This window comes from Rhodococcus sp. NPDC056743, from assembly GCF_042790355.1.
Lineage (GTDB): Bacteria > Actinomycetota > Actinomycetes > Mycobacteriales > Mycobacteriaceae > Rhodococcus_F.
Genome location: NZ_JBHTZI010000002.1, coordinates 1 through 454,522 on the forward strand (window position 1 = coordinate 1; position 454,522 = coordinate 454,522).

451 protein-coding genes and 1 tRNA gene (1 of these 452 cut by a window edge) are annotated in these 454,522 nt (G+C 61.0%); 194 read left to right on the forward strand and 258 right to left on the reverse strand.

The features are described from left to right. The 5 genes from ACFRFQ_RS04450 to ACFRFQ_RS04470 form a co-directional block, all read left to right on the forward strand. A partial coding sequence (locus ACFRFQ_RS04450) for an amidohydrolase family protein (protein ID WP_378655036.1) occupies positions 1-169 on the forward strand: 169 nt, incomplete at its 5' end. A gap of 35 nt (positions 170-204) precedes the next feature. Continuing rightward, the gene (locus tag ACFRFQ_RS04455; RefSeq protein WP_378653566.1) at positions 205-432 is read left to right on the forward strand and encodes a hypothetical protein; all 228 of its coding nucleotides are present in this window, start codon (positions 205-207) and stop codon (positions 430-432) included. Positions 433-534: 102 nt separating this feature from the next. Beyond that, entirely contained in the window at positions 535-2,196 is a 1,662-nt protein-coding gene (locus ACFRFQ_RS04460; RefSeq protein ID WP_378653568.1) for an OB-fold domain-containing protein, read from the forward strand. 41 nt (positions 2,197-2,237) lie between these two features. Further along, positions 2,238-3,467, forward strand: a complete 1,230-nt coding sequence (locus ACFRFQ_RS04465; protein ID WP_378653571.1) for a CaiB/BaiF CoA transferase family protein — start codon at positions 2,238-2,240, stop codon at positions 3,465-3,467. A 49-nt stretch (positions 3,468-3,516) separates the two neighbouring features. Further along, complete coding sequence (locus ACFRFQ_RS04470; protein ID WP_378653574.1) at positions 3,517-4,668, forward strand: thiolase family protein; 1,152 nt, start codon at positions 3,517-3,519, stop codon at positions 4,666-4,668. Positions 4,669-4,765: 97 nt separating this feature from the next. On the opposite strand, the gene ACFRFQ_RS04475 is transcribed toward ACFRFQ_RS04470, so the two are convergent. Then, positions 4,766-5,830: a CaiB/BaiF CoA transferase family protein gene (locus ACFRFQ_RS04475; RefSeq protein ID WP_378653577.1), complete on the reverse strand. Its 1,065-nt coding sequence runs from the start codon at positions 5,828-5,830 to the stop codon at positions 4,766-4,768. Positions 5,831-5,945: 115 nt separating this feature from the next. On the opposite strand from ACFRFQ_RS04475, the gene ACFRFQ_RS04480 reads away from it, so the two are divergent. Genes ACFRFQ_RS04480 through ACFRFQ_RS04490 form a run of 3 tightly spaced genes read left to right on the forward strand, consistent with a single transcriptional unit; the run spans position 5,946 to position 8,690 of the window. Continuing rightward, entirely contained in the window at positions 5,946-7,106 is a 1,161-nt protein-coding gene (locus ACFRFQ_RS04480) for an acyl-CoA dehydrogenase family protein (protein ID WP_378653580.1), read from the forward strand. A 43-nt stretch (positions 7,107-7,149) separates the two neighbouring features. After that, positions 7,150-7,917 (forward strand): SDR family NAD(P)-dependent oxidoreductase, encoded by a 768-nt coding sequence (locus ACFRFQ_RS04485; protein ID WP_378653583.1) that lies wholly within the window; start codon positions 7,150-7,152, stop codon positions 7,915-7,917. Continuing rightward, a complete protein-coding gene (locus ACFRFQ_RS04490; protein WP_378653585.1) occupies positions 7,914-8,690 on the forward strand; it encodes a crotonase/enoyl-CoA hydratase family protein in 777 nt (258 codons plus the stop codon). Before ACFRFQ_RS04485 ends, ACFRFQ_RS04490 begins: the two co-directional genes overlap by 4 nt. A 56-nt stretch (positions 8,691-8,746) precedes the next feature. Here the strand turns inward: ACFRFQ_RS04490 and ACFRFQ_RS04495 are convergent, their stop codons facing one another. The 9 genes from ACFRFQ_RS04495 to ACFRFQ_RS04535 form a co-directional block, all read right to left on the reverse strand. Beyond that, complete coding sequence (locus tag ACFRFQ_RS04495) at positions 8,747-9,724, reverse strand: NADPH:quinone oxidoreductase family protein (RefSeq protein ID WP_378653587.1); 978 nt, start codon at positions 9,722-9,724, stop codon at positions 8,747-8,749. Positions 9,725-9,796: 72 nt separating this feature from the next. Further along, positions 9,797-10,558: an SDR family NAD(P)-dependent oxidoreductase gene (locus ACFRFQ_RS04500; protein WP_378653589.1), complete on the reverse strand. Its 762-nt coding sequence runs from the start codon at positions 10,556-10,558 to the stop codon at positions 9,797-9,799. A 78-nt stretch (positions 10,559-10,636) separates the two neighbouring features. Then, positions 10,637-11,380: an SDR family NAD(P)-dependent oxidoreductase gene (locus tag ACFRFQ_RS04505; RefSeq protein WP_378653592.1), complete on the reverse strand. Its 744-nt coding sequence runs from the start codon at positions 11,378-11,380 to the stop codon at positions 10,637-10,639. Continuing rightward, on the reverse strand, positions 11,377-12,681 hold the full coding sequence (locus tag ACFRFQ_RS04510) for an acyl-CoA dehydrogenase family protein (RefSeq protein WP_378653594.1): 1,305 nt from the start codon (positions 12,679-12,681) through the stop codon (positions 11,377-11,379). The genes ACFRFQ_RS04505 and ACFRFQ_RS04510 overlap by 4 nt, the downstream gene beginning before the upstream one ends. A 61-nt stretch (positions 12,682-12,742) precedes the next feature. Beyond that, entirely contained in the window at positions 12,743-13,291 is a 549-nt protein-coding gene (locus tag ACFRFQ_RS04515; RefSeq protein WP_378653597.1) for a TetR/AcrR family transcriptional regulator, read from the reverse strand. Between the two features lie 139 nt (positions 13,292-13,430). Then, on the reverse strand, positions 13,431-14,453 hold the full coding sequence (locus tag ACFRFQ_RS04520) for a phosphotransferase family protein (RefSeq protein ID WP_378653600.1): 1,023 nt from the start codon (positions 14,451-14,453) through the stop codon (positions 13,431-13,433). Between the two features lie 170 nt (positions 14,454-14,623). Next, positions 14,624-16,240 (reverse strand): AMP-binding protein, encoded by a 1,617-nt coding sequence (locus tag ACFRFQ_RS04525; RefSeq protein ID WP_378653602.1) that lies wholly within the window; start codon positions 16,238-16,240, stop codon positions 14,624-14,626. Beyond that, entirely contained in the window at positions 16,237-16,968 is a 732-nt protein-coding gene (locus ACFRFQ_RS04530; protein ID WP_378653604.1) for a tyrosine-protein phosphatase, read from the reverse strand. Before ACFRFQ_RS04530 ends, ACFRFQ_RS04525 begins: the two co-directional genes overlap by 4 nt. Before the next feature lie 58 nt (positions 16,969-17,026). Beyond that, positions 17,027-17,548, reverse strand: coding sequence for a DoxX family protein (locus tag ACFRFQ_RS04535; RefSeq protein ID WP_378653607.1), 522 nt, complete (start codon positions 17,546-17,548; stop codon positions 17,027-17,029). Between the two features lie 155 nt (positions 17,549-17,703). Here ACFRFQ_RS04535 and ACFRFQ_RS04540 point away from each other — a divergent pair, with 155 nt between their 5' ends. Continuing rightward, the gene (locus ACFRFQ_RS04540; protein ID WP_378653609.1) at positions 17,704-18,468 is read left to right on the forward strand and encodes an SDR family NAD(P)-dependent oxidoreductase; all 765 of its coding nucleotides are present in this window, start codon (positions 17,704-17,706) and stop codon (positions 18,466-18,468) included. A 125-nt stretch (positions 18,469-18,593) separates the two neighbouring features. On the opposite strand, the gene ACFRFQ_RS04545 is transcribed toward ACFRFQ_RS04540, so the two are convergent. Next, positions 18,594-18,959 (reverse strand): MarR family winged helix-turn-helix transcriptional regulator, encoded by a 366-nt coding sequence (locus ACFRFQ_RS04545; RefSeq protein ID WP_378653612.1) that lies wholly within the window; start codon positions 18,957-18,959, stop codon positions 18,594-18,596. Between the two features lie 577 nt (positions 18,960-19,536). Beyond that, on the reverse strand, positions 19,537-20,295 hold the full coding sequence (locus ACFRFQ_RS04550; RefSeq protein WP_378653615.1) for an enoyl-CoA hydratase/isomerase family protein: 759 nt from the start codon (positions 20,293-20,295) through the stop codon (positions 19,537-19,539). A gap of 307 nt (positions 20,296-20,602) precedes the next feature. On the opposite strand from ACFRFQ_RS04550, the gene ACFRFQ_RS04555 reads away from it, so the two are divergent. Then, positions 20,603-21,658 (forward strand): acyl-CoA dehydrogenase family protein, encoded by a 1,056-nt coding sequence (locus tag ACFRFQ_RS04555; RefSeq protein WP_378653618.1) that lies wholly within the window; start codon positions 20,603-20,605, stop codon positions 21,656-21,658. 105 nt (positions 21,659-21,763) lie between these two features. On the opposite strand, the gene ACFRFQ_RS04560 is transcribed toward ACFRFQ_RS04555, so the two are convergent. From ACFRFQ_RS04560 to ACFRFQ_RS04595, 8 genes are all read right to left on the reverse strand, one after another. After that, positions 21,764-22,561: a crotonase/enoyl-CoA hydratase family protein gene (locus ACFRFQ_RS04560; RefSeq protein ID WP_378653620.1), complete on the reverse strand. Its 798-nt coding sequence runs from the start codon at positions 22,559-22,561 to the stop codon at positions 21,764-21,766. A 29-nt stretch (positions 22,562-22,590) separates the two neighbouring features. Beyond that, on the reverse strand, positions 22,591-23,745 hold the full coding sequence (locus ACFRFQ_RS04565; protein ID WP_378653622.1) for a thiolase family protein: 1,155 nt from the start codon (positions 23,743-23,745) through the stop codon (positions 22,591-22,593). 88 nt (positions 23,746-23,833) lie between these two features. Continuing rightward, a complete protein-coding gene (locus ACFRFQ_RS04570; protein WP_378653625.1) occupies positions 23,834-25,348 on the reverse strand; it encodes a class I adenylate-forming enzyme family protein in 1,515 nt (504 codons plus the stop codon). 257 nt (positions 25,349-25,605) lie between these two features. Then, positions 25,606-26,796, reverse strand: coding sequence for an acyl-CoA dehydrogenase family protein (locus ACFRFQ_RS04575; RefSeq protein WP_378653628.1), 1,191 nt, complete (start codon positions 26,794-26,796; stop codon positions 25,606-25,608). Between the two features lie 48 nt (positions 26,797-26,844). Continuing rightward, entirely contained in the window at positions 26,845-27,627 is a 783-nt protein-coding gene (locus ACFRFQ_RS04580) for an enoyl-CoA hydratase/isomerase family protein (RefSeq protein WP_092803944.1), read from the reverse strand. 93 nt (positions 27,628-27,720) lie between these two features. Continuing rightward, positions 27,721-29,001, reverse strand: coding sequence for a MaoC family dehydratase N-terminal domain-containing protein (locus ACFRFQ_RS04585; RefSeq protein WP_378653631.1), 1,281 nt, complete (start codon positions 28,999-29,001; stop codon positions 27,721-27,723). A gap of 193 nt (positions 29,002-29,194) precedes the next feature. Further along, entirely contained in the window at positions 29,195-30,700 is a 1,506-nt protein-coding gene (locus ACFRFQ_RS04590) for a class I adenylate-forming enzyme family protein (protein WP_378653634.1), read from the reverse strand. 56 nt (positions 30,701-30,756) lie between these two features. Next, positions 30,757-31,068, reverse strand: coding sequence for a hypothetical protein (locus ACFRFQ_RS04595; RefSeq protein WP_378653637.1), 312 nt, complete (start codon positions 31,066-31,068; stop codon positions 30,757-30,759). 169 nt (positions 31,069-31,237) lie between these two features. Between ACFRFQ_RS04595 and ACFRFQ_RS04600 the strand changes: the two genes are divergently transcribed. Together ACFRFQ_RS04600 and ACFRFQ_RS04605 are read left to right on the forward strand one after the other, a co-directional pair. Further along, positions 31,238-31,996: an SDR family NAD(P)-dependent oxidoreductase gene (locus tag ACFRFQ_RS04600; RefSeq protein ID WP_378653640.1), complete on the forward strand. Its 759-nt coding sequence runs from the start codon at positions 31,238-31,240 to the stop codon at positions 31,994-31,996. A gap of 114 nt (positions 31,997-32,110) precedes the next feature. Further along, the gene (locus ACFRFQ_RS04605) at positions 32,111-33,010 is read left to right on the forward strand and encodes an acyl-CoA thioesterase (protein WP_378653643.1); all 900 of its coding nucleotides are present in this window, start codon (positions 32,111-32,113) and stop codon (positions 33,008-33,010) included. 126 nt (positions 33,011-33,136) lie between these two features. On the opposite strand, the gene ACFRFQ_RS04610 is transcribed toward ACFRFQ_RS04605, so the two are convergent. From ACFRFQ_RS04610 to ACFRFQ_RS04620, 3 genes are read right to left on the reverse strand one after another with little or no spacing between them, the layout of a single operon-like run. Next, a complete protein-coding gene (locus ACFRFQ_RS04610) occupies positions 33,137-35,425 on the reverse strand; it encodes an acyl-CoA dehydrogenase family protein (protein ID WP_378653645.1) in 2,289 nt (762 codons plus the stop codon). Between the two features lie 47 nt (positions 35,426-35,472). Beyond that, positions 35,473-36,252, reverse strand: coding sequence for an enoyl-CoA hydratase-related protein (locus ACFRFQ_RS04615; protein ID WP_378653648.1), 780 nt, complete (start codon positions 36,250-36,252; stop codon positions 35,473-35,475). Positions 36,253-36,259: 7 nt separating this feature from the next. Beyond that, positions 36,260-37,249 carry an NAD(P)H-dependent flavin oxidoreductase gene (locus tag ACFRFQ_RS04620; protein WP_378653651.1) on the reverse strand — a complete coding sequence of 330 codons (990 nt, stop codon included), beginning with the start codon at positions 37,247-37,249 and terminating at the stop codon, positions 36,260-36,262. A 303-nt stretch (positions 37,250-37,552) separates the two neighbouring features. On the opposite strand from ACFRFQ_RS04620, the gene ACFRFQ_RS04625 reads away from it, so the two are divergent. Next, positions 37,553-38,353 carry a FadR/GntR family transcriptional regulator gene (locus ACFRFQ_RS04625; protein ID WP_033236771.1) on the forward strand — a complete coding sequence of 267 codons (801 nt, stop codon included), beginning with the start codon at positions 37,553-37,555 and terminating at the stop codon, positions 38,351-38,353. A 134-nt stretch (positions 38,354-38,487) separates the two neighbouring features. Here ACFRFQ_RS04625 and ACFRFQ_RS04630 read toward each other — a convergent pair whose 3' ends face one another. The 3 genes from ACFRFQ_RS04630 to ACFRFQ_RS04640 form a co-directional block, all read right to left on the reverse strand. Beyond that, positions 38,488-39,345: a VOC family protein gene (locus ACFRFQ_RS04630; protein ID WP_033236770.1), complete on the reverse strand. Its 858-nt coding sequence runs from the start codon at positions 39,343-39,345 to the stop codon at positions 38,488-38,490. A gap of 70 nt (positions 39,346-39,415) precedes the next feature. Beyond that, complete coding sequence (locus ACFRFQ_RS04635) at positions 39,416-40,852, reverse strand: SRPBCC family protein (protein WP_378653654.1); 1,437 nt, start codon at positions 40,850-40,852, stop codon at positions 39,416-39,418. Positions 40,853-40,918: 66 nt separating this feature from the next. Next, positions 40,919-41,200, reverse strand: coding sequence for a ferredoxin (locus ACFRFQ_RS04640; protein ID WP_378653657.1), 282 nt, complete (start codon positions 41,198-41,200; stop codon positions 40,919-40,921). A gap of 587 nt (positions 41,201-41,787) precedes the next feature. On the opposite strand from ACFRFQ_RS04640, the gene ACFRFQ_RS04645 reads away from it, so the two are divergent. Both ACFRFQ_RS04645 and ACFRFQ_RS04650 read left to right on the forward strand, forming a co-directional pair. Continuing rightward, entirely contained in the window at positions 41,788-43,305 is a 1,518-nt protein-coding gene (locus ACFRFQ_RS04645) for an MFS transporter (protein ID WP_378653660.1), read from the forward strand. 76 nt (positions 43,306-43,381) lie between these two features. Next, positions 43,382-44,362 (forward strand): NAD(P)/FAD-dependent oxidoreductase, encoded by a 981-nt coding sequence (locus tag ACFRFQ_RS04650; RefSeq protein WP_378653663.1) that lies wholly within the window; start codon positions 43,382-43,384, stop codon positions 44,360-44,362. Positions 44,363-44,438: 76 nt separating this feature from the next. Here ACFRFQ_RS04650 and ACFRFQ_RS04655 read toward each other — a convergent pair whose 3' ends face one another. The 7 genes from ACFRFQ_RS04655 to ACFRFQ_RS04685 form a co-directional block, all read right to left on the reverse strand. Beyond that, positions 44,439-46,028, reverse strand: coding sequence for an FAD-dependent oxidoreductase (locus tag ACFRFQ_RS04655; protein WP_378653666.1), 1,590 nt, complete (start codon positions 46,026-46,028; stop codon positions 44,439-44,441). 53 nt (positions 46,029-46,081) lie between these two features. Beyond that, a complete protein-coding gene (locus ACFRFQ_RS04660; RefSeq protein ID WP_378653668.1) occupies positions 46,082-46,624 on the reverse strand; it encodes a VOC family protein in 543 nt (180 codons plus the stop codon). A 331-nt stretch (positions 46,625-46,955) separates the two neighbouring features. After that, positions 46,956-47,519: a carboxymuconolactone decarboxylase family protein gene (locus ACFRFQ_RS04665; RefSeq protein ID WP_378653671.1), complete on the reverse strand. Its 564-nt coding sequence runs from the start codon at positions 47,517-47,519 to the stop codon at positions 46,956-46,958. Between the two features lie 187 nt (positions 47,520-47,706). Beyond that, positions 47,707-48,552: a TauD/TfdA dioxygenase family protein gene (locus ACFRFQ_RS04670; protein WP_378653673.1), complete on the reverse strand. Its 846-nt coding sequence runs from the start codon at positions 48,550-48,552 to the stop codon at positions 47,707-47,709. A 78-nt stretch (positions 48,553-48,630) separates the two neighbouring features. Further along, the gene (locus tag ACFRFQ_RS04675) at positions 48,631-49,377 is read right to left on the reverse strand and encodes an SDR family NAD(P)-dependent oxidoreductase (protein ID WP_378655039.1); all 747 of its coding nucleotides are present in this window, start codon (positions 49,375-49,377) and stop codon (positions 48,631-48,633) included. A gap of 182 nt (positions 49,378-49,559) precedes the next feature. Then, the gene (locus tag ACFRFQ_RS04680) at positions 49,560-49,967 is read right to left on the reverse strand and encodes a nuclear transport factor 2 family protein (protein WP_378653675.1); all 408 of its coding nucleotides are present in this window, start codon (positions 49,965-49,967) and stop codon (positions 49,560-49,562) included. Between the two features lie 216 nt (positions 49,968-50,183). Then, on the reverse strand, positions 50,184-51,068 hold the full coding sequence (locus ACFRFQ_RS04685; RefSeq protein ID WP_378653678.1) for a VOC family protein: 885 nt from the start codon (positions 51,066-51,068) through the stop codon (positions 50,184-50,186). 483 nt (positions 51,069-51,551) lie between these two features. Between ACFRFQ_RS04685 and ACFRFQ_RS04690 the strand changes: the two genes are divergently transcribed. The 7 genes from ACFRFQ_RS04690 to ACFRFQ_RS04720 all read left to right on the forward strand — a co-directional run bounded on the left by ACFRFQ_RS04690 (position 51,552) and on the right by ACFRFQ_RS04720 (position 60,614). Further along, positions 51,552-52,397 carry an IclR family transcriptional regulator gene (locus tag ACFRFQ_RS04690; RefSeq protein ID WP_378653681.1) on the forward strand — a complete coding sequence of 282 codons (846 nt, stop codon included), beginning with the start codon at positions 51,552-51,554 and terminating at the stop codon, positions 52,395-52,397. A 1,224-nt stretch (positions 52,398-53,621) separates the two neighbouring features. Beyond that, on the forward strand, positions 53,622-54,587 hold the full coding sequence (locus ACFRFQ_RS04695) for an ABC transporter permease (protein ID WP_378653684.1): 966 nt from the start codon (positions 53,622-53,624) through the stop codon (positions 54,585-54,587). Next, positions 54,584-55,489 carry an ABC transporter permease gene (locus ACFRFQ_RS04700; RefSeq protein ID WP_378653687.1) on the forward strand — a complete coding sequence of 302 codons (906 nt, stop codon included), beginning with the start codon at positions 54,584-54,586 and terminating at the stop codon, positions 55,487-55,489. The genes ACFRFQ_RS04695 and ACFRFQ_RS04700 overlap by 4 nt, the downstream gene beginning before the upstream one ends. Then, entirely contained in the window at positions 55,486-56,604 is a 1,119-nt protein-coding gene (locus tag ACFRFQ_RS04705) for an ABC transporter ATP-binding protein (RefSeq protein WP_378653690.1), read from the forward strand. The genes ACFRFQ_RS04700 and ACFRFQ_RS04705 overlap by 4 nt, the downstream gene beginning before the upstream one ends. Next, a complete protein-coding gene (locus tag ACFRFQ_RS04710; protein ID WP_378653693.1) occupies positions 56,604-57,650 on the forward strand; it encodes an ABC transporter ATP-binding protein in 1,047 nt (348 codons plus the stop codon). Before ACFRFQ_RS04705 ends, ACFRFQ_RS04710 begins: the two co-directional genes overlap by 1 nt. 99 nt (positions 57,651-57,749) lie before the next feature. Beyond that, entirely contained in the window at positions 57,750-59,288 is a 1,539-nt protein-coding gene (locus ACFRFQ_RS04715; RefSeq protein ID WP_378653696.1) for an ABC transporter substrate-binding protein, read from the forward strand. 543 nt (positions 59,289-59,831) lie between these two features. Further along, on the forward strand, positions 59,832-60,614 hold the full coding sequence (locus tag ACFRFQ_RS04720; protein ID WP_378653699.1) for a TetR/AcrR family transcriptional regulator: 783 nt from the start codon (positions 59,832-59,834) through the stop codon (positions 60,612-60,614). Positions 60,615-61,304: 690 nt separating this feature from the next. Here ACFRFQ_RS04720 and ACFRFQ_RS04725 read toward each other — a convergent pair. The 4 genes from ACFRFQ_RS04725 to ACFRFQ_RS04740 form a co-directional block, all read right to left on the reverse strand. Further along, a complete protein-coding gene (locus ACFRFQ_RS04725) occupies positions 61,305-62,678 on the reverse strand; it encodes a cytochrome P450 (RefSeq protein ID WP_378653702.1) in 1,374 nt (457 codons plus the stop codon). Between the two features lie 56 nt (positions 62,679-62,734). Next, entirely contained in the window at positions 62,735-62,950 is a 216-nt protein-coding gene (locus ACFRFQ_RS04730) for a ferredoxin (protein ID WP_378653705.1), read from the reverse strand. Between the two features lie 50 nt (positions 62,951-63,000). Continuing rightward, on the reverse strand, positions 63,001-64,455 hold the full coding sequence (locus ACFRFQ_RS04735) for an aldehyde dehydrogenase family protein (RefSeq protein ID WP_378653707.1): 1,455 nt from the start codon (positions 64,453-64,455) through the stop codon (positions 63,001-63,003). Positions 64,456-64,974: 519 nt separating this feature from the next. Continuing rightward, on the reverse strand, positions 64,975-66,222 hold the full coding sequence (locus ACFRFQ_RS04740) for an amidohydrolase family protein (protein ID WP_378653710.1): 1,248 nt from the start codon (positions 66,220-66,222) through the stop codon (positions 64,975-64,977). Positions 66,223-66,860: 638 nt separating this feature from the next. Between ACFRFQ_RS04740 and ACFRFQ_RS04745 the strand changes: the two genes are divergently transcribed. Together ACFRFQ_RS04745 and ACFRFQ_RS04750 are read left to right on the forward strand one after the other, a co-directional pair. After that, entirely contained in the window at positions 66,861-67,382 is a 522-nt protein-coding gene (locus tag ACFRFQ_RS04745; protein ID WP_378653713.1) for a pyridoxamine 5'-phosphate oxidase family protein, read from the forward strand. A 355-nt stretch (positions 67,383-67,737) separates the two neighbouring features. Further along, entirely contained in the window at positions 67,738-68,586 is an 849-nt protein-coding gene (locus ACFRFQ_RS04750; RefSeq protein WP_378653716.1) for a mycofactocin-coupled SDR family oxidoreductase, read from the forward strand. 260 nt (positions 68,587-68,846) lie between these two features. On the opposite strand, the gene ACFRFQ_RS04755 is transcribed toward ACFRFQ_RS04750, so the two are convergent. From ACFRFQ_RS04755 to ACFRFQ_RS04790, 8 genes are all read right to left on the reverse strand, one after another. Then, on the reverse strand, positions 68,847-69,275 hold the full coding sequence (locus ACFRFQ_RS04755) for a nuclear transport factor 2 family protein (protein WP_378653719.1): 429 nt from the start codon (positions 69,273-69,275) through the stop codon (positions 68,847-68,849). A gap of 11 nt (positions 69,276-69,286) precedes the next feature. Beyond that, the gene (locus ACFRFQ_RS04760; RefSeq protein ID WP_378653722.1) at positions 69,287-70,375 is read right to left on the reverse strand and encodes a Gfo/Idh/MocA family protein; all 1,089 of its coding nucleotides are present in this window, start codon (positions 70,373-70,375) and stop codon (positions 69,287-69,289) included. 81 nt (positions 70,376-70,456) lie between these two features. Then, positions 70,457-71,266 (reverse strand): SDR family NAD(P)-dependent oxidoreductase, encoded by an 810-nt coding sequence (locus tag ACFRFQ_RS04765; protein ID WP_378653725.1) that lies wholly within the window; start codon positions 71,264-71,266, stop codon positions 70,457-70,459. 231 nt (positions 71,267-71,497) lie between these two features. After that, a complete protein-coding gene (locus ACFRFQ_RS04770; protein ID WP_378655042.1) occupies positions 71,498-72,961 on the reverse strand; it encodes an AMP-binding protein in 1,464 nt (487 codons plus the stop codon). A 431-nt stretch (positions 72,962-73,392) separates the two neighbouring features. After that, positions 73,393-74,253 carry a mycofactocin-coupled SDR family oxidoreductase gene (locus ACFRFQ_RS04775; protein WP_378653728.1) on the reverse strand — a complete coding sequence of 287 codons (861 nt, stop codon included), beginning with the start codon at positions 74,251-74,253 and terminating at the stop codon, positions 73,393-73,395. 68 nt (positions 74,254-74,321) lie between these two features. Next, positions 74,322-75,776, reverse strand: a complete 1,455-nt coding sequence (locus tag ACFRFQ_RS04780; protein WP_378653731.1) for an aldehyde dehydrogenase family protein — start codon at positions 75,774-75,776, stop codon at positions 74,322-74,324. A gap of 495 nt (positions 75,777-76,271) precedes the next feature. After that, positions 76,272-77,147 carry an alpha/beta fold hydrolase gene (locus ACFRFQ_RS04785; RefSeq protein ID WP_378655044.1) on the reverse strand — a complete coding sequence of 292 codons (876 nt, stop codon included), beginning with the start codon at positions 77,145-77,147 and terminating at the stop codon, positions 76,272-76,274. 15 nt (positions 77,148-77,162) lie between these two features. After that, positions 77,163-77,636 (reverse strand): cupin domain-containing protein, encoded by a 474-nt coding sequence (locus tag ACFRFQ_RS04790; RefSeq protein ID WP_378653734.1) that lies wholly within the window; start codon positions 77,634-77,636, stop codon positions 77,163-77,165. A 148-nt stretch (positions 77,637-77,784) separates the two neighbouring features. Here ACFRFQ_RS04790 and ACFRFQ_RS04795 point away from each other — a divergent pair, with 148 nt between their 5' ends. Both ACFRFQ_RS04795 and ACFRFQ_RS04800 read left to right on the forward strand, forming a co-directional pair. After that, positions 77,785-78,249, forward strand: a complete 465-nt coding sequence (locus ACFRFQ_RS04795; RefSeq protein WP_378653737.1) for a hypothetical protein — start codon at positions 77,785-77,787, stop codon at positions 78,247-78,249. Positions 78,250-79,989: 1,740 nt separating this feature from the next. After that, on the forward strand, positions 79,990-80,856 hold the full coding sequence (locus ACFRFQ_RS04800; RefSeq protein WP_378653740.1) for an IclR family transcriptional regulator: 867 nt from the start codon (positions 79,990-79,992) through the stop codon (positions 80,854-80,856). 323 nt (positions 80,857-81,179) lie between these two features. On the opposite strand, the gene ACFRFQ_RS04805 is transcribed toward ACFRFQ_RS04800, so the two are convergent. After that, positions 81,180-82,619: a FadR/GntR family transcriptional regulator gene (locus ACFRFQ_RS04805; protein WP_378653743.1), complete on the reverse strand. Its 1,440-nt coding sequence runs from the start codon at positions 82,617-82,619 to the stop codon at positions 81,180-81,182. A 179-nt stretch (positions 82,620-82,798) separates the two neighbouring features. Beyond that, complete coding sequence (locus tag ACFRFQ_RS04810) at positions 82,799-83,191, reverse strand: HepT-like ribonuclease domain-containing protein (protein ID WP_378653745.1); 393 nt, start codon at positions 83,189-83,191, stop codon at positions 82,799-82,801. A 1,432-nt stretch (positions 83,192-84,623) separates the two neighbouring features. On the opposite strand from ACFRFQ_RS04810, the gene ACFRFQ_RS04815 reads away from it, so the two are divergent. The 3 genes from ACFRFQ_RS04815 to ACFRFQ_RS04825 all read left to right on the forward strand — a co-directional run bounded on the left by ACFRFQ_RS04815 (position 84,624) and on the right by ACFRFQ_RS04825 (position 89,560). Then, entirely contained in the window at positions 84,624-87,392 is a 2,769-nt protein-coding gene (locus tag ACFRFQ_RS04815) for an ATP-binding cassette domain-containing protein (protein ID WP_378653748.1), read from the forward strand. Further along, the gene (locus ACFRFQ_RS04820; protein ID WP_378653751.1) at positions 87,389-88,165 is read left to right on the forward strand and encodes an ABC transporter ATP-binding protein; all 777 of its coding nucleotides are present in this window, start codon (positions 87,389-87,391) and stop codon (positions 88,163-88,165) included. The genes ACFRFQ_RS04815 and ACFRFQ_RS04820 overlap by 4 nt, the downstream gene beginning before the upstream one ends. A gap of 138 nt (positions 88,166-88,303) precedes the next feature. Further along, positions 88,304-89,560 (forward strand): ABC transporter substrate-binding protein, encoded by a 1,257-nt coding sequence (locus ACFRFQ_RS04825; RefSeq protein WP_378653753.1) that lies wholly within the window; start codon positions 88,304-88,306, stop codon positions 89,558-89,560. A gap of 311 nt (positions 89,561-89,871) precedes the next feature. Here ACFRFQ_RS04825 and ACFRFQ_RS04830 read toward each other — a convergent pair whose 3' ends face one another. After that, on the reverse strand, positions 89,872-90,342 hold the full coding sequence (locus ACFRFQ_RS04830; RefSeq protein WP_378653756.1) for a VOC family protein: 471 nt from the start codon (positions 90,340-90,342) through the stop codon (positions 89,872-89,874). A gap of 725 nt (positions 90,343-91,067) precedes the next feature. Here ACFRFQ_RS04830 and ACFRFQ_RS04835 point away from each other — a divergent pair. The 4 genes from ACFRFQ_RS04835 to ACFRFQ_RS04850 all read left to right on the forward strand — a co-directional run bounded on the left by ACFRFQ_RS04835 (position 91,068) and on the right by ACFRFQ_RS04850 (position 95,435). Next, complete coding sequence (locus ACFRFQ_RS04835) at positions 91,068-91,856, forward strand: FadR/GntR family transcriptional regulator (RefSeq protein ID WP_378655046.1); 789 nt, start codon at positions 91,068-91,070, stop codon at positions 91,854-91,856. Between the two features lie 1,043 nt (positions 91,857-92,899). Continuing rightward, positions 92,900-93,760, forward strand: coding sequence for a mycofactocin-coupled SDR family oxidoreductase (locus ACFRFQ_RS04840; RefSeq protein ID WP_378653728.1), 861 nt, complete (start codon positions 92,900-92,902; stop codon positions 93,758-93,760). Positions 93,761-93,793: 33 nt separating this feature from the next. After that, entirely contained in the window at positions 93,794-94,009 is a 216-nt protein-coding gene (locus ACFRFQ_RS04845) for a ferredoxin (RefSeq protein WP_378653759.1), read from the forward strand. A gap of 55 nt (positions 94,010-94,064) precedes the next feature. Then, entirely contained in the window at positions 94,065-95,435 is a 1,371-nt protein-coding gene (locus ACFRFQ_RS04850; RefSeq protein ID WP_378653762.1) for a cytochrome P450, read from the forward strand. A 438-nt stretch (positions 95,436-95,873) separates the two neighbouring features. Here the strand turns inward: ACFRFQ_RS04850 and ACFRFQ_RS04855 are convergent, their stop codons facing one another. Then, on the reverse strand, positions 95,874-96,383 hold the full coding sequence (locus ACFRFQ_RS04855; protein ID WP_378653765.1) for a nuclear transport factor 2 family protein: 510 nt from the start codon (positions 96,381-96,383) through the stop codon (positions 95,874-95,876). Positions 96,384-96,648: 265 nt separating this feature from the next. Here ACFRFQ_RS04855 and ACFRFQ_RS04860 point away from each other — a divergent pair, with 265 nt between their 5' ends. Further along, positions 96,649-96,906 (forward strand): hypothetical protein, encoded by a 258-nt coding sequence (locus ACFRFQ_RS04860; RefSeq protein WP_378653767.1) that lies wholly within the window; start codon positions 96,649-96,651, stop codon positions 96,904-96,906. A gap of 126 nt (positions 96,907-97,032) precedes the next feature. Here ACFRFQ_RS04860 and ACFRFQ_RS04865 read toward each other — a convergent pair whose 3' ends face one another. Further along, positions 97,033-97,533: a hypothetical protein gene (locus tag ACFRFQ_RS04865; protein ID WP_378653770.1), complete on the reverse strand. Its 501-nt coding sequence runs from the start codon at positions 97,531-97,533 to the stop codon at positions 97,033-97,035. A gap of 407 nt (positions 97,534-97,940) precedes the next feature. Next, positions 97,941-98,081, reverse strand: coding sequence for a hypothetical protein (locus tag ACFRFQ_RS04870; protein ID WP_378653772.1), 141 nt, complete (start codon positions 98,079-98,081; stop codon positions 97,941-97,943). A 192-nt stretch (positions 98,082-98,273) separates the two neighbouring features. Here ACFRFQ_RS04870 and ACFRFQ_RS04875 point away from each other — a divergent pair, with 192 nt between their 5' ends. Then, on the forward strand, positions 98,274-99,746 hold the full coding sequence (locus tag ACFRFQ_RS04875) for an FAD-dependent oxidoreductase (protein ID WP_378653775.1): 1,473 nt from the start codon (positions 98,274-98,276) through the stop codon (positions 99,744-99,746). Positions 99,747-99,815: 69 nt separating this feature from the next. On the opposite strand, the gene ACFRFQ_RS04880 is transcribed toward ACFRFQ_RS04875, so the two are convergent. From ACFRFQ_RS04880 to ACFRFQ_RS04915, 8 genes are all read right to left on the reverse strand, one after another. After that, complete coding sequence (locus ACFRFQ_RS04880) at positions 99,816-101,261, reverse strand: aldehyde dehydrogenase (RefSeq protein ID WP_378653778.1); 1,446 nt, start codon at positions 101,259-101,261, stop codon at positions 99,816-99,818. A 266-nt stretch (positions 101,262-101,527) separates the two neighbouring features. Continuing rightward, complete coding sequence (locus ACFRFQ_RS04885) at positions 101,528-102,316, reverse strand: SDR family NAD(P)-dependent oxidoreductase (protein WP_378653781.1); 789 nt, start codon at positions 102,314-102,316, stop codon at positions 101,528-101,530. Between the two features lie 47 nt (positions 102,317-102,363). Beyond that, complete coding sequence (locus ACFRFQ_RS04890; RefSeq protein WP_138870444.1) at positions 102,364-103,014, reverse strand: PaaI family thioesterase; 651 nt, start codon at positions 103,012-103,014, stop codon at positions 102,364-102,366. Beyond that, positions 103,014-103,883 carry a MaoC/PaaZ C-terminal domain-containing protein gene (locus ACFRFQ_RS04895; protein ID WP_378653784.1) on the reverse strand — a complete coding sequence of 290 codons (870 nt, stop codon included), beginning with the start codon at positions 103,881-103,883 and terminating at the stop codon, positions 103,014-103,016. Before ACFRFQ_RS04895 ends, ACFRFQ_RS04890 begins: the two co-directional genes overlap by 1 nt. Beyond that, entirely contained in the window at positions 103,883-105,085 is a 1,203-nt protein-coding gene (locus tag ACFRFQ_RS04900) for a lipid-transfer protein (RefSeq protein WP_378653786.1), read from the reverse strand. Before ACFRFQ_RS04900 ends, ACFRFQ_RS04895 begins: the two co-directional genes overlap by 1 nt. Positions 105,086-105,092: 7 nt before the next feature. Beyond that, on the reverse strand, positions 105,093-107,273 hold the full coding sequence (locus tag ACFRFQ_RS04905; RefSeq protein ID WP_378653789.1) for an acyl-CoA dehydrogenase: 2,181 nt from the start codon (positions 107,271-107,273) through the stop codon (positions 105,093-105,095). Positions 107,274-107,307: 34 nt separating this feature from the next. Then, complete coding sequence (locus tag ACFRFQ_RS04910) at positions 107,308-108,471, reverse strand: steroid 3-ketoacyl-CoA thiolase (RefSeq protein ID WP_378653792.1); 1,164 nt, start codon at positions 108,469-108,471, stop codon at positions 107,308-107,310. A gap of 180 nt (positions 108,472-108,651) precedes the next feature. After that, positions 108,652-109,263 carry a TetR family transcriptional regulator gene (locus ACFRFQ_RS04915; RefSeq protein ID WP_138870448.1) on the reverse strand — a complete coding sequence of 204 codons (612 nt, stop codon included), beginning with the start codon at positions 109,261-109,263 and terminating at the stop codon, positions 108,652-108,654. A gap of 171 nt (positions 109,264-109,434) precedes the next feature. Between ACFRFQ_RS04915 and ACFRFQ_RS04920 the strand changes: the two genes are divergently transcribed. Beyond that, positions 109,435-110,967, forward strand: a complete 1,533-nt coding sequence (locus ACFRFQ_RS04920) for an FAD-dependent oxidoreductase (protein ID WP_378653795.1) — start codon at positions 109,435-109,437, stop codon at positions 110,965-110,967. A 64-nt stretch (positions 110,968-111,031) separates the two neighbouring features. On the opposite strand, the gene ACFRFQ_RS04925 is transcribed toward ACFRFQ_RS04920, so the two are convergent. The 6 genes from ACFRFQ_RS04925 to hsaA all read right to left on the reverse strand — a co-directional run bounded on the left by ACFRFQ_RS04925 (position 111,032) and on the right by hsaA (position 116,367). Next, the gene (locus tag ACFRFQ_RS04925; protein ID WP_378653798.1) at positions 111,032-112,036 is read right to left on the reverse strand and encodes a TIGR03617 family F420-dependent LLM class oxidoreductase; all 1,005 of its coding nucleotides are present in this window, start codon (positions 112,034-112,036) and stop codon (positions 111,032-111,034) included. Between the two features lie 10 nt (positions 112,037-112,046). Further along, on the reverse strand, positions 112,047-112,919 hold the full coding sequence (locus tag ACFRFQ_RS04930; protein ID WP_378653801.1) for an SMP-30/gluconolactonase/LRE family protein: 873 nt from the start codon (positions 112,917-112,919) through the stop codon (positions 112,047-112,049). Positions 112,920-113,121: 202 nt separating this feature from the next. Next, the gene (locus tag ACFRFQ_RS04935) at positions 113,122-113,460 is read right to left on the reverse strand and encodes an SRPBCC domain-containing protein (protein WP_378653803.1); all 339 of its coding nucleotides are present in this window, start codon (positions 113,458-113,460) and stop codon (positions 113,122-113,124) included. Next, complete coding sequence (locus ACFRFQ_RS04940) at positions 113,453-113,803, reverse strand: ArsR/SmtB family transcription factor (protein ID WP_378653806.1); 351 nt, start codon at positions 113,801-113,803, stop codon at positions 113,453-113,455. The genes ACFRFQ_RS04935 and ACFRFQ_RS04940 overlap by 8 nt, the downstream gene beginning before the upstream one ends. A 56-nt stretch (positions 113,804-113,859) precedes the next feature. Further along, positions 113,860-115,155 (reverse strand): glutamine synthetase, encoded by a 1,296-nt coding sequence (locus ACFRFQ_RS04945; RefSeq protein WP_378653808.1) that lies wholly within the window; start codon positions 115,153-115,155, stop codon positions 113,860-113,862. A gap of 45 nt (positions 115,156-115,200) precedes the next feature. Then, positions 115,201-116,367 (reverse strand): 3-hydroxy-9,10-secoandrosta-1,3,5(10)-triene-9,17-dione monooxygenase oxygenase subunit, encoded by a 1,167-nt coding sequence (gene hsaA, locus ACFRFQ_RS04950; RefSeq protein WP_378653811.1) that lies wholly within the window; start codon positions 116,365-116,367, stop codon positions 115,201-115,203. Between the two features lie 239 nt (positions 116,368-116,606). On the opposite strand from hsaA, the gene ACFRFQ_RS04955 reads away from it, so the two are divergent. Genes ACFRFQ_RS04955 through ACFRFQ_RS04970 form a run of 4 tightly spaced genes read left to right on the forward strand, consistent with a single transcriptional unit; the run spans position 116,607 to position 119,373 of the window. Beyond that, the gene (locus tag ACFRFQ_RS04955; protein ID WP_378653813.1) at positions 116,607-117,770 is read left to right on the forward strand and encodes a Rieske 2Fe-2S domain-containing protein; all 1,164 of its coding nucleotides are present in this window, start codon (positions 116,607-116,609) and stop codon (positions 117,768-117,770) included. After that, positions 117,748-118,044, forward strand: a complete 297-nt coding sequence (locus ACFRFQ_RS04960) for a hypothetical protein (protein WP_378653816.1) — start codon at positions 117,748-117,750, stop codon at positions 118,042-118,044. The genes ACFRFQ_RS04955 and ACFRFQ_RS04960 overlap by 23 nt, the downstream gene beginning before the upstream one ends. Before the next feature lie 30 nt (positions 118,045-118,074). Beyond that, complete coding sequence (locus ACFRFQ_RS04965) at positions 118,075-118,863, forward strand: SDR family NAD(P)-dependent oxidoreductase (protein ID WP_378653819.1); 789 nt, start codon at positions 118,075-118,077, stop codon at positions 118,861-118,863. Positions 118,864-118,914: 51 nt separating this feature from the next. Then, positions 118,915-119,373, forward strand: a complete 459-nt coding sequence (locus tag ACFRFQ_RS04970; RefSeq protein WP_378653822.1) for a nuclear transport factor 2 family protein — start codon at positions 118,915-118,917, stop codon at positions 119,371-119,373. A 1-nt stretch (position 119,374) separates the two neighbouring features. Here the strand turns inward: ACFRFQ_RS04970 and ACFRFQ_RS04975 are convergent, their stop codons facing one another. The 5 genes from ACFRFQ_RS04975 to ACFRFQ_RS04995 all read right to left on the reverse strand — a co-directional run bounded on the left by ACFRFQ_RS04975 (position 119,375) and on the right by ACFRFQ_RS04995 (position 124,896). Next, positions 119,375-120,169 (reverse strand): SDR family NAD(P)-dependent oxidoreductase, encoded by a 795-nt coding sequence (locus tag ACFRFQ_RS04975; RefSeq protein WP_378653825.1) that lies wholly within the window; start codon positions 120,167-120,169, stop codon positions 119,375-119,377. Between the two features lie 172 nt (positions 120,170-120,341). Continuing rightward, positions 120,342-121,286, reverse strand: coding sequence for a TauD/TfdA dioxygenase family protein (locus ACFRFQ_RS04980; RefSeq protein ID WP_378653828.1), 945 nt, complete (start codon positions 121,284-121,286; stop codon positions 120,342-120,344). A gap of 79 nt (positions 121,287-121,365) precedes the next feature. After that, positions 121,366-122,886 carry an AMP-binding protein gene (locus ACFRFQ_RS04985; protein ID WP_378653833.1) on the reverse strand — a complete coding sequence of 507 codons (1,521 nt, stop codon included), beginning with the start codon at positions 122,884-122,886 and terminating at the stop codon, positions 121,366-121,368. Positions 122,887-122,920: 34 nt separating this feature from the next. Next, complete coding sequence (locus ACFRFQ_RS04990) at positions 122,921-124,042, reverse strand: DUF5938 domain-containing protein (RefSeq protein ID WP_378653836.1); 1,122 nt, start codon at positions 124,040-124,042, stop codon at positions 122,921-122,923. Positions 124,043-124,092: 50 nt separating this feature from the next. Continuing rightward, positions 124,093-124,896 carry an SDR family NAD(P)-dependent oxidoreductase gene (locus tag ACFRFQ_RS04995; RefSeq protein ID WP_378653838.1) on the reverse strand — a complete coding sequence of 268 codons (804 nt, stop codon included), beginning with the start codon at positions 124,894-124,896 and terminating at the stop codon, positions 124,093-124,095. A 189-nt stretch (positions 124,897-125,085) separates the two neighbouring features. Between ACFRFQ_RS04995 and ACFRFQ_RS05000 the strand changes: the two genes are divergently transcribed. Beyond that, positions 125,086-125,793: a TetR/AcrR family transcriptional regulator gene (locus ACFRFQ_RS05000; RefSeq protein ID WP_378653841.1), complete on the forward strand. Its 708-nt coding sequence runs from the start codon at positions 125,086-125,088 to the stop codon at positions 125,791-125,793. On the opposite strand, the gene ACFRFQ_RS05005 is transcribed toward ACFRFQ_RS05000, so the two are convergent. Further along, positions 125,790-126,413: a TetR/AcrR family transcriptional regulator gene (locus tag ACFRFQ_RS05005; protein WP_378653844.1), complete on the reverse strand. Its 624-nt coding sequence runs from the start codon at positions 126,411-126,413 to the stop codon at positions 125,790-125,792. The two genes, ACFRFQ_RS05000 and ACFRFQ_RS05005, sit on opposite strands and share 4 nt — an antisense overlap. A gap of 72 nt (positions 126,414-126,485) precedes the next feature. On the opposite strand from ACFRFQ_RS05005, the gene ACFRFQ_RS05010 reads away from it, so the two are divergent. From ACFRFQ_RS05010 to ACFRFQ_RS05020, 3 genes are all read left to right on the forward strand, one after another. Further along, the gene (locus ACFRFQ_RS05010; RefSeq protein WP_378653846.1) at positions 126,486-127,247 is read left to right on the forward strand and encodes an enoyl-CoA hydratase-related protein; all 762 of its coding nucleotides are present in this window, start codon (positions 126,486-126,488) and stop codon (positions 127,245-127,247) included. A 243-nt stretch (positions 127,248-127,490) separates the two neighbouring features. Beyond that, complete coding sequence (locus ACFRFQ_RS05015; protein WP_138870467.1) at positions 127,491-128,006, forward strand: OsmC family protein; 516 nt, start codon at positions 127,491-127,493, stop codon at positions 128,004-128,006. Between the two features lie 36 nt (positions 128,007-128,042). Continuing rightward, positions 128,043-129,356: a bifunctional o-acetylhomoserine/o-acetylserine sulfhydrylase gene (locus ACFRFQ_RS05020; protein WP_378653850.1), complete on the forward strand. Its 1,314-nt coding sequence runs from the start codon at positions 128,043-128,045 to the stop codon at positions 129,354-129,356. 64 nt (positions 129,357-129,420) lie between these two features. Here the strand turns inward: ACFRFQ_RS05020 and bphC are convergent, their stop codons facing one another. The 4 genes from bphC to ACFRFQ_RS05040 all read right to left on the reverse strand — a co-directional run bounded on the left by bphC (position 129,421) and on the right by ACFRFQ_RS05040 (position 133,728). Next, positions 129,421-130,341, reverse strand: coding sequence for a biphenyl-2,3-diol 1,2-dioxygenase (bphC, locus tag ACFRFQ_RS05025; RefSeq protein ID WP_378653853.1), 921 nt, complete (start codon positions 130,339-130,341; stop codon positions 129,421-129,423). 35 nt (positions 130,342-130,376) lie between these two features. Continuing rightward, positions 130,377-131,555 (reverse strand): acyl-CoA dehydrogenase family protein, encoded by a 1,179-nt coding sequence (locus tag ACFRFQ_RS05030; RefSeq protein ID WP_378653856.1) that lies wholly within the window; start codon positions 131,553-131,555, stop codon positions 130,377-130,379. 315 nt (positions 131,556-131,870) lie between these two features. Next, positions 131,871-132,743, reverse strand: a complete 873-nt coding sequence (locus ACFRFQ_RS05035; RefSeq protein ID WP_378653859.1) for an alpha/beta fold hydrolase — start codon at positions 132,741-132,743, stop codon at positions 131,871-131,873. A gap of 76 nt (positions 132,744-132,819) precedes the next feature. Then, positions 132,820-133,728: an IclR family transcriptional regulator gene (locus tag ACFRFQ_RS05040; protein WP_378653862.1), complete on the reverse strand. Its 909-nt coding sequence runs from the start codon at positions 133,726-133,728 to the stop codon at positions 132,820-132,822. A 138-nt stretch (positions 133,729-133,866) separates the two neighbouring features. Between ACFRFQ_RS05040 and ACFRFQ_RS05045 the strand changes: the two genes are divergently transcribed. Both ACFRFQ_RS05045 and ACFRFQ_RS05050 read left to right on the forward strand, forming a co-directional pair. Continuing rightward, positions 133,867-134,736, forward strand: a complete 870-nt coding sequence (locus ACFRFQ_RS05045) for an LLM class F420-dependent oxidoreductase (protein WP_378653864.1) — start codon at positions 133,867-133,869, stop codon at positions 134,734-134,736. Between the two features lie 31 nt (positions 134,737-134,767). After that, positions 134,768-135,277, forward strand: a complete 510-nt coding sequence (locus tag ACFRFQ_RS05050; RefSeq protein WP_378653867.1) for a nuclear transport factor 2 family protein — start codon at positions 134,768-134,770, stop codon at positions 135,275-135,277. Between the two features lie 63 nt (positions 135,278-135,340). Here ACFRFQ_RS05050 and ACFRFQ_RS05055 read toward each other — a convergent pair whose 3' ends face one another. Both ACFRFQ_RS05055 and ACFRFQ_RS05060 read right to left on the reverse strand, forming a co-directional pair. Then, positions 135,341-136,924 carry an acyl-CoA synthetase gene (locus ACFRFQ_RS05055; protein ID WP_378653870.1) on the reverse strand — a complete coding sequence of 528 codons (1,584 nt, stop codon included), beginning with the start codon at positions 136,922-136,924 and terminating at the stop codon, positions 135,341-135,343. Positions 136,925-136,994: 70 nt separating this feature from the next. Then, entirely contained in the window at positions 136,995-137,147 is a 153-nt protein-coding gene (locus tag ACFRFQ_RS05060; protein WP_378653873.1) for a hypothetical protein, read from the reverse strand. 258 nt (positions 137,148-137,405) lie between these two features. On the opposite strand from ACFRFQ_RS05060, the gene ACFRFQ_RS05065 reads away from it, so the two are divergent. Together ACFRFQ_RS05065 and ACFRFQ_RS05070 are read left to right on the forward strand one after the other, a co-directional pair. Further along, positions 137,406-138,344 carry a 3-oxoacyl-ACP reductase gene (locus tag ACFRFQ_RS05065; RefSeq protein WP_378653875.1) on the forward strand — a complete coding sequence of 313 codons (939 nt, stop codon included), beginning with the start codon at positions 137,406-137,408 and terminating at the stop codon, positions 138,342-138,344. Between the two features lie 29 nt (positions 138,345-138,373). Then, positions 138,374-139,117 carry an SDR family NAD(P)-dependent oxidoreductase gene (locus ACFRFQ_RS05070; protein WP_378653877.1) on the forward strand — a complete coding sequence of 248 codons (744 nt, stop codon included), beginning with the start codon at positions 138,374-138,376 and terminating at the stop codon, positions 139,115-139,117. 24 nt (positions 139,118-139,141) lie between these two features. On the opposite strand, the gene ACFRFQ_RS05075 is transcribed toward ACFRFQ_RS05070, so the two are convergent. Beyond that, positions 139,142-140,047, reverse strand: coding sequence for an amidohydrolase family protein (locus ACFRFQ_RS05075; RefSeq protein WP_378653880.1), 906 nt, complete (start codon positions 140,045-140,047; stop codon positions 139,142-139,144). 126 nt (positions 140,048-140,173) lie between these two features. Here ACFRFQ_RS05075 and ACFRFQ_RS05080 point away from each other — a divergent pair, with 126 nt between their 5' ends. From ACFRFQ_RS05080 to ACFRFQ_RS05090, 3 genes are all read left to right on the forward strand, one after another. Then, positions 140,174-140,701 carry a nuclear transport factor 2 family protein gene (locus tag ACFRFQ_RS05080; RefSeq protein ID WP_378653882.1) on the forward strand — a complete coding sequence of 176 codons (528 nt, stop codon included), beginning with the start codon at positions 140,174-140,176 and terminating at the stop codon, positions 140,699-140,701. Between the two features lie 5 nt (positions 140,702-140,706). Next, the gene (locus ACFRFQ_RS05085) at positions 140,707-141,840 is read left to right on the forward strand and encodes an NADH:flavin oxidoreductase (protein WP_378653884.1); all 1,134 of its coding nucleotides are present in this window, start codon (positions 140,707-140,709) and stop codon (positions 141,838-141,840) included. Positions 141,841-141,917: 77 nt separating this feature from the next. Then, positions 141,918-142,916: an acryloyl-CoA reductase gene (locus tag ACFRFQ_RS05090; protein ID WP_378653886.1), complete on the forward strand. Its 999-nt coding sequence runs from the start codon at positions 141,918-141,920 to the stop codon at positions 142,914-142,916. Positions 142,917-142,940: 24 nt separating this feature from the next. Here ACFRFQ_RS05090 and ACFRFQ_RS05095 read toward each other — a convergent pair whose 3' ends face one another. Then, positions 142,941-143,510, reverse strand: a complete 570-nt coding sequence (locus ACFRFQ_RS05095; RefSeq protein WP_378655049.1) for a ribonuclease H — start codon at positions 143,508-143,510, stop codon at positions 142,941-142,943. Between the two features lie 73 nt (positions 143,511-143,583). Here ACFRFQ_RS05095 and ACFRFQ_RS05100 point away from each other — a divergent pair, with 73 nt between their 5' ends. From ACFRFQ_RS05100 to ACFRFQ_RS05110, 3 genes are all read left to right on the forward strand, one after another. Continuing rightward, positions 143,584-144,510 (forward strand): DNA-3-methyladenine glycosylase family protein, encoded by a 927-nt coding sequence (locus ACFRFQ_RS05100; protein WP_378653889.1) that lies wholly within the window; start codon positions 143,584-143,586, stop codon positions 144,508-144,510. Positions 144,511-144,527: 17 nt separating this feature from the next. Beyond that, entirely contained in the window at positions 144,528-145,199 is a 672-nt protein-coding gene (locus ACFRFQ_RS05105; RefSeq protein WP_378653891.1) for a pyridoxamine 5'-phosphate oxidase family protein, read from the forward strand. 115 nt (positions 145,200-145,314) lie between these two features. Next, a complete protein-coding gene (locus ACFRFQ_RS05110; protein ID WP_185993330.1) occupies positions 145,315-145,725 on the forward strand; it encodes a hypothetical protein in 411 nt (136 codons plus the stop codon). A gap of 1 nt (position 145,726) precedes the next feature. On the opposite strand, the gene ACFRFQ_RS05115 is transcribed toward ACFRFQ_RS05110, so the two are convergent. Genes ACFRFQ_RS05115 through ACFRFQ_RS05135 form a run of 5 tightly spaced genes read right to left on the reverse strand, consistent with a single transcriptional unit; the run spans position 145,727 to position 149,821 of the window. Continuing rightward, positions 145,727-146,095 carry an ArsR/SmtB family transcription factor gene (locus ACFRFQ_RS05115; protein WP_378653895.1) on the reverse strand — a complete coding sequence of 123 codons (369 nt, stop codon included), beginning with the start codon at positions 146,093-146,095 and terminating at the stop codon, positions 145,727-145,729. A 56-nt stretch (positions 146,096-146,151) separates the two neighbouring features. Continuing rightward, positions 146,152-147,348: an acetyl-CoA C-acetyltransferase gene (locus ACFRFQ_RS05120; RefSeq protein ID WP_378653898.1), complete on the reverse strand. Its 1,197-nt coding sequence runs from the start codon at positions 147,346-147,348 to the stop codon at positions 146,152-146,154. Positions 147,349-147,387: 39 nt separating this feature from the next. Further along, positions 147,388-147,840, reverse strand: coding sequence for a MaoC family dehydratase (locus tag ACFRFQ_RS05125; protein ID WP_378653901.1), 453 nt, complete (start codon positions 147,838-147,840; stop codon positions 147,388-147,390). Positions 147,841-147,891: 51 nt separating this feature from the next. Then, the gene (locus ACFRFQ_RS05130) at positions 147,892-148,638 is read right to left on the reverse strand and encodes a GntR family transcriptional regulator (protein WP_378653903.1); all 747 of its coding nucleotides are present in this window, start codon (positions 148,636-148,638) and stop codon (positions 147,892-147,894) included. Positions 148,639-148,669: 31 nt separating this feature from the next. Then, positions 148,670-149,821, reverse strand: coding sequence for an acyl-CoA dehydrogenase family protein (locus tag ACFRFQ_RS05135; protein ID WP_378653906.1), 1,152 nt, complete (start codon positions 149,819-149,821; stop codon positions 148,670-148,672). A gap of 220 nt (positions 149,822-150,041) precedes the next feature. On the opposite strand from ACFRFQ_RS05135, the gene ACFRFQ_RS05140 reads away from it, so the two are divergent. From ACFRFQ_RS05140 to ACFRFQ_RS05150, 3 genes are read left to right on the forward strand one after another with little or no spacing between them, the layout of a single operon-like run. After that, positions 150,042-150,917, forward strand: a complete 876-nt coding sequence (locus tag ACFRFQ_RS05140) for an HpcH/HpaI aldolase/citrate lyase family protein (protein WP_378653908.1) — start codon at positions 150,042-150,044, stop codon at positions 150,915-150,917. Then, the gene (locus ACFRFQ_RS05145; protein WP_378653911.1) at positions 150,914-151,912 is read left to right on the forward strand and encodes a MaoC family dehydratase; all 999 of its coding nucleotides are present in this window, start codon (positions 150,914-150,916) and stop codon (positions 151,910-151,912) included. The genes ACFRFQ_RS05140 and ACFRFQ_RS05145 overlap by 4 nt, the downstream gene beginning before the upstream one ends. A 20-nt stretch (positions 151,913-151,932) precedes the next feature. Next, positions 151,933-153,162, forward strand: a complete 1,230-nt coding sequence (locus tag ACFRFQ_RS05150; protein ID WP_378653914.1) for a CoA transferase — start codon at positions 151,933-151,935, stop codon at positions 153,160-153,162. A 45-nt stretch (positions 153,163-153,207) separates the two neighbouring features. Here ACFRFQ_RS05150 and ACFRFQ_RS05155 read toward each other — a convergent pair whose 3' ends face one another. The 3 genes from ACFRFQ_RS05155 to ACFRFQ_RS05165 all read right to left on the reverse strand — a co-directional run bounded on the left by ACFRFQ_RS05155 (position 153,208) and on the right by ACFRFQ_RS05165 (position 156,251). Next, entirely contained in the window at positions 153,208-153,810 is a 603-nt protein-coding gene (locus ACFRFQ_RS05155; protein ID WP_378653917.1) for a hypothetical protein, read from the reverse strand. Between the two features lie 49 nt (positions 153,811-153,859). Continuing rightward, positions 153,860-155,050, reverse strand: a complete 1,191-nt coding sequence (locus ACFRFQ_RS05160; protein WP_378653920.1) for an acyl-CoA dehydrogenase family protein — start codon at positions 155,048-155,050, stop codon at positions 153,860-153,862. 136 nt (positions 155,051-155,186) lie between these two features. Next, positions 155,187-156,251 carry an enoyl-CoA hydratase/isomerase family protein gene (locus ACFRFQ_RS05165; RefSeq protein WP_378653922.1) on the reverse strand — a complete coding sequence of 355 codons (1,065 nt, stop codon included), beginning with the start codon at positions 156,249-156,251 and terminating at the stop codon, positions 155,187-155,189. Positions 156,252-156,360: 109 nt separating this feature from the next. Between ACFRFQ_RS05165 and ACFRFQ_RS05170 the strand changes: the two genes are divergently transcribed. Both ACFRFQ_RS05170 and ACFRFQ_RS05175 read left to right on the forward strand, forming a co-directional pair. Then, positions 156,361-157,545 (forward strand): CoA transferase, encoded by a 1,185-nt coding sequence (locus ACFRFQ_RS05170; RefSeq protein WP_378653925.1) that lies wholly within the window; start codon positions 156,361-156,363, stop codon positions 157,543-157,545. Then, on the forward strand, positions 157,542-158,909 hold the full coding sequence (locus ACFRFQ_RS05175; protein ID WP_378653928.1) for an amidohydrolase family protein: 1,368 nt from the start codon (positions 157,542-157,544) through the stop codon (positions 158,907-158,909). The genes ACFRFQ_RS05170 and ACFRFQ_RS05175 overlap by 4 nt, the downstream gene beginning before the upstream one ends. Before the next feature lie 22 nt (positions 158,910-158,931). Here ACFRFQ_RS05175 and ACFRFQ_RS05180 read toward each other — a convergent pair whose 3' ends face one another. From ACFRFQ_RS05180 to ACFRFQ_RS05220, 9 genes are all read right to left on the reverse strand, one after another. After that, on the reverse strand, positions 158,932-159,954 hold the full coding sequence (locus ACFRFQ_RS05180; RefSeq protein ID WP_378653931.1) for an ABC transporter substrate-binding protein: 1,023 nt from the start codon (positions 159,952-159,954) through the stop codon (positions 158,932-158,934). 183 nt (positions 159,955-160,137) lie between these two features. Beyond that, positions 160,138-160,986: an ABC transporter permease gene (locus ACFRFQ_RS05185; RefSeq protein WP_378653933.1), complete on the reverse strand. Its 849-nt coding sequence runs from the start codon at positions 160,984-160,986 to the stop codon at positions 160,138-160,140. A gap of 45 nt (positions 160,987-161,031) precedes the next feature. Then, positions 161,032-161,919, reverse strand: coding sequence for an ABC transporter ATP-binding protein (locus tag ACFRFQ_RS05190; RefSeq protein ID WP_378653936.1), 888 nt, complete (start codon positions 161,917-161,919; stop codon positions 161,032-161,034). 133 nt (positions 161,920-162,052) lie between these two features. Beyond that, positions 162,053-163,078, reverse strand: a complete 1,026-nt coding sequence (locus tag ACFRFQ_RS05195; RefSeq protein WP_378653939.1) for an ABC transporter substrate-binding protein — start codon at positions 163,076-163,078, stop codon at positions 162,053-162,055. A gap of 207 nt (positions 163,079-163,285) precedes the next feature. Continuing rightward, complete coding sequence (locus ACFRFQ_RS05200; protein WP_378653942.1) at positions 163,286-163,495, reverse strand: ferredoxin; 210 nt, start codon at positions 163,493-163,495, stop codon at positions 163,286-163,288. A gap of 1 nt (position 163,496) precedes the next feature. Beyond that, the gene (locus tag ACFRFQ_RS05205; protein ID WP_378653945.1) at positions 163,497-164,693 is read right to left on the reverse strand and encodes a cytochrome P450; all 1,197 of its coding nucleotides are present in this window, start codon (positions 164,691-164,693) and stop codon (positions 163,497-163,499) included. Between the two features lie 226 nt (positions 164,694-164,919). Continuing rightward, positions 164,920-165,936, reverse strand: a complete 1,017-nt coding sequence (locus tag ACFRFQ_RS05210) for an LLM class flavin-dependent oxidoreductase (protein ID WP_378653948.1) — start codon at positions 165,934-165,936, stop codon at positions 164,920-164,922. A 51-nt stretch (positions 165,937-165,987) separates the two neighbouring features. Continuing rightward, positions 165,988-166,431, reverse strand: coding sequence for a Zn-ribbon domain-containing OB-fold protein (locus ACFRFQ_RS05215; RefSeq protein WP_378653950.1), 444 nt, complete (start codon positions 166,429-166,431; stop codon positions 165,988-165,990). 1 nt (position 166,432) lies between these two features. Continuing rightward, complete coding sequence (locus ACFRFQ_RS05220; RefSeq protein WP_378653952.1) at positions 166,433-167,578, reverse strand: thiolase family protein; 1,146 nt, start codon at positions 167,576-167,578, stop codon at positions 166,433-166,435. 228 nt (positions 167,579-167,806) lie between these two features. Between ACFRFQ_RS05220 and ACFRFQ_RS05225 the strand changes: the two genes are divergently transcribed. Together ACFRFQ_RS05225 and ACFRFQ_RS05230 are read left to right on the forward strand one after the other, a co-directional pair. Continuing rightward, on the forward strand, positions 167,807-168,856 hold the full coding sequence (locus tag ACFRFQ_RS05225) for a phosphotransferase family protein (RefSeq protein ID WP_378653955.1): 1,050 nt from the start codon (positions 167,807-167,809) through the stop codon (positions 168,854-168,856). A 30-nt stretch (positions 168,857-168,886) separates the two neighbouring features. After that, positions 168,887-169,783: an enoyl-CoA hydratase gene (locus tag ACFRFQ_RS05230; protein ID WP_378653957.1), complete on the forward strand. Its 897-nt coding sequence runs from the start codon at positions 168,887-168,889 to the stop codon at positions 169,781-169,783. 60 nt (positions 169,784-169,843) lie between these two features. On the opposite strand, the gene ACFRFQ_RS05235 is transcribed toward ACFRFQ_RS05230, so the two are convergent. After that, the gene (locus ACFRFQ_RS05235; protein ID WP_378653960.1) at positions 169,844-170,323 is read right to left on the reverse strand and encodes a nuclear transport factor 2 family protein; all 480 of its coding nucleotides are present in this window, start codon (positions 170,321-170,323) and stop codon (positions 169,844-169,846) included. 147 nt (positions 170,324-170,470) lie between these two features. Between ACFRFQ_RS05235 and ACFRFQ_RS05240 the strand changes: the two genes are divergently transcribed. Together ACFRFQ_RS05240 and ACFRFQ_RS05245 are read left to right on the forward strand one after the other, a co-directional pair. Further along, complete coding sequence (locus tag ACFRFQ_RS05240) at positions 170,471-171,307, forward strand: SDR family oxidoreductase (protein ID WP_378653963.1); 837 nt, start codon at positions 170,471-170,473, stop codon at positions 171,305-171,307. 58 nt (positions 171,308-171,365) lie between these two features. Beyond that, positions 171,366-172,154, forward strand: a complete 789-nt coding sequence (locus ACFRFQ_RS05245) for an SDR family NAD(P)-dependent oxidoreductase (RefSeq protein ID WP_378653968.1) — start codon at positions 171,366-171,368, stop codon at positions 172,152-172,154. 100 nt (positions 172,155-172,254) lie between these two features. Here the strand turns inward: ACFRFQ_RS05245 and ACFRFQ_RS05250 are convergent, their stop codons facing one another. The 4 genes from ACFRFQ_RS05250 to ACFRFQ_RS05265 form a co-directional block, all read right to left on the reverse strand. Further along, positions 172,255-172,995, reverse strand: a complete 741-nt coding sequence (locus ACFRFQ_RS05250; protein ID WP_378653971.1) for a FadR/GntR family transcriptional regulator — start codon at positions 172,993-172,995, stop codon at positions 172,255-172,257. A 159-nt stretch (positions 172,996-173,154) separates the two neighbouring features. Further along, positions 173,155-173,895 (reverse strand): 3-oxoacyl-ACP reductase FabG, encoded by a 741-nt coding sequence (fabG, locus tag ACFRFQ_RS05255; protein WP_378653973.1) that lies wholly within the window; start codon positions 173,893-173,895, stop codon positions 173,155-173,157. A 60-nt stretch (positions 173,896-173,955) separates the two neighbouring features. Continuing rightward, positions 173,956-175,158 carry a CaiB/BaiF CoA transferase family protein gene (locus tag ACFRFQ_RS05260; RefSeq protein ID WP_378653976.1) on the reverse strand — a complete coding sequence of 401 codons (1,203 nt, stop codon included), beginning with the start codon at positions 175,156-175,158 and terminating at the stop codon, positions 173,956-173,958. Positions 175,159-175,160: 2 nt separating this feature from the next. Next, positions 175,161-176,351 (reverse strand): acyl-CoA dehydrogenase family protein, encoded by a 1,191-nt coding sequence (locus ACFRFQ_RS05265; protein ID WP_378653979.1) that lies wholly within the window; start codon positions 176,349-176,351, stop codon positions 175,161-175,163. Positions 176,352-176,442: 91 nt separating this feature from the next. Here ACFRFQ_RS05265 and ACFRFQ_RS05270 point away from each other — a divergent pair, with 91 nt between their 5' ends. After that, complete coding sequence (locus ACFRFQ_RS05270) at positions 176,443-177,234, forward strand: SDR family NAD(P)-dependent oxidoreductase (protein WP_378653981.1); 792 nt, start codon at positions 176,443-176,445, stop codon at positions 177,232-177,234. 85 nt (positions 177,235-177,319) lie between these two features. On the opposite strand, the gene ACFRFQ_RS05275 is transcribed toward ACFRFQ_RS05270, so the two are convergent. The 11 genes from ACFRFQ_RS05275 to ACFRFQ_RS05325 all read right to left on the reverse strand — a co-directional run bounded on the left by ACFRFQ_RS05275 (position 177,320) and on the right by ACFRFQ_RS05325 (position 189,929). Continuing rightward, entirely contained in the window at positions 177,320-178,090 is a 771-nt protein-coding gene (locus tag ACFRFQ_RS05275; RefSeq protein ID WP_378653984.1) for an SDR family NAD(P)-dependent oxidoreductase, read from the reverse strand. Between the two features lie 10 nt (positions 178,091-178,100). Continuing rightward, complete coding sequence (locus ACFRFQ_RS05280) at positions 178,101-178,931, reverse strand: mycofactocin-coupled SDR family oxidoreductase (RefSeq protein ID WP_378653987.1); 831 nt, start codon at positions 178,929-178,931, stop codon at positions 178,101-178,103. A gap of 33 nt (positions 178,932-178,964) precedes the next feature. Then, positions 178,965-179,852 (reverse strand): DUF6282 family protein, encoded by an 888-nt coding sequence (locus tag ACFRFQ_RS05285; RefSeq protein WP_378653990.1) that lies wholly within the window; start codon positions 179,850-179,852, stop codon positions 178,965-178,967. A 37-nt stretch (positions 179,853-179,889) separates the two neighbouring features. After that, entirely contained in the window at positions 179,890-181,167 is a 1,278-nt protein-coding gene (gene dctP / locus ACFRFQ_RS05290) for a TRAP transporter substrate-binding protein DctP (protein WP_378653992.1), read from the reverse strand. 293 nt (positions 181,168-181,460) lie between these two features. Further along, positions 181,461-182,246: an SDR family NAD(P)-dependent oxidoreductase gene (locus ACFRFQ_RS05295; RefSeq protein WP_378653995.1), complete on the reverse strand. Its 786-nt coding sequence runs from the start codon at positions 182,244-182,246 to the stop codon at positions 181,461-181,463. 72 nt (positions 182,247-182,318) lie between these two features. Next, positions 182,319-183,839, reverse strand: coding sequence for a TRAP transporter large permease (locus ACFRFQ_RS05300; protein ID WP_378653997.1), 1,521 nt, complete (start codon positions 183,837-183,839; stop codon positions 182,319-182,321). After that, positions 183,836-184,420 carry a TRAP transporter small permease gene (locus tag ACFRFQ_RS05305; RefSeq protein ID WP_378654000.1) on the reverse strand — a complete coding sequence of 195 codons (585 nt, stop codon included), beginning with the start codon at positions 184,418-184,420 and terminating at the stop codon, positions 183,836-183,838. Before ACFRFQ_RS05305 ends, ACFRFQ_RS05300 begins: the two co-directional genes overlap by 4 nt. A gap of 283 nt (positions 184,421-184,703) precedes the next feature. Continuing rightward, positions 184,704-185,801, reverse strand: a complete 1,098-nt coding sequence (locus ACFRFQ_RS05310; protein ID WP_378654003.1) for an acyl-CoA dehydrogenase family protein — start codon at positions 185,799-185,801, stop codon at positions 184,704-184,706. Between the two features lie 45 nt (positions 185,802-185,846). Beyond that, a complete protein-coding gene (locus ACFRFQ_RS05315; protein WP_378654005.1) occupies positions 185,847-187,106 on the reverse strand; it encodes an acyl-CoA dehydrogenase family protein in 1,260 nt (419 codons plus the stop codon). A gap of 3 nt (positions 187,107-187,109) precedes the next feature. Continuing rightward, positions 187,110-189,476 carry a CaiB/BaiF CoA transferase family protein gene (locus ACFRFQ_RS05320; RefSeq protein WP_378654008.1) on the reverse strand — a complete coding sequence of 789 codons (2,367 nt, stop codon included), beginning with the start codon at positions 189,474-189,476 and terminating at the stop codon, positions 187,110-187,112. 306 nt (positions 189,477-189,782) lie between these two features. Continuing rightward, positions 189,783-189,929 (reverse strand): hypothetical protein, encoded by a 147-nt coding sequence (locus tag ACFRFQ_RS05325; protein ID WP_378654011.1) that lies wholly within the window; start codon positions 189,927-189,929, stop codon positions 189,783-189,785. 239 nt (positions 189,930-190,168) lie between these two features. Here ACFRFQ_RS05325 and ACFRFQ_RS05330 point away from each other — a divergent pair, with 239 nt between their 5' ends. Next, positions 190,169-190,624, forward strand: coding sequence for a Zn-ribbon domain-containing OB-fold protein (locus ACFRFQ_RS05330; RefSeq protein WP_378654013.1), 456 nt, complete (start codon positions 190,169-190,171; stop codon positions 190,622-190,624). Positions 190,625-190,627: 3 nt separating this feature from the next. Then, positions 190,628-191,815 (forward strand): hypothetical protein, encoded by a 1,188-nt coding sequence (locus tag ACFRFQ_RS05335; protein ID WP_378654016.1) that lies wholly within the window; start codon positions 190,628-190,630, stop codon positions 191,813-191,815. A gap of 65 nt (positions 191,816-191,880) precedes the next feature. Here ACFRFQ_RS05335 and ACFRFQ_RS05340 read toward each other — a convergent pair whose 3' ends face one another. The 6 genes from ACFRFQ_RS05340 to ACFRFQ_RS05365 all read right to left on the reverse strand — a co-directional run bounded on the left by ACFRFQ_RS05340 (position 191,881) and on the right by ACFRFQ_RS05365 (position 198,622). Beyond that, a complete protein-coding gene (locus ACFRFQ_RS05340) occupies positions 191,881-193,173 on the reverse strand; it encodes an acyl-CoA dehydrogenase family protein (RefSeq protein ID WP_378654018.1) in 1,293 nt (430 codons plus the stop codon). 64 nt (positions 193,174-193,237) lie between these two features. Continuing rightward, positions 193,238-193,996, reverse strand: a complete 759-nt coding sequence (locus tag ACFRFQ_RS05345; protein WP_378654020.1) for an SDR family NAD(P)-dependent oxidoreductase — start codon at positions 193,994-193,996, stop codon at positions 193,238-193,240. A gap of 78 nt (positions 193,997-194,074) precedes the next feature. Next, entirely contained in the window at positions 194,075-195,103 is a 1,029-nt protein-coding gene (locus tag ACFRFQ_RS05350; protein ID WP_378654022.1) for an NADP-dependent oxidoreductase, read from the reverse strand. Then, positions 195,100-195,861, reverse strand: a complete 762-nt coding sequence (locus ACFRFQ_RS05355; protein ID WP_378654025.1) for a 3-hydroxyacyl-CoA dehydrogenase — start codon at positions 195,859-195,861, stop codon at positions 195,100-195,102. The genes ACFRFQ_RS05350 and ACFRFQ_RS05355 overlap by 4 nt, the downstream gene beginning before the upstream one ends. Before the next feature lie 60 nt (positions 195,862-195,921). Further along, entirely contained in the window at positions 195,922-197,100 is a 1,179-nt protein-coding gene (locus ACFRFQ_RS05360; RefSeq protein ID WP_378654028.1) for a thiolase family protein, read from the reverse strand. Between the two features lie 34 nt (positions 197,101-197,134). Beyond that, the gene (locus ACFRFQ_RS05365; RefSeq protein WP_378654031.1) at positions 197,135-198,622 is read right to left on the reverse strand and encodes a class I adenylate-forming enzyme family protein; all 1,488 of its coding nucleotides are present in this window, start codon (positions 198,620-198,622) and stop codon (positions 197,135-197,137) included. Between the two features lie 195 nt (positions 198,623-198,817). Between ACFRFQ_RS05365 and ACFRFQ_RS05370 the strand changes: the two genes are divergently transcribed. Further along, positions 198,818-199,558: a FadR/GntR family transcriptional regulator gene (locus ACFRFQ_RS05370; protein ID WP_378654034.1), complete on the forward strand. Its 741-nt coding sequence runs from the start codon at positions 198,818-198,820 to the stop codon at positions 199,556-199,558. 75 nt (positions 199,559-199,633) lie between these two features. Here the strand turns inward: ACFRFQ_RS05370 and ACFRFQ_RS05375 are convergent, their stop codons facing one another. The 3 genes from ACFRFQ_RS05375 to ACFRFQ_RS05385 form a co-directional block, all read right to left on the reverse strand. Further along, the gene (locus ACFRFQ_RS05375; protein ID WP_378654035.1) at positions 199,634-200,452 is read right to left on the reverse strand and encodes a crotonase/enoyl-CoA hydratase family protein; all 819 of its coding nucleotides are present in this window, start codon (positions 200,450-200,452) and stop codon (positions 199,634-199,636) included. 306 nt (positions 200,453-200,758) lie between these two features. Beyond that, positions 200,759-202,279 carry an acyl-CoA synthetase gene (locus tag ACFRFQ_RS05380; protein ID WP_378654037.1) on the reverse strand — a complete coding sequence of 507 codons (1,521 nt, stop codon included), beginning with the start codon at positions 202,277-202,279 and terminating at the stop codon, positions 200,759-200,761. Between the two features lie 44 nt (positions 202,280-202,323). Beyond that, complete coding sequence (locus ACFRFQ_RS05385) at positions 202,324-203,121, reverse strand: enoyl-CoA hydratase (RefSeq protein ID WP_378654039.1); 798 nt, start codon at positions 203,119-203,121, stop codon at positions 202,324-202,326. Between the two features lie 110 nt (positions 203,122-203,231). On the opposite strand from ACFRFQ_RS05385, the gene ACFRFQ_RS05390 reads away from it, so the two are divergent. Next, on the forward strand, positions 203,232-204,662 hold the full coding sequence (locus ACFRFQ_RS05390; protein WP_378654040.1) for an aldehyde dehydrogenase family protein: 1,431 nt from the start codon (positions 203,232-203,234) through the stop codon (positions 204,660-204,662). A gap of 62 nt (positions 204,663-204,724) precedes the next feature. Here ACFRFQ_RS05390 and ACFRFQ_RS05395 read toward each other — a convergent pair whose 3' ends face one another. The 8 genes from ACFRFQ_RS05395 to ACFRFQ_RS05430 all read right to left on the reverse strand — a co-directional run bounded on the left by ACFRFQ_RS05395 (position 204,725) and on the right by ACFRFQ_RS05430 (position 212,832). Further along, the gene (locus ACFRFQ_RS05395) at positions 204,725-206,644 is read right to left on the reverse strand and encodes an SEC-C metal-binding domain-containing protein (RefSeq protein ID WP_378654042.1); all 1,920 of its coding nucleotides are present in this window, start codon (positions 206,642-206,644) and stop codon (positions 204,725-204,727) included. 62 nt (positions 206,645-206,706) lie between these two features. Next, on the reverse strand, positions 206,707-208,551 hold the full coding sequence (locus ACFRFQ_RS05400; RefSeq protein ID WP_378654045.1) for an SEC-C domain-containing protein: 1,845 nt from the start codon (positions 208,549-208,551) through the stop codon (positions 206,707-206,709). 44 nt (positions 208,552-208,595) lie between these two features. Next, a complete protein-coding gene (locus ACFRFQ_RS05405; RefSeq protein WP_378654047.1) occupies positions 208,596-209,261 on the reverse strand; it encodes a GAP family protein in 666 nt (221 codons plus the stop codon). Between the two features lie 18 nt (positions 209,262-209,279). Continuing rightward, entirely contained in the window at positions 209,280-210,833 is a 1,554-nt protein-coding gene (locus ACFRFQ_RS05410; protein WP_378654050.1) for a polyamine aminopropyltransferase, read from the reverse strand. Continuing rightward, the gene (locus ACFRFQ_RS05415) at positions 210,833-211,303 is read right to left on the reverse strand and encodes a DUF350 domain-containing protein (protein ID WP_378654052.1); all 471 of its coding nucleotides are present in this window, start codon (positions 211,301-211,303) and stop codon (positions 210,833-210,835) included. Before ACFRFQ_RS05415 ends, ACFRFQ_RS05410 begins: the two co-directional genes overlap by 1 nt. Before the next feature lie 40 nt (positions 211,304-211,343). Continuing rightward, complete coding sequence (locus ACFRFQ_RS05420) at positions 211,344-211,709, reverse strand: DUF4247 domain-containing protein (RefSeq protein WP_378655051.1); 366 nt, start codon at positions 211,707-211,709, stop codon at positions 211,344-211,346. 35 nt (positions 211,710-211,744) lie between these two features. After that, complete coding sequence (locus ACFRFQ_RS05425) at positions 211,745-212,245, reverse strand: DUF2617 family protein (protein WP_378654055.1); 501 nt, start codon at positions 212,243-212,245, stop codon at positions 211,745-211,747. Continuing rightward, positions 212,242-212,832 carry a DUF4178 domain-containing protein gene (locus tag ACFRFQ_RS05430; RefSeq protein ID WP_378654058.1) on the reverse strand — a complete coding sequence of 197 codons (591 nt, stop codon included), beginning with the start codon at positions 212,830-212,832 and terminating at the stop codon, positions 212,242-212,244. Before ACFRFQ_RS05430 ends, ACFRFQ_RS05425 begins: the two co-directional genes overlap by 4 nt. 263 nt (positions 212,833-213,095) lie before the next feature. On the opposite strand from ACFRFQ_RS05430, the gene ACFRFQ_RS05435 reads away from it, so the two are divergent. Beyond that, entirely contained in the window at positions 213,096-214,472 is a 1,377-nt protein-coding gene (locus tag ACFRFQ_RS05435; protein ID WP_378654061.1) for an NAD-dependent succinate-semialdehyde dehydrogenase, read from the forward strand. A gap of 6 nt (positions 214,473-214,478) precedes the next feature. Here the strand turns inward: ACFRFQ_RS05435 and ACFRFQ_RS05440 are convergent, their stop codons facing one another. After that, complete coding sequence (locus ACFRFQ_RS05440; protein ID WP_378654065.1) at positions 214,479-215,210, reverse strand: GntR family transcriptional regulator; 732 nt, start codon at positions 215,208-215,210, stop codon at positions 214,479-214,481. Between the two features lie 170 nt (positions 215,211-215,380). Between ACFRFQ_RS05440 and ACFRFQ_RS05445 the strand changes: the two genes are divergently transcribed. Genes ACFRFQ_RS05445 through ACFRFQ_RS05465 form a run of 5 tightly spaced genes read left to right on the forward strand, consistent with a single transcriptional unit; the run spans position 215,381 to position 219,740 of the window. Then, on the forward strand, positions 215,381-216,646 hold the full coding sequence (locus ACFRFQ_RS05445; protein WP_378654067.1) for an MFS transporter: 1,266 nt from the start codon (positions 215,381-215,383) through the stop codon (positions 216,644-216,646). A gap of 52 nt (positions 216,647-216,698) precedes the next feature. Continuing rightward, the gene (locus tag ACFRFQ_RS05450) at positions 216,699-217,493 is read left to right on the forward strand and encodes a putative hydro-lyase (RefSeq protein ID WP_378654070.1); all 795 of its coding nucleotides are present in this window, start codon (positions 216,699-216,701) and stop codon (positions 217,491-217,493) included. Further along, positions 217,490-218,245 (forward strand): LamB/YcsF family protein, encoded by a 756-nt coding sequence (locus ACFRFQ_RS05455; RefSeq protein ID WP_378654072.1) that lies wholly within the window; start codon positions 217,490-217,492, stop codon positions 218,243-218,245. The genes ACFRFQ_RS05450 and ACFRFQ_RS05455 overlap by 4 nt, the downstream gene beginning before the upstream one ends. Then, a complete protein-coding gene (locus ACFRFQ_RS05460; RefSeq protein WP_378654074.1) occupies positions 218,242-218,880 on the forward strand; it encodes an allophanate hydrolase subunit 1 in 639 nt (212 codons plus the stop codon). The genes ACFRFQ_RS05455 and ACFRFQ_RS05460 overlap by 4 nt, the downstream gene beginning before the upstream one ends. Then, positions 218,877-219,740 (forward strand): biotin-dependent carboxyltransferase family protein, encoded by an 864-nt coding sequence (locus ACFRFQ_RS05465; protein ID WP_378654077.1) that lies wholly within the window; start codon positions 218,877-218,879, stop codon positions 219,738-219,740. The genes ACFRFQ_RS05460 and ACFRFQ_RS05465 overlap by 4 nt, the downstream gene beginning before the upstream one ends. An 11-nt stretch (positions 219,741-219,751) precedes the next feature. Here ACFRFQ_RS05465 and ACFRFQ_RS05470 read toward each other — a convergent pair whose 3' ends face one another. Next, complete coding sequence (locus ACFRFQ_RS05470; protein WP_378654079.1) at positions 219,752-220,495, reverse strand: SDR family NAD(P)-dependent oxidoreductase; 744 nt, start codon at positions 220,493-220,495, stop codon at positions 219,752-219,754. Between the two features lie 145 nt (positions 220,496-220,640). Here ACFRFQ_RS05470 and ACFRFQ_RS05475 point away from each other — a divergent pair, with 145 nt between their 5' ends. The 4 genes from ACFRFQ_RS05475 to ACFRFQ_RS05490 all read left to right on the forward strand — a co-directional run bounded on the left by ACFRFQ_RS05475 (position 220,641) and on the right by ACFRFQ_RS05490 (position 226,413). Further along, a complete protein-coding gene (locus ACFRFQ_RS05475) occupies positions 220,641-221,273 on the forward strand; it encodes a TetR/AcrR family transcriptional regulator (protein ID WP_378654082.1) in 633 nt (210 codons plus the stop codon). Between the two features lie 278 nt (positions 221,274-221,551). Next, positions 221,552-223,210, forward strand: coding sequence for a ribosomal protection-like ABC-F family protein (gene abc-f, locus ACFRFQ_RS05480; RefSeq protein ID WP_378654085.1), 1,659 nt, complete (start codon positions 221,552-221,554; stop codon positions 223,208-223,210). After that, complete coding sequence (locus ACFRFQ_RS05485; RefSeq protein WP_378654088.1) at positions 223,203-224,816, forward strand: ABC-F family ATP-binding cassette domain-containing protein; 1,614 nt, start codon at positions 223,203-223,205, stop codon at positions 224,814-224,816. Before abc-f ends, ACFRFQ_RS05485 begins: the two co-directional genes overlap by 8 nt. 46 nt (positions 224,817-224,862) lie before the next feature. Continuing rightward, complete coding sequence (locus tag ACFRFQ_RS05490) at positions 224,863-226,413, forward strand: bifunctional 3'-5' exonuclease/DNA polymerase (protein ID WP_378654090.1); 1,551 nt, start codon at positions 224,863-224,865, stop codon at positions 226,411-226,413. On the opposite strand, the gene ACFRFQ_RS05495 is transcribed toward ACFRFQ_RS05490, so the two are convergent. The 6 genes from ACFRFQ_RS05495 to ACFRFQ_RS05520 form a co-directional block, all read right to left on the reverse strand. After that, complete coding sequence (locus ACFRFQ_RS05495) at positions 226,410-227,060, reverse strand: ABC transporter ATP-binding protein (RefSeq protein WP_378654094.1); 651 nt, start codon at positions 227,058-227,060, stop codon at positions 226,410-226,412. The genes ACFRFQ_RS05490 and ACFRFQ_RS05495 overlap by 4 nt on opposite strands. Continuing rightward, on the reverse strand, positions 227,057-227,968 hold the full coding sequence (locus ACFRFQ_RS05500; protein ID WP_378654097.1) for an oligopeptide/dipeptide ABC transporter ATP-binding protein: 912 nt from the start codon (positions 227,966-227,968) through the stop codon (positions 227,057-227,059). The genes ACFRFQ_RS05495 and ACFRFQ_RS05500 overlap by 4 nt, the downstream gene beginning before the upstream one ends. Further along, positions 227,965-228,786, reverse strand: a complete 822-nt coding sequence (locus tag ACFRFQ_RS05505) for an ABC transporter permease (RefSeq protein ID WP_378654100.1) — start codon at positions 228,784-228,786, stop codon at positions 227,965-227,967. Before ACFRFQ_RS05505 ends, ACFRFQ_RS05500 begins: the two co-directional genes overlap by 4 nt. Beyond that, positions 228,779-229,816: an ABC transporter permease gene (locus ACFRFQ_RS05510; protein ID WP_378654103.1), complete on the reverse strand. Its 1,038-nt coding sequence runs from the start codon at positions 229,814-229,816 to the stop codon at positions 228,779-228,781. Before ACFRFQ_RS05510 ends, ACFRFQ_RS05505 begins: the two co-directional genes overlap by 8 nt. After that, a complete protein-coding gene (locus ACFRFQ_RS05515) occupies positions 229,813-231,420 on the reverse strand; it encodes an ABC transporter substrate-binding protein (protein ID WP_378655054.1) in 1,608 nt (535 codons plus the stop codon). Before ACFRFQ_RS05515 ends, ACFRFQ_RS05510 begins: the two co-directional genes overlap by 4 nt. 102 nt (positions 231,421-231,522) lie before the next feature. Further along, positions 231,523-232,734: a 4-hydroxybenzoate 3-monooxygenase gene (locus ACFRFQ_RS05520; protein ID WP_378654105.1), complete on the reverse strand. Its 1,212-nt coding sequence runs from the start codon at positions 232,732-232,734 to the stop codon at positions 231,523-231,525. A gap of 109 nt (positions 232,735-232,843) precedes the next feature. On the opposite strand from ACFRFQ_RS05520, the gene ACFRFQ_RS05525 reads away from it, so the two are divergent. Continuing rightward, positions 232,844-233,557 (forward strand): IclR family transcriptional regulator, encoded by a 714-nt coding sequence (locus ACFRFQ_RS05525; protein WP_378655057.1) that lies wholly within the window; start codon positions 232,844-232,846, stop codon positions 233,555-233,557. 6 nt (positions 233,558-233,563) lie between these two features. Here the strand turns inward: ACFRFQ_RS05525 and ACFRFQ_RS05530 are convergent, their stop codons facing one another. The 4 genes from ACFRFQ_RS05530 to ACFRFQ_RS05545 are packed head-to-tail and all read right to left on the reverse strand — an operon-like array spanning position 233,564 to position 237,393. After that, positions 233,564-234,319, reverse strand: a complete 756-nt coding sequence (locus tag ACFRFQ_RS05530; protein WP_378654108.1) for a succinate dehydrogenase/fumarate reductase iron-sulfur subunit — start codon at positions 234,317-234,319, stop codon at positions 233,564-233,566. Between the two features lies 1 nt (position 234,320). Next, positions 234,321-236,252 (reverse strand): fumarate reductase/succinate dehydrogenase flavoprotein subunit, encoded by a 1,932-nt coding sequence (locus tag ACFRFQ_RS05535; protein WP_378654111.1) that lies wholly within the window; start codon positions 236,250-236,252, stop codon positions 234,321-234,323. A 38-nt stretch (positions 236,253-236,290) separates the two neighbouring features. Beyond that, positions 236,291-237,109: a hypothetical protein gene (locus ACFRFQ_RS05540; protein ID WP_378654119.1), complete on the reverse strand. Its 819-nt coding sequence runs from the start codon at positions 237,107-237,109 to the stop codon at positions 236,291-236,293. Continuing rightward, the gene (locus ACFRFQ_RS05545) at positions 237,106-237,393 is read right to left on the reverse strand and encodes a hypothetical protein (RefSeq protein ID WP_378654122.1); all 288 of its coding nucleotides are present in this window, start codon (positions 237,391-237,393) and stop codon (positions 237,106-237,108) included. The genes ACFRFQ_RS05540 and ACFRFQ_RS05545 overlap by 4 nt, the downstream gene beginning before the upstream one ends. 219 nt (positions 237,394-237,612) lie before the next feature. On the opposite strand from ACFRFQ_RS05545, the gene ACFRFQ_RS05550 reads away from it, so the two are divergent. Next, positions 237,613-239,838 carry an MMPL family transporter gene (locus ACFRFQ_RS05550; protein ID WP_378654125.1) on the forward strand — a complete coding sequence of 742 codons (2,226 nt, stop codon included), beginning with the start codon at positions 237,613-237,615 and terminating at the stop codon, positions 239,836-239,838. On the opposite strand, the gene ACFRFQ_RS05555 is transcribed toward ACFRFQ_RS05550, so the two are convergent. From ACFRFQ_RS05555 to ACFRFQ_RS05570, 4 genes are read right to left on the reverse strand one after another with little or no spacing between them, the layout of a single operon-like run. Continuing rightward, complete coding sequence (locus ACFRFQ_RS05555; RefSeq protein ID WP_378654128.1) at positions 239,839-240,708, reverse strand: DNA-3-methyladenine glycosylase family protein; 870 nt, start codon at positions 240,706-240,708, stop codon at positions 239,839-239,841. Beyond that, positions 240,705-241,310 (reverse strand): methylated-DNA--[protein]-cysteine S-methyltransferase, encoded by a 606-nt coding sequence (locus tag ACFRFQ_RS05560; protein ID WP_378654131.1) that lies wholly within the window; start codon positions 241,308-241,310, stop codon positions 240,705-240,707. The genes ACFRFQ_RS05555 and ACFRFQ_RS05560 overlap by 4 nt, the downstream gene beginning before the upstream one ends. Then, positions 241,307-241,804 (reverse strand): RNA polymerase sigma factor, encoded by a 498-nt coding sequence (locus ACFRFQ_RS05565; RefSeq protein WP_378654134.1) that lies wholly within the window; start codon positions 241,802-241,804, stop codon positions 241,307-241,309. Before ACFRFQ_RS05565 ends, ACFRFQ_RS05560 begins: the two co-directional genes overlap by 4 nt. A gap of 43 nt (positions 241,805-241,847) precedes the next feature. After that, positions 241,848-242,348, reverse strand: a complete 501-nt coding sequence (locus ACFRFQ_RS05570) for a methylated-DNA--[protein]-cysteine S-methyltransferase (RefSeq protein ID WP_378654137.1) — start codon at positions 242,346-242,348, stop codon at positions 241,848-241,850. A gap of 144 nt (positions 242,349-242,492) precedes the next feature. On the opposite strand from ACFRFQ_RS05570, the gene ACFRFQ_RS05575 reads away from it, so the two are divergent. Beyond that, complete coding sequence (locus tag ACFRFQ_RS05575; protein ID WP_378654140.1) at positions 242,493-243,038, forward strand: ribulose 1,5-bisphosphate carboxylase large subunit; 546 nt, start codon at positions 242,493-242,495, stop codon at positions 243,036-243,038. Here ACFRFQ_RS05575 and ACFRFQ_RS05580 read toward each other — a convergent pair whose 3' ends face one another. From ACFRFQ_RS05580 to ACFRFQ_RS05595, 4 genes are all read right to left on the reverse strand, one after another. Continuing rightward, a complete protein-coding gene (locus ACFRFQ_RS05580; RefSeq protein WP_378654143.1) occupies positions 243,039-243,776 on the reverse strand; it encodes an SDR family NAD(P)-dependent oxidoreductase in 738 nt (245 codons plus the stop codon). It abuts the gene before it with no gap. Next, positions 243,773-244,798, reverse strand: coding sequence for a phosphotransferase family protein (locus ACFRFQ_RS05585; protein WP_378654146.1), 1,026 nt, complete (start codon positions 244,796-244,798; stop codon positions 243,773-243,775). Before ACFRFQ_RS05585 ends, ACFRFQ_RS05580 begins: the two co-directional genes overlap by 4 nt. Next, positions 244,798-246,006, reverse strand: coding sequence for an acyl-CoA dehydrogenase family protein (locus tag ACFRFQ_RS05590; RefSeq protein WP_378655060.1), 1,209 nt, complete (start codon positions 246,004-246,006; stop codon positions 244,798-244,800). Before ACFRFQ_RS05590 ends, ACFRFQ_RS05585 begins: the two co-directional genes overlap by 1 nt. Before the next feature lie 72 nt (positions 246,007-246,078). Beyond that, the gene (locus ACFRFQ_RS05595) at positions 246,079-247,857 is read right to left on the reverse strand and encodes an ABC transporter ATP-binding protein (RefSeq protein WP_378654149.1); all 1,779 of its coding nucleotides are present in this window, start codon (positions 247,855-247,857) and stop codon (positions 246,079-246,081) included. 94 nt (positions 247,858-247,951) lie between these two features. On the opposite strand from ACFRFQ_RS05595, the gene ACFRFQ_RS05600 reads away from it, so the two are divergent. Continuing rightward, entirely contained in the window at positions 247,952-248,539 is a 588-nt protein-coding gene (locus ACFRFQ_RS05600; RefSeq protein WP_378654152.1) for a TetR/AcrR family transcriptional regulator, read from the forward strand. Here ACFRFQ_RS05600 and ACFRFQ_RS05605 read toward each other — a convergent pair. Next, positions 248,474-250,009: a LuxR C-terminal-related transcriptional regulator gene (locus ACFRFQ_RS05605; RefSeq protein ID WP_378654155.1), complete on the reverse strand. Its 1,536-nt coding sequence runs from the start codon at positions 250,007-250,009 to the stop codon at positions 248,474-248,476. The genes ACFRFQ_RS05600 and ACFRFQ_RS05605 overlap by 66 nt on opposite strands. Before the next feature lie 171 nt (positions 250,010-250,180). Between ACFRFQ_RS05605 and ACFRFQ_RS05610 the strand changes: the two genes are divergently transcribed. From ACFRFQ_RS05610 to ACFRFQ_RS05635, 6 genes are all read left to right on the forward strand, one after another. Further along, positions 250,181-250,555: a PLDc N-terminal domain-containing protein gene (locus ACFRFQ_RS05610; RefSeq protein WP_378654158.1), complete on the forward strand. Its 375-nt coding sequence runs from the start codon at positions 250,181-250,183 to the stop codon at positions 250,553-250,555. Next, positions 250,552-250,986, forward strand: a complete 435-nt coding sequence (locus ACFRFQ_RS05615; RefSeq protein ID WP_378654161.1) for a DUF6325 family protein — start codon at positions 250,552-250,554, stop codon at positions 250,984-250,986. The genes ACFRFQ_RS05610 and ACFRFQ_RS05615 overlap by 4 nt, the downstream gene beginning before the upstream one ends. Before the next feature lies 1 nt (position 250,987). Further along, positions 250,988-251,296 carry an SHOCT domain-containing protein gene (locus tag ACFRFQ_RS05620; protein WP_378654164.1) on the forward strand — a complete coding sequence of 103 codons (309 nt, stop codon included), beginning with the start codon at positions 250,988-250,990 and terminating at the stop codon, positions 251,294-251,296. Positions 251,297-251,359: 63 nt separating this feature from the next. Then, positions 251,360-252,301 carry a DUF1214 domain-containing protein gene (locus ACFRFQ_RS05625; RefSeq protein WP_378654167.1) on the forward strand — a complete coding sequence of 314 codons (942 nt, stop codon included), beginning with the start codon at positions 251,360-251,362 and terminating at the stop codon, positions 252,299-252,301. A gap of 65 nt (positions 252,302-252,366) precedes the next feature. Further along, positions 252,367-252,780, forward strand: a complete 414-nt coding sequence (locus ACFRFQ_RS05630; RefSeq protein ID WP_378654169.1) for a hypothetical protein — start codon at positions 252,367-252,369, stop codon at positions 252,778-252,780. Positions 252,781-252,817: 37 nt separating this feature from the next. Then, a complete protein-coding gene (locus ACFRFQ_RS05635) occupies positions 252,818-253,639 on the forward strand; it encodes a tyrosine-protein phosphatase (protein ID WP_378654172.1) in 822 nt (273 codons plus the stop codon). Here the strand turns inward: ACFRFQ_RS05635 and ACFRFQ_RS05640 are convergent. Next, a complete protein-coding gene (locus ACFRFQ_RS05640) occupies positions 253,623-254,555 on the reverse strand; it encodes a DMT family transporter (RefSeq protein WP_378655063.1) in 933 nt (310 codons plus the stop codon). The genes ACFRFQ_RS05635 and ACFRFQ_RS05640 overlap by 17 nt on opposite strands. A gap of 82 nt (positions 254,556-254,637) precedes the next feature. On the opposite strand from ACFRFQ_RS05640, the gene ACFRFQ_RS05645 reads away from it, so the two are divergent. Beyond that, the gene (locus ACFRFQ_RS05645) at positions 254,638-255,216 is read left to right on the forward strand and encodes a TetR/AcrR family transcriptional regulator (RefSeq protein WP_378654175.1); all 579 of its coding nucleotides are present in this window, start codon (positions 254,638-254,640) and stop codon (positions 255,214-255,216) included. 88 nt (positions 255,217-255,304) lie between these two features. Here the strand turns inward: ACFRFQ_RS05645 and ACFRFQ_RS05650 are convergent, their stop codons facing one another. Beyond that, entirely contained in the window at positions 255,305-255,931 is a 627-nt protein-coding gene (locus ACFRFQ_RS05650) for a TetR/AcrR family transcriptional regulator (RefSeq protein ID WP_378654177.1), read from the reverse strand. Between the two features lie 90 nt (positions 255,932-256,021). Between ACFRFQ_RS05650 and ACFRFQ_RS05655 the strand changes: the two genes are divergently transcribed. Next, on the forward strand, positions 256,022-256,480 hold the full coding sequence (locus tag ACFRFQ_RS05655; RefSeq protein ID WP_378654180.1) for an SRPBCC family protein: 459 nt from the start codon (positions 256,022-256,024) through the stop codon (positions 256,478-256,480). 1 nt (position 256,481) lies between these two features. Here the strand turns inward: ACFRFQ_RS05655 and ACFRFQ_RS05660 are convergent, their stop codons facing one another. From ACFRFQ_RS05660 to ACFRFQ_RS05670, 3 genes are all read right to left on the reverse strand, one after another. Next, on the reverse strand, positions 256,482-257,120 hold the full coding sequence (locus ACFRFQ_RS05660) for a TetR/AcrR family transcriptional regulator (RefSeq protein WP_378655065.1): 639 nt from the start codon (positions 257,118-257,120) through the stop codon (positions 256,482-256,484). A gap of 97 nt (positions 257,121-257,217) precedes the next feature. Continuing rightward, the gene (locus ACFRFQ_RS05665) at positions 257,218-257,979 is read right to left on the reverse strand and encodes an SDR family NAD(P)-dependent oxidoreductase (RefSeq protein WP_378654182.1); all 762 of its coding nucleotides are present in this window, start codon (positions 257,977-257,979) and stop codon (positions 257,218-257,220) included. 58 nt (positions 257,980-258,037) lie between these two features. Continuing rightward, positions 258,038-259,183: an acyl-CoA dehydrogenase family protein gene (locus tag ACFRFQ_RS05670; RefSeq protein WP_378654185.1), complete on the reverse strand. Its 1,146-nt coding sequence runs from the start codon at positions 259,181-259,183 to the stop codon at positions 258,038-258,040. A 140-nt stretch (positions 259,184-259,323) separates the two neighbouring features. Here ACFRFQ_RS05670 and ACFRFQ_RS05675 point away from each other — a divergent pair, with 140 nt between their 5' ends. Together ACFRFQ_RS05675 and ACFRFQ_RS05680 are read left to right on the forward strand one after the other, a co-directional pair. Further along, complete coding sequence (locus ACFRFQ_RS05675; RefSeq protein WP_378654188.1) at positions 259,324-259,923, forward strand: TetR/AcrR family transcriptional regulator; 600 nt, start codon at positions 259,324-259,326, stop codon at positions 259,921-259,923. Positions 259,924-259,926: 3 nt separating this feature from the next. After that, positions 259,927-260,316 carry a hypothetical protein gene (locus ACFRFQ_RS05680; protein WP_378654191.1) on the forward strand — a complete coding sequence of 130 codons (390 nt, stop codon included), beginning with the start codon at positions 259,927-259,929 and terminating at the stop codon, positions 260,314-260,316. Here ACFRFQ_RS05680 and ACFRFQ_RS05685 read toward each other — a convergent pair whose 3' ends face one another. Next, a complete protein-coding gene (locus ACFRFQ_RS05685; protein WP_378654193.1) occupies positions 260,317-261,576 on the reverse strand; it encodes an RNA polymerase sigma factor in 1,260 nt (419 codons plus the stop codon). 6 nt (positions 261,577-261,582) lie between these two features. Continuing rightward, the gene (locus ACFRFQ_RS05690; protein ID WP_138870597.1) at positions 261,583-261,927 is read right to left on the reverse strand and encodes a YciI family protein; all 345 of its coding nucleotides are present in this window, start codon (positions 261,925-261,927) and stop codon (positions 261,583-261,585) included. 409 nt (positions 261,928-262,336) lie between these two features. On the opposite strand from ACFRFQ_RS05690, the gene ACFRFQ_RS05695 reads away from it, so the two are divergent. The 3 genes from ACFRFQ_RS05695 to ACFRFQ_RS05705 all read left to right on the forward strand — a co-directional run bounded on the left by ACFRFQ_RS05695 (position 262,337) and on the right by ACFRFQ_RS05705 (position 264,942). Then, a complete protein-coding gene (locus tag ACFRFQ_RS05695) occupies positions 262,337-263,743 on the forward strand; it encodes a serine hydrolase (RefSeq protein WP_378654196.1) in 1,407 nt (468 codons plus the stop codon). A gap of 84 nt (positions 263,744-263,827) precedes the next feature. After that, positions 263,828-264,304 (forward strand): DUF309 domain-containing protein, encoded by a 477-nt coding sequence (locus tag ACFRFQ_RS05700; RefSeq protein WP_378654199.1) that lies wholly within the window; start codon positions 263,828-263,830, stop codon positions 264,302-264,304. Then, positions 264,304-264,942: an LON peptidase substrate-binding domain-containing protein gene (locus ACFRFQ_RS05705; RefSeq protein ID WP_378654201.1), complete on the forward strand. Its 639-nt coding sequence runs from the start codon at positions 264,304-264,306 to the stop codon at positions 264,940-264,942. Before ACFRFQ_RS05700 ends, ACFRFQ_RS05705 begins: the two co-directional genes overlap by 1 nt. A 107-nt stretch (positions 264,943-265,049) precedes the next feature. On the opposite strand, the gene ACFRFQ_RS05710 is transcribed toward ACFRFQ_RS05705, so the two are convergent. Together ACFRFQ_RS05710 and ACFRFQ_RS05715 are read right to left on the reverse strand one after the other, a co-directional pair. Further along, a complete protein-coding gene (locus tag ACFRFQ_RS05710) occupies positions 265,050-265,931 on the reverse strand; it encodes a sulfurtransferase (protein ID WP_378654204.1) in 882 nt (293 codons plus the stop codon). A 136-nt stretch (positions 265,932-266,067) separates the two neighbouring features. Beyond that, entirely contained in the window at positions 266,068-266,883 is an 816-nt protein-coding gene (locus tag ACFRFQ_RS05715; RefSeq protein ID WP_378654206.1) for a mycofactocin-coupled SDR family oxidoreductase, read from the reverse strand. Between the two features lie 203 nt (positions 266,884-267,086). Here ACFRFQ_RS05715 and ACFRFQ_RS05720 point away from each other — a divergent pair, with 203 nt between their 5' ends. From ACFRFQ_RS05720 to ACFRFQ_RS05740, 5 genes are all read left to right on the forward strand, one after another. Next, complete coding sequence (locus tag ACFRFQ_RS05720) at positions 267,087-267,866, forward strand: IclR family transcriptional regulator (protein WP_378654209.1); 780 nt, start codon at positions 267,087-267,089, stop codon at positions 267,864-267,866. A gap of 105 nt (positions 267,867-267,971) precedes the next feature. Continuing rightward, positions 267,972-268,808, forward strand: a complete 837-nt coding sequence (locus ACFRFQ_RS05725; RefSeq protein WP_378654212.1) for a mycofactocin-coupled SDR family oxidoreductase — start codon at positions 267,972-267,974, stop codon at positions 268,806-268,808. A gap of 35 nt (positions 268,809-268,843) precedes the next feature. Next, complete coding sequence (locus tag ACFRFQ_RS05730; protein WP_378654215.1) at positions 268,844-269,986, forward strand: Rieske 2Fe-2S domain-containing protein; 1,143 nt, start codon at positions 268,844-268,846, stop codon at positions 269,984-269,986. Next, positions 269,983-270,216 carry a hypothetical protein gene (locus tag ACFRFQ_RS05735; protein ID WP_378654217.1) on the forward strand — a complete coding sequence of 78 codons (234 nt, stop codon included), beginning with the start codon at positions 269,983-269,985 and terminating at the stop codon, positions 270,214-270,216. The genes ACFRFQ_RS05730 and ACFRFQ_RS05735 overlap by 4 nt, the downstream gene beginning before the upstream one ends. Before the next feature lie 33 nt (positions 270,217-270,249). Continuing rightward, on the forward strand, positions 270,250-270,705 hold the full coding sequence (locus tag ACFRFQ_RS05740; protein ID WP_378654220.1) for a nuclear transport factor 2 family protein: 456 nt from the start codon (positions 270,250-270,252) through the stop codon (positions 270,703-270,705). Positions 270,706-270,708: 3 nt separating this feature from the next. Here ACFRFQ_RS05740 and ACFRFQ_RS05745 read toward each other — a convergent pair whose 3' ends face one another. The 3 genes from ACFRFQ_RS05745 to ACFRFQ_RS05755 are packed head-to-tail and all read right to left on the reverse strand — an operon-like array spanning position 270,709 to position 273,595. After that, entirely contained in the window at positions 270,709-271,332 is a 624-nt protein-coding gene (locus ACFRFQ_RS05745; RefSeq protein ID WP_378654223.1) for a lactate utilization protein C, read from the reverse strand. Then, positions 271,329-272,849 carry a LutB/LldF family L-lactate oxidation iron-sulfur protein gene (locus ACFRFQ_RS05750; protein ID WP_378654226.1) on the reverse strand — a complete coding sequence of 507 codons (1,521 nt, stop codon included), beginning with the start codon at positions 272,847-272,849 and terminating at the stop codon, positions 271,329-271,331. The genes ACFRFQ_RS05745 and ACFRFQ_RS05750 overlap by 4 nt, the downstream gene beginning before the upstream one ends. After that, positions 272,846-273,595, reverse strand: a complete 750-nt coding sequence (locus tag ACFRFQ_RS05755; protein WP_378654228.1) for a (Fe-S)-binding protein — start codon at positions 273,593-273,595, stop codon at positions 272,846-272,848. The genes ACFRFQ_RS05750 and ACFRFQ_RS05755 overlap by 4 nt, the downstream gene beginning before the upstream one ends. Before the next feature lie 184 nt (positions 273,596-273,779). On the opposite strand from ACFRFQ_RS05755, the gene ACFRFQ_RS05760 reads away from it, so the two are divergent. The 3 genes from ACFRFQ_RS05760 to ACFRFQ_RS05770 all read left to right on the forward strand — a co-directional run bounded on the left by ACFRFQ_RS05760 (position 273,780) and on the right by ACFRFQ_RS05770 (position 276,308). Then, the gene (locus ACFRFQ_RS05760) at positions 273,780-275,447 is read left to right on the forward strand and encodes an L-lactate permease (protein ID WP_378654231.1); all 1,668 of its coding nucleotides are present in this window, start codon (positions 273,780-273,782) and stop codon (positions 275,445-275,447) included. A 22-nt stretch (positions 275,448-275,469) separates the two neighbouring features. Continuing rightward, positions 275,470-276,180 (forward strand): FadR/GntR family transcriptional regulator, encoded by a 711-nt coding sequence (locus tag ACFRFQ_RS05765; RefSeq protein ID WP_378654234.1) that lies wholly within the window; start codon positions 275,470-275,472, stop codon positions 276,178-276,180. A gap of 54 nt (positions 276,181-276,234) precedes the next feature. Then, a tRNA-Met gene (locus tag ACFRFQ_RS05770) sits at positions 276,235-276,308 on the forward strand. 64 nt (positions 276,309-276,372) lie between these two features. Here the strand turns inward: ACFRFQ_RS05770 and ACFRFQ_RS05775 are convergent. Together ACFRFQ_RS05775 and ACFRFQ_RS05780 are read right to left on the reverse strand one after the other, a co-directional pair. Beyond that, a complete protein-coding gene (locus ACFRFQ_RS05775; protein ID WP_378654237.1) occupies positions 276,373-276,945 on the reverse strand; it encodes a peroxidase-related enzyme in 573 nt (190 codons plus the stop codon). A gap of 47 nt (positions 276,946-276,992) precedes the next feature. Next, complete coding sequence (locus ACFRFQ_RS05780; RefSeq protein WP_378654240.1) at positions 276,993-277,550, reverse strand: MarR family winged helix-turn-helix transcriptional regulator; 558 nt, start codon at positions 277,548-277,550, stop codon at positions 276,993-276,995. A gap of 69 nt (positions 277,551-277,619) precedes the next feature. Between ACFRFQ_RS05780 and ACFRFQ_RS05785 the strand changes: the two genes are divergently transcribed. Then, entirely contained in the window at positions 277,620-278,345 is a 726-nt protein-coding gene (locus ACFRFQ_RS05785) for an SDR family NAD(P)-dependent oxidoreductase (RefSeq protein ID WP_378654243.1), read from the forward strand. 1 nt (position 278,346) lies between these two features. On the opposite strand, the gene ACFRFQ_RS05790 is transcribed toward ACFRFQ_RS05785, so the two are convergent. Beyond that, positions 278,347-279,066 carry a dienelactone hydrolase family protein gene (locus ACFRFQ_RS05790; protein WP_378654246.1) on the reverse strand — a complete coding sequence of 240 codons (720 nt, stop codon included), beginning with the start codon at positions 279,064-279,066 and terminating at the stop codon, positions 278,347-278,349. Positions 279,067-279,241: 175 nt separating this feature from the next. Between ACFRFQ_RS05790 and ACFRFQ_RS05795 the strand changes: the two genes are divergently transcribed. After that, positions 279,242-279,445, forward strand: a complete 204-nt coding sequence (locus tag ACFRFQ_RS05795) for a cold-shock protein (RefSeq protein ID WP_003939930.1) — start codon at positions 279,242-279,244, stop codon at positions 279,443-279,445. 56 nt (positions 279,446-279,501) lie between these two features. Here ACFRFQ_RS05795 and ACFRFQ_RS05800 read toward each other — a convergent pair whose 3' ends face one another. The 4 genes from ACFRFQ_RS05800 to ACFRFQ_RS05815 all read right to left on the reverse strand — a co-directional run bounded on the left by ACFRFQ_RS05800 (position 279,502) and on the right by ACFRFQ_RS05815 (position 282,902). Next, positions 279,502-280,254: a Clp protease N-terminal domain-containing protein gene (locus ACFRFQ_RS05800; RefSeq protein WP_378654249.1), complete on the reverse strand. Its 753-nt coding sequence runs from the start codon at positions 280,252-280,254 to the stop codon at positions 279,502-279,504. Positions 280,255-280,304: 50 nt separating this feature from the next. Beyond that, positions 280,305-281,075: an alpha/beta fold hydrolase gene (locus ACFRFQ_RS05805; protein ID WP_378654252.1), complete on the reverse strand. Its 771-nt coding sequence runs from the start codon at positions 281,073-281,075 to the stop codon at positions 280,305-280,307. A 71-nt stretch (positions 281,076-281,146) separates the two neighbouring features. Next, entirely contained in the window at positions 281,147-282,139 is a 993-nt protein-coding gene (locus ACFRFQ_RS05810) for an ABC transporter substrate-binding protein (RefSeq protein ID WP_378654255.1), read from the reverse strand. Between the two features lie 124 nt (positions 282,140-282,263). Further along, positions 282,264-282,902 (reverse strand): DUF2461 domain-containing protein, encoded by a 639-nt coding sequence (locus ACFRFQ_RS05815; RefSeq protein ID WP_378654257.1) that lies wholly within the window; start codon positions 282,900-282,902, stop codon positions 282,264-282,266. Between the two features lie 86 nt (positions 282,903-282,988). Here ACFRFQ_RS05815 and ACFRFQ_RS05820 point away from each other — a divergent pair, with 86 nt between their 5' ends. Next, entirely contained in the window at positions 282,989-283,834 is an 846-nt protein-coding gene (locus ACFRFQ_RS05820; RefSeq protein ID WP_378654260.1) for a mechanosensitive ion channel family protein, read from the forward strand. Positions 283,835-283,841: 7 nt separating this feature from the next. Further along, positions 283,842-284,486: a formylglycine-generating enzyme family protein gene (locus ACFRFQ_RS05825; protein WP_378654262.1), complete on the forward strand. Its 645-nt coding sequence runs from the start codon at positions 283,842-283,844 to the stop codon at positions 284,484-284,486. Here the strand turns inward: ACFRFQ_RS05825 and ACFRFQ_RS05830 are convergent. Further along, positions 284,469-285,044, reverse strand: a complete 576-nt coding sequence (locus tag ACFRFQ_RS05830) for an AAA family ATPase (RefSeq protein WP_378654264.1) — start codon at positions 285,042-285,044, stop codon at positions 284,469-284,471. The two genes, ACFRFQ_RS05825 and ACFRFQ_RS05830, sit on opposite strands and share 18 nt — an antisense overlap. 18 nt (positions 285,045-285,062) lie before the next feature. Beyond that, a complete protein-coding gene (locus ACFRFQ_RS05835; RefSeq protein ID WP_378654267.1) occupies positions 285,063-286,172 on the reverse strand; it encodes a DUF6670 family protein in 1,110 nt (369 codons plus the stop codon). Between the two features lie 148 nt (positions 286,173-286,320). On the opposite strand from ACFRFQ_RS05835, the gene ACFRFQ_RS05840 reads away from it, so the two are divergent. Together ACFRFQ_RS05840 and ACFRFQ_RS05845 are read left to right on the forward strand one after the other, a co-directional pair. Next, positions 286,321-287,163 (forward strand): alpha/beta hydrolase, encoded by an 843-nt coding sequence (locus ACFRFQ_RS05840; protein ID WP_378654269.1) that lies wholly within the window; start codon positions 286,321-286,323, stop codon positions 287,161-287,163. Between the two features lie 4 nt (positions 287,164-287,167). Further along, entirely contained in the window at positions 287,168-287,737 is a 570-nt protein-coding gene (locus tag ACFRFQ_RS05845) for an NTP transferase domain-containing protein (RefSeq protein ID WP_378654271.1), read from the forward strand. A gap of 1 nt (position 287,738) precedes the next feature. Here ACFRFQ_RS05845 and ACFRFQ_RS05850 read toward each other — a convergent pair whose 3' ends face one another. From ACFRFQ_RS05850 to ACFRFQ_RS05860, 3 genes are all read right to left on the reverse strand, one after another. Beyond that, entirely contained in the window at positions 287,739-288,710 is a 972-nt protein-coding gene (locus ACFRFQ_RS05850) for an alpha/beta hydrolase (protein ID WP_378654274.1), read from the reverse strand. A gap of 101 nt (positions 288,711-288,811) precedes the next feature. Continuing rightward, complete coding sequence (locus tag ACFRFQ_RS05855) at positions 288,812-289,336, reverse strand: gluconokinase (protein WP_378654277.1); 525 nt, start codon at positions 289,334-289,336, stop codon at positions 288,812-288,814. 9 nt (positions 289,337-289,345) lie between these two features. After that, on the reverse strand, positions 289,346-290,734 hold the full coding sequence (locus ACFRFQ_RS05860) for a GntP family permease (RefSeq protein WP_378654280.1): 1,389 nt from the start codon (positions 290,732-290,734) through the stop codon (positions 289,346-289,348). Between the two features lie 132 nt (positions 290,735-290,866). Between ACFRFQ_RS05860 and ACFRFQ_RS05865 the strand changes: the two genes are divergently transcribed. Both ACFRFQ_RS05865 and ACFRFQ_RS05870 read left to right on the forward strand, forming a co-directional pair. After that, complete coding sequence (locus tag ACFRFQ_RS05865) at positions 290,867-291,583, forward strand: FadR/GntR family transcriptional regulator (protein ID WP_378654282.1); 717 nt, start codon at positions 290,867-290,869, stop codon at positions 291,581-291,583. Positions 291,584-291,680: 97 nt separating this feature from the next. Next, a complete protein-coding gene (locus ACFRFQ_RS05870; RefSeq protein WP_378654285.1) occupies positions 291,681-292,688 on the forward strand; it encodes an NAD(P)H-dependent glycerol-3-phosphate dehydrogenase in 1,008 nt (335 codons plus the stop codon). Positions 292,689-292,747: 59 nt separating this feature from the next. On the opposite strand, the gene ACFRFQ_RS05875 is transcribed toward ACFRFQ_RS05870, so the two are convergent. After that, on the reverse strand, positions 292,748-293,467 hold the full coding sequence (locus ACFRFQ_RS05875; protein ID WP_378654288.1) for a M50 family metallopeptidase: 720 nt from the start codon (positions 293,465-293,467) through the stop codon (positions 292,748-292,750). Next, the gene (locus tag ACFRFQ_RS05880; protein ID WP_138873464.1) at positions 293,464-294,651 is read right to left on the reverse strand and encodes an ATP-binding protein; all 1,188 of its coding nucleotides are present in this window, start codon (positions 294,649-294,651) and stop codon (positions 293,464-293,466) included. The genes ACFRFQ_RS05875 and ACFRFQ_RS05880 overlap by 4 nt, the downstream gene beginning before the upstream one ends. A gap of 266 nt (positions 294,652-294,917) precedes the next feature. On the opposite strand from ACFRFQ_RS05880, the gene ACFRFQ_RS05885 reads away from it, so the two are divergent. Beyond that, the gene (locus ACFRFQ_RS05885; RefSeq protein ID WP_138870692.1) at positions 294,918-295,433 is read left to right on the forward strand and encodes a CGNR zinc finger domain-containing protein; all 516 of its coding nucleotides are present in this window, start codon (positions 294,918-294,920) and stop codon (positions 295,431-295,433) included. Positions 295,434-295,437: 4 nt separating this feature from the next. Here ACFRFQ_RS05885 and ACFRFQ_RS05890 read toward each other — a convergent pair whose 3' ends face one another. The 3 genes from ACFRFQ_RS05890 to ACFRFQ_RS05900 all read right to left on the reverse strand — a co-directional run bounded on the left by ACFRFQ_RS05890 (position 295,438) and on the right by ACFRFQ_RS05900 (position 297,923). Continuing rightward, complete coding sequence (locus tag ACFRFQ_RS05890) at positions 295,438-296,142, reverse strand: hypothetical protein (RefSeq protein ID WP_378654291.1); 705 nt, start codon at positions 296,140-296,142, stop codon at positions 295,438-295,440. Between the two features lie 12 nt (positions 296,143-296,154). Then, positions 296,155-296,664: a hypothetical protein gene (locus ACFRFQ_RS05895; protein ID WP_378654294.1), complete on the reverse strand. Its 510-nt coding sequence runs from the start codon at positions 296,662-296,664 to the stop codon at positions 296,155-296,157. A gap of 128 nt (positions 296,665-296,792) precedes the next feature. Beyond that, positions 296,793-297,923 carry an LLM class flavin-dependent oxidoreductase gene (locus ACFRFQ_RS05900; RefSeq protein WP_378654297.1) on the reverse strand — a complete coding sequence of 377 codons (1,131 nt, stop codon included), beginning with the start codon at positions 297,921-297,923 and terminating at the stop codon, positions 296,793-296,795. A 248-nt stretch (positions 297,924-298,171) separates the two neighbouring features. Between ACFRFQ_RS05900 and ACFRFQ_RS05905 the strand changes: the two genes are divergently transcribed. Continuing rightward, complete coding sequence (locus ACFRFQ_RS05905) at positions 298,172-298,831, forward strand: TetR/AcrR family transcriptional regulator (protein ID WP_378654300.1); 660 nt, start codon at positions 298,172-298,174, stop codon at positions 298,829-298,831. Then, positions 298,828-300,483: an FAD-binding dehydrogenase gene (locus tag ACFRFQ_RS05910; protein WP_378654303.1), complete on the forward strand. Its 1,656-nt coding sequence runs from the start codon at positions 298,828-298,830 to the stop codon at positions 300,481-300,483. Before ACFRFQ_RS05905 ends, ACFRFQ_RS05910 begins: the two co-directional genes overlap by 4 nt. A gap of 49 nt (positions 300,484-300,532) precedes the next feature. Here ACFRFQ_RS05910 and ACFRFQ_RS05915 read toward each other — a convergent pair whose 3' ends face one another. Then, complete coding sequence (locus ACFRFQ_RS05915) at positions 300,533-301,606, reverse strand: VIT1/CCC1 family protein (protein WP_378654306.1); 1,074 nt, start codon at positions 301,604-301,606, stop codon at positions 300,533-300,535. Positions 301,607-301,722: 116 nt separating this feature from the next. Here ACFRFQ_RS05915 and ACFRFQ_RS05920 point away from each other — a divergent pair, with 116 nt between their 5' ends. After that, a complete protein-coding gene (locus tag ACFRFQ_RS05920) occupies positions 301,723-302,358 on the forward strand; it encodes a DUF4232 domain-containing protein (RefSeq protein WP_378654309.1) in 636 nt (211 codons plus the stop codon). 3 nt (positions 302,359-302,361) lie between these two features. Here the strand turns inward: ACFRFQ_RS05920 and ACFRFQ_RS05925 are convergent, their stop codons facing one another. The 3 genes from ACFRFQ_RS05925 to ACFRFQ_RS05935 form a co-directional block, all read right to left on the reverse strand. Further along, positions 302,362-303,234, reverse strand: coding sequence for an ABC transporter permease (locus tag ACFRFQ_RS05925; RefSeq protein WP_378655067.1), 873 nt, complete (start codon positions 303,232-303,234; stop codon positions 302,362-302,364). Between the two features lie 197 nt (positions 303,235-303,431). Beyond that, on the reverse strand, positions 303,432-304,301 hold the full coding sequence (locus tag ACFRFQ_RS05930) for an ABC transporter ATP-binding protein (protein ID WP_378654312.1): 870 nt from the start codon (positions 304,299-304,301) through the stop codon (positions 303,432-303,434). Further along, the gene (locus tag ACFRFQ_RS05935; RefSeq protein ID WP_378654314.1) at positions 304,298-304,714 is read right to left on the reverse strand and encodes a GntR family transcriptional regulator; all 417 of its coding nucleotides are present in this window, start codon (positions 304,712-304,714) and stop codon (positions 304,298-304,300) included. The genes ACFRFQ_RS05930 and ACFRFQ_RS05935 overlap by 4 nt, the downstream gene beginning before the upstream one ends. A 307-nt stretch (positions 304,715-305,021) precedes the next feature. Between ACFRFQ_RS05935 and ACFRFQ_RS05940 the strand changes: the two genes are divergently transcribed. Genes ACFRFQ_RS05940 through cobU form a run of 4 tightly spaced genes read left to right on the forward strand, consistent with a single transcriptional unit; the run spans position 305,022 to position 309,131 of the window. Beyond that, on the forward strand, positions 305,022-305,984 hold the full coding sequence (locus ACFRFQ_RS05940; RefSeq protein WP_378654317.1) for an ABC transporter substrate-binding protein: 963 nt from the start codon (positions 305,022-305,024) through the stop codon (positions 305,982-305,984). A gap of 8 nt (positions 305,985-305,992) precedes the next feature. Beyond that, a complete protein-coding gene (locus ACFRFQ_RS05945; protein ID WP_378654320.1) occupies positions 305,993-307,027 on the forward strand; it encodes a FecCD family ABC transporter permease in 1,035 nt (344 codons plus the stop codon). After that, complete coding sequence (locus tag ACFRFQ_RS05950; RefSeq protein WP_378654323.1) at positions 307,024-307,812, forward strand: ABC transporter ATP-binding protein; 789 nt, start codon at positions 307,024-307,026, stop codon at positions 307,810-307,812. Before ACFRFQ_RS05945 ends, ACFRFQ_RS05950 begins: the two co-directional genes overlap by 4 nt. Further along, a complete protein-coding gene (cobU, locus tag ACFRFQ_RS05955; protein WP_378654326.1) occupies positions 307,812-309,131 on the forward strand; it encodes a bifunctional adenosylcobinamide kinase/adenosylcobinamide-phosphate guanylyltransferase in 1,320 nt (439 codons plus the stop codon). Before ACFRFQ_RS05950 ends, cobU begins: the two co-directional genes overlap by 1 nt. Positions 309,132-309,135: 4 nt before the next feature. Here cobU and ACFRFQ_RS05960 read toward each other — a convergent pair whose 3' ends face one another. Together ACFRFQ_RS05960 and ACFRFQ_RS05965 are read right to left on the reverse strand one after the other, a co-directional pair. After that, the gene (locus ACFRFQ_RS05960) at positions 309,136-309,921 is read right to left on the reverse strand and encodes an IclR family transcriptional regulator (protein WP_378654329.1); all 786 of its coding nucleotides are present in this window, start codon (positions 309,919-309,921) and stop codon (positions 309,136-309,138) included. Beyond that, positions 309,918-311,456, reverse strand: a complete 1,539-nt coding sequence (locus ACFRFQ_RS05965; RefSeq protein ID WP_378654331.1) for an APC family permease — start codon at positions 311,454-311,456, stop codon at positions 309,918-309,920. Before ACFRFQ_RS05965 ends, ACFRFQ_RS05960 begins: the two co-directional genes overlap by 4 nt. A 330-nt stretch (positions 311,457-311,786) precedes the next feature. On the opposite strand from ACFRFQ_RS05965, the gene ACFRFQ_RS05970 reads away from it, so the two are divergent. From ACFRFQ_RS05970 to ACFRFQ_RS06005, 8 genes are all read left to right on the forward strand, one after another. Then, the gene (locus ACFRFQ_RS05970) at positions 311,787-312,377 is read left to right on the forward strand and encodes a MauE/DoxX family redox-associated membrane protein (protein ID WP_378654334.1); all 591 of its coding nucleotides are present in this window, start codon (positions 311,787-311,789) and stop codon (positions 312,375-312,377) included. 43 nt (positions 312,378-312,420) lie between these two features. Then, positions 312,421-313,029 carry a redoxin domain-containing protein gene (locus ACFRFQ_RS05975; RefSeq protein WP_378654337.1) on the forward strand — a complete coding sequence of 203 codons (609 nt, stop codon included), beginning with the start codon at positions 312,421-312,423 and terminating at the stop codon, positions 313,027-313,029. Positions 313,030-313,107: 78 nt separating this feature from the next. Then, entirely contained in the window at positions 313,108-313,779 is a 672-nt protein-coding gene (locus tag ACFRFQ_RS05980) for a methylamine dehydrogenase light chain (protein ID WP_092805126.1), read from the forward strand. Beyond that, positions 313,776-315,095: a hypothetical protein gene (locus ACFRFQ_RS05985; protein WP_378654341.1), complete on the forward strand. Its 1,320-nt coding sequence runs from the start codon at positions 313,776-313,778 to the stop codon at positions 315,093-315,095. Before ACFRFQ_RS05980 ends, ACFRFQ_RS05985 begins: the two co-directional genes overlap by 4 nt. After that, positions 315,092-316,681, forward strand: coding sequence for a multicopper oxidase family protein (locus tag ACFRFQ_RS05990; protein ID WP_378654344.1), 1,590 nt, complete (start codon positions 315,092-315,094; stop codon positions 316,679-316,681). Before ACFRFQ_RS05985 ends, ACFRFQ_RS05990 begins: the two co-directional genes overlap by 4 nt. Positions 316,682-316,709: 28 nt before the next feature. After that, a complete protein-coding gene (locus tag ACFRFQ_RS05995; RefSeq protein ID WP_138870713.1) occupies positions 316,710-317,057 on the forward strand; it encodes a plastocyanin/azurin family copper-binding protein in 348 nt (115 codons plus the stop codon). Then, positions 317,057-317,380, forward strand: a complete 324-nt coding sequence (locus tag ACFRFQ_RS06000; RefSeq protein ID WP_378654347.1) for a cupredoxin domain-containing protein — start codon at positions 317,057-317,059, stop codon at positions 317,378-317,380. The genes ACFRFQ_RS05995 and ACFRFQ_RS06000 overlap by 1 nt, the downstream gene beginning before the upstream one ends. A 90-nt stretch (positions 317,381-317,470) precedes the next feature. Continuing rightward, on the forward strand, positions 317,471-318,307 hold the full coding sequence (locus tag ACFRFQ_RS06005) for a methylamine utilization protein (RefSeq protein ID WP_378654350.1): 837 nt from the start codon (positions 317,471-317,473) through the stop codon (positions 318,305-318,307). A 74-nt stretch (positions 318,308-318,381) separates the two neighbouring features. Here the strand turns inward: ACFRFQ_RS06005 and ACFRFQ_RS06010 are convergent, their stop codons facing one another. Further along, positions 318,382-319,197 carry a mycofactocin-coupled SDR family oxidoreductase gene (locus ACFRFQ_RS06010; protein WP_378654353.1) on the reverse strand — a complete coding sequence of 272 codons (816 nt, stop codon included), beginning with the start codon at positions 319,195-319,197 and terminating at the stop codon, positions 318,382-318,384. Positions 319,198-319,239: 42 nt separating this feature from the next. Next, positions 319,240-320,067 (reverse strand): mycofactocin-coupled SDR family oxidoreductase, encoded by an 828-nt coding sequence (locus ACFRFQ_RS06015; protein WP_378654356.1) that lies wholly within the window; start codon positions 320,065-320,067, stop codon positions 319,240-319,242. A 178-nt stretch (positions 320,068-320,245) separates the two neighbouring features. Between ACFRFQ_RS06015 and ACFRFQ_RS06020 the strand changes: the two genes are divergently transcribed. Both ACFRFQ_RS06020 and ACFRFQ_RS06025 read left to right on the forward strand, forming a co-directional pair. Continuing rightward, a complete protein-coding gene (locus ACFRFQ_RS06020) occupies positions 320,246-320,887 on the forward strand; it encodes a TetR family transcriptional regulator (protein ID WP_378654359.1) in 642 nt (213 codons plus the stop codon). A gap of 128 nt (positions 320,888-321,015) precedes the next feature. Then, positions 321,016-322,206 carry an AI-2E family transporter gene (locus ACFRFQ_RS06025; RefSeq protein ID WP_378654362.1) on the forward strand — a complete coding sequence of 397 codons (1,191 nt, stop codon included), beginning with the start codon at positions 321,016-321,018 and terminating at the stop codon, positions 322,204-322,206. Between the two features lie 28 nt (positions 322,207-322,234). Here the strand turns inward: ACFRFQ_RS06025 and ACFRFQ_RS06030 are convergent, their stop codons facing one another. Together ACFRFQ_RS06030 and ACFRFQ_RS06035 are read right to left on the reverse strand one after the other, a co-directional pair. Continuing rightward, positions 322,235-323,251, reverse strand: a complete 1,017-nt coding sequence (locus tag ACFRFQ_RS06030) for a zinc-dependent alcohol dehydrogenase family protein (RefSeq protein ID WP_378654366.1) — start codon at positions 323,249-323,251, stop codon at positions 322,235-322,237. A gap of 31 nt (positions 323,252-323,282) precedes the next feature. Further along, positions 323,283-323,681 carry a DUF2255 family protein gene (locus tag ACFRFQ_RS06035; protein WP_378654369.1) on the reverse strand — a complete coding sequence of 133 codons (399 nt, stop codon included), beginning with the start codon at positions 323,679-323,681 and terminating at the stop codon, positions 323,283-323,285. 134 nt (positions 323,682-323,815) lie between these two features. Between ACFRFQ_RS06035 and ACFRFQ_RS06040 the strand changes: the two genes are divergently transcribed. Both ACFRFQ_RS06040 and ACFRFQ_RS06045 read left to right on the forward strand, forming a co-directional pair. Next, on the forward strand, positions 323,816-324,100 hold the full coding sequence (locus tag ACFRFQ_RS06040) for a helix-turn-helix transcriptional regulator (RefSeq protein WP_138873465.1): 285 nt from the start codon (positions 323,816-323,818) through the stop codon (positions 324,098-324,100). Beyond that, the gene (locus ACFRFQ_RS06045; RefSeq protein WP_378654372.1) at positions 324,085-324,480 is read left to right on the forward strand and encodes a VOC family protein; all 396 of its coding nucleotides are present in this window, start codon (positions 324,085-324,087) and stop codon (positions 324,478-324,480) included. The genes ACFRFQ_RS06040 and ACFRFQ_RS06045 overlap by 16 nt, the downstream gene beginning before the upstream one ends. A gap of 35 nt (positions 324,481-324,515) precedes the next feature. Here ACFRFQ_RS06045 and ACFRFQ_RS06050 read toward each other — a convergent pair whose 3' ends face one another. Genes ACFRFQ_RS06050 through ACFRFQ_RS06060 form a run of 3 tightly spaced genes read right to left on the reverse strand, consistent with a single transcriptional unit; the run spans position 324,516 to position 327,760 of the window. After that, the gene (locus tag ACFRFQ_RS06050; RefSeq protein WP_378654375.1) at positions 324,516-325,157 is read right to left on the reverse strand and encodes a vancomycin high temperature exclusion protein; all 642 of its coding nucleotides are present in this window, start codon (positions 325,155-325,157) and stop codon (positions 324,516-324,518) included. Further along, entirely contained in the window at positions 325,157-326,308 is a 1,152-nt protein-coding gene (locus ACFRFQ_RS06055; protein ID WP_378654377.1) for an alpha/beta hydrolase family protein, read from the reverse strand. The genes ACFRFQ_RS06050 and ACFRFQ_RS06055 overlap by 1 nt, the downstream gene beginning before the upstream one ends. A 33-nt stretch (positions 326,309-326,341) precedes the next feature. Next, positions 326,342-327,760 carry an FUSC family protein gene (locus ACFRFQ_RS06060; RefSeq protein ID WP_378654380.1) on the reverse strand — a complete coding sequence of 473 codons (1,419 nt, stop codon included), beginning with the start codon at positions 327,758-327,760 and terminating at the stop codon, positions 326,342-326,344. Positions 327,761-327,825: 65 nt separating this feature from the next. Between ACFRFQ_RS06060 and ACFRFQ_RS06065 the strand changes: the two genes are divergently transcribed. Continuing rightward, positions 327,826-328,350: a MarR family winged helix-turn-helix transcriptional regulator gene (locus ACFRFQ_RS06065; protein WP_378655070.1), complete on the forward strand. Its 525-nt coding sequence runs from the start codon at positions 327,826-327,828 to the stop codon at positions 328,348-328,350. Position 328,351: 1 nt separating this feature from the next. On the opposite strand, the gene ACFRFQ_RS06070 is transcribed toward ACFRFQ_RS06065, so the two are convergent. Further along, entirely contained in the window at positions 328,352-328,756 is a 405-nt protein-coding gene (locus tag ACFRFQ_RS06070) for a PaaI family thioesterase (protein ID WP_138870727.1), read from the reverse strand. 110 nt (positions 328,757-328,866) lie between these two features. On the opposite strand from ACFRFQ_RS06070, the gene ACFRFQ_RS06075 reads away from it, so the two are divergent. After that, positions 328,867-329,307 (forward strand): winged helix-turn-helix transcriptional regulator, encoded by a 441-nt coding sequence (locus tag ACFRFQ_RS06075; RefSeq protein ID WP_378655073.1) that lies wholly within the window; start codon positions 328,867-328,869, stop codon positions 329,305-329,307. Here ACFRFQ_RS06075 and ACFRFQ_RS06080 read toward each other — a convergent pair. From ACFRFQ_RS06080 to ACFRFQ_RS06095, 4 genes are all read right to left on the reverse strand, one after another. After that, complete coding sequence (locus ACFRFQ_RS06080) at positions 329,304-329,759, reverse strand: PPOX class F420-dependent oxidoreductase (RefSeq protein WP_378654382.1); 456 nt, start codon at positions 329,757-329,759, stop codon at positions 329,304-329,306. The genes ACFRFQ_RS06075 and ACFRFQ_RS06080 overlap by 4 nt on opposite strands. A 33-nt stretch (positions 329,760-329,792) precedes the next feature. After that, entirely contained in the window at positions 329,793-330,287 is a 495-nt protein-coding gene (locus ACFRFQ_RS06085; protein WP_378654385.1) for a hypothetical protein, read from the reverse strand. Between the two features lie 75 nt (positions 330,288-330,362). Beyond that, positions 330,363-331,178, reverse strand: a complete 816-nt coding sequence (locus ACFRFQ_RS06090) for a DUF72 domain-containing protein (RefSeq protein WP_378654387.1) — start codon at positions 331,176-331,178, stop codon at positions 330,363-330,365. A 9-nt stretch (positions 331,179-331,187) separates the two neighbouring features. Further along, positions 331,188-331,379 carry a hypothetical protein gene (locus ACFRFQ_RS06095; protein WP_378654389.1) on the reverse strand — a complete coding sequence of 64 codons (192 nt, stop codon included), beginning with the start codon at positions 331,377-331,379 and terminating at the stop codon, positions 331,188-331,190. A gap of 73 nt (positions 331,380-331,452) precedes the next feature. On the opposite strand from ACFRFQ_RS06095, the gene ACFRFQ_RS06100 reads away from it, so the two are divergent. The 4 genes from ACFRFQ_RS06100 to ACFRFQ_RS06115 all read left to right on the forward strand — a co-directional run bounded on the left by ACFRFQ_RS06100 (position 331,453) and on the right by ACFRFQ_RS06115 (position 334,000). Beyond that, positions 331,453-331,776 (forward strand): GYD domain-containing protein, encoded by a 324-nt coding sequence (locus tag ACFRFQ_RS06100; RefSeq protein WP_378654392.1) that lies wholly within the window; start codon positions 331,453-331,455, stop codon positions 331,774-331,776. Between the two features lie 29 nt (positions 331,777-331,805). Further along, positions 331,806-332,654, forward strand: coding sequence for an LLM class F420-dependent oxidoreductase (locus ACFRFQ_RS06105; protein ID WP_378654394.1), 849 nt, complete (start codon positions 331,806-331,808; stop codon positions 332,652-332,654). Between the two features lie 77 nt (positions 332,655-332,731). Next, on the forward strand, positions 332,732-333,481 hold the full coding sequence (locus tag ACFRFQ_RS06110; RefSeq protein ID WP_378654397.1) for an SDR family oxidoreductase: 750 nt from the start codon (positions 332,732-332,734) through the stop codon (positions 333,479-333,481). A gap of 57 nt (positions 333,482-333,538) precedes the next feature. Further along, positions 333,539-334,000, forward strand: a complete 462-nt coding sequence (locus tag ACFRFQ_RS06115; protein WP_378654400.1) for an RrF2 family transcriptional regulator — start codon at positions 333,539-333,541, stop codon at positions 333,998-334,000. 10 nt (positions 334,001-334,010) lie between these two features. On the opposite strand, the gene ACFRFQ_RS06120 is transcribed toward ACFRFQ_RS06115, so the two are convergent. Then, positions 334,011-334,895 (reverse strand): helix-turn-helix transcriptional regulator, encoded by an 885-nt coding sequence (locus ACFRFQ_RS06120; RefSeq protein WP_138870736.1) that lies wholly within the window; start codon positions 334,893-334,895, stop codon positions 334,011-334,013. A gap of 136 nt (positions 334,896-335,031) precedes the next feature. Here ACFRFQ_RS06120 and ACFRFQ_RS06125 point away from each other — a divergent pair, with 136 nt between their 5' ends. The 3 genes from ACFRFQ_RS06125 (at position 335,032) to ACFRFQ_RS06135 (ending at position 337,051) form a co-directional block, all read left to right on the forward strand. Continuing rightward, complete coding sequence (locus tag ACFRFQ_RS06125; protein WP_378654403.1) at positions 335,032-336,069, forward strand: zinc-dependent alcohol dehydrogenase family protein; 1,038 nt, start codon at positions 335,032-335,034, stop codon at positions 336,067-336,069. A 30-nt stretch (positions 336,070-336,099) separates the two neighbouring features. Next, the gene (locus tag ACFRFQ_RS06130) at positions 336,100-336,510 is read left to right on the forward strand and encodes a cupin domain-containing protein (protein WP_378654406.1); all 411 of its coding nucleotides are present in this window, start codon (positions 336,100-336,102) and stop codon (positions 336,508-336,510) included. A 94-nt stretch (positions 336,511-336,604) separates the two neighbouring features. Further along, on the forward strand, positions 336,605-337,051 hold the full coding sequence (locus tag ACFRFQ_RS06135; RefSeq protein WP_378654409.1) for a hypothetical protein: 447 nt from the start codon (positions 336,605-336,607) through the stop codon (positions 337,049-337,051). A gap of 16 nt (positions 337,052-337,067) precedes the next feature. On the opposite strand, the gene ACFRFQ_RS06140 is transcribed toward ACFRFQ_RS06135, so the two are convergent. Next, positions 337,068-337,718: an alpha-ketoglutarate-dependent dioxygenase AlkB family protein gene (locus ACFRFQ_RS06140; protein WP_378654411.1), complete on the reverse strand. Its 651-nt coding sequence runs from the start codon at positions 337,716-337,718 to the stop codon at positions 337,068-337,070. Between the two features lie 94 nt (positions 337,719-337,812). Between ACFRFQ_RS06140 and ACFRFQ_RS06145 the strand changes: the two genes are divergently transcribed. Genes ACFRFQ_RS06145 through ACFRFQ_RS06155 form a run of 3 tightly spaced genes read left to right on the forward strand, consistent with a single transcriptional unit; the run spans position 337,813 to position 339,111 of the window. Then, positions 337,813-338,157 (forward strand): ArsR/SmtB family transcription factor, encoded by a 345-nt coding sequence (locus tag ACFRFQ_RS06145; protein WP_378654414.1) that lies wholly within the window; start codon positions 337,813-337,815, stop codon positions 338,155-338,157. Positions 338,158-338,159: 2 nt separating this feature from the next. Continuing rightward, on the forward strand, positions 338,160-338,642 hold the full coding sequence (locus ACFRFQ_RS06150) for an SRPBCC family protein (protein WP_378654417.1): 483 nt from the start codon (positions 338,160-338,162) through the stop codon (positions 338,640-338,642). Positions 338,643-338,682: 40 nt separating this feature from the next. Beyond that, positions 338,683-339,111 carry a VOC family protein gene (locus ACFRFQ_RS06155; protein ID WP_378654420.1) on the forward strand — a complete coding sequence of 143 codons (429 nt, stop codon included), beginning with the start codon at positions 338,683-338,685 and terminating at the stop codon, positions 339,109-339,111. On the opposite strand, the gene ACFRFQ_RS06160 is transcribed toward ACFRFQ_RS06155, so the two are convergent. The 5 genes from ACFRFQ_RS06160 to ACFRFQ_RS06180 are packed head-to-tail and all read right to left on the reverse strand — an operon-like array spanning position 339,074 to position 342,956. Further along, positions 339,074-339,367, reverse strand: coding sequence for an Ada metal-binding domain-containing protein (locus ACFRFQ_RS06160; RefSeq protein WP_378655076.1), 294 nt, complete (start codon positions 339,365-339,367; stop codon positions 339,074-339,076). The genes ACFRFQ_RS06155 and ACFRFQ_RS06160 overlap by 38 nt on opposite strands. Then, positions 339,357-340,076 carry a 2OG-Fe(II) oxygenase gene (locus tag ACFRFQ_RS06165; protein WP_378654427.1) on the reverse strand — a complete coding sequence of 240 codons (720 nt, stop codon included), beginning with the start codon at positions 340,074-340,076 and terminating at the stop codon, positions 339,357-339,359. The genes ACFRFQ_RS06160 and ACFRFQ_RS06165 overlap by 11 nt, the downstream gene beginning before the upstream one ends. A gap of 21 nt (positions 340,077-340,097) precedes the next feature. Continuing rightward, positions 340,098-341,117, reverse strand: a complete 1,020-nt coding sequence (locus ACFRFQ_RS06170) for an ABC transporter substrate-binding protein (RefSeq protein WP_378654430.1) — start codon at positions 341,115-341,117, stop codon at positions 340,098-340,100. Beyond that, on the reverse strand, positions 341,114-342,490 hold the full coding sequence (locus ACFRFQ_RS06175) for an MFS transporter (RefSeq protein WP_378654432.1): 1,377 nt from the start codon (positions 342,488-342,490) through the stop codon (positions 341,114-341,116). The genes ACFRFQ_RS06170 and ACFRFQ_RS06175 overlap by 4 nt, the downstream gene beginning before the upstream one ends. Before the next feature lie 46 nt (positions 342,491-342,536). Next, positions 342,537-342,956, reverse strand: coding sequence for a MerR family transcriptional regulator (locus ACFRFQ_RS06180; protein WP_378654435.1), 420 nt, complete (start codon positions 342,954-342,956; stop codon positions 342,537-342,539). A gap of 131 nt (positions 342,957-343,087) precedes the next feature. On the opposite strand from ACFRFQ_RS06180, the gene ACFRFQ_RS06185 reads away from it, so the two are divergent. The 3 genes from ACFRFQ_RS06185 (at position 343,088) to ACFRFQ_RS06195 (ending at position 347,530) form a co-directional block, all read left to right on the forward strand. After that, positions 343,088-344,497, forward strand: coding sequence for an ABC1 kinase family protein (locus ACFRFQ_RS06185; protein ID WP_378654438.1), 1,410 nt, complete (start codon positions 343,088-343,090; stop codon positions 344,495-344,497). Between the two features lie 77 nt (positions 344,498-344,574). Beyond that, complete coding sequence (locus tag ACFRFQ_RS06190; RefSeq protein ID WP_378654440.1) at positions 344,575-346,299, forward strand: PucR family transcriptional regulator; 1,725 nt, start codon at positions 344,575-344,577, stop codon at positions 346,297-346,299. Positions 346,300-346,414: 115 nt separating this feature from the next. Then, positions 346,415-347,530 (forward strand): NDMA-dependent alcohol dehydrogenase, encoded by a 1,116-nt coding sequence (locus ACFRFQ_RS06195; protein WP_378654443.1) that lies wholly within the window; start codon positions 346,415-346,417, stop codon positions 347,528-347,530. 140 nt (positions 347,531-347,670) lie between these two features. Here ACFRFQ_RS06195 and ACFRFQ_RS06200 read toward each other — a convergent pair whose 3' ends face one another. Beyond that, the gene (locus ACFRFQ_RS06200) at positions 347,671-348,261 is read right to left on the reverse strand and encodes a heme-binding protein (RefSeq protein WP_378654446.1); all 591 of its coding nucleotides are present in this window, start codon (positions 348,259-348,261) and stop codon (positions 347,671-347,673) included. 169 nt (positions 348,262-348,430) lie between these two features. Between ACFRFQ_RS06200 and ACFRFQ_RS06205 the strand changes: the two genes are divergently transcribed. Both ACFRFQ_RS06205 and ACFRFQ_RS06210 read left to right on the forward strand, forming a co-directional pair. Further along, entirely contained in the window at positions 348,431-349,618 is a 1,188-nt protein-coding gene (locus ACFRFQ_RS06205; RefSeq protein WP_378654449.1) for a sensor histidine kinase, read from the forward strand. Then, positions 349,615-350,244 (forward strand): response regulator, encoded by a 630-nt coding sequence (locus ACFRFQ_RS06210; protein WP_378654452.1) that lies wholly within the window; start codon positions 349,615-349,617, stop codon positions 350,242-350,244. The genes ACFRFQ_RS06205 and ACFRFQ_RS06210 overlap by 4 nt, the downstream gene beginning before the upstream one ends. A gap of 22 nt (positions 350,245-350,266) precedes the next feature. On the opposite strand, the gene catC is transcribed toward ACFRFQ_RS06210, so the two are convergent. The 3 genes from catC to catA are packed head-to-tail and all read right to left on the reverse strand — an operon-like array spanning position 350,267 to position 352,553. Then, the gene (gene catC, locus ACFRFQ_RS06215; protein ID WP_378654455.1) at positions 350,267-350,548 is read right to left on the reverse strand and encodes a muconolactone Delta-isomerase; all 282 of its coding nucleotides are present in this window, start codon (positions 350,546-350,548) and stop codon (positions 350,267-350,269) included. Between the two features lie 14 nt (positions 350,549-350,562). Then, positions 350,563-351,684 (reverse strand): muconate/chloromuconate family cycloisomerase, encoded by a 1,122-nt coding sequence (locus ACFRFQ_RS06220; protein ID WP_378654458.1) that lies wholly within the window; start codon positions 351,682-351,684, stop codon positions 350,563-350,565. Positions 351,685-351,713: 29 nt separating this feature from the next. After that, positions 351,714-352,553, reverse strand: coding sequence for a catechol 1,2-dioxygenase (gene catA / locus ACFRFQ_RS06225; protein WP_378654461.1), 840 nt, complete (start codon positions 352,551-352,553; stop codon positions 351,714-351,716). A 199-nt stretch (positions 352,554-352,752) separates the two neighbouring features. Here catA and ACFRFQ_RS06230 point away from each other — a divergent pair, with 199 nt between their 5' ends. Further along, positions 352,753-353,523: an IclR family transcriptional regulator gene (locus ACFRFQ_RS06230; RefSeq protein WP_378654464.1), complete on the forward strand. Its 771-nt coding sequence runs from the start codon at positions 352,753-352,755 to the stop codon at positions 353,521-353,523. Here the strand turns inward: ACFRFQ_RS06230 and ACFRFQ_RS06235 are convergent. After that, positions 353,520-354,458, reverse strand: coding sequence for an AraC family transcriptional regulator (locus ACFRFQ_RS06235; RefSeq protein WP_007729772.1), 939 nt, complete (start codon positions 354,456-354,458; stop codon positions 353,520-353,522). The genes ACFRFQ_RS06230 and ACFRFQ_RS06235 overlap by 4 nt on opposite strands. 273 nt (positions 354,459-354,731) lie before the next feature. Between ACFRFQ_RS06235 and ACFRFQ_RS06240 the strand changes: the two genes are divergently transcribed. From ACFRFQ_RS06240 to aztD, 3 genes are all read left to right on the forward strand, one after another. Continuing rightward, the gene (locus ACFRFQ_RS06240; protein WP_033233583.1) at positions 354,732-355,301 is read left to right on the forward strand and encodes a flavin reductase family protein; all 570 of its coding nucleotides are present in this window, start codon (positions 354,732-354,734) and stop codon (positions 355,299-355,301) included. A gap of 11 nt (positions 355,302-355,312) precedes the next feature. Beyond that, entirely contained in the window at positions 355,313-356,941 is a 1,629-nt protein-coding gene (locus ACFRFQ_RS06245) for a 4-hydroxyphenylacetate 3-hydroxylase family protein (RefSeq protein ID WP_378654467.1), read from the forward strand. 355 nt (positions 356,942-357,296) lie between these two features. Beyond that, a complete protein-coding gene (gene aztD / locus ACFRFQ_RS06250; protein WP_378654470.1) occupies positions 357,297-358,541 on the forward strand; it encodes a zinc metallochaperone AztD in 1,245 nt (414 codons plus the stop codon). A 111-nt stretch (positions 358,542-358,652) separates the two neighbouring features. On the opposite strand, the gene ACFRFQ_RS06255 is transcribed toward aztD, so the two are convergent. Next, entirely contained in the window at positions 358,653-359,258 is a 606-nt protein-coding gene (locus ACFRFQ_RS06255) for a pentapeptide repeat-containing protein (protein ID WP_378654472.1), read from the reverse strand. Positions 359,259-359,750: 492 nt separating this feature from the next. Between ACFRFQ_RS06255 and ACFRFQ_RS06260 the strand changes: the two genes are divergently transcribed. After that, positions 359,751-360,458: a TetR/AcrR family transcriptional regulator gene (locus ACFRFQ_RS06260; protein WP_378654474.1), complete on the forward strand. Its 708-nt coding sequence runs from the start codon at positions 359,751-359,753 to the stop codon at positions 360,456-360,458. Beyond that, a complete protein-coding gene (locus ACFRFQ_RS06265) occupies positions 360,451-361,188 on the forward strand; it encodes an SDR family oxidoreductase (RefSeq protein ID WP_378654476.1) in 738 nt (245 codons plus the stop codon). The genes ACFRFQ_RS06260 and ACFRFQ_RS06265 overlap by 8 nt, the downstream gene beginning before the upstream one ends. Positions 361,189-361,213: 25 nt before the next feature. Here ACFRFQ_RS06265 and ACFRFQ_RS06270 read toward each other — a convergent pair whose 3' ends face one another. After that, positions 361,214-361,597: a hypothetical protein gene (locus tag ACFRFQ_RS06270; RefSeq protein ID WP_378654479.1), complete on the reverse strand. Its 384-nt coding sequence runs from the start codon at positions 361,595-361,597 to the stop codon at positions 361,214-361,216. Between the two features lie 29 nt (positions 361,598-361,626). Further along, a complete protein-coding gene (locus ACFRFQ_RS06275; RefSeq protein ID WP_378654481.1) occupies positions 361,627-362,604 on the reverse strand; it encodes a serine/threonine dehydratase in 978 nt (325 codons plus the stop codon). Between the two features lie 116 nt (positions 362,605-362,720). Here ACFRFQ_RS06275 and ACFRFQ_RS06280 point away from each other — a divergent pair, with 116 nt between their 5' ends. The 3 genes from ACFRFQ_RS06280 to ACFRFQ_RS06290 all read left to right on the forward strand — a co-directional run bounded on the left by ACFRFQ_RS06280 (position 362,721) and on the right by ACFRFQ_RS06290 (position 365,588). Further along, positions 362,721-363,359: an NAD(P)-dependent oxidoreductase gene (locus ACFRFQ_RS06280; protein WP_378654483.1), complete on the forward strand. Its 639-nt coding sequence runs from the start codon at positions 362,721-362,723 to the stop codon at positions 363,357-363,359. A gap of 127 nt (positions 363,360-363,486) precedes the next feature. Then, entirely contained in the window at positions 363,487-363,948 is a 462-nt protein-coding gene (locus ACFRFQ_RS06285; protein WP_138870778.1) for an Hsp20/alpha crystallin family protein, read from the forward strand. Positions 363,949-364,226: 278 nt separating this feature from the next. Then, complete coding sequence (locus ACFRFQ_RS06290; RefSeq protein ID WP_378654485.1) at positions 364,227-365,588, forward strand: ammonium transporter; 1,362 nt, start codon at positions 364,227-364,229, stop codon at positions 365,586-365,588. A gap of 58 nt (positions 365,589-365,646) precedes the next feature. On the opposite strand, the gene ACFRFQ_RS06295 is transcribed toward ACFRFQ_RS06290, so the two are convergent. Beyond that, positions 365,647-366,309: a helix-turn-helix domain-containing protein gene (locus tag ACFRFQ_RS06295; protein ID WP_378654487.1), complete on the reverse strand. Its 663-nt coding sequence runs from the start codon at positions 366,307-366,309 to the stop codon at positions 365,647-365,649. A gap of 191 nt (positions 366,310-366,500) precedes the next feature. Between ACFRFQ_RS06295 and ACFRFQ_RS06300 the strand changes: the two genes are divergently transcribed. From ACFRFQ_RS06300 to ACFRFQ_RS06330, 7 genes are read left to right on the forward strand one after another with little or no spacing between them, the layout of a single operon-like run. Further along, on the forward strand, positions 366,501-366,887 hold the full coding sequence (locus ACFRFQ_RS06300; RefSeq protein ID WP_378654489.1) for an ethanolamine utilization protein: 387 nt from the start codon (positions 366,501-366,503) through the stop codon (positions 366,885-366,887). A gap of 10 nt (positions 366,888-366,897) precedes the next feature. Continuing rightward, positions 366,898-367,416: a dimethylamine monooxygenase subunit DmmA family protein gene (locus tag ACFRFQ_RS06305; protein WP_378654491.1), complete on the forward strand. Its 519-nt coding sequence runs from the start codon at positions 366,898-366,900 to the stop codon at positions 367,414-367,416. Further along, the gene (locus tag ACFRFQ_RS06310; protein WP_378654493.1) at positions 367,413-368,402 is read left to right on the forward strand and encodes a PDR/VanB family oxidoreductase; all 990 of its coding nucleotides are present in this window, start codon (positions 367,413-367,415) and stop codon (positions 368,400-368,402) included. The genes ACFRFQ_RS06305 and ACFRFQ_RS06310 overlap by 4 nt, the downstream gene beginning before the upstream one ends. A gap of 23 nt (positions 368,403-368,425) precedes the next feature. Beyond that, a complete protein-coding gene (locus tag ACFRFQ_RS06315; RefSeq protein ID WP_378655079.1) occupies positions 368,426-369,406 on the forward strand; it encodes a DUF3445 domain-containing protein in 981 nt (326 codons plus the stop codon). Further along, positions 369,403-369,867 carry a dimethylamine monooxygenase subunit DmmA family protein gene (locus ACFRFQ_RS06320; RefSeq protein ID WP_378654495.1) on the forward strand — a complete coding sequence of 155 codons (465 nt, stop codon included), beginning with the start codon at positions 369,403-369,405 and terminating at the stop codon, positions 369,865-369,867. Before ACFRFQ_RS06315 ends, ACFRFQ_RS06320 begins: the two co-directional genes overlap by 4 nt. A gap of 25 nt (positions 369,868-369,892) precedes the next feature. After that, positions 369,893-370,882 (forward strand): DUF3445 domain-containing protein, encoded by a 990-nt coding sequence (locus tag ACFRFQ_RS06325; RefSeq protein ID WP_378654497.1) that lies wholly within the window; start codon positions 369,893-369,895, stop codon positions 370,880-370,882. 22 nt (positions 370,883-370,904) lie between these two features. Then, positions 370,905-371,588: a dienelactone hydrolase family protein gene (locus ACFRFQ_RS06330; RefSeq protein ID WP_378654500.1), complete on the forward strand. Its 684-nt coding sequence runs from the start codon at positions 370,905-370,907 to the stop codon at positions 371,586-371,588. Here ACFRFQ_RS06330 and ACFRFQ_RS06335 read toward each other — a convergent pair. The 3 genes from ACFRFQ_RS06335 to ACFRFQ_RS06345 are packed head-to-tail and all read right to left on the reverse strand — an operon-like array spanning position 371,560 to position 375,073. Beyond that, the gene (locus ACFRFQ_RS06335) at positions 371,560-373,038 is read right to left on the reverse strand and encodes an amino acid permease (protein ID WP_378654503.1); all 1,479 of its coding nucleotides are present in this window, start codon (positions 373,036-373,038) and stop codon (positions 371,560-371,562) included. The genes ACFRFQ_RS06330 and ACFRFQ_RS06335 overlap by 29 nt on opposite strands. A 51-nt stretch (positions 373,039-373,089) precedes the next feature. Then, positions 373,090-374,358: a kynureninase gene (kynU, locus tag ACFRFQ_RS06340; RefSeq protein WP_378654506.1), complete on the reverse strand. Its 1,269-nt coding sequence runs from the start codon at positions 374,356-374,358 to the stop codon at positions 373,090-373,092. 31 nt (positions 374,359-374,389) lie between these two features. Beyond that, entirely contained in the window at positions 374,390-375,073 is a 684-nt protein-coding gene (locus tag ACFRFQ_RS06345) for a cyclase family protein (RefSeq protein ID WP_378654508.1), read from the reverse strand. Positions 375,074-375,208: 135 nt separating this feature from the next. Between ACFRFQ_RS06345 and ACFRFQ_RS06350 the strand changes: the two genes are divergently transcribed. Continuing rightward, a complete protein-coding gene (locus tag ACFRFQ_RS06350; protein WP_378654510.1) occupies positions 375,209-375,700 on the forward strand; it encodes an Lrp/AsnC family transcriptional regulator in 492 nt (163 codons plus the stop codon). 93 nt (positions 375,701-375,793) lie between these two features. Here the strand turns inward: ACFRFQ_RS06350 and ACFRFQ_RS06355 are convergent, their stop codons facing one another. The 4 genes from ACFRFQ_RS06355 to ACFRFQ_RS06370 all read right to left on the reverse strand — a co-directional run bounded on the left by ACFRFQ_RS06355 (position 375,794) and on the right by ACFRFQ_RS06370 (position 380,085). Further along, on the reverse strand, positions 375,794-376,420 hold the full coding sequence (locus ACFRFQ_RS06355) for an MBL fold metallo-hydrolase (RefSeq protein WP_138870791.1): 627 nt from the start codon (positions 376,418-376,420) through the stop codon (positions 375,794-375,796). Then, positions 376,417-377,505 carry an S-(hydroxymethyl)mycothiol dehydrogenase gene (locus tag ACFRFQ_RS06360; RefSeq protein WP_378654513.1) on the reverse strand — a complete coding sequence of 363 codons (1,089 nt, stop codon included), beginning with the start codon at positions 377,503-377,505 and terminating at the stop codon, positions 376,417-376,419. The genes ACFRFQ_RS06355 and ACFRFQ_RS06360 overlap by 4 nt, the downstream gene beginning before the upstream one ends. Positions 377,506-377,633: 128 nt before the next feature. Next, on the reverse strand, positions 377,634-378,899 hold the full coding sequence (locus tag ACFRFQ_RS06365) for a LuxR C-terminal-related transcriptional regulator (protein WP_378654515.1): 1,266 nt from the start codon (positions 378,897-378,899) through the stop codon (positions 377,634-377,636). Between the two features lie 28 nt (positions 378,900-378,927). Beyond that, a complete protein-coding gene (locus ACFRFQ_RS06370; RefSeq protein ID WP_378654517.1) occupies positions 378,928-380,085 on the reverse strand; it encodes a DUF4185 domain-containing protein in 1,158 nt (385 codons plus the stop codon). Positions 380,086-380,252: 167 nt separating this feature from the next. Between ACFRFQ_RS06370 and ACFRFQ_RS06375 the strand changes: the two genes are divergently transcribed. From ACFRFQ_RS06375 to ACFRFQ_RS06385, 3 genes are all read left to right on the forward strand, one after another. After that, positions 380,253-380,996, forward strand: coding sequence for an aspartate/glutamate racemase family protein (locus tag ACFRFQ_RS06375; RefSeq protein WP_378654519.1), 744 nt, complete (start codon positions 380,253-380,255; stop codon positions 380,994-380,996). Positions 380,997-381,018: 22 nt separating this feature from the next. Then, entirely contained in the window at positions 381,019-381,696 is a 678-nt protein-coding gene (locus ACFRFQ_RS06380; RefSeq protein WP_378654521.1) for a GntR family transcriptional regulator, read from the forward strand. Between the two features lie 167 nt (positions 381,697-381,863). Then, complete coding sequence (locus tag ACFRFQ_RS06385; RefSeq protein ID WP_378654524.1) at positions 381,864-383,897, forward strand: YhgE/Pip family protein; 2,034 nt, start codon at positions 381,864-381,866, stop codon at positions 383,895-383,897. 70 nt (positions 383,898-383,967) lie between these two features. On the opposite strand, the gene ACFRFQ_RS06390 is transcribed toward ACFRFQ_RS06385, so the two are convergent. From ACFRFQ_RS06390 to ACFRFQ_RS06440, 11 genes are all read right to left on the reverse strand, one after another. Further along, on the reverse strand, positions 383,968-384,753 hold the full coding sequence (locus ACFRFQ_RS06390) for a RhlG family 3-oxoacyl-ACP reductase (RefSeq protein ID WP_378654526.1): 786 nt from the start codon (positions 384,751-384,753) through the stop codon (positions 383,968-383,970). Further along, positions 384,750-385,949, reverse strand: coding sequence for an acetyl-CoA C-acyltransferase (locus ACFRFQ_RS06395; protein ID WP_378654529.1), 1,200 nt, complete (start codon positions 385,947-385,949; stop codon positions 384,750-384,752). Before ACFRFQ_RS06395 ends, ACFRFQ_RS06390 begins: the two co-directional genes overlap by 4 nt. A 70-nt stretch (positions 385,950-386,019) precedes the next feature. Then, positions 386,020-387,003: an NADPH:quinone oxidoreductase family protein gene (locus ACFRFQ_RS06400; protein WP_378654531.1), complete on the reverse strand. Its 984-nt coding sequence runs from the start codon at positions 387,001-387,003 to the stop codon at positions 386,020-386,022. Positions 387,004-387,036: 33 nt separating this feature from the next. Further along, entirely contained in the window at positions 387,037-388,134 is a 1,098-nt protein-coding gene (locus tag ACFRFQ_RS06405) for an acyl-CoA dehydrogenase family protein (protein WP_378654533.1), read from the reverse strand. Then, complete coding sequence (locus ACFRFQ_RS06410) at positions 388,131-389,324, reverse strand: acyl-CoA dehydrogenase family protein (RefSeq protein ID WP_378654535.1); 1,194 nt, start codon at positions 389,322-389,324, stop codon at positions 388,131-388,133. The genes ACFRFQ_RS06405 and ACFRFQ_RS06410 overlap by 4 nt, the downstream gene beginning before the upstream one ends. A gap of 34 nt (positions 389,325-389,358) precedes the next feature. After that, entirely contained in the window at positions 389,359-390,117 is a 759-nt protein-coding gene (gene fabG / locus ACFRFQ_RS06415; protein WP_020909429.1) for a 3-oxoacyl-ACP reductase FabG, read from the reverse strand. A gap of 45 nt (positions 390,118-390,162) precedes the next feature. Continuing rightward, positions 390,163-391,197, reverse strand: a complete 1,035-nt coding sequence (locus ACFRFQ_RS06420; RefSeq protein WP_378654537.1) for a phosphotransferase family protein — start codon at positions 391,195-391,197, stop codon at positions 390,163-390,165. Beyond that, complete coding sequence (locus ACFRFQ_RS06425; protein WP_378654539.1) at positions 391,190-391,972, reverse strand: SDR family oxidoreductase; 783 nt, start codon at positions 391,970-391,972, stop codon at positions 391,190-391,192. Before ACFRFQ_RS06425 ends, ACFRFQ_RS06420 begins: the two co-directional genes overlap by 8 nt. A gap of 1 nt (position 391,973) precedes the next feature. Next, positions 391,974-393,194 carry an acyl-CoA dehydrogenase family protein gene (locus ACFRFQ_RS06430; protein ID WP_378654542.1) on the reverse strand — a complete coding sequence of 407 codons (1,221 nt, stop codon included), beginning with the start codon at positions 393,192-393,194 and terminating at the stop codon, positions 391,974-391,976. Then, on the reverse strand, positions 393,181-393,981 hold the full coding sequence (locus ACFRFQ_RS06435; RefSeq protein ID WP_378654545.1) for an enoyl-CoA hydratase-related protein: 801 nt from the start codon (positions 393,979-393,981) through the stop codon (positions 393,181-393,183). Before ACFRFQ_RS06435 ends, ACFRFQ_RS06430 begins: the two co-directional genes overlap by 14 nt. After that, complete coding sequence (locus tag ACFRFQ_RS06440) at positions 393,978-394,799, reverse strand: SDR family oxidoreductase (protein ID WP_378654548.1); 822 nt, start codon at positions 394,797-394,799, stop codon at positions 393,978-393,980. The genes ACFRFQ_RS06435 and ACFRFQ_RS06440 overlap by 4 nt, the downstream gene beginning before the upstream one ends. Before the next feature lie 145 nt (positions 394,800-394,944). Between ACFRFQ_RS06440 and ACFRFQ_RS06445 the strand changes: the two genes are divergently transcribed. Then, complete coding sequence (locus ACFRFQ_RS06445) at positions 394,945-395,421, forward strand: MaoC family dehydratase (RefSeq protein WP_378654551.1); 477 nt, start codon at positions 394,945-394,947, stop codon at positions 395,419-395,421. Between the two features lie 37 nt (positions 395,422-395,458). Here the strand turns inward: ACFRFQ_RS06445 and ACFRFQ_RS06450 are convergent, their stop codons facing one another. After that, complete coding sequence (locus ACFRFQ_RS06450; protein ID WP_378654553.1) at positions 395,459-396,139, reverse strand: TetR/AcrR family transcriptional regulator; 681 nt, start codon at positions 396,137-396,139, stop codon at positions 395,459-395,461. 133 nt (positions 396,140-396,272) lie between these two features. Here ACFRFQ_RS06450 and ACFRFQ_RS06455 point away from each other — a divergent pair, with 133 nt between their 5' ends. Further along, positions 396,273-397,775, forward strand: a complete 1,503-nt coding sequence (locus tag ACFRFQ_RS06455; protein WP_378654556.1) for an AMP-binding protein — start codon at positions 396,273-396,275, stop codon at positions 397,773-397,775. A gap of 74 nt (positions 397,776-397,849) precedes the next feature. Here ACFRFQ_RS06455 and ACFRFQ_RS06460 read toward each other — a convergent pair whose 3' ends face one another. From ACFRFQ_RS06460 to ACFRFQ_RS06480, 5 genes are all read right to left on the reverse strand, one after another. Further along, the gene (locus tag ACFRFQ_RS06460; RefSeq protein WP_230817338.1) at positions 397,850-398,137 is read right to left on the reverse strand and encodes a putative quinol monooxygenase; all 288 of its coding nucleotides are present in this window, start codon (positions 398,135-398,137) and stop codon (positions 397,850-397,852) included. Between the two features lie 56 nt (positions 398,138-398,193). Then, positions 398,194-398,826, reverse strand: a complete 633-nt coding sequence (locus tag ACFRFQ_RS06465) for an HAD family hydrolase (RefSeq protein WP_378654558.1) — start codon at positions 398,824-398,826, stop codon at positions 398,194-398,196. 59 nt (positions 398,827-398,885) lie between these two features. Continuing rightward, positions 398,886-400,277 (reverse strand): MFS transporter, encoded by a 1,392-nt coding sequence (locus ACFRFQ_RS06470; RefSeq protein WP_378654561.1) that lies wholly within the window; start codon positions 400,275-400,277, stop codon positions 398,886-398,888. Positions 400,278-400,527: 250 nt separating this feature from the next. Further along, entirely contained in the window at positions 400,528-402,183 is a 1,656-nt protein-coding gene (locus ACFRFQ_RS06475; protein WP_378654564.1) for an AMP-binding protein, read from the reverse strand. A gap of 4 nt (positions 402,184-402,187) precedes the next feature. Continuing rightward, positions 402,188-403,159, reverse strand: a complete 972-nt coding sequence (locus ACFRFQ_RS06480; RefSeq protein WP_378654567.1) for a phosphotriesterase — start codon at positions 403,157-403,159, stop codon at positions 402,188-402,190. Between the two features lie 136 nt (positions 403,160-403,295). On the opposite strand from ACFRFQ_RS06480, the gene ACFRFQ_RS06485 reads away from it, so the two are divergent. The 3 genes from ACFRFQ_RS06485 to ACFRFQ_RS06495 all read left to right on the forward strand — a co-directional run bounded on the left by ACFRFQ_RS06485 (position 403,296) and on the right by ACFRFQ_RS06495 (position 405,466). Beyond that, positions 403,296-403,856 carry a QsdR family transcriptional regulator gene (locus tag ACFRFQ_RS06485; RefSeq protein ID WP_378654569.1) on the forward strand — a complete coding sequence of 187 codons (561 nt, stop codon included), beginning with the start codon at positions 403,296-403,298 and terminating at the stop codon, positions 403,854-403,856. 85 nt (positions 403,857-403,941) lie between these two features. Further along, on the forward strand, positions 403,942-404,646 hold the full coding sequence (locus ACFRFQ_RS06490; RefSeq protein ID WP_378654571.1) for a FadR/GntR family transcriptional regulator: 705 nt from the start codon (positions 403,942-403,944) through the stop codon (positions 404,644-404,646). Positions 404,647-404,659: 13 nt separating this feature from the next. Continuing rightward, a complete protein-coding gene (locus ACFRFQ_RS06495) occupies positions 404,660-405,466 on the forward strand; it encodes an ABC transporter ATP-binding protein (RefSeq protein WP_378654574.1) in 807 nt (268 codons plus the stop codon). An 8-nt stretch (positions 405,467-405,474) separates the two neighbouring features. Here ACFRFQ_RS06495 and soxR read toward each other — a convergent pair whose 3' ends face one another. Next, positions 405,475-405,915 carry a redox-sensitive transcriptional activator SoxR gene (gene soxR / locus ACFRFQ_RS06500; RefSeq protein WP_378654577.1) on the reverse strand — a complete coding sequence of 147 codons (441 nt, stop codon included), beginning with the start codon at positions 405,913-405,915 and terminating at the stop codon, positions 405,475-405,477. Positions 405,916-405,978: 63 nt separating this feature from the next. On the opposite strand from soxR, the gene ACFRFQ_RS06505 reads away from it, so the two are divergent. Beyond that, entirely contained in the window at positions 405,979-407,382 is a 1,404-nt protein-coding gene (locus tag ACFRFQ_RS06505; protein ID WP_378654580.1) for an MFS transporter, read from the forward strand. Then, positions 407,379-407,591 (forward strand): DNA-binding protein, encoded by a 213-nt coding sequence (locus ACFRFQ_RS06510; protein ID WP_378654583.1) that lies wholly within the window; start codon positions 407,379-407,381, stop codon positions 407,589-407,591. The genes ACFRFQ_RS06505 and ACFRFQ_RS06510 overlap by 4 nt, the downstream gene beginning before the upstream one ends. Positions 407,592-407,599: 8 nt before the next feature. On the opposite strand, the gene ACFRFQ_RS06515 is transcribed toward ACFRFQ_RS06510, so the two are convergent. Next, the gene (locus tag ACFRFQ_RS06515; RefSeq protein ID WP_378654586.1) at positions 407,600-408,694 is read right to left on the reverse strand and encodes a GGDEF domain-containing protein; all 1,095 of its coding nucleotides are present in this window, start codon (positions 408,692-408,694) and stop codon (positions 407,600-407,602) included. Positions 408,695-409,065: 371 nt separating this feature from the next. Between ACFRFQ_RS06515 and ACFRFQ_RS06520 the strand changes: the two genes are divergently transcribed. Together ACFRFQ_RS06520 and ACFRFQ_RS06525 are read left to right on the forward strand one after the other, a co-directional pair. Next, positions 409,066-409,497, forward strand: a complete 432-nt coding sequence (locus ACFRFQ_RS06520; protein ID WP_138870822.1) for a MarR family winged helix-turn-helix transcriptional regulator — start codon at positions 409,066-409,068, stop codon at positions 409,495-409,497. A gap of 126 nt (positions 409,498-409,623) precedes the next feature. Beyond that, positions 409,624-411,153, forward strand: coding sequence for an MFS transporter (locus tag ACFRFQ_RS06525; protein ID WP_378654590.1), 1,530 nt, complete (start codon positions 409,624-409,626; stop codon positions 411,151-411,153). On the opposite strand, the gene ACFRFQ_RS06530 is transcribed toward ACFRFQ_RS06525, so the two are convergent. The 3 genes from ACFRFQ_RS06530 to ACFRFQ_RS06540 all read right to left on the reverse strand — a co-directional run bounded on the left by ACFRFQ_RS06530 (position 411,137) and on the right by ACFRFQ_RS06540 (position 414,460). Then, positions 411,137-411,775 (reverse strand): YdcF family protein, encoded by a 639-nt coding sequence (locus tag ACFRFQ_RS06530; RefSeq protein ID WP_378654593.1) that lies wholly within the window; start codon positions 411,773-411,775, stop codon positions 411,137-411,139. The two genes, ACFRFQ_RS06525 and ACFRFQ_RS06530, sit on opposite strands and share 17 nt — an antisense overlap. A 108-nt stretch (positions 411,776-411,883) precedes the next feature. After that, the gene (locus tag ACFRFQ_RS06535; protein WP_378654596.1) at positions 411,884-413,083 is read right to left on the reverse strand and encodes a Tat pathway signal protein; all 1,200 of its coding nucleotides are present in this window, start codon (positions 413,081-413,083) and stop codon (positions 411,884-411,886) included. A 48-nt stretch (positions 413,084-413,131) separates the two neighbouring features. Next, a complete protein-coding gene (locus tag ACFRFQ_RS06540) occupies positions 413,132-414,460 on the reverse strand; it encodes a lipase family protein (protein ID WP_378654599.1) in 1,329 nt (442 codons plus the stop codon). Between the two features lie 156 nt (positions 414,461-414,616). Between ACFRFQ_RS06540 and ACFRFQ_RS06545 the strand changes: the two genes are divergently transcribed. Genes ACFRFQ_RS06545 through ACFRFQ_RS06555 form a run of 3 tightly spaced genes read left to right on the forward strand, consistent with a single transcriptional unit; the run spans position 414,617 to position 418,066 of the window. Next, positions 414,617-415,363, forward strand: a complete 747-nt coding sequence (locus ACFRFQ_RS06545) for a succinate dehydrogenase cytochrome b subunit (protein WP_378654602.1) — start codon at positions 414,617-414,619, stop codon at positions 415,361-415,363. Between the two features lie 4 nt (positions 415,364-415,367). Further along, positions 415,368-417,320 (forward strand): fumarate reductase/succinate dehydrogenase flavoprotein subunit, encoded by a 1,953-nt coding sequence (locus ACFRFQ_RS06550; protein WP_378654605.1) that lies wholly within the window; start codon positions 415,368-415,370, stop codon positions 417,318-417,320. After that, the gene (locus ACFRFQ_RS06555) at positions 417,317-418,066 is read left to right on the forward strand and encodes a succinate dehydrogenase/fumarate reductase iron-sulfur subunit (protein WP_378654608.1); all 750 of its coding nucleotides are present in this window, start codon (positions 417,317-417,319) and stop codon (positions 418,064-418,066) included. Before ACFRFQ_RS06550 ends, ACFRFQ_RS06555 begins: the two co-directional genes overlap by 4 nt. Here the strand turns inward: ACFRFQ_RS06555 and ACFRFQ_RS06560 are convergent, their stop codons facing one another. Continuing rightward, on the reverse strand, positions 418,067-419,527 hold the full coding sequence (locus ACFRFQ_RS06560; RefSeq protein WP_378654611.1) for an anion permease: 1,461 nt from the start codon (positions 419,525-419,527) through the stop codon (positions 418,067-418,069). It lies immediately after the preceding gene. A 143-nt stretch (positions 419,528-419,670) separates the two neighbouring features. Between ACFRFQ_RS06560 and ACFRFQ_RS06565 the strand changes: the two genes are divergently transcribed. The 8 genes from ACFRFQ_RS06565 to ACFRFQ_RS06600 all read left to right on the forward strand — a co-directional run bounded on the left by ACFRFQ_RS06565 (position 419,671) and on the right by ACFRFQ_RS06600 (position 426,362). Next, positions 419,671-420,024: a VOC family protein gene (locus ACFRFQ_RS06565; RefSeq protein WP_378654614.1), complete on the forward strand. Its 354-nt coding sequence runs from the start codon at positions 419,671-419,673 to the stop codon at positions 420,022-420,024. Positions 420,025-420,072: 48 nt separating this feature from the next. Then, positions 420,073-421,122, forward strand: a complete 1,050-nt coding sequence (locus tag ACFRFQ_RS06570; RefSeq protein ID WP_378654617.1) for a saccharopine dehydrogenase family protein — start codon at positions 420,073-420,075, stop codon at positions 421,120-421,122. Continuing rightward, positions 421,119-421,703, forward strand: coding sequence for a TetR family transcriptional regulator (locus tag ACFRFQ_RS06575; protein WP_378654620.1), 585 nt, complete (start codon positions 421,119-421,121; stop codon positions 421,701-421,703). Before ACFRFQ_RS06570 ends, ACFRFQ_RS06575 begins: the two co-directional genes overlap by 4 nt. Before the next feature lie 21 nt (positions 421,704-421,724). Continuing rightward, entirely contained in the window at positions 421,725-422,351 is a 627-nt protein-coding gene (locus ACFRFQ_RS06580; RefSeq protein ID WP_378654622.1) for an SMI1/KNR4 family protein, read from the forward strand. Then, on the forward strand, positions 422,348-423,451 hold the full coding sequence (gene galT / locus ACFRFQ_RS06585; RefSeq protein ID WP_378655082.1) for a galactose-1-phosphate uridylyltransferase: 1,104 nt from the start codon (positions 422,348-422,350) through the stop codon (positions 423,449-423,451). The genes ACFRFQ_RS06580 and galT overlap by 4 nt, the downstream gene beginning before the upstream one ends. After that, on the forward strand, positions 423,448-424,578 hold the full coding sequence (gene galK, locus ACFRFQ_RS06590; RefSeq protein ID WP_378654625.1) for a galactokinase: 1,131 nt from the start codon (positions 423,448-423,450) through the stop codon (positions 424,576-424,578). Before galT ends, galK begins: the two co-directional genes overlap by 4 nt. Positions 424,579-424,685: 107 nt before the next feature. After that, a complete protein-coding gene (locus tag ACFRFQ_RS06595) occupies positions 424,686-425,135 on the forward strand; it encodes an RrF2 family transcriptional regulator (protein WP_378654628.1) in 450 nt (149 codons plus the stop codon). 33 nt (positions 425,136-425,168) lie between these two features. Beyond that, the gene (locus ACFRFQ_RS06600) at positions 425,169-426,362 is read left to right on the forward strand and encodes a globin domain-containing protein (RefSeq protein WP_378654631.1); all 1,194 of its coding nucleotides are present in this window, start codon (positions 425,169-425,171) and stop codon (positions 426,360-426,362) included. A gap of 12 nt (positions 426,363-426,374) precedes the next feature. On the opposite strand, the gene ACFRFQ_RS06605 is transcribed toward ACFRFQ_RS06600, so the two are convergent. Both ACFRFQ_RS06605 and ACFRFQ_RS06610 read right to left on the reverse strand, forming a co-directional pair. After that, positions 426,375-428,105, reverse strand: coding sequence for a CocE/NonD family hydrolase (locus tag ACFRFQ_RS06605; RefSeq protein WP_378654634.1), 1,731 nt, complete (start codon positions 428,103-428,105; stop codon positions 426,375-426,377). Between the two features lie 181 nt (positions 428,106-428,286). Beyond that, on the reverse strand, positions 428,287-428,685 hold the full coding sequence (locus ACFRFQ_RS06610) for a cupredoxin domain-containing protein (RefSeq protein WP_378654637.1): 399 nt from the start codon (positions 428,683-428,685) through the stop codon (positions 428,287-428,289). Positions 428,686-428,774: 89 nt separating this feature from the next. On the opposite strand from ACFRFQ_RS06610, the gene ACFRFQ_RS06615 reads away from it, so the two are divergent. From ACFRFQ_RS06615 to ACFRFQ_RS06625, 3 genes are all read left to right on the forward strand, one after another. Next, positions 428,775-429,920 (forward strand): cation:proton antiporter, encoded by a 1,146-nt coding sequence (locus ACFRFQ_RS06615; RefSeq protein ID WP_378654640.1) that lies wholly within the window; start codon positions 428,775-428,777, stop codon positions 429,918-429,920. A gap of 157 nt (positions 429,921-430,077) precedes the next feature. Next, a complete protein-coding gene (locus ACFRFQ_RS06620; RefSeq protein ID WP_378654642.1) occupies positions 430,078-431,202 on the forward strand; it encodes a diguanylate cyclase in 1,125 nt (374 codons plus the stop codon). A gap of 64 nt (positions 431,203-431,266) precedes the next feature. Continuing rightward, entirely contained in the window at positions 431,267-432,391 is a 1,125-nt protein-coding gene (locus tag ACFRFQ_RS06625) for a GGDEF domain-containing protein (RefSeq protein WP_378654645.1), read from the forward strand. On the opposite strand, the gene ACFRFQ_RS06630 is transcribed toward ACFRFQ_RS06625, so the two are convergent. From ACFRFQ_RS06630 to ACFRFQ_RS06660, 7 genes are all read right to left on the reverse strand, one after another. Then, a complete protein-coding gene (locus tag ACFRFQ_RS06630; protein ID WP_378654647.1) occupies positions 432,378-434,615 on the reverse strand; it encodes a putative bifunctional diguanylate cyclase/phosphodiesterase in 2,238 nt (745 codons plus the stop codon). The two genes, ACFRFQ_RS06625 and ACFRFQ_RS06630, sit on opposite strands and share 14 nt — an antisense overlap. A 291-nt stretch (positions 434,616-434,906) precedes the next feature. Next, positions 434,907-436,541, reverse strand: coding sequence for an MFS transporter (locus ACFRFQ_RS06635; protein WP_378654650.1), 1,635 nt, complete (start codon positions 436,539-436,541; stop codon positions 434,907-434,909). A gap of 67 nt (positions 436,542-436,608) precedes the next feature. After that, complete coding sequence (locus ACFRFQ_RS06640) at positions 436,609-437,772, reverse strand: VWA domain-containing protein (protein WP_378654652.1); 1,164 nt, start codon at positions 437,770-437,772, stop codon at positions 436,609-436,611. Next, complete coding sequence (locus ACFRFQ_RS06645) at positions 437,769-439,952, reverse strand: DUF5682 family protein (protein ID WP_378655085.1); 2,184 nt, start codon at positions 439,950-439,952, stop codon at positions 437,769-437,771. Before ACFRFQ_RS06645 ends, ACFRFQ_RS06640 begins: the two co-directional genes overlap by 4 nt. Before the next feature lie 8 nt (positions 439,953-439,960). Further along, positions 439,961-441,061, reverse strand: a complete 1,101-nt coding sequence (locus tag ACFRFQ_RS06650) for an AAA family ATPase (protein ID WP_378654655.1) — start codon at positions 441,059-441,061, stop codon at positions 439,961-439,963. Next, a complete protein-coding gene (locus ACFRFQ_RS06655) occupies positions 441,058-442,539 on the reverse strand; it encodes a DUF5691 domain-containing protein (RefSeq protein ID WP_378654657.1) in 1,482 nt (493 codons plus the stop codon). The genes ACFRFQ_RS06650 and ACFRFQ_RS06655 overlap by 4 nt, the downstream gene beginning before the upstream one ends. Further along, on the reverse strand, positions 442,536-443,825 hold the full coding sequence (locus ACFRFQ_RS06660) for an SWIM zinc finger family protein (RefSeq protein ID WP_378654659.1): 1,290 nt from the start codon (positions 443,823-443,825) through the stop codon (positions 442,536-442,538). Before ACFRFQ_RS06660 ends, ACFRFQ_RS06655 begins: the two co-directional genes overlap by 4 nt. Before the next feature lie 170 nt (positions 443,826-443,995). On the opposite strand from ACFRFQ_RS06660, the gene ACFRFQ_RS06665 reads away from it, so the two are divergent. Together ACFRFQ_RS06665 and ACFRFQ_RS06670 are read left to right on the forward strand one after the other, a co-directional pair. Next, positions 443,996-444,403 carry a YciI family protein gene (locus tag ACFRFQ_RS06665; protein WP_378654661.1) on the forward strand — a complete coding sequence of 136 codons (408 nt, stop codon included), beginning with the start codon at positions 443,996-443,998 and terminating at the stop codon, positions 444,401-444,403. Positions 444,404-444,413: 10 nt separating this feature from the next. Beyond that, positions 444,414-445,562: an RNA polymerase sigma factor gene (locus ACFRFQ_RS06670; protein WP_378654664.1), complete on the forward strand. Its 1,149-nt coding sequence runs from the start codon at positions 444,414-444,416 to the stop codon at positions 445,560-445,562. Here ACFRFQ_RS06670 and ACFRFQ_RS06675 read toward each other — a convergent pair. Further along, on the reverse strand, positions 445,537-446,559 hold the full coding sequence (locus tag ACFRFQ_RS06675; RefSeq protein WP_378654666.1) for a bile acid:sodium symporter family protein: 1,023 nt from the start codon (positions 446,557-446,559) through the stop codon (positions 445,537-445,539). The two genes, ACFRFQ_RS06670 and ACFRFQ_RS06675, sit on opposite strands and share 26 nt — an antisense overlap. Positions 446,560-446,640: 81 nt before the next feature. Here ACFRFQ_RS06675 and ACFRFQ_RS06680 point away from each other — a divergent pair, with 81 nt between their 5' ends. Then, the gene (locus tag ACFRFQ_RS06680; protein WP_378654669.1) at positions 446,641-447,534 is read left to right on the forward strand and encodes a LysR family transcriptional regulator; all 894 of its coding nucleotides are present in this window, start codon (positions 446,641-446,643) and stop codon (positions 447,532-447,534) included. On the opposite strand, the gene ACFRFQ_RS06685 is transcribed toward ACFRFQ_RS06680, so the two are convergent. The 5 genes from ACFRFQ_RS06685 to ACFRFQ_RS06705 all read right to left on the reverse strand — a co-directional run. Further along, positions 447,523-448,845: a PucR family transcriptional regulator gene (locus tag ACFRFQ_RS06685; RefSeq protein WP_378654672.1), complete on the reverse strand. Its 1,323-nt coding sequence runs from the start codon at positions 448,843-448,845 to the stop codon at positions 447,523-447,525. The genes ACFRFQ_RS06680 and ACFRFQ_RS06685 overlap by 12 nt on opposite strands. Then, positions 448,842-450,275, reverse strand: coding sequence for a phytoene desaturase family protein (locus tag ACFRFQ_RS06690; RefSeq protein ID WP_378654674.1), 1,434 nt, complete (start codon positions 450,273-450,275; stop codon positions 448,842-448,844). The genes ACFRFQ_RS06685 and ACFRFQ_RS06690 overlap by 4 nt, the downstream gene beginning before the upstream one ends. Further along, positions 450,272-452,116, reverse strand: a complete 1,845-nt coding sequence (locus tag ACFRFQ_RS06695; protein ID WP_378654676.1) for a DUF3556 domain-containing protein — start codon at positions 452,114-452,116, stop codon at positions 450,272-450,274. Before ACFRFQ_RS06695 ends, ACFRFQ_RS06690 begins: the two co-directional genes overlap by 4 nt. An 84-nt stretch (positions 452,117-452,200) precedes the next feature. Continuing rightward, on the reverse strand, positions 452,201-453,673 hold the full coding sequence (locus tag ACFRFQ_RS06700; RefSeq protein WP_378654679.1) for a class I adenylate-forming enzyme family protein: 1,473 nt from the start codon (positions 453,671-453,673) through the stop codon (positions 452,201-452,203). A 115-nt stretch (positions 453,674-453,788) separates the two neighbouring features. Beyond that, positions 453,789-454,522: the 3' portion of a LysR family transcriptional regulator ArgP gene (locus tag ACFRFQ_RS06705; protein ID WP_378654681.1), read on the reverse strand. 154 nt of this gene lie beyond the right edge of the window; only the last 734 of its 888 coding nucleotides appear in the window; its start codon lies beyond the right edge, outside the window; its stop codon occupies positions 453,789-453,791.

Sequence of the window (454,522 nt, forward strand, 5' to 3'; positions counted from 1 at the left end):
CGTCGGTATCGACAACATCACCTGGGAAGGTGACTACCCGCACTCGGATTCGAACTGGCCGAACAGTCGCAAAAAGGTACACGACGCGATGATCGGCGTACCCGACGACGAGGTCGAGAAGATGGTCGAAACCAATGCCCGTGCACTACTGCACTTCCCACGCACCTAACCCACTGCCGCGACCGAGAAACCGTGAGGAATGCCATGGAAGAACTGATCGAGCAGTTCCCAGAAGATGATTGGGTCGACCAGGACCTGCTCACGAGAGACCTGGCAGGTGAATTGCTGGACGCGGAGATCGAAGCCGAGAAGGAACGCCTCGAATTTCCCGAGGACGCCGACGGCAGCCTGTTCAGCCACTCCGACCGGCAGCGCAGAATCGCTGCCATGGTTGCCATCCGGGATCGCCATCGTGAACCGAATACCCTGTAACACTGTGAAATCCGACAATCTGCAGCGACACCAGCACCAACGGGTCAGCGGTTTCCCGTGCCAACGACGAGCAACGAAACCGCCACTTCGAGCGGAGGACACGTGAGTCCCATCGTGGATACCGGCCGGCCACTGCCGCAGCCGACCCTTGCAAGCGCCGAGTTCTGGGCCTCGGGCAACGATGGCATCTTGCGGATTGCCCAGTGCTCGGATTGCGGGAAGCGGACACATCCACAGTCGGTGCTGTGCCCGGACTGTCATGGACGCAAGCTCCCACTGCAACCGGTATCGGGAAAAGCTGTTGTCGTCGGCGTGACGATCAATGTCCAACAGTGGCTTCCGAACTTCCCACCGCCGTACGTCATTGCAATTGTCGCGCTGACGGAGGATCCGCAGGTGCGCCTGACGACGAACATCATCGGGTGCGAACCCACTGACGTCCAGGTCGGCACTCGAGTCCGCGTCGTATTCGAGCAGGTCGACGACGCAATCTGGTTGCCGCTCTTCGAGATCGATCCCGATGCCGAGAACGAGCCCGGACCGCTCCCCGAACCCGAAAACTACAAATCCCGGCTGCGCCTACCCGTAAGCACCGACCGGTTCGAGGATCGGGTCGCGATCAGCGGAGTCGGGCAGTCGAAGATCGGCCGCCGACTCATGGTCGATCCGCTCTCACTCACTGTCGATGCATGCTTGGCCGCCGTCGCCGATGCCGGCCTGACACTCGAGGACATCGACGGATTGTCCACCTACCCAGGAAGATCCGTCGGCGGCATGTCCGAAGGCGGAATCATGCCCGTCGAGCAAGCACTGCGGATACGTCCGACCTGGGTCAACGCAGGCGGCGAACTACCCGGGCAGAACGGATCGATCGTGGCCGCGATGCTTGCGGTGGCCTCCGGACTGTGCAGGCACGTGCTGTGCTTCAGGACAGTGTGGGAATCCTCGCACTCGGAACTTGTCCGCTCAGGTGCTTGGGCGCCCGGCGCCGGCCGGGCGACGGACATGTTCGAATTCCGTCATCCTTTCGGCGCGATGTCTGCGGCTAACTGGATTGCGTGCCAAGCGTCGCACTACTTTCATCGCTACGGCGATGCGAAGGACGCTCTCGGGGCAATCGCCGTAAATACCCGTGACAACGCCTCCGCTAATCCGGAGGCCGTGTACCGCACCCCTATCACCATGGAGGATTACCTCACCGCCCGCCCGGTCTCCACACCGTTCGGCCTGTACGACTGCGACGTTCCCGTCGACGGCGCGGTAGCGGTCATCGTCTCGGCCGTCGACACCGTGCAGGATCTACGCCACAAGCCCGTGTTCGTCGAGGCTGTCGGTACTCAGATGATGGAAAATCTCTCGTGGGATCAAGGCACCCTTACCCATTTACCGCAATCTCTCGGCCCCAGCGCGCATTTGTGGAGTCGCACCGACCTACGGCCGGATGACGTCGACGTCGCCTTGCTCTACGACGGGTTCACTTTCAACGCGTTGTCCTGGCTAGAAGCCCTCGGGTTCTGCGAATTCGGCGGCGCCGGGGACTTCATCGACGGTGGCCGCGGTATCGCGATCGACGGGCGTCTACCGCTCAACCCGCACGGCGGCCAGCTTTCTGCGGGTCGGACCCACGGCTACGGATTCTTCCGAGAGGCCGTGCTACAACTTCGCCGACAAGCACCCGGCCGTCAAGTCACAGATCCACGCGTCGCAGTAGTTACCTCGGGTGGCGGCGTGCCCTCCGGGGCAATCTTGCTGCGCGCCGACTGATTCCACTCACCCCCGAACCTCTCCCATCATCAGGAGCTGACATGCAACGACCACTCGAAGGTATCCGCATCCTCGAGGTAGCCCAATACACGTTTGTGCCCGCTGCCGCGGCTGTGCTCGCGGACTGGGGTGCCGACATCACCAAAGTGGAACACGCCGTGAACGGAGACGCGCAGCGAGGACTCGTCCGCGTTCTCGGCTATGACGCCAATCGCCCCGGGTCGTCGTTCGCACCGATCATGGAAGGACCGAACCGCAGCAAACGCAGCATCGGCATCGACCTCGCGAATCCTGAATCACGGACGGTTCTCACCGAACTCGTACGCCGAAGCGACGTATTCCTCACCAACTATCTGCCCGGCCTGCGCACCAAGTTGGGATTGACCCTCGAAGAAATCCGGGCAATCAATCCCGACATAATCTATGTCACCGGTAGTGGTTTCGGCAGCGAAGGCCCCGACGCCAACAGTGGTTCGTTCGACGCGACCGGATTCTGGGCTCGCGGAGGCAGCGCCGACGGTTTGATGCCGCCCGATACAGAACACATGGCGTTCATGCCGGCCGGCGCCTACGGCGACAACATCGGCGGTATGACCATCGCGGGCGGTATCGCAGCCGCGATCGCCGGTCGCGAACGCACCGGCGAGCCGTCGGTTGTCGACGTCTCTCTACTCGGAGTTGGCGCCTGGGCAACACAGTTCACGGTCAACCTGGCGCTGTTCACCGGCGGACCACTACCCAAGGTACGCAAGAAGTCCGCCGCGGCAGGGAATCCTCTGACCGGCTCCTATCGCACCTCGGATAACCGCTGGCTGCAATTCTCCATGCTCCAGCCCACGAAGTTCTGGAACGAGTTCGTGACCGCTCTGGGCCTCGAGCATCTCGCCGGGGACAGCCGATTCCAGACCATGGAGTCCATCACCGAGCACAGTGAAGAAATCACCGGCTGGTTCACCGAGGCGATCGCCTCGCGCCCCTACGACGAGTGGACCGCAATCTTCACAAACCTCAGCGGACCGTGGGCTCCCGTGCAGAACAGCTGGGAGTTGGGTCACGACGAATCGCTCGTCGCCAACGGCCGCATCGTCGAGGTCACAGATGCTGACGGTGTGCCCCAAAAACTCGTCGCAAATCCGGTCAAATTTGATAATTCTCCAGTGCAGATGACCCGTGCCCCACAGTTCGCCGAGCACACCGACGACATTCTGCGCGAGCTCGGCTTCGACGACGAACGACTGATCGAACTCAAGATCGCCGGAGCCGTTACCTAGCTGGCGCCCAACACAATCCATCCGCTTGAACGACAGGAGTCAAAACAGCATGCGAATCAGAGAAGCCGTCATCGTGGAGGCGGTACGCACGCCGATCGGCAAGCGGAACGGGTCGTTGAGCAGCGTCCACCCAGTTGATCTATCCGCTTTGGTACTCAATGAACTGATCCGACGAACCGGAGTCGACCCGTCGTTGATCGACGACGTCATGTGGGGTTGTGTCACTCAACTTGGTGATCAGTCCAGCAACGTCGCGCGATTCGCAACATTGGCGGCGGGCTGGCCGGAAAGCGTACCGGCGGTCACCATCAACCGTGCATGCGGATCCGGTCAACAGGCCATCGAATCAGCGGCTCACGCGGTGATGTCGGGCGCCTACGACATTGCTGTCGCGGGAGGTGTCGAGATGATGTCTCGAATTCCACTCGGCGCAGCCCGAGCTTCCGGCTTTCCTTATGGCCAAACCGTTCTCGACCGATATAGCGTCGACAAGCTCGACCAAGGAATCGGCGCGGAACTGATTTCCCAGAAGTGGAATCTCTCGCGTCAGATGCTTGACGAGTTCGCCTCCAGATCTCATCAACTCGCAGCCAAGGCAATCGACGGCGGAGCGTTCGACTCACAACTGGTAACGGTAGACATCGGCGAAGCACAGCTCGCGCTCGACGAAGGTCTGCGGCGCGGAACGTCGCCGGAGACGCTTGCCAAGCTGAAGCCGTCATTCCGCGACGACGGTGTAATCCACGCCGGAAACGCGTCACAAATCTCCGACGGTGCATCGGCAGTAATGATCACGACGCCGGAAAAGGCCGCAGAGTTGGGGCTTGCCCCCATCGTTCGTCTGCTCGCCGGCTCGGTTGTCGGCGCAGATCCCGTCATGATGCTCACTGCTCCCATTCCCGCCACGCAGAAAGTTCTTGCCCGTGCAGGTCTCGGGATCAACGACATCGGCGCAATCGAGATCAACGAAGCGTTTGCGCCGGTCCCGCTGGCATGGCAGATCGAGCTCGGCGCGGACCTCGAACGCATCAATCCACTCGGTGGCGCAATCGCGGTGGGGCACCCGCTCGGCGCATCGGGGGCGATCCTGACGACCCGGCTCATTCACCACATGCGCGATCGCGGACTCAAATACGGGTTGCAGACGATCTGCGAGGGCGGCGGAACTGCCAACGCAACGATCTACGAACTCGTCGAGTGACGCGGACCGTGGTCGCCGTTTGATCTTGTGCTCCCACGAACCGTCCCGATGGCGGTGGTCCGTCATCGGGACGGTGAAACCAATACGGCACAGAGATTTACGAGCCTGCCGTCCCCTGACCCCACAATCGGAGGATGTCGTCTACCGGCTCAGCGGCGTCCGAGTATCCGATCGGCAGTCGCGGAGTCCATGCATCGCCGTCCTCGGCAACGAGGATTCCGCGTGCGGCAACGTGCGGATGGTGCGGCGCCTCCGCCAGGCTGAGGACCGGCGTCAAGCATGCGTCGGTGTGCCCGGCACAGTCAGCCCATTCGTCACGGGTTCTTGTCGCGACGGCCGCCGCAATTCGATCTCGAAGAGCAGGCCAAGACTGGGGGTCGTGCCTACCCTGGGCCAATTCGGGTTCGAGCCCGAGGACCTCCAGCAGCACATCGAAAAACGGATCTTCGAGAGCGCCGACAGCCACAAATTTACCGTCAGCGCAGGGATAAACGTCGTAGTAAGGAGCGCCTGTGTCCAGCCGATTCGTACCGGGTTCGTCAGACCACCGTCCAGTCGCGCGGTATTCGTGAAGCATCGAGGTCAGGTAGTTAGTACCGTCGAGAATCCCGATATCGAGAACCGACCCTGTGCCGGTCCGGTCGCGTTCGAAGACTGCTGCCAGAATCGCCGTGACGAGATACATTGCGCCGCCGCCGAAATCGCCGAGAAGGTTGGCCGGCGGCATGGGCACCGAACCCACTCTGGTAGCGGAGTGCAGCGCACCTGTCAGTGCGATGTAATTGATATCGTGCCCGGCGGTGAACGCAAGCGGACCCGTCTGACCCCATCCGGTCATCCGGGCATAAATCAGACGATCGTTAACAGCGGCGAGATCACTCGGACCCAAGCCGAGTCGCTCCATGACACCGGGACGAAATCCTTCCACCAAGACATCAGCAGATCCGATGGAATTGTGTACGAACCGAATCGAGTCTGGATCTTTGAGGTCGACTTCCATGGTCGACCGGTTACGCACCAACGCCGGTATCTCCGACCCGGGGCGGCGCAAGGTGAGGATTTCAGCTCCCAAATCGGCTAGCAGCATGCAACCGAACGGAGACGGGCCCAATCCGAGAAACTCGACAACTCGCAGACCACTAAGCGGCGCAGTAGATTTCATGTCATCCATCCCTTGGTTTCACATTGGCCTGTCGGTAGATTGAACCGCAGGCTCGCCCATGTCGACAAACTGGACGCCGAGCATGAGTATTACCGATCAATTTAGGAGAAGCCAAGTGCCTCAACCATTTTACGACGATGACCATAACCAGTTTCGTGCACTGGTGCGCGAATTCGTGAAACGTGAAGTCACCCCCAACCTCGACCAATGGGAGGAGGACGCCAGCACCGGCCGCGACGTATGGAAATCCGCAGGCGCACACGGAATTCTCGGCATCCGAATCGCCGAGGACCTCGGCGGAGGCGGAATGAAAGACTATCGCTTCCGCTGCGTGATCCAGGAGGAACTTGCCGCAGTCGGAGCGGCCTCCCTCGCCTCCGGGTTCTCGATCAACGAGGACATCGTCGCGTCCTACCTGACGACATTCGGGACGGACGAGCAGCAAAAGGAATGGCTCCCCGGAATGGCCGAGGGCTCCGTCGTCACGTCCATTGCCATGTCGGAGCCCTCGGCCGGCAGCGACCTCCGTGCGATGAAGACGTCAGCGGTGCGCGACGGCGACGATTGGGTCATCAACGGCTCCAAGACATTCATCACGAGCGGATTCTCTTCCGACCTCGTTCTCGTCGCCGCCCGTACCGGCGAAGTCGATGGACGTCCCCGACTGTCGCTCATCCTCGTACCCACCACAACCGACGGATTCGTACGCGGCCGTAAGCTGCGCAAACTGGGCTTGCACGCCCAGGACACCGCCGAGATCGCCTTCGATAACCTGCGTGTCCCTGCGTCTAATCTCGTCGGCGAGGAAGGACGTGGGTTCCACCACCTGACTGCGCAGCTTCCACTCGAACGCCTGTCGATTGCATGGCGCGCCCTGTGCGCGGCCGAGGCGGCACTTGAGTGGACGGGCCGCTACACCAGCGAGCGAAAGGCATTCGGCCAACGCATCATCGACCTCCAGAACACGCGTTTCCGGCTTGCCGAGATGACGACCGAAATAGACATCACGCGAACGTTTCTGGAGCAGTCCATTCTCGCGTACAACGACGGCACATTCGACGCTACCCTCGGAGCGAAAGCCAAGTGGTGGTCCACCGAGTTGCAGAATCGCGTCGTCAATGGATGCCTGCAGTTGCACGGCGGATACGGCTACATGGACGAGTACCCGATCTCACGTGCCTACGCCGATGCCAGGGTGCAAACCATCGTCGGCGGCACAACAGAAATCATGAAAGAAATCATCGGTCGCGACGTAGCCACCCGATTCTCCTCGTGACACACGCCCCCTCGATCTTCCCCTCCCAAAGAAAGCCTGACACATGCAATTGCGAGACAACACATTCCTGGTCACCGGAGCAGCCTCCGGTCTCGGTGAAGCAACCGCCACCGCTCTCGTCGAGGCGGGCGCCCGCGTGGTGATCGCCGATCTTGCCGACTCCGACGGAAAAGCGACCGCGGTACGTCTGGGTGACGCCGCAGTCTTTGCTCCGATCGATATCACCGATGAGACATCATTCGGTCCCGCACTCGACGCTGCCGAGGCCATCGGCCCTCTGCGCGGAGTCGTCCACTGCGCGGGACGCGGCGGCGATCGTCTACGGATTCTCGACAAGGAAGGCAATCCGAACGACTTGGAAAGCTTTCGCAACGTGCTCGAGATCAACCTCATCGGCACCTACAATGTCCTCCGCTGCGCCGCAGCCCGGATGGCACGCAACGAGCCCCTAGACGGTGAGCGAGGCAGCATCGTGTTCACTGCATCGGTGGCTGCATTCGACGGGCAGATCGGTCAGACCTCCTACACCGCATCAAAATCGGCCGTTCACGGCATGACACTCGTCGCGGCACGCGATCTGGCAAGCTACGGGATCCGAGTCAACACGATAGCTCCGGGATTGTTCGACACCCCCATGCTCGCGCGACTTCGCTCGGACATCCGTGAAGGCCTTTCCGCGGGCGTACCCTTCCCGAAGCGACTGGGTCGCCCGCAGGACTATGCGGCGATGGCCACCGCGCTCCTGACGAACTCGTACGCGAACGGTGAAACAATTCGATTGGACGGCGCGATCCGGATGGCGCCTCGATGAACGCGCTGACAACGGCAGACGTGCTCGTGGAGGCTGATGCCGGGATTCTCACGATCACCATCAACCGGCCTGCCCAGCGTAATGCGATGACGCTGACCGCTGCGACCGAGATCGCCGCCGCGTTGACTCTCCTAGACGAGGACCCGCATCTGTCAGTTGCGATTCTCGCTGGAAGTGGCGGAACCTTCTGCGCGGGAATGGACTTGAAGAGATTCCAGCTCGGTGAGCGGCCAGTGGTACAGGGCCGCGGTTTCGGTGGCCTCGTCGAAGCACCACCGGCGAAGCCCTTGATCGCCGCGGTCGAAGGATGGGCGCTGGGCGGAGGATTCGAAATGGTTCTGGCCTGTGACCTGGTTGTCGCGGGCAGTGGTGCCAAGTTCGGACTTCCTGAGGTAAAACGCGGCCTTGCCGCGCGCGCCGGCGGAATCTTCCGTGCTCCCCAGGCCCTGCCCCGGGCTGTCGCACTCGAGATGCTGCTCACCGGCGAACCGATCGACGCACAGACTGCGCTCACGCACGGCCTGGTCAATCGAGTGGTTGACGACGGTTCCGCGGCGGACGGCGCACGCACTTTGGCAACAGCGATCAGCGCGAACGCTCCGCTGGCGGTGCGCGCCAGTAAGGCTCTGGCGCTTCAATCACGGACCTGGACCGATTCGGAGGCCTTCGAGCGCCAGAACGTGTATACGGATCCAGTGTTCGCTTCCGCTGATGCGCGCGAAGGAGCGGCTGCATTTTCGGAGCGTCGAACGCCGAACTGGCAAGGCCGGTAATAAAAATGGCCGATGCCTACGGCCACTCGAAAGCAATCGTAGGCATCGGCTCGGCATCAACGCCTGGTCATGTCGATGACTAATTTCCCGGTAGTGAGTCGCTCCGACATACGGGTCAAGGCCAGCGGCACTTCATCGAGTGTGTAGGTTTCGGAGACGTAGGGCTTCATTCCCTGTCCGACAAGACGTTCGATCTCCTTGCGACCATCCTCTACAGCTTGCGGTAGATGAGCGGCGAGCGTTCGAATCTCGAACCCTCGCAGGATCGCACCTTTCAGGAGAACCAGATTCATCGGGATCCGCGGAATTTCACCTTGCGCAAATCCTAGACAGACATAGCGCCCGCCCCACCCGATCGCCCGAATCGCCTGCTCCGAGTACGCACCACCGACCGGATCGATCACCACATCAGCACCCGTGCCGGTGATTTCCTTGATCCGCAGTTTGAGATCCTCGTCGTCATAGGCGATCGTTTCCACGGCGCCGAGCGCACGACAGGCTTCAGCGCGTTCCGCGGTGGATACTGCGGCGATCACCTTAGCTCCGAGACGAGTCGCGATGTCGATACACGCAGTGCCCACACCACCAGCGGCGCCGAGAACCACCACCCAGTTCCCCGGCTTCACATCCCCGAAAGTCGTCAGCGAGTGGTACGCAGTTCGGTAAGTGACGTTGAATGCTGCGGCATGGATCATGTCCAACCCTGCAGGCGCCGCCGACAGTGCGGTGTGCGGAACGGTGATCTGCTCCGCAAATGCACCGCCGAATGCCGTGCCCATCACGGCATCCCCGGGTACGAAGTTCGTGACCTCGGCTCCGACTGCCAGCACTCGCCCAGCGAATTCGCTTCCCGTAGTGAACGGAGTCGGCACCGTCACCTGATAGCGATCCGCAGCGATGAGGACGTCCGGATAATTCACGGCGGCAGCCTCGATTCCCACAAGCACCTCCGACGGTCCGGCCACCGGATCGGGTATTTCACGGATCACGATCTTGTCCGGATCTCCGTGGATCTCGCACCGCGCTGCTCGCATGCTATGGCCTTCCTGCCGAGTGGGATTTGCTTGGGTTTACCACTTTTGGTTGCTATCGCGCTGCCGCCCGCCCTACCTGACCATGAGCGACCCGCCGTCGACTGCAAAAATCTGCCCCGTCATGAATCGTGAGCCTTCACCCGCAACAAATTCGAGTACAGGAACCAGATCCTCGACGTTTCCGAGTTTGCCACCGAGCGGAATCAGGTTTGTCATTTTCCGATCGTGCTCGACCAACTGCTCAGGTGTCATCGACGCCCGCGTCGTCTCGTACATCGGCGTACGAATTGCCGGCGCAATTGAGTTGACCGTAATCCCGTACTGCGCCCACTCGGCCGCTACGGTCCGACTCCAGCCCAGTACGGCGCCTTTGCTTGCTGCGTACGCGGCCTTGCCCATCAAGCCTTTTGCACCTGCTGCGGAAGCAAAGTTGATGATGCGTCCGCCGCCATCTTTCAGATACTCGAATGCCGCTTGGTTAGTGAGGAACGTCCCCGTGGCGTTGACCGCCATCGTGGACTCCCACATCGACAGCGGCGTGGACTCCGCCGGTGCGCCAGGAGCGATTCCAGCGGCGTGGATCAAGACGTCCAGGCCCTTCAAGGATTTCAGACCCCGCGCGAAGGCCTGGTCAACCGATTCCTTGTCGGTGACGTCGCACCGAATGAACTCCGCGCCTGCCTGAGCAGCAATCCGCGCTCCCTCGTCAGCTGTGACGTCGAAGGAGACAACCTTTGCGCCCGATTCACCGAACGCTTTGACCAGAGCGCTTCCCATTCCACTAGCGCCACCGGTGATGATGACACGACGACCAATCAAAGCCTGGGTACCCACGGAATTCTCCATATCTATTGAAACAAAACGATTTTCAACGGGAACGAGCCGGCACGCACGGGTGCACCTGCCTAAGGCCTAGTACAAGCCACCGTCCACGCGGATCAGCGACGACGTGGTGTAGCTGGATGCGGGACTCGCAAGGTACAGGGCAGTAGTGATGATCTCTTCGGGGTTTCCCGGCCTGCCGATCGCACTCTGTGTCGTGTGCCGCTTCTCTTCTGCCCACGACTTGGAGATGTCGGTCAAGAATGGGCCCGCGGAGATCGTATTGACTCGCACTTTGGGTCCGTACTCGCGCGCAAATACTCCCGCCAGTGTGTTGAGTGCCGCCTTCGCGCCGGCGTAGGGGCCGAATCGCGGCTGCGGGAAGAGCGCTCCCGACGACGAGATGTTGATAATCGATCCGCCGTCACCTGCTGCCATGCGCTCACCGACCAACGAGGACAGGTGGAACGGGCCTTTGAAGTTGACGCCGATGACCTTGTCGAAGAGCTCCTCGCTGGTTTCAGCCGACGACGGCGCGAGTGGAGACATACCGGCGTTGTTGACCAAGACGTCGATCCGCCCGAACACCTCGTAGGCCTTCTCGACAAGTGCATCGATTTCGTTCCACTTACCGACGTGACAGCTCACCGGAAGAGCCTTACGGCCCAGGGCTTCTACCTCTCGGGCGACGTCGGCGCATGCTTCGGCCTTGCGGCTGGTGATCACGACGTCGGCGCCCGCTTCCGCGAAGGCCAACACCATTTGACGTCCTAGTCCTCGACTGCCGCCGGTGACGAGGGCGACCTTACCTTCGAGAGAAAAGTGATTGCTCATGCGATTCCATGCTCCTCGAGAATAGCGGCATGCTTAATTTTTGCCTCGGCCAATCGAGTGGGAATGTGCTCGCTGGGGAACAAGTTTTCGGTGGGCTCGTAGTTCGCGAGTACACCGCGTGCGACGGCGACCTTGTGCACTTCGGTCGGCCCGTCCGCCAAGCCCATCGAGATGACGCCGCTCCACCAGATATGCAGCGGGGTTTCAGTCGTCGCTCCCAGTGAACCGTGAATCTGAATCGCGCGGTGAATGATGTCGTGATAGATCTTCGCCATCGCAACCTTGCACATTGCGATGTAAGTGCGTGCCGCACCGTGCGGTTCGTTGTCAATCACCCAGGCGGTTTTGATCACCAGCAGTCGATACTGCTCGAGCTCGATTGCCGAGTCGGCGATGAACTGCTGCACCATCTGCTTTTTGGCAAGTGTCTCGCCCTGAGTGCGACGCGACAGCACACGCTCACCCATCATGTCCAGTGCACGCTGGCATTTGCCGACAGTGCGCATAGCGTGATGGACGCGGCCGCCGCCGAGTCGAGACTGAGCTACTTCGAAGCCCTGTCCGGGACCACCGAGGATCGCATCGGCCGGAACGCGCACATCGTTGTAACGGATGTAGGCGTGAGTTCCCTCGTCGAGTTCCTCTCGGTCGCCCATGACGGAGACGTTGCGGACAATCTCGATTCCCGGGGTTTCTGCGGGAACGACGAACATCGACATCCGGCGGTACGGCGACGCCTCGGTGTCCGTCACTGCCATGACGATGAGGAAGGACGCATAGCGCGCATTCGACGAGAACCACTTCTCACCACTGATAACCCACTCGTCACCATCCCTGCGTGCCGCGCACACGAACTCTTTGGGATCAGACCCTGCCTGCGGCTCGGTCATGGAGAAGCATGAAACGATGTCGCCATCCAGAAGCGGCTGCAGATACTTCGCTTTCTGTGCATCGGTTCCGTACATCGCGAGAATTTCGGCGTTTCCGGTGTCCGGTGCCGCGGTACCGAAAACCGTTGGAGCCCACATGGACCGCCCCAGAACCTCATTCAGCAACGCAAGTTTGAGCTGCCCATAGCCCTGCCCGCCGAGCTCAGGGCCGAGATGACACGCCCACAGTCCTTGCTCCTTGACCCGATCTCGCAACGGGCCGAGGATTGCGCGAGCGGCCTTGTTCTCCATATTGTACGGCTGACCGAGATGAGGGAAGAGCAGGTCAAGCGGCTCGCATTCCTCCCGGACGAATTTCATCGCCCAGTCGAGTTTCGCTTGAAATTCAGGATCGGTCTGGAAATTCCACATCGTATGAGTCCTTTGTTTGTTCGGGTATCACACTCGAGCGACACGTACGGTCGGTCAAACTTCAGTGCTCGGTGACGGCTCGGAGGCAAAAGAGCAGCAGATGCTCGTGTTCTTCTTCCGTAGGAGTGTGACCGGCTTCGAGATACGTTGTTGTCAGGCCCATCACCAGGGTCTGAATGAACATCGCGGTGCGTTCGGGTTCCGGGACATTCCCCTCGATAAGGATGGCGCAGAGTAGATCCCGGATACGGCCGTGTCCGACTGGTTTGATCTCGCTTTTGGTTCTGGCTATCTGGCCCATGTTCCAGATAATTACCCGGCTGAAATCGGAGAGATCCGGATCTTCGATCTGCGCCAAAATCCCGTCGATCCAGGCGGCGAGCCGCCCGCCGAATCCAGATTGCTTGAACACCCGATGTTCCAGGTAGGCATGGATATTCAGTAGCCCCTGCTCATAGATCGCGACGATGATGTCGTCTCGACCCCGAAAGTGTCGGTAGAATGCCTGATTCGACATTCCTGCCTCGCGGACGATCTCAGCAATTTTGGGCTGATCGGTACATCCCTTGCTCAACATCACAGTCTGCGTCGCCCGGATCAGTAACTTCACCTCGTCGTTGTACGAAGCCTGCCGCCCAGGCTTCGGGACTCGACGAAGTTGACTCCCGCCCGCAATCACCGGTGGTGCACTATCTACATCGCGACGTGGTTCGGACATCACTAACGCCCTCGTTCTTCGATTGCCGCAATCAATATCCGATCAGCGCGAATGCTTCTGCCAGCAGGCCAGGAAGCGCTGGTTCCATCTTCTGGAATGCGGGGCTCAAATTGCCTCGCTTGCGCCCACGTTTGATCAGCAATGCTGTGGCGGCAGCTTCCTTGTATCGGGTAAGTGCGTGGAACCACTCGATATCCTCCACCGCCCGCCCCAGAGTCTGTTCGTAGGTCCGGACAACTTCATCGGCAGTTGGGGTACCGCAGGGCTCTTCAGAGGCTGCGGCAGGGTGCCCGGCTTCGTCGGTGAAGTAAGTGAGCCAGGTCAGATCGATTCGCGGGTCACCAACAGACCAAATCTCCCAGTCGATCAACGCTGTGACGCGGTCTCCGTCACAGAGCGTGTTCCCCAGTCGGTAATCGCCGTGGTTGACAACCGGTTTCGCCGGGACGGGAATCGTCGCATGTAGCGCTTTCGCACATCGCAAATAATCGCCGCTGAGGTCATCCGAAACAGTCTCGAATGCTCTAGTCCACCTGTCGATTTCAGAACCCAATGACATTACCGGCTCGCCGCCCAGACCGATATCGGAAGGGTCGACCGAATGCAGATGGGCGAGCATCCGGGTAGCGGAGAGGTACCTTTCGCGAGTCTGTGCGCGAGTCTGTTCATCCCGAGGCCGCTCAGCGACGAGTAGCGGTTCCACACATTCACCCGCGACCATTTGCATTGCCACGAAGGGAGGATCGCCTGCGTCCTCGAAATAGACTGCCGGTGTCGACACCCCGGCAGCACCCTGCAATGCCTGCATTACACGACCTTGACGCAGCACGTCTCGATTTCGAACGGGTGCCAGTCCTGGAGGCGCAACCTTGAGGACGACAGATTCGTCGATTGCCCCACCTGAAACGTCGGCGATGAATGTCAGGCTCGATGTTCCACCGGTCAGCGGCCGCACGTTGGCGACCTCGAGATCCTGTTGCCAACTACGACTCGCATCAGCAGCCCGGGCACTGAGATCTGAAAGTAGTTCATTGAGATCGGATTCCGTTGTCATGGAGGATCCTTCGGATTACGGACAATCGAAAAGTGAGATTGTCATTCTGGGAACATGATTCTGAGGTTTCGACACGATGTCAATAGATGCATTCCACTCAGTAGAACCGGCCCCGGAGAATACTCGGAATCTGAAGACTGAACTCCGAGAGCATCTTCCGCAGACTGTTCCTAGGTGAAATATGCGGACCGGAGCGCTGCCTTACGAATCTTGCCGAGCACTGTTCGAGGGAGCTCGTCAACGACAACAAGCCGCTCCGGTGTCTTCTGTCTGGCAAGTCCAGACGCCGCGAAATGCTCACGAAGCCCTACGAGTTCAAGTTTCATGCCCGGAGAAAGAACGACAACGGCAGCGACCACTTCGCCGTAACGTTCATCCGCAGCGGCAACGATCACACCCTCCTGGATCGCCGGGTGCGTGACGAGCACGTCTTCGATTTGCCCTGAAGACATCGTCTCACCAGCCCTGATGACAACATCCTTTAGGCGATCGGTGATCGTCAGCCGACCATCACGATCCAGGTGCCCGAGATCGCCGGTACGCATCCACCCGTCTTCTGTGAATGCCTCGGCATTGAGGCTGCTGTCGCGATAGCCGATAAATTGGTCCGGACCTCGAAGTATGATCTCGCCGTCGACCCCGACCGGAACATCGAAGCCGAGTTCATCGACGACACGCACACGTACCCCGTCCATCGGTGCGCCGTCTGTTCCCAAACGCGCTTCCTCGGGGTCGTCGGCACAACCTGATGTGGCCGTCGGATGCTCAGTGGATCCGTAACAACGAAATGTTGCAATACCTGCTGTCTGCGCCCGACGTACGAGATCCTCCGGCACCGTAGATGCACCAATGAGGAAGTCGGACAACGTCATCAGCTTGTCAACAGCACCACCCACGTCGAGGATTCCGGCGAGATGAAATGGGGTCCCACCTGTCGCAGTCACCCGATGGGACGCGATCAGTTCGACAGCAAGTTCCGGCTCCCACATCTGCATGTACACCGCATTCCAGCCGTGTACAAGAGGACGCAGCACACTGCTGACGCCGGCAATATGCCCGGGCGGAAAGGATACGAGTTGCACCGAATCGTCGCGGCCGCGGAGATAGCGGGACGCAGACCGAACCTCCGTCAACAACGAATTGTGACTATGCTGAACGCCCTTCGGTGCCGCTGTGGTCCCGGAGGTATAGATAAGCAGCGCAACGTCGTCCGCATGCACGATCGGCACAGTGCAGGTCTCGTCCGAGGTCAGCTCAGACCACACGATACAACCATCAGGAACATCGTTGCCAACCAGGACAATTCGTTCGAGAGACGCGATATCTCCGTAGCCTTCGACCCGACCGCAGTAGTCGATCGAGCGCCAACGACTGGGCTGGATGAACAGCTTCGCCTCTGATTGCTCGAGAATGAACCGCACCTCGTTCGGACCGTACACATGCACAATCGGAACCAGTACCGCGCCTGCCAGAAGTACGGCGACGTAGGCGACCGATGCCTCGAAACAATTGGGTAGCTGAACTGCTACAGAGTCACCCGAACCGATACCAAACCCTCGCATCGCAGAAGCAACATCTTTTGCGGCAGAGTATATCTCACCAACCGTAGTCTCACTCTGTGAGCCGTCGGCCGCGACGTACACGATTCGGGTACGAGCATTCTCCACACATTTCTCGGGTAGAACGTCGACCCAACTTCGGTGTGTATGGAAACCCTCTCGGTACCACAATTCGCTGAGATCACCGATAACCTCAGCCGTGCGCATCGAACCCGAGAGACCCTTCACCCGCCATCCGCTCCTTGGCTGAGCGCCGGCACAGTTGCTCCTCGCAAACGAGTTCGCCACACGTCGAGCAGGACAGGATCCGCACCGTGATCGAGCATCCACTGCTCCGCTCCCCCGCGGGTCGCGGTGATCCGTTCGACGATCGGTTCGATCGCCGAGGCCGGCGCGTGCATGTACTGCTCCGGTAGTGGCGGCGACTTGGCGGTGCGCACACCGACGTCGAACCATCGAGCCATGAGGTCAGGCAATGTCTGCTCAGTACGCACGTAGTCATCGACGACGGCCTCGGGTCGTACGTCTGCAGCGAGAAGCAATACCGCGACCGCAACGCCGGTACGGTCCTTACCCGCGGTGCAGTGCAACAAGACCGGGCCCTTTGGCCGGGTAACCAGATCAAGAAGTTCACCGACCCAAGAATTGCCGCGGTCGACCATGCGCGCATAGACGCCTGGCAGATCGCTCGGCTGAGCGTCGGGGGCCGCAGCGGCAGAAAGCGGTACGTGATACACGCTCGTACCTACCGGCCATTCGTAGGCGAATCGAGCACGTTCTCGTGCACCTCGCAGGTCGATGACGCTCTCCGGTGGCCACAATGCAATTTCGGGAATCGCGTAATCACCGGGGTACGGAGCGTCGCCGCGATACAGGATGCCGTGCGCGGTCGCGCCCTGGCCTAGGAGTGGCAACCCTCCGACGTCTCGGAGATTGACCAACCCCCGGCCGGTCACCCGCAACTCCGGGCACTACTGGTCCAGGCAACATACTGACCTTCAACAATTTTCACGGTCAACCTCGAGCAGGTTCCGCGGCGACAACTTCGGGGCGATAGGCACTTCCGAGCAGAATTCCCGCCGCCACTAGGCCGCCGACCGCCGCCGTGAGACCGCCCGCCCAGCCGGCGAACAACTCGCCACCGAAGAACGTGTTATCGAGGCTTGCCGTGCCAGGCCCGGTGATCGCGACGACGACCGCACCCACTGCGAGCACCATGTTGTACTCCCACCCGTTGCCTGCGATGAAAAATCCCTTGTCGCGGTGCACGGTCCACGCAGCGACAAACATCAACGCAACGAAACCAGCAGCAGCAAACGGGGTGAACAGACCCAGCGCAAGTGCGATGCCTGCGGCGACTTCAGTGGCAGCAGCCAACCACGCGTGTAGAAGTCCAGGCCGCATGCCGATACTCTCGAACCATCGCGCGGTGCCTGGGATTCGGCCACCTCGGAAGAGTTTCCCGTATCCGTGCGCGGCCATGGTCAGACCCAAGCAGATTCGCAGGATCAGTAGTCCTGTGTCGATCGAATTCACTTCCACTCCATCCGTCTGATCGACAGCACACGTCACTTCTCGCCCTGTCGACAATAGACAAATATTACCTCTATAACTAAGTTATAAACAAGAGTGGATCTTCCGGCTCGTTCGAAACGACCGATTCCTACTCACCTCACCGAAAGGCACTCCTCATGGACCTCACCAATGCGTCTGCGGCAGTTACCGGCGGCGCTTCCGGCCTCGGACGGGCGACCGCAGAGGCGTTTGTAGCCCGCGGCGTTCCGACAGTCATCATCGATCTGCCGTCCTCGAACGGCGAAGTGGCCGCCAAGGAACTGGGCGAACTGGCAACATTCATGCCGGCCGATGTCCGCGATACGGAGGCTGTCGACGCAGCTCTCGCAGCGGCAGAGAGCATAGCTCCGTTGCGGGCCGTCGTGCACTGCGCTGGACGCGGCGGAAAACTGCGTGTAGTCGAAAAGGACGGCACGCCAGGGAACCTGGAGCTATATCAAGATGTCATCAGCACGAATCTCGTCGGAACATTCAACGTATTGCGGCTCGCTGCGGCCCGAATGGTCAAGAACGACACGGTCGACGGAGAACGCGGCATCATCATCATGACCGCGTCCGTCGCCGCCTTCGAAGGACAGATCGGCCAAGCCGCCTACTCGTCCGCCAAGGCGGGCGTCGCAGGACTGACTATCGTCGCGGCACGCGATCTGGCACGCAAGTTCGTGCGCGTCGTCACGATCGCGCCCGGCACCTTCGAGACGCCGATTCTGGGCGGCTTGTCCGACAAGGTAAGGGAATCGCTCGCCTCCCAGGTCCCCCACCCGTCCCGCTTGGGAGCTCCGTCCGAGTACGCCAAGCTCGCGCTGGCAATCGTCGACAACGCCATGATCAACGGCGAGACCATCCGAATCGATGGCGCGATCCGCATGGGTCCGGTTTAATCCCTGTCGTCATGACGGAATCGGAATCGGCACGCGAGCGAACGTCGCGCCGATTTCGATTCCGAGGATTACGAACTGCGTGAAGTCTCATCCCGCCCATCCACTTTCACTGGGCGCCATAGTCTTCAATTTCCATACGCAGAGGTATTGAATCTCTCCAACAGCAGGACAAACGCTGACACATCCGACTGCGCCCAATGCGATACCGCGTCAGCCATCCAGTCATACTTGGCCTTGCTCACGGCGCCGAATTTCACCGCAGCTTCCGGCGTTGGGGAGAACAAGGCTACGCGACCGTCATGCGGATCAGGCTCGGAGACCAGATAGCCTTCCTTGGTGAGAGCCGTCAGATGCCGACTCACCACACTTCTATCCAATCCTGTGGCCACGATCAACTCAGCCGGCGATGCCGGAAACGTGTCCGCAATTCGCGTCATAATGACAAAAGCAGACGGCGCCATCTCCGGCGCAATCGAGGCCGAATTAGTCATCAACGCCTTCCGTGAACCTCGCACGAGCCGACTTATCGCCGTTTCGATCGCGCGAATATCGGCGTCATATTTTGTCGAATTCACAGGATCAGCATAGATCTCGATGCTTTGAGCGCTGCGAATTTTCCACCTAATATAGTTGCTTAAATCAACTATATATGTTTGACTCGAAGGCCATCCAGTGACCTGATGATGCTCAGGAGGGCGCCGGATGTCGCTGCGGCGCGCGCGAATTTCCCGTACGGCATACGGACCAGGACTGGCGCCAGAAGACCTCGCAGCTTTGGTCAAATGCTTTCCGCCGGTCGAGTATCCGGCTGTGCGAACCAGTCCGGACACTGGAGCACCTTTGCTCTACGTCAACGAAATTTCACGAGCCGAATTGTCGGCATGGACCTTCGTGAGAGCGACTCCCTCCTCCAATTCCTGTACCGGCAGGCGACAAAACCTGAGTACCGGAGCCGGTTCGGTCGGAGAGGGATCGGTCGAATTCTGGGACAACCGCACACGTACGGTCGCGCTAGTTGATTGGTTCAATGAAGGGTGCCGGGCGGCAGCGAGTAACCCTCGATCAGCCTCAGCGGAATACCGGCGCCCGCTTCCCGAGGAACGCCGCCTTAGCTTCAGCCGCATCGCCGCCCGTGATGTTGTTGCCCTGAGCCTGTGCTTCCAACCTCAATGCAGACTCCAGACTCCCCCCGTCTGCAGACGCATCAAGAAGCTGTTTGGTCAGGGAGAGCGCACGCGCAGGTCCCGCAGCGAGCCGCTCGGCCATCTTGCCCACAGTTGCGTCGAGCTCGGCTACCGGCACCAGCCGCGTAACCAAACCCATTTCTGCTGCTTCCGCCGCGGAATACATGTCACCGAAAAAAGCGATTTCCTTCGCCTTCTGAATTCCGACCAGCCTTGGGAGTAACCAGGAACCGCCCATGTCGACGGAAAGCGCACGACGAACGAAGATCTGCGAGAATCGAGCTCGATCGCTGGCAACCACCAGATCACAGCCCAGCGCGAGGTTCCACCCCGCACCGACCGCGACACCGTCCACTTTGGCGATCGTGGGAATTGTCAAGGCGTGCAACGCGCGCGCCGCATCACTTGCATCAGACATGAAGTCGAGCGGATCACCGTTCACGCTCGCCAGATCGGCGCCGGAACAAAAGTCGCCGCCGTCTCCCGTCAGCACCAACACGCGGTCGGCGTGTGAATGCTCGACACTGGTGAACGTCTCGGCCAGTTCGCGCCACATCTCCAAATTCGCCGCGTTCTTCTTCTCCGGACGCGACATCACAACCGTTACGACACCGTCGCGACGTTCGACACGCAGGAATTCCACCGTCGCACTCCCCTTTGTTCTTACATAACTAAGTTATCTAGATACATGAAGCCGCGGAGACAGCTACGCCAAATTGTGACGTGCGAGTTTCCGGGGAGGATTCAGGCCACCCGGCGCGGCCGTCGACCAAGTTGTGCACACTATCCTTAGCGAGTAACACGGATGCAGCGACCACCACTCGACGCCAGACCGGATCAGACGGGCGAGGAAGTGGACTCTCGATGCCGACGCGCTCTTTGGCGTCACTACCGAAAAGGTAGATGACATGGTTAACTATGTCAAGAAATGCGACTTATAGAGGAGAGCCATGGACTTCGCGCTGAGTGACGAGCAGGTAGCCCTAGCCGAGGCCGAACGGGCCTGGTTGGTGAAGAACTCACCCCTCATGGAACGCCGCCCACTGATAGACGATGCGCCGGCTCGAGTTTCGCCTGCACGCCTTCGCCGTCTTGCCGAGTCGGGTCTGATTGGTCTTCTCACCACGGAGATGGGTGGCACACACGTCGACCTGCTGGTGCTGGCCGAGGAGCACGGCCGCGCAGGAAGCCCCGTACCAGTGGCCGAGTTGGCTGCGGCGGCCCGCTTGCTCGAACAAATCGGCCACCCGGCCCTCGACGAGACCACTGAAGGGGCGTCCTTGGTCGTGCCGGCCCTCAGCTCCCCCGAAGACTCCGCGCTGCACGCCACAGTCGAAGGGACATCACTTCGAGTGCAGGGGACTACAGCTCCGATAACGGGCCTGATAGATGCCCACCGACTCCTTCTCGTCACATCGACTATCGACGGCGCCGAGGTCGCCGCGGTAGTGGACATCGCAGCCGTCAACACGCGTGTCCTCGAAACTCTGGATGTAACGCGATCATGGACGGTAGCCGAGGTCGATCTCACCTTCGAAGCCGGCGAGTGGACGCTACTATCCAGCGGCACAGTGGGTTTCGTTCGTGATCAGTTGGCAACCTTCCGAGCCGTCGACGCGCTCGGCGCCGCAGAAGCACTGCTCGCCCTCACTGTCGAGTACGCAGGGCAACGCACGCAGTTCGGGCAACCGATCGGAAGCTTCCAGTCCGTTAAACACCACTGTGCAAATATGGCCCTGTCCATCGAGGCATCGCGCGCGGCATTGTGGGCCGCGGCCGTGGCTCTCGACGGGAAGGACCCGGGTGTCCGCGCTCGGGCCGTCGCGGCGGCCGCAGCGTTCACCGGTGACGGAACCAGCTCCGCGGCTCAGACGGCACTGCAAGTGCACGGCGGAATCGGATTCACCTGGGAGCACGACCTGCATCTACTCATCCGCCGAATCAAAGTCGACGAGCTACTCGACGGTTCGGTGAGCTACCACCGTCGCCGCCTCGTCAACGTCTGAGCCGAACAACCAAGACTACGAATCGGCAAGCTCCAACACGAAACGACCCGGGTTGCACTGAGTGAGTGCAACCCGGGTCGTTTCGGAATAATCAGAGAGCTCGGTTCAGCGTGCTTTCCAGACCGGTTCGCGCTTTTCCGCAAACGCGCGTGGCCCCTCCTTGGAGTCCTCACTGGTTGCGAGCTGATCCCACTCGGCGGCTGACAAAACCCACCGGTCAGCCTCCTCGACGCGGATCGAATCCACTACTCCGTAAGCGACGCGCTTACTGGCTTGCACCGACAACGGCGCGTTGACCGCAATCCGCTGTGCGAGTTCGACAGCCGCACTGACAACCTGCCCCTCGGGCACAACCTGGTTGATCAGACCGACCTCGAGTGCGCGGGCGGCACTGATCGGATCGCCGGTAAAGATCATTTCCATTGCCAGGCGCTGCGGCATCTGTTCAGGCAACCTGAAGACACCACCAGCGCCCGCGATAAGTCCACGCTTGACCTCTGGCAAACCGAAGGTTGCATTCTCGGCCGCAACGATGAGATCCGCGGACATCGCCAATTCCGTGCCACCACCCAGTGCGGTTCCGTTTACCGCGGCGATCGTGGGCTTGTCGGTGTACTTATTGACGAAGCCTGCAAATCCCCATTCTCGATTATTCGGCGCGTATACCGATTCACCTCTCGAAATAGCCTTGAGATCGGCACCCGCACAGAAGGACTTCTCTCCTGCTCCGGTCAGGACGATCGCACGCACATCGGGGTCCGCGGCAGCTTCGTCCAATGCTCCGCCGATACCCGCACTTACTGCGGAGTTCACCGCGTTACGTGCTGACGGACGGTTGATCGTAATCACCATGACATTGCCCACTCGCTCTACGAGAACCGCGGGTTCGTTCGTTTCGCTCATTGTTGTCTCTCCTTGTGCTGGATCGGGTTTCAGCGCGCGTTTACGAGCTCGAGGATGGTGGCGTTGGCTTGTCCGCCACCCTCGCACATCGTCTGCAAGCCGTATTGGATGTTGTTGCGAAGCATGTGATGCAGCATGTCCGTCAGAATCCGTCCGCCCGATCCGCCAAGGGGATGCCCGAGAGCAATTGCACCGCCGTTGGGGTTGACCCGCGCGGGGTCCGCTCCAACCTCTGCCAGCCACGCAAGTGGCACGCTCGCGAATGCTTCATTGACTTCGAAGACACCAATATCGTCGACAGTCAGACCAGCCTTCTCGAGCACCTTCTTCGTGGCCGGGATCGGAGCCGTGAGCATGATGATCGGGTCGTCTCCGACAACAGCGACCGAGTGAATCTTCGCTATCGGAGTCACCCCGTACCGCGCAGCGGCCTCTTCGCTCATGATGAGCAGCGCCGACGCGCCATCCGAGATCTGTGACGCGTTACCTGCATGGATCACGCCGTCTTCTTTGAAGACCGTCTTGAGCTTTCCGAGTGATTCGACCGAAGAGCCGCGACGGATTCCTTCGTCGCGAGAGATCACGGTGCCGTCCGGCGTGGTCACAGGAACTATCTGATTGTCGAACAGCCCCGCATCCTGCGCAGCAGCGGCACGTTCATGCGATTGAACAGAGAACGCGTCCAAGTCATTTCGCGTCAGACCCCACTTCTCGGCGATCGCCTCCGCGCCAATGCCCTGGTTCGGTTTGACTCCGTTGTAGCGCTCCATGAAAGCCGGGCTGTACGGGCTCCCCTCGAAGGTTCCCGCCGATCCCATAGGCACTCGCGACATTGACTCGACGCCACCGGCAACAACAACGTCGTAGTGTCCTGCCGCGACACTGGCGACAGCAAAGTTGAGTGCCTGTTGCGACGAGCCGCACTGACGGTCGACCGTCACGCCAGGAACGGTTTCGGGCCAGCCGGCTGCCAGCACCGCATTACGAGCCACGTCGTTGGCCTGGTCCCCGACCTGCTGGACGCAGCCCCAGATGACATCCTCGACAACGGAAGGCTCGATACCGGCGCGCTCGACCAACGCGTTGAGAACTACGGCCGACAGATCGGCCGGATGAACGCTCGACAAACCGCCGTTGCGTCGGCCGACCGGGGTGCGCACTGCTTCTACGATGACTGCAGTCATGTTGTACTCCTTGCGTTGCCGGGCAGAGCAGCCCGGATTCGTTTAAGTGGTTCCGCGAACAATCGCGAGCGATCGACGACCGCCTGAGTCAGACGCGGGCGGCTTCGAGGTCTGCCACCAACTCCAGCAGTCGGCGACGATCGATCTTGAGCGATACTCCGCGCGGAAGTTCGTCGACGGTGTGGATATCGACGGGCACCTCGTAACCGGTCAACTGGCCACGGAGGAATGTCTTCACCTCGTCCTCGACCAAAGGAATCGCACCATCCACAAGCTCGACAACAGCGACCGGCACCTGTCCTAGCCGATCGTCAGCTTTCCCGTACACACTGGCGTCGAGGATCGACGGATGCGCGCGCAAGGCATTCGACACGACCTCCGGGTGAACTTTGAAGCCGCCCCGGACAATTGCGTCGTCTGCTCGACCGTCGATATACAGGAACCCGTCCTCGTCGATGTGCGCGAGATCGCTGGTGCGCAGCCAACCGTTCGCACCTTTACCGGTCTGACCCGCCCGCACTTCGAGCTTGCCGGTCTCGTTGACCGGCAAGACCTCGCCGTTGTCGTCGACAGTCTGCAGATGCACGCCCGGAAACGGACGCCCGACGCTGCCACGCTTACGCGCCCACCACTCGGTATGCAGCGGCTTGGTCCATCCGGCGATGGCACCGGAAAACTCGGTGGCACCGTACATGATCAATACGGGCACGCCATATCGGTGCGTGAACTCCTCGGCCAGATCCGGTCCGACGTAGGTCGTGCCGGCCGTCACCGCACGCAAGCTCGACAACTTCTCTGCCGGGATATCGGCACTGAGTACCGATCGCATTGCCGCCGGGGGCAAGCTCGCGACCCTCAGCTGATGCTCGGATACCGCAGTGACCCACCCGTCGACGGTGAACCGCGAGAGCAGGACAAAGGGTCGAGCTTCGGTGAGCGCCTGCAGAACTGCCCAGAGACCGCCGATGTGAACCATCGCCAAGAACACCAATGACACCCGTCCGGTGAGCGGGTCGCGTTCTGGGCCGGCCGCACCGGTGTGGCCGTGCACCGCTGACATCGCAGAATCGAGCTGGCGCCACGTCAGCGGGACCCGTTTCGGAGGTCCTGTTGTTCCAGAGGTGAACATTTCCACCGCCACCGGATGTTCCTCGGTGTGCAGGGCTTCGATCGTTGCTGAGGAGCCTCCACTGCATTGCCGGAGCTCGAGACCATCTACAGCGAAGCCCAAAATTCCCGAATCCTCAGCAGCCGAGGCAAATTCATTCTCCAGCCAGGCACTCGAGGGACCGAGAACGACCTGCGGCTTGGAACTCACCAGGTCCGATGACAGACGTGCAGCCGGTTGCATCGGGTTCAGCGTGACGATTGTCCGCCCTTTGCCGAGGATGGCCACGAGGGCCGCGACGGACTCCATCCTGTTTCCCAGAACAACGCCGACACGAGAACCCTCGTCGCATCCCACCCGACTGAGTTGCTCGTCGATACGTTCAGCGAGAACGCGAACCTCACCCCATGTGATCCATCGACCATCCTGCTGGATCATGTTCGCGCCATCGGGTGCCAACCACAGAGCACCCAACCCGTCTCTGATTCCCGCCATTGACTGCCTCCAGTTCTGCCGACGGGGAAGCCTTTGCTCCCCCGGCTCGCCCATAAGGCGCCACTCGACATTCGATCGCGCCGATAGAACGCGCGTAACTATAAGATAGATCACATAGTTAACTAGGTCAATTCTTTTGTATCTGCGGTGGTGTCTTCGACACAGAAAAAGGGGAGACTCGAATAACACGAGTCTCCCCTTGCCATGGCTGCACATCCGAAATCAATGGCGCCGACTGCTGCCTACATCGCGGCCCGTCAGCGCGGCATCGACAATCCACGCTCCGCGATAATGTTGCGCATGATCTCGGAACTTCCGCCCGCGATCGTATAAGCGCGGGCATACAGGAATTCGTCTTGCCAACGCCCACAATCGATTGCATTCGGGTCGCGCTCGACAAGGACGCCCGCCTCACCACTGAGCTCGAGCGCGAATCGCGCGATCTCGACGCCCAATTCGCTGAAGAACAGTTTTGCCATCGGGCCGTCGAAGACCCGCTCTGTCTTCCGTGACCACCGACTTACGTTGGCGTACACCATCGCCGAGAGCGCTTCGACCGACGCAGTCAGCTGACCGAGCTTGTCCAGTACGGCGCCGTCTTCGATAGCGGGACGTCCGTTCTTCGTCACCTTCTTGGCGAGATCGACGAGTGCTGAAACATTCTGCTGCAGCCGGGCTGCACTGGCTGCAACTGCGCTGCGTTCGTGCCCAAGACTGGAATTGGCAATCACCCAGCCCTGGTTCAGATCACCGATCAGGGAGTCGGGACCTATCTCGACATTGTCGAGAAACACCTCATTGAAATCCGAAGTGCCAGTCATCTCACGGAGGGGGCGCACCTCCACACCCGGCAATCGCATATCAAGGATGAAAGCACTGATCCCCCGATGCTTCGATACTTCCGGATCCGTACGCGCCAGCAGATACCCGTAGTCAGCCCACTGACCGTTGGTCGTCCAGACCTTCTGTCCGCTGATCCGGAACCCACCGTCGTCGGTACGTGTCGCCTTCGTACGCAGTGATGCCAGGTCACTACCGGAACTCGGCTCGCTGAAAAGTTGGCAGAAGATCAGCTCACCCGAACGAATGCCGGGCAAGAACGCCTTTCGCTGTTCCTCGGTTCCATAGTCGAGCAGTGCGTTCGAGACAAGTTTGGAGGCTCCCTGAACCGCGGCAGGTGTGCGGCCGCGAGCCAACTCTTCTCCGACAACGACCTCGCGTTCCATCGAATGGGGGTTGCCCTGCCCTCCGAAACGTTCCGGCCACGACTCTCCTACATATCCAGCGCCGAAGAGCTTGCGTGTCCAGTCCTTCAGTAATGCAAGCTCTTCCGCGTCCTCGGCCGTGCGTACCCCCGCCTTGGGCGCGATCGCAGGCGCGTTGGCCTTCACGAATGCCCGCACCTCGGCGCGGAAATCCTCGAGTTCGGCCGTCATGCCGTAATCCATCTCAGCTCCCTTTGCGCTTTGTACCGGCGCGATGCGCCAACGCGGCAGTCATCGGACCTCGTACTTTCGCGTCGGCACCTCTGATCGGCTGACCTGAGCCTTCCCGATCGGATTGCCCAACGAGGTGTACGACATCGCCGTGGCAAGCGCGTGCGAGCGAGTCGAGTCCTTCGACTCCCAGATCGCACGAATACTTCCCTGGATCGCGGCTGCCGGCTTAGCCGCGATCCGGCCGGCAAGATCCTGCGCACGGTCCCACAGATCACCGCGCGACACGATCTCACTGACCAGTCCGATCTCGCGGGCACGCTCCGCCGACATCCGCTCGTCGAGACCGAGCAGAACCATGCGCAGCACCTCCCCGATGGGGATGCGGTGTGCGAGCCCGATCGGCTCGAGCGCCGCGACCAGGCCGTAAGAAACGTGCGGGTCGAAGAATTGCGCATCATCACTTGCAATGATGATGTCCGCCTCATTGATCCAGTACAGCGCACCACCCGCGACCATGCCATGCACCGCACAGACCAACGGCTTCCAGCACCCGTTCTGCTTCGGTGACAGATCAGCGCCCGGGTCTCGGCGGGTGAATACGTTCTCGGCGACGTACGTCCCTTCCTTGACGTCCATCCCGGTGCTGAATGCGCGGTCCCCGTTTGCCCGCAGGACTACAACATGGACGTCGTCCGTCTCCGCCGCGTAGTGCCACAGAGAACGGAACTCGCTCCGCATGACATTAGTGAACGAATTCATCCGATCGGGGCGGTTCAACGTAATCGTCAGAACATGATCGTTCTGCTCTGCGATCACCGTCGTCAAACTGCTCAAGTCCACAGGTCCTCCTGAAGTTAGGGACACACCGTAACGAAATTTCTCAGCCACCGAGCCACCCGACTCGCCGGCACATGAGCGGATCGGCGCTGTTGCTCAAGCCTTCGGGCCAGAACGTGCCTGCGCACGCAACTCACCGTTGCGCTTGAGCATCTGCGCGGCAATCAGCTCCCACTCCGCCGGTGCGGTCGGGAGAACGGCAAGGTCGGACTCCCGGCTCGGCAGCGACACCGTCGCTGTAGCCGGACAGGTCACCTCGCCGCGCTGACTTGTTCCCCGGAGCTCGATGTCGATCAGGTGCCGGTCGCCTTCTTTCCTCTTCCCCACAACCTCACCGGTGAAGATGTGAGTATCACCGAGGTAGTTGAACTTACGCATCTGACTGGACATCGTCTCGATCCAGCCGCCGTCACCGATCCAGTCGGTCAGGACGTGAGTCAGCCAGCAGTCACGCATCATTCCATAGTCGTATGCAGCCGGAAGGCCGATCGAGCGGGCGTACTCACTATCCCAATGGATCCGTTGAGCCACATCCGGAACGCCCTGTTCGTTGGGAATGTAGAACGGGGCGATGCGCTGCCGATTCTTGTATGTCAGGCGTGAGGCCGACGGCGTGTAGGGCGCGAAACCGTAACCACCGGAATGGAAAACCATCATGTCGGTAGCTGTCAGCGGGCCCTTTGCCATCTGGTCGAGGCTCTCGCCGACCTGTACGTCGTCCCAGTATCGAGGCTCTGCACCTCGAGGCTTCTCGGCCGCGTAGATCTCGTCGATCTTCGCAATGTCCTCGGGCGTGTACGTCGCCGGCTCGATTGCGTCATACTTCTTTCGCTTCTTCGACTCGTGCCGCTCTGTGTGGATCGTGAGCACGCGCTGCGCCTGCACAACCTCTGCGCGCTGATTGAACTGCACGTGAATGCGCGTGACGAGAAGAGATCGGCCCGCGAACTCGGACTCTTTGAGCTCGACCTTCTCGAAGCCGTGGAACGAGTAGACGGTGTCACCGTCGTACACAGGTCGGTACCAGTCGGTTGTACTGCCGGAGACAAACACGTGGATACCACGGAAGGCCGGGCGACGCTGTTCGCGAGGTACACGATCTGCGAGCAATTCCTTGCGCAGTCCGATGTTGATCATCGGCGGTGCGATCTGGCCACCCCAGCGCGTGTCGCGTCCGTATTCTTCATCGACGAACAGCGGATTGTCGTCTCCGTAACTGCGGGCGAAGTTGCGCACCACGTCCGGCGTGACCCGGCTGAACTGCTCGCGCTGGGTGACGGCGTGGTAAATGCCGACCAGGTCCCGGGCCCGTTGAATGTCGTCCTCGAGGAAGCTGTAAACCTCGGGTTCGGCTTCCGTGATCTCCGATGTGCTCATGGAATTCCTCCGTGATCGATAGGGCGCAAATGATGTCTATGCCGACACGCCAACTGGGCGAGCGGCATGATCCAACTCGACCCCACCCAATAGTAGGTCAACTTAGTAATATATGTAAGGGATTACGAGGATCGGATGCTGGCATGAAAAAACGACACGAGGTCGAAATCGACTGCAGCTGAATGTAACCGGATCAGATCGGAGCTACCTGCGTACCGAGCCGTTCCACCACATGTCGTCGGACAAGCTTGCCCGTCTCCGTGCGCGGGAGTTCGTCCCAGTACACGATTCGCTCAGGCGTCTTGCTACTGCGCAACTTCTCGCGCACAAAGGCACGCAATTCGTCCACATCGGCACCCTCACCCGGACGAAGCACAACCGCCGCCTCGATTCGCTGCCCCCACTCTTCGTCCGGCATCCCGACGACGGCAACGTCCAGCACGGCTGGGTGCCGCAGAATCACATCTTCGATCTCTGCCGGAGCGATGTTCTCCGCGCCTCGAATAATGGTGTCGTCCACACGACCTCCGACAAAAAGATAGCCCTCGTCGTCGAGATATCCCTTGTCCCGAGTATCGAAGAAACCCCGGCCGTCGACCATCCGACCAACTCCTGCATACTCTGCAGACACCTGGTCACCGGCCACACAAATTCGACCCACTTCTCCTGCCTCCAGGACAGTTTCATCGTCGCCGCGAATCTCGATCTCAACCCCGGGGACGGGACGACCCACCGAACCAAGTCGTGCCCTGGCCTTTTCGTCATCGCCGGCAATCGCAGTGCGATGATCCTCAGGGCCGAGAACTGCAATGGTCGAGCTGGTCTCGGTCAATCCATAAGCATTGACAAAACCGATTTCAGGCCACAATTGCAGCGCGCGCTCGATCACCCGAGTGGGCATCGGCGCTCCGCCGTACGCAAGGCCACGTAAGGACGGAATGTCCTTTGGTGCATCGGAATCCACAATTCGGGCCAACATTGTGGGAACCACGAGAGCGTTCGTGACGCCTTCACTGCGAACCGTATCGAGCCACTGCTCCGGTGTGAACTGCTCGAGGACCATCGTTCGACGACCGGCGTAGAGATTCGTGATCACATTCGCTACTGCCGCAATATGATAGGGCGGAACACTGACCAAGGCCGCATCCGCATCCTCCGCGCTTGCAAATTCGACCGATCCGAACACGTACGACGACAGATTCTCGTGGCGAAGAAGCACACCTTTCGGCGCGGAGGTCGTGCCGGAGGTGTAGATGACGACCGCCGCGCCGTCGTCATCGGGAGCCTCACCCTCATCGGTCGTCGTCATGTCCGAACCAGAGAGCAAGCGCATCCACTCTTCCGGCGTATGCACACTAAGTCCGGCGCTCGCCAGAACGGCAGCCTGGTTCGGGTCAGCGATACCCAGCGCTCGGGGATGATTCGACAGAAGTGAATCGAGCTGCTCGCGGCCCAAACGGTAGTTGACCGGAACCAGCGGCACGCCTGCGCGCGCAGCGGCAAACATCGCGACCGGAAAAGCCGGGCCGTTGACTGCCAGATACACGACCGCGTCAGCACCGGATTTCCGGATCACGTCTGCGCCGGCCGCTGCCAGTTCGTTCAACCTCGCCGCGGAGATGCCCGCGTCTTTCGATCCGATGACAACGCGGTCGCCGAAACCGTCGACCGCCATGTCCAGCAGCATCGAAATATTCATCCGTCACTCCACTCGTCTTCGTTCTGGGTACGCACTACTCGCCGAAAAGCAGACTGCTAGTCGGAGGACGGAAGCGGCTTTGCGGTCTTGAGCACAAGCGCGACCCCATCCAATGCGAGCTGCCCCTGACCGGACTTGGTGCACAACACCTCCAGGCCCGAAGACTCGTCGACGTACCGCTTGCCGAGTAATGCGCCGCCCGTGTTCGCCGGATCGATCGCGGAACCGTCTCCCGAGGGCTTCTTGCCCTCTTCCATCGCAGAGCCACCACAGGTCAGTGTCACGTCACCTCCCTGAGGGGAGCGAACCACGATCAGCGTGGTGGTGTCGACATTGCTGGCCAACGACTGACCGACCTTGAGAATCACGATTGCTCCGTTCATGGGGACAAGCAGTTCGGCCGCGCACGGCCACTGAGAATTCTTCGGACAACGCGCCTGTGCCCCCTAAAGGTAGCGCGCGTCACATAGTTTAGATAGTACTATAAGTTAACTCAAGCCTTCACAAGGCGAACACCTACACGAGCAAGGACAACGTATGAATATCACCGGAAAGAAGGCCGTAGTGGTAGGCGGCGCATCGGGCATGGGCCGAGCGACGGCCGAAGCCCTCGCCGCGGCGGGAGCCAAGGTCGCAATCCTGGATCGGGAGACCAGTGACGGCAAAGAAATCGCCACCGACATCGGCGGCGTCTTCCATCCGATCGACATCACTGATTTCGAGGGAGCCGAACAGGCTCTCGGCAACGCCGTGACCGAACTGGGCGGACTTCACATCGCCGTCAACACCGCTGGTGGCGGATCCGTGAAGAAGACCCTCGGCCGCAACGGCCCGCACGACCTCGACAGCTTCCGAAAAATCATCGACCTCAACCTGATTTCCACCTTCAACCTCAATCGGCTGCAGGCCTTCCACATGTCGAGCAACGACCCCGAGGACGAGGAGCGCGGCGTCATCGTCAACACCTCCTCCATCGCCGCCTTCGAGGGTCAGATCGGCCAGGTCGCCTACAGCGCCGCGAAGGCCGGCATCGCCGCGATGGCGCTGGTCATGGCACGAGACCTCGGACCACAGGGCATCCGCGTCGTCGCAATTGCACCCAGCTTGTTCGCCACCGGCGCCACCGCGAAGTTCACCGACGAGCAGGTCGCACCTCTCGTCGAGGACGCGGCGTTCCCGAAGCGAATGGGCCGACCGGAGGAATATGCCAAGCTCGCACTCGCGGTCGTCGACAATCCGATGCTCAATGGACAGGCCCTGCGCCTGGACGCCGGGCAGCGATTCGCACCCCGCTAGTTCCAGCGATCCACCAAACCCACTCCTGCCGTGGCTGATTCGTACCGACGTGCCGAATCAGCCGCGGGCGCGCCGCAATACCAAATAAAGATTACTTAGTTATACTTCTTAGCTATGTCAGATCCCTTGGGAACATCCGCCACAGCCAGCCTTTCCCGCCCACCGGTCAGCTCGATCCTTGAACTCGCGCAACTCGATTCGAACAGCTTTCGCGGTGAATCACACACTGGTGCCCGCCGTGTTTACGGGGGTCAGACCTTGGGACAGTCACTCCTCGCGGCAGGCCGCACCATCGAGCACGAGCACCACGCTCATTCACTGCACGCAAATTTCGTCCACCCAGGAAGGTCCGATCTCCCGGTGGACTACCACATCGAGCGCGTGCGCGATGGCGCGAGCTTCACCACCCGCCACATACGCGCTGTTCAAGGTGGACGCACGCTGCTCCTGGCCACGGCATCCTTCCAACGAGATGAAGAGGGACTGCGACATCAAGATGTAGAGCCGTTCCCCGTGCCACCGCTACCGGAGGATCTACCCCACTTTCAGGACAGCCTCACCCTTTCGGAAGCGGCCGAGGCGAATTGGCTCCCACCATTGATGGCCGGTGTCGGAATCGAGTTCCGCTTTCCCGAAGAGTACCCACGACTCGCCTGCCGACGAGGAGAGGACGGGCCGCCGCGGCAACGCGCGTGGATTCGCACGCTGGAACGACTGGGGGACGAACGTCTGATCCATGCCGCAGGGTTCGCATATTGCTCAGACCTGTTCCTACTTTCGGCGACTCTCCCTCCCCATGCCCGACATATCGACACACCAGGACTCCAGCTTGCGAGTATGAATCACACGGTGTGGTTGCACGCACCGTTCAGATCTGACGAATGGCATCTATACGAACAGCACGGATACTGGATGGGTGGGGGACGCGGAATCAGCACAGGCCGCCTTTTCGACCGGAAAGGCACGCTGGTGGCAAGTACAACGCAGGAGGGCCTGCTCCGCTTTCCGCTCTGAACAACCACTCTCCTGCGCCATCGAACGTCTCCCAATCTTTGTACTGGTCAACCAGATGCGCAGCAAAAGGCCGTGAAGCCTGGTCACCCAGAGTTCACGGCCTTCGTCATTTCCGGATCACACGGATCAACCCAGACGGGCGATCAACTCGTCAGCGGCGAGATCCCTCAACACCTCGGGCCGACAGATCGAAGCCTCATTCGCCATTGCTCGCCGAAGGAGCAAATGCGATGGATGCTCCCAGGTGAAACCGATACCACCATGAATCTGGATACATTCCTCGGCTGCCTTCACCGCTGTCGACAACGCCTCTGCCGCAGCAAGATCGGCAGCCGTTGCAGCATCCGGATCAGCAGCATCACGATCCGCAGCCTCGAGCACCTGGGCTCGAGCGCCTTCCGCGAGGACCAGCAGGTCCGCGCATTTGTGAGCGATCGCCTGGAAAGAGCCGATGGCATGACCGAACTGTTCACGCCGGCCGGCCCACTCGACCGCGAGTGCAAGCGCCCGATTCGCAACACCGACCGAATCCGCGGCAACCAGCAAGCGGGCAACACGACCTGCGGACTCGAGTGCGCGGACTACATCGGTTCCAGTGGCTACGGTCGTCGCCGCAGCCCGATCGAACGTGACTATGCCTACCGTCGACGTGAGGTCCAGCGGGTTCTGTGTCGTTGCCGTGAACTCCTCCGATGTCATGGTCGCAAGCACCGGATCACCGGTAGCCGCATCAGTCGCGAGCACGACCAGCACATCGGCCACCGGCGCACCCACGACACGTTCCACGGTGCCGGTCAGCCGGCCGTCCTCGACAACCGGCAATCCCTCTTCCCAAACCCATCCACGATCGTCCACCGCGGCGACGAAGGCCGCAGTCGCTCCACCGATGACAGCTTCGGCCGCGTCCTGCGCCCCGACTGCAAGGAGCAACTCCAGAGCGATTGTCGTGGGGACCAGCGGAACGGGCGCGAGATGGTATGCGGCTTCCTCGACGGCAACGCACAACAGACGCAGTGAAGCGTCCCCTCCACCGAACGCGCTCGGTGCGGCCAAACCGGGTAGCCCGAAGCTGACCAGATTGTCCCAGAGCCCGATGTCGTAGTCGGCGGGTGCCACTTCCCGGGTAAGAAGCCGCTCGGTCTCTACACCCGAGGACACCATCGAACCGACGACCTCACGCAATGCTGCTTCGTCCTCTTCCGGGGTGATGAGCGGCCGGCCGGGTGTCACCGTGGGAATCCGCTGACCTTCGCCTCGATGTGACGGCAGTCCGAGCACGCCCTCCGCAATCGTGTTGCGTTGGATCTCCGCGGTTCCGGCGCCGATCGTGGCTGCTCGTGACATCAGGTATCCGAAAGTCCAACGTCCATTTTCAACCACTCCGGTAGAACGGGCGCCGAGAACGACCGCATTCCCGGTCAGCCGCAGCGCCAACGAATGCAGACGCTGTTCGAATTCGGATTTGACCAGCCTGTTGATCGACGCGACACCACCTGGATCTTCACCGCGCAGTACCGCATCCAGCGCCCTCGCGCTGTTCGCCGCGATGCTCCGCACCGACGTCTCGAGCTGTGCAAGCTCCTGACGAATCAGTGGGTCGCTTCTATAGCCCTGATCAATCGCCAGACGCACAACTTTGTCGACTGTCCCTCGGTAACGGAACTCGTCCGCGAGAAACGCGGTAGCGCGTTCATGGCCGAGAGATGTCCGCATGATGGACCATCCCTCGCCTTCGACCCCGAGGCGGTTCGCTACCGGTACCTCGACGTCGTCGAGGAAGACCTCGGCAAAATGGTGGCCTCCGGCAGCATCGCGCAAGGGCCGCACCTCGATCCCCGGTGAGTTCATCGGGATCAACAGGTAGGTGATGCCCGATGTTCCTCGACCGGCCGGTCCGGTCCGGACAAGCGCAAAGATCCAATCGGCCTTGTCTGCCTTCGTTGTCCAGATCTTCTGACCGGTCACCCGGTAGACATCTCCGTCACGGACTGCGCGGGTAGACAGTGACGCGAGGTCACTTCCAGCACCTGGTTCGGAAAAGCCTTGGCACCAGAGTTCATCCGCACGTAAGAGCGGATCGAGGAAACGGTCCTTTTGCTCTTGGGTCCCGTGGACGATGATCGTAGGTGCCACAATCATCGACATAGCGCATGGATGCTTCGGAACTCCCGCCTGCGACGTCATCCGGTAGTAGTCGAGCTGGTCTTCGAGTGAGAGCTCCATTCCACCGACCTCGACAGGCCAGCCGGGGGCCGCCAAACCCGCGTCCACGAGTTCACTCTGCCAGGAGACCGACTCTTCGAATCGAGCCCGGGACGTAGCTGGACGCGTACGTGCCCGGTAGTCGTCGAGTAGTGCGGTCAGCCGAACACGCCAGTCGCCGATATGAGCGTCGAGTACTGCCGTAGAAGCCATTTCCACCGCGGCCACCTCCTCTTGCTTGGTTCGAGAACTTCTCTGGATCAGTCTTTTTCAGCGCGACGCTTGCCGAAACGAGCACCGACATCAGCACCGTTCGAGCGGAAGCCCACCGACGCCTCGATTTCGAGACCGAGGGCGTGCGAGGTGGATGCTCCTGCGCCTTCCTTGAGAAGACGCAGCATTCGCTGGATCGCACCAGGGTGACCGGCTGCGATCTTGTGAGCAATCTCGAGAGTGCGGTCCATGAGTTGGTCATGCACGACAACCTCATTCGCGAGCCCGATCCGTGCTGCAGTCGCACCGTCTATCGGTTCTCCGCTGAGCATGAACTGTACGGCTGCGGGCAACCCCACCATCCGTGGGAGCATCGCGCTGCCGCCCCAACCGTTGAGCAGGCCGATCTGCGCATGAGTATCGGCGAACTCTGCGAGGTCCGAGGCAATGATGAACGAGCAACTCACCACTAGTTCGTAACCGCCGGTATAGCACGGTCCGTTCACTGCGGCGATGACAGGTTTCGAAATTCCTCTCAACACCTGTGTCGGCGTCGCACCTTCTGTTCGCGGAGATGGACCTGAAAGCGCCTCGGGGAGATCGACTCCTGCGGAGAACGAGCTGCCGGCACCGGTGATGACAACGACGCGGACGTCGTCGTCGGCGTCGGCCTTCCAGAGTTCTTTCTTGATCGCCTTTCGCATTGCCCGGTTGATCGCATTGCGTCGGTCCGGACGATTGAGTGTCAAGACCGTGACGTGTCCGTCTCGCTCGACCAGAAGCGGCGACTCGTCATTTTTCACGACTGCCGAACTTGTCTCTGCCATCGGACTCTCAGCCCGCAGTCACAGGGCTGACAACAACATTGCGGGCGAGGTTTCCCAGCAGTGTCTCCGCGTCCGCAGCGATTCGGCGCACAAGGTCACCGGCCGAAGGAACATCATGGATCAACCCCTGAACCACACCAACGGTCCAGATGCCGGCCTCCGGATCCCCGTACTCATAGACTTTACGGCCGCGGGTACCCACAACAAGATCCTTGACGTCCTTGAATCGCCCACCCTTGTCAAGGATTTCGACAACCTCCTCACTGACCGAGTTTCGCGCTGCACGCATCGTGTTGCGGAGTTGGCGGAAGATCAACTGGGTATCGAGTTCTGAGGCTCCCACGATTTGCTGCTTGATGTTTTCGTGAATGGGGCTCTCCTGGGTACACATGAACCGAGTGCCCATATTGATTCCGTCCGCGCCCAGTGCTAGTGCCGCAACAAGACCGCGCCCGTCGGCGAAGCCGCCGGAGGCGATGAACGGAATCTTCAGCGCATCCGCCGCTGCAGGAATCAGTACCAGGCCCGGAACATCGTCCTCTCCCGGATGTCCTGCGCACTCGAATCCATCGATACTCACGGCATCGACGCCGATCCGCTCGGCTTTGAGTGCGTGCCTCACACTGGTGCACTTGTGAATGACCTTGATACCGTTTTCTTTCAGGTGCTCGACATGCACCGTCGGATCAGAACCGGCTGTCTCCACGATCTTTACTCCGGAATCGATGATCACCTGCCGGAACTCGGCATACGGAGGTGGGTTGACCGACAACGTGAGTGTCAAATTGACGCCGAAAGGCTTGTCCGTCAGCGCCTTACACCGCTCGATTTCGAGTGCAAGCGCCGCCGGAGTCGGCTGCGTCAGTGCCGTGATGATACCGAGACCGCCGGCCTCGGACACCGCTGCAGCAAGTTCTGCTCGTCCAACCCACATCATGCCGCCCTGCACGATGGGGTGCTCAACGCCAAATTCCTCGGTAAACCGTGTCGTCAACATTGCCACTCCTTGGCGTGTGCCGGAAATCCGGCAGTCAGTATCACGGTGAGCTACCGCACCGTCCATTTCAACGAAGGTAACATAGTTTACTATGTGATGTGACATTGCCAGTCCATGAAATTCAGGGAATCGAGAACGGAACACACTCATGCTGTCCGCATTCGACGACCACAAGGTTCGAGAATATCCACACGGGCCCACCCACACCGCAGTGACAATGCGCCCAGCTCGCACCGATATTCTCAATAGGATGCTTTACTGAGTATGCATAGTTACCGTTGACTAGAGAAGGTGTACGTACCCATGACCGATGACGCCGCCATAGCGCCCGTCTTCGAGCAACGATCACCTTCCGGGCGCGCCATCCGCACCCCGAAGACTGCAGAGCTGGTTGCACTGAAGCTTCGCAGCATGATCGTTGACGGCGAACTGAAGGACGGCGACCACCTCCCACACGAGGCTGAACTGATGGAACACTTCGCGGTGAGCCGCCCGACACTCAGAGAAGCGGTTCGAGTCCTCGAATCCGAACGACTCGTCGAAGTCCGTCGCGGATCGCGATCAGGCGCACGCGTGTGTGTACCAGGCCCCGAAGTAGTCGCCCGACCTGCCTCGCTCCTACTGGAGCTATCGGGCGCCACCGTTGTCGACGTCTTTGCCGCCCGCGAAGCTATCGAACCAGCAGCAGCTCGGATCCTCGCCGAAACCGGGTCAACTGAAGACTTCGACGAACTCGAACGACTGATCGACGAGGAAGTGCCAGCTGCCTTCGCAGTAGGTGATTTCGGCCCTGCCGCAGCACGGTTTCACCTCCGAATGGTCCAGTTGTCGGGAAACGCCACACTTGCACTGATCGGTGGAATGCTCCAAGAAATTTTCGAACGACATTCCGGCAATATCGCCCGCGAAAGCGCCATGTCCAATGCCGAAGCCGCTCAGCAGCGATACAGGCTGTTCATCCGATCGCTGCGAAAACTCATCAAACTCCTTCGCGAACGCGACGGCGACGGCGCATCGACTCATTGGAGTAAACACATGAAGGCCGCACAGGCAATGCTGCTGGCCGGCAACGAAAACACACAAGTCCGCGACATCCTCAACTGATCCGCTTGGACGAGCGATTGCCGAACAGTATTTATCCGGACCGACAATCTAGTTACATTGCTGTGCAATAACTTTCACTCTATATGAATGATGCCCCGGCGCTCAAAAGGAGCACCGGGGCATCATGTCTGCAATCAGGCGGGGAGCGGCGGCGGGGTGAACTTGTGTCCCCAGAGCGCCCCTTCGGTTATTGCGTAGGTCGGTTCCTCGGTCTCAACCCGAATGCCTTCCCAACCACATTCGATGGCGTACAACTCCGGCGAATAGACGTAGAACGACAGCATCTGGTCGTTCGTGTGCTTGCCGAGTGTGTTCATCATCGGAATGTTCAGGTCAGCGGCGCGGTCGAGGGCGCGACCGACATCATCGATCGAAGCCATTTCGACCATCAAGTGGAGCAGTTTGCCCGGGCCCGGCGTGGGAGCAAGACCGAATGAATGATGTCGCGGGTTGCAACCCATGAAGTACGTCGGGCCTGCTGTATTCCGCTCGACGAATCCAAGTACACGAGAATAGAAGTCGAACGCCGACGGCACATCCTCGGCGGAGACGATGGCATGTCCCATTCCCATGTCACCGGTGACGAATCTACTCACCAACGGCGTGTTGATGAGAACGTGATCGAGCACAGGACCGTAGAACAATTCGACCGGATTTCCGGCCGGATCGTCGAACCGAGCGAATCCTGTAACCCGTCGTTCAGCACATTCTTCCGTTGAACCAGCGGTGACCTTGATTCCCTCTGCTTCTACGGCAGTCACGACTTCAGCCAGGTCACGTTGGTTCAGCACCTCGAAACCCAGTGCCCCGAGCGAGGACTCTTCCGCCGCAGATACCACCAGACGCGGTGGATAGTGGTCCATTCGGAAATAGAGCGAGTCCGGATTGTCTCCGTCAATACGCATCAGCCCGAGGAAGTCCTCCCCGAACGTCTTCCACGCGTCGATGTCAGGCGCATTCAGCCTGACATAGCCGAGAGATCGAATCCCCATTTTCCACTCCAATCATCAAATGACGCAAAGAAAAACGAACCAAACAAAACACGAATGCCGAGTGCCGAGGTCAGTCGGTCCAGATATAGCGATCCGCAACACGATGATGATTCCAAATCGTCATCTCCTGCTCCTCACTGAGCCGATGACCATCAAAGCTCGGCGAATGCATACCCACCGTCACTTCCTTCATATTCGCGAAGTCCTGATTGAATACCTGCCCCATATCGGCATCGCGGTAATCATCGAAGTACTCCGGCGTAAACTCACGCTTCTTGTCGTAATCGGCAACCGGAATCTGATCAAGACTGAAAACCTCGAACAGGCACTTGTTCGGATCATTGTCGACCGGACGCGACCGATACCAGAACACAGAACCCTGACCAGGAAGAATAATGCTGTTAGGGAACACATTCCACGCACTACCCGCCTCTGTCCACTGCTCGGGCGTAATAACCGGCCAGTCGTAGCCCTCCGCAATCGAAAGCTCCCGATACAACTGAAGGAAGTACTGACCCGCCGACATACCCTCAGGTACCTCCGACGTCTTCAACGCCTCCGCAGCACGCCAACTACGCTCGTTCTCCAACCCACGCATATCCTCATGCAGATACTGCACTGCATTCGCCACCGTCAAACGCTCATCGGACTTACCGTCACTACTGCGCTTCGACGGATCCTTGCCCGCCCCCTTCGACGCCGACGACTTCGGACCGATCGCCGAATAATGAGCATGCCGCTCATACACCGTCGTCGGAGCCCACGGACGAATATCAAGCTCCCGCAACGACGCAATCTTGTCATTGGTCCGCTCGAGACGGAAAAGCTGAGGATGAGTACCGGCAACGTGATACGCCTCGAGAAACGCATCCAACGCCGTCTTCCAGTTGCACTCCATCACAACACCCTTGCCCCACCGAAGTCGAAAATTCTCGATCTGGAACGGCTCGAAAATCCTCGCGATCGGGTCCAGATAGTCGAGCAGCGGCTTCGCCTCAGGATCCATGTTGATGAACACGAAACCCGCCCACTGCTCCGCTCGTACCTTCCCCAAACCCAGATCGTCGTCCGAACGCGGCACGAACTCCTCACGATCGAGCACCAACTTGATCGAACCATCCAGATTCCACCGCCACCCGTGGAACGGACAGATCAACGAACCCACCCGACCACGCCCACGCGCAAGACGAGTACCGCGATGCCGACACGCATTGTGATATGCACGAATCGAATCCTTGGACTCACGCACCACCAGAATGGAATAACGACCGATCTCGTACTCCACGAAGCAACCGACACTCGGCAACTCCTCAACCCGACACGCAATCTGCCACGTCCGAGTGAACATCTTGCCGAGCTCGAGATCCAAGAACTCCTGATCAAGGAAGCGAGTCTTGGGAACGAAAGCTCTACCCAGACGGTACTTCTCAGGAACCTGCTCCGCCGGAACATCACCCTCGAACCACGGAACAACCCGATCGACCTTGGATTCATCCAGAACGGACATCGACAATCACTCCTCTTGTAACTGATGCTCAATCGTGCGTGTCTGCACGGGAAACTGGAACAACGACTAGCCGGCGTTCGGACCGGCGATTTCGACACCGTCTGATAGGCGGGCCACATGGATACAGTTGCCGGGGCATTCGTCTGCTGCATCTATGACATCGAGGCGAAGGTGTTCCGGCACATTCGCCGACGCACCCTCATCGGTCAACAAGGGCCCAGCAGGCTCGCTCTTGACGTGCGCTACTCCACCCGCGTCGAACTCGAAGACATCGGGGGCGTACTGAACACAGAGCCCATCTCCAGTACACAGGTTGTGTTCGATCCACACTCGAACTTCGTCACTCATGCGATATGCCTTCCTCGTCCACTAGCTTTTCCGGGGCCTCGCAGAAGGTTTACTTCCCCGACAGCAATCCGATACGCAGCGACTGTTGACAGCAGTGCTTGGGCGCAACATAGCGATGCGCGACCTACTGCTCGAACAACGTCCTAACCAGATCTGCACGTTCGCGAGGAGTCACTGCCACCCGCCGAAACCCATATATCCGGCCTGAAAAAGACTCTCCACCAGTCGTTTCCGAATGTCCATTCGCCATTCCATCAAACGGAACCGGGACTATGTGACTTGCACGAACACGATTTATGCTTGCCCGACAATGACGGACCCGCGTGTGAGGGTGCGGCTACTGCACTGGCGCCGACAACACGCACTATCCCCCGCCTCGCGCCGACGGCAATCTGATGCCGGCCATTCGCCTCAGCATCGTTACGGAAGTCATTGTGGCCCTGAAGACCCCACCTTGCCGGAGCATGCAACGTTGCCGACCGTCTTCTGCACCACACCTAGTCCCTCATAGAGCGAACACCGGCGAGGCCGTATGCCAGCAGGTTCGTCCTTACCTCGATGAGAAGAGATTTCAGATGGCACTTTCCATGACAAAGAATGGCAGCGATCCTGGATCCGCGCAGGGTTGGACTGTCCGCCTGATAGTCGGAACAATTCTCATGGCGATGGTGCTCGAAGCGCTCTCGCTGGGCACCAGCATGGTTTCTATCGGCCTGCCCGACATTCTGAAGGCATTCCCGACGACGCAGGGCGGCTGGCTGACCACCGTCTACTTCCTCGTCGGTGCGGTATGCGCGCCGCTACTCGGTAAAACTGCCGACCTCTACGGCAAACGCCGTGTACTGCTGATCACCATGATCGTGTCGGGCGTCGGCGCCCTCATCTGTGCCCTCGCTCCGAACTTCACGATCCTGCTGATCGGCCGTGTCCTCCAGGGGCCCATCCTCGCAACGCTCTCTTTGATCCCCTCCTTCGTCCGTGACATCTATCCGCCCAAGCAAGCTGCGTTCGCGGCGAGTATTACCGTGACCGGGATGGGCGCCTTCTCACTCGCGGCACCTACAGTCATCGGTTGGCTACTGGCAAACTACGGCTTCCGCGGAATGTTCCTGTTCGATGCGATATGGACCCTCGGCCTGTGCATCGCCATCTGGGTGACCCTGCCCGAATCGAAGATGCGCCGTGAAACCAAGCCGGATCTAGTCGGTGGCCTCGTTCTGGCTGGCGCGGTTCTGCCGGTGATGCTCTACGTGAGTATGGGCCGGACTTGGGGCTGGCTCGAAGCCTCACCGCTTCTGCTCATCGGCGTTGCGTTGGGATTCCTATTCGTACGGCACACCCGTAATGCCAACGAGCCCATCATCAATCTTTCGCTCTTCCGGCGTAAACCCCTCGTCTTCGTGGCGTTCGCCGGAGCGATTTCATACTCGATATCTGCTTCGATCTACCAGCTGATCCCCTTGCTCGCCATGACCTCGAAGGACAACGGTGGCACGTACGGCCTCGGATTGAACACCATCGAATTCTCGGGAATCGCGACTCCGAAACAACTGGCTACGGTTATCGGCGGCGTCATCATCGGTTTCCTCCTTGCACGGGGGCGGAACCCGCGGATATTCCTGACCCTGGGAGTCGCTCTCTTTGCAACAGCATTGGTCTCGCTCGCATTGGCACACGATACTTTCGCCACTGTGATGATCGGCAGCCTGCTCCTCGGCCTGGCCGGCGGCGTGTCCAACGCCGCGATACCGAATCTGGTGATGCGTGCTACGCCTGCCGGTGACCAAGGATCGACCGCCGGCACCGTTCAGTTGTGCACAACAGGAGCATCCTCGATTCTTCCCGTCGTCATGTTCGCCGTCCTGGCTCCCTACATGATGGCCGCACCGGAAGGTGGCGTGTTCTACCAAGACCAGGGCATCACCATGTGGCTGTGGATCTCGGCCGCAATCTGTGTCGTTGCCCTGGTCATCGGTGTCACCGTTCTCCGCGAGCGGAGTGGAGAGACCTTCGAGGAATTCTCGGTCAACAGCCCGAACCCAGCATCGAATACCACTGACGGCGACGCACCGGCAGCAGCCGATCTAGAGACCAACAAGATCTGACATTCCACACGTTGGTCTGCCGACCCGATCGGTATCAGACCAAACTCATCGTTGCCACACATCAGGAGGTTGGCCCATGGCCGAGACCGTTACGACAGACATCCTCATCATCGGTGCAGGTCCCGTTGGACTTTTCGGTGCATACTCTGCAGGTTTTCGTGGCTTGTCCACCGTGCTCGTCGATGCCCTTCCCCAGTGCGGAGGACAGATCACCGCACTGTATCCCGAGAAAGAGATCCGCGATATCGCTGCCGTCCCGGGCTCCCTCGGACGGGAAGTTGTCGCTGCGCTGAAGGCACAAGCCGACGCTTTCAAACCGATCTACCTTCTAGGGCGCCAAGCAGTCACTCTCGATTACACCGACGGCCATCCTGTTGTCACACTCTCCGATGGCACCGTTGTCAATGCCGGTGCAGTGATCGTCACCGCCGGCATCGGAACCTTCACTCCCCGCACACTCCCTGCCGGAGAAGAGTTTCTCGACCGTGGCCTGAGCTATTTCGTACCCGACCCGCAGGAACACACTGACCGCGACGTACTCGTCGTAGGCGGCGGCGACAGCGCCGTAGATTGGGCCCTTGCGCTGCGGAAGATCGCCCGATCGGTAACTCTGGTGCACCGCCGAAGCGCGTTCCGAGCCCACGCGGCGAGTGTTCAGGAACTGATGGACAGCGGCGTCGAGATCATTACCGACGCACAGGTAGAGGCGCTCCACGGAAACGGCACACTGCAGCAAGCCCACATCCGAATCGATGGTCAGAGTGAGCCTCGAATCCTCCCGGCGGATGCGGTAGTCGCTGCCCTGGGATTCATCAGCAATCTCGGACCGCTGACTGAATGGGGTATGGACTTGGATCGCCGCACGATTGTCGTCGACACTCGCATGCAGACGACCGCCGCACATGTCTATGCCGCCGGCGACATAACGTCGTACACAGGCAAAGTTCGTCTCATGTCGGTCGGATTCGGTGAGGTTGCCACGGCTGTCAACAACGCGGCCGTTGCCTTGGACCCTGCACTCTCACTCTTTCCCGGTCACTCGACCGACGCCACCTAAGCACCAGATCAGAAAGTAGTTGGCCCCGAAGGAAACTCCTTCGGGGCCAACTACTTTCGTCAGAATGCTCCGCAAACTAGCCGTTCGGACCAGCCATGTCCAGAGCAGCCAAGTACGAGAAGACCATCGACGATCCCACCGGACCACCCGCACCGGGATAAATCCGACCAGTCATCGGTGCCATCGTGTTGCCCGAGGCATAGAGACCTGAAATCACTGATCCGTCCTCCCTCAGAACTCGGGAGTTCTCGTCCGTCTTCAGTCCGCCCTTCGTCCCGAGATCCGACAGGACGATCTGCGCCGCGTAGAACGGCCCCTTGTCGATTACACCAAGGCATGGATTCGGACCGTCTTCATGGCTACCGCAGCTACTGACGATAATTCGATCCCACGGAGCGTCACCTCGACCGAACGCTTCGTCTTTGCCGCTACGCGCATACTCGTTGAATTGCTCGACGCTCTTAGCCAACGCGCCGGCCGGGATACCGATCAGCTCTGCTAATTCCTCGAGCGTGTCGGCCTTCTCGAGGACGCCCGCAGCAAGGAACTTGTCGGCGTCGAACCAATTCGTGGTCTGTGGGGCCACCGGAGGAGTTGTAAATGCTCTTTCGTTGTCGAACTGGCGTTGATCGAACACCCAATGGGTGGGAATATGCGAAACATTCGACGCCCGGTGCGCTCGAAGTATCTCGTGGCCCGACCTGTCGTACGGAAGTCGTTCATTCATGAAACGCTCGCCTGCATCGTTCACCCAAATACCACTCCACACCGCGGTGTGAAACACAGGACGCTCATTGGGAATCACAAGCCCTGGAACAAACCAGGCTTCGTCGAGAAGATCTGTCGCTGCACCGATTTCCATGCCGGCAACAAGGGCGTCGCCGGTGTTGCCGGGTGCACCCTGGGACCATTCGTCCGTCACTTCTGGCTGGTACTTCTGACGTAGTTCCGCATTCCTCTCGTAGCCACCGGCCGCAAGGAGAACGCCCTGACGCGCACGGATAGTGATCGACTCACCATTCGAGGTTGCGTCGACCCCAACTACGCGGTCGTCCTCCAGAACGAGCCGCTCCAGACCGGTGTTTATGCGGATCGTTCCGTTGCCAGTGGCTACGAAGGCAAGCAACAGTCGAGCGATCAGCGCCTGCCCGCCAGTCATGACGGACCCCGGATCTGCACCCGAACGCTCAGCCCACTGCGGCCGCCGAACCAGCGGCTCGAGGTCACCCAAAGCCGAACGATCAAGCGGCTCAGGAAAAATCGTGCGCCCAGTCGATAAGCTGCCCGGAGCCTTCTCGAAGTAGTCAGGAACCCCCTGCCAGTAAAACTGGCCAAGCCATTCATGGCTCTCCAGCTCCTCGATCATCGGTGCCCCCACCTGCAGGAAGGCTTCTCTCAGCGCAGAGGGAGCATCGTCACCCACGATCGCATCCAGATAAGGCCGGGCTTGATCCGGACCGGAGTCGACCCCGGCTCGACGCTCCGCAGCATTGCCTGGCAACCACAAGCCAGACCCCGAGTATGCGGTTGTACCACCGATGAACTCGGTCTTCTCGATGACAAGAGTCTGCAGACCGCGCGATGCCGCAGCGAGTGCACCGACCAACCCGGCACCTGAACCGACGACGATGACATCGTAGATATCATCGATCTTGTTGCTTTCCACTTTCATTCCTCTCGTGTATTACCGGAAATGTGCGACACCCGATGTAGCAGAAATCAATTGACCGCGTTCGAGGCCGCTTCCAGCTTCGCGAATCCGTTCGCACCGGCTTCGTCGAGTTCCATCACCTCGACGAAGTGACCGAGTTCCGCCGTCAGATCCAGATAACCGAACCGGATACCGCCGCTTCTTCCGTATTGCGCCCATGTACGCCCACTTTCGGCAACGATTGCGGATGCCTCGTCAAAATCGTCCACGCGGAAACCCATGTGATGGAGCGTCGCTGGAGCGCCGCCGCGCAATGCGCCCCGGTAAAGATCGACCGCGCCACTGACCGGCCGAATGATCTCGATGTTAGTCGCGCCGGCGTTGACCAACGCGACATCGATCACCCATTCCTCAGCTAGTGTTCCTCCGACAACGACGAACGACCCCTGAGGTTCATTCCCATTCGCACGTGAGGACTCTTCGGCCGCAATCTCATCAGGTAGACGACCCAACGACGATCGATAGTGCTTCGCGCACTGGACTGTCCCCAGTGTTTTCTCGAGAAACTCTGCGGCGGCATCGATATCGTCTGCCACATATCCGAGTTGCATACAGTTACGTAACAGATCACTCAATGATTTCATCCGAAACCTCACCCTCAGCCTTGTAGATATGAGTGGGCACTCGCCACGAGCGTGTACCGATCGCCGAGCCCACAACACATTGACTGTCGCCGTTCGGAAGGCATCCAGTCCACCGCTCATACCATCAGGCGGAATCGGATTCGATCATTTCAGTTGGACCTGGCGACTCCGATTCGCGGCATCGACAAACGCCGACGCCCCACAGGCCGTCGAGGCGGGCCGCACCACTGGGTATGCCCACTTGCGAATTGACCGACTGCTCCACAAGGACTTTCATCGTGGATGAGCCTCCGAGCGACTAGAAACCCTGCATTCCAGGTTCCAGTTCCAGCCCGAAGGTGTTGAACACCATGCAATGCATGTCGTAGGCACCGATCAGGAAAACCACGTCCATCATCTGCTTGCGGTCGAAGTATGTTGCAAGCTCAGCCCACGTGGCATCCGAAACGTAACGGTCCTGGCAGATTTCTTCTACCGCTCGGAGCAGGGCCGCATCCATCGGACTCCAGATGGTCGCCGTTGAACCAATTTTGACGGCCTCGATCTCGTCATCGGAGAGCCCCGCAGCTCGACCCATTCCTGTATGTTGCGCCCACTCGTACTCACCTCGCCGTAACCATGATGTCGCGAGCGTGAGTAGCTCCCGTTCCCGGTCATTCAACGTCGAATCGCGCAGATGATTGGAAAACGTCAACCAACTGCGACTCAACTCAGGATGCCACGCGTAGATAGCGATGATGTTGGGCACTGATCGGGGCTGGGGAGGAGTCACGACCGGTGGCTGTGCTTCGACAGTCGAGTTGCGCGTGCCCGTGCTCAGGACAGATAACGCGTCTCGAACTTCTTTGTCCCAATCTTCCAAGGGGCGAGGAACAATCCGGGGTTCACTCACTGCGTCACTCCATTGCGCTCTGGTAGACGGGACTGACAATCCAGTCGGACCGGGGTCGGTCACCTCTGTCGACCTCCCCCACACGGTCTACGCGTTGTCATATTGCCTTACATTTTCTGCCGGCTGTGCAGCAGACCCTACGAACCCGAGCTGGGTGTTATTCGGTGGGTTCCTCACCGACAAGTGTGCAGCGGATCATTTCGCGCGCGGAGCCGTCTTCGTAGGGTTGCACGCGGTGCAGCATCCCCGGGTTGTCCCAGATCACGGTGTCACCGACCGACCATTCGTGGCTGTACACCCGATCCGGTGTTGTGGCCCGCGCAACGAGATCGTCGAGGAACAACCGACTTTCGTCCTTACCCATACCCACGATATAGTCCGACGTGCCACCGATGATCACCGAAGGGCGGCCCTCACGGTGCCGCCAGACCATCGGGTGTTCACGACTCTGCATCGCCGCCCATGCCTGCTCCTGCTCCGGAGTAGGGTTCGGGATTACTCGTCGCCGAGAACCGGCGACGGAGTGCACAACACGCATCGCCGACAGTCGGTCCTTCTCGTCGCTGCTGAGCGAGTCGAAGAACGCACGTGTGCTGGCGAATTCGGTTTGTCCGCCGGTCTCCGATGTGACCGCACAGGTGAGGATTGTTGCCGGTGAGGGGTTCTTCTCGGCGGGCAGAGTGCAGCCGTCCATGTGCCAGTTGAACGTTCCGCGCACGGTTTCCTGACCACCATTCTTCTTCGGGTCCATCGAGACCCGCTGAATTCCGGGTTCGTTGTACTGCTCCCCGTTGGTGCGGTCCAGGGTGCCGAGTCGTTCACTGAATTGGAGTTGAGTGTCGGGAGTAAACCCGAGGTCATGGAAGAGAAGGACACCGTGCTCGCGTAGTGCATTCCAGATCAGTTCCGGGACAGTGTCGTCGTGGAGGAGTTGGTCGAGGCCGATGCCGCTGATCTCTGCGCCCATGGACGGCGTCAGTGTGTTGATAGTCAAGGTACTCATGAAACGCTGTCTCCTTGGAGAAAAGGATTCCTGTCCGGAATGGACCTGTCGCCGTAGCCGGCGCGGCTACGGCGAAGCTCAGGCGAGGTAGGATCCGCCGTTGACGCTGACGGTCTGCCCGGTGACAAAGGACGCGTCGTCAGAACACAGGTACGCGCACGCCCCTGCGATATCTGCGCCGGTGCCCATTCGACCTACTGGGATGTGTCGACCCATCACTTCATTCGACGGGACCAGACCGGCTTCTTGCTTACGACGAACACTGGGGGTGTCGATCGAAGAAGGGGAAATGTTGTTGATCGTCACGCCCAACGGTGAGTATTCGAGAGCCAGGGTCTTGGTCAACGCGATGACACCCCCCTTCGACGCGGCGTAATGTGCCATCTTCGGACCGCCACGCTGGGCGCTCGACGAGGAAATGAAAACCACTCGTCCCCAACCAGATTCGACCATTTCTGGCAAAACAGATTGCGCACAGTTGAATGTACCGGTCAGATTGATCGCCATGATCCGATTCCAGGACTCCACACTGATTTCCGCGAACGGCTCCTGAATAGCAACCGCGGCACTGGTAACCAGCACACTCGCTGAACCCAACTCGGCCCGGACCTCTCCGAGGACTCGATCGACGTCAGTTCGATCACTGACGTCAAGCTGATATCCGACAGCCTGGCCACCGGCAGCAACGACCTCTTTCGCTGTCAACTCAGCACCGTCACCATTGAGGTCGAGAACAGCGACCGCGTAACCATCGGCACCCAGGCGCTGACAAATTGCGCTACCGATACCTGAACCACCGCCGGTCACCACCGCCACACGCTTCATCACAGGCACCGACCCAATCCCTCGAAAAGACTCACGAACTTCGACCAATCCCTAACGGCCATAACCATTGACCTTTCAAACGCGGCATTATCTTCCGGATGCACCGGATTCATTCTCGGACTTTCGACTATCTCCCGGGACTACTCCGAGGTGACCAGTTGGTCGATCAAAGACCTCGGAACTCAGATTGCAAAGGACAACGTCCGGCGCTGGAACAGCCACGTGCCTCCTACGAACCGCAGGGTGTCCTGATACTTGCCGACCATGAGAAGCCCCCAACCGGCCTCACCCTTCTGAAGGACAAGGAGGTCACTGCTTACCTCCACCTCGCCTCCCTTCTGCTCGGAGACAAGCGTATTGACGACAACATGGCGTAAGGGCACTCCACCTGTGGTCGTGGCATAGTAATCACGGATCGCATCATGCCCTTCGGCAACCAAACCGAAATTGGTGATCTCGAATACGGCGTCTCTGCTGAATGTGGCTAGGACATCGTCGAAACGGCCAGAATCCATCGCCTGGGTGTATGCCGCGAGACTGGCCTGGACACCTGCGACAACGTCTGCGTAGGTCAGAGTTTCCGTACTCATACGACCTCCTGGGTCAGCACATCGATACACAGACGCAATGGGCATCGACGGGTGCGGGTGGGACGGGCGGCGAGCGCCCAAATTTTGGTTCGAGATGTGACTACCAACACAGATAGTTAAGCACATGTTGTTAAGAAATGGGAAGAGAATTTTTCGGCGATCTTCTCGGAACCCGGCGGGTTGGTGGGCTGGCCCGGCATGCGCAGCAGTGCATGTTCAACGCGGATCCCCTGGGATCCTCTTTGTAGTAAAGCCCCACGGGACACCGAGACTGGTAGAGGGGTCGGTGATGATCGTGTCGTCAGTGCGGGTCAAGATGCGCACGCCCTGGTCTTCGACATGACGTTCGACCCGATCGATGTCGACAACTTTCCATGTTATTGCGTGATACACGTCGTCCGGACCATTCGCAGCAAGGTCTGCTTGCGCGGGCGAATCTGCATCCGGTGCTGCGTACTGGAGGATCGCATCGGCAAGATGAACGTACGAACCGGTGACACACCGGACGTCGTCGCGACCCTCGTTAATGACTGTTCCGCCCAAGACATCTACGACGAACTTGTGTGCCCGGTTCGGCTTGTCAGTCAATACCGTGTGGTGCGAACAGTATTCGATACCCAGCGGGTCCTCTTCCGACACAGCGGGAATAGACCAGTCAGGCGCGAGTCGAAGGTCGGGCTTGAAGGGAAACTGCGGAAAGAAGTAGTAACGAATTCCGGCGTCCACCGGAAGCGTATGGAAGTGCGGAATCGGGCCGGCCATCGGCAGGTCGTCGCCTTCAGCAATTTCGTCCTGGCTGTTGGTAACTCGGATGCCATGATGCTTGAGTTCGCGGTAAAGTTCGGGCATTCCCTCGATGTACCATCCGAAGGTCTGCAAATGACCCTGCTCGACTGCAGGTCGCTGGACTCCCCCGGTGATGTACCGCTTCGGATCAAGACTATCGATCAGAACGTCGCCAACAGCAGTGAAGATCGAATGGTCGATGGAATGATTCGGCTTCGGCGGCGCTTTCCTTACCGACGTCAGGGGGGTGCTCGACCTGCCGAATACCCGCCGGTAAAAATCTTCGGCTTCGTCGAGATCAAAAACGTGAAGCACAGGGTGGTAGATCATTTTCACGCGAAAGTGAGCGTGAGAATTTACAATGGTTTTTCTGTTTTCAGGCATGGTCCCCACTCGTGTCACGACTACGCAAAAAGCCCTTGCATTCGCTCACAACCACTTCCGCGATCATCTCGCTCCCTGATCCGGCGGTGCCTCGCACTCACCTCGGGCCGACCGCCGCACAGCAATGCGCCTGCCTCCATGCCTGGATCAGGTCAGATTTGGACCATCCAGACCGACCAAGCCGAATCCTAGTAATTAAGCATAGTAGCTTGGATTGTGTCAACCACCTGATATGAGCATCGACAAATAGTGCAGTCACATGTGTTGCTCGATGTCGACGGGGTTTCCGGAACACACCCGAGCAAGGTCGCGCCGGACTCCCGACTTCACACAGAGGGACCACGTTGATGCTAACGTTCGATTGAACGGGACACTCGTTTCACTGCGAAGAGTCAAGTGCCACACAGAAGGCGAATGACGCAAAGAGCAGATCCCGAGGAGATGAACTTGGTCGCAGAGAGTCCACAGGAACTGTTGGAGCAGAACGAAATCAAGCGGCGCCGCGATCCGCTGGGGCGGGCGATACAACTTTTGATCCATATGGTCGATAGCGGCGAAGAGGCCTACGGCGTCCGAGAATTAGGTACCCGACTGGGCGCGAGCGCAAGCACCGCCCACCGCCTACTCGGCGAACTTGAACAACTCGGAATGGTAGATCGGACCCCCAGCGGCACCTACCGAATCGGATTGGAATTCCTGCGAATCGCCCGAACTTCGATAGCCCAGTTCCCACTGCACGACAAGGCGAACGACGTTCTCCGTGAGCTGACTCGACGGAGCGAAGAAACCTCGTTCCTCAGTGTTTACAGTAGTCAACGTCAACAGATGATGTTCACATTGTCCGTTGAGTCCGCTCATCCGCTCCGCTACGTGCTCCAACTGAACAAATGGCTCTCGGTGCACACAGGCGCGAGTGGACTCGCAATCCTCGCGTTCCTACCCGATGAGGATCGCCGCGAGATCCTGGAAAAACAGCTCGGCACATCGGCTGATATCTGCGACGATACGCAGCGTCTCACAGAACGCCTTACAGAGATTAAGCGCCAGGGCTACGCCAGTTCCCGCGCCGAGCGGATCGCTGGCGCCGTGGCTGTAGCCGCACCCGTGTTCGGGCCCTCCGGTGAGGTTTTCGGCGACGTCGGCGTCACGATCCCCGAGAGTCGGTTCAACGAAACAGACGAACCCGTCCTTGCCGGACTCGTCATCCACTCGGCCGAGATCCTCACCGCCAGTATGGGCGGGACTGCACCTAAGAGCTGACCGAATGTCAGATTCCCCCGTCACGAGAATCGTTGCAGGAATCAGCTTCAGTGGGACTGACGCTTAACGCCACGATCTTATCGCCCCGAAGGTACGTGTTGAGAACGTCGAGACCGAGCCATGCAAGTGGACGACATACGACTCTGCGGGCCATCTGCCTACTCGAGTCGGGCAGCTATACCCGGCACCAAATTCATTTGTAGACAGGTGATTTTAACCAAATAGGACCGTACGATCGCGTTGATGGAAACCCTGTTGACCGAAGTGCCTGCGCACAGCTTCCAGTGGTCGATACGTTCACGCCCCGGGTCGTCGACTGCGCACGATGAGAGCGACAACAAAGAACCGTTGGCGCTTAATGCGATCCAGTCATCTGGGCATTCAAGCCTGGAGGCATTACCAATCTGTCGGCCCCTATTCGCCGAAACGACTGCGGATCCCAGCTCACATCTGTAGCTTTCACAAGGCCGCCACTGAGCACCGCAGCTCCAGGGCTACGCGAACGACGAGGGCTGATCGTGTCCGCACCGGAGCAATATCGCCAGATAGGACAACGCCTTCGTGGAGACATGCGGTGAGTGCAACACGTTCGAATCCACCAGAGGCGGAGGCCACTTTTGGGCTTGAACAGTATGAACTCGCAAACTAGCAGGAAGATTGGCTGGGTCGATTACCGACGAATCCACGCAACCTCGGCCTGCTGCGGTCGACCGAGGTTGCGGCTCTGCGCCACTACACACATCGGGCTCATCCGTATCCGAGTTCTTGAACCAAGTAATTTACCTGGATAGCCCTGAGCGAATGACTCCCCTGAAGAACAGGACCGGGCACACCCCTTGACGCTGACAACCTCAGCTGCCAAGCTTAATCGAAACACGGAACATGTGTTTCGTTATCCGGAACGATAACGAGCGCCGTTTCGCAGGAGTGCTTAACAAACTGGTTTAGATCCCGACACCGTGTGAGGACGATGATGCCAGTATCCGAGCCGGCTCAAATGCAGACCTTCCTCACCAGAACTGCATGGGAAGTGAACTGGCCGAAGGCATATCGCTTCAGCTGACTTCTCGGCCGGCACGTCGGTCCACTTCCGATCCGGACGCACTTCGCAACTGTCATCGCACCGCTGTTCCCCACACGCTCGACTGCGCTTCTCGAGCAAATTCCGGAAGAAGGATGTCCCGTGGGGTTTAAGAGATTGGGATGTAAAGAGATGGTAGAAAAGTGAAAACATGGAATTTCACGCAGCGAGCTGGCTCGTTGTTCCAGTTCCTGATGCTGCTGTTCATGGTGTCGGTGGCGGTGTTCTTGCTCCTCGAGCTTATTCCAGGCGACCCAGTGGATGCACTCCTTCCACCAGATGCCTCCCCTGAGCAGATAACTGCCGCCAGGGATGCGTACGGACTCAATGATCCACTGCTGCAACGGTATTTCAGTTGGATGGGAGGGGTTCTCCATGGTGACTTCGGAAGGTCATATCAAACGGGCGTTTCCGTCGGAGAATCGATCATGGAGCGGCTTCCCGTATCCCTCGAACTTGCTCTGGTTTCCATAATTTTGGCTCTGGTCATAGCGATTCCGACGGCAGTCTGGTCGGCATACCGTCCTGGCGGACTAGTAGATCGGGTGACCACGATCGTTTCGTCGGCCATGCTGGCTACACCGTCTTTTGTTCTGGGAATCGTGCTTATCTTTGTTTTTGCAATGACACTGAATATCTTTCCGCCGATGGGGTGGGTACCGTTCTCGGAAGACCCGATTGCACATATTGAGAAACTTATACTCCCGGTGGCGACTCTTGCCGCGTCCGAAATCGTACTTTTCATACGAATTCTCAAGGGCGACATGATGACTACCCTCCAACAGGATCACGTTCTGTCTGCCCGCGCACGGGGGCTGCCGACATGGCGCATCCTGTCGGGGCACGCATTGAAGCAGTCTTCCTTTTCCCTGGTGACCGTGTCCGGAATGGTGATCGGGCGACTCATCGGAGGCACCATTTTGGTTGAGGCGATCTTTTCCCTCCCAGGCTTGGGAACGCTAGCCATCAATGGAATTCACTCCCGCGACTACGTCGTGGTGCAGGCTGTGGTGCTGGTCTGCGCTGTCGGATACATACTCATCAACGCATTAGTTGACCTCACCTATCCGCTGCTCGACCCGAGAGTCAGGAAGGAAAGGACGTCATGAGCGAAGTAATCCAGGATTCGCCCGGGTCCGTCGCCGTGGCGGAACGGAACGCGCAGTCCCCACTGCCAGAAGTGGTTATCAAACCCATTCGGCGCCGGCGTGATATCGGCGCCCTGATCGGTGTTATCTGGATTGCCGTTGTGTGTCTGGGAGCGATCTTCGCGAACGTGCTACCGCTGCCGGATCCGAACGACGTCTCCAGTGTTTTCAATGCGGTTCCCGGCACCGACGGTCATATTCTCGGAACTGATTCACTGGGTCGAGATGTCTTGTCTCGTCTTATATTCGGCGCTCGCGTGTCGCTTGCAGTTGCCATCGGTGCCACAAGCATCTCACTTGTCCTCGGCGTAACCCTGGGGATGCTCGCGGGCTACTTCGGTGGAGCAGTTGACAAGTTCATCTCGTTGTTTATCAACTTCACACTTTCGTTTCCCCCGCTGATCTTCCTGATCGCAATGGTTGCGGTTCTCGAGCCGAGTCTGAGCACACTGGTGATTGCGCTGGCCATCATGGGCATCCCGAACTTCGCACGTGTCGCCCGGGCCAACACGTTAGCCTTCGCCGAACGAGAGTTCGTTACTGCCGCAAAATCTTTGGGTGCATCGCCGCTACGCATCCTGCTCCGTGAACTGCTGGCGAATGTCATGCTACCCATCCTGTCGCTGGCGTTGGTCGTGATGGCGACGCTCGTGATCGCCGAGGGATCTTTGAGCTTCCTCGGTGTGGGCGTTCCCCCGCCGACGCCCAGTTGGGGTGGAATGCTCGCCGCCGGACGCGAACAGATGAGCCGGCACCCTCAGCTTGTACTGATTCCCGCTCTGTTCTTTTTCGTAACCGTCTTCTCCTTCAACAGGATTGGCGACTGGGTTCGTGGACGTGTTGGAAAGGATTCGGCGATATGAGTCAGGCAGTCAAGTCTCCCGAGCACGAACATTCTTCGGCGGATGTCGACTCGACCGAAGTTCTTCGGGTCAAGGATCTGCGGGTGTGGTTTCAGACGCCGAAGGGGCTGGTCCGGGCTGTTGAAGGTGTCGATCTCGATTTGCGTCGCGGTGAGACATTGGGCATCGTCGGTGAATCCGGATCGGGCAAATCCGTACTGTCCCGGGCAATCATGAAGATCCTCGCTCCCAACGCGCATGTCCTTCCGGGTAGCAAAATCATCCTCAACGGAGTGGATCTGGCAACAGTTACCCGCAAGGACAATCCACATCTGTGGGGCGTGGACCTATCGATGGTTTTCCAAGACCCGATGACGTCACTGACGCCGGTGATCACCATCGGAAAGCAACTGACCGAGACGCTCAGTTTCCACCTCGGCCTCAACAAGAAACAAGCCACGGAAGAGGCGACCCGACTGCTCCGAATGGTAGGCATCCCCGAACCGGAGAAGCGCTTCAGCCAGTACCCGCACAATCTATCGGGAGGCATGCGTCAACGCGTTACTATCGCACTTGCCATCGCGTGCTCACCCAAACTACTTATCGCGGACGAGCCGACCACCGCACTGGATGTGACAGTTCAGCATCAAATCCTGAACCTTCTGCAGGATCTGCAGGAAGAGTCGGGTATGGCGATGATCCTCATTACCCACGACTTGGGTGTGGTTGCCGGCCGCGCTGACAACATTGCGGTGATGTACGCCGGACGTGTGGTCGAGAAGGCGCCTACGCGCCAATTGTTCGCGAACATGCGCCATCCCTATACCAAGGCACTTATTGATGCGATCCCCAAGGTTTCTCATCCGAGCCATACTCGGCTTCCGTCCATTCCCGGGCGTCCCCCGATTGTGATCGACCCGCCTGCGGGATGCAGTTTTGCTTTGCGGTGCGCTTCAGCGCAATCTCGTTGTCTCGAGGAGACGCCGATGCTGCAGATAGATCCATACCAGCCAGAACACTCGGCAGCCTGCTTCTTCCCGCTGGGCACTACTGACGGAGATGCCGCTCGTCTACGAAATTCCGAAGCAGGCGTCACTGCTGCGGGTACGCCGGTTGGTAATGAGGTGATGATCTGATGGCTGGCAGTGGAACAGCTCATTTACGCGACCAGGACGACGTCGTTCTCAGCGTTCGAAATCTGGTGGTGGAGTACGCCGGTCGCGGCGGGCAGCGAGTCTATGCTGTGTCGGACGTCAGTTTTGACGCTATCCGCGGTGAGACAATCGGCTTGGTCGGGGAGTCCGGTTGCGGCAAGTCCAGTGTGGCGAAGGCAATCATGCAGCTTCCGGGTCCTACTTCCGGATCCGTCGAGTTCGACGGTGTCAACGTTGTCGGCCTTAAAGGCTCTGCGTTGCGCCGCCAACGCCGCAAGATTCAGATGATCTTTCAGGATCCGATTTCCTCTTTGAACCCCTTGCGCAAGGTCAAGGACATCATTGCCGAGGGCCTGCGCATACACGACGACCTGAGCAAGTCGGAGGTTCTAGCCAAGACGCAGGCGATGATCGAGCGGGTCGGACTTGACCCTGATACTGCCGCAGACCGCCGGCCCCACGAATTCTCGGGTGGTCAATGCCAGCGCATTTCCATCGCGCGCGCTATGGTGCTCGACCCCGAAGTGATTGTCTGCGACGAGCCGGTATCGGCACTGGATGTTTCGGTTCAGGCTCAGATCATGAACCTGCTTCATGAAATGAAGGAGCGGTATCAGCTCACGATGGTCTTCATCGCCCATGATCTGGCCGTGGTGAAGAACCTCAGTGACCGCATCGTGGTGATGTATCTCGGAAAGATCTGTGAGATCGGCACTTCGGAGGAACTCTTCTCGTCCCCGGCCCATCCTTACACTCGCGCACTCGCACAGTCGATTCCAGAACCTGATCCCGATGCTCCGATTCGGGAGGCCGCGCTCTCTGGTGACTTGCCTTCCCCGCTGAATCCGCCGAGTGGGTGCCGGTTCCGGACACGATGCCCGTTGGCGCAAGACCAATGCGCCTCTGATGAGCCGGAAATTCGAGAGGTTCGTCCGGGTCGCTTCGTCGCCTGCCACTTCCCTCTCGACGACTCGGCAACCCTGCAGACAGCTGGTCACAGCTCGGTGCTGTCAAAAAATCCCGCCTGATAAACGAAGTCCCACAAGCACAGACATCTTCCGAACCCTCACGAGTAGGGGGCTGGTAATCAAATGAGATTGGAGTTCACTTTGCGCACGCAAAAAGGTATGAAGTCTCGGCGGGTCGTTGGCGCCCTCGCGGCTGTTGTCGCCACGGGTATCGCCCTGACAGGTTGTTCTTCTTCTTCGGGAAGCGAGGGCGATTCTGTAGGCGAGCCGAAGACCGGCGGCACGTTGGCATATGCAATGGGAGGCGAAACCCAGTCCATGGACCCGGCGAACTGCGGTTTGGTTGCGTACCACCGCTGTTCGCCTGTGTTCGGCACATTGGTGCGCTATGACGCCGCGACTGACACGTTCGTACCGTATCTCGCAGAATCATTCGAGAGTTCGGACGGGGTGAACTGGACGCTCAAGCTCCGTGAGGGTGTCACATTCAGCGACGGCACCCCGTTTGACGCCGAGGCGGTCGTGTTCAACTGGGACCGCATCAAGGATCCCGCGACGCTTTCCGCCGCAGCGTCTGCCACCAACGGTATGGCGTGGGAGATCGTTGATCCGCTTACCGTCAAGGTGACGCTCGACGAAGCGAACTTCCAACTGCCCTGGCAGTTGGTCAGAGGCCTTGGTGCAATCGGCTCGCCCACCGGGATCAAGGCAGCCGGCGCGGAAGTCGGCAACAAGCCCGTCGGAGCCGGCCCCTTCCTCATGCAGGAATGGGTCCGCAACTCCGAAATGAAGCTCGTCCGCAATCCGACCTACTTCGAACAAGGCTTGCCATACCTCGATGCGATGACCATCAAACAAGCTGGCTCCGATCCTCAGAAGATGAATGCGGTCATCAGTGGAGAAGCTTTGATGACCCCTCTTTCCAGCACTATTGATACTGAGAAAATGGCGGACAGCGGCTTCAACACCGATGGCGGTCAACTCATCGGTGGCAGCGGCGTTATCTTCAATTACAAGGATCCGACCGTCCAAGACGCTGGTCTACGGAACGCGATGCTGCACGCAATCGACGCTGACCAGATGGTGGCAGCTCTCGGCACCCAGACCGTGACTGCTGACGCGTTCATGCCTTCGGACAGTGGCGCAGCATTCCCCGAACTCGCCTTGAGCGAGGCACAAAAACTGTTCGATGACTACCTGAGCAGGACCTCGAAGACCAGTGAGACCATTTCGCTCACGACCTATGCAGGTTTCCCGGTGATGGAACAAACATCTCAGATGCTCCAGGCCCAACTGCAGAAGATCAACGGCCTGACGGTCAAGATCGTGCCCCTCGACCCCCCAGTTCTCTTGGCAAATCAGAGGAAGGGCGACTTCCAACTCATGACCACGACTTATCAGTCTGCGTCCAAGGATCTGCTGTTCGACCTCTTTTACACCAATGCACCGCAGAACGCGACCGGCTACTCGAATCCCAAGGTTGACGCTGCGCTCGAGCTCACCCGCTCGTCGAAGGACGCCACCGAAGTCGCAAAGGCCTACGAAATCGTCAATACAGAGGTCTCTCGCGACGCACCCATGCGTATCTGGCAGTACATCGGCGCCTACATCGCCTCGGACAAGAAGGTCCAGGGCATCACGGTTGTTCCGACTGGTTCAGGTGCAGCCTGGGACTGGGAAAAGGTCTGGTTGAACTGACCAAATACAGATTGGCCGACTGGTCAGCCGGCCAACCTGTGCAGGCAGACCATCAGTGTCAACGTTGACTCGCATCTCGCCGGACTGTCGCCGTAGCCTCACCGGCTACGGCGACAGGTCTGTTCCGGAAGCCGAACAACACCCAATGGAACGTCGATTGCCGGCCGCTGTTGGAAACCAGATGCCGGCACAGAGCCAGAGGCGCAAAGATTAACCAGACGAACTTAATTCGTACTTGAATTCTTCGCACTGCACATAATTTGCGGCACCACAGAACCCGAAGTGTGACCCAGGCTACAGGCGCCAACTCCTTCACTGAATCATTTGACGGCATTGTCCCTGATATAATTTAAGCAGTTATACTTAACACCAAGGCTGCCCGATTCGAGGTACCGTAAGTTAGAATCCAAATTCGCACGAGCGCGACCGGGTAGAGCGATCCGATCTGGAAATTGACACAAGGCATACGCTCTCGCGGATAGAGATGAGCAGACGAGAGGGGGCAGGGACAGCGCCGGACAATAGGCACTTCCCTGGGCAAATATGCCGACAGCACCAGCCGACAAGATACCTTCGAGCGACGGCGGGAACACCCGGTCTGCCGCTGGTAAGGAACGAGTAAACTCACGGGGCGACGCGACCCGACTGTTACTTCTCATCACAGCCGAACAGCTATTTGCCGAGCGCGGAATCGCAGCAGTTCCTCTGAGAGACATCGGCATCGCTGCCGGCCAGAAGAACCATGCCGTGGTGCAGTACCACTTCGGCGACAGGGAAACTCTGGTGAGCGAAATCATCGCGTACAGGGCCCACACCAGCGAAGAACGTCGTGTGGAAATGTTCGCAGATTTGATGGTGCGCGGCCAACCTCAAGTTTCCGACCTTGTGCGACTATTCGTCTTCCCTCTGGCGAGCCATCTGGACGAGGACAATCATTACCTTGCATTTATGTCCCGTTACATCCTGGAGAATGGCGGCTATTCACGCCTCAGCGTAAGTAGCAATACTGTAATTCCGTCCGCCACTGCCAGTACCGTACTGGGACTGTTGGGCCGACTCCTGGCCAACCTTTCCGAAGAAGTCCTCGAAGAGCGCTGCATGCACATGCTTACGGGTACCGTTCATACACTGGCTCGCTATCAGGCCGTTCTGGCGTCTGGCGAGAAACTCCCCTTGCCGATGGATGTCCTACTCGAGGACCTGGTCCAGTTCTTCACCTCAGGGCTCGAAGCATCACTAGGGCCCGCTACTGCAATAGCCAATGCCGCGCCGGATCGAGGACGGTCTCCTAGCCAGCTGAAGCGGAACACTATCTCGGCCAAGTAAGTTCCGACGAGGAGCCTGACGGCCTGTGCGATGTTTTTCGAAATCTTCCGATCATTGCGGGTAGTTCACGAAAGCTACGGAGCTACGCGCGACGCGGATACCGACATCCTTGACGATATCGGTATCCGCATTAGATTCGATTCCCCGTCATGGAGGCCTTGATCCGGGACGTCGATTCCGACTCGATCACGCCCGGTGTCCATGTCCCCGGGGTCACAGCAGCCATGCCGGGAAGAACTCGGCGACAACGGCATGAGTGAAACGAAATCGTTGCACTACGCACCCAAGCGCGATGACGTCTGCAGTCGGGCGCGGCACAATTCCAGCAGATCCCGTCTCAGCGAGAGGCTCAGCTCCATTCGCTTACTCCGCGCAACAGCCGACAATCTTTCGTAGAACTGCCGACTGCTGATTCCGAACTCTACGAAAACTTCCTCATCCGGTACCGCGCCGTAATGAACCCACTTCGCGCCGAACTCAACCATCCGGTTGCATTCAGCCTGACTCAAACGGAACGCGCGACGCGAGGACTCGACCGCGACCGAACCGCAAACAACTTTGTTCATCTACTCCCCCACATTCCGCATTGAAGACTCTCAACAGAACCGTATTGCCCGTCATGACATATGGACACGAAAAGTGCATTGGGAGGACGGAATTCAATCTCCGCCCTCCCAATAGCGTTAAAGATCAACCACCGACCGACGCAGCACCTCTCCTTGACGCCACCGGCTCAGCCAGACCCTGCTCGATAACGATCCGCTGGACTCGCTCGATAGTTTCTTCCAACCCTGGCCCGATCCGTTTGCCCGGAGCGAAAGTCGCCGGCAGGTTCACCAGGCCGTTGATCATCGCCACTGACTCGTAGTGCACAACCGTTTCAGGATCGACGACGAAGTCGGGCATGCGTTCCAGCACCGCGGTCAACATCCGCTTGAAGAGGACGCGAGCGACGTTCGAGCCGATACAGCGGTGGATGCCGAGACCGAAGGCTGTGTGCCGATTACCGCGTCGGTCGAAGTCGACCTCATCCGGGTTAGGGAACACATCAGGTGAGCGGTTTGCCATGGCCCACGAAAGCCAGAGACGCTCGCCTTCCTTGAACTCGACGCCGTTGATCTCGACATCCTGACTGAAGGTCCGCCCATCACCCTGCGCCGGTGTGACATAGCGGAGGAACTCCTCCGTTGCCGGGTCGAGAAGAGTGTCGATCTCGTCGATGAGACGAGCCCGCTCCGCCGGATGCTGGGACAGCCACAGGATGGACTGACCGGTCAGTGCAGTGGTGGTGTCGAATCCACCACCGACCAACAACGCCGCCGTAGCTCGGATCTGCTCATCGGAGAGAGGCTTACCGACTACCGTCGACCTGACAAGTGCGTCCAGCAAACCAGGTCGCGGATTCGCTCGAACGTCCTTCACCGACTCCATGAGCGCGAGCTTGCTCTCCTCGAAAATCTGCCTGACCCGACCGAAATCAGGAGAATGAGGAGGTGTGTACATCAGCGCGTGAGCCGGCTCGTTGTGGATCACCCAATCGGTGAGCGGCAGGCCCAACAGTCCCATGGTGACGACAGCCGGGACGACATTCGCCAGATCGAAAACGAAATCGATACTGCCGCTTTCGATGTTGTCGTCAATGCACGCACGAACAAGCTCGTCGATCACCGGAACCCAGCGCGCGACGGCGGCCGGCGACAGGTAGGGGTTGAGAATTGTCCGGAAGTCGGTCTGTTCCGGCGGATCCAGCTCGAGGAACGACGGCGCGGTGTACGGACCGCTCTGCGCGTACGCCGGGATCGAGATGCCCTTGTACCCGTTCTTGGTGCCGTCGACGTCCCGGAAGCTGGTTACCGCGTCCGATCGACGAGCAATTGCGAACAGTTCGTCAATTCCGCTGGCAACCCAGTGTCCATCGTAAGAATCGCTCCACGCGATGGGGCACTTCGCATGAAGCTCGTGTGTCTTCTCCACGAACTCGTCGCGAAAGTTCGGCCCGTGGCGTTCATAGTCGATCGGGCATTTCTTCAGGTCTTCGACATTGCGAACATCGTCTGCTGTCATGATTACTCCGGGATGCGATCAAGGCGCTCTTACGCAGCGCCAGAGGATATTACGGTTCAGGATTCCTGAATTGCATGCTCGAAAACCTCGACGATCGCGCGCTCCGGGCACGAGAGAATAGCCTCGCGCGCGACGCCCTCGAGTTCTGCGGGGACGTCACCGTCGATCGCGTAGGCATGACCGTCTTCGTCCCTGAGCTGAAAGAGGTCAGGCGCGACCATCGAGCAGATTGTGTGCCCCTGACAAATGTCCTGGTCGACATAAATGTTCATGGTGCAGTCTCCTTCGAAAAAATCAGTCGGCATTCAATGTTGTTCATTGGCTAGGCAGGACGGGCGATGGTCTTGACCTCGAGGAGATCCTCGAGACCTTCAACGCCCCACTCACGGCCGATTCCGCTCTGCTTGTAGCCACCGAACGGTGCCGTCGGGTGATTCCATGTGGCGCCGTTGACGCTGATCGCTCCGGTCCGCATACCCTTTGCCACCCGCATCGCCCGCTCGACATCCGCGCTCCACACGCTGCCGGCGAGACCGTAGATCGTGTTGTTCGAGATCGCGACCGCGTCGGCATCGTCCTCGTAGGGCAGCACACTCAGCAGCGGACCGAAGATCTCCTCCTGCGGCACCGTCGAGAGGGAATCAACGTCGGTGAGCACAGTCGGCTCGACCCAGAAGCCCTTCTCGAAACGGTCACTGGCCTTGCCACCGAGCGCAATCCGCCCGGTCGCCTTCGCAATCTCGTAGTAGCGGAGCACCGATTCGTACTGACGCTTGTTGGCTACAGGCCCCATGTAGTTGGCAGGATCGTTGACGTCACCCCACGGGAACTTCTGCATAGCCTCCACAGCGAGGTCCACTGCGTCTCCGAGGCGCGAACGCGGCACCAGTAGCCGCGATGGGACACCACAACCTTGACCCGCGTGACTGCAGGTACCAGCGACCACTCTGGGGATCAGTGCGGTGAAGTCCGCGTCGTCGAGCAGGATCGATGACGACTTACCACCGAGCTCGAGAGTGAGGCGTTTGACCGTCGGCGCAGCCGCCGCCATGATCCGCCGACCCGTGACAGTCGATCCGGTGAACGTGATCGCATCCACCTCAGGATGGGTCGTGAGCACCGACGCCACGTCATTGTCGTCAGTACTGACGATATTGACGACACCGGCCGGAATATCGGTGTGCTCGAGCAGGATACGACCGATCTCCAACGTATTCCACGGAGTATCCGGCGCCGGCTTGAGAACCACGGTGCACCCCGCAGCCAACGCGGGAACCAGCTTGCCGAGCGCCAGGTGGAACGGGTAATTCCACGGCGTGATCGCCGCGACGACACCGGCACCCTCACGCCGCACGATGCGGTGCGCCTGCTCGTCACCGGCAACCGGGGTGATGACCCGCTCGAACTCGAACGTGTCGAGGAGACCGATGTAGTGACTCATCAAATCGATCGAGCGGTCCAACCCGACGTCGTAGGTCAAGGCAATTGGTAATCCGGCTTCGGCGACGATGACCGGTCGCAACTCTTCGGCGTTCTTACGCAGACCGGACTGCAACTGCACCAGACACCGCTGACGAAACTCGGTGTCCGTCGACCACGTCGTGGTATCGAAAGCCCGCCGCGCGGCCAGGATCGCCCGCTCGACATCCGCCACACCGGCATTCGGCGAAACACCGATGACTTCTTCGTTCGCCGGGTTGACATTCTCGTAGGTACGGCCCCCGGTCGCGGCGACCAGCGCACCGTCGATCAACATGCGGTACTCGGAATTACTCATTTGTCACTTTCTCTCAGTCCACACCCGGTATCGGCGTTCTCACAATCCGCTATCCGAATTCGAGTCCGCGACTAGTCGCAGTGCGACAGAAGCTCTGTTACATCTATTCGATATTTTCGAGGCCCCGAGGGGGCAAACACATACCACTATCGATCCACGACTCGTACCGGCTGGCGTAGGGATCGAGTTTCGGTTGCCCTTCAGTGATTGTCCAGCGCGACGAGAGAGGTCGAATCATGTTGCGAATTATCGACATATCCGATGTCGACTCCACCTAACCGACGAACTCCGTCAGACAATTGATGCCGGTGTTGCCTGGTGCGCCGGATCCGAACACTGCGTATTGCCCTGATGCCTGCGGCGCCACCGGACCTCTATGGACTCAGCCAGGTCTCTTGCTGGTGGCGTCGCAGGCATCATGGCTTCGACTCAGGGAATGACTTCGCCCTCATCACGTTGACGAACCTCGAGCCGTCACCCAACTCCCGCGACCGGTCATCGGACATGCCGGTCATGAAATTATGCTCCTACAGTGGCATCCGGACGCATGTGCGCGGTAGGTACGACACTGGTGTCCCAATCCGGAACTCGACTGCGCAGCGCTCCGACCGTGGCCTGCTCTCGGGCAATATGAGCGAACGGATCGTATTGGAAGTGCTTCATGGCGTTGAGGTGGGTGATCTTGTTGATCGTCTCATCGGAGATTCTGTTCATGTAGCGCATTGCTCCCTCTGGGGAGTTGGGCCACATCGTGTCGGAGTGCGGATAGTCGCATTCCCACGTGACATTGTCGATGTTGAGTCGATGCAGGTTGTCGACGCCGACCTCGTCGTCGATGAAGCACGTGATGACGTTCGAGTTGAACAGTTCCGAAGGCAGACGGCCACCCAGATCCATACCCGACCAATGCTGAGTGTGGTTGTACAGGTAGTCCAAACGCTCCAGGAAGTATGGAACCCAACCGATTCCACCTTCTGAGAGTGCGACGCGCAGTCGAGGGAACTTGATGAACAGTTTGCTCCACACAAGATCCGCGGCAGCTTCGAACGAGCCGATGGGCGACAGCGAGTAGATCAGCTCTACAGGTGCGTCCGGGGACGTCGTCGGCGCTTTCGAGTTGGAGCCGATGTGCATGCACACGACAGTTCCTTCTTCCTCGCACGCACGCCAGAACGGATCCCAGTGGTCCTGATAGATGCTCGGCAGACCCAAGTCGTAAGGATTGGAAGTGAAAGTAACTGCGTGACAACCCTTCTTCGCTACCCGGCGAATCTCTTCGGCTGCCAATACCGGATCCCAGAGAATCGGAATGGCCAGCGGAATGAACCGGCCTGGGTACGTACCAGCCCACTCGTCGATATGCCAGTCGTTGTAGGCACGGACCATGGCGGCAGACTGATCACGATCACCGTTTTCCAAGAAGAGTGCACCGGAAAAACGGACGAACGAGGGGAAGCACATCGAACCCAGCATGCCGTTGACATCCATGTCCTTGACACGTGCGTGGATGTCGTAGACGCCCGGTCGCATTTCCTCCCGACACACGGGGTCCATGCCCCACTCTGACTTCGGTCGACCCACTACCGCCTGCACCGCGGGGTTCAACACGACGGCGTCCCCGTACACCCACGCCATTGTCCCGTCTTCGCGGGTGATGAAGCGGGGTGCCGCGTCGGCGTACTTCTTCGGAAGTCGACCTTCAAATAGGTGGGTCGGCTCGATCACATGATCGTCCGTGCTTACAAGAATCAAGTCTTCAGTCCTCATCGGACACCTCTCCGTAAACCATTCGGATGACTCGCAACATGGGAAGTCAAGCATTTCCTCCACAAACGCTTACGCGGAGAACCTTTCACAAGCCGTACGACCAGCTGGTATGTGTTAAATTAATCACTAGAGCTCAGTTTGTCAATGATCCACGGGCATCCCTCGCGTTCGCCGAAACTCCAGCTTCGCCGCCAGAGATCCACACGGTCGTCACGCCAGGTCCGCATCCAGATCTACTTGCACTCAGTCGATCTCTGCCTAGCCGGTGGAAAAATGCGATAGCGAAATCGATATTGTTGCTGCGTCAAGCTCTGCATGCAGGCCTGGCACTGAGATCTCCTCATCGCTACCGCCTGGCGGAACCCCGTATCGGCACTGAACTAAACATGGGTGAACGGTCGAGATAGACCTCTATGCTCCGTATACAGCAGATAGGCGGACTCACGTTCGAGGATTCGCCAGGGCGAACCGGGTGCTCGGAACGCACTCCCGGACGACAAGCTCTCTACCGGACCGGATGAATCCATGCGGGATCCTTCGCGACCCCTGATGTCGCACAGTAAGTTTCGTCGAGGGCTGTACCGTTGAGCGGAATCGTCAAGACCGATTTGCGCGCAACCCCCATAGCATCTCTGAGCATGGCAAAAAGAATCGATAATCTCGAGGATCTGTCGGCCTTCAAACTCTCCGAGGACGACCGTGAGAAGTTGTTCGACTTACAGCACGAGTGCACCGTCAGCTGGACGAACAAGGACGGATGGCCGGTGTCCATGCCACATTCATTTGTGCGATCGGAAGGTAAGTTCTGGGTCCACACCACGACTAACCGCAAGCGAGTGCAGGCATTGCGCGCACGTCCCGAGAGTTGTGTCGTGGTCTCGAGCCTGGGCACCGAGATGACCGGCGCCATGGTCACCTCCAAGACGATGGCGACAGTTCACGACGGAGATCGCGATCTGGTGCGTTGGCTTCTGCCGTTGTTCCTGAAGCGAGTCGGAATGGGCGCCGACGAAGAAGCAACGAACCAGCAGTTGTCGCTGCTCGACACGCCGAACCGCGTAGTGGTCGAGTTCGACCCGGTTGAGTTCTTTACCTATAACTCGCAGGCACTGCGCCAGGCCGTAGCGTCCAGTGGCTACGATCGATGGTCCCAGAGCTGAATCTGGTTAGATACAGCAGATTGGCCCCGCCTCACGGTCATTCAATGCCATCCTCGCGTTCCCAGAAATGTTCTGCGCCAGTTCATATCTCCATTCGTACCCGATAATTCGGCTTCCGCAAGGAAGCCCATCCGGGAAAATCACTGCTGCGCAACCGATATCAATGAAACATGTGCGTTCACCGACACGGAGTGAGTGCGACGGCAACCTGCAATCCCTACACCAGCCACCTCGAAATCAATTAGCTGACAGATCGAAATCCATTGAAACAGAAACGAATTGACGTTGCATAGGTTCGACTGAAGACATACTGTGCCTGATGGCACTCTGCCATATTCCACGACCAAGGAGCAAAATGACCATTGATATTCCCGAAGCGCCGATCCCCGACGCCCCCAACGGCCATAGGTACGAGGGGAAGGTCGTGTTCATCACCGGAGCGGCCCGAGGACAGGGACGCGCTGAAGCAGTCCGCTTCGCAGCCGAAGGCGCAGACATCATCGCGCTCGACATCTGTGAAGACCTCCCTACTGCTGAATACCCTGGCCCGACAACCGAAGACCTCGACGAAACGGCACGACTGGTGGAGAAGTTCGGCCGACGTGTCGTCACCAGCGTCACAGACGTCAAAGACTTCAGCGCACTCAAAGCCGCGGTCGAGAACGGGGTCGATCAGCTCGGCAGACTTGATGTTGTAGTGGCTAATGCAGGCATGACCACCGCTTCGTTGTCCTGGGAGATCGATCTCGATCACTGGCACGCCACCATTGACAATAACTTGCACGGTGCCTTCTACACGGCCAAAGCCACTGTGCCGATCCTGATCGAGCAGGCAACCGGTGGCTCGATCGTCTTTACCAGCTCAGTCGCCGGCCTGAAGGGTCTTCCGTTCCTCGCAGACTATGTAGCGGCAAAGCACGGTGTAACGGGCCTCGCGAAGACGATGGCAAACGAACTTGCCAAGTACCGAATCCGTGTCAACAGTGTTCATCCGCACGGGGTCGCCACCGGTCTCACTGTCCCCGAACTGCATCAGAAGATGGAGGCACGTCAAGACCTAGGATTGCTGTTCATGGGAAGTCTCCCCGACCCGGTTAGCGAGTCTGAAGATATAGCCGCTGCCGTCGCATGGATCGCTTCCAACGAAGCCCGTCACGTCACCGGCATTCAGCTACCCGTCGACCTCGGACGTACCAACCGCTGATCCGACAACAGAATCACGGCTCCGCTGCCATCGAGAATCTCGTCCCAGCCGTCCAACGGAGCAGCTGAGCCTGCCGAGAGACGCACCTGGCCGATTCAACGACTGTGATCGGGCGAGCAGCGAAAAGTCCTGTGCATCAATTCAAGTGGCTACGGACCCTGTATCCGGCGCTGAACTGGATTCAGCAAGGAAACAACGAGACGCCGCCGGGGTAGATTCCCGGCGGCGCCTCACCATGACGCTTGACGTCGATCTACATATCAGCTGTCGATGCGGAGTCGTTCCAGGCGCAAAGATCGGATGCGCCACTGTCCTTCCTGGCGTTCGTAGCGCTCCAGGTAATGCCCGTAGCCGTTCGTGATCGTGGATCCCCGAGGAGAGACGCGCTCGAGAACGTCCGACATGGCCCAGACACCCGTCGCAGTGTCCGGGCCGGTGATCTCGATCTCCGGAGCGTGTAGGTGGTGAACAGTACGTACACCGTCCATACCGGCACTGATTCCCTGCACGATTCGCGCCCGCCCTTTCCACCGTAGATCTGCTTCGGGCGCTTCGAGTGTTGCGTCGTCTGTAAAGCAGTCCCCGAACTCGTCCCACCGCTTGGTGTCCAGGAATCGCGCGACGCGAGCACGCATCCGCTTGATGGACTCGACGGTCCACAACTGCTGCAGTAGATCTTCTGCGTTCATGTGGAACTCCGTCACTGGTCCTGAATGCACTGGCGTGAACCGGTTTTCGCTGCTCGTTCAATGGCCTCGAGCAACTGGTGACGCTGGAGCCCGTGCGCGAAGTCCGGCGCCTGCCTGGTGCCCCCATCGAGGTCCTGTCGAAGACGGTCGTAGGCGTGGGCGACAGCGTGGGCAGGTGAGCCGACCAAATCAGCGTGGTGATCGTAGCCGTCAGGAACCGGCAGTTCACTCAAAGCACCGTCACCGCGCGCTCCCCGGATGGTCACCGGGTTGGCCAGAGTGCCCCCGGTCCCGTCGATCCGCAGGTGCCCATCGGTGCCATTGATCTCCCAGATCAACTTACTGGAGTGATCATTCATCCCTCTGAGATGGAGCGAAGCAATCGCGCCGTTGGTGAGATTTCCCGTCACGACAATCTCATCCTCTGCCGTGGCAGTGACGAACTGACCAGAATCGATGTTGAGCACCGTGGGGCGCCGTACACCCGTAGTAGCGTTCAGGTCGGCCAAGTCGCCGACGATGTAGCTGAACGAATCCACAAGATGGCCAAAGACGATAGACAGCAGAGTGGCACCGTTGGACTTGTCGAGTAGGTACTCAGTGCGATCCCCGACAGGCCCACCCCAGGGGCCAGCTGTTGCGATCAGGCTGGTGGAGACCAGTTCACCGACAAATCCGTCGGCGATAAGGTCCCGTAGGTAGCGCACAGCCGGCGCAGCTGTTCCTTGAAAACCGACGTAAGCGTGCTTGCCGTCAGCGGCCCTGGTTAGTTCGTCCGCCTCGGCGACCCCGTTGGCAAGGGGCCACTCGCACAACACTGGCTTCTCTGCAGACAAAGCCTTGAGGACGAGCTCTCGGTGGTGGGGCACCTTGACTGCCACCACCACGAGATCAACCTCGTCGCATCGTGCGAGGTCCTCAACACTCGAAAACGCCAGCGGCACCCCGTAGGCCTCGGCTGCAGCTTGCGCTGATTCGGGGGAACTCGTTGCCAACGCGCGCACTTCGAAGCCCTCGACAGCCCGCAGTGCGGGAAGATGCGCGTACGACGCCCAGCTTCCCGTCGCGCTCAAACCGACCACACCAACTCTTATTGTCATCGTCTCTCTACCCATCTGTTCGAAGAAACTTCCGGTTCTTGGCAGTCGCACTTGCGACCTATGGGGACGCGAAAGGAGAAGTCATTGAAAGACGCCGATCTTGTGGGCGGACTCCCCACCCACATGGAAGCGTCCGCCATCGACGCGAAATACCGAGCCGTTGACCCAACGTGCTTCGGGCCCAAGGAGATAGAGTACGGCGTTTGCAATATCGGAAGGAGCTCCGAGGCGCTGCATCGGGATGAGTCGGCTCTCTGCTTCTTCGCGCTCGCCTCTCCAAATCGCTCCGGCGAGATCTGTCTTGATAATGCCGGGTTCGATGGCGTTTACTGTGACGCCATGCGGGCCGAGTTCGCGTGACAGAGTGAAGGTCAGGCTCTCGAGTGCGGACTTTCCCGCAGTGTAGACACCCGCCGTCTCGTGAACGCGTTGTGCTCCGGCCGAAGAGATGTTGACGATCGCCGAACCTGCTGGCAGGCCACCTGCCACGGCTGCTTGGATAATCGCCACGGCCGGCCAGGTGTTGGACAGGATTGTCGTGCTGAAGGCTTCCCTTCCACAATCCAGAACCCGTCCCGAATGAGCACTGGTCGCCGCGTTGTTGACTACAAAGTCGATTCTGCCGAACTCGGATTGACAAGCATTGACAAGCATTTCGGGGAATCCGGGTTCAGTGAAGTCGCCCTGAACCCCGATCGCAGAGCCGCCGGCATCCTCGATTTCCTTCACAGCGAGATCCAGAACCGCCTGATCCCGCCCATTAAGGACAACCGATGCACCTCGGACCGCCAGCTTCCCGACCACAGCGCGTCCGATGCCGCGCGATGCCCCGGTGACAACCGCCGCCTTGCCCTCAAACCAATCGTCGACGCCTTCGCTTACATGCCCCATCAGCCCCGCCAATCCGTATTTTCAATCTGAATTGTTCGGGCGGTTTTTTCGGCCCGGAAAAGTAGAGTTCGATCTCTGAGTCAAGCCGTCGGAAACACCAGCTTGGCCCTGATGGGACGCTATCAAGATTCTCGACGGGCTCGATACCAGGTATTCCGTTGTGCGGAAAGTACTTCTCCGCAGTCCATCGGGACCGAACCACGCCAGAACTGGGCTGACCGGTTTCTTCGTTCATGCTTCGCCGAAACGTGCCATCAGCTCGCGGCGAAGTACTTTTCCGCTGGGTAGCCGGGGTACCTCGTCGAAACTCACCGACCGCGGAGCTTTATATCGGGCAAGACGCGCTCGACAGTATTCGATGAGTTCTACGACCAGTGCTTCGTCGGCTACGACACCCGGCGCCACCGCGACTACTGCGTGCACCTTCTGCCCCATCTCATCATCAGGAAGTCCGACTACCACAATATCGTCGACTGCAGGATGGAGGGCGAGTTCGTCTTCGATTTCCCGAGGATAGATATTGACTCCGCCCGAGAGAATCAGATCGGTGCGCCGTGCAGACAAATAGAGGTATCCGTCTTCGTCGACATGCCCAAGATCGCCGAGCGTGTTCCAACCTTTGTCGTTGAAGGACTCTGCGGTCTTCACAGGATCACGGTGATACTCGAATCTGCGAATGTCGCTGAACCACACCGTTCCGATATTCCCAGCTGGTAGTTCCACCCCCTCATCGTCACACACATGGACCACACCGATAACAGCTCGTCCGACAGAACCCCTATGCGCCAACCAGTTCGGGGAGTCAATCATGAAGAATCCAGTGCCCTCGCTACCACCGTAGAACTCGGTCAGCTTCGGCCCGAACCAGTCGATCATCCGCTCTTTGATTTCGATGGAGCAAGGAGCTGCTGCGTGAACTACCAGTTCCATACTCGAGATGTTGTATCGCAAGCGGGTGACGTCGTCGAGTTTGAGCATGCGCACGAACATCGTGGGAACAAACTGGCCATGTGTAATCGAGAACCGCTCAATGAGGACTAAAACAGACTCGGCGTCGAACCGCTCCATAACAATGGCAGTCCCTCCGTTGCGCATTGTTCCCAGGCACCAAGCGAGGGGTGCGGCATGGTAAAGCGGACCTGTACTGAGGTACACCGCTTCAGGCCCGAATCCGAAGGCAGAGGCCATCCTGGAATCAATAGGGAGCCCTGACCCAAAGGGCTGGTCTGTCAGTTCCGGCACAATTCCCTTAGGACGGCCCGTGGTGCCGGACGAGTAGAACATGTAATAGCCCTCGGACTCGTCCGGAATAGGTGTGACGGGCACCCCTTGTATCTCTACTTCTAGCGAATCTCCCGCACCCGAGCCCACCACTAACCGTGACTTCAGCTGGGGTGCTGCCGCTTCCGCCTTCCGCGCCAGATCACTCAGTGATTCAGAATGTACGAGCAGCCGAGCGCCACAGTCCTCGACGAAATAGGCCGCTTCATCGGCGCTGAGATGCCAATTCACCGGCGTGTACAACAACCCGGAGCGTTGCGCCGCCCATACGACAGGGAAAACTTCAATCTCGTTCTCCATGAGGATCGCGATGTGATCGCCCGCGATCAATCCTCGCAGTCGAAATAGATGCGCAATCGCATTCGACTGTTCTTCGAGTTGCCGATACGTCAGCGATTTTCCCGTTCCTCCCATGACAACGGCAAGCTTGCTCTCGTATTGCTCGGCGAGTTGCGTCAGATTCACGATTCATTCCACCTCTGAGTGCCCACAGCAACATGAACTGCCACGTTCCGGCGATGCACGAAACCTTGCAATGAAGAAAGAGACTGCTGTACAGACGATTACGTCGTAACACAACGCTGCCCGACTAGGTCGGTACTAGTCGGCAGACCTCGCTGGTGTTAGTGCGCGGAATCTCTGCGCGGCATCCGGAGTTTCGTTCGATCGGAGTAAACCGCACCGTCGCCAACGAGCGACCGCGCACCATCGATATCGTTCTGCCGGGAATACTGAAGAACAGCAAATCCTCCGGTCGGAGGCGGGGCTTCGATAAGCCACACCCCCACCGGAGGTTCGCTTCACATCACACCGAGGCGAGAACGTTCGGAGCTGTCAGTGGGTGTTTACGGGTGGAAGGAATGCATCTTGAGGTAACCGCCTGCGTCGACCCGCATCTGTGTGCCGGTGACGTAGCGTGCTTCGTCCGAGGCGAGGTACAGGACTGCGTTGCTGATGTCGACGGGTTCGACCCACGGAATCGGCATTGCCTGCTGAACATGGAAGGGGCCGACAGCATCGTCGAGAGTCGGGCTCTCGAGATCCGGACGGAAAATCTTGTACATGGCCTCGCTCTGCAGCATGCCGGTGTTGCAGTTCGTCGGATGGACGATGTTCGCGCGAATCATCTGCGGTGCGAGAGCGCGAGCGATTTCGTGAATGTACTGCGAGAGCATCATTTTCGCGACCGTGTAACCGGAGCCGCCCGGATCTGCGCCGGGATTCTCCACGACATCGTTGGGCATGAACGCTGCAGTCGATCCGGTCGCGATGATCGACGCACCAGCCTTCAGATGCGGCAACGCCTCGTGGATCGCATTCTGCGCACCCATCAGGTTGACGCCGATGACATCGAGCCAGCCTTGCATGTTCGGGCCCCCCAACATCGGGGCGATACCGGCGTTGGCGACGACGATGTCGAGCTTGCCGAATTCCGAGATCCCCTGATCGAGTGCGGAACGCAGCTGCGGCGCCTCACGCACATCGGCTTCGACAGCGACGATACGGCGGCCCTGCGCCTCGACCAGACGGACGGTCTCCTTCAGGTCCTCGGGTGTCCCCAGCGGATAGGAGTTCGTCTCGATGTTGCGGCACAGATCGACCGCAATGATGTCCGCGCCCTCCTCGGCAAGCCGCACCGCGTGACTGCGTCCCTGTCCGCGGGCTGCGCCCGTAATGAATGCGACCTTACCTTCAACTCTGCCCATCGAAGTTTCCTCTCGAGTGAATCTCAATGTTGTTCAATACGTGGATATCTGAAATATCAGGTTAAGAATCAGGCGGGACGGGCGATGGTCTTGACCTCGAGGAGATCCTCGAGACCTTCAACGCCCCACTCACGGCCGATTCCGCTCTGCTTGTAGCCACCGAACGGTGCCGACCGGTGATTCCACATCTGGTCGTTGATCTGGATGGAGCTCGCTCGCATACCGTTGGCCACCCGCTGCGCCCGCTCGACATCCGCGCTCCACACACCGCCGGCGAGACCGTAGATCGTGTTGTTCGAGATCGCGACCGCGTCGGCATCGTCCTCGTAGGGCAGCACACTCAGCAGCGGACCGAAGATCTCCTCCTGCGGCACCGTCGAGAGGGAATCGACGTCGGTGAGCACAGTCGGCTCGACCCAGAAGCCCTTCTCGAAACGGTCACTGGCCTTGCCACCCAGCGCAATCCGCCCGGTCGCCTTCGCAATCTCGTAGTAGCGGAGCACCGATTCGTACTGACGCTTGTTGGCAAGCGGTCCCATGTAGTTGGCGATATCGGTGGGATCCCCCCACGGGATCTGCTGCATCGATGCGACCGCAATCTCGACGGCCTCGTCGAGTCGGGCGCGGGGCACCAGCAGTCGCGAGTAGATACCACAGCCCTGACCCGCGTGGCTGAGGGTGGTGGCCGCCACGAACGGAATTGCGGAGGTGAAATCCGCGTCGTCGAGCAGGATCGCTGACGACTTACCACCGAGCTCGAGAGTGAGACGTTTGACCGTCGGCGCAGCCGCCGCCATGATCCGCCGACCCGTGACAGTCGACCCGGTGAACGTGACCGCATCCACCTCAGGATGGGTCGTGAGCACCGACGCCACGTCATTGTCATCAGTACTGACGATATTGACCACACCGGCCGGAATATCGGTGTGCTCGAGCAGGATACGACCGATCTCCAACGTATTCCACGGAGTATCCGGCGCCGGCTTGAGAACCACGGTGCACCCCGCAGCCAACGCGGGGATCAACTTCGCGATCGCCAAGAAGATGGGGTAGTTCCATGCGGTGATCGCCGCGACGACACCGGCACCCTCACGCCGCACGATGCGGTGCGCCTGCTCGTCACCGGCAACCGGGGTGATGACCCGCTCGAACTCGAACGTGTCGAGGAGATCGATGTAGTGACTGATCATTTCAATCGAGCCGTCGAGCGCCACGTCGTAGGTCAAGGCGACCGGCAAGCCACCCTCTGCGACCATCACCGGCCGCATCTCTTCGGCGTTCTTACGCAGACCGGACTGCAACTGCACCAGACACCGCTGACGAAACTCGGTGTCCGTCGACCACGTCGTGGTATCGAAAGCCCGCCGCGCGGCCAGGATCGCCCGCTCGACATCCGCCACACCGGCATTCGGCGAAACACCGATGACTTCTTCGTTCGCCGGGTTGACATTCTCGTAGGTACGGCCCCCGGTCGCGGCGACCAGCGCACCGTCGATCAACATGCGGTACTCGGAATTACTCATTTGTCACTTTCCTTGAAGATCGGATCGTTACGGCAGGGCCGGCCTCTGCCCTGGTTCGTCAGGGCCTGGTAGAGACACTTACCAATATCCACCTGTATGACATGTCATACTTTGTATATGTAGTGAGCTCCATCACGCAAACTGTAGAACGTCCACACGATAAGCACAAGTACTTCTGCCGAACTTCGGTTCTCCACTGCTCGCTACGTCAAAATCTCTGTCTACAAGGAATTTCCACGGCTGGTCCAGCAGTCCAACCACACATTTCAAAGCGACGCCATGCGCCCGACAACACCAAGCGGCACGTCTACTGCGACGCCGTGTGTCCTAACCACGAATCTGCGCGGCAATTCTGCCGCGATCTATGAGCGCCGCCTTTGCCAGAGTCGACATCGTGCGGCTCTGGCGACACAACTTCACATACTCCGATCTGAGACATTTATGCCCCGGCGGTCCACTGGATCGCCGGGGCAGAAAGATTGTCGCAGAAGGAATTCAGAGCACTGGTGCAAGCTTCCGGTCGCGGAGCAGGTACGAGAGCACCACGCTTTCAAACTCGTCTTTGCGTTCGATCATCGCCCAGTGCCCGCAATCGTAGAAGACATGCAGCTCACATTTCGGGATCAGTCGCATCGGAACGAGCGAGCTGTCGAGCGGTGTCACACGATCATCTCGTCCGAAGGTGATCAGTGTCGGTGCCTGGATCTTCGTCAGTGCTCCAACTTGATCGGCAGCATTGGTGCCCCGGTTACGCATAGCCGCCAGCGAACGGAAGTTGAACAGCTTCTTGACGTCGGCGAGTGCATCCGGGTCCGATGCTGTCCGCCAACGCATCTCGACGAACTCCTCCGTCAGGATGGAGGGGTCGTACACCATGGACTCCATCCATGTCATCAACTTCTCCCGTGTAGGGTCCTCGACGAACTGCACGAGGAGCTTGATTCCTTCCGGAGGCGACGGGCTGAACACGGGCAGTCCGACACCTCCAATCGTAACGAGCCGACTCACCCGCTCTGGATGCCTGGACGCGAGCTGCACCGCGATGTTTCCTCCCATCGAATTACCGACGACTGGAAGAGAATCGAGAGACATACCGTCCAGGAAATCGAGCACTGCCGGCAACGCTGCGACCATCGGATTTTCCTCGCACGAGTAACTCGTGCCAAATCCCGGAAAATCGAGAACAAGCGTCCTGAAATGCTCGGCGAAAGCGGACAGATTGCCCTGATAGTTAGCCCATCCGCTGACACCCGGACCTGAACCGTGCAACAGGAGTAGCGGAGGTCCGTCACCGGCCTCGTGATAGTGCAGTTGCCCTCTGGCAGTCTGCAGAGTCCTGCTGGTGTCTTCATACGTAAGTTCAGCCATCAGTCGTGTCTCCTCCTCTTAGCTCGACGGTGCTTCCAGCCAGCCGAAGTCATGCCAGTACGTCTCCAGTTCGGCCACCGGCTTCGGCCAGGTCTCGATGTAGGTGACACCTTCTGGCCCGGCTGTCATCGTGTACGCGGTGCCGGCACGACTGAGAAAGAATTCCCCCGGACGCACTCGAACGGTCTTCCACTCGCCTTCTTCCTCGTACTCGATGCTGTACTCGCCGGCGAAGACAAACAGCAGCTCGTCCATGTTGTGGTGGTGGCGAGGTACCGTAAAGTTCGGTCGCACCCGCAAAGGGTTTCGATTGAACCGCTTTACCTGGATCGGCTTGGTGGTCACCCACATCGACCCGCCGAATGTCGCCGCGAAATCCACCGGCGCGTCAATCAGCAAACCACCGTCCTTCCAGAAGTAACTCGGCGCCACATCAAGGCCCAGAGGAATCCAATCCGCGTCGTCCACCAGATCACCAAAAGTAAGTGCCATTTCGAAATAGTATGTGCGGCTGGATAATCCTGTCTCCGGAGAATTCCGTTTGATGGAACGGGACTGTCGAACACTGCCAATTGAATGCCATTCCGTCCAACGGAACCCCTTGGTGACACACCCGATCATGTTCGACAGACTTCGACGTATGGCAATCGAATACTTCAATCTGCTGGCCGAAGAAGAAGGTTGGATCGACCTGTCGGTCGATCAGGACCTTCCCTCCTATCTCTGGAACGAAGGAGGACTCCTCGCCGATGCGCCGGTTGATATGGAACAGACCTTCAAGGGCAATATGTGGGTCTCGAACAAGGTAGACAGGTCGTTCAATCTCAACGGCCTTCGGTGCGCCCCGAACTTCTCGGTGCCTCGTCACCATCACAATCTTGACGAGTTGATCATCGTATTCGAGGGTGAGTTCCATGTGGCCTGGGGCAAAGACGGCGAGGAAGGTAGCCAGACCATCGGTCCAGGCGAATTCTGGATCAGTGAGGCCGGCACGCCATACATCATGACTGCTGGACCCGAAGGCGTCACTTACATCGAGACCTGGCCCGAAGCGATGGAGAAGCTCGAGACGTACTGGCATGACGCAGGCTGGGTACATCGCTGAGTAGCAGCCGATCGCTACTCGATTTCACATGACGGCGCCGCCCTGAACTTGTTCAACCCGGAGAGACAGGGCGGCAGTTTGCGCGTGCGAAGACATCGAAGCTACCGCGCTCCGCACCGCTCGTGCCGCTACGTACTACCCCATCCGATCATCGACCGGGCGGCGCGGTAGCAGATGTAGTCCAATTGTCCTTCTGGAGTTGCAGATTGGTGCGGCAACACGAATTGATGATCGACCGCTGGTCCGGCTCCTCGAGGCAGGTTTCACAAGTCCTAACGGCTCGTTGAGCCGAGCATGCGGTCGACAAAGTTTCGGACGGGCGGTTGTTATCCCATCCGCCGGAAATAGATCCCGGCAGCGTTTCTGTCGCCGACGATCACGATCCCACGGATATGTGCACGGCCGCTGCCCACAATGCGTCCGCCCCGCGACTATTCACAACCCGAGACAGCCCTCGAATCTTCCTGCGTGAATGTCGAACCCGCTCTTTCCTGGACGACCGGCCAGTGCCCACTGGCCGAACCCTTCACCATTTCTGCGACGATTGAATCACCGATTTGCCTAGACGTCAGCATTATCCAACTTTCCGTGCGTGCGGTCGATTGCTTTGTGTCAAGTGAAATCTGGGCGAGCGGAGAAATCCCCTCCCGGTATTGTTGCGATCCACATCGACCAAAGATCATCCTGAAAGTTGACCAACGGCGCGCACTCAGGCCCGCGCAGTCAGTGACTTCGCGGACTTCCTGTCGACGGACTTACCTTCCAGTCGTGGAGCACCTGGGCGACCGCTGAAAGTGTGTTCATCCCTCGACCCCGATCCAGACCACGTCACCGATCGAGCGGCAAGCACCCTTCGCTTCCTGATTTCGGGATGCGCCGACTTGTTCCGACAACGCCGCGTAGGTATATGACGTTCACGAATCTCTCCACGCTGATCGCGCACGATCGGGTAACTCGCCGGTGACGCTAGGCACACCATCGACACCGTTGTCGATCATGAACACAGAGATCAGCTATGTATCACCATTCTTCGATGAATTATGCTGCGGTACTTGCTTTTTGATTTTCGATCGAAGTTCGAGGGTCAAATCGCATCACCCGACAGGTTCCAGAAGTCGCATACTGCGCCGCAGCCAACGTCCCCCTCCTGGCGCGAACGCCGCGAATAAAAACCAACTCGAGGATTAGTGCGCCGGCCGTATGCCGTATCACCGGAGCATTGGACGTGATCGGCCTCGAATACCTGATGTGACCGAGCATTTTCGATCCCGCCGGAAGCAATCGCGAGGGCCCGAGATCCGGATTGCCCTGCGCACACTGTTTCGACACTCCACCAAATATGGCACCACGTCCCAGGGGCAGGGTCGACGCTCGAGTTTCCCACGGCTCGGAAGCCGCCGTTCCGGCTTTGAGTCCACTTCCGTTCGCCGAAATCCGTGCCGGCCTCGCGACACTTTCGTCACACGAGGACCAGAGTTTGGATATCGGCACTTGCAGTATCCGGCAGCGGACAAGGTTGGCACGCCGCTGTGCGTACGTCTCCACCAGGCAGTGACTGCGCCTACGCGGGCGATTTAGCTGATTCGACACGCAGGGGTTGACATGCGCGCTCGTTGATGTGACCCTGATTACAGGAATAAAGGACACTAATTTAGAAAACAGTCCGGGATGTGCGCATGCAATCCTAGATTCAGATCGAATTGGGTGTCTATTAGTAGCCTGAATTGGGAGGTGGCAGCCGTGACATCGAGTTTGACGCAGTGCACGTCGATTTCGCCGATGGAGTCAGTGGTCGAGTCCATGGACGAGTACATATCGTCCATGGAGGTCGATCATGTCGGAACTGACGTCCGGCTCCGACCCGAACGCACCGTGATGGGAAGGGTCGCTGCCATCATGGGGGCGTTCAACGGCAAACAGCAGGTGCTCGGTCTCGGCGATCTCAGTGATAGCACTGGGCTGCCGAAATCGACGTTGCATCGCCTCGCTGATCAACTGTGCCAGGTGGGATGGATCGAACGGGCTCCGGACGGCTACCGCATCGGCATTCGCATGTTCGAGCTGGGAAGTCTTGCCGTCGAAGGAAACCAACTCTACGAAGCCGCGATCCCACATCTGCAAGCCCTCGCAGCCAAGACCGGAATGTCCACACAACTCGGCATCCTCGATCAGTCCGAGGTCGTCTATCTCGATCGTATCGCGGTAGGCGCAGTCCGTTTGCCGACCCGGCGCGGCGGACGAAATCCCGCGTACTGCACCGCATTAGGCAAGGCGATGACCGCGTTCGACGACGATGCCATCCGCACAGTAACCTCCTCACCCATGCTCAGGAGGACGACGAATACGATCACGGACCCCGCTGCGCTGCGAACCGAGCTCAGTCAGGTTCGCAGGGTCGGAATAGCGTTCGATCGTGGCGAGATCTATCAAGATTTCGTTTGCGTTTCCGCACCAATCCGAAACTCTGGAAGCGTAATTGGGGCCGTATCCGTTACCGCACCCGCGGGGCGAATGAGATGGGGCATAGCGACGGAAGCAGTGCGGAGCACCGCCGCCGCGATCTGGAATGCGACCCACAGACTTGGGGGAACAAGCACCCGGTTGTAGCGACTTCTCATGCGCAAGCTGAGCACGACCGGCGCACCGGACCAGAAATGCGTCCGGACCCGCATATCGAACCCTGACTCTCAACACTGTGAAACACGAGACTGTGAAACACGAGTTCCCGCACTGACCACCTGACCATGTCCTGAAGTCAGGTGGTCAGGGTCCCTGACATCCCACATCGCGACTGGGCGGCCACGAGAGCACCCAGACATAGGCGAATCACTGCGCCCTGCAACATGTCCGAATAAGAGATAAGAGCGTGCCGTTCAATATCGGTATGTGTGCGCTTGCATTGGGTCGCCGACAGGTAGACATTCCCAAACCTAATGCCACCATGTGGTGAGCTCCTGCAGGTGACGCCGCATGCGATGCTGAGCGAGCCCCTCGTCCCCAAGGAGGATTGCCTCGAGGATCTTGTCGTGCGTGCACCGGACCTGCGACTCGACGGCTGGAGTCATGGACTCTTCGGAGCGACTGTGGCGGGTCCAGAGATCGGTGATGACGCGCAAGAACAGTGTCAGGACCGGGTTGTCGGCAAGGTCTGCAACTTCGGCGTGAAACACGTCGCCGGAGTCACCGTTCATTGTGGCGTGGTCAAGTGCAGCGCGTAGGCGCGAAGCTACGTCGGGAGCAGTTGCGGCGGCGGTGACGGTCTGGATGCACCCTAGCTCTATCACTTCACGGACCAAGTGAAGTTGGTCGGGGCTCATACCCTCGAAATCAAGATAGAGAGCGATCGCACGAATACTCGCAGTAGGGTCGGGGGCCAGTACGACCAGTCCACCGCCAGGCCCGCGGCGCATGCGAGCAACGCTGTGGTGTTCGAGGATCCGGATCGCTTCACGCAGGACCGCACGGCTGACCTCGTAGCGAGCCAGAAGGTCCGGTTCCGATCCGAAGACCTCACCGATCTGCCAGCCGTCGCTCGTGATGTCGTCGTGAATACGGCCGGCGATCACCTCTGCAAGCTTGGTGCCTTTAGCGGCATTCGGGTTGGGGTCGCTCGGTCGAGTTCGCATGCGATTGGAGGGACGCCGGATCTGGTTGGCCAGCATCCACTCCTGAATCTCTTCGAGATGGGCGCTTAGATGGATCTCCGACGCTGCGGCGTCACCTGCGATTACAGCATCCACGACTTCAACGTGTCGCGCGATGGCAACAGCCTTAGCCGACGCTCCCGCCTCCCTGGAGGTCGGCCCCCAAGCGCGAATGTAGCGGGATGTCAGCAGCATCACCACCTCGATGAACAGCTGCAGCACTGCATTACCGGACAAGCTTCCAAGCAGAATGTGAAACTCGTCGTCGAAGGACCAATTCGGATCGCCGATCCGCTCCTGCTCCAGGCTCACGATCGACCGCAACCGATCGATCCCGTCCTCGGTGATCACTCCCGCTGCCAACCGAGCTGCGAGCGGCTCGAGCAGCAATCGGGCGTGGAGCAGATCTTCGACGCTGACCCCGATGTACTCCAGGTAGATCACCAACGCGCGCATGGATGCCGATGCGTTCGGCGCACACACCACTAGCCCGCCGCCTGGACCGCTACGCATCCGCGCGACAGAATGGTGCTCGAGCAGCCGAATCGCTTCTCTCAAAACCGACCGCGACACTCCAAAACGCTCCAGCAACTCGGGCTCCGACCCCAAGACCTCCCCAACCGGCCATTTCCGACCGATGATCTCATCCTCGAGCTGCCGAGCAACCTGCGACGCGCGCTTCTCCGGACCCGCCGACCATGCCTCTGCATCTTCCGCACTCGTCATCAAGCCGGTCGCTCCCAATCCCCAAGAAACACGGATCTCGAAGACCGAGATCTTAGAATGTTCATCACGATACTGAGATCCGTGACCCGATAGGGTGTTCCCTATCTACGCTACCTATCTGCATGTCCAAGTTACCGAGATCCGCTCGAGAATTGGCTCGCTATTCCTTGACAGATCAGTCACACAGACGCATTTGCCTCGATCCAGCGAGTGACCTGTTGCACGTACTCCGCATATCCGGAAGTCGCTGCCGACACAACCGCGGCGACCTCTTCGGGTTCAGTGTCCATATACAGCTGCAGAAGAACGTTGTGCGGACCTTCCGATGGCACTAGGGCGGTCGCTAACTCTGCGTCGATCATCCCGGCCTTCTCGGCCGCGCCGAACGAATCTGCCGATTTCTGTGGCACTTCACCCAGCAGGCTTTCCGCGACATGATTGTTGATCGTAACCGCCAAATCGACCAGTAGCGCCAGGATCCGTTCAAGGACAAGCCCTGTCGCCGGATCGATTTCCAGTCGCTCGCAGTCCAGGGAACCAACGCCGACAAGCTGCCCAACCGCTCTACGCATCGTGATCAGTCTATGTTCGACAAATCCCCGGTCCAGTCGAGGCTGTACCGATCGACTATTCTCAGTTTGATTCGCGGGCTGTGGCGTCTTCCAATCTGCCACGACAGCAAGCGCATTCATCATGCTCGTCGATTCTTCACTCGATCTGATCACCTATACATAGTCCCATACTCTCTCTACCTCCGAAGCCTAGATCTGCTGTTGTTCGATGAAGCGCTGAACGCGCCTCGACCGAACCGACTCACCAAGTCAACCAGTTTCAGAGCTGAGTCATCGCCGATGATTCCGCCTGACGGAACGGACAAATATACAACCGGGACATCAAGGCGGAGAGTCAATTTCCATGCAGTAATACCGGGTGCATCCGGCAACAGCACCAGAGGCGAACTCGCTCAACGATCGAGTCATCGATATCGCTCTGTCAAAGCGCCCCAACCAAGCTGGAGATCATCCGCCCAACTTGGGACTCGGTCGATCTCTATCAGGAAGCCATCAGCCCGGCAGGGCCTGTGACGCCTCCCAGTGCGCGCGTACCGACTTCAACGAAGCATCTGCAGCCTTCGTTACGAGAGTATGAAATTGGACCTAGATCGCTGTCCTTCCAGCTCTGCATTCTGGGCTCTAACAATTTTGGCGCACAACGATTTCCGTCCTTATCCGCCGACGATCCGGCTACGAAATGCACCCAATCAGCATTGATCCGAAAGCGCTTCGCCCCTCGCCACAGCGACTAGAACGGTCGACTCGACACGCAGGCCTGTATCTGTCGCGAAACCTGACACCTCCGACATCTCGCCACGCCTTCTTGGGACGACCGCCGAGACGTTTTCGCTCAGGCGAAAACCTTCATACTGAAGGCACGTCGCCACGCCATAGAGCATCTACCGTGCCGAAGCCGACTTCGCTGCAAGCCACAAAGGCAGCAAAGGCCCTTGCCACCTCCACACCGATTAGTGCAGTGCGGAATTCGATGTGTGAAAACAGTAAATAGTTCGATATCTAAGTTATCTATATACTTACTCATCATTGTCCAATTATTGAGCTGGAGATCGCCCACTCAGCGATACCCGAACAGTAGCAATTCCGCCAGCTCAGTCGACATCAACTAAAAGCATAAATCCGTTGTCCTGCAAGTATTTATGCGATATCACTACACTCATCCCGTGCAAAGTGTTCGAACACGACTCCCGCCGCAGGACAACCGGCGACACACTTGCAGCCGACCCGGGCGAGCTGAAACTTCACCCACTTAGTGACGTACATCATCATGTTGTGTCATAGTAGAAACCTGACTTAGTGACCTAAGTCTCTCGGGAGATGTCAGCGCGAAGGTCAGCGGCCGTCGCGGCGACTAGCTAGCTGACCCTGAGGTCATCCTCAACTGATCCGAATGCAGTAGCCACTCTTCCCTTTCTAGCGAAAGACCCAAGTGATGACCCAAGATCTCCAGTTCCTGCTCCTCGGGCTGGGTAACGGCGCTGTCTACGCAGCGCTCGCCCTGGCATTGGTCATGACCTACCGAAGCTCGGGCGTAGTGAACTTCGCGACCGGCGCTATCGCGCTCTACGTCGCATATACGTACGCCTACCTACGCGGCGGCGAACTCCTGATCCCGATACCTGGCCTGCCCAAAACCCTCGATCTGGGTGGCCCGCTAGGACTGATCCCAGCGATGGCGATAGCAATGGCCATCGCCGCAGCCCTGGGCGTCCTGATGTACTTCGCGGTATTCAGGCTGCTCCGGACCGCGCCGGCCACCGCCAAGGCCGTTGCCTCGATCGCTCTGATGCTTGCCGTTCAGGCTCTCTTGGCGGCGAGGGTCGGCACAACTCCAGTCTCGGTGAAAGCCATCCTGCCCACCAATGTCATGAAATTCGGCGGCATTCGTATACCGGCAGACCGAATCTGGTTCGCCGTCATCATCATCGCCCTGACCATCCTGCTCGTACTCGTCTTCCGATTGACCCGATTCGGACTGGCAACCCGAGCAGCTGCCGAATCGGAGAAAGGCGCGATCGTCACCGGTCTCTCCCCCGAACGAATCGCCTACGCCAACTGGGCACTGAGCACCATGATCGCTGGGCTCAGCGGCATCCTCATCGCCCCGATCGTGCCGCTCATCCCGATCTCCTACACAATGTTCATCGTTCCGGCTCTCGCCGCGGCGCTAGTCGGAAACTTCAATTCCATCGGGCCGGCTGTGGCTGCCGGTCTCGGAATCGGGGTGCTCCAGTCGGAAATGACACACTTGCAGGCGACGGTGAGCTGGCTACCGCAAGCGGGAATGGCCGAGTTGATTCCGCTGATCCTGATCCTCGTATTCCTCGTCCTCCGCGGACGACCGCTCCCCACACGTGGTGCGATCATCCAGAACACCCTTGGTGCCGCGCCACGACCCAAGAACCTGGTGATCCCCACAGTCGTCTTCACTGTGATCGCACTCGGATTTCTCGTTTTCACTCACGGCAGCTACCGCGGTGCGGTGATCTTGACATTCACCCTCGCTGTCATCGCGATCTCACAGGTGGTTGTCACCGGCTTCGCAGGACAAATATCGTTGGCGCAGTTAGCGCTTGCCGGAGTGGCCGCATTCATGCTCAGCCGCTTCACCACGGAGTGGGGAATCCCCTTCCCCATTGCCCCTGTTCTCGCAGCACTGGTGGCGATGGTGATCGGGGTAGTCGTCGGCCTACCGGCACTGCGCATCCGAGGACTACCCGTCGCGGTGGTTACATTAAGCCTCGCGGTATTCCTCGAGATGTTCTGGTTCCGCAACAACAAGTTGAACGGTGGCGTCAACGGAGCAAAAGTCGACGACCCATCGCTGTTCGGTATCGATCTCGGGATCGGATCCGGCGACTCCTATCCGAAAATCTCCTTCGGCATTCTCTGCCTTGTAGTACTGGTGATCATCGCCGTTGGTACGGCAAAACTACGAACCAGTCGGCTCGGTGCATCAATGCTCGCAGTACGAGCAAACGAGCGATCTGCTGCGGCTTCCGGCATCAACGTTTCCCGCACCAAACTGATTGCATTCGCGATCGGCGCGTTCATCGCCGGTCTCGGCGGATCCTTGATGGCTTACCAACAAACCATGGCCGTTCCTGAATCCTTTTCTGCTATGGGCGGTATCGCGATGTTCGCAGTCGCCTACCTTGCCGGTGTCACGTGTGTCTCCGGCGGAATACTCGCCGGAGTCATGGGGGCGGGCGGAATAATGTTCATTTTCCTCGACCGCGTGGCCAACGTCGGTAGCTACTACGCGGTGATCACCGGGATTCTCCTTGTCGTCACCGTCATCATGAATCCCGAGGGAATCATCTCCGAAGTGCACAAGATGGTCGATTACCTGCGCCGAAGGACCACCCCCGCAACTCCCGACACAGAGTCCGAGCACGTCGAGTTGGGATTGGACAGCACAACCCCATACGTCGGCACTGCCCGTCCGATCGGTGACGTCGTCCTCTCCAGCCACGGAATCGGTGTCCGATACGGCGGAATCACAGCACTCGATGACGTCTCATTCGATGTACGCGACGGTGAGATCATCGGACTCATCGGCCCCAATGGAGCCGGCAAGACCACCTTTATCGATGCGATCAGCGGGTTTGCCGACGCCACCGGCAGTGTCGCTATCGGCGGCCTGAACCTGGACGGCAAGAGAGCTTTTCAACGCAGTCGCTCCGGACTCGGGCGCACGTTCCAAGGTATCGAGTTGTACGACGATCTCTCAGTGCGAGAAAACGTCTCCGTCGGCACCACTGCGTCACACCATCGAGGACCGGACAACCCGCCACTCGATTCCGCGGGACTCGACGAACTATTCGAACTACTACACCTGAGCTCGGTCGCGGACCGCCCGGTCAAGGAACTCTCTCAAGGACAACGCCAGTTGGTCTCGGTTGCCCGCGCTCTCGCCGGCCGGCCACGCGTCGTACTGCTCGACGAACCTGCTGCCGGACTGGGCAGCACCGAAAGCATGTGGCTAGGAAATCGACTACGAGCCGTACGTGATTCAGGCCTGACGGTCGTCATGGTCGATCACGATATGGAGCTGGTCTTGGAAGTCTGCGACCGGATTGTCGTTCTCGATCTGGGCAAAGTCATCGCAATCGGCACTCCGGAAGAAATACGCACGGACCCTACAGTAACCCGGGCCTACCTTGGCGCGACGCACACCGGACAGGAGCTGAATGCATGACCGCGGTCTTGAAGTGCACCGATATGGATGCCGGCTATTCGCAGGGCCGACCCTGCGTTCGCGATTTCGATCTCGAACTACGCGAAGGCGAAATCCTCGCGCTCCTCGGACCGAACGGCGCAGGCAAGACAACTATGCTGCTCACGCTGGCAGGTCTGTTGCCCAGTCTCGGCGGCACGGTGGAGATCACCGGACATCACGTCAAGTCCGGGCACGCACGCAGCGCATCCGACGCCGGGCTGGTGTTCGTCCCCGACGATCGCGCACTGTTCACAACTCTGACGGTGGAAGAAAATCTTCGACTGGCGGTGAAATCACGACGGGAATGGGCCGCATCGCGAGAAAAGATTCTCGGTTATTTTCCAGAGCTGAATAAACGACTGAAAGTCCACGCCGGCGCACTGTCCGGTGGAGAGCAGCAAATGCTTGCAATCGGCCGCGCACTAATTCAGCACCCGAAAGTTCTTCTCGTCGACGAGTTGAGCATGGGTTTGGCACCTGTCATCGTCGAACGGCTTCTCCCGGTACTACGAACCGTCGCCGATACCACCGGAACTGCCGTCATACTCGTCGAACAGCACGTGCAACTCGCACTGACGGTAGCCGACACAGCACTCGTTCTGCGCCACGGTGACAACGTCTTACAAGGGGATGCCGCCAAACTTGCGGCAAACCCTCACCTGATCGAAGACGCATATCTGGGCGCGAACGAACGTCCACGCACGGAAGCCGTAGAGACCGTGAACGCTGTTGAACCGAGCACGATCGTCTGACACAAGGCAGGCGATTACGCCACTACGAGCAGGAAAAAACGAAACCCGGAGCGCTTTGCCGTCTCCCTCCGATTCACCTGACGTCCGCCATGGCTTCAACGGCGGCCGATGGTATCCATCCCAACAGAAGGACCTCCGATGAAACCCTCGAACGGCCTGAATGTCTCAAAGATAGTGGCGGCGTCCATTGCCGTCGTTGCCATGACAGCATTAACTGCCTGTAGTAGCGAGAGCGCGGGCGACACCTCCGACTCCTCATCGTCCTCCTCTTCGGCAGATCTGCCCGCCGGCGCATTCCCCGGTATCGCCGCCACAGGCACACCTGTGAAGATCGGGTTCGTCAACAACGAAAATGGGCAGGCTGTTTCACAGCCCGAAAATCGGGAAGCCGCCGAAGCCGCCGCAAAATATGCGAACGAGCAACTCGGTGGAATCGGTGGCCGCCCTGTCGAATTGGTGATCTGCAAACAACAAGAAGAACCTGTCTCTGCACGCGATTGCGCAAACCAGATGGTCGAAGCAAAGGTGTCCGCGGTAGTACTCCCCAGCAGTGGCCTCGGCCAGATCATCGCACCCATCATCACTTCAGCAGGTATCCCCTACGTCGCCGCGCTCGGTGGCAGCGCCGTCGAGACCACTGGCGATGGTGCGTACATGTGGACCGCAGGTTCCAACACTTCCCAGGCCATGGCTCAATACGCCGGAGAGCAAGGGATGAAAAACGTTGTCGCATATACGATTGATCTCCCCGCGGCAACCGGATCACTCGAACAGATCGGCGTACCCGCATTCGCCGCCAACGGCGCCAATCTGAAGATCATCCCCATCCCCTTCGGCACCCCCGACGCCACTCCACAGGTGAACGCGGGGCTCGACAGTAACCCGGACGGTATCGTCGTCTACGGCGAGTCAACGATCTGCACTTCCATCCTGAAAGCACTGAACACACTGGGCTCGACCACCGAGACCATGGCAGTTCAATCCTGCGCCAACGCGGACGTCGTCGACGCCGTCGGTGCCGCCATGGACGGCACTAAGATCATCGGATCCGCGGACACAGTCTCCAACTCCCCCGAAAGCGTTCTGTACCGGGAGGTTATGAAAAAGTACTCACCCAACACACCCACCGAGGGTTACGCCGTGACCGGCTATCAGGGAATGCTCGGCCTGATTCGTGCCACCAAGTCCGTCGCCGGCACCGATACATCGCCGGCAGCACTAGACACGGCAATCCGTTCTGCCAAGGACATCCCGCTGCCCGCCGGCGCAGGGTTGACCTTCACGTGTGACGGACAAGCAATCGCCGGTTTCAAGGCCGTATGCGGAAACGGTCTGATCGTCTTGACCATGAAGGACGGTGTGCAAACCGACCCGAGTACGGTCATCATCAAGTAACGGCTGGTTCTCCACATCGAATTTCGGTAGACCATAACCGGTAGATCGATGGATGCTGCTATCTCTGCCCTCAGTCGCAGAGATAGCAGCATCGTTTACTCCACTCATCAACGGCAACAACTGTTCCGGAGCAGAGACGAACTGATCTTTTGTTCATTCACGGACGAAGGTCTATGGCAAACGCAGTTTTACGCCTGCATCAACAGCCGCCCAGTCGAGTCGATTTTCGGCGGCCTCAAACCTGGCGTTCGGGCGTAAACAACCGACGTGTGCGAAGTTGTGAACCTCGCACACGTCGGTGACTTTCCGAACTAGGACGACAACTTCCCGGTCTCGAAATAGCGGTCCAGCACAGGCTTGAGATTCCGGCTGACAATCTCGATGCGTGGACCGGACGAGCTGCAGTGGTAGGCCCAATACGCAGTACCGTCCGGCCAGTTGCCGACTGCCTCGACTGCGTAGCCTCGACGCGTCAACTCGGCAGACGCCGCGCTGACATCGTCCACCCAATAGCCCAGATGGTGAATGCCAGACCCCTCAGTGGGAGTCCACACGGAGCCTGGAACGCTCTGAACAATCTCGATTCGCGGTTCGGACAGTGAATACCAGGCTTTGAGATCGACGGTCGTATCGACGGTCGAATCTCCGCTCGGTACGGTAACCGTCGTCGGGCCTCCCATCATGTCGCCCCACGTGTATCCGAAGAGTTCCGAGAGCTCGAGCATCTTTGCTTCTGGATCATCAGTGACGATAGCGACGTGGTACTGATCTGCAGCCTTCATTCGATCACCTGAAAAGGGGGGAACATACAATCTCCATTCTCTGCCCAGACCTACCCCTCCGAGGTTTTCACGGTCGGTGGCGCCTGGACATACTTGATTTGGTGGCGCGATATATTTCGGCGATGCTGCACTCACGAGACAGTGCAGCGAAGTTAGGCCTCGTTCGAGACGCGGCACCAGGATCGACTCATGCGCGGCAATTCGACCTAACTAAACCGAATAGTACTGCAATAAAATAGATTTCGGCGGAACTATCCGATCAGTACTCGTTCAGCATCTGCACGACGGCGAGCAGAGACGCAGTGACTGTCTGCCAAACCGTCTCCGAGAGAGTGCGTCGCGTGCATACAGGTATCACAGGTTGAAAGGAATCTTGCCCAACTCAATGGGTACCTCGCCAACCGACTGTCACCCCAGACCTGGTGAAATGTGTGCAATCACCCGCCGACGCGTGCAGTTAGCTGAATCGGGCAAGACAGAGCGCCGACCTCGACAGAGCGCGGTCGCGGGCCTGTAGTACGAGCACCTGCGTCCGATTACTTCACAACATAGTTACATTTCTCGAAAAATATACTGCTGAGACTGCCTCGTAAACCCTAAATCCCCAGCAGTAATCGATCTCATCGTCATCCGCTGGCGAACCTTGCCCGATCAGGCACTACGGGGTGCTTTACTAGGTGTATGAAGTTGCTCCAGACCAAAGACAAGGTAGACCAGTGACTGACATGACCGAGGCTCCGGCTTTCAACCTACTCAGCACCACAGGGCGGCCGGTCCGTACGCCGAAGACGGCCGAACTCGTCGCCGGCAAGCTACGTCGAATGATCGTCGAAGGCAAATTGGTCGACGGCGATCATCTGCCCCACGAAGCAGAACTGATGGAACACTTCTCGGTCAGTCGACCGACTCTGCGCGAAGCCGTACGAGTTCTCGAAGCTGAACGTCTCGTCGAGGTCCGTCGCGGATCTCGTACCGGCGCCCGGGTCTGTGTGCCGGGACCAGAGGTAGTGGCACGCCCCGCGTCATTACTCCTCGAACTCTCTGGGGCAACGGTTTCCGATGTTCTCGTCGCGCGCGAAGCTATCGAGCCCGCCGCAGCCGGACTTCTTGCGGCAAACGGGACGGAGGCTGCGTTCGACGAACTCGAGCGATTCGTCGACGAGGACATCCCCGCTGGATACGCGGCCGACGACTTCGGCAGCGCTGCTGCACGTTTCCACCTCCTGATGGTTCAACTTTCAGGAAATGCCACCCTTGCACTGACCGCCGGCATGCTTCACGAGATCGTAGAACGCCACACCGTTTCTGTCGCTCTCGAACGCAGCCGCAATGACGTCGAGACTTACCAGGCAAACTACAAATTGTTCGTACGGTCACAGCGGCGACTGATCAAACTTCTACGTGCACGTGACGAAGCCGGTGCGATAGCCCATTGGAAGAAACACATGGGGGTGGCGCGCTCGATAATGCCGGCCGATCACTTGAATGCCCAGGTTCGAGACATACTCCACTGAAGTTGCGGTCGCGTGCGCTGGCGAATCGTTCCCCGCGGAAATCTCATTCCAACGTCCCGCAGTCCAAGCGCAGCGTTCGACTCTGGCATCGCCAGCCGGACTACTTCACCGAGATGTGCACTGCACCTGAGTCCTTCCATCTCCTTCAGTCGTGAGGGGTGGCGATACACTCGCCGCCCCTCACGACTGTGGCCGTCTTTCGGCCCTCACGTAGAACTCGCAGCCATTGGCGAACGGATATCTCCGGACCAGGCAAATCCGTTGCCGAAAGATACTTCTGCCGCATCCCTCGCGGCGCCTGCAATGGGCCATGACTTCAAGTTCGTGCGCTGCAATCTCATCGAGATCCTCCCCCAGGCAACCTGACGCCCGCTATCCGCAGCCATTGGGCGGGGTCTACCTTCACTTGCGCCCGTACCCAGCTGTAGCAACTGCTACGCCCGCTGTACCTCGGTCTACAACCAGCGGTCGTCACTCTGCTATTTTCCGCGCCAGATCAGCAGCCAACGCCGTCGTAGATCCTCAGCAGGTACGACCAGGTACCGGCGAAGCCACCCCGATACGAACAGGCGATCTGCTCGCGGCCCGACCGCCAGCGGCACACGAACAATGGCGTATCGAAACCCTTTGCATGCATGGATTTTCCAGCTGCCCGCCGGCAAACCTAAGAGTGGACGAAATGGGACTTGCGCCACTCGGCAACAGGACCTAGAGTTCATGTGGTCGAGATCACTGAGTATACGAAGTATAATACGTTAGGAATGGAGTCAACGAGCGCTACCTGATGCATCGGCGCTGACGGACTGGTCGTGGGTGGTGTCTCTATGAGGTTCCAGTTGTGCGCGGAGCGCGGAGTCGGGTGGGCACAAGCGGGTGGCCAACGGTACGCGAGCCAGCTCCATCCAGATCAACGACCAGATGTGGAATCACCACCGTTCGGTGACTAAGCAGAACGGCATCGACCGTCCCGCCTGATTCTTTGCCTGATATTTCAGATATCCACGTATTGAACAACATTGAGATTCACTCGAGAGGAAACTTCGATGGGCAGAGTTGAAGGTAAGGTCGCATTCATTACGGGCGCAGCCCGCGGACAGGGACGCAGTCACGCGGTGCGGCTTGCCGAGGAGGGCGCGGACATCATTGCGGTCGATCTGTGCCGCAACATCGAGACGAACTCCTATCCGCTGGGGACACCCGAGGACCTGAAGGAGACCGTCCGTCTGGTCGAGGCGCAGGGCCGCCGTATCGTCGCTGTCGAAGCCGATGTGCGTGAGGCGCCGCAGCTGCGTTCCGCACTCGATCAGGGGATCTCGGAATTCGGCAAGCTCGATATCGTCGTCGCCAACGCCGGTATCGCCCCGATGTTGGGGGGCCCGAACATGCAAGGCTGGCTCGATGTCATCGGCGTCAACCTGATGGGTGCGCAGAATGCGATCCACGAGGCGTTGCCGCATCTGAAGGCTGGTGCGTCGATCATCGCGACCGGATCGACTGCAGCGTTCATGCCCAACGATGTCGTGGAGAATCCCGGCGCAGATCCGGGCGGCTCCGGTTACACGGTCGCGAAAATGATGCTCTCGCAGTACATTCACGAAATCGCGCGTGCTCTCGCACCGCAGATGATTCGCGCGAACATCGTCCATCCGACGAACTGCAACACCGGCATGCTGCAGAGCGAGGCCATGTACAAGATTTTCCGTCCGGATCTCGAGAGCCCGACTCTCGACGATGCTGTCGGCCCCTTCCATGTTCAGCAGGCAATGCCGATTCCGTGGGTCGAACCCGTCGACATCAGCAACGCAGTCCTGTACCTCGCCTCGGACGAAGCACGCTACGTCACCGGCACACAGATGCGGGTCGACGCAGGCGGTTACCTCAAGATGCATTCCTTCCACCCGTAAACACCCACCGACAGCTCCGAAGGAGAATGCACCATGAAAATCCATGTCGACCAGGACATTTGTCAGGGGCACACGATCTGCTCGATGGTCGCGCCTGACCTCTTTCAGCTCCGGGACGAAGACGGTCATGCCTACGCGATCGACGGTGACGTCCCCGCCGAACTCGAGGGCGTGGCACGCGAGGCTATGCTTTCATGCCCGGAGCGCGCAATCGTCGAGGTTCTCGAGCATGCAATTCAGGAATCCTGAACCGTAATATCCTCTGGCGCTGGCTAAGAGCGCCTTGACTGCATCCGGAGTAATCATGACAGCAGACGATGTTCGCAATGTCGAAGACCTGAAGAAATGCCCGATCGACTATGAACGCCACGGGCCGAACTTTCGCAACGAGTTCGCGGAGAAGACACACGAACTTCATGCGAAATGCCCGATCGCGTGGACCGATTCATACGAAGACCACTGGGTGGCCAGCGGAATGGACGAAGTCTTCGCACTCGCTCGCAGATCCGACGCGGTGACCAACTTCCGGGACGCCGACGGCAGCAAGAACGGATACAAGGGTATCTCCATCCCGGCGTACGACTACGGCCCATACGACACACCGTCATTCCTCGAACTGGATCCGCCGGAACAGACCGACTTCCGCAAGACGCTCAATCCCTATCTGTCGCCCGCTGCCGTCGTACGGTGGATTCCGGTCATCGACGAACTCGTTCATGCGTGCATCGACGACAAGATCGAAAGCGGCAGTATCGATTTCGTTCACGACCTCGCGAATGTCGTCCCGGCTGTCGTCACCATGGGCATGTTGGGCCTACCGCTCACCGACTGGGAAATTCACAACGAGCCCGCTCACGCGCTGATGTACACGCCGCCAGGGTCGCCCGACCACGAACGGGTGACGAAAATGGCCATGGACAGCCGCGCCGCCCTGACCGCAGCGGTGCCCGAGGTGCGCGCAAATCCCCGACCAGGCCTGATGAACGCTCTCGTGAAGACAACCGTTGTGGGCAAGCTCCTCACCGACCAGGAGGTCACGGGCACCGCGATGCTGCTGGTGGGTGGCGGCTTCGATACCACCACCGCACTGACCGGTCAGTCGATCCTGTGGTTGTCCCAGCATCCGGCGGAGCGGACTCGCCTCATCAAAGAGATCGATACACTTCTCGACGCGGCGACGGAAGAATTCCTCCGCTACTTCACGCCTGCACAAGGCGACGCACGCACCTTCAGCCAGGATGTCGAGATCAACGGCGTCGAGTTCAAAGAAGGTGAACGCCTTTGGATCTCATGGGCGATGGCAAACCGCTCACCTGATGTGTTCCCGAACCCCGACGAGGTCGATTTCGACCGCGGCGCAAACCGTCACGCTGCGTTCGGACTTGGCATCCACCGCTGCATCGGCTCGAACGTCGCCCGCGTCCTCTTCAAGCGGATGATCGCCGCAGTACTCGAGCGCATGCCCGACTTCACCGTCGATCCAGACAAGGTTGTGCACTACGAGTCCGTAGGGCAGATTAATGGACTGGTGAACATGCCCGCAACGTTCACCCCCGGCAAACGGCTCGGCCCCGGCTTCGCCGAGGCGATTGATCGAGTGCAGAAGATCGTCATCGAGCAGAACTTGGCCGAACCTGTGGTGTCACGGCGAGATGCTGCGAAAGCCGGCGACTGAGAACGTGCGGTGTGCCGGCAGGGAGACACTTGCTCTGAGTATCTCCCTGCCGTACGCCAACCAGCCGGCTTGAACTGGGAATGTGAGTAGTGATCCGGCTCGTTTTGCGGATCACTACTGCGTGAAATCTTGTGCATGCCAGGTAGGAATCAGTCGACCAGCAGGTTGCTGGTGGTCACGATCTGCCCGGTCGGGGGTAAGCGAAAACAGATCAAGTTACGAAGCTTCGCGCAACTTGCCCCTTCGTCCCTCCTACTTCCAGGCGCGCCGACAGCGGGCGAACAAAACATGTTCGCTCGCTATCGAGGTAACGAAATATCAACGCGCAAAGCAGGTTCGACCGCCAGTGTTGCTCCGATCAACGCGTTGACGCCTGCGAAGACCCGAGTCAACTTTCTTGTTCAAGGTAATTGAGCCGGCGCCGGAGATATCGCTGCGTCAGCCCAGAACCTGGTAGCTCGGGTCTGTAGTGTCCCTGCGTCCCCAGGTTTCAGGTCCCGCTTTATTCGACGTCTCGTGCATGAGGTCGGCAACGTAGATCCGGTGATCGATTGCCCACAAGCCCTCGCGAAGAGACCACTGGTCGACATATCGGCCGCGGTGAAAGACATCAGTGACCGTTCCTCGCGACGGTGCCGACCGCAACCACACGGCGACATACGATTCGCTCTTCGCTGTGCCCGAATTCAGATCAACCGAGATGATGGTGTTGGTCACCATATGGGAATGCGACTCTAGCCTGAGGTGGTAAGCCCACACGAAATCGAGAAACCCCGTTGCACTTCCTCGATATCCTGGACCGTAGTCAGCAGTCCCGCCTGGGTGCCAAACACTGTCGGCCAGCGGTCGATCCATTCGATCGAGCGCACGGCAGTACGAGTACAGCGATTCGACAATCTGTTGTCTGGCCGCCAACTCGGCGATGACGTTCGATTCGGTTGACACCACGGTCAGCCCTCTTCCGGCTAGATGTGAGGTGAGAAGCTCGTCTTATCCTATCGAACCTCGCGCTCTGCTCATTGCGATGATTCCGGTGACCGGTACGGCATCCTGCCCCAACGTCATATCGCATGAAAGACCAAGGCCAGGTTGAGCCTAACGGGAAAACGATGGCCCAACGCCGAGCCTTCGATATCATCGAATGTCGACATCCCCGAACCTGGAACGTTAAACTTAAGATGCCAGGATTAATTTTTGACGAAAGGAATACCTCGTGATTGCGGCCGATCTACGTGAAGAGCTCTCGTCGGGCTCCAGCATGAGTATTGCCATCGCTCGCGAGTTCGACCGAGCTGTGGACGATTACGTCTACGAAGGTTTGGCCGACGGTGCGGTCGTATCCGTACTATCGTCGCTTGTTGCCGCTGTGGGAATACTGGAAGAGGAAGTCCGGCGCCTTTCGAACATCCTCGCTCAGACGCGCGGCGAGCCGAGTGGCACCCCATCCGACGAAGCTGCGATCGGGAATTAGGGGAATCGACAGCAGCCGAGTAGGTGGCGCACCGGGACAGGGCGAAGCTTCCGAGGCGACCAAGCCATCGAAAGAGCAACGGGCGCATGCCCCGCTAGACGGGCAACCAAACTAGGCAGGCAACGATCACACCGTGATATTCGACTTTCCGAAAGACCTCTCTGCGTTGTATCGCAGGATTGCCGAGGCAGTGTAATCGTCTACGCCATACCGCTCGGCGACCGCACCCACCAGTCTGGCTGCTCCATCTGCGCCACCATCCGCTAAAAGATCCACGAGCACCGCCCGGTCCGCGGCGACCAAGTCTTCGTCCCTGCTGTGATCCACTACGTGAGCGACAATCAATGCAGATTGGCCGTTGGGTGGTTCAACAGCCATCACTACCGGCTCCCGCGGTATTCCGTCTCGCCGCCGCAGGACTACGTGATTGCATCGCTTCGAACTGAGTGCGTCGGCGACTTCTGGACGCACGTCGCGCAAACCACGCCGGGGTTGGTTGACCAATCGTTCCACCGATTCGACGAACGTTTCGCCGAGAATGCTCGCCGCAGCGGCACAGGCAGTCACCGTGGACGTGGGTAGGTCGATAACCAATCTTCCTACCAACACCGTCGAACCATCGCCCATTGTCTTCACCCCTACTCGTTCCCAGCCGCTCACCAACAGGCATGGATATGGGGGTACCCATGATGAGAAAAAACTATACAACTAATTGATACAAGTGGGGGAACAGTTCCGACGCAGTCCCACTCGAGACCACAACAAATCTCACGCTCGAGCCTTCTTCGCCGAGGCTATGCGCCCCTGCACGAGCAACGCAGGGCGCCGAAGAACGTCTGCCAAGACGGCAGACACCTGTGCCAACTCCGGCTCGTGAGCTGAATATTTCAGACACCGACGAGAAAATGCGCAGCGTTGGGCTGAAGCCAAATACGCAGTTCACAGATTCCCGCTCGACGTCAGTCAGCGCAGTGCCGTCGACGCTGTACTAATCAGCAGCTGCCCGTTCTGACGGGCTCCGGCGCGCCTAGGGCTCAATCCGAGGCGGGCGTGTCTTCATCTTGCTCGGCAAGAGGATCGATGGTGTCGACGCCCTCCAACACCGTCAGCTCTTCTTCTGCCTCGGCTATCAGCCCCTTGGCCTCGGCCTCGATCTTCTTCACCCAATCGGACATCCCGAGCCTCGTCTCTTCGGTGCAGAGCTCTCGTTTCCTGGGTTCAGGATACGTCGCCGAGCACAGAAATCACTCAAGCATTGGTACCGATATCCCCTTTTGCCCGGTTTCCCACTGAACGGCATACCTACTTCACCAGCACGTGGAGGCATCCGTAGCCTGCGAAAAACACAACTGAATTGGAGATCTTCTATGAGCGCACGCCATCCCGTAGCCCCACTGAATATCCACGATGTAGAGAAGTTCGACCATGAAACCGAGATCCTCGTCGTCGGATACGGCTGCGCGGGCGCAGCGGCGGCGTTGGAAGCGTCCGATCACGGCAGTGATGTGATTCTGCTCGAACGGGCAAGTGGTGGCGGCGGATCGTCCGCACTGTCCGGTGGCGAAATCTATCTCGGCGGCGGCACCGAAACTCAGCGGGCGTGCGGATTCTCGGATACTCCCGAAGACATGGCGACCTACCTCATGGCTGCGCTCGGGCCGGACGCGGACAAAGAGAAAATCGATGCCTACGCACACGGCAGTTTGGAGCATTACCAGTGGTTGGTCGACCACGGCGTGCCGTTCAAACCGTCGTTGTGGGATTCTCCGACGTGGGTGCCGCCCACTGATGACGGTTTGATGTGGCTGGGCGAAAACAGCTGGCCTTACGACCAACTCGCCAAACCAGCTCCGCGTGGTCACCGCATCACCGCCGATGGCTTCGGCGGCAAGGTACTGATGGCAAAACTCTCCGAACAGGTGGCTGCACGCGACATCGGCGTACACACCGATACATACGTCACCCGCCTCATCATGGACGGCGATCGCGTCGCGGGGGTAAGCGCACGTAGTTTCGGCAAGACGGTCACGTACCGCGCGCGACGCGGAGTTGTACTCACAACAGGTGGTTTCGCCGACAATGCCGAAATGGTGGCTCAGCACGCACCACAACTTGTGGGATTGGGGGTGAACAGCGACGGTGGTGACGACGGCCGAGGCATCGTTATCGCTCAAGCAGTCGGAGCTGCGGTCAAACACATGTCTGCCGGCCAGGTGGGAATCACGCTGGTTCCCGCGATGATGGTGCGCGGCATGATCGTCAACAACGTCGGGCAACGTTTCATCAACGAGGACGTCTATCCCGGTTTGGTCGGACAGGCTGCGTTGTACCGACACGGCCTCGATGTCTGGGTCATTCTCGACGAGCAGGCGTACGAAGAAGTCCCCGAAGTGGAACGTTGGGGTGTGCAGCCGCATTTCGTGGCGGAAACCCTCGAGGAGCTCGAGAAAGAGATCGGGATGCCCGCCGGAGCGTTGGTCACCACTGTCCGCGAGTACAACAAGCATGCAGCAGATGGAGTCGACCCGTACTTCCACAAATCCGCGCGATGGTTGCGTCCGCTCCAATCTCCTTTTGCCGCAATCGATGTCCGTCGCGGGATGGCGCCTCCCGAGCTTGGAGAATCAGGGGGAGGCGGCGCCGAGGTATTCACGACCGGCGGATTGTGGACAACTGTCGACGGCCGCGTCCTCAATTTGGACGGTGAGGCTATCCCTGGACTGTTCGCCGCTGGCCGAGCAACATCCGGCCTGCATTCTTGGGGATACATCAGCGGAACATCCTTGGGCGACGGCACCTTCTTCGGCCGCAAAGCGGGAATCTCGGCTGTCGGCGGATAGTCAACCGCAGCAGCGACGCCCCGGAGTCTCGAACAGTACGTTCGGAACTCCGGGGGCATTCGAGCAGTGCTACTCCGGCAAGAAGATCGATTTGAGGCTGTAGTACGACGCGAGCCCTTCCGGTCCCAATTCACGGCCGACACCGCTGGCCTTGACCCCACCGAACGGCGAACCCCAGTCCAGGCCATAGGTATTCACTCCGAAGGAACCTGATTCCACCTTCCGGGCCACGTCGATTCCCCGATCACGGTCGGCAGTCCACACCGTGCCGCCGAGCCCGTACTCGGAATCGTTGGCCAAAGCGATAGCGTCGGCTTCGTCGCTGTAGGGAATCACGGTCAGAACCGGACCGAACACCTCTTCCTTCGCGATGTTCGCGTCGTTACTCAGATTTCCGAATACTGTCGGCTCCACGAACCATCCACGATCGAGGTGAGCCGGACGCTTGCCGCCGGTCGTGACCGTTGCACCCTCGGCACTTCCAGCATCGATCATCGATAGAACGCGCTTGTACTGACGCTCACTGACCAAGGGGCCGACGAAGGTATCGGAGTCGGCGGGGTCACCGATCGGCAGCGACGCCGCCATCGCGGTCACCGCGTCGAGGAACTCGGAATAGCGATGCGCCGGCGCAAGAATTCGCGTCGACATGTAGCACGTCTGACCGCTGTTCAGCAGGGATGCCGTGGCCAGGCCCGCCACGGTTGTCTCGATGTCGGCATCGTCGAGGATCAGCGCGGCCGACTTTCCGCCCAGTTCGAGGGTGACGGGACGCAGCAGTTCACCGCATACCCGACCGATGTGCCTACCCGCGGGCGTCGAGCCGGTAAACGCAACCTTGGAGACGCCAGGGTGGGCAACCAGGTACTGACCGATGTCTGGGCCGCCGGTCACGACATTGAGAACTCCGGCAGGCAAGCCGGCTTCGACAGCTGCTTCCGCCAACAGGTAGGAGTCGAGTGTCGTTTCGGGAGAAGGCTTGAGCACTACCGTGCAACCGGCAGCGAGCGCTGGGGCGATCTTGAACATCGACAGGATGGCCGGGTAGTTCCACGGCGCAATCGCGGCCACGACACCGACGGGTTCCTTGCGAACGATCGTCGTACCGGCGCTGGAAAGGCTCTGACGAACTTCTTCGACCGACGACGAACGGATCAGATCGGAGTAGTAGCGCAACAACTGCACCGGAGCGTCACCCTCGGCGAACCGGGCGAGTGTGATCGGCATACCGTTCTGACGGCTGACCAGAGTGGCACGCTCCTCCGATCGCCGTTCGACTGCATCTGCGAACCTGTCGAGAATCGCGGCACGCTCGGATCCGTCGAGGTTTGCCCACTCCGAGGAGCGCAGTGCTCGGCCGGCCGCAGCGACCGCCGAGTCGACATCTGCCGTCGAAGATTCCGGAAAACTGCCAAACAACTGTTCGGTAGCCGGTGAAGCTACCTGAATGACGCCGCCCGCCGCAGGCTTTGCCCAGTCGCCGTCGATGAAGAGAGTCGAATGCTCAATTTCCATGTCTGTACCGGTACTTTCAGCTCGGAAGAATAGCCTGAGTGATCGATCGCAGACGCCACTGCACGCCCTGAAAGCCTCCAACCTGCAATCAAGAGGTTAGCGATCGTTCGCTTGACTACTATCGGCGAGCCAGGAGGCGCTGTCAAGGACATGGTTCGGTCAGGCCTCGAGACAGGCACCGGCCAAGGCCCACAAACGCACAGTGGCTCGACGCTGAATCAGCGTCGAGCCACGTGTGTATCCGGGGTGCGGTCAGTCCGGTGAAGTCAGTCCACGGTAGGTGCCCACTGCACACCGTTGATGTGCCCACCGCCATCGACGAAGAGGGTATTTCCCGTCACGTAGCGGCTGTCGTCACTTGCCAGGAAAGCGGCAACGGGGCCGATGTCGTCGAGGGGATCGCCAATCCGCCCCATCGGGTTCTGCGCCGCCATGACAGCCGCGTTCTCCGGGTTGGCTTCGGCGACGCGCTTGTACGCCGCACTCTGCGCACCGGGGCAGATGACGTTGCAAGTGACTTGCCTGGGAGCCCACTCGCGGGCAGCAGTGCGAGTCAGTGTCCGCAGCGCTTCCTTGGCCGCGTTGTACTGCACCGAGTACATGTGAGCATTCACGCCGTTGAGACTGCACATGTTGATCACTCGGCCCGTACCATGACGCTCGAGTTCCGGCAACGCAGCCTGCATGGCCCAGAAAGCGGCCATCACTGCCATGTCGAATCCGCCGCGCAACTGCTCGTCTGTCATCTTCTCGAGTCGAGCGAAACCGAAAGTCCGCCAAGCGTTGTTGACCAGAATGTCGAGACGTCCGAACCGCTCGACGGCCTTGTCGACCATGGCAACAACCTGAGCTTTGTCGGTGACGTCGGTGCGGATGAATTCCGCTTCCGCGCCCCACTCGTCGCGCAACCACTGGGCAGTTTCGAGGCCGGCTGCCTCGTCGATCTCGGCAACCAGCACCGACGCGCCTTCACGCGCGAAGGCACCTGCCACACCGCGTCCGATGCCCATGCCGGCGCCGGTGACAACTGCTACACGTCCGTCGAGCTTCCCCACAGGGGTTCCTCCTTGATCAGATCCCCTACCGGGGGGTGGTCAGATCCCTACCGCGGGCGCGGAATGGTCTTGTCGATGAACAGACCCTCCACCGAAACGCACACTTCACCGTCGGGAGTCCTGATCTCACCCACCGTGTGAACCTTGCGGCCTTCTTTGGAGATGAACTTGCCGCTGATGGTCAGCGGTACGAACAACGGGGTCGGACGGTGATAGCGCGTGCTCAATTGTGCTGTCATACCGGCGGTTCCGCCCCAAGCGTTGGCGACACCGAGAACGTGATCGAGCAGCATCGCCGATACGCCACCGTGCACGTGGCCGGGAGGTCCCTGGTACGGCAAGGTCAAGGTGACAACGCCCTGCACGGAACCGTCTTCGAGTCCCTCGAGAACTATTGGCGGTGCGATGGCATTTTCCCGACCGGTCACCGGATCGTGGCGGGTGACGCCTTCACCGTTCCACATGTCGATCAATCGCTCTTCGACCTCGGGCGCATGCTGCTCGAGGTGAGCGACGATGCTGTTGAGTTCCTCGGCAACTCGATCGAGGTTTGCGTTCTCCCGATCGGTGCGCTGTAGCGCGTCGATGAGCTTGCGCGCTGCCTCGGTTGCCCGGTCTATAGGTGCGTCCTGCGGCGGCGATGTCAGCACGGTGCCACCCGGATGTGTTGCGGCAGTGGGGTGTGTTCCGAGATTCATCAGTTGATCTCCATTGTGGCGTGCGTGAGAACCGGTGCGTTCGCGCGCTCGGGGCAGGTTGCTGCCAGCGTCAAGGTGTTGCCGTCCTGCCACACCGATGTAGTGATGGATTCGCCCGGGAACAGCGAACCGGCAAACCGCACCGAGTAGTTCTTCACTCGCGACGGGTCGCCGCCCAGAACACCGTCGACGACGGCCTTGCAGGCGATGCCGTACGACGCGAGGCCGTGCAGGATCGGTGCGTCGAATCCGGCCATCTTCGCGAATGCGGGATCGGCGTGCAGTGGGTTCATGTCTGCGCTGAGGCGGTACAGCAACGCCTGCGACGCACTGGTCGCGGACGTGAGCACGGCGTCCGGCGCGCGATCGGGCACTCCGGCAACAACTTCGGGGCCGGCGTTTCCACCGAATCCGCCTTCGCCACGGGCCCAGATCTGCATTCCCGTGGTCCACAACGGATTACCGTCGGAGTCCGCGGCCGCGGTTTCGAGCACGATGACGGCAGCCTTGCCCTTGTCCCACACATCGGCAATGCGAGTGGAGATGCGCGCGGTACCCGTCGACGGGATCGGCGCGTGCAGGGTCAGCGACTGTCCGCCGTGCAGGATCTTGCGCAGATCGATGTCGATGCCGGGCATGTTCATCGCGGCGGGGGGCAGTACACCTGCCGAAATACCCTGGCCTGCAACCATGGCAAAGGTCGGAAGAACCTTCAAACCCTTTTCGTACACCCAGGTGAGCTCGGCGGGGTCCAGAGCGTTCACTCCGGCTCCCAGGCCCAGCTGGTAGAGCATGACGTCGCGGTCGGTCCACGACGCTTCGCGCACAGTCGGTTCGGCGGACAATGCCACCGCAAGATCGATAGCCATCAGTTCTCCAAAGTTCCGGCTCGGTAGACCGTCACGACGCACGCGCCGCCCAGTCCGAGGTTGTGCTGCAATCCGATTCGAGCGCCCTCGACCTGACGGGCGTCTGCGGTACCGCGTAGCTGCCACGTCAGTTCGGCACACTGCGCCAATCCGGTGGCACCCAGCGGGTGGCCCTTCGAGATCAGACCGCCCGACGGGTTGACGACCCACTGGCCGCCGTAGGTGGTGGCTCCGGATTCGACGAGCTTGCCGCCCTCACCGGCCGCGCACATTCCGAGACCTTCGTAAGTGATGATCTCGTTGATCGCGAAGCAGTCGTGCAGTTCGATGACGTCGACGTCGTCGATGGTGATGCCTGCTTCGGCAAAAACCTGCTCGGCGGCGGCGGCCGTCATCGGCGCGCCGACCACGTCGATCATCGACTTCTCGGCAAACGCTGCCTCGGTGTCGGTGGCCATTGCCTGCGCGACGATCTCGATCGCGCGGTCCTCGAGTCCGTGTTCGCGGACGAACTTCTCACTCACGACTACTGCCGCTCCGGCGCCGTCCGAGGTCGGCGAGCACTGCGAACGTGTGAGAGGTGCGTGAATCATCTTGTCCTCGAGCACTTGTTCGAGGGTGTACTCGTCACGGAACTGCGCATACGGGTTGTTGACGGAGTGCTTGTGGTTCTTGACCGCAACGGCAGCAATCTGCTCGACCGTGGTGCCGTATTTCTGCATGTGCTCGACGGCAGCGTTGCCGAACAGCTGCGCGGTCATCGGCGAGCGAGCGAATCCGTAGTCCTCGACCATGATCTTCAGCTGCGAGTCCAAGGTGGTGACCTTGGGCATCTCGCCGTTTCCGGTCAGTGCCGTCTTGGTCATCTTCTCGAAGCCGACGGCCAAGGCGCAGTCGGCCTGGCCGGCCTGGACCCACTCGCGTGCCATCATCAGCGCCGTCGAACCGGTAGCGCAATTGTTGTTGACATTGAAGATCGGGATACCGGACAGACCCGTTTCGTACAGGGCTCGCTGGCCGGCGGTCGACGCATTGAACACGTAACCGACTGCCGCGCGTTGAATCTGGTCGTAACCGATCCCGGCGTCGGTGAGTGCGTTCGTGACAGCCTCGGTCACCATGTCCGGGTATTCCCAGTCGCGAGTCTCGATCTTCTCGAACTTGGTCATACCTACGCCGATTACGAACGTGCGATTGCTCATGTGCAGATCACTTTCCCGGTTCGGGGTCACGGGGCAGACCCAGGATTCGCTCACCGATGATGTTGAGCTGAACATTGGTTGTACCACCCGCGATGGACATGCACTGCGAGTTCAGGAACATCTGCGTCGCGGACATCCGATGCTGGTCGCCCAGAAGCGAACTCGGGCCGGCCCACTCCATAGCCACATCCCACACCTGCTGGATGTGCTCGACACCGATGAGCTTCGCAACGGAGGACTCCGCGCCCGGCTGAGCACCGGACAGCGAGCGCAACGTGGTGCGTAGGCTCAACAGACCGCCGGACTGCGCGTCGCACAGCACCTTTCCGAGTACCGTCAGCTGCTCGTCGTCGATGCCGCCTGGCAGTCCCTCGACCAGGCTCAGCAGAGCCTCGCCGCCCGAGCCCAAAGACGAGTCGTTGGACAGCGAGACACGCTCGTTGGCCAGCGTGGTGCGAGCGAGCTTCCAGCCGTCGCCCGGCTCGCCGACGAGGCACTCGTCGGGAACGAAGACGTCGTCGAAGAACACCTCGTTGAAGAGTGCTTCACCGGTGATCTCGCGCAGCGGGCGAATGTCGAGTCCGCTGTTCTTGATGTCGATGAGGAAGTAGGACAAACCCTTGTGCTTGGGTGCATCGGCGTCGGTGCGTGCGAGGCAGATTCCCCAGTGCGCGTCGCGTGCCATCGACGTCCACACCTTCTGGCCCTGCAACTTCCAGCCACCGTCTACCTTGGTTGCCTTCGTGCTCAGAGCAGCGAGGTCGGAACCTGCGCCCGGCTCGGAGAACAGCTGGCACCAGACGATGTCGCCGCGCAGTGACGGCGGAACGAACTTGGCAAGCTGATCTTCGTTGCCGTGCGCGATGAGCGTCGGGATGACCCAGTTGCCGATGATCATGTCGTGCGGCTTGATCTTTGCCGCGCGAAGTTCCTCGGCGATCACAAGCTGGCTGACTGCGTCGGCAGACTTCCCCCACGGAGCGGTGAAGTGCGGTGCGGTGTAGCCCTTTTCCGCCAGGTAGGTCTTCTGCGCGGCACCTTCGAGCTCCAGCGCCGGAGCGAGTTCAGCGCGGACGTCGGCGCGGATCGCCTCGGCCTCAGGCGGCAACTCGATGCTGAGTACGCGGCGGGTGCCGGCGATGGTCAGCTCGGCAACGCGACGACGCCAGGACGCCGTGGAACCCAGCAGGATTCGCAATGACTGCGCACGACGAAGGTACAGGTGAGCGTCGTGCTCCCACGTGTAACCGATGCCGCCGAGCACCTGGATGCAGTCGCGGGTGACGGAGAAGCCTGCCTCGAGAGCGGTGGCTCCGGCGACTGCCGCTGCGAGAGAGGCCTCTTCGGCGCCGACTTCGTTGGCGGGAGTCAGAGCGCGGGCAGCATCCCAGGCGCAGACGCGAGCCTGCTCGGCAAGTGTGAGCATGCGAGCAGCCTTGTGCTTGACGCCCTGAAACTGGCCGATGACGCGTCCGAACTGCTGACGTACCTTGGCGTAGTCGGTAGATGTGGTGACCGCCCAGTCGGCGAGACCTGAAGCCTCGGCCGCGAACAGTGTTGCGGCGATGTCGAGTACACGCTGGCTGTCGATGTCGAGAATCTCGGCGTCGGTGAGTACCAGTCCGTCGACGCTGACCTCGGAGTTACGACGCACGACGTCGTAGCTGGCCAGGTCGGTGACCTCGAGTCGGTCACGTCCGAGCAGTACGAATCCGCTGTCCGTGGCGAGCAGGAACAGGTCTCCGACATGTCCGCCGAGAATCTGGCTGGACGTGCCACTGAGAGTGGCAGTGTCACCGTCACGAGTGATCTTCAGCGAACCGGGCTGCAACGCAACAGCTCCGAGTGTGCTGCCGTCGACAAGGCCGGCAAGTGGTGCGGTAACCCGGGCGTCGCTGAGCACTGCGCTGACCAGAACGGTCGGCAGGAACGGGCCGGGAACCATGGAGCGTCCCAGTTCCTCGACGACGATCGCGAGTTCGACCAATCCGTATCCGGCGCCGCCGAATTCCTCAGCGATGTGCAGTCCGAGAAGTCCCTGCTCGGCGAGTCCGTCCCAGAGTTGCGGGCGGGTCTCGACCTTGGCCTCGACAGCTTCGCGGATGACGGCCGGTGTTGCGTGGCGTGCAGCCCAGCCCCGTACGGAATCGCGGAGGTCGCGATCTTCTTCACTCAATCCAATAGTCATGTCTACCTCGTCAATTCGAAAGTGTGAGTACGGATCAGATGCGTTCGATGATGGTGCCGGTCGAGAGAGCGCCACCGGCGCACATCGTGATCAGTGCCGTCGACTTGTCGGAACGCTCGAGTTCGTGCAGCGCCGTGGTGATCAGGCGTGCGCCGGTGGAACCGACGGGGTGTCCGAGTGCGATCGCGCCGCCGTTGACGTTGACCTTGGACAGGTCTGCGCCGTGAACCTGGGCCCAGGAGAGTACGACAGAAGCGAATGCCTCGTTGATTTCGACCAGATCGATGTCGGCCAACGTCATTCCGGCCTTGTCGAGTACCAGCTGAGTGGACTCGATGGGTCCGTCGAGGTGGTAGTAGGGATCGGATCCGACCATGCCGGATGCAATGATCCGGGCGCGGGGCTTGAGACCCAATTCGTGTGCACGCTCTTCGCTCATCAGCAGCACCGCAGCGGCACCGTCGCTGATCTGCGACGAGTTGCCGGCCGTGTGGATGTGGCCCTCGATGACGGGCTTGAGTCCGGCGAGCGCTTCCGCCGTCGTCTCGCGCAATCCGCCGTCACGCGTCACGGTGGCGATCTCGCCGGTCGGCACGCCTTCCTTGGTGATGACGGGAGCCTTGACGGGAATGATTTCGCGGTCGAAGCGGCCTTCTGCCCACGCCTGAGCTGCGCGACGCTGCGACTCGAGACCGAAAGCGTCGACGTCGGCGCGCGTGATGCCACGCTTCTCGGCAATGCGCTGCGCGGATGTGAACTGGTCACCCATGTCGATGGTCCAGTCGTCCGGGTACGGGTTTCCGGTTCCAGGCGCATTTGCCTGGCCGAGGAACACACGGCTCATGGCCTCGACTCCGCAGCCGATACCGGCCGAGATCTGACCGGAGGAAATCAGGCCGGAGATCAAATGCACTGCCTGCTGAGCAGATCCGCACGCGCAGTCGATGGTGGTGGCAGCCGTGCCATACGGAAGACCGGCGTGCAGCCACGCCTGACGCGTGACGTTGTTGGACTGTTCGCCAGCCTGCGTGACACAACCGCCGATGATCTGTCCGATGTCTTCCGGTGCAACGCCTGCCCGTTCGAGGACCCCGCGCTGCGCTGCTCCCAGAATCTCGGCGGGGTGCAGTCCCGCCAGGGCGCCGCGGCGACGGCCGATCGGTGTGCGTGCGGCTTCGACGATGACTGCATGACCCATGATGCTTGCTCCTCCGTGGAGATTTCGGTCGGTGAGCTGGCTCACCTATTCACTTTTCTGCAATGTATTCTATTTATGTACGCCGAGCAACGTTGCGGTGCAAGTTCAGCGCTCTCACTAAATTAGAATTGATTTCACTTTTCAAGATATGACAAGCTCATCCACTTCGGATGAAGCCTGTCAGTGCCGGGAAAGATTAACCAGAAGCAAGTCGCAGCCCTTACGGATGTCGTACTCCGCATCGGGAATCGAGATCCGACCGTTGAGGCACGACTGAATGACGCCGAACCACAACTGCATCAACAGACGCAACGCAGTGTTGTCGTCTTCGGTGGGATTCACGATGCCCGCGGCATCCAGGACGATCTGACGGAAACCGCGATCGATCTTGCCTGCGTCGGGAACTGTTGCGACGTTGGCGGTGCTGGTCGATTGCAGCATCGCTGTCGAGAGGGCCGGCCGACGCAGTAACCCACGAGTGGCGCGCACCAACACTTCGTAGACCGCATCTTGTGGATTTGCCGACTGCACCTGATGCTTCGTGAAAGTGTCGCCGATCTGATCGATCTGCTCGACCATCACCGCGACAAACAGGTGCGTCTTCGACGGGAAGTACCGATACAGCGTTCCGATGGCGACTCCGGCGCGCTTCGCGACCTCATGCATCTGGACGCGAGCAAGCTCCTTCTCGGTTGCCAGTTCCTCGGCAGCTTGCAGCATCCGAACATGGCGTGCCCGCTGCTCGTCCGAACTGGGCTCGGCCGCGTCCCTGACCTCGGCAATTCTCGGCACCGTCGCCCCTAATCATCTTGTGAGTGTGTAGCGGCCGCGCACGACCTAGTCAATTCTCGCACCCCATGCCGCCTCACCGGTGTTTTGCCCGCTCAGTGAGACCTGACGTAGCCAACGCGCGCCACTGGGTATTGCGTATAGGCCCCACCCTCTTCGAGTTAGGACGCAATGATGCAGGACTGGACCACGGAATGCGACGTACTGATTGTCGGTTCCGGCGGCGGGGCACTGACCGGCGCTTATACCGCCGCAGCTGCCGGATTGAGCACCGTCGTGATCGAAAAGACCAACCGTTTCGGCGGAACGTCGTCGTACTCCGGAGCTTCCATCTGGCTGCCGGGAACTCAGGTCCAGGAACGCGCCGGCCTGCCCGATTCCACCGAAAATGCGCGCACCTACCTGCGCTCACTGCTCGGTGACTCCGAGTCCGATCGCCAGGACGCGTACGTCGACACGGCTCCCGCTGTCGTCGCACTGTTGGAAAAGAACCCGAACATCGAATTCGAGTTCCGGGCTTTCCCCGACTACTACAAGGCCGAAGGCCGGATGGACACGGGACGCTCCATCAACCCTCTCGACCTCGATCCGGCCGACATCGGTGACATCGCAGAACTGGTTCGACCCGAACTCGATCAGGACCGCACCGACCAGGGCCACGCGCCCGGCAAGATGATCGGCGGACGCGCACTGATCGGCCGTCTGCTGGCAGCCGTCCAGAGCACCGGCAACGCCGACCTCCGCACCGAAACCACTCTCACGTCTCTGATCGTCGAAGACGGTCGTGTTGTCGGCGCCGAGGTCGAAGCAGGCGGCGAAACCCAGCGCATCAAGGCAACCCGCGGCGTGCTCATGGCAGCCGGCGGCATCGAAGGCAACGACGCTCTCCGCGAGCAGGCCGGTACCCCCGGCAAAGCCATCTGGAGCATGGGACCGTTCGGCGCGAATACCGGCGACGCAATCAGTGCCGGTGTTGCCGTCGGCGGCGCAACAGCACTGCTTGATCAGGCTTGGTTCTGCCCCGGCGTCGAGCAGCCAGACGGCAGCGCCGCATTCATGGTCGGCGTTCGTGGCGGCCTCGTCGTCGACAATGCCGGCGAGCGCTACCTCAACGAGTCGCTGCCGTACGACCAGTTCGGCCGCGCCATGGACGCCCACAACGACAACGGTTCTGCCGTGCCGTCGTTCATGATCTTCGATTCCCGCGAACGCGGCGGATTGCCCGCAATCAGCATCCCCAACACCCCTCCCGCCAAGCACCTCGAAGCTGGAACCTGGGTAGCTGCAGACACTCTCGAAGAGCTCGCAGCAAAGACCGGAATCCCGGCCGACGCGCTGCGCAGCACGGTCGAAAAGTTCAACGACGCAGCAAAATTGGGTGTCGACGAGCAGTTCCACCGCGGCGAAGATCCCTACGATGCGTTCTTCTGCCCGCCAAACGGCGGCGCCAATGCAGCACTCACCGCAATCGAGACGGGCCCGTTCTACGCGGCGCGCATCGTTCTCAGTGACCTCGGCACCAAGGGCGGATTGGTCACCGATATCGACGGCCACGTTCTGCGCGCCGACGGTACCGTGATCGACGGCCTCTACGCCGCAGGAAACACGAGTGCATCCCTCAGTGGCCGCTTCTACCCCGGCCCCGGCGTTCCGCTGGGCACGGCGATGGTCTTCTCCTACCGAGCAGCTCAGGACATGGCGAAGTAACCAACTGATAGGCAAGTGAGGCAGGCGATTTCATATCGCCTGCCTCACTGCACGGTAGCAACTCCTACTGCGAAGATCGAAGTTCCAGGCACATCTTCCGAAAGTCCTCGTCGTCAGCGGGATCCGCGGGAACCGCCAGGGCAAGTCCGTCACAGAGATCCCCGTACTTCGCAGTCAGCAACGCGGGCAGTTCCGCGTAGGTGCATTGAATGACGAGATCGTCGAGTACGTCGTCCGTGAGAACCGCAGCCAGATCGGCCCAGTCGCCCGAGCGTGCCATGGAAGTCAGCTTCTCACCGACCTCCGAAAACCCCAGTACGTCCAACGCAACTCGATAGGCCGGTGTGGAGTAGAGGAATGCAAGCTCTTGGCGTACCGGCTCACGGGCCGCGGCGACTGCGGTGGCGCCCCGCCCCGTGATCACCTTCGGAACTGCGACGATTCGAGGTTTTCGGCCGCCGGACTCGAGCGCCGGGATTATCCTCTCCGCGAGCACCTTCGGATGCGAACTTGTCGGATGTGCGACAAAACCGTCGGCAACGTCGCCGGCAAGTGCGCACATCCGCGGGTTTACGCCGCCAGTCCAGATCTCGGGCGCCGGCACGTCGATCGGCCCCGGATTGAAATACGGCTGCAACCGGTTGAATGTGTAGTGCGTGCCCTCGTAGTCGAGTGCACTGCCGGATCGGAAAGCCTCGAAGATCGCCCGCACTGCACCGACGTAATCACGCAGTTGTGCAACAGGATCCGTCCACGGCATCGAATACCGTCCGACAATATTTCCGCGCACCTGAGTTGCCAGCCCCAACTGGAACCGACCGCCGGAGAAGTCCGCAAGATCCCAGGCCGCCAATGCGGTCAGCATCGGACTTCGCGCAAATGCCACCACCATGGACGTCCGCACGGTGAGGGTGGAACTGTGCTCGACGGCCAGCGCAGCAACGCCGAATGGGTCTCGAACAGTCTCCGAGACATGCACGGTGTCGAAACCGAGTTCCTCGATGCGCCGTACACGTTCCGCTACCTGACGCAGCGGAGTGTCGGCAGGTAACGACGTCACTAATTCCATGAGAACCCAACTACTCCAAACGTATCGACAGCAACTTGCCCTCCGTTGCCACCTTACGTGCATGCTCGTTGAAATCCGGTGCCGCACAGACAAACAGTGTTCGTCCGTCGGCTCCGCCCAAGCCGCAGGCAAACACCCCGGTGTCGAACGGAATCTCGTCGATCACGCCAGACCCCTGCGCAACATGAAGTATCCGGTTACCGATTGCGTCGGCAACCCACATCGAATCGTCGGCATCGATACAACACCCGTCGGGCGCAATCACCATCTGGGAAATAGTGGACTCCATCGTCGAACCATCCGGCACGACCCCGAACGTCGCCCAATCACGGCGCTCCCCCAGGGAACCGTCGTCCGCGACGGAGAAGACACTGATGCGATTACCGAGGGTCTCGTCCACCAGCAGCTCCCCACCGGAAGTCAGTGCCATGCCGTTGGGAAAATGCAGATCCCGCGCAACAACATGCACGCTGCCGTCCGGATCGACCCGCAGGAGATCCGCAGTCTCGACCGCCGCCAGATTCATCAGATCGAACCCGAAGTTGCCGACATACGCACGGCCCTGAGCGTCGACGAGCATGTCGTTGACATTGCCGCTCACATACTTCGAGAGATCAGCATGAACGACCAGTTGCCCGTCCGGTTCACGACGAAGGACCTTGTGATCGCGCATCGACACCACCAGCAACCTGCCGTCCGGCAACCAACCGAGACCAGACGGCTGACCGGGAACTTCGGCCTCGACACGAACATCCGTTCCGTCTTCGCGAGCCGAAACCACCTGATGGCTATAGAAATCCGATACCCAGATGCGGTTGTCGTGCCAACGTGGACATTCGAAATAGGTGTAGCCGTCGAGTACTACGGTCACGTTACGCGCCATGGCGTTCGACTCCCTTACACCGGTGAAGTACGACCTTTCCGACATTCAATCACCGGCGCACGGACGTAGGGCCTGATTTACGACTATTGAGTCATCGCTCCTCGAAAATGTCGAAGGCCTCGTTCCAACCGTCGTACACGTTCCCGTCGCCCTTGAACCCGGGGATCCCAACAAGATGGAAGGTCATTTCCGTCTTGTTCCCTCACTCCACCAACGTGACCGTTATGCGGGGCGCACTCTCGACAGAATCCTCCGGACTCCCCCAGGTGAAGACCAGTCTCTCCGGCTTCTCGACTTCCAGATACGTTCCACCGGTGGGATATTCGGCACCGTCATCGTCGTTGATCATCAAGTAGCTGTATGTTCCACCGACGCGTGGGTCGATGTCTACGTGCTCGCGAGGGCTACTCACACCACGCGGATGCCACCAGCGGGCCGCCTCGTCCGGGTCTGTCCAGGCGCGCCAAAGCTGTTCACGCGGTGCGTCGAAGATTCGGATGATGGTGAATTCTGCGGTCTGATCGACATTGTGCTCACTCATTGCCCTTCTCCTTCTTCGTTTCATGCGTCTTCAATTCACGGAGCCGCTCGTCGAGAAGATCGAACCGCTCGTTCCAGCCGCGACGGTGTTCGTCGACCCACACAGCAGCATCGTTCAGACCTTCGGCGCGAAGCGTGCAGGTGCGCCATTGCGCAGTGGCTGTCCGTTCGATCAACCCGGCCTTCTCGAGGACCCTCAGATGCTGCGATATCGCCGGCCGACTCATCTCGAATGGCTCGGCCAACTCCCCCACCGTCATAGAACCGCTGGTCAAGCGTGACAACATTGCACGCCGGGTGGGATCTGCCAATGCCCCGAACACCGCGTCGAGCTCGCTAGTCATTTAAGCAACTCCTTAATTAAGGAATAACTTAAATTTAGAACGTCCGGCACGCCCCGTCAAGCGCTCCAGGCGTATCGCAATCGCTCGACGAGCGCCGACTCGTCCAACCCCGAGCACCGGGAATGTTCGAGTTCTTTCACTGAAACCACTGCATCGATGATCGCGCTCCCGATGGCGCTCTTCGCAACAGTCGAGCGACGCAGTCGGTGCAGCATTTCGCCCATCTCCGTCGGCATGCGCGTGATCGAACAGGCCGCCCGCTCCACCTCGCTCAGACCGGACGGATTGACATTCACTTCCGGCGGCAGTGCTAGAGCGCCGGCAATACCTGCGTGCATGGCACCAAGAATGACCGCGGTAGCGAGATACGGATTTGCGGAGGAATCCATCACCTTCACTTCGACGTTGGCGCCGTGCGGATTCCCGATGGATTCGGCGCAGAATCGGACTGCAGCCTCGCGGTTTTCGTGACCCCAACAGATAAAGGCACCAGACCAGGTATCTGGCTGCAACCGCAACCCGGACAACGGCGACGACGCTAATACCGCGCCCAGGTCTGCGAGGTGAGCCAGTAGGCCACCCACCGCAGATGCGCCTGCTTCCGTCATCCCGTAATCCCGTTTCCCACCGGAGAAGATCGGTTCACTGGACCGAGTCAACGAAATATGCTGATGTGCGCCGTTTCCCGAGCCTCCCACGACAGGCATCGGAGAAAACGACGCAGCCATTCCATGCGATCGGGCAGTGCGGCAGATCAGAATTCGGGCGACGATCACGCTGTCGGCCGCTTCGAGCGGCGAGTCGGGTGCAAGAGAGATCTCGAACTGCCCCGGACCGTACTCCGCGTGAAATTGCTCGATATTCAGTTGGGCGCGTTCGGCATTCACCAACAGATCCCTGACAAACTGCTCCTGTGCAAGCGCCGCCCCGAGTCCGTAGGCAGACCATTGTTCGGCCACATCCCCACCGAAGAGTGTGAACTCGATTTCGTGGCCCACCCGGGCTTCGAGATTGTCATGCGCAAGCGCCTTGACTGTGCGTCGCAGTGCTGTTCGACTGCACACCGCCGATACCGATCCGTCCAACTCGTGCAGTGTCGCAGGTGCCCACGACACATCGTCACCCACGGCGCGCAGATCCGCTTCCGTGATCCTCAGGCGAAGATCACCCACCGCGGAAAGCTCTTCGGTGAAGGCGAGGGCGTCGTCGGCACAGAACACACTCCAACTGGGCGACGCGCCCATCCCACTGTTGACAAAAACGTCAACCCTGTTCGCGGGCACCACTTTCGCTCGCGAAACACCGGCCAGGTCGACAATCGACCCGATGATCAGTTCGGAGGTGTGCCTCACAGGGCGGAGGTTACCCCGCAACCTGACGTTGTGAACCCGCGGCAGTCAGATCAAATTGTCTTCGACCGGTAAACCGAACGCTGCCCGCCCGTACAGCGCCAGCGCCCGCTCCGGTTCGTTTGCCACATGCACGCTGCCGGCGTGAACGTCCCGCCAGGCCCGCTCGATCGGATTGCCCCGCGACAGCGAGTTCCCGCCTGCCGTCTTGAACAGCATGTCGATAGCTTCAACCGAACGCTCCGTAGCCCGTACCTGGTCACGCCGCGCACGCAGTCGCATCGAGAGCGGCAGTTCCTTACCGGCCACGGCGAGTTCGTACATCTCTCGTATGTTTCGATCCATCTGCAGAATCGCCGCATCGATCTCCGAAGACGCCCGCGCCACCGCCACCTGAGCGAACTGGTCCTCGCTGAACCGTCCACCGCCCAGACTGAGCCGAACGCGCTCACGCATGACCTCTAGGTAGCCCTCGTAACAACCGGCGACAATACCGACGCACGGTGCTGCCACTGTCGACGTGAAGATGCTTCCGAACGGCAATTTGTACAGCGGACCGGTGTTGACGGCCTGGCCTGGCCCCTGCAAGTGAGCCGTCTCGTAGTTGCGCTTCAGTCGGTGCTCCGGGACAAATGCCTTTTTGACGATTATCTCGTTGCTCGCCGTTCCACGCATGCCCACAACGTCCCAGACGTCGCGGATCTCGTAGTCCGAACGCGGCACCAACACAGTCATGAAGTCGACCGGACGCCCGTCCATTCCTACGACCATCGCGCCCAGCAAAGCCCAGGTTGCATGCTCGCACCCTGAGGAAAAGCCCCAGTTTCCGGACAGTTCGTAGCCGCCCTCTACCGCCGTCAACCGCCCGACCGGCGCGTAAGCAGAGGAGACGAGCGTCGTCTGATCCTTACCCCAGACGTCCGCCTGCGCCTGATCTTCGAACAAAGCCAAATGCCACGGGTGAACGCCCACCACGGACGCGACCCACCCCGTCGAGCCACACGCGGCGGAGATCGCGCGGATCACTTCGTAGAACTGGACCGGATCACTCTCGGCGCCGCCGTAACGCTTCGGCTGCAACATCGCGAACACACCCGCGTCGGAAAGCTCCCGAATCGTTCGATCCGATATCTTCCTGGAGTCGTCCACCTTCTGAGCTCGCTCGGCAATCTTGGGAAGCAGATCGCGAACGGTGCTCAGAACCTTGTTGACCATGGGAAGACACTCCTTGCACCGATCGACGGAAACCGGATCGGCAGATAGACATAGCGGCTGCCCCGTCACGATATCGTCTTCCGCTGTTCCGGTGACCGGACATCCCGAAGGCCGGGACGGATGCCATCTTCGAGTCAGTCACACGCCGGTCCCGCCCAGTGAGACGATCCGCGGGGTGTCCTTCACAGCTCGCTTAGCGTCGTATTTCGACACTGACCCTGGAAAGGACGGGACTCATCGTGACGATCAATCAGTCCGACAACGACGAGATTCGCGAGATCCAAGCTGGAACCGCACCGACTCGCTTTGCACGTGGATGGCACTGCATTGGACTCACGGAGTCCTTCAAGGACGGCGAGCCGCACTCCATCGAGGCGTTCGGCACCAAGCTCGTCGTCTTCGCCGACAGTGAAGGCAACGTCAAGATCCTCGACGCGTACTGCCGTCACATGGGTGGCGACCTGAGCCAGGGCACCGTCAAGGGCGACGCCATTGCCTGTCCGTTCCACGATTGGCGTTGGGGCGGCAACGGCAAGTGCCAGAAGATTCCGTACGCACGTCGCGTTCCCCCGCTCGCCAAGACGCGTGCCTGGCAGACCCTCGACCAGGACGGCATGCTCTTCGTCTGGCACGACCCCGAGGGCAACCCGCCGACGGACGACGTAGCCATCCCCCGCATCGAAGGCGCGCTCAGCGACGAGTGGAGCGACTGGGTCTGGTACACCACCACCGTCGACACCAACTGCCGCGAAATCGTCGACAACATCGTCGACATGGCGCACTTTTTCTACGTGCACTACTCCTTCCCGACGTACTTCAAGAACGTCTTCGAGGGGCACGCCGCGACGCAGTACATGCGCGGCGTCGCTCGCTCGGACATGCGTCCGCACGCAGCGGGTACCCCGAAGATGGTCGGCAGCAACTCCGTCGCCACGTACTTCGGCCCGTCGTTCATGGTCGACGACCTGACCTACGAGTACGAGGACTACAACGTCGACTCCGTGCTCATCAACTGCCACTACCCGGTCAGCGCGGACAAGTTCGTGCTTCAGTACGGCATCATCGTCAAGAAGTCGGATCGTTTCCAGGGTGAAGCTGCCGACGCGATGGCCGCGAACTTCGGCACGTTCATCGCCAAGGGCTTCGAGCAGGACGTCGAGATCTGGAAGAACAAGACTCGCATCGAGAACCCGCTCCTGTGCGAAGAGGACGGCCCGGTCTACCAGCTCCGCCGCTGGTACGAGCAGTTCTACGTCGACGTCGCGGACATCGCTCCCGAGATGACCGAGCGCTTCGAATTCGAACTCGACACCGCGCGCCCCGTCGCTGCTTGGCAGAAGGAAGTCGAAGACAACCTCGCTGCGAAGAAGGCAGAAGAAGATGCAGCCTCTTCAGTGCGCTGAGTGCAAGGCGCAGGTCCTGGTCCAGAAGAACAGTTGGGAACACACCACCGTTCAGTGGACCGACGAGGCCCGCGCGAAGTGCCTCGAAATTGCCGACGACCGTGAATTCGGCCGACGCGAGGGGCGCCCCGGCGCTCCTCGCAAGGAGTGCGGTGCGCTGATCGCCTCCATCGTGAACGCTGCAACGGCCGGCAAGCTCGAGATCCTCAACGACGAGCCGGTACCCAAGCCGATCGTCGACGACAGCGAGCCGGTACCGGCGCCGTTCCACTAGTCAAGCCAACATCTTTCGAAGAAGGTAGTAATGATCGATCCTCAGTACTACGGCCCGTGGGCAGTGATCGCCGGCGGTTCCGAAGGTGTCGGCTCGGGGTTCGCCGACGAGCTCAGCAAGATCGGCATCAATCTGGTGCTCATTGCCCGCAAGCCGGGTCCGCTCGAGGAAACCGCAGCCAAGGCACGCGCCAATGGCGTCGAAGTACGCACTCTCGCACTGGATCTGCTTGTTCCCGACGCGCTCGATCAGATCAAGGCCGTCACCGACGACGTCGAGGTGGGCTTGCTCATCTTCAACGCCGGCGCCAACAGCTACGGCCACGAGTTCGTCACCGGCGATCTGAAAGGCTTTGCCGGAGTCATCGAACTGAACATCAACAAGCAACTCGAACTCTCGCACCACTTCGGCGGTTTGATGAAGGATCGCGGACGCGGCGGCATCATGCTGCTCGGTTCGCTGGCCGGATTCATGGGCTCCGAGCACCAGAGCATCTACGCGGCGTCCAAGGCATTCGGACGCATCTTCGCCGAGAGCCTGTGGCTCGAGCTTCAGCCGTACGGCGTTCACGTCGTCGAGTTCATTCTCGGTGTCACACGCACACCGGCCATGATTCGTGCCGGCCTCAACTTCGACATCCCGGGCATGAACGTCGCGGAGCCCGAAGATGTTGCACGCGAAGGCCTCGAGCACCTTGCCGACGGCCCGATCTGGGTTGCCGCCGGAAACTACGAGGGTGCTCAGAAGCGCAGCGGCTTCCCCCGCGACAAGATGGTCAAGGGCGCTGCCGAAGCGATGCGTAAGCTGCTCAACCGCTGACAGGTGCTGTGCGCCTTTGTTAACCCCCCGACGTTAAGAAAGGCGCACAGCATGAGCGTCGACATCACCACTCTTCTCGACGAACGCGAGATCACCCGCTCCATCTTCGAGTTCGCCAGGGCCATGGACGCCCGCGACTGGGATGAAATCCACCGAATCATGACACCGGACGCCACCGCCGAACTGGGCACCGGAACTCTTCGTGGACCCTCCGAGGTCGTGGCCTCCATCCGCTCGTTCCTCGACGACTGCGGCCCCACCCAACATCTGATCGGCAATGTGCTGGTCGAGGTCGTCGGCGATCTTGCCACCAGCCGTGCGTATGTCAGCGACATGCATGTGGGCACCGGGAGCAAAGCTCATCTGAACTTCTACACCCTCGGCGACTATCACGATTCGTGGGCCCGGGTAGACGGAACCTGGCGAATGACGCACCGTACCAAGCATTCCCACGCCAGTCAGGGTTCCATCGAGGTTCTGGGCACCGGCCCCAGCGGTTGGCGACGGTAACTCAGCCCAGCATCGCGGATCGTCCGGTTGCGAGGGGACTCTTGCTGGTGAGTCCCCCGTCGACCACCAAGGTCTGCCCCGTCATGTAGCGGGATTCGTCCGACGCCAGGAAGACCATGGCATGAGCAATATCTTCCGGTTGCCCGAGGTAGGGCAGTGCATTTGCCTGCTTCATTCCTTCGATGACGTCGGCCGGGATGTTGTTCACCAACGCCGGCGTCAGAATTGCACCGGGGGCCACGCCGTTGCACCGGATGTTTTCCGGTCCGTACTGAACAGCAATGTACTGGGTCAGTCGGATCACCGCAGCCTTGGCCGCTCCGTAGGCCGACTGCAAGGAGTCGCCGATCAATCCACCGACAGAGGCGGTGTTGATGATCGATCCACCACCCGCTTCGATCATGTGCGGAATCGCCAGACGCGACGCAACCACAGTGCTGCGAGCGTTGAGCGCCATCACGCGATCCCACTCGTCCAAGTCCAACCGCAGCAGGTCGAGGTCTTTGCGCGGGTTGCTTCCACCCACGTGATTACACAGGACATTGACGCCACCGAATTCGGATACCGCTCGTTCGATCATTGCAGCAACGGCTTCTTCGTCCATGACATTGACGCCGAAACCTACTGCGGTACCGCCCAACTCACGAATGGAGGCGGCAGCTTCCTCCGCGTGTGACGCGTCGAGATCGGCAACCAGAACCTTCGCTCCTTCGGCTGCCATGAACCCGGCAGCAGCGCGGCCAATTCCGCTGGCTGCCCCCGTGATCACGACGTTCTTACCTTCGAGCCTGTTCATCTTCGCTCACTTTCGGGGCATCGCCTACGTCCGGATCTCACACGCCCGGCGACTACCCAATCACTACCAGTGAACGCCTGATCACCAACTCCCTTCAACTTTCTTGAATGAACTCACAAGTACGTGACGACGGTCCGTACACCTGCTACATCTGCGGCACTGTCTCTCCGAACTACCGGACGCCCAGCGGTCGGTCTCCGACGATCGAGATCCGGTCCATCACACGACGGGCCGGAAAGTAATCACTCGACGCATAGTGCTGACACGTCCGATTATCCCAGAAGGCAACGGTATTCGACTCCCACTTCAACCGGACCTGAAATTCCGGACGATTGACGTGCCGGTACAGCAGGGTGAGAAGTTCGTTCGACTCCTCTTGCGAAACCCCGACGATCCGTTGCGTGAAGGTCATGTTCACGAACAGGACTCGCCTGCCGCTCTCGGGAATGACTCGCACAACCGGATGCTGCACCGGCGGGAATTTGGGACGCAGCATTTCCACCGCGTCGGCCGGCATCGACTTTCCGAACGCATTGATCCAATCATGCTCGGCTTCAAGGTGTTCGATACGATCTTTGATGTCCTGCGGCAAGAGGTCGTAGGCCGCAGCAGTATCAGCCCATAACGTGTCGCCTCCAACTTCCGGCACCTCGACGGCCCGAAGAACTGCCGCAAAAGACGGATGCTCGTGCCACGTCACATCGTTGTGCCAGTTGTTCTCGACGCCCCCGACCATTGCATCCTTGGCCAGCGTCGTGACGTCGATGTCGGTCTGACCTGGCTGGGTGTACTTGAAGAACGGATGCTGCTCCAGCGAACCCCAGCGTTCCGCGAAGGCGCGATGCTCTGCACGGTCGATATCCTGATCCCGGAAGAACAGCACCTTCCACTCGAGCAAGGCGCGGCGCAGTTCGGCCATGACTTCCTCGGACAGGTCGCCGCTCAGTCTCAGTCCCGAGATTTCCGCACCGATGGTAGGCGTGTGCGCCTTGACCGCAAAATGGATATACGGCTGCGGTGCAACCGTTTCCGGATTCCGGTTTGCCACCAACGGGCCATAAGCAGCCAGTGGGTCCGTCGGGATCGGAAAGATCATGGTGGGAAACAGGACGGCCATCTTCAGACTCCTTCGAGTGCAGCGACAGTGAACCAGATCACCATCAACGTTAAGGATCATCCCTTAACCTGTCAATGCCTCATCCCAGCAGCACGCCCTTGATCTCGTTCTTGAGAACCTTTCCCACTTTCGATCGCGGCAGATCTTCCCAGACGAGGACTTCTTTCGGCGTCTTCACGCTTCCGATGCGAGCCTTCACGAAGGCCATGACCTCTACTCCGTCGATGACCGCTCCCTGATGCGGTTGCACGACGGCTACAACCCGCTCACCCCATTTGTCGTCCGGCAGACCGATCACCCCGCAGTCCTGAATTCCCGGATAGGCCATGAGTGCCTGCTCGACCTCCACCGAATAGACGTTGAATCCGCCGGTGATGATCATGTCCTTTGCACGGTCCACGATGAACAGGAAGTTGTCCTCGTCCAGATATCCGATATCACCAGTGTGATGCCACCCGTGTGCCGACGCTTCGGCGCTGGCTTCCGGATTCTTGAAGTACCCCGCCATCACCAGCGAACTGCGAATTACGACCTCTCCACGTTCTCCGCACCCGAGTAGTTGGCCCTTGTCGTTCATGATCCCGACGGTAACCAGCGGCGACGGGCGCCCGGCGGAGGACAGTCGCTCGGTGGCGATTGCCCCATCCGGGCCGAAATGATCTTTCGGTGCCATCGTCGAGATCATCATCGGCGCTTCGCTTTGTCCGAACAGTTGCGCCATGACCGGCCCGATCTTGGTGATTGCCTCCGCGAGCCTGGTCGGCGAGATGGGCGCAGCGCCGTACCAGAAGCATTGCAGCGAGCCAAGATCCGTGGCCGCCAGATCGGGATGCTCTAGCAGCATGTAGATGAGCGTCGGCGGCAGGAATGTGTGCGTGACTTTGTGTTTCTGTACGTTCTCCAAGAAGGCACCGAGATCTGGTTTCGGCATGATGACAATTTCCCCGCCCAACGCCATAATCGGAAAGCAGAGAACCCCGGCTGCGTGTGTCAACGGCGCCAACGCCAGATACACCGGACGCCCCTCGAAGGGGTAGCTCATCAAAGTGATCGCTGTCATCGTCTCGATATTGTGGCCGGTCAGCATCACACCCTTGGGACGCCCGGTGGTGCCTCCGGTCCCGACGAGCATGGTCACGTCGTCGGGCGGCGCCGCCTCCGATTCTTCGGCACCGAGCCAATTTTCGAGGGACGGTGCCCAGTCGGTCTCACCGTCGATGCAGACCAGCGTCACCAATTTCGGCAGCGCCTCCCTGATCGAGTCGACAAGAGGCGCATACGATTTCTGGAAGAACAGGGCACGGGTATCGAACAGATCCAACAGGTCTCGGTTTTCCGCAGCTTCGTTGCGCGGATTGATCGGGCACCACACCGCTCCCGCCCGGCTGATACCGAAGACGCACGAAAACGAGGTCGGATCATTGCCGGACAAAATGGCTACCTTGTCTCCCGGGGCAATTCCCGAGGCCCCAAGCGATGCGGCGAACCGGCGACTGAACTGTTGAACGTCGCCGTAGGTGAGCGTGCACTCCCCCATCGTCAGACATGGCGCGGTGGAACCGAGAGAGGCTCCCTTGTCGAGATAGTCGGTCAAACGCATAGCGGGAGCCTCTCCGGCAGAATCGGGTGGTGGTCTAGGTGTTGACGGTAATTTCGGGTTCCAGCGCCAACCCGAAGCTACGCAACGCACCCAACAGTTCGCGGTGGCCGAAGGCCTGGCACGCCGACGCCAATCCGACGCGCTTGGGCGGCTGCTGCAACAGCGAGTGCGCCGCATATGCCTGCAACAGGCCCGTCTGCTTGTAGTTGCAGTTGCCGTGGATCACGACATGGGCACGGCCGAGCGGACCGGACGCGTATACCGAGTCCATCGACGTGTTGATGCGCGGGTTTTCGCGCGGCGGCATGCCTGCCTGCACCGAACCGGCGATTTCCGCCAGCGCCGCCTCCTGCTGATCCGCGGGCAACGTCTTGATCTGCTCTTCCACCATCTTCTGTGTGGCAACAACGCCTTCCATCACAGAGCGGTCGAACACGCCACCCGCGGCCTTGACGTTGGATACGCGCGGGTCGTTCTTGAACCACACCGGATGGCAGGTTCCACCCCACGGCAGGGCCAGTGCCGTCTCGTGCTGCCCCGGAACAACAACGTCGAAGGTTGAACCGGGCGCCCACTGCACGTACTTGTTCTGCTCGAGGTAGTACCAGTTGGCTTTGAGGATCGTGAAGATGGTCTGAGTGGATGCGTAGGTGGGAAATCCCTTCCACAGCACCAGAATATCGAGGGTGTCGAGTCCCGGATTCTCCAGCGCGATGTTGGCGGCAATCTCACCGGTCGTGTACATCTGCGCAATACCGGGTGAGAGCAACAGGCCCTTCTCCTGGTACTTGTCGCCGAACTTCTCTTGGACGTCGAGAACCCAGTCCTGCTCGCCGGTGGTGTCCATGTAGTGGCAGCCGGCGTTGAGCGCCGCCTCTACTACGGTGCCGCCCAACTTGATGAACGGGCCAACCATGTTGCTGACTACCTGTGCGCCGGTGAACAGTTCGGTCAATGCTTCCACCGTGTGCTCCACCTCGACCACTTCGTGATCAACAGTGTCGAGGCCGGGAATCTTGTCGAGCACTTCTTGGATGCGTGCGGCATCTCGGCCGGCGGCGATGAACGGAATGTTGAATTCCCGCAGGTATTCACACACGAGGCGTCCCGTGTACCCGGAAACGCCGTAGACGACGACTGGCTTCTTGTCAGACATGGTGGTTGAACCTTTCGAAGTTGGGGTCGAGCTGAAAATGACTGTGTGGGTTACATACCCATGCCGCCGTCGACGGGCAGGCCGATACCGGTAATGAAGCGTGCAGCATCCGAGGACAGGAAGACGACGGCGTCCGCCATGTCGTTCACTTCACCGAGACGTCCGAGCGGTGTGAGGCCGATGACGTCGCCCACGGCCGCCTCCGCACTGGGCCACAAACCGAGCTTCTCCATGTCCGACGCGAGACCCAGACCCATCTCTGTCGCGACAAGCCCCGGATAAACGCAGTTCACGCGTACGCCGTAGCCGAGCTTGCCGGACTCCGTCGCAGCAACGCGAGTGAAACGGTCGACGGCGGATTTGGTGGCCGAGTATCCACTGATTCCGGGAAACGGGATCGTCGCGGCAACCGACGAGATGTTGATGATGGACCCGCCGCCACCCGCTATCCCACCAGGCCGCATGCTGCGCAAACCGTGTTTGGTGCCGAGAGCGGTGCCGAGAATGTTCACCTCGCACATCCGTCGGATGTCATCCGCGTCCAGGTCCACCACCAGTGAAGAGATTTCAATGCCCGCATTGTTGACGAGAATGTCGAACCCGCCCAGGGTCTCCGCGGTGGCAGTGACCGCGTCAGCCCAATTGGCGTCGTCGGTGACGTCGAGCCTGACGAAGCCGGTCTTGGCTCCGCCGGAACCGACGGCTTCCGCGGTTGCCCGGCCCTCGTCTTCGAGAACGTCGCCGATCATCACCGACGCTCCCGCCTGTGCCAACGCTTCCGCCATTCCAGCACCGAGACCCTTGGCGCCGCCCGTGACCAGCGCTTTTCGTCCCTCGAGATCAAACACGCTCATTTTTCACTGCCTCCATGACTGAAATGAATCTCGCGATGCCACCGTTCACAGCGACGCTGCCAAGTGGCGTGAGTCACATAGTATTCAACTTTGGACGAGTGTCAAGAGAAATCTTGACGACTGTCAAGATTTTGTTACACGCTCGTCAAAGAGCAGGGACTACACTGTGTCCAGCAGCCGGTCATACTGATGGAACAATTCGCAGGAACAGGACGTAACGCCGTGACTACCACCGTCGAGAATGCAAGTGGGACAACTAAAAAGGGTTCCCCGAGCAATGCCGACAAGGTCTCACGTCGGCAGGTCGACAAGTTCTCCGAACGACGCGATCAGTTGGCCGAAGCGGCGTTGCAAACGCTCGCCGAACTCGGCTACGCGCGTACGAGCCTGCGCGAAATCGCTCAGAACTCCGAGTTTTCCCACGGCGTCCTGCACTACTACTTCAGCGACAAGGTCGACCTCATCACGCACTGCGTGCGCCACTACAAGGCACGCTGCGTCACCCGCTACGACGGCATAGTCTCCACCGCGCAGACACCCGCAGAGCTGCGGGCCGGATTCGGGGCCATCCTGGCCGAGACCATGCTCAACGAGGCGACGATGCACCGGCTCTGGTACGACCTGCGGGCACAGTCTCTGTTCGAGGACTCTTTCCGCGCAGACGTAGCCGCAATCGATGCAAGCCTCGAAAGCATGATCTGGCGCATCGTCAGCCGCTACGCAGAACTCCTCGACACCGAACCCACCATCACGCCTTCCGCTATGTACGGAGTTTTCGACGGCCTGTTCCAACAGAGTCTGCTTCGTCATTTCTCCGGCGACGAGAGCGCCGCTACGTATCTGTCCGACACTGTGCAGTCGATACTCTTACAGGTGGTGCCCACTCCGCACGCCTAACGGACTGCGATGCTTTCCGCGACAAACCTTGCGCCACGGTCGAATTCGACAAGCACGTCGAATTCGGCATCCTGACGCCAGAATCTGACCAGCGTGCCGTAGACGCCACCGATCATCTGCGCCAGGAACAACGGTGGATAGTCGGTTCGAACTTCACCGGCATCGAGACCGGCAGCGACAATGCGCAGCAGTTCCACGTGAAACCGCTTGTCGTGGGAGGCTCCCGCACCGGACGCGGCAAAGTCGCGTTCCAATTCCGTTGTCACCATACGTAAATAGCGTGGATGCTTCACCGACTGCAGTGCAAAATCCTCGAAAAGTTTGACGATTCGGTCCGTCGTGGACATCGGTGCCCCCATCAGCTTGTCCACCATGGACGCAAGCTGATCCAGATGGTCGCTGTGCAGCGCTTCGAGAACCGCATCCTTGCCCTGGAAATAGTTGAAGAACGTGGCCCGCGAAACTTCTGCCCGCTCAGCGATGTCTTCGACGGTAGTGCTGGCAAATCCCTGTGCCGAGAAGAGAACACGAGAGGCGGACAGCAACCGATCATTGGTGTCACGCTTGTTCTGTTCACGTTTGGAAACCACGTCTTTGGAAACTGTGTCTCTGGAAACCACGCGGACTCGCCTCCTCAGCGCTGGGCCGTGCAATCAGCGTACGGAAGAATTTAGATGGACTACAGTCCAATTATGTCGACTGTAACCACTGAACGCCAGGGCAAGGTACTCGTCATTCGGATCGAACGCGAAGAACGACGTAACGCGATCAACCGCGAAACCGCCGAAGGCATCGAATCCGCCCTCGATCTCCTCGACGACGATCCCCAGCTGTGGGTCGGCATCATCACCGGCACGAACACTGTCTTCAGCGCCGGCACCGACATCCGTGAGCGTGCCGACCTTCGGATGCCGCGTGGTGGCGAATACGGCATCATCCGGCGGCAACGCACCACACCGTTGATTGCAGCAGTCGAGGGATACGCACTGGGCGGCGGATTCGAAATCGCCTTGGCCTGCGACCTTGTTGTTGCCTCTCGCACAGCACAATTCGGCCTTCCTGAGACCCGCCGCGGGCTGGTCGCCACGTCGGGCGCCCTGTTCCGGGCGCCACGCGCCTTACCCCTCAACGTTGCTCGTGAACTGCTGATTACCGGCCGCACACTCGATCCCGAGCGCGCCCTGAACCTGGGCGTCGTCAATTCGGTGACCGAACCGGGCAAGGCACTCGAAGAAGCCCTGACCATGGCGTCGCAAATCTGCGAATCCTCCCCCACCTCCGTAAGCCTGACCTTGAAGTCGGTGAATGCCCTGTACACAGAAGATGATTCGCAGGGCTGGGAAGTCACCGACACGGCGCGCGATCACATCCTGGCGTCACCGGACATCGCCGAAGGACTCGACGCATTTGCCAACCGCCGAGTGCCCCGCTGGAACAACGTCCCGAGCGCGTGAGCTACCAGCATTCGGGACAGATTCCCTATAGGGCTGGTGGGAAAGGTTGCCAGGCGGTTACAGTCACTGGCGTGATGGGATTCGGCGCATATACGACACGCACGCTGCTGACGCGGCGTCGCCATGTCGATTTTGCGCACGTCTGTACCTCTGGGTGTCCGATCTTCTGATCGGACCTACTTCCGCGGTCACCGCCCGCGGAAGGTATTCGTATGCTCACCCAGATCAGGGGATCTTTCTGTCATGACCACCGCTTCCGTTTCACACCTGAGTTCCGTTGTCGCCGCGAACGCTGACGCGATCGGCAAGGATTCCGGCAAGGCTCACGTCGTCTTCAAGGCGTCGGCGCAAGCCCACGATGCTGTCGCCAGCACAGTTACGCTCGGCAAATACAGCGTCGAGGTCGACGAACCGCCGGCCCTCGGAGGCGAGAACACGGCCGCCAATCCGGTCGAGTACTACCTCGCGTCACTTCTGTCCTGCCAGGTAGTGACCTACCGAGTCTGGGCAGACAAGCTCGGTATCGCGCTCGACGACATCTCCGCCCGCGCCGAGGGCGACCTCGACGTGCGCGGCTTCTTCGGATTCGACGACGCTGTCCGCCCCGGCTTTTCCGAGGTTCGTGTTGTCGTCACACTGACCGGCCCGGAATCGCGTGAGCGCTACCTGGAGTTGCAGGAGACGGTCGACGCTCATTGCCCCGTGCTTGATCTCACCCGCAATCCCGTCCCAGTGCATACAGTCGTCGAAACTGCCTGACCCGCATCAATCACCTTCACTACGGAGTATGAATTCATGAGCGAGAACACCCCAGCCCCGACGGATCCGACCGCCAACTGGTCGTTCGAAACCAAGCAGGTCCACGCCGGACAGGGCCCGGACAGCGCCACCAATGCCCGGGCACTGCCGATCTACCAGACCACCAGCTACGTCTTCGACAGCACGGACCACGCTGCTGCACTCTTCGGCCTCGCCGAACCCGGCAACATCTACACCCGCATCATGAACCCGACGCAGGACGCCGTCGAACAGCGCATCGCCGCCCTCGAAGGCGGAGTCGCAGCGCTGCTGGTCGCATCCGGTCAGGCAGCGGAGAGCTTCGCGATCCTCAACCTCGCCGAAGCCGGTGACCACATCGTCTCGAGCCCGCGCCTGTACGGCGGTACGTACAACCTTTTCCACTACACGCTGCCCAAGCTCGGTATCACCGTCGACTTCGTCGAAGATCCGGACAACCTCGAGCATTGGCGTGAAGCCATCCGTCCGAACACCAAGGCGTTCTACGGGGAAACCATCTCCAACCCCAAGAACGACGTGCTCGACATCCCGGGCATCAGCGCGATCGCCCATGAGAACGGCATCCCGCTGATCGTGGACAACACGGTCGCAACTCCATACCTCATCCAGCCCTTGAAGCACGGCGCCGACATCGTCGTCCACTCAGCCACCAAATACCTTGGCGGACACGGCACCGCGATCGCCGGCGTCATCGTCGACGGCGGAACCTTCGACTGGACCCAGGGACGCCACACCAACTTCACCACCCCGGATCCCAGCTACCACGGCGTCACCTTCGCCGACCTCGGCGCACCCGCCTACGCCCTCAAGGCCCGCGTACAGCTCCTGCGCGACCTCGGTTCGGCAATCGCACCGTTCAACGCGTTCCTGATCTCGCAAGGCATCGAAACATTGAGCCTGCGTATCGAGCGCCACGTGTCCAACGCGCAGAAGGTTGCCGAGTTCCTCGACGGCCGCGCCGAGGTGACATCGGTCGCCTACGCGGGACTGCCGTCATCCCCGTGGCACGAGCGCGGAAAGCAGCTGGCACCCAAGGGCACCGGCGCGATCGTGGCGTTCGAGCTGGCAGGCGGGGTCGACGCGGGCAAGAAGTTCGTCAACGCCCTGACACTGCACAGCCACGTCGCCAATATCGGTGACGTCCGCTCACTTGTCATCCACCCCGCGTCGACGACACACTCGCAGCTCACTCCCGAAGAGCAGCTCGCTTCCGGAGTCACTCCAGGACTCGTCCGACTCGCGGTCGGAATCGAAGGAATCGACGATATCCTCGCCGACCTCGAAATCGGTTTGGCTGCAGCAGCTTCCTGATCACTGACAACAAAAGGGCTCGGCCCCGACATGAAAGTCGGGGCCGAGCCTTTTGCCTGTGGAACTAGCTCTTGGGCGTGAAGGCCGCAAGCGGTTCGCTTGCCGACCAGTCATGACCCCAGTAGCTGTCCGCTGTGATTTCCTCAGCGGTGTAGAACGTTTCGTCGACCAGCATTCCCTCGCAACCGAACTCGAGGTCCCATCCACCGGGTGCGCGCACGTAGAACGACACCATCTTGTCGTTCGTGTGGCGTCCCAGGGTCGAAGAGATCGTGAAGCCGAGCTTGGCAACACGATCGAGTGCCTGACCAACGGAGTCGAGGGTCTCGGCCTCCATCATCAGGTGCACCAGACCGGGCTCGTCCACCGGCGGGGCCGGGCACAGGGCCAGGCTGTGGTGACGCTGGTTGACGCCCATGAACCGGACACGGCGAGCCGGCGGCGGGGCATCGATACCGCCGAGGCGGATGGAGCCGCGCGGCAGGAAGCCGAGAACCTCGGTGTAGAAGGTGTGCGCTTCGTCGAAACGCGTAACCGGGAGCACGACGTGACCGAGCCCCTGATCGCCGGTGACAAAGCGTCCACCGTGCGGGGTGACCAGCGGGCTGTGGTCGAGAACCGGTCCGAAGAAGACCTCGACACGGTTGCCGTTGGGATCGTCGAATGCGATGACCTGCTCGGCGTCGCGGTAGCTGGCGTCGGCCTCGGAGAGGATCTCGACCTCGACGCCGGCCTTCTCGACAGCTTCGCGAACACGCTGAAGAGCGAACTGATCGCGCACTTCCCAGCCCACTGCGAGCGCCTTGTCCGACTCACCCGGAAGGACGATCAGTCGCGAGCGACGCTCGTCCAGGCGGAGGTAGAGGCCGTCGGGTTCCGGGCCACTACCGACCGCGAGTCCGAGTCCGTCAACCACGAGCTCGCGCCAGCGAGCCACGTCCTGCGTTTGGATCCTGAGATATCCCAAGCCCCGAATTTCAGTCATGCCTAACCGTCCTTGAATCGAAAATGTTTGTGGGACTAGATCATCGAGCGGTGGATACCCTGCGGCTCGCCACCGAGCTGAGTCAGGGTCGACGCGTGGAAGATCGATCCGGGCACGTGGATGGCGTGCGAGAGACCCGCATGGGCGTCACGCCAGAATCGCTGCATCGGGGTGCTGAGCTGAAGTGCCCCGCCACCCGAACGCGCGAAGATCTCGTCCACTGCGCGCACCGCACGCCACGCAGCAGCCGTCTGCGTGCGTCGGCCGATGGAACGAAGCTCGAACGATACTTCCTGACCCTTTTCGGTCATGTCCCAGAAACGGTCGACCGTCTCGAGGATCGCCGCACGAGAAGCAGCGATCTCTGCAGCGGCCTCGCCGATGGCAAAGAGAACGTACGGATCTTCCTTGATCGGGACACCGCTGACCGTGACGCGCTCACGCTGGGCTGCGATGTTGCAGGCCAAAGCACCTTCGGCGATACCGATCAGTGAGGACGTGATGCCGAGCGGGAAGATGCAGGAGAACGGGAACTTGTACAGGGTCTCCGTGCGGCCGGCTTCCTTCCATGCGCTGCCGTCGTACACCTTGGAAGCGTCGATGGTGCGGTAGCCGGGGAGGAAAGCGTCCTTGACGATGAGGTCCTTGGAGCCGGTGCCTCGCAGGCCGACGACGTTCCAGCTGTCCTGATCGATGTCGTAATCGCTGCGCGGAAGCAGGACGTGAAGGTGCTTCGGCGGCATGAGGGGCTTGCCCTCGGCGTCACCGACCATCGCACCGATCATGACCCAGTCACAGTGATCCGTTCCCGAGGAGAAAGACCAGCGACCGTTGAGGATGTAGCCACCGTCGACGGGACGGGCAACGCCCATCGGTGCGTACGGGGAAGCCATCCAGGTGTCAGGGTTCTCGCCCCAGACCTCTTCCTGAGCCTTCTTGTCGAAGAACGCAAGCTCCCACGGGTGGACGCCGACGATGCCGCTGACCCAGCCGGTTGCGCCGTCCATCGCGCCGATAGCCATTGCCGTCTCGGCGAACTCACGCGGGTGCGATTCCAGCCCACCGAATTCCTTGGGCTGGAACATGCGGATGACGCCGGAATCACGAAGGCGCTTCGCGTTGCCGTCCGACAGCTGCATGAGCTTGTCGCCCTCGACGCCGCCGGCGCGGATCTCGTCGGCGAACTGAGAGATGTTGTCTAGAACCTGTCCCATGGTTTTCTCGGCTTTCTGGTTTCGGTACCCGGCGAATGCCTAGGCAGACTTCTTCGCGGCGAGTCCAAGCGCGATGTAGATCAACTGGTCTTCCTGCCCACCAACAACCTTGCGGCGGAAAACTCGTTGCGTATCACTGAGCATCGCGTCCTCCTGGAAGATCTGGCGAGGTGAAAATCTGTTGGTGAAACCGTGGCAGGTGCGGCTCGGTAGTGCAGAAATGCTTCCCGGTGAGTGGGAGCAGCCCGTGCGCCTTTGTGAGGGCCTGCCGGAAAGGCGCACGGGGCTAGTCGACCTTCACTGTGGCGACTGTCTTCAGCTGTCGGTTTCCGGGCGGGTGAGGAAGGCAAGAACGGCCGAGACCCACGCGTCGCGGGCTTCGATCATCGTCCAGTGACCGCACTTGGGGAAGATGTGTACTTCACCGTTGGGGATGTCGCGCATCGGCAGAATCGCCATGTCGACTGGGCTGACGCGGTCATCACGCCCCCAGGTGAGCAGTGTCGGAGCCTTGATCTTGTTCAGCTGTGCCCAGTACGGGACGGCCGTCGATGTAGCGGCGGCGGCGCCCATGGCAGCCATGGCCTTGCTGCTGTACATACGACGCGCGATCTCGAGGGTCGTCGGCTCGGTGGCGAGCGCCCAACGCTCTTCGATGAGCTGCTCGGTGACCACGGCGGGGTCGTAGACCATCGACTGCAGCCAGCGGATCAGGCCCTCGCGGGTGGGGTTGTCGGTGAATTCCATGAGGAGCTTGATGCCCTCACCGGGGCCGGGCGAGAAGGTGTTCTTGCCCATGCCGCCGATGGTGACGAGCTTGCTGACGCGGTGCGGTTCGTCGATCGCGACCTTGGTGGCAACGATGCCGCCCATGGAGTTGCCGATCAGGTGGACGGGACCGAGGCCCAGTCCGTCGAGGAACGCGCTGACCGAAGCCTGAGCCATCATCATCGGGTGGCCGTCGCCGGGGTCGCTGACGCCGAAGCCGGGGAACTCGAGCACGTAGCAGTGGAAGTGCTTGGCGAAGTCCGCGAGAACGCCGCGGTAGTTGCGCCAACCGGTGACTCCGGGGCCCGATCCGTGCAGCAGCACCAGCGGCGGACCGTCTCCGGCCTCGTGATAGCGGAGCACACCGAGATCGGTCTGCAGCTCTTTCAGAGTGTCCTCGTAACTCAGTTCAGTCGTCATACTCCGAACGGTGCCACCACCACCGCTGAGCTGCTACGAATCGTCCCGATCAGCGAGACAGAAAGGGCAGGAAAGCTCAGATCCACTGCTCGGTGGACGCCGCCAGAAGACGGTCCATCGTGTCTGCCGAGAAGGTGTTGGTCGGGATCGGAGGAGCCTTGCGGCCACGGCGCGGCGCACCCAGTTCGGGGTACAGCGACCGCGAGACCTCACGGGCCGCGTCGACTACCAACGGGGCAACTCGCTCGAGTTGAGCGGTCCGCATGTCGCCACACAGCGCGATGCTGCCGACAGGGCCTTCATGCCCACGAATCGCCGCTGCCACACACGCCAGACCGCGAGCGGATTCACCGCGCTCGAAGGCCAAGCCTCGACGCTGACGGATGCGGTTGAGTTCCTGATGCAAAATGCCGATCTCCGCGATGGTGTTCTCGGTACAGCGCGGAAGAGTCGCGCCGAACAAAGCGTCGACGCGCTCGGGATCGATCCACGCGAGCATTGCCTTGCCACCCGCGGTGGAGTGCGCCAGAACCCTGCCACCGACACGTGACGGGAGCGCAGCGGCAAAACGGCCGCCGACCTTGTCGAGGTAGACGCTTTCGCGGCCGTCGAGCACAGAAAGGTGCACAACCATTCCGGTCTGCAGATGCAGTTCGTGCAGAAGGGGCGCAGCAGCTTCACGAATCTGGCTGTGGCCACCGTCGCCGCCACCGAGGCCGAGCGCCCGCCGTCCGAGGCAGTAACCGAACGATGCATGGTCGACCCAGTCGAGCTTCACGAGCTGATCGAGAATGCGATGAACGGTGGAGCGCGGCAACTGCGTGCGGCACGCCACCTCTTCCAGGGTGAGCCGTGCTGCGCGTCCGTCGAAGGCGTCGAGAATCAGCGTCATCCGTTCGACCATCGACGGCGGCAGGTCCTTTTTGACCTGTGCACTGGTCGGCTGAGTAGTGGTCATGGTGTCGTTGATTTCAACGATGGTCATTGACGCCTCCCGGAAACTGGAATTGATTCTAGTGACTATAACCTAGGTCACAGTATCTGGAAAGCCGATCCGGCAATCTCATCCCGATCAGCGGAAATTTCGGTGTCACGACAGGTCTTCCACAGCTATAAACACTCGATGCACCTCGGACTTGTCACACCGGTACTGATCCAGCACCCCAGCACCCGATCAGACTGGGAAGCCATGGCCGAAATCGACGAGGTCGCACAGATCGCCGAAACTGCCGATCGCCTCGGTTTTCACCATCTGACCTGCAGTGAACATATCGCAGTTCCCGCCGAAATCGCCGAAGAACGCGGTGGAACCTACTGGGATCCGCTGGCAACTCTCGGATATCTTGCAGCCCGAACACGCACAATTCGGCTCGCAACCCAGGTGCTCGTACTGGGATACCACCACCCGCTGGAGATCGCGAAGCGATACGGAACGCTGGATCGAGTCAGCAACGGCCGACTTGTCCTGGGCCTCGGAGTCGGAACGCTGAAAGAAGAATTCGATCTCATAAACGCTCCGTTCACCGATCGTGGCGCTCGCGCCGACGACGCCATTGCAGCGCTACGCACCTCGCTCTCCACTCCGCTCCCGGAGTACCACGGCGAGTTCTACGACTACTCGGGATTTGTCGTCGAGCCCCACGCCGTCCAGCCGCGCGTGCCACTGTGGATCGGCGGCCGCACCAAGCGCTCACTGCGCCGAGCGCTGACCCACGGCGACGGTTGGGTGCCCTTCGGACTGCGCCTCTCGGAACTTGCCGACATGCTCGCGGCAGCGCCGCTCCCCGAGAACTTCGACGTCGTCCTGTCCACCGGCGCTGCCTTCGATCCGCTCGGCGACCCGGAACGCGTCGTCCGCTCACTCACCCGGCTCCGCGACGCCGGTGCCACCATCGCCAGCACGTCGATCAGCGCGTCGAGCGCAGATCACTTCGGTGAACAACTCGAAGAGCTTCACCGCCTCGCCCTCGCCGAGGGCGTCGATTTCACCTGATCGATCCACTTCGTCTACGTAAGGAATGCCGATGACCGACGCCACCGCACTGAGCGACTCTCTTGCCCTGGTCGAATCACTGATTGCCCGGGTCGAACTGCTCGAAGACAAGTTGGCGATCACCGAACTGCTCACCGCGTACAGCCCCGCCGTCGACAGCGGGTCCGCCGACGAGGTCGCAAATCTGTGGCTCGAGGACGGCGTCTACGACGTCGACACGGGAGCAATGCACGGCCACGGCGAACTGCGCGCCATGGTGCGCAGCGCCTCTCATCAGAACTGGATCATGAACGGTGCGGCGCACATGATGACGCCGGCACATATCCGCATCGACGGCAACAAAGCCGTCGCCACCTGCCATTCGCAGCTCGTGATCAAGGATCCCGAGAACCCGTCCGGATTCAAGGTTCTTCGCATCACCGCGAACCGGTGGGAACTGGTCAAGAACGACGGCGTCTGGAAGGTCGAATTGCGTACGAATGCGCTCCTCGACGGTCGTCCCGAAGCCCGCGCCCTCCTGGCCGCCGGGGTGGTGAAGTAGCTTTCAGCTCGGCCCGGAAGTCATCCAGCGCGCCCCTCACAAAACGCGCTGGATGACTTCGAGCTAGTTAGCTTCTGCCAAAGTTGCCTTGGCCCAACGGTAGTCAGCCTTGCCACTGGGAGAACGCCGGATTTCCGACACACTCACGACGGTACGAGGCACCTTGTACCGAGCGACCTGCGACGCGCAATGCTCACCGATTTCGGCGAGGTTCGGAACGTCGAAACCTTCACGGGTGGTGATGACCGCAGCCACGCGCTCGCCGAACTTCTCGTCCGGCACACCCGCGACCAGAGCGTCGAGAACCGCGGGATGGCTCTTGAGTGCCTGCTCGACCTCTTCGGGGTAGACCTTCTCGCCACCGGTGTTGATGCACTGAGAACCGCGGCCCAGCAGAACGATCGAGCCGTCGGCTTCCACGCGGCCGATGTCGCCGAGCACAGACATCCGAACACCGTCGATGACGGGGAACGTAGCTGCCGTCTTCACGGGATCGTTGAAGTAACCGACCGGAACGTGACCGGAACGGGCAATGTACCCGGTATCCGGTGAACCGGGCTCGAGCGGACGCATCCGCTCGTCGACAACACGAGTCTCGTCGCGAGCAGCGATCCGCATCAAGCCGTCCGGGCCGATCTCGAGGTTGCCGTCGACGCCGGACTCGGACGAACCGAAACCGTCACGGATGATCAGGTTCGGAATAATCGACTTCAACTGCTCACGCAGGGAAAGCGAGAACAACGCTCCGCCGGACGAGACCATACCCACCGTACCGAGGTCGTACTCCGCGGCGTTCGTAGCCAATTCGTCGGCGAGCGGGCGTGCCATCGCGTCTCCGACGACGGTGATGGAGACTGCCTTTTCGCTTCCGGCAAGCTGCAGCGTCTTCTTCGCGTCGAATCGTGCCATCAGAATTGCGTTGGCGCCCATGAAGAATCCGGTGAACAGCGAGTACGACGCTGCGCCGTGCATCAGCGGGGCCGTGCTGAGCATGTTCATCGCGGGGACGTGCGGCACTGCGGCGTACAGATCTTCGGCCTTGACATGCGGCGGACCGAACGGGTTTCCACCGGTGAGCGCGGCGAAGTAGAAGTCCTCGTGACGCCACATGACACCCTTGGGCATACCCGTGGTGCCGCCGGTGTAAATGACAAACAGATCGTCTTCGCTACGTGGCCCGAAGTCCCGCTTGGCCGACTGCGCCTGCGTTGCAACGTCGTAACTGATGCTGTCGACGCCGTCAAAGTCCGCTTCACCAACGACGACAACATGCTTGACGCCCGGAGTTGTCGGCAGGATCGACGAAACGGTGTCGGCAAACTCCTCGTCGACGATGAGCGCGACCGACATGGAATCGTTGTAGAGGTACGTCAGCTCGGCATCGACATAGCGGTAGTTGACGTTGATCGGCACTGCGCGAATCTTGAGGCAGCCCAACAAGCTTTCGACATACTCGATGCTGTTGCGCATGTGCAGCGCAACGTGATCTCCCGGTCCGACGCCCACACTCGCCAGGTGATGGGCGATGCGGTTGGAGCCTTCGTCGAGTTCCGCGTAGGTCCGTCGACGCCCGTCGCACACAAGTGCCGTGCGATCCGAGTTCAAGTCCGTTACACCCTCGTACAGATCTGCCAAATTCAGTGACACTGTTGGTGCCTTCCGTTATTTCAGGTGCGACCGGTCCGGTCCGGCCGCATCTATTGGTACTTCGAGTGCGTCATCCGCCGATCCGACGCCCCAACATCGATGCCAGGAGCTGCGCAGATCCTCCTGTTGTTCCACCCGATGCAGCCAGAGCGGATCCTGCTTTGAGGATCTCCGACGATTGGCTGGGGCGTAGATGCTTCCGAGCAGGCGAGTCGTTGAACATGGGGTGCTCCGGGCAGAGTTGGCGGTGACGCAAGTGCGTGCGCGCCCTGTCGGCGCGTAGCCACAAGGTGGCATGTCCAGCTCGTGACCTACATCACCGCTCCCACTGACCGGGACTGTAGTGTTCTGGCTCGCATTTCTGATCAAAACTAGAACTAATTCTGATTTTGACTTTGCTAGTTTTGCGGAATTTACCCCAAGATAGCTTCAACAAATTAGAATGAATACTAATTTCTGACCCGGATCGAAGGAGCACGACATGACGCAATCACTGAGCTTGGAAGGCAAAGTAGCCGCAGTCACCGGTGCCGGCGCCGGACTCGGCCGCGCAGAGGCACTCGGCCTCGCAGCAGCCGGCGCAGCCGTCATCGTCAACGACATGGGCCCCGCGGCCAATGACGTGGTCGACGAGATCAAGGCCGCAGGCGGACAAGCCATCGCCATCACCGGCGACGTCTCCGACTGGTCGCTCGGCGCGCGCTTCGTCGAGGAAGGCGTCAAGAACTTCGGCTCCTTCGACATCCTCGTCAACAACGCAGGCATCCTGCGCGACAAGATGATCTTCAACCTGACCGAATCCGACTGGGACGACGTCATCCGCGTGCACCTCAAGGGCCATGCCGCAACCTCCCATGCAGCCGCAGTGCACTGGCGCGCCGCCAGCAAGGCAGCCGACGCCCCCGTCTACGGCCGCATCATCAACACATCCTCCGAAGCCTTCCTCTTCGGCAGTGCCGGACAGCCCAACTACTCGGCAGCCAAGGCCGGCATCACGGCTCTGACGCTCTCCAGCGCAGCCGGCCTCTCCCGTTACGGCGTCCGCAGCAACGCAATCTGCCCGCGTGCCCGGACGGCCATGACTGCAGGTGCATTCGGCGAGAACAACACCGGCGTCACCGGCCTCGATCCGCTTGCACCCGAGCGTGTTGCCACGCTGGTCAGCTACCTGGCTTCGCCCGCTTCGGACGAGATCAACGGACAGGTCTTTGTCGTATACGGCAAGATGGTGGCGCTGATGGAAGCACCGAAGGTCGAGAACCGTTTCGACGCAGCCGGATCCGCGTTCACCGTCGAAGAGCTCGGTGGTCAGCTCACGTCGTACTTCTCGGGTCGTGGACCCTACGAGAACTACGCCGCCTACAGCGTCGCCGGCCTCGAGAAGATCGCACTCGCAGTCGACGAGACCGCAACCGTATAAGCAGCATTCACAGAAGAAGGAGCGTTTTCATGAGGTTGAACGGCAAGGTAGCGATTGTCACCGGCGGCGCCGGTGGTATCGGTCGCGCGATTACCCGAGTCTTTGCCCGTGAAGGCGCGAAGGTCCTGTTCGTCGACATCAACGACGAACAGGGCCAGGCCCTCGAGCAGGAACTGGCCGGATCCGGGAAGTTCCTCAACGTCGACCTTGCTGCCGCAGGTTCGGCCGAGCAGATCCGTGACGCCGCACTCGCGGCGTTCGGCAAGCTCGACATCCTGGTCAACAACGCTCACGCGTCCCGTCAGGCGCCGTTGCTGGAAACCACGCAGGACATGTTCGATCTGTCCTTCAACACCGGCTTCTACCCCGTTGTCCACCTGATGCAGGCATGCCACGACGAACTTGCGAAGACCAAGGGTTCGGTCATCAACTTCGCGTCCGGTTCCGGCTTGGACGGTATGCCCACCCAGACCTCGTACGCAGCGGCCAAGGAAGCGGTGCGCGGCCTGACCCGCGTCGTCGCCAACGAGTGGGCGCCGGAAGGCATTCGAGTCAACGTGGTCTGCCCGTTTGCCGCCACCGAAGGCGTCGTCAAGTGGCAGGAGGCCTTTCCTGAGCGCGCAGCGGCATCGGTCGCCAAGGTGCCTCTCGGCCGCATCGGTGACCCCGAAACCGACATCGCTCCCGTCGTAGTGTTCCTCGCGAGCGAGGATTCCAAGTACATGACGGGCCAGACATTGATGGCGGACGGCGGCAGCATCAAGCTCCGCTGAACACCCGCTCTTCTCGGTGAGAGTTCAGCTCACCGAGAAGAGTTTGTCAGCGTTGTCGTGAACAACGGCACGCAACCACTCGTCACCGAGGTCGAATCGCGTAAGCGCCTGTAGTGCGTTGAGATACGGGTACGGAATGTTCGGGAAATCGCTCCCGAAGAGGATCCGGTCCTGCAGGTCGATCAGGCGGGAGACATCCGATGTCGGGAATGCACACTGCTCTTCCGTGAAATCCGTGAACGCCATGGTCGTATCCAGTCGCACATTCCCGTATACCTCTGCAAGTTCGAGGAATTCGCTGTACTCAGGCATCCCCATGTGCGCGATGATCAGCGGCAGTCTCGGGTAGCGCGCCAGTAGAGAAGCAATGCGATCGGGCCCCGTGTACTTCCCCGGCGCCGGTCCCGATCCACAGTGGATCACGATGGGCGTCTCGGAGTCCTCGAGCTGACCCCATACCTTGTCGAGCAGCGGATCGTTCGGGTCGTAGTTCCCGACCTGGATGTGGGACTTGAAGATTCGCGCTCCCGATTCCAAAGCCTTTCCGACGTACGACGCGGCCGTCTCCTCGGGATAGAACGTAGCCGTGTGCAGGCAATCCGGCGTTTGGGCGGCAAACTCGACGGCCCATTGATTGAGCCACTCGGCCATCGCGTTCTTGTGCGGGTAGATCATCGAGGTAAAGGCGCGGACTCCGAATTCACGCAGCCGATGTACGCGTTCCTCCTCCACCAGGCGATACGTGATGGGCCATGGTCGACCGATCATCGGTCCGGCGGAGTCGAAGTAGCCCCACACCTTGTCCATGACGCTCTTGGGCATGAAATGGGTGTGAACATCGACCAAGCCCGGAACGCCCAACTCACTCCAGAAATCCCGAACCTCGGCGATCTCCTCGGCTCCGGGTACCGAATCCGTCTCTACGCACATAGCGAGCGCTCCTTCCGTTTGCTCGACCATACAGAGCGTTGTCGCGCTCACTGAGACAGGTGATTGACGGCAAGGCCGTACGCCCTCGAATCTGAGGACATCTTGCCGATTACTGCTGGAGGTTGCATGTCTTTGACCGAGTCCGAAGTCGCGTCACTCAGTCCTGTCGAGGAACTACTCGCGATCGAGGAAATCAAGAAGGTCTTCTCGGCTCGACTACGTTGCATGGACACCAAGCAGTGGCATATCTACCCGACATTGCACACCGCTGATGTCGTCAGCGAGACGTGGGGCGGGCTCCCGACGGACAAGCAACCCAAGACGGGTGACACGTCGAACCAGGTTGTCGGTATCGAGAAACTCACCAACGCCATCCGCAACATGCTCGACGGCGAAATTCCTCTGACCACCGCGCACCACGCTCACACTCCCGAAATCGTGTTGACCTCCCCCACCACCGCCACGGGGATCTGGGCGATGGAGGACATGCTGTGGTGGAACGACGGCGAAAAAGAACTGCACCTGCACGGCTACGGCCACTACCACGAGGAATACCGCAAAGAAAACGGTAAATGGCTGATCAGCTACCGCACCCTCACGAGGCTGCGCGTCGATCAGGACCCCGGATTCTTCCGATTCATGAAAGCACTGTGATTGACATGACCAGTCCCCTTTTCCAGCCTTTGCGCATTCGTTCGCTCGAACTGCCCAACCGCATTGTCATGTCACCGATGACGCGCACCTACTCCATCGAGGGTGTTCCGGGACAGGACGTCGCCGACTACTACCGTCGACGCGCTGAGGGCGGCACCGGCCTGATCGTCACCGAAGGCGTTGCGATCGATCACGTGAGCGCGGTCGACCATGCCAACGTCCCCAACCTGCACACCTCCGCCGCTCAGGCCGGCTGGCGCAAGGTCGTCGACGACGTTCACGCTGCCGGCGGCAAGATCGTGCCGCAGTTGTGGCACGTCGGCCCGTTGTGGGGCGCGATGACGCAGATGGATCCTTCTCTCAAGCCGATGCGCCCGTCCGGTGAGTGGGGACCGCTCGGTGTCACGTCGTACTCCGCCGCCTATGTCGAGCGCGCTCAGGCAACAACTGAAGCGATGACCGAGCAGGACATCGAAGACGTGATTGCCGCCTACGTCCGCAGTGCGAGGCACGCTGTCGAGCTCGGCTTCGACGGCATCGCCATCCACGGCGGCCACGGCTACCTGTTGGATTCCTTCTTCTGGGAAGGCACCAACCAGCGCGACGACGCGTGGGGCGGCGACTTGGAACGTCGTACCAAATTCCCCGCAGCCGTCGTGGCAGCGATCCGCGAAGCCATCGGCCCCGATCTGCCGATCATCTACCGCTTCTCCCAGCACAAGCAGCAGGATTTCACTGCAAAGATCGCGGAAACGCCAGAAGAGTTGGGCGTGATCTTGGGCGCTTTGGTCGATGCCGGGGTCGACGTGCTCGATGCCAGCATCCGCCGTTTCGACGTCCCTGCCTTCGAAGGTAGCGATCTCTCCCTCGCCGGCTGGGCGAAGAAGCTGACCGGCGCCGTCACCATGGCTGTGGGAAGCGTCGGACTCGGAAAGTCGTTGCGCGACAGCCGTATCGAAGGCGCCGCCCCCACTGTCGACAACATCCCGCAACTCGAGGAGCGTATCTCTTCCGGAGAGTTCGACCTCATCGCGATCGGCCGCTTGCACTTGGCTGATCCGGCACTCGCCACCACCCTGCGTGCCGGCGGTCCGTTGCCCGCATTCGATCGAGCAGTGCATGAGGGCAGCTTGATCTAGCGACTCCGCCCCTGTGCTCCGTTAGTTGCGGGGACTACCAAGCGGCGCACAGGGGCAACTGCCTTTATGTTCGACCTATGACATCCTTCAACGCCTGGGTTGCCCGAGAGGACGACAACGCCATCGACTTTGCCCCCGAAACTGTCGACGAATCGTTCCTTCCCGCAGGTGAGGTCACCATTCGTGTCGAATACTCCAGCGTGAACTACAAGGACGCACTGGCCCTCACGCCCAAAGGCGGTGTTGTACGGAACTACCCGATCGTTCCCGGCATCGACATCGCCGGCGAGGTGATCACCTCCGAGTCCGACGAGTTCGCGCCGGGCGACAAGGTTGTGGCCCACGGCTACGAAATCGGTACCGCACGCCACGGCGGTTACGCCGAGATCGCGCGACTCCCAGCCGAATGGGTAGTGAAACTCGACGGCATGTCCACCGCTGATGCGGCCGCGATCGGTACAGCAGGATTCACCGCCGCGATGAGCGTGCAGGCAATCCTGGCGAGCGGAATCACTCCAGCCGACGGTCCGGTCCTCGTGACGGGCGCAAGCGGAGGCGTCGGCACAGTCAGCGTCGATCTGCTGTCGAGTGCGGGTTTCGACGTAGTCGCGTCCAGCGGCAAACCCGGCGCCGTGGAACTTCTGACATCTCTCGGCGCTTCTTCGGTGATCGGCCGCCTGCCCGAGGACCCCGACGCAAAGCCTCGCCCGCTCGGCAAATCACAATGGGCGGCTGCGGTGGACTGCGTCGGCGGTAAGACTCTTGCTCATGTCTTGAGCACGATGAATTACGGTGGCTTGGTCGCGGCCAGCGGCCTGACCGGCGGCGCCGCGCTGCCGACAACAGTGATGCCCTTCATACTCCGCGGAGTTTCGCTGCTCGGTATCGATTCGGTTCTGATGCCGATCGCACCTCGCCGGGAACTGTGGGCACGCCTTCACTCCGATCTCGCCCCGCGCCATCTGAAGGACATCACCAATCGCGTCGCCGTTCGAGACGTCGTGCCGGTGATCGATCAGGTGCGCGAAGGCAAGTACACGGGCCGCGCGCTCGTCGAGGTTGCAGGCGGGTTCTGAAACTACCGGTAAGGCAGCGCGATTTCAGAACAGTGTGAACAGATCTTCCGGTTCGACAGCCGTCGTGGACTTCTCCTTGTACGAGGAGTTCACGACGGTCACTTCTTTTTTCACGGGAGCTGGAGCCGGAGTCTGCACGGCAAGCGGTACCGACTCGATATCGCCGGAGACAATAGCGCGGGCGGCTTCGCCCGCCAGTTTGTCGGCCACCTCGTTGTAGTGGTTGCCCACGTGCCCGCGGACCCAGCGGAAACGCACCGGCCCGACACGATCACTGATGGCGCGGTCGATGCTCTGCACCAGTTCCAGGTTCTTGACGGCGCCGCCGCTCGCGGTCTTCCAGCCCTTACGCTTCCAACTCGGCAGCCACTCGGACGCACATTTGATGGCGTATTGAGAGTCGGATTCGATGAGCAACGGTTCGTCTCCGGGGTGAGCTACGACGGCCTCGAAGAGCGCCCTCAACTCGGCGATCTGGTTGGTTCCCGATGATTCGCCGCCCGACATCGACGGACCCTCGTGATTTACCCAAGCCCAGCCGATAGCTCCGCCAGGGTTGCGCAGACAGGATCCGTCGGTGCTCACGATGATCATGGCTCGGACCTTACGTTGCCGTACCGACATGTAGCTGAACACCCACCGACGGTTGCAGATACGCTGGCCGACGATGACGCTGCAACCAGGCGCTGCCGAAGTCACGGTGACTTCTCAGCGACCACTCGATGCCGCGCTGACGCTCAGCCCGCATCAGCGCGGACCTGGCGACCCCACTCACAGACGGACCCCGGACGGCGCGATCTGGCGAGTTTCCCGCCAACTTTCCGGTCCTGTGACCTACCGCATCACGCAGTCGGATCGCCACACCGTCCGTGTGCAGGCATGGGGTCCCGGCGCTACGGAATTCCTGGGCGGAGCCGAAGCACTGCTCGGTCTGGGCGACGAAGCCGAAAACTTCGCTCCCGAACATCCCAAGCTGGTCGAAGCTCATCGACGCTTCCCGCATCTGCGGATCGGACGCACCGGCCGCGTCATGGAAGCCCTCGTCCCCGCCATCCTCGAGCAGCGTGTCCACGGCATCGACGCCTTTGCCGCGTGGCGACGTCTGCTGACCAAATTCGGCGAACGCCCTCCCGGACCTGCGCCCGACGGAATGCGAGTTCCACTCACCGCAGATCAGTGGCGACGGATGCCGTCGTGGGAGTTTCATCGCGCGAACGTCGATCCGGCACGATCGAAGACGATCGTGCAGTGCGCTCGGGTCGCCGATCGACTGGAGCAAGCGTCGACGTTCACGCCGGCGGAGGCAACCAGACGTTTACGAGCTGTGCCCGGCGTCGGGATCTGGACGGCCGCCGAGGTGGCCCAACGCGCTTTCGGGGATTCGGACGCGCTGTCGGTGGGCGACTACCATCTCGCCGCGGTGGTCGGCTGGTCACTTCTCGGCGAGCCGATCGACGACGCTCGTATGGTCGAGTACCTCGCTCCCCTGCAACCGCATCGGTATCGGGCGGTTCGCCTCCTGCAGGTCAGCGGGCAGGCTGTGAAACCGAAGTTCGGGCCCCGCACCGCTGTCGCGGATCATCGTTGGCACTGAGTGCAAGGAGAGTAATCATGTCGAGTCGTTACGCGCATATCGCGTTCTCACCCGCTGCGGTCGAGCGCCAGCGCGAGTCTGGCAGTTTCACGATCTACGGATCGAAACTCGATGAGCCCGATTCCGGCCCCATGGAATTCGACTCTCGCGCTCAGGGCTTCGTCACATCTGTTGATTCGTTCTTCCTGTCCACGGTCACTTCCGACGGCTGGCCGTACATCCAGCATCGTGGTGGTCCGCGCGGATTTCTGCACATGCTGGGCCCGAACCGAATCGGATTTGCCGACCTGCCCGGAAATCAACAGTTCGTGACGCTCGGCAATCTCGAGACCAACAACCGCGTCTCGCTGTTTGTCGTCGACTATCCCACACGAACCCGACTGAAAATCTACGGCCGGGCGCAGGTAGTGGATGCCGATGTCGACCCCGCACTGCTGCAACAACTTCTGGAAGTTCCCGGCGGCACCATGTCGGTCAAGGCGCAGCGGTCGATAGTCATCGACGTGGAAGCATTCGATTGGAACTGCGCGCGAAACATCACACCGCGCTACGACAAGGAGCGAATGGACGAGTCCCTGGCGCTGGCCCGTCGACCGTTGCAGGAACAGATCGATTCGCTCCGGGTCGAGGTTGCCAGACTTGCCGCCGTGAACGAAGGACTGCAGGCCCAACTGTCGAATAACGAATGAGACTGGGCGGTTTCAGGGGTATCGGAGCCGGGTAGCCACTTGTCACGACCCGTCGCGTGCAAGTCGACGGGTCCGCTTGTGCCTGAAAGTTCCACACAGACAGATTGGTTTTCCCATGAAACTGTCCCGAACTCTGACCATGACCGCAATTGTCGTCGCCGCCGTCGGCGCGGGCGCCGGCACGGCTGTGGCAGCGCCGAACACCGGCTTCGATCCGTTCAACCCACCGGTAAGCACGAACAGTCCGACTGCAGCGACACTCTTCCCTGGTAACGATGCGAAACAAGCTGCGTTCGACACCATGACAAACGAAATCAACATCGGGTGGAACAACGGCGGCTTGCAATCGACGCTCGGTGGAGCGGCCACGGGTATCGGGATCGGATGCTTGTCGATCTTCCCCAATTTCATCGCCGGGTGCATCGTCGGCGGAGCCATCGGAACGGGTATCGGCCTCGGCAACGGCATCATGAACGGAAACCCGAATGCCGCACCGGCAGTGGAGAAGTTCTTCGCCACCCCGTAATTCAGTCGTGTGAATGACTCGACGTGGGATCGTCGCCGAAGTGCGTGGCGCCGATCGAGTGCAGTAGCTGGTGAACGGTGTCGTCAGCCAATTGGTAACGCATCGAACGGCCGTCTCGCGTTGCCGTCACCCACCCCTGGCTCCGAAGCAGCCGAAGTGCATGCGAGACAGCCGTCCCGCTCATTCCCAATGCCACGGACAGGTCCGTGACGCAGATACCCGGCGCATGATGCAGACACAGGAGAAGACGAAGGCGGTTGGCATCGGACAGCAGTTCAAATCTGTTGGCCCACACTGTCACGTCCAGGCCCTCGAGTGCCGCCTGCCCGCGCCGGACATCGGCGATGTTCAAAGCGCCGCTTGACTCCATGCCCGACCGCCTTCGTAGTGCTGTTATCCCTCATACGGAGTGTACCCAGGGTGCACTCAGGCGGATTCCACCACAGCAGCCAGGCCTTGCCCGCCGCCGATGCACATGGTCAACAGCGCTTTTCCACTGCCGCGACGATTGAGTTCGTGCAGGGCGGTGGTCGCCATTCGGGCACCCGTCGCGCCGACGGGATGTCCGAGTGAAATTCCGGAACCGTTGACGTTGAGCCGGTCGAGGTCCTCGAAGCCCCATTCCTTCACGACACCGAGAACCTGGCACGCAAATGCCTCGTTCAACTCCACCAACTCGAAATCGGAGAAATTGCCGCCGGTCCTGGCGAAGAGCTTCGATACTGCGGCGACGGGACCGAGTCCCATCAGCGCGGGTTCACAGCCCGCGGCAGCCCAACTGTCCAGGAAGCCGATCGGTTCGAGACCCAACTTGTCGAGGCGATCTTCCGCAACCACCAGCATCGCTGCCGCAGCGTCATTCTGCTGACTGGCGTTTCCGGCTGTGACGACGCCACCCTTCGTGACGGTCCGCAGTCGGCCGAGTGTGTCCATCGACGTGTCGGCGCGAATTCCCTCGTCACTACGGAACTGCGTGACGTTGCCCTTGCGGTCGGTCAGTTCCACGGAGACGATCTCGGCGTCGAAACGGCCGGAATCTCGCGCGGCCGTCGCCTTGCGATGGCTGTCCACCGCAAACTGATCGGACTGCTCGCGATTGATATCGCAGCGCTGCGCAACATTCTCCGCGGTTTCGATCATGCCGCTGATCTTGCCGAATCGCCATTCCGGCTGTGACCGCTCGCGGCCACGGTCAAGCCTGTCGAACAGTTGCAGCCCACCGGCTTTCGTTCCCCATCGCGCTCCGGTGGTGTAATGCTCGATACCACTCATCGATTCGACGCCGCCCGCGAGAACCACGTCGGCAGCGCCTGTTTGAACCATCATCGCCGCGGTGATGATGGCCTGCAGACCCGTTCCGCATCGGCGATCCGTCTGGAAACCGGCAACCGAGATAGGGAGCCCGGCCTCGAGCGCTGCCCATCTGCCGATGCACGGGGCCTCCGAGTTGGCGTACGACTGGCCCATCGCAACATCGTCGATGCGCGCCGGGTCGATGCCGCTGCGACGAACCGTCTCCTTGATTACTGTGGCTGCCAGAGTCTCGGCAGGCACATCGCGCAATGCCCCGCCGAAGCGGCCCACCCCGGTCCGAACCGGCGCAACCAGCGCTGCTCGTTTCATGAAGTTCCTCGAATCTTGTTCTGTAAGTGTGAGAATTACTCAGGCGACGAGCAGACGAACCGTCTCGGCAACAAGAGCGGGCTTCGGAGCGCCCTCGATCTCGATCGTGTATCGAACTACGACGGTGGCCCCTTTGGGGGTTCGCTCGAACGAGAGAATTTCGGCACCTGCCCGAACCGACGAACCAACCTTGACCGGCTCAGGGAATCGAACCTTGTTGCTGCCGTAGTTGACAGTCATCGCTATGCCGTCGACGCGCATCACCTGGGCACCGAGCACGGGCAACAGCGACAGAGTCAGGTAGCCGTGCGCGATCGTGCTGCCGTACGGTCCCTGCGCCGCACGTTCGGGATCCACATGAATCCACTGGTGATCTTCGGTCGCGTCGGCAAACTTGTCGACTCGTTCCTGGGTGACCGGAAACCACTCGCTGTATCCGAGGTGCTCGCCTACTGCCGACTCGACGTCGTCGATTCCGTTGAATACTCGCATAGTCGCTCCTGAGAGATTTTGGGTGACAACGAGATACCACCGCGGAATCCGCTAGTGCGCACCTCGTCGTAGCGTCACTCGATAGGTGTACTGCTCGGGCAGGAAGTAACTGACCGACAATTCGTTGGCCAGTCCGGCAGCATTGGTATACAGACGATCGACGCGCAACATCGCGTGCCCGGGTTCACAGTTGACGTCTCTGGCCACGTCAGCAGTGGCTGGTGCAACTGTAATCGACTGCGCTGCTTCAATGATCGGACTGGCCAGCAGGGGCTCCAATAATCCGATCACGGTATAGGAACTGACGGCACCGGCCAGCATTTCGGGTGCGTCGATGATGTGACGGGCAACAGCTTCGGGCAGGTGCGCGGTGGTCTGCACAAAGGGAATGCCTTCATGAAATCGGCGAAATACCACCGTGTACACCACATCCGTATCCAAACGGAGCCTACTTGCGGCTTCGATATCCACGCGCCGCACCAGTGGCGACACCACTTCCATCGTCGTGTCGTTCGACAGGTTCATCAGATCTTCGATGGACCCCAGATGCCGCAGATACTGACCACTGTTCTCCGTCACGAACGTGCCACGACCAGGAACCCGATACACGATGCCTTCGGACACCAGGTCGTGGAATGCTCGTCGAACCGTCTGGCGGCTCACGCCGTGCTGAGTCGCCAGTTCGGATTCGGTGGGTAGCTGAAGGCCGTCGCGGTAAGTTCCGGCGGATATCTGCTGACGAAGCTCACGGGAGAGGCGTTGGTACGCCGGCTCCGTCTCTCTTTCCTTACCGCTCATAGCATTCAGATTCTACTGGCTCACCGAGTGGTCACAGACCACCGCGCGCAACCAGCTGCGCGACGATGACATTGCGCTGAATCTCGTTGGTACCCTCGCCCACGATCATCAGTGGAGCGTCCCGGAAGTAGCGTTCTACGTCGTATTCCGTCGAGTAGCCGTAGCCACCGTGAATGCGGACCGCGGACAACGCAATTTCCATGGCGATCTCGGACGCGTACAGCTTGGCCATTCCGGCTTCCATGTCGCACCGCTCGCCACTGTCGTACTTTTCCGCCGCATGCCAGGTCAACTGCCGGGCAGCGGTCAACTTCGTCGCCATGTCCGCAAGGTAGTTGCCGATCGACTGATGCTTCCAGATCGGCTTTCCGAAGCTCTCACGCTGCTGAGCGTAGGCAAGCGAATCTTCGAGTGCAGCGGTCGCAACACCGAGCGCGCGGCACGCCACCTGGATACGGCCGGTTTCAAGGCCCTTCATCATCTGCCCGAAACCCTTGCCCGGCAAACCGCCGAGGATCGCGTCTTCGGAGATGCGGTAGTTGTCGAACGACAACTCACAGCTCTCGACACCCTTGTAGCCGAGCTTGGGGAGATCCCGCGAAACGGTGAGTCCCTCACCTTGTTCGACCAGGACGATCGAGATACCGGCATGCCGCGGACTTGCCGAAGGATCTGTCTTGCACAGCAGTGCGATCACACCGGATCGCCGGGCATTGGTGATCCAGGTCTTCGCTCCGTTGATGACCAGATCGCTGCCGTCGCTCTTGGCATTGGTGGTCATCGCCTGCAGATCCGAGCCGCCGCCGGGCTCGGTGAGCGCCATCGTGGCGCGAATCTCGCCGGTTGCCATCCGCGGCAGATACTTCTGCTTCTGTTCCTCGGTACCGAACAGCGTGATCAGCTTGGCCACGACGGTATGTCCGCCCATAGCGCCGGACAAGGTCATCCATCCGCGAGCCAATTCCTGAGTCACCATCGCGTAGCACGGCATCGACACCGGGGCTCCGCCGTACTCCTCGGGAATGGCGAGGCCGTAGATCCCGATCTGCTTCATCTGGTCGATCCACTTTTCGGGATACTCGTTCGCGTGCTCCACCTCCTGCACGGAGGGCTTGACCTCGCGATCTATGAACGATCGCACCGTGTCGACCAGGAAGGTCTCTTCGTCGTTGAGCTTGAGCATGAATCCGCCTCGACATTGTTCAAAGTTTGTACGGCCATATTTAGCCATTGTTCGCGCTTTGTCAATACTTCGCCTTGACAGTCGCCCTCAACTACTGCCAGCATCGTGGCAAGACCAGTGCAATTCTGGAAATAGTGACGCTATTTCAACCGATTCACGGCAACTCACAACATTCTCAACTGGCCGTACATTTGGGCCCTGATCGAGGTAATCGACACACGTGACGAACAACGAGCACCGCACCGTCCGACGACGCACCGCCCTCGTCGCGCCCGGCAGCGACGAGCGCAAAGCACGCAAGGCACTGAACTCGACCGCAGACGAGGTGATCCTCGATCTCGAAGACGCCGTCACCACGGCCAACAAGCACACAGCCCGTGAACTCGTTGCCGAACTCGTTCGCGAGTTCGGCCCGTCCCGGACCGTATCCGTGCGGGTCAACGGACCGACCACGCCGTGGTTCGAGGACGACATGACCGCGTGCGGCGCACTCGGCGAATCATTGACCAGCGCGATAGTCCCGAAAGTGGAGTCCGCCCAGGATCTCCTCGATGCGCAGCGACTTCTCGTCGCAGCAGGCGCACACTCCGTCACCCTTCAAGCACTCGTCGAGACACCGTTGGGTGTCTCGAACGTCGACGCCGTCACCCGAGCCACGACGCGTCTGCAAGCAATTGTCATCGGATACGCCGATCTCGGTGCAGCACTGGGACGCTCACGGACCGCCCTCCCGGAGCACTGGCTGGCCGTGCAGGACAGAATTCTGATCGCCTGCCGCACCGCAGGCATCGCCGCCATCGACGGGCCGTTTCTCGGCATCGCCGACAACGACGCCTTCCGCCACTCCGCAGCCTGGACCAGCGCCCTCGGATTCGACGGGAAATGGGTCATCCACCCGGCGCAGATCGATTCCGCTACAGCCGCATTCACACCGTCCGACTCCGATGTCACCGATGCCCGACGCGTTCTCGACGCCCTCGAAGAAGCCGAAGCCTCCGGCGCCGGCGCAGCGCAACTCGACGGCCAGATGCTCGACGAAGCCGTCGCGGTAGCAGCACGTCGCACACTCGCCCGAGCAGAAGGAGTCAACGCATGAGCGAACACTGTGTCGGCGGACCGTACTTCGACGAACTCACCCACGGCCAAATCTTCGACGAAGCCCCCGCCGTGACTCTGACAAGTGGCCTCGCCGCCACCCACCAGGCCATCCTCGGCGACCGGATGCGACTGCCGCTCGACGCACACCTCTCGACAGCGGTCACCGGCAGCGCAGCACCCGTCGCCAATCCCGGTTTGGTCACCGACATCGCGATCGGACAGTCCACGGTGGTCACCCACCACGTGAAAGCCAACCTCTTCTACCGCGGACTGCGATTCCACCGCTTCCCCGTCCTCGGCGACACCCTGTACACGCGCACCGAAGTTGTCGGCCTGCGCGAGAACTCGTCCAAACCCGGCCGCGCCCCCACCGGCCTTGCAGCACTACGGATGACGTCCACCGACCACAACGGCAACACCGTCCTCGACTTCTACCGGTGCGCGATGCTGCCGCTGAGCAGCACTCCCGACGACGAGCGCACACGGCACGACGACGATCTGTCGTCGATCGGCCCCGACACCCCCACACCGTACGAGACGCCGCGCGAGTGGAACCTCGACGCCTATCGAGACAAGGTTCCCGGCAAGCACTTCGAGCAGGCACTGGTCGGTTCGATCCACCGCAGCAGCGGCGACGTCGTCTCCAGCGCACCCGAACTCGCCCGCCTGAGCCTCAACATCGCGGCGACACATCACGACGAACGCATCGGCGCCCAGGGCCGTCTCGTCTACGGTGGCCACACCATCGGGATCGCCCTCGCCCAGGCAACACGGGCACTGCCGAACCTGGTCACCGTCCTCGGCTGGCATTCGTGTGATCACACCGGACCCGTCCACGAAGGCGACACCCTCACCAGCGAACTGCACGTCGAGAGCGCCACCCCTCTAGAACACGGCACTGCCGTCGAGCTTCGATCACTTGTTTTCTCCCACAACAGCTCTGCCACCGACACTCCCGTGCTGGACTGGCGATTCACAGCGTTGATGGCATGACCGACACGCTAAGGACCATCATGACGACCCAAAACACATCCGCAGGCCCGCTGGCCGGGCTCCGCATCATCGAAATCTCCAGCTTCGTCGCCGCTCCCCTCTGCGGACTGACACTCTCCCAACTCGGCGCCGAGGTCATCCGAATCGATCCCATCGGCGGCGCTTCGGATTACAACCGCTGGCCGGTGACCGATCACGGCGAGAGCATCTACTGGACCGGTCTGAACAAAGGCAAGAAGTCACTCGCAGTGAACATGCGCTCCGAGCAGGGGCAGGCATTGGTGCAACAACTGGTCACCGCACCCGGCCCCGGCAACGGCATCCTGGTCACCAACGCGGGTGGACGCGCCTGGATGAGTCACGACACTCTCGCCGCTCTGCGCGACGACGTCATCACGCTCGAAATTCTCGGCCGCCGCGACGGCTCCCCCGGCGTCGACTACACCGTCAACGCCGGATTGGGATTTCCGATGATGACCGGCCCCGCCGACCACGCCGGCGTCGTCAACCACGTACTCCCCGCCTGGGACATGGCCTGCGGATTACATGCGGCACTTGCCATTACCTCCGCAGCACGCAAACGTGACATCAGCGGCGAGGGATCCCAGATCACCCTCCCCCTCGAAGATGTCGCACTGGCAACGGCAGGCACCCTCGGATACTTCACCGAAGTCCAGATCAACGGACACAGCCGCACATCCGGCGGCAACGCCGTCTACGGAACATACGGAATCGATTTCGTCACCAGCGACAACGAACGTTTCATGATCGTCGCGCTGACCACCCGCCATTTCCGCGACCTCACCGCCATCACCGGCACAACCGTCGCCGTCGACGCCGTCGAAACCGCCCTCGGTGCGGATTTCACCACCGAAGCCGACCGGTACACCCACCGCGACGTACTCACCGCCCTGTTCTCACGCTGGTTCCGCGAACACACCGGCTCCGAAGTTGCTGCAGCACTCGACAAAACGTCGATACTGTCCGAGCGTTACCGTAGCTTCGCAGACGTCGTCGAATCCGGCGAACTCGAGAAAAACCCCATGTTCGCACCCCTCGAACAACCCCGCATCGGTTCCTACCTCGCCGCCGGCCACCCCGCATCATTCGACGGAACGCACTTCACTACCGGGCCGGCATCGGTAGTCGGCGAAGACTCCGTGACCGTCCTGGCCGACATCCTCGGCACGACAGCAGAACATGCAGCCGAACTGACGAAAAACGGCATAGTCGGCGTTCCGTCGCGCTGATCACCGGTACTCGTCGACTGGGTCGACCTCACCAGCGCCTTCGCCTTAGACGCCCATCAGCTGCTTTGCGGCCGACACGGCAGCCGGACCGTCCAACGCCGGCATGTCGTCCCACTGTCCGCCGGTGATGGTCACCTTGACATCGGGTGTCTCGATCGTTGTCACCACCACGCCGACGACGGATGTCGCAACCGGGAAAGTGTAGGCGACTCCACCAGAATCCTCGATCACGGCGTCCGGAAGGATGACAAGTCCTCCAGCTTCGAGGTCTCGCATCTCCGGAACCTGTCCGATCCCGGGTTCGATGAGAACCTCTACGCCACGGACCTGACTCAGGTCCGTGGCGCCGTCCGGGGTCTCCCAATTGCACAACACGCCGTACTCGTCGACTGCGTTGGACGGAGCCTCCTGCAGTCCCACAATGTATTGCGCGACTGCGGGCGAGACGTCGTCGCAGCTCGAGAATCCTGCGAGCACATCCGTAGCCGAGGTGCTCGGCGCACCCTTGTCTGCATCCGCGATCTCGTCGGCGACGATCTCGTTGGCCCCAGGCTTGTTGGCTGCCGTGTCGACGTCGTCAGAACTGCAGGCGTTGAGCGCCGCCGCAAGTAGGAGAACCACGGGAACAAACCGAGCGTTTCGAATCATCGTGACACCCTACCGCCCCCAAAATGCAGCGGTGATCGTCAACCGTTGCTCAATTGTAGGAACGCAGCAGCCCCTTGCTGATGATCTGCTTCTGGATATCGCTGGTGCCCTCACCGATCAGGAGGAACGGCGCCTCACGCATCAAGCGCTCGATCTCGTACTCCGTGGAGTATCCGTAACCTCCGTGAATTCGGAAACTGTCCTGCGTCACCTCCGAGCAGAACTCACTGGCCAGATATTTCGCCATACCGGCGGCGACATCGTTTCGTTCGCCCGAATCTTTGAGCCTGGCAGCATTGACCATCATGAGATGCGCCGCTTCGACTTTGGTACCCATCTCGGCGATACGGAACGCGATGGCCTGATGCTCGGCAATGGGCTTGCCGAAAGTCTCCCGCTGCTTCGCATAAGTGACAGCAAGTTCGAAGGCACGCAGCGCGATCCCGCACGCCCGCGCCGCCACGTTGACGCGGCCGACCTCGACGCCGTCCATCATGTGCCGAAATCCGACGCCTGGCGTGCCACCGAGAACCGCGTCGCCTCCGATCTCGAAACCGTCGAAGACCATTTCGGTTGTGTCGATGCCCTTGTAACCCATTTTCTCGATCTTGCCGGGGATGGTCAGTCCGGGAAGGACTTCGCCGAATCCGGCGGGCTTCTCGATCAGCAACGTCGTGAGATTGTCGTGCGCCTTCGCCGCGCCTTCGTCCGTCTTCACGAGCACTGCCACCAGCGTGGACGAACCTCCGTTGGTCAGCCACATCTTCTGCCCGTCTACCACATAGTCGCCGGATCCGGTGCGCTTCGCCTTGGTCGAGATGGCAGCAACGTCGGAACCCAGTGCCGGCTCCGACATCGAGAAAGCACCGGTGAGCTCCCCCGTGGCCAGACGCGGCAGATAGTTCGCCTTCTGCTCCGGCGTCCCGTGTGCCGAAATCATGTGCGCCACTATGAAATGCGTGTTGACAACGCCGGATACACTCATCCAACCGCGAGCCAATTCCTCGACGCACAGTGCGTACGTCAGGAGGGATTCTCCGATACCACCGAACTCCTCGTCGATCGTCAGACCGAACAGACCCATATTCTTCATCTGTGCCACGATTTCGGCCGGATACGTGTCGGAATGCTCGAGATCCTGAGCAGCTGGAATCACCACACGGTCAACGAATTCCCGCACGGCACCGATGATGTCGTTCTGTGTCTCGGTCAATCCTGCAGTGTGCGCCAACCTCGTCACTGTTCCACCTGTTCGTCGAGAGAGATCTTCCGCCCATTCAATCCCCGACCCGGTGAGGTGTCAAAGTTCGGCAACCCGCACGAATAGTGGGGAAAAGTATGTCGAGTAGCACTTCCGGCGCTGGCGACAACTCGTGTCAGTTCGCGTCGATCGAATCGATGAGACCCCACTCGAGCGCGCGCTCCGCATTGATCGAAGCACCGGACAAGAACAGGTGGTATGAGCGCCAACGCCCGATCCGCCGTGGAATCGACACAGTTCCACCCGCTCCCGGAATCAGACCCATCGAGATTTCCGGAAGACGGAACACCGCGTCCGGGTGTGCGCGTACGTCGGCGGCAAAGGCCGGCACCTCGATGCCCGCACCTACACAACTTCCGTGAACCTGTACCTCGATTCGATCGGACAGGCGCGCCATCAGCCGCGCGGCTCCCGACCGGGTTCGAATCAGATGCGCGATGGCCAAATCCGGAGTGGTGCCGAACTCGTCGAGATCACCGCCCGCGGAGAACGACGGACCAGCGCCGTCGAGCAGAACCTTCTCGACGCTGGGGTCCAGTAGAGCAATCTGTAGTGCTGCCACCAGTCCGTCACGGACCTGCGCACCGTAGGCGTTGCGGCGTTCCGGGCGGTTGAGGGTGATGTGCAACAACGCATCTCGACGGTCGATCAGCACCGGCTCCTGGGGCGCAGGGGGCGGCAGCGGCCGAGGCCCCCGCCCGTCCAGCCACCGCTTGAAGTCCGGAGTGCCCAACAATGTCGAGTACGCCAGAGATTCAACATCGAGCGCAGCGGGGATGGACAGATTTTCGCTCAATCGCAAAACCTGTGAGGCCACAACGGACGCGTAAGGATTCTCGTGGAAGCGGTCGAGGACGGATGCGAGTTCAGCGTCGGGATCTTCGACGCCTACGAACTCTCGGACGTTCTCGGTCGATACCGTCGATACCGTCGAGTCGAGCGCCCGCGACAATGCTCTTGTTGCGGCGTCCGGTGTGCGACCCGTGTACCTCCCGAGAACCACACGGTCGGATTCGAGGACTTTTGCCGACACCGCACGGGCTACGTCTTCTGAGAACTCGCCGTCCAGGTCGAGAACGACCACTGGATCGTCAAGTGTGCCACCATCTGCAAGAAGGGGAAGATCGATCCTGCCGTCGAGAATGTCCTGCGGCGACAGAGCGTGCATCTGGTTGACCATCTTCATCCTTCTCGAGTGCCGAATCGATGTTCGGCATACTGCACCGGATAACAGCTCCGCACGCGGGATAGCCTTTCCGGTAATACTTTTCGGAGTGTAACATCGGAGAATGTTTGCCTGGCCCGATGACGCCGACGAAGACCGCCGCGTCCTCGACTGGCTCGGCAGCGGGATAGTGTCACTCACCGGTTCCCCCAGCGAATCTCCCAGAATTCCCCCGGGAAACGCCGCCACCCTGGCCAGGCATCTCGGTAAATTCATCAACGGCAACGACGACGGAGCCCGCTTTCTTTCCGAACGCGCGGCATTCACCGGATTCACTCGCAGCGGCTCCATCTCGCTTGGGGGTAGCTGCCGCCTCCTACCTACGCGGGACGGCTGGGCCGCGGTGTCTTGCGCCCGACCGGACGACCCGATTCTCCTTGGCGCACTGATCTCCGCGGAGATCGGCGAGGATCCCTGGCCTGCGGTCAGTGCCTGGTTGGCCGCGCATACCGGAACCGAACTGGCCGAGCGTGCATCCCTGCTCGGGTTGGCGGCCGCCCCGGTCGCAGGCTCGACTACGTCAGTTCCCAGGCCTACCACCCGCCGATCCGTCGAGGATCTGGTTGTTGTCGATTTCAGCGCACTATGGGCGGGCCCTCTGTGCTCGCATCTACTCGGAGCCGCGGGCGCGAGAGTCGTGAAGGTGGAAACACCGACAAGACCGGACGGAGCGCGTCGAGGCAACAGCGAATTCTACGAACTACTTCATGCCGGCCACGAGTCCGTCGTCCTCGATCCGAGTACTTCGCCCGGCCGGTCCGCACTCGCGCAACTCGTGGAACGCGCAGACATCGTGATCGAAGCGTCGCGGCCACGCGCACTTGCGGGTTTCGGACTCGACGCAGAAGCTGCGGCCGCATCCGGTACCACCTGGATTTCCATCACGGCAGCCGGAAGGAACTCCGACCGCATCGGATTCGGCGACGACATCGCGGCATCAAGTGGTCTTGTTGCACATAATAATTCAGGCGAACCTGTGTTTGTCGGCGACGCGATAGCCGACCCTCTGAGCGGACTCATGGCGGCCGCCCTCGCCATGTCCGAGACACCGACCGCAGGACATCTCTGGGACCTGTCGATGGCCGACCTTGTCGCGTCGACGCTTACACACGGAACCGATGCCCCGTTGCCCCGATCATGTGCATCAGCAGTGGCCGTTCCGGAAAGACGCAAGTACGTCGGTACGGCGCCCGCCTCGGGCTCCGACACACACGCTGTTCTACGAAGCCTCGGAATTGTGGCCCCGTGAGCGATCTGCTGATCACCGATTGCTCGGTCGGTTACCGTCATAGCCTCGATATTCGCATCTCCGACGGTGTGATCACCGAGGTCGGTCGCAGACTCGCTCGCCGGGGCGAGGACATCCTCGACGCCGACGGCAATCAGGTCATTCCCGGTCTGTGCGATCACCACATCCACCTACAGGCGTTGGCAGCCCGACGCAGTTCCGTGGACTGTGGTCCACCCGCCGTACGGAATGCGCATGAACTGGCTGCGGCACTGCAGGGTTCACCCGGTTCCGACGGCTGGGTCCGGGGCGTCGGATACTTCGAATCGGTGGCGGGCGATCTCGATCGTGATGTCCTCGATCATTTGCACTCGTCACGACCCGTTCGTATCCAGCATCGCAGCGGCGCCATGTGGGTGCTCAACACTGCCGGTGTCGTAGCAGCCCGACTGGGGCAAGCGGACCACCCTGGTGTCGAACGAGACGGCGCAGGAAGACCGACCGGCCGAGTGTGGCGCGCAGACTCGTGGCTCCGGGCACAGATCCCGGGAAATTCGCCACCGTCGCTACGCGAAGTGGGCACCGAGCTGTCACGACTCGGCGTCACTGCGGTGACTGACGCGACGCCGGACATGGCGCCGGAAAGCACCGAATCCATCTGCGCAGCAATGTCTTCAGGAGATATTTCACAGCGAGTCCATCTCCTCGGAGTACCACTGGGAGCCTCGATGCCGTCGACGGGACCAACCGTCGGACCCTACAAGATCGTTCTTGCCGATTCCGGGCTTCCCGATCTCGAACAGCTAGCCACCCTTATCGAATCCGCACACTCGATCGGGCGACCTGTTGCAGCGCACAGTGTCAGCCGCGAAGCGCTACTGATCTTGCTGTCCGTACTCGGCGAAATCGGCACAATTCCGGGCGATCGGATCGAACACGGAGCATTGATACCCGCCGAATCCATCACCGAGATCAACCGCCTCGGGTTGGCGGTCGTGACCCAGCCGGGGTTCATTGCCGATCGCGGCGACGACTACCTCGAACATGTCGCAGCCATCGACCACCAGGATTTGTACCGTTGCCGATCCTTGCTGGATGCCTCTGTACCGGTGGCATTTTCGAGTGATGCGCCGTACGGTCCGCTCGACCCGTGGAGTGTTATCGCAGCGTCGCAGACGCGGTTGACGCCCGCGGGCACCGTTCTGGGCGGCGCCGAGACAATCGACTACAACACCGCGCTGGCCGCCTACCTCGGCAGTCCCGAAGATCCAGGCGGCCCACCGCGCCGAGTCGAAGTCGGCGCAGCGGGCGACCTGGTCCTGATCTCCCGGACGCAGCCACCGTCAGTACTCGCAACCGTCATAGCCGGTCGACGCGTCTATTGAGCGACTGACCTGCAGTTGACCCCTACTTGATGAGAATTGCCTGATCGTAGGTCACCGCAGGCGTCGGCTGGAGCACATTGACCGCAGTGAGGGCGTCAACCGTTCGCTGAAAATCCTCTTGGGAGATAGCCTCGTCGAGCACTGAGAAGTTCTCGCGAATTCGATCAACGGCGTCGTCCGGAACGTCCTTGCCGACAGCATCGAGAATCAGCTTGTTCACGGCTTCGGCATTTGCCGGATCGTTCATGTAGTCGTATGCCTTGCCCATTGCAGCGCAGAAGGATGCTGAGGTCTCCGGGTTCGCCTCGACCCAGGTGCGCCGGCTCTGCCAGAAAGCGCCGAGCAGTTGGTAATTCGGCAGTTCGCCCGACAGCTCAGCCAGTTCGACTGCATCGCCCTTGGCCACCAGCGTCTCCGACGTCGGCGTCACGACCATGGCCGCGTCGACCTGACCGGCGATGAGCGCAGCCTGCGCGGTAGAACCGGAGCCGATGTTGACCAACGTGTAGTCGCCGTCGTTCAACCCGAAGGAGGCCAGCGTCTTCACCATAAGATTCGAGGTGCCGGTGCCGGCGGCCGCGGGCATACCCAACGTCTTGCCACGAAGCGATTTCAGAACATCTTCGGCGCTAGCCCCGGTTGCCGAGGAAGGCAAGCTCGAACCCTTGGGCGCAACGATGGAGGTCGGTACCGGACCCGAACCGCCACAAGATGTTACGGCGTCCTGACCCTGCTGCACGGCTGCCAGTGCCTGACTCGGCGAAGAAGGACCGAAATCCTCGACGCCGCTTGCCAGGAGTTGGTTGTGGCCCATTCCGGACGGAGCCGGGCTCACAGTCACGTCGAGATTTGCGTCGGAGAAGTAGCCTTCCTGCGCAGCTGCCGCCAACGGAATTCCCCAGATTCCGCCGGGCGTAATCGACACATTGACCTTTGCCGCTGAACCGTCCGACGTATCCCCCGTGTCGCCGCTGCTCGATCCACAGGCAACCAAGGACAGACCCAACAACGCTGCAGTGGACATACGAACAAAACCTGCACGCATCGCCAACCTCCAAATTTCAGTTACCTGAACAGGTGGCCCAGGTATGACATTAATCATAAGCATGGATATTGAATATGCAAGTGTTTCAACGTAATTCAATAATCTGGCTCGAGAGACGACAAGGGCCGGTTCCCCCAAAGAATGGGGAACCGGCCCGGCAAAAGAGAAACTCTTTCTCGGTTGTCAGTCCTGCCAGCGAAGCAACCAACGCTCCAGCTTGCTCGAACCGACGCTGGCAACCGTCGCAATGGTCACCAGCACGATCAACACCGCGAAGACGTAGTCGATCTGGAATTCACTGCTGTACCGAACGATGTCTTGGCCCAAACCATTCTTGGCGGCGATCATCTCACTTGCGATCACACCCAGAATTGCGTAGGTGATAGCGAGTCGCAATCCGGCAAAGATCGTCGGAACTGCTGATGGCAGAATAACTTTGGTCATCAGCTTCTGCCGATTCAATCCGACGACTTTGGCCATGGTCATCTGGTCACGGTCGACGCCCTTGACCGCGGACCTCGAGTTCTCCACGAGCAGGAAGAACACGATCGACACACCCATGACAACCTTGGAGGTGTTGGTCAGACCGAACCAGGCGACAAACAGCGGCGCCAATGCAATTCGCGGAACTGCGTTGAGCGGCACGAGGAACGGGCTGAATACTCGATCCAGAAACTCGTTGGTACCGATCAGGCAGCCGACCACGATTCCAGACACGGAACCGATGACAAACGACTGAACGACCGCTGTCAGAGTCGCCCCCGCCGAGACGCGCATCTGCTTCGATGTCACGTAGTCGATCAATGCGCCCCACACGGCACTCGGCTGGCTGACGAACAGTGCATTCGCCCACCCTTTGTTGACTGCGACTTCCCACAACACCAGGAAGCCGATGACAATGACGAGTTGGGTGGCAAGAATTCCTGCCGTGAAATTCGACGGCCTCCAGGACCGTTTCGACTTCGTAACCGGCGCAGCAGGACTGCGCGTCGCGGGTACCGCAGTCACCGTGGTTTCCAACTGTGTGCTCATTCGCTTTTCCGATCTGTCTCGCCGATGCGGGCTGTGAGTCGCCCGTTAGTCTGTGGGTGTTTCACTGCGCCCGACCGCGCCTTCGAGCTGAGTGAAGAGTTCATGCTGCAACTCACGGAACCGCTCGGTGAAGATGATCTCGTCGATCAGATGCGCTCGCGGACGCGGAAGATCGATGAGGAGATCCGTGGCGATACGCCCGGGGCTCGGAAGCATCACGATGACCCGGTCGGCAAGCACTGTTGCCTCCTGCAGGTCATGAGTGACAAGGAAAACGGTTCGCTTGGTGTCGCCGTTCTCGTCGAGATCGTTTTCCCAGATACGAAGGAACTCGCCCTGCATGTGCAGACGCGTCCGCGCGTCGAGCGCTGCAAACGGCTCGTCCATCAGCAACATCGTGGGATCCGACGCCATGGTGCGCGCAATCGCTACACGCTGACGCATACCCTGCGACAGCTGCGACGGAAACTGCTTCTCCTTGCCGGCCAGTCCCACCATCGCAAGCATCTCGTCGGCCCGCTCTTTACGCTGCGCCGCAGGAACATTGCGGGCTTCCAGCGGAAGTGAGACGTTCTTGCGTGCCGTACGCCAGGGCAGAAGCGAATCCCGGGCGAACATGTATCCGAGATCGAAATTGGGAGACTTGGGTGTACTCCCCGAAAGGAATACCTTTCCACCGGTGGGCTGCGCCAACCCCGCCGCCATGTTCAGCAGAGTGGTCTTGCCGCAACCGCTGGCTCCCACAATCGCGATGAACTGCCCTGCCGGAACCTCGAAGCTGACGTTGTCCAGTGCAACGAACTCGGCCGTACCGCCCGAGCCTCCGTAGACCTGCGACACATTCTCGAAGCTGAGAATAGCGTCGCGCGGGGACTTGGCGTGCTTGCCCTCGGCCGCGGTGGCACCTGCTTGCCTGCTGTACAGATCTGTCATCTCATTCTCGATCCACTTCGGGTTCCGAATCCGCCGACGCTCGACGGACGTGTGCACACACACGCATTGACGTTTGACGCTCGATCTCTCCTCACGGCGAATGTTGTTGTTTCGCAGGAGAATATCGAAAGGGCTACTTGCTTACCAGAACTGCTTGTTCGAAGGTCACCTTCGGCTCAGCCTCGAGCACACCGAGTGAAGTGAGACCGTCGATTGTCTTCTGCATCTCCGCTTCGGAAAGGTCAGCGGTCAAAACCGAGAAGTTCTCCCGGATCTGATCGATAGCCGATGCGGAAGTGTTGGTGCCGACTGCTTCGACGACGTAGTCGTTTACTGCATCCTTGTTTGCCGGATCCTGCAGGAACTTGTACGCATCGGCCATGGCCGCGCAGAATCCGCTCTCCGCCTTCGGGTTCTGTTCGACCCACGAGCGTCGGCTCTGCCACACACCACCGATCATCTGGTAGTTCTCCATATCGTCGGACAGATACGTCAGTTCGATCGCATCTCCGTTACCGACGACGGTCTCGGCCGTCGGAGTTGCCGCCATGGCAGCATCCACCTGCTTGGAAATCAATGCGGCCTGAGCCGTGGTGCCCGAGCCGATATTGACGAGGGTGTAGTCACCTTCGTTCAAACCGACACCGGCAAGTGTCTGCACCATGAGGTTCGATGTTCCGGTACCCGCAGCAGCGGGCATCCCGAGAGTCTTACCCTTGAGCGCCTCGAGGACATCAGCGCTGGTGGCGCCGGAAGCCGCCGTCGGGAGTCCGCTGCCGATCGGGGCGACAATAGCCGTCGGGGTCTGCGAATTGCCGCCGCAGGAAATGACGGCATCCTGGCCCTGCTGAATTGCCGCAAGCGCTTGACTCGGCGATGACGGACCGAAATCCTCTACGCCGCTTGCCAACAGCTGATTGTGACCCATGCCCGAAGGCGACGGCGAGACAGTCACGTCCACGCCGGCTGCCTCGAAATAACCCTCCGACTTCGCCACTGCGATCGGGATGCCCCACACAGTGCCAGGCGTGACGGAAACATTGATCTTCGCGAGCGAACCGTCGGTCGTGTCGCCGGTCTCGCCGCCACCACTTCCGCATGCAACCAACGACAATCCGAGCAGAGCCACGCCAGACATTCGTGCCAAATGAGCACGCATTCTTCAACCTCCGAGTAGATGTGAATCACCGCATAGCACCGGCTCACTTATGTGATTAATCATAGTCATGAATCGGCCATCGTCAATACCTGATCAGGAATTTCTGATCCGACGCATCTCGATCCACACATTCCCCACCCGCAGGCGATCCGGTTGGAGCCGAATGCAACTCCAACCGGATCGTGCCGTCCGCCGGACGAACGAGTACTACTGAGTCCGCTCGGGAACGAGCGCAATCGCCAACTCGGGACAAGCATGAACAGCGGTCACGGCATCATCATGCAAATCACCGGGAACCTCGAAGGTGGTACCACCCTCTGCTACAAAGCCTTCGTCGTCGTCCGACAACAACGACGGCACCTCCGCGTAGCAACGCCCGTGCCCCATGCACTTACTCTTGTCGATGGTCAAGTACATGTCAGACGTCCCATTCCAAAGGTAGTGAGGTCAAGGTCAGTTGGGCGCCGCGCTCGGTCAACACGGCACCTTCCGCCAGTCTGTATTCGGGAATGCGCTTGTGCCACTCTTCGAGCACCACTGCCAATTCCAGTCTGGCAAGGTGCATTCCGATGCAGCGATGCGGCCCTGCCCCGAAGGCCAAGTGCTGATTGAGCCCTTGCCTACCCAAGATGAACTTGTCCGGGTCGGGGAACTTCTCCGGATCACGGTTGGCAGACCCTACACCTAACCAGACGACATCTCGCTCAGACAATTCGAGACCGTGAAACTCGGTGTCGACCTGGACTCTACGCCCGGCTTGAATCACCAACGGATACATACGAATAAACTCTTCGACCGCGCTGCGGCAGAGCGTCGGGTCCTCGACCAACAGTTCGCGATCCGCGACGTTTTCGGCCAGGTGCGCGTAGATGTACCCCAACGCAGACCGTGTCGTGTCGAGTCCGGCGAGCATCAGAGACATGCAGATCAGGAGGATGTCGTCGTGGGAGATGTCCTCGTCGTCGATCTGCGCTTGAACCAACCTGGTGAGCAGGTCTTCCTTGGGATCACGCGGGTTCTTGCGACGCTCGTTCACCGCCTCGTCGAAGTAGGCCAGGATCTTGTTCTTGGGTTCGTCGACATCCGGTCCGTAGCCCGCCAACATGGCATTGAGCATGTCTTCGCTCCACGGCACGAAGAACTCGCCGTCACTGACCGGAAGACCCAACAGCGTCAAGAAGATGTCCGTCGGATATCGAATCGCGAACTCCGCGACGAAGTTACATTTCCCCTGCGGCCGAAGCTCTTCGATCAGTTCGACGGCGCGCGCATGGGCAAGTTCTTCCATCCGCTTGACTGCGGCCGGCGCGAAGAACGGATTGATGACCTTTCTCAACTTGACGTGCTCGTCACCGTTCAGATCCTGGGGCAGCAGGCGCAACGTCGTATCCGGGTACAGCGCCGAACGAGACTCGGTTGTCCACTCCTGGTGTTTCTGAAAGCCCTCCAGCACGTCCTGGTACCGAGTCAGCATCCAGAATCCATTTTTGTTGGTGTCGTTGAAATGGAATCGGGCAGCATCACGCTCCGCATCGAGAAGAGCGTAATGTCCGTAGATTTCGGAATTCTCGGCGTAGCGGTTGTGACTGACCGGGCAACCCTGGACTTTGTTCATCGAGGTCCTCACTCTGTATCGATCCGATGCACGCCGTCACTTCCACCCGAGGCACCACTGCGTGTCGCAATGAAATACATTTGACTACAGAAGGATTCACCGAGATAGCAGCGTGGAAAGAGACGGCGGGCGTCTCGATCCACTTGGCCGGTTCGTGACGTGCGCCACTGTAATGATTATCATCATTGATACGGACGGTTGTGTCAAGACCCGGAACGGGCATGCATCAGTTCGCGCGCTGCGCGGGCTTTCTGTAGCCCAGCTCTTCCAGCGTCGGCAGCACCTTGGCCTCGAAAAGTTCCAGGCTTCGCCAGCCGTGCTCCGGCGCCAAACCACCCATCAACGGCTGGAACATCAGTTCCGAATCGAGACCGCGCTTAACGCACAGATCAACGCATTGTTCCGGAGTGACCACGACAAAGTGCTTCTGCTTCTTGAGTTCCTCGATGCTCTCGACAAACGGATAAGTGGTCGTGCCCACCCCACGCTCTTTGGCCCACTGCGCATTCGAGTTCGTCGTGTACAGGAGGTGCGGTGCGAGAATCGGCCAATCCCGATCAGGATCATCGCTGACGAAGAGGAAGAGCGGGCCGGGGTTCGGCGGCCGAGGCGGAATCGGTAACCCCAGCTTGCGACGTTCCTCGTTGTAAATGGCATACAGGCCGTCCTTGTCGCCGGCAGGCATGTAGTTGTCGCCAAGTTTCGCAGCGCGGCGCGCGGATGCCTCGGCGGAACCACCGATGTAGATCGGCGGTCGAGGTGTCTGGACCGGAGTCGGACGCACTCGAACGGTCATACCGCGATATTCGAACGGTTCTCCCGTCCATGCCTTCTCGAGGATTCCGATCGTTTCTTCGAGGATCTTCACCCGACGTGCGCGAGGGATTTCGAACATCGCGTACTCGCTGTCCCGATACCCGATACCCATCGTCATCTCGATACGACCGCCACTGATGATGTCGAGGGTCGCCAGATCTTCCGCCAACCGCAACGGATTATGCAGCACTGCAACCAGTGCGGAAAAATGGATCCTCATCCGTTCGGTGCGAGCAGCAATCGCTGAGCCCTGGATCAGCGGCGAGGCACAGTAGCCGTCCTCGGCGCCATGATGCTCGGCAAGAAACACGGTCTCGAAACCGAGTTTGTCCGCCCAGTCACATTGGTCGATCGCGGCCTTGTACAGCTCGGCGGCCGGCGCACCGATCGAGGGTGCGCGCATGTCGTAGCGCAGCGAAAGTCTCATACAATTTACCCGCACTTTCTTTAGTGATGTTCGAAAAGGTCTCGGGATGAATCAGCGAGTATCCACAGAGAATGTCGGCAGCGTGTGAGTCTCGAACTCAGTGGGCGAGAGAGTGACCCGAGATCCGATGACGGGTTCCGCGCTGCCAGGGCCGACCAGGACGGTAACCAGCCGAACCTCCGGCGCCTCGTCCGGTTCGACAAGAGCGACGGTATACGGCGGGTTGCTCCCCGAAGGCAGGAATGAGCGTTCGACCCGCGTGAACGTAAAGATCGTGCCGTGACCACTCAGGTCCCGCCATTCGAGTTCACCGGGGTGACCGCATGGCCGTCCGGCCAAGGGATACCACTGCCACACACCACAGTCCGGGCAGGCAGGCAGAGCAATGCAGCCTCGCTCGACTGCATTCCAAAAACCGTCGAGCTCAGGAACATCCTGAGGCGGTGGAAAATTCGGAATTCCGGCAACTGTGTCGCTCGCACCGAAGTCAGTCATGTCAGCGATCCTTCGTGAAGATGAGCGTCGCGTGCTCCGGGCCACCGAGCGCGGCAGCAAGTGCAGTCTCCGCCCCGACTACCTGTGCTTGTCCTCTGGACCCGCGAAGTTGCCTGACCGCTTCGATCACATGCACGATGCCCGGAATGTAGGCGTACGACATGTGCCCGCCGTTCGTATTGACCGGCATCGCCCCACCTGGCGCAGTATTGCCCTCGGCTGTGAAGGCGAACCCCTCACCACGGCTGCAGAATCCGAGATCCTCGAGCTGAATCGCCTGCGAAATACTGAAGCAGTCGTAGATTTCGGCTACGTCGATATCCGACACCGACAGACCCGCGTCGGCAAAGGCGATCGGACCGGAGCGGGCAGAGCCGAACGAGAGCATGTCGGCCTTCTGAGTGAAGAAACTGGTCATCGTCGACTCCACCGACGTAACTCCAACACCGGCAATGACGACTGGTGGATTGGGCAGATCGCGGGCTCGCTCCACAGAAGTGACGATGACCGCGCCCGCACCGTCCGTAATCAGACAGCAGTCCGCAACGCGGAGTGGAGACGCAACCATCGGGCTGGCCAGATAGTCGTCCTGCGACATCGGCGTACGCTTCTGCGCTCCTGGCGTGATCTGCGCCCATAACCGGTTGGAACGAGCGATGGAACCGAGATCCTCTGGCGCAACTCCGTACTCGTGGCAGTATCGCTGCGCCCAGGCCGCAAAGTACGTGGGCTGACCATACCAACCGAACGGCATTTCCAAGCTTGCCTTGATCGGGTCCCGTGCGTGATAACCGTACGGTCCACCGGGTTTCGATCCCATGTATCCGTAGTAGACGAGGACGGTCTCCGCCTGGCCTGCTTCGATGACTGTCCGCGCCAACGCAACGGCCGCGAGAGGGCCTGCACCGGCGGGGATTCCGGGCGATGCCGTGAACTTTCGATCCACACCCAAAGCGGTTGCGATCTCGTCGGCATTGAATGTCGAACCCGCCGGAATTACTCCGTCGATGTCCCGAGCTGTCAATCCCGCGTCGCACATCGCCGCGCGACTCGCCTCGATGACCAACGCATCCACCGAACAGTTCAAACCGCGACCGAATTCCGATTCACCCACACCGACTACAGCAACGTTCGTTCTACCGCTCACTACTCCACCTCCGAAACGCACTGTACGCTATTCATGATAATAGTCACATTGAATATAGCCACGGTGTCACATCACACGAGATGACGCCAGGCTCGGGCGCGAAACCAAAGGTCGCACTCGCATGTGAACTGAATCATGACAATGGTTAGTATCTATGTGTAGTGTCACGAATACTCGACGACAAGTGCCGCCCTGCGGCAATTCGATGACCGAACAGAGGTGAGCTGGGTGGACAACCCGAGCGTGGTGGACATGGACCGTCTGACGACCTGGATGGACGAGAACGGAATCGGGTCAGGCCCCGTCACCGACGTTGTCGAACTCGCCGGCGGCACGCAGAACATCCTCATTCGATTCTCGCGCGGCGGGCAGGATCTCGTATTCCGTCGACCACCACTGCACAAGCGCAAGAACAGCGACGAGACGATGCGACGCGAAGCGGTCGTGCTGGCCGGGCTGGCAAACAGCGACGTCCCGCACCCTCGCCTGATCGCCTCGTGCGACGACCACGACGTGCTCGGGTGTCAGTTCTTCATCATGGAAGCAATTACCGGGTTCACTGCTACCTCAGAGGTGCCGGATGACCTCGCGAGCTCGCTCGATCATCAACACGCTCTTGGCTTGTCGATGATCGATGCCTTGGCAGCGCTCGGCCGAGTCGATCCCGATACAGCGGGCGTGTCTTCCCTGGGCCGCGCCGACGGTTGGCTCGAACGACAGGTGGCCAAGTGGCGCAAGCAGCTCGATTCGTATGCCGAACTCGACGGATGGCCGGGATCTGCCGCTCTGCCTGACATCGACAAACTCGGCGTCTGGCTCCAAAGCAACGTGCCGGCAGACTGGCAGCCCGGACTTATCCACGGCGACTTCCATTTCGGCAACGTCATGTTCCGACTCGACGCTCCGAAAGTCGCGGCGATCATCGACTGGGAACTCGCGACGATCGGCGATCCTCTGCTCGACCTCGGACACCTCCTTGCGACGTGGCCCAACGAAACCGAACGCCGCACTGTCGGGCTTGCCAAGGCCCTCCCCGGTCTACCCACGCGCGACGAACTGATTGCGCAATATTCGCAGGGAAGCACTCGCGACCTGAGCAATGTCGACTGGTACCAAGCGTTGGCCTGCTACCGCTTGGGCATTCTGCTCGAAGGCACGTACGCCCGCTCCTGCGCGGGCAAGGCCCCCGCGGACCTGGGCGAACGACTACATCGGACCGCAGAATCTCTCATCGAGCAGGGTTTGAGCATCGTCTTGTCGCACACGTCGGCTGACTGACATTCCCGAGCAGACCCGAAAGGACCTCCTATGACCGACTACAAGTTCATCACGTACGAGACGATCGACGACGGAACCATCGCACGAATTTCCCTCGACCGTCCCCGCACTCGAAATGCCCAGAACCGTGGCCTTCTGGTCGAACTCGGTGAAGCTTTCTTGCGTGCGGAAGCTGACGACACTGTCCGGGTCGTCATTCTCAGCGGCGAAGGCCCGGCATTCTCCTCAGGGCACGATCTCGGATCCTCGGAAGCCAACGCCGAACGCAATCCGGGACCGGACCAGCACTTCAGCTTCCAGTGCAACGGCGCCACCAAGGAAGGCCTGGAGCCGCGACTGCACCAGGAATGGCACTACTACTACGAGAACACCCGCCGCTGGCGCAACCTCCGCAAGATCACCATCGCGCAGGTTCACGGCAACGTGTTCTCGGCTGCTCTGATGCTTGCATGGTCCTGCGACTTCATCGTCGCTGCGGAAGGCACCGAGTTCGCGGACGTCGTTGCTACTCGACTGGGCATGTGCGGGGTCGAATACTTCGGACACCCCTGGGAATTCGGCCCGCGCAAGGCAAAAGAGCTTCTGCTGACCGGCGATTCGATCAACGCCGAGGACGCCCTGGCCCTAGGTATGGTCACCAAGATCTTCAGCGCCGACGAAATTTCCGAGCATACGGAAGAATTCGCTCGTCGCATCGCGAAGGTGCCCACAATGGCCGCACTGCTGGTCAAGGAATCCGTCAATCAATCGGTCGACGCGATGGGCTTCTCCACTGCCCTCGATGCGTGCTTCACCATTCATCAGCTCAACCACGCCCAGTGGACCGTACTCTCCGGCGGCGCCTCACCGATCGGAACGCCCGAGCTCGGGCTTCCGGACTGGAAGAACGCCCCGCCGACCCGTCGAGCAGACCCCCGGGTTCCGTAAGTCGCGTAGAAGTGCTGCGCCCGTGAGGAATCCACCGAAGCGGGCGCAGCGCCGTATCGGCTACTGCCCAACTCGGCGCGGCCACCCCTGGTCCAGGTCACCGCCGAAGTGCACGTCGATCTCCATCGAGCCGAAAAGTGCCTGCCCTGCATCCACCACAACCGTGTCGCGATAGAGCCCCCAGCCGAGTTTCGATGCATCATCGCCTCTTCCGATGTAGGTGAAGTACGCCTCGATCTCGACCACTCCTTCGCCGATCCAGGTCACCTTCGGCAGTGCAATGAAGTGCCGCTTTTCCGTGGGGTCGAACGTGGGCACGCTGCGGTAGAAATCGGCAATCGCGCCGCGCCCCTTGTGTTCACCGCGCCCAGTGCGCAGGATGCCATCCGGGGCGAAAAGACCGGCAACGAACTCCGGCACCGGGTTGTCCAGCGCTGCCGCATATCGGTGCATCAATCCTGTTGCGGCAGCGCAGTCTTCGAGCCTACGTAGCCGAGCCTCCACGTCGTTCAACCTGGCCGCGGTATCGTTTTCCGTCATCACGTCATCCAATCTGATGGTTTGTCCGGCGCGGCACCCGCATCCTAGATTATGTTAATAGTTATCAAACTAATTCCGGTCTGTCGACGCATCGACTGCGATCTTCGATCACGGAAGACGGACAGCCACGGCGGTGAGAGGAATACGATGGGCGACCGCTTTATCGGCCGAGTAGCAGTGGTCACCGGAGGTGCCGGCGGCATCGGTGAGGCCGCCGTGCGCGGGCTACACGCGGAAGGTGCGTCGGTAGTCATCGCCGACATCCAGGAAGCGCCCGGAGCGCTGCTGGCCGCCGAACTCGGCGACAAGGCAATCTTTCTCAAGACGGACGTTTCTGCGGAGTCCGACGTCGCCGCGGCTGTGGATACCGCTGTATCGCGATTCGGTCAGCTCGACATCATGTTCAACAATGCCGGCGTGATGGGAACCCTCGGCCCGATCGACAGCACCCGCATCGACGACGCCGACCGGACGATCGCCGTCAATCTCCGAAGTGTCATTTCCGGAATGAAGCACGCCGCCCGTGTCATGAAACCGCGCCGCTGTGGGGTCATCCTCTCCACCTCGAGTCCGGCCGGAATGCTGGGTGGGGTCGGACCCCACGTGTACAGCGCCACCAAGGCTGCTGTCATCGGGATTTCCAATTCCGTAGCCGCGGAGCTCCGGCCGTTCAATATCCGGGTCAACACCGTTGTGCCGGGCGCCGTCGTCTCACCGATGACCGCCAGCCTCGTAGCCGACGGACCCGATCACCTCGATCAGGCACTGGAGACGATGAGCGACACGGCACTGATGAGTCGACCACTCCTCCCCACCGATGTTGCAGCGGCCGTGCTGTATCTGGCCAGCGACGCCGCGGCACTCGTCACCGGTGTCACACTGCCGGTGGATGCCGGAATGACAGGAGCGATCGGTCAATCACCCTTCGCCACCGGCAAATACGAGCAGTCTGTCACTGTGCTCGAAGCCGGCCGACGAAGCTAGCGCCAGCCCTCACGAATCTCGCAACATCCCTGCCTACGTAATCTGAAGGAGAAATACCATGTTGGACGGAAAGCGCATTCTGGTCACCGGAGCCGCACAGGGCATGGGGCGAGAGATCGCACTCGAAGCCGCTCGGCAGGGCGCCGAATACGTCAGCGTTGCCGACCGCAACATCGACGGCGCCCGCGAAGCTGCAGCCGAGATCGAGAAGCTCGGAATCGGGTCGCAGGCAATTGATGTCGACCTCGCGAATTCCGACGAGATCCGAGCGATGATCGAGCAGGCTGTTGCCGGCGGCGGTGGCCTCGACACTCTCATCAACAACGCCGGTGTCATGGAAGGTGCCTTCACGACGGACACCAGCTTCGAGGATCTGCCGGAAGACGTGTGGGACAAAGTGTTTTCCATCAACGTCAAGTCCATCTGGCTGGCAACGAAGTTCGCAGCACCGCACCTGCGTGCATCCGGTCGCGGTCCCTCGGTGATCAATGCCGCATCTGTGGCCGGCATGGTCGGTTACGTGTCGACTGCCTACCCGTCGAGCAAAGCCGCTGTCATTCAGTTGACCCGGACCACCGCAATCGCCCTGTCACCCGAGATCCGGTGCAATGCCTTCTGCCCCGGCGCTATCGCAACCCCGATGAGCGATGCATTCCTCGCGTCTGCGCCGGACTACGACGCTCAACTGCAACGAATGACCGGGGCGCATCTGATTCCCCGGTTCGGCACATCCGACGAAATCGCGAAGGTCGTGGCCTTTTTGGCTTCAGACGCTGCGTCCTTCCTCACCGGGGTCATCCTTCCGGTCGACGGCGGAACCACGGCGTGGCGCGGTTTGCGCAACTGAGCGCGACAGCCTCAAAGCCGAGTGCCGGTCCGCCCATCACGGGCGAACCGGCACTCGGTGTGACGATATCGACGTACGAAAAACTGTGCGTATTAACGCATCAGTCGGTTCCACCCCATGCGATAGGGGTATCGAGCAACTCAGGGTAGTGCTTGAGCTCGTAGCGCCAGATACCGGCAATATGCTCTTCCATAGCCGTCAGCGCCGCAGCCGGATCGCCGTCTGCGACCGCAAGATAAATCTTCTCGTGAATATCGCAGGTCGCGACTCGGCTACGCATCGGATACTCCATGCCCATGACGGTCCCGTCGAGCATGTCGAGCAAGGCATGGATGAGGTAGGCAAAGAGAATGTTTCCCGAGCCCTGGGCAATTGTGTCGTGGAAGACCCGGCTCATCTCCACGAAGATCTGCTCGTCGTCGAGATTGGCACGTTGATGTTCGACACAGTGCTTGAGCTCTGCCAATTGCTCTTCGCTGATCCGCTCTGCCGCAAGCTTGGCCATCATCGGCTCGAGCGCGGTCCGCGCCTCGACGACAGTTCGGAAAGGCGCACTTTCGAACTGAAGCAGAAGTGTGATCGCCGTCGCGAGCGCAGTGCTGTCCGGCTGCTGAACAATCGGTCCACCACCAGGCCCCGGCTTGAGCGCAAGCACGCCCTGCAACTCCAGGAACCTCAACGATTCCCGGAGGGTACCGCGCCCAACCTCGTACTCCTCGAGCATCACTCGCTCAGGCGGAAGCCGATCACCGACCTTGTTACCCCGTCGGTTGATATCTTCAACGATCCGCTGTGCGACAAGCATCGCAGTCTTCTGCGGACGCAACGTTGCCCGTACCACTCCACACACCTCCACCAGCCATGATTTCCCGAGCAGGAGTTCGAGAATGGCAATTCCTGACTATGTTTACCTCATCGAGTGGCCGCATCACAATGCAATCCATGTAATTGATGATCAACGTCGGAAATCAGCGCGTTCAACTTGCGATACACACCGACTTCACATATGGCGACCGCCGGTCACTTCGAGGACCGCCCCCGTCATGTAGCTGGACATGTCGCTTGCCAAGAACAACACCACCGACGCAACTTCACTCGGCTCTGCGGCGCGAGCCATCGGGATCTCGTCCATCTTCTGCTGCCAGATCCGCTCCGGCATGGCCTCGGTCATGGCAGTCCGGACCAGACCCGGCTGCACTGCGTTGACACGAACGTTCTTGAACGCCACTTCCTTTGCCGCAGCCTTTGTCAGACCGACAATCCCGGCTTTTGCTGCGGAGTAGTTCGTCTGACCGAGCAAACCCACCTTTCCGGAGATCGACGAGATGTTGATGATTGCTCCGCTTTCACGTTCACGCATACGGGCGGCCGCAGCACGGGTGCCGTTCCACGCTCCCTTGAGGTGCACGGCAATCACGTCGTCGAAATCCTGCTCGGTCATCTTCCGCATCGTCGCGTCCCGAGTCATGCCGGCGTTGTTCACCAGAACATCGAGCGGGCCGAAGGCCGATTCGGCCAGATCGATCATCGATTCGACCTGGGAACTGTCTCGAACGTCGCACGACGCGAACCGCGCCACGGTCTCGCCGCCGAGTTGGGCCACCGCATTGGCCCCGACCTCACTGTTGATGTCACCGATGACAACCCTGGCCCCCTCGGCGACAAAGGTGCGAGCAATCTCGAGCCCGATCCCCTGCGCGCCACCGGTAACCACGGCGACCTTTCCGCTCAACATTCCCATGCCAACTCCATTCGTCTGTAATGTTTCTCCGACACAATCGATCACGATTGGTCCTTGCACCTATTGAACGATGCCCGACGAGCGCATCAACTCGATCTGTTCGACTGAGCGTCCCAGCGAGCCGAGAATGGCATCCGTCTGCTGGCCAAGAGCCGGCACGGCGTCCATCCGCATCTCCACGTCTTCGAAGGTCATCGGCGGCAACACACCCCGAATGGGGCCCGCCTCGGTTCCCACCTCTCGCCATCGGTCTCGCGCCTCGAGCTGCGGATGCGCCAGGAGCGCTTTCATGTCATTGAGCTGCGCTGCAGGAACCCCCGCTTGCGCCAACTTGTCGTCCAGGTCTGCGGTCTTGAACTCCCTGGTCAACTCGGCCACCAGTGCATCCACTTCGCCTCGATGCCGGACGCGAAGGATATTCGTGGCGAATCGAGGGTGGTCGGCAAGATCAGGCCGGCCGAACACCTCCGTGACCAATTGCGTCCACCCGCGATCGTTCTGAACGCCGATCAGGATCTGTCCGTCAATAGTCGGATACGCGTCGTACGGCGCGATCGAGGCATGACTCAAGCCCATACGTTTGATCTGCGTGTCCTGGTACATCTGCATGTACATCGGATGTCCCAGCCATTCCACGGTTGCGTCGAACATCGCCACGTCGATCGTGGCACCCGCGCCGGTGCGCTCGCGACGGAACAGCGCCGCCTGAACAGATGTCAGCGCATACAATCCTGCGGCGATGTCAGAAGCGGGAACGCCTGTCTTGGTGGCAGTTTCAGGTGTTCCGGTGATCGAGCACAGTCCGGTCTCCGCCTGCACGAGCATGTCGTACGCCTTACGGTCCTTGAGTGGGCCGGCAGTGCCGTAGCCGGTCATGTTCACAACAATGAGTTCGGGGTGATCACTGCGCAACGCTTCGGCCCCGAGCCCGAGACGTTCGGCGGCGCCGGGTGCGAAGTTCTGGATGAAGACGTCAGCCGTCGCGATCAGATCGATGATTGCCGCGCGGCCCTGCTCTGATTTGAGGTCGACGCAGATCGATTCCTTGTTGCGGTTCAGCCACACGAAGTGCGAGGCCAGACCGTGCACCGCGGCGTCGTAGTTGCGGGCGAAGTCACCTTCACCGATCCTTTCGACCTTGATCACGCGCGCGCCCAGATCGGCGAGGTGACGACTGGCGATAGGAGCCGCGACGGCCTGCTCGAGGCTGACGACGGTAATTCCGTCGAGCGGCAAACCTGCGGAAGTTGCAGAATCCGTCATGATCAGCGCCCCGATCCGCCGGCAGCAGCCTTCTTGGCCTGGTTGACCAGGCCGCCGCCGATGATGAGTCGTTGGACCTCGCTGGTGCCCTCGTACAGACGCAGCAGTCGCACGTCGCGATAGATACGCTCGACGGGCACCTCCCGCATGTATCCGGTGCCACCGTGGATCTGCACAGCGAGATCAGCTGCCTTTCCGACCATTTCGGTGCAGAAGAGCTTCACAGCCGACGGCCCGATCCGACGGTCTTCGCCGGAGACGTAACGAGCCGCCACCTCGCGAACCATCGCGCGGCCGGCCATCACGCCAGTAGCGATGTCGGCAATCATCGCCTGTACCAATTGGAAGTCACCGATCGCGGTGCCACCCTGCGTTGCCGTCGCGGCGTAGGCAACCGCTTCGTCGAGAGCGCGCTGCGCCGAACCGACGGACAGCGCTGCGATGTGTACGCGACCGCGGGCGAGCGAGGTCATCGCCGCGCGGTAGCCCACGTCCTCGTTGCCGCCTACGAGTGCGGAGTTCGGGACTCGCACGTCGGTGAAGTGGACGTCCGCCGTCCAGGCGCCTTCCTGGCCCATCTTGCGATCCTTCGGGGCAACCTGCACCCCCGACGTGGTGGCCGGAACCAGGAACACCGCAATACCCGTGCCGTTCTCGTCCGCCGGGCGTGTGCGAGCGAACACGACGAACAGGTCGGCGAGTGGTGCGTTGGTGATGAATCGCTTCTCGCCCGAGATCACCCAGTCATCGCCGTCACGTACTGCTTTGGTTCGCAGTCCTGCCGGATTGGAACCCGCTCCGGGTTCGGTAAGAGCAAAGGACGCAACGACGTCGCCGGAGGCGATGCCCTCGAGCCACTGCTGCTTCTGCTCATCGGTGCCGAAGTTGACCAGCACCTGACCGGCGATGCCGTTATTGGTGCCGAACATCGATCGCAGGGACAGCGAGGTGTACCCGAATTCCATTGCCAGTTCGACGTCCTGCGTCAGATCCAGTCCCAGGCCGCCCCATTCCTGCGGAATGGCGTACCCGAACAGACCCATCTCGGCGGCGTTCTTGCGGATATCCGCAGGGATACTGTCGGTGTCGGCGATCTCCTGCTCACGCGGAACAACGCCCTTACGGATGAACTCACGTGTCTGTCCCAGGATGTCTTTGAAATCTTCCGGACCGACTGCAGTACCTGATGTCATACTCGCAATACTCCTCACAGTGTCCGCACGTGTCAACGGATTGTATAGATTGATTATCATCAATCTATAACACGCACGAGAGGAACCGTCGATGAGTACCACTGGACGTTTGGCCGGGAAGACTGCTCTGATCACCGGGGCAGGTTCAGGACTTGGCCGGGCCACCGCGCTTCGCTTTGCACAGGAGGGCGCTGAAGTTGCCTGTGTCGACCTGAATTTGGCCGCAGCACAGGAAGTCGCCCGTGAGATCAGTAGCAACGGGACACGCGCAATCGGCCTTACCGCCGATGTGTCTTCCGCAGCCGATTCCGAGAAGATGGTCGCAGACGCGATCGATCAACTCGGCCGCATCGACATCCTGTTCGCCAATGCCGGCATCGCCGGTACCGGCAACGCCGCGGACATCACCGAGGATCTGTGGGACAAAGTCATCGACATCAACCTCAAAGGTGTGTGGCTCTCGGCGAAATACGTTCTGCCACACATGATCGAACGCGGTGAAGGTGTCATCATCAACCAAGCCAGCATGGGCGGACTGGTGGGAATCAACGGCATCTTCCCGTACACCGCGGCCAAAGGCGGCGTCATCGCGATGACCAAGCAGATGGCGGCCACCTACGGGCCGAATGGTGTACGCGTGAATGCAATTTGCCCCGGTACCATCCCCACTCCCCTCGTCTACCGCTCACGTGAAGAGCGCGGCGACGCTCCCGCGGACAACAACCACTCCATCAAGGATGCCGAAGTGGCAAAACGCTTTCCGCTGCAGCGACTGGGAGTTCCGGACGACGTCGCAAATCTTGCGCTGTTCCTGGCAAGCGACGAGGCGAACTGGGTCACCGGCGCAATCTACGCTGTCGACGGCGGGCGCAGCGCAATCTGACTTGGATCGATGAAGGACACGATCGACAAAAGAGGCGGCGCCTATGGGGCACCGCCTCTTTTGCGCACCAACGGTGCATTTCGCCTTATTGGGCGGTGAGCCCGCCGTCAGCGGCCAGTGTGGAACCGGTGATGTACGACGCTTCATCCGAGAGCAGGAAGGAAATGACCGAGGCCATCTCGCTCGTCTCCGCACGGCGAGCCAGCGGTGTTTGCGCCAACGCGGTGCTGGTCACTCCGTTGGTCTCACGAGCCTTGCGCGCCAACTCGGTATCGACGACGCCGGGGCACAGGCAGTTCGCACGAATTCCCTTGTCGGCGTAGCCGATAGCAACGGAGCGTGTCAGACCCACGACGCCGCTCTTGGATGCGTCGTAACTCGGGGTGTTCTTGTTGGCCGAGATCAACGACGCCACCGACCCGATGGTGACGATGCTGCCGCCGCCCGCTCGCTCCATATGGGGAAGAGCAAACTTCAGTACCAGGAACGAACCGGTGAGGTTGACCCGGATAACCGAATCCCAGTCGTCGAACGCCATTTCGCCGGCAAGAGACGAGCGCGCGATGCCGGCGCACGTCACAGCTCCGTCGATTCCGCCGAGATGCTGCGCAACCTTCTCCATGGCCGCGGAGACCGATGCTTCATCGCCCACATCACACAGCAGGCCGATGGCAACTCCACCGGCGGCAGTGATCCGGGCCGCGAGCGCCTGTGCCCCAGCTTCATCGGTGTCGAGGATGCCGATTGCAGCGCCTTCCTCCACCAGACGTGCAATCGCTGCGGCGCCGATGCCGCCAACTCCGCCACTGACGACGATCCGTCGTCCGAGATGGCGGTCCTTCGTAATCTTCTGCATTAGAGATCTCTTAACTGACCCGGAGGCCACAGTCGACGGGCAGGGACACACCGGTGACAAATCGAGCTTCGTCAGAGGCCAGGAACAGGACGGCATGGCTGATGTCTTCGGGCTCGACCCACGCGGTGTCGAGGGGGTTGCGACCCCGAGCCCGCTCGCGCAGGTCCTCGATGGTCGGATTTTCCTTGTCCGGGTTGAATACCCGCAGGGTGGATTCGCTGAACAGCATCGCTGTTCCCACGTTGCCGGGGTGGACGGTGTTGACCCGGATCTTGTGGGGCCCGAATTCGTTGGCCAGGGTCTTCATCAAACCCTCGACACCGCTCTTGGATGCGTTGTAGTGCGCGACATTTGCCGAACCTTTGAACGTCACCGCCGAGGAGGTCAGGACGATCGAACCGCCCTTGCCCGCCTTGATCATGTGCGGCGCGGTTGCCTTGACGGTACGCCAGACACCGGTCAGGTTGATGTCGATCATGTCCTGCCACTCGTCCGTGGACAGGTCGAGTGTCGGAATGCAGCCACAGACACCGGCATTGGCGCTCACGATATCGATACCACCGAATGCCTCGACCGCGTCGTTCGCAACTGCGTTCATGCCGTCCTGGTCACGAACGTCGACCTTGCGCGTGATAATCCGACGACCGAGTTCCTTGACCAGTCGCTCGGTTTCACGCAGATCGTCTTCGGTTGCCATCGCGTATTCGAGCGAACTGATGTCTTCACACGCGTCAGTCGCGACAATGTCGGCGCCTTCGGCAGCGAGACGGAGCGCGTGTGAACGACCCTGTCCGCGTGCAGCTCCGGTGATGAATGCAACTTTGCCTGATACTCGACCCATTACTGATCCTTCACTATTTCGATTGACATAAGTTCACGCGGTGAGGTTCAACAACCGAGCCGGGTTGTCGCACGCCATGGTACGTAGATCGTCTTCCGACACACCTTCGTCCCACAGCGCGTTGATGTAGCTCTGCAGCCCCGCGCCGGGCGTCGGAACATTGCAACTCCAACCGTAATCAGTGGAAACAACCGCCCGGTCCGGCCCGATCAACTTGATCGCGTCGATCACGTTGTCGAAGGAAGACGGGGCACCCATGCAGGTGTGGGCGGTCAACTCGATGAATGCGCCGAGTTCGGCCAACTCCAACGTCTCCGGAACAGTTAACCGCGGACCGGTAGTGGCGTGCATGGCATGCGTGACCAACAGGTTTCCGCGCGTACCGAATTCACGCGAGACGGCAAAATGCTCCGCCTTCGAAATGTGCCCGGTAGCAAGGACCCCACCGTGTTCGATCACAAGATCCATGATTGTCCGAACCTCGGGCAGGATCTGGCCGTCGTTGTCCACCACCCGCAATCCCTCGGTGATACCGAAGAATTTCTCCACCGTGACGGGCGCATCCTGTTGCGCCGAAATCGTGGGAAGCCACACCACCTGAGCACCGTTGCGCAGTGCCACTTCGACAGCATGAGGATTCAGGCCACCAACGGGATGATCGCAGCAGATACCGGCAATCGTGCGAATCCCGGGAACCGCCTTGTTGGCGAGGTAAGCGGCAGTCGTCGAAGGAAATTCGTGGGCCTTCAATACGATTGCCTTCATACCCAGCGTTTCCGCTTCGGCAGCAGCCTCGATCGGATCCACGCTGTGCGGCACCTTGGCAAGTTTTTCCACCAGCGGCTCCGGGCCGAAATGACAGTGCATATCGATCGCGTCTTCCAAATGAATGGGAGACTGACCCGAATCACGTTGCGCCATACTGTTACTCCGTTCGAATTGGTGGCAATCCCGACGATCAGGACGGGCGGTGGGGAAGAAATACCTCTTCGAACAGCTTGTCCACAAACGGTCCGATGTCGATCTTGCCCGGCGAGTACCAGTCGGCAAATCCGTTGTAGTCGGACTCGTTGGTGTATCCGAGCTCAGCAACGATCGCGGACCACTTGTCGGCAAGTTCCTCGGCATTCGCTGCGAACTGTGCTCCGTCCTCGAAGGTGGAGTTCTTCGCCAGAGCATCGACGATGGACTTGTTGGTCTCCTGCAACTTCGCGCGAAGCTCTGGATCGAATGCTTGCACTGATCCACCGGCTGCCCGAATTTCCTCGACGGCCTCAACGGTGATCGGCCAGATCTTGTCTTCGATACTGCCGGATATGAAAGTCTTCATTCGATCCCAGAGCAATTGCCGCGCCACCAACGGCAGTTTGTTCCAGACTTCCTGGTTGATAACCATGTTGCCGGTCGGTACGGCCAAGCCTGCATCGGGGTCGATGACGACCTCGTGTGCAGCCTCGATGAATCCACCCAGAATGCCCACGGCAGGGCTCGACATACTGCAGTCGATCACGCCACGCTGAAGTGCTTCGTACAGTTCGGTGTATGCCACCGAAGTCGCGTTACCGCCGATCGACTTCACCTGTTGCGTCCCGGCCGTGTTACCGACCGAGATATTCGCACCCTTGATTTCGGAGGAGGTGGTTCGCTCATCCGTGCAGAACAAGGCATTTACTCCGGCGTTGTACGCCGGGAACATCAGTTTCATGTCTTTGTCTTCGAATTCGGCCACGATCTCAGGCGTGGTGAAGGCAAGTTCAGGTGCCCAGGCGTTGGACTGCAAAGTACCGGTCACGACCGACTGATCCGAGAGGACGCTGGTGTCGAGCAGCGCCGCCGTAGCCGGATATTCCTTGGGCTCGTAGATGGCAACTACCTGACCGATATCGAGACGGCCGTCGCGCACTGCGTCGTCGATCTGTGCGGCCTTGGCAATGGCGTCCGAATACGCGATATCGAACTCGATCTTGCCGCCCGACCATTCCTCGACCGACTTCAGGTAGTTCTCCAGGAAGGCGCCGGCAGTTGATCCCGCTGCGCCCGGTGACTGAGTGTGGAGAGTGATCCGATCGATGTCCGCGAAAGCAGCCTGGTACTCCTCCTTGGAAGCCCCGTACGCCAGGCCCTCACCACTTCCGGAATTGCCACCGCCGGTTTCAGCGCAACCGGTGAGAGCAACAACCCCCGCAGCTGCCAGCGCACCAAAACGCAACAGCGCCTTCGGCTTGTCAGAGAACATCCTCACAGGACTCCTTCTTCGCGGTCCGATACGGACCTGTACTACTGAGGTTCTTTACATCTGCGGTTCTTTTACATCTGCAGCGCGTCCGCAGGCACACACGCAGAGAGCAGGGCGTGATGCGCCTCACTTACCTGACAATGATGCGTCTAGATTGCATGGAAGTCAAGAATTCATGCGAATAATTATCTCCTTAGTGCTCCCGGTGATCGGCTCACAACATACGGCGGGTGCCGAATCCAGTAAGGACCCGACACCCACCTGTGCAACCAATTACGTTGGAACACCGCGCTTTATTCGGCAGTCACTCCGCCGTCGACAAGAATGGCCTGACCCGTCACGTACGACGCGTCTGCGGAAGCCAGGAAGGCCACCACCGAGGCAATCTCCTCCGGCTCTCCGTATCGTCCGAGCGGCACGGACAGCGGCTTCGAGGGGTTCTTCACTTGCCCAGAAGTAGGTACGAGTGCCGCGGTATTCGCTGTGAGATTGGTCTTGACCGCACCCGGGCACACACTGTTCACGCGAATACCCTTGGGCGCGTACTCGACAGCAAGCGTTTGAGTGAGCATCTTCACGCCACCTTTCGACGCCCGGTAAGGCGCCAAACCACCCTGGGTGGCTACAAACGACGACGTCGATCCACACGTGACGATCGATCCACGACCGGTCTGCACCATCGACGGCAGGCAAGCCTGAATCGCAAAGAACGTGCCGTTCAGATTGATGTCGAGGACGTTCTGCCACTCTGCGATCGGATACTCGTGACTGTCGACGCGAGCGCCACTGACACCGGCAGCGGTGAAGACGATGCTGATGTCACCGAACTTCTCCACAACCTGATCGGCAATCGACTTCAAGGCATCACTGTCGCGCACATCGGCCCCGAACGCCAAGGCAGTGCCACCCCGGGAAACGATGTCGGCAACCGTACGCTCGGCCGCATCCTGATGGACGTCGATCACAGCGACGCGCGCACCTTCCTGCGCGAGACGTAGCGCCGAGGCGGCCCCGATCCCCGAACCTCCACCGGTCACAAAGGCGATCTCACCGTCGAGCCTACGCACTGTCATCGTCATTGAAACTCCCGTTCGTCAATCTTTTTGCGTTGTCTGACTACATCCGCCGCATTCAGGGCCGCGACATAAGCTTTAACCGGCACCACGATCAGGCAGGAAGGTTGCGATCTCCGGGAAGAAGATCAAGATCAGGATCACGATCACCGCCATGGGCAGGAACCAACCAGCCGCAACGAACACGTCCTTGAGAGAAATCGGTGTGCCGAGGTTGACCTTGGGGTCCTTGACCAGTGAGTGCACGATCATCGACAGAATTCCCACCGGCGGGCTGATCACGGCCAGTTCGCACATGAAGACGACAAACGCGCCGTACCAGAGCATGGAGATATCGAGGGCAGCCAACGTCGGGATCAGAATCGGCACGGTCAGAACCATCATTGCCAACGAGTCCATGAAGGCACCGAGGAAGAGATAGACAACCATCATCATCAGAAGGAACTGCACCCGGCCGAGATTCATATCCGCGACGAGGTCTGCAAAGCCGTTGCTGATGCCGGTCAAAGTCATCATGCGCGAGAGGATGGCGACACCCACCAACAGCATGAAGATTGCGCCCACAGTTGCCACTGCTCCCAGGGAAGCCTCCGACACCGCGGCCCAGGCACCACCCTTACGCTTCCAGATCAACAAGACGACCATTGATGCAAGTGCCGCAACGGCACCCGCTTCGGTCGCAGTGAAGAGACCGGAGAACATGCCGTACGTGATGATGAAGACGATCAACGGAACCGGCCAGATCTTCACCAGGCTGTCGAAGCGTCCTCGCCAGCTTGTCTTGACGATCGACGACGGATCTGCGGCACTGGGATCGATGCCCTTACCGAACTTGGCAAAGACCACGATCATGATCGTGAACATGACCATCACCAGCAGACCAGGTCCGATGCCCGCCATCAACTGCTTGCCAACCGGCACCTCGGCGATGCCCGCGTACAGAACCATCAGGATGCTCGGGGGGATCAACTGCCCGGGCAAGCTGGCGACAAGTACCGCGCCGACCGCCAAGTGCTTGCTGTATCCGGCCTTCAACATTTCCGGAACGCCGATACGCGCCAGTGCATACACCGTGCCGGTAGTGGATCCACTGACTGCGCCCAGCCCTGCGCCGGCAAGGTTGGTTCCCGCTGCGAGTCCGCCGGGAAGCCAACCGAGCCACTGACGTCCAGCCCCGTAGAGGCTCTCGGTCAATCCCGACTTCCACAGGAACAAGCCCATCAGAATGAACATCGGCAGGACGCTCAGTGTCCAGCTGGCGACCTCGTCATAGGGCACCGTGGCGAAGATCGTCTCGACCACCTTCGGGCCACGCATCGAATACATGGCCGCCATGGACGGCACGATCATCGCGACTGCGACCGGAAGACGCAAGAAGATCAACATCACCATCGAGACGATGGCCGCAATGCCGATTGCCTCTGTCTTGAGTGGCAAGAAGATTGCGACGCTCGAAATTACGGTGGCAGCGACGAACAGGCTGAACGTGATCCACGACCGGTAGGCGAGCTTCTTGTTCGGCCCGACGAACGATTCCGGCGCGCGGCCCGACTCCCCCGATGGCTTCTTCACGTTGTCGACCTCGGAAACTGTGCTCATTTCGCTTCTTCCTCGGAATCAGGGGTGTGGGAAGACTTCGCTTCGCCGAATCGCTCGTCGTCCGCGACCTTTGCCGCAATCAATTCCTCGACAGTGTTCGGATGCATAACCGCCCGATAGGCGACGTATCCGAATTGCACTGTGAGACTGGCAAAAACCAACGGAACCAGGAAGGCGACGGGCCACGAGATCAACGTACTGACGCCCGCGGTATCGCCGATCTTGGCCGAGTGCAGCGCTTCTTCCCATCCGTACCACGCGAATCCAGCCATCACGACAGCCGTCACGACGTAACCGAATCCCAGGACCCACCGCCGCGTCACTGCCGGCAATTTGTCGAAGATCAGGTCAGCGGTGATGTGTTCGTTGCGAGCCTGCGCCGCCACGAACCCGAGCAACGCGATGATCGGGACGTACCAGTACTGAGTCAGCTCCAGTGTGTGATTGATCGGGGAGCCACCGAGCGAACGCAGCAAGGCGTTGGCAGCGATGTGCACCATCATCACGAACGTGACGATGACGGCAGGCACCTCGATCAGCAAGAGAAGGCGACTTTCACGCCCCGCGCTCGATGCGCTCATGATCCATACTCCAAACTGCCTGTCAGCGGTGGATGACACCGGCTAACTCATAAGCTCTTCGTGATTCGAGTCACGACCAATGAGTAATCATTCGCCTAGATTGCCTCAGAGTCAAGAACTATGCGGATCATTTTCATAATAGTTGATCAGCATTTGTGATCTGGCCGAAAATTTAAGGCCAAGAGAGGAACTCGACTCGGATGCGTCGTCGACACGCCTAGCGACTGTTCACCCCACAGGGGGTCAACAGCCGCTCGGCGTACACGAAAAATATTGTGCTAGATCAGATTCCGACCAGATCGGCCAATTCGGCGCGATGATGGTTACTGTTGCCGAAGATCGGTTCGACTGCCTTGGCTCGCCGGAAGTACAGGTGCGGATCAGCTTCCCACGTGAAGCCGATACCGCCGTGAACCTGGATGTTCGTACTCGCACACAACGTCAGGCACTCGGAGGCCTGCCCCTTGGCCATGATCGCTGCCTGCACGAACTCGCCGCTTTCGTGCTCAGCGCACATCGACGCATACATAACCGTGGCCTGAGCTGCATCAACCGAGATCGCCATGTCCGCACACTTGTGCTTGACGGCCTGGAACGAACCGATGACGCGATTGAACTGGACGCGCTGTTTTGCATACTCGACCGCCATGTTCAGCGCTGCTTCCGCAGCACCGAGCGCTTCGTTCGCGAGGAGTGTGCGCACGACACCGACCACCCGCTCGAGAGATGCGGCGTCCGATCCGAGCAGCTGCGCCGGGGCGTCGTCGAGTTCCACAGTCGCGACCGGGCGAGTGAGATCAAGCGAATCCCGTTTAGTCACAGTCACACCGACCGAATTTGCTTCGACCACATACAGTGCCACGGCGTTACCGTCCGGCGTCACTGCCGGAACAACCAGCAGATCGGCGACGTGACCGAACGCGACGTAATCGAGCCGGCCTGTCAGCTTCGGTTCGTCCCCCGTTGCGCGCACCCGCGCACCGTCCACTTCGGTGTCCTTGGCGCCGGCCAGGGCAAGTGAACCGATGACACTGCCGTCCAACAGCTTCGGAAGAAGTTCCTGCTTCTGCTGCTCATTGCCCAGTCGCAGTATCGCCTCGATGGCGCCGGTCGTCGCGATCATCGGTACCGGAGTCAGAGCCCGGCCCAATTCCTGTGCCACGATTGCGGTTTCAAGGAAACTGAAGCCGCCACCGCCGAACTCCTCGGCGATATGCAGGCCAGGCACACCCATGTTCGAGACCAACAACTGCCAGGTTTCGACGTCGTAATCGCCGTCCGTGGCGATGTCGCGAACCTTGTCCATAGGTGCACGTTCGGAAAGGAGTCGGCGCAGCGAAGTGCGGAACTCTTCCTGATCCTCGTCGAATGCGAAGTACACGATTGCTCTTCCGTTCTGCCGCACGAGCGGCGAAAGCGATTGCGATCAGGCGCTCTTGCGTCGCCCGATGTCCTGGAACGGGCCACCGTCGAGGCGGGGCTCCTTGGGTAATCCGAGTAGCTGTTCACCGATAATGTTGCGCTGAACCTGGGAACTGCCGCCGTAAATCGTTGCTGCCCTTGCATACAGCGCGATGTCGGTCCAGCAGTTCGACGAGTTTTCGGTACCCGGTTGCGGGGTGACGAGAATGCCGCCGTTACCTTGACCGGTAGGTGCCAATGCTTCCAATCCGAGGATCTCCATCCCCAGTTCGGTGTACCGCTGGAAGAACTCGCTCCAGATCACCTTGCTGAAAGATCCGTCGACGCCGGGGACACCGCCACTGAGCAACTTCGTCAGTGCCCGATATCCGCGAAACCTCATCGTCTGCACGCGAGACCAGCACCACGCCAACTCGCCGCGAATGTGTGGGTCGTCGGAAAGTCCACGCTCACGTGCCAATTCGATCATTCGCTCGACTTCGCGCCCGAATCGTACCGCGTCGGTGGTTGCGCGCACTCCGCGCTCGAATCCGAGCAGCATGTTGGCCGTGGTCCACCCGCCGTTGACCTCGCCGAGCACGTTGGCCTTCGCGGTACGCGCATCGGTGAAGAAAACCTCGTTGAAGGCAACGTAACCGGCTGCATTGACGATGGGCCGGACCTCGACTCCAGGCTGATCCATGGGCACCAGTAGGAAGGACAGCCCCCGATGCTTGGCCGCAGTCGGGTCGGTCCGAACGATCGCAAAGATCCAGTTGGCGTTGCTGCCGGCCGACGTCCAGGTCTTCTGGCCGTTGATGACCCACTCGTCACCGTCGAGCACTGCGCGGGTGCGCATGCCGGCCAGGTCGGAGCCGGCTTCCGGCTCCGAATAGCCCTGGCACCAGACGTGCTCACCGGAGAGCATACGAGGCAGGAAATAGTCCTTCTGCTCGTCCGTGCCCAGCACTGTGATCGTATTTCCCAGCAGCTTCAATCCGAGCGAGTCGTTCTCGGTGCCTTCCGGCACTCCGAGTCGCATCAGTTCCTCGTTGAGGACTACCTGCTCGAGATCGGACAGGCCGCCGCCGCCGTATTCCTTCGGCCACGAGACAGCAAGCAAGTTGTTCTGCGAGAGAACCTTTCGCCATACCTTCAAGAATTCGACCTGCTCGGCGTCCGGAAGCGAGCCGATGCCACGCCAGTCTTCCGGAAGGTTCGATTCGAGCAGAGCCCGGATCTCCGAGCGGTACTGCTCGGCCTCCGCCGGGTATGTGATGTCCATGGGTCAGGATTCCTTTACCGCGACCGTGGGCAGCTTGCACACAGTTGCCATGAATGAGTCGACCTCGCCGGCGCTGTAGCCCAGCTCGGCAAGAATCTCCGCTGAGTGCTGACCGAGCTGTGGGCTTCCACCCTTGAACCGGCCAGGCGTATCGGATAGATGGATCACCATGCCGACTTCGCGCGACCAGCCGTATTCAGGGTGATGATGTTCGACGACCCGCGATGAGTCGAGTGCCCATTCCTCCCACAGCAATTCAGGCATGATCGGGTAATCGAGCGGGACCTCCGCCGGAACCTTGTTGTCGTCGAGCAACTTGAATGCGCCGGCGCTGTCGAGTGCAGCGAATGCAGCGCCCAGGATGTCGGCGAGTGCATCGGCATTCTCGACGCGGGCGGCCTTGGTTGCAAAACGCTCGTCCGTCGCGAGGTCTGCCGCGTTGAGCGCAACTGCCAGTCGACCGAATGCCGCGTCACCGAAGACAGCGATGCAGATCCACCCGTCCGACGTCTTGTACAGACGATAGAGAGGGGACCAACCGTTCTGCTCGGAATCGAGCTCGTGTGCCGGTATCGCATTGCCGTCGAGATCGGCCGAGTGCTCGCTGATCACGAACAGGCTCGAGTGCAACTGCGGGCTCTCCACGTACTGAGCTTCACCGGTGTTGATTCGGTGGTGCAGTCCGAGTAGAACCGTGACGGCTCCGAGGAAGCCGTTGTAGAGATCCTCGTTACCGATAACCCGACGGATCGGCGGATTGCCTTTGCCGGAACCCTCGAAGTTGAGACCGACCAGTCCGGAGACCAACGGCGCAAAGGACTTCAGCGACGACTTCGGACCGGCCGAGCCGAATCCGGGCAAGTAGGCGTACAGCAGGTTGGGATTGATTGCCTTGAGCTGTTCGTATCCGAGACCGATCTTCTCGGCCTTACCGGGACGGTAGTTCTGCAGCACGACGTCGGCGTCCGCGACCAACCGGTGGGCAATTTCCTGCCCCTCCTTGGTGCGCATATCCAAGGCGATATTGCGCTTTCCGCGGTTTGCACCTTCGAAGAGGTCGCCGAGCGGACGCATCTGATCGCCTACGAGAGGTTCGATCTTGATGACGTCTGCACCCAGGTCGGACAGCAGACGGGCCGCAAAACCGGTGGCAAAGTACGAACTGAAGTCGAGAATCTTGACGCCCTGCAGCGGTGATACAACAGCGGAGCCCTCAGTGGGCGCTGGTGCCCAGATCGGCGAGCGCGCAATCTCACCGATGCGCGTGTCATGTGCACCCGGACGCGGCGCAGCGGTCGGTGTTGCAGGCTTGGACTTCTCGAAGCGGATAACCGGTCCGATCTGTCGAATCGTGCCGTGATCCTCGTCAGGTAGTTCAATGGCGATTTCGGCAAACTTCACCTGGTCGTCTTCGAAGGTCTCTTCGGGATGCAACAGCGGCAACGCTGCGATGTCGGCGGCATGGAACATCTCGAGCCACTCGTCGCGGTTGCGCGACTTGAACGCCTCGGGAACCTTGTTGCGAGCAATGTCGAGTTCGATGTCGTTGAGCGGCACCGACATCTCGGGACCGTCGATGGTTTGGGTCTGGTCACCGAAACCGAGCAGGTCCATCATGCGCTTGTAGGATCCGGGACCACCGGTGTGCGGGGTCAACCATTTGCCGTCGGCACACTGGAAGGGGTCGGTGATCAGACGCTTGTTACCGAATCCGGTCTGCGTACCACTGCGCGCCAGGTAGGAAATATCCTTCTCGTTCCACCACCAGTTCATCGACGAGATGGCCAGCATTCCGTCGAGCAGTGACGTGTCGACCTTCTGGCCGGTGCCGTTGAGCTTGCGGGCACGCAGCGCCGACAGGATACCGATGGTGGTAATGAAGGCGGTGCCGTACGACACCGTCGGATGGCCCATGAAAATCGGGCCGGAACGGTGTCCACCCTGCTCTGCCATCTGTCCCAGGCGCGCATTGAGGAGTGCTTCGTAGCCGGGACGCTCGGCGAGCGGTCCCTCGTTGCCGTAACCGGTAACAGAGGCGTAGACCAACTCGGGATGACGAGCATGAACTGCCTCGTAGTCGAGTCCGAAATCCTTTGCACGTCCACTACCGAACGACTCGATGAAAACATCTGCAGTGGAAAGCAACTGCTCAGCGATACGGCGTCCCTCATCAGTACGCAGATCAGCCTGAACGCTCCACTTTCCACGATCGAGCGACTTGCGCATCGCGGAATTCTCGTCGTGGCCACCGCCGGGACGCTCCAGTTTGATGACCCGTGCTCCGTAGTCGGCGAGCATCATGCTGGAGACAGCAGACGGCATACCCCAGCTCGCATCAACGACAACAAGTCCGTCAAGTGGACCGACCATTGCACCGTCTCCTTATCTCATGCGCGGTACGCGCAGCATTGCCTGCCGGCCGCGAACGGCCAGAAGATTGTTAGTTCAAGCGAAACCGATTGAGAGCCTTGTCGGCTCAGTCGGACGACGGAAGCGGCTTAGCCGTAACGAGTTCCATTGCAACCCCGTGGCAGGTGAACTGTCCGCCACCCTTCTTGACGCAGATAATCTGGGTCTCGCACGTTGCGCAGGTGTAGCGCTTACCAACCTCGTTCATGTTCGTGCCCTTCTTGCTGACGCATCTCGGCAGAGCGGAATGCGGTGATTAGCGGTTTACTATGCGCCGAAAGTGATTTCGACCGGCTGTGCGCAGCAGCTCAGAGCCGAGCCGCCGGCTTTCGTCACGATCGCCTCGGACCCGCAGACATTGCAGCGCAGTCGGTTGCCGTTACCGGCCGTCGTTCCCTCGGAATCAGAACTCATCTCGCACTCCTTGTCGTAACACCCGCGGACTCAACCCGAATCCACTGTAACCTATTTCACTATAATCATGATCATAGACTTTCGGCAACCGTAAATCTTGCAATCGCAGCCGCACATCGCACACGAGGGGGCAAATCTGCATCACCGAAGATATTCATGACTATCATTATTTGAATTAGAGTCGATACTAGGGCTCCGAGCTGACCAAGACAAGACCACCGAAGAATGAGAAGCAACCAATGACCCAATCCGAAGACGCCGGCCACGTCGCCGGCAAGCCGATCCCCCGAGCCGACGAGAACTCAGCCGGATACTGGGCCGCTGCACGTGAACATCGCCTAGCCATTCAGTACTGCAGCGCATGTGAACTGCTGCTTCACACGCCAGTCGGAACCTGCCCGGGATGCGACAACACCGACCTCTGCTATCGGGACGTTTCCGGTCGCGGAACGCTGTATTCCTTCGCCGTCATTCACGACGCCCCGGCTCCGGCATTCGCGAACATGCTTCCCTACATCGTCGGCGTGATCGAACTGGAAGAGCAGGAACGGCTGTTCATGATCGCCAACGTCCTGGACGTGCCCATCGATTCCGTGAAAATCGGGATGCCGATGGAAGTGATGTTCGAGAACCTCACCCCGGATTGCGAACTGCCGCAGTTCCGTCCGGCGCGCATCGACACGATTGGAGTCTGACCGATGTGGGAACTACGCGACAAGGTTGCGATCGCCGGAATCGGATACACCGAACTCACCCGTCGATCCCCGCGAACCCTCGCCTCCTTGACCCTCGAAGCGGTCGACACCGCAATCGCTGACGCCGGACTGACCCGCAAAGACATCGACGGACTGGCAACAACCCCGACGATGCCCGTCTACGGCGGCGACAAGGGCACTGTCGACGGCATCGACGTGGTCACACCAGGATTCCTCGGCCAAGCCCTTCATATCCAAGATCAGCTGACCTGGATGGGCAACACCACCCCGATGGTCACCCACGCCGCAATCGACGCGATCAATGCGCTCGCAGCGGGTGCATGCTCCCACGTGATCGTGTATCGAGCACTGCACATGCCGGTCGGTCGTTACTCGAACTTCACGAGCGCCTATGCGTCCGGCCGCGACCAGTACTTCGCGCCGTACGGCTTCTCGATGCCGGCCGCCTGGGCATCCACCGTTTTCCGCCGTTTCCTGGATCTGCGTGGCGGGACACGTGAGAGTTTGGCGAACTTCGCAGTAGACAATCGCGCCAACGCAAACAAGAACCCCCATGCGTTCTTCCGTGACAAGACACTGACACACGAGCAGTACCTGTCCTCTCGGATGATCGCCGATCCGATCACGATGCTGGACTGCGATATTCCGGTTGACGGCGCGGTCGCAATGGTTCTCACCCGCACTGACCGGGCCCGAGATCTCAAGAATCCGCCGGCCTTGGTGAGCGGCTACGCCGCCAGCACGCATGTCGGCGCCACCGGGGTGCCGATGAACCTGGAAGACATCCTCACCGGATGCGCACAGACCGGTGAACGACTCTGGGCGTCAACAGGGTTGGCAGCTACCGACATCGATGTGGCACAACTCTACGATGGCTTCAGTGTCTTCACCCACACGTGGCTCGAAGGCCTGGGGCTGGTACCTTCCGGCGAGGCTCTTCGCTTCATCGACGACGGAAACGCCCGCCTGGACGGCACCCTGCCGGTGAACACCGGCGGCGGTTGCCTGGCCGAAGGGCGACTGCACGGCATGACGCAGCTGACGGAGGCGGCGTTTCAGGTCACCGACCGTGGCGGCGAACGGCAGGTCCCCGGAGCATCGCGCTCGATTGCGACGGTGTCGAACGGACTGGCCGGCTCGACAGCGTTTGTCATCAGCCGAGACAACTGAGCAAAAAAATCGAGAGGCGTTCCCCGGCACTCTTTGCCGGGGAACACCTCTCGGATCTCGTCGGGCTACGCGTCGTACGCGCTGTCCGTCAGATCGAACTTCGCACGAGCCTTCTCCTCGAGCGCCGGGATGTGATAGCTCGGGAACAGACCCTCCGCCGGCTCGACCCCGCGCAGCAACTGGCGCGCCACGGCGATCTTGTGGATCTCGGTAGCGCCGTCGGCAAGCCCCATGTGGTAGCTCTCGATCAGCCACTTACCCAACGGAAGTTCCTTGGAGACACCAAGCGAACCGTGCAACTGGACGGCACGCGAGGTGACGTCGAGCAGCACCTTCGGCATCGCAGCCTTGACCGCGGCGATGTCCTTGATCACCTTGCGGTAGTCGTTCTCCTGGTCGATCTTCCACGCCGTACGCAGCACGAACAAACGGAACTGCTCGATCTGGATCCACGAGTCCGCGATCATTTCCTGGACCAGCTGCTTGTCACCGAGACGACTGCCGCGGGTGGTCCGCGAGACTGCACGTTCGAGCATCATGTCGAGCGAAGCCTTCACCAATCCGACGGTGCGCATCGCGTGGTGGATGCGGCCACCGCCGAGTCGCGTCTGCGCAACCTCGAAGCCCTGGCCGACCCCACCGAGGATGTGGTCCTTGGGAATTCGCACGTTCTCCCAACGGGTATAGGCGTGTGTGCCGACCTCGTAGTCGTGACCCCAGACGCCCGTGTTGCGAACGATCGAGAGCCCGGGGGTTTCAGCCGGAACGATAAACTGCGACAGTCGCCGGTGCGGTTCCGCCTCCGGGTCCGTCACCGCCATGACGATGTAGAACGAGGCAAAGCGAGCGTTGGATCCGAACCACTTCTCTCCGTTGATGACCCACTCGTCACCGTCGAGAACTGCAGTGGTCTCGAACTCCACCGGGTTCGAGCCGCCCTGCGGCTCGGTCATCGCGTAGCAGGAGACGATCTCGTTGGAGACAAGGGGCTCGAGGTAGCGCTTCTTGAGTTCCGGAGTGCCGTAGTGCGCCAGGATCTCGGTGTTACCCGAATCCGGCGCCTGGCAACCGAAGACCACGGGGCCACTGTGTGTGCGACCGATGATCTCGTTGAGCAAACCGAGCTTGAGCTGGCCGTACCCCTGCCCGCCCAGCTCTGCACCGAGGTGCGTCGCCCACAGACCCTTTTCGCGAACCTTCTGCTGCAGCGGCTTGATCAGCTTGTTACGCAGCGGATCCGACATGTCCCAGGCGTGCGTGATGACCCGGTCGACAGGCTCTACTTCTTCGCGAACGAACTCCTCGGCCCAATCCAGAACCTTCTGGTACTCCGGGTCGGTTTCAAAACCCCAAGACATCGCTATTCCTTTCGTGGAAGTGTGTGGCTTCGGCGCCGACGCACCGTGAACCGAGTGCTACGAACTAAGCCTTGGCGATACGCCCGCCGTCCACCGGCAGCAACGCGCCGGTGGTGTAACTCGAAGCGTCTCCCGCCAGGTACAGCGCGGCACCGACAATTTCGTCGGGATTTCCGGGGCGGCGCAACGGGTATGCCTGCATGCGCTCAGCAACCTGGTCCATATCCCATGCCTTGCTGATGTCCGTCAGGAACGGGCCCGCCATGATCGCGTTGACGCGAACCTTCGGCCCGTAGGCCTGGGCAAATCCCTTGGTAAGAATGTTCAGCCCGCTCTTGGCGGCAGCGTATGGCAGGTCGCCGGGAGTGGGGCGCTCAGCGGCAATACTGCTGATGTTGATGATCGAGCCGCCGTCACCTTCGGCCATCCGCTTGCCGACCAATGCGGTCAACCGGAACGGTCCCTTGAGGTTCACGGCCATCACCTTGTCGTACAGATCTTCCGAGATCTCGTCGAGGCTCGAGTACAGCGGCGACATACCGGCATTGTTGACGAGGATGTCGACCTTGCCGAACTCTTGGTACGCGCGCTCCACCAACCCGTCCTGAGCAGCCCAGTCGCCCATGTGACAGGAGTAGGCAACCGCGCGACGACCGGTGGTCTCACGAACCTGCGTCGCCAATTCCTCACAGCTGTCGAGCTTTCGGCTGACGATCATCACGTCTGCTCCGGCTGCGGCAAAACCCAGGACCATTTCGCGTCCCAGTCCACGGCTTCCGCCGGTTACCACGGCAACTTTGCCCTCGAGCTGAAGGTCCGACATGTCAGGGTCCTCTCCTTGGCAAGATCCCTCTTGCACATTGATTACTGCAGTTGTCTTCAGTTGAATTCTCGTATGACGTCACCGGAGTGGGACGACGGTCTTGCCGGTTCCGGCGCCGTCGAGCATTCCCAGGAAGCCGGCCCACGCACCGCCGATACCACCCGGTACTGCGGTCTCCACCGGTCGAACCGCACCGGAGCTGATCCAGTCGCGCATCTCTTCCTCGAATTCGGGCCGCGCATCCAGATGATCCCGCAACAGGAACCCTTCCATCCGCGCACGACGCCACACCAGCTTGATCAGGTTACTGGGGCCGGGCTGCGGAGTCGCGGAATTGTAGATGCTGATCATTCCGCACAATGCCACTCGGGCATGATCGTTGAGCACGCGAATCGCTGCTTCGAGATGATCCCCGCCGACATTGTCGAAGTAGACGTCGAGTCCGGGCGCACCCAGATCGGCCAATGCGCCGCGAAGGAGGCTACTGACGGAACCACTGCGATAGTCGAACGCAGCATCGGCACCGAGATCGCAAACCAACGCCGCCTTCTCTGCAGATCCGGCACTGCCGATCACTGTGCAGCCCAGAGCTTTTGCGATCTGCACAACCGTCGATCCGACAGCACCCGCGGCAGAGGATATGAAGACGACGTCACCGGACTTCAGCTGAGCGATCCGACGCGCACCCACCCATGCAGTCATGCCCGGAATCCCGAGCGGCCCGAGATGGTGGGAAGAAATCCCGCTGCCGGTGTCGACAACAGTGCACTCGGCTTCCGGCACCAGCGAGTGCTCTCGCCAACCGTAGTCGTGAACCACCATTGTTCCGACCGCAATCGCATCCGAGGACGACGCGGTTACCCGCCCCACGGTGGGAGCCCGCATTGCCTCGCCAATGGCGTACGGTTCCGCATACGTCGATCGCTGCGCCATTCGGCCTCGCATGTACGGCTCCACCGACATGACGTCGTTCTCGACACGAACGAAACCAGGGCCCGGCTCACCGACCGCCGTCGAAACCAGTTCGACGTCGGTGTCGTTCGGCTGACCCTGCAGGTATCGCACCAGTCGCCATTCCCGACTGAACACGGGCCCGGCCGCGGTCACCGCGGCGCCATCCGAATGCCTCCATCCAACCGAATGACTTCACCGTTGAGCATCGGATTCGAGACGATATGCGCAGCGAGCGAACCGAACTCGTCGGGCGCGCCCAACCGACTCGGGTGTGGCACCTGCGAGCCCAACGATGCTTTTGCCTCGTCGCTCAATCCTGCGAGCAGCGGCGTGTCGAACAGGCCAGGAGCGATGGAGACGACGCGAATTGCGTGCGACGCCAGATCACGCGCCAGCGGGAGAGTCATGCCCGCGACAGCGGCCTTGGAGGCCGAGTACGCCGCCTGGCCGATCTGACCGTCGAATGCGGCGACCGATGCCGTGTTGATGATGACACCACGCTCTTCGCCCTCGACATCGTTGCGCACCATACGTTCTGCTGCCAGACGCGTCACGTTGAACGTGCCGAACAGGTTGATCGAGACGACGCGAGTGAAGACGTCCATCGGGAATACACCCTGACGTCCGACAACTCGCAGCGAACGACCCGTGCCCGCGCAGTTGACGGCTACCCGAAGCTCACCGAAGGAATCCGCGATGTCGAGAGCGGCCGCAACGGCAACTTCGTCGGTGACATCGGCCGGCGCGAATCGAGCTCGCTCACCCAGTTCCTCCGCAACCGCCGCACCATTCGAGGTCGGCAGGTCCAGCAAGACAACCTTGGCACCCTGATCCAGCAGTGCTCGCGCGGTGGCGAGCCCCAAACCCGAAGCGCCGCCCGTGACGAGAGCGACCTTGTCATTGACCTTCATGATGTGAATTCCTCACCGTTGCAAATTGTGTAGACGAGATTGACCGAACACAGGTGTAGATCAGATCCGCTCGATCACGAGAGCGTTTGCCATTCCACCGTGCTCACACATGGTCTGAAGTCCGTAGCGACCACCGCTGCGCTCGAGATGGTTGACCATCGTGGCGAGCAAGCGAACTCCCGAGGCGCCAATCGCATGACCGAGGGAAATCGCGCCGCCGACGGGGTTGACCTTGGCCAGATCCACGTCGAGTTCGCGGGCCCAGGCCAGTGGAACCGACGCGAAGGCCTCGTTGACCTCGAATGCATCGATGTCGGCAACGGAAAGGCCCGCACGCGCAAGCACCTTGGTTGTGGCCGGGATCGGCGCTGTCAGCATGAACAGCGGATCATCGCCGGCCACCGCAAAATCCACGAACCGTGCTCGTGGCGTCAAACCGAGCTCCACGGCCTTTTCCTCGGACATGATCAGGGTCGCCGCGGCCGCATCGGTGAGCGGCGAGGAGTTACCCGGAGTGATCATCCAATCGAGTTCTCCGAACCGGGCATTCGCCTCGTCGGTGCGGAACGACGGGTTGAGCTTGCCGAGACTTTCCATTGTCGTGGTGGGGCGGACCGTCTCGTCGGTGTCGCGGCGGACTCCGTCGACCTCGACGGCAACAATCTCGTTGGCGTAGTCACCAGCAGCAGCGGCAGCTGCCGCACGTTGATGAGAAAGAAGTGCGTACTGGTCGACATCGTCACGGGTCAAACCCCACTTGCGGGCCACCAGTTCAGCCGAGATGCCCTGATTGACAAAACCTTCCGGGTATCGGGCAGTAACCGCATCACCCTGCAGGTCCTTCCCCATCGAGGCCGTACCCATCGGGATTCGGCTCATCGACTCGACACCGCAGGCCACTGCAACGTCGTAGGCGCCCGACATGACGCCCTGAGCGGCGAAATGCACAGCCTGTTGGCTGGAACCGCAGGCCCGCGTGACAGTGGTAGCCGGCACCGATTCCGGGAGACCGGCACCGAAGACGGCGTTACGGGTGAGATTGCCTGCCTGCTCCGACGCTTGGCTGACACAGCCACCGATCACATCGTCGATCAGTGCTGGATCGAAGTCGTTGCGTGCGACGAGCGAGCGCAGCGTGCTGGCCAACAGATCCACCGGATGCAGCCCGGACAGCGCTCCACCTGGCTTGCCGCGACCCGACGGGGTGCGGACGATATCGACGATCACGGCGTTACGCATGGGGCCTCCAGAATGGAAAGAAAGTGGCGGGGTATCAGAGAGTGGGAGACGTGATCTGGGCTGCAAGATCACGGCGGACAAGCTTGCCTGTCGCAGTCTTGGGCAGCTCGTCGACGAAAACGACCTCGTCGGGAGTGCGCGATCCACGCAGGCGGGCGCGGCACCAGTCACGGATCGCCTCGGGATCCGGAGTGTCGTTGCCCTTCACGACAATCACCGCGCAAATTCGCTCGCCCCATTCGTCATCGGGCATTCCGATGACCGCGGTTTCCTGAACCGACGGATGGTGAACCAGCACGTCCTCGATCTCAGCCGGCGCAATGTTCTCACCGCCGCGGATGATGGTGTCGTCGGCGCGACCTCCGATGTAGAGGAATTCACCCTCCACCCGGGCCTGATCCCGAGTCGGGAACCATCCCTGTGCGTCGAGAGCGGAGCCCTTGCCCATGTATTCGCCGCTGACCTGCGCGCCTCGTACCCACAACAGACCGGTCTCGCCGTCACCCAACACGTTGTCGGCTTCGTCGCGGATCTCGACCTCCATACCGGGCACGATGCGTCCGACGGAACCCAACCTGCTGCGCAGCGACGGATCAGCCAGCGCCTCACGATGGTCCTCCGGGCCGAGAACCGCGATGGTGGAACTGGTTTCAGTCAGACCGTAGGCGTTGACAAAGCCGGTCTGAGGGAAGGCCGCGAGCGCATGTTCGAGGACCGGTTGCGGCATCCGCGCACCGCCGTAGGCCAGCGATTCGAGCGCCGGGGTGTTGGCCTGGGCGCCGTCGAGGTGCTGTACGACGCGGGCCAGCATTGTCGGCACGACCATGGCGCTGGTGATCGATTCCTCGCGTACGAGATCGAGCCAGGACTGCGGTGTGAAGTCGGGTAGATGGACCATCCGTCGCGCGGAGTAGACGTTGCTGAGCACCGCTCCCATTCCGGCGATGTGATACGGCGGAGTGCTGACCAGCGTTGCCTGTTCCTCACCGGCAGAACCGAATTCGACGGTATTGAGCAAGTAGGACAACAGATGTTGGTGGCGCAGCAGCACACCCTTGGGGGCGGACGTGGTGCCGCTGGTGAACAGAACGATCGCCGTCTCGTCATCTGCCGCCGGTACGGTCTCGGTAGGCGGAGCCGCTGTGGCCCGAGCTGCGAACTCGGCGGTGGTCAGCACGATCGGAGCGGCATCGATGAGCTTGTCTCGGTACGCCTGATCTGCCACGACAATCGGATCATCCAGTTGCGCAATAAGTTCGATCAATTGATCGGTGGCGAGGCGATAATTCAACGGTGCAAAGCGCACGCCCGCTCTCGCAGCCGAGAAGACCAGCAGTGGCAGCGCCGCACTGTTGACGCCGACGAAGACCAGGTCCCGTGCACCCAACTCTCGCAGCACCGTGACACCGCCCGCGGCCGCGTCACTGAGCTGTTGGTAGGTCATGCCGTCGCTGCGTCGCCCGACCGCCAGCCTGTCCGGATACACCGATGTCGCCATATCCAGAGCCATTTCGATACCCATTGCACCCACTCGGTAGTCGCTGATTCATCGACAGTCACGCTTCGAGCGGCCCCACGACCACCCGGCACGACGTTTTCATACGAACCATAACAAGAGATTTACCCGTTGTGAAGCGGATCATGACAATGGTATACATCAATAGGGGTTCGCGACGCTTGCACGAGCCCGGCCGAACTCGACAAAAGAGGCTTTGCAATGGCACAGACGTCGCTACGTCCGAAGAAGACCGCACTACTAGTCGCCCAGCGCATCGTCTCCGACATCGCTCGTGCCGGAAACAGGGTCGGCGACCGTCTCCCCCCGGAACACCTCATGCTCGAGCAGTACGGGGTCGGCCGAGGTGTACTGCGCGAATCCCTGAGATTCCTCGAACTACAAGGTGTGATCTCACTGAAACCTGGCCCGGGTGGCGGTCCGATAGTGCAGCATCCCGACAGCAGCGTCCTGGCCACTGCCCTCACGCTGCTGCTTCAGTTCGAAAACGCACCCTTTCGCGCAATCGTCGAAGCACGCACCGCGCTCGAACCGATGATGGCTCAGCTCGCCGCAGAACGGATGAGCGACGAGGAAATCGCCGAACTGAAAAGTAACGTCGACAATACGCGGCGCAATGTCAACGATCTGACGATCTTCCACGACGAGATATCTCGATTCCACGACATCGTTGCCAGAGGGTCCGGAAATCAACTCTTCGCTCATCTGATCAACGCACTCCTGGGGATCCTCGACGGATCAGCCATGGGAATCGAGTACCCGGAGACTCATCGGCTTGCCAGCTGCACAATCCACGACGACATCTACGAGGCCATTGCCGCCCGCGACTCGGATGCCGCCCAAGAACTCATGAACGCGCACATCCAGGCACACGCCAAGTACACCGAATTCAAGTTCAAGGACGTACTCGACTCACCGATTCAGTGGAACAAGCTCACCTGACGGGGTAGCGACAGAAAAACGAATGCCTTCGAAAGAGGTGTACCTCTTCCGAAGGCATTCAGCCTTGTGCGGGGTTCAGCATGCCTTCCAGATCGGAGAACGCTTCTCCGCGAATGCAATCGGCCCTTCCTTGGCGTCTTCGCTGCTCAATACGGAGTGCCATTCAGCGTTCGACATCTCCCACATCTGTGCTTCGTCGACGCGTTTGCCGCCGACCACACCGTAGGCAACACGCTTGCTCGCCTGCACGGACAACGGCGCGTTCACGGCGATCCGTTCGGCCAGAGCAAGCGCGGCCTCTACGACGGAGCCGTCGGCTGCTACCTGGTTGATCAGCCCGCATTCGAGCGCCTTCGCCGATGAAATCGGATCGCCGGTGAACATCATCTCCATTGCGAGACGCTGGGGGATCTGCGCCGGCAGCCGGAACATACCACCGGCACCAGCGATCAAGCCGCGCTTCACCTCCGGCAATCCGAACGTCGAACTCTCTGCTGCCACAATCAAATCCGCGGTGAGCGCCAACTCGGTTCCGCCGCCCAATGCGGCGCCGTTGACGGCGGCAATGACCGGCTTGCTGATGAAGTTCTTGACGAATCCCGCAAATCCCCAGTGCTCGTTGCCGGGAGCATGAACGCTCTCACCGCGCGAGATTGCCTTGAGATCCGCTCCGGCACAGAATGATTTGTCGCCGGCCCCGGTAAGCACGACAACCCGAATCTCGGGATCGTTCTCCGCTTCCACGAGAGCTCCGCCGACGATTGCGCTGACCGCCGCATTGATTGCGTTACGAGCGGCCGGTCGGTTGATGGTGATGAGAAGGACATGACCTCTACGCTCGACAAGTGCGTCGGCTTCTTCGGACGTAGTGGGTTCGATGTGATTACTGCACATGTGAAGGTTCCTATCCGTCGGGATGCGTCAACCGAAGGCGATCGGGGCTTATGCCCGTCGCGCGGGCTGCGAGAATCGCCAGAAGGCAGGCCGGGTGATTCCGACCTGCCTCGAGACCCGACAATTCCCATGTCCCCCAACCGGTTCAGTTACCGGAAGTCTTCACGTCCGGTGGGAGGCATCGGTTCGGGCCGCTTGGCTGCGCATGAGCCTATCAGGACACACCAACATAATCGCGCCCGAGTTGGACGAGATTGAGACGGCCACACCTTCTTTGACGGCGGCCGGACAGTTCCGGCTCGGAACTCAGACTGTGCGCAGTTCGCGCTTGAGCAGCTTCCCGCTTTGGTTCCGGGGCAACTCCGGTACGAAACGAACATGCTTGGGCACCTTGAAGGGAGCGATCTTCTCCTTCACGTACGCGATCAACACCTCCGGCGTCAGGGCGTCCTGGCCGTCCTTGAGAACCACGATTGCGGTGATCGCTTCGATCCACTTCTCGTCAGGTGTTCCGATGACGGCAACTTCGGCAACAGCCGGGTGCGTGTAGATGGCGTCTTCGACTTCACGCGATGCAACGAGAATGCCGCCCGTGTTGATGACGTCCTTGATGCGGTCGACGACGGTGATGAACCCTTCACTGTCACGCACGACCAGATCGCCGGAATGAAACCAGCCGTCGCGGAAAGCTTCTGCAGTTGCTTCCGGGTTCTCCCAGTAGCCATTGCACAGTTGCGGTGAGCGGTAGAGAACCTCTCCGGAAACACCGTCCGGAACATCGTTGCCCTCGGCGTCGACAACTCGGGTTTCCACGAAGAACACCGCCCGACCGCACGACGACGGCCGATCCGTGTGCTCGTCCGGCTGCAGAACGGCTGCCAGTGGGCCGATTTCGGACTGTCCGAAGCAGTTGTAGAAGCCGATGTCCGGGTACTGCTCGCGCAGGCGATTCAGCACGGTGACCGGCATGATCGACGCACCGTACTGAGCTTTCTTCAGCGAAGACAGATCCCTGGTGTCGAGATCCGGATGATTGGCCAGGGGCACCCAGACTGTGGGGGCGAGGAACAGGGAGCCGATCTTGTCGGCTTCGATGCGGCGCAGAATCTCCGGGATATCCGGCGCTGCCATCACGTTGACCGTCGCGCCGACTGACAGATACGGAAGCATGAAGACGTGCATTCCCGCAGAGTGGTACATGGGCATGCAGATCAGGGGGTTATCTGCCTTGTCGAGTCCGAGCGCGATCACCGAGGACACGTACTCGTGCACCAGCGCTGCATGAGACATCATCGCGCCCTTGGGCTTCGACGTGGTGCCCGATGTGTAGAGCAACTGTGCCAGATCGGTTGACGAGGCTCGCGGTGCGAAGGTCGGGACCTCTCCGGCAGTGCTGAGGGTGACCACCGAATTTTTGTCGTCGCGCAACGGCACGACGTGGTCGATATCGAGATCGCCGCGCACCGAGTCGAGTGTCGGCAGCAATGCCGGATCCACCAGAACAGCCCGAGCGCCGGACTGCGCGACCAGGTAGCGCAGTTCGTCGCCCTTGAGCGCGTAATTCACCGGAACGTGCACCAAGCCCGCCCGGCAACACGCGAGGAACCCGATGACATAGGCATCGGAGTTGGTTCCGTACGCGGCCACCCGATCGCCGTGCTGTAACCCAAGGTTGACGAGATACGCCGCGACCCGCGTTACCGCCTCGTCGAGCTCCCGATACGTACGCGAGCGATCTTCGAAAACAACAGCTACCCGATCCGGGTACTTGGCTGCCGAGCGCCGAAGCACTCCGTCGATGGTGTTGGTACGCGGGTCCAGGCTCATGCACGATAGATTATCGGACGTCCAACTAATCCGAAAGGGCTAGTTCATTTGTTCTGCCACTGCGGTGCCCGCTTATCCACAAACGCCTGCATGCCTTCCTGAGCGTCGCAGGTCACCGCGTTTGTTGCCATCGTTTCCGCCATCGCCTCGTACGCCTGCGCCTGGGGCAGATCGACCTGTTGATAGAACGCCTGCTTACCGATCTTCACCGTCAGCGGGCTGGCAGTCGTGATCTTGGCGGCCAGTTCCCGGACGTGCTTGTCCAGGTCTTCCGGTTCTACGACGAAGTTCACCAGACCCCAATCGGCAGCGGTCTCGGCGTCGATCGTCTGGCCCGTCAGCAGCATCTGCATCGACCGTTTGCGGCCAACCGCCCTACTCAGAGCCACCATCGGCGTAGAGCAGAACAGGCCGATCTTGACTCCGGGTGTACCGAAAACAGCATTCGACGCTGCCACCACAAGGTCGCACGACGCCGCCAGCTGGCATCCTGCCGCGATAGCCGGTCCCTGCACCGCAGCGATCACCGGCTGGTCAATCTGCTGGACCGTCTCCATCATCTCGGTGCAGCCGTCGAAGATCGCGCGCTCGTCATCGAGGGTGCGGCCGATCATCTCCGTCAGATCGTGGCCGGCCGAGAACACCGGCCCCTCAGCTCGCACGACAACGATCCGGACGCGGGGGTCGGCGGAGAGTTCCCGAAGGCCCGTGGTCACCTCCCGCATGGTCTGCGCCGAGAGCGGATTGCGCCGCTGCGGCTGATCGAGGGTCAGAAATCCGATTCCTGTCGACTCGTCGACTGATGTAGCTACCGCGCTCTCGTTTATCTGCGTCTTCGACATGCGTCCTCTCTACCAATCGAATCCGTCCCGGTCAACGAGACGAAACGGGCAGTTCATACCGAAGCGTCGATACCTTTTCAGCTAATACTTCGCCACTACGAGGAGTGCCCATGAGCACCGACGCCATCATCACCACCGACCTTGCGCAGATCCTGCAGGCGCAACAGGCCGCCTCCCGCGCCGCGGGAGCGCCGAGCGCGCAGGAACGTCGCCGGCGCATCCAACAGGTGATCGACCTGCTCGTGGCGAACCACAAAGATCTGACCGAAGCCATGAACGAAGACTTCGGCGGACGCCTCCCTGCCTACTCCGTCATGAATGACGTTCTCGGATCGATGGTTTCACTCAAGCATGTCCGAGATTCGCTCGACGAGTGGATGGTTCGCTCTCCCCGCGCCACCAGCGCCGTCCAGGAGCAGCTGGGCGCCAAGGCCTACGTCGTGTACCAGCCCAAGGGCTCCATCGGCATCATCGGCACCTGGAATGCACCCCTCTTCACGCTCTTGAGCCCCCTCGCCTGCGCACTCGGCGCCGGCAACCGTGCCGTTCTGAAGCCCTCCGAAATCGTGCCGCACACCGCTGCCGTCTTGGCCGATGCCGCTGCGCGCGCCCTGGATCCACTCGAAATCGCGGTTGTCACAGGCGGACCCGATGTCGCTGACAGGCTCACCTCACTCCCCTTCGATCACTTGGTCTTCACCGGAAGCACGTCCGTCGGCAAGCTGGTGATGGCCAACGCCGCGAAGAACCTCGTCCCGGTCACTCTCGAACTCGGTGGCAAGTCGCCGAGCGTTCTGGGTAAGAGCGCCGACTTCGACGAAGCTGCACGCCGCTTGGCAATTGCGAAGTCCACCAACGGTGGTCAGCTCTGCGTCTCACCCGACCTGATCTACGTTCCGCGTGAAGGCATCGAGCGCTTCATCACCGCGTTCGCCAATTCGTTCACCGGTCTCTTCCCCACCGTTGCCGACAACACCGACATGGTCTCCATCGTCAACGACCGCCATCTCGCCCGTATCGAGGGATACATCGCCGATGCCGCCGATCGCGGCGCGCGCATCATCACCGTTCCCGACGAAGAACTTTCGGCTGACACGCGCCGACGTCCATTGCGATTGGTCGTCGATCCCCCGGTGGATGCCGAGATCATGAAGGAGGAGATCTTCGGACCGGCCGTCGTGATCTTGCCGTACGACGAGATGGACGCCGTTGTCGCCGACATCAACTCGCGACCGAAGCCGTTGGCGCTGTACTACTTCGGCACCGATCTCGACGAGAAGGAATCAGTGCTCGAACGCACCAATTCCGGTGGGGTCACGATCAACGACGCGATGGCGCACCCCGGCCTCTCCGACGCACCGTTCGGTGGTGTCGGCGCGTCCGGAATCGGTCACTACCACGGCCGCGAAGGCTTCCTCGAGTTCAGCCACGCACGTACGGTTCTCGAAGCAGCAGAGCATGATCCGCGCGGCGAGTGGGGCATGTTGCCGCCGTACGGCGACAGCTTCGAGCAGATGATGCTGGCTCAGGTCACTCCGTAGAGGTTCCGCCCCGGTAAGCCTTTCCGGTAGTCACATCTACCGGAAAGGCTTACCGGCGCAGTCTAGGCGAACCGAGCACTCAAGAACTCGACCAACTGCCAGGGCTCCGTCTCCGGTGAATCGAGCAGGGCAATCAGCCCGTCCTTGTCTGCGGCTGCGATCGGCTCGATTCCGCCGAACGTCCGCATCGCGCTGCCCGCGGACAATACTCGCGCACAGACCAACGAACCAGCTTCGAGGTTCAGGCTTCCCCACTCGTCGGCGACGTCGTGCGCCACGCCGGTTCGGACGTCGCTCAGTGTCAGTGATGTACCGGGCACCGTCGAGGTAACCTCGTACACCGATTGCGGCACCTGCAACCACTGCTGCGCCAGCTCCAATTCGTCGGCAGGCAGCAGTTCGCCGCGCCGCTCGACAAACACTCCGAAGATGTTGCTGTCGAAAAGTGCTGTGTCGACAGCCAATCCGCCTTCGAGTGCCCGGGTCAATGCGTCGTCGTCATCCCAATGCTGGGCGCGAATCTCGGCAAGGTCGAAGACGACATCGAAATACTCGGGGCTGCGTGAGAACAATTGCGCCTTGACGTACAACCAATTTGCCCGGTCGTCGAAGGTGATTTCCGACTTACCCAGATGGCAGACCTTGTACTTGCGCCCGGATCCACACCAGCACTTGTCATTACGGCCAAGCTCTGGATGTTCCGCCGGCGCATAGCGCGCGAGTACGTCGTGCAGAATCTCCGACTCTCCGCCCTCGATCCGACCGAGTAATGCAAGCGCCCGCGTTGCGTCGCTCCGATCGGCAGCAAGCAGCGCAAGCTCGAAAATCGCCGGTACCCAATCGGGATCGCGATCGAGCGCGCTCTCGTAGTATGCCTCGGCCATAATGATCTTGCCGAGACGATCTGCCGCCTTACCTGCGAGCCAGTACGCGGCGGGCTTTACCCGACGAGGCCCCTTGTCGGCCAGCGCCGTGGCCACAGCGTGCAAGATCTCGTCGTGGTCGTCGAGTTCGGACAACAATTCGAGTGCCGCCGCCGCTGCAGGCGGTTCGGCAACCGCCACATAGATCTGCGGGTTCTCCGTGATCTGCTGACGCGCCCAGTCGCCGATTTCTGCCGTGTCTTCCGGGAACTCGAGATGCGCAGCCGACACCAGATCGACCAGCGCGATCACTGCAGCGGCCTCGTCGGGGTGCAGGTTGTCGCGAATCTCGAGCATCCGCGCACGGTTCGCCAAGTGGAACGCCTCGAAATCGAAACCTTCGAGTGCGACGTAATCGCCGTCGCGTACGTAGCCGGCAGCTTCGAGCAGTTCTCCCAGCGGAGCCGCGGGCTGCCGGAACAGTGCCGACTCCTCGAGCATCAACTGCCACACAATCGCGTCGAGTGTTTCAGCGCCGGTATCGGTGAGGATGCTCGCGAGCAGCTCCGCAAATCCGGGCGTCGGATCGACTACGTCGGCAACGGTGCAGAGCGTCAACTCACGATCGGCGACGAACAGCCCGATCAGATCGCCTGCCGAGCATTCCGACAATGCGTCGGGGGCAAGCAGAAAGCCTTCGTCAGCCGGGAACGTCGGGTCGCCGATTCCGCGTTCGGCCAGGGCCGCGTCGTCGAGCCCACGGTGTACGACGCGAATCTCCCGATCCTCGGCGTCGTCGAAGCTGTCGAGGAAAACTCGCAAGACCATGAGGTCGGGGTTCGCGTCGAGAACGCCCGAGCTGATCTCGGCGTCGGTAAGGCGATGGGTAAGTATCCGGTGCTCGAACAGTGTGTCGAGCGCGGCATAACGGGCCCCGGTCAAATAGCCGAGCAGCGGATCCTCGACGTACTCGACGAACTCCGTCATGTCGTCGGGTGTTCCATGGCCGGCATCAGCCAGCAACTTTCCCCAGTCAGCAGCGGTCTGGGGGCCATGTTCGCGCAACAACTCCATCGCAGCTTCGGCGATCAAGTCATTGGGGTCCATAGGTTCGGTCACCTATCCAACTTTATCCGGTATGCCCCGGCACGAGTATTCCGCATCGACCAGCGCCGACGCCCTCAGCTCAGCACTCTGATCAGCTCGACGACATCTTGATGATCCCGCCCGAGAACCTGGAGCACATTGGCGGCCTGCAATTCGGAGGACACGACGACGCTGCCGACGACCTGGGCACTCGAACCTGCAGGCAAAACGCGGGCACACACCAAATCGCCGGGCTCGAGACCGGCGGCGCCGCTGACGGTCACGGTGTCGCCGGACCGACGATCGTGCAGCGTGTTGATCTCATCGACTTCGAACACGGACCGCTCGACATCGAGCCATTGAAGTGCAGTACCCACCTCATGTTCGGTAAGTAATTTTCCGCGGCGGGCAATGAACTGCGCGAAGACCCCACCCTCGAACAGTGCGATATCCAAGGCTGGACCGTCGAAAATACTTCGATCATCGTCAGCCGCGCCGGCAGCGACAAGATCGTCGAACTCGACAACCATGTCGGCAAATTCGGAGGAAAACGCGAACATGCACGCCTTCTTGTAGAGCCAGCGGCCGTCTTCTCGAACCGACTCGTCCACCTTCCCCAGGTGACACACCTTGTATTTCCGGCCGGATCCACACCAGCACTTGTCGTTTCGCCCCAGCTCGGGATGCTCCACCGGAATGAACTCCTGCAGCACTTCGTACAGGGTTTCCTCGGATCCGCCTTCGATTCTGCCCAACAAGGACAGTGCTCGGGTCGCGTCACTCCTGTCGGCGGCAAACTGTGCGAGCTCGAAAAGCGCCGGACCCCAATCAGCTTCCCATTCCAGCGCCTTCTCGTAATGCACCTCTGCGTCGAGAACGCGTCCGAGACGATCAGCCGCCTTACCTGCCAACCAATGTGCAGCAGGCTTGACAACCTTCGGACCGCGTTCGGCCAGTTCACCGCCGAGCGCTTCGAGGATCATGTCCGCGGTGGAGTCCTGCTTGCGGAACCCCAGATCGAACGCCGCCACGGCAGCGCCCGCATCCGCAAGGGCGGCAAACGAATCAGGAACGACACCGATATGTCGGCGAGCCCAGTCACGAATGTCAAGATTCTCGATCTCGGCGTCGACATATCCCCGCTCAGCCAGGTCGACAAAAGCTACAACGGCCACCGCTTCGTCATGCGTGAGATCGTAGGTCGACGCAATCTCCGCGGTGTGGATCTGGGCAGAATAGGCAGCAAAGTCGAATCCATTGCGTGCTAGTAGTTCTCGCTGATGCTCGTATCCTGCCGCCGCGAACAGCTCACCCAACGGAGTGCTGGGAACAGTGAACAACGACGAGTCGTCGACAGCGAGTTGCCAACCCACTGCTTCGAGCGCTTCCACACCGTTTTCGGCGACTACCTTCTCGAGTGCCTGCGCCAGATCCGGCTCGTCCTCGACATCCGCCTGCCACACCGTCAGCTCTCCGTCTTCGACGGCAACTGCGATCAGATCACCGGCGGCAGCACCTGCCAAAGTCCCACGGGGCAAGGCAACCACACGACGGCTGAGAGCACCATCAATCCCGCGCTCTCGCAACAAGTCTTGTTCGAACTCTGCTTCGACAACCCGATCTTCGCCGCCGATGCTCGACGCGAATCGCAGCACCGGTTCGAGGTCGGGCGTCGCCTCGAGCACCTCCGACGCGATCTCGACATCACTGAGCCGGTGTGTGAACACCAACCCGTCGAGCAGCTCGTCGAGAGCGACGTACTGGCCGCCGGGGAGGTATCCGATAATCGGATCATCAAGGTAATCGAGCACTTCGGCGATATCGGACGGAGAGCCGAACTCACTGACGCACTGCGCCCATTCTTCGAGACCGAGCGGACCGCGCTCACGCAGAGCGGTCATCGCAGCAGTAGCGAGGGCATTGTCGTCGACTTCGTTCACCACCCAATAGTAGGCGAGCGCGGAGGCTCGCCCGCCTGCCTCGACTAGCCGAGGCCGCTGACCCCTTCACCCAGAACCATCGCGCCGAGCAAAGCCAAGATCACCGTCATCATGACGGCGTTGTTGGCTGCCATCCACGACTTTGCCGAGTCGAGCATCGACGCGGCGCGCTCGCCGAAAGCAAGGTTGACCACAACCGGTGCAGCTACGGCGATGCTCGCAACAACCGTGAACACAACGGCGACGACGGCTTGCTCTGCCACGACGTAAGTTCCGGCGGCAATAGCCGCGCCTCCCGCGACAGCAAGGGCAGCATTCTTGGGATTGGCCGCTGAGAGCAACGCGATCCCCAGGGATTTCAGCGGGCTGAGCGAGCCGACACTCGTCATCCACTTCGGTTGTGTCGGTTCCTCACCGTCTCGCGGGCGTGATCGCCATTGCCTGAAAGCGAGCGCGAAGAGGACTAACCCCAGCACCACCCTGACGATACTTGCCCACCGTGTGGTCTCCGTTTCGGGCACAGCGGTGTCGACAAAAGCGATAGTCAGCGCCACCACCGTTCCGATGCCCACGATCCAACCGAGAATGAAAGCCGCAACCGAGCGTCGAGCACCTGCGGTGAGCAGCATGAGAACCACAACTGCCATCGGCACGGACACAACCGCCAAGCCGACTGCAACGGGCAATGATTGACCTAGCGCATCCAGCACGGGGATCCTCTCGGTTAGTTAGCGCTCATAGCCCTTGCGCATATCATCTACTATCCGAGGCTGGTCGAGTGTCGACGGTTCCATATCGCGGCGTGGACGGTCCCGTGGGAAGACGGAAGCCGATGCCAAGGTGGGCTCGTCGAGGAAACGCAATTCTGGAGCGTCATCGGGCAGACGCAATTCCGGTGGCACTGCCCCTGCCTGAGCGAGTACGTATCCCCAGTCCCCGAAGCTGGGAACGAACACGTGGTACGGGGAGACCCCGAGACCGACGGCGGACACTGTCGACACTGTTCGCCAGTAGGCATCGGGCGTCGAATACGGACTGCCGGACTGGACGACCATCAATCCGCCCGGATTGAGTACGGCCGCGGCCAGACCGTAGAACTCCATCGAGTAGAGCCTGCCCAATGCCGGGGTATCAGGATCGGGGAGATCGACGATCACGGAGTCGAAGCCGGGTTGAGGCGTCTCACGCAACCACCGAAATGCGTCGTCGAGGACAACGTGCACTCGAGAGTCTTCGAGTGCGCCGCCGTTCAACGATCGCAGTCGAGTGTTCGCCAATTCGATGACGGCAGGATCAAGCTCCACCTGCACAATTTCCGCAACGCTGTGCATCCGCAACACTTCCCGTGCTGCAAGTCCGTCTCCCCCGCCCAAGATCAATACCCGTTGTGGATTGTTCGTGAGCGCCGGATACACCAGAGACTCCGTGTAGCGATGTTCGTCGACGCTCGAGAATTGGAGATCTCCGTCGAGGAAGAGCCGGACGTCGTTCTTACGTTCCGTGACAACAATTTCTTGATACTGCGATCGCGATGCCGCAACAACGGGATCCGTATACAGACGCTGACGGGCCGTGATTTCGATGTCGGAGGCGGCGATCAACAACCATCCGATCAGGCTCGCGGCCAACAGCATTGCCGCAACAGCAATCAGTCGGGCGCGCAGGCTGAGCTGCCACCGCAGCAGAATCAGGGCAACCACAGCTGCGGCGACGAGGTTGATCATCCCGGTAATTGCTGCGCCCCGGATCATCCCGACCCACGGCAACAAGACAAACGGCCAGAGCAACCCGCCGATCAGCGCACCCAAGTAGTCCGCTGCATTCAGATTGGCGAGCACTTTTCCGGCACTTTGTGCGTCATTGTCAGTTCGTCCGGATTGCAGCAACGTCATCAGCAGTGGCACTTCCGCACCCACGAGAATGCCGATCAGTGCCGTGGCAGCAACAAGAACTGCCCCGCTGGAACCAAAGAATGTGAAGGTGACGTAGAGCGTGACCGCGCTGAATCCACCGATGATGCCGAGCAGAATCTCCACTGTCACAAAGGAAATAGCCGCATGCCCCAACAGCGGTTTGGCGGCGAGAGCACCGATACCGAGCGCCGCAACAAATCCGGCCACGATCAGTGACGTCTGCGTGATTCCACCGCCAGTGAGACTGACGGACAGAGTGAGCAGTGCCAACTCGTAGATCAGTCCGCAGGCAGCGCAGGCAGCGACGGCGGCGAGGAGCAGCACCCGCGCCCGGGCAGTAAGCACAGCCCGTGAATCGGTGACAGTCATCAGGTGAGAGCAGCGGCGTTCACCAAGCCGATGGACAGCAGGGTCACGCCCACCGCCCAGGCCGCGCCGCACATCTTCGGATCTTGTACCAGCGCAACCAACTTACCTGGCAGGAATGCGTTCATCAGTCGCAGTGCAACAGCCTGGAGAACAATCGCGAACAGACCGTACACGGCTGAATCCGCAAGTCCCTGGGCAAATCCGTCCGAGCTGGTGAGAATTGCGGTCACGACGATGATGGCAAGAGCAAGATGGTTGGCGCCCAGAAGAATCGCCGCATTCGGATTCTTGTCGACATACACCTGGTGGCGGAGATTGCCCGGCGTCATGAGATCGAGAACCAGAAATCCGGTGGCCAGAACTGCAACTCCGACTACGAAGTACGCCAGCGTCCCCAGAACACCACCGACGAGCAGAGCTGGGTCAACAGTACCGATTTCCACAGTTTCAGAAGCAAGGTTGGCGTTCAAGAAGTTCTCCTGAGTTCAGTCCGATTGTCACTCGATATGGTCATTTGGCGCTGCCCGATCCACCGCTGCCGCTGCCGCCACCGGCCGGTGATCCGGGATTGAATCCCGGTCCCAAATAGGCATATCCGCCGCTGCGGTATGTGCCGTTGATGTCTTCGACCTTGATGGTGCTTCCCCCGGCGGCCGCGCTGACGGTCACGATGTCGTCGTCGTAACGCAGGTACTCATTGCCGCCGTCGGCACTGCGGGCCGCAGGTTCTTCCGCATCGACGATCCGCGACACCGTCGTACCGACAGGATCTTTCGACGAATACACAGCGACGTCGCCGGTTTGCGAACTCTTGGAATAATTGTCCGCGATGAAGTCCTTGACCGCGTTGCCGCACGAGGACAGCACACATGTCATGGCGATCATGACGGGAACAACCCATTTCCTACCGATCACGGATGCCACCTACTTCTGGTCTTCACTATCACTCCAGTCCCCTCCCCTGGGTACAAATGCCAACTCTGCCAAGCCCATCCATGCCCCAGGCTGCTGCCGAACAACACCGTGACGGCGGTGTCGTCTCCGGGAAACGATCCGCAAATCCACCCATCCGCCGCTGCCTGCACTTTCAAGCGGGAGGCCTCGGCAACGAACTCTGTTCGGTCGAGAGTCTGTGTGGAAGATTCGAAACGATACGGTCCGAGAACTTCAGCACCCGGCAGTGGATCGCCACCAGCTGCGACGGCATCGCAGGACACCTGCTCGGTCAAGGTCTCACCACCCGAGCGTGCCGTGACCACGTGCGATGCCCCCAACACTCCCAAAGTCAAAGCACCGTCAGCTGTTTCGATAACAAGCTGGGCCAAGGTCGGTGGCGCCGGTGCGTCCACCACAAGGCCGAGCGCAGACGCATCCACGTCGGTGGGCTCCACGTCGAGGAGATGAACACTCACTGCGGCGGGCCGGAATGTATGACGGTCAACTCTGCACGGGTGACTGCGCGGCCGGTGGAAACCTCCCACGACTGGCCGCGAGCCCACTTCTCGAATGCAATGAGCCCGGTCTTGTCGGCAGTTGCATAGTCGGCGTAGTCCATCACGCCCGACGGTGCGGTGCCTGTGGTGCCCTCGGCAGTGAACCGTGCGGTTCCACTTTCGATCTTGCGGTGCACCTTGTCGTCGAGAATGACGTCGCCACTCGGTTCGAGGTTGGTGCCCTCGCGCCGCATCCACAGTGTCATCTCGAGTTCACCCTCGTCATCTTCGACGGTCAGCCAGCGGCGACCGGTCGAACCGTCGAGAAGGTGCTCGCGCCAGATGTACCCTTCCTCGTCGAGGATGATGGTCCCGCGAACCACGTGGTCGATCCCCGCGTAGGTGATGATGTCTCCGACACCGATCTTGTGGGGGTCGTAGACCTCCGGATAGTCCGCAAGCGGGTCGACACGTCCCACCGGAGCGCTCTTACGGCCGCGCAGAACCACGAAGGCCACTGCCGCGATCACAACAAGTATCAGTACAACTATCAGCACGTTCGTCAACGGTCACTCCGTAATCGTCGGGCTCGGCAAGGGCGCCGGGGCAATACCCTACCGATCACTACTCACCCGAGTGTCCACACGTCGCGACGCGCGATCCCGCGCCGCGCCGGCTTCGGACAATCTGCTGCGCGCCTCTTTTTACCGCCCTTGGTTGATAAAAGTCGCCAGGATACCCACGTGATGTTTATCCGAAACCTGTTGAGCTGATTCAGTTCGATGTGGATATCTCGGAATCCTCGAGCGTCCTCGCGCGTTGTACAACTATGGCCAATTACAAAACAATCAATCCCGCGACAGGTGAAACCGTCAGGGAATTCGATACTTTGGATGACGCCGGAGTGGAAGCCGCACTGGAAAAGGCTCATAGCGGCTATCTGAACTGGAGAAAGAGTGCACCGACACAACGGGCACAGATACTGACCAGAACCGCCGAACTGTACAACGAACGCGCCGATGAACTGGCGCGCATGATCGCCCTGGAAATGGGCAAACCCGTTCGCGAAGCCAAGGGCGAGGTGCAACTGTCCGCCGCGATCTACCAGTGGTACGCCGATCACGGACCAGCGTTGCTCGCAGAAGAACGACTCGACGTTCCCGGCGCCGAAGAGTCTGTGGTGTATCGACGTCCGATCGGCGCACTCGTCGGCGTTATGCCGTGGAACTATCCTTACTACCAGGTTGCCCGGTTTGCGGCGCCCAATCTGATGCTCGGGAATACCGTCATCCTCAAGCACGCGTCCAACTGTCCTCAGTCGGCACTCCTGATGGAAGAGATCCTGCAGCAGGCCGGCCTGCCTGCGGATGCGTACGTGAACGTTTTTGCGAGCAACGAGCAGATCGCCGACATGATCGCAGACCCCCGTGTTCAAGGTGTGTCGTTGACCGGCAGCGAACGCGCCGGGACCAGCGTCGCGGAAACGGCGGGGCGCAACCTCAAGAAGGTGGTACTCGAACTCGGTGGTTCGGACGTGTTCATCGTCCTCGACTCCGACGACATGGACGCCACTGTCAAGGCCGCATCCAAGGCTCGCTTGTCCAACGCCGGTCAGGCGTGCAACGCGGCCAAACGATTCATCGTCGTCGAAGACTTCTACGACGACTTCACACAGAAACTGACGGCGTCGTTCGAGTCCGTCACGGCCGGTGATCCGTTGGAAGCGGATACGGTCCTCGGACCGCTCTCGTCCCAGAGCGCAGCAGATACATTGCTCGAGCAGATCCAGGACGCCGTCGACAAAGGCGCAACGCTCCTGACCGGCGGCGCGAAGATCGACCGCCCCGGCGCCTACGTTCAACCGACATTGCTCACGGATGTCACGCCGGACATGCGCGCCTACAGCGAGGAACTCTTCGGGCCGGCCGGTGTCGTGTACAAGGTCAAGTCAGCGAATGACGCCGTCGACCTTGCCAATTCCTCGGTTTACGGGCTGAGTGGATCCGTCTGGAGTACCGACCTGGACGCTGCGCGTGCGATCGCTGCCGATCTCGACGTCGGAATGGCCTTCGTCAACGAGCACGGCACAACACTGCCCGGCCTTCCGTTCGGAGGAGTCAAGCGTTCCGGTGTGGGACGCGAACTGGGTCCTTGGGGTATGGACGAATTTGCCAACAAGAAGTTGATCCGCGTGTCCAAGAAATAAGTTCGCTTACGTTCGACCTGACAACCTTTCGACGGCGGCCGGATAGTCGGCCAGAATATGATCACGCGCGTCGTAGAGATACCGCTGCAGCAATTCGACCGCCGTCGCATTGTCGCCGACTTTCAACGCACTGTGTATCTCGTGATTGCGAGCGAGGTACGGCGAGTGGAATCGGTGTGCGTCGTCCATGACGTGAAAGACCAGGCGCAGTTCGTTCCACACACCGCCCATCAGTTCGTCGATCCGGCTGCTGTTGTTCAAACCCGCGATTGCACGATGGAAATGGATGTCGGCTGTGCCGACTCCGGTCCAGTCGTCGGCCGCCAGACGTTCTTCCGCTAGGTCAAGAGCTGCGGCGACGTCACCGAGACTGTCCTTTTCCACATCGAAGTCCCGCACTCCCGCCGACTCGACCACCCGACGGCAGATGTACAACTCGGCAATGTCCTCGGCCGACGGGACTCGCACGAATACCCCACGGTTGAGTTCATGTGAAACCAACCGGTCTTCGATCAAGATCTGGAACGCCTCGCGCACGGTATTTCGGGAGACGTCCAACGCGGCGCAGATGTCTGGCTCGGACAATCGTGCGCCCGGACGGAAGCTTCCGTCGATGATCAGCTCGCGCAGAATCCCGGCAACCCTCGCTGTCCGGCTGGTGCGCTCGAGAAGCCCTCGATGGGCGGCCAACGCGGCGTGTGCATCCTCTTTCGGAGGATTCAGGCTGGTCAAGTGCACTCCTAGTCGTTTGTCGCTGCCCTCATCATAGTGAGAGCGGGGCGTCCGGACCGCTTGCGACTGCCCCCAAAAGTTTCCGGCAGATTAATTATCCCTTCATGGTATTGCAGGATCGTTGAACGATTTTGTACGTTAAGGGTCCTGACATTCCATCTTCACGCGAGGTACCGATGACCGCTCCGATTCAAACCGAAGGTGCCCCTCCGCGCCCGTTCGACTGGTTCCGCACGCTTGGACCGAAGGGCAAGAAGGCATTCGTCGGCGCTTTCGGCGGCTACGGCCTCGACTCGTACGACTTCCAGGTTCTCCCTCTCGGGTTGGCCGCGATTGCCGCGTACTTCTCGATCACGACGGGGCAAGCCGGTCTGCTGACCACTGTCACGTTGGTGGTCTCCGCGCTCGGCGGCGTCCTCGCCGGCATCCTGGTGGACCGCATCGGACGCGTCCGCACCCTGCAGGTAACGGTCGCGACCTACACGATTTTCACGGTCCTGTGCGGGTTTGCACCCAACTTCGAAACACTGCTCATCTTCCGCGCGTTCCAGGGTCTGGGCTTCGGCGGCGAATGGGCGGCCGGCGCAATTCTGGTGGCCGAATACGCAAAGCCCGAGTACCGCGGCCGAGCAGTCGCCTTCGTTCAGAGCGCCTGGGCGGTGGGCTGGGGCTTGTCGGTCATCATCTACACAATCGTCTTCCAGCTCTTCGATCCCGACATCGCGTGGCGCGTTCTGTTCTGGACCGGTGTCATCCCCGCATTCCTCATCATCTGGGTACGTCGCAACCTCAAGGACCCGGAAGAAATCACGGAGAAGCGTGAGAAGAAAGCCGACAAGGGTTCTTTCCTCGCCATCTTCCGCGGCCCGATGCTCAAGACCACCTTGTTTGCCTCACTGCTCGCCACCGGCGTCCAGGGGGGTTACTACACACTCGCGTCGTGGCTACCGACTTACCTGAAGAACTCACGCGGCCTCGACGTCGTGGGCACCGGCGGCTATCTCGCGATCCTCATCAGCGGCGCCTTCCTCGGGTACGTCAGCGGCGGAATCCTCACCGACAAGCTCGGCCGTAAGCGAACCATGCAGTTGTTCGCCACCTTGTCTGCCGTCTTCATGGTCCTGTACACCCAGGTTCCCGACGGGGCCAACACCCTCATCATGATTCTCGGATTCCCGCTGGGCTTCTGCACGTCCGCGATCTTCAGCGGATTCGGTTCGTTCCTCTCGGAGCTCTACCCGACCGCGCACCGCGGTACGGGACAGGGATTCACATACAACTTCGGTCGCGCAGTCGGTGCCGTGTTCCCCGCCATCGTCGGGTTCCTCGCAGCCAGCAGCCTGGGCATCGGCGGCGCCATGATCTTCGGCGCCATCGGTTACGGCATCGCTGTCCTGGCACTCTTCGGACTACCCGAAACCCTGGGACGCCAACTCAACTGATCGGCGTTGTCGAACGGATCGGCGTTTTGCAGGAAGAGGATTGGACTTCACCATGATCGAGAATCGCACCAACCCGGATCCACGCTCGGCTCGGGCAGGATTTCGAGCCGGAGCCGTGTTCCCCACGTCCGGAATCGCACCGGGCTTCGCCCAGACCAATCTCATTGCCGTCCCCAAGGACTGGGCATACGACGTTCTGCTCTTCACCCAGCGGAACCCCAAGCCCTGCCCGGTACTCGACGTCACCGATGCCGGAGAATTCACGACGATTCTCGCGCCTGGCGCGGACATCAGGACTGATTTTCCGCTCTACCGCGTCTGGGTCGACGGCGAACTGAGCGAGGAGATTCCGGATGCGACGCAGTACTGGCGCGACGATCTGGTGGCATTCCACATCGGCTGCAGCTTCACCTTCGAACATCCCCTCATGGCTGCCGGGATTCCACTTCGCCACGTCGAACAGAACCGAAACGTCCCGATGTACATCACGAATCGTGAGTGCCGACCCGCCGGACGGGTCAGCGGGCCGACAGTGGTGTCGATGCGTCCGGTCCCCGCAGATCAGGTCGAGGAGGCTCGCTCCATCACCGCCCGTATGCCCGCGGTTCACGGCGCACCCATCCACATCGGTGATCCCGCCGAACTCGGCATCACCGACGTGAGCCGCCCCGACTTCGGCGACGCCGTCGAGCTTGCGCCCGGCGACGTACCGATGTTCTGGGCCTGCGGTGTCACTCCGCAAGCTGCGGTCATGGCGTCGAAACTCCCGTTCGCCATCACCCATGCTCCCGGGCATATGCTGGTGACAGATGCCCCGGACAGCGATTACACCCTGGATCTGTCATGAATATCGACCTCAATTGCGATCTCGGAGAAGGCTTCGGGGATTGGCGTATGGGCGATGACGCTGCGCTCCTCGACATCGTGACGAGCGCCAATATCGCGTGCGGATTCCATGCCGGCGACGCAGCGACCATGCGGCGAACCTGCGAGATGGCGGTCGAACATTCGGTATCCATCGGAGCGCACATCGGTTTTCGAGATCTGGTCGGGTTCGGGCGACGGCACATCGACATCACGCCAGGCGATCTGAGGGACGAAACCCTCTACCAGATCGGCGCACTGGCAGGATTTGCCCACACCGCGGGGTCTTCCGTCACCTACGTCAAGCCCCACGGCGCGCTCTATCACTCCGCATCGAAGAGTCCCGAACTCGCCGACGCTATCGTGACCGCCATGACCGAATTCGCGAATCGTCTTGCACTGCTGGGACCACCACAGTCTCAGCTGCAGAAAGCTGCCGAGGCACACGGCGTCGACTTTGTTGCCGAAGGATTCGCTGATCGCACGTACACGCGGTTCGGGACACTGACCCCGCGAAGTGAATCCGGCGCGGTCATCGCCGATCCGAACGCCGCTACGGCACAGGCGATCGACTTGGCCAGCACCGGAACAGTACTCACCTCCGACCGGATCACCATCCCGATGTCGGTGAAAAGCATTTGTGTTCACGGCGATTCGCCCGGTGCAGTGGCCATGGCCACTTCCATCAAGGCTGGGCTGATCAACTCCCGCATTCGGGTGGAGTCGTTCACATGAGTCATCCGACGATCCTCCCGGCCGGTGAACACGCACTTCTGGTGGACCTCGACACCGAAGCCGATGTTCTTGCATTCACCCATGCGCTCACACACAACACTCCGGCCGGAGTGGAGGATTTCCTGCCTGCCGCACGCACGGTTCTCGTGACCTGCCTGCCGACAGCAAATGTGGCACATGTCCTCCACCACCTGAACGAGTTGGCGCGCACCATGTCCGAGACAATCCCGGACGAGCGCGGTGACGAATCGCCGTTCACCATCAATGTCCGCTACGACGGTCCCGACCTCGACGACGTGGCAAAGATCCTGAAAATGAGCCGCACCGAGGTCATTTCAGCTCACACCTCGGCCGTCTGGCGATGCGCGTTCATCGGGTTCGCACCTGGCTTTGCCTATCTGACCTCAGGAGACGCCCGCCTCGACGTCCCGCGCCGAACACAATCACGGACCGCAGTACCCGCAGGCGCCGTTGCCCTGGCCGGCGGGTACAGCGCGGTGTACCCGCGGGCCTCCCCGGGTGGATGGCAGATCATCGGCAGCACCGACGCCGTGATGTGGGACCTGGATGCCACACCCCCGGCCGCGGTACAGCCAGGCCGGCGTGTGCGATTCGTGAACGAGGACAAGCGATGAGTGGCCTGGAGATACTCGAAACCGGTCCGCTGAGCTTGATCCAGGACCTCGGCCGGACGGGTCATCTACGCTCCGGCGTCGGTGTGTCCGGTGCCGCCGACAGGCGATCCTTGCGGCTCGGCAATCGACTGGTCGGCAACTCCGAAGACGCTGCCGGAGTGGAAATTCTGATGGGCGGTCTGAGTCTTCGCTCGCATCAGCAGGTCACCCTCGCGTTCACCGGAGCCCCCGCGCAGGCGTACCGCGACGGCATTCCTGTTGGCCACTCGAGCGTCGTGGTCGCGGGGCCCGGCCAGGTGGTCCGCTTGGACTACGCACCCAGCGGACTGCGAACCTACCTGAGCATCCGGGGCGGAATCGCTGTACCCGAAATTCTCGGATCACGCAGTACCGACACACTTTCCGGGATCGGGCCGACGCCACTCAAGCCCAACGACGTACTTCCGATCGGGCCCACTCCCGCTGTTTTTCCACTCGTGGACGTGGCGCCTGTCCAGGCGGTTTCGAACGGAACACTCGACATCAGGGTGATCTTCGGGCCGCGCGCCGACCGATTCTCCAATCCGGAAACTTTGCTGCAGGGGCGATGGGCGGTCTCGACGGACTCCGATCGCATCGGAGCCAGACTCGATCGCGTCGGCGATGACGCACTCCTGCAGCGGACCGACGGTCTCGAGCTGCCCACGGAAGGCGTAGCACTCGGTTCCATCCAGGTTCCGCCAAGCGGCCAGCCCGTCATCTTCCTGGCAGATCACCCCATCACCGGCGGATATCCCGTGGTCGGCGTGGTGACCGACGCAGATATCGACCGACTCGGCCAAGCCCGTCCGGGTCAGCAGATCAGGTTCATCGGCATCTGAAAGTAATTACCTCAGTCGGACAAGGCATTACGAGTCAATTCCGGGTAAACCTGCTCGACGCAGTCGCGCCGGGTGTACATGTCCCAGTAGCGTTCAGCGATGTCATCCGGGTCGACAATCGGAAACTCGATACCGTCGAAGGCCGTGGCATTGTCCGCCGCGTCCGGTACGACGGGGGCATTCTCGCTGCGGGCGATTCCCGCTGCGATCGCAAGAGTCCCGGCGTAGACGCCGGTATCGGCCAGTTCAGCGTTCAGCGAGTACAGGTAATTGCGGGCGGCGGCCATGACCGGTCCGGGTCCACTGAAGTTCGGACTCGGCACTACAGCGGAAAAGCCCTGCGTCAGCAGGAAAGCGCCGTCGCCACGTTCGATCATTTCCGGCAACACCGCTTGGACTATCTCCACCGGAGTGAGCAGGAACAGTGGAATCAGCGCTTGCAGAGCGGTCGCGTCCAGTTCAGTGGCCGGGGTGAACCCGAGACCAGCGGGAACCGGGCCGTACCCGACTACATCGATCCTGCCGAACCTGGCCCGAATTGCGTCCACGACCGCGGCGACCTGAGATGGCTCGGTCAGATCCGCCGGAAAAGCCGCAGCCTCGATACCGTCGTCGGCGAGTTGACTGACGAGTGCGTCCAGCCTTTCCTGTCGCCGGGCTATCAGGGCGACGCGAAAGCCTTCGCGGCCGAAACGGCGAGCCATCGAGATGCCAAGACCGGTACCGGCGCCGAAGACGGCGATCACTTTCGTCATGTAAGTCTCCTTGCTATCAGCTTAAGTTGACCAATGGGTCAACTTGTTTTCACAGTAGCATCTAACTTGAACCCATGGTCAACTTAATCGGTTCGAAATGATGCGAGCATGTAGGTGACGAGCCGGGACCAGGAGGAACAACAGGATGCGGGCCGACGCTGAACGAAACGCAAGCAAGCTGCGAGCAGCCGCAGCCGAGCTCTTTCACGAGCGCGGTCTTCAGGTACCACTGAAGGAGATCGCCGGCCGGGCCGGCGTCAGCCACGGCACCCTCTACAACCTCTTCGGCAGCCGCGAAGCCCTCATCGACGACGTTGTGGTCGACCTCGCCGCCGACCGATTCGACGAGATCGCCGCGCATGCCCTGGCCTGCCAAGATGCGTGGGCGGGGTTCGTCTACTACGTCGAGAAGATCAGCGAGATGCAGGCCACCGATCCCATGCTCGCCGATGTACTGAGCGGGCGCTACCCCGGCGCCGAGCGCCTGATGGCCCTGTGCGACCGGGCACACGGGTCCGCTACCGCGATCATGGAGCGGGCTCAGCTTGCCGGAATGCTTCGTCCGGATTTCACCGGCGAGGACTTCGCCCTCACTTTCGGCGCTCTTGCCCAGCTCGCGCGAGCCGGCTCGGATGTCGCCCCGGACGTCTGGCGCCGCAGCGTCGCATTTCTACTCGACGGATTACGTGTCGAGGCCGCCCGACATCCGCTCCCGGTTGTCCCACTGTCACCACCTCAGGTGTACGAAGTGCTGGGCAGGCTCAACGGAAAACAATAGGGTCGGCCTTGACTCGCAGTGCGCACGCGATCCGCTCGACAGCACTGTGAACACGTCGGTGCCGTGAAAAATTCAGATGTTATGGTCGGTTCTGAGCAATCGGAGTAAGGAAGATCAAACATGGTTGGTGAACTCGACATCTCCGGGTAAGACCCGGTTTTGACGGCCACCGGTAGGCGCTAAGCGAGCGCCGCCGTCGTGGCCATGTCGTCGTTCACCACATCATTTCTTTTCGCGGAGCAGCTTTGACGCGCCCGCGCTACACCCGAGGTCTCATCATGTCCGATGCATATATCGCCTGTTCACAACTATCGTTCGCCTGGCCGGACGACACACAGGTTTTCGAAGACCTGTCCTTCAGCGTGCCCGGTGGCCGGACCGGGCTGGTAGCTCCGAACGGCGCCGGAAAGAGCACCCTTCTCCGGTTGATCGCCGGCGAGCTGCCTCTAGGCGGTGGCCGCGTGTCCGTCGACGGCACGCTCGGGTACCTCCCGCAGAGCCTGCCGCTGACCGGAAACCTTACTGTTGCCGAGGTTTTGGGGATTGCACCGGTACTGGCGGCATTGGACGCGGTCGAGTCGGGGGATGCCGCCGAAGAGCACTTCACCACGATCGGCTCCGACTGGGACATCGAGGAACGCACCCGCGCCCAGCTGGACCGTCTCGGTTTGGGGGAGTTGCCGCCTCACCGCAGACTGGCCACGCTCAGCGGAGGCCAGGTCGTCTCACTCGGTCTCGCTGCGCAACTGCTGCGCCGCCCTGACGTGCTGTTACTCGACGAGCCGACAAACAACCTCGATCTCGACGCACGGCACAAGCTCTACGACGTCCTCGACGATTGGAACGGGTGCCTGCTACTGGTCAGCCACGATCGTGTCCTGCTGGACCGCATGGACCGCATCGCGGAACTCGACGGCGGTGAGATCCGTTTCTACGGTGGAAATTTCACCGACTACGAAAGTTCCGTGGATGCCGCGCGCGAGGTTGCCGAGAAGAACATCCGCAATGCCGAGCAGGACGTCAAGCGGGAGAAACGAGAGTTGCAGCAGGCGCGTGAACGCGCCGCCCGCCGTGCAAGTAACGCCGCACGCAATCTGGGCAACGCCGGGCTGCCCAAGATCTTTGCCGGGACGATGAAACGCAATGCCCAGGAGTCAGCAGGTAAGGCGAACGAGACACATACAGCCCGGGTCGAGTCTGCAAAAACCCGACTCGACGCCGCCGGGCGCGCGTTGCGCGATGAACAACGAATCGCAGTGGAATTACCTGACACCAACGTTCCTTCCGGCCGAACGGTGTTCTCCGGCGACCGGATGCAATTCCGTTTCGGCGAGCGGGAGGTCTTCGCCGACGGCGGCGCAGACTTGGCGATCCGCGGACCTGAGCGAATCGCGGTGACCGGTCCGAACGGTGCCGGCAAATCGACGTTGCTGAAGATCATCCGGGGCGAACTGACTCCGAGCGGCGGCGAGATCACCCGAGCAGAGGGCCGCGTCGCGTATGTATCGCAGCGACTCGATCTACTCGATCTGAACCTCACCGTCGCGGAGAACTTGGCTGTCTTTGCGCCGGATATGCCGGCTCCTCAGCGGATGAACCTTTTGGCACGCTTCCTCTTTCGAGGATCGCGCGTGCACCTTCCGGTCGGGTCACTCTCCGGCGGCGAGCGACTGCGGGCGACTCTTGCGTGCGTGCTGTTCACCGAACCAGCACCTCAATTGTTGTTGCTGGACGAACCGACCAACAATCTCGACCTGGTCAGTGTCGCGCAACTGGAAAGCGCACTCACTGCCTATCAGGGCGCCTTCGTGGTGGTCAGCCATGACGAACGGTTCCTGTCCGAGGTGAAGGTCGAACGCTGGTTGCGGTTGTCGGACGGACGCTTACGCGAAGTCGCCGCACCGGCCGCCCTCGCTCCCGGTGGTGCGCATGCCTGAAACAGCGTTGATCGCACAAGGTCTCGTCCGCACACTCGGCGCGCGGCGAGTGCTCGACGGCATCTTCCTCACCGCAGCACCTGGTGATCGGATCGGTCTCATCGGCGAGAACGGTGTCGGAAAGTCGACCCTGCTGAGAGTGCTCGCCGGCGCGGACGAACCCGACGCAGGCAGTGTGGAGCGGCCGGCCGATCTCGGGTTCCTGCAGCAGGAAATGATGTACGGCAACGATACGACTATCGCCGATGTGCTCGACGCCGCCCTCCACCATGCGCGCGCGATCGTCGCCGAACTCGACAGACTTGCACAGGAACTCAGCCGTGCGCCCGAAGATCCTCCCGTGCTCGATGCCTATGCGGAATGCCTCGCACGGGCGCAGCGGCACGAGGTCTGGGACGCGGACCGACGTGCCGAGATGATTCTTGCCGGTCTCGGGCTCGCAAACGCGCCGCACCACCGCAGCCTGGCGTCGTTGTCGGGTGGACAACGTAGCCGGCTGGCGTTGGCGGCATTGATGGTTCGGCGGCCGTCGGCGTTGTTGCTCGACGAGCCGACCAACCACCTCGACGACGACGCGGCAACGTTTCTGGCCGAACATCTGTGCAGCTTGCCCGGGGTCGTCCTCGTGGCCAGCCACGACCGGGCGTTCCTCGACGCCGTCTGCACGGATCTGATCGACCTCGATCCGGCGATGGACGGTCCCACCCGATACGGCGGCAACTACACCGCCTACCTGCTGCAGAAACGAGCTGAACGGGAACGCTGGCAACGGCGTTTCGACGAAGAACAGAAGGATGCGGATGCATTGCGCCACGCCGCCGGAGTGAGCGCATACGAGGTTGCCCCGAATCATGTGAAACGCGACAACGAAAAGATGGGATACGGTCACGCGGGAGGGCGAGTACAGAACCAGATCGCTCGCCGCGTTCGGAGCGCTACCCGCAGGCTGGACAAGCTCGAACGAGACCGGATTGCCGAACCCCCGCAAGCTCTTCGGTTCAATCCCCGCCCGTTCGTCACGTCACCGCAGAGCGAATTCCTACTGTCATTGCGGGAGGTTCGAGTTCCGGGCCGGATGACGATGGGCAGTCTCGATATCACCCCCACCGACCGTCTACTCGTCACCGGATCCAACGGCGCCGGGAAATCCACCTTGCTAGCGGTCCTCGCCGGTGTGCTGGACCATACCGGCACTCTGACGCGGAAACCTGACCTGACGATCGGTCTGTTGGCTCAGGACACCACGTTCGATCGAACCGACCGCACTGCGCGAGAAATCTACGATCTGGCGCTCGGTGCGGAACTTGCCGAATCGGTGCCTCTGAATTCCCTTGGCCTGTTGTCCGTTCGAGATCAGGACACGATGGTGGGTGAGCTGTCCGTCGGTCAGCGTCGACGGCTGGGGCTGGCGCTGTTGGTGGCACGCCCGCCGGAATTACTGCTGCTGGACGAGCCGACAAATCACCTGTCTCCGAGTTTGTGCGATGAGTTGGAGGAGGCTTTGGGAACTGGCCCCGGAGCCGTCGTTCTGGCCAGCCACGACCGGTGGCTACGATCCCGCTGGCCCGGCAAGGAGGTCCGAATGCACGGCCTGGAATCGCAGTAGGGTACTCGGGCCAGTTGTTGTCGGACCCAACCGTCACACTGGACTCGTGAGAGTTGTCCTGGTTCCCGGTAGTACGACGTCCACGGGAGCAGTCACCGCGACGGTTGTTCGCACCGACCCCGACGGGACTCCTGTCGGCGACCGCGTCGAGTATCCCGACGTGGTCGCCGCAGTCCAGGCCATCGAGCATGCCGAGCATCCGCGGTGGGTGTGGCCGAGCACGGCGTCGGTGTATCCGATGTTGTTGCGGGCCGGAGTTCATGTCGGTCGCTGCCACGATGTTTCGCTGACCCGCGCGATCCTGAGTATGCGCGCGGGTCAGCCGGCGCCCCCGGCCGAAGAGTCCGACGACGACCGTCTCGGCTTGTTCGACACCGCGCCCATCCTCGATCCTGATGCCGTTGTTGCCGAGTTCGCGGAGCAACGCGCCACCATCGGAGCCGACTCCCGCCTGGATCTGTTGATTGCCGCAGAATCCGCCGGTGCGCTCAGCGCCGCTGAAATGACGCACGCCGGTTTGCCGTTCTCGACGCAAAAACACCGCGAACTCCTCGAGGAGAGACTCGGCCCCCGGCCATCGGGTTACGACCTCCCCGTTCGGATGCAGGAACTTGCCACCCAGATCAGCGATGCCTTCGGGCGCACCGTGAATCCAGCGTCGTCCGTCGAGATCACCGAAGCATTCGGTCGCCAGGGCATCGAACTGCCGTCGACGCGCAAGTGGTTTCTGCAGGAAGTCGATCACCCGGCGGTTCCGTTGCTCCTGCGTCACCGTGAACTCGCCAAGCTCTACAGCACCAATGGCTGGCAATGGATGGACAGCTGGGTGCGCGGTGATCGCTTCCGCCCCATCTACGTTCCCGGTGGAGTTGTCTCGGGCCGGTGGGCAAGTCGGGGCGGCGGCGCATTGCAGATTCCGAAAACCATGCGCTCGAGCGTTGTTGCCGATCCCGGACACGTATTCGTGGTGGCCGACGCCGGTCAGCTGGAACCGCGCATCCTGGCCGCCATGTCACGCGACCGCCGCATGATGGCGGCAGCCGGTGACGACGATCTGTACGCGCTGGTCGGCGCCGAAGCCTTTGGCGGCGACCGCGCCAAAGCCAAAGTTGCCATCCTCGGAGTGCTCTACGGCGCCACCGCCGGTGAAGCCAAAGCACTACTCACGTTGCTGCGGAAGCGTTTCCCCGTAGCTGTCGAGTACGTCGAGCAGGCAGCCAAAGCCGGCGAACGCGGCGAAGTAGTGCACTCTCTGCTCGGTCGAGCTTGTCCCCCACCGTCTGCCGATTTCTATTCGCACGGCGACGCTCACGCGCGCGGACGCTTCACCCGCAACTTCGTCGTGCAGGCGACGGCGTCGGAGTGGGCGCTCTGTCTCCTCGCCGACCTGCGTCGACGCCTCGCCGAGGATCCGGACGGCGAATTGGTGTTCTTCCAGCACGACGAGGTTGTGGTGCACACCCGCAACCCCGAATCCGGGACGGCTCACGTCTTGGCTGCAGCAGCGTCGGCCACTCGATTGTTGTTCGGCGACACCGCTGTTCGGTTTCCCATGGAGGTAGGAGTGCGCGAGAGCTACGGCAAAGGCACGCTCTAGCGCGCCCGGATGTCGTCGAGTTCGTGAACGTCTGCGCAGCACGCGTCGAGCAGGTCACGATCGTGACTGATGAGCAGTACCCCGATGCCGTGATCGGTTGCCCGGCGCTCGATCAATCTGACGAGGGTGGAGGTGGTCGCGGCGTCGAGCATCGCGGTGGCCTCGTCGCAAATGAGGTAACGAGGTTGCTGCGCCAAAGATCTCGCCAGAGCGGCGCGTTGGAGTTGGCCGTCGCTGACCTGGTGGGGTCGACGCGTCAGCAAGTCTGCAGTGAGACCAACTTCTGCTGCCAGTTCTTCGATGTCGACGGCGCGGCCCGCGATGTCGGCAGGCTGGCCGATGATCCGAGCCAGTGTGTACCGCGGATCTGTTGCAGCGCGGGGCGATTGAAAGAGCATCGATACCGCTCCTCTGAGCGCAGCGGGAACACCGAACTTGGTTCCGCCGACCGGGGAACCGTCGATCTGCACTTCACCGGACCACGGCGCGTCCAGCGATGCGAGAATCCGTGCCAGCGTCGATTTTCCGGTTCCGGACGGCCCGGTCAACCCGACCACACCCCCGGCCGGGATCTCCAGGGAAACCTTCTCGAGAACGGGACGGCCACGCTCGTAGCCACCGGTGACATCGACCGCACGCAAACTCATCGTCCACTCACCGCCCGGCGAGTTCGGTACGTGCGCTCTCCGAACGTGACCAGTTCGGTCGGGCCGCCGGATTGCGCGGACTCCGGTCGGCGCAGGTAGTAGACGCACTCGTCCGGGAGATCCGTCAGCTGCGGAGGCGATCCGGGGATCGGCTCGAGCCCGCGGGACGGCAAGGCTCCGAGCAGGTCTCGGGTGTAATCGTGGAGAGGTTCCTGCAGAACTTGCGCTGCCGGCCCTGTCTCCATGATGCGCGAGGCGTACATGACGGCCAATCTGTCGGCGATGGTAACGCGGGTCAGCGATGCCAGATCGTGGGTGATCAGCAGGACCGCAGCACCCGCGTCGGCGCAGACTCGCAACAGGCCGAGAACATGATCGGTGAGTGCTCGGTCCAGGTTGGCGGTCGGCTCGTCTGCCACGATCACCGACGGATCTCCCGCCAGGGCGCCGGCAATGGCAACGCGCTGCGCCATGCCTCCCGACAGTTCATGCGGGTAGCAGTCGAGGGCAGCAGGTTCGAGACCTACACGCTGTGCCAAACCGTCGCAGGTATGTGCGGTGCCGAGTGCGTCGATTGTCTCCTGCAGCTGCGATCGTGCGGTCCGGACCGGAGTGAGATGTGTTGCGGCAGATTGTGGTACCAGCGCCGCGTACCTGCCACGGAAAGGTGTTCCGGAGAACACGTCGATGCCGTCGACAGTGATGGTGCCGGTGCGCTGAGTACCAGGCGGCAGCATATTCATCACCGAGGTCGCGATGATGGACTTGCCACAGCCGGATTCGCCGACCAGGGCAGTGACTGTCCCGGGTGGCACCGCAAGGTCGATGTTGCTGGCAGCGTGAACAACCGCGCCGTCGGGCAACGGGATCCGAACGGTGAGGGCGCCGATCCGCAAGCCGGTAGTCACAGTCGGAGCTCCGATGGTCGAGGCGGTGCGAGCGTGGAACGCAATGCCGAACCTGCTACCGCTACTGCGATAGTCGTGATCACCAGGACAGCGGCGGGAAACACCAGCGTCCACCAACCTCCGAGCAGAAGCGAGCCGCGAGCCTCTTCCAGAAGTGTTCCCAGACTGGGCTTGTGGGGCGGCAAGCCGAAGCCGAGGAACGAGAGAGTCGACTCGTGCCACACGGCGTGCGGCAACAGCAGGACAACGGCGATCAAGGCCTGCGGAGCTGCTGCCGGAACGAGGTGACGCGTGATCACATGTCGACGGCTGGCTCCGGCGAGAACGGCGGCGTCGATGTACGGGCGGTCACGCAAATTCAGGATCTCGCCGCGGATGATGCGAGCCACCTGGGTCCAGTGCGTGAGTGCGATCGACAGCACGATGGCGAGGATACTGCCACGGAACATCGCGACGATGACGATGCCGAGCAGCAGATGTGGGAGGGCGTTCACCGCGTCGGTCCCGCGCATGACAAATCGGTCGACCCAGCCGCCGAGGAGCCCGGCCGTGGTGCCTACTGCCACACCGATCACCGTGGACAACAGTGCGCAGGCGAGCGCGATCAGCAACGATGTCCGGATACCGGCGGCCACGCGGACGAACAGGTCTCGCCCGGCCGAATCAGTGCCGAAGGGATGAGCGAGCGAAGGCGCCAGGCGGGCTTGGGCAAAGTCGGTGACACGGTCGTCGACACCGGCGATCCACGGAACCAAGCCTGCGTAGAGCGCGATGAGGACCAGTACACCGACGGCGATTGCGAAGCGGTGCTTAGCCATCGGTGCTCACCCTCGGGTCGAGGACGGCAACAACGACGTCAGCGAGAAGTGATCCAAGCATGACGGTCAGAGTTGTTCCGACCGTCAGGAATGCAAGTAGCGCCATGTCGAGGTCTCGGGCAGACGAGACAATGGCACCCGCAATTCCTGGCCAACTGAACACTTCCTCCACAAGTACCGCGCCGACGACAAGTTCGGGCAATCGGACACCGATGATGTTGGCAAACGGCGCAAGTGAGGTCGGTAGGATATGACGCTTCGTGATGGTGGAAGCCGGTATTCCGCGCGCCACCGCGCCGGCGACAAATCCTTCACCGGTCGATCCGACGACGGATTCGCGGACTGCGAGGAGAAGCCACGGCATTTGCGAGATCGCGAGAACAGCGACCGGAAGAATCAGATGCCGAATAACTTGCCCCGGTGTGGGATCGGCGCCCCCGTCCGTCAAGCCCGCCACGGGTAGCCACCCGAGAGTCAGCGCGAAGAGCGCGATGGCGCCGAGCGAGAGAACAAACGGCGGAAGTCCTTGAATGACAACGCACAGCCCGGACACGGCTCTGTCCAGAAACCCGCCCTTGCGGATTCCGGCGAGAACGCCCAGCGCCAGAGACGAGAGGATCGCGATCACCAGGCTGGTTCCCACCAGGAGCAGTGTCCACGGTAGACGTTCGGAAATAACTTGGGTGACGGGTTGATTGAAGGAACGGGAGATACCCAGATCGCCGGTCACTACTCCGTGCAACCACGTCCAGTACGTGCTGTACCAGGGGTTGTCGAAACCCATCTGCGCGGCAATCAGCGCCTTGTCTGCATCGCTGGTCGTCACGTACCGCGTGCCCAGATAGCCGACGAGCGGATCGAACGGCGAGATTGCCGCGGCGGCAAACAAACCGGCGGACACGACGATGATCACCGGGACTATGAACAGCATCCGGCGCCCGACCATGACGAAGATGGCGCGTCGACGAGCGTTGTGCGTTCGTGCCGGATCCGACGTTGCGGCGGAGGCCCGTACGTCGACAGCTGTCATTGTTCTTGCGTCCAGGTCTGCAAGGACCACCACGGACCCCAGGTCACTCCGTGCGCGTGCGGTTCCAGCACCGGACCGGACATCGCCCAATCGGAGTCCTTGGATACATAGGTGTGGTCGAGGAAGACCAGAAACACGTAGCCGGGATCGTCGACGTAGGCCCGCTGGACGTCTCGGTACGCGGCGTCGCGGGTCGCTGGGTCGAGACTGCGGCGACCGATGTCGAGGGCTGCGTCGACGGCGCGATTCGAGTAGTCGCTGGGATTGTCGTAAATACTGCCGACACCGGGAGCGATAGACGCGGAATTGAGTGCGTCGTAGGTCTGGGTATCAGGATCGAACGGTTCGTCGCCGCCGCCGAGCAGTGTGGAGTCGCGATTGATTCGCGGATCGATCCGATCCCACGACAGTGCTTCGAGATCGACTTCGACGCCGATTCCCAGCGCGTCGGATGCAAAGGCCTGGGCCAAGTCTCGACGGACCGTGTCCACGGAGTTGTACATGATCGTGAACTGCGCGCGTCGACCGTCCTTCGAACGAATCCCGTCACTGCCTTCGATCCAGCCGGCATCGGTGAGGATCTGCTCGGCCTTGGCCGGGTCGTACGTAAACGTGGCATCCGGGTTGTACGACGCACCGTAGACCGCGGGAATCGGTGTGGCGGCGACGCGGCCGTGCCCACCGAGAACGTTGTCGATCATGGACTGCCGGTTGGCTGCCAGATTCAGCGCCATACGCATCGCCGGGTCACCGGCTACCGGATTGTCTGTCGGAAGTGACACTCCCCGCCAATCCGCAGACTGATGAGCCGTCACCGACATGCCGTCCCGAGATTCGAACGTATTGGCAAGCAGCGGCGGGAGATTGGTGCCGTCTATTTCGCCCGAGGCCATTCGTTGCGCCCGGGTGTTGTCGTCCGGAACATAGAGCAGCGTGAGCTTCTTGATTTCCGGTGCGCCGTCCCAGTAGTTCTCGTTGGCGGCGAACACCGCGCGATCGGGAGACAGATCCACAAGGGTGTACGGACCAGTGCCGATCGGTTCGGTGTTGAGTGTCGACTCGGCCGCCAGAGCGGGTGTCGCCACGGACTCCGACGGCACAATGCCGATCAGCATCTTGGTGAGCAGTGGCGCGTAGGAGTACGCGAGGCGGAACTCGACGGTGTTGTCATCCATTGCGACGACATCGGCGATCATGTCGAACGACGACTTCGCCTCGGACGCCGACGCCGGATCGAGGATCGCCTTATAAGTGGCCACCACGTCAGCGGCGTCAAAGGTGGAGCCGTCGGAGAAGGTGACGCCGTCCCGGAGTGTGACGGTCCAGAGCGTCGCGTTCGCGTTGGCGGTGGGGATCGACGTGGCAAGAGCCGGTTCGAAGCCCGGCATTCCGTCACCGCCGGTGAGGCGCACCAAGCCGTCGTACATCTTGGCTTCGCCTGCTGCCCCGAAGCCCGCGACGGGGTTGTATCCGCCCAGTTCGTAGCCGTCGGCGAGGACAAGACCGTCGCTCGCGGTCGACGTGCCCGACGGGGTGCTGCACGACGTGACGAGCAGGGTGCCGACGACGGCAGCGCTCACAAGCGTCGGAACTCCGGATCGGATGAGACTCACGAATTGCCCCTTTCCTTCTGAATAAAAATAACATCTGTACAGATATTCAGATAAGAAAAGGGGCAATACGGACGTTTCGGCAGATAGCCGCTGTCAGGACAGCGCGTGAACCAACTGCGGCAGCGGCAGGCCGGTGTAGTTCTCGGCGATCAGAGTCAAACCAGCTTCGGAGCTGGTCACGACGTCGAGTTCGGCTTCCTGCCGCTTGATGTCGAACGGTGATGCGCCGGGCGCGGTGTGCAGCATCGTCGACATCCACCACGAGAAATGCTGAGCTCGCCACACCCGCGGCAGCACAGCCGCGGAGTAACCCTCGAGGCCTTGCCTATCGCCGGCGGTAAAGAAACCGACCATCGCGTCGGCCAGAACCCACACGTCTGCCAGCGCGAGATTCATACCCTTTGCGCCGGTCGGCGGAACAGTGTGCGCGGCGTCGCCGGCCAAGAACAAGTTGCCGGACTGCATGGGTTCGCACACAAAACTACGGAACGGCAGGATGCTCTTCGAGAAGATGGCCCCCTCCTTGACCTCGACGCCAGGTCCGTCCACGCGCCGATGCAACTCGTCCCAGATTCGATCATCCGACCAGTCGTCGACGGTGTCCTCGACCGAAACCTGCAAATAGTGCCGCTGGACGGTTTCCGATCGCGTGCTGCAGAGCGAGAATCCCCGCGGGCTATGGGCGTAGATGAGTTCGTCCGAGGTTCGCGGCGCTTCGGCCAGAATCCCGAACCAGACGAACGGGTACTGACGGAAGTAGTCGGTACGGACCTCGGGCTCCGGAATCAGGTGACGCGTCCCGGTTCGCGAACCATCGCATCCTGCAACAAGTTCGGAGTCCAGCCGCTGCGGGTGACCGTCGGCGTCGACAAATGTGATGAACGGGTGATCACCAGTGTGCTGGTGCACCTCGACGTCGCTGACACCGAAGCGAATGTCCCCACCGTCCGCCAGCCTGCGTGCAATCAGATCGATGAGCACCTCGTGCTGCGGGTACACGGTGACCGCCCGGCCCGTGAGCCCCTCGAAGTCGACTCGACGCCCTTCACCCGCGAACCTGATCTGGGTACCGGTGTGACGATGGCCTTCCGCGAGCAACCGATCACCCACGCCAGTTGCGATCATCAGATCCACAGTGTTCTGCTCGAGAATTCCCGCCCGGATCGTCCCTTCGACGTCTTCGCGCGTACGGCACTCCAGGACAACGGAATCGATCCCCTGAAGATGAAGAAGGTGGGAGAGCATCAAACCGGCCGGACCGGCCCCGACGATACCGACCTGGGTACGAATGGGCAGGCGACTCATAGAACTCTCCTCGGTAGGGAAACTTGTGACTAATGGGATGGTCGCGGGACACGAGGGCTGTCAACAAGGTAGTTTTCGATGAGTGAAAGAAGTCGCAACGCCACCCGGGATGCTGGAACGAGCTATGGTCCTGCTCGATCTGTTCACTCCGCAGCACCCCCGCCAGACGATCACCGAACTCTCACTGGGTTCGGAATTGCCCGTGCCGACGGTCTTTCGCATCTGCCGAGAACTCACCAGGCTCGGAGCCCTCGAACGCGGCGACGACGGCCGGTTTCAGATCGGACTTCGAGTATGGGAGATTGGATCCCGCGCGCCCCGCGCCCACGGTTTACGTTCCGTAGCAATGCCGTTCATGGAGGACCTGCATGAAATCACCGGCCAGAACGTGCAACTTGTCGTCCGCGACAACCGCGAGGCGGTCTATCTGGAGCGGTTGTCGAGCCACGACGCCGTCGGACTTGTCGGCCGGGCCGGTGGAAGATTGCCGCTGCACGCGTCCAGCGGCGGACTGGTGCTTCTCGCTCATGCTTCCCAGAGCGTCTTCGATGACGTCGTAGCATCCGGATTGCGGGCGTTGACGCCGTTCACGATCACCGACGAACCTACGCTGCGTTCTCTGCTTGCGGAGATCCGCCGCACCGACGTCGTCATAGCTCGCCAGTACCTCAACCTCGGCACTCTGGCGATAGCGTCGCCCATTCGCCGCGCTCGCGACGTTGTCGCGGCGCTGTCCGTTGTCGTTCCACTCGACACCGGCAGCGCTTCCCTCGTCCCGGCACTGCAGGCGACCAGCCGCGCAATCTCCCGCGGAATTTCCTGACCCGAATCAGGTTTCACCACGACGGAAAATCTTGTTGCCCAGCCAGACCAACGGGTCGTAGCGCCGATCCACCACGCGTTCCTTCATCGGGATGATTGCGTTGTCGGTGATCTTGATGTCCTCCGGACATACCTCGGTGCAGCATTTGGTGATGTTGCACAGGCCGAGGCCGTACCGGTCTTGCGCGGCGTCCCGACGGTCTGCTGTATCGAGCGGGTGCATTTCGAGTTCGGCGATCCGAATGAAGAAGCGGGGACCGGAGAACGCCGCCTTATTGTCCTCGTGATCGCGCACGACGTGACAGGTGTTCTGGCACAGGAAGCACTCGATGCACTTGCGGAACTCCTGCGAGCGGGCGACGTCGATCTGCTGCATTCGATACTCACCGGGAGCCAGGCCGGGAGGTGGTGTGAACGACGGAATCTCCCGCGCCTTCCGATAATTGAAGGAGACATCGGTAACCAGATCACGGATGACAGGGAACGCGCGCATCGGAGTCACAGTCACCACCTCGCCCTCGGCAAAAGTCGACATCCGTGTCATACACATCAGTCGCGGACGGCCGTTGATCTCCGCCGAGCACGATCCACACTTGCCGGCCTTGCAGTTCCACCGCACCGCGAGGTCCGGAGTCTGCGTCGCCTGCAACCGGTGAATGATGTCGAGCACCACCTCTCCTTCATTCACCAGAACCGAATAGTCCTGCAGATCACCACCGTCTGCGTCACCGCGCCACACCCGGAAACTCGCGTCGTAGCCCATGTCAGGTATTCCTTCCCGGATGATCGGCAAGTTCGGCGTCGGTGTAATACTTCGCCAATTCGTCGATATCGAAGAGCGCCAACAGATCCGGACGCATCGGCGATTGCGGTTCGGTGGTGACCTGCACGTCGGGCACTACGACGTCCGGACGCCCGGCCGCCTCGCCGTCCACGGCGCACACCAGCAGGGTGTTGCGCCACTGCGCAGCCATCGCCGGGTGGTCATCGCGAGTATGTCCGCCCCGGCTCTCGGTGCGCAGCAGAGCAGCCTTCGTGACACATTCGCTGACCAGCACCATGTTTCGCAGATCCACGGCCAGATGCCATCCCGGATTGAACTGCCGGTGCCCCTCCACCACAACCGAATCGATCCGTCGTTTGATGTCGTCGAGCGTGCGCAGCGCACGATCGACTTCCTCAGCGGTGCGGATGATGCCCACCAAGTCGTTCATCGTCTGCTGCAGTTCGGTGTGCAGGGTGTACGGGTTCTCGAGTGCGCCGGCACCGCCCTGAGTGTCGAACGGAGAAAGCAACATCCGCGACGCGGCAGCCACGTCGCCGTCCGCCACGACGGGTCGAGCAGGCAGCGACTTCACATAGGTCGCGGCGCCGAGGCCGGCTCGTCTACCGAATACGAGCAGATCCGACAGTGAATTCCCGCCCAGCCGGTTGGAGCCGTGCATTCCGCCGGAGCACTCCCCCGCCGCAAACAGTCCCGGCACATTCGAGGAACCGGTGTCGGGGTCCACCTCGATCCCACCCATCACGTAGTGGCAGGTTGGGCCCACTTCCATTTGCTCTTTTGTGATGTCGACGTCTGCCAGTTCCTTGAACTGGTGGTACATCGACGGCAACCGACGCTTGATTTCCTCGGCAGGCATCCGGGACGCGATGTCGAGATACACACCACCATGCGGGGTTTCGCGACCCTCCTTCACCTCCGTGTTGATGGCACGGGCCACTTCGTCGCGAGGCAGCAGATCGGGGGTGCGCCTGTTGTTCTCCTGATCCTCGTACCAACGATCGGCTTCTTCTGCCGTTTCGGCGTACTGACCTTTGAACACCGGCGGAATGTAGGAGAACATGAAACGGTCGCCATCGGAGTTCTTGAGTACGCCACCGTCGCCGCGCACTCCCTCCGTCACGAGAATGCCTTTGACGCTCGGCGGCCACACCATGCCGGTCGGGTGAAACTGAACGAACTCCATGTTGATCAGGTTGGCGCCCGCACGAAGGGCGAGTGCGTGCCCGTCTCCGGTGTACTCCCACGAATTGGATGTGACCTTGAACGACTTACCAATTCCGCCGGTCGCCATCACAACCGCCGGCGCTTCGAACAGCACACACCGTCCGCTCTCGCGCCAGTATCCGAAGGCACCGGAAATACGGTCGCCGTCCTTGGTCAGTTCCGAGATGGTGCATTCCGCGAAAACCTTGATGCGGGCCTCGTAGTCTCCCGTCGCCGCGAAGTCTTCCTGCTGAAGCGAGACGATCTTCTGCTGCATCGTCCGAATGATCTCGAGACCTGTGCGGTCACCGACGTGAGCGAGTCGCGGATAGGTGTGACCGCCGAAGTTGCGCTGACTGATTCGCCCGTCTGGCGTCCGATCGAACAGTGCGCCATAAGTTTCGAGTTCCCACACTCGGTCCGGCGCCTCACGCGCGTGCAGTTCCGCCATCCTCCAGTTGTTGAGGAACTTGCCGCCGCGCATGGTGTCCTGGAAGTGCGTCTGCCAGGTGTCCTTCTCGTTGGCGTTGCCCATCGCGGCGGCGCACCCACCCTCCGCCATGACGGTGTGAGCCTTGCCGAACAGCGACTTACAGACCACGGCAACGGAAAGTCCCTGTTCCCTGGCCTCGATCACCGCACGTAGTCCGGCTCCGCCGGCTCCGATCACCACGACGTCGTATGTGTGCCGTTCGACTTCGGTCATTCACTCCCCCTGGAGAATTGGGCGGCAGAATTGGACTTTCAATTGATCAGGCGCAGGTCGTCGATCGTCCCGCTGGCCACGAGCATGATGTAGAAGTCCGTGATCATCAGCGTGCCGAGTGTGGTCCACGCCAGCTGCATGTGCCGCGTGTTGAGCTTGCTGACCTGCGTCCACAACCAGTAGCGGATCGGATGTTTCGAGAAATGAGTGAGCCGTCCACCTGTGACGTGACGGCACGAATGGCACGACACCGTATAGGCCCACAGCAAGCACACGTTGCCCAGAATTATCAGCGTGCCGAGACCGACACCGAAGCCACCGTCCGCGCCGTGGAAAGCGCGAATCGCGTCGTACGTGTTGATCACCGACACAACAAGTGCGACATAGAAGAAATACCGATGCGAGTTCTGGATGATCAACGGCAGCCGCGTCTCACCCGAGTAGCCGCGATGTGGTTCCGCAACCGCGCAGGCAGGCGGCGAGAGCCACACCGACCGGTAGTAGGCCTTGCGGTAGTAGTAGCAGGTCAGCCGGAAGCCCAGCAGAAACGGCAGCACCAGGAACCCGAGCGGAATCCACATCGGCAACTCACCGATCGGTGTGCCGAAATCACTGGAACCCGGCACACACGAGTCGCTGAGGCAGGGCGAGTAGAACGGGGTCAGGTAGTGATAGTCCGCGACCCAGTACGCGCTGCGGACAAACGACCGGATCGTCGCGTAGACCACGAACACTGACAGCCCCAGCACCGTCAGTAGCGGCGCTCGCCACCACGTGTCCGTTCTCAGCGTGCGTGCCGCTATTCGAGCACGCGACGGCGCACCGACTCCACTCGTGTCGATCGGTGGCGCACTCATCCGTCGTGCTCGGTCGGATGGCCGCCAATGCCCTCGTCATCGGCGCCCTGCCACATCGACGCGTCGTACGGTGTGTCGGGAACGGGAATCCGTTCGGCCTGTTCGTGGTGGGTCAGGTGCGGCGGCGATGTGCCCAGATCGCCGGAATCGATCTCGAGCCGCTCCAGGTCATTCGCCAACCGGCGTACTTGCGGTACGTCGCCGTACAAGGACCGCAGCGAACCGACACAGTGACGGAGATGGTCGATGGTGCGCTCGAGCTCGAGGATTTCGGTGGTTGACATAGATCTCTCCAACCGATCGGTAGAAGTGGTGACTCGTATCGGCTACGACAATGGGGCCCGGCGAAGACAGTGGGGCCCTGCGAACCTCCTCAGCTGTGAAAAGTTGCGTTCTTCACGTGGAGGAGTACCCCAATTGCAGTAGTTCCACCGCGCCTGCTCGCGTGTTCTACTGAAAACGTTGCTTTATCGGTGCCGACCTCATGCGCCCCGAGGAGAACCATGACAAAACTGGATTCCACCGACGCGGAAAAGAACGACAGCGGAGCCATCAGAGCACACCGCCTACCCATCTTCACGGTGATTGCGCTGGCGATCTTCGCTTTTGTCGCGGGCGGATTCGGCGGTTCTTTCCAGAGCAAACTCGCCGAGGTTCAGAAGAATGACAACTCGTCGTACCTTCCGAGTTCAGCGGAATCTACCGTCGTCGCGAATGAATCCGCGAAATTCCTTCCGGTGGAGACCATCCCTGGATTTGTTCTGTTTCATCGAGATACTGCGCTGACCGATGCGGACAAAGCTGCTGTCGAATCTGCACGCCAAGCCGTTTCCGGAGTATCCGGCGTCGATGCCGACGGCATGCAGCCAACTCAGTTCTCCGCCGACGGCACCACCGCATCCATCTTTGTTCCGCTGATCGCCAAAGACGGTGGCACCGCAGTTTCCGGGGAGGAGCTCGCGGCAACCGAACAGAATGTCCTCGACGCTGCCGAGAGGGCCGCCGGCGACATCGACGTGTTACCTGCCGGGCCCGGCGGGCTCCTGGTGGCATTCATCGACGCCTTTGCCGGCTTGGACAGCGCTCTCCTCGGTGCCGCATTGCTGGTTGTCATCCTGATTCTTCTGGTGGTCTACAGATCGCCTGTGCTGTGGTTCTTTCCGCTGTTCTCGGCGCTCCTCGCCATCGGCTTGTCGTCGATGGTGATCTACGTCCTCGCCAAGGCTGAAATCCTGACCTTGACCGGTCAATCTCAAGGGATCCTGTTCGTACTCGTGATCGGTGCGGGTACCGACTATGCGTTGCTGCTTATTTCGCGATACCGCGAGGAACTACACAACTACCCCAATCGATTCGACGCGATGATCCGAGCGTGGCGCGAATCAGCACCCGCGATCACGGCATCCGCTGTCACCGTTGTTCTCGGATTGCTCTGCCTGACCTTCTCGCAGTTGAACTCAAACAAAAGCCTCGGGCCGGTGGCCGCGATCGGAATTGCCTGCACATATCTGGTGATGATGACGTTCATGCCGGTTGCGCTGGCCGTGGTCGGGCGCTGGGTGTTCTGGCCCCGAACCCCTCGCGTCGATCACGCCGCAGATCTTGCGACGCACGGCATGTGGGGCAAGATCGCGACAACTGTCGGCAACAAGGATCGCTCGCTGTGGATCGGCACCTCGATCCTGCTCATCGTGTTGTTCGCTGCCGGAATCGGAAGCCTGAAAACCGATGGCCTGACCGCGGCCCAGAATTTCACCAATACGCCGGATGCCGTTGTCGGGCAGGAACTCTACGATTCCGCCTTCGACCCGGGAGCCGGAGCACCGGCCGTCATCACCGCAAATGTGGATCAGTCGGACGCCGTCATCAAAGCGGTCAGCGCTGTCGAGGGCATATCCCGCAGCGCCGGGTCGGTGTGCACCCAAGTTGATGTCGCGAAGGTCAGCGAACTGATCAAGACCAATCCGGCCGCCGTCGCTCAGGCAGCGGCAGCAGGTTGTGCCCCACCAGGCTTCACTGCCCCACCCATCAACGGTCGAACCATGATCAACGCGATGCTTGCCGATTCATACGACTCGCCGCAGGCGCTCGAGACGATCAAGCGCCTCCGAACCGCCGTACACGCGGTCCCCGGCGCCGACGCTCTGGTGGGCGGCGCCACCGCAACCACACTCGACGTCCAAGCAGCGTCTGTGCGCGACCGCAATCTCATCATTCCCATCGTGCTGGCGGTCATCTTCGTGGTTCTTTCCATCTTGCTTCGCGCGCTGGTCATTCCTGTGATTCTTATTGCAACGGTGGTCCTTTCGTTTGCTGCCACCTTGGGCGTCAGCGGTTTCTTCTTCACTCACGTCTTCGGTTTTGCCGGCGCAGACCAGTCGTTCCCGCTCTATGCCTTTGTCTTTCTCGTAGCACTGGGCATCGACTACAACATCTTCCTGATGACCCGCGTCCGCGAAGAAACCGGTGAATTCGGCACTCGCGCAGGTGTATTGCGTGGACTTGCCGTCACTGGCGGCGTCATCACCTCGGCCGGAGTCGTACTAGCCGCGACGTTTGCCGTCCTGGGAATTCTTCCGCTGGTCTTCTTGGCCGAGATCGGGTTTGCCGTCGCGTTCGGCGTGCTGCTGGACACGATCATCGTGCGCAGCGTCCTGGTTCCCGCTCTGTCCCATGACATCGGCAAGAAGATCTGGTGGCCGTCGGCCTTGGCGACCTCGAAGGACTGACTAGAGAAAAGCTTCTTTGGTCCACAGATGGAATAGCGCGTACGCGCGCCACGGTCGCCATTGCTCCGACAACGCCGCGGCTTCCTTGCCGGACGACACACCCAATGCACGTTTGAGGACCAGATCGTCCGGCACGAACGCGTCGCGATCGCCGAGGATCCTTACGGTGAGGTAGTCGGCAGTCCACGGCCCGATCCCCGGCAGGGCCAGAAGATCAGCGCGGAATCGCACCGGGTCTGCGTCCCAGCCGATATCAAGGTATTCAGAAACCGCAGTCGCCAAGGCGTGTACCGTTCTCGCACGCGCGCTGGTCAATCCGACAGCTTTCTGTATCGCTTCCGGGGAACTGGCCGCCACCAACTCCGCCGAAGGGAAGGCCGAGAACTCGTCGTTCACAGGTTCTCCGAATGCCCCGACGAACCGGCCCCCGAATGTTCGTGCCGCCCCCAGTGAAACCTGCTGCCCCAGAACAGTCAGCACCGCAGTCTCGAAACCGTCGACGCTACCGAGCACACGTAAACCTGGCCGGGCCGAGATCAGCGGTGCCAGCGTCTTGTCCGACGAAAGCGCCGCCTCCCACTCACGATGATCGCCGTCGAGATCGAGCCACCGCCGTATAATCTTCTCGAGTTGGGTGACGTCCGTGTCTCTGTCGACACTCACCGACACACAATTTTCGTGCCACGACACCGACGCGATCACGGGACCGGTCGGCAGTGGGACGACACGCACATGAACTCCGTCGTCGTGGCGTTCCAGTCCTGCCACCGCGTGAGCTTTCAACGCGCGGATCAACGGCTCCGTTGCATATGGGGGTGCGAACGGAAGCGTCAGCGTCACAGCCTCGTTCATTGCCTTCATTGCCTTCATCGCCGAGATTCCAGATCCAGCAGCACAGCCTTGAGTGCCGGCCCGCCCGCATACTGACCCAGACTTCCGTCGCTCCGGACCACCCTGTGACATGGCACCACCAACGGCAATGGATTCTTGGCACACGCCGTGCCTACCGCACGCACTGCACGCGGACTGCCCGACGCCGCGGCAACCGTCGAATAGCTTGCGGTGTGGCCGTATTCGATTTCCGGAAGGTGGCGCAGCACTTCACGGCGAAATCCCCTGGCCAGCTGGAAATCCAGATTCAGGTCGAATTCCTTTCGGGCACCGGAAAAGTACTCGTCCAACTCTCGTGCAACGGCGTCGAGCCTGCGCGGATGGTGCAAGACGCGAGGACTGACGGTATCGGCCAGCCGTCCCAGCACGACGTCATGCCCCTCGACGGCAAACGCCACCCGCACCAAACCGACTTCCGTTGCGGCGAGGAGCAATTTCCCGATCGGCGAATCGACGATCCGGTAGGCAACGTCGATCAACTGCGCCGCCGCAGCCGCATCAACCAACCGTGAATGCAGTCGCGCCAGCGCATCCGGGTCGGACGCGGGGAGTGCGCCGAACACATCGGCATCGGTACTCATGAACGGCTCCCTTCCGGAACGGTGTCGGGCAAGTATGTTTTTCGCAGGGACGCAATACCGTCGGATCCGGCTTTCCTCGCGGCGGTTGGGGTACTGCCCAGAATTTCCGCGATCTCGGCGTACGGAAGCCCGCCCAGAAAGTGGTATGCCACCGACGCCCTCTGCTTGAACGGCAACATCTCGAGTGCATCCCACAGTTCGTGATTCCACGTTCCCGGAAGGCCGATACGCGCCGGCAATTCCGGAAGATCGTCGGTAGGAACCGCGATGCGCCCTCGCACTCGCATGATGTCGATGGCTTTGCGGTGCGCAATGGTCACGAGCCAGGCCTCGACATTCGCGCCGGGATCCAGATCCGGATAGGCGCGCATTGCCGCGAGGAAGGTCTCGGACCACGCATCCTCGGCGTCAACCGGACCGACTACCGCGCGGCATACCCGAAGCACCACCGCCCCGTGCTCGGTCACGACCTTCTCGAATGGTTTCAGTGCCACGATCGGTAAACGCTCGCGCCGCGAGTTATGTGAGTTCGTTCCATCAGAACAGCACGTCCGAAATTCCGCCGGACTCTTGTTCGAGCAGAAAACGCTTGCGTTCGAGACCGCCGGCAAAGCCTGTCAGGCTCCCGTCACTACCGACAACGCGGTGACAGGGCACGATGATGCTGATCGGATTCTTTCCGTTTGCCGCCGCGGCGGCACGAATCGCGAGGGGATTGCCCAGGGTTTGCGCAAGCTCCATATAGGTCCACGTCTGCCCGTAGGGAATTGTCCGCAGCGCATCCCACACTCGTTTCTGGAACTCCGTGCCCGAGGGGTCCAACGGCAACGAGAACTCGGTTCGCTCTCCGGAGAAATACTCGTCCAACTGTTCCCGGACAGCACCGAATTTCGAGGGTGAACTCTCCCCGAACGTCGAGTCGTCCGGCTTGTGTCGATGCTCTGCCATATAGAGACCACAGAGGCCATTAGCCGTCGCGACCAGCGTCAACGGCCCGATCGGCGACTCGATCACTGTGTGGGTACGGTTAACCGCCATGTCTCGATCCTTCCAGGTATCGAGTAGCGACGGCCGAGATGTGTGAACGCCACAGCCCGAACTACTCGTATCTCGAAGACGTCCCGACCCGCAGGAATGTGAGAATTACCTGCACTTCCGAGCATTTTCAGGCAGGATCGAGTGATGGCTCTAGTTTTGCCGGGACGCTCCAGCGTCGTCCGCTCCGTCAGCGATGTAGTGCACTGGTCGCTGTCGACGGTCGTTTTTGCAGTCACGCTCCCGTCCCGCCTCGAGGCGCTGTTGGTAAGCGTCGAGAGGCTGGTTGCACGAATCAGCCAGATAGCTGAGAACGCAGATCGCGTCGTGGTCGGCGCAGCCTCCGTCACTGTTCGCGCAGAGACATTGGTCGAAGCCGTCGAGCAGACATCGGATATCGCGCAGCAGCTTCTCGAACTGTACGAACCCGTCGCGGTACAACTCGCACCGTTAGCTGCAAGGTTTGCAGATGATCTCAGCGAGTCCGAAGTCACTGCCGCCATCACGCTGATCGACAAGCTCCCGGAACTCACCGAGCGTGTCACCGCTGTCCTGCCGATTCTCGCCACCTTGGACTCAGTCTCCCCCGAAGTCCACGAACTCCTCGGGGTGGTCAAAGACCTGAAACAGGCGATCGTCGGTGTACCCGGATTCCACTTCTTCCGCAAACGTGGCGAGAACCGAGAGGCCTGATCAGGCCCCGTAGCCGTCCGTGCCCGCCCGGGTCATGACAACCTTGGGGATCACCGCAGCGGCGGACAGACGCAGCAGACCGTCCACGAGTTCGACGACATCGTCGACCTTGATCATCGACTCCGGCGTAATCCGATCATGGGTCCACGCAGACATGTCGGTATCGACATATCCCGGAGCAATTGCCGTGCCGCTGATGCCGTTGCCGGATTCCTCGGCGTTGAGCGCCTCGATCATCGAAATCAACGCGGCTTTGGTCGCACCGTAAACACCCAAACCGCTTTCGGCGTACACACCGGCAATCGACGCCAGCGCAACCACTTTCGCTCCCCTGCCCGGGTGTGCGTCCGCGGCCAGACGCAGGAACGGCAACGACGCCTGAAGCAGTGCCAACGGCGTCCGCAGGTTCACTGCGAGCGTCTTGTCGAAGCGCTTCATGGGGTAATCCGCAATCCGCCCACTTGTTCCCACACCTGCGTTGAGGATGAGCGCGCGCATCGAACCGAATCGATCGCCGTGGGCGGCAACCAATTCCGTCGCAAAGTTCTCGTCCGCCATGTCACCGGCCAACACCAGGACATCGGGCGAACCGACGCGGCGCAGTTCGTCCGCAACTGCGCCGAGTTTCTCCGCGTCTCGCGCCGTGATGGTCAACCCGTACCCGAGCGTCGCGAGACGCGTCGCGATGCCCAGCCCAATACCTTTGGACGCACCCGTGACGAGCGCCGAGGCACTCACGCGAACTTCCCGTTCAGCGCATCCAGTCCCGCCGAGATCAGCTCAGGCACAGCAGTTCCCGCACTGTCGAATCCGCCGCCCACCGTCGCGCCTGCCCGGAAACGATGATCGATCCCTTGAGCAACCACGGCAAGCTTGAAGAATCCGAGTGCCATGTAGAAGTTCCAGTCACCGAGGTCACGTCCTGACACCAGCGAGTAGCGCTGGGCCAGATCGACCACGGACGGCAACAACGGACTTGTCCAGGCAGCGGGTTCACCCAGGACCAGATCCAAGGCCGGATGGCGATACACGCACATCATCGCGATGTCGGCCAAAGGGTCACCGAGAGTGGACATTTCCCAATCGACCACGGCCGCAACCTTCGTGACATCAGTGGCAGCGAGGATTGTGTTGTCGATCCGGTAGTCGCCATGGACGATCGACGATTCGGATTTTGCCGGAATCAGTTCCGAAAGTCGCGAAGCCAAGCGGTCGACGTCGGCGGAATCCTGCGTCTTCACCCGCGACCACTGACCGGTCCACAACTTCACCTGGCGGGCGACGTACCCTTCCGGGCGCCCCAACTCGCCGAGGCCGACGGCGTTGTAGTCGACGTCGTGCAGCGTCGCAAGAACACGCACCAGTTCGTCAACACACTTCGTAATATTCTCTGCCGGCACAGCATCCAGTTCCGATTTCGTCCGGATCACTTGACCGTCGATGAACTCGACGACGGTAAATGTCGCCCCCATCACCGACGCGTCCTCGCACAGGGCGACGGTAGGGGCCACTGGCACCGCCGTGTCCTGCAGAGCCGACGTGATGCGGAATTCGCGCGCCACATCGTGCGCCGACGGCGTCAATCCCGCGGTCGGAGGTCGACGCACAATCCAACTCGACGCGTCGTCGTAGATCCCGTAAGTGAGATTGGACTTGCCGCCGGAGATCAACTTCGCACGGAGATCTCCGGTTACCGCGACGTCCGAATCGAGCAGGTACTTCCGCAATGCAGCCAGGTCGAGACCGGGAAACTCACTCATCATGCACCGTCTCGAGCAGCTCGACGTGCCGCTCCCACAACGCGCTTCGCGATTGCCCACCGATGAACCTCGGACGGTCCGTCGTACACACGGAACGGACGGACCTCGCGAGAGAGACGCGCGAGAGGCAAGTCGTCCGATACCCCGATACCGCCGCACATCTGGATGGACCGATCGACAATACGGAAGATGGCCTCGGCGGCATACGTTTTTGCGATCGACGTGGAATTGCTTGCATGGCCACCCTGATCGAGCTCCCAGCATGCCTGAACCAGCAGCGCGCGAGTGGCCGCGATGTCGATTTCGTTGTCCGCGATCATCTTCTGGATCATTCCGAGATCACCGAGCTTGGAACCGAATCCTTCGCGCTCCGCCACGCGGGCGACGGCGATGTCGTGACCCCGACGCGCGGCGCCCAGCCAGCGCATCACGTGTGTCATGCGGGCGGGGCCGAGGCGCACCTGCGCATACGCGAAGCCCTGGTCGACCTCACCCAGAACAGCGTCGTCGGGAACAAAAAGATCCTCGAAAGTGACCTCGCAGTGGCCACCGATCATGGACTTGTCGAGGGTGCCGATATGGCGACCGACGATCAATCCCGGGGAATCAGCCGGCGCGAGAAACATTGTGGCACCGCCACGTTGGCCCGGTTCGCCCGAGGTGCGGGCCATGATGATGAAGAAGCCCGCGCCGTCGGCGCCGGTGATGAACCACTTCTTGCCGTTGATCTTCCAGCCGCCCGGCGCCTTCTCGGCGCGGGTGTTGAGGGCCGACGGATCGGATCCGGCGCCGGGCGCCGGTTCTGTCATGGCGAACGCCGAACGCTGGTCGCCGCGGGCGAGCGGAGCGAGGAACTGTTCCTTCTGCGCCGCACTCGCGACGTGGGCGAGCATGTGGACGTTGCCCTCGTCCGGAGCGGCGATGTTCAGTGCGGTGGGCCCGAAGAGTGAGTAGCCGGCTTCCTCGAATACCGGCGCACGATCACTCATGTTGAGCCCGTGCCCGCCGTACTCGATCGGCGCATGGGGAGCGAAGACACCAGCAGCTTTTGCCGCGTCCTGCATCTCGATACGAGTTGCGTCGCCGCCGGCAACGGCAATGTCGCCGCCGTGCTTGTCTTCGATCGGGAGAATTACCTCCCGAGTAAAGGCGCGCGTCTTCTCGATCAGCGCGGTCACCTCCGGCGCATACGTCAGATCGATTGCCACCATCCACCTCCAAGTTAGACCGACCGAGCGATCGTTCGGTATCAGCACTCTCGCACATGCCGACTCACCGGGTCAACAATCCTCGAGCAAAGCCTCGGAATGATCGAGCCGACCGGCAACCACCATGTCCCGGTACAGATCGTCCTTGTTCATCAGTTCGTCGTGGTTGCCGATGTTCCGGATCCGACCGTCTTCCATGACCACGATCCAATCGGCATCGCGCACGGTCGAGAGCCGGTGAGCGATCGTGACCACAGCCCCGGTGCGTGCTCGTTCCTTGATCGCGTCGACAATCGCAGCCTCGGTCAGCGTGTCGACCTGGGCGGTGGCTTCGTCCAGCAGAAGCAGCGCGCTAGGCCGTAGAACTGCGCGCGCCATCGCGATCCGCTGACGTTGGCCGCCGGACAGTGAGGTCGCCGTAAGAGCGGTGTCGAGTCCGTTGGGAAGCGCCTCGATCGCGTCGTCGAGTCGGAGCAGACGCAGGACAGCCTGCACCTCGTCATCAGTCGCGTCGGGATGACTGAAGACAACGTTCTCCCGGATCGTTCCCGGCACCACGGGAGTCTCCTGCTCGACATACGCCAGACTTTCACGCACCGCTCGATGGTCGAGCGCGTTGTAGCCGACTCCGTGCAGGAGAACTTCACCCGTTCCTGGTTCGACAAATCGCAGCACGGTCGAGAGCAACGTGGTTTTTCCGGCACCCGACGGTCCGACGATCGCCATATGTCCTCGCTGCGGGATGACCAACGAGACGTCGCTGAGCGCGGGCTCGGTCGAGCCGTGATAGCTGACCGTGACGTTGCGCAGTTCGATCAGAGGCGCAACCGGGTCGGTTCTCTTGGCAACGTCGACGGCCACGTCATGTGTCTCCGTTGGCAACGACTGCATCTCACGAATCCTGATGGCTGCCGCAATTCCCGACTGAACTGAGGTCACATTCTGCGCAAGCTCCGAGACCGGCCCCATCAAGGTGAAGGCATACAGCAGAAATGCGATGAGCGTCGAGACTGCCATTTCACCGTCGGCGACCCGCCAGGCGCCAAAGCCCAGAATGGCAATGATCGATCCTTGAATGGCGGTCCATGCGACAGTCCACGCGGTCGCCGAGACCCGAACCGCTGTGATTGCATGCTTTTTCGCATCCGCTGCGTTGTTCGTCACGAGAGCACCGACACGATCCTCGGCGAGTGACACCTTGACCGTCCGGATTGCTCGCAAGCCACCTTCGAGAACTCCACCGAGCTTGCCGAGCGATTCCTGGGTTCGAGCCTCCGCTGCGGAAATCCGAGGCATCAGAACGGCAAAGAGGATGGAGGCGAACACGATTGCGACCATAGTCACGCCCAGCAACGGCAGATCGAGAACACCCATCAGAACAATCGTTCCGATAGTCAGCGCGGCTGCGTTGAGAATATTCACCGCGGCCGACGACGCCGCCTCACGCAACAGCAACGTGTCAGACGTGACTCGGGTGACCAACTCGCCCACCGATCGCGATTGCAGAGAAGGCACAGTCGCGGCCAGAAATCGCCGCACCAGCGAGGACCTGGCATCGAACACAACCTTCTCAGCGGCCGTGCCGAGCACGATCCATTGAGCACAACCAAGGACTGCGCCCACGATCAGAAGGACGACCAACGTCAGGATCGGCCCTTTCAGCGATGCGCCGGTGTCCAGGGTGTCGAGAACCCACTTGGTGACCATCGGCGTTGCCAGCGTCGCCGCCGAACCACACAGAGCCAGGACCAACCCGAGCAAGAGCGACGGCAGGTGCGGGCGAGCGAACTCGGCGAGAACGCGAAGATTGCTCCATTTGGGCGGGGATTGGCGAGTGTCAGATTCGAGCATGAATTTATGGAACACGAATGTTCCAAAAAGGGCAAGGAAATTCCGATACGGAAGGACTGGATACCGAAACCGGACACGGCTACGCTACGAATTCGTGACAACGATCCACAGCGCACCAGAACAAAGCGCGACCCGCGAGCGCACCCGCAAGGCCATTCTCGACGCCGCAATTTCGGTATTCGCATCGAAGCCCGCTGCGACTCTCAGCGAAATCGCTTCGGCTGCGAAGGTCGGCCGAACCACCCTGCACCGCTACTTTCCCGAACGGTCAGACCTGATCGAAGCCGTCGCGTCAGAGGCGACCCGCGCCGTAGACAAAGCTGCAACGGCGGCGCGACTCGGAGACGGAACCGGCGCCGAAGCGCTGGTTCGCCTGTGCCACGAGTACTTCGAACTGGCCGACCTTCTCACAGTTCTGTTCTTCACTCCCGGTGTGTATCAAGAAGATTCCTTTGCCGAGTCCACATCGAACGACAGCGGAGTCAGCGATGCCATCGAGCGTGGGCACTCCGACGGGTCCATCGACCCCGACATGGGTTCGGACTGGGTGCAGAACCTGCTGTGGTCACTGCTGTACACGTCGATGGACTACGTGAACCGCGGTTCCGGGACGCGACTACAGGCCTTGGACCTGACGGTTCGCAGCCTCCGCCGCGGAATCGCTCCGGATCCCGCGGTCTAGGTCGTCGGCTGCTTGAACAGCAGCACGCCGTTTGGTCACGCCCAGTTTGCGGTAGATCGAGCTGATGTGTGTCTTCACAGTGGGATAGGCGATACCGAGGTGCGCAGCGATCTCGTCTGCCGTCATCGTGGTTCGCAGGTAGGTGAGTATCTCCTTCTCGCGTTCCGTCAGGACTCCCGCGAGCCGAGCAGAGAGCTTGTTCCGTCTTTCCAGGATCGTGCACAGGAACCAGTGATGACTCGACCCCCGTATCGCGTGTGCGTTCAAGAGATCGACAATTACCGGATCGCCGCTGAGAAATGGGGCAAGAATCCGTTCGGGGATCGCCTCCGCCAGCGCACGATCGAGCTGCTCGTGCGCTTGGGGGCCACGCCCTGCAAGAGAGCTCAGTGCGGCTGAGGTGACAAGTGTGCTCACCAGCGCATATCGCGGCAACGCGGCCGAGGTTGCCAAGTGAAGCGCTCGAGCCGACGGTTCCGGATCCCCCAAGACTCGATAGAGCTCCGCGAGAAGCGCGTGAGCGACCGCAGCACCTGTTCGGGCAAGCGTCGGCCTGGCGATATGGCGAGCTTGCTCGTCCTGACCTTGAGCGTGGGCGAGCCAGGCCGTGGTGACGCGCCGCAACGTATCCCAAGGAATACCGTGCTTGTCCGCAGTGCTCACACCTCGCAACAGACGCGCAGCGGCGTGGTACCGCTCTTCCCGGTTCAGCGCGATGAGGCTCATCACCAAATACAGACGAGCGAGCGCCTCGAAGTTTGTTCCGGGACTGCCCTCAACGATGATGGAGTCGAACTGAGCGATCGCCTCCTCGAAGTCGCCACGCCAGTAAGCAATGCACCCTCGATTCGACTGCGGGAGACCGCCTTCGAAGCGTTCCCAGTCGGACGCCACCTCCCGTGAAGGGAGCCCGTCGAGGATCTGTTCGGCTTCGGTGAATACTCCCGCGTGGGTGAGTGCAAAAGCCAAATTGGATTGCGCGAGACGCAACGTCTCCGAACGCGACTGCAACTGCGCCTCATCGCTGGCAGAACGCAGTAGCGCGATGGCACGAGGAAGATCACGACGAAGCCTGACCTCGGTCCACCCCAGGAGAAAAAGCGCGGACGGGTAATCGTCCTCGGGCTCGCACTGGGTGAGCGCGTGACGCGCGCGATCGGCGATGACGGCCTTGGTCGAGGTGTCCGGAGCAAGCAGCAGGTCGGTGAAGCAGACGACAAAATCGTCGGACGCAACCCGCAGACCCTGCCCGCGGAGAAATTCCGCGCCGTAGGGGTCGCCGCTGAGATCGCGGCAGCACGCCCGTATCAGGAGGACATGCGGATCGTGCGGATCAGGGTGAGCAAGGCAGAGTTGCTCCAGTTCTTTGGTGTGGGATTCGAGAATCAGCCGGAGCCAGTTCTTCCGCAGGACGGTTCGAGCCTGCTCCGCCTCACCGGAGGCGAGTGCATGACGCACGGCTTCGATCATGTGTTGAAGATACTCGAGAGGTTCAAAGGTCGTAGATGTCCGGTCTCATCCGCTGCGGATGAGAGCGCGAGTGAAGCCCGCGGGAAACGGTGAGAATTGCCGGAATAAACCGGATTGCGCGAGTCGGCGGAGTACCGGGTGCGCAGGCCTGACACGAAACGGACAAGACACATGAACTTCTGGGAAAGCCTCGGCTGGATGCTGTCGGCGACCGTCTTCATCGGATATCTTTTCGCGCTGTTCGCGATCATCGCCGACCTGTTCCGCGACCACAAGCTGAACGGTGGGTTGAAGGCCCTCTGGGTGTTCTTCCTGCTCTTCCTGCCCTTCGTCACAGTGCTCGTCTATCTCGTCGCCCGCGGCGAAGGGATGACGGAACGCAGCAACAAGGCCGCTCGCGACGCTGAGAACGCTGCCGAATCGTATATCCGCGAGGTCGCAGGGAAGAGCCCCAGCGAGGAAATCGCCACGGCCGCAGCACTCCTCGAAGCCGGAACGATCAGCGAGGAAGAGTTCGCCGCACTGAAGCTGAAGGTCCTGTCGTGAGTGCCCGCTTCGGACCTGTCGACTTCTATCTGCTCGGCCTGCCTGGGGACGGCCTCGACCCGGCCGCACTCTCCGCGCTCACCGACCTGACGGCTACCGGCCTGGTGCGATTGCTCGATCTGATCGTCATCTCCAAGTCCGAGGACGGTGAACTCACCCTCGTCGAGGTCGAGGAGTTGCCGAACGGCTTCGAGATCAACGTCGAGATGCTCGGCGCGTCCGGCCTGGTCGGGCAGGAAGACATCACCGAACTCGCAGCGGCGATCCCCGCCGGCGCTGCAGCGCTGCTGGTCGCGCTCGAGCTGGTCTATCAGCGCGAGCTCGCCGCCCGAACCGCCGAATCCGGCGCGGTGTTACTGGGTTACGAGCGGATTCCCGCCCCGATCGTCAACGCACTCATGGACACGATCATCCCGAAACTGGAGGTCTGACATGCCGTACATCCCGAGAAGAGGACGCCCCGGACTGCTGGGCCTCGCCGCGCGTACCGCGGTCGTGACCGGTACCGCGACCGCCGTCAGCAACGGCATGGCCACCCGCAGGCAAAGTCGGGCCCAGGCCGAATACGAGCAGACGCAGTACGAGCTGGCCCAGCAGCAGGCGGTACGGGCGATGTCCACACCCGCACCCGCCGCCCCGGTCGATCTCGTCGCCGAGTTGCAGAAACTGGGCGATCTCAAATCACAAGGACTGCTGAGCGACGCCGAATTCCAAGCCGCGAAAGCGCGACTGCTCAGCTAAATTCTCCGACGGGGCGAGACATTCCCGCTCCCGTTCCGTAACCGACACCGATTGGAACCCGCTATGTCCACGATCGCCGTCAACGTCCTGAACTTCAATCGGGCAGAATCCGATCTCATGTTCGCTCGCCTGGCCGCGGGCGTCGGCCTGGGCACGTGGAACCACACTCGTGAGCTCGGGTCACTCGAAGACCAGCCGATCATCCGCCAGAACCGCGACACCCTGTACAGCAGCGTGATCATCGATGTGCGCGAAGACGTCACGATCACGGTGCCGGATACCGGCAAGCGCTACATCTCCGTGTGGGTGGTCAGTCAAGATCACTTCGGTCCCGTCATCCTGCGTGATCCCGGAGAGCACCTACTCACGCGCGAACTGGTCGGCACCGACTACGCCGCACTGATCGTGCGCATCCTCGTCGATCCGAACAGCCCCGAAGACGTCGCCGAGGTGAACCGGTTGCAGGACGTCCTCACCATCGACGGCGGCGGAACAGGCGAGTTCCCGTTGCCCGACTACGACGAAGGGTCACAGACCGAGACCCGCGACGCGCTCCTCGCCCTCGCGCGTGGCATCACCACATATGACCGTTCATTCGGCACCGCTGCGGAAGTCGACCCCATCAGGCACCTGCTCGGCACGGCCTCCGGCTGGGGTGGCCTTCCCGAGTACGAGGCCACCTACGTCAACTTCGACGAACGTCTCCCCGTCGGCGAATACCGCCTCCGCCTGAATGATGTTCCCGTGGATGCGTTCTGGTCGGTCTCGCTGTACAACGCGGCAGGTTACTTCGAGGAGAACGCTCTGGGCGTCAACAGCATCAACAGCCTCACCGCCACCCCAGACGCCGACGGCAGCACCACCATCCGCTTCGGCGTCCATCTCGACGGCGTCGCGAACGCCCTGCCCATCATGCCGGGCTGGAACTACGTGCTGCGCCTGTACCGCCCCCAGCCCATCGTGCTCGACGGCACCTGGACGGCGCCTCGCCCCGAAGCGCTCTAGCGAAGCGTTTCCCCCACGCACACACCACTCTCGGATGACTCGACCTGATTACGGAGGTACAAGCTATGCGTCTGCTATTTCAGCTCATTTCGCAATGCGTACTCGGCGCGATCGCGCTGATCGTCGTGCATTTCGCTCTACCCGGAGTCAGTCTGAGCGTGAACGGCTTCTTGGCCGCTATCGGCGTATTCACCCTCGCCCACATGATTCTCGGCCCATTCGTGCTCAGCGTGGCACTGCACTACGCGGCTCCGCTCGCGGGCGGTGTCGGCCTGGTCGCCACGCTGCTCGCGCTCTGGGTCGCATCCATGGTCCACGATGGCATTGCGATCAGCGGCGTCGCGTCCTGGATCCTCGCACCGATCATCGTGTGGGTGATCACCGCATTGGGAGGGTGGATCTTCATGGCGCTGGTCATCGACAAGTGGATCAAACGACGCAATGCCGAAAAGCTCGTGCGCAGTGTACAGAAGGCATGAATGATCAGTGCGGAACCGGAACCCAAAGGAGTCAGGTATGACAACTCAGCCGCTCGATCGTCGCGTTCTTCTCGAGACTGCCCCGAACTTCCGTGACCTCGGCGGAATTCCCGTTGCCGGTGGCACCGTCCGTCCGGGCGCACTCTACCGATCGGCGACGCTCGCGAAACTCGCCGGCGACGACGTTGCCGCAGTCGCCGGCTTGGACGTCCGGACTGTGTACGACCTGAGGACCGCCGCGGAGCGCGACGGCGCACTCGATAATCTCCCCGCCTCGACCCGGACGGTCTGGCTCGACGTTCTCGCCGACAACGCCCAGAATGCCGCTGCCACCGGACTACTCATGACGGACCCGGCCGCGTACGCCGAGACCATCAGCGACGGACGTGGCATCGCACAGATGGAGGAAGCGAACCGCAACTTCGTGAGCCTGCCCTCCGCTCTCGACGCCTACCGCACGTTCTACCTCGACCTCATCGACGAAAAACGCACCGGGGCAGCACTTTTCCACTGCACCACCGGCAAGGATCGCACCGGGTGGGCCGCAACCTCCTTCCTGCTCCTCCTCGGCGCCGACGAAGCCGACGTCCGCGACGACTACCTGCAGACGAATACCGATCTGGCACCCATGACGGAACCGATACTCGCCTTCGCCGCCGGCAAAGGCGTTGACGCAGAACTGCTCCGACCCCTACTGGGAGTCCGTGACAGCTACTTCGACGCCGCCCTCGACGAGATGCGCACACACTTCGGCACCGTCGAGGACTACGCGATCAACGGACTCAAGCTCACCGCGGAGCAACTCACCACGCTCCGCGAGCGGTTCACATCCCGATCGGGCGTCATCCGCGCGACGTGATCGGGGCCCTGACAGGACAGGTATCTTCACCCTCGTCCCGCTTCTTTCGGCGATTGTCCACGCGAGTGACCACGACGACGGCGAGGATGCCCACCGCCAAGCCGAGCGCGGTGAACGGAGTGAAGGATTCTCCGAACATCAAAGCGCCCCAGACCGCGGTGACGGGAGCGATCAGGAACATCAACGTGTTGACTGACGTGATTCCGATGCGACGGAGCAACAACCAGTACAGTCCGTAACCGCCGAAGGTGGACAGCACGATCAACCAGAGCAATGCGATCCAGAATGTGTTGACACTCGGCGGGACGGCATTACCGGAAGCTACCGCTAAAGCCGTGAAAACTACTGCGCTGGTTGAGCAGTGAATCGCCAGAGCGTGCAGTGGCGGCGTGGACGCGGGAGCGCGTTGTTCGACGAAGGTCGATGCAACCAAGCCGAGCATCCCCAGGAACGGGATCGCGTACGACCACCACGGCGCTACTGTTCCGGCTCCGGCGTCGGCCGCGGTAACCATCGCGACGCCACCCAGTCCGATTGCCAATCCGACCCACTGCATTCGCGGGACTGCAACACCGAGGACCGGACCGAGCAGCGCGGCTGCCACCAGCGGCTGGATACCGTCGATCAACGCAGTGGTTCCGGTGTTCACGCCCAGATCGATTGCCCAGTACACCGACAACAGGTAACCGCTCTGGGAGAGCATCCCGATCACCACCTGCCTGCCGAAAGCCCGCGGGGTCGGCATCATGTTCCGGCGCCGGGCAGACAACCAGGCAATCGGGACGAGCACTGCAGCGAGCGGGAGGAACCGCCACATCAGCACCGTGGGGATATCGGCACTACCTGCGCCGAGCTTGGCTCCGATAAATCCCGAACTCCAGCACGCGACGAACAGAACCGACAAGGTAGCCGTCACGGCAGCTCTCGGGATGACAATCCGAGGTATACCGATCTGTTTACTCATGCAGTCGACTATACAGATCGGTATACTTTTGTCCATGGCAGAGGAATTTGCACCCGTACTGACTCCGAAAGCGCATCGCATCCTGGAGTCGGCGTCGAAGTTGTTCTACGAAAAGGGAATTCACGCAGTAGGGGTGGATACCGTCGCACTGGACGCCGGGGTCACGAAGAAGACCCTGTACGACCGGTTCGGCTCGAAGGACGGTCTCGTCGTGGAATATCTGAAGGACCGAGACCGGCGGTGGCGAGCCTTTCGGGATACAAAGCTCGCATCCGCCGGCGAGAGCCGCGCCGAACAGGTGAGTGCGGTGTTCGACGCTTCCGCTTCCTGGTCCGGGGAGAGCGGCGGCAAGGGGTGCAGCATGATCAACGCACACGCCGAGTTCAGTGATCGTTCGCATCCGGTGTTCGCCGTTATCGCCGAACAGAAGCAGGAGATGCTGGACCTTTTCCGACGGATCTTGTCGACGAAAGGGCACGCCGACGAAAGCCTCGTCGAGGCGATCATGCTGCTACACGAAGGCGCCCTCGTCGCAGACGGAATCGGCATCGGCTCCGCCCCCTTCGGAATCGGCCGGGACGCGGCGCTCGAATTGCTGAAGAACGCCGGGTGATCCGCGAAGTCCAGCATCGTCACCCAAACATCACTCCCCCACCCGCTTCGCCCCCACCGTCATTCCCCCACCCGCTTCGCCCCCACCGTCATTCCCCCACCCGCTTCGCCCCCACCGTGCACCTCGCAATCCCCAAATACCGCTCCACCAACTCGTCCGGCGACAATTCACCATCCGGTCGGTACCAATTCGCCACCGCCACGCACATCGTCACCACAGCCCGACTCGCGTCCACCGGGTACTCGGCGTCGAACGCACCCGCCCGAACTCCGTCGAGAATGATTCGGTCGACCTGCTTCTGCTGTTCGTCGCGCTGAGCGATGTAACTTGCCCGCCCATCCGGTTCCATACTCCGGAGCTCCGAAGATGCGATGAACGACTGCTCACGCCGAAACATGTGGAACCGCAACAATGATTCGATCACCGCATCGAAGCGATCCGACGGATCGGGACCGGCTTCGATCTCGGCGGCGCGACTTCGTTCGAGCAACTCGCCCATCACCACCGTGGTCAAACCGATGAGCAACGCCTGCTTCGACGGATAGTGGTGGTAGAGACCCGGCACCGAGAGTCCCGCTCGCGCCGCAATGTCGCGAATCGAGGCCCCGTGGTACCCCTGCTCGACAAACGCTTCCAACGCCGCCGCGAGAGGCCTGGACAGACCCAGGTCTTCGTAGTGTCGCCAGGATTCGGACGTTGCAGGCTCGTTTGTCATAACCGTTACCGTAGATCCACGTGCGCCGACACCGAACATGTCACCGTCATTGGTTACAGTCGGTGTCCACCGATAAACAAGGGACCAGTCATGATCCACGTTCGCCATTCCGCGGTTGCCGCCGTACCCGTTGACGTCGCATTTGCCTATATCGACGACTACCGGAATGTCCTGAACTGGATGTACGGCGTATCCGAGTTCTACCCCGACGGGGAGTTCGATCAAGGTTTGGGAGCCACTTTCGACGCGGCCATCCAAATTGGCCCGAGCACCGTGCGCTCGAAGCTCGAAATCACCGAGTGGGAGAAAGACCGCATCATCACACTGTCATCACTCGGCGACGTCGCCAACTCGTCTACCTGGGAATTTACGCGGGTAGACGACACCAAAACCGAGTTGGCGGTGGATTTTGCCTACAAACTTCCCGACGGTCTGACCGGCAAAGCGCTGGGCCTTGTAGTCGGGCCGTTCGTCGAGAACGCAGTCCGAAACAGCGAAGAAACTCTGCGCAAGAACCTCGAAGCTGAGTTCGCCCGCGGGCCCCGCTGAACTACCGCTCCAACCGGAGCGCGTTGGCCCAAATCTGGGTGGCGGTCTGGACTACGTCCTCGAATGGCACGGGCTTGCCGTCGGCGCCCGGTTCCTCGGAGACGAACACGCTGTACGCAAACCGACTCACCATCGATGAGAGTGCCCGCGACGCCAACAACGGATCCAGCGACGTGTCGGCCTTCCCTTCCGCTTGCAAGCGCTCGATGGCTTTTGCATTGCGAGTGATGAAGGTTGCGCCGCGGTCGCGTCGTAGTTTCGCGAAGACCGGATCGATCTGCGACACCTGTTCGAGCAGACCCATCAATTTTGCGTTGCGCTGGAACGCCGTCAGGTACGCGCGGTTGCTCGACTCGAGCACCGCGTAAGGGTTGTCTGCGTCGCGGACACGACCCATTCCGGGATGCAGCATGTCTTCCTGCGCAACTTCGAGGACAGCGGCAAAGATCTGCTCTTTGTTGTCGAAGTACGTGTAAAACGTGCCAGTGGAGCAGTTCGCTTCCTTCGTGATGTCGGTCAACCGGGCGTCGAGATACCCGGCGCGTTCGAACACAGTTCGAGCCGCCGCGACTAGAGAAGTCCTGGTCCGAACCCCGCGCGCCGTCACCGGGAGGTCACGTAAAAGCGCCGTTGCGGCCATGGACGGCGGCGGACGGTCTTCCCAGTTCTCCGAGGTGTCGGCGTTAGAAGTCACCTGCTACTTATACGGCAAAGTGGATGACCTCCCGTCATCGACGTCAGGTGATCGTGATCCCACCGTCGACGGCAATGGTCTGGCCAGTGACGTATCCACCCGCCGGGGAGGCCAGCCACACCATGGTTGCCGCGAGTTCTTCTGGGTCTCCCATTCGGCCCATGATCAAGCGGGGAGCCATCGATTCGAGGTAACCGTCGTTGTATTGGTCGGTCATTTCCGACTTGAAGAATCCCGGCGCGATGGCATTGACGCGGATGCCCTTGCGGGTTCCCCACTGCTGAGCCAGGTCGCGGGTCAACCCGACGATGCCGGCCTTGCTGGCTGCGTAAGCGGCCTGCGGCAGTCCGGCCGTGGTCAACCCGAGAATGCTGGAGATATTGACGATGGAACTGCCCGGGAGCATCACGCGGCCACACGCCTGCGCAGCCCAGTACGAGCCGTTGAGATTGATGTCGATGACGGAACGAAACTCGTCCGGAGTTTCGCGGGTTGCCGGAACCGCGGTTCCAACGCCGGCGTTGTTGACGAGAACGTCCACGCGACCGAACTTCTCCATCGCCGCGTCGACCATGTTCTGGGCCTGGGCCGGATCGACGATGTCGGTAGCCACGCACAACGCTTCACGGCCCGCATCACGCACGAGCTTGGCGGTGTCTTCGAGCTTGTCGACGCGCCTGGCGGCCAGCACGACGTCGGCTCCCGCTTCGGCTGCGGCTTTCGCAAATGCCACCCCGAGGCCCGACGACGCACCGGTCACGATGACAACTCGATCTGTCAGGGAGAACTTGTCGAGAACAGACATACGCGGTGATGCTCCTGTGGTCGAAGGGCTCGGGAGGAAGTAGCGCTTGCGGTCGAAACTACAGGCCGAGGTCGCGGCCGATGAGTTCCTTCATGATTTCGTTGGATCCGGCCCAGATCTTGGTGACGCGGGCGTCCATCCACGCGCGGGCGGCGCGGTACTCGGTCATGAAGCCGTAGCCACCGTGCAGCTGAACGCAATGGTCGAGAACCTCGTTCTGGACCTGCGCGGTCCACCACTTGGCCTTGGCTGCGTCGATCGCGGTCAGTTCGCCGGCGGCATGCGCCGCGACGCAGTTGTCGACGTAAGCCTGGGTGACCTCGACGCGAGTAACCAGATCTGCGAGAAGGAACTTGTTCCACTGCAGCGATCCGATGGGCTGGCCAAAAGCCTTGCGATCCTTGGCATATTGAATGGTCTCTTCGAGAATCGGGGCCGCGTGCGCAATGTTGGACACAGCAGCGCCGACGCGTTCCTGCGGCAGCATTTCCATCATGTGGATGAAGCCGCGGTCGATCTCGCCGATGATGTTGTTCGCAGGAACGCGGACGTTCTCGAAAAACAGTTCGGCGGTGTCGGATTCGTGCTGGCCGACCTTGTCGAGTTTGCGTCCGCGCTCGAAACCTTCCATGCCGGTTTCGACAGCGAAGAGGGTAATGCCCTTGGACTTCTTCTCGGGACTGGTGCGGGCCGCGACGATCACGAGATCGGCGTTGTAGCCGTTGGTGATGAAGGTCTTGGAGCCGTTGATGATCCAGTCGTCGCCGTCCTTGACCGCAGTGGTCTTGAGTGAGGCGAGGTCGGATCCGCCGGAAGGCTCGGTCATACCGATTGCGGTCAGCATTTCACCGGTGCAGAACTTGGGCAGCCAACGCTGCTTCTGCTCCTCGGTGGTGAGCTGAACGAGGTAGGGCGCAACAACGTCGGCATGGATACCGAAGCTCGACGCCACTGCAGCACTGGCACGTGAGAGTTCCTCGGCCAGAACCGCGTTGAATCGGTAGTCGCCGGCTTCACTTCCGCCGTACGCTTCCGGAACCTCGAGCCCGAGGAAGCCGTTGCGTCCCGCTTCGAGCCAGATATCGCGATCGATGAAGCGCTGGTCGATCAGCTTCTCTGCGACCGGAAGGATGTTCCGGTTGACGAATTCGCGAGCAGATTCGCGAAACGCCTCGTGATCGGGTCCGTACAGAGTGCGACGCATGAGGAGCTGCTTCCTTTCGGTGCGGCATTCCCGCACATGACGACCAATCTAAGCGCGTGCTTAGAATCTAAGCATCTGCTTATAGTGGTTCGAGAACGCGATATTGTCAACATCGACATCCGTGACACCTGGAGGAACTTGTGAGCGATTCACCTGACGTGGTGATCAGCCCCTCCAAAGCTGCTGCCCGGATCCGTGCGGCCGCCGTCGACGCGTTTGCCTCCGCCGGGTACGGCGGCACCACCACCCGTGACATCGCCGCACGCCTCGATATGAGTCCGGCCGCGATGTACCCGCACTACCGCTCGAAAGAAGAGTTACTATTCGCGATCAGCTACGAAGGTCACACCGAAGCGCTGAAGGTTGTCGAAGGCGCCGACCGACCAGGCGAGGAACCGTCCGTTCGCCTGAAGGAGCTGATCAGCACTTTCGCCAGCTGGCAGGCCGGGCACCACTCACTCGCTCGCGTTGTCCAATATGAACTCACTGCCCTCACACCAGAGCACTACCGGACCGTCGTCGCCCTTCGCCGAAGCACGACGCGAGTTGTCCGGGAGGTCGTCGACGCCGGCGTGCAATCGGGTAATTTCACGATCCCCGACGCAGAAGGCGTCACGCTCGCCCTCATGTCTCTGTGTGTCGACGTGTGCCGCTGGTTCCCGGCAGGTAACTACACGGATCCGGAAGACATCGGAAAACTGTACGGAGACTTGGCCTTACGCATGGTTGGGGCGAGCTGAGCGATGACGGACCCCTCGGAACTCACCGAGCGACATGGCAATTCCGAACAGGCCGACTGGGACATGCAGTTCCTGTCCGCCTTGACGAGGATGCTGTCGGAACGCCCGTGGGATACCGGCGTGTACGAAGTCGACCGCCTCGAGTGGGCCGATTCGGTCATGACGTTGGTCGTGAGGGTGTGGCGAGGTCAGAATTCTCGACTTGTCGGGTGGCGTGAGCACCTACCGACAATCCGGTCTGGATTCGGAATTGCGAGTCCCGCGTCCATCGCGGGCGCCTGGCACACCGGCGAGTTCTACCCTTGCTATCTCCCAGAACCATTTTTGCCCGATGCAGACGGCATTCACTGGGTCGGGCGAGGAAGGCCGTCGTTCCGAAGAGCACCGAAGTAGCTACTCTATTATCTCGCCGATCCGCCGCTCGAGAAACGCCTGTTCCGGCTGTGTCCCAACCAGTTTCAGAGCACGTTGGTACGCAGACACTGCTTCTGCGGTTCGGCCGAGCCGCGCCAGGAGTTCGCCGCGCGCAAGGTGATACGGATGGTAGTCGGCAAGTTTGGGCTCCGCGGAAAGTTCCTCCAGCGCAGTCAGACCGGCTTCTTCGCCGTCGCGCATCGCCAGCGCCACTGCCCGATTGACGGCGACGACGGGCGAAGGAGTCAGTGTGAGCAGCACTCCGTAGAGTGCGCAGATCTGCGGCCAGTCGGTGCTCTCCATATCTTCTGCCTCGTCGTGCAATGCAGCGATGGCGGCCTGCACCCCGTACGGCCCCGGCGCTCCCCCGGTCAACGCGATCACAACGAGGTCGCTGCCTTCCTCGATCATCGGCTTATCCCAGCGCCCGCGATCCTGGTCTTCGAGGAGCACGATCCCGCCGGCGGCGTCGGTACGGGCATCGCGACGCGAGTGGACGAGAAGCATCAATGCGAGCAACCCGGCGATCTCGCGCTCATCGGGAAGCAATGCGCGCAAGATCCTCGCCAGCCTGATCGCCTCTACCGCCAGGTCGACGCGTTGCAGATCCGGACCCGAACTCGCCGCGTACCCCTCGGTGAACACCGAATAGATCACCTGCAGAACACCGGGAAGGCGCTCCGGCAGTTCTTCGGCGCTGGGAGTTCGAAAGGGAATCCGAGCCTGACGGATCTTCTTCTTGGCACGCACGATCCGCTGCGCCATCGTCGCCGAAGGAACGAGGAAGGCCCGAGCGACCTCGGGCGTCGTCAACCCGCCCAGGCAACGCAAGGTGAGTGCGATTCGGTCGTCCTCGGCAAGCGCTGGGTGCGAGCAGGTGAAGAACAACTGCAACCGCTCGTCGGGAAGTTCCCCGTCGACCACGGGCGGCGCCGGGTCGGCTCGATCGGCGTCCACCTGCATCACAGCCAAACGAGCCGCATAGACCTGATCGCGCCGAAGCCTGTCGACGGCTTTACGACGCGCTGTGGTCAGCAGCCACGCACCGGGTTTGGCCGGCACGCCGTCCACCGGCCAATGCACCAACGCAGCCTCGACGGCTTCGGAGGTGACTTCCTCGGCAAGATCAAGGTCACCGAAACGGCGGACGAGCGAGGCCAAGAGTCGTCCACGTTCCTCCCGGAACACCGACTCGACGGAGTTCTCGGCCTCGACGGAGTTCTCGGCCTGCTCGTCCACTGCGAATCAGTCCCCGAACCCGGCCAGCGGACGCACCTCGACGCTGCCACCGTCGCGCGCGCCGGGGCATCGCGCGGCCCACGCCAGCGCCGCATCGAGATCCGGCACGTCGATGACGTCGTAGCCGCCGAGGATCTCACGGGTTTCTGCGAAGGGTCCGTCAGTGACGGTCTTTTCCCCGGACTGCGAGACCCGAACCGTCGTCGTGGTGGTCAAGTCGGCGAGGGCATCGCCGGACACCCAGATTCCGGCGTCCTTCATTTCCTTGTCGTACTGCTGCCAGTCCTCGAAGGTGCACTGGGATTCGGTGTCTCCGCCGGGTGCGGTGTAGATGAGCAACATGTACTTCATAGTCGACTCCTTGGTCTGTTGTTTCTCTTCTGGCTTTCTTGCCTTACAACATGACGACGAACGGTTCTCCCTCAAATCGACAGACGACTCGAAAAACTTTTTGCGCGGCCGCTCCGGATGCGGAAGATAGGCCGAGTTTATGTCCGAATGCGACCGTAGTGCTGGCGAGATCACTGTTGCGAAGCGCCTCCTCGCGCGCGAGATACCATTGGCGCTCGCTCGCCAGTCGACGTCGACCGAATCCGAAATGTCGCGATTGTCGCACTGACGCAATGTAATCCACCATCCTCAGGTACTACGTACAGCAGGGGAGGCGGTACTGCGGGAGGAGATCGAGCGGTACTTCGGGCATGAATATCTGGACTACAGAGGGACGCGAAGACGGGGCCTCTGTTGATGTGATGGACCTATGAAAAATCCGAACACTCGGAGGACACGTCGACCGCTCGCACTGGTCGCGATTGCCTCTGCAGCAGTATTCGCACTCGCCGCCTGCACCTCCGGATCTGATTCCGCGAAAACTTCGGAAAGCAGCACGAAGCTCCCCGCCACCGAGGCACCCGCAACGGTCACAGTTCCCGATACCACCGTCGGCAAACAGATCACGTGGCTTCTCGACGTGGTCAACACGAGCACACCATTGAACCAGGAAGAGATCGCCGGGCACTTCGGTCCCGGCGCACCGATCGTGTTAGCGCCTTCGGACTTCGACTCGATTCGCGCCGGGCAACCCTGGACCACAGTCGATTACACGGGCGGCGACACCGACGGCACCGTTACCATCACCAGCGCAACCGGCGGCTCGATCGACTTGAACGTCGTCGTCGACGGCAGCGGACTGATCCTGGGGATGGCGATTACGCCAACACCGACGCCACACATACCGGCCGCATCGTGGCGGGAACTCGAGACTGCCGTCGAAGCGCTCCCGGCACCGACCAATCTGACCATCACCGAGGTGACCGGAGGCAAGAACGCTGAAGTATTCAGCGTCGGTGACACGTCGGCGCAGCCCACGGGATCGACCATCAAGCTGTACGTCCTGGGCGCCGTTGCGACAGCCGTCAAGAAAGGAACGCTCAGTTGGGATCAGAAGCTCACCGTCACCGACGACCTCAAGTCGATGCCGGGCGGCACCATGCAGGACCTGCCGGCAGGAACCGAAGTCACGGTCCGGGAAACTGCCGGCAAAATGATCTCGATCAGTGACAACACCGCCACCGACATGCTGATCGCCGCGCTCGGGAGTGAACAGGTCGAGGCTGAATTCGTTGCGATGGGTATGGCGGATCCGTCATTGAACATTCCGCTCGAGCCGACCCGGGCACTGTTCCAACTCGGATGGGGCGACGACGGCGCACAACGCATCGCCTGGCGCGACGGGACTCCCGAGGAGCGACGCGCGATACTCGCTGCGCTCCCAACCGGCCTGGTAGACATCCCGCTGACCGCATTCACCACCCCGGCATGGCCGTTCGATATCGACTGGTTCGCCACTCCCGCCGACCTGCGTGCTGCGCTGGTCTCGCTGCAAGCGATGGCGAAAACCGAGAGCGGTGCACCGGTGCGGGACATCCTCGCTGAGGATCCGGCGCTGAGTGCCGAGTCCGCACAGTGGTTCACCTACGGCGGGTTCAAGGGAGGGAGTTCCATCGGAGTTCTTGCCGGGGCCTGGTACCTCGAACACGACGACCGCGCGTGGGTGGTCACGATGCAAACCCACGGCGAGGATGCCGCACTTGTCGCGGATCCGAAACTGTATTTCGATCCGGCCGATGACGCGATGCTCCTCATCCGCAAGGACGTCACCGGCTGATCAGCGGCCGAACTGTCGGGCCACGCCTATCGAATCCGAATTGCATTTCGCTTGGCCCGACAAGCTGCCGCTAGGCTGAAGTCTATGTCCGAACGCGACCGCGATGTCGGCGGAAAGCCACTCAACGCACGCCCACGCGACGGTCTCGGGCGCCCACTGCCTCGCGATGCGACGGACGGCGTCCCGCGTATTCCGGACGACGTGCGGCTGCCGCCGGACGAGTCGATCACCGAGGCACAACGCCTGCTCGATCACGGCATGCCCTTCCATGCGCACGAGATCCTCGAAGGAACATGGAAGAACGCTCCAGCCGAGGAGCGCGACCTGTGGCAGGGACTGGCTCAACTGGCCGTCGGACTCACACACTTGCTGCGCGGAAACACCACCGGCGCGGTGTCGCTGCTGACACAGGGGCACGATCGAATCAGACACTACGAGATCGAAAGTCCCCACGACCTCGACATTGCAGGTTTACTGACGTGGTCCGAGCATCTGATTGCCGAGATCGATCGTCCCGGCGATTTCCCCGCCCCTCCGATTCCGAGGTTGAGAATCCCCTGATGCCTATCTTCCCGATGTTTCCGCTCGGCTCCGCATTGCTCCCAGGGGAACTGTTGCCGCTGAACATCTTCGAGCCTCGGTACCGGGCGCTCGTCGAGAACGTTCTCCAGGCAGCTGACGGTCCGCTGTTCGGAGTTGTCCTTATCGCTCGCGGTCACGAGGTCGGCGGCGGGGAATCACGCCACGACGTCGGCACCCTGGCCCGCATCGAGTCTCACGTCGAGATGGGTGCCGGGCGATATCAGTTGTACTGCCGGACGGAAGACCGCCTTCGTGTCACACGGTGGCTGCCGGACGATCCTTATCCGCTTGCCGAGGTCGAATTGTGGCCGGACGAGAACAACGGAACCCCGGTCACCGCCTACGAATACGACTCGCTTCTCGAGCGCATCGAGTTCATGTACGGAATGTTGGGAAAGCTTGCACTTCGAGCTGGGGAACAGACTCCACGGATGCCTGCCCCACCGTCTCCCCTGGAGCCGTTGGGTTCTCGACTCTACGCCCTGGCCCGCAGTATTCCGATGGGCGACGCCGACCGCCTGGCGATATTGACCGCGCCCGGCGCCGACGAACGTATCCGCACACTGTCGGAGGCAGTCGAGAACACCATCGAGGTGGCGCAGTTCAATCTGCTCTGAGGGAAGTGGGTCGGTGTCCCAGGAATGCGGAAGGGCGCCTACTCGCTGTGTGCGAGTAGGCGCCCTTCACACCTTTTGCCAGGCGGTTCGTCAGCGCGGCTTCTGTGTCAGCGCGGCGACGGCCCCGTGACCAACGGCAGATCAGGATTACCCGCCCACGCCGTCATGGACCCGTCGTAGACACCGACGTCCTCACGGCCGGCCAAGGCAAGAGCGTGCGCAACTCCGGTGGCCGCGATGCCGCCGCCGCAATAGGTGACGACCTTTTTGTTGGTGTCGAGGAGTCCGGCCGCGTCGAACAGGGCTCGCAACTCCTCGACCGAGCGAAGCTCGCCGGTCTCCTGGTTACGCACCTCGAAAACCGGGAGATTCACGCTGCCCGGGATATGGCCGCGACGCGCGTACGTGTTGGTTTCGCCGCGGTAGGTGGCGGGATCGAGCACGTTGACCAGGATGGTCTCCGGGTCGTCGAGTGCTGCAGCCACGTCCTCGGTCGAGCGCAGCAACTCCGGCCTGCGGGCGCCGGTGAACGTGCGAGCTGTCGGGGTGGACACGGCGTCCGTCACGGGCAATCCGGCAGCCTGCCACGCACGCAACCCACCGTCGAGAACCGCGACCGAGTCGAAGCCCTCGAGGCGCAGGTGCCACCAGAGTCTGGTCGCCCAGAATCCGTCGTGCTGGTCGTAAATCACCACAGTTGCACCGTCACCGATACCCAAGGCACCGGCTGCCGCGGCAAATCGTTCCGAACTCGGGACGGTCCACGCCTCGGTGCTGTCCGGATCGGCAAAGTCGGTCAACAGGTCCGCGAACAGCGCACCCTCGATGTGTGCGGATCGGTACGACTCACCGCCGGACTCGGGGGTGTACGGACCGTCCGTGGGGACCGGCAGATGCGTGGTTGCATCCACGACGACAAGATTCTGATCGGCGACGTGACTCTTCAGCCACGCGACGTCGACGAGGGCAGGCAGGCTTTTGGTAGTCATCAGTTCCTCAGAAGAGTAAAGAATTGGTCAACTTCCTTTCTCACGCTAACCAATCTGACGACACACGACAACGAGATGCTCGCTACTGACATAAACCCTTGACAGAGACACCGGCGATTACGCCGGGATACGTCTACTAAGCCATCGTCTGACCCATGTCGATGACAATCTTCGTCCCGGTGACGGCGCGTGAGAGATCAGTCGCGAGGTAGACGACCGCGTTGGAGATGTCCTCGACCGTCGTGCGCGGGACGGAGGTGAGGGGCCACTTGTAGGAATTCATGTACTCCGGATAAGCCATGAGTACCTTGCCGACGTTGGGATCGTTGCCCATCTCGGTCTCGACTGCGCCCGGATGAATGCTGTTGACTCGAATGTCGAAGCTGCCCAATTCTGTTGCTGCAGTGCGGGCCAAGCCCACGAGGCCGTGCTTGGCAGCCGAGTAGTGCGCACAACCGGGGGCTTCGGCGACGCCGGCAGCGCTGCTGACAAGCACGATGGAACCACCGTTACCCGCCTCGATCATTGCAGGAACCGCAGCCGCCATCGTGCGCCACACACCATTGAGATTGATGTCGACCAGCGTCGACCACTGCTCTTCCGGCATCTCCCAGAAACGATTCCACGTCGCGATACCGGCGTTGGCAATCACGACGTCGAGGCGGCCGAACTTTTCGACGCCGGACGCCACTGCCGCGCGCAGCGCCTCGAGGTTGCGCACATCCGCTACGGCGGTGACGATCTCGCGACCCTCGGCTCGAACGAGGCGGGCCGTTTCTTCGAGGTCGGCTTCAGTTGCAGCTGCGTAGCCCACGTCCTCGGACACCGACGCGCACACGTCGACGGCAATGACATCGGCGCCTTCCTGCGCGAGCCGTATCGCATGGTTGCGACCCTGACCCCGCGCTGCGCCGGTGATGAAAACGACCTTGCCTGCCAACAGTTGTGTCATTCCACGGACGGTAATGCGACTGTGACCAGGCAAGGTCGTCTACTCCCGGACAACGGGAGCGGAAAAGAAAGCCAAGACGACGTCCTCCGCGCCCACTTCCGAACACCGGGACTGACGTTTGAATGTGTCCTGCATCACCGCCACTGTTGTCACTGAGCGGCGGGATACCCCCTGCCTCCGACGCAGTTGAGGACACCAAAGTCGTGAATGGAACGGTCACAACCTCCAAGGTCAGGCGAGCTACTCGGGAATCCATGCTGGCTCGCGTGACGTCGATTGTCGATGCATACACCTCACCGCACGAGAGGCTCAACCTCGAAGAACTGGCACTACGGACCGGACTGCCGCGATCGACCACCCACCGGATTCTCCTCGAGATGGTGGAACTCGATTGGCTGATGCGGCACGAACGTGCGTACCGCCTCGGACCGCGGGCACTGGGGACAGTCGGACCCGAAGTCGCGCAAGCTCATGTGCGGATTGCGGCCAACGACATCATTCGCGAGCTCTACCTGCGCACCGGCATGGTGATTCATCTCGGAGTTCTCCACGGTGGCCATGAGTACTTTCTGGACAAGATGGGTGGACCACTCGCAACCGCGTTGCGCTCACGCGTCGGTGCACGATTTCCCGCGCACCGCGGCGCGGGTGGACGCTCCATGCTTGCCCTGCTTTCCCCGGAAGAAGTCGATCCGATGATCGAGAGAAACCTTGCAGCCGTGCCTTATGGCGACCCTTGGGAATTGGATGCCCTGCACGCCGAACTTGCACGTATTCGTACGTCGCACGGCATCGCGTATCAATCGACCGGGAGGGTCGCGGGGTTCGGTTCCGGAAGAATCTCCAGCTTGGGTTGCGCGATAAGAACTCCCGACGGCGCAGTGGTGTCACTGTGCGTCGCGGGCGAAGCTGAGAAGGTTCATCTCGACCGAGTGACGCCACTGGTCAGAAAGGCCGCCGACGACCTCGCCGCCGCAGTCTGACCTGCCTTATCTCGATAGCCGAGATGCGGCGACTGTCCATTCACAGCCTTTGGCTTACTGATTCGAGTACGGCGTTAACTGCCCAAGAGGACGAGAGGAATCACCGTGGACGAATTCGAAGGCAAAGTTGCACTGGTCACCGGAGCAGCACGAGGCCAAGGACGTTCTCACGCAGTGTCTTTTGCCGAGCGAGGCGCCGACGTCGTCATTCTCGATCGGTGCGAAAATCGTGAGACCGTCACGTATCCGATGGCAACAGTCGAGGATCTGGACGAGACCGCACGGCTGATCGAGAAGACCGGACGCCGCGCGCTCATCGTACGGGCCGATGTGGCCGATCGAGCAGCGATGGACAGCGCAGTAGCGCAGGGAATCGCAGAATTCGGGCGTATCGACATTGCGGTCGCCAACGCCGGAGTGTCTGCAATGGGTGCCGTCCAAGGAACCTCGACAGCGCTGTGGGACGAAACCATCGGAAGCAATCTCACCGGAGTGTTCAATACCATCGGTGCCGTAGCGCCAGGGATGATCGAACGCGGATACGGCCGGATCATCACTATCTCGTCGATGCTCGGCCGCCAAGGTGCGACCAACACCGCGGCGTACGTCGCGTCCAAGTGGGGGGTCATCGGGCTGAGCAAGAGTTCTGCGCTCGATCTCGCACAGCACGGAATCACCGTCAATGTTGTTGCGCCCGGGAATATCAGCACTCCCATGGTCCACAACGAGAATCTCTATCGTCACATGCGTCCCGATCTGGAATCCCCCACTGCCAACGACGTGGAACCCATCTTCCGATCACTGCACAGCCAGCCCGTCGCCTGGCTCGATCCTTTCGAGATCAGCCGCGCCGTCCTCTTCTTCGCTGCCGAAGGCAGTGCCCACATCACCGGCACGGTCATGCCGGTCGACGCCGGTAACGCTGCCCGCGTCAGCGGCTGACCACTCGAACAGCATTCGACCGAAGGAACCTTTTCATGGCGACATCAGTACCCAACTCCGACGACGCAGTCCGCGAGATCGAGGCCAAGGACGCGCCCACCCGGTTTGCTCGCGGCTGGCACTGCCTCGGCCTCTCTCGCGAATTCAACGACGGAAAACCTCACTCGATCACCGCTTTCGGCACCAAGCTAGTCGTTTTTGCCGGAGAGAGCGGGGATCTGAAGGTACTGGACGCCTATTGCCGTCACATGGGTGGAGACCTGTCTCAGGGCGAGGTCAAGGGCGATTCGGTGGCGTGCCCGTTCCACGACTGGCGTTGGGGCGGCAACGGCAAATGCACGGGTATCCCGTACGCCCGCCGGGTACCGCCGCTAGCCCGAACACGCTCCTGGCCGACGCTCGATCAGGACGGAATGTTGTTCGTCTACAACGATCCCGAAGGAAAACCGCCCCCGGCCGAGGTCGCACCGCCGCGTATTCTCGGGGCGACATCCGACGAGTGGACGGATTGGAAGGGCTTCAAGCAGACAATTGTTCACACCAACTGCCGCGAACTGATCGACAACAACGTCGACATGGCACACTTCTTCTACATTCACGGTTCGTTCCCGACGTATTTCAAGAATGTCTTCGAAGGCCATGTTTCCGCGCAGTACATGAACGGGATGAGCCGCGAGGATATTCGTCCGCCCGCCAAGGACGGTCAACCACAGCTTCTCGGAAATAGCTCGGCAGCAGCCTATTACGGTCCGTCGTTCATGATCGACGAGTTGACCTACCACTACGACAAGTTCGATCTCGAGTCTATTCTGCTCAACTGCCACTACCCGATCGACGAGAACAGTTTCGTGCTGACGTACGGCGTGATCGTCAAGAAATCCGAACATCTTGATGCCGCATCGGCCGAACAGATGGCCGAAAACATGGGCACGTTCATCACCAGAGGTTTCGAGCAGGACGTCGAAATCTGGAGAAACAAAGCGCGCATCGACAATCCGCTTCTCTGCGAGCAGGACGGCCCGGTGTACCAGCTTCGCCGTTGGTACGAACAGTTCTACGTCGATGCCGCCGACGTCACGAACGACATGACCGACCGATTCGAATACGAACTCGACACTTCTCGCCCCGTCGAGTCGTGGCGCCAAGAGGTTGCCGACAACATGGCAGCGCGTCAGTGAGCAAGTCTGTTCAGATCACGTGCGGGACATGCTCGGGCGAGGTAGTGGTGAAGAAATTCAGTTGGCACCACACCACGGTGCAGTGGAACGCGGCGACGCTGTCGAGCTGCACCGAACTCGGTGCCCCTTCCACCGAGGCACACGATATCGCAGCGATGCGCAGCTGCCCACGGCTACGTGAAGCGATCAATGTGGCAGCCGTAGAGGGAAGGTTCGGCAACCTTGACTGACCCCTTCGACACAGCACCCGTGAGGAATTGGACATGAGCAGTTCGGCCACCGCGATAACAAACCTGCTGTACATCTACGCCGAGAACATCGACGCAGGCCGCCTCGAAGAAGCCGCGACGTTGTTCCGGCACGCGACGATACGTACTCGCGGCGGCACTGCACTCGACGAGGCGGGCCTGCTGAATTTGTGGCGTACCAATGTCAAGATCTACGACGACGGCACTCCGCGCACAAAACATGTCATCACCAATCCCATTCTCGAGATCGACGATGACGCCGGACTGGCGACGTGCCGTTCCTATTACACTGTGCTTCAGGCAACTTCGACACTGCCGCTTCAGGTCATCGCCGCCGGGCGGTACCACGACGAGTTCGAGTGCGCCGGCGAGATATGGCGTTTCGCGTCACGTGACTACTCGATGCTTGATTTGGTCGGCGATTTCAGCGGCCATCTCATGACTGCTCCAAGCCCGGCACCGGAGAACTGAGCTTCAGTCGACGATCACGACATGAAGATTTCGTGGTCCGTGAACACCTTCGACGCGCTCGAGTTCGATGTCGGAGGTTGCGGACGGCCCACTGATCATGGTGGTGGGCCGCTCGGGGGTCAGCTTTGCCATCGCCTCCGGCACACCCACTTCCACGCTTTCGCGGTGCACGACGCAGATGTGGGTGTCGGGAACCAGAGTCAACGCACGACGTCCCTGATCCGGGCCGGCATCGAGAAAGATGGTGCCGGTCTCGGCGCACGACACCCTGGACCCGGTAACCACCGCGTCCAGGCTCTCGAGCTCGGGCGCAGGCACTTCGGAGCTGTCGACCACCAGTTCGCCGCCGAAACCGGCAAGCCAGGAACGGTCGAGGCCAACCGGTATGCCAACGGTTTTCACATCGTTCGCGACACAAATATCGTTGATCGTCTCCGCAATATCCGTTGCGCTGCACTGATAGACCTGTGCCTTGTAGTCCACCAGACGATCGACCAGAAGCTCGATGCGCTCGGCATCGGGCAAAGATCTGCCGGTGCGGTAATGACGCGGGATTTCGGCATCGCGAGCCGGAGCAAGTGTGATCGCGTCGCGGATGCGTCCTAACACCAAGTCACGTGAACTCATTTGCCTGCCTTCCCTTCACGACGAGCCTCGTCCAATGCCGCTCGGCCTTCGTCTGAATCCCACCAGGATCGGAAGGTCTGCTTAGGCGGTGCCGGGATATCTCTGGCCGCGGTCCAACCGTTCAGAGGTGGCGGAAGCGTCGAAATCTTGCCCTTCTTGCCCGCCACGATGCGGCCCAGTCCAGCAGCCTTCTGCGCGGCAGTCCAGCGCGTCGACGAGGACATCGCGAACGACGCCGCCTTCATCGCTACCGATTCAGCCGTCACACCAGCTTGTTCCACCTTCTGATGCCTCAATTCGACAAGCAGCGAAGGAATGTCGATCTTCACCGGGCACGCGTCGAAGCACGCGCCACACAGGCTCGAGGCAAAGGGAAGCGTCGAGTTGGGGTCGTCCTTCCCGTGCATCCCGGCCAGTTGCGGTGTCAGCACCGCACCGATCGGTCCCGGATACGTTGATCCGTAGGCGTGTCCACCCGTGCGCTCGTACACAGGACACACGTTGAGGCAGGCCGAGCACCGAATGCAGTTGAGTGCCTCGCGGCCGATCTTGTCGGCCAACGCCGCGGTGCGGCCGTTGTCGAGCAGAACCAGGTGAAACTCCTGGGGGCCGTCACCGGGCGTGACACCGGTCCACATCGAGGTATAGGGGTTCATCCGCTCACCCGTCGAGGATCGCGGGAGGAGTTGGAGGAAAACCTCGAGATCCTGATACGTCGGCAGGATCTTCTCGATCCCCATCACGGTGATCAGAGTTTTCGGCAGTGTCAGGCACATACGTCCGTTGCCCTCGGACTCCACGACTGTAAGCGTGCCGGTATCCGCGATCCCGAAGTTTGCACCCGAAATAGCCACGGGGGTGGTCATGAACTTGTGGCGCAGAAACTTTCGCGCAGCGCCGGCAAGATCGGCCGGATTGTCCCCGAGATTCGGGTCCACATCGGGCATCTCACGCAGGAAGATCTCCCGAATCTCGGATCGATTGCGATGGATCGCGGGAACCAGAATGTGCGACGGTTTGTCGTGGCCGAGTTGGACGATCAATTCCGCGAGATCGGTCTCGTACGCCAGAATGCCTTGGGTTTCGAGGTGCTCGTTGAGTCCGATCTCCTGCGTTGCCATCGACTTGACCTTGATGACCTCGTCGGAGCCGGTGGCTTTGACAAGCTCGGTCACAATAGCGTTGGCCTCGTTGGCGTCTGCTGCCCAGTGAACGTGTCCGCCGCGAGCGATGACCGCGGCTTCGAACTGTTCGAGCAATTCAGGCAACCGTGCCATGACGTCGGTTTTGATCGCAGATCCGGCGTCGCGCAACTCTTCCCAGTCCGGGAGCTCACCGGTGACATGGAGACGCTTGGCACGAATGGTGTGTGTAGCTTTGCCGATATTGCGACGCAGTTGCGCATTTGCCAGCTCGTGATGCGCTGCGACGGGAAACTTTTCGGTTCCGCGTAGAAATCCCGCACCTTCGGGCGACCTCGGGGGGAAGCTGGGCAGACCTAGCGTCACGGCGCTCATGCGTGCACCCGGCTTTCCACCGATGCCAGGATCTCCGCGAGGTGAATGGTCTTGGCGCCCATCTGCAGTCGCGACATTCCGCCACCGATGTGCATCAGACAGGACGAGTCACCGGCGCTGCAGAACTCGGCGCCGGTGTCGGCCACATGGCGAATCTTGTCGGCCAGCATGGCCGTCGACGTCTCAGCGTTCTTGATGGCAAACGTGCCGCCGAATCCGCAGCAGGAATCCGCTTCGGGGAGTTCCACCAGATCGATGTCTCGAACGTTGCGCAGCAACTGCAGCGGCTTGTCGCCTACTCGCAGCATGCGCAGCGAGTGACAGGTCGGGTGATAGGTGACCCGGTGCGGGAAGTAAGCACCCACATCGGTGACGCCCAGAACGTCGACCAGAAATTCGGAGAGTTCGTACGTCTTGGCCTTCACCGTCTGCACCTGCCCACACAGCGACGCGGTGCCGTAGCGCTCGGCAACAACCTCATGCTGATGGCGGACAGATCCCACACACGATCCCGACGGCGCAACCACAGCGTCGATCGACGTGTCACCGAACGTATCGGCGTAGTTCGCGACCAACGGCAGCGCACCCGGCTGGTAGCCGGTGTTGACGTGCATCTGCCCGCAGCAGGTCTGTCCGGGCGGAAACACGACGTCGTGCCCAAGACGGGTGAGCAGGAGGGCGGTGGCCTTGGCCGCATCGGGAAACATCGTGTCTCCGATACAGGTGGCGAACAGCGCTACTCGCATGTGATCTCCGCAATCTATCGGTGTGGTCAGACCACAGTAAAGCACGGTCAGCGCCACAAGGAACCCGAATACCCCGAATCGACAAGAAATCCACACAACGCTCGATTGTGAGCCGGGTCATGGTGTACGTTCCTGTGGTCCGACCACACAAACCGTCATTTCGACCGCCCGTCAGGAGAAACCTGTGGCTACCGAGCTACTTGCGGTGAGTTTCACACCGTCCACTACCGCGATCGGCGGGTCGTTGACCGCGTCGGCGCTCGTCGGGCTACTTCCCCTGGCGACGTTCTTCGTCCTCCTGGCCGGGTTCAAACTCAAAGCCTGGTACTCAGGACTCGGCGCACTGGCCGTTGCGGCGATTGTTGCTGTGGTCGGCTTCGACATGCCCGCGTCACTGACGGCACTCTCGGCCCTCCAGGGCATCACGTTCGGACTCTTTCCGGTCATGTGGATCGTGGTCACCGCAATCTGGTTCTACGAACTAACGGTCGTCAGCGGACGATTCGAAGACCTCCGACGCGTCTTCAACACCGTCGGCCGCGGCGACATGCGCGTGCAGGCCATGCTCATCGCATTCTGTTTCGGCGGAATGCTCGAAGCGCTCGCCGGCTTCGGTGCACCCGTCGCGATCACCGGCGCCATGCTCATCGCCATCGGAATGCCGCCGATCCGCGCGGCTGTGACCGTCCTGGTGGCCAACACTGCACCGGTTGCCTTCGGCGCCATGGCAATTCCGATCACGACGGCCGGTAATCTGACAGGCATTCCCGCTACCGAGATCGCAGCCGTCGTCGGTCGTCAGACACCGATCCTGGCACTGTTCGTACCGCTTCTACTCCTGTTCCTGGTCGACGGAAAACGCGGAATGAAGCAGGTCTGGCCCATTGCATTGGTCACCGGCGCCGTCTTCGCCCTGGCCCAGTTCTGGTGCTCTAGCCACTTCTCGTACGAATTGACCGACGTAGTCGCCTCTCTCGCCGGTCTCGCGGCTGCGGTCACGATGCTGCGATTCTGGCGTCCCGCAACCCCCGACGATCAGCGCTCCAAGGTCGAGCCCGAAAAGCTCAGTCCGTCACGAACTTTCCTGGCACTCTTCCCCTACCTACTGGTAATCGTAGTCTTCGGCGTCGCCAAGCTCTGGACCGCCGGATTCGACCTCCCCGCCTGGCTGAGCAAGACCGATCGCAAGGTCGAATGGCCAGGACTGTACGGAAATCTACTGACCGACACGGGAACTCCCTCGTCGAGCGCGATCTACACGTTCTCCTGGCTGTCCAACCCCGGCACACTGCTCTTGATCTGCGGCATCATCGTCACGGCGGTGTACGGATTCTGGACTCACGGCGGACGCTTCCCGTTGACCGCCAGGCAATCGCTGACCACCTTCGGCACAACAGTCGTCAAGATGCGTCTGGCCATCGCAACGGTCGCCACTGTGCTCGGCCTGAGCTACGTCATGAACCAGTCCGGACAGACCGTCTCGATCGGCACTTGGCTGGCGGGCACCGGCGCTGCATTTGCCTTCTTCTCCCCCATGCTCGGTTGGCTCGGTACAGCCGTGACCGGTTCAGACACTTCCGCAAACGCCCTGTTCGCCAAGCTGCAGCAGGTGGCGGGACAGACTGCGGGCATCGATCCGACGCTCTTGGTTGCGGCCAATACATCGGGTGGCGTCGTAGGAAAGCTGGTCAGCCCCCAAAACCTGACGATCGCCGCGACGGCAGTCGGCCAGCTGGGCAGCGAGCCCATCCTGCTGCGCAAGGTCATCGGATACAGCCTCGTCATGCTGCTGGTCCTGTGCACCCTCGTGTATCTGCAGTCCACACCGGTCCTGTCGTGGATGCTCCCCTAGTCGCCACCTAGGCTCTTGGCTCATGCCCTCCGATTCAAGTCCACGCGCGTGGGAACAAGTACTGACGCACTTGGAGAAGCGGCTGACCTCGGGAGAAGTTGTCCCGGGGCAGCGGCTTCCGGGTGAGCGCATCCTGGCGGCCGAACTCGGCGTCGGCCGATCGTCGGTACGTGAGGCCCTACGCGTCATGGAAGCGCTCGGACTGCTCAAAGCCCAGACAGGGTCCGGCCCGACCTCTGGCGCGATGATCGTCGCTCGGCCTACCGGCGGCATGACCATGTTGATGCGGATGCAAGTTGCCGCACAAGGGTTTCCGGTAACAGATGTAGTGAAAACTCGGCTGGTCCTCGAAGCCGAGGTAATGCAGGAACTTGCGCGGACGCAACCCACGCCGGATCTCGGTGCCGCCGTCGAGTTACTCGATTCCATGGACAACCTTGATCTCAGCGCACACGAGTTCCTGATCCTCGACGCACAATTCCACGTTGCATTGGCCGATGCGGCCGGCAACCAGGTTGTCGCCGCGATGATGGCCGGCCTCCGCGAATCCATCGAGGCGTACGTCCTCTCCGGTGTAAATCTCGAGTCCTGGCCGACCACATGCTGCCGCCTCCGCCATGAACACCGCGGAATAGTCGACGCCGTGCAGGCTGGAGATCCTGAGTTGGCACGCGAACGCATCATCGGTCACATCCGTGGCTACTACGCCGAAAGCGCCCATTCAGGAGCCTGAACCGGGGTTGGTAATTGCACCCGTTTTTGTAGTGTAAGGTTGGTTTCACACCGACGCGGGGTGGAGCAGCTCGGTAGCTCGCTGGGCTCATAACCCAGAGGTCGCAGGTTCAAATCCTGTCCCCGCTACAAAGTGAAAGCCCGTAGGTTGCGCAAGCAGCCTACGGGCTTTTTGCTGTGCACAGCAAAAAATTCAGGAACGCCCCACCCGACCCATCAGATAAAACTCCGGATTCGGCATCATCCCCGAGAAACTGGCCATCCTGTTGCTCAGGCCGAAGAACGCGGTAACAGCAGCAATGTCCCACGCGTCCTCGTCACCGAAGCCGTGCTTGCGCAGCGCCTCGAAATCCGCATCGCAGATCTCATGCGACGCGGAGTTGACCTTGATTGCGAAGTCGAGCATCGCCCGCTGACGATCGGAGATGTCGGCGCTTCGATAGTTCACTGCCACCTGATCGGCAACCAGCGGGTTCTTCTCGTAAATGCGCAGGATTGCACCGTGTGCGACCACGCAGTACGTACATTTGTTGGCTGCCGAGATCGTGGTGACGATCATTTCACGATCACCCTTGGTGAGCGCCGAGCCTTCCTTGAGCATGATCGCGTCGTGGTACTCGAAGAAGGCCCGAAACTCGGCCGGCCGACGCGCGAACATCAGGAAGACATTGGGTACAAACCCTGATTTTTCCTGAACAGCAAGGATTTTGGCAGCAATATCCTCGGGCACGTCGGCCAGTTCTACTTGCGAAAATCGGTCGGTCACGGTGCCTCCTGGGCTGTCAGCCAATGATCAATTTAAGATAATCACCATTAACTGAGTTGTCCAGGGGCTCCGACATGCATTGCACCCGGGTCTCCCAGTTCGCTGTGCAGGCCGTCCAAGAACATCCGCAACAACTCCGCGAGTTGTGCCTGCTGCGAAGCGGACAGCACCGAAACCAAGTCGGCCTCGCGACCGAGCACACGGTCGACCAACTGTTCCACCACCTCATGCCCGGCGGCCGTCAGCGACACGTCGACAACCCTTGATCCCGACTTGGCCGGCGATCGCTCCACGAAACCGGCCGCTTCCGCCCGGGCCAACCGTTGCGAGATTGCGCCTGCGGTCACCCCGGTCCGTTCGGTGATCTGGCGGGTCGTCAATCGGTACGGCTCCCCAGATCTCCGCAAAACGCTCAGCAGATCAAGTGTTGCCGTGTCCGCGCCCGCGGCGGCAAGGATTCGCCGTCGGTCCTCACCGAGGAGTTTTGCGCATGCCCACAGCCTGGTCACGATGCCGATCCCCTCGACCGGTGTTCCCGGACGCTCACGCAACCAGGCCAGGGCAATCGCGTCGACGTCGTCGTCAGGGTCCAAGTTGGCAATCACAGCACACCTCATTTAGATCTAAATGATACGTTCTTGTATAGACCTAAACGTAGCTCACTGGAGGTAGACATGACACGCACAGTTCTGGTCACGGGCGGCGGAACAGGCATCGGGCGCGCCGTAGCCACTGCGTTCGCGCAAGATGGCGACACAGTGTTCATCACCGGTCGGCGCGCCGGACCGCTCGAGCAGACAGCGAGCGAACTGGGCTCGAACGTTCACGCCGTAACCTGCGACAACTCCGACCCGAAAGATCTGAAGCGGCTCCAAGCCACGCTTCCTACCGACGTCGACGTCGTCGTGCATTGCGCGGGCGGCAATACGGACTTCGATCGAGAGGCACCGTCGGATCTCGATACCTTGGCCGCCGGCTGGCGAGCCAATCTCGAATCCAACCTGCTGTCGGCGGTTCTGACCACTGCCGCCGTCCGTGATCGCCTCACCTCCGGCGGCCGCGTCATCACCATCGGATCCATCGCCGCGGACAAAGGTGCGGGCGCCTATGGCGCCGCCAAAGCTGCTGTCGCAACCTGGAATATCGACCTGGCTGCCGAATTGGGTCCACTCGGAATCACCGCGAACGTCGTTTCTCCCGGCTACATCGCCGACACCGAATTCTTCCGCGACGTTCTCACCGACGCTCGACGCGACGCACTCGTCGAATCCACGAGCACCAAGCGCGCCGGAACTCCGGAAGACGTCGCCGCCGCAGTATTCTTCCTGGCCTCGGCAGGCGCCGGGCAGATCACCGGTCAGGTAGTCGCGGTTAACGGTGGCGAACGAACAAGTCGTTGATCTAACGCAAATGACGGTCGAAGAAGGAGTCTATTCTCTTCCAAGCATCTTCTGCCGCAACAGGATCAGGGCCCATTCCGAGGATTCGCTCCAGCGGACGCAGCACCTTGGGGCCGGCTTCGGCATCGTTGAGGAACGCGTGGCCGGCCGTCGGGTATTCCTTGATGTCGTGTTCGACGCCGGCCTTGTTCAGCGCGGTTTCCAGTTTCGGTGCCGCACCACGCAAGGTGACGTCCTTGCCGCCGAAGCTACCGACCAATGGGCATGAATCTGCCACTGCCGCATCAAGTTTTCGCGGTAGCTGCCCGTAGTTGACCGAAGCAACGTCAAAGCCTCCGGCACTGATCAGCGCAAATCCGCCACCCATACAAAATCCGATGACTCCGACCTTCCCGGTGCAATCCTCGGATTCCACCAACCAGTTTCGCGCGACCTCGATGTCGGCAAATGCCCGACCGTGTCCGCGGAGCATCGACGTCATGGTCGGTACGAGACAGCGCCTGGCCCCACCAGCGCTGTAGAGATCTACGGCCAACGTCAGAAAACCGGCACCAGCGAGACGCTGCGCTTGCCGACGCATCACGTCGTCGAGTCCGAAGGCCTCGTGAATCATCACCACACCCGGCCACGGGCCCGGTGTATCGGGAGTTTCGAGGATGCCGCGGAGCGGTTGGGATCCACCGACGACTGCGGCGCGGGCCGTCAGATCTATGTCCACCATGTCTTGATCGTAAGCGCGCAGCGCCCGACTACCGTGGGAAAGCAACCAAGTTACCCCACCTGAAGTGCATTTTCAGCATCCGGGAGTGCGTCATGCTGTGCGGCATGCGAGGATGGGGGAATCGAGATCGGGACTTCGATGTGAAACCCGGATCGATTTTGTAGGGAGTATTTGTATGGCACAGGGCATCGTGAAGTGGTTCAACGGCGAAAAGGGCTTTGGTTTCATTGCTCCCGACGACGGAACACCGGACGTGTTCGTTCACTACTCTGAGATCTCAGGCAACGGCTACAAGTCGCTCGACGAGAACCAGCGTGTGGAGTTCGAGGTTGGCCAGGGCCAGAAGGGCCCCCAGGCCACCAATGTGCGCGCTGTCTAGTCAGTGACACAAGAAGAGGGTCGTACCTGCAAAGGTACGGCCCTCTTCTGTTTCTCCTACTGCTCGTGATCGTCCGCACGAGCTTCGATAACAGCAGACACCGCGGCCTCGATGTTCGATTCCGCGGCAGCTTTATCGACTCCGAGAGTGCTGAGAACACCGGAACCGTCCTCGAGTTCCAGCAGCGCCAACAAAATGTGTTCAGTACCGATGTAGTTGTGCCCCAAGCGAAGTGCCTCACGGAAGGTCAGTTCGAGGACCTTCCGGGATTGAGCGTCGTACGGGATGAGTTGCGGCAACTCCTCCGATTCGGCGGCAGGCAAACTTGCAGTCACGGCCGCACGCACTGCCGCGACTTCAATCCCCTGCGCTGCGATTGCTTGCGGTCCTAGCGCTTCCGGTTCGGCCAGCAGCCCGAGAACAAGATGTTCGGGTCGAATCTCCACATTGCCGGCCGCTCGGGCTTCGTTCTGCGCGACCATGACCACATTCTTGGCTCGGACGGTGAACCGACTGAAGCCGTCTTCGGGAACCATCTGTTTCCCCTCACCAGGCGCCTTCGGCACAAAGCGCTTCTGGGCAGCCTGTTTGGAGACGCCCATACTCCGTCCGATGTCGGTCCACGACGCACCGGACCGCCGCGCCTGGTCGACAAAGTGGCCGATCAGGTGATCGGCGACTTCACCGAGATGATCAGCAGCAACCATTGCGTCGGACAATTGATCCAACGCATCGGTATGGACTTTCTTGATGCCGGCGATGAGGTCGTCGAGTCGGACTTGGTTTGTCATCTTTACTGGATCACTCATGCGTCAACCATAAGTTGACGATGGAAGGATCGTCAACCCCAGGTTGACGATCACCGATCCAGGAAGAACTCGCGCAACACCGGCACCATTGCATCGTCGGATACACCGTGCGCCTGGCCTGGAATCTCCAGCGTCTTTGCTCCCCGGATCTTCTTGCTGATTCGCGCCGCCGAAGATCGGCCCCACTGCCCGCTGTCGCCGCCAGACATGACCAAAGTGGGGACGGCAGCCGACGTCAGCCACTCGAGAGATTTACTGCCGTGGTTACAGATGGCGACGTCGTACGGCAAAGTGTGAGCGATGGTGCACATGCCAGGCCAGTCTGGACTCTGCTTCATCTCCTCGACCATCTGCGACGACGCACCGGTCAGTGCAAGGAAGCGGACCACCGCACCCTCCCTGTCCCCGGCAGAGACCAATCGCCACAGGTCACTCAGCGCAACTGTGTCCCACTCACCTTCGTCCATGTACGGCGCCTCGTAAACGGCGAGCTTTCTCATCGGAACGCCTTGCGATGCAGCTTCCAACGCCAGCGCGCCACCCGAAGAAAGCCCGTAGACCAGCGGCGTCTCCCCGGTAGCGGCCACAACAGCGCGCAAGTCCTCCACCTCGGCTTCGATGGAATAGGCATCGCCGTCGCCGCTGTCGCCGCGACCACGCCTGTCGTAGGAAAACACCGTGAAATCAGAGGCCAACTCCGCGGCCAGGGAGTCGAACCACTGCCGATCACAAAACGCTCCGGCGACAAGAACCACTGCTGGTCCAGCGCCGGAGCGTTCGTACGCGATGATTGTTCCGTCCACGGAACGCACTGTCGCCATGACCATCTCCTAGGGTTGGAGAACATCTCCTTCCCTGATTAGACCGCCGCAGCCGGTTCACCGCTTCGGTATCAGCTGATTTTGGCGTACAGAGCATCCCAACCTCGAGCAACGTACGAAATCGTGTAAATCGAACCGTAGAAAGTCGATCCACCGAGGTTGGTGACGTTACCTGCCTGCACTGCCGGCAGTCGCTGCCACAGCTTACTGGCCACCAGCGCCTGGTACGCCGCACTGTCTTCATCCTCAGTGATCATGAAACCGTCGACGCCGGCCAGTACGTCCAGTCCTTCGAGGCTGACGCCACCTTCCGGATCCAGACCTTCCGCGGTGACAGTCTTCCCGCCGATATCGCCGAGCGTCATGTCACTGGGCTTGTCGCCCTTCTCCGACGTGCGAATACTGGTGACGTACAGAGTGTTGGTGTCCGGCAGGAATGACACACTCGCAACCGTCTTCGACGCGATCTTCTCGGCGTGACGCAATTGAATATCCGCAATGAGGTTGTCGTAGTCGAGAATCAACTGATCGAGGGTCGCAGTTCGGCCGAGCCAGCCCGACAATCTCGTGAGGTTGGTTCGCCAGTCGTCGGTGAACTCGGTGGTGAGAACGGGTGCGATGGTCTGCATTTCACCAACCGGCCACCACTCACTTTCATAGTTCAGGCACACGATCAGATCGGGTTCGAGCGCAAGAATCTGCTCACGATTAGGGATTTCGGACAGGAAAGGCACCGATGCGTCGACGGGCACCCAGGGTGTCGCCTTGGCGTACGTATATCCGACCAGCGGAAGCTCCAGCGCCACAGCAGGTTCGAGATCGAGGCGAGAATCTATCGCAACGACTCGCTTCGGCTCGACGGGAATGTCGTACGTTCCGAGCGGAGTCGTCACCGAGCGCATTTCGTTTGCGGCGGCACTACTTCCACTCTCGCCGCACGCCGCGAGGAAAGCACCCAATCCGGCGATGCCTGCACCGATTCCGAATTGGCGTCGAGTCAGATTCGAGACGACGCGGTTATCGGTGTAACCCCGTGGGAGTAGCAGGGTAGATGAAGCGGGCATGTGCGCGGACCTTCCAGAAGAACGTGATCATCCGCCCTTCACAGGCGAATAAGGATGCCCTAATAGCGTACGTACCGCGCATCGTCGCGACCGGCCCAGAAGTGTTCCGTTCCGGCCACTGCTCTCAGTTCGCCCCCAGCACCTGCCCGGACCACTCGACCAACGGTGTCAATGCGCGCCACGCCTTGCGGACTTCCTTCAACGTCCGAGGACTGTCCAACCACGACGGACTTGGGTAGGTGCGTCCCGCAGTCAGTGACTTGTGCCGGAGCAACTCGATTCGCGGGTGGTCCACCGTGTATCCGCGAGGTGCCGTCTTGAGCTTGTCGCCACCGATCGCGAATCCGGCCTTCTCGACGGAGGCCAGGATCTTCTCGAGCTCTGCGCCCCGAACGTCGTCGTCGACAGCCGCTCGATAGCGCGCAATCGTCTCCGAACTGCTGGCGTAGAACCCGCCGGCCACCATCAACCCTGCCGCATCGATCTGCACGTAGTAGCCACAGCTCTCAGCGAGACCGACAAACGCACCCTGATGAGTCTTGTACGGAATCTTGTCCTTCGAGAATCGAACGTCACGATACGGCCGAAAGAGCTTGGCCGTTCCGAATTCATCTTCCAACTCCGCGGTCAACGACGCCATCGGACGACGAACCATCTCGTCGTACGTCTCCTTGTGCGCCGCCCACCAGGTTTTGCTGTTGTCGGCCTCGAGGTCTTCGTAGAAATCGAGTGCAGCAACGGGTATGCCAGTGAACGCAGCCATGACGTAAGCCTAGCTGCCTGTTGGACTTTGGACCGCTTGCCCTGCATCGATGCCCGGATCGAGTGCAATCCGTAGACTGCATGGGGATGATTTCCGAAATACAAGCATGGGAACTGACCGACACCAACCGAGACTGGCTGATCCACCGACCTGTCGAGATCGCGATCTACGTGGCGCTCGCGGTGGTGCTGCGCTTCGCGCTGCACCGCGGGATCGATCGAATGTCGAAGCCTCGCAAGTCTCCGAACGCCAGGGTGAACGAACGCAGATCGCAGCGAGCCCGGACCATCGGTTCGGTACTCAAATCGACGGTATCCATCGTGATCCTTGTCTGGTGTGTGCTGCAGATCCTCGGAATTCTCGGGATCAACGTCGCGCCGTTCATTGCATCGGCCGGAGTCATCGGTCTGGCCATCGGTTTCGGTGCGCAAAACCTGGTGCGTGACTTTCTCTCCGGAATCTTCATGTTGCTCGAGGACCAGTACGGCGTCGGTGACGTCGTGGACCTGGGTGATGCAGTGGGCACTGTCGAAACCGTCGGTCTGCGCGTCACCACGGTACGAGATGCAAACGGAACCTTGTGGTACTGCCGTAATGGCGAAATCCTGCGAGTCGGCAACATGAGTCAGGGTTACGCCACTGCGGTGCTCGATCTCCCGATCGCACACAACGCGAACGTGCACAAAGCGTGCGAGGTGGCGACGCGAGCTGTCCTCGAGGCAGCGGAGTCCGAACCGATCAGGGCGGACATGATCGAAAAGCCCGAGATGCTGGGAGTCAATTCGGTTACTGCAGAAGCAATTACCATTCGAGTGACAGCGCAGGTGAAGCCTGGACGCCAATGGGCGGTCCAGCGCGCGTTTGCCCGCTCGGCACTGACAGCGTTCGAGGAGCAGGGAATCGAGGCACCCTACCTGCCTGTTCTGCGATGATGGACGCATGACCGGAGCAGCGGAGTTGATGATCGAGATCCCCGCCGGCGAGGTGCATCTTCGGGACGACCGCAAGGGCACTGCGTGGACCTCGAGAGTCGAATCGTTCCGCCTCGCGCGTCATCTCACCACCAGCGCGCTGCTTCACGGTGATTCGTCGGCCGATTCGAGCAAACCCGCAGTCGACCTTTCTTGGAAAGATGTCATCGCAACCTGCAACACACTGTCAGTCGCGGACGGTCTGACGCCTGCGTATCAGGACGTCGACACCGATTCTCCGCAGTGGGACCAGGCGGCAACCGGCTACCGACTCGCCACCGAGGCCGAGTGGCAGTACGCATGCAAGGCCGGCACCTCCGGCTACCGCTACGGCGAGATCGACGAGATTGCCTGGTACAGCGATAATTCAGATGGTAGAGCGCATCCCGTCGGAACGAAGGCACCAAACAACTGGGGTCTCTACGACATGATCGGCAATGTCTGGGAATGGTGCTGGGATCTCTACGACCCTGAGGTTTACGGCACCTACCGGATCTTTCGCGGCGGCAGTTGGGCCGAAAGTGAGCGCGGTTGTGGCGCTACCGTAAGGCGGCGAAGCCATCCGACGTTTGCTATCGACGACCTGGGATTTCGCTTAGCTCAGACGATCTGAGGGCAGGCAGGCGAGCACCTCGAGCACGGCCTCGATCTCCTGGCGACTGCCAAGCCGAACTATCGGCAACGACGGCACATCGACCAGGACCGTGGCCATTCGCTCGGCATTGCGGCGGTCTGTTCTCCAGGCCCATCGAACGATGTGATCTCGCTCGAACAGCACGGTGTGCAGTGGCGGCTCTATGTTGCCGCTCCACAACACCTCTCGCCGCAGACGACGACGTACGGTTCGTGTAATCACCTGGCGCATCACCGTTCGCCGAGGCAGATCCAACCACAGCATCAGGTCGGCACGCTCGGCCAGAAGCCCACGCACCGCACCGTACTGCCACTCGGCCACCCAGGCCGGTTCACTGGAAAAGCGTCGTACTTCGGTTTCGAAACTCTCGAGTGGAGTCCAGTCGGGCCCGTGGAAAAGAGAGTCCATCTCGGTGTGTTCGATCTCGAGAAGCTGCCCGATTCGCCCGGCGAGAGTCGTCTTTCCGGCACCGGAGGTCCCCGCGACAAGGATCTTCTGCGGACGAATCGTCAGCGCGGTGGGGTCTACGAAAGGCACCGATTCACACTAGGGGCCTTACACTTCGCAGTCCACCCATTCGATGTAACCGGTGCCGTTGATCGACGCACCGTCGAAACTCCCCTGGTAGGTGTACGCGCCGACGTATCCCTTACCGTGACCGTAGCGCCACTCCGAGTCGATCTCCGCCTCGAACTCCACGACAGTCCTGCCGTAATCGCGTACCTGCCAACGCAGTACGCGCGGCACACGCATCTCACGACCCTGTGGATCGACATGCAATGCGTCGGCGTACTCGAGCACATCGAACTCGACGTCGTCGAAAACCCTTGCGCTACCGTCCACAGTTCGAACGTAGGCGAGCTTGCACGCCGTCACCCCTGACGCTCGAACATTGGTGAGCAACAGTTGATGCCGGTCGTCGAGTTGAACGATCTGATAGGTGAAGAAGTCGGCCGGGAGCTTCCACGACTCTGGAAGGGCGCGGCGAGTCAACGATTGCGGTGTCATGCACCGCGCGTATTCAACGGTACACGGAGCCGAAATACTCACCGGTCCATCCGGGCTCGAGATCGTCCCCGAACACTGCGCCAGGAGACTGACGTGGTCGTAGACCGGATTGCGTACGAACCACGACGCTTGATCTGTTGCCACTATCTCCAGATCCACGTCGAAAACGTCGTATCTCCCGTTGACACGGAAATTCGGATAGTTGTTCTCGATGATCAGATTGTCACCGAAGGCAATTCGCGAACCGTCTTCTTCGAAAGCGCACTCGTCGTCGGCGTCGTACGCCCGATAGAAGTAGTGCCCGGGCGCAGCGGTGGAACTCAGCACGGTTGCGGTGTTTCGCGCGTCGGGTGCAGCGAGATAGTCGTTGTCGAAGACCACCGTCCCGGTGGCGCCGATCAACGTCATGGTGTTGAGATAGCGAAAAGGCCCTGGCAACTCGGGAACGAAAATCCCGTAGTGCGTCCAGGCAAATTTTCGCGACGCAAGATGCGGGCGCATCATCTCCGGTCGATCGAACGGGCGTACCGATTCGGCCATCCGTTTGTCGATCAGCGGAAGAGCGCCGTCCAGCAATGCCCGAACCGCGGGTCGCCACCACCGCCGCGAGCGGGTGGTGGCGGCAGTGCGGAAACGATCAACAGTTTGTCCGGTCACGACCCCAAGTTAATGTAACCAACCGTAACAAACAAGTGTCGGAATTTCCTCGGTGACCTCACACCTTGAACACCCGCGCCCTGCGCCGGCGGCGAATAACATGTGAAGAATCCGCGCACCGGAACCGGTGGGGAGAGAGGGCGCAACAATGCAGCGTGAAGAGTCGTCGTTCACAGGAGTGTCCGGCACCAAGATCGTCTACGACGTGTGGACGCCGGACCGCGACCCCACCGGCATCCTTGTCCTGTGCCACGGACTCGGCGAACATGCTCGGCGCTACGACCATGTGGCTGCGAGACTGGGTGAACTCGGCCTGGTCGTATACGCGCCTGATCATCGCGGGCACGGACGTTCCGGCGGTAAGCGTGTTCACCTCAAGGAGTTCTCCGACTTCACCGATGACGTCAACACCCTGTTCGGTATCGCTACCGCCGCCTATCCCGGCAAGGACAAGTTCCTTCTGGGGCACAGCATGGGCGGCGCGATCGCGCTCTCGTACGCCCTCGATCATCAGGCCGACCTCACAGCACTCGCGCTTTCCGGACCCGCTGTGATCATCGCAACCGGCACTCCGAAGATCGTGATGCAGGTAGGCAAGTTCCTGGGCAAATACCTCCCCGATGTGCCCGTCGAGAACCTGGAAGCTGCTGCAGTATCGCGCGATCAGAAGGTCGTCGACAAGTACAACGCCGACCCGTTGGTGCACCACGGCAAGGTTCCCGCCGGTATTGCGCGCGGAATGATCACCGCTGCGGAAAGCTTCCCGGCGCGCCTCCCCTCACTCACCATTCCGGTTCTGCTGCAGCATGGTTCGGCAGATCGATTGACCGACCCGGCCGGCAGCAAGCTGGTTGCGGACCTCGCCGGCTCCCCGGATGTGACACTGAAGGTCTATGACGGCTTGTATCACGAAATCTTCAACGAGCCTGAGCAGGAAGAAGTTCTCAACGATCTTGTCGAGTGGTTGCGTCCTCGCGTCACTGGAGCGTAGTTCGATGGCAGCGTGCGGGATCCTCTTGGCCGCAGGCGGAGGATCCCGCATGGGCACACCCAAGGCTTTGAAGTTCGACGCCGACGGTCGATCATGGCTACGCCGCGGTGTGTCCACTCTCCGCGATGCGGGCTGCTCCCCGGTGATCGTGGTGCTCGGAGCACAAGCAGCCGACGCCGCAGCACTGCTGCCGCCTGATTCCGCGGATATCCTTGTGGTGGAATCGGACTGGCAGAAGGGTATGAGTGAATCACTTCGCGCGGGCCTGGCGGCGGCACAAAACGTCGATGCCCCAGCCGCCGTCATCACTCTTGTCGATCTACCCGACCTCGACGTCGAGACAATATCTCGAGCGATCGGTCCGACGCCTGTTCCGTCAGATACCCTGCGGCGCGCCGTATTTCACGGCACCCCAGGACATCCTGTCATCATCGGCCGCGATCACTGGCCGGCACTGATCGCTTCCCTGGCCGGCGACAGCGGCGCCAACGGCTATCTGCGCGCGCACCACGCCGATCAAGTGGAGTGCTCGGATCTGAGCACCGGCCGAGACGTCGACTACCCGCAGGCCTGAATCATGCGCTGATCTGGCGCTTCGACGCCAAGGTCCGTTCCAGGAACACGATACTCAGATCAACGATCGTGCGCCCTTCGCGCAGCGCCTTTCCGATTACCGGGAAGGCGTGGATCTGCCCACTCCAGATGTGGGTTTCGACGGTTTGCTGTGCCTTGATGAAGTTTTCGGTCATTATCTCGACGTCCGGGCGCATCAGTTCGTACTCGGCGCACACCAGGAACGAGGGCGCAAGCAACTTGGGGTCGGCATTGATCGGAGACTGCTCACCGACAATGTTGTCCGGCCCGTTCAACCAACGGTCCTTCAGTTTCTCGACCTGTGACATCGGCAGGTACGCATCGCGTTTCATGAAATCGGGATCGTGCTCCTCGAGGTCGACGTTGAGGAGCGGCGAATAGCCGATAACGGCGGCCGGGCGCGTGATTCCTCGCAGCGCGGCTATCTCGGCGACTTTCATTGCCAGATAGCCGCCTGCCGAATCACCGGCAACCACAATCTTGTTCGGATCTTCCGCGGTCTCCAACAATGCCGTGTATGCGGCCATCGCATCGACCACAGACGTGCCGATCGATCCTTCCGGCAACTGCCGGTACCGAACGGAGATCACCGGGACACCGGCTTTGGCGGACAGCAGGCCACACAGTGCTCGGTGGGTGGCAAGTCCGCAGAAGATGAATCCACCGCCGTGGAAGTAGAGAATGGTGGCTCCCGCGAGCGCACCGGTAGCGCGGCGCGGGTGCGTCACCTTCTCACAGGGAACCCCGCCCATCGTCAGCGGTTCGATGTCGAGATTCTTGGGCTTGGGGAGGCGATCGGCAAGCGCGTCGAGCTTTTCGAGTTGCCGGATCCCGCGGTCGCTGGTCGGCCAGTAGGTGAATGCGGGCTTCACAAATGTCCTGGTGACAGCAAAGATGAACCGTGCGCGCGGGCTCACGTTCCAATGCCATACCGTCGAATCTCGCGTCCGCATAGCGTCCTCCCAGGTCAAGATATTTTGTGTATCAGAGTTACACATACCTCGACTGAACGATAACCGACGGCAATTCCGCAGAACAGGCTGGCGCCCGAAACTCAGTAGCCGATCTCTTCGAGCTGCCGCAGAATGTCCTCCACTATCTCGACTGGACTGCCACCGACGTCGATGATGATCGCTTGTTCGTCCGAGTCGATCGGCTCGAGCGTGGAGATCTGCGAGTCCAGCAGTGATGGCGGCATGTAGTGATCGAGGCGCGCAGTGAGCCGCTGGCCGATCTGAGCGCGTGAACCGGCGAGGTGAACGAACACCACGTTCTCGCCCCGCAGAATGTCGCGATAGCTGCGCTTGAGAGCCGAGCACGTGACAATGCCTGGTCGTCCGGCATCGGTGTGCTGCGTGATCCACTGTGCGATCTTGGCCAACCACGGCCAGCGGTCGTCGTCGTTCAACGGATGACCGGTTGCCATCTTCTCGATATTGGCCTGTGGGTGAAGATCGTCGCCCTCCTGGAGATCCCAGCCCATCGCGCCGGCGATCATTCCGCCGACAGTCGATTTCCCGGAGCCCGAGACACCCATCACGACAAGCACGGGGTTCTTCTGTGCTGCTTTTTCAGTCATGTCCAGCCCCTAGATAAATGCGCTCAGGACAAGGACACCGGCAAGTCCGGACACCGAGATGATGCACTCCATCACCGTCCACGTCTTGAGGTTCTGCACAACGGTGACGCCGAGATATTCCTTGACCAACCAGAATCCTGCGTCGTTGACGTGTGAAAGGAAGAGCGAACCCGCGCCGATTGCCAGCACCATCAACGAAACGTGAGTGGATGAAAGCTCGGCGGCAACGGGAGCCAGGATTCCGGACGCCGTGACCGTCGCCACCGTTGCCGAACCTGTTGCGACACGGATCAATACAGCGACCAGCCAGGCCAGGAAGAGCACCGGCAAGCTGCTGCCCTTGATCGCGTCGGCAATCACGTCGGCGATACCGGTGTCGATAAGCACCTGCTTGAATCCGCCACCGGCACCGACGATCAGCAGGATGCCGGCAATAGGCGGCAGTGAACTCTCGAGCGACTTCGAAATGGCCTTGCGATCCATTCCGCCGCCGCGCCCGAGCAGCACCATGCCGACCAGAACCGCGAGTCCCAAAGCAACCACCGGGGTTCCGAGGAAGTCGAGTATCGATTTGGGGAGCGATTCGGAATCAGGGGCAATGACCTCAGCCAAAGCCTTACCGAGCATGAGCACCACGGGAAGCATGATCGATGCAAGAGTGGCCGCAAAGCTGGGGCGCTGCGCCTTCTCCTCTTCGCCCCGATCCTCGCCTGTGACAAAGAGATCGGGAACTTTGACGTCGACCCAGCGGGCCGCGATCTTGCCGAAGACCGGGCCGGCCAAGATCACCGTCGGGATGGCAACGAGTACACCAAGTGCCAAGGTCAGACCGAGGTTGGCGTTCAACGCGGAAACGGCTACCAGCGGACCGGGGTGCGGCGGAACCAGACCGTGCATCGCGGAGAGGCCCGCGAGGGTGGGAATCGCGATACGAATCAAGGACTGCCCGGACCGACGAGCCACCAGAATGATGACGGGCATCAGCAGGACGAGGCCGATCTCGAAGAACATCGGCAGACCGATGACGGCGCCCACCAGAGCCATCGTCCACGGCAACGCCCGGTCACTGGATCGGCTGACGAGGGTGTCCACGACGCGATCAGCACCGCCGGAGTCGGCCAGCAGTTTGCCGAACATGGCACCGAAACCGATAAGGATGCCGACGCCGCCCATCGTCGAGCCGAACCCTGTTGCGAAGGCCGCAACGGACTCGGCCGAACCGAGCCCGGCAGCCAGTCCGACACCCACGGCTCCGATCGACAGAGCAAGGAAGGGGTGCAGATCGAGCCAGGTGATGAGCGCGATGATCACGGCGACGCCCGCGACGGCGGCGATGATCAGTCGAGCATCGCTTCCAGCTGGGACGACCTCGGCCGCCAACAGTGCTGTGGTGTGCATAGGGACTCCAGTCCAACGAGTGATGGAGGTCACTGTTCCTTAATTAACCTACAATTTCAAGACTCGACACTAATTTGTAGTATTTATCGGACTTTCATCGGGCTTAATCCATACACATGGGACGATCTACGCATGGCCACACTTCCGTTTCAGCAACTGCACGACTCGATGCTGGAACAACTGGGTCAAGACATCGTCAGTGGCACCCTCGGACCGGGCACCACTATCTCCGCGGATGAGGTCGCCACCCGCTACGACGTATCCCGCACGGTCATCCGGGAAGTGGTGCGAGTACTCGAATCACTCGGCCTCGCCTCGGTGCGTCGACGGGTCGGAATCACGATCCTCGGATCGGAGCATTGGAATGCTCTCGATCCCCATGTCATCCGCTGGCAGCTGGCCGGCCCCGGCCGGTTCGAGCAACTGTCGATCCTCAGCGAACTACGCTCGGGGATCGAACCGTTGGCCGCTCGTTTGGCTGCTACCCGGGCCACTCCGCAGCAGTGCGGCGCGCTCACTGCGGCCGTGATCGGAATGTCAGCTACCTCACGCTCCGCCGATACCGACGCCTATCTGGGACACGATTCGGACTTTCATCGCACTCTGCTCGCCGCGTCCGGAAACCCGATGTTGCGCGCGATGTCGCAGATTGTCGTCGAGATCCTCGAGGGTAGAACTCGCCACTCGCTGATGCCCCACGAAGCCGATCCGGAAGCGATTCACCTGCACGGAGTGGTCGCGTCGGCAATTCAGTCCGGTGACGCGGAGGCCGCTGAAGCCGCGATGCGATCGATAGTCGCGGAGTCCGCCGACGCCGTCGAAACCATGCGCACGTCTCCCCCGCTGTAGTTCGAACCACAGACTCTGCTGATTTGCTCCGCAACCGCTCCGCAAGTGGAACGCTTGGAACCATGACATCACTCGCCACGCCCGAGAGCACACTCTGATGGCCCGCCCGGTACGCGTCGTTGTTCTCGGCGCCGGATCCTGGGGAACCACGGTTGCCGGGCTGGCCGCCCGCAACACACCCACCTTGCTGTGGGCGCGCAGCTCCGATACCGCTGACGAGATCAACTCCCAGCGCACCAACAGCAGGTACCTCGGCGAACGCAGGCTTCCGAAGGGCCTGAAAGCAACGGACGATCTGGTTCAGGCAGCCCGCGAGGCCGACGTCCTGGTCTGTGGCGTTCCGTCACACGCCGTGCGATCCACACTCGCCGAGATCTCCAACGAGGTTCGTGCGTGGGTTCCGATCCTGTCCCTCGCCAAGGGCCTGGAGCCCGGGACTCGCCAGCGACCCACCGAAGTGATTGCCGAGTGCCTGCCCGGGCATCCCGTCGGGCTTCTGGCCGGACCCAATATCGCCAAGGAGATTGTCGACGGCATGGCCGCCGCCTCCGTTGTCGCGACGCAGGACGACCGCGTTGCCGCAGCCCTGCAGCCGCTCTTTGCGTCGTCGGTGTTCCGCGTCTACCGCAACACCGACGTTCTGGGCTGTGAACTCGGCGGCGTCCTCAAGAACATCGTCGCGATTGCGTCCGGGATGGCTGACGGTCTGGGCGTCGGCGACAACACCCGCGCCATGGTGTTGGCTCGTGGACTCGCAGAGATGACGCGAATGGGCGAAGCGATGGGCGCCAATCCGCGAACGTTTGCCGGCTTGACCGGTGTCGGCGATTTGATTGCCACCTGCATGGCTCCCACCTCCCGCAACCGCCGAGTGGGCGAAGCGCTCGCACAGGGACTGACGGTCGAGGAAGCCGTAGAGAAGCTGGGGCAGGTTGCCGAAGGCGTGAAGACTGCGCCGACGGTCATGGCCCTGGCCCGCGAGTACGGCGTGGACATGCCTATTGCGGCGGAGGTCGAGGCCGTCATCGCCGGTCGTCAGAGCGCCAACGACGCTTACCGAGGCCTGCAGAAGGTAGCCGCGGGCGACGAGGAAGACATCGCGTGATGAATATCTACAGGTATCTAGTCTGCTTGCTAGATACCTGTAGATAAGTCAATCGACGCTCACGCACCCACCGGGCGCAGGATCCACCAACCACCGACAGCCAGCACACCCACGGTCACCACGAAGAACAAGCCAACCCACACGATCGCGGGTATCGGCGAGAGTCTGGCCAGTTGATCGGCGTCGGAATCCGGCGCGCCGCCGCGACGACTGCGCTGACGCTGCAGTTCCACAACAGGGCGAGGTCCGGCAAACAGCAGGAAGAGTGTCAAGAAGTATGCGGCGGCTACCTGCAGTTCCGCCGTTCCCCACCACACGAGAGCAAACAGCGCTGCCCCGACAACAGCTAGCGAGAACACTCCGTACAGATTGCGGATCAACACCATCATCACCGCAACAACAAACAGTCCGATCCACAACACCAGCACAGCCCGTTGCGCACCCAGCAAGGCAGCCGCTCCCAGTCCGAGAATCGACGGGCCCACGTAGCCTGCGAACGTCATCACGATGACGCCGAATCCGGTCGGCTTACCCGACGAGATGGCAACTCCCGATGTATCCGAGTGCAGCCGAAGACCTTTCAACCGTCGACCGACCAGAACGGCAACAATGAGGTGAGCACCCTCGTGAGCAATGGTCACGACATTGCGGGCAACCCGCCACAGGTGTGGTTCGAGGACAATCACCACAGCAACAAGTGCGGCCAGTGGAACCACCCAGGTTTGCGGGGCAGGACTGATCGCCGTAACCCGATCCCAGGCCGTCTCGAGCGCGTTCACTCTGCCTGCCCACGCAAGTAGCGGCCGAAGTGCGGCACCGTGAATCCGATCGACCCGCGCTCCGCGGAGTAGATCAGGCCTTTCTTGATCAGTCCGTCACGCGCCGGCGACAACGACGCGGGCTTGCGTCCGAGTTCCACCGCGATCGCCGCCGTCGCTACCGGGCCGTCGTCACCGGACAGGTCCGCCATGGCGCGCATGTACTCCCGCTCTGCCGGAGTTGCTCTCTCATACCGTGATCCGAAGAACCCGACCGCCAATTCCTCTTCGGCCGTCGGAGCACCTACCCGCACATCATCTTTCGTGATCGGACTCGACGCAGCCACATCCCACGTGGCTTTTCCGTAGGCCTGCACAAAATACGGATAGCCGTCCGCCGCGTCGTACAGAGCGTCGAGCGCTGCGTCCGTGAACTCGACGTCCTCACGCGCAGCGGGTGCGATCAACGCCTGGTCCGCTGCACCGCGTTCGAGTCGATCGATCCGGTGGTAGCTGAACAGCCGCTCCGAGTAGCTTTTCGACGCGGACAGCACCGCAGGAAGGTGCGGGAGACCTGCTCCCACCACGATCAAAGGCGCTGCATCCTGACTCAATTCGTGGCAAGCACCACAGATCGCCGATACGTCCGCCGCACCGAGGTCTTGCATTTCGTCGATGAAAATCGCGATACCGACACCGACGTCCCGCGCCAGCGACGACGCATCCATCAGCAGTTCGACCAAGTCGATTTCGATGTCACCACTGTCCGCCCGACCCTTCAGGGCCGGCGCGTCTATGCCGGGTTGCCACCGCTCACGCATCCCCTTGTCTGCCGTCGCCCGGAGCGCAAACGATTTCAGGACACCGAGAAACTGCTCGACCCGCTCGGGATCGCGGTGCGAGACAGCAATCTCCCGGACGGCCATATGCAGGGCGGACGACAGTGGGCGTCGTAGGTCTTGATCTGGGCGAGCCTCGATCTTGCCGGTCCCCCAACTCTTCGAGATTGCCGCCGACCGAAGCTGATTCAGCAGCACGGTCTTCCCTACACCGCGGAGCCCGGTCAGGACAACACTGCGTTCGGGCCGTCCGCGTGCGATGCGCTCGAGCACGACGTCGAACGCGTCAATCTGCTTGTCTCGACCGGCCAGTTCCGGCGGCCGTTGGCCGGCGCCAGGGGCATACGGATTTCGTACGGGATCCATGCCCATCGACGGTACAAGTCGACTAGCCGAATATGCCGATATCTAGCGCGTGTCCTAGAGAGAACTAGGAATAACTACCGACATACGCGAGCGGTTCGGATTTCAGCGATTCGGTGAGCAGGGTCTGCCAAGAACCGCAATGGCAGCGCCGGTAGGTGACCGTCCCTTCACTGGTCCGATGGCGCGATTCGATTTCCCACCGGTGGATGCACCTGACACTGGCACGTTCTGTTTTCTTCATACGACAACCATGATGTAATGGCATTATGCATCTCAACCCTTACGGGGAATATGCGGTGACTTTGGCGGCCGACCTGGCCAATCGCCATCCCCGGACACTCGACGAACTCGTCGAACGCTGCGTCGACGCCGGCATCATTCTCGATTTCCCCATCGCCGAGAAGGACCTGGGCGAGACGCTCGACCTTCTGACCGAGTGGTCGAAAATCGTCGACCTCACCGACGAGGAGGGCCGGGCCGAACTGGTGAACGTCATGTTGGAGCAAGCGTCGGCCTACCCCCGCATGACCAATCACGCGGGAGACGGCTGGCATCTGCATTACCGCGATCCGCAGCAGTCGCTTGCCGAGGTCTTGAAAGCCCTGTTCTCGGTGGGGACGGCACTACACCTCGTGGGCCGCGGAATGCACCGCCTCGGGCGATGTTCCCTCGACGAGTGCACCAATATCTACGCAGACACCTCACGCAACGGCAGACAACGGTACTGCTCCCCCACCTGTTCGAATCGAGACGCGGTACGACGCCATCGCGCGCGAAACTGAGCTGCTACGAGGTAGGTACGACTACATCGATGCCCGAACCACCCTGGAAATCGAAGCTCCCGAGATTGGTGCCGAGGCTCTCGCTGTTGCTTCCGGTATTGACGGTGCTGCCGTTGCCGCTACCCGAGCTACTACCGGTCGAGATCTGCTCCCACGCATCGATGAGATCGTTGAGACTCTCGAATCCGAGACCCTCCAGAGAACCTGAGACACTTCCCGTTCCCAGACCCTCGAAAAATCCACCGACAACAACAACCTCAGGCAAGCTTATCGCCGGAAGTGTTGTGATCGGCGGAATGAGACTCGGAATGAACACGCAGGCACCGACAACAGCGTAGACACCGTTGGGGATATCCGTGACGGTCTTGGTCAGGTCTCGCTGCGGAAGGACACCGAACAGGTCGCCGATGTTCGTAACCTGCGGATAGACAAGGACACCGGGATCGAGCAACGACGCCGGGTCACTGACGATGGCAGGCAGATTCTTGATATCCACAATCGCCGGCGTGCAGTTGATCAGGCTCAGTCGCGGATTCGGATTCGTGATGGTGAACGTGATGCTGTTTCCGGACACACTCACCGAGAGCGGGGGCGGCAACACAACCCGCTCCGCAGACGCAGTAGCCGGAGCCAAGAATGACATTCCGATCGCAGTAGCGGACGCCAGTGCAATCCCGCCGAGAATCCTGGTGAATCCACGTGTGGCCATAATCTTCTCCGCTCAGCTGCCGAATAGTCCTGTGAGACTACCGGTATTGATGCCGCTGAGGGGACCGCCGACGACAACCACCGTGGGAGTTCCGATCGTCGGGGTGAATCCACTGCCGTCGAGGATGTCGACGCATCCGCCGATTACAGCGTACGTACCGTCCGGAAGAGGCGCGGTCGTAGTGACGGTACCTCCCATTCCAACACCCCACAGCGAAGAGGGATTCGAAACATCCGGGTAAACAACAACATTCGGATCGAGCAGCTTACCGGGGTTCTCGGCGACCGCCGCCGCGTCAGCCACGTTCAGCACAAATGCCTGGCACCACGAGGTGATCGACGTGTTTGTATTGTGCACCGTCAACGTCAGATCGTTGCCGGCAACCGAGTACGACACGTCGGGTGCGGCGGTTGCCGCCGACGCGACTGCCGGGTTGATCAGTACCGCGCCGCCGACCGCTGCCGCTCCAACAGCGACGGTCCCGACCAGTCGACGGACTGCACTTCGGCTCTGCGTCAGCATTGACTTCCCTCTCGATCATGTTCCACGACAACCAGCACAGGGTAGGGCCACCCGTGCCGCCAGGGTCGTTCGAATCGCCGAGGTCGAAGCCAACGAAGGAAGACTCAGGACCAATGTCCCGCCCGGAGTTACACCCGAGTCCCCGCTCCGCCCCGAACCAGACCACGACGCTCGAGGATGGGACGAACTCCCTCACCGAACTGGTAGGTCTCCTCGAGATGCGGATAGCCCGACAAGATGAAGTGGTCCAACCCGATTGCCGCGTACTCCGCGATTCTGTCCGCAACTTCCTCGTGTGAGCCGACCAGAGCGGTACCAGCACCACCGCGCACCAATCCGACTCCCGTCCACAGGTTGGGCGCAATTTCCAGCGATCGAGCACCGATACCTTCTCGGTACGCGGATCCACCGCCGTGCAATTCGTTCATCAGGCGCTGGCCCTCGGAATTCGACCGCGCAAGGTTCGCTTGCGCACGTTCCACTGTCGCGGGATCCAGCGCGCCGAGCAGGCGATCGGCCTCGGCCCAGGCTTCTTCGCTCGTGTCACGACTGATGACGTGCAAGCGAATTCCGTAGTCGAGTCGCCGTCCCTGAATCTCCGCCAAGTCCCTGATCCACGCAATTTTCGCGGCAACAGCAGCAGGTGTTTCGCCCCAGGTGAGGTAGGTATCGGCAAAGCGCGAAGCGACGGTTCCCGCGGCCGGTGACGATCCACCGAAGAAGACGGGCGGAACCGGATCAGGAAGGCGGTGCAGCTCAGCATTTTCCACGCTGACGTACTCGCCGGAAAAGTCGACCGGGCCGTTACCTGCCCACAGCTGACGGACGACGTCGAGGTACTCGCCACAACGCGCGTAGCGCTGATTCTTGTCCAGGAAGTCGCCGAACGTCCGCTGCTCGTAGTCCTCGCCGCCGGTCACGACGTTCAGGAGCAACCGCCCGCCGGATTGCCACTGAAATGTTGCTGCCATCTGAGCTGCCAACGTCGGACTCGTCAGGCCGGGCCGCAGAGCGACGAGGAATTTGAGGGTTTCGGTGGTGTCGATCATCATCGCCGTCGTCAGCCAGGCATCCTCGCACCAGGCGCCCGTAGGAGTGAGGACGGCCTCGAAGCCGTTGGCCTCGGCCGCCGCACCGATCTGGTTGAGGTACTTCAGCGTTGCCGGTCGATCTCCGGACATACCGCTGCCGTGGCCACCGGCCATCAGATTGCGGGAATCGCCATAGGTGGGCAGGTACCAATGGAAACGCAAGGACATGGCAATTCCTTCGGATCGACATCAACAAGCAGGGGCAAACACTTCATTAGACCGTTCGAATGCCCCCGCCGACAGGGTTGAAATCACGAGGATTCTTATCTCCAGCGACGGCACACATAAACATATTCACTAATCTTGCAAATCTTCTAGATATCAATAGAAATTACGGACAAGGCAAATTTTCCGATACGCCACCGCATCGGATACATCAATGTATCGTTTGGGACACCAGCATCAAGGAGGTACGGATGACGGACGTAGACACCTCCCCCACGAAACGTGTCACAAAACGTCGAGGTCAAACGCGGCAGCGACTGCTCGACGCCGCGGCCGACGTTTTTGGCGACCAGGGATTCGGGCACGCAACCGTCGAGCAGATCTGCGAACGAGGCGGGTACTCACGTGGCGCCTTCTACTCCAACTTCGACTCCCTCGATCAACTGTTCTTTGCCATGTGGGAACAAAGGTCCGCGGCGATGCTCGCCGATCTCAGGTCTGCCACGGCCACAATTACCACCGACTCCCTCGATATGACCGCCGTCGTCGCACGCATTGTTTCCGTGGTCCCGGTTGACCCCCAGTGGTATCGAATCAATGCCGAGTTCACAGCGCACGCACTCCGCAACGACGCACTGCGAACCGCATTGGCCGACCGCGAAGACGCGATACTCCACACTCTGCTTCCCCTTGTCGAGTCCGCACTCGACGGCGTCGCACGGCGCATCGTGGGAGACCCGACCGCATTGGGCCGCGCCCTCGTCGCCGTTCACGACGGCACCAGCGTGCAATGCCTGGTCGATCCCGACACCGACGCTGCGTTTGCCCTCCGCCGAGACATCTTTACTCGAATCCTGCTGTCCTACACCGAACCAATCCCGCCCCACCCATCATCAGAGGAGTTCTCATGAGCGAACATGCTGACGTCATCGTTGTCGGGGCCGGACTTGCCGGCCTCGTCGCCACGTACGAACTGACCCGGGCGGGACGCAAAGTCCTTGTCGTGGAACAGGAAAATGCAGCCAACCTCGGCGCTCAGGCGTTCTGGTCACTCGGCGGACTGTTCCTCGTCAACAGTCCGGAACAACGCCGACTCGGCATCAAGGACTCGCTCGACCTCGCCATGCAGGACTGGATGGGTACCGCGGCCTTCGACCGTGATCGCGAAGACCACTGGCCCCGGCAATGGGCCAAGGCGTACGTCGAATTCGCGGCCGGCGACAAGCGCCAGTACCTGCATGATCTGGGGCTTCGCCTGATGCCCAACGTCGGCTGGGCCGAACGCGGGCGCGGAATGGCTCTCGGGCACGGTAATTCGGTACCGCGATTCCACTTGACGTGGGGAACTGGCCCCGGAGTCGTCGATGTCTTTCTGACCAAGGTCATTGCCGCCCAGAAACGGGGACTGGTCACGTTCAAGCACCGCCATCAGGTAGACCAACTGGTCGTCACCGACGGTGCTGTCACCGGCGTTCGGGGTACCGTTCTCGAACCTTCCAATACCCTTCGTGGAGTAGAAAGTTCCCGTACGGCGGTCGGCGAATTCGAATTCGCCGCGCAGGCAGTTGTTGTCACCTCCGGTGGCATCGGCGGCAATTACGAACTGGTGAAGAAGAATTGGCCCGAGCGTCTCGGCAAGGCTCCCGATCACATGCTCACGGGCGTACCGGCCCACGTCGACGGCCGTATGCTCGAGATCACCGAATCGGCCGGCGGTAACATCGTCAACCGCGACCGTATGTGGCACTACACAGAAGGAATCCAGAACTGGAACCCCATCTGGCCGAACCACGGAATCCGCATCATCCCCGGCCCGTCGTCGATGTGGTTCGATGCCACCGGAAAACGCTTGCCGGTACCGAACTTTCCCGGTTTCGACACGATGGGAACCTTCAAGTACATCCTCGACAGCGGTCACGAGTACACGTGGTTCATTCTCGATCAGAAAATCATCGAGAAGGAATTTGCGCTCTCCGGTTCGGAACAGAATCCGGACTTCACCAATCGGGATTTCAAGCTCCTCCTCGAACGCATCAAGAAGGGTGCACCCGGCCCCGTCGAAGCATTCAAGCAGAAGGGCGCGGACTTCGTGGTGCGCAACAACCTTCGCGACCTGGTCGACGGCATGAATGCCCTGACCGATACACCGCTACTCGATTTCGAGGACATCGAGCGCGAAATGATCGCCCGCGACCGCGAGGTGGACAACAAGTACAGCAAGGATTTCCAGGTCACCGCCATCCACGGTGCCCGTAATCTGCTGGCCGACAAAATCGTGCGCGTTGTTGCGCCACACAAGATTCTGGACCCGAAGAACGGCCCCCTGATCGCAGTCCGATTGCACCTGCTCACCCGAAAGACCCTCGGCGGCCTGGAAACCAACTTGGATTCGCAGGTCATCAAGGCCGACGGCAGCGTCTTCGACGGGCTCTACGCAGCGGGCGAAGTTGCCGGCTTCGGCGGTGGTGGTGTCCACGGGTACAGCGCTCTGGAGGGAACCTTCCTCGGCGGCTGTATCTTCTCGGGCCGCGCGGCAGGCCGCGCGCTGGCGCGAGACCTGTAGCGAACTGGTTTCACCGGCTCCGAGATCGTACGGTCTCGGAGCCGGCGCTCTACAGCGATGTCCCGAACAGCATTCCGAGTAGATACGTTGCCGCCGCGGCGCCGTAACCGATCGCGAGTTGGCGTAGAGCCCGCTTGAAAGGCGGACCACCGGAGAGCAGTCCCACGACAACGCCGGTGCTCAGCAGGGCAATACCCACCAGCACCGAAGCCACGATCAGCGCCGTCACACCTTCCAGCCCGAACAGGTACGGCAAGACGGGAATGATTGCGCCGGAAGCAAAGAAACAGAAGCTGGCGGCTGCAGCCCCCAATCCGGTGCCAACAGACTCGTGCGCGTCTTCAACTTCCGCTATACCGAAGTTGTTGTGCTTCAACACCTCCGCCGCTCTCACTTCGGCTTCCTCTGCCGTCATGCCGCGAGCCCGATACACCAGGGCCAACTCGTTGGCATCGACGTCGAGCAATCCGACGGCGTCGCGCGCGTCGGTCCCCGGAGTGGATGCCTCCAGCAATTCGCGTTGCGAGCGGACCGAAACATATTCACCGGCACCCATCGACAGTGCGCCGGCAAGTAACCCGGCCATCCCGGTAAGCAACACGATCTGATTCGAGACGCCGCTGCCACTGATACCGAGAACCAGGGCCAAGTTACTCACCAGACCGTCGTTTGCACCGAACACTGCTGCACGAAAGGTCCCCGACAGCCGATTGCGCCCGCGAGTCGCCAGCGCACGCACCACTTCCTCGTGAATCTTTTCGTCGGCCCCCATCGAGGCAGTTGCATCAGCGTCGTTCGGGTACGGCGATCTGGTCTCCGCACGTTGAGCGAGCGCAAGAACGAAGACCGAGCCGAATCGTCGGGCGAGGAATCCGAGGATACGAGTGCGTATGTCGCCGGGAATCGGCTTACCGACATGGTCGCCGAGGAGGGCACGCCAGTGCGCTTCATGCCGGCCCTCCGCTTCGGCGAGTGCGAGGAGGATCTCGCGTTCCTCGCCGGTTCGCCGACCTGCGAGGTCGCGATACACAGCGGCTTCGGCCTTTTCGTCGGCAAGATAGCGTCGCCAACGCTTGATGTCACGTGGGTCGGGGTCAGGCCTGGCATCCGGAACTGTCGGCATCGAATCTCCTCACGTTCGGCGGGTGAAGTAGCGCACTCACTTGCCGCATTCCCGCACATCCCAGCCCAGATTCGGATATACCGGACACACATGTCGGCTGGCCGGAGGAACGAACCATGAATCCCACAGTAATACGTCGGATCGTCGTCCTCGCGGCACCGCTGATGGCAATTGCCCTCGTCAGCGGTTGCGGATCCGACAGTTCGGACACGGCCAGCAGCACTACCGTTTCCCCCACTACCTCAGCGCTGCCCACGTCCGCAGCGCCCGGCCCGGGTCCGGCAACAACAACACACGCAACGCACTCGGCTGCATCAAGCACACAGGTCAGTCCTGAGAACTGCACGGTTGCAGAACTGAGCGTGACCCTTGGACAGGCAAGCGGCGCCGCCGGTTCCACCGAACTACCGGTGGTCTTCACCAACACCAGCACGCGAACCTGCACCATCGACGGTTTCCCCGGCGTTTCCTACGTAACCGGCGCCGACGGTAATGAAGTGGGCGCAGCCGCAACGCGAACGGGAACCGGATCTGCGGTCTCCCTTACGCCGGGTTCCACCGGAACCGCCTTGGTTCGCGCCACCAACGTCGAGAACTATCCGGCCGACCAGTGCGGTGTCACCGACGTCGCCGGGCTACGCGTGTATCCGCCCAACTCCTACGATGCGGTGTTCCTCCCCTACCCCACCAAAGGTTGCTCGATGACCGGCGCGAACATCAATCAGCTGAGCGTCGCACCGGTCACCGGCTGATTTCTACGGCTTGAGGCGTCGCAGACCCCACAGTGCCGGAATCAAGAACAGCCCCGAAAGAACTAGTGTCAGAGCCGCTTCCGTCACCTGAAAACGTCGGAACTGATCGGCGGAGTGGTAACGGATCTCACGATGGTCGACGCCTTGTCCTTCCAGGCATAACTCCAACTCCCGGTCCTGCTTCGCCTCCAGTTCATCTATCCGGAGCGAGTACTCGGCACCTGTCTCCTCAGGAAGCTGGTCGTATGGGTTCTGGTCGCCCGATCCACTCCACGTGCACTCGTCGTAGCGAACGTCCACGAAATTGCCGCGAATATCGACATATCCCTCGTCGATGTCCCAATTCACTCCGGGAAAAGAGCCACCCTCCATAGCCGCGTAGGTAACTGACCCATTGACGGGAGATGCGTCGACACTCAACGGCGCGTAGTGGGGCCTGGCGACAAATTGAAACAGTGCCAGAACGGTGACTACACCGGCCATCGTCAGCGCCATTGCCCCGATCGAACTCCGCACCAGCAAGGCAAGAGCCGCCCCGAGCACCAACGCCATGAATGTGTAAGCGCCCAAGGCCAATCCACTGGACTGAAACAATGGATAGGTCAAGTTCGAGTGGTACGGGGACATCGAACGGCCAACAACCATTGCGTAATTACGGCCTTCGCCTGGTATTCGGGTCCACTCGAGCACAAAGCCAAGCAACATCGCAGCAGCAGTCACCGGTACAAAAACCACTAGTACTCTGCTCCAGAACCAGCGCATGCGGCTCACGGATTGAGTTAGCCCCAGAACATGCGTGCGCTGCTCGATATCGCGAGAGAAGACCGTCACGCCAACCAGCGCCCCTAGGAGCACCGGCAGCATCGTCGCGATCATTGTCACTGCAGTGAGCGTCGTTGCGGCCAGACAGACGGAACCGACGTCAGCACCGAAACATCCAATTGACCCGAAAGCTTCAGCATAAAGATCGTGTTTGACCACAATCCCACTGACTAGTGCTGCGAGAGATAGCGCTGCAATGATTCCCAAGGAGACTACAAGCGACGTCCGATGATGACGCCAGGTTACCCAGATCATGCCGGCACCTTCGCTTCCGCGCTCAAATGCCCGAGCACCAGATCGTCCAGAGTTGCATCGTCGAGCGTCCAGCCCGGTCGTTCCTTCGGCCGACGACCCTCGACGAGATGTGAATTCCGACGGAGTCCCCGATCCGTGTGGACAACAGTGCCGACACCTATCACGTCCGCCGGATCGCCGTCTCCAACCAATACGTAATGGGCAGAAACTAATTCATCCAGAGATCCGGAGAGTCGAGCATTTCCGTTGCCGAGAAGAAGCAACCTGTCCGAGACGTCGGCCAATTCGGAAATGATGTGCGAGGACAGCAATACCGTGGTGCCGTATTCAGCGACATCTTCGAGGAGGGATGAAGCCACCGCCCGCCGTGCGATCGGGTCCAGATCTGCCAACGGTTCGTCGAGAAGCAAGAGCTTCGGTCTGCGCCCGAGCGCCAAAGCCAGTGCCACCCTTGTTCGCTGACCGGGAGAGAGCGTCTTGGCCTTCGCGTCGAGTGAAATGTCGGCACGCTCTACCAGGCCGAGCGCGTACTTCGCATCCCAATTGTCGTTGGCGTAGGCACCGAACCGAAGCAGTTCCGCAACAGTGAATTTCGGATACAGCGGCTTGTGCTGTGCCAGATAGGCCAGCCCCGGACTGATGCCGTCGCGACTCGGAGTGGCGCCAAGCACGGAAATCGCACCGTGATCCGGCGTCGTCAATCCCACCGCCAAAGACATGAGTGTGGACTTGCCTGCACCGTTGACTCCGACCAGAGCGGTGATGCTCCCGGCCTCGACTTCGAAGGTGCAGGCGTCGAGCACCTTCTTGCGCCCGAAGCGCTTGTCCACGTCAGCCATGGTGAGCACTGATTCTTGCTCGGTCACGATGTCTCCCCCTCAATCTCGAACAAATCAGATTTGACGAACTCACGCTCGAGTTCCATGTCGACAAGTGCCTCGATATCCGTGCGCTCGAGGCCTGCGGCCACCGCGTCACGCACCCACCGAGAAAGCTCTGCCCGCAGAGCGGAGTTCTCCACCATGCCCGGCTTCGCGAGCGACTTGGTCACGAACGTCCCCAACCCCGGCCGCGGCGCGACAAGACCGTCGCGCTCGAGTTCCTTGTAGGCCTTCAGAACAGTGTTGGGGTTGATGGCAAGAGCGCCCACAACGTCCTTGGCGGTAGGCAGACGGTCACCGACCTGTAGGTCACCGAGCCGCAGCGCCTGCTTCACCTGCACGACCAATTGCACGTAGGTGGGTATGCCGGATCGGCGGTCGATACGGAAGTCGATCATCCGAACCCTTTCACTAGTTCATTAGTGGAATAGATGTTTACCGCGCCTTTGCCGCTCGAGTCAAGAGAGGCCACCCCTGTAAAGTGCAGATGCCCCGGATTTCCGGGGTGCCACGCTGCTTGTGAAGTCCGGTGAGAGCCCGGCACTGTCGACGCAACTGTGAAGTCGTCCGCGTACCCGCGGATGAACGAGTCAGGTCACCCAGCCTCGTGGCGACACGATGGTCCTCGGACGAAGGACGCTCGTGCAGCCCAGCCCGCCGGCCGTGCCGCATGTCGACTTTCTCCGCACTGATGGAGGGGTGGCTGTGAGCATTCGGCCGACACGCACGTTCCGATCGATCTTTGCGGCTCTGGCGGTGAGTACGGCGCTGCTGGCCGGAGCCTGCAGCAGTTCCACCACCTCCGACGCCCCCACCACATCGGCGGTCTCCGACGGCGCATTCCCCGTGACGGTGGAATCCGGTCCCACCGGTTCCGGCACCGACATCACCATCGAGTCGCGACCGACGTCGATCGTCTCGCTCAGCCCCAGCGCCACCGAGACGCTCTGGGCCGTCGGTGCGGGCGGTCAGGTCAAGGCAGTCGACAACCAGTCCGACTACCCGGCCGGTATCCCGGTCACCGATCTGTCCGGCTTCTCCCCCAACGTCGAAGCAATCCTCGGCTATGCACCCGATCTGGTCATCGCGTCCGACGACATGAACGACCTCGTGTCCGGGCTTCAGAAGGCAAAGGTGCCGACGCTCTTGCTGCCGGCGGCAACGAGCATCGACGACGTCTACGCACAGATCGAGCGCGTCGCGACCGCAACCGGCCACGAAGACCAAGGCGCCGAGGTGGTCAGTGACATGCGCACCGACATCGACGCAGCAGTGGCAAGTGTTCCGGCCCGCCAGCAGCCCCTCACGTACTTCCACGAACTCGATTCGTCGCTCTACACAGTGACGAGCACAAGTTTCATCGGCCAGATCTACGGCCTGTTCGGCATGAAGAGCATCGCCGACGCGGCCGCTCAGGGCGATTACCCGCAACTGTCGGCGGAGTTCGTGGTTCAGGCCAACCCTGATCTGATCTTCCTGGCGGACTCGCAGTGCTGCGGTGTCACCGCGGAAGCTGTTGCGGCGCGCCCCGGTTGGAACGGGATGACGGCAGTGACCGGCAACCAGATCCATGTTCTCGACGAAGACTTGTCCAGTCGATGGGGACCGCGCGTCACCGACCAGGTGAAGGCTGTCGCCGCGATTGTGGCGCAGGTCCCGACGGCCTGAGTTCCCTGATGCCCAAAGCCGGTCTCGCGAACCATCGAACCACCGCACTGGTCGGTGCCGCACTCATTCTGTGTGCGGCACTGTTGATCGGCATTCTGGTGGGACCGGCGGGCCTTACCCCTGATCGTGTCATTCTCGAACTGCTCGACGGGATTCCGGGCGTCGACATCGATTCCGGACTGACCGTTCAACAGCAGGCGATCCTCTGGCAGATTCGGCTTCCCCGCGTTGTCCTGGGAGCGTTGGTGGGAGCGATGCTGGCCGTCGCGGGTGCCGCGTATCAAGGGGCGTTCCGAAACCCGTTGGCAGATCCCTACCTTCTGGGTGTTTCCAGTGGTGCCGGGCTGGGTGCAACATTGGCCATCGTCTCCGGTGGAGCCTTGGGGATGTTCGGAATCCCCATGGCCGCCTTTGTCGGCGGCGTTCTCGCCGTGTTCATCACCTATGCTCTGGGCCGCAGTATCGGCGGCGCGCAGAACGCGGTCGTCATCATTCTGGCCGGCGTTGCGGTGGCCGCCTTCACCAACGCCGCCCAAACTTTTGTGCAGCAACGGTTCGACGATTCACTGCGTGAGGTCTATTCGTGGTTGCTCGGCGGTCTGTCGACGGACGGATGGTCGGAAGTTCTTGTTGTACTGCCGTACGTGATCGTTGCCTCGGCGGTCATCCTCATTCACCGACGGGTGCTCGACGTCATGGCTGTCGGCGACGTCGAGGCGGCCAGCCTCGGCGTGGATCCCGCACGATCTCGGCTCGTCCTGGTTCTTGCGGCAACTCTCGGAACCGCAGCGGTGGTCAGCGCCAGTGGTCTCATCGGCTTTGTGGGAATTGTTGTTCCCCATGCCGTTCGACTGGTGGCAGGACCTTCACACCGCCTGCTTCTCCCGCTGTCACTGATGCTGGGTGCTGCGTTCCTCGTCCTCACCGACGTTGCCGCCCGGTCATTGATGTCCCCCGCCGAACTTCCGATCGGCGTGGTGACGGCCATGATCGGCGCTCCGTTCTTCCTGCTTGTCCTGCGCCGCAGCCGGGTGTCGTCATGACCGAGTGTGCCGTTCACTGCCACGACCTTCGGGTTGTTCGGGGTGGCAACAACGTTGTCGACGGCATCGGTCTCGACGTTGCAGTAGGTGAATGGGTTGCCGTCGTGGGACCGAACGGCGCCGGAAAAACAACGCTGATGCATGCACTCGCCGGATTGATTCCGTCTGCCGGCCAACTCGCCGTCTCCGGCCGTAACCCCCGAGATGCCGGCCGCAAAGCCATGTCTCAAGTTGTCGCGTTGATGCCACAACGGCCCGTGGTTCCGGAGGGTGCAACGGTCACCGAACTCGTTGCGCTCGGTCGAACTCCGTATCTCCGACGCTTCGGCACGGAAACCGCCGGCGATCGCATGGTGATCAACAACGTCATTCAGCGCCTGGACCTCACCGAGTTTGCCGATCGGCGGGCAACCGAACTGTCCGGCGGCGAACTGCAGCGAGTGGTTCTGGCCCGCGCGCTCGCTCAGGAACCGAAGGTCCTGCTCCTCGACGAGCCGACCAGCGCCCTCGACATCGGACACCAGCAGCAGGTCCTCGATCTGGTGGAGACAATGCGGTTGTCGGACAACATCACCGTGATTGCCGCGATGCACGATCTCACTCTCGCGGGGCAGTACGGATCTCGCATCGTATTGCTCGATCGAGGCCGCGTGGTGGCAGACGGACCACCGGCCGACGTTCTCCGTTCCGACCTCCTCGGCGAGATCTACGGCGCCCGCGTCGAGGTTCTCGATCGACCGAGCGGACCCGTCGTAGTTCCGATCCGCGAGAAGGACGTCCGCTGATGGAACTACTCATGCTGGGCACCGGCGCCGCCGACGGTTGGCCCAACCCCTTCTGCGAGTGCAGCTCCTGCACCGCTGCGCTCGCAAGCGGCACTGTCCGAGGTCACACAGCGGCCTTGCTGGACAATCGAATCCTGCTCGACTGCGGTCCGGAAGTGCCGCGCGCTGCTTCGCGATCCGGCCGCACCCTCGCCGCAGTCGAACACATCCTGCTCACTCACTCCCATCCCGATCACCTCGGTCCGATGGCGCTGCTCTTCCGGTCCTGGGCCGGTCGCACCGAACCACTACAGATCCTCGGGCCACCCGACGCCCTTGATCTCTGCCGCGACTGGGTGGGACCACACGACCCGGTCACCTTCACCCCGCTTGCCGCCGGCCAATCGATCACGCTGGGCACGTATGACGTTCGCACTCTCGAAGCGACACATGAAGTTCCGACCCTGCTCTACGACATCACCGACCAAGCCGGTACCCGCATCTTCTGGGCCACCGATACCGGCCCCCTCGCACCGTCCACAATCGCCGAGCTTGCGAACGCCTCGTTCGACGCCCTCTTCCTCGAAGAAACCTTCGGGTTCAAGACCGATCACGACACCGGGCACCACGATCTGCCCAGCTTCGCCCGGACAGTCGCCGCCCTGCGTGAGGTCGGCGCAGTCACAGACCGAACCGACATCGTGGCCGTCCACCTCGGCCACCACAACCCGCTCGAACACGAGCTGTCCACAGAACTCGAACAGTCCGGTGCACGAACGGTTCTCGACGGCACAGTGCTGCACATCGGCTCGCCGGCGCCTGGCCGCACTCTGGTTACCGGTGGCGCCCGGTCGGGCAAGTCCACCTACGCCGAAGCACTACTGTCCGCGTACCGGCACGTCATATACCTTGCCACCGGAGATCCGGACGACGACGATCCCGACTGGACGGAACGGATCGCGTCACATCGCGCGCGGCGGCCGGCAACCTGGACAACACTCGAAACCGTCGATGTAGCCGAAATGCTGAACAGTGCAACCGAACCCGTACTGCTGGACTGCCTGGGCACGTGGCTGACCGCACGAATGAATCTCCGCGATGCCTGGATGGACGGCAACACCGCCGCGGTTCGCGAAGACATCGATCAGTTGGTGGCGGCCTGGAAGTCCTGCCCCGTCCCGATCGTCGCGGTCACCAACGAAGTCGGCAGCGGTGTTGTTCCGGAAACCAAGTCCGGCCGGCTCTTTCGCGACCTGCTCGGCATACTCAATGCCCGCATCGCCGCTGCGTCCGAGTCGGTTGTTCTGATGACCGCTGGATTACCCACCCGTCTACGCTGACGCCTCAGATCAGTCCGGTGAGACGCCGAGCGCAATCGAGCAGAAAGCCCACCAACTCTCGGTCTTCCACAGTGACACGCTCACAGGAACCCTGGATACACAATCCTCCGGCCACCAGGTCGGCACGATCGCGAATAGGCACCGCCAGCGCCGACCGCCCGAGCCGAGATTCCTGATTCTCGAATGCAAACCCCTGCAATCGAACCGAACGCAGCTGCTCCGCCAGCGTGTCACGATCACCGATCGTGAACTCGGTGAGGCGACGTAGCTCCAGATCGACAAAAAGCCGCTCGTCGTAAGCCAGTAGGAGTTTGCCCAACGCATTTGCATGGATGTTCTTCGAGAGAGTCGTTATCCCGATGATCTCGTGATCGGGGTCCTTGTCGACGAATCGGAGTCGCCCCGCGTTGAACGACGCAACATGCAGTCCGTATCTCGTGTGGGTACGCATGTCTTCGACTTGTTCGTGCAACGACGGCGCCGGGCCACTCGTTGTTGCAGCATGCGACAACTCCGCCGTGCGACGACCCAATGCAAAGCCGGATAGATCCGGCACCCGGACGAGGAATCCTTCTGCCACCAACAGATTCAGCATGCGATATGCAGTGGCCGAGGGAACCCCGGCGAAGGTCGCGATCTCCTTCGCGGTTGTTCCCGGTCCCAGATGCGCAACTGCCTCGAGCATCCCGAGTGCCTTTTGAACCGCTTTGGGTTGTTGCCCACTGAAGTGCGATTCTTCGCTGGTCCGTTTGCCGGGTCTGGTACCGGTGGTGGCGCGGTCGGCGCTCACTCGCCCCACTCCGGTAGGTCACCATCTGTAGCAGAACGATCCGGGACCAGGCGGCGTCGACCGTCGTCGCCGATGAGAAGTGTGCCTGCCCCTGGTAGAAGGTCCGCCGTTTCGAGGCTGTCGAAAGCCCCCACCGCCGTGAGACTCTCAGGGCGTACTCGTCGGAGAATTGCACTCCAGATCACCCCGGATACAGCGAGCGCTCCAGCGGCACACGGCAACGCCCAGATTCCGTGGACGACACCGTCGAGAATGATGTACACGAGTAACCCGGCCCCGGCGACACTGACCGACAACGTGCACAGCCGCGTCACCGATGTGTGCTCGCCGATACGGTGCAAGAACTTCCAGGACGCGAAGGCCACCAACGTATATGCGCAGACGAGGGCAATTTCCACCACTCCGTCGAAAGAGCCCGAATCATCTCTCACCGCATCGGAAAACAGAAGAACACCAACTGTGCTGACAGAGACAAACGTGAGGACCGCAATGTAGGGGGTTCGGAACCGACGGTGCATCCGAGCGAGAGACGACGGTAGTACCCGTTCGATGCCCATGGAGTACAACAACCTCGAACCCGCTTGTGCGCAACCGAGAGTGCACGCCAGCCACGAGCATGTCATACCGATCTTCACTGCCAGCACCACCCCGGCGCTGGCACCGGATGCAGTCCCTTGGAAGTACGCGCCGACGATGGTTGCCCCGTGCCCCGTCATTGCCGCCCACGCGGCGAAAACGAACAGTGACCCGCAGATGATCGGCGAAATCAGCACTGTGCGTGTGACGGTGATCAACGGGCGCTTGGCCTCGGGTCCGAAGAATGCTGCACTCTCGAATCCGGCCATGCTCAGAACAGTCAGCATCGCCAGAAACGGAACCACACTCAAGGACGGATTCGGCAACGACACAGTTGTTGTCGTGTCGGTGCGGGTTGCCAGCATCACCGCGATGATCAAGATCAGAGAACAGCTTTCGATCACGAGAATCGCCCGGGTGGCAAACCGAACGCCTCGCACTGCTATCCAGGCAACCGCGAGGGCGATCACAACGGTCACGACTGCCGTCGCGAACGGACCACCGACATTTGTACCGATGAGCGAAATCGTGTCCAACAGACTGGGAACCGCTTGGGCAAAAACCGATATCGAGATACCGAGATACCCGAGGACCAACGCGGCTCCTACCAAAAGCGCGCTTCGTGTTCCGGTACCTTGGAAAACGAAACTGTAGAGCGAACCGGAAGCCGCCAGCCTGCGGGTGAAGTGCGTGATGCAGAGTGCTACCAGAAAGACCGCCGACGTTGTCGCGGCGATAGCAGCCAAACCTGCGTACCCGGGGCTGTACGTGATCATCCACAACGCGATGAACACCATTCCGGTAGCCGGGGCAATGGTCGACAACGACTGGCCGAGAAGATCGATCGGCGTCAGCCGCCGTCGCCCCAGACCGCGCAACGGCGAATACACCGGCTCGCTGCCTTGATCCGCACTCTGTGCTCGCGCGAGTGCCGCGCGCAGCGCCTCCGTCACGGCCATGTCTCACCGTCCGTCCGTTATCCGATTCACCGATTTCGGTCAAGTTAGTCCGCATTTGTTTCCGTGCAGTTTCCACCGTGGCGCGCAGTGATGATCCAAGTGGGAATGCGTGCGCCCGAGACAACTCCACCGCGTACCTCGACAGCGCTCCTCCAAGCCGATCCCGTGCCGAAGAAACCAGTTGACCTGCAAAGATTTCGATTCTCACCCACGTTGCGCATTCCCAGTTGCCAATCCCACGGACGTATCGGTTCCGAAGCATGTTCGCCGCATCACCGATGCAGGATGTGTCCCACACACCAGCGCTTGCCGACCTGAAAGGGAGGAATCATGGACTTCACCATCGCTGCCGTATCGGCGATCATCGGGTTTGTCCTACTGCTCGCCGGCATCCCCAAGCTGACGGACTACGACGGTGTTCTGCGTTCCGTACGTGGATACAAAGTCCTTCCGAACGGGCTGGAAGGACCGGTGGCCCGGGCACTTCCCATCGCCGAGACCGTGGCGGGCGCACTTCTCGTGACGGGCATTGCCCGGCAATGGGCGGCCGGCGTTGCCACACTCATGTTCGCGTCGTTCTTTGTCGGCCTCGTCGTCAACCTTGCACGGGGTCGACGCGACCTCGATTGTGGTTGCTTCGCATTCGGCATCGGCGAGATTCCGCGCATCGGATGGTTCCACGCGGTGCGTGCCGGAATCCTCGCCGCTGCATCACTTGTAATCGTGGTACTCGGCAGCTCCGCGAACGCGGGCGTGCAGGCAACAGCCGCTGCGCTCGCACTCCTCCTGGTTTTGGCGGGCGTCGCCGTCGCGCAGATTCGATCCGTCGTTCATTTCGGCAAGCGCCCGGTCGACGACTACCTCTCGAGTGCCTCCGTCCGACTGCGTGCCGCCGGCGCCACGTCTCGGTACGGCGTGTGACCTTCTCCCTATTCACCGACTGCGCAAAGGCAGGACTTCTACGATGACTACTTTTCTGCTCGTAGCAACCGTGATTCTCGTGATCGCCGTGGCCGTACTGTTCCTGATGGTTCTCGCACTCGCCCGTGAAATCGGCCGAGTACAAGTGCGTCTCGGTCCCCTCGGTGCCCGAATGATGGATACCGGCCCCAAGGTCGAACAGGTGGGACCGTCGTTTGCCGGTTTGATCGACCAGGAAGGACGAACTGTCGGGGTTGGCGGTCATCGCGACAAGGCACAGCTCCTGCTGTTCACGGCACCGAGTTGTTCGACCTGCAAGAGCCTGCTTCCCGGCGTGCGGACCATGGCCCGAGCCGAATCCGACCTCGACGTTGTCATCATCTCCGACGGAACCCCAGAAGAGCACCGAGAGTTTCTGGCCGGCAGCGGGATCGGTTCCGAGCTCAGCTACATCGACGCTCGTGACGTCGGCATCGCCTACCAGGTGGGTACCACGCCGTACGGCGTGATTCTCGACGAGCACGGCAAGATTCGCGGAAAGGGCCTGTGCAACCACATGGCCCAGGTCGAGAGCCTGCTCAACGCACTAGAGTCCGGCACCCCCTCACTCCAGCACCTTCATGCGCAGGCTAAGTCGGGCAGCGCGGCCTGATCGCCTTCAGTTCTGCTCGTTCCTCTTCACGAATCAGGAGAAAATGTCTTGGACGACAATGCGTTTCCACAGCACAACATGACAGAGAACCGATATCCGGTGGACGAGGCAACCGTTCAAGCACAGGCCGAATGGATGGCGGGCCAAGGCGGTTCCCTGACCAGTCGCACCGGTCGCAAACTCTCCGAGCGCGTCTCGCGGCGGTCGATGATCAGTCGAATCGGTAAGTGGACCATGGGCGTTTCCGGCGTTGCGCTGATCAGCACATTGCCGGTCACACGCACCGCGTTCGCTCAAGAAGCCGCCCCTCCCGCTCCGGTACCCGGCCCGGAACCGCTTGTCCCCGTGTACGACGGCAAGGATCCGGCCGAGTGTGAATACTGGCGCTGGTGCAACATGGACGGCACATCCTGCGCTGCCTGCAACGGCGGTGGTGTCACCACGTGTGCGCCCGGCAGTAAGCCCGGTGCCGAATTCTGGGTTGGATGCTGCACCAATCCCGACACCGGAAAGACCTACCTGATCGCGTACTACGACTGCTGCGGTGCGCCTTCGTGTTCCAACGCCTTCTGCGGCGAGCCGGATATGCAGGCAGTGATGTACAACCCGGTTTCCGGCAGCTACGACCAGGAAATCATCTGGTGTGTCTCCGACGAATCTCAGGCGTACACCTGCACCATGGCTCCCATCATCGGTGAGGACTGCCAGACCCGTCCGGCAGCACGCCCCAAGGTCGGTGCCGGATCATGAGCACCTCACGTACCCGAAAACTCGCCCGGCCTGCCGTCGCGATACTCCCCCTCACCGTTGTGCTCGCGCTGGCCGGTTGCAGTTCGTCCGACAACGACGAACCCTCCAGCGCAGGTGATGTCACCTATCCCACCGTTCCGTTCACGGCCCCGGGCGAGGGCATTTCGCTCGGACACGACGATCAGGAAATCGGGGACACCATTCCCGAACCCCTGCACGTCGGCTCGATCACTCCGATTGCCGCTGACCGACTCCTCGGCCTCGAAGGCGGATTCGGGGCACTCGAACTCAGCGTCAACGTCATCGATCCGAAAACCGGTGTGGCCGAGAGCCGCATCACCGTCGGACCCGGCATCTGGGATCCCGTCATCCACGGATTTGTCGGCGACTCCGACGATGATCCGGCAGTGATCGCCGCCGAGGTGTGGCGCCCACGAGGTTCACGTGGCGCAGCAGATTTCACGGTCAGCACCTACTCCGGCAACCTGCTGGAGCCCGCCGAGGTCATGCTTCCGGACGTCGCACGTGTGCATTCCCGCCCCGGCTCCAACGCCGTGACTTCCGACGGCAAGTTCTTTGTCACCTGGGACGACGGGCTGTACGGCATCCGTGTTGTCGACTTGGACAAGCAGGAAGCAACCGGGGCTCTTCAGATCGTCGGATGTGGGCCGTTCACCTGGATGGTCGGGCACGAACTCTACAGCGTGTGCGAGGACACCCGTGAGCTCCTTCAAGTCACGATCAGCGACGACGGAGTCCCCACCGAGACTGCCCGATCCAAGGTGCTGCCCGACGATTTCGTCTCGGCTCGCAAGGTCACGTGGGCTGCCGATGCGCAGAAAGCGTTGCTGGTCAGTGAAAACGGTGACGTCTTCGTCTTCGACTTCTCGAACGGACTGCCCAAGGAAGCCGTCAAGCCCATCGGAAACGCGGGTCAGGATTCCGGCCGCTTCTCCGAGAACGTCATCAACGCCGACGCCACACGTCTGGCAATCGAGTACACCGACAGCGCAATTCATCCGGACTCCGCGCGCGGTGGATCGATTGTCAAGATCGATCTCTTCGACGCGGCAACCTTCGCCCCGATCAAGAGCCTCTCGCTCGCAGATCTCGGCCTTACCGATATCGGAAGTACAGCCTTCTCGGTCGACGGCGCCACGTTCTACGTACTCGGCACCGGACCGGAGGTCGACGGTTCCGCTCCGCAGAAGATCGTGGGCTACAACGCAACTACCGGTGAGCAGGTCAGTTCCGTGGACATCTCGGGCAATGTCGGTGATGTCAGTGGGTTGATCACACCAGAAGTGCTCCGATGAGTCGTCCCGGATCCGGTGTGGTGATGGGCCGGCGTCGTTTCCTGAGTTTGGGAGCGCTCGGCGCGGGTGCACTCGGACTCGGCGCAGTGGGGACGATCGCCGGATGCAGTTCCACTGCAGCAACTCCGACGCCGCTGACCGATCTCGACTACATTCTGCCCACCGACCCCGAAGTTGCCGCTGCAGAGTCGGCACGAGGCTGGAACGGAACCACCGCTGCATTTGCCCTGGCTGCCGGATTCTCGACGGTTGATCTTGGTGGCCGCCTTGTGGACACGTGGACGTACGGGGGCGCTGCGGTGGCTCCGGAACTTCGCCTGAAGTCCGGTGACCGGGTGAATGTCTCCGTCCAGAACAGCCTCGATACCGAAACCACGCTGCACTGGCACGGAATTCGAATCCGCAACGACATGGACGGCGCGGCACCCACCACGCAAGCTCCCATCGCGGCGAACTCGACTTTCGACTACAACTTCGTCGCCCCGGATCCGGGAACGTACTGGTACCACTCGCACAGCGGACTACAGGCCGATCGTGGACTCTTCGGGGCCATGATCGTCGAAGACCCGAACGACTCCAGCGGGGCCGACGCCGACGCCGTTCTGGTACTCGACGACTGGGTCGACGGATTGGGCACCACACCCGATTCCGTACTGATGGCGCTCAATCCGGCCATTGCCGGCGGTCATGCCGGACATGGCGGGGCGGCATCAACACCCGTCGAGCACACCGAGGGCGACCTGGCCGTTGCACAGCAGTTGGTGAGCGCCGGTCACGGTTCTTCCGACGTGCTCGGCGGCATGACCCAGCACATCGCGTATCCATTGCACTTGATCAACGGGCGACCGCCCAACGATCCAGCTGTGGTGACGGCGGCCCCTGGTTCGACCCTGCGACTGCGAATCATCAACGCGGCAGCCGAGACTCCGTACCGATTTGCCGTCGCCGGTCACGAAATGACAATTGTCGCCACCGACGGTTACGACGTGGAACCGACTCCTGCCGACGCCATCATCGTCGGAATGGCTCAGCGCTACGACGTACTCGTGACAGTGAAGTCGGGAACATGGCCGGTGGTGGCAAAGGTCGAGGGCCGCGACGGATACGCGTCGACAGTCCTGCGCAGCGCCGACGCCTTGGCACTCTCGAATCCCGATGTAGGTGGTTCGATCTCGGAGCTGGGAGGCCGGTTGGTACTCGAAAGCGCGCTCCGTCCCACGGAATACGTACGCCTCGAGACGAAGTCGCCCGACCGCGACTATCACATCGAACTGATCCAAGCCGGAGATCGCTACGTGTGGGGCATGGCCGGAGCCGATGCGGGCAAGCTCGTGATGAAACAGGGTGAACGCGTTCGGATCACGATGAAGAACACGTCCACCATGTGGCATCCCATGCACACTCACGGCCATACCTTTGCCGTACCGGATTACGGCGGACTTCGCCGTGACACCGTCAACGTACTACCCGGAAGCGAACTCGCCATCGAGTTCGACGCCGACAACCCCGGCGAGTGGATGTTCCACTGCCACAATGCCTACCACTTCGAAGCCGGAATGACGGCAAATCTGCGTTACGTCCGCTGACAAGTACGAAGAATCGAGAGGAACTCTCATGAAGAAGCTCGTTCCGGCTTTCCTCGCCGCCTGTGCGGCTTTGAGTCTCACCGCCTGCAGCAGCAGCGACAGTTCGACGTCGGACGAACCTGCCGTCGTGATCGAGGTGAAGAACATGGCTTACACACCGGCATCGGTCACTATCGAGAAGGGCCAGACCGTCGAGTGGAAGTTCGACGACAGCGGACTCCCCCACGACGTAGTCGGTAACGGTGAACTCGAAGGGAAACTGAAGAGCGAGTTACTCACCGAGGGAACCTTCTCGTTCACGTTCGACGACGCCGGTACCTTCACCTACCACTGCACGCCCCATCCGATGATGGTCGGCACCGTGATCGTCCAATAGTGAGGAGGTGGATCGCCGGCTTCGGCCTTGCCGTCGCAGCAACGTGCGTTCCTGCTTGCGGCACAGAAGATCCCGCCCCCGACGTCGTGGTCGAGATCAGCAATGTTCAGTTCAGTCCGATGGACGTCACCGTTGAACACGGCGGCACCGTCGAGTGGCGTTTCGACGACGGCGGACTTCTGCATCACGTGGAATCACCCGGACTGTTCGACAGTGGCATCACCGGAGACGGCACCTTCCGGCACACGTTCGAGAGCGCCGGCGTCTACGAGTACTCGTGCTCCGTGCACCCGTACATGATCGGAGTCATCACAGTGTTGTGACTTTTGGGTTGCGACTTCTGGGTTGTGACTTCTGTGTTGTGACTTCTGGCCCATCACTTTTCGTGAACTACATACAATTCGGAGGATCTGATGACTACCGTTCTCTCTCACGGCCCACTCCAGACCGATGTCCCTGACATTCGGCCGACCCTTCAACGCTCGGTCGGCACTGCTACTCGCGCCAGCCTGATCGCGGCGGGTGCTGCAGCGGGCGCCGGCATCGCACTCGTGGCGGCGCCCTCTGCTACAACAGCTTTGACCACTGCGGTTGTCGGAGCCGGACTGGTTACCTCACTGGCTGCCAACTGGTCGACGTGCGGAATGTCGGTTGCCGGAGTTGTTGCCGCACCGAAGCAGCCTGACCGCAAGGGATCTTCGAGTCCGGTTCGCCGACTCGGTTGGCACGCCCTGGGTTCCGTCACTACGGGAGCCGTCACCGGCGCCCTGATCGGCGCTCTCGGCGCGGCGGTGTCGGGTTACATCCCGATCGGCTGGGCGTTGGGCGCCTGGGCCGTTGTGGCACTCGCATATGGCCTGCACGAGCTGGGTGTTCTCACGATGCCGACTCCGATGCGGCGCCAACAGCTTCCGCGCCATCTGCGCCGCACCATGGCGCCGTGGAAGGTCTCACTGATCTTCGGTGCGATCATCGGGCCCGGATTCCTGATCTTCATCCGCTCGAGCGCGTACTACCTCTTGACACTCGGCGTCATCGCCTCGAGTTCACCGGTTCTCGGCGCTGCACTGTTCACCGTCGTTTCCCTCGGCCGCTGCATGCCAAGCCTCGCGGCAATCGTGCACACCAAGCGCGGTGGCTCGATGCCCGGTTTCCTCTCGGTCATGTGCGTCGTGGACCGGCGGGTGCAGAGCATCACGGGCGCTGCGCTGATCGCACTGGGAGCCTTTGCTGCTGTCGCGTTGATCTGAGTTTCCGTCGAAAGCAGTGTGGCCGGTGAGCATTTGCTCGCCGGCCACACTACTGTGCGTAGTTCCGTTCGTATTCAGTAGGTCGATGCGCCCGCATCGACCGCAAGGTGCTGGGCCGTGACAAAGGAAGCCTCGTCGGAGGCCAGGAACAGCACCGCATTGGCCTGATCTGCCGGCTGCGTCAGGGAATCCTGCGTCGACGTGATGAGCATGCCACCGACCGAAGGGTTGCCCTCGATCGCCGGACCGAAGTGTGCCTGCGCACTCGCATCTCCCATCGCGGTTTCCACGCCGCCCGGGTGAAGACTGTTGACACGAATCTTGTGCTGGGCCAACTCATGCGCAAGGGCTTCGGTCATGCCGGTCAATGCATGCTTACTGGCCACATAGGGCAGCAGAAACGGCAGTCCTTTCAGTCCCGCAACCGAACTGGTCAGAATGATCGACCCGCCACCGTTCGCAATAAGGTGGGGAGTCGCAAGACGAATCGTATTCCATGTACCGGTGAGATTCGTGCTGATGGTCTCTTCCCATATCTCAGGGGTGACCTGATCCCATGGCGCGATGTAACAGACGCCGGCATTACCGACAACGATGTCGAGATGCCCGAAACGGTCGACACCCCGGTCAATGGCTGCACCGAGCGCCGGCGCGTCTCGGATATCGACAGCCGCCGATTCGATACTGCGCCCGGTCTTCTCGACCAGACGGACAGTCTCAGCGAGGTCGTCGACGGTCGCATGGGGGTACTGAAGGCCGGGTATGGGCCCGGCGATGTCGACAGCGATAATATCGGCGCCCTCCTCGGCGAGTCGCAGCGCATGCGCACGGCCCTGACCTCGAGCGGCTCCGGTGACGAGTGCAACCTTGCCTTCGACACGACCTGTCATGATGAATCTTTCCTTTCCAGAGTTGTGGACTTGTGCCGTCGGTTAGAGCTGACCGCCCGCGTCGACGGTGTGCGTGGTTCCCGTGACATAGCGTCCGCTGTCTCCGACGAGGTAGAGCACGGCTTCGGTGATGTCGGACGATTCGAGCGCTGGCACCGGCAGAGTATTGAGCGTCAAGGCAGCTTCCTCGAAGTCGGCCCGTGTCGGCTGGGTGAGGTCCGGCCGGAAGAGTTGGTACGTGGCGTCGTTGAGGATCATGTCGGTGGCGACGGTTGTCGGATGTATCGTGTTCACGCGGATATTCTGCGGCGCAAGTTCTTTGGCGAGCACCTTCATGAAGCCGACCAGACCCGCCTTGGCTGCCGAGTAGTGTGCGGTATTCGCGTTTGCCTTCAGAGCCGCGAGCGAGCTCGTGATCACGACAGAACCGCCGCGACCACCCGCGATGATGTGCGGCACGGAAGCAACGCAGGTCTTCCACACTCCGGTGAGATTGACGTCGATCATCGTCGACCAGGTCTCTTCGGACATCTCGAGCGTCGGAGCCGGCACCGAGATACCGGCATTGGCAAGCACGATATCGAGCCGACCGAGCTCGTCGACACCAGCATCGACTGCTGCTTTCAGACCACCCAGATCCCGCACGTCGACTTCGCGGGCGACAATGCGCCGACCGAGGGCTTTGACCTCACGCTCGGTCTCCGCGAGGTCGTCCGCAGTGGCGGTCGGGTACGGCACGGTGTCGACCTGACGACAGACGTCGATCGCGATGATGTCGGCACCTTCTTGCGCGAGCCGTAGTGCATGGCTGCGTCCCTGGCCCCGAGCAGCACCGGTGACGAATGCAACCTGACCATCGAATTGCCCCATGAAAGAAAACCTTTCGGCACCTGCAGCGCCGACCTTGCGCGGCACCGCCTCGTACCACGCAGGTTATGTCACTCAATGACAAAACATGCCGTTTTCGAGAAAACTCCCACCGACGCGATATCCGATCGTTACGGGCAACCTGCCAATGCCGAAGCCGCGCCCGAACCAACCTGGAACGATGGACCGCGTGATCAGTACCGATAACCGAATCGACCGCGGAGGACGGCCCGCAGCGACGACTGCGCATCACCTCGCCGCCGTCGCCCAGCGACTGTTCGTCGAGCGCGGCTTCGACCGGACCAATGTCGAAGACATCGCGCAAGAAGCGGGAATCAGCACTCGAACCTTCTTCCGGTACTTCCCGACCAAAGCCGACGTCCTGTGGGTCGAATCGGATGCCGAGATCAGTCGACTACGACAAGCGCTCGCCGACAGCGCAGCGACCGAACCGTACGAAGCCGTTATGGTGCGCGCCGTGGTCACGGCAATGGCCTTTCCCGATGACCAGATCGAATGGGCCAGACACCGGGCCCAGCTAGTCCTCAGGGAACCCGCCGTGCAAGCGCAGGCATCGCAACGTCACACCCGGTGGCGGGCCGCTGCCACGGAATTCGTGAGCGCTCGTACCGCCGACGGATTCTTTGCCATTGCAGTGGGACACGCCGTACTCGCCGCCACACAATCGGCACACGAGTACTGGGTCGCGCACGCCGACACCCACCTCGCCGACCACCTCGAGCAGTCGCTCCTCCTACTGCTCCCACCCCTGCCCGCCGATACCGAGATGCTCGCCGACGATCGCTCCGATCGGCGGGGGTGAAAGGAATACGGAAGCTGTCATCAAAACTTCCGGCTTGGGTTACCACCAGCTGAGGTAATCCCTTACGGACTGCGCAGCAAAACGGATGGCCATTCCGCCGGGCGCACCTCGACATGCTGGAGGTTCCGATGCCTGAACCCGAAAACCCCGCGTTCGGCGAGGCGGAACCTGCCCACGACGACGCAGTCGGTCAACCCCACACCGAAGCCGAGGGCCAGCCCATCGTCGCCGCCGAAGAGGACGCAGCACGGATCAGCTCACCTGCTCACCCGCTTGGTGAACCCGGCCCCCGGTTCAACCGCAAGTCCCCGTTCGTAATTGGCCTGACCGCAGCAGCAGGTGTCGCGGTGACCTACGGCGGAATAGAGGCACTGATCGCCGCCAGAGGAGTTCTCATCCTCATCGTCATCGCCGCATTCCTCGCGGTCGGCCTCGAACCCGCGGTGTCCTGGTTGGTCCACCGCCGAATTCCCCGCTGGGCGGCTGTGACCGTGGTCTTCCTCGTGGCTTTCGGCTTGCTCGCCGGATTTCTCGCGGCCGCGATCCCCCCACTGGTCACCCAAGGCACCGCACTCGTCGACAACGCCCCCGATTACCTGCACCACCTCCAACAGCGCTACCCCACCATCGACCAGCTCAACAGTCGATTCCACCTCCAGGACAAGCTCCAAGAGACAATCGGCAGCGAGAACGTTCCGAGCGTCCTCGGTGGGATCGTCGGTGCCGGCAAGGTCGTGTTCAGCGCGATCAGTGGCGCCGTTATCGTGGTCGTCCTCACCGCCTATTTCCTCGCCAACTTCCCCCGGATCCGCGCCTCGCTCTACCGACTCGCACCCCACTCCCGCCGCCCCCGGACGATTCTGATCGGCGACGAGATTTTTGCCAAGGTCGGCGGATACGTGCTGGGTAACCTCCTGATCTCGCTCATCACCGCCGTCCTCACCTTCATCTGGCTGATCGCCTTCGGCGTGCCATACCCACTACTGCTCGCGGTATTGGTCGCAGTACTGGACCTGATTCCGATTATCGGATCGACACTTGCCGGCATCGTCGTTGCCTTGGTGGCTTTGACTGTGTCCCTACCTGTTTCACTCGCCACCGTCGTCTTCTTCATCGCGCTCAGGCTTATCGAGGACTACCTGCTCGTGCCACGCATCATCGGCCGCACCGTCCAGGTACCACCCCTCGTCACGGTCGTCGCAGTCCTGCTCGGTGGGGCGCTACTCGGAATTGTCGGTGCACTACTCGCCATCCCGATCGCCGCCGCGATACTGCTCCTCGCGCGCGAAATACTCTTCCCACAGCTCGACCGTCGATAACTGCTGGAGCGCAGTCGAACCCGCGACCTCACGGAATGAGCATGGCCTTGATGGAGCGTCGCTCGTCCATCGCTGCATACGCCTCGGCGACCTGATCGAGCGGAATCGTCAGATCAAAGACCTTGCCCGGCTGGATATGCCCGTTCCAGACACGATCGAGGAGATGGTCGAGGTAGGCCCGCACCGGTGCCGGTCCACCGCGCAAGCCGACGTTCTTCCAAAACATGTGCCGCTGAGGAAGATCCGTGACATGCGGAACACCGACCCAACCGACCATGCCACCGGGGCGAGCGGACCGCAGGGCCTGCTCGACGGAATCGTGAGTACCGACGCACTCGAGCACCGAATCGGCTCCGATTCCGGAGGTGAGTTCCTTGACCCGCTCGACGCCTGCGTCGCCGCGTTCCGCAACGATTTCCGTGGCACCGAATTCCAGTGCGAGACGCTGCCGATCCTCATGACGGCTCATTGCAATGATGCGCTCCGCACCCAACTCTGCTGCCGCAAGAACACCGGACAGGCCCACCGCGCCATCACCCACAACCACGACCGTACTTCCCGGCTTGACGCCTGCGCTGACCGCCGCATGCCAGCCGGTGCACATGACGTCGGAGAGCGCCAGAATGTTCGGGATCATCGCCTCGTCCGGCAGTTCGGGTGTGGCGACGAGTGTCCCGTCGGCGTTCTGGACGCGGATCAGTTCTGCTTGACAGCCGTCGTATCCGGTGCCGTGGAGGCAATTCGCGTGGGCACCGACCTTGCAGAGCGCGCAGGTGTTGTCACTGGTCAAGAATCCGCCCACCACAAACTGTCCCGGCTTCACGGTGGTGACGTCACTTCCCACCGCTTCGACGATGCCGACGTATTCGTGACCGATGGGCGTCGGCTTGGCGACCTCCGCAATGCCGCGGTATCGCCACAGATCCGAACCGCACACGCACGCTGCCACTGTGCGGACTATCGCGTCGGTGGGCTCGAGAATCACCGGATCAGGGCGATCCTCGAATCGGATGTCATTGGGAGCGTAAATGATTGTGCCTCGCATGAAAAACTCCTTCGCTGCTGCTCGTCGCGTATCAGGCGGGGAAAACTTCGAGAGTGGCTGAACGCGGACCACTTTCGACCAGGTGGTCGACGATGCTGGGGTACTGCCGGTACTTCGTCCGGTAGGCACTGTCGACCGTCGGAAGGTCTGCGTCGCCGGCTTCGACGAATTTCACGTCGTACGCCGTGCCATCGGCGATGATCTGCCCGGTTCCTGTCGTGATCGCACTCGTGAACCAGGCTGCCGGCCGGCCGTTGGTGGATCGGATGAAGATCCGATCACCGTCGCCGACGATCCAGATGATTGTCGGCTTTCTCAGCGAACCGTCTGCCCGCCCGGTCACGACCTGTACCTCCTGAGGATTCGTGATCGCCGCTACCTGTTCTTCGCTCCAGCCGGCCATGGCATGCACCCCTTGCGTCGACGACATGTTCCTTCAGCCAACCCCACATCCGCCAGGAACGCGAGGGCCGGAGATTACCGGTAATGCCAGTGCTCCCTTGGGCACTCAACACACCCTTGATACGCAAGCCCACGCTTGCCTATAGTGGTGCCGTGGTCACCATCTACCGTGCTCTCGACGACGAGACGAGGCGCATCATCCTCGACGAACTCGCGGCACATGACGGCCAGACCCTGTTCGAGATCTGTTCACTGCTCACGATGCGGCACGGTCTTGGCTTCACGCGTCAGGCCATCTCTCAGCACCTCGGTGTACTCGAGTCGGCTGGACTAGTCGTGACGGAGCGGCGCGGACGTTCCAAATTTCACTACTTCAATCCCGAGCCACTCGCCGAAATCACCCGGCGATGGCCCGTCGAGACAGGAACACAATGCAAATCAAACTGACAAGCCTCTTCGTCGACGATCAGCGAGCAGCACTCGCCTTCTACACCGACGTGCTCGGCTTCACGAAGCATCACGACATCCCGCTGGGCGAAGACGCGTGGCTCACGGTCATCTCACCGGAGGCTCCCGACGGACCGCAACTCCTACTCGAGCCCGCGAAGCACCCGGCCGTGAAACCGTATCGCGATGCACTTGCCGAGGAGGGCATCCCACTCGCCCAGTTCGCCGTCGAGGATGTCGAAGCCGAGCACGCCCGTCTCACCGAGAAGGGTGTGGTGTTCACACAGCCGCCGACAGATATCGGTACTGCCGTCGTGGCCGTCTTCGACGACACATGCGGCAACCTCATCCAGATCATCGCGGAGAAGCCTGCTCAGTGACGCTTTTGCTGTGCGCCTTTATCAACCGCCCGCGGTTAATAAAGGCGCACAGCAGATTTGACCGAATCCTCCGGCGGGCTCGTGACCTTCGCATCGCGACCGGACAGCATGTCGATTGCCGCTTTGGGCTTGGCGAGAATCCATTCTCGGGCAGCATTTTTGATCAACGTCGGCGTGGAGCAACCGCAATCACTGTTCACCCCGTCCGCATCGATCCCGGCGTCACGGCACAACGCGACGGCGCGGGGCACGTGGTAGCCCTGGGTGACGATCAACGCCTTCGACACACCATACGTATGTATTGCCCTGGAGCAGGTGTCATACGTGTCCAGGCCGTACGGATCCCCGACGATACGACGCTCATCGACCCCCTGCTCCACCAGGTAATTTGTCATCGCAGCGATCTCGTCACCCGAAGCCCCACTCGCATCCCCCGACACCAGCACTGCGTTCGCTTTGCCGTCCTCGACCAATTGAACGGCCGCATCGAGGCGTCCTTTCAGGAACGCCATCGGCTTGCCGTCCTTGATCTGAGCACCCAGAACGATCACCACCGGAGCCTCGGGCGCGTCCGCGACGTCGAAGGTGTGCCCCGACGCGTCGACGGATATCCAGATGACGGACCCCACATAGGCAACCACGCCGAGTGCAACGAGACCCGCAATCCATCGCTTCACTAGCGGAAGAGGTTCGCGACAAACGGAATTGTGTCGGCCTGCGATTCGATCAACGCGCCACTGTGGTCGCTGTTGTAGGTCTTGAAGGTCACGGGTTCACCATTCGCGACCAGCGCCGCAACAAGCGAAAGTGCCGACGGGGCAGGAACATCCACGTCCAGTAAGCCTTGACCGATGAAGATGGGCCGGTCGTAACCGCTGGTCGGTACACCCATGTAATCGTTCAGGAGACCGTAGAAGTTCGGAATTTCGTTGAGCGGGCGCGACAACACATCGCCGAGCACCAGCTTCTTCGATGCTTCTTCCAAGTCTGCGGCGCACAGCTTTTCGGCCAGATCGACCTGCTCGCGCCCCAGCGGGGTCAGGTACGAGTTCACGTCGATTTCCGGGTGCGCTTCGCGCAGACCCGCCAGAATGTAGAGGGCGTACGACGTCAAGCCTCCGCCAAGTGCGATGGGCGGAAATCCGGGACCGGCCGGCAGGAAGACCAGTTCGATGTTGGCCGGTACACCCGTCCCCACACCACCGCGGTAGTCGAGAGAATCCCCACCGTATTCGGTTGCGTACCGCGCCGTGGTGATTGCCGCGCCGCCGCCTTGCGACTGTCCGACCACTGCCCAGCGATTCGAGATCGAAGAATCGAGGGCGCGAGCGGCTTTCACAGAGTCGACGACGCTGTGCGCCTCCACTTTTCCGTCGAGGTACGGCATGAGTCCCGGTGTTCCCAGTCCGACGTAATCGGTTGCGACCACGGCGTAGCCTTCGGCAAGCCAGCGACCCAGATACGGGTAGTCACGTTCCGGGAGGCCGGGCCCCACCAGGGAGGGCGCACAGGAGTCGTCGAGGCCGGTGGTTCCGTGCGCCCACGCGATGACGGGCCAGCCGCCTTCCGGGGCAGGCCCAGGCGGCACGTAGTACGCGCCGCTACTGAGAGCAGGGCTCCCGTCGGAACCGATGGTCCAGTACGTGAATCGAGTAGCGTCGGCAGTCCCTGGAATCCAGAGATCCCGCGGTAGGGGTTCGCTCGAGACAACAGTTCCGGTTGCAACCGAGACGCCGGGCGCCTCCGCCGACGCGATAGGCGCTAAGGCCACCGAACTGATCGCCGCAGCACACAGCGCCGCAATAATCGACTTCGACTGGAAATTCACGTCCCCACAACCCCTCACTCCGATGCACTGGAGTCATCGTAGGACGTGGTTCCGATCGGCGCGGCTGATTGTCACGGCTGCGACGACTACGCCGATCACCACACCGATGAGAGTGTCGGCAACCCGAGCGAGCGCCGCGCTGGTCTCGATAGGGGCGCTGAGACCGATGAGCACCAAGGCCATCGGCGTCACGGCAACAGACGTCAACGCGTAGTTCTTGACGACAAACAGCTCGGCCGCGGTCTGCAAGATCACCACGGCAACAACAGCCTGCCAATAGCCGAGTGTCAGGGCGATCAGAGCGGCAGCGATGACCGCTCCGCCGACGTTGCCGACAAGCCGTTGGATTCCGCGTTGAACGGTCTGCTTGTAGTTCAGTCCCTGCATGGCCGCCATCGCACCCATCGACGCCCACAGCGGATGCTCGAGCCCGGCGGCTGCGGCGACCCATCCGGCTAGCGCCGACGCCACGACAATACGAACGGCATTCATCACGACAGCGCGCGAGTACAGGTGCCGCAGACCTGTGACGACGTAGTTCTCCGGCGCGGGCAATTCCGATGCAGGTTCCAGCGAGTGCTCGATCATGCTGGAGCGCTTCATCTTACGAAGCTCACCCTCATGCAAGGCAATATCGCGAATCAGCGACGGATCGCCCTGCTCGCTCCACAATCGCACTGCAGCATCCGCTTCGCCGAGCACCGCCATCAGTTCGCGTCCATGACCCATCGTCGACTTGATCCGGCTACTCGACGCGATAACCGTGCGCGCATGCGCAATCGACGCCTGCGCTGCGGTGACTGCAGAATCACCACCGGCCTCTAGCCTCCCGACGTTCGCCAGTGCCCGGGCAACAGCCAGTCGGGCGGGACCCATCGGCAACGCAAGCGCGGGAAGCATCGCCGCGGCCCATCCGATCAGGACACCGACCGTTCCTGCGATGACCAGCCGAACCAGATCCGAAACACTCGTGGCAAAGCCGGCCGCACCCGTCGCGGCGAAGACAAGAATCACGGGCCCGGGGCCAGTAATGCGGAAACCGGAGATGAAGCAGTACGCCGCGCCGGCCGCCAGCGAGAGAACACCGATCTGCGCCCAGACCGGCACACCGAGCACTCCCATTGCCGCACCGAATGCGATGAACACAATCAGCGCTGCGCCCACCATCGCGAGTTTGCCCGCCAACCGGGGGTATGGCTCGTATCGCCCGAAAGCCGCACTCAGCGCGCCCAGCGCCGCAAATCCCGCCAACTCTTCGTGCCCGAGCACACCGCCCAAAATCAGGACTACCGCCGTTGCCAAGCCGACTCGTATCGCCGGGGCAATTCCAGCGTCGGCGGAACCGAGCCGGAAAGCCGCTCGCCACGTCTGCGCTGACACCGAATGCGCAATTGCTCCGCTCGAATGGCGGAGTCGGCTGGGGGTCGCGGAGAGGGTCGGAGTAGTCGTCACCAATCCACCATACAACTATTTCACTAGTAAATTACTTGTGAAGTACTGTGAAATCAATCGCTAAGATGTGTGCCATGGATCAGGCCAACAGTCCCGAAGACGACTTCATCGACAAAGTCCGTCGTGAATGGAATCGCGCCTACCCTGACATCGACACCTCCCCGGTCGAGGTGATGGGACGGATCACCCGCATCAGTTCGCAGTCCCTCCACCAACTTGATCGCGCCCTGGCGCCCAGCGGTGTCTCCCGCGCCGAATTCGACGTGATGAGCGCACTGGCACGTAGCGATCGACCACTACGCGCCAGCGAGGTCACCGCAGTCACCATGTTCAGCGGCGCTGCCACCACCAAACATGCCGATCGACTGGCCAAGTTCGGACTGGTAGAGCGTCAACGCTTCGAACGTGACGGACGCGTCGTACTTCTCCAATTGACCGAAGCCGGAAGAGCTTTGGTCGAATCCGAGTTTCCGCGCCGAGTCGAACGCGACCGCCGGTTGTTATCCGGACTGACCGAGGACGAGAAAGTACAACTCACCGCGCTCCTCAAGCGGATCTCGGTCAACATCGACGCCGGGCCACCGGACTGAGCTACTTCGGCAACGGAACGTTCTGCAACCGAACCTGTCCACGCGCCACTTCTTTTCCCGTTTCCGGGTCGGTGATGACAACCGACCACAACTGCTGAACGCGGCCTTGCTGAATCGGAAGTGCCACGACATCCACGCGTCCACCGGTGCGCGCCCGCAAGAAGTCGGTTCCGTTGTGAACGCCGACCGCAAATTCTCCGCGGTCAGCAACAGCGGTACTCGCTCCGATGCTTGCCGCAGACTCCACCGCCGTTGTGTAGACGCCACCGTGCACCACACCCCACGGCGTGTGATGGGCGTCGGACAGATCGATGTGTCCGACAACTTTGGTGCCGGACACCTCGTCGAGTTGCAATCCTGCGGCGCTCACGAAAGCGCTCGATGCCTCGAGATCTACATCGGCCACGTCATGCTCCTCATCTTGTCGGTTGGATTTCCCAACTCACAGTGCGGCATAGAGTTCACACCGTCAAGTGCTAAGTTGGGTTTCGCAACCTACTGTCGATCGGAGTGACCGTGACACGCAAAGGTCGTAACTGCTCGATCGCCAAGGCCTTGGATCTTGTCGGCGAGAAATGGTCGCTTCTGATCCTGCGTGAAATCGTCCTCGGGCAACGACGCTTCGACGCAATCGCGCGGGGAACCGGCGCCAGCCGAGATATTCTCGCCGCCCGGCTACGCACGCTTGTCGACGCCGACGTGCTGACAAAACGCTTGTACGAGGACCATCCCCCACGCTACGAATACGTCGCCACCGAATCAGGGAAAGCGCTGTACCCGATTCTGATGGCGATCATGGAATGGGGAGACACCTACGCGATCGACGGCCCGCCGCCGACCGTCGTCGAGCATCGGTGCGGCGAGCAGTTGCACGCGCAGGTCGTGTGTGCCCATTGCAACGAACCACTCGAGGCGCGGGATGCGACCGTCGTGCACCTCTCCCCGACTGCTCCTTAACGCTCCGGCGGAAACCCACCCGTTGCGATCGGTCCCCATGAATCGACGGTGACGCGGATCAGGCTCTTGCCCTGTTTGTGCATCGCTTGCCGGTACTCGTCCCAGTCTGGATGATCGCCGGCAATCGAGCGGTAGTAGTCGACCAGAGGCTCCACGGATTCCGGCAGGTCGATGAGCTCAGCCGTTCCGTTCACCTGCACGTACGGCCCATTCCACTCGTCGGAGTGGATGCACAGCGACACGGAGGGAGTACGACGCACATTCACCGCTTTCGCTCGCTCCGGGTAGGTGGAGATGACGATGCGGCCTTGGTCGTCGACGCCACAGGTGACTGGCGAAATCTGGAGTTCACCGGACTTGCGGACGGTCACGAGGGTGGCACGGTGGCGTGGTCTGATGAATTCGAGCAACTCGGCGTGCGAAACCCGGTCTGCACTCGCGATTTTCGACATACCACCAGCCTAGGTGCGTTTACGTCCCGATGCTCATGGCATCTCGATGGTCTGAGCGCGCGCGATTTCGCCGATCGCGGTGGTGATGTATGCCGTCAGCGGTTTCTTGACGACCGCGGACAAGTTACCGATCACGAGCACGGCTGAACGTAGGTACGCTCCGTGCCCGATCCGGAACGAGTCGTCTTCGAGATCTGTAATTCCGAGCGCGCCGGTGTACACGGCGGCGAGGGCCTGGACGTCGAGGTCGGGAAGCCACACGATGGTGGCCTTGGCGCAGGCAGTGAGCGCGTCCTGCACGTCTTCGCTCGAAAGTCCGTCCGGGTGGGTGTCCTCGAGAAGTTCACGAACGATAGCCGCGTGCACCGACGCGACCTGCTCGAAAGACAGCGCGCGCAGTTCCTCTACCGCCTCGGTCAACGCATCGCGGTTGACCGCTCGCACCGCGGCCAGCGCCTCTGCCGTGGCATCTGCGATGTCGCGGGCAACCTTCGGCCACTCGGTAGGCCAACTCTGCTGGGGGTTCACGTTCGGTTCTCCTTGGTTCGCGCGCACGGTTCGCGCTCGCATGTGAGCTTGCCAGGTAACACCGACAGCACGACGTCAGGTGAAGCGGGCCAGGAACGCCATCGCGTTGTGCGGCGCAAAACCCTTCATGTCGTTGTCGAAGTACACGAACACGTCGAGCCCGTCGCTCATCCAACCCCGAGCGCGTTCGGACCAGCTGTCCAGAGCTTTGTCGGTGTAACCACTTGCATACAGTTCCTTGTCGCCATGCATGCGCACGTAGACAAAATCACTGGTCGGCGTAGTGATCTGGGGGTATCTCCCAGCGGTATCGGCGACGACAAACCCGATGTCGTGCTCGCGCATCAGTTCCACCGCTTCCGGCACGGCAAAGCTCGCATGCCGCGCCTCCACCGCATAGCGAATCGGGAGTTCGATCTCTGCGTGCGCCAATACCCGGTCTTCGGTCAGCTTCTCGTCGTGGCGGGCTGCAAGCTCCGCAGCGTCCGTGGTCGTACGCGGTAACTGTTCGAAAAAGCTCGACAACCGCTCGGGCTCGAACTGCAAAGTGGGCGGCAACTGCCAGAAGATCGGTCCGAGTTTCGGACCCAGTGCAAGAACTCCCGCCGCAAAGAAGTTCGCCAGACCGGCATCCGTGTCGAGCAGGCGCTTCATATGCGTGATGTATCGACCCCCTTTGAGGGCGAACACAAAATTTTCGGGTGTTTCACTGCGCCACTTCGCGAAACTCTCCGGTTTCTGAAGCGCATAGAACGAGCCGTTGATTTCGATCGAAGTCAATTTCTCTGCGGCATAGGACAATTCCTTGCGATGCGCAAGGCCACTCGGGTAGAAGTCCCCACGCCAGGCGGGATACGTCCACCCTGAGATACCGACTCGGATATCTGCCACCGCTTCAGACTAGACGCCCGATACCCCGGCACTGAGTGCAACGGACACCGGCACGACAGTCAGGCACACCACTGCTGCGACAAACAGCCCGATGACGAGCCGACGATCCCACTTTCCACGGGCGCCGCTTGCCGCGAGCATGAAGATCACGAAACCCACACAGACAGACACGATCGTCACGATCACCGGAGCACCAACCATGGGTTGATTGTCCCCTACCACTTTGTGGGTATGCCCCTCGGAGGTGAATACCCCTACCGAACAAGGAGCGGACATGCCGAAATACCTCTGGCAAGTGACGTACACACCGACCGGAGCCGCCGGCCTCCAGAAGGAAGGGGGCACCGCCCGCCGCGACGCGATAACCCGCATGGTCGAAAGCGTGGGCGGCACAGTCGAATCCTGTCACTTTGCACTCGGCAGTCACGACATGTTTGTCATCGGCAATCTTCCCGACACGGTTGCAGCCGCGGCACTGAGCATTCGCACCACAGCTGAGGGAGCGGCTCGATCAGAATCCGTCACTCTGCTCACGCCGGAGGAAATCGACGAAGCAGTCAATCGCCCGACCGACTACCGTGCACCCGGCGCGGAATAGATCGCGATCACACTCGGGTTACCACCACCATGACTGACGCGACGCAGACACCTGACCTGGGCACCTACGGAATCTGGCGAGGAGCCGCCGGATTGAAACCGGATTTGGGGGCAGCAATCGAGAAACTAGGGTTCGGCACCATCTGGATCGGCGGTTCACCGCACGCGGACCTGCAGGTCGCCGAGAAGCTGCTCGACGCGACGGAGCACATCACCGTGGCTACGGGGATCGTCAACGTGTGGTCATCACCGGCTGCCGAAGTTGCCGAGTCGTACCACCGACTCGAAGCCAAGCACCCCGGACGATTCCTCCTCGGCATCGGCATCGGCCATCCCGAAGCCACCGGCGATTACTCGAAGCCGTATGCCACCTTGGTGTCGTACCTCGACGAACTCGACGCGGCTCAGGTTCCGGAATCTCGTCGTGTCCTCGCCGCTCTCGGCCCCAAGGTATTGAAGCTGTCGGCTGATCGCGCTGCCGGAGCACATCCCTATCTGACGACTCCCGAACACACTGCGGAAGCTCGCAGCATTCTCGGCCCGTCGAAAATTCTTGCGCCCGAACACAAAGTTGTTCTCGAGACCGATCCGGACAAGGCGCGAGCGATCGGCCGTCCGGCCGTGGCCAACCCATACCTGCACCTACGTAACTACACGACCAATCTCGAACGCCTCGGCTTCGCACCCGACGAAATTGCGAACGACGGAAACGACCGTGTCATCGACGCCCTGGTGGCCTACGGGACCGCCCGTTCCATTGCGGACCGGTTGCGCGAACATGTCGCGGCCGGCGCCGACCACGTTGCGATTCAGGCACTTCCGGCTGACGGTGATCCGATTGCGACGTACGAAGCATTGGCCCCTGAACTATTCCACTGACAAGTCGACACCCTTGACTTGGATAAGTCATATCCGAGTATACTTGGACACGACTTATCCAAGTAAAGGAGACAAGCATGAAGATCGTCATTTTCGGTAGCGGGCTCATCGGGAGTCAGATCGCGTCGAAGCTCGCTGATGCCGGGCACGATGTGAAGGCACTCGGTCGAGCAGACGGTATCGATACAACCACGGGCAAAGGCCTCCTCGAAGCCGTGACCGGCGCAGACGTAGTCGTGGATCTCACCAATTCCCCCTCGTGGTCGGACGACGACGTCCTGGCATTCTTCCGCGACGGGACCAGCAATATCCTCGCGGCGGAGCAGAAGGCGGGCGTCGGGCACCACGTCATCCTGTCCATCGTGGGTGCCGACCGACTGCCTGATTCCGGGTACATGCGAGCCAAGGTCGCCCAGGAAGATCTGGTCAAGGCCGGGCCGATCCCCTACTCGATAGTCCGCTCGACCCAGTTCTTCGAGTTCATCGCCGGAATCGCCGACGCCGGGACCGTGGACGGCACAGTCCATGCAACCCCGGCTCATCTTCAGCCGATCGCATCGCGGGACGTCGTATCCCACGTCGCAGAGGTTGTGATCGGCGCACCCCGGAATGACACGGTCGAGATCGCCGGGCCCGAACCGCTGGGTATCGACGAACTGGTACGACGCCTGTTCTCCGTCACCGGAGACAAGCGCTCGGTGACACCCGACCCGGAGGCCGGATACTTCGGCGCGAAACTCGACAGCGCCGCACTCACCCCCACACCGGGAGCCAATGCCTGGATCGCACCGACCACACTGGACGAGTGGTTAGCTTCCCAGGCCTGACAAACGCCATCGATATCCGCCCCGAACCGTTTTCCACGGCGTCGATAGAGTTCTTGCATGAAGCTTTCCGGAGGTGTGGAGTGGTCACTCCACTGCTGCGTGGTCCTCAGCCAGGCTGAAGGTCCGGTTCCCACAGCCAGACTCGCCGAACTGCACGGGGTGTCGAAGACATACCTGGCAAAACATCTGCGAGCGCTGGCACAGGCCGGCCTTGTCAACCCGACCGAGGGTCGCGACGGTGGATACGTCCTGACCCGGCCGCCCGAGAGCATCACAGTTCTGGACGTCGTGCAGGCCGTCGACGGTAAGGAACCCGCGTTCCGGTGCACGGAGATTCGGCAACAAGGGATCCTCGCCGCACCACCGGAGCAGTGCCTCGTCCCGTGCGGTATCGCCAAGGTCATGGCCGACGCCGAAAAGGTATGGCGTGCTTCACTGTCGGGAGTCACCATCGCGGATCTTGCGGCAACTCTCGATCTCCCCGCCCTCAAGAAAATTCTGACGGCGCAGCCGAACTGAGCGTGAGTTCCTACCGAGAAGATTCACTGTCGTTGGCGGGATCCACTTGATCCTGGGTAGCCGCCCAACTCGCCAAGAGCTTCAGTGCATCAGCCGTCGGAGTATCCGGTGCCGCTGTGTAGACCAGCAGCGTCAGCCCGGGGTTGGACGGAAGTTCCATTGCCTCGAAGTTCAGCTCTAGGTCTCCGACAACAGGGTGATGAACCTTCTTGAAACCTGTTCGATGAAAGCGCACATTGTGTTTCGCCCACCGCGTGCGGAATATCTCACTGCGCGTTGCTAATTCACCGATCAGTTCGGTGAGGGCCTTGTCGTGCGGGTTCTTCCCTGCCTCTGATCGAAGCATTGCCGCAATATCATCGGCAGCACGTTCCCAGTCGGTGAAAAATTCCTGCGAAGCCGGGTCGAGGTACACGAAGCGCGCATTGTTGGCCGGACGACGCGGATCGGCCAGTACCGGCGAATACAGCGCCCGGGCCATGCGATTGGCGGCCAACATATCGTGACGGGCGTTGCGAACCCACGCCGGAGCGTCGGTGATGGCGTCGAGTATCTGCTGAATGGCCGGACTCACACCTTTGGGTGCTGATCGGCGCTTCGGCGGAGCTGACGCACTTGCGGTCTTCGCCAGGTCGAACAGGTGGTCCTGCTCGGCCTCGTCGAGTTGAAGTGCTCGGGAAAGACTTTCGAGCACCGAGTCCGACGCTCCAGCCAGATTGCCGCGCTCCATTCGCACGTAGTAGTCGATGCTGACACCAGCGAGCAAGGCAACTTCTTCTCGGCGCAATCCTTTGACCCGACGGTTTCCACCGTACGCCGGAAGCCCCGCCTGCTCGGGAGTGATGCGCGCACGGCGGGAGCTGAGGAACTCACGGATCTCGGCTCGGTTGTCCATGCCGATTACGTTACTCGAGTCGTCGGACCGCAGGGAGGTACTGCCGGTACCTGGAACAACAGGAACTCCCGCCAGGATGATTCGGACGGTTCACTGGGTATCGACACAGCGAACCGAACAACCAAGAGGATTCATCATGCGCGCAACCATCATGTACAGCGCCGGAGACGTTCGCGTCGAGAACGTGCCGGATCCGGCACTGCAACAGCCGACGGACGCTCTGGTGCGCATCGTTCGAGCATGCGTCTGCGGATCCGACCTGCATCCGTACCACGACATGCCTGCTACACCCGGTGGCACCCCGATGGGCCACGAATTTGTCGGCGTCGTCGAAGAGGTCGGCGGCGACGTGGCCACGCTGAAGAAGGGCGACTTTGTCATCGCCCCGTTCGCGTGGTCCGACGGAACCTGCGAATTCTGCCGCGAAGGGCTGCAGACGTCGTGCCGCCACGGCGGATTCTGGGCCGGCGACGGCATCGGGGGCGCACAGGCGGAGGCCATCCGCGTGCCGCTGGCCGACGGCACCCTGGTCAAAGCACCCGTCGGCGAAGACTCGGAACTACTCCCCTCACTTCTCACCCTGTCCGACGTCCTGGGCACCGGCTACCACGCTGCCGTCAAGGGCCGCGTGAACGAACACACCTCGGTCACCGTCATCGGCGACGGCGCAGTCGGCCTTATGGCGGTTCTCTCCGCCAAACGACTTGGCGCCGAGCGGATCATCCTCATGGGCCGCCACAAGTCGCGCACCGATCTGGGCATCGAGTTCGGAGCTACCGACATCGTCGCCGAACGCGGCGACGAGGGCATCGCCAAGGTCCGCGAACTCACCGGCGGCAACGGCACCCATGTTGTACTCGAAGCAGTGGGACACATGCCCGCGTACGAGCAGGCGATCGGCGTTGTCCGGCCCGGCGGAGTCATCAGCCGTGTCGGCGTCCCTCAGTACGAGGTTGCACCTGTCGGTTTCGGCAGCCTGTTCGGGCACAACATCACACTCACCGGTGGCCCCGCTCCTGTGCGTGCGTACATCGAGAAGCTCATGCCCGACGTTCTCGACGGAAAGATCCAGCCGGGCAAGGTTTTCGACCGGACTGTCAACCTCGACGAGGTACCGGACGCGTACCGCGCAATGGACACTCGTGAGGCTCTCAAAGTTCTTGTTCAGCCCTAGCGCACAACCACCGTCGAAACAGGAGTTCCCATGGAGATTCTGAAGCAACCGCCCACGAGCAAGGCTCCCGCAGACTGGTTCACCGGTGACGTCTGGTGGGACGTCATCTACTCAGGGCAGGAACCGTCGCGCATGCGCGCCAATATGGTTCGCTTTGCACCGTGCTCGCGCACCGACTGGCACTCCCACGCACTGGGGCAGACCTTGCACATCGTGTCCGGAACCGCCCTGATTCAGGCTCGCGGCGGCGAGATCATCGAGGCTCACCCTGGTGACACCGTCTATACGCCACCCGGCGAGGAACATTGGCACGGCGCGGCGGCCGACCACTTCATGACCCACCTCGCGTTGTGGGAAGGCCCCGGCGACGGCGGCACGGAAACTACGTGGGGCGACAAGGTCACCGACGAGGAATACAGAGGAGTGCAACGGCCCTCGTAGCGTTCGCCGTCGGTGATGATGCCCTGAATCCGTGATCCACACCGAAACAGAATTAACAGTTCGTTTTCGGCATGACTCATGGCACGCTGAACCCATGGATCCACTCGAACCGATGCGGCCGGTGAGCATTCAAGCGCCGGCTAAGACTTCGACCCCGATGTGGAAATCCGCGGCGGTCATGCTGGGAACGATGTGTGTCTTTGCGTATGCCCTGCTCTCGACAAGAACCGGAACCGGCCCGGTCGCGGCGGGAGTTGCCGTCGGCATTGTCGGCGTAGGGCTCTACGCAATGTCGGTAGTGCGCACCCTCCGAGAGAACTCGGGCAAACGGATACCTTTGTGGGGCGACGCTCCGGTGTCTCCGCGCGAGATGGACCTGCTTGCCGGAGCCGGTATGCCGTTGTTGGCAGCCGGAGTCTTGACCGCGATCCGTGCGTCGGGATTGACCTGGCCGTATCTCTTCTTCGGGCTGTTTGCGACGGTAATGGTCCTGGCCTTGATTCTTCCTGTCCTCATACATAATTCACGCGTGAAACGATAATTGCAGCGTGAGAAGCTCACCGCATGCCGGTATCCCGGAGCGTGATATTCAGCCGACCGGACGCCAATCCACTGTCCGTATCTGCACTTCCTGCAATCACTTTCGGGACACCGTGGTAGGCGAATCGTGAGGCTCCACCAAAAACGAAGAGATCGCCCGACTGAAGTTCGATGTCGGTATACGGCCGGTTCCGATTCTCCGCGTTCCCGAATCTGAAGACGCAACTCTGACCGATGCTCAGTGACACGACGGGCGCGTCGCAACGCTCGTCCTTGTCCTGATGCATACCCATCCGGGCGCCGTCGTCGTAGAAGTTGATCAGCGCGGTGTCGGGTGTGTAGGTCTGACCCGGATCTCCATAGGCTTCTCTCACTGCTTTACGCCCCAACTCGATCAGCCAATCGGGCAGCGCGGCCACTGCTGCCCCGTTCACATCGTCGGCAGTGCGCGTGTATTTGTACGGTTGCCAATGCCAGCCGAGGCACACGGTTTGGACCGACATCTTGTGGCCGCCGGGGACCACCGCCGAGCGCATCGGGACCGGGGCGGTTGCCCACCGTCGACATTCGGTGACGAGCGTGCGCCGTTGGGCAAGGCCGAGCCAATCCGGAACAAGAATCGCCCCTGGCGCCACTTCCATTTGCGACCGAGGAATCAGAGCGTTCATGAATTCCACGCTAATCGGTCCCGAGGCATTGACACCTTCTGCATGGACTCGTACTGTAATCAACAGATTGGTTGATAAAGGAGATGGTTGACAAGTGATCGTGGATCCCGGGGCTGATGATCGTCTCGACAAAGCATTCATGGCACTTGCTGACCCGGTACGACGACGGATCATCGCCCGCCTGAGCACCGGACCTCAGACGGTCAACGAGCTCGCAGAGCCGTTCGAGATCACAAAACAGGCTGTCTCCAAACATATTCAGGTACTCGAGGCAGCGGGGTTGGTCACTCGCAGCCGTGACGCCCAGAGACGTCCAGTGCATCTGAATGCCGCAGCGCTCGAGGCTTTGACGGCCTGGATCGACCGCTATCGACTGATCCACGAACAACAGTTCCGCAAGCTCGATCACCTGCTCAGCACCACACAGAAGGAGACTTAGCCATGGCTACCACCAATCCCGTCACCATCACGGCTCCTGAGGGCGTGCCGTTCATCGACATCACCCGCGAATTCGACGCACCCGTCAGTGCCGTGTTCGCCGCTCATTCGAATCCCGAACTGGTCAAGCAGTGGCTCGGCCCCAACGGATACGAGATGGACATCGAGGAATACAACTTTGTCAGCGGCGGTCGATACAAGTACATCCACCGCAATCCCGAGGGTGACGAGTTCGCGTTCAACGGCGTTTTCCACGTAGTTCGCGACAACGAATTTGCCATCCAGACCTTCGAATACGAAGGCTTTCCCGACGTGGTCAGCATCGAATCCATGACGTTCGAAGATCTAGGCAACGGGCGCACCCGTCTCTCCGGCCATTCCGTCTATCCGAGCCTCGAAGCGCGGGACGGAATGATCGAGAGCAATATGGAACTCGGCGTCACCGAAGGTTACGAACGCCTGGACAAGATCGTCGCTCAGTCCTGAGCACCTGTTTGCCCGATTACTCACTGCGGAAGGCACTCCCATGGATTGGACCCTCGAAGTAGTCATCGTTCCCGTCAGCGATCTCGACCGTTCCATCGAGTTCTACCGTGACAAGGTCGGTTTCAACCTCGACCACCACACCGTGAACGAACACATGACGGTCGCCCAGCTCACTCCGCGTGGTTCGGGCTGCTCGATCGTCATCGGCAACCTGCCGTCGCAAACCGAGATGGCCCCAGGTTCATTGAAGGGCTTGCAGTTGGTGGTGGCCGACGCTGCAGCGGCTCGACAGGAGCTCATCGACCGCGGCGTCGATGCCAGTGAGGTCACCGTCTTCGACGAGCGTGACGGTGGCACCTTCTTCGGATTTGCCGACCCGGACGGTAATACCTGGGCTGTCCAGCAGCTGAAGGTCCGTGGAGAGAAGCCGCTCATTCCGAAGGACTACCGCGACCGCTTCGGCGCGTAGAAGCCGCCTTCCACGCTGCGTAGCCTTCGGCCATGCAGACAGCGCAGGGGCGATAGCCGGCCGCAATCGCGGTCGGCTCGTCCGCAAAGAACACTCGACTGGCAACGTACCCACCGCGCGCGATTGCCTGCGCAGCCCCTCGGCAGTCGAGTCGCCCGTAGATCTTCGTTTTCCGGTGCCCGCCAAGCACACCGGGCGCCTGACTCTCGTAGGGTTTGTTGTGAGCGTCGCGGAGAATGTACGTCTTACTCGGCATCATGAAGCACCAATCCCAATGTTCGACGCGTACCGGAGTGCACGACGCTGACACCATGTCGCACAGGGGCTCTCGACCACCCACGCGAACTCTGGACCGGCCGATCCCGCGTGGTGAATATCAACGCGTGACCTTGTTCGAGTACCGTGACCGTCCCTTTCGACTGGGCTCGCGGCCGCTGTTCCACAAGCAAGAACTCTCCCCCGGCGTGGTCGATGCGAGGTCTGTCGAGCCCGATCACGACTTGCAAGGGAAACACCAACTCTCCGTACAGGTCCCGATGCAGTGCATTCCAGTCGCCAGGTCCGTAGGACAGGAGAATCGGGGTAGGCCGATTCTGGCCGGCGTCGTGGCACAGGTCGATCCAGTCTTCGAAAGTGTCCGGCCACGGTGCGCTGTCCCCCAGTTTGAACGCCCACTCCCGCGCAACAGGGAGAAGCTGCCGGTAGAAAGCCGCTCGCAAAGCGGTGATCGGCTCGGGTACCGGATCACCGAAGTATCGGTACTGCCCTTGACCGAACCGGTATCGAGCCATGTCGATGGTGCTTCGAAATCGGTCGGCGTCCGCGTACCACGACGCAATTTCCTTGCATTCCGACTCGTCGAGCAGCGGCCCACTCCGAGCGCACCCGCTCGTGTTGATTCCTTCGATCAGCGCAGGCCAATCGAGGGAATCGACTCGAGCAGACAGGTCGGTGAAGAGGTCCATACGTCGTAGACGACGCGGCGGTCAGGAATGTGAGAACGTCAGCAGTTGGTCAGCCAGGGCGTTGTACGTACGGGCGATCCCGGCATAACTGAGCACGGGTTCCGGATTCCAGGTGCCGATCTTCCCCGCCTTCACTGCAGGCAAGTTGGACCACGCAGGATTGGTGCCGAGCGTATCCAGTTGCAAACTGGACGGACGATCGTCGAGGAAGATCATGTCGGCCGGATAACGGTCCGCCATCTCCCAAGCCAGTTTCTCGACGTAGACCGACGATCCCTCGGCCGGATCGACAACGGTAAGACCCAAACTCGCCAGGTCGGCGAGGATCGGAAACCCGGAACGACTGACACGAATCGTGTCCGGATCTGCGGACGCGAACAAAACCTGTGAATTATTCAGCGAAGAAGCAACTTCGGAGATCCGCGCACGCGCAGCGTCGTAGTTCTGTCGCTGAGCCTCCATATCCGGGTCTGCTCCGAGTTCCACGACCAGTTCCACGATCTCTTGCACGGTTCGGTCGATGGTTCCTGCTGCCGTTTCCACGAACAGTACTGTCGACAAGCCTTTCACCGCATCCAAGTTCGCCTCGTCGAGAAGGGCTGAACCACGCAACTGAGGGACGATGACGACGTCCGGCTCGAGGGCAGCGATCTTCTCGAGTTCCACCTGCCCCCAAAGCTGCCCGACCATGTCGGTCTTCGAGAAATCCAACTTGCCGGAGATGCTGGTGTCCGTCGATCCCGGCGACCGTGTCAGTGCCCCGAAAACACCGACAGGCACCAGTCCGTAATCCCACAGAGCGCCCGCGATACCGGTGTAGGTGACAAATGTCCTTGGTGGTGAATCCAATTCGATCAGGGTTCCGCGATCATCGGTGAAGGACCAGCCGGCATCGCCTGCGCCCCCGGCGTCTGCGTCCGAACGCGAGCAACCGGCCGCTGCCAGCGCAGCAGCCAATCCTGCTGCAGCGCCGAGGAACCTGCGGCGATTCCAGTCCATCTCGAGACGCCGGTGCGGTCGTGGAGTGAACAGCGTGGTCATGTGTGTGCCCTTTCGGCGATTGGTTGAACTGTTGCAGGAGTGGACGAACGAGCAAAGAGGAGGATCGATACAAGACCTGTGAGCATTCCGACGCCGGCACAGAAGACCAGCGGCCACAGCAAGGCGAACTCGTCCGAACCTGCGAAGAGCGAGCCGCACAACGCAATTCCGACTGCGAGCCCGAATTGCCGCGATGAGTTGGCTGTGGCCGAAGCCGTCCCGGCACGCTCTGCCGGGGCGTCCGACATCGCGGCACCGGGCAGCACCGGCGACACCATCGCCGAACCGACGCCGGTCAGAATCAGCCCGGCGATCAGTGCGGGCCAGACCGGCTCGGCGAGAACGTACAGCATGGCCACGCAACCGATTCCGCAAAGGACCGTCCCGAATCCGAGCGACAGTCGAAGGTCGACGCGCTGAAGCCGTGATCCACACAGGGCCGACACGAAGACAAAAGCGAGCGGTTGAATCGAGAGCCCAAGTGCGGCCGCCGACGCCGACAGTTCCAGCCCGTTCTGCAGCCACAGTGAAAGGACTACGAGCGGGCCGTAGGCCGCGAGGTAGTAACCGAAAGCAGCGACGAGGACGCCGTCGAATTTCAGAGATCGGAACAACGCCGGATCGAGCATCGGACTGCTGCTTCGACGCTGCCAGGACACAAATGCCGTCAGCGCAATGATTGCGATCACGAAGGCAAGAGCTGTCGACGACGAAGTCCACCCGGCGTCGCCGCCCCACGTCACGCCCAGAATCGCGGCAACGGCAGCGAGAGTGAACAAAACCATTCCGGCCCAGTCGATATTGTCGTCTCCGCGCTCACTTTCGGCGAAACAGAACACAGCCATTGCGAGCGCTACTGCGGCCACGGGGATTCCGAAATAGAAGACCGCACGCCAGTCGAAGAACTGCGTCAGCAGCCCTCCTGCAACATTCCCGATTCCGGCCGCCAATCCAGCCACGGCACCCCACGCGGCAAAGGCGACGTGACGATCACGGCCCGAGTATGCGTCGCCGAGCAGAGGCAGCAGCGTCGCGAACATCGCTGCACCGGCAATTCCTTGCGCGCCGCGAGCTGCGACCAGAACCGTGACGTCCGGGGCAACAGCGCACACGGCCGTCGCCACCAGGAACACAACCAGACCGCAGATGTAGAGGCGTTTACGTCCCCAAGCATCGCCGAGCGCGCCCATGCCCACCAGAAGCGCAGCAAGAGCCAGCGTGTAGGCGTCGACGACCCAGGACATCGCGCCCGTACTGCCGTCCAAACCGACGGCGATGGCCGGCACCGCGATCGTTGTGATCGTGGCGTACGTCAGTAAGAGGAAAGTTCCGATGCATGCGGCGATAAGCGGCAGCCATCGTCGTGCCGACATGGTCAACCTCCGAACAGGGCGGTAAGTGCGCCCTAACTATGGAGGTTCAAGTCAACTTGAAGTCAAGCGCCGCTTCGACGCGGATGTCGAGCTGCTCGAGCAGCCACGGACACTGCATCGGACGCTCTTGCCGACACGTCAGGTGATGCTCGAGAATCAGTTTCGCTCTCGTAGCGGCGGCGATCTGTGCCTCGAGCATCGAAACTTGATCCGTGAGAACCGCGGAGAACTGCTCGGACGTGGTGTCGGCTTCGATGAAGGAGCGCACCTGCTCCAAGGACATTCCCGTCTCGGTGTACATCCGGATCAACGCCAGCCGACGCAGCTCACGCTGCCCGTACCAGCGTTTGCCGCCGGTTCGCGATCGCGCGGACAGCAGGCCTTCGTCCTCGTAATAGCGCAAGGTCGACGCCGCGATTCCGAACGATTTTGCAACTTCGCCGATCGGGATCAAGTGCTCACGCATTCCCCGATCGTAGGCTGAGTATGTAGGCGGTTCCGGCAGTTATGTGTAACTTGGCATACTGACTAACGGAAGGGTCGCGCAAGTGATCTCACAGCAAAATGCTGTATGCGCTCGTTGAACGAGGGAGAGCCGTGCTGGATCCAACGCGACGACCGGTCGGGCCGTACTCGTCAGGGGTGCCCCAAGGTGCCCTCGACGTCCGTATGCCTGACCTGGAACGATTCGGCCTCCCCCAGCTTTGGCGATCGGTGGTCATCGCGGTGGTGCTGTCCACATCGATCATGCTTGCCCTGATCGTGTGGCCGTTCCGCAGACGCGGACGCACCATCGTGGACGCGGCGTCCGACGGCGTGGTGGACGGCTTCATCACCCTCGGCCCCACGTTCGTGAAGCTCGGGCAGCTGGTTGCGTCGTCGTCAGGGATTTTCCCCGCGCCGCTGGCCAATGCCTGCCTTCGGTGCCTTGACGATGTGCCACCGTTCCCCGCGGACCAGGCTCGCAGCGTCGTGGAAGCGGACCTCGGATACGCGATCTCCGAAATTTTCGCGAGCTTCGACGATCAACCGCTGGCGGCTGCGTCGGTGGCGCAAGTGCATGCGTGCGTCCTGCACGACGGACGTGAAGCCGTCATCAAGATTCAGCGGCCGGGTATCTACGCCCGCATGCTCATCGACCTCCGGGCGGCATATCGCGGTGCGCGGATTCTCGAGAAATTCGTCGAGTTCCTACGAATAGCCAACGCGACAGCCATTATTCGCGACCTGCATACCGCCACGATGACGGAACTGAACAGTGCCGTCGAGGCCGATCGACAAACGACGTTCCGGAATAACATCGGTGCGTTCGGCGACAACAAGGGCGTGACAACGCCCGAGGTGTACTGGGATTACTGCGGGCCTCGGGTGATCTGCATGGAGCGTATGCGGGGTGTTCCTCTCGATCGCTTCGTCGCGAGTCCGGACGGCATCGACGAAGCCCGCATGCTGATCCGGCGCGGCGTGAAGGTATGGCTCGAATCCGTCATTGTTCACGGGCCGTTTCACGGTGACGTTCACGCTGGAAATCTCTGGGTACTCGATGACGGCCGGATCGCGATGCTCGATTTCGGAATTGTCGGAATTCTCCCTGAAACGTGGCGAACGATTCTCACCGACATGTTTCGCGCGACATTGATCGACGGGGATTTCGCCCGTGTCGCCCGCGGTATCCGCGCCTTGGGATACGCCAACGACTACGAGGTGGACGATGATCAACTCGGCTTGCAGGTGGCCACCGCTTTGGCGCCGATTCTGGGCCGAGACCTGGGGGAACTCAAGTTGAGTGAACTCATCATGGCGCTGATCCAGCTAGGCAGACAATGGGGTGTGGCCAGCCCCGAGGAATTGGTTCTGTTCGGCAAACAGCTCGGCTATTTCGAGCGTTATGCCACCGCGCTCGCACCAGGCTGGGTTATCGGTCAGGACCTTTACCTTTTCAAGAATATGTTTCCCGACGAAGTAACGGCCAAGGCGCACAGTTTGGGAATCACCCTTCCGGAATAAATCTGCCTAACTTAACTACTACGACAATCCAGGCGCGGGGATTAATCTGAAGCAACCCCCTGCGCAAGGAGCACGCCGTGCAAACAGCATCCGCCACGATTGCCGAGCAGAAGTCCGCAGACAACCTCATCCCGGGAACGACCCCTGCCACCACTATCGGCACGCTCATCACGTCTTTCGACAGTTCCGTCATCGAATTACTCGTCAGTCCTGGTGGACTCGACGTCGAAATTCGATCAATGGCGCTCCTCGAGGATTCCGATATCGACGGTACGGAACCCGCGGGCGCACTGTCCGACGTGTATCTGCCGGTAGGAGTTCCGATTGATTCGGTGATCGACTGGCTGGTCGCGTCGGAGCACCATCCGCACAAACCGAAACTGCTGCTCGTCAAGAATGCCGACAACGAAGGTCCATTGCGGGCAGCCGCGGAAAGATCAGGAATCGCGCTCGCCTCGGTACATCCGAAAGCCAGCTCCGGGCATATCTACTCGCTGATACAGCAGTTGCTTCTCAAGAACGCATACCGCCGACGCGCCACCCCGCAAGGTTCTGGTTTCGATCCCACCGGCGACTCCGACTTGTTCGGGCTCGCGGAGACCATCGCCGAATTGACCGGTGGCCTGGTCACGATCAACGACAATGCCCAACACATCTTTGCCCATTCCGCCGGACACGCGAATGAGGACGAACTACACCAACGCTCGGTGCTCGGCCGCGAATGGCCGAGTGGCTACAGCGAATGGCTGCAGAAGCGAGGCACGTTCGAACATCTACGACGCTCGGACGAGATCATCGACATCCCGGCCGCGCCCGAGTTCGGCGCCGCACATCGGTTGGCCGTCAGCATTCGGCGCCGCGGCACAAGCATCGCCACATCTGGTGTGCACCAGCAGCATCTCGGAACCATCTGGGTCCAGACTGCGGGAGCACCACTTCGCGACGGTTCCGACGAGGTGCTTCGCGGCGCAGCAGAAGTGGCCTCACGCATCGTGATCCGGATTCTCGACGCGTCGCGCCGGGAGAGCGCCCAAATCCAGCGACTGTTCGGCGCTCTGGGCGGCGGTGTCGATATCACTGCTTTGGCGGATTCACTCTCACTATCCCTCGACGGACCCGCCGCGGTGGTGGGATTTGCGACTGCCGAGCAGACGCCAGTCGAGTTGCGGCGGATGACGAACTCACTGCGCCTGCACGCCAGCGCTTTCCGACGAGACGCCGTCACCACTGCGATAGTCGACCGGATCTACGTGCTATTCCCTCACGCAGAAGGCGAATCGCTGATCAGCGACTGGGCCGCAGACACAGTTCGCTATCTGGGAAGTTCGTCGGATATCGTCGCGCGGGCAGCGGTCGCAGTGATGATTCCCAGACTGTCCGGGGTTCCCGAGGCCCGCAGAGAAGTCGACCGGGTACTCGACGCTCCCGGCGACACGTCTTCCCCCGTCACGACTCTGGCTGCCTCGCGCACCGCAGTGCTACTCGGCGAAATCCTCGACCTGATCGGGGATCACGACCGACTTCGGGACCCCCGAGTTGATCGTTTGCTGTCTTACGACGACAAGAACTCGTCGGACATGCAGTCCACGCTCACGAGCTATCTCGCAGCGTTCGGCGATGTGAAAAAAGCTGCGGCCCTGCTGAAAGTGCATCCCAACACGTTGCGGTACCGCGTCCGGCGCGCTGAACAGATCATGGGAATCTCGCTCGACGAGCCGGACACGCGACTGCTGACAGAGCTTCAACTGGCACTCGTGAGCCGGGAACCGTCTGAACCGGAGCGGCTGACACCCACCAACTGAACCGCTTCCGGTTGCACGCTCCGTCCGATCAACGAGACATGTCGCCTACCGCACGGCAAATGCGCGGTACACAACACTCGTCAATGAATCGAACACGTCTAACTCAGGAGCACCCTTGAGAACTCGCGGAGCCGTCATCCGTCAAGCGCCCGGCAAGTACGAGGTCGTCGACCTCGAACTCGATTCACCTCGTACCAATGAACTGACCGTCAAGATGGTTGCCTCCGGCCTGTGCCATTCCGACGACCACATCGCCAGCGGCGATCACGCAGTGGGCCGCTACCCCATTTGCGGCGGCCACGAAGGCGCAGGCGTTGTGGTCGAGGTCGGCCCGAACACCGAGGGCTGGACCGAAGGTGACCACGTCATCTTCTCCTTCCTTGCCGCCTGTGGCCGATGCCGTTGGTGCGCAGGCGGAATTCAGAACCTGTGCGACAACGGCGCAGCAATCATGACGGGTAGCCGCCCCGGCGATACCGAGAGCTATCGCATGACGTTGGACGGCGAGCCGGTTTCACAAACCTGCGGCCTCTCCACCTTCAGCGAATACACCACGGTCAGCACGCTCTCCGCCGTCAAGGTGGACAAGCATCTCCCGCTCGAGACGCTGTGTCTGCTGGGTTGCGGTGTCGGCACCGGTTGGGGTGCTGCCGTCAACTCCGCCCAGGTGTACCCGGGCCAGACCGTGATCGTCATGGGTGTCGGCGGCATCGGCATCAATGCCGTTCAAGGTGCAGCGCACGCCGGCGCCGCACACATCATTGCCGTGGATCCTGTCGAATTCAAGCGCGAGAGTGCCCTGAAATTCGGTGCCACGCACGCAGTGTCCACGATGGAAGAAGCAACCGACATCGCTCGTTCCTTCACCAACGGCCAGGGCGCTGATTCCGCGATCGTCACCGTCGGAGTGACCACGGGAGACCATGTGGCACAGGCTTTCTCATCCATCCGCAAGGCCGGAACCTGCGTAGTCACCGGACTGGGCAAGATGACGGACATCGGGATTCCGGTGAGCCTGATGGAACTCACGCTCTACCAGAAGAGAATTCAGGGATCGCTCTTCGGTGCATCCAACCCGACCGCCGACATCCCGTGGATGGTCGATCTCTACACCAGCGGAAAGCTTAACCTCGACGGCTTGATCACCAACCGCTACTCACTCGATCAAATCAACGAGGGCTTTGCCGACATGCATGCCGGCCGTAACCTCCGCGGCGTTATCACCTTCTGAGCTGGTTCTCTCCGGACTTGACTCGTGTGCAAGTCCGGAGAGATCCCCGCATCGGATACACCAGGCATTCACGGTGTCGAGGATCAGGCGAATCGAGTTGGCGAAAACCAGAATTCACGCAGTATCCTGTCTGCGCTCACTCAGCCGAGTGACGAAGCAATCGCATCTCGTCCCGCAGCGGCACACGCTTGGTCCTGCATTCCGTCCGGAGCGCCACCGACACCGATGCCGGCGATCGACGCAGGTCCAGCCTTCACTGTGACTCCACCGGCAAGGAAGAGAGTGCCGGGAAGGTCGGCGATGGTGGATCCGTCGCCTTTCGTTCGCTGTGTGAGGTCACTGGTGTCGGCCCCGAAAGCTGCAGAGGTGTATGCCTTCTCGCGTGAAGCCTCCACGGTGTGCTGGGCTGCGTTGTCGCCACGCACCATGGCGATGACATTTCCGGCACGGTCGACGACGGAGACGGTGACAAATCCGAGTCCGTCGGCACGGCATTTCGCCAGGGCCGCACCGGCTGCCTTCACTGCTGCGTCGGCGCTGAGTCGATTTTGAGTGACAACGGCCGAATCACCGGTCGCAGCAGGCTGCTGCGTGGCAGAAATCGATGTCGTGCTCGACATGTTCTCCACCGGTGTGTCGGTACTCGAGCAGGCCGCGCTCGCAAGGATCGCGACAACCGGAACGGCGACAGCCAGGGTACGGGGCAGTCGTGTGTAAATGCGGTGGTTCATGATGGGCACACTTTCAGTCGAGTGGTTCGAAACCGTCCACTACAGCGTCGCGTCCCCGCGAGGGTCCGCACATCGGGCGCTCGGGTGGCGAACAGTGCGCCCTACGGCCACCTAGAAGTCATCCGAATGGTTGATCCGAGGGCCAGGCGCACTCCGTAACATTCGAGGGATGAGCAGTGGAGCCACGACGAACGCCGACGCCGACCTAGGCCTACGCGGTCCGTTGGCGTATGCGATCCACGCGTCGTTCTTCGTGTTGCTGTCCACGTCCGGCGTTCGGTACGTCGCAGTCCACGGCACCAGCGGTCGATTCGGGGTTGTTCTCGTCCTGGCCGTGGTGCTCGCCGTGCTCTACGCCGTCATGGCTACGGCGTCCTCGCGAGATGTCGTTCGCCAGCGACTGTGGATGTGGCCGGTACTGAGCACCTGGGCAGCGCTCGTTTGGCTTGCACCGAGTTTCGCCTGGTGCGCATTCCCTGTTCTCTTCCTCTGCATTCGTCTGTACCCGAGCAAGATCGCCTACCCCGTCGTCGGGATCCTGGGCGTCCTCGCCGGTATCGCGTTCTACCGGGTCACCGGTCGTGCCGAATTGGTGACTCTGCTCGGGCCTTTATGCACCGCAGCGCTGGTCGCAGCAGCGTACGGGCAGATGGAAAAGGATGCACGGGAACGTTTTCGGCTTCTGCGTCAGGTGGCGGAAACTCAGTCTGCATTGGCAGATACCGAACGTGCTGCCGGTGCGGCGGCCGAGCGCGAGCGACTCGCTCGCGAGATCCACGACACCGTCACCCAGGGCCTCGCGAGCGCCCTTCTTCGACTCGAGGCTGCCGAACAGACTTGGAATACAACGGGTTCGCCGTCCCGAGCCGATATCGATGCGGCTGCAGTGAATATTCGTACAAGCCTGATGCAAAGCCGCGACCTCGTCCACGACCTTGCACCGACCAAAGACGGAACGGGCGACTTCGACGCCCTGGTCGTGGCCGCCGCCCGCCAGTTCGTCCCGACCGTTCGGGTCCGCACCGTCGGTGAAGCCGTCCTTCTTCCCTCGGACGTAGCTCACGCCATCGTGCGAGTGGTCTCGAGCGCGTCGTCCAACATCGCCCGCCACGCTCTCGCCGAAACAGCGGGCGTAACCATCACCTACCTCGACGACTCGATCTCCGTCGACATCTTCGACGACGGCGTCGGCTTCGATCCGGGAAAACTCACCGACCATTCTCGATACGGTGGATACGGCCTGCGTGCGATGCGAAGCCGCGTCGCACAGCTCGGCGGATCGTTCACCGTGGAAAGCGCACCGGGCGACGGCACCGTCGTCGCGGCCCAGTTCCCGCTCGAACGGAGGATCCTGTGACCACCACCATTCGAGTGTTCCTTGTCGACGATCATCTGGTCGTGCGCGCCGGACTGAGGGCGCTACTGGACACTCAGCCGGATGTCGAGGTGGTCGGCGAAGCATCGTCCGGAGAGGAAGCTGCCACAGCGATACCGTCTGCCTCGCCGGATCTGGTGATGATGGATCTGGACATGGGTACCGGAATGCACGGCGCAGAAGCGATCAAACGGATTCGAAACGACGGTGTCGACGTTCCCGTACTGGTTTTCACGACCTATGACACCGACGCCGACGTCGTACGCGCCGTCGACGCCGGTGCCATCGGCTATCTACTCAAGGACTCGACTCCCGACGAGATCTTCGGCGCGGTACGCGGCGCCGTTGCCGGGCGCAGCGTCCTCTCCCCTACCGTGGCTTCCCGTCTCGTTCAGCAGATGCAGCGCCCACAGGAAGCCCTGACCGCGCGTGAGTCCGAACTGCTCAGCCTCCTCGCCGAGGGGATGACCAACCGGGAGCTGGGTAAGGCGCTCTTCATCAGCGAGGCGACTGTGAAGACCCACCTCGGGCACATCTACGCCAAGCTCGGCGTCGATACCCGCTCTGCCGCAGTGTCCGTCGCACTACGTCGCGACGGAATACGCTGACCCGCCTGCGCACGTGCAGGCTCTACTTGATCGAAGATCCGTGCTGCGTCAACGGCATGACCTCGATGCTCATGTACGGGAACAAGGGGAGATTCCAGAGAATCTCGTGGAGTTCGTCAGCCGACTCGACGTCGAAGATGCTGATGTTGCTGAACTGTCCCACAATTCGCCACAAATGCACCCACTTGCCCTGGCGCTGAAGGTCTTGCGAGTACGCCTTCTCCGTTGCGACGGTGTCTGCACGTACTGCCGGATCCAGGTCGCGCGGAATATCGACGTCCATCCGAACGTGAAAGAGTGCCATGTTCTTCTTTTCCTCTAGTTCCTGGTCCAGGCCTTGACGGCGTCCATGTTCAGTTCGACTCCCAAGCCAGGCCCGGCGGGAAGGTGCAACTGCCCCTCGGAATACTTCAACGGTTCCTGAAGCAATTCCTCGCTGAAGAGCAGCGGGCCGAAAAGCTCTGTTCCGAAGTTGATTCCAGGCTCGGCGCATGCGAAGTGCAACGAAGCCGCTGTGCCGATCGGACCTTCGATGGACGTCGCACCGTGGCACGCGATACCGGCGGCCTTGGCAATCGCGACGATATCGCGGCTGCGCTGCAGACCACCGCACTTGGTGGTCTTGAGAGCGATGACATCGGCGGCGCTCCGGCGGGCGATTTCCAGAGCGTCGTGCGGGGTCTGCACACTCTCGTCGGCCATGATCGGAATCGGTAGAAGCCTACTGAGTTCGGCGAGGACCTCGATTTGGTCTGCCGGAGTGGGCTGTTCGATCAGTTCGACTCCGCCGTCGGCGAGCTGTGGCAGGTACCGCAGCGCGGTGAAGCGATCCCACCGCGCGTTGACGTCGACGCGGACGCCGGCATGACCGTCGAGCGCCTGAGCGATCTCGACGATGCGCGCGACGTCGACCGCTGGATCGAGTGCTCCCATTTTGAGTTTGAAGCTGAAATTGAGCCGGGATTCCAGCTTTTCGTGAGCTTCTTCGATGATCTCGTCCGCCGGCGCAGCACCCAACGCCCACGTGACGTCGACGCTCTCGCGGAAAGCCCCGCCGAGCAGCGTGTGCACGGGGACTCCCAGGCTACGAGCCCAGGCGTCGTGCAACGCGACATCGACGGCGGCCTTCGCGAATCGTGCATTGGCAACAACTTTTTCGATGTCGGCCATGATCGCGGTGATCTGATCCACGCGCCTGCCGACCACCACCGGCGCGATGTACTTCTCGATGATGACCTGCATCGTCTCCACCGATTCGCCGCCCCACCACGGCCCGCCCGGAACGACACCTTCGCCGTATCCGATCACTCCGTCGGATGTGCGGATCGCGACCAGCAACAACGGCTGCGCCGTCATCGACGTGGTGGCGAACTTGTGGGGTCTCACCAGAGGAACGTCGAGGATGGTCGTCTCCAGGGAGACGATCGACAGGTCTGTCATCAGATCACTTTCTTTCGAGCAGTTGTGGATCAGGCCGGATCGAGCACGAAGTCGTATGTGACCCGGTTGGTTCCGTCGGCACCCGGCTTCGGATCGAGAATCAGTTCGGGCTTCGTGGCGGTTGCCACGTCGTTCTCGATCCACTCGCCACCGGAGAAGTAGAGCTGGGTGGTGATCGTGCGCTTGCCGGGAGCCTTCACCATGAGGTGCAGGTGCGCCGGACGCCACGGGTGCCAGCCGGCCTTCTCGATGAACCAGCCGGTGGGGCCGTCGGTCGGGATCTGGTACGGGGCAGGCGCAATCGTGGTGATCTCGAAGCGTCCCTCGTCGTCGGCGACGATCGTTCCGCGGAGGTTTCCGTCCGGGATGTGCGGCGCGAAGTGGGAGTAGTAGCCTTCGTCGTCCGCATGCCAGAGTTCGACGGTTGCACCGCCAAGGCCCTTGCCGTCGAGATCGCGAACCTGGCCCTCGAAGACCAGCTTCGATCCAACCTCGTTCTCACGCATCGGAAGTTCGCACCTGGCAGGCAACGTCTTGGCGTCGGCGACGTAGTACGGGCCCTCGATGCTTCCCTTGGTGCCGTGCTGGCCTCGGTACGCAACCTCCTCGACGTTGTGCTCGAGGAAGACGTCCAGCCACAGGGGCCACTCGCCGAACTGGCCGATGTCGATGAGCCACTGCTTGAGTACGCGGTACTCGGGGTAGGTGACGCCGTGCTTGTCGATGACGCCGGCGAGGGCCTCGAGAACGTCCTTGGCGATGGCCGAGACGCGCTCAGGCGGGGTGTCCGCGCTGACTCGTTCCTGGAGGAACTTGTCGGTGGCGGCAGTGCCCGAACCTACTGCGGTGGGGCTCTCGGAAGTGGTCATGTGGTCCTCCTCGGGGCCGTATGTGGCTGTTACCGGGTGGGTGCCGTACTGCTGGGCTGAGTCGGCTCCCCAAGTTTGGGTTGTACGCTATGCGTACATATGTTACGCTCTGCGTACGCTTGTACTGTGCGCGCAGTCACAAGGTTTGTCAACCTTCGAGTGCGTTGATCACGCATACCCGCAGATGAAAGGCCATTCCGTGAGCGAGAACGATCGCGATTACATCCAGAGCATCGAGCGTGGATTTGCTGTGCTGACGGCCTTCGACGAGAAGAACCCCAACCCGTCGCTCGCCGATCTTGCCGCCGAAACGGGGCTCTCCCGCCCAGCGGTCCGGCGCATCCTTCTCACGCTGCAGAAGCTCGGATACGTCACCGGCAACAACAGTCGGTGGTCGCTCACCCCGCGCGTTCTGAGCATCGGGCAGCACTTCTCGGCATCACACGCTCTGACCGAGGCGGCGCTCCCCCGCCTACTCGAGATCGCAGAGCACACCCACGAGTCGGCGTCACTCGGGATCCTCGACGGCGTCGACGTGGTCTACGCCGCGCGTGTACCCGTCCGCCGGATCATGAGCATCAACGTCAGCGTCGGCACCAGAGTGCCTGCATATGCCACCTCCATGGGTCGGGCCCTGCTCGCTTGGGCGCCAACGGAAATCGTCGACAACGTCATCGCGAACTCCACGTTCGACGCCCTCACCCCCACCACGATCACCGACGAAGGCGCATTCCATACCGCTCTTCGGGTGGTGCGCGAACAGGGATACGCACTCACGTCCGAGGAACTCGAAGACGGCCTGATTTCCCTCGCCGCTCCCGTCCGCGACGCCGGCGGAAGCGTCGTCGGCGTGACAGCATGTTCGACCTCGGCCGGGCGCACAACCCCGGAAGCCTTCCGCGCCGACGTCGCACCTTTTCTCGTCGAGAAGGCAAATCAACTCAGCGCAGACATGGGTTACCGCAGCTAGCGCCTCAACACTTCGGAAGGCAGCAATCCGTACTTCCGCCGAAATGACGACGCGAACCGTCCGGTGTGCGTAAAGCCCCATCTCACAGCGACATCGGTGACCGTCGTCGAGTCGTCGGCGTCCACCAGATCTGCATGGACCCGCTCGAGCCGGATGTCGAGCAGGCATTCCGACGGACTCCGGCCCACGTACTGCCGGAATCCCTCCTGCAATCTCCGTACGCTGACGCCCGCCACCTCCGCCATCTCGGCTGCGGTCCACACGCGGGCCGGGTCGTCGTGCATCTCGTCGAGCACCCGCTTGACGATGCGTGGCCTGGCGTGTCGCACCGCGTCCTCGCTTTCGGGCATCGCGGCAAGGACAAATGCCGTGACCACGGCGCCGGAGAGCTGACCTGCCACCAGTTCGTTGTGCAGCACGCCGACCGGGCCGAGTATCTGATCCGACAGTGAGCGAACAAATTTCAGCCATCTGGCTCCGTCGTCTCCACGAAGATCCACCTGATCAGGTAAGTGCATTCCGGGTCGACCGAGGACCTTTTCCATCTCGCGGTCGAGGTACTGACGGTCCATCCGGACTCCGACGATCTCGCAGTCCGCGCTCCACCGAGTGATTCTTGTGGTGATGTCGGGAGGACACACCGTCGCAACGCCCTGCGTCGAGAGCACGTGCGAGCCCGCGAACACCGACTCGAGCTCGCCCGAGAGCGGGATGTTCACCCCATAGGCGCCGGGATGATCGGATTCGACGGCGACGTCTGCTCCCCACCGAATATGAGCGATCCGCAGCGGTCCCAACTCGGTGGTGCACACCCCGACTCCACTGGCCGCATGCCGTGACAACGGCGTCAGCGTGTGCGGAAAATAGGCGTCCGAAACCGCATGACACGCCTCGTCCCAGTCGCGGGGAGCTGTACCGATCATGGAGTCGACCATCGTCCTTCTTCACCTTCCAAACCCGTGACCAGCCACATTGCCGAGCAAGGGCGCTGACCATCATTGAACACTGTGTCCCCGGTCACTTCCAAGAGAAAACGGGTACGGGCCGCGATCTGGTGCGCAATCCGGATAGCCACCGCGCTGTACGGATCGACCGAAGCCTGCGCCCGCCGTACGTTCGTCTTCACTCCCGGCGCCAGTCGCCCACTACTTCCCTCCCGCACTTCGCGGCACTCTCACTCAACCGCCATCCGACAAGGAGGTCCGGTCATGGAACAAAATCAGCTTCGAGGAATCTTCGGTCAATTCGCGAGCGGCGTCACCGTCATCACCTGCACCAATGCCGACGGTCAACCACACGGTGCCACCGTCACCGCGTTCACGGCCATTTCCCTGGAACCGCGACTGTGCCAGATCACGATGACTCGCAAGTCCAAGGCGTGCGGCTACCTCGGCAACGCGCCGTTTGCCGTCAACATCCTTGCCTCCGACCAAGTGGACACGGCCATGCATTTTGCCGGCCGACCGCAGCGCACCGAACCGAGGTGGATCGACGGACCGACCGCTCCCCTGCTCGACGGCGCCGCGGCAACCATCTCATGCATCCCGTGGAAGGAGTACGACGGCGGTGACCACATCATCTTCATCGGCGAGATCGTCGACGCACAGTCGAGTGGCAAGGATCCGCTTCTGTTCTACCGAAGCACTTTTCACGATCTAGGCGCTACCTCGTCGACCACAGTCTGGAACGGCAGTCAGGACGACCCCCACAGCGGGTGGTTCGACGCCACCACGTCGTTCACCCCGATTCATCTTCAGCCCGCACCCCAAACGATCTGAAAGGCTTTGCCATGACGACCACCGAAATTCCTCCCACCGGCGTCGACCCCGCAGATTCCGGAGCGCCACAGGTCAATCCGGCCGCCGATTGCGAAGCCAACCGCACGAAGAACTTCGCCACCCGCCCGATGACCGGCGACGAGTACATCTCGAGCCTGCAGGACGGTCGCGAGATCTGGCTTCACGGTGATCGCGTCAAGGACGTCACGACGCACCCCGCGTTCCGGAATCCGATCCGCATGACCGCGAGGCTGTACGACGCTCTGCATACGGGCGAGCACGTGGACGCTTTGACCGTTCCGACGGACACGGGCAACGGCGGTGTCACGATGCCGTTCTTCCGCACTCCGACATCGTCGGCTGACCTGCTCAAGGAACGCGACGCCATCGCGACGTGGGCACGGATGACCTACGGCTGGATGGGCCGCTCCCCCGACTACAAGGCAAGTTTCCTGGGAACCCTCCACGCCAACAAGGAGTTGTACGCACCGTTCCAGGACAACGCCGAGCGCTGGTACCGCGAATCGCAGGAGAAAGTTCTGTACTGGAACCACGCGATCATCAATCCCCCGGTGGATCGCCAACTTCCACCGGACGAGGTCGGCGACGTCTTCATGAAGGTGGAGAAGGAGACCGACGCCGGTTTGATCGTCAGCGGCGCCAAGGTGGTTGCCACCGGGTCGGCGATCACGAACTACAACTTCATCGCGCACTACGGTCTGCCGATCAAGAAGAAGCAGTTCGCCCTGATCTGCACGGTGCCGATGGACGCACCGGGTGTGAAGCTGATCTGCCGCACCTCGTACACCGAACATGCTGCGGTGATGGGCAGCCCGTTCGACTACCCGCTGTCGAGCCGCATGGACGAGAACGACACCATTTTCGTCTTCGACAAGGTGCTGGTGCCGTGGGAGAACGTCTTCATGTACGGCGACGTCGACCGGATCAACGCATTCTTCCCGCAATCGGGATTCTTGCCGCGCTTCACCTTTCAAGGCTGCACTCGCCTGGCCGTCAAGCTCGACTTCATCGCCGGACTGTTGATGAAGGCACTCGAAGCCACCGGCGCCGGCGGCTTCCGCGGGGTCCAGACCCGTGTCGGTGAAGTGATCGGCTGGCGAAACCTCTTCTGGTCGTTGACCGAATCGATGGCACGCGATCCCGAACAGTGGGTCGACGACTCGGTGATCCCGAAGCTCGAATACGGCCTCACCTATCGAATGTTCATGATCCAGGGATATCCACGCATCAAGGAGATCATCGAACAGGACGTCGCGTCGGGCCTGATCTACCTGCCCTCGAGTTCACTCGACTTCAAGAGCCCGGACGTGCGTCCGTACCTCGACAAGTACGTTCGCGGTTCCGACGGCATCACCGCCGTCGACCGAGTGAAAGTCATGAAGGCACTGTGGGATTCGATCGGCACCGAGTTCGGCGGCCGACACGAACTCTACGAGCGCAACTACTCCGGCAATCACGAGAACGTCAAAGCGGAACTGCTGTTCGCAGCCCAGAATCGCGGGCACGCCAGTTCGATGAAGGGACTGGCCGAGCAGTGCCTGAGTGAATACGACCTCGACGGCTGGACGGTTCCGGACCTCATCGGCAACGACGACGTCTCGTTCTTCAAGAACCGGTAACCCACTCCGCCGGTAGGGCGGACTCGCAATGTCGAGTCCGCCCTTGTCGTCGTCCTCAATAGGCGTAGCCCACAAGCAGAATTCGACGAACACTGGCGACGATCACGAGTGGTGTGCACATCCGGTGCCGCCCACACCGACCTGGCCGCTGCAGGCGATGATCAAACTTGTTGTGCCACTGGTGACCACCAGTGTCCGAAGGAACATGGCAGCACACCGCGGGCGTCCTCTGCGGAACATTCGCCGACATCCTAGGCCTGTTCGCTCCAGCTACTCCTGAACTGTCGCCCTGACATGCGAATATTCGCATGTACGACTTTGACAATCATTTACATTAAGCCTTAAATCTCTACCCATGCACCTCAACACCCGCGTCTCGCGGCGCCTCACTCTTGCCACGTCAGTCGGCCTCTCACTCGCCCTCGTCACCGGATGCTCCTCCAACAGCACGGACACAGCGGCGGCAACAACCACCACCGCCTCGTCCGCACCGAACGAACAGGCCTCAGCAACACCACGCCTCGCGGTGTCCTACGACGGCGGAGTTCTGGTGCTGGATGCCACGTCTCTCGATATGGTGGGCGAAACCGAACTCGACGGCTTCACACGACTCAACCCGGCCGGCGACGGCCGGCACGTCATGATCTCCGCCGGCGAAACGTTCAAGGTACTCGATACCGGAACGTGGTCCTCGGCCCACGGCGACCATTCCCATTACTACACAGCGGATCCCGTGATGTCCGAGGTAGAATTTGCGGCCGATGAACCCGGACACGTTGTACGACATGCCGGGAAGACCGTCCTCTTCAACGACGGCTCGGGGCTCGTCGAGATCTTCGACCCGGTTCAGCTGGCAAAGCGCCAACCTCGCGTCGAGACGTACACCACCCCGGAGCCCCACCACGGTGTTGCCGTCGCACTCGCAGACGGAAGCCTGTTGACGACTATCGGAAACTCCGAGTCCCGCAACGGTATTGCCATCCTCGACGCCGACCGCAAGGAAATCCTGCGCAACGAGCAGTGCCCGGGCGTCCACGGTGAGGCAGTCGCAGCAGATGAAACGATCGTCTTGGGCTGCCAAGACGGTTTGCTCGTATACAAGAACGGAGCGATCACCAAGGTGCAGAGCCCTGATGTGTACGGCCGCATCGGCAATCAAGCCGGTTCCGAAGAATCCGACATCGTCCTCGGCGACTACAAAACCGACCCAGACGCCGAACTCGAACGCCCGCAACGGGTCTCCCTGACCAACACGACGACGTCGGAACTCGAACTCGTCGACCTCGGCACCAGCTACACGTTCCGCTCACTCGGTCGCGGCCCGCACGGCGAAGCGCTGGTCCTCGGCACCGACGGTGCCATCCACGTCATCGACCCGAATACCGGCGCAGTCACCAAGAAGATTGCTGTCATCGGAGAGTGGACCGAACCCACCGAGTGGCAGGAACCCCGGCCCACCCTCTTCACGCTGGACCACACCGCCTACGTCACCGACCCCACGTCGAAGAAGCTGATCGCCGTCGACCTCGAAGACGGCAGCATCCTGACCGAGACCACCCTCGATCACACCCCGAACGAATTGACCGGCGTCACCGGCTGATTCCACGTCCCGGAACCCTATTCCGCCGCGACGTTCGATAGCGACCACACATACTTCGACCGATCTCGGACTTGCATTCCGAGATCGGTCGAAGCAGTTCAGGCTGTCCGGTTAGAAATCCGTCCAATGGTGCGGGGCTGACAGAGCGTCGGGTAATTGCGTGTCAGCACTACCTCTGGCTGCGTTCACCTGAGGCTGGGTGACGTACAACGCGCCCGAGAGATCGGCGCCCTCCAATCTGGCATCACGCAAATCCGCCCCGAGCAGGTCGACAGCTGTGAGGTCACTTCCCCTCAGATCCACGGCGATCAGGCAGGCACCACGCAGATCGGCCCCACACAACCTGCGTGCCCGCAGGTTCGATCCGGCAAGGTCTGCCCCGGCTGCAATATTCGGCTCGAGGTGACCTACCTCGGCGCAGTACGAACCCCGAACTTCCTGGCTGACCTCCATCAGCATTGCCCTGACCTCCATATGAAGGGCGTCGATGTCAGTCGAGAACAGTTCGGCCAGACCGCCGCGAGTCAGTGCTGTAATGGCGGCTGCGAGTTCGCGAACTTCGTCCGCAGCATCGGGGTCGTAGGTGCGTTCCTGAGCCTCAGCCAGGTACCACAGCATCTCGTGTAACTGTTTGACGGTCTTGAAGGCGGCGAACATGTGTTGCTGAGCGTCAGGGCGCTCACGCCAGCTAACCCCGGAGAACAATTGCTGCGACACAACCTGTCCCGCACCGAAGCAGTCGAAAACTGTACAGCCACGGAAGCCCCGGGATCGAAGTCCTTCGTGGACAGTGCAGGAATAGTTGGAACCGAGGTGCCGACATGGCGATCCTGCCGGCTTGTCCTCGGCAAAATCGACCGATCGTGAGAACCCGAAGGCCGTGCAGCACAGGGCAAAACAGCTGTTGCAGTTGGCGCGCAGTTCCTCGCGCCGGATGGATGTGCGTGTTGATGACATGGTGAAGTGAGCTCCAAGGTGGGGATTCCAGTGCAGGACAGGAGACGGGAACCCGGCATCGGGTTCCCCTGAAGGGCACACGGGATCACCACCGCGCGTAGGCGCGGCACACGATCACTAAAGGTCTGGGTCACAGACAAGTTTTGTTAATCACTGCGAACAAAGTAGCAGTTCAGACGCCGCGAATACGAAACGGGTCAAGAGCCGAACATCGAGTATCAACGCTAACTAAATTGTGTTATCGTCGATTACATGAGTTCGAGAGCAAAGATACTGACGGCCGCGACCGAGTTGCTCAACACCTCTCCGGACGGCGATATCTCCACCCGCGCCATCTGTGAGCGAGCAGGCGTCGGCGCTCCCGCGCTCTACCGCCAGTTCGGCGACAAAGACGGCCTGCTCGCAGCGGTCGTCGATGCAGGATTCACGGAATACCTGGACGGCAAACGTGCCGCCGTCCCCTCTGCGGATCCGGTAGCCGATCTGCGTGCAGGCTGGGACGCACACACCGCGTTCGCGCTTGCACATCCCGCCCATTACCGACTGCTGCATTCACCCTCGGCGAAAAGCGCCGAGACCGCGCTGCAGGCGCAGGCCCTGCTTCGCTCGGTTCTCGAGCGCTGTGCGGCCGCAGGCGTCCTGACCGTATCCGTCGACGTGGCCACACAGATGGTGATGTCAGCCAATGCCGGTGTCGCGCTGATGCTGGTCGTGAGACCCGAGCAGTATCCCGATCCCACATTGTCGCAACGCGTTCGCGACGGAATTCTCGGGGCCGTCATCTCCGATTCCGCCGCCCCACCGGACACTTCACTCAACACCGTCGCATCGACTCTGGATACCCAACTCGCAACAGCAGATTCTACTTCACTCTCCCCCAATGAAGTTGCCCTGATGCGCGATTGGCTCCGGAAGCTCTCCGATTCACCCACCACCGATCAGGAGCACCGTCATGTCTGACACCACTACCCGCGTCGCCATTGTCACCGGAGCTTCCGGAGGGATCGGGCGTGCCACTGCCGAAAAGCTGGCTGCCGACGGAATGGCTGTGGCCGTTCACTATTCGGGCAATCTCGAGCGTGCACAGGAAACCGTTGACGCTATCATCACTGCCGGCGGACAAGCGATTTCAGTCCACGCCGACGTTGCCGACGAAACTGAAGTGGCAGCACTGTTCGATACCGTAGAGCATGAGTTCGGCGGCATCGACGTTGTTGTCCATGCCGCAGGCATCATGATTCTCTCGACAGTCGCGGAATTGAACTTCGACGATTTCGACCGGATGCACCGAACCAATGTCCGTGGCACGTTTGTCGTCGATCAGCAGGCCGCCAGGCGAGTACGCAGCGGCGGCGCCATCATCAATTTCTCCACATCCGTGAAGAAACTGGCCTTCCCGACCTACGCCGCGTACGCCGCCACCAAAGGCGCCGTCGACGCGATTACCCTCGTTCTCGCCAAAGAGCTACGCGGACGCGACATCACGGTCAACGCGGTTGCTCCGGGCCCCACTGCCACCGACCTCTTCCTGGACGGCAAAGACGAAGCGACAGTGGAGAATCTGTCGAAGTTAGCGCCCCTCGAGCGACTCGGAATGCCGTCGGACATCGCCGAGGCCGTCGCCTTCCTGGCCGGTCCCGCTCGCTGGGTCAACGGCCAGGTCATCTACGTCAACGGTGGCGTGATCTAACGCATCCCCTACGACGTCGCCGAACTCACTCGTTCTTCGGTTGCGGCTTCTCGGGGTTCGGTGTGGCCGGATCGATGGTGTCCGCCTGATCCCGCTTCTCGGTCAATTCGTCCTTGGAACTTGCCACTTCCCTTCGATGCTGCGCCGCATGCTGTTGCAGGGCAGATGCTTCCGCAGCTTTGGCATCGGCCTCGGCTTGCACCATGCGAGCCTTTGCCTCAGTCTCCTTGGCCTGGGCCTCACGCTGGCCCACCTCGAACGACGAATCTGCAACGTCCTTGCGAATCGCCTCTGCTTCGAGGTGGCGCCGCTCGTTACGTTTGTTGCGAGCCGTCCACACCAGAAGCGCCACGATCACCACCGCAACGACCACAACCACAACCGTCCAGATAATACTGCTGGTACTCATACTGCAAGCAGTACCCACCAGCAGATTTCTCACACGCCGAGATCCCCCAGGCTTACGTTGGCTCCACACAGAACCACGCACAACTCACCATCTGGCGGTGGTGAAACCGTGCCGTCCAGTACCGGAACCAGCGCAGCGGCGGTACCCAACTCCACGAGTATCCGAAACTCGCGCCACAGAAACGATCTGGCCTGAATTATCGAATCATCATCTACGACAACACTGTCCACTGCGTTGGCGGTGACAGTCTCCCAGGCAATGCCGCCGATGCGTGTCGCGCCGAGAGAATCGGCCGCGATGCTGTCCAACCCGATATCGACGGGATGTCCGGCCTTCAGCGCTGCGTGCAGCGTGGCCGCTCCAACCGGCTCCACCGCGATGACGCGATCGCCTGGCCGCGCAGCGGCAGCTATCCCCGAGACCAGTCCACCACCACCGACGGCGATGCAATAGGTAATCGGCCCGGCAACCTCCTCCGCAACCTCGAGTGCAATGGTTCCGGCACCGGCGACTATGTCCGGCAGGTCGTAGGCGTGCAGCTCCAAAGCTCCACTCGACAAGGCGATTTCGGTTGCCGCTGCGGCCGCCAGAACATACCGATCGCCCACCTTTTCGACCGTGGCACCCAAGGCTTCGAGCGCCGCGATCTTTGCATCGGGCGCCGTCTCCGGCACCACCACCGTGCAGCCCAGACCACGCCGACGCGACGCCCACGCAGCTCCGATCGCCGCGTTTCCACCCGATGCGATCACCACACCCGCGCTGGGCATCGTGCCCTCAGCAGCTGCCCGTTCTACCGCGTTGAAACTGCCGCGCACCTTGAACGAACCACCATGTTGGAGGTACTCCAGTTTGAACAGCACCGCGACATCTCCGCGAGGGGTCGAGACCGAGGTACGGAAGATCGGAGTCCGTCTGGCAAGTCCGTCGATCCGCTTCCGCGCCGCTTCGACGTCGACAACCGTCATCGCGACTGGTCCCGTGCTGTTCTCGCTGCGAGGAGTCATACACCAACTTTACGGACGGACCTCCGGTTTACCGACCGACCACCATGACATCTCCTCGTACGGAGACTAGATTTACTGATGCAGCCACAGTCGATGCACTACTGAAGGGCGCCCTGATGTCCAAGATCGCAGTATTCGGGGGAAGCGGATTTGCCGGCAGCGCCATCGCGAAGGAAGCACGAACACGCGGCCATGAAGTCACGACGGTATCGCGCACCGCTCAATCGAACTCCGACACCCACGCGGTGCAGGGTTCTCTGCACGACGCAAACACTGTCGAGCAGATCACCATGGCCAACGACGTCGTCGTGGTTGCCATTCCTGCCCGCGAAATCGACGGCAAGAAACTCCTCGACGCCGTCGCTACCCTGACTGACGCCGCCGCCCGTAACGGTGCTCGTATCGCCGTTGTCGGCGGTGCCGGCAGCCTGCTGGTCGCCGAAGGCGGCCCTCGCGTCGTCGATACTCCGGATTTCCCGGACGCCTACAAGGATGAGGCGCTCGCCCACGCCGATGTTCTCGACGCACTCCGCAACACCAGTTCTGATGTCGACTGGTTCTATGTCAGTCCCGCCGCACTATTCGGGGCGCAGACGGGCATCCCGGCGAAGGGTTCCTTCCAGATCGGTGGAGATATTCTCCTCACTGACGACGAGGGCTATTCTGCGATCGCCGGTGAGGACTACGCGCGCGCATTCGTCGACGAAATCGAAACTCCGGCACACCGACGCCAGCGCTTCACCGTCGCACACTGACTCCTTCCGCAGACGACAGCCCGCGACCTGGCAGTCGAAGAGCGCGAGTGCTAATCTTTTGTTGCACAGTGATTTCGGTTGCTGTCACAGGGACTGCGACCATGTGAAACATGGGAGGTGAGTTACTGTGCTCCGCTTCGACCCCTTCAGTGATATCGATTCGATCGCGAAGTCACTTCTCGGCGCAGACCTAGGCGCCAGCCGGGTTCCTCGTTTCATGCCGATGGACCTCTACCGCGTGGGCGACCACTACGTACTCAATGCCGACCTTCCCGGTGTTGATCCCGGAACCGTCGACGTAAGTGTCGATCACGGACTTCTCACGCTGTCCGCCACCCGTACCGCGTCGTCGGACGAGAACATGCAGTGGCTGGCATCGGAACGGTTTGCCGGAACCTACCGGCGGCAATTGTCCCTCGGGGAGAACATCGACGCCGACAAGATCTCCGCAACATACAACAACGGCGTTCTGTCCGTCACGATTCCGATCTCCGAGCAGGCAAAACCGCGTCGAATCGAGGTTTCTCGCGCCGGAGATTCCGAACAGACAATGATCAACCCGACGCGCGAGCACGAATCCAACCGTTGACCGGATTCTCCACGACTGGTGTTCGAGGAGGTGGTGCCCAACTGAATACGCCCAACGCATCAACGACTCGATGGTGGCCACCGATTTGGTGGTCACCATCGCTGTGGGGGCGCCGCAACTCGCCGGAGACGCATTTACACAGTGTTCACCTGCCCCACTTGCAGGCCTTACACAACCAGTCCACTCTCGGATGACGGTGATTCACCGCATAAGACACATCGCCGAACACGAGACGCATTCGGACGGCGATCACTCCGGACTCAACAAGGTGGACACATATGGATCAGGCAATCGTTGCCGCAGATACCGCGTGGATCTTGGCTGCATTCACTGCCGTATCTCTCATGGTTCCCGGACTGGCCCTGTTCTACGGCGGAATGGTCAGCGTCCGAAGCACTCTCAATATGGTCATGATGACATTCGGCGGCTTTGCCGTAGTAGGCGTTCTCTGGATCATTTTCGGCTACTCCGCGGTCCTCGGCGATTCACTGGGCGGACTCGGATTACTCGGTGACCCACTCGAGTACATCGGTCTGGGCCAACTCCTCGAAGCGCCCGCCGAACCCGCACTGCCGCCCGCATTGGTGGCAGGGTTCCAACTTCTGTTCGCGGGCATCACCGTCGCACTGATCTCGGGGGCGTTTGCCGACCGCCTGAAGTTCGGCGCCTGGATGATCTTTGCCGGGATCTGGGCCACTCTCGTGTACTTCCCGGTTGCCCATTGGGTGTTTGCGTTCGACTCCGCCGACGGCAGCGTCGTCGGCGGCTGGATCGCCAATAAGCTTGCCGCCGTGGACTTCGCAGGTGGAACTGCCGTGCACATCAACGCCGGTATCGCCGCACTCGCCGTAATCCTGGTGCTCGGAAAGCGTCGCACATTCCCGAATGCACCACGGCCACACAGCGTCCCACTGACCATTCTCGGTGCCGGCATCCTGTTCTTCGGCTGGTTCGGGTTCAACGGCGGTTCAGCGTTGGCCGCGAACAACAACGCGTCGGTGGTCATTCTGAACACGGTCGCCGCAGCGTGTGCCGGCATCTGCGCCTGGCTCGTCGTCGAAAAGTTCCGCGAAGGTCACGCAACGACGCTCGGTGCCGCATCCGGGCTGATCGCGGCACTTGTTGCCATCACTCCCGCCTGTGGCGCGGTTTCGCCGATGGGCGCCCTGATCGTCGGTGCCGCCGCAGGAGCGTTGTGCTGCTTCACCATTTCGTTCAAGTTCAAGCTCGGCTACGACGACGCACTCGACGTGGTCGGCATCCACCTCGTCGGCGGAATCCTCGGCACACTACTCGTCGGATTGCTGGCCGTACCCGAAGCTCCCAGCGGCGCCCAGGGACTGTTCTACGGTGGCGGCCTCGAGCTTCTCGGCAAGCAGACGGTGGCCGTGGTCGCGGTTGTCGCGTACTCGTTCATCGTCACATTCATCATCGCGAAGGGAATCGACCTTGCAATGGGATTGCGCGTCGATCCCGAAACCGAGTACGAGGGCCTCGACGTGAGCGTTCACGGCGAAACCGCTTATGTGATGGATTCCGTCTCGATGACGAGTTCCACTAAGCACCAACCCGACTCGGTGTCTGTTGCCGCCGAATCCATGACCACCAAGGCTGCGAGCACAGTCGACAGCAGTTCGTAAACCCACATTCCGACGTGTGCCCCTGCTCTCGAATCCGAGAGCGGGGGCGCAGTCGTGCTCAGCCCTGGTGATTGTCCGGATACGCGGTCACTGCCAGGAAGCGAATAGGCAACGTCACCAACTCGTTCGGACCGTGCAACCCCTCGCCGTCCAGCAGGAGCGAATCCCCTGGGCGCATTCGATATTCCGATTCGCCGTGCCCGTAGACCATTTCGCCTTCGAGCATGTAGAGCAGTTCGGTTCCCGGGTGTTGAAAGAGGGGAAACACCTCACTGGCATCAGTCAACGTGACGAGGACCGGCTCCAGCCGCTTGTTCTGCCCTCGCAACGACCCGAGCAACTCGTAATGGTGCCCGACCCGCGTGCCTCGCCCGACTATCTCCGCGCCGCGACCGGCTTCCACGAATACCGCGTCACGCGCCGTATCCGCACCACGAAAGAGTGATGTGACCGGTACGTCCAAACCTGCTGCGAGGCGCGCCAGCGTGGACAGGCTGCAGGAAGTCTGCGCATTCTCGATCTTGGACAACATCGCCTTCGAGATCCCGACCCGTATCGCCATGTCCCCGACCGACAGTCCGCTGGCCAACCGCAGCTTGCGCACCTGGGCGGCGATCACCTTCTCTAGGTCGAGGCCGGTCGGAGTGTCCGCAGGAACTTCGCGCTGCTCCGGTGCCGGGTCTCCCGTATCTCGGTGGACACTGCGCTTCGACGTCGTCATGGCCACAAGCCTAGCTGTGCGTCTACTGGGAGTAGACGCACAGTCGTTGTCCGCGTAGCTGATCACCTCGATTTTGTTTACCGCCACGTAACCGCAAATCAGTTTCCTCTCATTACAATAAGTTTCACGTCAGCGATCATGAATCAACGATCGGGCGCTCTTTCATCCAGCCACTTCCCTCAGGAGCAACGATGAGCATTTCTACGACGTCCACTACGCCGGCCGAATTCCGCGTCACCGCAGATTTCTGGGCAGACCTCCCTCAGATGCCAGAATCGGAGTATCCGGGAACCAAAGGATTCATCGACGATGTCTACTCCAATCCGGATGGATCAGAAATGTCCGCGGGCTACTTCGAATTGGTCCGCACCGACGCCCCCCTCGACTACCTCTACGAATACGACGAGATGAAGGTGGTCCTCGAAGGTGAGTTCGTTCTCGAAAACCTCGACACAGGCCAGGTGAGTGTCGCGAAGGCGAAGGACGCGATCTTCTTCCCCAAGGGTTCACGGATCAGGTTCACCACACCCGACCGCGCGCTGGCCTACTATGTCGGCCACCGCTCATTCGCACCGTAAGCCGGCCATCGTGAGTGTCTGTATCGAATCGACCAGCGTTCCGCGCTGGGACGCCGAACGCCTGCTCACCGATCCGGACGGGCGTTACTTCACCGTCGTCTCCTTCGGCGACCACGCACATACCGATGCCGCCCAGGTGGTCGGTAAGCATTCCAGCCACCGGGTCAGCTGGTTGAAACTCGCTCCGGACTGGAGTGCCGCAACTTCCGCGGTGTTGCAGCGAGAGTTCGCTGCCGCGAGAGTGGGGTGGCGATTGATCGTCATCGGCACCGAAATAGAAGTGCTACAGGCATATTCGACGGCAATCGCTGCGGGTGCCATACCCGCAGAGATCCTCACGTACGTCATCGACGACGCGCAACGCCGGGTCTATTGCGTGCATTGCCGGCACGCTCACCAAACGAATGCACCTGTCGGAGCACTCAGCCCGTGTCCACGATGTGATACCGATTTGTTTGTCTACCACCACGTATCCCGCAGGTACGGTGCCTACCTCGGGTTCATGGCTGACGCCGAGGAGCAAGGATGACCGCAGCAACGGACGCGCCTGGCGTCGCAGACACCAAATCGTTGACCCTGATAGTGACAGAGGCCTCTGAGCTCTGCGACGGCGTCAGAGCACTTCGACTCGAAAGCGCCGACGGCGCAACACTTCCCTCTTTCACACCGGGCAGCCACCTCGTTCTGGATTGCGGTACGACGCCACAGGGAACACCACGGCGCAATTCGTATTCGATGACCGGCCCCGAACTCGAACCGGATCACTATTGCGTGTCGGTCCAACTGGATCACGGTGGTAGAGGTGGATCGCGCTGGATTCACGGGCTCGAGCTTGGCGCGCACATTCGCGCGTCGCGCCCGCGCAGCGTGTTCGCTCCGGTACTCACGGCTAGGCACCACCTGCTGATTGCCGGCGGAATCGGTGTGACGCCGATACTTTCGCATGCGCGGGCCGCCGTGCAATGGGGTCGATCCTTCACCGTCCTGTACGTGTGGCGGGGGCCGGACGCGGCGCATCTCGACGAACTTCGCGAACTGTGCGGATCACAACTGCACTTGTTTGCCTCACGCCGAGAATTATGGGCTCACCTGGGACCGGCATTGCTGGAACAGCCACTGGGAACCCACCTGTACACGTGCGGCCCCAGCGCGATGATCGACGACGTCGAGGGTGCCGCACAGGCAGCGGGATGGCCGAGCGCCCGCATTCACTACGAACGTTTCGGCGGTGTGGATCTGGACCCCGGCCAACCGTTTACCGTCGCATTGCGTGGCAGCGGCGAAGAATTCGAAGTACCTTCCGGAACAAGCGTCCTCGAGACTCTCGAACAGCACGGCGTCACGATCCCCAACCTCTGTCGGCAAGGGGTCTGTGGCGAATGCCGGGTACCGGTGGCAGACGGGCGCGTCGCACATCGCGATCTGTATCTGACCGACGAGGAGAAATCCTGTGGCACATCGATGATGGCCTGCGTATCACGGGCCGACGCATCACGTTTGGAGTTGGACTTGTGAACGCATCGACAGAACTACTCGACATGCCCACTCGAATTGCGAACTTCCCGTTCCCTTTTGCCAAGGACTCGTACCGCTACAGCACCAACGTCGAACCTGCCGGGACGCCCACTACGACACCCGCCGGCGGCTGGGGAAAACACACCATCGCGATCGACGAGAACTACCATCACGAACTGGCCGAGCGAACAAGGATACTGGCGTCGGACGCCGGTAGGTATCAGAGCCTGTCCCACATGATGCCGGCGCAGTGGGACGCCATGATCTCGATCATGCGCATGCTCGCCGAGAGTTATCCAGAGTCAATGAGTCTCGAACGCGACGGCGCGGCCTGGGTCTGGCGGAACGTGTTGCTCGCTACCGAACAGCGGTTTGTCATCGGCGACCTCGATACGCTTCCGATTGATCCGCTTCGGTTTGTCACCAACCAGATTCAGGAGGATATTGTCCTCCTCGACCAACGAGAAGGACAACTCTGGGGCGACGCCGGTGTGGTCACTTTCGCAGCGGACTGGTCATTGCGATTCGACGTCGGTATGAGCTTTCTGCAAATCCACGGCCCGGTACCTCGCGTACATGCCGATGGAGTTGTCGCTCGCGCCCAGAGCTTTCTCATGCGCCTCGAACCCGGTGAGCGCTACCGGCGAACCAACTGGACCTTGACCGTCGACGGCAAACTCGACACGTCCACCGAAACCTATCCGCAGTGGGGACCTGACCGAACCAGCGTGGCGCGCGGCCCCCTCGAGGAGGTTGGTGACCGACTGTTTCTTCGCGTCGAGGTGCAGCACCTGATTCGTCTCGCAACCTCCGGGGCGATCATGTTCCTCATCCGGAGTTATCTTCTGCCACTGCGAGACATCGCGGTGGTTCCAGTCTGGGCGCATCGCCTGCACGCGGTGCTCGACGACCTTCCGGAAGATATGGCCGACTACAAGGGGATCACCAAAACCCGGGGACCGGCAATGGAATGGCTGCGCACACACGGAGGAGTGAACTCGTGACCACTATCCCGGAACTGGATACAACCGGACGGCAGTTTCTCCTCATTGCACTCGGCGGCTGCCGCGGCGGCCGAAACACCGTGATCGACTGGGCAACCCAGGCAATTGCCGTCGGCCGATCGGTGACTGTTCACGTTCAGGATCAACTCGATCTCTCGCCGATCGAGCAGGCTGTAGCCGGTTCCCGCACCGGCGCTCGAATCGCCATTGCCGGTCCCGAATACGACGTGATGCAAGCGCTGGCCGCGATACAGGCCTGCGGCGCATTGCCATGCGAAGTGCGCTCGTACGTCACGAGCACCGGAACCATCTCACTCTTCTGCCCACATTGCGCACACACCCATCGGGTCGAGACCCGGCCGGGCTCGGCACACGAATGCCCTTCGTGCCGACTACTACTCGATGTCCGGGTCCATAGAAATTCACATCGCGGAAGCTACCTCGGCTCCGTCGCCGCGTAACACCTTCCACTCGAGGAGTGCAGTTGTGAGTGATCTGAAAACCTTGCCGTGGCCCTTCCCCGACGAAGACCGTACTTTTCGCTACAGCGTCAACGTTCAACCGGCACCCCAGTACACACCGACACTCGCGGGGGCATGGGGTGAACATATCGTCGATCTGGGCGAGGACTACCTCGACATGATGAAACTACGACGCGACACCCTCGATCGGGACCCCGGCCGAGCACAAATGTTGCCGCACATGATGCCGGCATGCTGGGACGTCATGTTGTTTCTCATGCGTCAACTCGCCGCTTCCTATCCGGCTTCGATGTTGTTGGAAAGCAGTGGAAGTCGCTATCGTTGGACGAATCGATTACTCGGGATAGAACAGACCTTCACACTCGGCGACCTGTCCACGCTGCCCGAAAACCCACTGACATTCATCGGTTGCCAAGTACCCGACGACATACTGCTACTTACCGAACGTGACGACCAATTGTGGTTCGACGCAGCACTGGTCACCTCGTCTGCCGACTGGTCGATGAAATTCGACATCGGGATGAGTTTCGACGAAATCCATGTTCCGGTACCAGGATTGACCGCAGGCGGCGTCACCGGCAGAGCACAGAGTTTCATGCGAATGCTGACCACCGAACAGGTCTATCGCCGGGTGAACTGGACGTTCTCCGCCGTCGGTTCACGGTTGCGTGACACCAGCCTCGAAACAATGCCACTGTGGATGCACGACATGCCGGAGTTGATCGACCAGAAGGACTGGGGCCGAATCCAACTCCGCATCGAACTCGAGCATCTGATACGACTTCCGTTAACCGGTGCACTCGTGTTCAACATCCGCACGTACCTGGCTCCGCTGTCGGATATCGCCACCATCCCGCAATGGGCGGAGCAATTGGCGTCCATAGTGACCGAACTACCTCAGGATATAGCCGAATACAAAGGCATCGACGGCTACCGCCTGGCAGCAATGGCCTGGCTAAGTGCACAATCCGAAGTGGTCTATGCGACGGGCTGAGCCTTCGCATACAGTCGAAAGAATGGACATTGTCACGAGCACTGTGAACGGCGTGCCGCTGAGCATCGCCAAGCCCGAATCACCTGCCGCGCAGGCGCCTGCGGTGATCGTGCTGCAGGAGGCCTGGGGAGTAAACGCTCATCTCGAGAGCGTCCTTCAACGCCTCGCCGAGACCGGATATCTTGCAGTTGCTCCGCACCTCTACCATCGTGGATCACAGACGGTCTTCACCGATTTCCCGTCCGCCAAGGACTCCTTCATGGCTCTGACCAGTGACGGACTCGGCCACGACGTCGGTGCCGCGGTCTCGTACTGCAGGTCCGAGGGATCCGGCAAGATCGGATCCCTCGGATTCTGCATGGGTGGCTCAGTGTCACTGTGGTGCGCAACTGTTCCACTGGTCGATGCCGCGGTCACCTATTACGGCGGCGCAGTTGCCGAAGCACGATGGCCGGGTATCCCTTCCGGGATCGAACTTGCGGCCCAACTGAAGGTTCCGTGGCTCGGTCACTACGGCGACCTCGACACAAGCATCTCCCCGGAGAGCGTCGAGCAGCTGCGTGAAAACGCCGCAGATCTAGCGCGCGTGTACACATATGCCGACGCCGGCCACGCGTTCAACAACGACACCGCCGAACACTACAACCCCGAAGCATCAGCACTTGCCTGGTCACACACTATGGAGTTCTTTGCCGAGACCTTGTGACGGCGGGAGTTCTGGTCAGGGAACTCGCTTGACTACGGTCCCCCGTGACCTCGTCCTGAATCTGGTCGGCATCTACTGCTCGACTCTGCGCGCGACGCGATCGAGTGAAGTAGTAGATGCCGATCACGGCCAGGACAAACGGAACTCCGAACACCAGCGTCATCTTGAAGTCGTCGACCCACAACGTGGTGATCAGAATCGCGACCATGAGAACGCCGCCGAGGATTGTCCCCACGGGGAAGAACGGAATCGTAAAGGAAAGCTTTGTTCCGTCCTCTTTCATTCTCTTGCGGAAGAACCAGTGCGTCACGAAAATCAGCAGCCAGGTTGCCATGGCGCCGAACATCGACAGCGAGATCATCAAAGTGAATGCCTGCTCGGGAAAGAGCACGTAGACGATCGTTGCGACAGCAATACCCGACGTCGACAGCAGCAGTGCGTTGACGGGCGATCCATTGGATCGGACCTTACCGAGAACGGCTGGTGCATCACCGGCACGTGAGAGCGAGAACATCATTCGCGATGACACGTAGAGTTGGCTGTTCATAGCGGACAACGCAGCAATGATGACCACAAAGTTGAGCACACTGTCAGCACCGGGAATATTGACGACCTGCATGACTGTGACGAACGGACTGCCGCCCGCCAGGATCTTGTCCATCGGGGCGATCGCGAGAATCAACGCCAATGTTGCGATGTAGAAGACGAACAGCCGAACTATCGTGACCCGAAATGCTTTCTTGACTGCCACTGCAGGATTTTCTGCTTCGCCCGCGGCGATGGCGATCATCTCGATACTGAGGTAGCTGAAGATTGAAACGATGACGGCAAACCACATGCCGGACAGACCGTTCGGGAAGAACCCGCCACCGGCGGTGTAGTTGTGGAAACCGTACTCGGGGTTACCGCTACCGAACACGACATAGGCGGCCATGACGATAAATGCCACGATTGCGAATACCTTGATGGTCGAGAACCAATACTCCATCGTTCCGAAGGCCTTGACGTTGAACATGTTCACGCTGATCAGCACCCCGGAGAACAACACGATCCACATCCACGACGGTACGTCGGCAAACCAGAACTGCATGTACTCACCGATGGCCGTGACTTCGGTACCCACTGCGAGCACGATGCACGACCAATAGAGATAGCGGACGAGAAACCCGATCAAGGGTCCGACGTAAAACTCTGCGTAGGCACCGAACGAACCCGACGTCGCGTGTGCAACAGTCATTTCGGCGAGAGCGCCCATCAACAGGAGTGCGATGAGACCGCCGATCGCGTAGCTGATGATCACACTCGGGCCGGCAAAGCCGATAGCAAATTTACTGCCGAGAAAGAGTCCCGTCCCGATTGCCCCACCGAGCGCGATCATGCTCATCTGTTTGGGGCCGAGTTCGCGTTTGAGACCTGATTCTCGCTGCTGAATGTTTTTGAAATCACTCATGGAAAACTCCTCACGAAGGCGGCCGCACCAGAACCGCAGAAAGTTGAACGATCAAGTGACGGCGTCGCGCTCGCGAAACTCCGGGCGGTCCCAAGACCCACTCTCGAGGATGTCCCTCAGAGCGTCGACTGCGTTCCACACGTCGACATAGCCGATATACAAGGGGGTGACACCGAATCGCAAGACCCCGGGTTCGCGATAGTCACCGATGACTCCGCGCGCGATGAGAGCCTTCATGATCGAGTAACCCTCAGGATGAACAAAACTCACATGAGACGCACGATGCTCATGCTCCAGCGGCGTGATCAATTCCAAACCGAAACCCGCGCAGTGCTGCTCGACCAAAGCGATGAACAGATCGGTCAATGCGAGTGACTTCTGCCGGATGTCGGACATGTCGACGCGCAGCGCGATCTCGAGGCCGCATTCGACAAGCGATAGAGCCGTAATCGGCTGCGTTCCGATAAGGAATCGCCGGATCCCTTCATGCGCCTCGTAGCCTGGCTCCATCGCGAATGGCCGGGCGTGACCCCACCACCCGGACAGCGGTTGTCTGCCTGCATGCATATTCCGCTCGTTCACCCAGATGAATGCCGGCGATCCGGGACCGCCGTTGAGGTACTTGTACGTGCAGCCGACCGCGAAGTCTGCGTCTGCGCCAACCAGATCGATCGGCACGGCTCCGGCGGAATGCGCGAGGTCCCAGATCATCAATGCACCGCGCTCGTGCACCTCCGTCGTTACCGCTGACATGTCGTACAGGTACCCGGTGCGATAGTTCGCGTGGGACAGCATCACAACCGCGGTGTCAGCGTCGACGGCTGACGACAGTTCCGCGGGATCGTCGATCAACCGCAACTCGTATCCGCTGTCGAGGAAACCGATGATGCCCTCTGCGATATAGAGATCAGTGGGAAAATTGTCTCGCTCGGACACGATCACACGACGCGCGGGCTGCGTCTGCTTTGCAATGCTCAGCGCTGCGGCCAGGCACTTGAACAAGTTGATCGAGGTCGAATCAGTCACCGCCACTTGACCTTGGCCAGCGCCCAGCAAAGGTGCGAGCTTGTCACCGAGCCGTACGGGAAGGTCGAACCACCCTGCGGTATTCCAGCTTCGGATCAGACCCGTCCCCCATTCTTCGTGGACGACGCGTTCAGCACAGGCACTGGCCGAATGCGGACGAGGTCCGAGCGAGTTTCCGTCGAAGTACAAAACTCCCACCGGAAGATCGAACTCGTCGCGGATCGCGCGGATCGGATCCTCGGCATCGGCTCGAAGGCAATCTTCGAAAGTCTCGAGTGTGCGCGAAGTAGTCATGATTCTCCTGAAAATGTTGGTGGCAAGATGATTACGAGTAGGTACGCAGCACGGCCCGCACCGGACTTGCGTCGAGATCTCGAAACTTCAGCGGCAGAGCAATGAGTTCGTAGATGCCTTCGTCGACGCCGTCGAGGCAAAGTCCTTCGAGGATCGCGATGTTACGATCGCTTGCCGCGTGGTGCCCATCCATGGTTTTGCTGTCCATCGGATCGAATGAAGCACCATCGATTCCGATCAGAACTCCACCGCGATCCGCAAACCAGTGCGTCAGTTCCGGGGAGACACCGGCAAAGGTGTTGTCCCACTCGCCCGGATATTTCACGTAAGTCCGAAGGATCAGTCGCTGCGGTAGATGGCCGCCGAGTCGCTCAACGGCATCTTCGACGGGCCCGATGCAGGCGGCACCGTCGACCACCGTCATGTCGACCACCGTCATGTCGACCACCAGGGCCTCACCGAGATAAGGCTCCAGAGGAACGGAACCAATGGTCGCGCCGTCGATGCGAGTGTGCGCCGGCGCATCGGCGTGAGCACCGATATGAGGAGTGGTGGTGATTCTGTTGATCGTGACCACATCACTGCCGCCCAGGTCCGACGTGACAGCCCGCGTGAACGCGGTATCGCCAGGCCACACCGGCGTCTCTTCGAAGATCGGCGGGCTGATGTCGATCAGCCCTGCGTCGCCCGTGCGTCGGCCGATCCTCGGAAGCATCCAGACCCCTTAGTTCACAGTCGATTGAGTCAACGTCGACCGTTTGATAATTCGATGTGTCTGGCAAAAGCTAGAATCATCGACAAGCGTGGTCAAGAGATGCTGAATATCTTCGCAATGACAGGGAGAAATCAGATGATTAATGCGATCGAACGGGCGGCCGCCGCGGCTCGGCCGAATCATATTCGGCTTGACGACGTCGACATGGCGATTCTTCGCGAGCTGATTCACAACGCCCGGATACCGAACAACTCACTTGCCGAGAAGGTAGGCGTCGCCCCGTCGACTGCTCTCGCACGGATGCGCGCTCTACGCGAATCGGGCGTCATCAAGGGGTTTCACGCAGATGTCGACCTCGAGAAGCTCGGACTCGAGATCTCGGCGATGGTGTCCATCTTGATACATTCGCGCGCACGGAATCGGATGACCGAAATTGCCGAACGGATCGCCGCACTGGACTCGGTTCAGCGCGTATTTCTCATGAGCGGGGACCGGGATCTACTTGTGCACATTTCGTGCGAAACGCCCGCAAGACTCAGGGATTTTGTCAGCACTCATCTCAACGATCCCGCTATCGCGAACACTCAGACAAACTTGATCTTCAGCGAGCTACAACACTCGCACTGAGTGGATCGCTCAGCCCTGGACGCCGGCCTGAGAACGAAAAACGGTAGGTGCGAACACAAGATGTGTTTGCACCTACCGTTTTCGGCTGGGCGGTCAGGATCCGGCGCGGATCCATTCTTCGAGATGCGGCGCTTCGGTGCCGATGGTGGTGCCGTCGCCGTGACCCGTGTGGACCTTGGTCTCGGCGGGTAGGGCAAACAACTTGTCGCGGATCGATCCGATGATGGTCGGGAAATCGGAGTACGAGCGCCCCGTTGCGCCCGGTCCACCGGAGAACAAAGTGTCACCACTGAACAGTTCCCCCGCCTCAGGAAGATAGAGGCAGGTCGATCCCGGCGAGTGTCCCGGCGTGTGCATGGCCAGAATATCGGTGCCCGCCACGGAGATTCGCTGTCCGTCTTCCAAACTCAAGTGCTTTACGCCTGGATGCGTCATCTCCCAGAGGACGTCGTCAGCCGGATTCAGGTAGATGGGAGCGTCGAGCTTCTCGGACAGTTCCGGTGCAACGGTGACGTGATCGTTGTGCCCGTGAGTGCAGACGATTCCGACAACCTTACGGCCGGCAACGGCGTCGATGATGGGCTGCGCGGTGTGTGCAGCATCCACGACAACCACCTCGTTGTCGTCACCGATCAACCAGATGTTGTTGTCCACGTCCCAGGTGCCGCCGTCGAGACTGAACGATCCCGACGTGACGACGCGATCGACTCGCAAGGTCACAGGACCACCACCGAGCGCAAAACCTCGCCGCGGTGCATCGTCTCGAAGGCCTTCTCGACCTCGTCGAGCTTGATGCGCTCGCTGACGAACTTCTCGAGCGGCAGACGCCCCTGCTGGTACAGATCGACCAAGACCGGGAAGTCGCGCTCGGGCAGGCAATCTCCGTACCACGACGACTTGAGTGAACCACCGCGCGAGAAGAAGTCCACCAGCGGCATCTCCAGCTTCATGTCCGGCGTCGGAACACCCACCAGCACTACTGTTCCAGCAAGGTCACGCGCATAGAAGGCCTGCTTCCACGTCTCCGGGCGCCCGACAGCGTCAACGACGACGTCCGCGCCGAAACCACCGGTCAGCTCCTGAACCGCCTCGACAACGTCGTCGACCTCGGTGGCGTTGATCGTGTGGGTAGCGCCAAGTTCTGTGGCCCACTCCAGCTTTCGCGGATCACGATCGATTGCGATGATGGTGTTGGCGCCGGCCAGACGCGAACCCATGATGGCGGCGTCGCCGACACCGCCGCAGCCGATGACAGCGACCGAGTCGCCGCGGCCGACGTTGCCCGTGTTCATGGCGGCGCCCATACCGGCCATGACACCGCAGCCGAGGAGGCCGACAACCGCCGGGTCGGCCGACGCGTCGACCTTGGTGCACTGGCCTTCGTGGACAAGAGTCTTGTCGGCAAACGCGCCGATGCCGAGAGCCGGTGTCAATTCGGTGCCGTCTTCGAGCGTCATCTTCTGCTCTGCGTTGAACGTGTCGAAGCAGTACTGCGGGCGTCCGCGCTTACATGCACGACACTGCCCGCACACGGCACGCCAGTTGAGGACGACGAAGTCGCCCACCTCGACGTGAGTGACACCGGGGCCGACGCTCTCGACGATGCCCGACGCCTCGTGTCCGAGGAGGAACGGGTATTCGTCGTTGATGCCGCCGTCGCGGTAGGTGAGGTCGGTGTGGCACACGCCGCACGCTGCGATGGCAACAACCACCTCGTTGGCACCGGGATCGGGAATCGTAATGGGGACGATTTCGACGGGGGCACCCTTGGATCGGGCGATGACGCCGCGTACCTGCTGTGGCATGGCTCTGCTCCTGGCTTGTGCGTTTTCGGACATGTCGTCACATAGCAATATATGAACGCACTACGAGGTTAACCCGAATGGACGAACCAGAACCCTGGCCGAAATAACTGACGGACCTATCCGAAGAGCTAGGGGGCCGGCTTGACACCGGCTTCCGCGCCTACCGCAGCGGCGGCGCCGCGACTGTCGACGCCTAGCTTCTTGAGAACTCCCGCGACGTGGAATTTCACGGTGCTCTCGCTGACACCGAGACGATCGGAGATCGCCTTGTTCCGGCGGCCTGCGACGAGATGTTCGAGCACTTCGATTTCTCGAGGAGCCAGATCGGACAGCGTGTGATCGGCGGGCGTCGCCGAGGCCGCGTCGAGCGGAATGGTGGCACTGATCCGGCTGCCCCAACCCGCCGTGGATTCCGACTCGATGATTCCGCCCAACGTCTCTACCCGCGAACGTAATTGACGCTCTATGTCCGCAACGTCGGCTTCGCCCCGCCCGTCGTCGCGGATGTCGATCAGCAGAGCGGAACCGTCCAGGCTCCACGCCACCCGAATCCGCGACAACGTGTGTTGATCCGCCAGCGCGAGCACGGCACCTCGCACCACCGCCCGCGCGCCGTGCGCAACTTCACCAGGAAGCCCTCGGCCCTCGACCGGCGGTTCCACCAATTCCAGCTCGACGTTGCGGTGCTTGAGCAGCGATCGCAACTCCCCGCGCATCCGCGCAAAAGCCGTGGTGATTGCCTCTTCCGCCAGTTCGCGATGGACATCGACGGCCGAGCGCAACCCGATCAGCGCCGACGATGTTGTTTCCCTGGCGGACGTTCGCGCCCGAGTGTCGTCGAGATCATCCGAACGCAACGTGGCCAGGATGGTCTCCAGCGTCGCCGCGTGAACCTCGGTCATCTCGGCAACCGTGCGTGCACGTTCCGACGACGCGGCCCGTGACTCCGCCAAATAGGCCGGACTGGCGTTGCGGACCTGCAGTTGAATGCCGGTCGCGACCACACCGAACAGTGCTGCCGCCAACTCGAGCGACGCAGTCCGAATCGTCGTCGAGCGCGGAATCAGCACCAGTACCGTATCCGTCCGGTCGAGAACAGCAACCACTTCGCGGTCCCGGCCGGCAACCGTCAACTGCCCCCGAAAGATCTGTCCCACAGCAAGATCGGTACGGATGCGATCGAGTTCGGCAATGGTGACTCGATCGACTATTGCCGGATCTCCAGCCACCTTGCGTGGCCGGCCGGTGCATTCCCGAGTGAAGATCACGAGCGCGGTGTGCGGCACCAGATCCGCAAGCAATACCGAGAATCGGCGGCCGATCTCGGGCAGCGGACCCACCAACACGTCGCGCAGTTCGGAGATGAGAGTGGGGAGTTGTTCGGTGGTGCTCACCGTTCAACGATAACCACTCGCTTGCCTCCTACAGCGTCGCCTTCATCAACATCACGTTGTAGTCCGACCACGTCGTGGCAAGGAAGTACAAGTCCTGCCCCTGTGACCACGGATGCATGTACGCGCCGTAGAGGCCGGGGACTGCGCCAGGTTCGATCACGACGTCTGGGGCGCTCCACGGGCCGGTCAGTTGGTCGGCCGTGCGCAGCACCAGAGCACCCCATTCGTTCGAATACATCGCAACGAACTTTCCGAGATAGTTGTTGTACTGCACCGACAGTTCACTGACGTCTCCATCGAGTACCGGCGTTGCTACATCGGAATTGTTTGGTACCCAAGACTTTCCGTCCCAGTATTCATATGCCGCAACGTCGACGATCGACGCTTCCTTCACTCGAGAGAGTCGCGCTTCGCCGAACCTTCCGGACGGTGTCCCGAAGTTGTAGACATATCCACCGTCCTTGACGAAGGACCCCATCTGGAAGTTGGCGTTACCGGTCAACGGCAGGTTCGGGCGCGCCGATGTCGGTTCCACCTGCCATGTTTCGCCGTTGTCCCGCGACGATGCGATCTGCGAAAAATTTGTCACCCATTCTCCTGATCCTCCCCACGACCTCACCGACATGTAGTTGACGTACTGCACACCGCCAACCTCGACGCCCGACGTCGGAATGCTGCTGGTTTCGACTCCGGTGACTTTGAGGCTGTCGATGATTTCGCGGGAGCGATTGGGACCGTCGACCGGTGAGGAGTCGATACTCATGCCGTCACTCAGATTGCCGTCGGAACTGCGGAACAGGACGTTGCTGCGCCAATCACCCACAACCCCGCAGGCTGGGTTCGAACTCAATCCAACGGTATCGCCGAAGACCGTCAGAACCTGACCGGCGCCGTTGTCCCACATGATTCCGAGATCCGTGCCAAGCACATTGAACCGTTCGACAGTCTGATTGGGGCTGAGCGCTCCGGTGATGTATTCGACCGCAGATGTGCGACCTTGCAGTTCGGGGAGGTTTCCATCAGTTCCGTTGAGCCACGGAATCGGGTTGGTCGGCCCACCTGATTGGTCGAAGATCGCCGAGATGTTGCAACCCCACGGCGATGCATGGGCTGTTGTTGTGACAACGGCAGCGGGCACAAAGGCGCAGGCCAATGCGACTACCGGAAATTTCCATGACTGTTTCATCGCTCCCCTTCCGCGGGAAGGATGCCCCGAACAGAGGTGAACGTAACTTCGCTTCTATTCCGCAGCCGCTACCCGATGACGCTTGACAACCAACCGCCGTTTCCCGCACCCTTGTCACCAATACGCAGAATCCAATATATTGGATTCCAGAAGGGTGTACTTGTCACATGAGAATGGCCACGAGTGAACCTGTCATCGGGATACTCGGCGGCATGGGGCCCGCCGCCACTGCCGACTTCTATTCCAAACTCGTCGCCCTGACCCCAGGTGCGACGGACCAGGAGCACCCCAAAGTCGTCATCTGGGCCGATCCCACCGTCCCCGACCGGACATTGGCGCTCACCGAGAACGGGCCTGACCCCACCCCCTGGCTGATTCGTGGTGCACGCGTCCTCCGAGCGTCCGGGGCGACGACGCTCGCCATCCCGTGCAATACCGCCCACGCCTTCCTGCCCGGCATCGCCTCCCAACTGGGACTCCCCGTCGTCCACATGATCGACGAAGTTGCGCGGCACATCCGCACACTGTCACCTGCCGTGACGTCCGTCGGTCTCTTGGCCACCACGGGGACGGTCCGAACCGGGTTGTATCAACAGTGGCTGTCGGAATACTCGATAGACGCCCTGGTACCCGATCCGGCGGTCCAGCAAGAATGGGTGATGACGGCAATCCGGGCCATCAAGAGCGGCGACGTCGGACAAGCGACCACCGACAAACTAGTGCGGGCGGCCGAGCATCTCGTCGAATCGGGCGCACAGGTCGTCATAGCCGGATGCACGGAAATTCCACTCGGACTGCCTGCCGATGCCGCAACCTGTCAGATAATCGACCCGGCAACAATTCTCGCCCGCGCCCTGCTCCGGCGCGTTGCGCATGCACGGAAATACGCTTCGACGGCCGATCCGGGCTGACCTGCAGAGTACGATATCCAATATGTTGCGTGGCGGTAAACCGGTCGAGCGAGCGCGAATGAGCGACATCGCTCTCGAACGAATTCGCGAAGCCATCGTCACCGGCGAATTGGCACCGGGTTCGAAGATCAAGGACAGCGAACTCGCAGAGTATCTGGGTTTGAGCAGAACTCCGGTCCGCGAAGCACTGGCCAGGCTCGTCGACACCGGACTCGTAGAGGCGAAACCCGGTGCGTACACACGCATCACCACCCTCGATCGCGGCGACGTCGAGGCAACACTCGCGGTCATGGAAGCTCTCGACCAACTGGCCGTCGTCACGGCGGTACCGAATCTCACCGACGACATGATCGGGGCGATGCGATCTGCCAACAAGGACTTCGCCGACGCAGTCAAGCGAAGTGACATAGGTCAAGCCTTGACCGCCGACGATCGTCTGCACAGCGTCATCATCGATGCTGCGGCAAATCCGCTGCTGAAGAAACTGATCCACCAGGTTCACCCCCAAATTCATCGCATCTATTACCGCAAGTTCTCGAGTCTTCTCGGCAGCCAGGACTCCGTCGATCATCACCACAAGCTGATCGAACTGTGTACGGACCGCAATGCCGAGGCAGCAGCGACGTTGTCCGCGAAGCATCGACGCCATCTCGGCGGACTCATCGGGGAACTCTTCGATGCCGACGAATTCGCTCTCTGAGCGGGCCGAGATCAAAGTAGAGCCCGGCCGATAGCGCCCAATTCTTCGAAAACGGCCACTTGGCGGCCGTTTGCTTTGTATCGTGACCGGGCTGGACGGATGTCCAGCACTTGCGGTGGCTTTCTTTCGTGCCACACCTGCTTCGGCCCACGAGAAGAGAGCTCCACATGGCGCCACAACCCGTAGTCGACTCCTCGGTCACGACACGACGTACGCACATCATCCGAACAGTTCTCGCCGTCCTCGTCATCGCACCACTTTCCATTGCAGCCTTCTACATGTGGGCACTGTGGGATCCGGGCGACACCGTGAACCGCCTGCCCGTGGCCATCGTCAACGCCGACAAGGGCACCGATCTCGACGGAACCCGCCTTGTTGCGGGCGACGACGTAGTGGCCGCCCTGGTCGACAGCGGCGATGTCGCCTGGAAGGTTGTCACGGCGCAGGAAGCACAGTCAGGCGTCGACGACGGCACGTACTACTTCTCCGTCGTGATACCCGAGTCGTTCAGCGCCGATGTGGCAAGCGCAGCAACCGGTTCAGGACGGAAAGCCCAACTGCAGGTCGTCTACAACGACTACAACAGCCTTGTCGCGGGACCTGTGGGTGAGAGCATCATCGCGCAGGTGCGCTCGGCCGTCTCCGAATCCATCGGCGAGCAGTCCATCGATCAGGTCCTTGTGGGACTCGGCGAACTGGGCACCGGCTTCGGAGAAGCAGCCACTGGCGCACAACAACTTTCCGACGGATCCGCGGCCGCACTTGCCGGCACCAACCAGCTGTACACCGGCAGTCAGGAACTCGCCGCCGGTCTCGGCGAAGCAAATCAGGGTGGAAAGGAACTCGCGGCAGGAGCGGGCGAACTCGCCGCGGGTACCGACGAGGCAGCAGCCGGATCACAAGAGCTCAATGCCGGAATGCAGCAGCTGGTGGGTGGCGCAGACGAACTCGGAGCCGGGGCACGCCAGATCAGTGACGTCGTCGACATGGTGACCACCCCGATCCTCGGTATTGCCGATTCGTCAGGTGCTGTGGTTGGTCAGATCGACGCTCTGACCAATTCGCTTCGGCTCGCGGGTGACCCAGTGTCCGCAGGACTTGTCGACGCACTCTCCACCTTGCGGGCCTCACTCACCGCACAACCTGCAGATGACGACGTGATGGGACAACTCAGCCAACTACGGGACGGCGCCAGGGAAATCACCCGCCAACTCACCGATCCGGGAAGTGATTACCGCGGCGGATTGAACGCCGCCGCCGCCGGTACCAGCCAATTGAGCGCAGGACTCGGGCAACTGTCCGACGGTGCACACCAACTTGATTCGGGTGCCAACGAACTGTCGTCCGGTCTCGGGCAACTGGCAGCAGGCAGCGTCGAACTCCGCGACGGTCTTGGTGAGCTGAATGTCGGTATGGGGGAACTGAATGCGGGCTCAGGCGAACTTGCCCAGGGTCTCGCCGACGGAGCCGCTCAGGTACCGCAGTTCACTGACGACGAGCGCGCCACCACCGCCAACCTGTTGTCGGCACCCGTCGCAGTTGATGCTCGAAACAACTACCCGGCAGCCGGATTCGGACCTGGCGCAGTGCCCGCTGTGATGTCCGTGGCGCTGTTTCTCTGCGGAATTCTCACCTGGTTCGTAGTCCGCCCACGACGCGGGCGGTCTCTTCACTCACACACGAGCATTGTGCGCGAAGGTCTGCGCCGCTATCGCATTCCGGCACTCGTCACCCTTGCCGCAGCATTGATATTGTCCGTCGTCGCGCTGACCGTCGCGGATGTCGACCCACCCAGCGTCCTCGCGATGATTGCCGTGATGATCCTTGTCGGCGCGGCAGCGGTGGCCTGCGGACGCCTGTTCACTGTCGTATTCGGCGCCCTCAACGGAACGTTCATCGCACTGAGCGCCTTGATGATTCAGATCTTTGCATTCGGCGCGGTCTATCCCATCGAACAGATGCCGGCCCCGCTCCAGTGGTTGCACGCCCTGATGCCACTGACCTGGGCACGCAACGCGATGCGCATGGTTTTGGTCGGCTATTACGGGCCGAGGTTCTGGCTGGCGGTAGCCGCATTGGCAGCTCTGGTGATCGGAGCCGTCGTGTTCACTATCTGGTGGCGTCGTCGACAAGAGCCGCTATCTGACGACGACGCGCCGATCACCGAGGAGATCGAGGTCTTCCAGCCTGCGCAAACGTGAGCCAACCCGACGTCGGCCTGAAAGTCTCAGTTTTTCAGACCTTCAGGCCGACGTCGGCGTGGTCAACCGATCAGCGCGCTCCGCTCGTTCCGCCGTCGAGGGGGATTACCGTCCCCGTCAGGTAGGCGCCGGCCCGGGAGGACAAGAAGATCGCCAGGCCGGCCGCATCCTGTGGCGTTCCGATTCGGCCCAGCGGAACCGAATCCGCCACCGCCTTGGCACTTTCCTCGTCCTCGAGCAGAAAGGCCATCATTTTCGACGGGAATGGTCCCGGCGCAATGGCGTTGACCGTGATCTGCTCCCCTGCAAGCGTTGCCGCCAACTTGCGAGTCAGCATGTGTACTGCGGCCTTGCTGGCTCCGTACGAGAAGTTCTCCGAACCCGAGACCACAAGTCCGTCGATCGATCCGATGTTGATCACGCGCGCGGGATTCTCCACATTGGCCGCAGAACGCAACTGTGGCAACAGCTTCTGAGTCAAGAGGAAGATCGCTTTGACGTTGATGTCGAAGACCTTGTCGAAGCCGGCAGCCGGAAAATCGTCGACGGGAGCTCCCCACGTGGCACCGGCGTTGTTGACCAGCACGTCGAGCGTCGGCGAAATCTCTGCGACCTTCGCAGCGAGGCTCTCGATTCCCTCCTCGGTGGACAGATCGGCCGGGTGCGAGACACACCGTCCGAATTCCGAAAGCTCCCGTGCTGCCTCATCGCACGCTTCCGCTTTGCGGGCCGAAATGACGACCGTCGCACCGCCTTCGACAAATCCGCGAGCGATCATGTAACCGATACCGCGCGAACCACCCGTCACAACAACAGTTTTGCCGCTGACGTCGAACAGTCCCTCGATCAAGCTCATGCGACCTCGAACAGTCCGGCAGCACCCATGCCGCCGCCGATGCACATGGTCACAACAACGAGCTTGGCGCCGCGACGCTTCCCTTCCAGGAGAGCATGGCCGACCAACCGAGCACCCGTCATTCCGTACGGGTGTCCGACAGAGATCCCGCCGCCGTCGACGTTGTACTTCTCGGGATCGATCCCGAGCTTGTCGCGGCAGTACAGAGCTTGAGAAGCAAACGCCTCGTTCAGTTCCCAGAGATCGATGTCGTCGACCTTCAGCCCGTGCAGGTCGAGCAGACGCGGAATCGCAAATACCGGGCCGATTCCCATCTCGTCGGGAGCGCAACCGGCAACAGCCATGCCGCGGTAGATGCCGAGAGGAGCGAGGCCGCGACGTTCCGCCTCACCGGCCTCCATCAACACCGATGCGGACGCGCCGTCTGACAGCTGTGACGAGTTTCCAGCGGTGATGGACGAATGCGCGCTGACCGTACCGTCGGCCAGAACCGGTCGCAGGCTCGCGAGGCCCTCCAACGTGGTGGACGCACGGTTGCCTTCGTCGCGAGTCAGCGTGACCGACTCGGTGCCGATTTCACCGGTTTCCTTGTTCTGCACCTGCTTGACCGAGGTCAGTGGCACGATCTCGAGATCGAAGCGGCCTGCCTCTTGCGCCGCTGCGGTGCGCTGCTGAGAAACAAGTGCAAACTCGTCCTGCTGTTCACGCGTGACGCCGTAGCGTTCGGCGACGATCTCGGCCGTGTGCAGCATCGGCATGTAGATCGACGGCTTGTTCTCCTTCAACCACGGATCTGCCGCGCGGAAGTTGTTCATGTGATCGTTCTGCACCAACGAGATCGACTCGACGCCGCCGCCGACCGCGATCTGCATTCCGTCGTCCACGATCTGCTTGGCTGCGGTGGCGATGGCCATGAGCCCCGACGAACATTGGCGGTCGAGGGTCATACCCGACACCGAATCCGGCAGGCCGGCCCGCAACACTGCCTGACGCGCGACATTGCCACCCGTCGACCCCTGCTGCAACGATGCGCCGAGGATGACGTCCTCAACTTCTCCGCCCTCGAGGCCCGCGCGCTGAACTGCATTCGAAATTGCATGTGCAGCAAGCTCTTGCGCTTGCGTGTTGTTGAAAGCGCCGCGGTACGCCTTGCCGATCGGAGTGCGGGCGGTGGACACGATGACAGCTTGTCTCATAGGGAACCTTTCTAATGCTGTGCGCCTTTATTAACCGCGGGCGGTCAATAAAGGCGCACAGCAGAGGGGATTAAGGAACAAATACGACGCGACCGACAGTGGTGCCGTCGCCGAGGCGACCGATACCGTCGGCGACGTCCGTCAACGACAACCGCTCACTGATCAGTGGTTTGACCAGGCCGGCATCGGCGAGCCTGGTGAGCTCGACGTGGCAGTCGTCGATGGCCTGCTGGTTGTAGGCCTTGTACAGCCCCCAGTGCAGACCGATGATCGAATAGTTCTTGATGAGAGCATGATTGAGAGCCGGCTGCGGGATCGTGCCACCCGCGAAGCCGATGATGACGATCCGCCCCTCGAAGGCAATGCATTTAGTCGACTTCGAGTAGGCGTCGCCGCCGACCGGATCGAAGACCACGTCGGCGCCCTTGCCGCCGGTGAACTCCTTGACCGCTGCTACGAAGTCCTCACTGTGACGGTCGACCACGAGGTCTGCCCCGAGCTTGCGCGCGTACTCTGCTTTGTCCGGCCCACCGACGACACCGATCACCTTGGCGCCTGCCGCCTTGCCGAGTTGCACTGCGGCACTACCCACACCACCCGCAGCGGCGTGAACCAACAAGGTTTCGCCTTCGAGCAGCCGCGTGCGGCGATGCAGAGCGAACCACGCTGTCTGATAGCCGATGCTCAGCGCGGAGGCTTCCTCGTCGTCGAGAGCCGACGGCGCCGGGAACGTGTTGTTCTGATCCAGCACCGAAAATTCGGCGAATCCGCCGGACGGCAGACTCGGGTTCCCGATCACCCGGTCCCCCACGGCGAACTTGGTCACCGATTCACCGACCGAGACCACTTCACCACACAGTTCGACGCCCGGAGTGAAGGGCAGCGGCGGTTTGATCTGATACTCACCGCGGCACATGAGGACGTCGGGGAAGTTCGCCGGGGCAGCGAGCACCTTCACCAGCATTTCCGTCGCGCCCGCAGTGGGTTCCGGCGCCTCCTCCAATGACAGGACATCCCGAGGTTCACCGAGTTGATTGACGCGCCAAGCCTTCACAGTATTTTCTCCAGTTTCGGTAGTGAGGGTGGTTCAGGATGAGATGGGGAGGTCGACAAGCTCGCCAAGCCGCGCCCGGTGCTGATATGCGGTTCCCAGTGTCAGTTGGTCACTCTTGGCTCGCTTGAGATACAAATGTGCCGGATACTCCCACGTCATTCCGATACCACCGTGGAGTTGGACGCATTCCTCCGCAGCATGAACCGCGACGCCGCTGCAGTATGCCTGGGCCACCGTCGCTGCGACGGCCGCATCGGCGTCGCCGCGTGCATAGGTGTCCGCCGCATAACGCGCGGCAGCACCCGCAGAGCTGACTTCGAGCCACAGGTCTGCCAACCGATGCTTGATCGCCTGGTACGAACCGATCGCGCGGCCGAACTGCTTGCGTTCCTTCACATATGCGAGCGTGGTCTCGAGGCACCACTGAGCCACGGCGAACTGTTCGGACGCCAGCAGTGCGCTTCCGCAGAGCAACGCTTCCTCAACTGCCTGCACCGCATTACCGTTGTCGACCCGGACCGAGGACGACCCCGAGAACTCGACGTCCGCCAATCGGCGCGTCATGTCCAGGGACAGAACCGGCGTGACGGTAGCGTCGGCGATCCGAACCGTATGCAGCTCCAGACCGTTCTCACCGGCAACCGGAACAACAAGAACATCGGACTCGGCGACGCCGGCAACCGTGGTGACGCTGCCGACGAGTCCACTCGCCGTTGCCTTGACAGTGGGTGTGAAAGTTCCTGGTGCAGTGGACAACGGGACGATCAGAGCAGCCGTCGAATCCCCCGCTGCCAATTGACCGAGCACCTCGGTCTCGCCGGCCTTCAGCAACGCCGTCGTCGCCAGCACCGCGCTGGTGAAGAACGGAACGGGAGCGACCGCACGTCCGATCTCCTCCATCACGACCGCCGCCTCACGCGTCGACGCACCTGCCCCGCCCAGTTCTTCGGGTACCAGCAGTCCCGCCAAACCGAGTTCCGACGCCAGTGACTTCCACAGTCCGGTGAAGTCGGCGGACACGTCGTCGTAGGCCGTGACCACGGTGTCGGCGCCGGCCCGCTCGCTCAGCAGCCGTCTGATACTGGCCCGCAGATCTTGTTCGGTCTCGGAGTACAGCAGATCGGCGCTCATCGGGGTAGGTCCTTCCAGGCGATGTCCTTGTCGACGCGATGCTCGGGCGGCAACCCGAGTACGCGTTCTGCGATGACGTTGCGCAGGATCTCCGACGTTCCGCCCTCGATCGAATTACCCTTGGCTCGCAGGTACCGGTATCCGGGTTCACGCCCGGTGAAGTCGACGGAATCCGGGCGACGCAGTGTCCAGTCGTCGTAGCGCAGACCGCCTTCGCCGTGCAGTTCGAGGTCGAATCCCGAAATCTGCTGGGCCAAACCGGCAAACGCGAGCTTCATTCCCGAGCCTTCGGGGCCGGGCTGGCCGGCGGCGAGTTGCTGGCGCAGTCGCTCCCCGGTCAGACGCGCAACTTCGGATTCGGTCCAGAGCCGCATCAACTCGTCGTGCATCGCCGGGTTACGCAGCTCGGGCTCGTCACGCCAGGCCTGAGCGACTTTTCCGATCATGCCGCCCTCACGCGGTGCGCCCGAACCGATGGCAACACGCTCGTTGTTCAGGGTGGTGGTCGCAACCTTCCACCCCTGACCTTCGGCTCCGAGGCGATTGGCGTCCGGAATCCTGACGTCCGTGAGGAATACCTCGTTGAATTCGGCCTCGCCGGTGATCTGGCGCAGCGGCCGGACGTCGACGCCCGGGTCGGTCATGTCGCAGATGAAGTAACTCAGACCCGCATGCTTGGAGCGCGACGGATCGGTCCTGGCCACCAGAATCGCCAACTGCGCGTTCTGCGCACCCGACGTCCACACCTTCTGCCCGTTGACTATCCAGTCGTCACCGTCGCGGATGGCACGGGTAGCGACAGCCGCGAGGTCCGAACCTGCGCCCGGTTCACTGAACAGCTGGCAGTAGACCGTCTCCGCAGTCCACAACGGGCGCAGGAACTTCTGCTTCTGCTCCTCGGTGCCGAAGGCAGCGATGGTCGGTGCCGCCATGCCCAGTCCGATCCCGTTCTTGCCGGTGGCCGGGCCGGGTGCACCGGCGGCCTCCAGCTGAGCGTTCACCTGACGCTGAAAGCTCTGCGGTACACCGAGTCCCCCATGACCTTCGGGGAAATGAACCCACGCCAGTCCGGCGTCGAATCGTGCGCCGAGGAAATCCGATACCGACACACTGTTCGGATCGTTCTCCGCGAGAAGCGTGTTCACCTTTTCGGTGAGATCACGCGATACTGCCTCTTCGTCGAAAGCCATGCCCATTCCTTCGGTTCGAGCGGTGAGCGGACGGTCAGTCCTTCGGTCCACCGGCGACGTAGACGACCTGACCGGAAACGAAGCCCGCGCCTTCACTGACGAAGAACGACGCGGTGTGCGCGATGTCCTCGGGCTGACCGACACGGTTGACCGGGATCTGCGAAGCGGCAGCGGTCTTGAAGTCCTCGAAGCCGACGCCCATGCGCTCGGCCGTTGCGGCGGTCATCTCGGTTTCGATGAATCCGGGTGCAATAGCGTTGGCGGTGACGCCGAACTTTCCCAGCTCGAAGGCCAATGTCTTGGTGAATCCCTGCATGCCGGCCTTCGCCGCGGAGTAGTTGACCTGTCCGCGATTACCGAGCGCGGACGTGCTCGAGAGGTTCACGATGCGGCCGAACTTCGCTTCCACCATGTACTTCTGCACCGCACGCGACATGAGGAACGCTCCGCGCAGGTGGACGTTCATCACCGAATCCCACTCGGCAACGCTCATCTTGAACAGAAGGTTGTCGCGAGTGATGCCGGCATTGTTGATCAGCACGGTAGGTGCACCGAGTTCCGCGGCAACACGATCCACCGCTGCAGCGACCGAAGCCTCGTCGGAGACGTCAGCGCCGACGGCCAGCGCCTGGCCGCCTGCAGCCTTGATCGCGTCGACGGTTCCGGCACATGCCGCTTCGTCGAGGTCGAGCACGGCGACGGCAAAACCGTCCTCCGACAGTCGCTTCGCTACTGCCGCACCGATTCCGCGTGCTGCACCCGTGACAATTGCGGTTCTACGTTCCTGGCTCACTGGCCCTCCATACTTTCGTGATTCGACGGACACCGGACGATCTCGTCAGATCCCGGCCTGATCTGCAATTTCCCTGGCTTTGGCGACCAAGGCGTCAATACGTTCCACGGTGGGAGTTCCGCTCTCGGCGGCATTCTGCGGTTCGTCGCGGGCGCGACGCATCACGCCCTCGGCGATCACGGCAATCTTCCACAGTCCCAACGTGTGCCAGAACTTCAGCGCAGCAGGATCCCGTCCGGTGGCCTCGAGATAGATCCGGGAGATCTCCTCTCGCGAGGGGAATCCCGGGAGTGCCGACGCCGGGAAATCGCCGCCGGTATTCTCACCAGCCGCCGGCCAGTACGCCAACAAGCTTCCGACGTCCGCCAACGGATCACCGAGTGTGCACAGTTCCCAGTCGAGGGCCGCGACAACTTCGCCGTTGCTCGCCGAGGTGATCACATTGCGTAGGTGAAAGTCGCCGTGCACCAACGTGGTTTCAGTGTGATCCGGCTGGGCTGCAATCAGGCGTCGGGTGAGATCGTCGAGATCAGGGCATTCCCGCGTCTTCGACTGTTCCCACTGTCCGCCCCAGCGCTTCAACTGCCGTGCAGCGTAGGGCTTGTGGCTTGCCAAGTCGTCGAGGCCCGCCTGCTTCAGATCCACGGCGTGAATCTTCGCCAGCGTCTGAGCGAGCGAGATTCCGATTGCCCGGCGACGCTCTTCCGACAAGGCCTCCGCAAGAGGCATCCGGTCGACCACTTCGCCGTCCACGAACTCCATCAGGAGCAGCGGGACTTCGGTGACGGCCGGATCCTCGGTCAAACCGAACACACGCGGCGAAGGCACATCCGTGGATTCGAGAGCACTCAGGATTCGGGCTTCACGCGCTACGTCGTGAGCCGACGCCAGAAGATGACCGAGCGGTGGGCGTCGTAGCACCCAACGATTGCCGTCCTGATCACGTACCAGGTACGTAAGGTTGGACTGCCCCAGGCCGATTCGATCGAAGGACAGCGGCCCGGTGAAGTCGATCCCCAGGCCTGCGATCCACTCGGTAACCGCTTCGGTATCGAGTCCCACGACGTCGACGTTAGCCACCGAAGGACACTCCTTGCCGGAACGGAGTGACGTCGCCGAGCAGCTGGCCTCCGTCGATTGTCATGATTTCACCGGTAATCCACTGAGCAGAATCGGAAACCAGGAAAGCAATGGCCGCAGCGATGTCTTCCGGTTCGCCGATCCGGCCGAGGGCGGTCGACGCGGACACCGCGTCTTCGTGTTCCTTCCACAGTGCTTCGGCGAGTTTCGTTCTCACCACTCCCGGAGCGACTGCATTGACACGAATCTTCGGCGACAACTCGAGCGCCAACTGTTTGGTGATGTGGATCAGAGCAGCCTTCGACGCGTTGTATGTTCCGATGCCTGCCTCGAACGCCATGCCGCCGATCGAGGCGGTGTTGACCACGGATCCACCGTGCTCACTCATCCAGGCTCTCGCTGCCAGGCCGGTCCACAGGACTGGAGCCCACACGTTGACGTCGAAGGTCTTGGCGAAGCGCGAATGATCCTGGTTGATGATCGGCCCGAACGACGGGTTGGTACCCGCGTTGTTCACCAAGATGTCGAGACTGCCGAAACGCTCGATCGTCTGCTCTACACACTTGCGGGCAGCATCCTCGTCCGTCGCATGTGCGCCGACGCCGATGGCGTTGCCGGTCACCTGCGCGGCAGCCGCGTCTGCGGATTCCTGTGAACGCGAGGTCAGTACGACGTTTCCGCCCGCCGTGGAAATCGCCTGCGCGGTCGCGAGGCCGATGCCCCGCGATGCGCCGGTGATGATCGCCGTCTTACCTGTGAGATCCAGTCCTGCCATGTCAGTTCGCCTTGACTTCGCGGTACTTGCGCAGCTCCTGCTTGGCGATGGCGCGCTTGTGCACTTCGTCCGGACCGTCGGCCAGACGAAGAGTGCGCATGTGGGCGTATGCCATCGCGAGCGGGAAGTCGTCCGTGACACCGCCGCCGCCGTGAACCTGGATGGCGCGGTCGATGATCTTGAGCGCGATGTTCGGCGCCGCAACCTTGATGGCTGCGATCTCGGTGCGTGCTTCCTTGTTACCCACCGTGTCCATCATGTGTGCGGCCTTGAGCGTGAGGAGGCGAACCATCTCGATGTCGATGCGCGCCTCGGCAATCCAGTCCTGAATGTTGGCGTTGTCACTGACGGGCTTTCCGAAGGTGATGCGGGTGGATGCTCGCTTGCACATCAGTTCCAGTGCGCGCTCGGCCATTCCGATTGCACGCATGCAGTGGTGGATGCGGCCGGGGCCGAGACGGGCCTGGCTGATCGCGAATCCTTCACCCTCACCGGCGAGAATGTCCTTGGCGGGGACACGCACGTCCTCGAAGGTGATCTCGCCGTGTCCTTCGCGGTCCTGGTAACCGAAGACCGGCAGGTTACGCAGGATCGTGACACCGGGAGCGTCGATCGGCACGACCATCATGGACTGCTGACGGTGCGTCGCGGCGTCGAAGTCGGTCTTGCCCATGACGATCAGAACTTTGCAGTTCTGGTGCAACGCGTTGGAAGCGAACCACTTACGTCCGTTGAGTACGTACTCGTCGCCGTCGCGGTCCATACGGAGCTGAATGTTGGTGGCGTCCGAGCTGGCAACCTCGGGTTCCGTCATGGCAAAGGCGGACCGGATTTCGCCTTCGAGAAGCGGCTTGAGGTACTTCTCCTTGTGCTCGTCGGTACCGAAGAGCGTGAGCACCTCCATGTTTCCCGTATCCGGAGCGGCGCAGTTGGTGGCTTCGGAGGCGAGGTGGCTACGGCCCATGATCTCGGCAAGGGGTGCATATTCCAGGTTGGTCAGGCCGGGGCCCCATTCCGGTTGGGGGTGAAAGAGATTCCACAATCCCCGTGCCTTGGCTTCCGTCTTCAGGTCTTCGATGATCGGCGGCTGAAAGTGGGGGTTGCCGGACTCACGCATCTGCGCTTCGTACACCGCTTCGGCCGGATAGACGTGCGTGTCCATGAAATCGAGCAGTTCGGCCTGGTACTTCTTGGTGCGATCCGAGAACTCAAAGACTGACATGTGAACTCCTGACAGAGAGGGAAGGAAAATTGGGTGACCGACGCTCTAGATGACTCGCAACACCTTCGACGACATCCGGTCCGCGAAATGCGTTGACCATGAGCGTTTCCGCGCGCTGCGCAGATTCGTCGAACGTGCCGGTCTCATCGGCGCTCAGCTGGGATTTCATGACGGACAACGAAGTGGGCGAGCATGTGGCCGCCAGTTCTGCGGCGTACGCAACCGCGGCTTCGACCACATCACCGTCGACCAGGTGGTCGATCAGTCCGATGCGGTACGCCTCGTCGGCTCCGACCATTCGACTCGACAGCAGCAAATCGGTGGCCCGACTCCGGCCGACGAGCCTTGGCAACATCCAGGAGATGCCGTACTCGGCGATCAGCCCGCGCTTGGCAAATGCGGTGGTGAATCGTGTTGCGGAAGAGCCGAATCGAACGTCGCAGTACAGCGCTTCCACGAAACCGAGTCCGGCTGCCACTCCGTTGATCGCCCCGATCAACGGCTTGCGCATTGACTTGGGGAACTCACGCGGCCGAGGCCTCACCAGGTCCTCGTCGGAAACCTCACCGACGTTTTTCAGATTGCTCAGATCTGCACCCGAGCAAAATCCACGGCCAGCACCCGTGATCACAATCGCCCGGATGTCTGGATCACCGTCCGCGACGGTCAGTAGATCGAAGTACGCGTCCTCGATTTCGTTTGTCCAGGCGTTCAGGACATCCGGACGGTTGAACGTCAACAGTAGGACGGCTCCTCGCCGTTCCGAAAGTACAAGTTCCGAATTCATCGCGTTCCGGCGAGCAACGACGCCTGGTAACGGCGCATTCCGCTGAGCCAGCGATCGTAGTCAGCGCCCTTCTGCCGGTACATGTCCAGCACTTTCGGGTGCGGGAGGATGAGGAAATGTTCGGCGTCCATTGCAGCCAGGACGATTTCGGCACACTGATCGGGTTCGATCACCTCGCCGGCCGCAAGGACAGCGCCCGTCGCAGCGACGCCCAGGGGATCGCCGGTTTCTTTCCCCTCGTAGAGGAGCTTGGTGTTGACACCCATCGGACATAGGCAGCTGACTCGGACGCCCTTGTCTCCGTAGGTCATCGACAGCCACTCGGCGAATCCCACTGCTGCGTGCTTGGTGACCGAATACACTGCCGAACCGACCTGCGTGAGCAGACCGGCAGCTGAAGCGGTGCTGACGAAGTACCCTTCGCCGCGCTCGACCCATCCTGGAACCAACAAGCGAGCGGCGCGAATATGAGCTCGCACGTTGATGTCGAAGGCTACGTCCCAGCCGTCCTCGTCGACGTCGAGACCGAGGCCGCCGGTGATACCGGCATTCGCGAAGTAGAGATCAACGGGGCCGAAGGCATCCTCGGCCTGTGCGATCAATCCCTCGATCACACCGGCATCGGACACGTCGCCGCCGGCGGATACTGCCGATCCTGGATGCGCGGTGTTGACCGCATCTGCCACAGCGGCAGCCGCATCGGCATTGAGATCTGCCACGACTACGCGGGCACCTTCCGCCGCCAGCTTCCTGGCGAGCGCTCCCCCGATGCCGCCGCCACCTCCGGTGACAATTGCAACCTTCTGGGCGACCTTCATTCGCGATTCCTCTCGCTTGCATTCACCGAAAGCAACTACCGTGATCCACGTCTCTTGTCATGTATAGTTGAATCCGGCGTCAACTTCAACCGTCGCCAACGGAATCTATTCTTCCAGCCTCCTGAACTGCGAGTAAAGGATCACGATGACTGAAGATCAATTGCCTGTCCGCCCGTCCACGTTCGCCGAACTCGAGAAGTTGATCGGCCGAGAACTGGGCCCCACCGAGTGGTACGAGATCACCCAGGAGCGCATCGACGCTTTTGCCGCCGTCACCAACGATCACCAGTGGATTCATGTCGATCCAGAACGTGCGGCGTCGAGCCCGTTCGGCAGCACCATCGCGCACGGGCTCTTCAGTCTGTCACTCGGCCCGCAGTTCTCCTATCAACTCATCGCCTTCGACGGCTTCGCGCACAGCCTCAACTACGGATACGACAAGGTTCGCTTCCCCGCACCGGTTCCCGTGGGCTCACGTCTTCGCATGCGATCGACCGTGGTATCCGCCGAACAGTTGCCCGGCGGTATCCAGGTGAAGACGCGGCAGGTCGTCGAGCGCGAAGGGGCCGACAAGCCTGTGTCCGTCGCGGAAGCGGTAGCTCGCGTCGTCGAGAAGAGCTGAGACGGTTTGAAGCGTGCCCTGCGCAGGGCACGCTTCATCAGTCCCGCTCGGGGAACTTCAACGCGTTCGCCCACAGATCTGTCACGGCGGCAACTACCTCGTCGAATTCGAGCACCGTGTCGCCCAATTGCCCCTCCCCCAGCGTGAATACACTGTAGGCAAATCGACTCACCATGCCCGACAATGCTATTGACGTCAGCAGCGGGTTCAGACCGGGATCGCCTACGCCCCGTTCCTGAAGTTCGGCGATACCGCGGGCGTTACGCAGAATGAAAGCGTTCGCTCGCTCATTGCGAATCCTGCGGAACTCCGGATCGATACTGGCAACCTGCTCCATCAACCCCATCAACTTTGCATTCCGTTGGTACGCCGCAAGATACGCCCGATTACTTGCCTCCAGGACGGCGTACGGATCGTCAGTACCGGCAACCCGCCCCATGCCCGGATGCATCATCTCTTCACGAGCCACCTCGAGGACCGCAGCAAAAACCTCTTCCTTGTTGGCAAAATATGTATAGAAAGAACCGGTAGCGCACCCGGCCTCCTTCGCTATATCTACCAAACGAGCATCGAGGTACCCGTCACGTTCGAAAACCACACGCGCAGAAGCAATCAACGCTGCGCGTGTGCGAGCACCTCTCTCGGTGCTCGGCGGATCACGATGCCCCGCCGGTGGAGCTAGAGGCAGTTCGGATATATGCGAATCGTCATCCACCACGCTAACCGCCTTATCGAAGTTCGCTGCCATTAAAGAACATTCGCCACCAAATCAATGTTGACACCGAGTTCAAGTGTACTCTCGGCAAGACACCACGGCACACAATCGGTCGATTCTCTTGAAAGGCACAACCATGGTCAGCGTTCTCGATCCGGTAACCCGTCACGCCGTAGCCACACCGGGCAACATCGCGATTCGCAGTTCCGGCCGGGACTGGACATACAAACAACTCCACGACGCATCCCTCACGTTCGGCGGCCGAATCCGTGCTGCCGGCTTGAACGAAGGTGACCGGGTGTTACTCGCGGCGCCGTCAGTTTCCGAGTTCATCGTGGCATACCTGGGCATTCAGGCAGTCGGGTGTGTTGTCGTCCCGGTCAACACCATGTCGACGAAGCCCGAGATCGAGTACGTGCTCGGCGACGCCGATATCTCACTCGCCATCGCATGGCATCAACTCGGGCCGGCAACCCACGACGCCGGTACGGCCCAAGGCGTGCCGGTCTGGACTCTCACCGAAGAACCAGCGACAACCGACCAGGAACAGGCAGGCATTGTCGACCGGGACGCACACGACACCACGGCAATTCTCTACACCTCAGGCACAACCGGACGCCCGAAGGGTGCTCAGCTGACCGTAGGAAACCTGTTGTCTGCCGGCGAAATCGGAGCCGAAAGCAGCCGGGGAGACTCTTCGGACCGAACAGGGACGGGCCTACCGCTGTTCCACATCTTCGGGCAGGGCTCCGTGATGATGGCGACCTTCACCGGCGGCGGATCACTCTCCCTGCTCGCACGATTCGATCCCACTGCCATGCTCGATCTGGTCCGCAACGACAAGCTCACCATCATGGCCGGCGTCCCGACCATGTGGAATGCCATGCTGCACGCAGCAGCCGACGTGAACAGTTCCGACTTCGAGCAACTGCGAATCGCGATCTCCGGCGGAGCCTCCCTTCCCGGCGAGGTGGCACGGTCCTTCGAATCACGTTTCAACTGCACGATCCTCGAGGGATACGGCTTGACCGAGACGACCGCGTTCGGAACGTTCAACAGCATCGACCGTGTCGCAAAGATCGGATACACCGGCCGCGCCGTACCGCGCACCGAGGTCGAAGTGCGTGATCACGACGGAAATGTCTGCGAAGCAGGCACAGTGGGTGAGGTGTTCATCAAAGGACCGACGGTCATGAAGGGATACTGGAAGCGCTCGGATGACACTGCAGCCGTTCTGTCAGACGACGGCTGGTTCCGCACCGGCGACCTCGGTGAGACCGATACCGACGGAGACCTTCGCATCGTCGACCGCGTCAAAGATCTGATCATCCGTGGTGGATACAACGTCTATCCGGGCGAGGTCGAGGAGGTGCTCTACCAGCATCCCGACATCATCGAAGCCGCGGTGATCGGTATCCCCGACGACTACTACGGCGAGGAGGTCGCTGCAGTGGTAACCGTGCGCCCAGGATCCGACCTCGAAGCAGACGCCGTCACGTCGTGGGCTCGGGAACGTCTGTCCGCCTACAAGATTCCCAGGGTCGTCCAGTTCGTCGACGCACTCCCCAAGGGATCAACGGGAAAGATCCTGAAACGATCGATCGACCGAACCGAACTCCTAGCCCAGAAGCAGAACTGAAAACACAGGTGGGTCCCGGCGGGATTTCGCCGGGACCCACCTGTTCACGAACTCGAAGATCCCTGCTCATGCGCTCAGAGAGCGTCGAAGTACTCGATCTGCGGGGCACCGGCGAGGAACGGCGCCATCGCCTTTCCTGCAGCCTGGAAATGCTCGGACGTACCGTGCGCCTTGATGGCAGCGCCATCCTGATACAGCTCCATGAACTTGTAGGAGTTCGTGTCCGTCTTCGAGCGGATCAGTTGATACAGAACCGTTCCGGGCTCTTCCGTGCGCACCTTCTCGGCAAGTTCGGCAACTACCGCTTCGAATTGCTCGCCACTTCCGTCCTTGACGGTGATATCAGCGATGACAGCAATCATTCATTCCTCCAAAAGTGTTCCAGCAGTATTCGAGTGTTACCGAGAAACCTACAGTTTCACCGCGCGGGTAGTAGCCCGAACGTCGATTCCAATTGCCTGCGAGTGCTTTCCGCGTCGGTATGGAGAATGCCGGCGATCCCCAACCGTGCCGCACCGTCGAGGTTCTGCTGCAGATCGTCGATCATCACGGCATCTTCGGGCGCGACGCCCAGGCGCTCGCACGCGATGGTGTAGATCTGACGAGAAGGTTTACGAATCCCGACTTCCGAGGAGATCACAACCTCGTCGGCCAGATCCTCGAGGGCAAAGCCCGCATAACAATCACGCCCGAAAGCATTGGACACCAGCGCAACAGGGTGGCCCGCCGCCCGCACGTCTGCTAGCAGACGCACCATCTCCTCGTTCCGGGTCAGCCCGGCCTGCATCCGGTCGACCAACCCCACGCTGTCGACGACAGCGCCGTGTGCGCGTAGACGTTCCCCGAATCCGGCCTCGAATGCTTCTTGGTCGATCTTTCCTGATTCGTGGTCCGAGAGCAGCCTCTTCGAGACGTCGTCGCGGGAAAGCAAGGTCAACGGAAGGCCTGGGTCACCGCCAAGCGAGGCTCCGAAGTCCTCGAAGGCCTGCAGAACACTGGAGGTGAGAACTCCACCGAAATCGACGAGCACTGCCGTACGCGTAGGTGTCATTTTTCCATCAGACACCAAACATGAACTCGGCGTCAACATCAATTCTGGCGATGCGGGAATTACTTGGCGTAGAGATGCGCGCCGGGAATTGCGTTCGGATCGTCCCGAACTTCCTTCGGGTTGGTCTCTTTCAGCACCCAGGCGCTGCAGAAGGTCACCAAACCCATGAGTGCTACGAACGCGGCAACCCACGTCGTGGTTCCGGTCTTCGCGATAAGAGCCGTCATGATGAACGGGGTGCCGCCACTGACCGTGATCGCAGCCAACTGGTAGGCCAGCGACGCTGCCGAGTAACGCACGTTGGGCGCGAACAGCTCACCCATGTATGCCGCGATCGGCCCATAGGTCATCGACTGGAACACGCTGCCAACCGTGACTGCGACGAAGAACAGCGGCAGAGACTTGGTGTTGATCAACCAGAAGTACGGGAACGCCCACACCACGATCGCCGCGGCGCCGATCAAGATCATCGGACGACGACCGATCTTGTCAGACATCTTTCCGGACCACAGCACCACTCCGACTGTCAGCAACGCACTCAGCAGCGAGATGATGAGGAGCGAGTTCCGTTTCAACCCCAGTTCGGTTGTGCCGTAGCTGAGCACACCGGCGATGCTGATGTAGAACAGCGCATTGGTGGCGGCCAGAAGTCCGCAACCGAGCAGAATCTTGCGCCAGTGATCCTTGAGCGCCTGAGCCAACGGAGCCTGAACGACAAAGTCCTTCTGATTCTTCTTTGCATCTTCCTGCAACTCGAGAAATTCCGGTGTGTCCTCGACTTTCGTCTGGATATACAGAACGACAGGGAAGAGCAGCGCACTGGCGAAGAACGGAACCCGCCAACCCCAGTTCAGGAACGCGTCGTTGGAGATGGTCGCGGTGGCAACGAGGAAGACCAGGTTGCCCAGGACAACACCGAACGAGACACCCATCTGCCCGAAAGTGCCTGAGAAGCCACGTTTCTTGGGACTCGCCGATTCGGTGAGGAGAAGAACAATTCCACCCCACTGGCCACCACAGGCGAGACCTTGAATGAATCGCAGCGTCACCAGAAGAATCGGGGCGACGACGCCGATCGCCGAAGCGCTCGGGATCGCTCCGATCAGGAACGTCGCGACAGCCATCAACAGGAGGCAGGTGACCACCGCGGGCTTGCGTCCGTACTTGTCACCGAAGTGTCCCGCGACCAACCCGCCGATGGGACGAGCTACGAATCCGGCCCAGAACGTACTGAAGGACAGCAATGTGCCTATCAGTGCAGAGGAATCAGGAAAGAACACATGCGGAAAGACCAGTGCCGCGGCCGTTCCGTACAGGAAGAAGTCGTACCACTCGATGGAACTGCCGAGCAGTCCCGCGCCTAGAAGTTTGCGGTGCGCTCGCTTCTTCTTTCGGTCCTGATCGGACAGGCCGCCTGCCTGCGTGCTCGAATCCACTGCCGATCTCGTCATGGGTTACTCCTCGATGGGTCGAACGCTCGTCGCGCCGGGAGGTAGAAGCGGAACCGGAGCTAGAAGTAGAAACTGACACCAACTTCAACTCTGCGGCGGTGCGTTCAGTCTGCGATACGAAAATAGTGATGTCAATCACTGAAATGCATTGCCGCATAAAGGGCTTAATCCGCTATCGACGCTCGGCAGTCGCCACGACGAACGGCCGGCTCGCCCTGTCGGCGGCCGGCAATTCGTTTGTCAGGTAGACCTAGTTCGGCACCCGCAGTTCACGACGAAGAATCTTGCCGCTCACCGTTTTCGGCAGATCATCCATGATCTCGACGATGCGCGGATACTTGTATGCCGCCAGCCTTTCCTTGCAGAACTCGACCAGATCCTCGGCGCTCGCCTCGGACCCGTCCTTGAAGGACACGAACGCCTTCACTGTTTCGCCGCGATACGGATCCATGACACCGACGACGGCAGCCTCCCGCACGGCAGGGTGTTCGTAGAGAACATCTTCCACTTCGCGTGGCCACACTTTGAAGCCCGAGGCATTGATCTGATCTTTCATCCGATCTACGACGTAGAACCAACCGTCACCGTCGATGAATCCGATGTCGCCGGTGTGAAAACGACCGCCTGGCATTGCATGGGCGGTTTCATCCGGCTTGTTCCAATAGCCAAATGCCACCTGTGGGCCGGAGACCACGATCTCGCCGTACTCCCCGATCTGTACCGGCTTGTCGACCTCGTCCACTATCTCGGCGTACGTATTCGATACCGGCACACCGACAGCCACCGCTCCCGACGCCGGATCTACCGGCGCTTCACGAGAATTCGGTACGACGATTGCCGGGCTGTTCGTTTCGGTCAGCCCGTAGCCGTTGTGAATGTAGTGACCGAACTTCGCCCGGAACGCTTCCAACGCCGCGTGCGGAATGGGCGCGCCACCCGAATACACCGACTCGAGACTGCTCAGCGATTCCTTCGAGACTGCGGCGCTGTCCGTCCACGCGATGAACACGGTGATCGCACCGATGATCGCCGTTGCCCGATGCTCCGAAATAGACTCCGCTGCAACGATAGGATGGAATCGACACGTCAGAATCGTGGGCGCACCGGCGAGGAGAGGAGCTGCGACGTGCCCGATCAATCCGGTGATGTGAAACAGCGGCGCCACCGCGAACATCGCGCCGCCGGGTCGCAGCCCCAACCAGTCCCGATAGATCTGCGCCGCGAACACGACATTCGCATGCGTGTTCATCGAACCCTTCGGCGGGCCGGTAGTCCCCGACGTATAGGGAAGGTAGGCAAGGTCTTCCGGTCCCAGATCGACCGGTCCGGGCTGCTGCCCTCGATGAGCCTCGATCAATTCCAGCAGGTCCGGAAATCCATCGTGGCGAATCCTGGATGCCGAACCGAAGATCCGTTGGTCGTCGCGCAACTGAAGATCCAGTTCCGACGTGGTGATGACGCGTCGAACATCCGTACCGGCAGACGCCGTCGCTACCGTCTCGGCAGAGGACTCGAGGCAGATCACCAAAACCGCGCCGCTGTCGAGCAGGACGGTTGCCAATTCGCGGTCGCGGTACATCGGGTTGACCGGAACCACAACGGCTCCCAGCTTCCAGACAGCCAGCGTCGCGACAAAGAACTGCGGAACATTCTGCAGGACAAATGCCACCCGATCGCCGAAGCCGATACGGTCACCGGCCAGAGCCACTGCCAAAGCGTCCGACGTCGTATCGAGTTCGGCGTACGTGAGAGTCGCATCGAAGTACCGGATTGCGGGTGCAGCAGCGTCGCGAGACAGCGAGGCACGGAACATTTCGAGTGCATTGGGGTATTCGGTATCGACGGTAGGCGGTGTGTCCGCGTCGTAATTGGCGAGCCAGGGACGACCCTCGTACACGTTGGCCATAACCTCAGCTCTCGAAGTAACGGCGAGGATTGTCCACCAGCATCGCCTTGACCTGGTCTTCGGTGACACCACGTTCGAGCAGCGCCGGAATGACGTCATCGCTGATGTGGGTGTAGTTCCAGTTCGGGAGTGCCACCTCGCGTGCCGCGCTGGGGAAGTAGTCGATGAAACACGACGCGTCATGTGCCAGAACCATCTTCTCTGCGTAACCGCGACGGGCCATCTCCACCACAGTGCTGACGCGATCCTCGAACGACAGGAACGGATCGAGTCCGAAACGGTCCATTCCGAGTAGCGAACCGGCATCGGCCAGCGCACACAGGTAGTCGAGATCGGTGGTGTCACCGGAGTGACCGATGACCACCTTGGTCAGATCTGCGCCCTCTTCTGCCAGAACTTTCTGCGCAACGAGCCCGGATTCAGTGTGTGGGTTCGTGTGAACCGTAATCGGTACACCGGTTTCGACCTGCGACTGTCCGACCGCGCGCATTACCCGTTCGACACCGGGGGTAAGGCCCGGTTCTTCGATGGCGCACTTCAGGAAGGAAGCTCGGACACCGGTTCCGGCAATGCCTTCCCTGATGTCCTTGACGAACAGTTCGACCATCGGCTCCGGGCCGTCGAACAGCAAACCTGGTCCTGTGTAATGGAATTGGAACGGAATGTCGTTGTACGTGTAGATGCCGGTGGCAACGATGATGTTGAGGTCGACCTGCTCGTTGATTCGCGCGATGCGCGGAATGTATCGACCGAGTCCGATCACGGTGGGATCGACGATCGTGCTGATTCCCCGAGATGCCAGCTCTGACAACTTGGTCACCGCATCGACTACACGAGCCTCCTCGTCCCACGGCTCCGGGTAGTCGGGATAGTTCTGACGCATCTCCTCCCCCAGAACGAAGACATGCTCGTGCATCAACACCTTTCCCAGATCGGCTGTGTCCACCGGCCCGCGAACGGTCTGTACTGAACTCATCGACAAATCCCCTAACTGTGATGGGCATCACCTAGGTGAGACAATGAGCTAGTGTGTCTCACCTAGGTATGTTCGTCAAGGGACAGACACACAGACCCGAAGACCGCGACATCGGTCTACCGGAGAGAATGCCTACATGCCATCCGACCTCGACCGCCGACGCGCCATCGACACCGCCGCGAGCATGTACCTCGCCGAGGAACCGCTCGACATGTCGCTACTTGCCGAGCGACTCGGCGTGGGCCGCGCGACGCTCTACCGATGGGTCGGAAATCGCGACGAACTGCTGGGGACGGTACTTGCGGAAGCGACCGAGCGGACATACCGCAAAGCGATGTCACAGGCATCAGGACAAGGCCCCGAATACGTCCTCGACGTATTCGGCCGAGTCATGCGCTCGGTAGAGTCGTCGACCGAATTACGCGCGCTCACCAAACGGGAACCGATGGTGTTCATCAAGCTCGCACTGATGCCCGGTCCCATCGAGTCCATCTCCGCGTCCATCGCCGCCGAAATCCTGCAGTCACAGGTCGATGCCGGCCAGTTGACCCTGCGGTTGTCGCCGCACGTGCTGGGCCAAGCGCTTGTCCGTATCTGCGATATCCACCTTTACGCACCCCTGCTAGGGCGCGAGAAGGCAGAGATCGAGACTGCTCTCGATTTGATCGCATTACTGCTCGGCATCACCCGCAACTGAGCATCCGTCCAACACGCTTCGGGGGTTAGTCCTCAGACGTCTGACGACTTGTTACGCTAGGCGCATTCGATTCGAGAGGTAGCGAATGTCCGACGACCATGGTGGTTTCGTACTCCGCAGCGGTCCCCTCGTGCCGCAGATCGAACAGATCTTCCGATCGAAGATCCGCCAATCGGAGTGGCTGCCGACACGGCGGATTCCGAGCGAAGCCGCACTCGCCATAGAACTGGGAGTCGGGCGTTCCTCCATCCGCGAAGCAATCCGACTGCTGGCTCACGCCGGGTTGCTGGAGGTTCGGCACGGGGTCGGGACGTTTGTCGTCGCGGCCGCAGATTTGGAACACGCGGACGAGTTCACCCGACTACTCCGGCGCTCACGGATGCTCGAGGTCTTCGAGGTACGCCGGGCGTTGGAAGTCGAGGCCGCCAGACTTGCGGCGGAGCGCGCGCAACCGGAAGATCTCGAGCGGCTTCGACGCCGACTTACACTCCGCCACAGCCACTTCGAAGGTGACGTCGAGCAGTTTGTCGACGTTGATCTCGATTTTCATACAGAAGTCGTTCGACTCTCGGGTAATGCAGTCCTGCTGTCACTGTTCGAATCGGTGCGTCCACTTCTCCGCGAAACCCTCATCGAAATGGTCGACGTCGAAGAGGGAGTTCCCGATACTTCACAGGCCCACGACAGATTGCTCGAAGCGCTACAGGACTCGGATCCCGACGCCGCAGTAGCTGCAACACGGGAAAACATCGACACCGTCCTCCGCCAGCTGCGCATACTCGATTCATAGAGAGGCTTTACCCGTGCAACACCCCAATGGCACTGTACTGTCGACCGAACATGTCGATCTGGTCCGCGACGGCCGGTACTTGTTGCGGGACATCAACATTTCGATCGATCCCGGTCAACATTGGGTGCTGCTGGGGGCAAACGGTGCGGGGAAGAGCACTCTACTGAGCCTGCTCGGGGCAACCGCGCATCCCACTCGCGGCTCGGTCTTCGTTCTCGGTCACAAGTTGGGTCGCGTCGACATGCGCGAGTTGCGGATGGACATCGGGCATGTCAATCCGCGCCACACGATCGGCATTCCTATCACCGTCCGGAACGTTGTGATCACCGGACTCACCAACACCACCGAGCTGATGCCGCGCTGGTCGCCCACTCCGGAACAGGAAGCACACGCCGACGCCTTGATCGACCTGCTCGGCATGAGCCCACGCTCGAATGCACTGTGGCCGAATCTGTCTCAGGGAGAGCGCGGACGCGCACTGATCGCCCGGGCACTCATGGTCGAGCCCAGATTGCTTCTCCTCGACGAGCCCGCCACCGGTCTCGACCTGGCGGCCCGCGAGCAGTTGCTGACGGCTCTGGATGATCTGCGCAACCAGAACCCGTCCCTGGCAAGCATTCTTGTCACCCATCACATCGAAGAAATTCCGACCACGACAACACATGCGTTACTGATAAAGGACGGCGTTGTCACGGCAACCGGACGCGCCGACGATGTGATCACGACGGAAAACATCAGTGACTGCTTCTCACATCCGATCGAGATCGAACGACGTAACGGACGTTGGAATGCCCGTTCCCGCCCTCGCCAACTGATCTGACGGTTTGCTCAGATCCGGCGAGCGCCCTGCCCGCCGAGACCGAGTTCATCTGCGGGATTGAGCAGGTTGCACGTCTGCAGCGACAAGCACCCGCACCCGATGCACCCGGTCAACTCCTGTTGGAGTCGCGCGATCGCCTGCTTACGATCCTCGAGTCGCTCGTTCCAGGCTGTCGAGATCTTGGCCCAGTCCCTCTTGTTCGGAGTGCGGCCTTCGGGCAGGGAAGCAAACACCTCCCCGACCTCCGACAACGGAATGCCGAAGCGGACGGCCAACTGGATCAACGTCACTCGCCGAATAGCGTGCCGCGGAAACTTTCGCATGTTGCCGGTAGTGCGCACGGCGGGAACCAGGCCGAGTGTTTCGTAGTACCGCACGGCCGACACCGCAACACCTGTGCGGGCCGACACCTCTCCGATGGAGAGAAGTTCGTCGCTCTTGCGAATCATCCTCGCCTCCCGTCGACGCCCGAAGTTGACCTCAAGCGCACTTGAGACTCTACCTTCATCGACATGCATTCCCCTACTGATGTCTCCGTCGGCACATGGCACCAATTACTGAGTGGTCGGCATCTCGGGACCGCAACCGTCCTGGCGGGCGGCGTGGCGTTGTATGCCACGAACGTCTATCTCACGACCAGCTTGCTTCCGACGGCAATCGACGACATCGGCGGGCAACAGTACTACGCCTGGACTGCAACGATTTTCCTCATTGCCTCTGTCATCTCCTCGATGCTGGTCACCCGAATCCTCGGCACGAGAGGGCCGAAGGGTGCGTACCTGATTGCGCTTGCGATCTTCGCGATCGGCACGATCGTCTGCGCACTCAGTCCGTCGATGGAAATACTTCTTGTCGGGCGTGCAGTTCAAGGCGCCGGCGGCGGACTACTTGCCGGTCTCGGTTATGCCGTGATCAATGCCGCGCTACCCAAGCAGTTGTGGACGCGCGCAGCAGCACTCGTATCGGCGATGTGGGGTGTCGGTACGTTCGCCGGGCCGGCCATCGGTGGAGTCTTCGCCCAATTCGGCGCTTGGCGCTGGGCGTTCGGAGCCTTGGTGGTCACAACAATCGCAGTTGCCGCGCTCGTCCCCAGAGCGCTGCCGGCACACACCCCGGGCAGCACCGTCAGCAGTCCAGTTCCGGTACTCTCGCTGGCCCTGCTGACCGCAGCAGCGCTGTTGGTGAGCGTCGCGGGAATTCTGTCCAACCTCGGGGTGACCGCCGCACTGGTTCTTGGGGCCGTGCTCCTACTGGTTGCTTTTGTCGCAGCAGACCGTCGCGCGGGCCATGGGGTGCTCCCACCGTCGACGTTTTCCACGTCTTCCCTCAAATGGGTGTATCTGACCATCGTCGCCTTGGCCTTGACGTCGACGGTGGAAACGTTCATTCCCCTGTTCGGTCAGCGCCTTGCCGGCATGACACCCTTGGCCGCCGGTTTTCTCGGCGCCGCCCTCGCCCTGGGCTGGACCCTCGGCGAAATTCCGAGTGCCTCGGCGACGTCACCTCGTGCCGTCCGCACAATCGTTGTCGGTGGACCTGTTCTGGTCGCATTCGGACTTGCGTTGACGGCCACGTTCCTCAGCGATCAGGCCGGCGCCGGAGCAATCACGGTGTGGATTGTCGGACTGGTCATTGCCGGGGCGGGTGTCGGCATCGCCTGGCCACATCTGGCTGTCGGTGCAATGAACTCGGTTTCGGAACCGGGTGAAGGAGCAAAAGCCGCCGCGGCGATCAATACCGTCCAATTGATCGCCAACGCGTTCGGCGCTGCCCTCGCCGGAGTGCTGGTGAATCTCGGCGCACCCTCGACGCTGCGTTCCGCGCAATTACTCCTGATCACATTTGCCGTCGTAGCCTGTACCGGTGTCGCGATCGCAGCGCGAGCCTTCCCGTCGTCTCGAGGAGATCAACCGTGACCGAATCTCATTCAGCACAGCCCGGCGACGGTTTCCCGAAAATCGGTGCGCCGGCAACGCGTGCTCTTCTTGCCGCCGGTTACACCGAGTTGTCGCAACTCTCATCGGTATCCGAATCGGAATTGGCGAAGTTCCACGGAATGGGCCCCAAAGCTCTTCGAATTCTGGGTGAGGCGCTCGCTGAACGAGGGTTGTCGTTCAGCGACTGAAGAAGTCGTCACACGACGCTGGCACGGACCTGATTGCCGCCCTCGCGTTTTGCTTGGTACATCGCAGAATCGGCCACCCTGAACAGCGCGGAAATGATGTCGTCCACAGTTTCGTCCACTTCTCGCGGCGCCGTGCGAATAGCGATTCCGATACTCGAACTGATTGCCGGTACGTCATTGTCACCGCTCATCGATGCGGCGATCCGCGTCGACAGTTTTGCGACCGAATTGAAGGGCGCCCGCTCGAGCACGACAAATTCGTCACCCCCGACGCGGGCGATCAAAGCCGATTGCGACGTCCAAAGCCTGATACGCAAACCTGTTCTGACAATTGTGTTGTCACCGATATCGTGTCCGTGCAGATCGTTGATCTCCTTGAATCGGTCGAGATCGATCACCACAACCAGAAGCGCATTGTATTCGTCTATCTGATCGCCGATGATGTCCGTCGCCCGACGTGAAAGTCCTCGTCGATTGAGAAGCCCCGTCAGCGGATCGAATTCGGATGTCGACGCATCGGAACCGAGCATCGCCAGCATGATCTGTGAGACGACGGGAATCACACAGATCGTCGCGAGAGTGACACCGATCTTGGCTATTCCCAAACCTGGATCCGTGTTGTCTCCGAACAGTAGAGACCAGCCGGCCACAACCGTAACCACTGTGGCAAACACCAGGTGCCCGAGTTGCAACGCGGGGTTGTGGAAGAACGCGATGTAACCACCGATCGATGCAAAAACCACACAGCACAACAACCGAGCCAGCGGATCGACGTCAGAGAACGACGCCAACGCGATGGCAACATCGGAGCCGACAACAAAGGTGTAAGACCACAGCCTGGTCGGCGGAATCAGCCACCACATGAGGGCGGCCGCGAGGCAGGCTGCCACCACAAACAGGTTGACAGATCGCCAGAACGAACCTTGCGGCCCCGCAGGACTCCACCGCATGAGGGCAAGGATCAACCCCATCCCGAACGCGGTTCCGCCGACGAGAATCCGGCAGGCCGACACCAGGCCGCGGTCTTCGAGATAACGCATGAAACTCTGATACTGATCGGGCAGACGCCACCACAGCACAGTCAGGTCGATCAAGGCCCTCACGATGGAGCCTCGATCTTTCGACGGCAAATCTCTCGCATCCCCCAGCGTGGCACGCACTTTCCTGATTTCCCGAAAGATTCGGCCATAGCGTGCAGCATAACCATAACGGACGGTCCGACCAACTTGTTCCGAGCAGCGATACGACTCAAAGTATCGCCTGGTCAAGCAACTATTCAGCTACACACGGTCCTGAATCAGACAATAACGTGGTCGCCGCATCAAACCGGTACGACCTGCTTGCCAACTCCGTAGTCCACCGGACAGCGCCGTGAATGAATTGCCATCGGGTGACGATTAATCCGGAACTCGCATCCCACGGTCCTTCTGGTTGGATGAATACCGGAAGTCGACGCACCTAAGGGGTAGCAACAGTGGTTTCAGATCCCATCTCGGGTTTGCAGGCAGAACTCGCCGATATGTGGCAGCGCGGGCGTGCGCGCGCACGTAAATACGCTCGCGCGATCCACCCCAAACTCGATCCGGCGCTCTACTCCGTCCTCGTTCTCCTGAACCGTTCGAATGCGGTTCGGATGTCGGACCTCATCGCGGCACTTGACATCGAGAAGTCGACCCTGACCAGACAAATCGATTCTGCCGAGCGCCTGGGACTGGTGCAAAGGATCCCCGATCCAGATGACGCCCGGGCAAAGTTGGTTGCCCTGACACCCGAGGCCCGCGAACGTGTGACCACTGTCCAGAATCGCCAGACCGACGAGTGGCGCGCACGACTGGCGACGTGGGATCCCGAGGATGTCATCGCGTTGACTTCGCTTCTGCACCGACTGGGCAGCATGGAAAACTAGCAAAACCGTTGCGTTCTACAACCAACTTAGCCTAATGTTGCATGTGTCAACTAACTAAGTGGGGTCGCCGTGGTCACGCATGAAGATGTCGGGTCGATCCGTCTGCAGGAGGCCCCCACTGCTCCGATGACACACAGGCAGAAGATCGAAGCGCTTGTCGGGCTTCTCCTCGGAATGTTTGTCGCATTCCTGTCCTCGACCATCGTCTCGAATGCCCTGCCGACCATCATCACCGAACTACACGGAACCCAAGATCAATACACATGGGTCGTGACCGCGACACTTCTGGCTTCCACCGCGACAACACCGATCTGGGGAAAGTTTTCGGATCTGGTGAGCAAGAAACTGCTGGTTCAGCTCTCGATCCTGATCTTCACCCTCGGATCCATCCTCGCAGGACTCTCTCAATCCGTCGGCGTATTGATTGCCTTTCGAGTAGTCCAAGGTCTGGGACTCGGGGGCTTGCAAGCACTTGTCATCATCGTGATCGCAGCCATGTTCAGCCCTCGTGAACGTGGCCGATACCAGGGCCCAATCGCAGCCGTCATGTCGATTGCCACCATCGCCGGTCCACTCATCGGCGGTGTCATCGTGGACACCAGTTGGCTGGGCTGGCGCTGGACTTTCTTCGTCTGCGTCCCGCTGGCTGTCATCGCACTGACAGTCGTGCAGCGCACGCTCAATCTTCCCGTCGTCCGCAGAAAGGTCAAGATCGACTATGCCGGCGCGACGCTGATCGCGGGCGGCGTAAGCACACTCCTCATCTGGGTGACTTTGGCGGGCAAGAACTTCGAGTGGGCCTCCGGACTGTCGTTCTTACTCTGCGGCCTCGGAATCGTGCTTCTCGCCCTGGCAGTCTGGGTCGAGAGCGTAGTGGCGGAACCCATCATCCCCCTGCGGCTCTTCCGTGACCGCACCACCTCGCTCGCGACGTTCGCAAGCATTACCGTCGGCGTTGCGATCTTCGGCGGCGCGGTATTCCTCGGACAGTACTTTCAGATAGCACGCGGTTACTCACCTACTGTCGCGGGGCTTCTGACACTTCCGATGGTGATCGGATCCACCCTCTCGTCCAGCATCTCCGGCTCACTCATCACCAGGTTCGGTCGATGGAAGATCTTCCTCGTCGCGGGCGCAAGTACGATGACACTCGGATTCTTCCTGCTCGCCACCATCGACCACGCCACCCCGGTGGTCCGGATCGGCGTATTCCTGTTCATCGCAGGCACGGGCATGGGCATGGTGATGCAAAATCTTGTTCTCGCAGTGCAGAATACGGTCGACGCGAGCGATCTCGGAGCCGCCAGTTCGACCATCACATTTTTCCGCTCACTCGGCGGAGCAGCCGGGGTCTCGATCCTTGGTGCCGTCCTGTCGACGCACGTGGCACATCTGACCGTCCGCGGCCTGAGCGCAATCGGAATCGACGCAACAGGTGGCGTGGGACTGTCCAATCTCAATGAACTGCCCGAGACCCTTGCCGACGTAGTCCGCATCTCGTACGGCGACGCCACTGCACGACTGTTTCTGATTGCCGGCATTCTGGGCCTGCTCAGCCTTGTTGCCGTCGCCTTCATCAAGGAACGTGCCCTGCGCACCCAGAGCGGCGACGAGCAACTGCTGGCCGAAGCGGAATTGGTCAAGTTGCAGCAATAACGCCGGCAACGAGCATTCTGCCTCCCACAGCAACCCGGAAGTCGATCATCGCCCGCTCGACATGGTTGGCGCTCGACACCACGACAACGCCGGTCGCTCCGCGATCGGCCAAGATTTGGGAGGTGAACTGCGCATTCTGCACGGTCGAGCCGGATCGGCCTTCCTCGGTGATGCGGCCGGGGTGAACACCGTTGGCCACCAACCAATCCCGCATTGCCCTGGCTTCGGTGACACCCGACTTGGGCGCACCGCCACTGGTGATGATCGGTGCGGCCGGATACCTCTGTGCAAGGTACAGCGCGGCCTGCAAACGGTCGACCAACATATCCCGCATGGTGCCGTCGTCGAAAAGCCCAGCGCCGAGCACGACGATGTTGGTCCCGACCGGATTCAGATCGAGGAGAATTGGCGACCGCCTGGTCAACGTCTCAGCGCCCGTGCAGAACACGATCAATTCGCGAATGGTGGTTTGACACCCTCCGACTGTGGACAGAACGCCGTTGACCAAGGTAACGGGCGTGACATCAGCGCTGGCTGTTGCCGGCGACAATCCCACTCCCGCTACCGCAACCAGCGAGGCTGCAACAATTCCTTTCACCACCGTTTTGCGCACAGTGACCATCAAGTTGGACCCCCTGAAATGTCGGATGTCCGGTCACGGTAACGAGAATTTTGTCTTATTTAACCGTTTTGGCGGGATTGTTATCCAGGAAATGTCCTGGATCGATCGTCAGTTCCAGTCGATCCGGACCGCCGCGAACATCGAACGCAGCAGATCCGGCAGCCGCGCGATCATGCCCTGGCCCGCGATCCGTTGAGATACCGGGGCGGCCAACGTCTCGCGCCACAAGACCGGTTGATCGTTCATGAGATCGCGATAGACGGGAAGCAATTGGTTGGTGATGTATGTCCAGCGTCCGTCTCGATCCGCCCAGTTGAAGTCCGGCAACGGAGTCGTGACTCTTGCTGCGCCGAACTGGAACTCGAGCGAATCGGACTCGCGCGGCGGAACAACGCCAGGCATCGACGGCGACGCGGCAAACGTGGTCAAATACGTCAGCGCGCGACCGACGCTTCCTCGATAGTTCTTTGCCTCGTCCCATTGATCGCCGACGGATTGGTACTGCTCACGTCGAAGCAGTCGCACGTTTCCGTCGAATACCGCTTCTGGAATACCGGAAGCAATGCCGTCCCAAGCAATTCGTGCATTTTCATCGAGCAGGTCGGCACGGTCCAGTTCATCTATCCCGTCGATGCCGTTGTGAATCCACGCCATGTGCATGGGAATGAGGTCCGAGAAAATGTGCTTGCTCATCGCAATCACCTTGCCCTGGAACCACATCACATCCTCAGGTCGAATTTCGTGCCCTACCTGCAGCAACGCCTGGAGGTCTTCGGGCGCAGCCACCGACTGCGCGACGGGCGTTCCGACACGATCGAGTTCGCGCCACACCACGCCCATAGCGTCGCTGATCGCCTGGATGTTCAGGACAACTCGCCCGAAATCCACGTCGAGGAGCCCCGCTGCAAAAGCCGGGCCAACCATTCCTCCCATTCCAGCCCACTGCAATTCACTGTGTTCGAGTTGAAGTCGCTCGTAGAACTGAAAGGTATTGGTCAGGTTGCCCAGATTTGCGTGAACACCGTCGAACGGAGTCCAGGACGCGAGGTCGATTCCCGCGGATTCCGTTCCGACTGCAAGCCAATACTGCTTCAGCAACACCTGATACCGCCGCGGATCCACTCCTGCCGACCTGGCCTCGTCGAGAAGAACACGAAGCGTCGCAGAATCGGAGGGCAATATCGGATGAAGCCCGCCGGCAGCTTCGGCATCGGCGTTCACAGCGACAAGATCGAGGTACCGATCCACTTCGCGCGCCGAAGCAGTGCTCCCTACCGCCATCGCACCGCCAAGAGCAATCGAACTCACGAATACTGTGCGGGCAAAATCTCTGCGTGTCACTGACTTTCGGAACATCTACTTGACCTCGGCTTCGTCGAACGCCGTAGCCAACCAGGCAACGTCTTGCATACCGAGTTGATCGGTGACCGTCTTGTACAGGTTGGTGACGTAGTCGAGGGGTCCACACTGCGAAGGAATCAGATCGACATCACCGCCGTCTGCGCGATAGGTGTCCGCCAGTTTCTGTGCCTCGCTGAAGGGCACGAGAAAATCGTCTTCACAGGACGAGATGAGCAACTTCGACTCCGGCGTCTGCTTACCCAAGGTGTTGTCCTCGTAGGCAGCCGCCAGCGCCGGAATGGTTCGAGGCGCGGGATTGGTCAACAGAACATCGAACGGAACAAACGGAAGCCCCAAATACAGCGCCTGGCAGGATGTTCGAAACGCCGCAGCGACGTCGCGGCCAACTGGAGTGAAGTGTTCGTCGAGTCTGATCTCCGGATACCCGGCATCAAAACCGAGGACGGACGAGAAGACGAAACCGGAACCGATGCCGCCGGCGGCAGTTGCCTCGAACGTCGCCGGGTCGATCATCATCGCCTGAATCGCACTGGCCGTCACATTCAGCTCCGGTGCGTAGGTATGAGCCTGCTCTGCCGCAAAGCCCGCCGCGACACCGCCGCCGGCAACTCCGTAGATACCAACCGGTGTATCGGATGCCAGTTCGGCTTCGGGGAGGGCCAGCGCCGCGCGAACACCGTCGAGGGTGGCCTTGCCGGAGAACTGACCGACCGAGAACGGGTGCGGCGACGTGTCTCCGTCGTTTCCGACATCGCTCATCATGACGGCCCAACCGCGACCGAACATCTCCGCGACCGGTCCGAGCGCCGAGAACATCGCCGGGTCGCTCTGATTGCCACCGGTCCACTGATGGCTGGGTGCGCAGTTGGCTCCGAGGCTGTCGTTCGCCTCGGCATAGCCGATGATCTTGCGATCAGCGGGGGCGGTGCCGTCCTCGGGAATCATCAGGATTCCGGTGCTGATCACCCGACGTCCGAAATGATCGGTGGTCGTGTACATGAGTTGGTACGCGCTGACCGCGTCCGGACGCACCTGGTAGACCTGCACGCTCACGGGGCGAGCCTTGAGAAGGACTCCCGGTGCGGTGTCGCCGCCGATCTCCGGTTCGTCGAACCACGGATCGTCCGACGAGAGCCCCAGCGGGGTGAACTCCCCCGAGATCTCACCACCCTGGAGGGCTCGCACAACCAGGGGGTTGAAGACGTCGGACAGGTCGACGGCCTCCTGCGCCCCGGCCGGCGAGCTTGCTGCGATCAGGGCTGCTGCCAGGAGAGATGCAGCGCCGGCGAGCACTGCTCCGCGTCGTGACGTCGAGTTCACCATCGCCTACACCTTTTCTTACTTCTGAGTAACATTGCCCGTTACATAACCATTGACCGGTACGAACAACAAGTCACAGTGCGTTCCCCTGCTCAATCGCGCAATCACGCCTAGGCTGACGGCACCTATCCGGCACGTCTGGCTTGGGAGGTTTTGCGAGTGAGTGCTCCGACCCGCGTACCGCATGCCGGTACCGATTCCACGCGGTCACGCCCACGCCCCTCGAACGTCACGTGCAAGATTCTGATGGCAGTGACCGGGCTGATCTTTGCGGCGTTCGTGGTTGTCCACATGATCGGCAATCTGAAGGTATACACCGGCGCCGAACACTTCGACGACTATGCACACTGGCTCCGAACCGTCTTCGAACCGTTCCTACCCTACGAGGGATTGCTCTGGATTCTCCGCACCGTTCTACTTCTCTCGCTGATTGCCCACGTGTGGTGCGCATGGCTTCTCACCGTTCGTGCACGCAGGGCCCGAGGCCCCTTCCGCCGCAAGGGGTTGGGAATTTCCTCGTTCACCGCCCGGACGATGCCGGCGACCGGCGCAGTTCTACTGCTGTTCATCGTCTTTCACATCCTCGACCTCACGACCGGCACGCGCCCGATCGGCAGCGCCGACTACGAAGCGGCAACTCGATCGCAGAGTTATGCCTACGACAATCTCGTGGCCAGCTTCGAACGCCCCGTTGTCGCTGCCTTCTACATACTCGCGATGGCGCTTCTCGCAATGCATCTGGCGCACGGATTGTGGAGCGCCGTCAACGATCTCGGTGTGACCGGTCAGCGGTTCCGTCAAGTTTCGGTCGCTCTCGCCGGAATCATCGCGCTTGTTGTCATGGTGGGAAACATGTCAATTCCCATCGCCGTGCTGACCGGACTCGTCTCGAAAACAGGAGCGTGATCAGATGAGCAGCTTCGACGTCCGGGACCTGCGAACCATCGGCACACCGATTGACGGCAACGTACCGGCGGGAGATCCGTCGACGGCCTGGCCGAACCGCAAACTCGACTACAAACTCGTCAGCCCACTCAATCGCCGCAAGTTCACCGTCATCGTCGTCGGTACCGGACTCGCCGGCGCTGCCTGTGCCGCTTCGCTCGGCGAATTGGGTTACCATGTCGAGTCGTTCACGTTCCACGATGCACCAAGGCGCGCACACAGCGTCGCCGCGCAAGGCGGCATCAACGCGGCCCGCGCCCGCAAGGTCGACAACGACAGCCTCGATCGATTCGTCAAGGACACCGTCAAGGGCGGCGACTTCCGCGGACGCGAGGCGGACTGCTTCCGACTGGCCGAGGAATCCGTGCGAGTGATCGACCACATGAATGCCATCGGCGCCCCCTTTGCACGCGAATACGGTGGCACATTGGCAACCCGATCATTTGGTGGCGTCCAGGTTTCGCGCACGTACTACACGCGTGGGCAGACGGGCCAGCAGTTGCAGATAGCGTCGTCGCAGGCTCTGCAACGCCAGATCGCTGCCGGCACTGTGAACCTGCATACGCGGACCGAGATGCTCGATCTCATTGTCGCGGACGGACGCGCCCAGGGAATCGTGACGCGCGACCTTGTCACCGGCGAAATCAGGTCAACCACAGGACATGCGGTTGTCCTCGCCTCGGGTGGCTACGGCACGGTCTTCCATAAATCGACTCTTGCCAAGAACTCCAACGCCACTGCCGCGTGGCGGGCGCACCGGCGCGGGGCCCTGATGGCGTCTCCGTCCTTCATTCAGTTCCATCCTACCGCGCTGCCCGTCAATTCCGAGTGGCAGTCCAAGACCATCCTGATGAGCGAGTCACTCCGCAACGACGGCCGCATCTGGGTACCCGCACAACCGGGAGATACCCGCGAACCCGGCGACATCCCCGAAAGCGAGCGAGACTACTACCTCGAACGCAAGTACCCCGCCTTCGGCAATCTCTCACCACGCGATGTTTCCTCGCGAGCCGCCCGAGAGCAGATCGATACCGGTCATGGCGTTGGTCCACTGAAAAACAGTGTGTACCTTGATTTTCGAGATGCTCTCGCACGTTTGGGTCGCAAGACGATCGAAGAACGGTACGGAAACCTCTTCTCGATGTATCGCGATGCCACCAGTGAGGATCCATACACGGTGCCGATGCGTATTGCACCGGGCGCACATTTCACCATGGGTGGCCTGTGGAACGACTACGACCAGATGACGTCGATCCCAGGCCTGTTCGTCGGCGGTGAAGCCGGCTGGGGATACCACGGGGCAAACAGACTCGGAGCCAATTCCCTACTCTCCGCCTGCGTCGACGGGTGGTTCACCCTTCCCTATGCAATCCCGAATTATCTTGCGCCCCTGCTCGGCACCCCCGAACTCAGCCTTGACGACGAGGCGGTGATGTCGGCGCTCAATGACGTGCGGGGACGCGTCGACCTACTGTTGTCCGTGGGCGGCAAGCACGGCCCCGACAGATTCCATCGCCAACTCGGCGAGATCCTTTACTCGGGTTGCGGAGTCACCCGTTCGGCAGAAGGATTGACGAAGGCCATCACGGAGATCCGGCAGTTGCGCGGTGAATTCTGGTCGGACCTGCGGGTTGTCGGAACCGGAAACCAGTTCAACCAAGAGCTCGAACGGGCCGGGCGGGTCGCCGATTTCCTCGAACTCGCCGAGCTGATGTGCGTCGACGCGCTCGACCGGGACGAATCATGCGGAGCGCATTTCCGTGCCGAGCACCAGACACCGGACGGCGAAGCACTACGCGACGATGATCGCTGGTGCTTTGTCTCTGCGTGGGAAACCGCCAAGGACGGTCGGCACATCCGTCACGACGAACCGTTGTCCTTCACCGCTGTTCCGCTGCAGACGAGGAACTACACATGAAAATCACTGTGGACGTGTGGCGCCAGAACGGTCCTGAATCTTCGGGCGCTTTCGATACCTATCAGGTCGACGACGCGAGCGTCGAGATGTCACTACTCGAACTTCTCGATCGGCTCAACGACCAACTCGTCGAAGAGGGAAGTAACCCCATCGCGTTCGATTCCGATTGCCGCGAGGGGATTTGCGGTTCGTGCGGTATCACCGTCAACAACACCCCACACGGGCCGGTTGCCAATACGCCGACGTGTCGCCAGCACCTCCGTAGCTTCTCGGACGGTGATCGAATTACTCTGGAGCCGTTCCGTTCTGCGGCATTTCCGGTGGTGCGGGATCTGGTGGTAGACAGATCGGCCATGGATCGCGTTCTCGAAGCCGGTGGCTATGTTTCCGTCAACGCCGGCACGGCACCTGACGCCGACAGCCAATCGCTCTCTCACCAGAGTGCCGAAGCTGCGCTGGACTTTGCGGCCTGCATCGGCTGCGGCGCCTGTGTTGCCGCCTGCCCCAACGGAGCGGCGCACCTGTTCACGGGGTCCAAACTCACCCACCTGTCGTTGGTGACGCAGGGACGCAACGAAAGAGGCAAGCGCGCCCGCGCGATGTCGGATCAGATGGAAGCCGACTTCGGGCCATGTTCCACCTACGGCGAATGCGCAAAGGTATGCCCGGCCGAGATTCCGTTGACCGCAATCGCCGCCGTCAACAAGGAATCCATGCGGTTCAGCCTGCGCCGCAAGGACAACTGATCACCAGGCGCCGATAAGCTTCATCCACGCGCCACCGATGATCGTCCAGATAAGGATGATCACAACACTCATGACAAACCCGATCCGGAACCACTCGGACGTCTTGATGTACCCGGAGCCGTAGACAACTCCGGCGGGACCGGACGCGTAGTGCGAGATTCCACCGAACAGGCTGCCGATGAATCCGAACACCAAGGCCGAGAACAGCGGTGGAGCGCCGGTGGCGACCGCTGCGCCGAGGAACACCGCGTACATCGCAACGATCTGCGCAGTATTGGAGGCAAACAAGTAGTGCGCGTAAAAGTAGACCAGCGTCAGAATCGCGAACGCCCAGATCCAGGGCAGCCCGTCGACGCTGGACGAGACCTGCTCGCCGATCCACGAGATCACGCCAAGCTCTTCGAGATGACCTGCCATACCGACCAATACGGCAAAGAACACCAGAGTCTGCCACGCACCCTTGTCCGTCACGAGGTTGTTCCAGCTGAGCACCTTCGTGACCAGGAGAATCGCGATGCCGACGAATGCCGTGGTGGTGGCGTTGACGTTGAGTTGTGTACCCAGGCACCAGAGCACAAGCAGCAAGATAAACGTCGCGCCCATGATCCTCTCGTCACGGCTCACGGGACCGGCCTTACGTAGCTCGTCCCGCGCCTGCTCCGGAGCTTGAGGGGTTTTCAGCATGGTCGGCGGAAAAATCTTGGACATCACCCACGGGATCGCAATCAAGCTGGCAATTCCCGGCACCGAAGCCGCCAATGCCCATTTGCCCCACGATATCTCGATTCCCAGTTTGGCGGCCGCGTCGACGGCTACCGGATTACCGGCCATCGCGGTGATGAACATGGCCGAGGTAACCACGTTGACCTGGAGCGAGGTGAGGAGCAGATACGCACCGAGTTTCTTTCGGGATTCCTCCGGTTCGGGATTGGAATCCTCGAGTTTGCTCAACGAGACGATGATCGGATACACCACGCCGCCTGCTCGCGCGGTATTCGACGGTGTTGCCGGCGCGAGGATCAGGTCGGTCAGGGCCATCCCGTAAGACAGCCCCAGACTGGACTTTCCGAGTTTCGTGACGAACATCAACGCGATCCGTTTGCCCAGTCCGGTGACCAGAAAGCCTTCGGCAATGAAGAAGGACGCGACAATCAGCCAGATCGTGGTATTACTGAATCCTGCGAGCGCCTCCGACGGGGTCTCCGTCTGTGTGATCATCGCGATCGACAAGCCGACCAGGGCAACCGATCCGGTCGGCAGTGGTTGCAGGATCAACGCGACGATCGTGCCGACAAAGATGCCGAGCATCTGCATGCCTTTGGGATCGACCCCGTCCGGCACCGGCAGGAAGAAGATGATCAGACCGACGATCACGGGCACCGCAGCGGGGTAGTACCGCTTCATCATCGACGGTTCGGGTTCGACTACAACATCGGTGTGCTCGGATTTGGCCTCGGACATTTGCATCTCCTCGACTTGTCGCCTGACGGTGATTGTCCCCCACTTGCCCGATTTTCGTGCGGTCAATCACCACAGTGTCTCGACACATCCGAGCCCACACGCAATCATCGAAGTAACTCATCGTCGACGATCGGGAGAACTCCATGCGCGCACAACGAATCACGACCAACCTCAAAGTCTCCGACGTGGCGACGGCAAAGAGTTTCTACGCCGACTTTCTCGGTCTGAGCACCGAGGAGTTCAACCTGGGGTGGGTGGCGCGCTTCGCGTCTCCCGACTCCGATGCGCACGTGCAACTCGTCACGGGTGATGCGACCTCACCGGAAGACTCGATCATTTCCGTCCACACCGACGACGTCGACGGTGCGTACGACGAAGCCCGGAAGCTCGGATACGAGATCGTGCATCCACTGACAACCGAAGAGTGGGGTGTGCGCCGGTTCCTGGTCCGGGCGCCGGACGGCAACGTGGTGAACATCGTGGCTCATCGGGAGTGACACCGGGACCGTTCGACGTTTTAGGTCATTTGACCTAGAGTTGACAGCATGACCGACTCACTGCGCCACGACCCTGACGGAGCGATCCTCGTAACTGGTGGATACGGAACCGTCGGCAGTGCGCTGACCGCTCTACTTGCGCCCGACTTCTTGCTACTCCTGACTGGGCGTACCCCTGAGAAGAGCGCCGACCTTGCCCGTCTGCCCGGAGTGTCCGTCCGCCGCTGGGACCTCACCGATCCGACGCCTTTCGACGCCTCGGTACGTGCCGTCGTGTCGATGGTCAATGATCCACACGATCGCGTGTTGACTGCTGCAGTCCAGGCTGGAATTCCCTACGTGGACATCACCCGCTGGACCACGCGGGTGGCCCGCGCAGCCACTCTGACAAGCCAGATATCGCCTACCGCACCGGTTTACCTGTCGTCAGGCTGGATGGGCGGTGTCACCAACATCGTTGCCGCCGCGCTGGCCGAAGAACTCGGCTGCGCCGACACGATCGACGTCTCGATTCGCTACGACGTCAACGACACTGCCGGACTCGACTCCGTCGAGTTCATGGACCGTCTCGGGCAGGACTTCGAGGTTATGCAGAACGGGAACCCGGTCACGGTCAGCCCGTTGACGGATACCCGTTGGGTGGATTTCCCGGGATCGCGCACGAAGGTCGGAAGGATCGACACTCCGGAGCAATTCACTTTCCCGATAACCCTGAACGTCGACACTGCAAGTACTCGAATCGGTTTCAGCTCGAATGCTTCCACCATCGCGATGCTTGCCGCCAAGAAGGCCGGCCTGTTTCGGTGGGGACGCGGCAAACGCTTCACACCGCTACGACGCGGTTTGCTGTATTCACCCGGCACCGGCGGTAGCGCTCAGGTACGCGTCGATGTCACCGGGGCCAACGGTGCTACAAGCGCAACAATTGTCGATCCGCAAGGCCAGGCGCATCTCACCGCGGTGGGTGGCGCTCTCGCCGTGCGGCACGTCCTGAGCGACGACGCACGTCCGGGAGTTGCTTTCCCCGAGTCTGTTCCGAACCCTGGCCGTACCGCCTCCGAGTTGGAGAATTTCGGCGTGGCAGTATTACGCACATGACCCCGACGAAGGGCTCCATTCGCGCGGCAGCACTGCTCGACGCCGCAGAACAGGTACTGACGACGCAGGGCAACGCAAATGCGGCCATGCGCGATTTTGCCGCTGCAGCCGGTGTCCGGGTGGGGCACCTGCAGCACTACTACCCCACTCGCGCCGACCTGATCCGCGCAGTCATGGCTCGCGCGTTGACCCGTTCGCTCGACCGACTGGCCGACATGACCGACGTACCGCACACAATCTCCCGCGAGGAATCCGAGCAGTTCGTCAGAGTCCTGCTCGGCGAGCACGACGACCCTGCCACTGTTCGGCTGTACGTCGAGGTGTGGGCACTGTCCGCATCAGACGAAGAAGTCTCCGTTGCGGTCCGAGACTTCTACACGCAGTACATCGCGCACGTGGAGCGGGTTGTCGCATGCACGCAACCAGATCTTGATACCGCGGGGCGCACAGCAACGGCGCAGACGATAGTGAGTCTGCTCGAAGGTTCTGCAGTTCTCCGCTCGGGAATCGCGGGCCGCAAGTCCGAGGATTCGGACCGAGCACTGGTGAACACGCTGCAGTACCTGATTCACGGGTCCTGATGCGGACGTATCGTAAAGCCCATGAGCGTTGCAAACGAATGGGGCCGGATCACCACCTGGTGCCGCACACACGCGCCGGTGACGGCTGCCGCGTTTCATCCTGGGCTCAGCGACAGCATCATCGACGAGTTCGCAGCGTCGACGGGTGTCTCGTGGCCCCAGGATCTTCGTGACCTCTATCGAGTCCAGAACGGCAGCCTGACTCACGACGACAGGACCGGGCTCTTTCTCGGAAGCGTGCTTCCCGACAAGTTCTTGTACCCCATCGACGTCGCGACGGAGGTTCGACTCACCCTCCTCGAAACCTGGGACGACACGATCTACGAGAATCCCGACCTCTATCCAGCAGACGAGATGGATCGACGCGATCACGACGACGCGGGCACCGCTGCAAGCATGTTCATTCCGACGTTCATTCCCTTTGCCGGACTGGACGACTACCACTATTTCGTGGACACCCGCGGCGGCGCCCTGCACCATTGCGTCACCGAATACGCGTCGGACGGTACTGACAACGGCGGACCGATCTGGGCGTCCATCTCGGTCATGTTGGCTGCCCACGCCACCGCACTCGAAACGGGCGACACCATCGGCGTGTGGAAACCCGTTGTGAGCAAAGGTGTTCTGGAATGGGAAGTCGACGCATGACACCAGGGACCGGTCCGACGCGTCGTACGCTCGCCGACGGCCGACGTATCTTCTACTTCGACGACGCAGGCACCACCCGCCCGCGGACCGCCCGCGACCTACGCGAAATCCACTCCGCCACAATTGAATCGCAGATGCGGTACGACGTGCTGACCGGCGAGTGGATCACGATGGCGTCGCATCGCATGACGCGAACACACCTGCCCACCGCCGCGCAGTGCCCGCTCTGCCCGACCACTCGATCCGGCGCGCCCACGGAGATACCCGAGACGAACTACGACGTCGCAGTGTTCGAAAATCGGTTTCCCAGTTTTGCACCCGAACGAGGCGAATTATTGCCCGCCAACCGTTTCGGTCCTGATGATCGGGCTGCAGCCGGCCACTGTGAGGTGATGTGCTTCTCGAGCAATCACACGACATCGGTGGGCGAACTGCCTCCCGAACGCTTGCGCACTATCGTCGGCGCGTGGATCTCGCGGACGGAGGAGTTGTCAGCGGACCCATCCGTGGAACAGGTATTCTGCTTCGAGAACCGCGGAGAAGAGATCGGCGTGACTCTCTCGCATCCCCACGGCCAGATCTACGCCTACCCCTACGTCACACCGCGCACCCTGGCAATGCTCCGTCAGGCGGACAAGCACTTTCAGAGCACCGGACGCTCACTCCTCGCGGATGTCCTCGCCTTCGAACGGCAGGACGGAGCCCGAGTGGTCTACTCTGGAGAGCATTGGAGTGCCTACGTCCCCACTGCCGCACGGTGGCCCATCGAGGTTCATCTGGCACCGCATCGCGACATCCCTGACCTTCCCTCACTGAACACCGAAGAGCGCGAAGAACTTGCGCATGTCTACCAGGACCTACTTCGGCGTATCGACGGCTTCTATCCGGGAGTCGACCACGTGCCGTACATCGCAGCGTGGCACCAGGCTCCGATTCGAATCGATCGGCTTCTCGGCCGGTTGCACCTGCAGCTGTTCTCGACCCTGCGTGCGCCCGGCAAACTCAAGTACCTCGCCGGCTCCGAATCGGCGATGGGCGCCTGGATCAGCGACACGGTGCCGGAAGCAGTGGCAACGCGCCTTCGTGAGCTGGCGCGATGAGCCCGGTATCGAAAGATTCTGTACTCCAGCAGTTCCAGAACACGTACGGATATCAGGCCGCCGGAGTATGGTCTGCCCCTGGTCGCGTCAACCTGATCGGCGAACACACCGACTACAACAGCGGTTTGTGTTTACCCGTCGCGCTCGAGCAACGGACGCTGGTAGCGATTGCCCTGCGCGACGACCAGACCGTCCGCATACACAGCCGGCAGTCCGACGAGACATACCTGGGAACCGTCGAAGAGATCGGAGAGGACTGGGCCGCCTATCCTACGGCTGTCCTGTGGTCACTCGCGCGGGAAGGCATGACCGTCGGTGGCCTCGACCTGGTAGTCGACTCTTCTGTCCCGGTAGGAGCAGGCTTGTCGAGTTCAGCGGCTCTGACGTGTTCAGTTGCACTGGCGGTCAATGATCTTCACGGCTCGATCTTCACCAGGGATCAGCTGGCGGCAGTCTGCATCCGCGCCGAAAACGAGGGTGTTGGCGCACCGACCGGTGGTATGGATCAAACCGTTGCCCTCTTCGCCAGGCCGTCGACGGCTCTGTTGGTCGACTGCTGCGACGGAACTGTCGAACACATTCCCTTCCGCCTCCGCGAGGCCGGGTTCGAACTCATGGTCATCGACACGGGTGTGAAGCACTCTCTCGCGGACGGACAGTACGGACTGCGCCGCACCCAATGCGTCGACGCAGCAACTGCTCTCGGAATCACCACCCTACGAGAGGCCACTGCGGAGCAGGCTGAAACTCTGAGTGATCCGATACTCCGGGCGCGGGCACGACATGTGGTCACGGAAATCAATCGAACGGCGCTGGCTGCAGAACTGTTACGCAACAAAAGGTTCGACAAAATCGGTTCATTGTTCGACGGCTCTCACGCCTCACTGCGAGACGATTTCGAGGTCTCGTGTGCAGAACTCGACGTCGCAGTCACCGCCGCCCGACTCGGCGGCGCGGTGGGTGCCCGCATGACCGGCGGCGGATTCGGGGGATCAGCTATCGCGCTGATACCGGCCGGGGAGTCCACCTCCGTCGCCGAGTCCATCCGCGGGGCTTTTGCAGCGCGGGCCTGGCCGCCGCCGCATTTCCTCAACGTGGATCCGGGCGGTGCGGCCGCCCGCCTCTGAGCGAACGTACCTCTCATCGCCTCAGATGCGACGAGAGGTAGGTTCGCTCCTCGAGATCCCCCTCACATAAATAGTCATCTCAGATGCGAATTATGTAGATTCAGGTCATGCAACTGACGCAGTTCACCGACCTGGGATTGCGCGTCGTCATGCGGCTGGCCGTACTCGACGCCGACGCCTCCCCCAGCACTCGGGCAATTGCGGAGCAGCTCAACGTGTCGTATGCCCACGCAACCAAAGTGGTCACGCGGCTCGGCGAACTAGGCATAGTCAACACCAAACGCGGGCGCGGCGGCGGTCTCTCCATTACCGAGCTCGGTCGGACCGCTACCATCGGCTGGCTTGCCAGACGCCTCGAAGGACCTGGAGAGGTAGTCGACTGCGAAGGCGACAAGCCGTGCCCTCTGCGCGGCGGATGCCTCCTGCGGAGTGCACTTCACGACGCGCAAGAAGCATTTTTTGCCTCACTCGACGGAGTCACGATCGAAGACGTGACACGCCAACCGTCCAAGACTGTCCTGCTTCGCCTCACCACCCGGAGCGACGAAGCAGGCTGAACAACTTCAATTTTCGACCGAACGGAGCATCTCATGCTTTCCTCACAGTCAACCGAGGTCATTCGCGCCACCCTCCCCGTGGTCGGCGCCGCCATCGGCGATATCACAACCCTGTTCTACCGCAGAATGTTCGAGGCCCACCCCGAACTCGAGCGCGATCTGTTCAACCGCGGCAATCAGAAGCAGGGTGAACAGCAGAAAGCGCTCGCCGGCGCGATCGCAGCCTTCGCGGCACTCCAACTCGAACCCGACAGCGCCAAGGTCGATCTCATCCTCTCCCGTATCGCCCACAAGCATGCGTCGCTGGGAATAACCCCAGACCAGTACGCAATTGTTCACGAGCACCTCTTTACCGCTATCGTCGAAATACTCGGTGATGCAGTCACTCCCGATGTTGCGCAGGCCTGGGACGAGGTTTACTGGCTGATGGCGGAAACGTTGATCACCATGGAACGTGGGCTCTATCAACTCGCCGGAGTCGAACCCGGAGACGTCTGGCGGACGGTTCGAATCACCGAACGGGTACTGCAGTCCGCCGATACCGTGTCACTCACCGTCACTTCACTTGACGGCAGCGTTCTCCCCACATTCGCTCCTGGACAATACCTTTCAGTCGGTGTAGCACTTCCCGACGGCGCTCGGCAGATCCGCCAGTACAGCCTCTGTTCCGTGCCGAGTAGCGCCGACTGGCGCATCAGTGTGAAGAGAATTTCGGGCACGCCCGAGGGCGAAGTATCAAACTTCCTCTACAACAACGCGTTCGAGGGTTCCACACTGTCGGTAACCACACCGTTTGGCGATCTGATGATGCCGAATGACGATTCACCGCTCCTGCTCGCGTCTGCCGGAATCGGATGCACGCCGATGATCGGCATGCTCAATCATCTCGTGGATACCGGCGCTCAACGCTCGGTGTCGGTCATCCACGCAGATCGCTCGATTGCAGATCACGCTCATCGAGCCGAACTCAGCGCGCTGGTCGGCCAGATCCCGGCCGCAACACTGCACCGTTGGTACGAAGACCTCGGCTCACTGACACCCCTCGGCACTGTTCATGAAGGACGTGCCGATCTGCGCGAGATCGAACTCGAGCCGAACACGCAGGCATTCCTCTGCGGCCCGATGCCGTTCATGCTGTCGATGCGCGAATCGTTGATAGCGCGCGATGTCCCGGCGCAGAATATCCACTACGAGGTCTTCGGACCGGATAGCTGGGCGAATATCTGAAGGGACGACCAATCAGCCGACCACCGGGAGTAGCAGCGGACCGGAGATGTCAGCAAAGATCGTTACCGGCACCCCGGCCAAACCGCCGCGGAAGCTGATGTCTCCCCCGGTGATCGCTAGTCGCACAGCATGACCGGGCTCGAAACGATGAACTATCGCAGGCATCGTCACCGGTACCGGTTGCGAAGGATCGCTGATCCTGATCGGCGCGATCAGGCCGTTGATCAACGTCGAACTTCCGTCGGGCGCCACGTCGTACACCTTGGCAAACACAACCGGTTGGCCGGGCGCGGCAACCTGCAGCGTCACAGTCGGTGAACCGACAACGTCCATAGTGTCGGTCATCGGAGCCGAGGTCCACAGGGCCTCGGTTCCGGGGATCTGCACGTTCGGAATATTTCCTGCCGGAGCGATATTGAGCGGTTCGATGCCAGTCGGAAGCCCGGCCGGAGCGGTGACAATGGTGTTCACTCCGGGTACCGGCGGCACATCGCCGGGCAGCAGGGCGCCATCCGCGGACAGATGGAAGGCTCGGTTGCTACCGACGTCCACGGTAGTCGACGTCGCATAGGCCGGCGCCGCATTTCCGTCGTAGTCGACCCAATTACGGAAGTATGCAAATTCCGGTCCGGTGTCGGTGTCCTCGTCCCGAAGGTAGTGATCGAACCAGTCGAGGAATCGGCCTGTTTCGTACTGAGCTTCCGCGTCAGGAGCACTGAAGCTGAATTCGCCCGGGGCAGCAGCCAAGTGACTGTGACCCCACGAGTGCCAGATCATCTTCACATCCACACCACGGTTTTTCAGCGCTTCATAGGTAGCCGTCGCCTCGTTCAAATCGAACAGAGTGTCCTGCTGCCCCTGCGCGAGCAACACCGGAATCTTGATCCGATCGACGTAGGACACCACCGAAGACGCCCGCAAGTCTGCGACAATCTTCGGACCCACGTCACCGGTAACCACCGCCTGCGCAATGGCATTGCACATGTATGGCACATAGTTCGGGCACCCCTCCAACCGCGCGGGGTCGGCAACATACCCGTCGATGCCGGGATTCGTGACGCCCACACCGAACAGCAACGACGCGAACAGCACCTTGGCCGCGCCCGGTTCTACCGTCGATACGCCGGAAACTATGCCGGTACTGTTGGGCGCCAACGAATACGACAGATCGTTCCACGTGATCATGGGAATGATCGTGTCGATGCGTGGATCGACACCGGCAGCGGCAAATTGAATGCCCCCGCCATACGAACCACCCGACATACCCACGCGGGGATCGTTGATCGACGGCGCGCCATTGTGGTCCACGAAGTCCTGCGCCACGACGTTCAGAGCCGGAAAAGGTTGCGTCAGATCAGGATCGGTGAAAGCAATGCCCTCGCCGCCGCCGAGGAAGCTGACCAACTGCGACGCGGCGATGCCGTCGTACGCGGGAGCGTCGAGGGTGACCTTGCATGTGGTGCCGCCGAATCCCAAGCCTGAATACGTCAGACCCACGTAACCGTTCTCGGCGAGAAACTGCACCATCGGTATCTGATCTTTGTACGATCCGCCAAACCCATTGGTGGTCAGGATCGCCGGCGCCCGATTGCCGGCACTGACGCCGTCGGGGATGGTCAGTTCGCCGACTACCGTGCATTGCGTTGACTGGTCGAGGCCGACGCGAACCGAAAAGTACAGTAGCTGTGACGAATACGCACTGTCTGCGAGCGCGGGCGGCGCGAAGCCGAAGGCGCAAACCATTAGCGTGACGATACTGATTACCAGTCTCCGGCGCACCCGCATACCGTACACCCGGAACTGTTTCCGGGCCGGTTATTCACGGCAAGAGACGACTCCCCAACTGAGCGAAAGTACCGTTCGACGTCTAAGGCGACCAAGATACCTTTCGCTCGAAATGAGGAGGGCCCCAACCCTCCTGATCTCACTTCACTTTCAACGTCCCGTGCATGCTGGGGTGATACATGCAATGAAAGGTGTAATTGCCTGCCTGAGTCGGCGCGGTGAATGATCCGACTTCTCCCGCCGGGACGGTGCGATTGAACTTACCGGTCATGTCCGAAGTCACCGAGTGCTGCGCACTTCCGTTGTTACGGATCGCGACAACCTCACCGGGCGATACGGAATCCGGAGTCATGAATTCGAAGCCGTTGATGATGATCTGTGACTCCGCGTTCGAATTCTCCATCACCGGAACCGCCGCCACCGAAATATCGAAAGTGGCAGTCTCGCCACCCGTCGCGGACTTGCTGTAGTCAGAACACGCTGTGAGAGCGAACATCGACAGGAACAACGCCGCGATTGCGGCGACGATCCTTCTCATGGGTACCGCCTCCTGGTCGAATCCCCCCGTCATCCCCCAATGCGATGATTACCCCTGGGCGCAGGCACCAAACGGCAAGGAGAACATCGATGACATTCGACGTACTCGCTTTGGTTGCGTTCGCCGGACTCCTCGGGCCGTTGCTGGCGGCGCGCGAAGGTTGGCGAATCCCGGTCGTCGTGGGCGAGTTGGCGGCGGGTGTCGTTCTCGGGATCACCGGATTCGGATTGCTCGACGCGACCGACCGCACCTTCACGTTCATGGCCGACATCGGATTTGCCTTGACGATGTTGGTGGCAGGTTCGCATGTCCCGGTTCGTGATCCCGCGGTTCGGTCGGCGATGGGCAAGGGCGCGGTGCGCGCAGTGCTGGTCGGAGTTCTGGCTGCTATCGCGGGATACGCGGTGGCAACGGTTTTCGATACCGGTCACGCCGCTCTGTATGCGGTGCTCATCGCGTCTTCGTCGGCGGCACTTATTCTTCCGATCGTCGATTCGCTCGGGCTCGGCGGAACGTCCGTTCTGCAAATGACGGCACAGATTGCCCTCGCCGACATGGCGTGCATCGTGGCGGTGCCGCTCGTGATCGACCCGGGGAACGCGGTACGTGCAGGACTAGGCGCACTCGCCGTCATCGCCGCTGCGATCGTGCTTTATTTCGTGCTCCGGTCGTTGCACCGCTCCGGGGCGTGGCGACGACTCCACAAGTTCTCCGAGAAGCGGAAGTTCGCTCTCGAATTGCGGATCAATCTGGTGATCCTGTTCTCCCTGGCGGCGCTGGCAACGAGTACTCACGTGTCGGTCATGCTCGCAGGCTTTGCTTTCGGTTTGGTCCTTGCCGCGATCGGCGAGCCTCGACGCCTCGCGAAGCAGCTGTTTGCCGTCACGGATGGCTTTTTCGCGCCGCTGTTCTTCGTGTGGCTCGGCGCATCCGTCAATCTTCGGGATCTCGTCAGCCATCCGTCGTCCATCTGGCTCGGCGTGACCTTGGGTATGGCGACGCTCGTTGTACATGCGCTGATTCGCATCATGTGTTTGCCGCTTCCGCTCGGCATCCTGTCTGCCGCGCAGCTCGGAGTTCCCGTTGCCGCGGTAACGGTGGGCTCACAACTCGGCGTGCTCGGCGATGGCGAACCGGCGGCGATTCTCTTGAGCGCGATGATCACTGTGGGTGCCGCGACGGTGGCCGGTGCGGCCGCCACGCGGTCGGGTCAGCCGATCGCCGGGAAACTGTAAAGTTTCAACGCCGCGACCTATTTCGGTTTTCACCAAAACATGCACAAAGTCAGTTTCACCAGAATGTTCATGTACTTGATCCCCGTGACTCTCCGAACAAATCAACCTGGCGAATGTTAGTTTTTCTTCGCTCGATTTCAATGCCAAAATAGGTGTCATGCGTACCCCTGTTCATCTACCGACAGGGGGTAACTCATGGGATTTGCTCAGTAAGTGGTTCCGCGAAGAGCATGACTACGAGTGGATGAAACTTCACCGCTCCAGCCGCGCGATCCAGCCTCTCTGCCGCGCCTTGCTCGGCATCATGTCGATAATCTTCGGCCTTACCGCGCTCGTGAAACTCGTCGGCCCCGACGCGCCGCCGACAACATTCGGTAAATACCTTGGGGCGATCGTAGTCGTCAGTTGTTTTGTCATCGCTGGATATTGGTTCACCCGACCGTTTCCAGGGCGGCGCGGTCTCATCGCCTTTGCAATTTTTGCCGACATCGGTCTAGCCGGGGCGGTTCTCATGGTGACTGATCGCGATTCGGCCACATTCGGGTGCATCACCTTTGCTGTGAGCGGCACCTACGCAACCTTGTTTGTCAGCGCAAAATGGCTTCTGAGCCACGTAGCCTGGGCCACCGGAGTCAGCATCGTCGTTTTTGTTCTCGCGTTCACCGAAGGAACCGTCGACCACAGCACACTCCTGGCCCGTGCATTGGTCCTCTTCGCTGCGGTAACACTGCTTCCGGTTTTCTCACACCTGACGTGGCGCATGATGTACCGCGATGCCCGCGAATCGGATCAAGATCCTCTTACCGGTTTGCTCAACCGCCGCGGGCTCGACGCGGCGGTTTCGGATCTTTTCGATCAGGCCCGCGACAATGCGTGGTGCCTCGCTTTCATCGTTGTCGATATCGACAAGTTCAAGGCGGTCAATGACGCGTACGGTCACGCCGAAGGCGATCTGGTAATCAGGAGAACTGCGAACCGACTCAGTGCTCACCTCGGCCAGCGCGCAGTCATCGGCCGGGTCGGCGGCGAGGAGTATCTCGCGGTCATATCGGGTCCGGCCGACTTGATCACTACTTTGACCGAAGGCATTGTTCAGTCAATCTCCGACCACCCGGATCAGATACGCACCACAGTGAGTGTCGGAGTGGCGATCATGCCAACCGAGTCGAAAGCCTGGACTGGCGGAACATCTGCGATCTCGGTTGGGTCGAATGTCGCCGACTCGATGATGTATCAAGCCAAGGCGGCGGGCGGAAACGGCTTCCGAACCACCAATATCTGAACGAAAACTGTGCACTGGGAGTGATTGCCATGCCTTCCCGTACTCGAATGCAAGAATGAACCACATGTCCAGTTCGGAACGTGTGCGCAAGAGGAGCACCTCGTGGCGCACCCTCCGGGAGTGGTTCAACGAACCGCACGACTACGAATGGATAAGCCACCTAAGATCGAGCCGCGCTATCGCGCCGATCTTCCGCGTGTTGCTCGGGGTCATGACTGTCACGCTCGGTTCCAGCGCATTCTTCAAATTGATCGGACCTGATACACCGACGACCTCCGTTGGAAAATTGCTGTCGGCGAGCATGGTGATCGGTTCCCTCATCGTCATGACGTGTTGGTTCACGCTTCCGTTTCCGGGCAGACGCGGACTGCTCGCATTCGGTATATTCGCCGACCTCGGAATAGCTTCGGCAATTGTTCTTGTCCCCGACCGCGACGCGGGGTTGTTCGGGTGCATTATCTTTGCGATAAGCGGCACCTTCGCAACGTTGTTCGTCAGTGCGAGATGGCTCATTGCGCACGTAATCTTTGCAACGTCGATTACCACCCTCATCCTCGTGCTCGCGTTTCAACAAGGAACCGTCGACCCCACGACCATCGCGGCGCGAGCCACAGTTCTTTTCGGCGCTGTGACCGTCGTACCGATCTTTTCGCATCTGACGTGGCGAACTTTGTACCGCGATGCCCGCGATTCCGATCGTGACCCTTTAACCGGACTGTTCAACCGCCGCGGACTCGAGGCAGCCGTCATCGACTTGTTCGATTCGGCCCGTGCGCAGGAAAAATGCCTGGCGTTCATCGTCGTCGACATCGACAAATTCAAGATGGTCAACGATGTTCACGGACATTCCGAGGGCGACCGAGTGATCATTCGCACTGCCGACCGACTGAAAACGCATGTGGGAAATCAGGGCGTCGTAGGGCGGGTCGGCGGCGAAGAGTATCTGGCTGTCATTTCAGGGACTTCCGAAAAAATATTCGAGGTGATCGACGGCATCACTTCCGCAGTTTCGGATCACTCCGATCTTGTCCCGACCACGGTGAGCGTCGGGGCGGTGATCATGTCGGCCGGGTCGAAGGCCTGGACCGGTGGATCATCCGCTATATCTGTTGCGTCGAATGTCGCGGATTCGATGATGTATCAAGCAAAGGCCGCCGGTGGTAACGGTTTGCGATCTACGGAAATCTGACGAACGGATGAATATGACGTCCTGATTCGGTCTTTGTCGCGGCAAGATATTCTTCCACGTCCTCCGTATTCAGAGGCCTACTGATGTGAAAGCCCTGAATAAGCTGGCAACCCGCAGCTTGAACGCGCCGCAATTGCACCGGCGTTTCTACGCCTTCAGCCAACGACTTCATCCCTAATGTTCCGGCAAGTTCGACTACCGATTGCACCACCGCCATCGGTTGATCGGCGCAGTCGACGATAAACACACGGTCGATCTTGAGGACGTCGATCGGCAGCCGCTGCAAAGTCGCAAAAGACGAGTACCCGGTACCGAAATCATCCAGTGCGACGGTGACTCCGAGCTCGCGCAATCGATGCAGATCTGCGACAGCCCGATCGTCGACGACCCCGGTTTCGGTGATTTCGACCTGCAACAGATGCGGTTCGAGTCCGGTGGTTCTCAGTACATCGACAACGGTGGCAAGAAAGCCGGTCGACACCAACTGAACGGATGAGACATTGACGGTGACCGCGATGCCGTCGGGCCACTTCGCGGCAGCCGTACAGGCAAGTGCCAGGGCTCGGGCCCCGAGCGGAATGATCATCCCGGTTTCTTCAGCCACTCCGATGAACTGGCGTGGTCCGAGAAGGCCTCGCACAGGATGATTCCACCGGATCAAGGCCTCGAACGCCACCACCTGACCGGTCACCGCGTCCACCTGAGGCTGATAGTGGAGTTCGAATTGGTCGGCTGCGATTCCATGCTCGAGTTCCTGTTGGGCGGTGGCACGTTCGGATGCCCGCGCTCGCAGAGCAGGAGAGAACCGGCCCACCCGGTTGCGTCCCGTCGACTTGGCTTCGTACAGAGCAAGATCGGCGAGCATGACCAATTCGTCGACGTCGGCAGAGTCATCCGGAATTGTCGCGAAGCCTATGGTTGCGCGCACTTCGATCCGGTTGCCGTCGACATAAAACGGCTCGTGCAGGACGTCGAGATACCGTTCGAATCCGCCCCACTCGTTCTGGCCGGCAGGCAGACGGACGATGAATCCGAACTCGTCGCCACCCATGCGCGCGCACACATCCGAATCTACGACGGCGCACAGTCGCTCGGTGACCGCAAGCAGCAACCCGTCTCCCACCGGATGTCCGAGCGTGTCGTTGACGGATTTGAAGTTGTCGAGGTCGAGGATCGCGACATGCACCTGGCCGTGATCACGGCCGGAAATTGCCTGTTCGAGCGCTTGTCCGAATGCTCGCCGGTTGGGAAGTCCCGTCAGAGCATCCGTCTCGGCCTGCCGCAACATTTCCTGCTCGCGGAGGTACCACTCGGTGATATCGGAACCGACGCCGCGCCACCCGAGCATTTTGCCGTCCTCACGGATTCGTGGCTTCGCGGAGAGCGACCACCAACGGCAAACACCGTCGACTCGGACTGATACCACCAGGTCACCGAAGGACACCCGCCGTTCCAACTTGTCGACCAGTAGGCCGACTGCCTTTCGGCCCTCCACGGTGGAGGTAATAGCAAGTTGGTCGAGCATCTGACCGAATGTCTTGTTCTGCAACTCGCTGACCGCCAACCCTGTTACCGCGGCGAACCGGGGGGACGTGTGGGTGAACCGCCCCGCAGCGTCGACTTCCCACAGCCAATCCCGCGATCCACCCTCGAATCCGTCGAGCAGCAAGGCCACAGTCTGACGTTCCGATTCGGCTTGCATCTCGGCGAGCCACCTCCGCTTGAATGACGCCGACAGATACAACGCACCGATCGTGAGAGCCAAGGTGTAGATCACCAGCTGAAGCGTCAAGACCGGGAGGTACGGCTTCGTATGCGACAGAAAGACAATGAGTAACCCGACGCCATGGATATATATCCAAGTCAAACTGGCTGAGCGAAGGGTGTAGAAATTGATGGTTCCGGCGCCCATGAGTCCGGCCATTGTCGCGATGAGAATCACGTCGTCGTTTGCGGTCTCGGAAAACAGCAGCGCGAACAGGACGACGTCGAGGACTCCGATAACCACGACCTCGAGCATCAGACCGATGTAATCCCGGCGAACAGATCGTTGCGCTCGCCTTTGGCGCAGGGAGAACCACGCGTGGGCCGAGTTCAGGAATACAAGAAGAATCGCCACCACGCCGATCCAGCGAATCAGGTACTGCTCCGGGGGAATCACAAACACCAGAACCGAACTGATGCCGGCCATGATGGCAAAGTTCGCCAACGGTGCGACCGCCACGGCCTCGTCTACCTGGCGGCGAAAGAAATCGCTGCGCTCGGATTCGGGAAGCGTGGTCTGTCGACCTGTTTGTCCGGCCGCCCTCAACATTCAGGTGGCCTGAGACCGTGACAGATCAGAACCGGACGCTGATGTCCGGGCATCGGGTTCCTCCTTTGTCGCCATACCGATCGAGTTGCCGGTTGAGTAGAGTTTTCCAGACTTTTCGATTGTTTCTTCGCTAGACGTTAGCCGACTGTGCGTCCAGTTCGCGACGATCTCGACTTCTCGACCGGAAGGACTGGCACCCCATCAGCCAGAGGCAGGGATTCCACTCGTTCGATCATCGGAGCCGACCGGTGTCCGCGGAATCCGACCCGTAGCGAACAGTGCCGCGACGGCAAGGAACGCCGCGACCGCAAAGGCGACGCGCAGAGCTTCGAGTCTGGCCTCGGAGTTGACGTCGACAATCGCAGCGGACGTCTGTTCGTCCACACCGGCCTGCGCCAAGGAATCTTGAAGTTGGGTGGTCGAGATGAACGGAACCCCGGACACCATATTCGTCGAGGCCTGTTGCTGCACCGATACCGGTACAGCCGGATTGTCCTCGATCCCGGCGATCGCCGACGTTGTCAGTGTTGCGATCAGTACCGAACCGATCAGCGCCGTTCCCAACGACGCACCGAGGTTGGTTGCGGTGTTTTGCAATCCACCCACTTCTGCACTTTTGTCGTCCGGCAGCGCTGACACCGTGACGGCGCCGAGTTGTGACGACAGAGCGCCCAGACCGAAACCCAGGAACAGCATCGGGACCATCACGATCGCGGCATTTGCACCCGGATCCATCCCGGCGACCAACAGCAGGATGCCGAAGATCATCGACAACAACCCGACGCGGACGACGCGTCGGGGATTCGCTGTCGGCCGGAGCTTCGGAATTCCGATCGCCGCCAGTACGAGTGCCGCCGACAACGGCAGGATTCGCACTCCGGTCTCGAGTGCGCTCAGTTCGAGCACCACCGACAGAAAGAGTGGCACTGCAAAAAACACGCCCGCTTGAACGAGGAATTGAGCGAAGAACATCGAAAGCCCGCCCGCTAGTTGCCGATTCCTCAACATGTCCGGATCGACCAGCGGTTCCTTGGCTACGTTGACCAACCACGTCTCCCAGCGGAGGAAGCCGTAGACAACCAGCAGTCCACCGAGCAACAACCACACGACCGGCGACATCCCCAGCACCTCAGGCCCTTGGGGTTTGGCCTGCAACCAACCCCACTCGCTCGAACGCAGAACACCGAACACGATCATCCCGAGCCCCGCAACCGACAGCAGGGAACCCACACCGTCGAGGTGGCCTTTGGTGGGAGCGACGTCGGCAACCTTTCGCAACACCAACAAGATCGCGACGACGAGAACAACCTCGCCGAGGAAGACATAGCGCCACGACGCGAAGGTCGTGACAGCGCCACCGATCAGTGGCCCGACGGCAACTGCCATCGCGCCGGCGGCGGCCACCAATCCATATGCCGCCGGACGCCTTTCCGCTGCGAAGTTCGTTGCCACCAGCGCCACGATCGCCGGCATGATCAATGCCGCACCGATCCCTTCCAAGAGCGACCATCCGATCAGCAACACGGGAAGATTGGGTGCGATCGCCGTCGTGAACGACCCGACTCCGTAGATAACCAGTCCCAACCCGAAGGCCCGTCGCCGGCCGATCATCGAACCCACCTTGCTGCCCGTGATCATCAACGTCGCCATCACCAGGGTGTACAACGTAATAGCAGTCTGGATGCCGGTAATAGTGGTCCCGATGTCGGCGGCCACCGTCGCCATCGAGACGTTCATGACCGAACTGTCGAGAGTCATCAGGAATTGGCCGCATGCCAACACTGCGAGAACCAAACCAGAACCTGCTTGTCTTGCCGATGTCTGCGCAGGGCTCATCGCGGGGGAGTACCCGAACATACGTTCTTTGAAGCAGGGCGCTTTTCGGGAACGCCGACAAGTCTGGTCAGGAATCCTCCAGTGCCAGTCTGTCCGCCCAGGCCCCTACGTCGCCGCGCTCCAACGCCACCGCGAGCAACTCCGGAAACTTGTCCGGTGTGCAGGCAAAAGCGGGAATCCCCAACCCACCCAGAGCTGCAGCGTTGTCGTGATCGAACGAAGGGGCACCGTCGTCGGAGAGTGACAGCAAGACAACCACCTGTACACCGGCAGCTTTCATCGCGGCCATGCGCCGAAGCATCTCGTTGCGAATTCCACCTTCGTACAAATCGGAGATGAGCACGAACATCGACTCGGACGGCCGCGAAATCAGCGACTGGCTGTAGGCGATCGCTCGGTTGATATCTGTGCCGCCGCCCAGCTGAGTTCCGAACAGCACATCCACCGGATCCGCCAATTTCTCCGTCAGATCGACCACCGCGGTATCGAAGACGACCAGCGACGTCTTCAGCGCGCGCATCGACGCCAGCACTGCGCCGAATACCGAGGCGTAGACAACACTGGACGCCATCGAGCCCGATTGGTCGATGGCCAGGACCACGTCGCGTTGCACTGCCGTGGATTTTCGTCCATAGCCGATCAGTCTTTCCGGCACCACAGTGCGATACTCGGGCAGATAATTCTTCAAGTTCGCCGCGATGGTGCGGTTCCAATCGATATCTCGCAGCTTCGGATTGGACGTCCGGGCAGCACGATTGAGCGCTCCGGTTACCGCAGCCTTGGTCTTCTGAGCTATGCGCTCCTCCACTTCACGCACCACCTTGCCCACCACCATCCGGGCGGTGGCCTTGCTGGCTTCCGGCATCACCTGATTGAGGCTGAGCAGGGTTCCCACCAGGTGCACGTCAGGTTCGACGGCGTCGAGCAGTTCCGGTTCCAGCAGCAAGTGCGTCAGCCCGAGTCGATCTATCGCGTCCTTCTGCATCACCTGAACAACGGTGCTGGGAAAGTAGGTGCGGATATCACCGAGCCACCGTGCAACTTTCGGCGCCGACGCACCCAACCCTGCTGAGCGCCGAGTTCCCTTCGTAGGGATCGAACTGTCGTAAAGGGCGGCCAGCGCAGCATCCATCTGCGAGTCTCCCGGCAACCCGAGTCCACCCGTCGACTCTTCTGCGGATTCACCCAGCATCAAGCGCCATCGCCGTAGCCGCTGATCGCTTTCGCTCATGCGTCGACCCCCAAAATATCTGAAACCACGGCCATCGCTGCCCGCCCGCGCCGGGCATCGGTTTCGACTGCAGTCTCCGTGTCACGGCCACCTCGCACAGCCTGCCCGATCGCGCGTCGCTCCCCCGCCTCGAAGGCACCGAAGGTCCGGCGCAGCAATGGGAGGGTGTCGATGAAATCCTGCTCGCGCAGCCGTCCCACCCAACTGTCGATCAAGTCCAGTAACGCTCGATCATGCACCAAGACCAGCCCACCGCCACCGAGGAAACCGTCGACCCACCCGGCCTTGTCCACTGGCGCACTGCCGATGGACAGAGCCCGCGACAACCGCTGTGCCGCATCGATCTCCGATATCGATCCGGCGTCACGAAGCAAACGGACCATCCGACCCGTCAGGATTCCGTTGACGTCGCCGCGGTCGATGAGACCCTCGACCACCTTCAGCCAACGCGCGATGGACTCCGGATCGTCACGCATCAACACGGCGGCGTGTACTTTGTCCAGATGATCACGGAACTCTTCGGCGCTGGCATCGTCGAGGCCGGTGACCGCCACCGGTAACCCCGTGCAAATTCGAATCGATAATCCGTCGACAACTTCCGCCAGCGCAGATACGTCGGTCCCGCGAACGTCACCATAGCGCAGCGTCCGTGTGAGAATCGGCAGCGCAGTCATCAAATGTGTCACGTCATGATCAAGAGCTGCAACAGTTTTGACACTGGAGAGAACCTGCGTCAACGAGTCGGGAAGATCGGCGAGGAGGCACTGTTCCAAGAGTTCGGTCAGCTGGGCGAGCACAATATCCTGCGCCTGAATCCGTGCCTCGATCTTGGCCGCTGCTCCGCCCGATACCGTTGTTCCCCACAGTGACGCCTCGATCACCGATACTGCAAATTCCGGTTTCCATTGCAACGCCCACGTTTCCCGGAAGGTACCCGTCGAACGCACTTCGTCCTCCGCCGGCACACCCCAGCCGATATCGAGGAGAGCCAACCTGTGCAGGAATCGCGACCGCGCCACGTCGATGTCGCGGCGCAAGTCCAGGTCCAGGTTCTTTGCCCCGGCCTGTTGTTTGAGGCGCAATGTTTTTGCCCGGGCCCGCAAATCGGCTTCCAGCGGAACCGTCGGAGTGTCTTCGGGTACTTCACCCAGCGACTCACCGACCACCAGTTTTCGGGTGATCAGATCGAGCAACACGTCGTTGCCCTCGCACATCACCGACCTTGTCGCCTCTGTCACCTCGGACAGACCGGCAAGAGGACGAGAGCGTATGACTGCCAATGCTTCTGCTAGTCTCACCGCTTCGATGACGTGCGCGCTGGAGATCGGTAGATCTTCCTCCCGCAGCACCCGGGCAACCTTGGTCAGCCAGCGGGCAACAGTCTTGTCCGGGGCGGTGAACAGATGGTGATACCAACCCGGCGAGGTGATCCCCGCTCCGTATCCCGATACGGACGCGAGACGCGAATGTGTCCAGGGGACCCACGTCAATGACGTCTTGATCTTGGTCATTCCCTTGAGGATTCGAGCATCCACCGCGGCAGGACCGAGCGGGCCAACCAACGCCGGCGCATGCCACGCACCACAGACGACGGCCACTCGCTGCGCGCCGTCCTTCAGGGTTCTTCGCAACACCTGCCGCATGTACGCCTCGCGATGCGCCGTCTCCTCGTCAATCGGAACGGTCTCCCGAAGCGCCGCCATCGCGTCGGTGATCGCATCGAAGACATCCGAGCTACCCGAACCCGAGTCGGATTCGATGACGGAATCCCACCAGCGCTCGGTGTCGTCGTAGCCTGCAGCCGCAGCCAACTCGGTCAGCGGGTCTCCTTCACGCGTGCTCAGCTCACGCTGGTCCGCCAGCATGTTGTACGCGGGTAAGTCGCAGAAACGAGCCAGCGCACCGTTTTTCGCAGCCCATTCCAGCGCCTGCCACTCCGGCGAGAACACCGCAAACGGCCAAAAAGCCGCCTTCGCCGGTTCCCCTGTCACGTACGCAAGCAAGGCAACCGGAGGCGACATGGTCTCTGACGCCGCCAGCATTACCAGTGGATCAGCATCCGAAGGACCTTCGATCAGGACGACTTCCGGATCAAACTCCTCCAAAGCACGCCGAACGGCACGCGCCGAGCCTGGCCCGTGATGGCGGATCCCGAAAACTCGGACCCTGCTGTCCTGCATGGCAAATGTCACCCGGTGACCTCGCGGCAGGCTCGGTAGAAGTCGGACCAGTCGCCTCGCTCACGAACCACGGCCTCGAGGTACTCGTTCCACACCACGCGATCCGCTACCGGGTCCTTGATCACCGTACCGAGAATTCCGGCCGCGACATCTGATGCACGCAACACACCGTCACCGAAGTGCGCAGACAATGCCAAACCGTTGGTGACTACCGAAATCGCCTCTGCTGTCGACAGTGTGCCGGACGGGGACTTCAGCTTTGTCCGGCCATCTACGGTGGTGCCGGAACGCAATTCGCGAAATACCGTGACAACTCGACGAATCTCCTCCGCCGCGGCCGGAACGAGCGGCAACTCCAGTGCGGAACCCAATTGTTCGACGCGCCTGGCCACGATCGCCACCTCGTCTTCCTCACTGGCCGGCAAGGGCAGAACAACGGTATTGAAGCGTCGACGCAACGCGGAGGACAGATCGTTGACTCCACGGTCACGGTCGTTGGCAGTGGCGATGAGGTTGAAGCCCTTGGCCGCCTGCACTTCCATACCCAATTCGGGTACGGGAAGGGTCTTCTCGGACAGAATCGTGATGAGAGCGTCTTGCACGTCGGCCGGGATGCGCGTCAACTCCTCGACTCGGGCGATCTTCCCGGTTTCCATCGCGGTCATCACCGGGGAGGGCACCAAGGCGCCCGCGGTAGGGCCTTCGGCCAGCAGACGCGCGTAGTTCCAGCCGTACCGGATCGCCTCTTCGGGCGTGCCGGAGGTGCCCTGAACCAAGAGTGTCGATGCTCCCGAAATGGCCGCCGAAAGGTGCTCGGACACCCAGGTTTTAGCGGTTCCCGGCACCCCGAGCAAGAGGAGCGCGCGGTCGGTGGCGAGGGTCGCGACGGCGACTTCCATCAGCCGGCGTGGTCCCACGTACTTGGGTGAAATGACGGTACCGTCGTCGAGAGTCCCGCCCAGCAGATACGTCACCACCGCCCAGGGTGAGAGGTTCCACGACGGTGGCCGCGGACGCGTGTCGGCCGCGGCCAGTGCGGCTAATTCATGTGCGTATTCCTGCTCGGCGTGCGGACGCATCAGTGAGGTCGGATCAACAGTGGCACTCATGTGAGCTCCTCGAGCAGTGTCTTGCGGTGGACAATGGCGTTGGCGGTCTTGACAAAGGCTTGTTGCCAGTCGAGATCACGGGCACGCTCGGCAGCTCGGCCGAGCAAAGTTACTGCGCTGTACGGGAAGCCGGCCTGCGCGAGGCGCAGCGAGTCGGCATATTTGTAGCGGGAGAACTCGGCAGATCTGGCCCCACCGTCTGCACGCCTGGCCGCAACGCGCTCCCACTGCGCAACCACGGAGGCCGTGATGTCTTCCGGCCACGGGCGAGGCAGCGCCTGAAAGATCGCGGCCCGGTCCGGGTGCAGGATGTTCGCGTCACCGGTACCGGACAGGAGCAGATCCGCCAGATCACGCGACGGAATCATCGGGAGCAGGCGTCTGTCGGTGGACAGACCACGCGTGCGAAATATCGCTTGACTCCACTCCGAATTATGTTGCAGTACGGCGGCTGTAGACCACGCGTCGTGAAGGATCGGTTCCCATGTCCGATCGAGACTCAGGTTCAGAACCTCGACCGGTTGACCGACCATGGTGTTCCACAAGGACAATGGCGCTGCACTGATCGCTTGCCTGACGTACTCGGCGCGGTAGTCGGTGTGTGGGTTCGGCCGATCCTCGATCCCGTCCCGCTTCGCGGCTGCATCGATTTCTTCGGGGGCCTCGACCACAAGTCGCACACCGGACTGTGTCCGCTCGATCCGCACCCATTCCTGGACGCGCCGAGCCATACGTTCGCCGAAAGGTGACTGCGGCAGTCGGGCGAGAACCGTCGCTGCTTCGCGCCGGACGTCCTTGCGTCTGTCATCGAGGGCGCGTTCGAGCAAGGGCATGTCCTCGGCACTCAGTCCGGTGACGAGAGCTGCGAGAAACGCCGCTTTGTGTTCACCCCGTTCGGTTTCCCAGGATTGCGTCAGCTCCGCCGACGCCTTCGCCGGCTCACTCCGGCGAGTATTTGTCAGCCATCGGAGGCGTTCTGTCGGCGTTCCGTGCCGCCACCCGTCGACGCCACCGTGGTTGCGAATCAGCATGGACCACTCGGGATTTCGGACGGCTAGCCACTGCCCGCGTTCCCCGACGATGCGCAGGATTCTCTCGCGGTAAACCTCACCGGCGCGCGCATAGGTCAGTAATTCCGCGACCAGATGATCCGGTGCCCGGAAGTTTCGCTCGATCGCCAGCGCAAACCAGTCGTCGAGTAGCGTCGCTTTGGCGGCCAGCATGGACAGCAGATGCGTCGAAGACGATTCGGGGAGAACCAAACGCGGATCATCCTCTGCGGGCGCTGGCACATCAGCAGTGACGGAACCCGCTCCCCCGGCGCGGTAGGCCCTGGCCAGTGCCGCCGCCTCGAGCAGCACTACTGCCGGATCACCGCCGAGTTGCGCAGCAGCCGAACGGACATCGGCAGGAAGGTCGTCGAAACTCGGTGCTGTACGCGATGTTCCGAGCAAAGCGGTCGACATGAGAGTGCTCACAGCGCCATCACCTGACCGTTCACGAATACCGAGAATGCCTCGAAACACCGTGCATTCCACGTTCCACAGACGCTTACCGGATACCCGCCCGAAATTCCGAGGAGTGTCCACATCATGCGTGCATCACCCGCCGCTGGAAGTGCTTCGCCGAAGCGGTCGACTAGAAACCATGATCCGTCGACATAGGACGGTGTGACATCGGTGACCACGACCGGCCACGACCGTAGCCACGGATCAGCGCTGACAGCGTCGGTGTAGCCCTGCAGTGCCGCGACAATATTTCCGGGCGGCAGGGTCGTGAACGGCTCCGCATCACCATGTGTTGTGCCGAGTCGTGCCCGCAGCGCCGCCGCACCAGGATAGAAGTGCAGGTTTGCGTCGACTACATGCCCGGCAGGCGGCACGACACCCGAGAAATTGGGCGAACCGTGGGAGAAGTCGAGCAGAAGGGCCCAGCGCCCCGTAGTTCGCCCCAGGAGCCAGGTGGTGCGGGTGAAGAGCCGTTTCTCCTCGGTGATGCGTGAACCCATCACCATCCAAGGTTCGCGAACGGCGGGCAACTCCATCACCCCCTCGGTGGACACTGGATATCCGACGTGTGCCCGAACGGAATCGCGAAGCGGACCGGAAAGTTGATCCATCTTCTGGTGCGCAACTACGAGGAGATGCAGGCGCACAAGTTCACTCAAAACCAGGTCCGGCCAGTTCTCGGCCCCGGCCACTGCCCCGGCCAGTGACCGCAGCGCGCCGGCAACCCCGGGGGCCTGCGCGTCGATCATGCGTGCGGCCACTCCGTCCAGCGCTTCCCAGGAAGTATCCATCGATGCCAGGCCCCCACGGATCTGGTCGGTTATCCACAGGTCCAACTCTGCCAATCCGCTTGTCACTCGCTCGGCACGTTTCTGCGCGGTGGTTGGATCGGCAACCGCCTTGGCTGCGGGCACCGGTTGCGCAGCGGCCTTCTCCTCGCGCCTTGCCAACCACTCCGCAGCGAAGTCGGGCGGCTCCGAGGCCACCGGAACGCGTCCGGTCGACCATTCGAGAAGTAGGCCGAGTGCGTGCTTGCACGGAAACTTGCGACTGGGACACGAGCACTTGTATGCCGGACCACTCAGGTCGACTATCGCCTGGTACGGCTTCGATCCGCTGCCCTGGCACAGTCCCCAGAGCGCATTCTCGGCCTGCCCTGTCTGCGACCACGCCCCTGCCAGTTTCTGCGCAGCCGCCAACGAGGGGGCATCGGGAGCCGCCGACGCCACCTGGCCGGCAGTCCACGGCGAAGTCACTCAGACACCGTAGGTCACGCTGCCGACACCACCGCGTCGAGACCGCTCACCAGCCACAACTACACATATCGAAAAAAGTCTGGGACACCGTGTCGAGAATCCGTGACTTGCTCCGTCCCTGTAGTGAAGTGCCACCAGAATGGGTAGCACCAACCCCGAGGAGAAACACGATGGCCAAGTACTTGCTTCTCAAGCACTACCGCGGCGCCCCGGCTTCGGTCAACGACGTTCCGATGGATCAGTGGACGCCGGAGGAGATCACGTCACACATGCAGTACATGCAGGACTTCGCGGATCGACTCGAGGAGACGGGCGAGTTCGTCGACGGTCAGGCGCTTGCCCCAGAGGGCACGTTTGTCCGGTACGACGGTGAGGGTCGTCCGCCCGTCACCGACGGTCCGTTCGCGGAGACCAAGGACCTCATCGCCGGCTGGATGGTGATCGACGTCGACAGCTACGACCGCGCTGTCGAATTAGCCGGTGAGTTGTCGGCAGCACCCGGAGCAGGCGGAAAGCCGATCCACGAGTGGCTCGAATTGCGGCCCTTCCTGACCGCTCCCCCCACGATCACGGACTGATTTTCATCGGATGAACGACGTCTTGATTCGGAGCCTCACTCCGAGCGTGCTCGGAATCCTCGTCCGCCGCGGAGCACATTTCGCAGCGGCCGAGGATGCCGTGCAGGATGCGCTGCTCGAGGCAGTCCGGGTCTGGCCGGACAACCCGCCGCGCGACCCGAAGGGCTGGTTGGTCACGGTGGCCTGGCGGCGATTCCTCGACGCGACCCGAGCGGATGCCGCCCGCACCAAGCGCGAGCAGCAACTCGAGGAGGAACCGGCGCGTGATTCCGCACCCGCGGTGGACGACACCCTCCAGCTCTACTTTCTCTGTGCCCACCCGTCGCTGACGTCGTCGTCCGCGGTCGCGCTCACACTACGAGCTGTCGGTGGGCTGACGACCCGCCAGATCGCCGAGGCTTACCTGGTCCCCGAGTCGACCATGGCGCAGCGCATCAGCCGGGCCAAGCGCACCGTCTCGCGCGTGCGGTTCGATCAGCCAGGCGATGTCTCCACTGTGTTGCGCGTCCTCTACCTGGTCTTCAACGAGGGGTACTCGGGCGATGTCGACCTCGCTGCCGAAGCTATCCGGCTCACCCGGCAGCTTGCGTCCGCAATCGACCACCCCGAAGTGGCCGGGTTGCTCGCCCTCATGTTGCTCCACCACGCTCGGCGGGCCGCCCGAATCTCGCCCCACGGCAATCTTGTGCCGCTTGCAGAGCAAGATCGCAGCCTGTGGGACACCGAGACGATCAGCGAGGGGATCACGATCTTGTACTCGGCGCTCGCGCGTGACCGACTCGGTGAGTATCAGGCTCAGGCCGCCATCGCGGCATTACACGCTGACGCGATCACCGCCGAGGAGACCGACTGGGTTCAGATCGTCGAGTGGTACGACGAACTCGAGCGACTCACCGACAGCCCGGTTGTTCGACTCAACCGAGCAGTTGCCGTGGGCGAGGCCGACGGAGCGCGCGCCGGTCTGGCGGCACTCGCAACGTTGGACAACTCACTGCCCCGTCACACCGCAGTGGCGGCGTATCTCCACGAGCGCGACGGCGATCTCACAACGGCGGCAGCGCTTTACAGCGAGGCAGCTTACAAGGCAACCAACCTCGCCGAACGCGACCACCTCACTCGCCAGGCGTCCCGGCTCAACTCCCGCCGGAGTGCAGACTGACGTCTTCGCTCTCCGACAGATCTGCCTGCGCGAGCGGCCGGCGGGAAAGGCGCTGAGCGATAATCGCGCAAACGATGAGCTGAATCTGATGGAAGATCATGAGTGGCAACATGATCAGCCCCACCTGACCGCCACCGAACAACACGACAGCCATCGGAACCCCCGATGCGAGGCTCTTCTTGGATCCACAGAACAGGACGACGACGCGATCCTCGACAGAGAATCCGAGCACCCTGCCAATCACCAGCGTGACACCCAGAACCACGGCAAGCAGCGCGACACACACCCCGACGAGTACAGCAATTTGACCGGGCTGCACTGTGCTCCAGATATTTTCGTTCATACCCTCACTGAAGGCTGCATAGACCACCAAGACGATCGAACCTCGATCTACCAGCTTCGTAGGCTTGGCGTTGCGCGTCAACCACTCGCCGATCCAGGGGCGCAACAACTGTCCGGCAAAGAACGGCACCAGCAACTGGAACACGATCACGATGATCGAACTCGCGTCGACATGAACATCTCCGGTGGTGTTCATCAGCAGGATCACCAGCAACGGCGTCACGAAGACACCCACCAGGTTGGAGAACGACGCACTGACAACAGCGCCTGCGACGTTGCCGCGGGCTATCGACGTGAACGCAATGGACGACTGGACCGTCGAGGGCACCAGGCACAAGAAGAGGATTCCCGTGTACAACTCGTCGGAGAGAACTGACGGAACGAGTATGCGCAGCGCCAGCCCGAGCAACGGAAAGACGACAAACGTCAAGGCCAGGATCACCGAATGCAGTCGCCAGTGCTTCACGCCCTGCCATGCCTCGGACGGAGACAACCGTGCTCCGTAAATGAGGAACAGCAGGCCGATCGCCACCTTGGTGGCCCACCCCAGCACATCGGCGGCCGTGCCAGCGGCCGGAAATACGCTGGCCACACCTACTGCGGCGATGATCGCAAGAATGAAGCCGTCGATGTAGAACCTGCTCAGAAACTTCACGCTGAACACGCTACGACGCACGGCATTATCGCAATAGCAGATGAAGGCTATATTAGTTATCGCGATCTGCGATAGGAGTTCATGGTGCTCGACCCGGTACTGCTCCGAACCTTCCTCGCGGTCGAACACACCGGAGGGTTCACCGCCGCAGCAAAGCAGCTCGGACTGCGTCAACCGACAGTCAGCGGGCACATCACAAAGCTCGAGAAGGAGATCGGGCGCGAGTTGTTCGCCCGTGACACACACCGGGTGGTTCTGACGTCCGACGGCGCCGCGATGCTGGGATTCGCGCGCGAGATCGTCGGGGCACAGGAAAAGGCTATGCACCACTTCGGCGGTACGGAACTGACGGGCCACATCCGCTTTGGAGTATCGGAAGACCTTGTTGCGCAGACGCTTCCCAGCATTCTTCTCGAGTTCCGGCGCAATCATCCCGGCGTGGACCTCGAACTCTCCGTGGGTCTCAGTGAGGAAGTCCATGCACAGTTGAGGGCTGACAAACTTGACCTTGCCTTCGTCAAGCGTCGCCCCGGCGAGCGACACGGCCAACTCGTGTTCGACGATCGACTGGTTTGGGCGGGGCCTGTGGGTGCGAAACCCGAGCTCACCGAACCGATCCCCGTTGTCACCTATCACCCACCGAGCCTCACGCGAGATGCCGCCCTGAAAGCGCTCGATCGCGCGAAGCTCCCCTACCGGATCACCTGCACGACAAAAGGCCAGCTGGGGCTACGTGCCGCAGCCCTGGCCGGCTTGGGATTCATCGTTCACAGCGAAAGTCTCCTACCGTCGGATCTGGTTCCGGTCGAGGGACTTCCGAGTCCTGGGCGCACCCAGTTCACACTGATCACCACGGGACGCCGCAAACAATCGGCCCCCGAACAGGCCCTGACCCGCGCCATCGTCGAAAACACCCACCGGCTACGATTCCCGGGCACGAACTCGTACTCGACGAGACCCGCCTCAATCGGGTAGACACAACACCGATCGACCGAGCAGTTCGCACACCTGCAATGCGAGAGCCAAATCCAGCTTGTCCCGCCCGACGACAACAGGGTCACCGAGCGCTTTGTTGATGCGGTACTTCACGGTATTGCGGTGGAGATTCATCTGCTTGGCTGTATGGAGGTGACTTTCACCGTTCGCAAAGTACACGCTCAGTGTTGTGCGTAGGGATGCCGCAGCCGGCGTATCGGCAGCCAAGGGCCCCAACACTTCCCACACCCAGGATTTGGTCGCATCGAGATTGTCCGACAGCAGAGACACCACAGCGATGCCGCGGTCACCAAAACTCACGAGTGGGCGGCCCGGTGTATCCGGTACTGTTGCAACAGAATAAGCGGCTCGCGCTTGCTCGTGCGAACGTTTGAAGCCGGACATCCCTTTCCCCGGAAGGCCGACGGCGACGCGGGTGCCACCGTCGAGTGGCACGGATGCCGACAACACTTGCAGATCCGGTGCCGGAACGCGACGCCCGAAAGGTAACCACGCCCATACTGTTCGACGGTCGATCGCGGTGACGATCACTGATTTGTCGGCGCCTGCCGCCGCGCCGAGATCACGCACCAGACGATCCAGAGCATTGAAGCCCAACGCGTCGGCGTCCCACGTCGACCAGGCAACCACGGCAATGTGGTTCTGGTCCAGCCGATAACCGGTCTCAGCTTCGAAACTACCCGCATCTGCGCCGGTACCGGACAACAGTGCGTGGATCGCGGCCGAATGCAAGTTGCCCTGCGCGTTGATCCACCGACTTCGCTCCTGTTCGTACGCGTCGAACACGTACAACGTTATCCAGTCGATGTAGCTGTACACCACATCCGAAGTGTGTTTCAGGACAGCCAAAGTCAACCGGGCAGGAATGTCGAGAGCGCTGACCTCGTCATGGCAGATCCTCATCAGATCACCCTGGCCCATGTGATAAGCCCGTACCAACGAGTTGGACGGGACGTCTCGTTGAGCGAGCCGGAGCGCGTATTCCACTGCAGCAGTAGTGGGCTGGAGATGATCGATGGGGATGTCGTTGGCCAGCACGTGGATGATCGTCGTGACATTTCCCTGGACGCTGGCTTCGAGCATCTCGATCAAATTGGCATCGTTATCCAACTGGTCGATTTCGTGAGCCATCATGACGCTCATTTCGCGCGCAATTTCAGCACTGCGCGCTTCGAGCCGTCGCGCTAATTCTGCAACCACGGCAAGAACTTCCGGTTCGGCAGCAGCCGGCACCCGGGCGAGACGCCGCCGCGCGACGGCGTCTCGATCCTTGTGCGAGGGACCAGTCACAAAACCTCCGTGCCCTTGCGTCTGAGATACTTCAATGCAGATTCGGCCGCGTTGTACCCGCACATTCCGTGTGCACCGGCCCCTGGTGGGGTCGACGCCGAGCACAGATACGTGCCCTCGATCCCGGTACTGTACGGATCGAGGGCAATGCGCGGACGCAGAACCACCTGTAGTTCGGAATTGGCTCCTCCGATTATGTCGCCACCGACCTGATTCGGATTGTCGTGCGCCAGATCTGCGGTACTACGACTCGATATCGCCACGATCTGCTCACGGAACCCCGGCGCGAACCTTTCGATCTGGCGAATGATCGCTTCCGTAGCATCCCCGGCATACCCGTGTGGCACATGCGCATAGGCGTACAGCGGATGGATGTTCCCGGCAGAGCGGGTGGGATCAGCCAGGTACTGCTGACCGACGAGCACAAACGGCCGCTCCGGCATGCGCCCCGAATTCGTCGCACGCTCAGCGGCAACGACTTCGTTGAAACCACCTACCAGATGAACTGTTCCGGCCCGAGCGCAATCCGGATTGGTCCACGGCACCTGGCCTTCGATCGCAAAATCGACCTTGAAAGCTCCGGGGGCCTGCTTGAACTTCCGGTAGGCCTTTGCCACTCGGGCCGGGAGACGATCCCCCAGGATTTCGAGAGCACCACCTGGATTGACATCCAGCAGAACAACATCGGCGTCTGGAATCTCGGATGCGGTGCGCACCCGAACGCCGGTGTCGATCTTGCCACCGTGATCGAGGAGCATCGCTGCCATGGCATCGGTGATCGAACGCGAACCGCCCTCGGCGACCGGCCACCCGTGGCGGTGACCAGCAGCGGTAATCATCAACCCCACGGCCGACGTCGCGGGTCGGTGAAGCGGATAGAAGGCGTGCGCAGCCACTCCGCCGAACAATGCCTTGCCCTTCTCCGTCTTCCACAGTTTTGCGATCACGGTGGCTGGAAGCAAGGCACGCGGACCGAAAGCCGCAAGCCTCAGCGGATGACGCGGGACGTTCACGATCGGGCGCATCAGATCGGACGCCAGAGCGTCGAATCCCGTCGACAGGTCTCCGAACATGCGTTGCCATCGCTGCCCGTCCGCACCGAGACCTGCCGCGGTCTGCTGCAGCGAGCGGTACAGAACACCGGCGTCGCCGTTGTCGAGCGGATGTGCACAGTCCACCTCGGCCCACCGCCAGTTCAGCCCGTAGCGCTCGAGGTCGAGCTTCGACAGGTACGGCGAGCCGATCCCCATCGGGTGAAACGCCGAGCAGTGATCGTGGATCAACCCGGGCACGTCGATCGGACCTGAGCGTGTTCCTCCGCCGATCTGGTCGGCAGCCTCGAGTACCTGCACGTCCACACCGCTCCGTGCAAGGTGTACCGCGGCAGCGAGCCCGTTCGGCCCGCTGCCGACAACTACGGCCTTTGTCACTTACCCACCTCTTGCTCGATACTGGTCTTCGTCCGCATCCTCGGCTCGGAGACGACCTGCGGATCTGTCGCCGCGCGGTCGGCTCGTACGTCCAGTGTCCACTGAACGTCGAACGGAATGGGTCCGTTCGGCAACCACGGTTGTTCGGCAACTGCGTCGGCCACCTTGAAGGTGCCCCGTTCGATGACGCCCAAGGCCGCGTCGATCACCTTGTACGCCTGAGTGCCCTTGTGGATGGGCTGGGATTCGATCCACGTCACCAGGAACTCGCCCGGCGCGAAGTTGCAACGACGCTGGATCGCCGCGATCATCTTCTCGTCGTGCAGATGGCCGTCGCCGAAGTTGAAGGCAACGATGGAGTTGCACATGAACTCGGCCTCCCGCAGGGAGTACGTGTTGATGTCCTCACCGAGATGACGGAGCATGAGCGAGAACAATGCACGCCCCTGACTGTGCATGGAACGCCAGCCCAACAGTTGGTGCAGAACGACGTCGGACACGTCTTCGGGGTACATGGTCATCAACTGATTGCGAGTGTCAGGCGACGGACGCTTGATGTTCTGGTCGATCTTGGCTTCGGCGCCCGGGGCAAATGCCCACGTCGCAGATGCCCAGTTTCCGGCGTACTGACGCATCGAGGGCAGGAACGACACCAGATCGGGTCGGAGATTACCAAGAATCGGGAAGAGGGCAAGGGCTGCAACAATTCCCACGGTAATCCACGGCGAAGACATGGCGCCGAGGCCGTAACCGTCCCACGCCGGGAATCCCAGGAACAGGAAGGCCGCGGCGTAAGCGAACAGGAGATTCCATTCCAGCGGAACGGCCAGCGGGAAGGTCGAGGCAATGAACAGGTGGAACCCGACCATGAGGATCACGGCAAGAATGGTCAGAGTCTTGTTGGTGGAGAACAGCAGTATCAACGGGGTGACAATCTCGACCATCGTTCCGGCCACGTGCGCGATGCCGCCACCGAGGTGCGAGGGACGCAGATCCTCGGGGAAGTTGCGATAGTGCGCACGCTTGATCTTCTTCGACGGAATCCACGGTGTGTTACTCAACATCGGCGGAATCACCAGTGAGAAGTGCCGACCGAACTTCGAGATACCGGCGCCGATCCACACCATGACGATCAGCAACTTGAGCGCCAGGATCATGTCGACGAACGGCAAGAACGTGAAGAAGAAGATCGCCGGCAGGTACTGCTCGCTACGCGCGGCGATGAACGGAACTTTGTCACGCAGACCAAGAATCACCATGAGTACCAGGAACGAATACAGGGCGGTCGGACGCACGAGTCCGGCGTTGTCGGCGATCGCCGCGTCGATTCCTGTGGTGTGCACTCCCGGAAGTACGGTGGCAACAAGCAGATTGGCGACAGCTGCGACATAGATGAGAACGTCGAAGACCGTGCGGGTGTCACCGGAGGTGAGCGGAACCTTGCCCGGCCACGGTGGCAGGCGAATCGTTCCGGGCCGAATCCAGTAGAGGACGCCGCCTGTCATCGGCTTGAAGTGGCCGGCCAGCGGACCCCACGAACCTGCCAGACCCAGCATCTCGAGCATCATCGTCCAGAGGATGAGCTTCTGGTAAACGATGGGCTGGTTCCACCATGATCCTGGATCGACCCAGGAGAGACCGGAAGTCAGTGTCGCAACTGCTGTTCCGGCCAACAGGTAGAGAAACAGCAACTTCATGATGTAGACGGTGTGGACCATCTTCGGTGTCCCGAACCCGTAGTCCACCCAGTGTGTGGACATGTCGCGTAAACGCTCGAGGAAAGGCTTGTCCATGAACGTAGCCGGGTCGACGGGAGGGAAGTTTCCTTCTTTGAATCCCATGATGCGCTCCTGATGTGCAATATGTGGGCATGACGGATCAACTCGACGCACGTCATCGAGTTATTCGGTACTGCGGGTATGTGGCTAGCGAGCGGGTTCGACGCTCAATGCTCGCCGCATTCCAGGTTTGTCGATCTTGCCCACCGGGTTTCGGGGTAGCGCATCGACGACGTAGATCGCCACTGGCAGCTTCACTCGGGTGAGCAGTGCCGTGACATGTTCGAGCAGTTCATCTTCTGTGACAGGCGAATCCGGATATGCGACGACATAGGCAACCGGCACCTCTCCGTAGACCTCGTGTGGAGAACCGATCACAGCTGCCTCCAGCACGCCAGGGTGGGTGGCAAGCGAATTTTCTATTTCCTTGGGGTAGATGTTTTCTCCCCCGCGGATGATCATGTCTTTGATGCGGTCGACCAAAGTCAGGTAGCCGTCCTCGTCCAGAACTCCGACGTCGCCCGTGTGCAGCCAGCCGTCGACAACAGTTTTTGCCGTCTCTTCCAGCCGGTTCAGATAGCCACGCATCACGTTGGCGCCCTTGATGATTACCTCGCCGGCGATACCTACCGGAGCAAAAGTCCCGTCGTCGGCGAGGATCGCGATCTCTTGCCCGGGTAGCGCCGGACCGACTGTGCCGAGTTTGCGAATGCCGTCATACGGATTACACGCCGACGCACACGTTCCTTCGGTCAGTCCGTAGCCTTCCACGATGACAAAACCGAAACGCTCTTCGGCGCGTTCGAGGAGTTCCCTACTGATCGGCGCGGCGCCGCAGACACCCAGCCGCAATGACGACGTGTCGGAATTTGCACCTTCGGACTGTGAGGTCAGCATCGCGTAGATGGCGGGGACCGCGGAAAAGTAGGTGGGCCGTAAGCGGGCCACGTCGTCGAAGAACCTTGATACCGAAAACTTTCCGGTGATGCTGACCTGACCGCCGACGATCAGCGGGGCGAGAATGCTCACGCAAATCGCATTGACGTGGAACAACGGCAGCACTAGCAGACAATGGTCTGCCGCCGTGATGCCGATGCTGCGCCCCATCGACGACGCCATGAACTGCAGGTTCGCATGGGTCAGCATGACACCCTTGGGGGTACCCGTAGATCCGCTGGTGTAGATCAAGAGTGCGAGGTCATCTTCCGCCACCGCGACTTCCGGCAGCGGTACTGATGGTGGTTCAACAGCCAGATCATCGACGCACAGCACTGCGCGTCCACCGTTCGGGGAATCAACTCCAGCCGTAACAACCAGTTGCGCACCGGAATCCATGATCTGAAAATCAGCCTCATTGGCCGTGAACATCGGATTGATCGGTGTCGCAGCGGCGCCGACGCGCCAGGCCGCCATGATCGCTGTCACCAACTCGACTCGGTTGGGAAGCATGATCGCAATGACGTCACCGCGCTCGATACCCCGGCTCGAGAGTTGCGCCGCAACAGCTTCTACGCGATCGGCGAACTCCGTATAGGTCAGTTCGCTTCGATCGTCACGAAGGCACGGAGCTGATCCGTACGTCTTTGCCAGATCGGGGGCCAGATATCCGATGTTCACCACGTGAGTCAGCACCTTTCATTGCATGTGACTCAGAACACTATCGACGATCCGGGGCCGAAGAAACGGTCGCGGAGGCTCAACTTATCCAATTTCTTTGTCCCCGGAGCACAACCAGTCAGGCACTCGATTGAGGCAAGATTTCCTGCGCACGCGCGGCAACGGCCTCGGCGATTCGCACCAGAATCGGCGGCGACAACTTCCACTGCTGCCAGAACAGCGGCACGTCGTAGACAGAATCCGGATCGAACCCGACCAGCGCATCCGCCGATTCGAGACTTTGCAGGTCGGGGAGCAGACCCCAGCCGTAACCCAGTCGCACCGCGTCCGAAAAGCCCGCGGATGAGGGCACTTGGTGACGAGGGGGATCAACGGGATACCCGACCTTCCTGTCCAAGTACCTGTCCTGCAGCAGATCCTTGCGGTTGAACACCACCATCGGCGCCCGTGAAAGTGCCTCTGCCGTAACACCGCCCGCAAACCATCTGTCACAGAATTGGGCGCTGGCCATCGGTCGGTAGCGCAAGATTCCGAGCCGACTCGACGTGCAACCCTGAACTGGCGTCGCCGCCGATGTTATCGCTGCCATCACCGACCCGTCGCGTAGGAGATCGGTTGTGTGGTCCTGATCGTCGATGTGGAAATCGAAACTCGCTTCGGCTGTGAAAACCGCCAGCACTTGAAGCACCCAGGTGGACAACGAGTCCGCGTTGACCGCGACCGGGATACGAGCCAGAGAACCCGGAGTGTCGTCAAGACCCAACTCGCGCACGGCATCCCGCGTGAGTGCATCTATCTGACGAGCCAAGCGCAATACTTCGCGCCCCGAGTCGGTGACCTGAACCGGTTTGG

What these genes read in the sequence shown, in the direction of transcription:
- ACFRFQ_RS05620 (WP_378654164.1), top strand. Translation starts at nt 250,988, where the DNA reads ATGCCGTACATCCCGAGAAGAGGACGCCCCGGACTGCTGGGCCTCGCC.
- ACFRFQ_RS05520 (WP_378654105.1), bottom strand. Translation starts at nt 232,734, where the DNA reads ATGAGTCGCCTGCCCATTCGTACCCAGGTCGGTATCGTCGGGGCCGGT.
- ACFRFQ_RS06695 (WP_378654676.1), bottom strand. Translation starts at nt 452,116, where the DNA reads ATGGGATTCAAAGAAGGAAACTTCCCTCCCGTCGACCCGGCTACGTTC.
- ACFRFQ_RS05510 (WP_378654103.1), bottom strand. Translation starts at nt 229,816, where the DNA reads ATGACAGCTGTCGACGTACGGGCCTCCGCCGCAACGTCGGATCCGGCA.
- ACFRFQ_RS05885 (WP_138870692.1), top strand. Translation starts at nt 294,918, where the DNA reads ATGCATCTCAACCCTTACGGGGAATATGCGGTGACTTTGGCGGCCGAC.
- ACFRFQ_RS06130 (WP_378654406.1), top strand. Translation starts at nt 336,100, where the DNA reads ATGGAGATTCTGAAGCAACCGCCCACGAGCAAGGCTCCCGCAGACTGG.
- ACFRFQ_RS04565 (WP_378653622.1), bottom strand. Translation starts at nt 23,745, where the DNA reads ATGACTGCAGTCATCGTAGAAGCAGTGCGCACCCCGGTCGGCCGACGC.
- ACFRFQ_RS04700 (WP_378653687.1), top strand. Translation starts at nt 54,584, where the DNA reads ATGAGCGAAGTAATCCAGGATTCGCCCGGGTCCGTCGCCGTGGCGGAA.
- ACFRFQ_RS05015 (WP_138870467.1), top strand. Translation starts at nt 127,491, where the DNA reads ATGACCACCGCTTCCGTTTCACACCTGAGTTCCGTTGTCGCCGCGAAC.
- ACFRFQ_RS05630 (WP_378654169.1), top strand. Translation starts at nt 252,367, where the DNA reads ATGCGTCTGCTATTTCAGCTCATTTCGCAATGCGTACTCGGCGCGATC.
- ACFRFQ_RS04790 (WP_378653734.1), bottom strand. Translation starts at nt 77,636, where the DNA reads ATGGCACTTACTTTTGGTGATCTGGTGGACGACGCGGATTGGATTCCT.
- ACFRFQ_RS06280 (WP_378654483.1), top strand. Translation starts at nt 362,721, where the DNA reads ATGTCCAAGATCGCAGTATTCGGGGGAAGCGGATTTGCCGGCAGCGCC.
- ACFRFQ_RS06530 (WP_378654593.1), bottom strand. Translation starts at nt 411,775, where the DNA reads ATGGTCACTGTGCGCAAAACGGTGGTGAAAGGAATTGTTGCAGCCTCG.
- ACFRFQ_RS06635 (WP_378654650.1), bottom strand. Translation starts at nt 436,541, where the DNA reads ATGAGCCCTGCGCAGACATCGGCAAGACAAGCAGGTTCTGGTTTGGTT.
- ACFRFQ_RS05530 (WP_378654108.1), bottom strand. Translation starts at nt 234,319, where the DNA reads ATGGGCTACGACGCGAGTTTCCGGGTGTGGCGCGGTGACGCAGACGGT.
- ACFRFQ_RS04475 (WP_378653577.1), bottom strand. Translation starts at nt 5,830, where the DNA reads ATGAAATCTACTGCGCCGCTTAGTGGTCTGCGAGTTGTCGAGTTTCTC.
- ACFRFQ_RS06555 (WP_378654608.1), top strand. Translation starts at nt 417,317, where the DNA reads ATGAAAATCACTGTGGACGTGTGGCGCCAGAACGGTCCTGAATCTTCG.
- ACFRFQ_RS05975 (WP_378654337.1), top strand. Translation starts at nt 312,421, where the DNA reads ATGACTACTTTTCTGCTCGTAGCAACCGTGATTCTCGTGATCGCCGTG.
- ACFRFQ_RS06375 (WP_378654519.1), top strand. Translation starts at nt 380,253, where the DNA reads ATGAGAATGGCCACGAGTGAACCTGTCATCGGGATACTCGGCGGCATG.
- ACFRFQ_RS05980 (WP_092805126.1), top strand. Translation starts at nt 313,108, where the DNA reads ATGACAGAGAACCGATATCCGGTGGACGAGGCAACCGTTCAAGCACAG.
- ACFRFQ_RS05570 (WP_378654137.1), bottom strand. Translation starts at nt 242,348, where the DNA reads ATGGCGGTTAACCGTACCCACACAGTGATCGAGTCGCCGATCGGGCCG.
- ACFRFQ_RS05285 (WP_378653990.1), bottom strand. Translation starts at nt 179,852, where the DNA reads ATGGCGCAACGTGATTCGGGTCAGTCTCCCATTCATTTGGAAGACGCG.
- ACFRFQ_RS06005 (WP_378654350.1), top strand. Translation starts at nt 317,471, where the DNA reads ATGACTACCGTTCTCTCTCACGGCCCACTCCAGACCGATGTCCCTGAC.
- aztD (WP_378654470.1), top strand. Translation starts at nt 357,297, where the DNA reads ATGCACCTCAACACCCGCGTCTCGCGGCGCCTCACTCTTGCCACGTCA.
- ACFRFQ_RS05455 (WP_378654072.1), top strand. Translation starts at nt 217,490, where the DNA reads ATGAATATCGACCTCAATTGCGATCTCGGAGAAGGCTTCGGGGATTGG.
- ACFRFQ_RS06240 (WP_033233583.1), top strand. Translation starts at nt 354,732, where the DNA reads ATGGAACAAAATCAGCTTCGAGGAATCTTCGGTCAATTCGCGAGCGGC.
- ACFRFQ_RS06485 (WP_378654569.1), top strand. Translation starts at nt 403,296, where the DNA reads ATGCCATCCGACCTCGACCGCCGACGCGCCATCGACACCGCCGCGAGC.
- ACFRFQ_RS06540 (WP_378654599.1), bottom strand. Translation starts at nt 414,460, where the DNA reads ATGGTGAACTCGACGTCACGACGCGGAGCAGTGCTCGCCGGCGCTGCA.
- ACFRFQ_RS04840 (WP_378653728.1), top strand. Translation starts at nt 92,900, where the DNA reads ATGGGCAGAGTTGAAGGTAAGGTCGCATTCATTACGGGCGCAGCCCGC.
- ACFRFQ_RS05800 (WP_378654249.1), bottom strand. Translation starts at nt 280,254, where the DNA reads ATGAGTGATCCAGTAAAGATGACAAACCAAGTCCGACTCGACGACCTC.
- ACFRFQ_RS06140 (WP_378654411.1), bottom strand. Translation starts at nt 337,718, where the DNA reads ATGAACGCTCTGATTCCTCGGTCGCAAATGGAAGTGGCGCCAGGGGCG.
- ACFRFQ_RS06080 (WP_378654382.1), bottom strand. Translation starts at nt 329,759, where the DNA reads ATGTCGAAAATCGCGAGTGCAGACCGGGTTTCGCACGCCGAGTTGCTC.
- ACFRFQ_RS05345 (WP_378654020.1), bottom strand. Translation starts at nt 193,996, where the DNA reads ATGTCGGACCTTCAGCTCGAGGGCAAAGTTGCCGTGGTAACCGGCGGA.
- ACFRFQ_RS04635 (WP_378653654.1), bottom strand. Translation starts at nt 40,852, where the DNA reads ATGTCCGTTCTGGATGAATCCAAGGTCGATCGGGTTGTTCCGTGGTTC.
- ACFRFQ_RS06680 (WP_378654669.1), top strand. Translation starts at nt 446,641, where the DNA reads ATGGTGCTCGACCCGGTACTGCTCCGAACCTTCCTCGCGGTCGAACAC.
- ACFRFQ_RS06165 (WP_378654427.1), bottom strand. Translation starts at nt 340,076, where the DNA reads ATGGACCTCTTCACCGACCTGTCTGCTCGAGTCGATTCCCTCGATTGG.
- ACFRFQ_RS05265 (WP_378653979.1), bottom strand. Translation starts at nt 176,351, where the DNA reads ATGACATCAGGTACTGCAGTCGGTCCGGAAGATTTCAAAGACATCCTG.
- ACFRFQ_RS06370 (WP_378654517.1), bottom strand. Translation starts at nt 380,085, where the DNA reads ATGAAACAGTCATGGAAATTTCCGGTAGTCGCATTGGCCTGCGCCTTT.
- ACFRFQ_RS06315 (WP_378655079.1), top strand. Translation starts at nt 368,426, where the DNA reads ATGCCCACTCGAATTGCGAACTTCCCGTTCCCTTTTGCCAAGGACTCG.
- ACFRFQ_RS05850 (WP_378654274.1), bottom strand. Translation starts at nt 288,710, where the DNA reads ATGCGGACGCGAGATTCGACGGTATGGCATTGGAACGTGAGCCCGCGC.
- ACFRFQ_RS04690 (WP_378653681.1), top strand. Translation starts at nt 51,552, where the DNA reads ATGACGCAAAGAGCAGATCCCGAGGAGATGAACTTGGTCGCAGAGAGT.
- ACFRFQ_RS06135 (WP_378654409.1), top strand. Translation starts at nt 336,605, where the DNA reads ATGGATCCACTCGAACCGATGCGGCCGGTGAGCATTCAAGCGCCGGCT.
- ACFRFQ_RS04610 (WP_378653645.1), bottom strand. Translation starts at nt 35,425, where the DNA reads ATGGCTTCTACGGCAGTACTCGACGCTCATATCGGCGACTGGCGTGTT.
- ACFRFQ_RS05335 (WP_378654016.1), top strand. Translation starts at nt 190,628, where the DNA reads ATGTGGGAACTACGCGACAAGGTTGCGATCGCCGGAATCGGATACACC.
- ACFRFQ_RS05965 (WP_378654331.1), bottom strand. Translation starts at nt 311,456, where the DNA reads ATGGCCGTGACGGAGGCGCTGCGCGCGGCACTCGCGCGAGCACAGAGT.
- ACFRFQ_RS06605 (WP_378654634.1), bottom strand. Translation starts at nt 428,105, where the DNA reads ATGGTTTGCGCCTTCGGCTTCGCGCCGCCCGCGCTCGCAGACAGTGCG.
- ACFRFQ_RS05240 (WP_378653963.1), top strand. Translation starts at nt 170,471, where the DNA reads ATGGGCGACCGCTTTATCGGCCGAGTAGCAGTGGTCACCGGAGGTGCC.
- ACFRFQ_RS06020 (WP_378654359.1), top strand. Translation starts at nt 320,246, where the DNA reads ATGGACCGCGTGATCAGTACCGATAACCGAATCGACCGCGGAGGACGG.
- ACFRFQ_RS04985 (WP_378653833.1), bottom strand. Translation starts at nt 122,886, where the DNA reads ATGCGTTTGACCGACTATCTCGACAAGGGAGCCTCTCTCGGTTCCACC.
- ACFRFQ_RS05060 (WP_378653873.1), bottom strand. Translation starts at nt 137,147, where the DNA reads ATGTTCAACGACTCGCCTGCTCGGAAGCATCTACGCCCCAGCCAATCG.
- ACFRFQ_RS05535 (WP_378654111.1), bottom strand. Translation starts at nt 236,252, where the DNA reads ATGACCGAAGTCGAACGGCACACATACGACGTCGTGGTGATCGGAGCC.
- ACFRFQ_RS04935 (WP_378653803.1), bottom strand. Translation starts at nt 113,460, where the DNA reads ATGAGTGAGCACAATGTCGATCAGACCGCAGAATTCACCATCATCCGA.
- ACFRFQ_RS05825 (WP_378654262.1), top strand. Translation starts at nt 283,842, where the DNA reads ATGACCGGAGCAGCGGAGTTGATGATCGAGATCCCCGCCGGCGAGGTG.
- ACFRFQ_RS05375 (WP_378654035.1), bottom strand. Translation starts at nt 200,452, where the DNA reads ATGTGCAGTAATCACATCGAACCCACTACGTCCGAAGAAGCCGACGCA.
- ACFRFQ_RS05215 (WP_378653950.1), bottom strand. Translation starts at nt 166,431, where the DNA reads ATGACTGACTTCGGTGCGAGCGACACAGTTGCCGGAATTCCGAATTTT.
- ACFRFQ_RS05920 (WP_378654309.1), top strand. Translation starts at nt 301,723, where the DNA reads ATGAATCCCACAGTAATACGTCGGATCGTCGTCCTCGCGGCACCGCTG.
- ACFRFQ_RS06220 (WP_378654458.1), bottom strand. Translation starts at nt 351,684, where the DNA reads ATGACAGACCTGTCGATCGTCTCCCTGGAGACGACCATCCTCGACGTT.
- ACFRFQ_RS05970 (WP_378654334.1), top strand. Translation starts at nt 311,787, where the DNA reads ATGGACTTCACCATCGCTGCCGTATCGGCGATCATCGGGTTTGTCCTA.
- ACFRFQ_RS05700 (WP_378654199.1), top strand. Translation starts at nt 263,828, where the DNA reads ATGTCCGAACGCGACCGCGATGTCGGCGGAAAGCCACTCAACGCACGC.
- ACFRFQ_RS06565 (WP_378654614.1), top strand. Translation starts at nt 419,671, where the DNA reads ATGCGCGCACAACGAATCACGACCAACCTCAAAGTCTCCGACGTGGCG.
- ACFRFQ_RS04675 (WP_378655039.1), bottom strand. Translation starts at nt 49,377, where the DNA reads ATGAAGCGTGTGGCGGTGGTGACCGGCGGTGGTTCAGGTATCGGTAGC.
- ACFRFQ_RS04725 (WP_378653702.1), bottom strand. Translation starts at nt 62,678, where the DNA reads ATGACAGCAGACGATGTTCGCAATGTCGAAGACCTGAAGAAATGCCCG.
- ACFRFQ_RS06065 (WP_378655070.1), top strand. Translation starts at nt 327,826, where the DNA reads ATGTGTGCCATGGATCAGGCCAACAGTCCCGAAGACGACTTCATCGAC.
- ACFRFQ_RS05110 (WP_185993330.1), top strand. Translation starts at nt 145,315, where the DNA reads ATGAAACTGTCCCGAACTCTGACCATGACCGCAATTGTCGTCGCCGCC.
- ACFRFQ_RS04820 (WP_378653751.1), top strand. Translation starts at nt 87,389, where the DNA reads ATGACCGCGGTCTTGAAGTGCACCGATATGGATGCCGGCTATTCGCAG.
- ACFRFQ_RS06425 (WP_378654539.1), bottom strand. Translation starts at nt 391,972, where the DNA reads ATGGCAGGACTGGATCTCACAGGTAAGACGGCGATCATCACCGGCGCA.
- ACFRFQ_RS06345 (WP_378654508.1), bottom strand. Translation starts at nt 375,073, where the DNA reads ATGCTTCCGAGGATCGGCCGACGCACGGGCGACGCAGGGCTGATCGAC.
- ACFRFQ_RS06290 (WP_378654485.1), top strand. Translation starts at nt 364,227, where the DNA reads ATGGATCAGGCAATCGTTGCCGCAGATACCGCGTGGATCTTGGCTGCA.
- ACFRFQ_RS05505 (WP_378654100.1), bottom strand. Translation starts at nt 228,786, where the DNA reads ATGGCTAAGCACCGCTTCGCAATCGCCGTCGGTGTACTGGTCCTCATC.
- ACFRFQ_RS04660 (WP_378653668.1), bottom strand. Translation starts at nt 46,624, where the DNA reads ATGCAACTCGGATATGTGGCAGACGATATCGATGCCGCCGCAGAGTTT.
- ACFRFQ_RS06645 (WP_378655085.1), bottom strand. Translation starts at nt 439,952, where the DNA reads ATGCAGGACAGCAGGGTCCGAGTTTTCGGGATCCGCCATCACGGGCCA.
- ACFRFQ_RS05905 (WP_378654300.1), top strand. Translation starts at nt 298,172, where the DNA reads ATGACGGACGTAGACACCTCCCCCACGAAACGTGTCACAAAACGTCGA.
- ACFRFQ_RS06155 (WP_378654420.1), top strand. Translation starts at nt 338,683, where the DNA reads ATGGATTGGACCCTCGAAGTAGTCATCGTTCCCGTCAGCGATCTCGAC.
- ACFRFQ_RS05330 (WP_378654013.1), top strand. Translation starts at nt 190,169, where the DNA reads ATGACCCAATCCGAAGACGCCGGCCACGTCGCCGGCAAGCCGATCCCC.
- ACFRFQ_RS06380 (WP_378654521.1), top strand. Translation starts at nt 381,019, where the DNA reads ATGTTGCGTGGCGGTAAACCGGTCGAGCGAGCGCGAATGAGCGACATC.
- ACFRFQ_RS05995 (WP_138870713.1), top strand. Translation starts at nt 316,710, where the DNA reads ATGAAGAAGCTCGTTCCGGCTTTCCTCGCCGCCTGTGCGGCTTTGAGT.
- ACFRFQ_RS06095 (WP_378654389.1), bottom strand. Translation starts at nt 331,379, where the DNA reads ATGGTTGGTGCTCCGGTGATCGTGACGATCGTGTCTGTCTGTGTGGGT.
- ACFRFQ_RS05845 (WP_378654271.1), top strand. Translation starts at nt 287,168, where the DNA reads ATGGCAGCGTGCGGGATCCTCTTGGCCGCAGGCGGAGGATCCCGCATG.
- ACFRFQ_RS04990 (WP_378653836.1), bottom strand. Translation starts at nt 124,042, where the DNA reads ATGTCTGACAAGAAGCCAGTCGTCGTCTACGGCGTTTCCGGGTACACG.
- ACFRFQ_RS06010 (WP_378654353.1), bottom strand. Translation starts at nt 319,197, where the DNA reads ATGACAGGTCGTGTCGAAGGCAAGGTTGCACTCGTCACCGGAGCCGCT.
- ACFRFQ_RS05390 (WP_378654040.1), top strand. Translation starts at nt 203,232, where the DNA reads ATGAGCACCGACGCCATCATCACCACCGACCTTGCGCAGATCCTGCAG.
- ACFRFQ_RS05385 (WP_378654039.1), bottom strand. Translation starts at nt 203,121, where the DNA reads ATGTCGAAGACGCAGATAAACGAGAGCGCGGTAGCTACATCAGTCGAC.
- ACFRFQ_RS05365 (WP_378654031.1), bottom strand. Translation starts at nt 198,622, where the DNA reads ATGGGTATCGAAATGGCTCTGGATATGGCGACATCGGTGTATCCGGAC.
- ACFRFQ_RS04845 (WP_378653759.1), top strand. Translation starts at nt 93,794, where the DNA reads ATGAAAATCCATGTCGACCAGGACATTTGTCAGGGGCACACGATCTGC.
- galT (WP_378655082.1), top strand. Translation starts at nt 422,348, where the DNA reads ATGACACCAGGGACCGGTCCGACGCGTCGTACGCTCGCCGACGGCCGA.
- ACFRFQ_RS06625 (WP_378654645.1), top strand. Translation starts at nt 431,267, where the DNA reads ATGTCCAGTTCGGAACGTGTGCGCAAGAGGAGCACCTCGTGGCGCACC.
- ACFRFQ_RS05120 (WP_378653898.1), bottom strand. Translation starts at nt 147,348, where the DNA reads ATGAAACGAGCAGCGCTGGTTGCGCCGGTTCGGACCGGGGTGGGCCGC.
- ACFRFQ_RS05085 (WP_378653884.1), top strand. Translation starts at nt 140,707, where the DNA reads ATGACCAGTCCCCTTTTCCAGCCTTTGCGCATTCGTTCGCTCGAACTG.
- ACFRFQ_RS06575 (WP_378654620.1), top strand. Translation starts at nt 421,119, where the DNA reads ATGACCCCGACGAAGGGCTCCATTCGCGCGGCAGCACTGCTCGACGCC.
- ACFRFQ_RS05730 (WP_378654215.1), top strand. Translation starts at nt 268,844, where the DNA reads ATGGCGACATCAGTACCCAACTCCGACGACGCAGTCCGCGAGATCGAG.
- ACFRFQ_RS05090 (WP_378653886.1), top strand. Translation starts at nt 141,918, where the DNA reads ATGACATCCTTCAACGCCTGGGTTGCCCGAGAGGACGACAACGCCATC.
- ACFRFQ_RS05410 (WP_378654050.1), bottom strand. Translation starts at nt 210,833, where the DNA reads ATGACTGTCACCGATTCACGGGCTGTGCTTACTGCCCGGGCGCGGGTG.
- ACFRFQ_RS04835 (WP_378655046.1), top strand. Translation starts at nt 91,068, where the DNA reads ATGACCGAGGCTCCGGCTTTCAACCTACTCAGCACCACAGGGCGGCCG.
- ACFRFQ_RS05925 (WP_378655067.1), bottom strand. Translation starts at nt 303,234, where the DNA reads ATGATCGCGACGATGCTGCCGGTGCTCCTAGGGGCGCTGGTTGGCGTG.
- ACFRFQ_RS06030 (WP_378654366.1), bottom strand. Translation starts at nt 323,251, where the DNA reads ATGCGAGGCACAATCATTTACGCTCCCAATGACATCCGATTCGAGGAT.
- ACFRFQ_RS05755 (WP_378654228.1), bottom strand. Translation starts at nt 273,595, where the DNA reads ATGCGAGTAGCGCTGTTCGCCACCTGTATCGGAGACACGATGTTTCCC.
- ACFRFQ_RS05695 (WP_378654196.1), top strand. Translation starts at nt 262,337, where the DNA reads ATGAAAAATCCGAACACTCGGAGGACACGTCGACCGCTCGCACTGGTC.
- ACFRFQ_RS05705 (WP_378654201.1), top strand. Translation starts at nt 264,304, where the DNA reads ATGCCTATCTTCCCGATGTTTCCGCTCGGCTCCGCATTGCTCCCAGGG.
- ACFRFQ_RS04815 (WP_378653748.1), top strand. Translation starts at nt 84,624, where the DNA reads ATGACCCAAGATCTCCAGTTCCTGCTCCTCGGGCTGGGTAACGGCGCT.
- ACFRFQ_RS05550 (WP_378654125.1), top strand. Translation starts at nt 237,613, where the DNA reads ATGACAAAACTGGATTCCACCGACGCGGAAAAGAACGACAGCGGAGCC.
- ACFRFQ_RS04770 (WP_378655042.1), bottom strand. Translation starts at nt 72,961, where the DNA reads ATGGGAGGAACGGGAAAATCGCTGACGTATCGGCAACTCGAAGAACAG.
- ACFRFQ_RS04875 (WP_378653775.1), top strand. Translation starts at nt 98,274, where the DNA reads ATGAGCGCACGCCATCCCGTAGCCCCACTGAATATCCACGATGTAGAG.
- fabG (WP_378653973.1), bottom strand. Translation starts at nt 173,895, where the DNA reads ATGGGAATGTTGAGCGGAAAGGTCGCCGTGGTTACCGGTGGCGCGCAG.
- ACFRFQ_RS06270 (WP_378654479.1), bottom strand. Translation starts at nt 361,597, where the DNA reads ATGAGTACCAGCAGTATTATCTGGACGGTTGTGGTTGTGGTCGTTGCG.
- ACFRFQ_RS04490 (WP_378653585.1), top strand. Translation starts at nt 7,914, where the DNA reads ATGAACGCGCTGACAACGGCAGACGTGCTCGTGGAGGCTGATGCCGGG.
- ACFRFQ_RS06295 (WP_378654487.1), bottom strand. Translation starts at nt 366,309, where the DNA reads ATGACGACGTCGAAGCGCAGTGTCCACCGAGATACGGGAGACCCGGCA.
- ACFRFQ_RS06560 (WP_378654611.1), bottom strand. Translation starts at nt 419,527, where the DNA reads ATGTCCGAGGCCAAATCCGAGCACACCGATGTTGTAGTCGAACCCGAA.
- ACFRFQ_RS04750 (WP_378653716.1), top strand. Translation starts at nt 67,738, where the DNA reads ATGACCATTGATATTCCCGAAGCGCCGATCCCCGACGCCCCCAACGGC.
- ACFRFQ_RS05105 (WP_378653891.1), top strand. Translation starts at nt 144,528, where the DNA reads ATGTCGAGTCGTTACGCGCATATCGCGTTCTCACCCGCTGCGGTCGAG.
- ACFRFQ_RS04680 (WP_378653675.1), bottom strand. Translation starts at nt 49,967, where the DNA reads ATGAGTACGGAAACTCTGACCTACGCAGACGTTGTCGCAGGTGTCCAG.
- ACFRFQ_RS04465 (WP_378653571.1), top strand. Translation starts at nt 2,238, where the DNA reads ATGCAACGACCACTCGAAGGTATCCGCATCCTCGAGGTAGCCCAATAC.
- ACFRFQ_RS05815 (WP_378654257.1), bottom strand. Translation starts at nt 282,902, where the DNA reads ATGGCTGCGTTCACTGGCATACCCGTTGCTGCACTCGATTTCTACGAA.
- ACFRFQ_RS05355 (WP_378654025.1), bottom strand. Translation starts at nt 195,861, where the DNA reads ATGAAGGTCAATGACAAGGTCGCTCTCGTCACGGGCGGCGCTTCGGGT.
- ACFRFQ_RS04805 (WP_378653743.1), bottom strand. Translation starts at nt 82,619, where the DNA reads ATGACGAGTGCGGAAGATGCAGAGGCATGGTCGGCGGGTCCGGAGAAG.
- ACFRFQ_RS04510 (WP_378653594.1), bottom strand. Translation starts at nt 12,681, where the DNA reads ATGTGGAATTTCCAGACCGATCCTGAATTTCAAGCGAAACTCGACTGG.
- ACFRFQ_RS04615 (WP_378653648.1), bottom strand. Translation starts at nt 36,252, where the DNA reads ATGGCAGAGACAAGTTCGGCAGTCGTGAAAAATGACGAGTCGCCGCTT.
- ACFRFQ_RS04765 (WP_378653725.1), bottom strand. Translation starts at nt 71,266, where the DNA reads ATGGGGCATGTAAGCGAAGGCGTCGACGATTGGTTTGAGGGCAAGGCG.
- ACFRFQ_RS06505 (WP_378654580.1), top strand. Translation starts at nt 405,979, where the DNA reads ATGCATTCCCCTACTGATGTCTCCGTCGGCACATGGCACCAATTACTG.
- kynU (WP_378654506.1), bottom strand. Translation starts at nt 374,358, where the DNA reads ATGACTACTTCGCGCACACTCGAGACTTTCGAAGATTGCCTTCGAGCC.
- bphC (WP_378653853.1), bottom strand. Translation starts at nt 130,341, where the DNA reads ATGACTGAAATTCGGGGCTTGGGATATCTCAGGATCCAAACGCAGGAC.
- ACFRFQ_RS04745 (WP_378653713.1), top strand. Translation starts at nt 66,861, where the DNA reads ATGGCAAAAAGAATCGATAATCTCGAGGATCTGTCGGCCTTCAAACTC.
- ACFRFQ_RS04775 (WP_378653728.1), bottom strand. Translation starts at nt 74,253, where the DNA reads ATGGGCAGAGTTGAAGGTAAGGTCGCATTCATTACGGGCGCAGCCCGC.
- ACFRFQ_RS05820 (WP_378654260.1), top strand. Translation starts at nt 282,989, where the DNA reads ATGATTTCCGAAATACAAGCATGGGAACTGACCGACACCAACCGAGAC.
- ACFRFQ_RS05295 (WP_378653995.1), bottom strand. Translation starts at nt 182,246, where the DNA reads ATGACGATGACAGTGCGTAGGCTCGACGGTGAGATCGCCTTTGTGACC.
- ACFRFQ_RS05935 (WP_378654314.1), bottom strand. Translation starts at nt 304,714, where the DNA reads ATGATCGACTTCCGTATCGACCGCCGATCCGGCATACCCACCTACGTG.
- ACFRFQ_RS05880 (WP_138873464.1), bottom strand. Translation starts at nt 294,651, where the DNA reads ATGGATCCCGTACGAAATCCGTATGCCCCTGGCGCCGGCCAACGGCCG.
- ACFRFQ_RS04760 (WP_378653722.1), bottom strand. Translation starts at nt 70,375, where the DNA reads ATGACAATAAGAGTTGGTGTGGTCGGTTTGAGCGCGACGGGAAGCTGG.
- ACFRFQ_RS05650 (WP_378654177.1), bottom strand. Translation starts at nt 255,931, where the DNA reads ATGACAAACGAGCCTGCAACGTCCGAATCCTGGCGACACTACGAAGAC.
- ACFRFQ_RS05300 (WP_378653997.1), bottom strand. Translation starts at nt 183,839, where the DNA reads ATGAGCACAGTTTCCGAGGTCGACAACGTGAAGAAGCCATCGGGGGAG.
- ACFRFQ_RS05765 (WP_378654234.1), top strand. Translation starts at nt 275,470, where the DNA reads ATGCCCTCCGATTCAAGTCCACGCGCGTGGGAACAAGTACTGACGCAC.
- soxR (WP_378654577.1), bottom strand. Translation starts at nt 405,915, where the DNA reads ATGATTCGCAAGAGCGACGAACTTCTCTCCATCGGAGAGGTGTCGGCC.
- ACFRFQ_RS06200 (WP_378654446.1), bottom strand. Translation starts at nt 348,261, where the DNA reads ATGAACCACCGCATTTACACACGACTGCCCCGTACCCTGGCTGTCGCC.
- ACFRFQ_RS05860 (WP_378654280.1), bottom strand. Translation starts at nt 290,734, where the DNA reads ATGCACACCACAGCACTGTTGGCGGCCGAGGTCGTCCCAGCTGGAAGC.
- ACFRFQ_RS05470 (WP_378654079.1), bottom strand. Translation starts at nt 220,495, where the DNA reads ATGACGAAAGTGATCGCCGTCTTCGGCGCCGGTACCGGTCTTGGCATC.
- ACFRFQ_RS05750 (WP_378654226.1), bottom strand. Translation starts at nt 272,849, where the DNA reads ATGAGCGCCGTGACGCTAGGTCTGCCCAGCTTCCCCCCGAGGTCGCCC.
- ACFRFQ_RS04975 (WP_378653825.1), bottom strand. Translation starts at nt 120,169, where the DNA reads ATGAACAGGCTCGAAGGTAAGAACGTCGTGATCACGGGGGCAGCCAGC.
- ACFRFQ_RS05000 (WP_378653841.1), top strand. Translation starts at nt 125,086, where the DNA reads ATGGAACAATTCGCAGGAACAGGACGTAACGCCGTGACTACCACCGTC.
- ACFRFQ_RS04810 (WP_378653745.1), bottom strand. Translation starts at nt 83,191, where the DNA reads ATGCGTAGAGCGGTTGGGCAGCTTGTCGGCGTTGGTTCCCTGGACTGC.
- ACFRFQ_RS05435 (WP_378654061.1), top strand. Translation starts at nt 213,096, where the DNA reads ATGGCCAATTACAAAACAATCAATCCCGCGACAGGTGAAACCGTCAGG.
- ACFRFQ_RS06480 (WP_378654567.1), bottom strand. Translation starts at nt 403,159, where the DNA reads ATGAGTTCAGTACAGACCGTTCGCGGGCCGGTGGACACAGCCGATCTG.
- ACFRFQ_RS06460 (WP_230817338.1), bottom strand. Translation starts at nt 398,137, where the DNA reads ATGATTGCTGTCATCGCTGATATCACCGTCAAGGACGGAAGTGGCGAG.
- ACFRFQ_RS04645 (WP_378653660.1), top strand. Translation starts at nt 41,788, where the DNA reads ATGACAAAGAATGGCAGCGATCCTGGATCCGCGCAGGGTTGGACTGTC.
- ACFRFQ_RS06310 (WP_378654493.1), top strand. Translation starts at nt 367,413, where the DNA reads ATGACCGCAGCAACGGACGCGCCTGGCGTCGCAGACACCAAATCGTTG.
- ACFRFQ_RS05575 (WP_378654140.1), top strand. Translation starts at nt 242,493, where the DNA reads ATGGCTCTAGTTTTGCCGGGACGCTCCAGCGTCGTCCGCTCCGTCAGC.
- ACFRFQ_RS04640 (WP_378653657.1), bottom strand. Translation starts at nt 41,200, where the DNA reads ATGAGTGACGAAGTTCGAGTGTGGATCGAACACAACCTGTGTACTGGA.
- ACFRFQ_RS04495 (WP_378653587.1), bottom strand. Translation starts at nt 9,724, where the DNA reads ATGCGAGCAGCGCGGTGCGAGATCCACGGAGATCCGGACAAGATCGTG.
- ACFRFQ_RS06665 (WP_378654661.1), top strand. Translation starts at nt 443,996, where the DNA reads ATGGCCAAGTACTTGCTTCTCAAGCACTACCGCGGCGCCCCGGCTTCG.
- ACFRFQ_RS05465 (WP_378654077.1), top strand. Translation starts at nt 218,877, where the DNA reads ATGAGTGGCCTGGAGATACTCGAAACCGGTCCGCTGAGCTTGATCCAG.
- ACFRFQ_RS05045 (WP_378653864.1), top strand. Translation starts at nt 133,867, where the DNA reads ATGCACCTCGGACTTGTCACACCGGTACTGATCCAGCACCCCAGCACC.
- ACFRFQ_RS04825 (WP_378653753.1), top strand. Translation starts at nt 88,304, where the DNA reads ATGAAACCCTCGAACGGCCTGAATGTCTCAAAGATAGTGGCGGCGTCC.
- ACFRFQ_RS06570 (WP_378654617.1), top strand. Translation starts at nt 420,073, where the DNA reads ATGACCGACTCACTGCGCCACGACCCTGACGGAGCGATCCTCGTAACT.
- ACFRFQ_RS04870 (WP_378653772.1), bottom strand. Translation starts at nt 98,081, where the DNA reads ATGTCCGATTGGGTGAAGAAGATCGAGGCCGAGGCCAAGGGGCTGATA.
- ACFRFQ_RS04705 (WP_378653690.1), top strand. Translation starts at nt 55,486, where the DNA reads ATGAGTCAGGCAGTCAAGTCTCCCGAGCACGAACATTCTTCGGCGGAT.
- ACFRFQ_RS06205 (WP_378654449.1), top strand. Translation starts at nt 348,431, where the DNA reads ATGAGCAGTGGAGCCACGACGAACGCCGACGCCGACCTAGGCCTACGC.
- ACFRFQ_RS04555 (WP_378653618.1), top strand. Translation starts at nt 20,603, where the DNA reads ATGGACTTCGCGCTGAGTGACGAGCAGGTAGCCCTAGCCGAGGCCGAA.
- ACFRFQ_RS05740 (WP_378654220.1), top strand. Translation starts at nt 270,250, where the DNA reads ATGAGCAGTTCGGCCACCGCGATAACAAACCTGCTGTACATCTACGCC.
- ACFRFQ_RS06015 (WP_378654356.1), bottom strand. Translation starts at nt 320,067, where the DNA reads ATGGGGCAATTCGATGGTCAGGTTGCATTCGTCACCGGTGCTGCTCGG.
- ACFRFQ_RS06360 (WP_378654513.1), bottom strand. Translation starts at nt 377,505, where the DNA reads ATGCCACAGCAGGTACGCGGCGTCATCGCCCGATCCAAGGGTGCCCCC.
- ACFRFQ_RS06615 (WP_378654640.1), top strand. Translation starts at nt 428,775, where the DNA reads ATGACATTCGACGTACTCGCTTTGGTTGCGTTCGCCGGACTCCTCGGG.
- ACFRFQ_RS04540 (WP_378653609.1), top strand. Translation starts at nt 17,704, where the DNA reads ATGGACCTCACCAATGCGTCTGCGGCAGTTACCGGCGGCGCTTCCGGC.
- ACFRFQ_RS06350 (WP_378654510.1), top strand. Translation starts at nt 375,209, where the DNA reads ATGATTAATGCGATCGAACGGGCGGCCGCCGCGGCTCGGCCGAATCAT.
- ACFRFQ_RS05710 (WP_378654204.1), bottom strand. Translation starts at nt 265,931, where the DNA reads ATGACTACCAAAAGCCTGCCTGCCCTCGTCGACGTCGCGTGGCTGAAG.
- ACFRFQ_RS05315 (WP_378654005.1), bottom strand. Translation starts at nt 187,106, where the DNA reads ATGGACATCACATACCCGGCGGAGGCCGAGCAGTACCGCTCGGAGATC.
- ACFRFQ_RS06525 (WP_378654590.1), top strand. Translation starts at nt 409,624, where the DNA reads ATGACACACAGGCAGAAGATCGAAGCGCTTGTCGGGCTTCTCCTCGGA.
- ACFRFQ_RS05655 (WP_378654180.1), top strand. Translation starts at nt 256,022, where the DNA reads ATGATCCACGTTCGCCATTCCGCGGTTGCCGCCGTACCCGTTGACGTC.
- ACFRFQ_RS06245 (WP_378654467.1), top strand. Translation starts at nt 355,313, where the DNA reads ATGACGACCACCGAAATTCCTCCCACCGGCGTCGACCCCGCAGATTCC.
- ACFRFQ_RS05275 (WP_378653984.1), bottom strand. Translation starts at nt 178,090, where the DNA reads ATGCAGAAGATTACGAAGGACCGCCATCTCGGACGACGGATCGTCGTC.
- ACFRFQ_RS05950 (WP_378654323.1), top strand. Translation starts at nt 307,024, where the DNA reads ATGACCGAGTGTGCCGTTCACTGCCACGACCTTCGGGTTGTTCGGGGT.
- ACFRFQ_RS05485 (WP_378654088.1), top strand. Translation starts at nt 223,203, where the DNA reads ATGCCTGAAACAGCGTTGATCGCACAAGGTCTCGTCCGCACACTCGGC.
- ACFRFQ_RS04830 (WP_378653756.1), bottom strand. Translation starts at nt 90,342, where the DNA reads ATGAAGGCTGCAGATCAGTACCACGTCGCTATCGTCACTGATGATCCA.
- ACFRFQ_RS05065 (WP_378653875.1), top strand. Translation starts at nt 137,406, where the DNA reads ATGACGCAATCACTGAGCTTGGAAGGCAAAGTAGCCGCAGTCACCGGT.
- ACFRFQ_RS05745 (WP_378654223.1), bottom strand. Translation starts at nt 271,332, where the DNA reads ATGAGTTCACGTGACTTGGTGTTAGGACGCATCCGCGACGCGATCACA.
- ACFRFQ_RS05910 (WP_378654303.1), top strand. Translation starts at nt 298,828, where the DNA reads ATGAGCGAACATGCTGACGTCATCGTTGTCGGGGCCGGACTTGCCGGC.
- ACFRFQ_RS06160 (WP_378655076.1), bottom strand. Translation starts at nt 339,367, where the DNA reads ATGCCGAGTAAGACGTACATTCTCCGCGACGCTCACAACAAACCCTAC.
- ACFRFQ_RS04520 (WP_378653600.1), bottom strand. Translation starts at nt 14,453, where the DNA reads ATGACAACGGAATCCGATCTCAATGAACTACTTTCAGATCTCAGTGCC.
- ACFRFQ_RS05545 (WP_378654122.1), bottom strand. Translation starts at nt 237,393, where the DNA reads ATGTCAACCACCGAAATCCTCGAGCTCGAGCGCACCATCGACCATCTC.
- ACFRFQ_RS06405 (WP_378654533.1), bottom strand. Translation starts at nt 388,134, where the DNA reads ATGAGCGCCGATCTGCTGTACTCCGAGACCGAACAAGATCTGCGGGCC.
- ACFRFQ_RS05690 (WP_138870597.1), bottom strand. Translation starts at nt 261,927, where the DNA reads ATGAAGTACATGTTGCTCATCTACACCGCACCCGGCGGAGACACCGAA.
- ACFRFQ_RS05475 (WP_378654082.1), top strand. Translation starts at nt 220,641, where the DNA reads ATGCGGGCCGACGCTGAACGAAACGCAAGCAAGCTGCGAGCAGCCGCA.
- ACFRFQ_RS05370 (WP_378654034.1), top strand. Translation starts at nt 198,818, where the DNA reads ATGGCACAGACGTCGCTACGTCCGAAGAAGACCGCACTACTAGTCGCC.
- ACFRFQ_RS04910 (WP_378653792.1), bottom strand. Translation starts at nt 108,471, where the DNA reads ATGGGTCATGCAGTCATCGTCGAAGCCGCACGCACACCGATCGGCCGT.
- ACFRFQ_RS05670 (WP_378654185.1), bottom strand. Translation starts at nt 259,183, where the DNA reads ATGCGTCGCACTCTGTACGGACCCGATCACGAGGCGTTTCGCGAATCT.
- ACFRFQ_RS05855 (WP_378654277.1), bottom strand. Translation starts at nt 289,336, where the DNA reads ATGACTGAAAAAGCAGCACAGAAGAACCCCGTGCTTGTCGTGATGGGT.
- ACFRFQ_RS05555 (WP_378654128.1), bottom strand. Translation starts at nt 240,708, where the DNA reads ATGAAGGCAATGAAGGCAATGAACGAGGCTGTGACGCTGACGCTTCCG.
- ACFRFQ_RS05030 (WP_378653856.1), bottom strand. Translation starts at nt 131,555, where the DNA reads ATGGGACAGGTTCTAGACAACATCTCTCAGTTCGCCGACGAGATCCGC.
- ACFRFQ_RS04570 (WP_378653625.1), bottom strand. Translation starts at nt 25,348, where the DNA reads ATGGCGGGAATCAGAGACGGGTTGGGTGCTCTGTGGTTGGCACCCGAT.
- ACFRFQ_RS05540 (WP_378654119.1), bottom strand. Translation starts at nt 237,109, where the DNA reads ATGAGTGCGCCACCGATCGACACGAGTGGAGTCGGTGCGCCGTCGCGT.
- ACFRFQ_RS05135 (WP_378653906.1), bottom strand. Translation starts at nt 149,821, where the DNA reads ATGCTCAAGCTCAACGACGAAGAGACCTTCCTGGTCGACACGGTGCGA.
- ACFRFQ_RS05020 (WP_378653850.1), top strand. Translation starts at nt 128,043, where the DNA reads ATGAGCGAGAACACCCCAGCCCCGACGGATCCGACCGCCAACTGGTCG.
- ACFRFQ_RS04900 (WP_378653786.1), bottom strand. Translation starts at nt 105,085, where the DNA reads ATGAGCAATCGCACGTTCGTAATCGGCGTAGGTATGACCAAGTTCGAG.
- ACFRFQ_RS04605 (WP_378653643.1), top strand. Translation starts at nt 32,111, where the DNA reads ATGTCAGATCCCTTGGGAACATCCGCCACAGCCAGCCTTTCCCGCCCA.
- ACFRFQ_RS06600 (WP_378654631.1), top strand. Translation starts at nt 425,169, where the DNA reads ATGCTTTCCTCACAGTCAACCGAGGTCATTCGCGCCACCCTCCCCGTG.
- hsaA (WP_378653811.1), bottom strand. Translation starts at nt 116,367, where the DNA reads ATGGTCAACAAGGTTCTGAGCACCGTTCGCGATCTGCTTCCCAAGATT.
- ACFRFQ_RS06265 (WP_378654476.1), top strand. Translation starts at nt 360,451, where the DNA reads ATGTCTGACACCACTACCCGCGTCGCCATTGTCACCGGAGCTTCCGGA.
- ACFRFQ_RS05125 (WP_378653901.1), bottom strand. Translation starts at nt 147,840, where the DNA reads ATGCGAGTATTCAACGGAATCGACGACGTCGAGTCGGCAGTAGGCGAG.
- ACFRFQ_RS05180 (WP_378653931.1), bottom strand. Translation starts at nt 159,954, where the DNA reads ATGCGTGCAGGTTTTGTTCGTATGTCCACTGCAGCGTTGTTGGGTCTG.
- ACFRFQ_RS06170 (WP_378654430.1), bottom strand. Translation starts at nt 341,117, where the DNA reads ATGACCACGCTGTTCACTCCACGACCGCACCGGCGTCTCGAGATGGAC.
- ACFRFQ_RS05280 (WP_378653987.1), bottom strand. Translation starts at nt 178,931, where the DNA reads ATGGGTCGAGTATCAGGCAAAGTTGCATTCATCACCGGAGCTGCACGC.
- catA (WP_378654461.1), bottom strand. Translation starts at nt 352,553, where the DNA reads ATGACCACTTCCGAGAGCCCCACCGCAGTAGGTTCGGGCACTGCCGCC.
- ACFRFQ_RS05610 (WP_378654158.1), top strand. Translation starts at nt 250,181, where the DNA reads ATGAACTTCTGGGAAAGCCTCGGCTGGATGCTGTCGGCGACCGTCTTC.
- ACFRFQ_RS06045 (WP_378654372.1), top strand. Translation starts at nt 324,085, where the DNA reads ATGCAAATCAAACTGACAAGCCTCTTCGTCGACGATCAGCGAGCAGCA.
- ACFRFQ_RS05445 (WP_378654067.1), top strand. Translation starts at nt 215,381, where the DNA reads ATGACCGCTCCGATTCAAACCGAAGGTGCCCCTCCGCGCCCGTTCGAC.
- ACFRFQ_RS06120 (WP_138870736.1), bottom strand. Translation starts at nt 334,895, where the DNA reads ATGGACAACCGAGCCGAGATCCGTGAGTTCCTCAGCTCCCGCCGTGCG.
- ACFRFQ_RS04940 (WP_378653806.1), bottom strand. Translation starts at nt 113,803, where the DNA reads ATGACTAGCGAGCTCGACGCGGTGTTCGGGGCATTGGCAGATCCCACC.
- ACFRFQ_RS04905 (WP_378653789.1), bottom strand. Translation starts at nt 107,273, where the DNA reads ATGACTATTGGATTGAGTGAAGAAGATCGCGACCTCCGCGATTCCGTA.
- ACFRFQ_RS04850 (WP_378653762.1), top strand. Translation starts at nt 94,065, where the DNA reads ATGACAGCAGACGATGTTCGCAATGTCGAAGACCTGAAGAAATGCCCG.
- ACFRFQ_RS05865 (WP_378654282.1), top strand. Translation starts at nt 290,867, where the DNA reads ATGGCCACACTTCCGTTTCAGCAACTGCACGACTCGATGCTGGAACAA.
- ACFRFQ_RS04650 (WP_378653663.1), top strand. Translation starts at nt 43,382, where the DNA reads ATGGCCGAGACCGTTACGACAGACATCCTCATCATCGGTGCAGGTCCC.
- ACFRFQ_RS05340 (WP_378654018.1), bottom strand. Translation starts at nt 193,173, where the DNA reads ATGTCTTGGGGTTTTGAAACCGACCCGGAGTACCAGAAGGTTCTGGAT.
- ACFRFQ_RS06260 (WP_378654474.1), top strand. Translation starts at nt 359,751, where the DNA reads ATGAGTTCGAGAGCAAAGATACTGACGGCCGCGACCGAGTTGCTCAAC.
- ACFRFQ_RS06595 (WP_378654628.1), top strand. Translation starts at nt 424,686, where the DNA reads ATGCAACTGACGCAGTTCACCGACCTGGGATTGCGCGTCGTCATGCGG.
- ACFRFQ_RS05785 (WP_378654243.1), top strand. Translation starts at nt 277,620, where the DNA reads ATGACACGCACAGTTCTGGTCACGGGCGGCGGAACAGGCATCGGGCGC.
- ACFRFQ_RS05200 (WP_378653942.1), bottom strand. Translation starts at nt 163,495, where the DNA reads ATGTACTTGACCATCGACAAGAGTAAGTGCATGGGGCACGGGCGTTGC.
- ACFRFQ_RS04710 (WP_378653693.1), top strand. Translation starts at nt 56,604, where the DNA reads ATGGCTGGCAGTGGAACAGCTCATTTACGCGACCAGGACGACGTCGTT.
- ACFRFQ_RS06100 (WP_378654392.1), top strand. Translation starts at nt 331,453, where the DNA reads ATGCCGAAATACCTCTGGCAAGTGACGTACACACCGACCGGAGCCGCC.
- ACFRFQ_RS05870 (WP_378654285.1), top strand. Translation starts at nt 291,681, where the DNA reads ATGGCCCGCCCGGTACGCGTCGTTGTTCTCGGCGCCGGATCCTGGGGA.
- ACFRFQ_RS06180 (WP_378654435.1), bottom strand. Translation starts at nt 342,956, where the DNA reads ATGCGTGAGCACTTGATCCCGATCGGCGAAGTTGCAAAATCGTTCGGA.
- ACFRFQ_RS04970 (WP_378653822.1), top strand. Translation starts at nt 118,915, where the DNA reads ATGAGCGTCGACATCACCACTCTTCTCGACGAACGCGAGATCACCCGC.
- ACFRFQ_RS04930 (WP_378653801.1), bottom strand. Translation starts at nt 112,919, where the DNA reads ATGGCGCGTAACGTGACCGTAGTACTCGACGGCTACACCTATTTCGAA.
- ACFRFQ_RS05990 (WP_378654344.1), top strand. Translation starts at nt 315,092, where the DNA reads ATGAGTCGTCCCGGATCCGGTGTGGTGATGGGCCGGCGTCGTTTCCTG.
- ACFRFQ_RS05715 (WP_378654206.1), bottom strand. Translation starts at nt 266,883, where the DNA reads ATGACACAACTGTTGGCAGGCAAGGTCGTTTTCATCACCGGCGCAGCG.
- ACFRFQ_RS06580 (WP_378654622.1), top strand. Translation starts at nt 421,725, where the DNA reads ATGAGCGTTGCAAACGAATGGGGCCGGATCACCACCTGGTGCCGCACA.
- ACFRFQ_RS06440 (WP_378654548.1), bottom strand. Translation starts at nt 394,799, where the DNA reads ATGAAGGTCGCCCAGAAGGTTGCAATTGTCACCGGAGGTGGCGGCGGC.
- ACFRFQ_RS05420 (WP_378655051.1), bottom strand. Translation starts at nt 211,709, where the DNA reads ATGACATGTGTGCTGTCCTCGTGCGGCAACGCGGTCAAGGACTTCATC.
- ACFRFQ_RS06385 (WP_378654524.1), top strand. Translation starts at nt 381,864, where the DNA reads ATGGCGCCACAACCCGTAGTCGACTCCTCGGTCACGACACGACGTACG.
- ACFRFQ_RS06025 (WP_378654362.1), top strand. Translation starts at nt 321,016, where the DNA reads ATGCCTGAACCCGAAAACCCCGCGTTCGGCGAGGCGGAACCTGCCCAC.
- ACFRFQ_RS04620 (WP_378653651.1), bottom strand. Translation starts at nt 37,249, where the DNA reads ATGTTGACGACACGGTTTACCGAGGAATTTGGCGTTGAGCACCCCATC.
- ACFRFQ_RS06620 (WP_378654642.1), top strand. Translation starts at nt 430,078, where the DNA reads ATGCGTACCCCTGTTCATCTACCGACAGGGGGTAACTCATGGGATTTG.
- ACFRFQ_RS04670 (WP_378653673.1), bottom strand. Translation starts at nt 48,552, where the DNA reads ATGAGTACCTTGACTATCAACACACTGACGCCGTCCATGGGCGCAGAG.
- ACFRFQ_RS04795 (WP_378653737.1), top strand. Translation starts at nt 77,785, where the DNA reads ATGGCAATCGAATACTTCAATCTGCTGGCCGAAGAAGAAGGTTGGATC.
- ACFRFQ_RS05665 (WP_378654182.1), bottom strand. Translation starts at nt 257,979, where the DNA reads ATGTCTGTTCTCGACAAGTTCTCCCTGACAGATCGAGTTGTCATCGTG.
- ACFRFQ_RS05790 (WP_378654246.1), bottom strand. Translation starts at nt 279,066, where the DNA reads ATGGTGGACATAGATCTGACGGCCCGCGCCGCAGTCGTCGGTGGATCC.
- ACFRFQ_RS06650 (WP_378654655.1), bottom strand. Translation starts at nt 441,061, where the DNA reads ATGAGTGCCACTGTTGATCCGACCTCACTGATGCGTCCGCACGCCGAG.
- ACFRFQ_RS06445 (WP_378654551.1), top strand. Translation starts at nt 394,945, where the DNA reads ATGACTGAAGATCAATTGCCTGTCCGCCCGTCCACGTTCGCCGAACTC.
- abc-f (WP_378654085.1), top strand. Translation starts at nt 221,552, where the DNA reads ATGTCCGATGCATATATCGCCTGTTCACAACTATCGTTCGCCTGGCCG.
- ACFRFQ_RS05070 (WP_378653877.1), top strand. Translation starts at nt 138,374, where the DNA reads ATGAGGTTGAACGGCAAGGTAGCGATTGTCACCGGCGGCGCCGGTGGT.
- ACFRFQ_RS05810 (WP_378654255.1), bottom strand. Translation starts at nt 282,139, where the DNA reads ATGCCCGCTTCATCTACCCTGCTACTCCCACGGGGTTACACCGATAAC.
- ACFRFQ_RS05380 (WP_378654037.1), bottom strand. Translation starts at nt 202,279, where the DNA reads ATGAGCCTGGACCCGCGTACCAACACCATCGACGGAGTGCTTCGGCGC.
- ACFRFQ_RS04960 (WP_378653816.1), top strand. Translation starts at nt 117,748, where the DNA reads ATGCAGCCTCTTCAGTGCGCTGAGTGCAAGGCGCAGGTCCTGGTCCAG.
- ACFRFQ_RS05035 (WP_378653859.1), bottom strand. Translation starts at nt 132,743, where the DNA reads ATGACGACTGAACTGAGTTACGAGGACACTCTGAAAGAGCTGCAGACC.
- ACFRFQ_RS05080 (WP_378653882.1), top strand. Translation starts at nt 140,174, where the DNA reads ATGTCTTTGACCGAGTCCGAAGTCGCGTCACTCAGTCCTGTCGAGGAA.
- ACFRFQ_RS04920 (WP_378653795.1), top strand. Translation starts at nt 109,435, where the DNA reads ATGCAGGACTGGACCACGGAATGCGACGTACTGATTGTCGGTTCCGGC.
- ACFRFQ_RS05795 (WP_003939930.1), top strand. Translation starts at nt 279,242, where the DNA reads ATGGCACAGGGCATCGTGAAGTGGTTCAACGGCGAAAAGGGCTTTGGT.
- ACFRFQ_RS06330 (WP_378654500.1), top strand. Translation starts at nt 370,905, where the DNA reads ATGGACATTGTCACGAGCACTGTGAACGGCGTGCCGCTGAGCATCGCC.
- ACFRFQ_RS06105 (WP_378654394.1), top strand. Translation starts at nt 331,806, where the DNA reads ATGACTGACGCGACGCAGACACCTGACCTGGGCACCTACGGAATCTGG.
- ACFRFQ_RS04895 (WP_378653784.1), bottom strand. Translation starts at nt 103,883, where the DNA reads ATGGCTATCGATCTTGCGGTGGCATTGTCCGCCGAACCGACTGTGCGC.
- ACFRFQ_RS06390 (WP_378654526.1), bottom strand. Translation starts at nt 384,753, where the DNA reads ATGAGCTTGATCGAGGGACTGTTCGACGTCAGCGGCAAAACTGTTGTT.
- ACFRFQ_RS06470 (WP_378654561.1), bottom strand. Translation starts at nt 400,277, where the DNA reads ATGACGAGATCGGCAGTGGATTCGAGCACGCAGGCAGGCGGCCTGTCC.
- ACFRFQ_RS04880 (WP_378653778.1), bottom strand. Translation starts at nt 101,261, where the DNA reads ATGGAAATTGAGCATTCGACTCTCTTCATCGACGGCGACTGGGCAAAG.
- ACFRFQ_RS05260 (WP_378653976.1), bottom strand. Translation starts at nt 175,158, where the DNA reads ATGACGGATTCTGCAACTTCCGCAGGTTTGCCGCTCGACGGAATTACC.
- ACFRFQ_RS05360 (WP_378654028.1), bottom strand. Translation starts at nt 197,100, where the DNA reads ATGCGTAACGCCGTGATCGTCGATATCGTCCGCACCCCGTCGGGTCGC.
- cobU (WP_378654326.1), top strand. Translation starts at nt 307,812, where the DNA reads ATGGAACTACTCATGCTGGGCACCGGCGCCGCCGACGGTTGGCCCAAC.
- ACFRFQ_RS05150 (WP_378653914.1), top strand. Translation starts at nt 151,933, where the DNA reads ATGACGACCCAAAACACATCCGCAGGCCCGCTGGCCGGGCTCCGCATC.
- ACFRFQ_RS05195 (WP_378653939.1), bottom strand. Translation starts at nt 163,078, where the DNA reads ATGCGTGCTCATTTGGCACGAATGTCTGGCGTGGCTCTGCTCGGATTG.
- ACFRFQ_RS04470 (WP_378653574.1), top strand. Translation starts at nt 3,517, where the DNA reads ATGCGAATCAGAGAAGCCGTCATCGTGGAGGCGGTACGCACGCCGATC.
- ACFRFQ_RS06550 (WP_378654605.1), top strand. Translation starts at nt 415,368, where the DNA reads ATGAGCAGCTTCGACGTCCGGGACCTGCGAACCATCGGCACACCGATT.
- ACFRFQ_RS05165 (WP_378653922.1), bottom strand. Translation starts at nt 156,251, where the DNA reads ATGGTCAACCAGATGCACGCTCTGTCGCCGCAGGACATTCTCGACGGC.
- ACFRFQ_RS04995 (WP_378653838.1), bottom strand. Translation starts at nt 124,896, where the DNA reads ATGAGCGTGTTTGATCTCGAGGGACGAAAAGCGCTGGTCACGGGCGGC.
- ACFRFQ_RS05210 (WP_378653948.1), bottom strand. Translation starts at nt 165,936, where the DNA reads ATGAGACTTTCGCTGCGCTACGACATGCGCGCACCCTCGATCGGTGCG.
- ACFRFQ_RS04455 (WP_378653566.1), top strand. Translation starts at nt 205, where the DNA reads ATGGAAGAACTGATCGAGCAGTTCCCAGAAGATGATTGGGTCGACCAG.
- ACFRFQ_RS05945 (WP_378654320.1), top strand. Translation starts at nt 305,993, where the DNA reads ATGCCCAAAGCCGGTCTCGCGAACCATCGAACCACCGCACTGGTCGGT.
- ACFRFQ_RS05595 (WP_378654149.1), bottom strand. Translation starts at nt 247,857, where the DNA reads ATGCTCGAATCTGACACTCGCCAATCCCCGCCCAAATGGAGCAATCTT.
- ACFRFQ_RS05190 (WP_378653936.1), bottom strand. Translation starts at nt 161,919, where the DNA reads ATGACAGATCTGTACAGCAGGCAAGCAGGTGCCACCGCGGCCGAGGGC.
- ACFRFQ_RS06475 (WP_378654564.1), bottom strand. Translation starts at nt 402,183, where the DNA reads ATGGCCAACGTGTACGAGGGTCGTCCCTGGCTCGCCAATTACGACGCG.
- ACFRFQ_RS05130 (WP_378653903.1), bottom strand. Translation starts at nt 148,638, where the DNA reads ATGAGCGGTAAGGAAAGAGAGACGGAGCCGGCGTACCAACGCCTCTCC.
- ACFRFQ_RS06115 (WP_378654400.1), top strand. Translation starts at nt 333,539, where the DNA reads ATGAAGCTTTCCGGAGGTGTGGAGTGGTCACTCCACTGCTGCGTGGTC.
- ACFRFQ_RS06640 (WP_378654652.1), bottom strand. Translation starts at nt 437,772, where the DNA reads ATGAGCGAAAGCGATCAGCGGCTACGGCGATGGCGCTTGATGCTGGGT.
- ACFRFQ_RS05840 (WP_378654269.1), top strand. Translation starts at nt 286,321, where the DNA reads ATGCAGCGTGAAGAGTCGTCGTTCACAGGAGTGTCCGGCACCAAGATC.
- ACFRFQ_RS05115 (WP_378653895.1), bottom strand. Translation starts at nt 146,095, where the DNA reads ATGGAGTCAAGCGGCGCTTTGAACATCGCCGATGTCCGGCGCGGGCAG.
- ACFRFQ_RS06465 (WP_378654558.1), bottom strand. Translation starts at nt 398,826, where the DNA reads ATGACACCTACGCGTACGGCAGTGCTCGTCGATTTCGGTGGAGTTCTC.
- ACFRFQ_RS05155 (WP_378653917.1), bottom strand. Translation starts at nt 153,810, where the DNA reads ATGATTCGAAACGCTCGGTTTGTTCCCGTGGTTCTCCTACTTGCGGCG.
- ACFRFQ_RS04890 (WP_138870444.1), bottom strand. Translation starts at nt 103,014, where the DNA reads ATGAATCTCGGAACACACCCCACTGCCGCAACACATCCGGGTGGCACC.
- ACFRFQ_RS06395 (WP_378654529.1), bottom strand. Translation starts at nt 385,949, where the DNA reads ATGAGACAAGCTGTCATCGTGTCCACCGCCCGCACTCCGATCGGCAAG.
- ACFRFQ_RS05100 (WP_378653889.1), top strand. Translation starts at nt 143,584, where the DNA reads ATGACGCTGCAACCAGGCGCTGCCGAAGTCACGGTGACTTCTCAGCGA.
- ACFRFQ_RS05050 (WP_378653867.1), top strand. Translation starts at nt 134,768, where the DNA reads ATGACCGACGCCACCGCACTGAGCGACTCTCTTGCCCTGGTCGAATCA.
- ACFRFQ_RS05230 (WP_378653957.1), top strand. Translation starts at nt 168,887, where the DNA reads ATGACCGACTACAAGTTCATCACGTACGAGACGATCGACGACGGAACC.
- ACFRFQ_RS04630 (WP_033236770.1), bottom strand. Translation starts at nt 39,345, where the DNA reads ATGGGGATTCGATCTCTCGGCTATGTCAGGCTGAATGCGCCTGACATC.
- ACFRFQ_RS04980 (WP_378653828.1), bottom strand. Translation starts at nt 121,286, where the DNA reads ATGGCCGTCCTGTTTCCCACCATGATCTTTCCGATCCCGACGGACCCA.
- ACFRFQ_RS04740 (WP_378653710.1), bottom strand. Translation starts at nt 66,222, where the DNA reads ATGAGGACTGAAGACTTGATTCTTGTAAGCACGGACGATCATGTGATC.
- ACFRFQ_RS05325 (WP_378654011.1), bottom strand. Translation starts at nt 189,929, where the DNA reads ATGAGTTCTGATTCCGAGGGAACGACGGCCGGTAACGGCAACCGACTG.
- ACFRFQ_RS04600 (WP_378653640.1), top strand. Translation starts at nt 31,238, where the DNA reads ATGAATATCACCGGAAAGAAGGCCGTAGTGGTAGGCGGCGCATCGGGC.
- ACFRFQ_RS06610 (WP_378654637.1), bottom strand. Translation starts at nt 428,685, where the DNA reads ATGAGAAGGATCGTCGCCGCAATCGCGGCGTTGTTCCTGTCGATGTTC.
- ACFRFQ_RS05185 (WP_378653933.1), bottom strand. Translation starts at nt 160,986, where the DNA reads ATGAGCACACAGTTGGAAACCACGGTGACTGCGGTACCCGCGACGCGC.
- ACFRFQ_RS05805 (WP_378654252.1), bottom strand. Translation starts at nt 281,075, where the DNA reads ATGGCGACAGTGCGTTCCGTGGACGGAACAATCATCGCGTACGAACGC.
- ACFRFQ_RS04735 (WP_378653707.1), bottom strand. Translation starts at nt 64,455, where the DNA reads ATGAGTAATTCCGAGTACCGCATGTTGATCGACGGTGCGCTGGTCGCC.
- ACFRFQ_RS05305 (WP_378654000.1), bottom strand. Translation starts at nt 184,420, where the DNA reads ATGAGCGCATCGAGCGCGGGGCGTGAAAGTCGCCTTCTCTTGCTGATC.
- ACFRFQ_RS04575 (WP_378653628.1), bottom strand. Translation starts at nt 26,796, where the DNA reads ATGGATTACGGCATGACGGCCGAACTCGAGGATTTCCGCGCCGAGGTG.
- ACFRFQ_RS04625 (WP_033236771.1), top strand. Translation starts at nt 37,553, where the DNA reads ATGACCGATGACGCCGCCATAGCGCCCGTCTTCGAGCAACGATCACCT.
- ACFRFQ_RS06435 (WP_378654545.1), bottom strand. Translation starts at nt 393,981, where the DNA reads ATGAATTCGGAACTTGTACTTTCGGAACGGCGAGGAGCCGTCCTACTG.
- ACFRFQ_RS05900 (WP_378654297.1), bottom strand. Translation starts at nt 297,923, where the DNA reads ATGTCCTTGCGTTTCCATTGGTACCTGCCCACCTATGGCGATTCCCGC.
- ACFRFQ_RS05585 (WP_378654146.1), bottom strand. Translation starts at nt 244,798, where the DNA reads ATGAGTGAGTTTCCCGGTCTCGACCTGGCTGCATTGCGGAAGTACCTG.
- ACFRFQ_RS06125 (WP_378654403.1), top strand. Translation starts at nt 335,032, where the DNA reads ATGCGCGCAACCATCATGTACAGCGCCGGAGACGTTCGCGTCGAGAAC.
- ACFRFQ_RS05625 (WP_378654167.1), top strand. Translation starts at nt 251,360, where the DNA reads ATGTCCACGATCGCCGTCAACGTCCTGAACTTCAATCGGGCAGAATCC.
- ACFRFQ_RS05170 (WP_378653925.1), top strand. Translation starts at nt 156,361, where the DNA reads ATGTTTGCCTGGCCCGATGACGCCGACGAAGACCGCCGCGTCCTCGAC.
- ACFRFQ_RS06430 (WP_378654542.1), bottom strand. Translation starts at nt 393,194, where the DNA reads ATGTCAGTCTTTGAGTTCTCGGATCGCACCAAGAAGTACCAGGCCGAA.
- ACFRFQ_RS05890 (WP_378654291.1), bottom strand. Translation starts at nt 296,142, where the DNA reads ATGGCCACACGTGGATTCACCAGGATTCTCGGCGGGATTGCACTGGCG.
- ACFRFQ_RS05915 (WP_378654306.1), bottom strand. Translation starts at nt 301,606, where the DNA reads ATGCCGACAGTTCCGGATGCCAGGCCTGACCCCGACCCACGTGACATC.
- ACFRFQ_RS05270 (WP_378653981.1), top strand. Translation starts at nt 176,443, where the DNA reads ATGAGTACCACTGGACGTTTGGCCGGGAAGACTGCTCTGATCACCGGG.
- ACFRFQ_RS05040 (WP_378653862.1), bottom strand. Translation starts at nt 133,728, where the DNA reads ATGACCATCGTTGAAATCAACGACACCATGACCACTACTCAGCCGACC.
- galK (WP_378654625.1), top strand. Translation starts at nt 423,448, where the DNA reads ATGAGCCCGGTATCGAAAGATTCTGTACTCCAGCAGTTCCAGAACACG.
- ACFRFQ_RS04755 (WP_378653719.1), bottom strand. Translation starts at nt 69,275, where the DNA reads ATGAACGCAGAAGATCTACTGCAGCAGTTGTGGACCGTCGAGTCCATC.
- ACFRFQ_RS04780 (WP_378653731.1), bottom strand. Translation starts at nt 75,776, where the DNA reads ATGAGTAATTCCGAGTACCGCATGTTGATCGACGGTGCGCTGGTCGCC.
- ACFRFQ_RS04585 (WP_378653631.1), bottom strand. Translation starts at nt 29,001, where the DNA reads ATGAGCACATCGGAGATCACGGAAGCCGAACCCGAGGTTTACAGCTTC.
- ACFRFQ_RS04965 (WP_378653819.1), top strand. Translation starts at nt 118,075, where the DNA reads ATGATCGATCCTCAGTACTACGGCCCGTGGGCAGTGATCGCCGGCGGT.
- ACFRFQ_RS04730 (WP_378653705.1), bottom strand. Translation starts at nt 62,950, where the DNA reads ATGAACATTTATGTCGACCAGGACATTTGTCAGGGGCACACAATCTGC.
- ACFRFQ_RS05560 (WP_378654131.1), bottom strand. Translation starts at nt 241,310, where the DNA reads ATGAGTACCGATGCCGATGTGTTCGGCGCACTCCCCGCGTCCGACCCG.
- ACFRFQ_RS05895 (WP_378654294.1), bottom strand. Translation starts at nt 296,664, where the DNA reads ATGCTGACGCAGAGCCGAAGTGCAGTCCGTCGACTGGTCGGGACCGTC.
- ACFRFQ_RS06670 (WP_378654664.1), top strand. Translation starts at nt 444,414, where the DNA reads ATGAACGACGTCTTGATTCGGAGCCTCACTCCGAGCGTGCTCGGAATC.
- ACFRFQ_RS05145 (WP_378653911.1), top strand. Translation starts at nt 150,914, where the DNA reads ATGAGCGAACACTGTGTCGGCGGACCGTACTTCGACGAACTCACCCAC.
- ACFRFQ_RS04545 (WP_378653612.1), bottom strand. Translation starts at nt 18,959, where the DNA reads ATGACTAATTCGGCCTCGATTGCGCCGGAGATGGCGCCGTCTGCTTTT.
- catC (WP_378654455.1), bottom strand. Translation starts at nt 350,548, where the DNA reads ATGGCACTCTTTCACGTTCGGATGGACGTCGATATTCCGCGCGACCTG.
- ACFRFQ_RS04505 (WP_378653592.1), bottom strand. Translation starts at nt 11,380, where the DNA reads ATGAGCAATCACTTTTCTCTCGAAGGTAAGGTCGCCCTCGTCACCGGC.
- ACFRFQ_RS04560 (WP_378653620.1), bottom strand. Translation starts at nt 22,561, where the DNA reads ATGAGCGAAACGAACGAACCCGCGGTTCTCGTAGAGCGAGTGGGCAAT.
- ACFRFQ_RS05660 (WP_378655065.1), bottom strand. Translation starts at nt 257,120, where the DNA reads ATGGCCGCAACGGCGCTTTTACGTGACCTCCCGGTGACGGCGCGCGGG.
- ACFRFQ_RS05495 (WP_378654094.1), bottom strand. Translation starts at nt 227,060, where the DNA reads ATGAGTTTGCGTGCGGTCGATGTCACCGGTGGCTACGAGCGTGGCCGT.
- ACFRFQ_RS06235 (WP_007729772.1), bottom strand. Translation starts at nt 354,458, where the DNA reads ATGGTCGACTCCATGATCGGTACAGCTCCCCGCGACTGGGACGAGGCG.
- ACFRFQ_RS06175 (WP_378654432.1), bottom strand. Translation starts at nt 342,490, where the DNA reads ATGTCGGCACGACGATGGCTGCCGCTTATCGCCGCATGCATCGGAACT.
- ACFRFQ_RS06300 (WP_378654489.1), top strand. Translation starts at nt 366,501, where the DNA reads ATGAGCATTTCTACGACGTCCACTACGCCGGCCGAATTCCGCGTCACC.
- dctP (WP_378653992.1), bottom strand. Translation starts at nt 181,167, where the DNA reads ATGTTCTCTGACAAGCCGAAGGCGCTGTTGCGTTTTGGTGCGCTGGCA.
- ACFRFQ_RS06490 (WP_378654571.1), top strand. Translation starts at nt 403,942, where the DNA reads ATGTCCGACGACCATGGTGGTTTCGTACTCCGCAGCGGTCCCCTCGTG.
- ACFRFQ_RS04865 (WP_378653770.1), bottom strand. Translation starts at nt 97,533, where the DNA reads ATGGGCGATGGTTCGACGGTGTTGGTAGGAAGATTGGTTATCGACCTA.
- ACFRFQ_RS04485 (WP_378653583.1), top strand. Translation starts at nt 7,150, where the DNA reads ATGCAATTGCGAGACAACACATTCCTGGTCACCGGAGCAGCCTCCGGT.
- ACFRFQ_RS06150 (WP_378654417.1), top strand. Translation starts at nt 338,160, where the DNA reads ATGGCTACCACCAATCCCGTCACCATCACGGCTCCTGAGGGCGTGCCG.
- ACFRFQ_RS04720 (WP_378653699.1), top strand. Translation starts at nt 59,832, where the DNA reads ATGCCGACAGCACCAGCCGACAAGATACCTTCGAGCGACGGCGGGAAC.
- ACFRFQ_RS05320 (WP_378654008.1), bottom strand. Translation starts at nt 189,476, where the DNA reads ATGGTCGGTCCACTTGACGGACTTGTTGTCGTTGATGCGAGCTGGGGT.
- ACFRFQ_RS05205 (WP_378653945.1), bottom strand. Translation starts at nt 164,693, where the DNA reads ATGAACAAAGTCCAGGGTTGCCCGGTCAGTCACAACCGCTACGCCGAG.
- ACFRFQ_RS05635 (WP_378654172.1), top strand. Translation starts at nt 252,818, where the DNA reads ATGACAACTCAGCCGCTCGATCGTCGCGTTCTTCTCGAGACTGCCCCG.
- ACFRFQ_RS05680 (WP_378654191.1), top strand. Translation starts at nt 259,927, where the DNA reads ATGACGGACCCCTCGGAACTCACCGAGCGACATGGCAATTCCGAACAG.
- ACFRFQ_RS06455 (WP_378654556.1), top strand. Translation starts at nt 396,273, where the DNA reads ATGGTCAGCGTTCTCGATCCGGTAACCCGTCACGCCGTAGCCACACCG.
- ACFRFQ_RS05075 (WP_378653880.1), bottom strand. Translation starts at nt 140,047, where the DNA reads ATGTGCGTAGAGACGGATTCGGTACCCGGAGCCGAGGAGATCGCCGAG.
- ACFRFQ_RS05460 (WP_378654074.1), top strand. Translation starts at nt 218,242, where the DNA reads ATGAGTCATCCGACGATCCTCCCGGCCGGTGAACACGCACTTCTGGTG.
- ACFRFQ_RS06335 (WP_378654503.1), bottom strand. Translation starts at nt 373,038, where the DNA reads ATGAGTGATTTCAAAAACATTCAGCAGCGAGAATCAGGTCTCAAACGC.
- ACFRFQ_RS06275 (WP_378654481.1), bottom strand. Translation starts at nt 362,604, where the DNA reads ATGACTCCTCGCAGCGAGAACAGCACGGGACCAGTCGCGATGACGGTT.
- ACFRFQ_RS05985 (WP_378654341.1), top strand. Translation starts at nt 313,776, where the DNA reads ATGAGCACCTCACGTACCCGAAAACTCGCCCGGCCTGCCGTCGCGATA.
- ACFRFQ_RS06035 (WP_378654369.1), bottom strand. Translation starts at nt 323,681, where the DNA reads ATGTCGTCGACGCAAGGGGTGCATGCCATGGCCGGCTGGAGCGAAGAA.
- ACFRFQ_RS06110 (WP_378654397.1), top strand. Translation starts at nt 332,732, where the DNA reads ATGAAGATCGTCATTTTCGGTAGCGGGCTCATCGGGAGTCAGATCGCG.
- ACFRFQ_RS05450 (WP_378654070.1), top strand. Translation starts at nt 216,699, where the DNA reads ATGATCGAGAATCGCACCAACCCGGATCCACGCTCGGCTCGGGCAGGA.
- ACFRFQ_RS05525 (WP_378655057.1), top strand. Translation starts at nt 232,844, where the DNA reads ATGCTGGAACGAGCTATGGTCCTGCTCGATCTGTTCACTCCGCAGCAC.
- ACFRFQ_RS04590 (WP_378653634.1), bottom strand. Translation starts at nt 30,700, where the DNA reads ATGAATATTTCGATGCTGCTGGACATGGCGGTCGACGGTTTCGGCGAC.
- ACFRFQ_RS05010 (WP_378653846.1), top strand. Translation starts at nt 126,486, where the DNA reads ATGTCGACTGTAACCACTGAACGCCAGGGCAAGGTACTCGTCATTCGG.
- ACFRFQ_RS04925 (WP_378653798.1), bottom strand. Translation starts at nt 112,036, where the DNA reads ATGGAATTAGTGACGTCGTTACCTGCCGACACTCCGCTGCGTCAGGTA.
- ACFRFQ_RS05095 (WP_378655049.1), bottom strand. Translation starts at nt 143,510, where the DNA reads ATGATCATCGTGAGCACCGACGGATCCTGTCTGCGCAACCCTGGCGGA.
- ACFRFQ_RS05645 (WP_378654175.1), top strand. Translation starts at nt 254,638, where the DNA reads ATGGCAGAGGAATTTGCACCCGTACTGACTCCGAAAGCGCATCGCATC.
- ACFRFQ_RS05235 (WP_378653960.1), bottom strand. Translation starts at nt 170,323, where the DNA reads ATGACGGAAAACGATACCGCGGCCAGGTTGAACGACGTGGAGGCTCGG.
- ACFRFQ_RS05245 (WP_378653968.1), top strand. Translation starts at nt 171,366, where the DNA reads ATGTTGGACGGAAAGCGCATTCTGGTCACCGGAGCCGCACAGGGCATG.
- ACFRFQ_RS04715 (WP_378653696.1), top strand. Translation starts at nt 57,750, where the DNA reads ATGAAGTCTCGGCGGGTCGTTGGCGCCCTCGCGGCTGTTGTCGCCACG.
- ACFRFQ_RS06410 (WP_378654535.1), bottom strand. Translation starts at nt 389,324, where the DNA reads ATGGCTTTCGACGAAGAGGCAGTATCGCGTGATCTCACCGAAAAGGTG.
- ACFRFQ_RS05605 (WP_378654155.1), bottom strand. Translation starts at nt 250,009, where the DNA reads ATGATCGAAGCCGTGCGTCATGCACTCGCCTCCGGTGAGGCGGAGCAG.